Source organism: Streptomyces yongxingensis (genome assembly GCF_055597465.1).
This window is the reverse complement of the sequence record NZ_CM145717.1, coordinates 3011292-3472664: the sequence shown is the minus strand read 5'-3', so window position 1 is coordinate 3472664 and position 461373 is coordinate 3011292. Positions and strand designations below refer to the sequence as shown.

Genomic DNA, 461373 nt, shown 5'->3' with positions numbered 1-461373 from the left:
GCGCCCGCATCTACGCGGAGGTCCTCGGCTACGGCCTCAACTGCGACGCCTATCACCAGGTGGCCCCGAACCAGAGCAGCGTCGCCCGCTGCATGGCGCTCGCCCTGGAGAACGCCGGGGTCAAGCCCGGCGAGGTGGACCTGGTGTCCGCGCACGGCACCGGCACCAAGGCCAACGACATCACCGAGGCCCGCGCCATCCGCGAGGTCTACGGCGCGGCCCCGCCGCGGACCATCTCCATCAAGTCGATGCTCGGCCACACCATGGGCGCCGCCAGCGCCCTCGCCGCGATCGCCTGCTCGCTGGCGATCGTGCACCGCTTCATCCCGCCGACCATCAACCACACCGCCACCGACCCCGAATGCGAGGTCGACTGCGTGCCCAACCAGGCGGTCGAGGCGGATCTGCGGATCGTGCAGAACAACGGTCTCGCCTTCGGCGGCAACAACGCGGTCGTCATCCTGGGCAAGTACGAGGAGCACCGATGAGCCGCTGGCCCATCACCGGAGTCGGCGCCGTCGCCAGCGTGGGAGCCGACCCGGCGGAGATTTTCGACAGCCTCTGCCAGGGGCGCGGCGGGCTGCACAGCCTGCGCGGCTTCAACCGCGACTGGTACAACGCCGACCTGCTGTACGAGGTGGACGACCGGCCGGCGCCCGGCACCGATGTCGTGGGCCGGGCCACCGCCCTGCTCACCACGGCCATCGGGCAGGCGCTGGACGACGCCGGTCTGCCCCGGGACCTGCGCGGGGTGCCCGTGCTCATCGGCACCGGGCTGCGCGAGCTGCGCTCGCTGGAGCTGTGGTGGCGCGACGGACAGGACTTCGACGCCGCAAGCATGCACTTCGGCACCGCGCTGCGGGAGCGGTTCGGCGCCGATGACACCACCACCATCTCCAACGCCTGCTCCGCCTCGCTGTACTCGCTGGCCCTGGGCGTGGATCTGCTGGAGTTCCGGGAGGCCGACACCGTCGTGGTGGCGGGCGTGGACGTCATCACCGAGAGCATGTTCGGCCTCTCCGACCGGCTCCAGCTCGACCCGCCGGACGCGCTGCGCCCGTTCGACCGGGACCGCAAGGGCACCGTGATGGGCGAGGGCGCCGCCGCGATCGTGCTGCGCCGCGCCGACGGCGGCGGCGGGCACGGCTGGGTGCGCGGCGTGGGCGTCAACTGCGACGCCTACCACGCCACCGCGCCCGACCCCGGCGGCATCGCCCTGGCCATCAAGGACGCCCACACCCGGGCGGGCGTCAAACCGGAGGACGTGGAACTGGTGATGGTGCACGGCACGGGCACCCCGCTCAACGACGCCGCCGAGGCCACCGCGCTGCGGGAGGTGTACGGCGACCACCTGGGCCGACCCGTGATGACCGGGATCAAGTCGATGACCGGGCACACCTCCGGCGCCTCCGGCGTGCTCAGCCTCGTCGTGGCGCTGCGCGCCATGCGGGAGCACCGCGTGCCTCCGATCACCGGTCTTGACCATCCGGCCGAGGAGACCGAGGGATTCCGGCTGGTGCGCGGCACCGCCCAGCGGGCGGATGTCTCCCTCGCCCAGATCGACGCCTTCGGCTTCGGCGGCATCAACGCCGTGGCGGTAGTGGAGGCGGCCCGATGAGCGCCGTACTGACCGGAGTCGGGCTCGCGCTGCCCGGCGTCGCCACCCCGAGGGACCTGCTGGCCCCCGTGCCCGGCGGCGCGGAGCCGGTGGACCCCGCCGCCCGCATCGGCAAGAAGGGGCTGCGCTTCAAGGACCGCGCCACCCAGCTCGCGCTGGCCTGCGCGGACGAGGCGCTGACGGACGCGGGGCTGCTCGGCCCCGAGGGGCTCACGGTCCCCGGGGAGACCGTCGCCGTCCTCGTGGCCTCCAACTACGGCAACGTGGACACCGTCTGCTCGGTCGTGGACACCATCGCGGCCGAGGGGACCGCGGGCGGCGTCAGCCCCATGGACACCCCCAACGCGTCCAGCAATGTGATCGCCTCGACGCTCGCCATCAAGTACGGGCTGCGCGGCCCCAACCTGATGGTCTGCAACGGCGCCACCTCCGGCCTGGACGCGGTCCGCTGGGCCGCCGCCCTCGTCGGCGCCCGCCGCGCCGACCGGGCGCTGGTCCTGGCCGTCGAACCGGACAACGAGATGGTCCGCCGCCTCACCGGGGCCGACCGGATCGTGGACGGCGCCGCCGCCGTCGTCGTGGAGCGCCGGGCGGCCGCCGCCGTCCGCGGCGCCGAGGCCCGGGCAGTGGTCAGCTCCGCGGTCCGCGCCGGAAGCGTCGAGGCGTGCCTGGAGCGGCTGGCCGGGGACGACCGCACCCCGCCCGCCGCCTGGTTCGGTCCCGGCGGCGAGCAGGGGGCCGACTCCTCGCTGCTGCCGTCCGGCGCCGTCCACCACGCGCTGGCCGACACCTTCGGCGAGGCGTCGGCGGTCCTCGGCGTCCTCCAGTGCGCCGGAACCATCGGCTGGTACGCCGACGGTGGCGCCGGGCCCGTCTACGCCCTCGCCGGCCGCGACGGCGACGACGCCACCGCCGGACTCGCCCTGCTGGCCCCGGGCCGGTCCTGATGGCCCACGGTGAGTCCGGCACGGCCGGGATCCGCGGCACGGCGCGGCAGCCCCTGCTGCTGCGCCACCGCCCCGCGCGGGGCGCGACCCGGCTGCGCGCCCTGTTCCTGCACGGCCTGGCCAGCAGCGGGGCGGTCTGGGACGGGCCGGCCCCGCACCTGCCGCCGGACCTGGAGACCTGGACCGCCGATCTGCCCTGGCGCGCCGACCACGTCCAGCCGTGGAGCCGCCGGCCGGAGCGGACCGACTGGATCGTGACGGCCCTGGAGCGGCTGCCGGACCCGCCCGACGTCGTCGTCGCCCACTCGTTCTCGGCGAACCAACTGCTGGACCTGCTCAGCCGGGAGGCCGAGGCGGGCAACGACGTGCGCGAGCGGTACGGGATCCGGGGCGTGGTCCTCGTCTCGCCCTTCTACCGGCGCTCACCGGACGACTTCGCCTGGGACTCCGTCTCCGGCATGCAGCGGGACTTCCTCCACATCATGGAGGAGGGGCTGCGCACCCACTCCGCCCGCCGAATCACCCCGGAGGTCCGGCGGCACATGGCGGAGCGGGTGTGCGAACGGGTCGGCCCCTACGGCTGGGTGCGGTTCTTCGAGCACTATCTGCGCACCCCCTGGCTCCGCCCCGAACTGATCACCGTGCCCGGCCTGGTCGTGACCGGCCAGGACGACTTCGCCGCCGCCGAGAGCGCCCTGCTCGCGGCCGACCTCCCCGAGGCCGAGCTGCATGCGATCCCCGGGTGCGGTCACTACCCGATGTCCGAGCACGCGGAGTCGTTCTCCGCCCTGGTCGGCGCGTTCCTCCGGCGGCTCTCGGACCGGGCCGCCCCACACCTCACGGAGAAGTGATGTCGCAAGCCGTCAAGTCGCTGCTGAACGAGTCGACCACGGTCGTCCTCAGCCCGGGATACGAGGGTGCCAACATCGGCACCATCATCGGTTTCAAGCACGTCAACTACCTGGTCGAGAAGGCCGTCATCGCGCACTTCCGGCGCAGCGGGCTCCCGGTCGGCAGGCTCTACGAGGAGCACGGCCTCGGATTCGACATCGTCGACATCGACTCCCGCCTCCAGACCGCCCTCGTCGTCGATGACGAGGCGTCCATCGAGGTGACCCCGGTGACCAAGGACGACGCCACCGAGCTGGCGTTCAAGGTGGCCATCACCGTCGAGCGCGACGGCGCCCCCAAGAAGGCCGTCGCCTCCAAGGTCAAGGCCGTGCTGCGGCGCGACGAGAACGATGTGCGGATGCTGCGCAGGCTGCCCGTGCCCGAGGGCCTGGAGCGGTTCGTCACGGCGCGCATCGGCGGCGCCGAGCCGGGCGCGGCCGTGCCCGCGGTCACCGAGAAGCTGATCTCCGGCGCCTGCGCCGAGACCGACGCGGTGCTGGAGCGGCTCCTGGCCGGACAGAACGCCTACGGCTGGAAGTTCCGCATCCCCTACCCGTTCGTGCACTTCTTCGAGCGCCTCCAGATGTCGGGCTATCTGCGCCTGATGGAGGAGGCCAAGCACCGCTTCGTGGACGCGCGCGGCATCTCCATCCGGGTGCTGCTGGAGGAGAAGAACTGGATCCCCGCCGTCACCCACTCCCGGGTGACGCTGCTGGACGAGGCGCTGCTCGAAGAGGACCTCTACGTCGTCTACACCGTCGACAACGTCTTCAAGAACCTGCTCTACACCTCGCGCCTGGACACCTATGTGGTCCGCGACGGCCACCTGGTGCAGACCTCCACCGGCACCATCACCCACGCCTACGGCGTGGTGGAGAACGGCAAGGAGGGCCGCCTGGTGACCTTCGACGAGCGGGTCCTGGACGCCTTCGGCGACGGCCGGAACCAGTCGTGAGCGCGCCGGCCACCGCGCCGCGCGGTCCCGTCATCGCGGGATGGTCGGCGGTCTCGCCGTACGGCATCGGCCGGGACGCCTTCGTCGACGGCGCCCGGTCGGGCCGGGCCACGGCCACCGCGGCGGAGCCCGGCGGTGAGCCGGTCCCCGACGAGCGGGTGTGCCTGGCCCGGGACCTGGTCATCAAGGAGGTGCTGGGCCGCAAGGGCACCCGGTCCATGGACCGGGTCACCGGACTGGCCGTGGCCACGGTGCGGGAACTGGTCACGGGGGCCGACGGCGCGGCCGAGAGCGGCGCCGACGTGGGCCTCGTCCTGGGCACGACCACCGGAAGCGCCCAGAGCATGATGGACATCACCCGCGACACCCTCATCCACGAGAAGCCCTTCTACATCGACCCCTCGCACATCCCCAACGCCATCATGAACTGCCCCGCCGGGCAGTGCGCCATCTGGTACGGGCTCAAGGGCCCGAACACCACGGTCGCCGCCGGGCGCTCCTCCGGGCTCATCGCTCTCAACTACGCCCGGCGGCTGCTCGCCTCCGGGCGCGCCATGACCGTCCTGTGCGGCGCCGTCGAGGAGTACTCCCCGGCCCGTGCCTGGCTCGAATGGCACACCCGGGGCGAGGACGAGACCGGTGTCGTGCTCGGCGAGGGCTGTGCGGTGCTGCGGCTGCGGCCCGCCGAGGCGGTGGCCGACGGCGAGGGGCTCGCCGAGGTGCTCGCGGTCGAGTCCGGGGTGGCGGGCCCCGACGGGGCTGGCCCCTCGCTGCGGTCCGCCGTGGAGCGCGCGCTGCGCCGGGCCGGGGCGTCGCGGGAGGACGTCTGGGCCGTGTCCCCCTCGGGCCCGGCCGGTCTCCTCGGCGAGCAGGAACGCACCGCGCTGCGGGCCGGGTTCGCCGGTCACGAGGTGCGCTGGATCCCGCAGCCGGACACGATCGGCGACACCGCCGCCGCGACCGCCGCCTTCCAGATCGTCTCCGTGCTGACGGCGGCCCAGGACGACGGCCGGGCCGCGGGCCGGCTGGCGGTGGTGACGTCCGTGGACCGTGACGGCGCGCTCGCCTGCGCACTCCTGCGCCTGTTGTGACCCCCTTCCCGCTGTGTGAAAGGAACCCCATGTCCGTCACCTACTCCGACCCGGCCGGCGCGGCCCCGCTCGACATGGACGAACTGCGCGGCATCGTCGCCGACATCCTGGAGGTCGACGCCACCGACGTCGCCGACGACGCCGACTTCCTGGAGGACCTCGAGGTCGACTCCCTGATGGCGCTCGAGGTCATCGTGGTCCTGGAGAAGAAGTACGGCGTCAAGTTCGCGGAGTCCGAGCTGCGCCAGGTGGTGTCGCTGCGCCAGGCGCACGAGCTGCTGACCCAGAAGCTGCGCGCCCGATGACCGCGAACACCACCAACAGCCCGGTGCGGGCCGTGCCCGAGGTCGTGCGGCGGGCCTCGGCGGACGCCGGGCAGCCGGGGCTGAGCAGCGAGGTCCGGTTCCGCATCGCACCGGAGGAGCCGGTCTTCGCCGGTCACTACCCGGACTTCCCGATCTTCCCCGGGGTGTGCGTGGTCGAGTGCGCCCACCGCGCGGCCCTCGCCACCGCCCCCGGGGACGGGGCCATCGCGCTGCGGGCCCTGGAGTCGGCCCGGTTCATCGGCCCGGTCTTCCCCGGCGACGTCCTGACCGTCCGCGCCGACTGGAAGGCGGCCGACGGCGGCTGGACGTACTCGGCGACGGCCGCCACCGAGCGCGGCACGTCCGCCAAGGTGCGGCTGGGCTTTCGTACGGAGGTCACACCATGATCGACGCGGCCGGGATCAAGCGCCTGCTGCCGCATCGCCATCCGATGCTGCTGATCGACCGGGTGGTGGAGCTCGTCCCCGGCGACCGGCTGGTGGCGCTCAAGGCCATCACCTGCAACGAGCCCTGGTACCGCCACCTCGGTGAGGACGCGGCCCCGGAGGAGTTCGGCTATCCGCAGACCCTGCTGGTCGAGTCCTGGGGCCAGGCCGCGGGGCTGCTCGCGGTGTGCGGCGCCGAGGCGACCGGCGGCCCGACCGGCCAGGTCATGCTGGCCGGCTCGATGTCCGGGGTGGAGTTCCACCGCCCGGTCCACCCCGGAGACGTGCTGGAGCACCGGGTGCGGCTCTTCCGGGCGCTCACCGACACCGTGATCTTCGAGGGCGAGACGCTGGTCGGCGGCGAGGTCGCGCTGACCTTCTCCCGCATGGTGATGGCGTTCCGCCCCGGGGACCAGCTGCGCCCGTCGGCCTCCGCCGACCAGGTCGCGGCCCCCGCCGTTCCATAGCCCGCCGGCCCGCACCACCGGCCCACGCGCCGACCGGGAGGGCCCGCAGCCCATCAGGAGAGGGAACAGTCGTGCACAACAGTGAGTCCAGGGTCGCCCTCGTCAGCGGCGGATCCCGCGGCATCGGGCGGGAGGTGGTCCTGCGCCTGGCCCGGGACGGCTTCGACGTCGCCTACTGCTACCGGTCCGACGAGGCCGCGGCGAACGTCCTGGAGAAGGAGGTCCGGGAGCTCGGCGTCAGGGCGCTGGCCGTCCGCGCCGACGTCTCCGACATGGAGTCGGTGCGCTCGTTCGTCAGCCGCACCGAGGAGACCCTCGGCCCGGTCGACGCCGCGGTCACCTCCGCCGGCATCACCCGGGACAACCCCCTGCTGATGATGGCCGACGAGGAGTGGCAGCAGGTCATCGGCACCAACCTCGACGGGGTCTACCACGTCTGCCGCGCCGTCATCTTCGAGATGATGAAGCGGAAGTCCGGCGCCATCGTGAACCTCTCGTCGGTGGCGGGGGTCTACGGCAACCCCACCCAGACCAACTACTCGGCCTCCAAGGCGGGCATCATCGGCTTCTCCCGGTCGCTCGCGAAGGAGGTCGGCCGGTACGGCATCCGCACCAATGTGGTCGCCCCCGGCTTCATCGAGACCGATATGACGGCGGAACTGAGCGACCAGGTGCGCAAGAAGGCCCTGCAGCAGATTCCGCTGAAGCGGCTGGGCCGGCCGGACGAGGTCGCCGACCTCGTCTCCTACCTGGTCTCCGACCGGGCCGCCTACATCACCGGCGCCGTCTTCCAGATCGACGGCGGCATCACCATCTGACCCCGACCGGTCCACGACCGGAGACCCCGGCCGGTCCACGACCGGCCCCGACCGACCTCTACCGGAAGGCGGAGCATCACCGTGCCCAAGCCCAAGAAGCCACCGAGGTGGTACTTCTCGCTGCGCAGCCCGTACTCCTGGTTCGCCTACCTGGACCTGATCGAGCGCTACCCCGACGTGGCCGACGGAATGGACTGGATCCCCTTCTGGGAGCCGGACGCCATCACCCAGAACATGCTGGACCAGGCCGATGTGGAGCTGCCCATCGTCGCCATGTCCCGCGCGAAGAACTTCTACATCCTCCAGGACCTCTCGCGGATCTCCAAGGCGCGCGGCCTGACGATGACCGTGCCGGTCGACAAGGACCCCAACTGGGAGGTCTCCCACCTGGCCTACCTCGCCGCCCAGGAGGAGGGCCACGGCCGCCGCTTCATCGAGCTCACCTACCGGGCCCGCTGGCAGGAGGGCCGGGACATCACCCGGCGCGAGACGATGGGCGAGATCGCCGCGGAGCTGGGGCTCCCGGCCGAGCAGCTCGCGGACGCGTCGGACGACCCCGGGCTGCGCAAGCGGGGACTGGATTGCCTGATCCAGTCGTATCAGGACGGCCTGTTCGGCGTTCCGTTCTTCATCTACGGACGCGAGAAGTTCTGGGGCGCGGACCGGCTGGCGCCCTTTGTCGCGGCCTTCCGCGGCCAACCTCTCGAAGAGGTCGAGAAAGGCTGGCAGCATCATGACGAGCTGCCCCGGTTCTCCGCCCCCGGTGGAGATACTGGACACGCAGGAGGCTGCGGCTAGACCGCTCGGTCACCACACCCGCCGAGAAGAATTCGAGGCCGGGGCGGACGGGTCTCCCGCGGATTGTCCGAGCCGTAGGGGAGGAACCCTCCACCCCGGCCTTGTTGTGCCGTGAATTCCGTACGCCGTTCGTCGAATCCTCCACTAGCCACGCTTTTTTCGAGGTGTTCAGCTCATGTCCGATCGCGTTCCGACCGCCACGCTTCCCGAGCTGTTCGAGGCCCGGGTGCGGGTTTCGGCGGAGAGTGTCGCCGTGGTCTGTGGCGAGGAGTCGTTGTCGTACGGGGAGTTGAACGCGCGGGCGAATCGGCTGGCGCGTTTGCTGGTGGCGCGGGGCGTGGGCGTCGAGGACCGGGTGGGGCTGGTGCTGCCGCGGTCGGTGGATTTGGTGGTGGGCGTTCTCGCGGTGTTGAAGGCGGGGGCGGTGTATGTGCCGGTGGATCCGGGTTATCCGGCGGACCGGGTGGCGTATGTGTGGGAGGACGCGGGTCCGTCGCTGGTGGTGACGGTGGCGGGTGCGGGGGTCGGGGTGCCGGCGGGGGTTCCGCTGGTGGTGCTCGACGACGCCGAGGTCACGGCCGAGTTGGCGGGGCTGGACGGGTCGGATGTGGGGGTGCGGGTGCCGTCGGAGGCGGCCGCGTATGTGATCTACACGTCCGGGTCGACGGGACGGCCCAAGGGGGTCGTGGTGTCGCACGGGAATGTGGTGCGGCTGTTTGAGGCGACGGATCAGTGGTTCGGCTTTGGTGCGGATGATGTGTGGACCCTGTTCCATTCCTTCGCGTTTGATTTCTCGGTGTGGGAGTTGTGGGGTGCGCTGCTGCGGGGTGGGCGGCTGGTGGTGGTGCCGTTCGAGGTGAGTCGTTCACCGGGTGAGTTCTTGCGGTTGCTGGTGGATGAGGGTGTGACGGTGCTGAATCAGACCCCGTCGGCCTTTTACCAGCTGATGCAGGCTGATCGTGAGGCTCCGGACGTGGGTTCCCGGTTGGGGTTGCGGTGGGTGGTGTTCGGCGGCGAGGCGCTGGATGTGTGGCGGCTGGAGGAGTGGTTCGAGCGGCATGGGGACACGGGCCCTGTGCTGGTGAACATGTATGGAATCACCGAGACCACGGTGCATGTGAGTTATGCGGCGCTGGATTCCCGTATCGCGACATCCGGTGCGGGGAGTGTGATCGGGGTCGGAATTCCCGACCTTCGGGTGTATGTGCTCGATGAAGACTTGCGGCCGGTGCCGACCGGTGTCTCCGGCGAGATGTATGTCGGGGGCGCGGGTGTGGCGCGTGGCTATTGGGGGCGTCCGGATTTGACGGCGGGGCGGTTTGTGGCTGATCCGTTCGGTCCGGCGGGGAGCCGGATGTATCGGTCGGGGGATGTGGCGCGGTGGACCGATGAGGGTGTGCTGGAGTTCGTCGGGCGGGCGGATGACCAGGTGAAGGTGCGGGGGTTCCGTATTGAGCTGGGTGAGATCGAGTCGGTTCTGGGGGAGTGCGCTGGGGTTGGTCAGGCGGTGGTGGTGGTCCGTGAGGACCGTCCGGGGGACAAGCGTCTGGTGGCCTATGTGGTTCCGGACGCGGGTGCCGGGGTCGAGGTGAGGGTCCTGCGGTCGCATGCGGCGGGGATGCTGCCCGAGCACATGGTGCCGTCGGCGTTCGTGGTGCTGGAGCGGCTGCCGTTGACGGTGAATGGCAAGCTGGACCGTAAGGCGCTGCCCGCGCCGGAGACGCCGGTGAGTGTGGGTGGGCGGGCGCCGCGTACACCGCGCGAGGAGATCCTGTGTGGTCTGTTCGCCGAGATCCTGGACGCTCCCCGCGTCGGCGTGGAGGACAACTTCTTCGACCTCGGCGGACACTCCCTCCTGGCCACGCGGCTGGTGTCCCGGATCCGCTCGGAGCTGGGCGCCGAGCTGACCGTCGGTGAGCTCTTCGAGGCCGCCACGCCCGCGGGGGTGGCCGAAGCCCTCTCCTCGGCGGCGGTGGCCCGGGACGGCGTGCGCCGCTATGAACGTCCCACGGTGCTGCCCCTGTCCCACGCCCAGCAGCGCCTGTGGTTCCTCGACCGCCTCGAGGACGGTGGCGCCACCTACAACCTGGCCTTCGAGATCACCCTCTCCGGTGCGTTGGACCGGGTGGCGCTGCGGGCGGCGTTGGGTGATGTGGTGGCGCGGCACGAGAGTCTGCGGACGGTGTTCGCGGAGGTGGACGGGGTGCCGCGGCAGGTGGTGCGGTCCTCGGTGGAGGTGCCGTTCGCGGAGTCGGAGGTGTCGCGGGAGGGGCTGGGCGAGGCGCTGAGCGCGGCGGTGGCCCGGCCGTTCGACCTGGCCGACGATGTCCTGCTGCGCGCGGATCTGTTCTCCCTGAGTGAGCAGTCCGAGGCCGAGCATGTGCTGCTGCTGACCATGCACCACATCGTGGCCGACGGCTGGTCGCTGATTCCGCTCTCGACCGACCTCACCGCGGCCTACCGCGCGCGCGTCGCCGGCCGGGCTCCGCAGTGGCCGGAGCTGCCGGTGCAGTACGCGGACTTCGCCCTCTGGCAGCGTGAGGTGCTCGGTGTGGAGGGCGCTGAGGGGAGTGTGTTCGACCGTCAGGTGGGGTTCTGGCGGGAGCGGCTGGCGGGGTTGCCGGAGGAGTTGGCGCTGCCGGTGGATCGTGCGCGTCCGGCGGTGCTGAGCGGGCGTGGGGATGTGGTGGAGTTCGGGATCTCGCCTCAGGTGCACCGGGGGTTGGTGCGGTTGGCGCGGGAGTCGCGGGCGAGTGTGTTCATGGTGGTGCAGGCGGCGCTGGCCGGGCTGCTGTCGCGGCTGGGCGCCGGGCAGGACATCGCCCTCGGCACCGCGGTCGCCGGCCGCAATGACGTGGCGCTGGACGACCTGGTCGGCTTCTTCGTGAACACGCTGGTGCTGCGCACCGATGTGTCGGGCGACCCCTCGTTCCGTGAGCTGCTGGACCGGGTGCGGGAGTCGGACCTGTCGGCCTTCGCGCATCAGGACGTGCCGTTCGAGCGGCTGGTCGAGGTGGTCAATCCGCAGCGGTCGGCCGCCCGCCACCCGCTGTTCCAGGTGATGCTCGCCCTCCAGAACAACCCGGACCCCGAGCTGGACCTGCCGGGCGTCGACGCGCGGATCCGCCAACTGCGCACCTCCACCGCGAAGTTCGACCTGACGCTGGACCTCGTCGAGCGCCACGAGGCGCAGGACACACCCGCCGGGATCGAGGGTGTCGTCGAGTACAGCGTGGATCTGTTCGACCGGGGGACGGTCGAGGGGATGGTGGCGCGGTTTGTGCGGTTGCTGGAGGCGGTGGTGGCGGATCCGGAGGTGCGGCTGGGCCGGGTGGAGATCCTCTCCGAGCGGGAGCGTTCCCGGCTGCTGACGGAGTGGAACGGGCCGGTGCTGGAGGTGCCGGTGCGGTCGCTGCCGGCGCTGGTGGAGGCGCAGGTCGGGCGTACGCCGGATGCGGTGGCGCTGATCGAGGGCGAGGAGTCCTTGTCGTACCGGGTGGTGAACGCGCGGGCGAACCGGTTGGCGCGGTTGCTGGTGGGGATGGGTGTGGGTCCGGAGCGGATCGTGGCGCTGGCGTTGCCGCGTTCGGCGGCGCAGGTGGTGGCGTTGCTGGCGGTGGTGAAGGCCGGTGGTGCGTATCTGCCGGTGGATCCGGACTATCCGGCCGAGCGGATCTCCTACATGCTCGGTGACGCGGACCCGGCGCTGCTGCTGACGGACACTGCCACGGCGGCCGGGCTGCCCGAGGCCGGCGGTCTGACGCGGGTGGTTCTGGACGCGGAGGAGACGCTGGCGCGGGTCGAGGCCCTGGCCGAGACGGATCTGGGCGACGGTGAGCGGCTGGCGCCGCTGTCGGTGGACCACCCGGCGTATGTCATCTACACCTCCGGCTCCACCGGCCGCCCCAAGGGCGTCGTCGTCACCCACCACGGCCTGGCCGCCTTCTCCGGGGCGGAGGCGGAGCGGTTCTTCGTCACCCCCGACAGCCGGGTGCTGCAGTTCGCCTCGCCGAGCTTCGACGCGGCGGTGCTGGAAGTGTGCATGGCCCTCCCGCACGGTGCGGCCCTGGTCGTCCCGCCGCCCGGGCCGCTCGTCGGCGAAACCCTCACCGACGTCCTGGCCGGGCAGCGGATCACCCACGCCCTCATTCCGCCCGCCGCCCTCGCCGGGGTGGCCCCCACGGGCCTGACCGACTTCCGCACCCTCATCGTCGGCGGCGAGGCATGCCCCGCCGAACTGGTGGAGCGCTGGTCGTCCGGGCGCCGCATGGTCAACGCCTACGGGCCGACGGAATCCACCGTCGCCGCCACCACCAGCGGCCCCCTCGCCCCCGGCACCGGAGCCCCGCCGATCGGCCGCCCGGTGTGGAACACCAGCGCCCTCGTCCTCGACGAGCGGCTGCGGCTCGCCCCCGTGGGCGTGGTCGGCGAGCTGTACATCGCCGGTGACGGGCTCGCCCGCGGCTATCTCGGCCGCCCCGGGCTCAGCGCCGAGCGGTTCGTGGCCCACCCGTACGGGCCGCCGGGGGCCAGGATGTACCGCACCGGCGACCTCGTCCGCTGGAGCGCCGGCGGCCAGTTGGAGTACGTCGGCCGCGCCGACGACCAGGTGAAGCTGCGCGGCTTCCGCATCGAGCTCGGCGAGATCGAGACCGTGCTCGCGGGCCACCCGGACGTGGAACGCGCCGTGGTCGTCGTCCGCGAGGACCGCCCCGGCCATCGCCGGCTCGTCGGCTACATCGTGCCCGAGCCCGGTGCCGCGCGACCCGACCAGCAGATCCTGCGCAAGCATGTGGCCGCCGCGCTGCCCGAGTACATGGTGCCGAGCGCGGTCGTGGCACTGGACCATCTGCCGCTGACCCCCAACGGCAAGCTGGACCAGAAGGCCCTGCCCGAGCCCGACCGCACCGCCGCCGCCCCGGGGCGCGCCCCCACCACGGCGCGCGAGGAGACCCTGTGCCGGCTGTTCGCCGAGGTGCTCGGGGTGGCCGATGTGGGCGTCGACGAGAGCTTCTTCGACCTCGGCGGCGACAGCATCGTCTCCATCCAGCTCGTCAGCGGGGCCCGCAAGGCGGGGCTCGTCATCACCCCGCGCGACGTGTTCCGGCACCGCACGGTCGAGGCCCTCGCGGCCGTCGCCCGCGAGGCCGAGGTGACGAGCCGCCCCGCCGCCGGGGACAGCGGCGTCGGCCCGATCCGGGAGACGCCGATCATCGCCTGGCAGCGCGAACGGGGCGGCCCCGTCGACCGGTTCAGCCAGACCATGCTGCTGCGGGTCCCGGCGGACCTGGGGCTCACCCGCCTCCAGGACGCCCTGCAGACCGTGCTGGACCACCATGACGTGCTCCGGATGCGGCTGACACGGCAGACGCCCGAGGCCGGTTGGGTCATGGAGGTGCCCGAGCCCGGCGCCGTCCCGGCCGCGCCCCGCGTCACCCGGGTCGAGGTGGCCGGGCTGGACGGTGACGCCCTGTCCGAGCGCGTCACCGCCGAGTCGGGGCGCGCCCTGGACCGCCTGGCCCCCGCGACCGGCGGCATGGTCGAGGCGGTCTGGTTCGACGCCGGACCGGACCGGCCCGGGCGGCTGCTGCTCGTCCTGCACCACCTGGTGGTGGACGGCGTCTCGTGGCGCATCCTGGTGCCCGATCTGACCGCCGCCTGGCAGGCCGCGGGGGCGGGGAAGGCGGCCCGGCTCGAGCCCGTGGGCACCTCGTTCCGGACCTGGGCCGAGCGCCTCGCCGACGAGGCCCAGAGCCCCCGGCGCACCGCCGAACTCGAGCTGTGGGAGCGGATGACCGCCGCGCCCGAGCGCACTCTCGGCAGGCGCCCCCTCGACCCCGCCCGGGACACCGTGGGCACCGCCAGGTCCCTCACCCTGACGATGGACCCGGAGCGCACCACCGCGGTGCTGACCGAGGTGCCCGCCGCCCTCAGCGCGTCGGTCAACGAGGTCATGCTGACCGCCCTGGCCCTCGCGGTCACCGGCTGGCGCCGTCGGCGCGAAGGCGGTGACAACACCGCCGTCCTCATCGACCTCGAGGGCCACGGCCGCGAGGAGTTCGCCCCGGACATCGACCTCTCCCGCACGGTCGGCTGGTTCACCAGCCTCTACCCCGTGCGGCTCGACCCCGGCCGCCCGGACCCCGAACAGGCCCCCGGAACGGCCGCCCTGAAGCGCGTCAAGGAGCAGCTGCGCGCGCTGCCGGACAACGGACTGGGCTACGGACTGCTGCGCCACCTCAACCCGCACACCGCGCGGACCCTGGCGACGCGCCCCGTACCGCAGATCTCGTTCAACTACCTGGGACGCTTCGCGGCCCCCTCCGACACCGGAGGAGCGGACACGGAGTGGACCGCCGACCCCCTGACGGACGTGCTGGGCGCCGGGGCCGACCCCGGCCTGCCGCTCGCACACTGCCTGGAAATCAATGTGCTGACACAAGACGGCGTGGACGGGCCCCGGCTGGCCGCCACCTGGTCGTGGCCGGACGGTGTGCTGTCCGAGCCCGAGGTGCGGGACCTCGCCGAGGACTGGTTCACGGCACTGGACGCGCTGTCGGACCGGTCCGACCGGTCCGTGAGCGGTGGCTGGACCCCCTCGGACCTTCCGTTGGTGTCGTTGTCGCAGGCGGAGATCGACCTTTTGGAATCCGAGTGGAGGAATTCGTGACCAAGCCGGGACTTGCCGACGTTCTGCCCCTGTCGCCCCTGCAGGAGGGCATGCTCTTCCTCGCCCTCTACGACGAGCGGTCGGTGGACGCCTACACCGTGCAGCTGGGCTTCGACCTCGAGGGCGAGGTCGACCCGGCGGGGCTGCGCGCCGCCGGTGCCGCCCTGCTGCGCCGCCACCCCAATCTGCGGGCCGGGTTCCGGCACGAGAAGCTCAGCCGCCCGGTGCAGGTCATCCCGCACGAGGTGGAACTGCCCTGGTACGAGGCGGATCTGCGGGGCGGCTCGGACGAGGCGCGGCAGACGGCGCTGGACGAGCTGGTCGAGCGGGACCGCACGCGCCGCTTCGACCTCGCGGCACCGCCGCTGATCCGCTTCACCCTCGCCCGGCTCGCCGACGACCGGCACCGCCTGCTGGTCACCCTGCACCACATCCTGCTGGACGGCTGGTCCTTCCCGCTGCTGGTCGACGACCTCTTCGAGCTGTACGCGCGGCGGGGCGACGAGAGCGGGCGGCCCAAGGTCACCCCGTACCGCGACTACCTCGCCTGGCTGTCCCGCCAGGACCGGGACGCCGCGGCCAAGGCGTGGCGCACCGCGCTCGACGGCGTCACCGAGCCGACCCTGCTCGTGCCGGGCGCCGGCCAGCGGGTGGACCGGATGCCCGAGGAGTTCAGCCTGGAACTCCCCGCCGAGCTGACGGAGAAGCTGACGGCGCTGGCGCGGTCGCGGGGCTGGACGCTCAACACGGTGGTGCAGGGCGCGTGGGGTCTGCTGCTGGCGTCGCTGACCGGCCGTGACGACGTGGTGTTCGGCACCACCGTATCCGGCCGCCCCCCGGAGCTCCCGGGTGTCGAGGCCATGGTGGGCCTGTTCATCAACACCCTGCCGGTGCGGGTGCGGCTGGATCCGGCCGAGACGCTGGCGCAGCTCCTCGGACGGCTCCAGGACCAGCACACCGAGCTGATGGACCACCAGCACCTCGGCCTCACCCAGATCCAGCGGGAGACCGGCACCGGCGCGCTCTTCGACACCCTCGCCGTCTTCGAGAACTACCCCTTCGACCCGTCCGGCCTGGACCGGACCGTGGACGGCGTGCGGATCTCCGGCTTCTCCGGCGCCGAGGCCACCCACTACCCGCTGAGCCTCATCGCCTACCCGGGCGAGCGCATCCGGCTGCGCGTCGGCCACCGCCCCGAGCTGGTCGACCGCGCCACGGCCGAGACCGCCGCGGAGCGGCTCACCCGCGTCCTCGCGGCCGTCGCCGCCGACCCCGACCAGCGGGTGGCCGCCGTCGACGCCCTCGCGGCCGACGAGCGCGGACGCGTACTGGTCCGGTGGAACGACACCGCGCACGAGGTGCGGCCCGACACCCTCCCGCGGCTCTTCGAGGCCCGCGCGGCGGCCGTCCAGGACCACCCCGCCGTGGTCTTCGAGTCCACCGAGGTCTCCTACGCCGACCTCAACGCCCGGGCCAACCGGCTCGCCCGCCACCTCATCGCCCAGGGCGTCGGCCCCGAGCGGACCGTGGCCCTGGCCGTGCCGCGCTCGGTGGAGCTGATCGTCGCCCTGCTCGCGGTCACCAAGACCGGCGCCGCCTACCTCCCGGTGGACCCCGACCACCCCCAGGACCGCACCTCCTACGTCCTCTCCCAGGCCCGGCCCGCCCTGGTGCTCACCACGGCGGCCACCGCCGGTGGTCTGCCCACCACGGCCGCGCCCGTCCTGGTCCTGGACGCGCCGGAGCAGGCCGAGGCCCTGGCGGGTCAGGCGGACACCGACGTGGCGGACGCGGAGCGCACCGCGCCGCTGAGCCCGGACCACCCCGCCTACGTCATCTACACCTCGGGCTCCACCGGCCGCCCCAAGGGCGTCGTCGTGCCGCACCGGGGCATCGTCAACCGACTCGCCTGGATGCAGGGGCAGTACGGGCTGGCCGCGGACGACCGGGTGCTCCAGAAGACCCCCGCCGGGTTCGACGTGTCGGTGTGGGAGTTCTTCTGGACCCTCACCGAGGGCGCCACGCTCGTCGTCGCCCGCCCCGGCGGCCACAAGGACCCGGCGTACCTCGCGGACCTGGTGCGCGATCAGGGCGTCACCACGCTCCACTTCGTCCCGTCGATGCTCCAGGAGTTCCTCCAGGAGCCGGCCGCCGCGCGGTGCGCCGGGCTGCGCCGCGTCATCTGCAGCGGCGAGGCGCTTCCCGACCCGCTCCGCGAGCGGTTCTTCTCCGTCCTGACGACGGCGGAACTGCACAACCTGTACGGCCCCACCGAGGCGTCCGTCGACGTCACCTACTGGCAGTGCGAGGCCGGACACACGCCCGGCCCGGTGCCCATCGGCCGCCCGGTCTGGAACACCCGGACCCTGGTCCTGGACGCCATGCTGCGCCCGGTCGCCCCCGGTGTCGCGGGCGACCTCTACCTCGCGGGCGCGCAGCTCGCCCGGGGCTACCTCGACCGGCCCGATCTGACGGCCGAGCGCTTCGTCGCCGACCCGTACGGCCCGGCGGGCAGCCGGATGTACCGCACCGGCGATGTGGCCCGCTGGACGGACGAGGGGGTCCTGGAGTTCCTCGGCCGCGCCGACGACCAGGTGAAGCTGCGTGGCTTCCGCATCGAGCTCGGCGAGATCGAGGCCGCCCTGACCGGCCATCCGCGGATCGCCGCGGCGGCCGTCGTGGTCCGCGAGGACCGGCCCGGGGACCAGCGGCTGGTGGCCTACGTGGTCGCCGCGGACCCGGCGGACACCCCCGACACCGCGGACCTGCGCGCCCACCTGGCCGCGGCGGTGCCCGAGTACATGGTGCCGCCGGCGTTCGTGTCCCTGGACCGCCTGCCGGTGTCCGCCAACGGCAAGCTGGACCGCAAGGCCCTGCCCGCCCCCGACGCCGTCACCGGCGGTGCGGGGCGCGCGCCGCGCACACCGCGCGAGGAGATCCTGTGCGGTCTGTTCGCCGAGGTGCTGGGCGTGGACCGGGTGGGCCCCGACGACGACTTCTTCGCCCTGGGCGGGCACTCGCTGCTGGCCACGCGCCTGGTGTCGCGGATCCGCTCCGCGCTGGGCGTGGAACTGGCCGTGGGCGCGCTCTTCGAGGCGCCCACCGCGGCCCGGCTGGAGACCGAGCTCGCCCACGCGGGCGACGCGCGGCCGGGGGTGCGCCCGTATGTGCGCCCCGAGGTGCTGCCGTTGTCGCACGCCCAGCACGGCCAGTGGGTGATCAACCGCATCGAGGAAGGCTCCTCGGCGTACCACATCCCCTACGCCACGCGCCTGTCCGGTGCGTTGGACCGGGTGGCGCTGCGGGCGGCGTTGGGTGATGTGGTGGCGCGGCACGAGAGTCTGCGGACGGTGTTCGCGGAGGTGGACGGGGTGCCGCGGCAGGTGGTGCGGTCCTCGGTGGAGGTGCCGTTCGCGGAGTCCGAGGTGTCGCGGGAGGGGCTGGGCGAGGCGCTGAGCGCGGCGGTGGCGCGGCCCTTTGACCTCGCGGACGAGGTTCTGCTGCGCGCGGATCTGTTCTCCCTGACCGGGCAGTCCGAGCAGTCCGAGAGCGAGCATGTGCTGCTGCTGACCATGCACCACATCGCCTCGGACGGCTGGTCGCTCAGCCCGCTCGCCCGCGATCTGTCCGCCGCGTACACCGCCCGGCGCGCGGGCCGTGCGCCCGTGTGGCCGGAGCTGCCGGTGCAGTACGCGGACTTCGCGCTGTGGCAGCGTGAGGTGCTCGGTGTGGAGGGCGCCGGGGGGAGTGTGTTCGACCGTCAGGTGGGGTTCTGGCGGGAGCGGCTGGCGGGGTTGCCGGAGGAGTTGGCGCTGCCGGTGGATCGTGCGCGTCCGGCGGTGCTGAGCGGGCGTGGGGATGTGGTGGAGTTCGGGATCTCGCCGCGGGTGCATCGGGGGTTGGTGCGGTTGGCGCGGGAGTCGCGGGCGAGTGTGTTCATGGTGGTGCAGGCGGCGCTGGCCGGGCTGCTGTCGCGGCTGGGCGCCGGGCAGGACATCGCCCTCGGCACGGCCGTCGCGGGCCGTACGGATGAGGCCCTGGACGACCTGGTCGGCTTCTTCGTGAACAGCCTGGTGCTGCGCACCGACGTCTCGGGCGACCCCTCGTTCCGTGAACTGGTGGACCGGGTGCGGGAGTCGGACCTGTCGGCCTTCGCGCACCAGGACGTGCCGTTCGAGCGGCTGGTCGAGGCGATCAACCCGCAGCGGTCGGCCGCCCGCCACCCGCTGTTCCAGGTGATGCTCAACCTCCAGAACAACCCCGAGCCGGAGCTGGCGCTCGACGGGGTCACGGTCGAGCCGCAGCCCGTCGACGTGGCCGTCAGCAAGTTCGACCTCAGCGTCGACCTGACCGAGCGCCACGGCGCCGACGGTGCCGCCGACGGCGTCCACGGCGAGATCCGCTACAGCGTGGATCTGTTCGACCGGGGGACGGTCGAGGGGATGGTGGCGCGGTTTGTGCGGTTGCTGGAGGCGGTGGTCGCGGATCCGGAGGTGCGGCTGGGCCGGGTGGAGATCCTCTCCGAGCGGGAGCGTTCCCGGCTGCTGACGGAGTGGAACGGGCCGGTGCTGGAGGTGCCGGTGCGGTCGCTGCCGGCGCTGGTGGAGGCGCAGGTCGGGCGTACGCCGGATGCGGTGGCGCTGATCGAGGGCGAGGAGTCCTTGTCGTACCGGGTGGTGAACGCGCGGGCGAACCGGTTGGCGCGGTTGCTGGTGGGGATGGGTGTGGGTCCGGAGCGGATCGTGGCGCTGGCGTTGCCGCGTTCGGCGGCGCAGGTGGTGGCGTTGCTGGCGGTGGTGAAGGCCGGTGGTGCGTATCTGCCGGTGGATCCGGACTATCCGGCCGAGCGGATCTCCTACATGCTCGGTGACGCGGACCCGGCGCTGCTGCTGACGGACAGTGCCACTGCCGCGGGGCTGCCCGAGGCCGGCGGTCTGACGCGGGTGGTTCTGGACGCGGAGGAGACGCTGGCGCGGGTCGAGGCCCTGGCCGAGACGGATCTGGGCGACGGTGAGCGGCTGGCGCCGCTGTCGGTGGACCACCCGGCGTATGTCATCTACACCTCCGGCTCCACTGGCCGTCCCAAGGGCGTCGTCGTCACCCACCGCTCCCTGTCCGACTACCTGGACTGGACGGGCCGCTCCTACCCGAGCGCGGCCGGTGCGGCGCTGCTGCACTCGCCGGTCTCCTTCGACCTGACGGTGACCGCGCTCTACACCCCGCTCGTCGTCGGCGGCGCGGTGCACCTCGCCGCGCTGGAGGAGGACCCCGCCGCCGAGCGGGCCCTGGCCGGTCGCCCGGTGACCTTCCTGAAGGCCACCCCCAGCCATCTGCCGCTGCTCGCGGCCCTCCCCGACGCGTTCTCGCCCGACAACGAGCTGCTGCTCGGCGGCGAGGCCCTCTTCGGCGAGGCGCTCCAGGACTGGCGGGCCCGCCACCCCGGGGCCACCGTGCTGAACGTGTACGGGCCCACCGAAGGGACCGTCAACGTCGCGGAGTTCCGTATCGAGCCCGGTGACGAGGTTCCGTCAGGACCCGTGCCGATCGGCCGCCCGCAGGGCAACGCGCGCCTCTACGTCCTGGACGAGGGGCTGCGGCTCGCCCCGCCCGGAGTGACCGGCGAGCTGTACATCGCGGGGACCGCCCTGGCCCGCGGCTACCTCAACCGTGCGGCGCTGACGGCCGAGCGCTTCGTCGCCGACCCGTACGGCGCGCCGGGCGCCCGGATGTACCGCACCGGTGACCTCGCCCGCCGCCGCGCCGACGGCAACCTCGAGTACGTCGGCCGCGCCGACGACCAGGTCAAGGTGCGCGGCTTCCGCATCGAGCTGGGCGAGATCGAGACCGTGCTCGCGGGCCACCCGGAGGTGGAGCGCGCCGTGGCCGTCGTCCGCGAGGACCAGCCGGGCGAGCGGCGCCTCGTCGGCTACGCCGTGCCCGCCGCGGGCGCCCGCCCCGACCCGGCGGCGCTCAGGACCCGGGTCGCGGACGCGGTGCCGGACTACATGGTGCCCGCCGCGGTCGTCCTGCTGGACGCGCTGCCGCTGACCGCGCACGGCAAGCTGGACCGGGCGGCGCTGCCCGCGCCGGACTTCGCCGCCACGGTCACCAAGCAGGGGCCGCGCACCCCGCAGGAGGAGGTCCTCTGCGAGATCTTCGCGGATCTGCTCGACCTGTCCGAGGTCGGTGTGCACGACAGCTTCTTCGACCTCGGCGGCGACAGCATCATCTCCATCCAGCTCGTCAGCCGGGCCCGCAAGGCCGGGCTCTCGCTCACCCCGCGGGCCGTCTTCCAGCACAAGACGGTCGAGGCCCTGGCGGCCCACGCGGGCACCGTCGGCAAGCGCGTGAGTAAGGGGACCGACACCGGCGTCGGCTCGGTGCCGCTCACCCCGATCATCCACCGGCTGCGCGACCGCGGCGGCCCGATCGGCAAGTACGCCCAGTCGGTGCTGCTGCAGGTCCCGGCCGACCTCGGCGAGGAGCTGCTGGAGACCACGGTGCAGACCGTGCTCGACCACCACGACGCCCTGCGGATGCGGCTGACCCGCCCCGAGGGCGGCGGCGAGTGGTCGCTGGAGGTGCCGACGCGCGGCACCGTGCGCGCGGCCGAGTCCCTCACCCGGGTCGACGTCACGGGGCTGGGCGCGGAGGCCCTCCAGACCGCCATCGAGAGGGAGGCGGAGACCGCCTGGGCGCGGCTCTCCCCCGAGCAGGGGCGGATGCTCCAGGCGGTCTGGTTCGACGCGGGCCCGCGGAGCTCCGGCCGGCTCCTGGTGATCATCCACCACCTGGTGGTGGACGGCGTCTCCTGGCGCATCCTGGAGACCGACCTGGAGGCGGCCTGGCAGGCGGCCAAGGAGGGACGCCCGGCCGAACTCCAGCCGGTCGGCACCTCGTATCGGCGCTGGGCCGAACACCTGGTGGCCTCCGCGTACACCCCCGAGCGGGTCAAGGAGGTTCAGCTGTGGTCCAGCACCCTGGACGTGCCGGACCCGCTGCTCAGCGACCGGCCGCTCGACCCGTCGCAGGACATGAACCACACCATGGGCGGGCTGTGGCAGATCCTGCCGCCGGAGCTGACCGGGCCGGTGCTCACCAAGGTCCCGGCGGCGTTCAACGCGGGCGTCAACGACGTGCTGCTCACCGCGCTCGCCCTGGCGGTCGCCCACTGGCGGCGCTCGCGCGGCGGTGAGGACCACCCGGCCGTCCTCGTGGACCTGGAGGGACACGGCCGCGAGGAGTTCACCGACGGTGTGGACCTGTCCCGGACGGTCGGCTGGTTCTCCAGCATCCACCCGGTGCGCCTGGACCCCGGCCCGCTCGACTGGCGGGAGGTCCTGGCGGGCGGACCGGCCCTCGGGGACGCGCTCAAGCGCGTGAAGGAGCAACTGCGCTCCATCCCCGACAACGGCCTCGGCTTCGGGCTGCTGCGCCACCTCAACCTGGACACCAAGCCCGTCCTGGCCGGCTTCCTGCCCCGCCAGATCGGCTTCAACTACCTCGGCCGGTTCGACATGGCGGGCCGCGCGGAGTACGCCGACTGGGCCGCGGCGCCGGAGAAGGCCCCCGGGTTCTCCGACCAGGACGCCCCGATGATGTACGCCCTGTCCCTCAACGCGGTCACCGAGGACCACGCCGACGGCCCCCGCCTGCGGGTCGCCTGGGCCTTCCCCGGAGCGCTGTTCCGCGAGCCCGAGGTCAAGGAACTCAGCGAGGTCTGGGCGCAAGTGCTCCAGGCCCTGGTCACCCATGTCGAGGGCGGCGCCTCCGGCGGCCACACGCCCTCGGACCTGCCGCTGGTGTCGCTGAGCCAGCAGGAGATCGACGAACTCGAGGACGAGTTGGACGACGACGAGCTCGACGAGGAGTGGGGGATCACCCGGTGAAGCAATCCCGGATCGAGGACGTACTGCCCCTGGGGCCGTTGCAGGAGGGACTGCTGTTCCACGCCCTGTACGACACCGAGGGGATCGACCCCTACACCGTGCAGAGCGTGTTCCACCTCGAGGGCGACATCGACACCGAGGCCCTCAAGGCCGCCGGACGGGCCCTGCTGAAGCGGCACGCCGTGCTGCGCGCCGGGTTCCGGCACAAGGGCGGGGAGCGCCCGGTGCAGGTCATCCGGCGCGAGGTGCCCCTGCCCTGGCAGGAGCACGACCTGAGCACCATCGCGGACGAGGAGCGGCGCGAGGACGCGGTGCGCCGCGTCGTGGACGAGGACCGCACCCGCCGGTTCGACATGGCCAGGCCGCCGCTCATGCGGTTCACCCTGGTCAGGATGGGCCCGCGGGACCACCGGCTGGTGCTGACCAAGCACCACATCCTCATGGACGGCTGGTCCTCGCCGATCGTGGCGGGCGAGTTCTTCGAGCTGTACGCCCGGGGCGGGGACGCCTCGGGCCTGCCGCCGGTCACCCCGTACCGCGACTACCTCGCCTGGCTGGCGGACCAGGACACCGCGGCCGCCGAGGCGGCCTGGCGCACCGCGCTGGCGGATCTGGCCGAGCCGACCCTGCTCGCGCCGCGCGCCACCGGCCACGCCGAGGTGGTCCCCGAGGAGCTGAGCGCGTCGCTGTCCGCCGAGCTGACCGAGGGCCTGACGGCGCTCGCGCGGTCGCGGGGCTGGACGCTCAACACGGTGGTGCAGGGCGCGTGGGGTCTGCTGCTGGCGTCGCTGACCGGCCGTGACGACGTGGTGTTCGGCACCACCGTGTCCGGCCGCCCTCCGGAGATCCCGGGGGTGGAGACGATGGTGGGGCTGTTCATCAACACCCTGCCGGTGCGGGTGCGGCTGGACCCGGCCGAGACGCTGGCGCAGCTCCTCGGACGGCTCCAGGACCAGCACACCGAGCTGATGGACCACCAGCACCTCGGACTCACCCGGATCCAGGGCCTGGCCGGTGTCGGCACCCTCTTCGACACCCTCGTCCTCTTCGAGAACTACCGGGTGGACTCCGGGACGGTGGAGTCCTCCCTCGCCGGCGCCCGGGTCACCGGCGGTTCCGGCCGCGACGCCACCCACTACCCGCTGAGCCTCGCCATGGCCCCCGGGCCCACGATGCTGCTCAAGGTGGGCTACCGCCCCGATGTGTTCGACCGCGCGACGGTCGCCTCCCTGGTCGACCGGCTCACCCGGTTCTTCGAGGCGGTGGTCGCCGACCCCGGGCAGCTCGTCGGGCGGGTGGACGCGCTCGACCCCGCCGTCCGCCGCAAGGTGCTGGTGGACTGGAACGACACCGCGCGCGAGGTGCCCGCCACGACCCTGCCCGGGATGTTCCGGGAGCAGGTGGCGCGCACCCCGGACCACCTCGCGGTGGTGCACGGCGACACCGCCCTCAGCTACGCCGAGCTCGACGAGCGGGCCAACCGGCTCGCCCACCACCTGATCTCGCTGGGCGCGGGCCCGGAGAAGCTGGTGGCGCTGTCGCTGCCGCGCAACCACCGCACCCTGGTGGCCGTCCTCGCGGTGCTCAAGTCGGGCGCCGGGTATCTGCCCATCGACCCCAAGTACCCGGCCGACCGCATCGCGTACATCGTCCAGGACGCCGCTCCGGCGCTGGTGCTCACCGAGTCCCGAGTCGACGCGGCCCTGCCCGCCACCGGCCACCGGGTGGTCGTCCTCGACGACCCCGAGGTCGAGCGGGCCCTGGAGAGCGCCCCGGCGACCGATCCGGCCGACGGCGACCGCGGCCACTCGCCGCACCCCGCCTCGCCCGCGTACGTCATCTACACCTCGGGCTCCACCGGGCGCCCCAAGGGTGTCGCCGTGCCGCACCGCGCGGTGGTCAACCTCGCGGCCTGGGCGCGCACCGCCCTGGGCCCCGAGCGGCTGACCCGGCTGCTGTTCACCACCTCGCTCAGCTTCGACGTCTCCGTCTTCGAGATGTTCGGGACGCTGATGTCGGGCGGCACCCTGGAGGTCCTGGACGACCTCCTGGCGCTGGCCGAACGGCCCACCGCGCAGCTGCCCGGCACCGTGGTCAGCGCCGTGCCCTCGGCGCTGGCCCAACTGGTCGGCCAGGGGGACGTACGGCTCACCGCGGACACGGTGCTGCTGTGCGGCGAGCGGCTGGGCACCCAGGCCGCCGTGGACATCCAGAAGACCCTGTCGGCGGGGCGGCTGTCCAATGTGTACGGCCCCACCGAGGCCACCGTCTACGCCACGGCGTGGGACACCGACACCCCCGTGGAGTCGGCGCCGCCCATCGGCCGCCCCCTGCACAACTACCGGGCGCTGGTCCTGGACCGCTGGCTGCGGCCGGTCGCCCCCGGCACCGACGGCGAGCTGTACCTCGCCGGGGAGGGCGTGGCCCGGGGCTATCTGAACCGGCCGGGCCTCACGGCGGAGCGCTTCGTCGCCGACCCGTACGGACCCGCGGGCAGCCGGATGTACCGCACCGGGGACCGCGCCCGGTGGACCCCCGACGGCCTCCTGGAGTGCCTCGGCCGCACCGACGACCAGGTCAAGCTGCGCGGCTTCCGCATCGAACTCGGCGAGATCGAGTCGGTCATGGCCGCGCACCCCGGCGTGGGCCACGCGGCCGCGGTCGTCCGCGAGGACCAGGAGGGCGACCGGCGCCTGGTCGGCTATGTGGTCGCCGACCCCGGGAGCCGCCCCGACGTCGCCGCGCTGCGCACCCGGCTCGCGGCCACCCTGCCCGAGTACATGGTGCCGTCGGCGTTCGTCACCCTGCCCGAACTGCCCATGACCGCCAACGGGAAGCTGGACCGCAAGGCGCTGCCCGCCCCGGAAGTGGCCGGGGCGTCGGCCCGCCCGCCGCGCTCCCCGCAGGAGGAGATCCTGTGCGGGCTGTTCGCCGAGGTCCTCGGCGTGGAGCGGGTCGGCGTGGACGACAACTTCTTCGACCTGGGCGGGCATTCGCTGCTCGCCACCCGGCTGGTGTCCCGGGTGCGCTCGGCGCTGGGCGTGGAGCTGGCCATCCGCTCGCTGTTCGAGGCCGCCACCCCGGCCCGGCTCGCGGGCCTGCTGGCCGGGGCCGGAGCGGCCCGTACCCCGCTGACCGCGCAGCCGCGGCCCGCGGAGCTCCCGCTGTCCTTCGCCCAGCGGCGGCTGTGGTTCCTCGACCGCCTCGGCGACGACCGCGGCGCCTACCACATCCCCACCGCGATGCGGCTCGCCGGCGAGGTGGACACCGGCGCCCTCGAGGCCGCCCTGCGCGACGTCGTCGCCCGGCACGAGAGCCTGCGGACGGTGTTCCAGGAGACCGACGGGGTGCCCCGGCAGGTCGTCCTGGAGTCGGCCGAGATCTCCCTCGTCCACTCCGAGGTGCGCGAGGAGGAGCTGGCCGACGCCCTCAACGCCGAGGTCACGGCCCACTTCGACCTGGCCGCGGCGATCCCCGTACGGGCGCGTCTGTTCACCCTGGGCGAGACCGACCACGTCCTGCTGGTGACCATCCACCACATCGCCTCGGACGGCTGGTCCATGGGCCCGCTCGCCCGCGACCTGTCCACGGCCTATGTGGCACGGCTGCGCGGCGACGCCCCCGACTGGCGCGAACTCCCGGTGCACTACGCGGACTTCACCCTCTGGCAGCGCGAGGTGCTGGGGGACGAGGCCGATCCGGACAGCCCGATCGCCCGCCAGCTCGCCTACTGGAAGGAGAGCCTGGACCGGCTCCCCGAGGAGCTGGCCCTGCCCGCGGACCGGCCCCGGCCCGCCGTCGCCTCGGGCCGCGGCGGCGCGGTGGTCTTCCGGATCGACCCCGAACTGCACGCCTCGCTCGCCCAGTTGGCGCGGGCGGGCCGGGCCACGCTGTTCATGGTCCTCCAGACCGGCCTCGCCACCCTGCTCGACCGGCTCGGCGGCGGCACCGACATCCCCATCGGCACCCCGGTCGCGGGCCGCACCGACGAGGCGCTGGATGACCTGATCGGGTTCTTCGTCAACACGCTCGTGCTGCGCACCGACACCTCGGGGGCGCCGACCTTCAAGGAGCTGATCCAGCGGGTCCGGGAGCGGGACCTGAGCGCGTTCGCCCACCAGGACGTCCCGTTCGAGCGGCTGGTGGAGGTCCTCAACCCGGAGCGGTCCCAGGCCCGCCACCCGCTGTTCCAGGTGCTGCTCACCCTGCAGAACACCGCGGACACGGACGTGGTGCTGCCCGGCCTGAACGCCACGCCGCAGCCGGTGGCGGTGGACATCAGCAAGTTCGACCTGAGCCTGGAGCTCAGCGAGGAGCTGCTCGCCGACGGCGGCGCCGACGGCATCGACGGCGTGCTGCGCTACAGCACGGACCTCTTCGACCACGGCACCGCCGAGGCGCTCGCCGAGCGGCTGGTCCGGGTGCTGCGGACGATGGCCGCCGCCCCCGACACCTCCGTCGCCGACGTCGACGTGCTGACCGCCGAGGAGCGCGAGCGGATCCTGCGGGGCTGGAACGACACCGCCCACCAGGTGCCCGCCACCACCCTGCCCGCGCTGTTCGAGGAGCGGGCGGCCCGCACCCCCGACCGGCCGGCGCTGGTCTTCGAGGGCACCACCCTCGGCTACGCGGAGCTCAACGCGCGGGCCAACCGCCTGGCCCGGCTGCTCATCGAGCGCGGAGTGGGCCCCGAGGGTTTCGTCGGCATCGCCGTACCGCGCTCGCTGGAACTGGTCGTGGCGCTGCTCGCGGTGGTCAAGACCGGCGCGGCCTATGTGCCGGTGGACCCCGGCTACCCGGCCGACCGCATCCGCTTCATGCTGGAGGACGCGGCCCCGGCGCTGCTGCTGACGACCACGGAGACGGCCGCCGGACTGCCCGTCGGGGAGTCCGTGCCGGTTCTGGCGCTGGACGCGCCCGGCACCCTGGACACCCTCGCCGGGCTCCCGGAGGGCGATGTGTCCGACGCCGAGCGGCGCGCACCGCTGCACCCCGCGTCGCCCGCGTACGTCATCTACACCTCCGGCTCCACCGGCCGCCCCAAGGGCGTGATGGTGCCGCACGAGGGCATCGTCAACCGGCTCGCCTGGATGCAGGCGCGCTACGGCCTGGGCCCCGAGGACCGGGTGCTGCAGAAGACCCCGGCGGGCTTCGACGTCTCCGTCTGGGAGTTCTTCTGGCCGCTGCTGGAAGGCGCGGCGCTCGTCGTCGCCCGGCCCGAGGGCCACAAGGACCCCGCCTATCTGGCCGAGTTGATCCGGGCGGAGGGCGTCACCACCGTCCACTTCGTGCCCTCGATGCTCCAGGTGTTCCTCCAGGAGCCGGGCGCCGCCCGGTGCACCGGACTGCGGCGCGTCCTGTGCAGCGGCGAGGCGCTGCCCCGGGAGCTCCAGGACGAGTTCCTGCGCACTCTGGACGCCGAACTGCACAACCTGTACGGCCCGACCGAGGCATCGGTGGACGTCACCTCCTGGGAGTGCGAGCGTGACTCCGCGCCGGGCCCGGTGCCCATCGGCCGGCCGGTGTGGAACACCCGGCTGTACGTGCTCGACGACGCGCTGCGCCCGGTGCCGCCCGGCGTGCCCGGCGATCTGTACCTGGCGGGCGTCCAGCTCGCCCGGGGCTATCTGGGCCGCCCCGGCCTGTCGGCCGAACGGTTCGTCGCCGACCCCTTCTCCGCCGACGGCGGCCGGATGTACCGCACCGGGGACGTCGCCCGCTGGCGGCCCGACGGCGCGCTGGACTTCCTCGGCCGCGCCGACGACCAGGTGAAGCTGCGCGGCTTCCGGATCGAACTGGGCGAGATCGAAGCGGTGCTGGCCCGCCACGCCGAGGTGGCGCACACCGCGGTCGTCGTCCGCGAGGACCAGCCCGGCGACCGGCGCCTGGTGGCGTACGTCGTCGCCCCGGCGGCCGGTGGCGCGCCGGACCCGGCGGCCCTGCGCGACCACCTGGCGGCCGAGGTGCCCGAGTACATGGTGCCGTCCGCCTTCGTGACGCTGCCCGAGCTGCCGCTGACCCCCAACGGCAAGCTGGACCGCAAGGCGCTGCCCGCCCCCGAGGCACCGGCCGTCGCCGAGGGCCGCGCCCCGCGCAATGTGCGCGAGCAGATCCTGTGCGGTGTGTTCGCGGACGTCCTGGGGCTGCCCCGGGTCGGGATCGACGACAACTTCTTCGAACTGGGCGGCCATTCGCTGCTCATGGTGCGGCTGGCCAACCAGGTGCGGCTCGCCTTCGGCGTGGACCTCACGATCCGGACCGTCCTCAACACCCCGACCGTCGCGGGCCTGGCCGAGCGGCTGTACGAGCTGGACCACGGCGACGACCTGGACGTCCTGCTGCCCATCCGGCCGCAGGGCTCCCTGCCCCCGCTGTTCTGCGTCCACCCCGGCACGGGCGTCGGCTGGCCCTACACCCGGCTCATCCCCGAGGTGGACCGCGACCGGCCCATCTACGCCTTCCAGGCCAGGGGGCTCCGGGACCTCACCGAACTGCCCGGGTCCATCGAGGAGGCCATCGAGGACTACCTCGGGACGATCCGGGAGATCCAGCCGCACGGCCCCTACCACCTGCTCGGCTGGTCCCTCGGCGCGCCCATCGCCCAGGGCATCGCCACCCGGCTCCAGGCGTCCGGCGAGGAGGTCGCCCTGCTGATGAGCCTGGACGGCTATCCGATGGACGCGGCGCCGGTCAACGCCGAGCCGTGGAGCCAGCAGCAGTTCCTCCGGGACCTGCTGGAGGTCGCGGGCATCGACCTCGGCCACGACGGCCCCCTCGACCGCGACGAGGTGATGGAGGCCATCCGCGAGGAGGGCTCGCCCTTCGCCACGCTCAGTGCGGCCCAGTCGGAGAACATGTTCCGGATCTACCGGAACTTCGCCGTGGTGAGCGAGGCGTTCACCCCCGACCGGTTCACCGGCGACATGGTCTTCTTCCGCGCCGCCCGCTCCAGCGAGGAGCTCGGGCTGCACCCGCACACCTGGGACCGGTACGTGGACGGCCGGGTCGAGGTCCACGACATCGAGTGCGTCCACGGCGAGATGACCCAGCCGGTGGCCATGCGGGTCATCGGGCCGATCCTCCGGGAGCGGCTCCGCACCGGCGACTGAGCCCGGCCCTTCCGCTCCGGGAGCCGCCCGGAGCACCGAAACCCTCACGGAACCGAAACAAGGAGAGACACGACATGAGCAACCCGTTCGAGAACGCCGAGGGCCGCTTCTTCGTCCTGGTCAACGAGGAGCAGCAGTACTCCCTCTGGCCGGCGTTCGCCGAGGTCCCGGCCGGCTGGACGGTCGTCCACGGCGAGGACACCCGCGACGCGTGCCTCGCGCACATCAACCAGAACTGGACCGACATGCGGCCCAAGAGCCTGGTCGAGGCGATGAACGCCGCCTGACCCCACCGCCCCACCACGCCGGGCCCGGGGACGGCCGCACCTGATCCGTGCGGCCGTCCCCGGGCCGGGGCCCGCCTCCTGGCACCGCCGCCGCGCGAGAGCGCGCCACCCGATACGCGAGCCTCACTGCGACCGAGGATGAACGAGACATGCCTGACGCCCGGACCACCCGGCTCCCCCTGACCGCCGCCCAGTCGGGAATGTGGTACGCCCAGCGGCTGGACCCCGACAACCCGATCTACAACGGTGCCCAGTACCTGGAGATCCAGGGACTGCTCGACCCCGACCTCCTGGAGGAGGCGCTGCGCCGGGTCGTCCGGGAGACCGACGCGCTGCGCACCCGCTTCGTCGAGGACGCCGAGGGCGTATGGCAGGTGGTCGACCCGGACGGCACGGGCACGGTCCAGTACCTCGACGTCAGCCATGAGGACGACCCGCAGGCCGCGGCCGAGGCGTGGATGCGCGCCGACTTCCGGCGCCCGCTGAACCTCCTCGACGACGAGCTGGTCCGCTTCGCCGTCCTCGAGACCGCCCCCGACCGCTTCCTGTGGTACCTGCGCTGCCACCACATCGTGCTGGACGGCTTCAGCGGGGCCCTGGTCACTCAGCGGGTCGCCGAGATCTACACTGCCCTGGCGGCCGGAACCCCGGTGCCCGAGGGCGCGTTCGCCCCGCTGGCCGAGCTGGTGGCCGCCGACGAGCGCTACCGCGCCTCGGAGGACTTCGCCAAGGACAAGGCGCACTGGAACACCCTGCTCGCCGACCGCCCCAAGCCGCCCAGCCTGACGGCCGCGGACCCCACCATGCCCACCCGCCTGCTGCGCGGCACCACCTGGCTCTCCCCGGAGTCCACCCGCGCGCTGCGGGAGGCCGGGGACCGGGCCGGGGTCCCCTGGCCGCCCGTGGTGACGGCCGTGCTCGCCGCCTATCTGCAGAGCCTCGGCGGGGGCGATGACATCGTCGTCGGACTGCCCGTGACCGGCCGGCTCGGCAAGGTCGCCCGCGCCACCCCGGGCATGGTCTCCAACGTCCTGCCGCTGCGGCTGTCCGTACGGCCCGAGTCCACCTTCGACGCCCTGCTCACCCAGGTCGCCGGGGCGATGCGGCGGGTGCTGCGGCACCAGCGCTACCGCTACGAGGACCTGCGCCGCGACCTCGGCCTGCTCGGCGGCGACCAGCGCCTGGTCGGACCGCAGATCAACATCATGATGTTCGGCCACGGGCTGACCTTCGGCGAGCTGCCCGCGACCCCGCACACCCTCAACCTCGGCCCGGTGGACGACCTGTCGGTCGTGGTCCACGACCTGGGCGAGGGGAAGGGGCTGCGCATCGACTTCGAGGGCAACCCCGAGCTGTACGGCGAGGACGATCTCGCCCTCCACCAGCGCCGGTTCGTCCGGCTGATGGAGTCCCTCGCGGCCGCGGGCCCGGACCGCGCCCTGGGCACCGTGGACCTCCTCCTGCCCGAGGAGCGGACCCGGCTGCTGCCGCCGGGGGACGCCACCCCGGCCGAGCGCCCGGACACCACCCTCACCGAGCTGTTCGAGGCGCGGGCGCGGGAGTCCGCCGGGAGTGTGGCGGTGGTGTGCGGCCAGGAGTCGTTGTCGTACGGGGAGTTGAACGCGCGGGCGAATCGGCTGGCGCGTTTGCTGGTGGCGCGGGGCGTGGGCGTCGAGGACCGGGTGGGGCTGGTGCTGCCGCGGTCGGTGGATTTGGTGGTGGGCGTTCTCGCGGTGTTGAAGGCGGGGGCGGTGTATGTGCCGGTGGATCCGGGTTATCCGGCGGACCGGGTGGCGTATGTGTGGGAGGACGCGGGTCCGTCGCTGGTGGTGACGGTGGCGGGTGCGGGGGTCGGGGTGCCGGCGGGGGTTCCGCTGGTGGTGCTCGACGACGCCGAGGTCACGGCCGAGTTGGCGGGGCTGGACGGGTCGGATGTCGGCATCCGGATGTCGCCGGAGGCGGCCGCGTACATCATTTACACGTCCGGGTCGACGGGACGGCCCAAGGGGGTCGTGGTACCGCATGGAAATGTGGTGCGGCTGTTCGAGGCGACGGATCAGTGGTTCGGCTTTGGTGCGGACGATGTGTGGACCCTGTTCCATTCCTTCGCGTTTGATTTCTCGGTGTGGGAGTTGTGGGGTGCGCTGCTGCGGGGTGGGCGGCTGGTGGTGGTGCCGTTCGAGGTGAGTCGTTCACCGGGTGAGTTCTTGCGGTTGCTGGTGGATGAGGGTGTGACGGTGCTGAATCAGACCCCGTCGGCCTTTTACCAGCTGATGCAGGCTGATCGTGAGGCTCCGGACATGGGTGCCCGATTGGGGTTGCGGTGGGTGGTGTTCGGCGGTGAGGCGCTGGATGTGTGGCGGCTGGCAGAGTGGTTCGAGCGGCATGGGGACACCGGTCCGGTGCTGGTGAACATGTATGGAATCACCGAGACCACGGTGCATGTCAGTTATGCGGCGCTGGATTCCCGTATCGCGACATCCGGTGCGGGGAGTGTGATCGGGGTCGGAATTCCCGACCTTCGGGTGTATGTCCTCGACGGAGGTCTGCGTCCGGTGCCGGCCGGGGTGGCGGGGGAGATGTATGTCGGGGGCGCGGGTGTGGCGCGTGGTTATTGGGGGCGTCCGGATTTGACGGCGGGGCGGTTTGTGGCTGATCCGTTCGGTCCGGCGGGTAGCCGGATGTATCGGTCGGGGGATGTGGCGCGGTGGACCGATGAGGGTGTGCTGGAGTTCGTCGGGCGGGCGGATGACCAGGTGAAGGTGCGGGGGTTCCGTATTGAGCTGGGTGAGATCGAGTCGGTTCTGGGGGAGTGTGCTGGGGTTGGTCAGGCGGTGGTGGTGGTTCGTGAGGACCGTCCGGGGGACAAGCGTCTGGTGGCCTATGTGGTTCCGGACGCGGGTGCCGGGGTCGAGGTGAGGGTCCTGCGGTCGCATGCGGCGGGGATGCTGCCCGAGCACATGGTGCCGTCGGCGTTCGTGGTGCTGGAGCGGCTGCCGTTGACGGTGAACGGCAAGCTGGACCGTAAGGCGCTGCCCGCGCCGGAGACGCCGGTGAGTGTGGGTGGGCGGGCGCCGCGTACACCGCGCGAGGAGATCCTGTGCGGTCTGTTCGCCGAGATCCTGGACGCTCCCCGCGTCGGCGTGGAGGACAACTTCTTCGACCTCGGCGGACAGTCGCTGCTGGCCACCCGGCTGCTCAAGCGCATCCACGCCACGTTCGGCGTCGAACTGACCATCCGCAGCCTCTTCGAGGCCCCGACCCCCGCCGAACTCGCCGTCCACCTGGACGACGACGACCGCGGACAGCCGCTGGACGTGCTGCTGCCGCTGCGGCCGCACGGCACCCGTCCCCCGGTCTTCTGCGTCCACCCGGCGGGCGGCCTGAGCTGGTGCTACTCCGGGCTGATCAAGCACCTGGGCCAGGAGTACCCCGTCTACGGCCTCCAGGCGCGCGGCCTCGACGACGACGGCGAGCGACTGCCCTCGACCATCGCCGAAATGGCCGACGACTATGTGCGGCAGATCCGCACCGTCCAGCCCTCCGGCCCCTACCGGCTGGTCGGCTACTCGGCGGGCGGGGTCATCGCCCACGCCATGGCCGCCCGCCTGGAGGCGCTGGGCGAGGAGACCGACCTGCTGGGCGTGCTGGACACCTACCCGAACCAGAAAATGCCGCCCATCGACGAACAGGACGTGCTGGCGGACCTGTTGCGGTGGGTCGGCTACGACCGCCGCTACCTCGGCAACGGACCGCTCACCCATGAGCGGGTGACCGAGGTGCTGCAGCGCCTCGGCAGCGCCATGGCCACCCTCGAGGGCCGCCACATCGAGGCCATCACCAGGATCTACGCCAACAACAGCGAGCTGTTCAACACCCATCTGCCGGACAAGTTCAGCGGGGACATCCTGCTGGTCGTGGCCACGCTCGACAAGATCGACATCTCCCCGACCCCGGCCACCTGGGGCCCGTATGTCGGCGGGCGGATCGAGACGCGCGAAGTCGACCGGCAGCACACGGACCTGATGAAGCCCGGTCCGCTGGCGGAGATCGGCCGCATTCTGGCCGCGAAACTCGAGGAAATGGACGGCCCAGGACCGGACGCTCACGGTACGGCGGCCCAGTAGACCCGTAACTTCATAAGGAGCAGAAACGCGATGACGACCAGTGATGCCGTGCGTCCCCCGCAGGCCGCCGAAGCGAACGCGCACTTCTTCGACTGGCTGGCGAAGATGCGGCGAGAAGAGCCGGTCAGCTACAACGAGCAGACCTTCCAGTGGTCGGTGTTCCGGCATGAGGATGTCACGCACATCATGGCCAACACCGATGTCTTCGTGAACGACATGTCCGACATCACGCCGCCCCAGGAGGACTACGACGTCTTCTTCAAGGGGAACATCGCCGCGATGGACGAGCCCCGGCACCGGAAATTCCGGATGCTGGTCAGCAAGGCGTTCAGCGCCCGCTACATAGCCGGTCTGGAGCCGAAGCTGGTCAAGATCGCCACCGGGCTGCTGGACGCGGTGGGCGACAAGGAGCACTTCGACATCGCGGCGGACTTCGCCTTCCCGTTCCCCGTGGCCGTCATCGCCGATATCCTCGGCGCCCCCCACGAGGACGCCCACCTCTTCGCGGAATGGGCCAATCTGCTGCACGCCAGCAATCAGGGCGTCGAGGGGCACCGGGCGACCGCGATGCGGCTGAAGTCCCTCAACACCTATATGTTCGAGCAGATCCGCAGGCGCCGCGCCGAGCCGCGCGATGACCTGATCACCACGCTCGTCCAGGCCGAGATGGACGGCCGGACGCTGGACGACGAAGAGATCGTGGGCTTCGCGGGCGTCCTGCTGATGGGCGGGATCACCACCACCGCGGCCCTGATCAGCAACATCGTCCTGACCTTCGACCGCTTCCCCGAGCTGTACCGCGAGGTGCGCGCCGATCGCTCCCTGGTGCCCCAGGCGATCGAGGAGGTCGTCCGCATCCGGCCCTCGTTCAGCAACTTCGTGCGGATGACGGCCGAGGACGTGGAGCTCGGCGGGGAGATCATCCCGGCCGGGGAGCTGGTCCATGTGTGGATCTCCTCCGCCAACCGCGACGGAGGCGCCTTCCCGGACCCCGACCGGTTCGACATCCACCGGGAGAACAACCGGCACGTCGGCTTCGGCCAGGGCATCCACTACTGCATCGGCGCCCCGCTCGCCCGTCTCGAGAGCAGGATCGCCTTCAATCTGCTGCTGGACCGCTACCGCTCCATCCAGGTGGTGCCGGACGCGGACATCGAGTTCCTCGACACCTCGGACATGATCGGCGCCTCGCGGCTCCCCGTCGTCGTCACCAGAGACTGACCCGGAGCAGACATGGACCCGAGTGACAGACCCATCGCCCATATCGCGTTCTTCAACATCCCGGCCCACGGCCATGTGAACCCCACGCTCGGCACGGTGGCCGAGCTGGTGCGCCGCGGGCACCGGGTGAGCTATGCCGTGCCCGCCGAGTTCGGCCCGCAGGTGCGGGCCGCCGGGGCCACCCTGGTGCCGTACGAGACGACGCTGCCCGCCTCCGACCGGGTCGAGGACTGGCCCTCCGACGATCCGGTCGCCATGTCCCGCCTCGCGCTCGACGAGGCGATCGCCATCCTTCCCGGGCAACTGCGGGCGTTCGAGGCGGACCGGCCCGACCTGGTGCTGCACGACTTCGGCGCGCTCACCGGACGGCTGCTGGCCCACCGCTGGCAGGTCCCGGTCATCTGCCTGGCCTCCACCCATGTGTCCACGGCGGGCCCGGAGGAGCGCCGGGCCCGCCAGGAGATGTTCGACGCGTTCTTCGCGGACGATCCGCGCTGGTCGGAGTACCGCCGGCGATTCCGCACGTTCCTGGACGAGGCCGGTATCGCCCTGTCCATCGACGACTACACCGGACTGCCCGAACGCTGCCTGGTGCCGATGCCCCGGGAGTTCCAGATCGACGGGGACGCCGTGGACGGGCGCTACGCCTTCGTGGGCCCCTGCATCGGGGACCGGGGGCACCAGGGCGAGTGGCGGGCCCCCGAGGACGACCGGCCGGTGCTGCTGGTGGCCCTGGGCTCCGCGGGCAGCGGCCAGCCGGCCTTCTACCGGGAGGTGGTGGCGGCCTTCACCGGCACGCCCTGGCATGTGGTGCTGGCCACCGGCACCCTCGACCCCGCGCTGCTCGGCCCGCTGCCGCCCAATGTCGAACAGCACCGCTCCGTACCCCAGTTGGCGGTGCTGGAGCGGGCCTCGGCCTTCATCACCCACGGCGGTATGGGCTCGGTGCTCGAGGCCATGCACCACGGGGTCCCCATGGTCACCGTCCCGCAGGTCAACGACCAGCACATCAACGCCGAGCGCGTCGTGGACCTGGGGCTCGGGCGGCACGTCCCACTGGACGAGGCGACCGCGGCGCGGCTGCGGGACGCCGTGTCCTCCGTCGCGTCCGACCCCGGGATCGCGGCGCGGACGGCCGCCGTCGGCAAGCGGATGCGGCAGCTCAACGGCGCGGTGACCTCGGCCGACCTGATCGAATTCGTGCTCCACGGCCGGCGGGAGCACTGGCAGGATCATGTCGCCCGCCTGGAACACCGCCCCGGCCCTGGCGATGCTGGCCACGCCGTGAACGGTACGACGGTCGGCTGAAGGCATGGACATCATGACGCGAGAAGACCCACCGATTCCCCACCCCCCTCATCTGCTCATCGAGAGCCGTGGCCCCTGGGCGGGCGCCGCCTGTGGCGCGTTCGTCCGGGACGCCCGCACCCTGGCCCTCTCCGGCCACCCGGTGCAACTCGTGCTGGTGCAGGACGCCGTCACCGCCGCCGTGCGCGAGCCGGAGGAGGGCTCGGCGGAGGTGCGGGCCCTGGCGGAGGCCGGCGGCGAGGTGTGGGTGGACGACTTCTCCCTCGCCCAGCGCGGCCTGCCCGCGGACCGGCTGATCCCCGAGGCACGGGTGGTGGGCATGCCGGAGGTCTCCGCCCGCGTGCTCGCCCCCGGCGTCCGGGTGGTGTGGCACTGAGATGGCCAGGACCACGACGGTTCCCCGCTCGGACGTGCTGCTGACGGTCATGGGCGCGCCGTACGAGAACGACCTGCTCACCAGCGTGCTGCGGTTGGCGCAGGCCATGCTGGAGGACGGGGCCACGGTGCAGATCTGGGCATGCGGCTACGCCACCATGCTCACCCAGAAGGGGCTGGGCGACAGCAAACCCCGCAACCTCGCCGCATGGTCCGTGGACTACCCGTCCACGAGCCTGCTGGTGCGGGAGATGCTCACCGCCTTCCCCGGCCGACTGCGCTGGTACGCCTGCCGCTTCTGCAGCGACGACCGCGGCGCGGTGGACCACATCCCGGAGGTCCCGGTACGGGCCCCGGCGCGGTTCGCCGAGCATGTGGCCGCCGCGGACAAGACGCTCTACCTGGGGGTGATGTGACCGTGGCGGAGGAGGAGCGGCGCGCGCTGGCCATCGTGGAGCGCGCCTACCGGGGCGCGGTGGAGACCCAGTTCTCCGACGGCCTCTACTGCGCCTATCTGTTCCACCGCCACCTGGGCGGCCTGGACGTCCTGCTGCGCGGCCCGGCGGTCGGCTACGCCGTCCGGGCCGCCCGGACGCCCGTACCACGCCTGGGAAAGCGGGAGCTGACCCAGGTCAACACCCCGGGCGAGGGCCTGGACGTGCTGCTGGCCGCCGGGGTCGGCGTGTGGATCGAGGAGCAGGACCTGCGGGCGTACGGCCCGGACGCGACGTCCGGTCTGCTGCCCGGCGTACGCACGGTACCGGCCGGGGCCATGGCGGCCCGCTGGCCCGGCTACCGCGCGGTCTTCTATCTGTGAGCGGGCTCCCGGGGCGCGGCCGCCGGGACCCGCGTGGATTCCCCAAGGAGTGGATCGGTTGTGACGGCCATGGTTGCCGCGGTGCGCGGTCCCGTGATCTCGGGCTGGTCGGCGGTGTCGCCGTACGGGATCGGGCGCCACGCCTTCGTCGAGGGGCTGCGGTCCGGGCGGAGCACGGCGGTGGAACTCGACCCGGCCGAGTGGTCGGGCCCCGGTGAACGAGCCTGTCTGGTGCCGGGCTTCGTCATCCGCGAGGTGCTGGGACGCAAGGGAACCCGGTCCATGGACCGGGTGACCGGACTGGCCGTCACGGCCGTGGACCGGCTGCTGCGGGAGGTCACGGACGGCGACCCCGGCCCCGCCTCGGGCGGGGACGACGTGGCGCTGGTGCTCGGCACCAACACCGGCAGCGCGCGGTCCATCATGGACCACACCCGCGACACCTTCCTGCAGGAGAAGCCCTTCTACGTCGACCCCTCGCAGTTCCCCAACACGGTGATGAACTGCGCCTCGGGGCAGTGCGCCATCCGGTACGGGCTGCGCGGGCCCAACGCCACCGTGGCCGCGGGCCGCGCCTCCGGGCTCCAGGCGCTGCACTACGGACGGCGGCTGCTGACCTCGGGCCGGGCCGGCAGTGTGCTGGTCGGCGCGGTGGAGGAGCACTCGGCCGCCCGCGCCTGGCTGGAGCACCACACCCGGGGCGAGGACGAGCGGGCCGACGCCGTGGTGCTCGGCGAGGGCTGCGCGGTGCTGCGGCTGGTCCCCGCCGACGCGCCGGACGCGGCGACGGGCCTGGCCGAAGTGGTGCTGGTGGAGTCCGGGGTGGCCGGCCCGGACGGGCCGGCACCCGCGCTGACCCGGTGCGTGGAGCGGGCGCTGCGGCGCTCCGGGGTGACCCCGGCCGAGGTGTGGGCCGTCTCGCCCTCCGCCCCCGCCGGGACCGCCGGAGTGGCTGAACGGGGCGTGCTGGAGGCGTTGTTCGGCGCGGTGGAGCCCCGCTGGGTGCCGCACCCCGAGCCGATCGGGGACACCTCGGCGGCCGCGGCGGCTTTCCAGGTGGTCGCGGTCCTCGCCACCGCCGAGGACGCCCCGGACGCCTCCGGCAAGGTCGCGGTGATCACCTCGGTGGACCGCGACGGGGCCGTCGCCTGCGCACTGCTGCGGCTGCGATGAAGGCGGAGGCGAAGGTGAGCGAACGGCGGCGGACCCACCGGCTCCACGGCCTCGTACGGGCGAAAGGTGTGGGTGGCAGCTTCCGGTCACGGCCCGGGACCGCGGCCCCGATTGCTGCGACGGTTACGGCGATTGAGACAGAGATGGGATCCCCAGCATGACGAACCGCGATGATTGGGATGCGATAGTCGTCGGCTCCGGCATCGGCGGCCTGGTCTGCGCCGCCTATCTGGCGGTGACCGGGCGGCGGGTCCTGGTGCTCGAGCAGCATGACGTGGCGGGCGGCAACAGCCATGTGTTCCGCCGCCGCCGCGCCTACGAGTTCGACGTCGGCGTCCACTACCTCGGCGACTGCGGCCCCGGCGGGGTGCTGCCCGCGATCCTCGGCGGCCTCGGCCTGGACAAGCGGATCACCTACCGCGAGATGGACCAGGACGGCTTCGACGAGATCGTGCTGCCGAGCACCTCGATGTTCATGCCCGCCGGCTGGGACCGCTACCGGCGGCGCCTGAAGGAGACGCTGCCGGAGGACGCCGAGGGCCTGGACACCTTCCTCGACATCTGCGAGGCCCTGGGCGCCGAGATGCGCTCGGCCCTGCTGTCCGGGGAGGAGCTGACCGTCGCCGACCTCGTCGCGCGCACGCCCGTCACCCTCAAGTGGGGCCGCCATCCGCTGTCCAGGCTCTTCGACCACTGCGGTCTCTCGGCGCGGGCCAGGACCGTGCTGGCCGCCCAGTCGCCCAACTACGGCATGGGGCCGGACCAGGCGACCGTCTCGATGCACGCGACCGTCACCGACCACTACGTGCGCGGCGCCTACTACCCCGAGGGCGGCGGTCAGATGCTGGCCGCGGGCCTGGTGGAGTCCCTGGAGGCGCACGGCGGGGCCCTGCTCACCCGCGCGCATGTGACCCGCATCCTCGTCGACGGCGGCAAGGTCACCGGGGTGGGGCTGGCCGACGGGCGCAGCTTCTCCGCCCCGCTGGTGGTCTCCAACGCCGACTACCGCCGCACCGTGCTCGACCTGGTGGGTGCCGAGCACTTCCCCGCCAAGCTGGTGACCAAGACCCGCGAGGCGGCCATGGGGCTGCCGTTCGCCACGCTGTACGTCGCCCTGGACCGGCCGCTGCCCGAGCGCCGCAACGCCAATCTGTGGTGGTACGCGGACGACGACATCGACACCTACTACCGGCGGCTCGCCGAGGGCGACATCGACCCGGTCTCCTTCCTCTTCCTGTCCTTCGCCTCCCAGAAGGACCCCGAGGGCCGCACCGTGTGCCCGCCGGGCCACAGCAACTTCCAGGTGATGACGCTCTGCCCGCCCGAGTACGACCGCTGGGGGGTGACCACCGGGCCCGCCGACGGCACCCGCTACCGCCGCGACGGCGCCTATCGGAAGAGCAAGGAAGAGTTCACCGAGGCCATGCTGACGGCCGCCGAGCGGGCGATCGGCCCCTTCCGGGACCACATCACCCACCTCGAGGCGGCCACCCCGCTGACCCATGAGCGCTACACCCTGTCCACCGGGGGCACCCCCTTCGGCCTCGCGGACTGGGGCGGCGTCGGCGCGCGCCCCGACACCCGCACCCAGGTCGAGGGGTTGCACGTGGTGGGCGCCAACACCCGCTACGGCAGCGGCATCACCGGTGTCGCCGTCGGCGGCATCGCCTGCGCCTCCGCCATCGTCGGCCGTCGGCTGATCCACGAGGTGCACGACGGCGCCGTGCTGGGCGACGTGGACCTGCTGCCCGAGCGCGACGAGCGCTGGGACCCGCTCGCCGTCTCCCGGGGAACCGGCCGCCGCACGGCCCGCGGTCTCGCGGGCATCGACCGATGACGGCGCCGCCCGGACCACGCACACACCGGCGACCTTTCCAGGAGAGAACATGGACGTGGCGATCGAGGCCGAGGGCCTGAGCAAACGGTACGGCGACAACGAGGTGCTGAAGGGCGTCGACCTCACGGTGCCCGCCGGGTCCGTGCTCGGCCTCCTCGGACCGAACGGAGCCGGGAAGACCACCACCGTACGGATCCTGGCCACCCTCCTGCCGCCGGACGGCGGCCGGGCGACGGTGGCCGGCCACGACATCGTCAAGGCGCCCCTGGACGTCCGCCGGCGCATCGGCCTGGCCGGACAGTACGCGGCCGTGGACGAGCGGCTGACCGGCCGGGAGAACCTCGTCCTCATCGGCAGGCTCTACCGCCTCGGCCGCGCGGGCGCCAGGCGGCGGGCGGAGGAACTGCTGGAGCGCTTCGACCTCACCGGCGCCGCCGACCGGGAGACCAAGACCTACTCGGGCGGTATGCGGCGCCGGCTGGACCTGGCCGCCAGCCTGCTGGCCGACCCGAGCGTGCTCTTCCTGGACGAGCCGACCACCGGACTGGACCTCACCAGCCGGATGACCCTGTGGTCCATGGTCCGCGAACAGGTCGACGCGGGCGTCACCGTCCTGCTCACCACCCAGTACCTGGAGGAGGCGGACCAGCTCGCCGACCGCATCGCGGTCATCGACCAGGGGATGCTCATCGCCGACGGCACCCCCGACGAGCTCAAGCGCAAGGTCGGCGGGGAGCGCCTCGAGGTCAGCCTCGCCGACCCGGCCACGGTCCCGGAGGTCACCGGGCTGCTGGAGCGCGTCGCGGTCGGCGAGCCCGTGGTCGGGGACCAGGGCCGCAGCGTGTCGGTGCCGGTGGGCTCCGGCATCGACTCCATCGCCGAAGCGGCGACCGCGCTGCGCGGCAAGGGAATCGAGGTGACGGACTTCGCCATGCGCAGGCCGTCCATGGACGACGTGTTCCTCGCGCTGACCGGGCGCAACAGCGCCGGGGAGTCCGACGAGGACGAGGGGAAGACGGCAGCATGAAGGAACTGGCAACCGACACCTGGATCCTGGCCGGGCGTCATATGAAGCACATCGCCCGCGTGCCCGAGAAGCTGATCGGGGTGACCATCGCGCCCGTCGTGATGGTGCTGATCTTCGGCTATCTCTTCGGCAGCGCGATGTCGGTGCCCGGCGGGAACTACCGCGAGTACATCATGGCGGGCATCTTCACCCAGGTGATGTTCTCCGCGGTGGGCACCAGCGCCGCCGGTGTCGCGGACGACCTCAAGAACGGTCTGGTGGACCGCTTCCGGTCGCTGCCGATGTCCCGCTACGCGGTGCTGCTCGGCCGGACCGTCTCGGACATGGCGATGACGGCGCTGAGCTGCCTGGTCATGGCGGTGGTCGGCCTGCTGATCGGCTGGAAGGCGCACCACGGCGTGGTGAAGACCGCCGCGGGCTTCGGCCTGCTGCTCCTCCTCGGCTTCACCATGTGCTGGATCGGCGCGCTGATCGGCCTGGTGGTGCGCAGCCCGGAGGCGGTGAACACCATCTCCTCGCTGATGGTCCTGCCGTTCGCGCTGCTCTCCAACTCCTTCGTACCGCTGGACGGGCTGCCGCGCTGGATGCAGATCATCGGTGAGTGGAACCCCATCAGCTCCGTGGTGAGCGCCTGCCGGGACCTGTGGGGCAACCCCTCCACGGTGGTGAGCGACGCCCTGCCGGCCCAGCATCCGCTGGCCGCGGGCACCGCGATCCTGTGCACCCTGCTGATCGTGGTGGCCCCGCTGGCCGCCCGCGCCTACCACCGGGCCGCCGCACGCTGACCCCCAAGGACCCCGCGCAGTGATGAAGCTGGCCCAGTTCCTCCTGGCCCTCCTGGTGATGAGCGCGTTCATCATGGCGTTCGTGTTCAGCGCCCGGAAACTGCTGGGCCTGCGCATCGGGATCGTGCGGTCGCTGCTGGCCGGGCTGGTCAGCGTGGTCGGCCTGGCCGTCTTCAGCCTGCTGATGCAGCGGCCGGAGCAGCGCGGCATCCTCACCGGGGTGCAGTTCGGCTCCACGCTGGTGGTGACCACCGGCTTCCTGGCCGTCCTCGAAGTGGTCGCGCCCAGCGGCACGCTGGGCGGGCCGCGCGGTTGGGTGCGGTCGGTGCGGTCCCGGGTGGCCCGCACCCGCCGCTACTGGCACATCGTGTCCATCGCGATGCGGCACGGGCTGCGCCCCGGCCGGTACGGCGCGGTCCCCACCGTGGGCCGGGGGCCGGGTTCCAGCCGGATGGCCAGGCCGCTGCGGCTGGCGCTGGAGGAGGGCGGCGCCACCTTCGTGAAGCTCGGCCAGGTGCTGTCCACCCGCCGGGACCTGCTCCCGCCCGCGTTCATCGCCGAGCTGGGGCGGCTGCACCACCAGGTCTCCCCGGAGCCCTGGCAGGTGGTGGGGGAGGCCCTGGAGCGGGAGCTGGGCATGCCGCTGGAGGAGGCGTTCGCCCACTTCGACCACGAGCCGCTGGCGGCGGCGTCCATCGCGCAGGTCCACGCGGCACGGCTGCACTCGGGCGAGGAGGTCGTGGTCAAGGTGCGCCGCCCGGGGGTCCGGGAGGTCGCCGAATGCGACCTCCAGATCATCCTGCGGTTCGCCAGGACGCTGGAGCGGCGGGCCGGCTGGGCCCGCGCGCTGGGGGTGGTGGACCTGGCCGACGGGTTCGCCACCTCGGTCCGCGAGGAGCTGGACTTCCGCATCGAGGCGGCCAACCTCGCCACCGTGAGCGCGGCCTGGAGCCGGCGCTCGGAGGGCACCGGCATCCGGCTGCCGAGGGTGTACGAGGAGTGGTCGGGCGAGCAGGTGCTGGTCATGGAGCGGCTCTCCGGCACCCCCATCGGCTCGGCCGCCGCGGTCCTGAAGGGCACCGCGGAGGAACGCCTGGCGCTGGCCAGGAAGGTCATGGTCAACATGTTCCACCAGGTGATGACCGACGGCACCTTCCACGCCGACCCCCACCCCGGGAACATCCTGCTGCTGGACGACGGCGCCATCGGCGTGATCGACTTCGGCTCGGTCGGCCGGGTCGACGCCCAGGTCCGCTCCGGCCTGCGGTCCCTGCTCTTCGCGCTCAACAGCCAGGATCCGGCCGCCCTGTGCGACGCGCTGCTGGAAGTGGTCACCCGGCCCGAGGAGATCGACGAACAGCGGCTCCAACGGGAGCTCGGCCGCTTCCTGTCCCGCTATTTCGCCCCCGGCTCCACCCCCAGCGTGCAGATCTTCACCGACCTCTTCCGGCTGGTCCAGCGGCACGGGCTGACCATCCCGCCCGAGGTCGCGGCCGTCTTCCGGGCCTTGGGCACCCTCGAGGGCACCCTGATGCTCATCGCCCCGGGCTTCGTCATGGTCGAGGAGGCCCGGACCTTCGCGGGTGGAGGCTTCGCCCACGCCGGCGGCGAACCGCTGGGCCAGCTGATCAGCCCGACCGATGTGATGGCGGCGTGGGAACTGCTGCGCAGACTGCCCCGGCGGCTGGACCGGGTCACCAGCGCGCTCGAGCAGGGCCGCCTCGGCGTCGGGGTGCGGCTCTTCGCCAACGCCCGCGACCGTACGTACATCAGGTCGCTGGTGCACGAGATCCTGCTGACCTTCATCGCCGCCACGAGCGGGGTCATGTCGGTGATCCTGCTCAGTATCGACGGCGGTCCGGTGGTCGTTCCCGGAATAGGACTCTTCCAATTGCTCGGCTATCACCTGCTGGTGATCTCCGGAGTGATCGGCCTGAAAGTCCTTTTCCTCATTTCGCGTGGCGGCGGGCGGAACTGATGCGTCATTGAATGGCCGCCAGGAATTGTTACCGGGCGGTATTCCGTGATATTGGCAGCATGGTGATATCGGCCTTGAGGGGCCCGGTGCCGCTGGCTATACAGGAGCCATCCACCGCTGAAAAGGATGGACATGACTTCTGTCGGCCATGACCCCGAAAAGCTGATGTCCCTGCCGGCCCTGCTCGCCCGGCGCGCCGCCGAGAACCCGGACGACCTCGCCTACTGCTGTCTCCGCAACGGCGAGGACCCGGACGACCGGGTCACCTACGCGGAACTCCTGCGCCAGACCCTGGCCCGCGCGGCCGAACTCCGCCGCCGGGACAGCCGCGGCCGCAGCGCCGTGCTGCTGTACCCCACCGGCCTCGAATTCGTCCGCGCCTGGCTCGGATGCGCCGCCGCCGGGGTCATGGGAGCGCCCGTGCAGGTGCCCAGGAACAGCCAGGCGCTGCGCCGGCTGCGCTCCGTGGCCGACGACTCGGGCACCACCCTGGTCCTCACCACCGCCGAGACCCGCGACCTGCTGCTGGCCGACTTCCCCGACGCCCCCGACCTGCGCGGCCTGGAACTGCTGGCCACCGACGAATGGCCCGAGACGGCGCCCGCGGGGGAGCCCCTGCCCGCCGCCGGACTCGACGACGTGGCGCTGCTCCAGTACACCTCCGGCTCCACCGGCACGCCCAAGGGCGTGATGGTCACCCACCGCAACTTCTGGCACAACGCCGCCGAGACCGACGCCCTGTGGCCGGCCGAGGGCGGCACCGTGGTCTCCTGGCTCCCGCTCTTCCACGACATGGGGCTGCTGTTCGGCGTCGTCCTGCCGCTGTGGGCCGGGATCCCCTCCTACCTCATGGGCCCCGAGGCGTTCGTACGCCGCCCGGCCCGCTGGCTGGAGGCCCTCTCCCGGTTCGGCGGCACCCACGCCGCCGCCCCCAACTTCGCCTACGACCTGTGCGTACGCGAGGCACGCCCCGCGCCGGGCACCGACCTCTCCGCCTGGCGGGCGGCCGTCAACGGCGCCGAGCCCGTCCGGCTCCACACCATCCGGGCGTTCACCGAGGCGTTCACCCCCTACGGCCTGGACCCCCGGGCGGTCTCGCCGGGCTACGGACTCGCCGAACACACCCTCAAGATCAGCGGCAGCGGCCCCGGCGAACTCCCGCGCGCCCTCACCCTGTCGCCCACCGACCTCGGCCAGGGACGGGTCACGGAGACCACGGACACCGACGCGATCCCCGTGGTGAGCTGCGGCCGCACCATCGGCGCCACCCGCGTGCGCATCGTGGACCCCGCCACCCGCCGTGCGGCCGACCCCGACCGGGTGGGCGAGATCTGGGCCACCGGCCCCTGCGTGGCCGCCGGTTACGCGGGCCGCGAGCGGGAGAGCGAGGAGACCTTCCGGGCCCGGATCGCCGACGACGCCGACACCGGGGCGTACCTGCGCACCGGCGACATCGGCTTCGTCCGCGACGGCGAGCTCTACGTCACCGGACGGCTCAAGGACCTCCTCGTGGTCAAGGGCCGCAACCACTACCCGCAGGACCTGGAGTACTCCGCCGAGCGCAGCCACCCCGCGCTGCGCCCCGCCTCCGCGGCCGCCTTCGCGGTGGACCGGGGGGACCGGGAGGCTCTGGTGGTGGTGATCGAGGCGGACGGCCGGGCGCTGCGCGCGGCCGGCCACGACGTGCTGGTCAGCGCCGTGCGCGAGCGGGTGCGCAGCGACCACCGGCTCGAGGCCGAGGACGTCGTCGTCATCCGCCGCGGCACCCTGCCCAAGACCACGAGCGGCAAGGTGCGCCGGGGCGCCTGCCGCCAGAGTTACGTGGACGGCACCCTGGTACGGGTCGGCGGAGGCCCGGCATGACCGGACGTCAGGGCGAGGCGGGCGCGCGCATTCTGGGCCTCGGCGGCTACCGTCCCGCCCGCACCGTGCCCAACGCGGAGCTGTGCGCGCGCCTGGACTCCTCCGACACCTGGATACGGCGCCGGTCGGGCATCGTCAGCCGGCGCTACGCCGGGCCCGACGAGACGGTGATCACCATGGCCGCGCACGCCGGGGGCAAGGCCCTGGCCGACGCGGGCGTGGCCCCCGCCGACGTGGACACCGTGCTGCTCGCCTCGATGTCCTACCTGTACCAGTCCCCGGCGGCGGCACCCCAGGTGGCCGCGGCCCTCGGCGCGCGGTCCGCCGCCGCCTTCGATGTGCATGTCGCCTGCGCGGGCTTCTGCTACGCCCTCGCCGTGGCGGACGGGCTCATCCGCGCGGGCACCTCCCGCCGGGTGCTGGTGATCGGCTCCGAGCGGATGACCGACATCGTGGACCCGTACGACCGGGGCGCCGCCTTCCTCTTCGCGGACGGCGCGGGCGCGGTGCTGGTCGGCCCGGCCGCCGAACCCGGGATCCACTCCGTGGCCTGGGGGTCCGACGGGGAGCAGCACGGCCTCATCGCCCACCGGGAGCCCTGGACCACCGCCCGCGACGCGGACCGGCCCTGGCCGTACATGCGGATGGCCGGATCCGAGGTGTTCCGCTGGGCGATCAGGGAGGTGCCGCGCACGGCCGCCGCCGCCCTGAGACAGGCGGGGGTCACGGCGGACCAGCTTGCCGCCTTCGTTCCGCACCAGGCGAACCTGCGCATCACCGAGGCGGTGGCCAAGGCCCTGGACCTGCCGCCGCACGTCGTGGTCGCCGACGACATCACCTCCGCGGGCAACACCTCCGCCGCGTCCGTCCCGCTCGCCATGGAGGCCCTCAGGGACCGCGGGGCGCTGCCCTCGGGGGGACTGGCCCTGCTGGCGGGGTTCGGCGCCGGGCTCGCGCACGCCGCGCTGGTGGTCACTCTGCCGTGACGGGCCGCCCGGGCCGGGCCCTCCGGCCCAGCCGGAGGGCGGTCAGGCCGTACAGGATCCCGCCGAGCACGAAGTAGGCGTCGATACAGACCCCGGACCAGATGGTGTACGCCGACGGGTGCGCGTCGCCGGTGATCTGCTCGTACGTCAGGCCGGTCAGGCCGTGCCGAGCCAGGCCGGTGCCGCGCAGCGCCGTGTCCAGCAGCCCGGCGCCCCCGCGCACCGCCACCAGCGCGGCGCCGGTCCACAGGCAGAACAGCGCCGCCCACCGGGGGAGCCGCCGCCCCCACGGCCGGGTCAGCGCCAGCGGCAGCACGATGCCCACCGCGAACATGCCGGTGATGACCGCGCCCTGGATCCGGTCGCTGGTGCTGGTGGCCTCCGGCACCACCTCGGGCGCGTCGCCGAGCCCGAACCGGCCCCCGGCGAACCAGTACGCATGCATCGCGGTGAAGACCACCGCCCAGACGAAGGCGGCCAGGGCGGCCCGGCGCACCTCCCGCGCCGGCCCCGCCCCGGCGGCCGTCCCCGATGCGGACACGCGTCAGGCCCGTGCGCGCCGTAGCACGCCCTCGATCGCGTCGGCCGCCGCGGGGGCGCCGCCCTCCGCGAGGATCTCGGCGCGCAGCTCCGCCAGCCGCCGGGCCACCTCGGGGTCGGCGGACACCCGCTCCACCGCCTCCCGCAGCTCCTCGCCGGTGACGCCTTCGAAGGGCGTCCGCACGCCGATGCCCAGCCCGTCGATCACCCGGGCGTTCTCCATCTGGTCGAACCCCATGGGCACGGCCACCATGGGAACCCCGTACTGGATCGCCTCCATGGTGGAACCCATACCCGCGTGGGTGATGAACACCGCCGCCTCGGCCAGCACCTGGAGCTGCGGCACATCGGGGATGACCTCGATGTGCGGGGGCAGCGGCCCGAAGTCCGCCGGGTCCAGATGCCTGCCGATCGACATCACCACATGCCACGGCCCGTCGGCGAACGCCTCCGCGCACTCGAAGAAGATCCGCTGCACCTCGGGCACCTCGGGCGCGACCGAGCCGAAGGCGATCAGCAGCACCGGACGGCCGTCCGTGGGCGGCTTCCAGGGAGCCCGGTGGTCCTGGCCGCGCGCCACGGGGCCCACGAAGGTGTAGGCGTCGCCGAGTTCGTCCGCGTCGGCCTGGAACGCCCGCGGGATGGTGACCACATAGTGGTCGGCCCAGCCGACGTAGAGGAACTCCTCGATGGTCAGGTCCATCCCGCCCTCGTCCAGGAAGTGCTGGAACTCCTTCCGGTAGGCCAGCCACGCCGGGTCGTCCGCCACCGTGGCGTAGAACGGCGCCAGGTCCCGCTCGTAGGTGTTGCTGGACACCCTGGTCGGGGAGAGCCGCACCGCCGGGACGCCCCAGCGCTTGGCCAGGATCTGGGCCGACAGCGCGGCGTAGTCGTAGAGGACCAGGTCGGGGCGGTCGTCCTCGAACGCGGCGAGCTGCTGCGGCAGCACCGCGACCGCCTCCCGCAGGAAGAGCGAGGACATCGCGACCACATCGGTGATGGGGAACCGCTCACCGCGGCTCGCGTCCGGGAAGGTCGTCGTGTAGAGGACCGGCTCGGCCCCGGTGGCCCGCACCGCCTCGGCGTGCCCCTTGTCGATGGAGAAGCTGACCCGGTGGCCCCGCTCGACCAATTCCGCGCAGAGCCCGAGATTCGGATTCACATGACCGTCCGCCGGGATGTTGAACATCGCGATGTGCAGCGGTCGCGCATTCTCCGGAATTCCCTCCGGAAGGCCCGGACGAGAGACGCTCACGGATAACTCCTCTTCCGCCATCCGGACGCCTCAGATGGCCGGTTGACGTCATGTGGTGAATTCGATGCTAGGAAGGCCGGGCGGAGCGGTCGAGCGCGCAGTCAGCTTCCTGCCAAGGGTCCTGGGCATCCCTTGCGGGCCTGTCTGCTTCGCCCTTGTCTGAGACCTGCGTCACGCTGTCCGAAATGCAGTCCGGGCGGCCTGATCCACCTCAGGAGGGGCTGATTGAGATGATTTCCCAGAAGATACTCGATAGTAGAAGCGAATGGCGTTCCGGGCCGGGGGGCGACCCGGAACGGCGGGCCCGGGACGAGCACGCCCGGGAGCTGGCCGCCGTGGTGCTCGCCGCGGGGCACGGGGAGCGCATGGGCCCCGGCCCCCAGAAGGTGCTGCGCGAGGTCGGCGGCCGGGCCATGCTCGGCCATGTCCTCGACGCCGTGGCCGAACTCGCGCCGCGGCGCACGGTCGTGGTCACCGGACACCAGCGCGCGGACGTCGAGGCGTACCTCGCCGCCCATTTCGCCGACGCCGCGCCCGCGCCGGAGACCGCCGTCCAGGAGCACCAGGGCGGCTACGGCCACGCCCTGCTCGCCGCCGTGCACCGGCTCCCGGACTTCACCGGGACCATCCTGGTCAGCTGCGGGGACGCGCCACTGCTCACCGGCGACACCCTGGCCCGGCTGGTGGCCGAGCACGAGAAGGCGGGCAATGCCATGACCCTGCTGTCCGGCCACCTGCCGGACTCGGTCGGCTACAGCCTGGTGCTGCGGTCCGAGGTGGGCGAGTACGAGGCCCTGCTGCCGCCGGACCGGGGCGACCGCCGCGAGCCCGGCGACAGTCCCGTCGGCGGCCGGCTGCGCGAAGTGGGCGCCGGGGTCTACGCGTTCGACGCCACCGCCCTGCGCGCCGCCTTCGACGACCTGCTGGCGAGCGGGCGCACCACCGGCGAGTACCTGGCCACCGTGCTCGACCACTTCACCGCGCACGACCTGCGCATCGGCATCACGGTCGCGGAGGACCCGGACGACATCCTGGGCGCCAACGACCAGGTCCAGCTGGCCCGGGTGCGGGCCGTTCTGCGCGACCGGATCAACCGCTGGTGGCTGGCGGCCGGGGTCGACATCGCCGACCCGGGTACGGCCTGGATCGACGTCGGCGCCAGGCTGGCCGCCGGGGCGGTGGTGCTTCCCAACACCCGTGTCCTCGGCGCCAGTTCGGTGGCGTCCGGCGCGGTGATCGGCCCGGACACCGAGGTGCGGGACTCCGCCGTGGGCGAGGGGGCGCTGGTGGAGCGGTCCACCGTGACCGCCTCGGACCTCGGCGCTGGCGCCCGGGTGCGGGCCTACTCGACCGTGTTCAAGTCCCGGCTCGGGGCCGGTGCCGAGGTCACCAGCTCGGTGCTGGACCAGGCGGCCCTGGGCCCGTCGGCGCAGGTCGGTCCGTACGCGTATGTGCGCCCCGACACCCGGCTCGACAAGGGCGCCAAGGTCGGCACGTTCGTGGAGATCAAGAACTCCACGCTCGGCGCCGGGGCCAAGGTCCCGCATCTGTCGTACATCGGTGACGCGGACATCGGCGAGGGGAGCAACATCGGCGGCCTGTCCGGCTTCGCCAACTACGACGGCCGCAAGAAGTACCGCTCCGTCGTGGGCCGCAACGTCCGCATCGGCGGCCAGAACGGGCTCATCGCACCGGTCACCATCGGCGACGGGGTCTACTCGGGCGCCCGCGCGCTGATCGCCGAGGACGTCCCGCCGGGCGCGCTGGTCATCTCCGAGGGGTCCCTCAAACAACGCAACATCCCCGGCTGGGTGCAGAAGAACCGCCCCGGCTCCGCGTCGGCCATCGCCGCCGCCATGGCCCAGGGCGAGACCGGGGAGATGGAGACCGCCGACGGCGCCCGTCAGCAGGTCCCCCGTACCACCGGGGCGCCGGAGCCCACCGCCGGATACGAACCGTCCACCACCGATGACGAACGGTCCCCGTCCTGATGCCCTCCCACATCCTCGTCGTCTCCCCGCACCTGGACGACGCCGTGCTGTCCGCCGGCAGCCGGATCCACCACCTGGCCTCCGCGGGGGCCGAGGTCACGGTCCTCACCCTGTTCGCGGGCATCCCGCCGCTGCCGTACTCACCCATCGCCGAGTACTTCCACTACACCTGGGGCCTGGAGACCGAGCCGATGGAGCACCGGCGGGAGGAGGACCGCAAGGCCCTGGCCCGGCTGGGCGCCACCCCGCTCCACGGCGAGTTCCTCGACGCGGTCTACCGGCGGCGGCCCGACGGCACCTGGCTCATCGACGTCGACGGGCCGATGGTGCAGGGCAGCGAGGCCGCCGAACCCCGGCTCTGCGACCTGCTCGCGGCCGCCGTGGCCGTACTGGCCGAGCGGATCCAGCCCGAGGAGGTCCTGACCAGCGCGGCGGTCGGCAACCACATCGACCACCGGCGCACCCGTGACGCGGTGGTCACCGCGCTGGCCGGGAAGGTTCCGGTGCGGTGCTGGGAGGACCTGCCCTACGGACTGCGGGGCAGTGACATCCCCCCGCTCCCCGAGGGCCGCGCCCTGCTGGACCCGATGGCCGAGACCGCCGGGGAAGCCTCCTGGTCCGCCAAGTACGAGGCGATCGAGTGCTACCGCTCGCAGCACTCCATGCTCTGGCCGCCGGACGCGGACTTCCGGGACCTGTTCGACGCCCATGCGACGGGCCATGGCGGCGGGGCCCCGGCCGAGCTGTTCTGGCCGGTCGGCCCCTGATCCGCCCGAGCCCCCGTCCCCCCACCGGTGGCCCTCCGCGACGATGCCGCGAAGGGCCACCGCGGCGTTTCGGCGGCCGCGTAAGCCGCGGATCACACCCGTACGGTCGCCGCGGTGTCGGGCTCCTCGGCCCGCCCCGGACCGGAGTCACCGGAGGCGTGGGGGGAGTCGAAGCGGTGGTTGGGCCACCACGCCTTGGAGCCGAGCATCGCGGTCACCGTCGGCACCAGCAGCAGCGCCATGATGAACGCGGTGAGCAGGATGCCGAAGGCGACGGCGAAGCCCATCTGCTGGAGCATGGTGTTGCTGGCCAGCATCAGCACACCGAAGGTGCCCGCGAGGATGATGGCGGCCGAACCGATCGTCGGCGCCGACTGGGCCACCGCGAGCCGGGCCGCCTCGGCCGGGGACTTGCCCTTCCCGACCTCCTCCCGCAATCGGGCCACCATCAGGATGTTGTAGTCCGTGCCGATCGCCACCACGAACAGATAGACCACGATCGGCAGCATGAAGAGCAGGCCGTGCTCGCCCCTGATGTCCTGGAACAGCCAGACCGTCGAGCCCAGGGTCGCGGCGAAGCCGAGGCCCACGGCGAGCATCAGGTACAGCGGCGCCACCACGCTGCGCAGCAGCAGGCCGAGGATCACCATGATGGCCACGCCCGCGACCGGGAACACCAGCCGGTAGTCGTGGTTGACCGCGTCCTCGATGTCGGCCAGCACCGCGGTCGTCCCGCCCACCAGGGCCTCGGTGCCCTGCGGCGCGGAGTCGTGCGCGGTGTCCCGCAGCTCCCCGGCCACCAGCGAGATGGCCTTCTCGGAGGCGGGCCGGTACTTCAGCACGACGCTGAACTGGGCCACGTCACCCTTGGGGTTGGGCACGGCGGGGGAGACCTCGCCGACGCCCTCGACCCCCTCCAGCTTCTTCCGGAACCCGCTGAGCGCCGCGGCGTCCAGCTTGGCGCCGCCGTCGGACCGGACGTACACCAGGCTCGGGTCGGACTCACCCGCCGAGAAGCTCTTCTGGAGCTCCGCCATGGCCTGGACGGACTCCAGGTCCTTCGGCAGCGAGCTGTCGGTGTCGAACTCGGCCTTGAAGCCGAACGCGCCCACCGCGAGGGCCGCCAGCACACAGGCGGACACCGTGGCGATCAGGCCGGGACGGCGCGAGACCAGGGAGCCGGTGGCGCCCGCGAGCCGGTTGCGGGGGGCCTGCTTCCACGCCTTGGACGGCCAGAACGCCTTCGTTCCCAGCAGCGAGAACACCGCGGGCACCAGGGTGAGGGCCGCCACCAGGGTCACCGCGACGGAGATGGCCAGCGAGGGGCCCATGGCGCGCATGCTGCCCATCGTCGACAGCGTCAGGGCGAGGAACGCCACGATGACCGCGCCGGCCGCCGAAGCGATGGTCTCGCCGACCCGGGAGACCGCGTTGACCAGGGCCTCCTTGGGTTCCTGGCCCTGGCGGAGGTGTTCGCGGTAGCGGAACAGCAGGAACAGCATGTAGTCCGTGCCGACGCCGAACAGCACCACGATCAGGATCGCGGAGACTCCGCTGTCGGCCTCGAGCCCGAACCAGTCGCTGGCGGTGGCGATCAGGCCCTGGGCCATGATGAACATGACCAGGATCATCAGCACGGGCATCAGCGCGATGAGCGGACTGCGGAAGATGGCGCCGAGCAGCACGATGATCAGGACCAGGGTGGCCATCATGATCATGGCGTCGGTGTCACCCTCGGACTCGGTGGCATCGAGACCCGAGGCCGCGGGACCGGTCACATCGACCTTCAGCGAGGTGCCCTTCAGCAGCTTGTCGCGGTCCGCGCGCAGATCCTTGATCGACTGCTGGGTGTCCTCGTCGTAGAGGTCCTTCTTGGTCGAGTAGATGTTGGCCAGCGCCATCTTGCCGTCCTTGGAGACGGCCTCGGGCGTGGTCAGCACGGACTTGAAGGTCTTGTACTTCTTGTCCTGGAACCCCTTGGTCGCCTTGATGACGGCGGCCTTGTCGGCCTCGGAGAGCTTGCCCCCGTCCGGCCGCTGGTAGACCAGGATGGCGGCCGCGCTCTCCTGCTGCGGGAACGCGTGCTCCTGGATCTTGGACACCCGCACCGATTCGTAGTGCGACGGGAGGAAGTCGGCCTGGTCGGTGCTGGACTTCAGCGGTGGGGCAAGGATGGCCAGGCCGATCGCCGCGATGACCCACATCGCGACGATCAGCCATGGACGGTTGACGGAGAACCGTCCTATTCGCCCGAACATGACGCTCCTTAGGGATTTAAGGTTCCAGTAAGAGGGCACGCTAGGACAGCCGTTCGGGCGGCACCACGTGTCCTCGTGGAAATCGGCCTGGGGGGTGAGGGCCGCTCCGCCAAAGGGTTTAGGGAAGCGGTCCGCGTCTCAGCATCCGTGCTGAGGGCGCGCATCGAGCCCCGGGCCGACGGCCACCGTCCGAGTTTCGGCGGCCGGGATGCGGGCGGGCCGTGAAGTGGGCGGGACTGACATGTAGTTGACAAAATTGGCGCGTCCGGCGGCTTCTCACGGGCGCGTTCCCTCCCGATCCGTCCGCTTCCTGACACCACACCCCATGCGCCTCGTCAGGGCGCCTTGCTGCGTCTCGTCGGGCCGCCCCGCTGCGTCTCGTCGGGCCGCCCCGCTACGCCTCGGCAGCGCGCCTCGCCACACCTCGCCAGGACTCAGCGCTGAACATCCGCCGTCCCTTGGTCATCATCAGCCACCGCGACTATCCCCCGATGGTAGGAAGATACGGAAGGAGTAACGGTTCAGCGGTATGTGCCACAGATATGTTCCGGAGCATGAGCGCATCCGGGCTGCTGCCCGCAAGGACCGAACTGCGGCCCATCGTGTCCGAGTTGAGGCTGTCGGCCTTCAAGAGCCACCGCCGTGCCGCGTTTCGGCTGGGACCGCTGACCTTGATCTCCGGTCCGAGCGGCAGCGGCAAGTCCGGGGTGCTGGAGGCGTACGCGGCGCTCGCGCGGCTCGCGGGCGGCGCCCGGCTCGCTGAGGTGTTCCGCGATCCGGCCGCGTACATCCCGCGCCGGGCGCGGCCGGACCGGCAGGGGCGGCGCGGCTTCCGCATCGGCTGCACCGTGGACGGCCCGGTCGGGCCGGTACGGCTCGATGTCGCCGTACAGGCCGAGCCCGAACTGCGCATCGTGGGCGAGCGGATGACGGGGGCGGGGGAGACCCTGCTGGAGACGGCGCTGCGCGACCCGGGGCGGCGCTGTGTCCAGGCCGCCTGGCACACGGCGGGCGCGGTCGCGGTGACCCGCGCCCCGCTGCCCGACGACCGGCTGGCGACCTCGCTGCTGCCGCTGCGGGTCGCGGGCACGACGGAGGGGCAGCGGCTCGCGCTGGCCGCCGCCGAGCAGGTGGTCATCGCGCTGCGCTCGGTCTTCCCCTGCGATCCGCGGCCGGACCGGATGCGGGCGCCGGCGCCGCCGAGGGACGGGCGGCTGCGCGGCGGCTGCGAGAACCTGGCGGCGGTGCTGCGGCGGACCAGCCGGGAGTGCGGTACGCGGCACGCGGCGCTGGTCGCGGCGGTCCGGGCGGGGTGCGCCGGGCCGGTCGAGGGGCTGGTCACGGAGGGGCGCGCGGACGGGGTGGTGCGGGCGCTGGTCGAGCAGGGGGAGCTCGGCGCGATGCCGGTGGAGCGCCTCGGCGACGGCGAGCTGCGGTATCTCGCGCTCGCGCTGGTGCTGCTGACCGGGCCCGGTGTGCTGGCCGTGGACCCGGCGGCCGATGTGCTCCCCGCGCGGCAGGTGCTGACCGTGCTGGCCGACGGTTTCGACCGGTGTCTGGACCGGCGGCAGGCGCGGGAGCTCCTGGGGGTGGCGGCCCGGATGTGCGCACGGGGGCACATCCGGCTCGTGGGGACGGTGGGGGACGTGACGGGGGCGGTCGGGGACGCCCCCGTCACGGTGGTAAACCTGGGGCGTGAGCGAGTCCCATGAGAGCGAGCGACGAACCGACGGCCTGGATGTGGCGGCGCTGCAGCGCAGGCTGGCCGCCTTCGCGGCGGCGCGCGACTGGCAGCAGTACCACACCCCCAAGAACCTCGCGGCGGCGCTGAGCGTCGAGGCGTCGGAGCTGGTGGAGATCTTCCAGTGGCTGACGCCCGAGCAGTCGGTCCGGGTGATGGAGGACGAGGGGAGGGCGGCCCGGGTCGAGGACGAGGTCGCCGATGTGCTGGCGTATCTGCTCCAGTTCTGCGAGGTGCTGGGGATCGACGCGCTCGCGGCGCTCTCGGCGAAGATCGACCGGAACGAGGTGCGGTTTCCGGTGAACGGGGCGCGCTGACGGCGTACGGGCGCTGAGCGCGTCCGGGGCTGACCGGCGTACGGGCGCTGACCGCGAAGCGGGGGCTGAGCGCGGCGCTGACGGGGGCCGGCCGCGAACGGGGGCTTTGCCGGTGAATGGGTGATCTCACGGTGAACGGGGGGCTATGGCGGTGAACGGGGGCTGTGGCGGTGAACCGTGATCTCCGGTTGACCCGCGGGGCTCCGACCCCTTGATCCGTCACTCTCCGTAGTGATGAAGTTATCCACACCGCAACTGTTGTCAACAGATTCCTGAATTCCCCTAGCTTTTCGGCCTGTTAGTTATCACTCTGGGTAGTGGAGGAGTGACGGGCTCGGAAGTCCGTTGAGAGGGGTGCGGGGAATGGACGCGATGCGGCTGATCGGTGTCACCCGGCACGCCCTGGCGAAGGCCGGGAGCGTGCACGACATCGTGGCCGAAGCCTGGCAGGTTCAAGCGCTGGCCGAAGCGGTCGGCGGATATTTCGTGGTGAGTGGCCCGGCGGCCGCGCGAGCGGAGGCGCGCGGTCTGTGCGAGGCGGGCGGGCGGGCCCGCGGCGCCCTGTTCCGCCCGGCGCTGCACCACCCCACGCTGCGCGGCGGCGGTTTACGGGCCGCCCAGCTCTCGGAGGTGCGCGATCCGAGGGGTGTGCTGCTGGCGCTGGGGGAGCTGCTGGCGGAGGCGGGCTTCGCGCTGGTCGGGGTCGCCTCCAATACCGAGGAGGAGGCGCTGTACTGGCAGTGCGTGGAGGCGATCGACGCGGCGGACGAGGCCCGGGACCGGGTGCACGGCATGCTCAGGCACCTCACCTTCCGCGAGTGGGGTGGGGAGTGGGGTGGTGCCGCGTGACGAGGCAGGATGGGTGCCATGGATCTTCGCATTTTCACCGAGCCCCAGCAGGGGGCGACCTACGACACGCTGCTCACCGTCGCCAAGGCCACCGAGGACCTCGGATTCGACGCCTTCTTCCGGTCCGACCACTACCTCCACATGGGAGACGTGGACGGTCTCCCTGGCCCCACCGACGCCTGGATCACCCTGGCCGGGCTGGCCCGCGAGACGCGGCGGATCCGGCTGGGCACCCTGATGACCGCCGCCACCTTCCGGCTGCCCGGTGTGCTGGCGATCCAGGTCGCGCAGGTCGACCAGATGTCGGGTGGACGAGTCGAGCTGGGCCTGGGCGCGGGCTGGTTCGAGGAGGAGCACCGGGCCTATGGGATCCCCTTCCCCAAGGAGAAGTTCGCCCGGCTGGAGGAGCAGCTGGCCATCGTCACCGGGCTGTGGCAGACCCCGGTCGGCGAGACCTTCGGCCATGACGGTGCCCACTACCAGCTGGTGGACTCCCCGGGGCTGCCCAAGCCCGCGCAGAGCAAGGTGCCGGTGCTGATCGGCGGCCAGGGGGCCACCCGCACCCCGCGGCTGGCCGCGCGGTACGCGGACGAGTTCAATATGCCGTTCGCCTCGCCCGAGGACAGTGAGCGCCAGTTCGGCCGGGTGCGGGAGGCGGCGGAGGCCGCCGGCCGCAAGGGCGACGACCTGGTGTACTCCACCGCGCTCGTGGTGTGCGTGGGCAAGGACGACGCCGAGGTCGCCCGGCGGGCCGCGGCGATCGGCCGGGAGGTCGAGGAGCTGAAGCGGAACGGCCTGGCGGGCTCCCCTGCCGAGGTCGTCGAGAAGATCGGCCGCTACGCGGAGGCGGGCGCCTCCCGGCTCTACCTCCAGATGCTGGACCTGACCGACCTCGACCACCTGGAGCTGATTTCCTCGCAGGTCCAGGCCCAGCTGGGCTGAGCGCACCACCAGGAGCACCCGTGATGTCCGTAACCCCCACCTCCCTGGCCGCCGCGCTGGAGCGCGGACCGCTCGTCCTCGACGGCGGTCTTTCCAACCAGTTGGAGGCACAGGGCTGCGATCTCTCCGACGAGCTGTGGTCGGCCCGGCTGCTGGCCGACGACCCGGGACAGCTCGAGGCGGCCCACACCGCCTACGCCCGGGCGGGCGCACAGGTGCTCATCACCGCCAGCTATCAGGCCACCTACGAGGGCTTCGCCCACCGGGGCGTGGGCCACGAGGAGGCCACGGCGCTGCTGCGGCGCAGTGTCGAGCTGGCGCGCACGGGGGCCGAACGGGCGGCCGCCGAGCGGACGGCCGCGGGCGAGCGGGGCGCGGAGCCGGTGTGGGTCGCCGCCTCCGTCGGCCCGTACGGGGCGATGCTGGCGGACGGCAGCGAGTACCGCGGGCGGTACGGGCTGAGCGTGGCCGAGCTGGCGCGGTTCCACCGGCCGAGGATCGAGGCGCTGGCCGCGGCCGGTCCCGACGCGCTGGCGCTGGAGACGGTGCCGGACGCCGATGAGGCCGCGGCGCTGCTGAGCGCCGTCGAGGGATGCGGGGTGCCGGTATGGCTCTCCTACAGCATCGCGGGGCGGACCACCCGGGCCGGGCAGCCGCTGAGGGACGCGTTCGCCCTGGCCGCGGGGGTCGACCAGGTGATCGCCATCGGCGTCAACTGCTGTGAGCCGGGCGACGCGGACCGGGCCGTGGAGATCGCGGCCGACACCACCGGCAAGCCGGTGGTGGTGTATCCGAACAGCGGAGAGGAGTGGGATGCCACGGCACGGAGCTGGCGCGGCCGGGCGACCTTCGACCCGGGGCGGGTGAAGGCATGGCGGGACGCGGGGGCACGGCTCATCGGCGGCTGCTGCCGGGTGGGCCCGGAGCGGATCGCGGAGCTGGCGGCCGCGGTGAGAAACCATTAGGTGAGGGAGGATCGCCGGGCGATACTCGGACGGGTGTTCTTGACGATAACCACCACCGGCACCGCCGAGCGCCCCGCGACCGACCTCGGGTTTCTGCTGCACAAGCATCCCGACAAGGCGCAGCGGTTCTCGACCTCCTACGGCACCGCGCATGTCCTCTACCCCGAGGCGACCGCCGAACGCTGCACCGCGGCGCTGCTGTTGGAAGTGGACCCCGTGGCGCTGGTGCGGCGGGGCCGCGGCAAGGGCCGGGGCGGCGCCCCCGACTCCGCGCTCGCGCAATACGTCAACGACCGCCCGTACGCCGCTTCCTCCCTGCTGGCGGTCGCGCTGAGCGCCGTCTTCTCCAGCGCTCTGCGGGGCCAGTGCAAGGCCCGGCCCGAGCTGCCGGAGCGGGCGCTGCCGCTGCGGATCGAGGTGCCCGCGCTCCCGGCGCGCGGCGGTGCCGACCTGGTCGAGCGGCTCTTCGCGCCGCTGGGCTGGGCGGTGACGGCCGAGCCGGTGGCGCTGGACGAGGAGTTCCCGGCATGGGGCGACTCGCGGTACGTACGGCTGGTGCTGGAGGGCGAGCCGCGGCTGGCCGACGCCCTGCGCCATCTGTATGTGCTGTTGCCCGTGCTCGACGACGCCAAGCACTACTGGGTCGCCCCGGACGAGGTCGACAAGCTGCTGCGCTCCGGGGAGGGCTGGCTGGAGAGCCACCCCGAGCAGCGGCTGATCACCAACCGCTATCTGGCCCGGCGCTGGTCGCTGACGCGCAGCGCGCTGGAGCGGCTGGAGCTGGCACGGCTCGCCGAGGCCGACGACACCGCGGCGGAGGAGATCGACAACGCCGTCGGTGAACCGGCGGCGGCCGAGCTGATGGAGGAGGACGAGAGCGAGGAGAGTTCCGAGGAGCGGCCGGTGCCACTGGCGGTCCGGCGGCGGGAGGCGATACTCGACGCCCTGCGCGGGGTCGGGGCGGCCCGGGTGCTCGATCTGGGCTGTGGCCAGGGCCAGTTGCTGGGCGCGCTGCTGAAGGAGGCGCGGTTCACCGAGATCGTGGGTGTCGATGTGTCGATGCGCGCGCTCAACGAGGCGGCGCGGAGGCTGCGGCTGGACCGCCCCGGCTTCGACACGGGCGCGGCCGAGCGGCAGTCGGCCCGGCTGAAGCTGACCCAGGGCGCGCTCACCTACACCGACTCCCGGCTCGCCGGATATGACGCGGCGGTGCTCAGCGAGGTGATCGAGCATGTGGATCCGCCCCGGCTGCCCGCCCTGGAGCAGGTGGTGTTCGGCGCCGCACGGCCCCAGGCCGTCGTGGTGACCACGCCCAACGTGGAGTACAACGTGCGCTGGGAGACCCTGCCCGCCGGGCGGATGCGCCACGGCGACCATCGCTTCGAGTGGACGCGCGAGGAGTTCCGGGCCTGGGCGGAGGAGGTCGCCGAACGGCACGGGTACGCGGTGGAGTTCCGCCCCGTCGGCCCCGAGGACCCCGAGGTCGGCCCGCCCACCCAGCTCGCGCTCTTCCGCATCGGCGGCGACCACACGACCGGTACGACCACCGCGACCACGACGAAGGAGGCGGCAGCATGACCGAGGAGAAGCGCACCATCGGCGTGCCCGACCTGTCCCTCGTGGTGCTCGTCGGCACCACCGGCTCCGGCAAGTCCACCTTCGCCCGGCGCCACTTCCCGCCCACCCAGGTCGTCTCCTCCGACGTCTGCCGCGGGCTCGTCGCCGACGACGAGAACGACCAGAGCGCCACCCCCGACGCCTTCGACCTGCTCCACTACATCGCGGGCAAGCGGCTGGCGGCCGGACGGCTGACCGTCGTCGACGCCACCAACGTCCGCAGCGAGTCCCGCCGCAGCCTGATCAAGCTCGCGCGCGAGCACGACGTCCTGCCCGTGGCGATCGTCCTCGACGTGCCCGAGGGCGAGTGCGCCCGGCGCAACGCCCAGCGCCCCGACCGCGCCGGAATGCCCGCCCATGTCATCCCCCGCCAGCGCCGCGAGCTGCGCCGCTCGCTGAAGTCCCTGGAGCGCGAGGGGTTCCGCAAGGTGCACGTCCTGCGCGGCGCCGAGGAGGTCGAGGCCGCGGAGGTCGCCACCGAGCGCCGCTACAACGATCTGCGCCATCTCACCGGCCCGTTCGACATCATCGGCGACATCCACGGCTGCCGCTCCGAGCTGGAGACCCTGCTGGGCAAGCTGGGCTACGCCCTGCGCCGCGACGAGCTCGGCCGCCCGGTCGACGCCGCCCACCCCGAGGGCCGTACGGCGGTCTTCGTCGGCGACCTCGTCGACCGCGGCCCCGACAGCCCCGGGGTGCTGCGCCTGGTGATGGGCATGGTCGCCTCCGGCGCGGCCCTGTGCGTGCCCGGCAACCACGAGAACAAGCTCGGCCGCTACCTCAAGGGCCGCAAGGTCCGGGTCACCCATGGCCTCGCCGAGACCGTGGAGCAGTTGGACCGCGAGCACACCGCGGACCCGGCCTTCGTCGACCGGGTGCGGGACTTCATCGAGTCGCTGGTCAGCCACTACGTACTGGACGGCGGGGCGCTGGTGGTGTGTCACGCCGGGCTGCCCGAGAAGTACCACGGCCGCACCTCCGGCCGGGTCCGCTCGCACGCCCTGTACGGGGAGACGACCGGGGAGACCGATGAGTTCGGCCTGCCCGTGCGCTATCCGTGGGCCGAGGACTACCGCGGCCGCGCCGCCGTGGTCTACGGCCACACCCCCACCCCCCGCGCCTCCTGGCTCAACAACACCATCTGCCTGGACACCGGCTGTGTCTTCGGCGGCCGGATGACCGCGTTGCGCTGGCCGGAGCGCGAGCTGGTGGACGTCCCGGCCGAGCGGGTCTGGTACGAACCGGTCAAACCGCTCACCACCGAGGCCCCCGGAGGCGCCGACGGGCGTCCGCTCGACCTGGCCGATGTGCGCGGCCGCCGGATCGTCGAGACCCGCCACATGGGCCGGATCGCGGTCAAGGAGGAGAACGCGGCGGCGGCGCTGGAGGTCATGAGCCGGTTCGCGGTCGACCCCCGGCTGCTCGGCTACCTCCCGCCCACCATGGCGCCGACCGCCACCTCCAAGGAGGGGACCGGCGGTGGAGCCGCCGACGGCGGCTTCCTCGAGCACCCGGCGGAGGCGTTCGCCGCCTACCGCGCGGACGGGGTGCGCCAGGTGATCTGCGAGGAGAAGCACATGGGCTCGCGTGCGGTGGCGCTGGTGTGCCGTGACGCGGACATCGCGCGGGAGCGCTTCGGCGCGCCGGACGGCGTCTCCGGCGCGATCCACACCCGTACCGGACGGCCGTTCTTCGACGACGGCCGGCTCACGGAGACCGTGCTGCGCGGGCTGAGCAACTGCCTCGATCGCGCCGGGCTGTGGCGGGAGCTGGACACCGACTGGCTGCTGCTGGACGCCGAGTTGATGCCGTGGTCGCTCAAGGCCGAGGGGCTGCTGCGCCACCAGTACGCGGCGGTGGGCGCCGCCTCGCGCGCCGTCTTCCCCGGCGTCCTCGCGGCGCTGGAGGGCGCGGAGGCGCGCGGTGTCGAGGTGTCCGCGCTGCTCGGCAAGCAGCGTGAACGGGCCTCGGACGCGGCCGCGTTCACCGATGCCTACCGGCGCTACTGCTGGCCGGTCGACGGGCTGGACGGTATCCGGATGGCGCCGTTCCAGATCCTGGCCGTCCAGGGCCGCAACCTCGCCACCGCGCTTCCGCACGACCAGCAGCTCGCCCTGATCGACCGGATGATCGAGGCGGAGAAGCCGGCGGCCGACGGCGCCCGGCTGCTGGCCCCCACCCGGCGGCTGATCGTCGACACCGAGGACGAGGCGTCGGTCGCCGAGGGGGTGCGGTGGTGGCTGGACCTGACGGCCGCGGGCGGCGAGGGCATGGTGGTCAAGCCGCTGCAGGGCTTCGTCCGCAAGGGCGACGGCCGACTGGTCCAGCCCGGCGTGAAGTGCCGCGGCCGCGAGTATCTGCGCATCATCTACGGCCCGGAGTACACCCGCCCGGAGAACCTGGCCCGGCTGCGGGAGCGCCACCTGGGCCACAAGCGTTCACTCGCCCTGCGCGAGTACGCGCTCGGCCTCGAGGCGCTCGACCGACTGGCGGAGGGCGAGCCCCTGTGGCGCGTCCACGAGGCGGTCTTCGCGGTGCTCGCGCTGGAGTCGGAGCCGGTGGACCCACGGCTGTAGTGCCCCGGCCGGGCCCCGAGGCCCGCGACGGCCTCGGGCCTCGGGCCTGGCCTCGGGCCTCGGAACCGCCCCGGGCCCGGCCCGTCCGGGCTCAGACGGCCGGTGCTCGCGCCTCCCGGGCGCGGAACGCGCGGCGGTAGTCGTGTGGGGGCACCCCGACCGCCCGGGTGAAGTGGCGGCGCAGGTTGGCCGCCGTGCCAAGGCCGCACAGTTCCGCGATGCGGTCCACCGGCAGGTCGCCGCCCTCCAGCAGCTCCCGGGCGCGCGCGATCCGCTGGCCCTGGAGCCAGCGCAGCGGCGTCGTGCCCGTGGCGGCGTGGAAGCGGCGGGCCAGGGTGCGCGGGCTGGTGTGGGCGCGGCGGGCGAGGTCGGCCACGGTCAGCGGCTGGTGCAGCCGCTCGGCGGCCCAGTGCAGCAGCGGGGCGAGCGAGTCGTCGGTGCGCTCCGGCAGCGGCGCCTCGATGTACTGGGCCTGGCCGCCCGGCCGGTGGGCGGGCGCGACGAGCTGCCGGGCCAGGGTGTTCGCCGCCTCGGTGCCGTAGTCCTCGCGCACCAGATGCAGACAGACGTCGATGCAGGCCGTGGACCCCGCCCCGGTCAGCACATCGCCGTGGTCGACGTAGAGCACGGACGGATCGAGCCGTACGGCCGGATAGCGCTCGGCGAACAGCGCCGCGTACATCCAGTGGGTGGCCGCCGTACGGCCGTCGAGCAGTCCGGTCGCGGCGAGGGTGAACGCGCCCGAGCACAGCGACACGATGCGGGCGCCGCGCCGATGGGCCTCGCGCAGCGCGTCGATCAGCTCCTGGGGCGGATCGCCGCGCACATCGGCCGAGGCCGGGACGATCACCGTGTCCGCCGCGATCAGCTCCTCGGCGCCGTACGGGGTGTGGGCGGCGAACCACGAGCGGGCGGCGACCGGTGCACCGGGCCCCTCACCGCCCGGCCTGATCGCACAGACCCGCAGCTCGTATCAGGGGTCGGGGAGTCCGGGGCGATCGGAGCCGAAGACATGGCAGGGCACCGCCAGATCGAAGATCGGCATGCCCGGGGTGACGGCGAGGGCGATGGACCGCATGGCAGAAATGTAGCGCATGCTGTCACTCCTGCCACTCGTTCCGCCGTGCCCCGGGGCCGATGCTGGACGGGCATGACGACCCCTTCCTCGAAGGCCCAGGGGAGCGGTGTGCCCGCCCCCGCCCCCGACTCCGCCCCCGGTACGGCCCCCGCCACCACCCCCGACGCGGCCCCCGGCCGCCGCCGCTGGCTGATCCTCGCCGTCGCGTCGGCGGCCCAGTTCCTCGCCGTGCTCGACATGATCGCGGTCAATATCGCCTTCCCCGCGATCGGCGCGGACTTCCGCTCGGCGTCCACCGCCGAGCTGTCCTGGGTGCTCAACGCCTACACCATCGTGCTCGCGGCGCTGCTGGTCCCGGCCGGGCGGCTGGCCGACGCGATCGGCGGGCGGCGCTCGTTCCTGACCGGCATCGCGCTGTTCGGGCTCGCCTCCCTCGCCTGCGGGGCCGCCCCCGGGCTCGGCACGCTGATCGCGGCGCGGGTCGTGCAGGGCGTGGCGGCGGCCGTCCTGGTCCCCACCTCCCTCTCGCTCGCCCTGCCCGCCTTCCCGCCGCGCGAGCGGGCCACGGCGGTCGGCGTCTGGACGGCCGTGAGCGCGGTCGCGGCGAGCTCGGGCCCGGTGGCGGGCGGACTGCTGGCCGCCTCCGACTGGCGCTGGATCTTCCTCATCAACCCGCCCGTGGTGCTGGTGGCCTGGGCGGCCGGGCTGCGGCTGCTGCCGCGCACCGGGCCCGTCCGCGGTGAGCGCCGCCGCCTCGATCCGGTGGGCACGCTGCTGGTCCTCCTCGGCACCGGGTCCCTCATCACCGCCTGCGTCGAGGCCGCCGACTGGGGCTACGGCGCCCCGGCCACCCTCGGCTTCCTCGCCGCGGGCCTGGTCCTGGGCGCGCTGGCCGTGGCGCACGTACGCCGCCATCCGGATCCGGTGGTGGACCCCGCGCTGTTCCGGACCCGTGCCTTCACCGCCGCCGCGCTCGGTCTGCTCAGCTACTTCCTCGCCTACGCCGCCTCCCTCCTCGCCGCGACGTGGCTGTTCACCGAGGTGTGGGGCTGGTCCCCGGCCGGGGCGGGCCTCGCCGTCACGCCCTGGCCGCTCACCGTCCTGGTGGTGTCGATGCTGTCGGGGCGGATCGTACGGGCGCTGGGGGAGCGGACCACGGCGATCGTCGGCGGGCTGTGCTTCGCCGCGGGGCCGATGTGGTGGCTGCTCCTCGCGGGCGGCGACGGTGCGCACTACGCCGGGGAGTTCATGCCCGGACTGGTGCTCACCGGGCTCGGCGCGGGGCTCTACCAGCCGGTGATGTTCGCGGCCGCCGGACTGCTTCCGGCCCGTCAGCTCTCCCTCGGCTCGGGGGTGCTGATGATGTCCCGGCAGGGCGGCTCGGCCCTGGGCGTCGCGGCGCTTGTCGCGATCACCGGCGGCGCCGCACGGCCGGGTCTTGACGCGCTGCGCGCCGGGTGGGTCTTCACGGCCGTGACGGCCGCACTCGCGGCCGTCGCGGGCGGCGCCTTGCGCACACGAGTTCGTACCGGCAACGGCGAGAACCGTGGATCCGGCACGGACCCGATACGGCACCATTGACGTGCCCGTGCCACCTGCCTAGCGTGCTGAGCGGTCCCTGGGTTCTCCGCAGGCAATGACGACGACGAGCTGAGCGGGGAGGGCGGATGAGTCTCTTCGAGGACGGACGGCCCTTCCTGCACGCGCTCCCCGCCGAGGACCGCCGCGCGCTGCTCGCCCTCGGCACCCCCCGCGGCTACGTCCCCGGCGAGGTCGTACTGCGCGAGCACGACCGTACGACCTTCGTCGTGGCGATCACCTCAGGCTGGGCCACCGTCTCGGTGGAGACCGAGCGCGGGGTGCGGCTGATCCTGGCGCTGCGCGGGGCGGGCGAGGTCGTCGGCGACCAGGCCGCGGTGGACCACGGCTCGCGCAGCGCCACCGTCACCGCGCTCGGCCGGATGGAGGCGGTGGTGGTCTCCGGCGACCGGTTCCGGGCCTATCTGGCCGCGCGTCCCGTCGCGACCGTACTGATCATGCGTCAGTTCAGCTCCCGGCTGCGCAGCTCCGACGGGGAGCGGCGGTCACTCGCCTCGGAGAAGGTGCTCCAGCGGCTGGCGGCCCGGCTCGTGGAACTCGCCGAGCGCACCGGCCACTCCGGCGCCGACGGCACCATCACCATCGACCTGCAGATGCCCCAGCACGACATCGCGGCCGCGGTGGGCTCGACCCGGGAGGCGGTCGCCAAGGCGCTGCGGCTGCTGCGCGGCCAGGGCGTGGTCCGGACCGCCTCGCGCCGCTTCGAGGTGATGGACATCGGACTGCTGCGGCTGCTGGCCGAGGGCCGCGCGACGGGGGAGCAGATCCCGGCGCGCCCCCGCGATTGAGCGTGCCCCGGATTGAGCGTGCCCCCGGCGATTGAGCGCGCCCCGGATTGAGCGCGGGCGCGCACTCCCCCGCGTTGTGACGCGACTGTGTAAACGGCTACAGCCGTCCCGCCGTTCCCCGGCGACCCTGGAGTCGGCACAGGGCGCGGGACCGTGAGCGACGGGGGTGCGCACGGCCCGGCCGCTGTCCGGTGACGGCCTGCCGGACAGGGCCCGAGCGCCCCGCACCGGAGAAGGGCGGCGGGGTGGGCCGGGGGACGAGCCCCGCCGCCCGCTTCCGGCATTCACCGGCACCCCGTCACCACCACATCGGGAGACGGGGGCCACGGCATGAAGGACGGCGGGCGATGAGCGCACCGGAAGACGTGAGCGCACCCGAAGACGTGAGCGCCCCGGCACAGTCGCGGGGACGACGGCTGGACATCCCCCAGGGTGGCCCGCTGGACGGGGCGGGCCAGCCGGGCGGCGCCCGTACGGCCCGCGAGGCCCGCGCCCATCTGCACATCGCCCACGGCCCCGCCCGGCTCCGCGCCGAACCGGCGCCGTACCCCCTTCCCGAAGGCCCGGTGCCGCGCGAGGAGTTGGCCCGGCTGCGCCGGCTCCACCGGGCCGTCCCCGGCCATGCCGCGATGCGCGGCCATCTGCGCCGCACCCACCTGCTGGCGCTGTGCGGCGAACCCGGCACCGGCCGCACCTGGACCGGGCTCGCCCTCCTCGCCGAACTGGCCGAGCTGACCGGTGGCGGGGTCTCCCGGCTCGGATACGCCGGCCCGGACGGGGCGTCCGGCGTGGAGAAGACCGAGCGCGGCCACGGCTATCTCCTCGAACTCCCCGCAGACCAGGCCGAATCCACGGCCGAGCCAATGCTGGACCGGCTGCGCGCCCACTTCGCCGAGCACGAGGCGTTCTGCGTGGTGCTGGTGGCGGGTGGCCCGGCCGCCGACCGGCTGCTGCGCGGCCGCCGCCACGCCGTGGCGTACCGGCCCCCGGCCGCCGCCGACGTCCTCGACCGCCACCTCACCGAGTTGCTCGCCGACCGCCCCGCCGGGCTGCTGGAGACGGCGCGGGCCACCGCCCGGCGCCCCGAGCTGGCCGAGGCGCTCGGCCTGGACGAGCCACGGCCCGGCGAGGCCGCCCGGCTGGCCGGCCATCTGGCCGCGCACGCCGAGGGCAGGCTGTCCGACGAGCGGCTGCTGGAGCACTGCCGGTCGTTCGCCCCGCACCAGGCCCGGGAGTGGTTCCTGGAGGCCGGGGGCCCCGGCACCCTGCCCGCCGCGCTGCCCGCGCTGCGCGCCACCGCGCTGCGGATCGCGCTCGCCGTCTTCGACGGCTCGGCGCACAGCGTCGTGGCGGAGGCCGCCGAGCTGCTGGCCTGGGAACTGGCCGTCACACTCGATCCGCAGTACGCGCCCGGCCGCCCGCTGTTCTCCGCCCGCCCCGGGGCCTGCCTCGCCACGGCGCGCGCGGTCCACGGCGAGGGGGTGGAGGACCTCGGGGACGCCTCGGTGCCCGTGCGCGCGGTGTGGTTCGAGGGGCGGCGGCTGGCCCCTGCCGTGCTCCACGAGTCCTGGGACGCCCACCACAACCTCCGCGGCCCGATGGCCCGTTGGCTGCGTGCGTTGTGCGACGACCCACGCCCCCAGGTGTGGGTGCGCGCGGCGGTCGCGGCAGGTGTGCTGTGCGCCCGCGACTACCTCTACGGCCTGGTCGAGCTGGCGCTGCCGCTGGGCCGCACCGACAGCCCGGTGCAGCGGATGGCCGCGGCCACCGCGCTCGCCGGGGCGTCCCGCGCCCCGGAGGTGCGCCCCGCCGTGAACGGGCTGCTGCACGACTGGGCGCGCGGCGACGACGAACGGGAGCGCGAGACCGCCGCGCTCGCCCACGGTTACGGCCTGGCGGCGGGCTCGGTCGCGGCGTCCCTGGAGGAACTCGGCCGGCTCGCCCGCGCCGACGACGGCCGCACCACCTCCCACAGCGTGGTGCGGCTGCTGGCCGGGGCCGAGCCGGAGACCGTACTGGCCGCGCTCACCCACTGGCTGCGCGACACCCGGCGGGCCCGCCGGGACCTGGCGCTGCTCGCGACGTTGCGCGCGGTCACCACCCGCACCTCGCATCTGTGGGGGCTGTGCGAGGTGCCGGAGCTGGAGCCGTACGCCGCCTGGCCGCTGGCCACGGCGCTGCTCGCGGCCCATCCGGAGTGCGGGCCACGGCTGGCCGAGCTGCTGCGGGCCGCGCTGACCTGGGCCAGATCGGCAGGCGCGGCCGAGGACGCGCTGGTCGGCTGGATCCGGCGGGCGGCGGGGGACGAGCGGCAACTGGCCGTGTTGTGCGACTTCCTGCCCCGGCTGGCACAGGACGGCGACGAGCCGCTCGACGCCGGGGCGGTCACGCGGATACGGGAGGTGCTGGAGGCGCTGTGAGGAGAGATACGTCGATGGTGAAAGAGACAGAGGACCCGACAGGTACGGAGACCACCCACGAGACCGCACCCGACCACGCCCACGAGAGCCCGGCGCGCGCGGGGGCGCGCCGGATCTCGGTCACCGGGGCGCGGACGCTGCGCGAGGCGCTGCGCCACGGCGGGGACGCCCTGGCCGAGGCGCTGCGGGAGGCCGACGACGGCCTGCTGCTGAGCGCGCTCGACGAGGGGCTGCCCGCCGAGCGGGCCACCCGCGTCGTGGTCGAGCTGGTGCGCCGCGCGCCCGAGCGCGGACCGGAGCTGGCGGACGCGGTCTGCGAGAAGGTGCTGCTCGCCCAGCTCTACCTCGACCCGCCGCACCGCGCCCCGGGCGGCGCGGGCGGACCGGCCCCGGACCCCGACCGCAGGCTGCGGGTGCGCAACGCGCTGATGCTGTACGAGGGGCTGGTTCGCCCGTACGCGCGGCGGGGCGCGGTGCCGGAGCTGATGGCCTGCGTCCTGCCCGGCCTGTGGACGGCCGGGGACGGCGCGGGCCGCGAGGTGGTGCGCCGGATCGTCGGCACCCGGCAGAGCACGGGGTTCGGCGAGAAGGGCTGGAAGGCGCTGTTCGGCGGCGTGGCCGAGGAGTGCCGGGAGCACCAGGAGGCGGCGGCCCGCGCCGCCCGGCGCGCGGCACGGCGGCGATGGCGGCGCGGTAGCGCCGAGGACGGCAGCCGTATCGATCTGAAGCCCGGCCAGCTGTGGGTCTCCGCCCTGCTGGGGTTCATCGCGGTCGCGCTGGTGCTGATCGTGGTGATCGCGGCCGGCTAGCCACCCGGCGCGACCCGGGTCCCGCCCCTGCCGGAGCAGGCATGGCCCCCGCCCCTGCCGGGCGGACGCGGGTCCTGTCCCTGCCGGGGCGACGCGGGTCTTGTCCCTGCTGGGCGGATGCGGGTCTTGTCCCTGCTGGGCGGACGCGGGTCCTGTCCCTGCTGGGCGGACGCGGGCTCTGCTCCTGCTGGGCGGATGCGGGTCTTGTCCCTGCTGGGCGGATACGGGCTCTGTCCCTGCCGGGCGGACGGGGTCCTGTCCCTGCTGGGCGGACGCGGGCCTCGTCCCCGCCGGGCGGACGTGGGCCTCGTCCCCGCCGGGCCGATGCAGGTCCCGCCCCTGCCGGGCGGACGCGGGCCCTGCCCCCGCCGGGGTCGGCCGGTGGGCCGCGATGGCGCTTCCCGTGCGGCGCGTACTCCCGCCGCCCGCCGCCCGGCGCACCGGGCCGCTGGCGGTCTCCCGCCCTCGCGGCGGAACCACGGTGGTCGGCCGGACGCCTGCTTCCCGCCCGCGGCGGACTGCATGGCGCCTCCCGTGCGGCGCGCGTATCCCGGCCAGGCCCGGCTCACCGGGCCTTGGCGGCTCTCACGCGCCCCGCGCGCGGTATGGCGGCTCCTCCGCCCCGCGGCGGAACCAACGGGAGCCGCCCGGCGCCCGCTCACCGCCCGTGGCGGACCGCGGTGGCGCCTCCCCTACGGCGTGCGCGTCCCCCCACCCCCCGCCGAGGGCGACCGGCGCGGGAGATCGGGAGATCCGGGTCGTGGAGCGTTCACAATGGGCCGCGAGCGGCGAAGATGGGGTCATGGGATTCCATGTCGACTCCGAGGCCGGGCGGCTGCGCCGCGTCATACTGCACCGCCCCGACCTGGAGCTCAAGCGGCTCACACCCACCAACAAGGACGCTCTGCTCTTCGACGACGTCCTGTGGGTGCGCCGTGCCCGCCAGGAGCACGACGGCTTCGCCGACGTGCTGCGGGACCGCGGGGTCGAGGTGCATCTCTTCGGGGACCTGCTCACCGAGAGCCTGGCCCTGCCGGACGCGCGGGCGCTGGTGCTGGACCGGGTCTTCGACGAGAAGGAGTACGGGCCGCTGGCCACCGATCATCTGCGCGCCGCCTTCGACGAGCTGACCGCTCCGGAGCTGACCGAGGCGCTGATCGGCGGCATGACCAAGCGGGAGTACCTGGAGCGGTACCCGGAGCCGGTCTCCGTCCGCTTCCACGCCATGGAGCCCGATGACTTCCTGGTCAATCCGCTGCCGAACCACCTCTTCACCCGGGACGCCTCCGCGTGGGTGTACGACGGGGTGTCGATCAACGCGATGCGCTGGCCCGCCCGCTGGCACGAGACGGTGCACTACGAGGCCGTCTACCGCCATCACCCGCTCTTCGCGAAGGAGGACTTCCACGTCTGGTCGGAGGGCCAGGCCGCGTACCCCTCGACCATCGAGGGCGGCGATGTGCTGGTGCTCGGCAAGGGCGCGGTGCTGATCGGGATGAGCGAGCGGACCACTCCGCAGGCGGTGGAGATGATCGCGCACCGGCTCTTCGAGGCCGGTTCGGCCCGGACGATCGTGGCGCTCGACATGCCCAAGGGGCGGGCCTTCATGCACCTGGACACCGTGATGACCATGGTGGACGGGGACACCTTCACCCAGTACGCGGGGCTGGGGATGCTCCGCTCGTACACCATCGAGCCGGGCGCGGGCAGCGAGGACCTCAAGGTCACCGACCATCCGCCGGAGCATATGCACCGCGCGATAGCCGCGGCCCTCGGCCTGGACTCCATCCGCGTGCTCACCGCCACCCAGGACGTCCACGCGGCCGAGCGCGAGCAGTGGGACGACGGCTGCAATGTGCTCGCGGTCGAGCCGGGCGTGGTGGTCGCCTACGAGCGGAACGCGACGACCAACACCCATCTGCGCAAGTGCGGGATCGAGGTCATCGACATCCCGGGCAGCGAGCTGGGCCGGGGCCGGGGCGGGCCGCGGTGCATGAGCTGTCCGGTCGAGCGGGACCCGGTGGAACCGTAGGCCAGGGTTCACCCTCGAGCGTAAGGACAGGATTCACCCACCTGCCTCCGCATATATGCAGAGCGTCGTATATGCTTCCATGCTCCAGGCCGCGGCACCTTGCCGTAGCCGCCGATCCGCCACGTGTTCGCCGTGACCTAGGAGCCACCCTTATGGCGATTGACCTCACCGGCCGCCACTTCCTCAAGGAGCTGGACTTCACCGCCGACGAGTTCCGCCGCCTGATCGAGCTGGCCGCCGAGCTGAAGGCGGCCAAGCGCGCGGGGGCCGAGGAGCGGCGGCTGCGGGGCCGGAACATCGCCCTCATCTTCGAGAAGACCTCCACCCGCACCCGCTGCGCCTTCGAGGTCGCGGCCGCCGACCAGGGCGCCTCGACGACCTATCTCGATCCGGTCGGCTCCCAGATCGGTCACAAGGAGTCGGTGCGGGACACCGCGCGGGTGCTCGGCCGGATGTACGACGCGATCGAGTACCGGGGCCATGGGCAGGGCGTCGTCGAGGAGCTCGCCGCCCACGCCGGGGTGCCCGTCTACAACGGCCTCACCGACGAGTGGCACCCCACCCAGATGCTCGCCGACGTGCTGACGATGACCGAGCACAGCGACAAGCCGCTGGATCAGGTCGCCTACGCCTACCTCGGCGACGCCCGGTACAACATGGGCAACTCCTACCTCGTCACCGGCGCCCTGCTGGGCATGGACGTCCGCATCGTGGCGCCCAGCCTGCTGTGGCCCGACAACACCATCGTGGAGCTTGCGCGGCAGCTCGCCACCACCTCCGGCGCCCGGATCTCGCTCACCGAGAGCGTCGAGGAGGGTGTGCGCGGCGCGGACTTCGTGGCCACCGATGTGTGGGTGTCCATGGGTGAGCCCAAGGAGGTGTGGGACGAGCGGATAGCGCTGCTCGGGCCGTACGCGGTGACGATGGATGTGCTGCGCGCCACGGGCAACGACGCGGTGAAGTTCCTGCACTGCCTGCCGGCCTTCCACGATCTGGGCACCGACGTCGGCCGTGAGATCCACGAGCGGCACGGGCTGACCGAGCTCGAGGTCACCGACGAGGTCTTCGAATCCGAGCACTCCGTCGTCTTCGACGAGGCGGAGAACCGGATGCACACGATCAAGGCGGTGCTGGTCGCGACGCTCGGCGCCCGGTAGCGCTCGACGGGCGGCCCTCAGCCGTCGGTGGGCGGGAGGACGAACCAGACGGCCTTGCCGTAGGGGGTCGACCGGTAGCCCGCGTCCGCGCTGAGGGTGCGGATCAGCAGCAGACCGCGTCCGCCCTCGGCGAGGCCGTCGGGTCTCTTGGGCCCCTCGGGGCGCCCCAGCGAGTCCAGCCCGCCGGGCGGATTCGGGTCCTGGTCGTGCACCTCGACCTGCCAGCCCCCGGTCGGCACCAGCTCCACCACCAGCTCTATCGGCTCGTCGCCCGCCGTGTGCCGCACCGCGTTGGCCACCAGCTCGGCCGTCAGCAGCTCCGCCGTGTCGCCGTCCACGGGCGCCCCGATGTCGGCCAGGGTGTTCCGGATCAGCGCACGCGCCAGCGGTACGGCGGCCGGCGTGTGCGGCAGGGCGAAGCGCCAGGTGGCGGCGTGGGAGGGATCGGGCACGGAAGGCGTCCAGTCGGTCGGCGTGAAGCGGGATACCGCAGCCCTTGACGGTACGAAGCGGACGATAGTTCCGGAAGGGGCTGTGGACCACTCTCGGCGGGACCTAGGGTCCGAATGGTGCATTCACGCCATACGAGGCAAATGGACGGCGTCGGTTGCCCGGCAGGAGGCTCCGCGCGCGGCGCGTGACGGGTTCAGCGAGGGCTTCGGCGGCGGCTTCGGCGGCGGTTTCAGTGGCGGTTCCAGCCCGTCGCCGGAGGCGGTCGCCTCCCGCCCGCCGTCCTTCAGGACGCGGTGGCCCGCGATTCCACGCCGCCGCCGACCGCGGCACGGCGGCCCACCGTCCGCGAGGCGGTCACACGCGCTTCCCCGTCGCCCGCGGAACGCGACGCGCTCACACCGGGCCCCCGATCGGCCCGGCCGCCGGGCGGTACTCCGCCGCCGGTGGTCCCGGCACCCCCACCCGGACCGAGAACAGGGCGCCGTCGTACGGGCCCGGTGACGCGAGGCCCACCGTGGCCGTCGTGATGTGCAGGACGTCACCCTGGAGGCACACCCCGGCGGGCTGGCTCGCGGGCAGCCGCACGGTGCGTTCCAGCGTGCCGTCCGGCAGGTGACGGCGCACCGTCCCCGTCCCCCAGACCGCCATCCACACCGCGCCCTCGTCGTCGACGGCCATCCCGTCCGGGCTGCCGTCGTCGACCGTGAGATACGTCGTCGGCGGGCCGAGCGTGCCCGTCGGCGGGTCGACCGGGTAACGGCGGACGACACCGCGGGCGCTGTCGGCCAGGTACATGGTCCGGCCGTCGGCGGTGAACGCGGGCCCGTTCGGCACGGTGATGCCGTCGAGGACCCGGGTCACCGTGGAGTCGTGGTCCACCCGGTAGAGGGAGCCCGCGTCCTCGTCGGCGTCGTAGGCCATGCTGCCCGCCCAGAACCTGCCGGACGGGTCGGCGGTGCCGTCGTTCATGCGCCGGGCGGGGCGGGCATCCGCCTCGGGCCGTGCGAGCCAGGTGGTGGCGGAGCCCGGCCCGAGCAGGCAGATCCCGGTGCCCGCGGCGGCGATCCAGGTGCCGGGCCGGCCCGCCACGGGCGCCACCGCGCCCAGCGGAACGGGCAGTTCGGCCAGTGTCTCCAGCGGCGCGGTGGGGTCCTGGGGGGCCGTCAGCAGGCGGCCCTCGAGGATGTCGACGAGCACGAGGGCCTCGCCGGTCCAGCGGATGCCCTCGCCCAGGCCGAGGCGGTCGGGGCGGGTGGGGCGCGGGTCCCCGATCATGAGGTGGCCTTCTCGACCGTGGTGCGGAGGGCGCGGGCGCGTGCGCGCAGGGCGTCCGGGCTGCCGCCGTCGGCGGCGTCGATGGCGACCAACCGATGGGCGGCCAGGGCGGCTCGCAGGTCCACGGGCGGAACTCCTCGTATGCGTGGGGCGGGTTCAGGGGCAGCGGCAGGTCGCGGTGAGCGTGAGCCGCCAGCGGACCTCGCCCGAGGCGGGGACCCGCGCGGCGTCGGCGGGACCCGCCTCGGCGAGGTCGAAGGCGCGGCCGAGCATCGGCTCGACTCCTGTGCTGCGGTAGGGGTTTCCGGCGGGGAAGCCGCCGAGGTTGCGCCATACGGCGACGGACAGCGGCTGCCGGTCGGCCTCGAGCGCGAGGGCCAGGCACCGCGCGCCGTCGTGGACGCACGCGCGCGGGGCGTCCACGACCGCGCCGACCGCGGTGCCGTCGTCCGGTCCGAACCGGTCGAGGGCGAGGCCCAGGGGTGCGGGCCAGGCACCCTCGACCCACGGCGCCCCGGCCGGCCAGGGCCGGTCCAGCAGCGGCGCGGCCTCGGGGAAGAGCCGGGTGCGCGCCCCCTCGCGCAGCCGCAAGGCCGCCCGCGGGGTCAGGCCGAGCAGGGCGTGGGCGGCCCAGATGAAGCGGAAGCCCGGGTCGGCGGTAAGGACGTAGTCGGCCTCGGCGCCGTCGGCCGTACCGCGGATCGTGCGCGTCAGCGCGAACCGGTCGCAGCGCACGGTGTCCGCGTCCCCCTCGCGGTGCCACGGACGCGACCAGGCGTCGCCGTGGTCGGGGGTGCCGCGGACGGTGGGCACGCACTCCTCCAGGCCGCCCGCGTCCACGAAGGCGTCCCCGGGCGACACCCGCGCCCGCTCCGGAGCCGGGCGGTGCCACAGCCATTCGTGCCCATCGGCGCGGAGCGAGGTCCAGCGGCCGCCGTGCGCGGGGTCGGTGACGATCTCCAACACCGCCGTCACCACTCCGCGAAGGAGCCGTCGCCGCGGGGCGCATGGCCGGCCACGAAGCGGAACGGCTCCGGGTGGACGCGGCAGAACAGTCGGCGCGGCGGCACGAGGAAGGTCTCGCTACGGGTGATCTTCACCGACCGGTGGGCCCATCCGTGTCGTCGTGGGAGCCGCCGATGTCGGGGGAGCCGCCGATGTCGTAGGGGTCGCCGATCCGGTCCAGGTCGCGACCGGCCTGGTCGAGCAGGGCTCGCATGGCGGCCTCGGCGGCCCGCGGGTCCCGGTCGCGTACGGCGTCCAGGACGGCGTTGTGGGCGGGGACCGGGTCCTCGCTGTGCGGGGAGCCGTGCACGATGCGATCGCGGTGGGCGAGGCCCGACTCGATCACCATCTCCATGCGTTCGAGGAGTTCGTTGTGGGTGGCCGCGAGCAGGGCGCGGTGGAAGGCGAGGTCGGCCTCGACGGCGTGGGCGGCGTCGGAGCCGCCCTGCCCCATCGCCTCCACGGCGGCGTCCAGGGCGGCGAGGTCGGCGTCGGTGCGGCGCTCGGCGGCCAGCCGTACGGCCGCCGGCTCGATGATGCCGCGCACCTCGGCGAGGTCGCGCAGCAGCGCGCTGTCGGCGTCGGTGGTGCGGTCGCTCTCGAACTGCCAGCGCAGGACGTCGGCGTCGAGCAGGTTCCAGTCCGAACGGCTCCGCACGAAGGTGCCGCGTTTCTGACGGGCGTCGACCATCCCCTTGGCGGCCAGGACCTTCAGCGACTCGCGCAGGGCGGTGAGGCTGACCTCCAGTTCGCTCTGGAGGGCGACCATGTCCAGGGTGGATCCCTCGGGGAGGTCGCCGCTCAGCACGCGGCGGGCGAGGGCCTCCACGGTCTGGCCGTGCACGCCGCGACGGGCGTAGGGCGCCATGTCGTACCGCCTTTCTGGTGCGAGCTGATCCCGGTGGTCATGCGGAGGACTTGACGAACGCTCCAGCCACCGTCCACGAGAAGACTCGTGCCGGTGATGTACGAGGACCCGTGGGAGCCGAGGAAGGCATGGCCGCGGCCACCTCCTCGCGGGTGCCGAACCGGCCGGCCGCGGTCTCGGCGGCGCCGCGCGTCCGGTCCGGCGGATCCAGGTTCGCGTGGCGCTCGCACCACGTCAATATTAATTCCTAATTTATTTGAATTGGGTTCCACCCCTGCCGGCCGGCGGCCGCCGCCAGGACCACGGCGATCGGTCGCGACAGCGCCGCACCCCGCCGAGCCCCGCATGGGTGCGGGTGTCGGCGGGGTGCGGCGGATTGCCCCGAAGGCGTTCTCAGATGTCGCGGAAGGTCTCGATCTGGGCGCCGATCGAGTTCAGCCGCTCCGCGAGGTCCTCGTAGCCGCGGTTGATGACGTACACGTTGCGCAGCACCGAGGTGCCCGGTGCGGCCATCATCGCCAGCAGGACGACCACGGCGGGGCGCAGGGCGGGCGGGCACATCATCTCGGCGGAGCGCCAGCGGGTCGGGCCCTCGACCAGGACGCGGTGCGGGTCGAGGAGTTTGACGTGGGCGCCGAGGCGGTTGAGCTCGGTGAGGTAGATCGCGCGGTTGTCGTAGACCCAGTCGTGGATCAGCGTCGAGCCCTGGGCGACGGCCGCGATCGCCGCGAAGAAGGGGACGTTGTCGATGTTCACGCCGGGGAACGGCATCGGGTGGATCTTGTCGATGGGGGCCTGCAGCTTGGACGGGCGCACGGTCAGGTCGACCAGCCGGGTGCGGCCGTTGTCCGCCGCGTACTCCCGGCCGCGCTCGTGGTCCAGCCCCATCTCCTCCAGGACGGCCAGCTCGATCTCCAGGAACTCCACCGGCACCCGGCGGATCGTCAGCTCCGACTCGGTGATGACGGCGGCGGCCAGCAGGCTCATCGCCTCGACCGGGTCCTCGGAGGGCGAGTAGTCGACATCGCGATCGATGTGGGCCACGCCGTGGACGGTCAGCGTCGTGGTGCCCACGCCCTCGACCTTGACGCCCAACTCCTCCAGGAAGAAGCAGAGGTCCTGGACCATGTAGTTGGACGAGGCGTTGCGGATCACCGTGACGCCGTCGTGCCGGGCGGCCGCCAGCAGCGCGTTCTCGGTGACGGTGTCGCCGCGTTCGGTCAGCACGATGGCGCGGGTGGGGGCGACCGAGCGGTCGACGTGGGAGTGGTACATCCCGTCGGTGGCGGTCACTTCGAGGCCGAAGTGGCGCAGGGCGGTCATATGCGGCTGCACGGTGCGGGTGCCGAGGTCGCAACCGCCCGCGTAGGGGATCCGGAAGCGGTCCATCCGGTGCAGCAGCGGGCCGAGGAACATGATGACGCTGCGCGTCCGGCGCGCGGCCTCGGTGTCCATGGCCTCGAGGTCCAGCTCGGCGGGCGGCACGATCTCCAGATCGGCGCCGTCGTTGATCCAGCGGGTGCGGACGCCGATGCTCCCCAGGACCTCGAGGATGCGGTAGACCTCCTCGATCCTGGCGACCCTCCGCAGTGTCGTACGGCCCGCGTTGAGGAGCGTGGCGCACAGCAGCGCCACACACGCGTTCTTGCTCGTCTTGACGTCGATGGCCCCGGACAGCCGGCGGCCGCCGACCACCCGGAGGTGCATCGGGCCCGCGTAGCCGAGGGAGACGATCTCGCTGTCCAGGGCCTCGCCGATCCTGGCGATCATCTCAAGGCTGATGTTCTGGTTTCCCCGCTCAATGCGGTTGACCGCACTCTGGCTGGTGCCGAGGGCCTCCGCGAGCTGGGACTGGGTCCAGCCCCGGTGTTGACGGGCGTCACGGATGAGCTTGCCGATGCGTGAGAGGTAGTCGTCAGTCATGGAGACGAGGCTATCTCACATATGAGATGCGCACGCGACGGGGGAGGCGGAAGGAGTGACGGCTCACCACTCCGGCATTGTTCTCTTAGCATGCAAACAAATGGGGAAATACGGGTGGACTGAGGGGGTCGGTATGCGTCCCGTCCGGCGGCGCGCGCTCATCGTCGCTCTGCCCTTTGTGCTGGCGTGGGCCGTGGTCATGGCGACTTTCGCCGGGCTGCGCGGCCGGCTGCCGGATCCGCTCGCCACGCATTTCGGCGCGGACGGTAAGGCCGACGGATTCACCGGTACGGGTGCGTTCCTCTCGGTGGTCACCGCCGTCCTCCTCGGCTCCGGCCTCCTCACCCTCGTACCCACCCTCCGCCTGACCAAGGGCCTCAGCGCCCAGCGGCTCGCGGTTGACCGGATCGAGCGGGCCACCAGCCGCGAGGCCGCCGCGCTGAGCCTCGGCGGCTGGGGCTACTGGATCCGCGGCGGCGGCAGCGCGCTGGTGTTCCGCTCCGGCGACGCGCTGTTCCTGACGCTCGCCACGGGCGGGGAGTTCGCGGTGACGGTGGACGACGCCGCCACCGCCGCCGCGCTGCTCAACACCCTGATCGAGCGCGACCGCCCCGTGGCGGGGGAGCGCGGCTGAGATGCTCTTCCGCGTCGACCCCGGCTCCGCGGTCCCGCTGGCCGACCAGATCGCCGCCTCCGTACGCGGCGCGATCGCCGACGGCACCGTACGTCCCGGCGAACGCCTCCCCGCCGCCCGTGCGCTCGGCGATTCCCTCGGCGTCAACGTCCACACGGTCCTGCGCGGCTACCAACGGCTCCGCGAGGAGGGCCTGATCGAACTCCGCCGTGGCCGCGGCGCCGTCGTCACCGGCGACCAGCCCACGGCCCGCGCCCGGCTCCTGGAGGGCGTCCAGGGCCTGGTGGACCAGGCCCGCGCCCTGGGCCTCTCCGACGAGGAGGTCCTGACCCTGGTCAGAACCCGCCTCGCGGGCGGCTGAGGCCCATCAGGATTCAGAATTCGGAGGTGTCCAGCTCCAGGCCGAACGGCTCGGGGAGCGGGAGCGGGGTGCCGAAGGGGTGGGGGCCGTCCACCTTGGTGTAGCCGAGGTTCCCGGGCACCGAACAGAGCGTGCAGGCGCGCTGCTGCCGGTCGACCAGGAGGTACAGCGGGGCGCCGTACTCGGCATAGCGGCGCCGCTTGACGACCCGGTCGGTGTCTCCGTTCGAGTCGGAGGTCACCTCGACGATCAGGAGGGTCTGGTCGGGGAGCAGGGTCCGGCGCCTTTGGCGAGTTCGCGTGGCGCAACGGCCAGATCCGGTACGAACCAGTTGGGGGTGCCGGGAAGGTCCAGATCGCCTGATCCCGCCATGCAGACCAGGGCGTTCACCTTGGGTGCGATGAGCTCCCGGACCTTCGCGATGGTGCTCTCGTGATCCCAAGCGGGCGACAGCGGTTCGATGAACCCCTCGATGACCTGTACGCGGTCGAAGCCCCGGATGCGCTGGACCGCGTACTTGAGGGCGGTCTCTGGATCGTCGGCCGGGTACGCGGGCGGTCGTGTGCTCATCGGTCCTCCACCGGGTGTCGGAACGCGAGGTCTATCGCGGCCGATACGCGGCGTGCGGGGATCCGGCCCCGGGATCACCCGTACCGGTGACGATCCCCCGTCACCACCGCCGCCAGCGTCCGCGCCGGGCCGTCCACCGCGGGGCCGTGGAGGAGTTCGGTGCGGTGGAGGAGGCGGGGGGCGATCAGGGGGGCGGTGACGATGCCGGGGGCGCCCTTGGTGGCGGGGTGGGGGAGGAGGGCCAGGCCGTGGCCGGCGGCGGTGAGGGCGAGGAGGCCGCGGACATCGGTGCCCTCGTACGTCAGTGAAGCGCGGAAGCCGTCGGTCCGGCTGACCGCGCGCAGCTGCTCCAGCGGCATGGCGGCGTCCGGGGCGTCCAGCCAGTGGGTGTCGGCGAGGTCGGCCAGCCGCAGGCCGAGGCGGCGGGCCAGCGGGTGTCCGGTGGGCAGGGCCACCACCAGCGGGGCCTCCGCGACCGTGACGGCGGTGAGCGGGCCCACCTCGGGCAGCGGCAGGGCGTCGGCGGGGGTGGCCGGGCCGTCGACCAGCCCCAGGTCCAGGGTTCCGGACGCCACCGCGGCCGGGATCTCCCGGCGGCCGAGGATCCGCACGGAGGCATTGGCGGCCGGATGCGTCTGGCGCACCCGGTCCAGGGCCGCGGCGATTCTCGGGGTCATCGCCAGCGGCGAGGCCCCCACCACCAGCCGGGCGGCGCCCGACCCCGACAGCCGCTCGACGTCGGCCCGCGCCGCGTCCAGACGGAGCAGCAGCGGACCGGCGTGTTCCAGCAGCCGGGCGCCCGCGCTGGTGAGCATGACCGGCCGCCGGGTCAGCAGCGACGTCCGCAGATCCGCTTCGAGGGACGCGATGTGCTCGGAGACCGCCGCCGGGGTGAAGCCCAGCTCATGGGCGGCGTCGGAGAAGGATCCGCAGCGGGCCACGGAGATGAACGTGCGGAGCAGATGCGGGTCCATGGCAGCAGTATCGCGGTGGCGGCGGTGGCTCAGTCGGCGATCACCCTTACCGGTGAAGACGGGGGAACACCGGTGCACACGGGTGAGCGCGGCGGGGAACACCGCGCTCGCACCCGGGCAGGGCATGACCGCGCGAGGGCGATGTACTAGAGTTATCTCGACATCGAGATATCTGCTGGAAGGCGCATCGCTGCCCCGCGTCGGTAAGGCTTACCTAACTTAGCCATACCTTAGCGGATCGGCGCGGGCATGTGACGGCAGCATTGCGGTGGTACGCGCGAAATCATGCATGAAGGAGACTGTCGTGTCGGCGAACAGCTTCGACGCCCGCAGCACCCTGCAGGTGGGCGACGAATCGTACGAGATCTTCAGGCTGGACAAGGTCGAGGGGTCGGCCCGGCTCCCTTACAGCCTCAAGGTGCTGCTGGAGAACCTGCTCCGCACCGAGGACGGCGCGAACATCACCGCCGACCACATCCGCGCGCTGGGCGGCTGGGACTCACAGGCCCAGCCCAGCCAGGAGATCCAGTTCACGCCGGCCCGCGTGATCATGCAGGACTTCACCGGTGTGCCCTGCGTGGTCGACCTCGCCACCATGCGTGAGGCCGTCAAGGAGCTCGGCGGCGACCCGGCGAAGATCAACCCGCTGGCCCCGGCCGAGCTGGTCATCGACCACTCCGTGATCGCCGACAAGTTCGGCACCAACGACGCCTTCACCCAGAACGTGGAGCTGGAGTACGGCCGCAACAAGGAGCGCTACCAGTTCCTGCGCTGGGGCCAGACCGCCTTCGACGAGTTCAAGGTCGTCCCGCCCGGCACCGGCATCGTCCACCAGGTCAACATCGAGCACCTGGCCCGCACCGTCATGGTCCGGGGCGGCCAGGCGTACCCGGACACCCTGGTCGGCACCGACTCCCACACCACCATGGTCAACGGCCTCGGTGTGCTCGGCTGGGGCGTCGGCGGCATCGAGGCCGAGGCCGCGATGCTGGGCCAGCCGGTCTCCATGCTGATCCCGCGCGTCGTCGGCTTCAAGCTGACGGGCGAGCTGAAGCCCGGCACCACCGCCACCGACCTCGTGCTGACGATCACCGAGATGCTGCGCAAGCACGGTGTCGTCGGCAAGTTCGTCGAGTTCTACGGCGAGGGCGTCGCCGCCACCTCGCTCGCCAACCGCGCCACCATCGGCAACATGTCGCCGGAGTTCGGCTCCACCGCCGCGATCTTCCCGATCGACGACGAGACCCTGAACTACCTCCGGCTCACCGGCCGCTCCGACCAGCAGGTCGCGCTCGTCGAGGCGTACGCCAAGGAGCAGGGCCTGTGGCTGGACCCGGCCGCCGAGCCCGACTTCTCCGAGAAGCTGGAGCTGGACCTCTCCACGGTCGTCCCGTCGATCGCCGGCCCCAAGCGGCCCCAGGACCGCATCGTGCTCGCCGAGGCGGCGACGCAGTTCGCGCAGGACGTCCGTAACTACGTCGCCGAGGCGGAGGAGGACGAGGCGGGCAAGGAGTCCTTCCCGGCCTCCGACGCCCCGGCCGTCTCCAACGGCGTGCCGAGCAAGCCGACTCAGGTCACCGCCCCCGACGGTTCGACGTACGAGATCGACCACGGCGCCGTCACCGTCGCCGCGATCACCTCCTGCACCAACACCTCGAACCCGTACGTCATGGTCGCCGCCGCGCTGGTGGCCAAGAAGGCGGTCGAGAAGGGCCTGACTCGCAAGCCGTGGGTCAAGACCACCCTGGCCCCGGGCTCGAAGGTCGTCACCGACTACTTCGACAAGGCGGGTCTGACCCCCTACCTCGACAAGGTCGGCTTCAACCTCGTCGGCTACGGCTGCACCACCTGCATCGGCAACTCCGGCCCGCTGCCGGACGAGGTCTCCAAGGCCGTCAACGAGGCCGACCTCGCCGTCACCTCGGTGCTCTCCGGCAACCGGAACTTCGAGGGCCGGATCAACCCCGACGTCAAGATGAACTACCTGGCATCCCCGCCGCTGGTCGTCGCGTACGCCATCGCCGGTTCGATGAAGGTGAACATCACCACGGACGCGCTGGGCACCGACCAGGAGGGCAAGCCGGTCTTCCTGAAGGACATCTGGCCGACCGAGGCCGAGGTCAACGACGTCGTGGCCAACGCCATCGGCGAGGACATGTTCAACAAGTCCTACCAGGACGTCTTCGCCGGTGACGCCCAGTGGCAGGCGCTGCCCGTGCCGACCGGCAACACCTTCGAGTGGGACCCGGAGTCCACCTACGTCCGCAAGCCCCCGTACTTCGAGGGCCTGACGATGGACCCGGCCCCGGTCGAGGACATCGCCGGCGCCCGGGTGCTGGCCAAGCTGGGCGACTCGGTCACCACCGACCACATCTCCCCGGCCGGTGCGATCAAGGCCGACACCCCGGCCGGCAAGTACCTCACCGAGCACGGTGTCGAGCGGCGTGACTTCAACTCCTACGGCTCCCGCCGGGGCAACCACGAGGTCATGATCCGCGGCACCTTCGCCAACATCCGGCTGCGCAACCAGATCGCGCCCGGCACCGAGGGCGGCTTCACCCGCGACTTCACCCAGGACGGCGGGCCGGTCTCCTTCATCTACGACGCCTCGCAGAACTACCAGGCGGCCGGCACCCCGCTGGTCATCCTGGCGGGCAAGGAGTACGGCTCCGGCTCGTCCCGCGACTGGGCCGCCAAGGGCACCGCGCTGCTCGGCGTCAAGGCCGTCATCGCCGAGTCGTACGAGCGCATCCACCGCTCGAACCTCATCGGCATGGGCGTCCTGCCGCTCCAGTTCCCCGAGGGCGCCTCGGCGTTGTCGCTGGGCCTGACCGGCGAGGAGACCTTCGACATCACCGGCGTCACCGCGCTCAACGAGGGCGGCATCCCGGAGACGGTGAAGGTCAAGGCAGGCGAGGTGGAGTTCGACGCCAAGGTGCGCATCGACACCCCCGGCGAGGCGGACTACTACCGCAACGGCGGCATCATGCAGTACGTGCTGCGCTCGCTGATCCGCAAGTAAGCGCGGCTCAGCGGCGCACGGCAGCGGCGGCGGGCCGCACCCCCGGCGGGGGTGCGGCCCGTCCGCGTACCAGGTGCCCGGCGGTCAGAGAAACGTCCCCGAGGGGATGTACGGCATCGGCGGTGGCATGCCCCGCAGGCACACATAGCCGCTCGTGGACAGCTCGAGCCCGGCCTCGATCCCCACGTCCACCGCCCACTGCTGCTCGGCCGTCAGCCCCGGCACCCGGGCGTCGGCGCCCTCCGGAAGGCACAACAGCGCGGCGGTCAGCAGCCGCTTCGCCAGCCGCCGCGAGGTCGCGGCCAGCATCTCGACCTTGCCGTCCTCGCCGACGTAGCAGTAGCCGCTGCCCGCGAGGTCGTCCACCACCAGCAACCGCCGCTGGGTGAGCAGCAGTTCGTGGTCGGCGCCGTGCGCGCCGCCCCGGGTGCGGCGGTCCACCGAGTCCAGCAGGTCCCGGTGGCGGGCCACGCCCTCGTGCACCGCGCCGTCGGGAGGGGACAGCCGCTCCTTGGTCTCCGGGCCGACCGTGCCGCGCAGCCGCATCGCCGGATGCAGCGCGAACCCGGCACGCCGGTAGGTGCTCGCCGCGCGCGGATCCTCCGATCCGCAGATGATGCCGCGCAGACACCCCCGTCCGTACAGCAGCGCCGCGGCCAGCAACTCCCGGCCGACACCCTGCCGCTGGGCCCGCGGCAGCACCGCGAACATCGACAGCCCCCAGGTGCCCTCGCGCCGGGCCGACAGCGCCACGCCGAGCGGCATCCCGGCCTCGTCCAGGGCGAGCCAGCAGCCGCCCGGGTCGGTGCGGGCGAGATGGCGGTTCCGCTCATGGACCTCGGCCACGTACCCCGGCGGCCATCCGTCCTTGCCCGCGAGGGCGGCGGAGTCCCCGAAGGCGGCGGCCACCACCTCCCATGCCGCCTCGGCGTCCTCGTCGGTGTCACGTAGCTGGCGGAGGATCATGCGCCCATGATGGCGCGTCCGATGAGCGATTGTCGGTACGCGGAAGCGGCTTGCTCGACCGGCGAACGCGACAACGTTGTCAGGCTGACTGTAACGATCAGTACGCCGCCAACCGGGCGTCCCTGTCAAGACCGTCCCCGCACTCTTACGGCCGACGGCCCCCGTGCGGTACGGTCCCCACGGCTTGTTCGACCCGGCGATCGCGGCCCTTCCCAACAAGGTGGGACCGCAATGCCCTCAAGACCCCTGGCCGCCCTGGCGGCCGCGGCCCTGACCGCGGGGCTCCTCGCCACCGCGGCCACCGCGCCCGCGTCGGCCGCCCCGCCGCCGACGCTGGTCAAGGACCCGGCGGCGTACGTCGATCCGCTCATCGGCAGCTCGGCCGGCGGCAACACCTTCCCCGGTGCCGTCGCGCCCTTCGGCATGCTGTCGTGGAGCCCGGAGAACACCCGCGGCGACGCCACCAGGACCGCCGCGCCCGGCGGCTACCACTACGACGCCACCCGCGTCCGCGGCTTCAGCCTCACCCACATGTCCGGCACCGGCTGTGCGGGCGGCGCGGGCGACATCCCCTTCTTCCCCCACGTCGGCGAGGTCACCTCCTCACCCGCCGCCGACACCAAGGACAAGGTCTACGCCTCCGACTTCAGCCACTCCGACGAGACCGCCGAACCCGGCCGTTACAAGGTCTCCCTCGCCTCCGGCGCCGGTGCGGAGCTGACCGCCACCGCCCGCACCGGCTCGGCCCGCTTCACCTACCCCGCGGACAAGACCGCCTCCCTGCTGATCCGCACCTCCTCCTCGGAGGTCGGCAGCACCGACGCCGACCTCACCATCGACCCGGCGCACCGCACCGTCTCCGGCTCGGTCACCAGCGGCAACTTCTGCGGCTATCTCGACCCCGAGGGGCGCCGCAGCTACTACACGCTGCACTTCACCGCCACGTTCGACACCCCGTTCACCGCCCAGGGCACCTGGCGGGACGGCACCCTGCGGCCCGGCACCACCAGCGCCGAGGGCGGCTCCGGCGGCTATGGCACCGACGGCCGCCCCGTGGCCGGGAAGGGATCCGGCGGCTATCTCCAATTCGCCCCGGGCACCCGCCGGGTGGGCGTCAAGGTCGGCATCAGCTACGTCAGCGACCGGGGCGCCCGGGCCAACCTCGCCGCCGAGAACCCGCCGCGGCGCGGCTTCGGCCAGGTGCGGAGCGCCGCGTACGACGCCTGGCGGCGGCAGCTCTCCGCCATCCGGGTCGGCGGCGGGGCGGACGCGGACCGCACCACCTTCTACACCGCGCTCTACCACTCGCTGCTGCACCCCAACGTGATCAGCGACACCGACGGCCGCTACCGGGGCAGCGACGGCGAGGTGCACCGGGTGAGCCGGGGCCACCGGGCCCAGTACGGCACCTTCTCCGGCTGGGACGTCTACCGCTCCCAGCTCCAACTGCTCACCCTGCTGGAGCCGGACAAGGGCTCCGACATCGCCCAGTCCCTGCTGAACCTCGCCCGGCAGAACGGCGGCGTCTGGGACCGCTGGCTCCAGGGCGCCTCGGGGACGCATGTGATGAACGGCGACCCGTCGGCCGCCGCCCTCGCCGGGATCCGGGCCTTCGGCGGCGACGACTTCGACCTCGGCGCCGCCCTCGACTCGCTCGTCAAGGCGGCCACCGAGCCGACCGAGAAGGACCTCAGCCCGGCCGGCAAACCCATCATGTCGGTCGGCCAGCGGCCCTCCCTCGACACGTATCTGAAGTTGCACTACATGCCGTCCGTCTCCAACGCCTGGGGCGGCGCGGCCGAGACCCTGGAGATGTCCGGCGCGGACTTCGCGCTCTCCCAACTGGCGCGGGCCGCGGGCCGTAAGGACACCGCCGACACCTTCGCGCGCCGCGCCCAGTGGTGGCAGAACAACTTCAACGCCGCCGCCGACCCGGAGACCGGCGGCTATGCCGCCAACCGTAAGGCCGACGGGAGCTGGGTCACCGGCTTCACCCCGGCCACCGGCAACGGCTTCGTCGAGGGCACCAGCGCCCAGTACACCTGGATGGTCCCGCACAACCCCGCCGGTCTCTTCGCCGCCATGGGCGGTAAGGACGCCGCGGTGAAGCGCCTGGACGCCTTCTTCCACGACGCCGACGGGGGCTGGGCGCTCACGGGGGCGGGCGGCGAGAAGTCCGAGCTGGACAACGAGCCGTCGATCAACGTCCCCTATCTCTACGCGTACGCCGGGCAGCCGTACAAGACACAGGAGACCGTGCGCGCCGCGATGCGCCGGCTGTGGACCACGAAGTCCGACGGCATCCCCGGCAACGACGACCTCGGCGAGATGTCGTCGTGGTACGTCTTCTCGGCCCTCGGCATGTATCCGCAGGTGCCCTCCCGCGCCGAACTGGTCCTGGCCTCGCCCCTCTTCCCGCGGATCGAGATCGACCGCGGCGGCCGGGACATCTCCGTCCGCGCCCCGCAGGCCGCGCCCGGCGCGCCGTACGTCCAGGCGCTGAAGGTGAACGGGCGGGCGAGCGACCGCCCCTGGCTGCCGGAGTCCTTCGTACGGCACGGCGGAACGCTGGACTACACCCTGTCCGACGCCCCCGACCGCGCCTGGGGCTCGGCCCCGTCCGACGCCCCGCCCTCCTTCCGCGAGGGCGAGCAGCCCTACCAGATCGGGGTCGGGCCCACCACGGGCACGCTCGCCCCGGGCGACAGCCTGACCGTCAAGGTGGCCGCCGTCCCGGTCAGCGAGGGCGACCGCCCCGAGGTGCGCTTCACCACCGACGCCCCCGACGGGATCACCGCCTCACCCGCCTCCGGGACGGTGGGCGCGGACGGCACGGCGGAGATCTCCCTGCGCGCGGGGAAGGACACGGCCGAGGGCTTCTACGACGCGAAGGTGACGGTGACCAGCGAGGGCACCGAGGTCGTCCAGCCGATCACGCTGACCGTGGCCGCCCCCGGCTCGCTGCTCGCCGCGTACAACAACGTCGGCGCGACCGAGGACGCCGGTGAGCACGACGAGGGCGACTACGACGGCGGCGGCTGGAGCTACTCCCGCCAGGCCCTCGCCGCGGCCGGCCTCGAGCCGGGCGCCAAGGGAACCACCCAGGGCCTGGACTACACCTGGCCCGCCTCCCCGCCCGGCCGCCCCGACAACGCCTCCGCCATCGGCCAGACCATCGCCCTGCCCCCGTCCACCGGCCTCTCCTTCCTCGGCAGCGCCGTCAACGGCAACCAGAAGGCCACCGCCAAGGTCACCTATACGGACGGCAGCTCGGACGAGGCGGACCTGTCCTTCACCGACTGGACGGTGGGAGGCGGCGGCGGAACGGTCCAGTACGGCAACGTGACCGTCGCCAAGACCCCGTACCGCAACATCAGCGGCGGCGACAAGGACGTGGTGGACGCCTACGTCTTCGCCACGAAGGCGTTCCACGCACCCGAGGGCAAGACGATCAAGAGCGTCACCCTCCCGGACAACGCGGACCTGCACATCTTCGCGGTGGCCCGCGGCTGAGTGAGTCAACGCGAAGAGTCGCGACCTACGATCGAGTGAAGTGAGGGCAAGTGCCACCGGCATTTGCCCTCCCCTCTCTAGGTTTCGACGCATGGTCAGTTCTTCACACGAGGCCCTCCACCGGATTTTCCAGGAGGACACCGGCGCCATAGTCCGAGCGCTCAGACAACTGCTCGGCGTCCCCTTCCCGGAGACGAGCAGCGCGTTTGTCGTCAGGCCCGATACGCCGAGCTCGTCGAAGCGGGACTCGGAAACACCCCGGCACGAAAGATCTGGAGCGACCTGATGTCCGCGTTGCTGAACTTCTTCCGTTCCGAGCACGCGCAGCGAGCCTTCGCCGAGGTGCGGGCTGAAACCCGGGCCGAAACCCAGGTCGAGGTCCGCGCCGAGAGTGTCTTGCGGGTCCTCAATGCTCGAGGGCTCGAAGTCACCGCCGAGACCCGCGAGCGCGTGGGGTCGTGCAAGGATCTGGACCTCCTCGACACGTGGCTTGACCGTGCGGTGACCGTCTCACGTGCGGAGGACTTGTTCGCCGACTGCTAGCGGTGCGGGGGCCGGGAGGGGGAGGCGTCGATGTACCACTCCCGGCCCAGCAGCAGGCCGAAGAGCGGGGCCGGTAGCCGGATCACTCGTCGCATGACGGGATTCATGCGGCCGGTCCCGTTCACCTGGGAGTGGTGGGCGGCCAGGGCCGCCTGTTTCTGGCGGGCGTAGTGGCGGACGTCGTAGCGGTGGGTGATGGCCGAGCGGGGGCTGAAGCGGCTGCTCAGTTCGGCGGGGTCGTGGCGCAGGGGGACGCGCAGGAGCCGTACGAGGCGTAGCAGGCGTTCGACGGTGTCGCGGGGGATCGTCGCCTCGAGGACCCTTGGCGTCTTGGCCAGTTCGGCGGCGCGGCGGCCGACCTCGTGGACCTTGATGTGGTCGCGGTGGCCGTAGCCGCCGTTGGCGTCGTACGTGAGCAGCATCGCCGCGTCCTCCTCGCGCAGGATCGCGGCCAGCCGTTCCGCCGCCTCCTCCGTGTCCGCCCGCGCGAAGCGGGGGCGGTCCGGCGGGTCGGGGTAGAAGAGCGGGCCGTGGCCGCTGTCCGCGTAGCCGAGGTGGACGACGCGGTCGACGCCGAGGATGGCCGCGCTCGTCCGCAGTTCGCGCAGGCGGGGCGGTTCGCCGTGCTCCGGGGCCGCGTCCATGAGGCCGTCCGTGGCGACCACGAGCACTACCCGATGCCCTTCGTCGGCGAGCCGGGCGAGGGTGCCGCCGGTCAGCAGGGCCTCGTCGTCGGGGTGGGCGTGAAACGCCAGGACGGTAGCCATCCGCCCATCCTGGCATTCGTGGTCATGCGAAGGCCGCGATATGGCGTAGCGCCCACTGGGCGAAGGGGCGCGGCGACTGGCCCATGACCTGGTCGGCCGAGAACCTGGCCAAGGTCGAGCGGGCCCGGCTGGATCACGACGGTGAGGAGACGGCGTCCACCGGTCCTCGCTGAGGCGAGGCGCCCGGTACGCACGCGGGCCGTGGCCGACGAATTCCCGGCCACGGCCCGCTCCCTCACGGCATCGCTCGGATCAGCTCAGCAGCTCCACCTCCGCCAGTGTCGACTTGTCGTCCGGCACCAGCCGGTAGTGCGCGTACGTACCGGGCGTGCGCACCGAGAAGACGCGGGTCTGCTTGTCCCAGCGGAAGGACTCGCCCGACCTGCGGTCCAGGTCCCGCCACTTCTCGCCGTCCCGCGAGCCCTGGAGCACCCAGCCCGTCGGGGCCTTCGCACGGTCCGACGAGGTCAGGGTGTACTGGACCGCGCGGCCCGGTTCCGTGACCGGCAGGTCCACCGACTCGAAGGCCGCGTCCGTCCCCGAGGTGTTGTCCAGCAGCGCCGTACCGCCGCTCGGCACCGTCAGGTCGTGGCGCGGGGTGGGGACCTTGTCGTCCTGGGTGATGGAGGACGGGGCGGCGTTCTTCCCCGTGCCCCACTTCGACGGCTTGGCGCCCATCGCGAACTCCAGCGTGCCGCCCTTGGCGAGCACCGAGTGGGGGAGGGCCGTGGAGTTCCACGCCTTGCCGTTGACCTTCAGGCCCTGGACGTACACGTTCGCCCGGCTGTTGCGCGGCGCCTTGATCACCAAATCGCGGCCGTTCTCCAGATGCACCGTGGCCTTGGTGAACTGCGGCGATCCGACCGCGTACTCCGAGCCGCCCATCACCAGCGGATAGAAGCCCAGCGAGCTGAAGAGGTACCAGGCGGACTGCTCGCCGTTGTCCTCGTCGCCGTGGTAGCCCTGGCCGATCTCGCTGCCGGTGTAGAGGCGGGAGAGCACCTCGCGCACCTTCTCCTGGGTCTTCCACGGCTGCCCCGCCGCGTCGTACATGTACGTCGCATGGTGGGCGACCTGGTTGCTGTGGCCGTACATGCCCATGCGGACGTCCCGCGCCTCGGTCATCTCGTGGATGACGCCGCTGTAGGAGCCCTTGAACTCAGGTGAGGCGGTTTCCGGTGTGGAGAAGTAGGTGTCCAGCTTCTTCGCCAGGCCCGCCCGGCCGCCGTAGAGGTTGGCCAGGCCCCGGCTGTCCTGGGGCGCGGTGAAGGCGTAGCCCCAGCCGTTGGTCTCGGTGTAGTCGTAGCCCCAGATCCGGGGGTCGTACTTGTCCGAGGGCACGCGCCACTTTCCGCTCGCGTCCTTGCCCTGGAAGAAGCCCGCCTTGTCGTCGAAGAGCGAGACATAGCCCTGCGCACGGTGCAGGAAGTACTCGGACTCCTCCTTGTAGCGGGCCTTCTTCGTCTTCGCGTAGAGCGCCTTGCCCATGTTGGCGAGGCCGTAGTCGTTGAGATAGCCCTCCAGTGCCCAGGACAGCCCCTCATGGGTCTCGGTGCTGGTGTAGCCGAGGAAGGGCGAGGTGGACATGCCCTTCCGGCCGACGCCCGACGTGGGCGGCACGGCGGTGGCGTTCTTCAGTGCCGCCTCGTACGCGGCCTCGGCGTCGAACCGCACGCCCTTCAGATACGCGTCGGCGAAGGCCACGTCCGAGCTGGTGCCGGTCATCAGGTCGGCGTAGCCCGGCGAGGACCAGCGGGATATCCAGCCGCCGTCCTTGTACTGCTGCACGAAGCCGTCGACCATCGTGCCCGCCCGCTTCGGGGTGAGCAGGGAGTAGGCGGGCCAGGTGGTGCGGTAGGTGTCCCAGAAGCCGTTGTTGACGTACACCTTGCCGTCGACGATCTTCGCGCCGGTGTGGGTCGGGGTGTTCTCCCCGGTGGCCGGCGAGAAGGCGCTCGCGTACTGATAGCGGGGCTTCGCCGTCGTCCCGGTGTTCTCGAAAGCGGAATTGGGATAGAGGTACAGCCGGTAGAGGCTGGAGTACAGCGAGGTGAGCTGGCCGCGGTCCGCGCCCTCGACCTCGACCCGGCCCAGGATGTCGTCCCACTCCGCCTGGGCGGCCCGCTTGACCTGCTCGAACGACCGCGACGCGGGCAGCTCCCGGTCGAGGTTGGTCTTCGCCTGGTCGACACTGATCAGCGAGGTGGCGAGCCGGAGGGTGACCGTGCGGTCCTTCCCCGGCTTGAAGCGGAAGTAGCCCGTGACGTCCTTGCCGCCGCCTCCGTCCAGCTTGCCGCTCGCGCTCACCGGGGTGTCGAAGACGCCGTAGACGAACAGCCGGGTGGCGCCCGCGGACCCCCCGCTCTTGACGTCGGAGTAGCCGGTGACGACGCCGTGCTCGGCGTCCAGGGTCAGCCCGCCGTTGTTGTTGACGTTGTCGAAGATGACGCTCGCGTCCTCGCCCGGATAGGTGAAGCGCATGGCCGCGGCGTGGTCGGTGGGCGCCATCTCGGCCGTGAGGCCGTTCTCGAAGGTCACCCCGTAGTAGTAGGGACGGGCGGTCTCCTTCTCGTGGCGGAAGGGGAGCGCTCGGGCGGTGCGCCCGGCGTCGGGGGTGCCGCCCGCCCCGGACGGCATCACCTGGAAGGTCTGCCGGTCGCCCATCCAGGGGCTGGGCTCATGGCTCGCGCTGAACGCCTGGATGGTGGGGAGGTTGTCGTCGTTGTTGGCGCGGGCGTACTGGTAGAGCCAGTCGGTCGAGCCCGCGTTGGTCACCGGCGTCCAGAAGTTGAAGCCATTGGGGACGGCGGTGGCCGGGAAGTTGTTGCCGCGCGAGAAGCTGCCGCTGGAGTTGGTGCCGCGGGTGGTCAGGGCGTAGTCGGACAGGTGCTTCAGCGGCTTCTCGGGCGCCTTGGGGGCGATCGCGATGTCGTCCACCCAGCCGCGGAACTTCGCGGGGCCCTTGGGGGAGTCGTAGGCCACGAGGATCCGGTCGACCGTCTTGCCCGCGGCGACCGCGCCGATCCGCGACTCCTTGTGGTTCCACTGGTTGACGTAGAGCGTCTTGGAGGCGGCCTGGCCCTGCGGGCTCATCCGGGCGCCGTGCTGGTCGACCGCGCCGGGCAGCTCGCTGAGGTAGGTGCCGTCGGTGAAGGCGAGGTCGACGGAGACATGGGTGGCCGGGTAGTTCAGGTCCGTCTCGGGCATCGACGGGAAGATCCGGTAGGACAGCTCGGTGTCCCGGGTGACGGCCGTGTCGACGTCGAAGACCTTGTTGTACGAGTACGCCCGGCCGTCCGGCTTGTGGGTGCCCGCGTACAGCAGCGCACGGGTGCCGGTGAAGCCCGCGTTGGCCTTGGCGGTGGGGGAGCCGGTCGGGCCGCGGTCGATCTGGGTGCGCATGTCGGAGGGCGCGGGCGGGGTCGTGTCGCCGTCCGCGAACTGCACCTCCGCGAGCTGGACGATGTCGTCCCCGGCGTTGCGGGTGATCTCCAGCCGGAAGTGCTTGTAGGCCGTCGAGTTGCGATAAGAGAACTCCCGCGTCTGCTGGCGCGAGGAGAACGTCTCGTCCTTACGGGTGTCCAGCGTCGTCCAGTCGGAGCCGTTGGCCGAGCCCTTGAGGGTCCAGTCCTTCGGGTCCCGGCCGGGGGCGTCATTGGCGGAGGTGAGGGCGTAGCGGACGGCCTCCACCGGCTCGCTCAGGTCGAACTCGAGCCAGCCGGTGGTCTCGAAGGCCAGCCACTTGCTGGTGACATCGCCGTCGACGAGGTTCTCCTTGATCTCCCCGCCGTCGGTGTTCTCCCCGCTCGCGCGGACCTCGGTGACCTTGTCGGTGACATTGCCGGGGATCCCGGAGGAGTAGCCCCCGTCGACTCCCGACGCCTTCTTCTTGCCGTCGGGGCCGGTCTCGACCGTGTTCCGCCAGTCGGGCTGCGGATCCCCCGACTCGAAGGACGAGGCGAAGGTGCGGTCGGCGTGGTGCGCGGAGTCCGGGCCGGCGGGGGCGGCGACCGCACCGCCCTGGGCCGTCACCGCCAGCAGGACGGCCGCCACCAGGGCGGCCGACCGTCCGATCCCACGCCATCGTCTCTGGGGTCGTCTCTGTCGCATACTCAGCCTCTCAACGAGTCTGACAACGTTGTCCACTGGGTCGGGCAGAGATAAGTAGGGAGGCAGGGGGAGGCTGGTGTCAAGGATGCGGACAGCGCTCAATGGGCGCCCGTGCGGCGGGTGGTACGCCGCGGGCCGTACCACCGTCGGTGGTACGGCCCGCGTTCATGGGGGCGATTCCGTGCGCCTCTCGAGGCCGCCCCTGGCGTGTCGTCAGCCGGCGTCGTCGGACTTGGTGGCCAGCGACAGGCGGCACTTCTTCGCGGTGTGGGAGCTGTCCGCCTTGATCCCGGTGACCTTGATGGTCTTCTCGGCGTTGCCCGCCACGCGCGCGTCGGACTCCACCCCGGTGGTCACGACCTCCTCCGAGCTGTCGACGAAGCCGACCAGCAGCGAGTAGTAGGCCGTGCTGGAGCCGGAGTTGCTGATCTTCACATTGGCGTAGGGCTTGCCGTCCGAACCCCATCCGCAGGTGCCCATCTTGGCGTCCGGGGTGACCAGGCCGGAGCCGCCGGTGGGGGAGTCCGACGGCTCGTCATACGGGTCGTCGTAGGGGTCGTCGGTGGGGTCGTCGGTGGGCTCCTCGGTCGGCGCCCGGGTGGGCTCCACCGGCAGTTGAGCCATGCCCTTGCCGATCGCCGCGCCGCCCTTGCTGTCCCCGGCGGACGAGCCCCCTCTGCCGGAGCCGCACCCCGCGGTGGCCGCGAGTGTCGCGGTCACGACAATGCTGGTGGCGAGGGTGAGCTGCTTCCGGGACACGGGAACCGCCTTTCGGGGAGCGCGCACGGCGGCGCGCCGCGCGGCATGTCTCCCCTTACGGTATGTCGGCCAGGTCTCAACTCGGGAAAGACTGATACCCGATGACCTTTCGATCTTGCCCATATACGGCCCAGTGGACTATACCTGTCGCCCCAGGGGGAAGGCCGCACCGCGGCCCATATCGGAGGGCCTCGGCGGGTCATCCGCTCTCCCCGGCGTACACCCAGCAATACTCCGCTTGACGCTTCAACTGACCCGCGGTGTCGGGGCCCCTCGCCGGAGGCGAGCATGTACGGGAGACCGTTACACCGCCTGAGTCCTGACGAAGGCGAGGACTTGAGCATGGGATCCACCTCAGATGTCGGCCGTCGCGATCTGATCAAGCGCTCGGCGGCGCTCGGATTGATCACCGTGCCGGCGATGAGCGCGCTGTCCGCCTGTGCCAGTGGCGGTGACGACGACTCCAAGAAGGTCGACAAGGGCAAGAAGAGCGCCAAGAACCCGCTCGCGGTCAATGAGAGCGCCGGGCTCGACGTCGTCATCTTCGACGGCGGCTTCGGCCAGCAGTACGCCAAGGACGCCGAGGCTGAGTACGCCGCGGCCTTCCCGAAGACCAAGGGGAAGGTCAAGCACTCCGCCACCCAGAAGATCCAGACCGTGCTCCAGCCGCGCTTCAACGGCGGCACCCCGCCGGACCTGGTCGACAACTCCGGCGCCGAGCAGATGGACTTCGGCACCCTGGTCGCGAAGAACCAGCTGACCGACCTCACCCCGCTGCTGGACGCGCCCTCCCTCGACGACCCGAACAAGACGGTGCGCGAGACCCTGCGCCCCGGCGTCGTGGAGATGGGCCAGTTCGACGGCAAGCCGGTGTGGATCCTCTACTACGCCTACACCGTCTACGGCGTCTGGTACTCCAAGACCAACCTCGCCAAGCTCGACGTGGAGTACCCCGAGACCTGGGACGACATGCTCAAGGTCTGCGAGAAGGCCAAGAAGAAGGGCATCGCGGGCTGGACCTACCCCGGCAAGTTCCCCTACTACCTGCCGTTCAGCCTCTACCCCTTCATCGCCAAGATCGGCGGCCGGGAGGTCCTGGACTCGATCGACAACCTGGAGCCGAACGCCTGGAAGCACCCGGCCGTCAAGGCCGCATTCGAGGCGTATTACGAGCTCTACAAGAAGGGCTACATCCTCAAGGGCACCCCCGGCCTCACCCACATCGAGTCCCAGACCGCGTGGAACCAGGGCAAGGCGCTGTTCATCCCGAACGGCTCCTGGGTGGAGAACGAGGCGAAGAAGACCACCCCGAAGGACTTCCAGATGGCGGTGGCCGCGCCCTCCAGCCTGGACAAGAGCGACAAGCTGCCGTTCGGCACCCTGTGGGCCTCCGGCGGTGAGCCCTTCATCGTCCCGAAGTCGGCGAAGAACCCCGAGGGTGGCATGGAGCTGCTGCGGATCATGCTCGGCGAGAAGTCCACCAAGAACTTCGTCAAGCAGGTCTCCTCGCTCTCCTCCCTCAACGGCGGCACCGACGGTCTCACCCTGCCGCCGGGCCTGGCGTCCGCGCAGGAGGCGCTGACCAAGGCGGGCAAGAACGTGGTCAACCCGCGGCTCCAGGACTGGTACGTGACGCTGCAGAAGCAGCAGATCGGCGTCGGCGCGCTCGGCGAGATGATGGCCGGCCGGATGACCCCCGCCGAGACGATCAAGAAGTGCCAGAAGTTCGCCGATGACACGGCCAAGGACGACGCCGTCAAGAAGTACAAGCACGTCTGATGCCGCTTCACGCGTCGCCGGCGGCATTATCCGTAGGGGAAGACCGAGGTCGGTAGAAATGCAGCATGGGAAGTACCGGTTCATCGCGGGGTTCCTGGCCCTGCCGGTGATCCTTTACGCGGTCTTCGTGATCTCGCCGTTCGTCCAGGCCATCTACTACTCCTTCACGGACTGGACGGGCCTGAGCTCCGACTTCAAAATGGTCGGGTTCAAGAACTACGACTGGCTGCTGCATGACGACCTCTTCTGGAAAGCGGTCGGGCACAATGTCGTGCTGCTGCTGGTGGTGCCGCTGGTGACGCTCGGCCTCGGGCTCTTCTTCGCCTTCATGCTCAACGTGGGCGGCCGGGGCCGTAAGAACGCGGCGGTCTCCGGGGTGCGCGGGTCGAGCCTGTACAAGGTGATCTACTTCTTCCCGCAGGTGCTGTCGATCGCGATCGTCGCCCTGCTGTTCCAGTTCACCTACAACCCGCGCAACGGCGCGATCAACTCCTTCCTCGACGGAGTCGGCCTGGACTCGCTCCAGCAGGAGTGGCTGGCCGATCCGAAGCTGGCGCTGTGGTGCCTGATGGCGGTGATGGTCTGGAGCAACGTCGGCTTCTACGTCGTCCTCTTCTCCGCCGGGATGAGCTCCATCCCGAGGGACTTCTACGAGGCGGCGCTGCTCGACGGGGCCAATCGGATCAAGACCTTCTTCAAGATCACCCTGCCGCTGCTGTGGGACACGGTCCAGACCGGCTGGATCTATATGGGCATCATCGCGCTCGACGCGTTCGCCGTGGTGCAGATCATGACCGTGGGGCCGGGCGGCCCCGCCGACTCCACCCAGGTCATGGGCTACTACGTCTACACCAAGACCTTCCACGACGGGCAGGCCGGACGGGCCACCACGATCGGCGTCGCGATGCTCATCGTCACCCTGGTCTTCGCGGTCATCGTGACCAGGCTCGGCCGGCGCGAACGGCTGGAGTACTGATGCCGATCACACCGACCGCACCCGGCCACCGCCGCCCGACCGCCGATCTGGGGGTACCACAGTGACCTCGCACGCAGAGCCCTCGGAGCTCCCGGGCGTCACCAAGGAGGACGAGGCACCGGCCACCGGGCCCGTCGCCAAGCAGCCGCCGCCGGGCTTCACCCCCGAGGGCCGGATCGGCAGCGAGGGCAAGGTCCTCAACGTCTTCTCGCACGGCATCCTGGTGGTCTGGGGACTCCTGGTCACGCTGCCGCTGCTGTGGGCGGTGATGAGCTCCCTCAAGACCGACAAGCAGATCTTCACCTCGCCCTGGGGGCTGCCCTCGGCCCTGCACTTCGACAACTGGACCCGGGCCTGGAGCAAGTCGAACATCGGCGACTTCTTCCTCAATACGATCCTGGTGGTGGGCTGCTCCCTGATCGGGACGATGCTGCTGGGCTCGATGGCGGCATACATCCTGGCCCGCTTCGAATTCCCGGGAAAGCGGTTCATCTATTTCATGTTCGTCGGCGGGATGAGTTTTCCGATCATCCTGGCGCTGGTGCCGCTGTTCTTCGTGATGAAGAACATGAGTCTGCTCAACACCTTTCATGGGCTCATTCTGGTCTATATCGCCTATTCGCTGCCGTTCACGGTCTTCTTCCTCACCTCGTTCTTCAAGACGCTGCCGTCCTCGGTCGCGGAGGCGGCGCTGATCGACGGGGCGTCCCATACCAGGACGTTCTTCCAGGTCATGCTGCCGATGGCGAAGCCCGGGCTGATCAGCGTGGGGATCTTCAACTTCCTCGGGCAGTGGAATCAGTACATGCTGCCCACGGTGCTGAACACCGATGAGGACAAGCGGGTGCTCACCCAGGGACTGGTGCAGCTCGCGGCCAGTCAGCAGTACAAGGGCGACTGGTCGGCGCTTTTCGCCGGTCTGGTGCTGGCGATGCTTCCCGTACTCGGCGTCTATATCCTCTTCCAGCGGCAGGTCCAGGCGGGTCTGACCGCGGGCGCGCTCAAATAGGGGCACATCGCGGAGGGCTTTTCACGGCCCCGTCCTTTCCGTTTCGCGGAAGGGACGGGGCCGTGCCGCTGTGGGCGGCGAAGGGTACCGCGAGCGGTCCCACCGCGGTCAGGGGCTTGACGTGGGACAACCGTGGCGGCTCAGCTTAGAGTTCACATGTTGGAGACACAGCCGGGCCTCACTGCTGCGGTCCGGTCGGGCGGAGCGGCCGTCGTGCCGCCCGCGAAGGCGGGAGTGGATGGGCGTGGAGACTCCGGGATCGCAGTCGTCGCTGCACCGGGCCAACCTCGAGCGGGTGGTCCGTGCGGTGCGGATGGCGGGCTCGCTGACCCAGGCGGAGATCGCCCGGTCCACCGGGCTGTCCGCCGCCACCGTCTCCAACATCGTGCGTGAGCTCAAGGACGGCGGAACGGTCGAGGTCACGCCCACCTCGGCGGGCGGCCGCCGGGCGCGCAGCGTCTCGCTCAGCGGTGACGCGGGCATCGTCGTAGGGGTGGATTTCGGCCATACGCATCTGCGCGTCGCCATCGGCAACCTCGCCCATCAGGTGCTGGCCGAGGAGGCCGAGCCGCTGGATGTGGACGCCTCCTCCTCCCAGGGTCTGGACCGGGCCGAGCAACTGGTCAGCAGGCTGATCACGGCCAGCGGGCTGAGCCAGGACAAGGTGGTCGGCGTCGGCCTCGGCGTGCCCGCCCCGATCGACGTGGAGACCGGCACGCTGGGCTCGACCGCGATCCTGCCGGGCTGGGCGGGCACCAATCCGCGCGACGACCTGGCCCAGCGGCTCGGCGTGCCGGTGCACGTGGACAACGACGCCAACCTCGGCGCCCTCGGCGAGCTGGTCTGGGGCTCCGGCCGCGGGGTCGGCGACCTCGCGTACATCAAGGTGGCCGACGGTGTCGGCGCGGGGCTGGTGATCAGCGGGAAGATCTACCGCGGCCCCGGCGGTACGGCGGGCGAGATCGGCCACATCACCCTGGACGAGTCGGGACCGGTGTGCCGCTGCGGCAACCGGGGCTGTCTGGAGACCTTCACCGCGGCCCGCTATGTGCTGCCGCTGCTGCGTTCCAGCCATGGGGCGGACCTCACCGTGGAGCGCATGGTGCAGCTCGCCCGCGAGGGCGACCCGGGCTGCCGGCGGGTGATCGGGGACGTCGGCCGGCACATCGGCAGTGGGGTGGCGAACCTCTGCAATCTGATCAACCCGAGCCGGATGGTGCTGGGCGGCCAGCTCGCCGAGGCGGGGGAGCTGGTGCTGGGCCCGATCCGGGAGTCCGTCGCGCGGTACGCGATCCCGAGCGCGGCCCATCAGCTCTCGGTGATGCCGGGGGCGCTCGGCGGCCGGGCCGAGGTGCTGGGCGCGCTCGCGCTGGTGCTCAGCGAGATGGGCGATTCGACGCTGCTGGACGGGGCGCTCTCGGCGGGGGCTCCGGCCCTCACCTGACCGCCGGGCGGGGGCGGTTGGGCCGTGGGTGTGCCTGAGAGGCTTTGTCCGGTCACGCTCCGTCTATCCGGCCTGTCCGACTGCGTTCACTCAGATAACGAATGGCACCGTTGCCATCTCGTTAAGGATTTACTTCTTGACGCCATGCGGGCGGCCGAGTTGACTTCCAGCCACCTCGGCCGCAATGACGCGGCCTCGTCAGGGAGGTCACCCCTAAATGAACGCAACGATGCGTCGCGTCGCTCTTGCCGCTTCTGTCATGTCGATGACGGTAGCCCTCGCCGCCTGTGGCTCGGCGAAGGAAGCCGACAGCAACAAGAAGGACGACAAGAAGAAGACCGGTCCGCTCACGATCGGGCTCCTGCTGCCCGAGGATCAGACGGCCAGATACGAGAACTTCGACCGGCCCTTCGTCACCAAGAAGATCAAGGCACTCTGCGCCGACTGCAAGGTCCTGTACGTCAACGCCAAGTCGGACCCCTCGGTCCAGCAGCAGCAGGTCGACTCGATGATCACCAAGAAGGTCGACGCGATCATCCTTGACTCGGTGGACTCCAAGTCCATCGCCAGCTCGGTCAAGAAGGCCGACGAGGACGGTATCCCGGTCATCGCCTACGACCGGCTCGCCGAGGGCCCGGTCTCCGCGTACACCTCGTTCGACAACGAGACGGTCGGCAAGGTCCAGGGCCAGGCCCTGCTCAAGGCGCTGGGCGACAAGGCCAAGAGCGGCAAGATCGTCATGCTCAACGGCTGGGAGGCCGACCCCAACGCCGCCATGTTCAAGAAGGGCGCGATGTCCGTCCTCAAGGGCAAGGTGGACATCGGCAAGTCCTACGACATCGACCGCTGGCTCGCGGACAAGGCCAACGAGGCCATGACGGGCGCCATCTCCTCGCTCGGCAAGAAGAACATCGTCGGCGTCTACTCGGCCAACGACAGCATGGCCGGCGGCGCGATCACCGCGCTCAAGAGCGGCGGCTTCGACCCGCTGCCCCCGGTCACCGGCCAGGACGCCGAACTCGAGGGTGTGCGCCGGGTCGTCACCGGTGAGCAGTACATGAGCGTCTACAAGTCCTACCTGGACGAGGCCGCGGCCGCCGCCGAGATGGCCATCGCGCTCGGCCGCGGCGAGAAGGTCAACGAGTCCAACACGGTCGACAGCCCGACCACCAAGGACATCCCGGCGACCCTGATCACCCCGATCTCGCTGACCAAGAAGAACATCAAGGACACCGTCGTCAAGGACGGGAACTACACGGTCGCCCAGATCTGCACCGCCAAGTTCAAGGCGGCGTGCGCAGAGGCCGGTCTGAACTAACGCCGGTCTCCGGCACATACCGGCACATAGACGGAGCAGGGCCGTCCGTACCCCCGGACGGCCCGCACCCCTTAACTCACCCCCCAATCGAGGGGAGAGCGCGCTCTCCCCTCCGTCACACAGCAGGGACCACCCTGCCCGGAACGGAGATGGCCATCGTGCCGAACGGACCCGTGTTGGCGTTGCGCGGGATCTCCAAGCGGTTCGGCGCCGTCCAGGCGCTCACCGACATCCATCTGGAGGTCCACGCCGGTGAAGTCGTCGCCCTGGTGGGCGACAACGGCGCCGGCAAGTCGACCCTCGTCAAGAGCATTGCCGGAGTCGGCCCCGCCGACGAGGGCGTCGTCGAGTGGCAGGGCAGGCCCGTCCAGGTCACCCGGCCGCACGACGCCCAGGAGCTGGGCATCGCGACCGTCTATCAGGACCTCGCCCTCTGCGACAACATCGACGTCGTCGGCAACCTCTTCCTCGGCCGCGAGATCCTGCGCGCCGGGGTGCTCGACGAGGTCGAAATGGAGCGGCGCGCCCGTGAGTTGCTCCAGACCCTGTCGATCCGCATCCCCAGTGTGCGGATCCCGATCGCCTCGCTCTCGGGTGGCCAGCGGCAGACCGTCGCCATCGCCCGTTCGATGCTCGGCGAGCCCAAGCTGGTGATCCTGGACGAGCCGACCGCCGCCCTCGGCGTCGAGCAGACCGCGCAGGTCCTCGACCTGGTCGAGCGGCTGCGCGACCGCGGCCTCGCCGTCATTCTCATCAGCCACAACATGGCCGACGTGAAGGCCGTCGCGGACCGGGTCGCGGTGCTGCGGCTGGGCCGCAACAACGGCACCTTCGATGTGAAGACCACTTCTCAGGAAGAGATCATTTCCGCCATCACCGGCGCCACGGACAACGCCGTGACCCGCCGCAAGGCGCGTAGCGGGGAGGCCGCGAAGTGACCACGAACGTCGACAAGACAGGCGGCGGCACGTCGAACGGCGCCAACAAGGCGGGCGGCCCGGCCGACGCCAACCCCGTCGCCAAGGACGCGGTCACCGTCGTCGACCCCCGGCTGCTGGTCCGTCAGGAGGGCTTCAAGGGCTATCTGACGGAGTTCGGCCGCAAGATGCGCAGCGGTGATCTGGGCGCGGTCCCGGTCATCGTCGGCATCGCCATCATCTGGGCGGTCTTCCAGGCGAAGGACAGTGCCTTCCTCTCGCCCAAGAACCTCTCCGACCTCTCCATCCTGCTCGGCGGCACCGGCATGATCTCGGTCGGGATCGTCTTCGTGCTGCTGCTCGGGGAGATCGACCTGTCCGTCGGCTCGCTCAGCGGTCTGGCCGCGGCGACCCTGGCGGTGCTCAACGTCAACCACGGGGTGCCCGAGGGGATCGCGGTACTCGCGGCGCTCGCCAGCGGCGCGGTCCTCGGCGCGGTGCACGGCTTCTTCTTCGCCAAGATCGGCGTACCGGCCTTCGTGGTGACCCTGGCCGGTCTGCTGGCCTGGAACGGTCTGATGCTCCAGGTGCTCGGCACCACCGGCACCATCAGCATCGCCGACGACAGCTTCGTGCGCGATCTCACCGCGCACTACTTCAGCCAGCTCATCGCCGCGTACGGGGTGGCCACGGTGGCGACGGCGGGCTTCTTCCTCGCCCAGTTCCTGGACAGCAGGCGCCGTAAGGCGGTCGGCATACCCTCGCGGCCGCTGAGCGAGATCCTGGTCCGTACGGCCGTGCTCGGTGTGATCGTCTTCGCCGCGGCCTGGCGGCTCAACGAGTACAAGGGCCTGCCCCTCGCCCTGGTGATCTTCGTGGCGGTCCTGGTGATCCTGGACTTCGTGGTCCGCCGCACCTCCTACGGGCGCAAGGTGATCGCCCTGGGCGGCAGCGTCGAGGCCGCCCGCCGCGCGGGCATCAACGTCGTCGCCATCCGGATCTCGGTCTACTCGCTGGCCGGGCTGATGGCCGCGTGCGGCGGCATCATGATCGCCTCCCGGATCGGCTCCGCCAGCCAGCAGGCCGGCACCGGCAACCTGCTGATGGAGGCCATCGCGGCCGCGGTCATCGGCGGCACCAGCCTCTTCGGCGGCCGGGGCTCGGTCTGGTCGGCGCTGCTCGGCATGCTGGTCATCGGCTCGATCTCGTCCGGGATGAACCTGCTGGGCGTCGCGAACTCCGTCCAGTACATGATCACCGGTGGGGTGCTGCTGGCCGCCGTCGTCATCGACTCGGTGTCGCGCAGGACACAGCGGTCCGCGGGTCGCGGCTGACCCCGCACGCCTCATCCGCTCACCCGGCTGCCCGGTGCCTTCACGGAAGGCACCGGGCAGCTGTCTGAAAAGAACACGCGTGACGGAGATCGCATGGGGGGAGGTCTGCGCCGGAGGGCGGAACATTAGACTCGGGCGGACGGCAAGCTCCATGGAGACGCTCGAAGCAAGGAGGCACGGGTGCTGCTGACCCGCATCACGGGACCGCGCGATCTGGACCGGCTCACTCCGGAGGAGCTGGACCAGCTGGCCGCGGAGATCCGCTCCTTCCTCGTCGACGCCGTCTCCAAGACCGGTGGCCATCTCGGCCCCAATCTCGGCGTGGTGGAGCTGACCATCGCCCTGCACCGGGTCTTCGACTCGCCCCGGGACAAGGTGCTGCTGGACACCGGCCACCAGTCCTACGTGCACAAGCTGCTCACCGGCCGCCAGGACTTCTCCAAGCTCAAGAGCAAGGGTGGTTTGTCCGGTTATCCCTCGCGCGCCGAGTCCGAGCACGACGTCATCGAGAACAGCCACGCCTCGACCGTCCTCGGCTGGGCCGAGGGCCTCGCCAAGGCCAATGAGCTGCTCGGCAAGCAGGACCATGTGGTCGCCGTGATCGGCGACGGGGCGCTGACCGGCGGTATGGCCTGGGAGGCGCTCAACAACATCGCCGCCGCCAAGAACCGCCCGCTGGTCATCGTCGTCAACGACAACGAGCGCTCCTACGGCCCGACCATCGGCGGCCTGGCCAACCACCTCGCCACCCTGCGCACCACCGACGGCTACGAGCGCTTCCTGGCCCGCGGCAAGGACCTGCTGGAGCGCACCCCGGTCCTCGGCAGGCCGCTGTACGAGACGCTGCACGGGGCCAAGAAGGGGCTGAAGGACTTCATCACCCCGCAGGGCATGTTCGAGGACCTGGGGCTGAAGTACGTCGGCCCGATCGACGGCCATGACATCGAGGCGCTGGAGTCGGCGCTGCAGCGGGCGAAGCGTTTCGGCGGCCCGGTCATCGTGCACTGCCTCACCGAGAAGGGCCGCGGCTACCAGCCCGCCCTCCAGGACGAGGCGGACCGCTTCCACGCCGTCGGCAAGATCCACCCGGACACCGGGCTGCCGATCTCGGCCTCCGGCGCCGACTGGACCTCGGTCTTCGGCGAGGAGATGGTCAAGCTCGGCGAGGAGCGCGAGGACATCGTCGCGATCACGGCGGCCATGCTGCACCCGGTGGGGCTCACCGAGTTCGCCAAGCGCTTCCCGGACCGGGTCTACGACGTGGGCATCGCCGAGCAGCACGCGGCCGTCTCGGCGGCGGGCCTGGCCACCGGCGGTGTGCACCCGGTCTTCGCGGTCTACGCCACCTTCCTCAACCGCGCCTTCGACCAGGTCCTGATGGATGTGGCGCTGCACAAGTGCGGGGTCACCTTCGTCCTGGACCGCGCCGGTATCACCGGCACCGACGGGGCCTCGCACAACGGCATGTGGGACATGTCGCTCCTCCAGGTCGTCCCCGGTCTGCGGATCGCCGCCCCGCGCGACGCCGACCAGGTCCGCGCCCAGTTGCGCGAGGCCGTGGCGGTGGAGGACGCGCCGACCGTGGTGCGCTACTCCAAGGGCGCGGTGGGCCCGGCGGTCGCGGCCGTCGGCAGGATCGGCGGCATGGACGTACTGCGGGAGCCCGCGGCGGCCGACCGCGAGCGGCCCGATGTGCTGCTGGTCTCGGTGGGCGCGCTGGCCCCGATGTGCCTGGAGGTCGCCGACCTTCTCGACAAACAGGGCATTTCCACAACGGTGGTCGACCCCCGCTGGGTCAAGCCGGTCGACGAGGAGCTGCCCGCCCTCGCCGAGCGCCACCGCGTCGTCGTCACCGTCGAGGACAACAGCCGGGTCGGCGGTGTGGGCTCCGCCGTCGCCCAGGCGCTGCGCGACTCGGGCGTCGACATGCCGGTGCGCGACTTCGGCATCCCGCCCCGCTTCCTCGACCATGCCTCCCGTAAGGAGGTCATGGCCGAGATCGGGCTGACCGCACCGGACATCGCCCGGCAGGTCACCGGGCTGGTCTCCAGGATCGGCGGCCGCTACGGACACGAGTCCGCGGACGCGGGCTCCCAGGGCGCCGATGTGACCCGGCCGACGACGGCCGAGCCGGTGCGCGACTGAGCCACCGCCCCATCCCGCCTGGGCCGGTCGGAGCGCTTCCTGCTCCGATCGGCCCAGTGTGCGTCGCACCGCCCGCCCCCATCGGGTGAATCGGGGACGGCCCTGAGCGTGCATACCTCGCCGCCGATCGGTAACCAGAAGCATGAGCCGCACGGCAGGCGTGGAGGTGGCACCGGTGAGCGTATCGGAACCAGGCGGAGGCACCGGAGGCAGAGTCCGGCCGCGCTACCTGCGGACGAAGAGCATCGAGCAGTCCATCCGGGACACCGAGGAGCCCGAGCACACCCTCACCCGGACCCTGTCCGTCCTGGACCTCACGGTCTTCGGCGTCGGCGTCATCATCGGCACCGGCATCTTCGTGCTCACCGGCTCGGTCGCCAAGGAGCAGGCGGGGCCCGCCACCGCGCTGTCCTTCGTGGCCGCCGGTGTGGCCTGTGCCCTGGCCGCGCTGTGCTACGCCGAGTTCGCCTCCACGGTTCCGGTCGCGGGATCCGCGTACACCTTCTCGTACGCCTCGCTCGGCGAGCTGCCCGCCTGGATCATCGGCTGGGACCTGGTGCTGGAGTTCGCGCTGGCCTGCGCCGTGGTCTCGGTGGGCTGGTCGGGGTACATCCGCTCGCTGCTGGACAACGCCGGATGGCATCTGCCCGACGCCCTGTCCGGGCCCGGTGTCGCGCACGGCTTCTCCTTCGACCTGCTGGCCTTCCTGCTCGTACTGGCGATCACCGCGGTCCTGGTCTTCGGCATGAAGCTGTCCGCGCGGGTCACCTCCGCGGTGGTCGCGATCAAGGTGACCGTGGTGCTGCTCGTCATCATCGCGGGCGCCTTCTTCATCCACCCGGAGAACTACCACCCCTTCATCCCCGAGGCCCGGGGCTCGGTCTCCGGCGCGGGTCTCAAGGCGCCGCTGATCCAGCTGATGTTCGGTTACCAGCCGACGACCTTCGGCGTCCAGGGCATCTTCACCGGGGCCGCCGTCGTCTTCTTCGCCTTCATCGGCTTCGACATCGTGGCGACCGCGGCGGAGGAGACCCGGAATCCGCAGCGGGACATGCCGCGCGGCATCCTCGGCTCGCTGCTCATCTGCACGGTGCTGTACGTGGCGGTGTCCATCGTGGTCACCGGCATGGAGAAGTACACCAAGCTGTCGGTGGACGCCCCGCTCGCCGACGCCTTCAAGGCGACCGGCCATCCGTTCTACGCGGGACTCATCAGCTTCGGCGCCGCCGTCGGGCTCACCACCGTGTCCATGATCCTGCTGCTCGGCCAGAGCCGGGTGTTCTTCGCGATGAGCCGGGACGGGCTGCTGCCCAGGGTCTTCTCCCGGGTGCATCCGCGCTTCGGCACCCCGTACCGCTCGACGATCGTGCTGGGCGTGGTCATCGCCGTGGTCGCCGGGTTCACCTCCATCTCCGAACTGGCGGCCCTGGTGAACATCGGCACGCTCTTCGCCTTCGTCGTGGTCGCGCTGGGCGTCATCATCCTCCGCCGCACCCGGCCCGATCTGCCCCGCGCCTTCCGCACGCCCTGGGTGCCGGTGCTGCCGATCCTGTCGGTGGCCGCGTCGCTGTGGCTGATGCTCAATCTGCCCGCCGAGACCTGGGTGCGGTTCGGGGTGTGGATGGTCATCGGCTTCTTCGTCTACTTCCTCTACGGGCGCCGGCACAGCCGGGTGACCGAGGCGGGGACGCGTACGGGGTAGGGGCCTGCGCATTTTTCCCTCCCCCGCCCCTTCCCGGCAGCATCGATATGCGGCTCCGCCGCGTGGGGGCTCCGCCCCTGGACCCCGGGAGTGCGAGGGGCCGACCGTCGCCGCGGTCAGTTCACCGGCCGGGGCGCCGACCGGGCCACCTGGGGCGCGGCGGTCGAGCGGCTGCCTGGTGAACAGGAGGGGGCAGGGCGCCAGGGCGTCCGCAGGGCGGGGGCGGGGGCGTGGACGCCCGCACCGGCGGCTGGTCGCGGTCGGCATGCTGGCGCAGCGGATGACTGGGCGGATGACCGCGTACAACGGGGTCGTCCGGCTGGGGTCTGGGACGGAGGGCCCGTTACGCTCCGCCCTTGGGCCCCGAGGGGCGAGGAGCGGGCTCGCGCTGCGCCTGCGTCCCCGACCGCGCCACCTGCGACGGCCGGGGTCTGGGGCGGAGCCCCAGTTGAGGGAAGGGGCGGGGAGGGGAGCGGCCCGCCGCAGGCATCACAATCCATCGGACATCTCCTTGGCCCTGACAGGGCCGGGACCTAAGACGCCGAGCCGTCCGGGCGGACCGACCGGGGGCCCGTCGTCTCCGCGCCCAGGGCCGTGACCCGCGCCCGCAGCCCCTGGTCCGCCGTCACCACCAGGCAGGGGCGGCCCTCCTCACGGGCCGCCACCACGGCCACGATGTGGTCGTCGCCGCTGCCCGGCGCGCTCTCCACCCGTACGCCCGCCACCGGCTCGACGCCCCGCGCCGCGCCCTCGACCACCATCACGATGTCCACCGGAGGGTCGGTGGCCCAGCCGGGCACGCCCGGGCGGTCGGGGATCCCGGTCCCGGCGAGGACGGCCAGCCGGTCGCGGAGCCGCTCGGCGGCGCCGCGCCGGTCACGCCACCAGCCATCCGGAACCGAACCGACCACATTGGCGGCGTCCACGACCACAACCCCATCCATAGTCCAGGCAAATTACTATGGACATCGTTCGATCAGGTGGAAGGGCTCGGGGAAGGGTTGGCAGCGGGCCATGGCGTTGCGGTTGCTCCGCGGCAAGGACGGCAGGCTCACGGCCTACGCAGCGGTGACGGGCGGTGTCGCCCGCTGGACCGAGGAACGCCCCGGAGGGGCGGAGTGGACGGGGCCGTGGCTGATCGAGGTCTCCGGCCGCCTGGCGGGCCTGACCGTCGTTCAGAGCCCCGAGGGCTATGCCCATCTGGTGGGGCTTCGGCATCGGCCGGGCGGCGTCGGTGAGCCGGCGCGGGTGGACGTCGTCCACGCCACCCAGTTCCAGACCGGCCGCCCGCTGACGGCGTGGCACTCCCTGGGCACCCCGCATCCCAAGGACGCCCGCAAGGCCGAGCGGACCGGCCCGCCGGCCGCGGCCGTGGACTCCTCCGGCGCCCTCCGCGTCTTCGTCCGCAACGCCGGGGGCGGGGTGAGCGCGCGGCGGCAGGACCCCAAGGGCACCTGGGAGCGCTGGACCGACTGGAAGGGCACGCACGTCCTGGGCGGCATGTCGGCGGCCGCGACCGCCGACGGCCGTCTCGAACTGCTCGCACCGGCAGGGAAGGGCGCCGCGCTGCGCTGGTACCAGCCCAAGCCCGGCGCCGCCCCCAAGCGGGGCGAGGACGTCCCCGCCGACGCCCGGCCGGATTCGGCGTCCATGGTGGAGAGCAGCCCCGGCACCCTCACCCACTACTGGCGCGACGCCCGCAGCGGCGAGGTCATGGCCTGGCGGCCGGACTCCCCGGCCCCCGCGCCGCTGGGCGGGGCCACGGGCACCGGCCCGGTCGCCGCGGTGCGCGCCATGGTGGACGGCCACGACTGCACCGTCCTGGCCCACCAGGACCCCGCGGCCGGTGGGCTGGCCGTCGCCGCCCACCCCTGCGAGGACGAGGCCGCGGGGGTGTGGTGGACGCCCTCGGGCGAACAGGGCGCCCACACCCCGGCCCTGGCGCTGGACGGCCAGGGCCGGGTGGTGCTGGCCGCGCTGGCGCTGGACGGAAAGCTTCTGGTGACCCGTCAGAAGACCGACGAACGCGGGCTGGCACTCCGGGCCTGGACCCGCGTGGGCGGCGGCTGAGCGGCGCCACAGCCCCACTGAGGGCCCGTTCGACGCGGCCGCCCGGCGCCCGCGGCAGGCGCCGCCGGCCCGTTTCCCGCCCCGGGCCTGACCCGGCCACCGGGAGTGACCCGCCCCGGGCACGGGTGGCGGTTGCCCGCCGCCGGGCGGTGGTCCGGCCCGGATACGAGGTGGCGGGTGTTCACCGCGGGCGGTGGTCCGGCCCGGATACGAGGTGGCAGTTGCCCGCCGCCGGGCGGTGGTCCGGCCCGGATACGAGGTAGCGGGTGTTCACCGCCGGGCGGTGGTCCGGCGCGGCGGGGACCCGGATACGGGTGGCGGCCATCCGGGCGGTGGTCCGGCCGTGGCGGGTGGCGTAGGCAAGGGCGCCCCCGCTGGGGCGGCGCCGCCGGTGGGGCAAGCCCAAACGCCCGGGTGCCGGACGGGCCTTCGCCCGCCCGGCACCCGGGCATGCCACGCGCCGCCGACGCTACGCGGGAACGCTCGCCACGCCCTGCGCCAAGAACGTCTTTCCGTTCACCCGCTCCGAGACGCCCTCGCGGTCCAGGTACGGCGTGATGCCGCCCAGGTGGAAGGGCCAGCCCGCACCGGTGATCAGGCACAGGTCGATGTCCTGCGCCTCGGCGACGACGCCCTCCTCGAGCATCAGCCCGATCTCCTGCGCGACCGCGTCCAGCACCCGGGCGCGCACCTGCTCCTCGGTGAGGACGGTGTCGCCCTGCTGGAGCAGCGCGGCGACCTCCGGGTCCAGCTCCGGCTTGCCGGAGTCGTGGACGTAGAAGCCGCGCTTGCCCGCCTCGACGACGCGCTTGAGGTTCTCCGAGACCGTGAAGCGGTCGGGGAACGCGCCGTGCAGCGTCTCGGAGACGTGCAGGCCGATCGCCGGGCCGACCAGCTCCAGCAGCACCAGCGGGGACATCGGCAGGCCCAGCGGCTCGACGGCGCGCTCGGCGACGTCCACCGGGGTGCCCTCGTCGATGACGTTCTGGATCTCGCCCATGAAGCGGGTCAGGATCCGGTTGACCACGAACGCCGGGGCGTCCTTGACCAGGACGGCGGTCTTCTTCAGCTTCTTGGCCACGCCGAAGGCCGTGGCCAGCGACGCGTCATCGGTCTGCTCACCGCGGACGATCTCCAGCAGCGGCAGGATCGCGACCGGGTTGAAGAAGTGGAAGCCCACGACCCGCTCGGGGTGCTTGAGCTGGGAGGCCATCTCGGACACCGACAGCGAGGAGGTGTTGGTGGCGAGGATGGCGTGCTCCGGCACGACCGCCTCGACCTCGGCGAACACCTGCTGCTTGACGCCCATCTCCTCGAAGACGGCCTCGATGACGAAGTCGGCGTCGGAGAAGGCGGCGGCCTTGTCCAGCGAACCGGTCACCGCGGCCTTGAGGCGGTTGGCCTTGTCCTGGTTGATCCGGCCCTTGAGCAGCAGCTTGTCGATCTCGCCGTGGACATAGCCCACGCCCTTGTCGACCCGCTCCTGGTCGATGTCGGTCAGCACGACCGGCACCTCGAGACGCCGCGCGAACAGCAGCGCGAGCTGCGAGGCCATCAGGCCCGCGCCCACGACGCCCACCTTGGAGACCGGGCGCGCCAGCGACTTGTCCGGGGCGCCGGCCGGGCGCTTGCCGCGCTTCTGCACCAGGTTGAAGGCGTAGATGCCGCTGCGCAGCTCGCTGCCCATGATCAGGTCGGCGAGCGCCTTCTCCTCGGCCTCGTAGCCTCGGGCGAGGTCGCCGTTGCGCGCGGCGTCGATGATCTCCAGCGCGCGGTAGGCGGCCGGGGCCGCCCCGTGCACCTTGCCGTCGGCGATGGCGCGGCCGCGCACCACGGCCTCGTGCCAGGCGTCGCCGCGGTCGATCTCGGGCCGTACGACCTCGATCTCGCCCTTGAGGACGGCGGCGGTCCAGATCAGCGACTGCTCCAGGAAGTCCGCGCCCTCGAAGATCGCGTCCGCGATCCCGAGCTCGTAGACCTGCTCGCCCTTGAGCTGCTTGTTCTGGTTGAGCGAGTTCTCGATGATGACGGACACCGCGCGGTCGGCGCCGATCAGGTTCGGCAGCAGGGTGCAGCCGCCCCAGCCGGGCACCAGCCCGAGGAACACCTCGGGCAGCGAGAAGGCGGGCAGCGCCGCGGAGACGGTGCGGTAGGCGCAGTGCAGCCCGACCTCGACCCCGCCGCCCATCGCCGCGCCGTTGTAGTACGCGAAGGTGGGCACGGCGAGCGTGGACAGCCGCTTGAAGACGTCGTGGCCGCCCTTGCCGATGGCCAGCGCGTCCTCGTGGCGCTTCAGCAGCTCCACGCCCTTGAGGTCGGCGCCGACGGCGAAGATGAACGGCTTGCCGGTGATGCCGACACCGGTGATCTCGCCGTCCGCCGCCTCCTTCTCGACCTGGTCGATCGCCGCGTTGAGGTTGGCGAGCGAGGCCGGGCCGAAGGTGGTGGGCTTGGTGTGGTCCAGGCCGTTGTCCAGCGTGATGAGCGCGAAGCGGCCCGCGCCCTGGGGGAGATCGAGGTGGCGGACGTGCGCCTGCGTCACGACCTCGCCCGGGAAGAGCTCTGCCGCTCCCTTGAGAAGCTCTGCGGTGTTGGTCACTTGTTCCCCTCGAAGTGCGGGTTCTCCCAGATCACGGTGCCACCCATGCCGAAGCCGATGCACATCGTCGTGATGCCGTAGCGGACCTCGGGGCGCTCCTCGAACTGCCGTGCCAGCTGCGTCATCAGGCGGACACCGGAGGAGGCCAGCGGATGGCCGAAGGCGATCGCGCCGCCGTACTGGTTGACGCGCTCATCGTCGTCCGCGATGCCGTAGTGGTCCAGGAACGACAGGACCTGGACGGCGAACGCCTCGTTGATCTCGAACAGGCCGATGTCCTCGATGGACAGACCGGCCTTCGCCAGGGCCTTCTTGGTGGCCGGGACCGGGCCGTAGCCCATCACCTCGGGCTCGACGCCCGCGAAGGCGAACGAGACCAGGCGCATCTTCACCGGCAGGCCCAGCTCCCGGGCGAAGTCCTCGGAGGCGATCAGCGAGGCGGTGGCGCCGTCGTTGAGCCCCGCGGAGTTACCGGCCGTGACCCGGCCGTGCGGGCGGAACGGGGTCTTCAGCGTGGCCAGGCCCTCCAGGGTGGTGCCCGGGCGCATCGGCTCGTCGGCGGTCGCGAGGCCCCAGCCCAGCTCCCCGCCCTCGGGGGAGGTGCGGCGCACCGAGATCGGCACCAGGTCCTGCTGGATCTTGCCGTTGGCGTACGCCTTGGCGGCCTTCTCCTGGCTGCGCACCGCGAACTCGTCGGCGCGCTGCTTGGAGATGTGCGGCAGCCGGTCGTGGAGGTTCTCCGCCGTCATGCCCATGAACAGGGCCGACTCGTCGACCAGCTTCTCCGAGACGAACCGCGGGTTGGGGTCGACGGCCTCGCCCATGGGGTGGCGGCCCATGTGCTCGACACCGCCCGCGACCACGGCGTCGTAGGCGCCGAAGGCGATGGATCCCGCGGTGGTGGTCACGGCCGTCATCGCACCGGCACACATCCGGTCGATGGCGTAGCCGGGGACCGACTGGGGCAGCCCGGCCAGGATGCCCGCGGTGCGGCCGATGGTCAGGCCCTGGTCGCCGATCTGCGTCGTCGCGGCGATGGCCACCTCGTCGATGCGCTCCGGCGGCAGATCCGGGTTGCGGCGCAGCAGCTCCCGGATGCACTTGACGACCAGGTCGTCGGCGCGGGTCTCGTGGTAGATGCCCTTCGGGCCCGCCTTGCCGAATGGGGTCCGGACGCCGTCGACGAAGACGACGTCCCTAGCGGTACGAGGCACGTTGGCTCTCCTCCAGGTGCGGGATGGCACTGCTGCGGGCACGCCGGGGGCGCGCCGTCACACCCTCATGCTACTTATGAGTAACCAAGCTGCCCAGTCCTCACGACCGCCAGGGTTGAAGGTCACAGCCGCGGGCCGGCGGCGGGGCCGCCGGTCCACGCGCGTCACATCACGCCGGGGGCGTCAGCAAGGCGGCCGTCAGCACCGGGGTCACCTGGTCGATCTGCCAGGGACGGGCGCCGTGACCTGCGAGAACGGAGGCGATCGCATCCGTCGTCGGCTCGGCGGGCGGCTCCCAGCACAGCCGCCGGACGGTGTCCGGGGCGATCAGGTTCTCCTGCGGAAGATTCAGCTGTTCGGCCAGTTGGGTGACGGCCGCACGCGCCGCGGAGAGCCGTGCCGCCGCGGCCGGGTCCTTGTCGGCCCACGCCCGCGGCGGGGGCGGACCGGCCACCGGCTGGCCCGGCTGGGGGAGGTCCGCCTCCGGCAGCGCCCGCGCCCGGTCCACCGCGGCCTGCCACTGCTCCAGCTGGCGCCGGTTCATCCGATGGCCGAAACCGTTCAGCGCGGCCAGCGCCCGGACGTCTCCCGGCAGGGCCAGCGCGGCCTCGACGATGGCCGCGTCGCCCAGCACCTTGCCCGGCGAGACATCGCGGCGCTGGGCGATCCGGTCCCGGGCCGTCCACAGCTCGCGCACCACGGCCATCTGCCGGCGCCGCCGGACCTTGTGCATCCCCGACGTCCGCCGCCAGGGGTCCTTGCGCGGCGGGGCGGGCGGGGCCGCGGCGATGGCCGCGAACTCCTGGTGCGCCCACTCCAGCTTGCCCTGCCGCGCCAGCTCGTCCTCCAGCGCGTCGCGCAGGTCCACCAGCAGCTCGACGTCGAGCGCGGCGTAGTGCAGCCAGGGCTCGGGCAGCGGGCGGGTGGACCAGTCGACGGCGGAGTGGCCCTTCTCCAGGGCGTATCCCAGGATGTTCTCGACCATGGCGCCGAGCCCCACCCGGGCGAATCCGGCCAGCCGGCCCGCGAGTTCGGTGTCGAAGATCCGGGCCGGGACCATGCCTATGTCCCGCAGACAGGGCAGATCCTGGGTCGCGGCGTGCAGGACCCATTCGGCGTCGGCGATCGCGGCGCCCAGACCCGAGAGGTCGGGGCAGCCGACGGGGTCGATCAGTGCGGTCCCCGCTCCGGCCCGGCGCAGCTGGACCAGATAGGCCCGCTGTCCGTAGCGGTAGCCGGAGGCGCGCTCGGCGTCGACGGCCACCGGGCCGTGGCCCGCGGCGAAGGTCGCGATGACCTCGGCCAGCGTGTCCGCGTCGGCGGTGACGGGCGGGATGCCCTCGCGCGGCTCCAGCAAGGGGACCGGCGCCGGGGGGAGGTCGTCCGGAGGAGCGCCCCCGGTGGTTCGCAGTGTCGTCTCTGCTGCGGTCTCTTGGGCGTCGGTCACCTGTCAAGGGTAGCTGTGTGCGGCGAGTACGCAGGGCGCCCGTCGACGGAACGTTCCGTCGACGGGCGCGGGGGTGGTGGGTGGCGGCCGGGTGGGCGGTATGGCTCAGTGGATGATTCCGGTCCGCAGAGCGACCGCGACCATTCCCGCCCGGTCCCCGGTGCCCAGCTTGCGGGCGATCCGGGCGAGGTGACTCTTGACGGTGAGCGCGGACAGGCCCATCGAGACGCCGATGGCCTTGTTCGACTGGCCCTCCGCAACCAGCCTCAGCACCTCGACCTCGCGGCCCGACAGCTCCCGGTAGCCGCCCGGGTGGCCGGGGGCGCCCGGCGGGCGGCGGTGCATCCGGGCGGCGGCGCCGAGCGGGGCGGCGCCGGGGCGGCCCGGGATGCCGAGGTTGGTGCGGGTGCCGGTGACGACATAGCCCTTGACGCCGCCGGCCAGTGCGTTCCGTACGGCGCCGATGTCATCGGCGGCGGACAGGGCCAGCCCGTTGGGCCAGCCCGCGGCGCGGGTCTCGGACAGCAGGGTGAGGCCGGAGCCGTCGGGGAGGTGGACATCGGCCACGCAGATGTCGCGTGGATTCCCGATGCGGGGACGGGCCTCCGCGATGGACGACGCCTCGATGACGTCGCGCACCCCGAGGGCCCAGAGGTGGCGGGTGACGGTGGAACGAACGCGGGGGTCGGCAACGACCACCATGGCCGTCGGCTTGTTGGGGCGGTAGGCGACCAGGCTGGACGGTTGCTCGAGGAGAACAGACACCAGGTCCTCCTGGGGAAGTGGTGGGACGGGTCACCACGTCCTTCGGCACCGATACGGCCGGGCTTTAGGGAAAGATCACGATTTGGTGAGTAACAATTCGGGCAATTAGGACGACTGATCGATCGCGCCTGATCTTTTTCAGGACATCCGGAAGCTCAGCGTCTCTTTCCAGACGTCCCGAAAGCTCAGCGCGCCTGAGGGCCCCTCCGCTGGGGGAGCGAGACGACCCCCGCTTCCGTGGCCCCCGCCGGAGGCAGGCCCGCGATCTGGCACAGGAGGTCGCACCACGCGGCCAGGTGTCCCGCGGTGTCCGGCACGCCCAGCCGTTCGGTGGCGCCCTCTCCCGTCGGCTCCGGGCGGCGTGGGCCGGAGTGGGCCGGTTCCGGGGGTGGGTGGTCGGACGGGGTCCAGGAGGCGCGGATCTCGATCCGGGTCGACGGCTCCCGCTCGCCCATCGCGCCGAAGTAGTGCGAGCTCGCCCGGGTGACCGTGCCGCTGGGCTCCCCGTAGGGCAGCCCGCGTGCCTCCAGCGCGCCGGTGAGCCAGGACCAGCACACCTCGGGCAGCAGCGGATCCGCCGCGATCTCCGGCTCCAGGTCCGCGTGGACCAGCGTGACCAGGCGGAAGGCGCCGCGCCAGGCGTCGTGCCCGGCCGGGTCGTGCAGCAGGATCAGCCGCCCCTCGGCCAGCTCCTCGTCATCGCCCGCCGCGCCGGTGACCACCGCCTCCAGCGCGTACGAGTAGGGTGCGAGCCGACGCGGGGGTGGGGTCGGATCGAGCTCCACCTCGGGCCGCACCCGCACACCGCTCAGCGCGGCGACGGCATGCCGGAAGGCGGGAGGTGTGTCCTCACCGCCCGCGTCCGTGCCGTCAGGGCCGTCAGCACCGTTCGAGAGGTGTCCTTGAACCGCTGCCATGCCCGGAAGACTAGGCGCACTGAGGGCCCCAACCGGGGAGGAACACCCGGGTTGGCGGGTCACTCGTTCGGCCCGTGCGAAAATCTGGGGCATGAGCGCCAACGAGCGGCCCTCGGGCCAGCAGCAGACCGGCCGTGCCGCGGCCAGTGCCACAGCCGATTCGGCCTTTATGCGGGCCTGCCGCCGGGAGCCGGTGCCCCATACGCCTGTGTGGTTCATGCGGCAGGCGGGGCGCTCGCTTCCGGAGTACCGCAAGTTGCGCGAGGGCATCGCGATGCTGGAGTCCTGCACGCGGCCCGACCTGGTCACCGAGATCACGCTGCAGCCGGTGCGCCGCCACCGGGTGGACGCGGCCGTCTACTACAGCGACATCGTCGTGCCGCTCATGGCCATCGGGATCGACCTCGACATCAAGCCCGGTGTTGGGCCCGTCATCGAGCGGCCGATCCGCACCCGCGCCGATCTGGAGCGGCTGCGTCCGCTCGACCCGGACGATGTGAAGTACGTCACCGAGGCCATCGGGGCGCTCGTCGGCGAGCTCGGCGCGACCCCGCTCATCGGCTTCGCGGGCGCCCCCTTCACGCTCGCCAGCTATCTGGTCGAGGGCGGCCCCTCGCGCAACCACGAGCACACCAAGGCGCTCATGTACGGCGACCCGGCGCTCTGGGCCGCGCTGCTGGACCGGCTCGCCGACATCACTGTCGCCTTCCTCAAGGTGCAGATCGAGGCGGGCGCCTCGGCCGTCCAGCTCTTCGACTCCTGGGTGGGCGCCCTGGCCCCCGTCGACTACCGCCGCAGCGTGCTGCCCGCCTCCTCGAAGGTCTTCGCCGCCGTCGCCGGGTACGGTGTGCCGCGCATCCACTTCGGGGTGGGCACGGGTGAGTTGCTCGGGCTGCTCGGCGAGGCGGGCGCGGACGTCGTCGGCGTCGACTGGCGGGTGCCGCTGGACGAGGCCGCCCGGCGGGTCGGCCCCGGCAAGGCGCTCCAGGGCAATCTCGACCCCGCGGTGCTCTTCGCCCCGCGTACGGCCGTCGAGGCCAAGGCGGACGAGGTGCTGGAGGCGGCCCGGGGGGTGGAGGGGCACATCTTCAACCTCGGCCACGGCGTGCTGCCCAGCACCGATCCGGACGCGCTCACCCGACTCGTCGAGTATGTGCACACCCAGAGCGCATCGCGCGCACCTTCTGTGAAGGTCTGAACCAAGCGGGAACCCGCGTGCCTCCCGTGGCGTCGTGAGGGGCATGACCGACATGCCCGCCACCGCGCTGTCAGCCCCGCAGGAGCCGCCGGAGTGTGTCCACTTCGTCGACGACTGGGACGGCATCCTCCACGAGACCTATGGCGGCGACTCGGACCGGGTCGTCCTGGACTGTGCCAGGCGGCTGGCGGCCGATCCCGCGGGCGAGGAGGCGTACGCCTGGACGCTCGGGCTGGTCATGATGGCCGCGCACATCGGCCGCTTCTCCCGTAAGGACGTCGCGGCGGCGGCCCTGGAGGCCCTCCACGCCACGGACCGGCGGCTGCGCGACGCCCCCTGCGCCCACCGGACGCATCCGTACGAGAGCGATCTGGACGACCGGATCGACCACTTCGTGGACGATCTGCCGCTGCTCACCAACGGGTTGGCCGAGGACCAGGACCCCGACTGGGAGGACGACGCCACCAAGGAGCAGTGGCTGTGCCCGCGCGACATCGCCGGGTACGCGCGGGTCGCCATCGATATCATCGCCCCGGGCAGCGTGGGCGGCATCCCGCCCCGGCTCCCGGTCCGCGACGCGCGCCGCGCCGAGGATCTGCGCTCGATCGTCTGGGACTACCCGAGCGCGGCGGTGGACCCCGCCCAGGAGCTGTCCGCCTACGCCAGGAACCTGGTCGCCAACCCCCTGGGCTACCACCGCGCCGGGATCGTGGTCGTCCTGCACGCCGCCTGCTGGTACGCCGCCAGCGGCCGGATCCGCGACCGGCGGGTCCTGGACACCATGGTCGACGCCCTGGAGGCGGTGCTGCCCGGCCTCGGCGGCGCGTCCTGCGCGCACGGCGAGGGCGAGCACCCCGAGGTCGGCCGGGACACCGCGGAGCAGGCCACCGTGGGCATCCATCTGCTCAGCCCCGGCGGCCGGGGCGTCTACCGCCACTGGCACCGCGAGGAGCTGGAGACGGCGCCGCTGGAGGCATGGCTGTGCCCCGCGTTCCTCGCCGCGATCGCCCGCGAGGCGCTGGACCATCTGCGCACCGGGCGTGAGCGGCTCTTCGGCCTCCGGGACACCGCCCACCTGGACGAGGTGCTGCTGCGCCCCGACGGACGGCTCGACATCGAACGGCTCACCCACGCCGTGCGCTTCCGCTGCCGGGACGGGCAGGCCGCGGAGGACGCCGGACTGTGGGCCGCGCGGCGGTTCGCGGCGGGCCCGGCCGATCCGCGCGAGCGGCTGGTGCTGCTGCTGGTGGCCTGCTGGTCGGTGACCTCGGGCGGGGAGGCCCCGCCCGAGGCCGTCCACCGGGATCTGCGGGCGATCCTCGGCGCGGTGCGGACCGATCCGGCGGCCGGGCCCTGCCCGCACGGGGACGCGCACCCCTGGGAGGTGCTGGCCGAGCTGGCGAGCCGCCGTCACTTCGGCTTCCACGAGGACCCTTACGGCGCGCATCTCAACCATCTGTACGCGCCGGGGGAGTACGACACGCCCGAGCCGCCCTTCGCCCCCGAGGCGTGGAGCTGCCCCCGCCACCTGGCCGAGCGGGTCGCGCTCGCGCTGCGGATCATCGACGGCGCGCGCTGATCGGTTCCGCGGCTTGCCGCCGCAGGCGGCACGATCCGTCGGACACCCCGGAAGAGCGCACGGCGCGGGCTCAGTGGCGCTCCGCCGCCCTTACCGTCGCCGCCGCCTTACGAGCCGCCACCAGTACCGGGTCCCACACCGGCGAGAACGGCGGGGCGTACCCCAGGTCCAGCGCCGTCATCTGCTCCACCGTCATCCCGGCGGTCAGCGCGACCGCCGCGACGTCGACCCGCTTGCCCGCGCCCTCGCGGCCGACGATCTGCGTGCCGAGCAGCCGTCCGGTGCGCCGCTCGGCGAGCATCTTCACCGTCATCGGACGGGTCTCCGGGTAGTACCCGGCCCGGCTGGTCGCCTCGATCGTGACCGCCTCGAACTGCAGCCCCACGGCGGCCGCTTCGGCCTCCAGCAGCCCGGTGCGGGCGATCTCCAGATCGCAGACCTTGCTGACCGCCGTGCCGACGACACCGGGGAAGGTCGCGTAGTCGCCGCCCACATTGGAGCCGATGACCTGCCCGTGCTTGTTGGCGTGGGTGCCCAGCGGAATGTGCCGGGTGCGGCCGGACACCAGGTCGAGGACCTCGACACAGTCACCGCCCGCCCAGATGTTGTCGTAACCGCGCACCCGCATGGCCTGATCGGTCAGCAGCCCGCCGTACTCGCCCACCGGAAGCCCGGCCTCCTGGGCGAGCCCGGTCTCCGGGGCCACCCCCAGGCCCAGGACCACCAGGTCGGCGGGGTATTCGCTCATCTTGGTGGCCACCGCACGCACCCGGCCGTCCTCGCCCGTGACCACCTCGGTGACCTCCGCGCCGGTCACGGTGTCGATCCCGAGCCCCGACATCGCGTCGCGCACCAGCCGTCCCATGTCGGGGTCGAGCGTGGACATCGGCTGCTCACCGCGCTCCAGGACGGTCACCCGGGAGCCGCGCCGCATGAGCGCCTCGGCCATCTCCACCCCGATGTACCCGGCGCCGATCACCACCGCCCGCTCGACCGGGGTGGCCTCCAGGGACTCCAGCAGTGCCCGCCCGTCGTCCAGGGTCTGCACCCCGTGGACGCCGGGGGCGTCGATCCCGGGCATCCCGGGGCGGCGCGGCCGGGCGCCGGTCGCGATGACCAGGTCGTCGAAGCCGTGCCACTGCTCGCCCTCGCCGCGCGGATCGAGGTCCCGCGCCAGGACCCGCTGTCCGGCGAGGTCGATCTCGACGACCTCGGTGTGGGTCCGTACGTCGATCCCGCGGCCCCGGTGGGTGTCGGGCGTGCGGGCGACCAGCTCGTCGGGGCCGTTCACCAGCCCGCCGACCCAGTACGGGATGCCGCAGGCCGAGTACGAGGTGAACGGGGAGCGCTCGAAGGCGAGGATCTCCAGCTCGCCCCGGCTCTTGAGCCTGCGCGCCCGCGACGCGGCGGACATGCCCGCCGCGTCGCCTCCGATGACCACCATGCGTCGTGCCGCCGTCATGTATGCCCCTCCGCCATTGATGTCCGGCTATAGGGCACCAAGTTAAGCGCGCGAGGTCTGCTCCCGGATCAGCATGTAGAGCACCGCGCTGACGAGCATCAGCGCGCCGTCGATGTAGACCGCGTGCGTCCAGCTCCCGTAGTGGTCGAAGAGGGTGCCGCTGAGCGCCGGGCTGACCACCGCGCCGATCTCCCCGACCAGGTTGAACAGTCCGAAGGCCGCGCCGCGTTCGGCCGCGTCCACCACATCGTTCAGCAGCGCGTGCGCCATCGGCTGGAGCGCGTTGAAGAACAGGCTGGTGACGAAGAGCAGAACGGACATCACCCAGAGGGAGGGCTTCTCATGGGTCTGCAGATACGCGGCGAACACCAGCACCAGCGCCCCCTGGACCACGGTGAACGCGATCAGCAGCGGCCGCCGCCCCCACCCCCGGGCCTTCGCCCGGTCCGAGAGCATGCCCCCGGCCGGGAAGCCGAGGATGCCCGCGCCCGCGTTGAAGGTGGCCACCAGCGCGGCGTTCTGGAACGAGCTGTGGGCGGCGTCCGCGACGATCGACACCGACCAGAAGCTGAAGAACCACAGATTCCACATGACCGCGATGAAGGCGAAGCTGAGCAGCAGTACATTGCGGTTCCGCGAGACCGCGCCCAGCCGGCCGCCGCGCCGCGCGAAGATCGCCCCGATGAGCAGGAACGCCAGCACGCACTCGAGGATCGCCACGCCCCAGCTCGGCATCCCCGCGCCGTCGGCGATCAGATAGACCGCCATGACCGCGGCGCACAGCACCGCCGAGATCCCCAGCAGCCGCAGCGTGGAGCCGGTGGCCTTGAGCGGGCCGCCGATGCGGCGCATGTAGACCGCCGTGGCCCAGCCGAACGCGAGGGTGGCGGCGCCCAGCACCAGGAACGGCATCCGCCAGGCATCCTCCTCGCCGAACACCTCCCCGCCCCAGTCGATCAGGTACGGCGCGCTGATGGTCGCGACCGTCAGCCCGATGGACAGTCCGGTGATGGCGACGCCCATGCCCAGACCGGCCTTCGCGGGCGGGGTGCGCTGGGCGATCAGCGAGCGGTCGTTGGAGTAGAAGACGCCCTCGCCGAGTCCGGTCAGCACCCGCAGCACCACGAAGGCGATCAGCCCGCTCATCAGGCCGCTGGCCAGCGTCGCGACCCCCGCCCACAGCAGCGAGACCGCGAGCATGGTGCGGTGCCCGAAGCGGTCGCCGAGATAGCCGCCGGGGAACTGGGTGAGCATGTAGCCCGCGAAGAAGAGGCTGCCGATCAGACCGCCGAGCGCGTGCGGATGGCTGGCGGAGCCCAGCATGCCGTGGTCGTTTTCGATCAGCCAGGTGACGACCGGGCCGGTGATGGTGCGGTCGGCGTAACTGAAGAGCCAGCCGCCCAGCAGCATGGCCCACAGGGTGTGGTACGGCTGCCAGCCGCCGCGGGGCGCCTCCCGGCCCTGCGCGGTGGGCTCTGCGGTCACTTCGGGCATGTCTCCATGTCCCCTCTCGGGCCTGGGCGTTCGGGCTCGGCGGCTCGGTTGGTGCCACACAGGATGTGGCCGGACACCGGGCGCGGCAAGGCGCGCTCGCGGGTCTTTCACCGGCCGGAAGGTTCCACGACGGGGTCTTGTCCCAGAGCGGCGGCGAGGGTACGGGAGATGCCGTGCGCGGCGACCCGTACGGCCGGGATCAGCCCCGGGGCCCGCCCCTCCGCGGCCGGCACCACGACCGACAGCGAGGCCACCACCTCCCCGCCGGGTCCGCGCACCGGGGCGGCGATGGACAGCCCGTCCATGGTGATCTGCCGGTCGCTGACCGCGATCCCGGTGCGCCGCACCTCGGCGAGGGCGGCCCGCAGCCGGTGCGGGTCCTGGATCGTCAGCTCGGTGTAGCGGCGCAACGGGCGGGCGCACACCCGCTCGTACAGCCGTGGCGGCCCGTACGCGAGCAGCACAAGACCGACGCCGGTCGCGTGCAGCGGCCAGCGGCTGCCGACCCGGGTGCGCACCTGGACCGCCGAGTGTCCCGAGATCAGCTCGACATAGACCACCTCCAGACCGTCCCGCACGGCGAGCTGGACGTTCTCGTGGGTGGCCTCGTACAGGTCCTCCATGAACGGCAGGGCCGCCTCGCGCACCCCGACCCCGCGCGGCGAGAGCGTCGCCACCTCCCACAGCCGCAGCCCGATGTGGTACGCGCCGGTGGCGTCGCGCTCCAGGGCGCCCCAGCGGGTGAGCGAGGCGACCAGCCGGTGCGCGGTGGCCAGCGGCAGCCCGGCGCGCCGGGCGAGGGCGGTGAGGGACAGCGAGCGGTGCGAGGCGTCGAAGGCGTCGAGGACCGCCAGCATCCGGCCCGCGACCGAGCGGCCGCTGTCCCGGCCGTCGGTGGCGCGGGTGCCCGGTGGGCTGACGGGGGTGAAGGGGCCGGAGGCGGTCATGACAGCGGAAGGCCGACGTAGTTCTCGGCGAGCTCGGCGGAGGCGGTGGGGGAGGAGGCGATCCGCTCCAGCCGCGCGATCCGCTCCCGGTCCTCGAACGGGGTCTCGTCCGGGCGGCGGTGGAGCGTGTCCGTCATGAAGTACGAGAACCGCTCGGCCTGCCACACCCGGCGCAGACAGGTCCGCGAGTAGCCGTCCAGCAGCTCGGGCGAGCCGGTCCCCTGGTGGTGGATCAGCGCACGGGCCAGCGTGATCACGTCGGTGACGGCCAGATTGAGCCCCTTGGCACCGGTCGGCGGCACGATGTGCGCCGCGTCGCCCGCGAGGAAGAGCCGGCCGTGGCGCATCGGCTCCTGGACGAAGCTGCGCATCGGGGTGACCGAGGTGGCGGTGATCGGGCCGCGCTCCAGCGTCCGGTCCCCGTCGAGGGCGAAGCGGGCCGACAGCTCGTCCCAGATCCGCTCATGGGACCAGTCGTCGGGGTCCGTGCCATTGGGCACCTGGAGGTAGAGCCGGGAGACGTGGGGGGAGCGCATGCTGTGCAGGGCGAAGCCGCGCCGATGGCGGGCGTAGATCAACTCCTCGCAGGACGGCGCCACATCGGCCAGCACTCCGAGCCAGGAGTAGGGGTAGGCGTGCTCGAAGGCGCGCACCCGGTCGGCGGGGATCGCGCGCCGGGCGATGCCGTGGAAGCCGTCGCAACCGGCCACGTAGTCGCAGCTCAGGGTCTGTTCGCGGCCCTCGTGGCGGAAGCGGATGACGGGCGCGGCGGAGTCCGGCTTCTCGATGGCCAGCGCCTCGGCCTCGAACAGCAGCGGGGGACCGCCCGGCTCCTCCAGCTGGAGCGCGATCAGATCCTTGACGATCTCGGTCTGGGCGTAGACCATCACCGACTTCCCGCCGGTGGCGGAGGGGAAGTCCACGCGGTGGCCGCGGCCCTCGAAGCGCAGCTCGATGCCCTGGTGGGGCAGCCCCTCGCGGTCCAGCCGCCCGCCGGCGCCGCACATCCGCAGCACATCCACGGTGCCCTGCTCCAGGATCCCGGCCCGCTGGCGCCGCTCGACATACGCCCGGTCCCGGCTCTCCAGCACCACGCAGTCGATCCCGGCGCGGTGCAGCAGCCGGGCGAGCAGCAGCCCGGCGGGCCCGCCGCCGATGATGCCGACGGTCGTGCGCATCACATCGTCCCCTTGCTGTGGTGGTCCATGTCGCGGTGGTGGTCCCTGCGGCCCGCTACGTCTTCGCCACTTGTTCGCTGAGTGAAACTTCGTTCATAATCGGCTGGTGATGAGTTTCAGCCCGGTGCCACCACCTGTCAATGGCCCCGTCGGGCCTCTCGAACGCGGTCTCGCCGTGCTGCGCGAGCTGACCCGGCTGGCCGCGCACGAGGGACGGACGACGGTCCGGCCGGGCGATCTCGTGCGCGGCACGGGGCTCGCCCGGTCCGTGGTCGACCGCGTCGTGGGCACGCTCGAACAGCTCGGTTACGTGACGCGCGACGGCCGTGACATCGGCCTGGCGGTCCGGCTGATGGAACTGGGCAACGCGTATCTGGCCGCGAGCGGACTGCCCGCCGCCCTCGGCCCGTTCGCCGAGCGGCTCGCGGACGGGCTCGACGAGTCGGTCTCGGTCGCCGTCCCCGACGGCGGCGGGGTGCGCTTCGTCGTCCAGGTCACCCGCCGCCGCACCATGTCCCTCGCCTTCCGGATCGGCGATCTGCTCCCCGCCGAGCGCTGCTCGCCCGGCGCGCTCTTCGCCGCCGAGTGGTCCGGGGCCGACTGGGCAGCCTGGCGCGCCCGCCGCGCCGACGACCCCCTGGACAGCGCGTTCCCGGCCGTCCCGCCCCGCCACCGGCCCGCCTGCGGCGAGGACTTCGAGGCCCGCGTCAAGGAGGCCGCCCGCGACGGCTGGGCCGTCGACGACCAGCTGATCGAACCGGGCCTGGTGGCGGTGTCCGTGCCGGTGCGGGACGCCTCGGGCCGCATCGTCTGCGCGGTCAACGTGGTCAGCCACACCAGCCGCCATGATGTGGACTCGCTGCGGGCGGCGGTGCTGGGGCCGCTGGGTGCGGAACTCCCGGCGATGGAGGCGGCTCTGGCGGCCCGGCGGCGACGGCCTGCCGCCTCGGTCTCTGTCCCTTGGGCCGCTTCGGGTGCCTTGGGCACTTCGGCTCATTGGGCTTCTTCGACCGCTCCGGCCGCCTCGGCTCCGGCCGCCTCAGCTCCTTCAACCGCTCCGGCCGTTTCGGGCACGGGAGCCTTCGGTGCCTCCGGTGCGTCCGGCCCGACCGTGGGCGGCAGCCCCGCCGCGGGCGTGGCGTCGGCGGCCGTGGGCGGGGCATCGGCCGTCGGCGAGGACCCGGCGCGGATGGCCAAGCGGGAGCTGGGAGCGGGCTTTCTGCAGTCCCTCGCGCGCGGACTGGCCGTGCTGCGGGCCCTGGGCGGGGCGCGGGGCGCGGGCCAGGGCGAGACCCCCGTGGCGCCGGACGCGGTGCGCGGCGCGTCCGGCGCCACCGAGGGCACGGCCCACGGCCTCGTCGGCGCGGTGCCGGGCGGCGGCCGGGGCGGGGGGATGACGCTCAGCGCCGTCGCGGAGGCCACCGGGCTGGCGCGGGCCACCGCCCGGCGCTCGCTGCTCACCCTGGTCGAGCTGGGGTACGCCGAGGCAGACGGCCGGGCCTTCCGGCCGCTGCCGCGCGTGCTGGAGCTCGGCTACGCCCCCCTGGCGGAGCTCGGCTTCACCGACATCGCCCAGCCGCACATGCGCGAACTGGTCCGCACCGTCCATGAGTCGGCGTCCCTGGCCGTCCTCGACGGCGGCGACATCCGCTACATCGCGCGCGTCCCCACCGTCCGCATCATGAGCGTCAACATCACCATCGGCACCCGCTTCCCCGCCTACGCCACCTCCATGGGCCGGGTGCTGCTCGCGGGCCTGGACCCCGACGCCCGCGCCGCCCACCTCGCCGGGGTGCGGCCGGAGCCGCTGACCCGGCACACCGTGACCGACGTGGCCGAGCTGGCGCACGTCGTGGAGCGTGCGGCGGCGGAGGGGCACGCCCTGGTCGACCAGGAGCTGGAGGAGGGGCTGCGATCGCTCGCCGTGCCCGTAAGGGACGCACGCGGACGCGTGGTGGCCGCGCTCAACGTGGCCACCCACGCCGGTCGCGGCACCGCCGAGAGCGCCCGCGGCGAGCTCCTCCCGGCGCTGCGCGCCACGGCGGCCCGTATCGAGGCGGACCTGGCCACGGCCTCGGCGCAGCACGCCCTGGGGGCGGGTGAGAGAGTGGGGGCATGAGAGCGGCGAACACCCCGGGGGCGGGGCGCACCGGCCATGTCGTGGTCATCGGCGGCGGAATCGCGGGCCTCGCGGCGGCCCACCGGCTGCTGGACGGCGGGGCGCGGGTGACGGTCCTGGAGGCGTCGGGGCGGCTCGGCGGCAAGCTGCGCTCGGGGGAGATCGAGGGCGTACCGGTGGACCTGGGCGCCGAGTCGATGCTCGCCCGCCGCCCGGAGGCGGTCGAGCTGGCGCGCGCCGTGGGCCTCGGCGACCGGCTTCAGCCGCCCGCGACCGCCACCGCCTCCCTCTGGACGCGCGGCGGGCTGCGCCCGATGCCCAAGGGGCATGTGATGGGCGTCCCCGGCGATCTGGAGCCGCTGGCCGCTTCCGGGGTGATCTCGGAGGAGGGGCTGGCCCGGATCGCCCGCGACCGCGAGCTGCCGCCCACGCCGGTCGGCGAGGACGTGGCGCTCGGCGGGTATCTGGCGGAGCGGCTCGGCCGCGAGGTCGTGGACCGGCTGGTGGAACCGCTGCTGGGCGGGGTGTACGCGGGCGATGTGTACCGCACCTCGATGCGCGCGTCGGTCCCCACCCTCTTCGAGGTGGCCCAGTCGGGCCGCCCGCTGACCGAGGGCGTCCGGGAGCTGAGCGAGCGCTCGGCGCGATGGCAGGACGGCCCGGTGTTCATGGGCATCGACGGCGGGATCGGGCGGCTGCCGCTCGCGGTCGCCGACGCCGTACGGGCCGCGGGCGGCGAGATCCGCACCGGGGCGCCCGTACGGGAGCTGCGGCGCACCGCCGACGGCTGGACCGTCGCCGTGGACGGCCTGGACGCCGCGGACGGCGTGGACGCCGCGGACGGTACGGACGGCCCGCCGGTGGTGGCGGCCGACGCCGTGGTGCTGGCGGTGCCCGCGCCCGCCGCCGCCCGGCTGTTGGCGGCCGGGGCCCCGGCCGCCTCCGCCGAGCTGGCCACCGTGGACTACGCCTCGATGGCGCTGGTCACCATGGCCTTCCGGCGCACCGATATGGCCGCGCTCGCCGAAGGCAGCGGCTTCCTGGTGCCGCCGGTCGACGGCCGGACGATCAAGGCGGCCACGTTCTCCAGCCGCAAGTGGGGCTGGCTGCGCGACGCCGGTCCCGATCTCTTCGTGCTGCGTACCTCGATCGGGCGGTTTGACGACGAGGCGGATCTGAAGCGGGACGACGCCGATCTGGTAAGGATGTCGCTCGCCGATCTCGGCGAGGCCGTCGGCCTGACGGCGAAGCCCGTCGCGAGCCGGGTGGACCGCTGGGACGGCGGACTGCCCCAGTACCCGGTGGGCCATCTCGACCGGGTCGCCCGCATCCGTGCCGAGGTCGCCAAGGTGCCGGGGCTGGCGGTGTGCGGCGCGCTCTACGACGGGGTGGGCATCCCGGCGTGCGTCGGCAGCGCCCGTAAGGCGGCCGATGAGCTGCTGGGCGCCCTGGCGGGCCCCCTGGGGCCGGGCGCCGGAGCCGGAGAGCGAGAATAGGGCCATGACTGCTGCACCTGAGAAGACTCCCAACGCCGGTAAGAAGGCCAAGGACCTCAACGAGGTCATCCGCTACACCCTGTGGTCGGTGTTCCGGCTGCGCGATGTGCTGCCGGAGGACCGCACCGGCTACGCCGACGAGGTCGAGGAGCTCTTCTCCCAGCTCGCCGCCAAGGACGTCACCGTGCGCGGCACCTACGACGTGTCCGGGCTGCGCGCCGACGCGGACGTCATGATCTGGTGGCACTCGGAGACCTCCGACGCCCTCCAGGAGGCGTACAACCTCTTCCGCCGCACCCGGCTGGGGCGGCACCTGGAGCCGGTCTGGTCCAACATGGCGCTGCACCGCCCGGCCGAGTTCAACAAGTCCCACATCCCGGCTTTCCTCGCGGACGAGAACCCGCGCGAGTACGTCAGCGTGTACCCCTTCGTCCGCTCCTACGACTGGTACCTGCTGCCCGACGAGGACCGCCGCCGGATGCTCGCGGACCACGGCAAGATGGCCCGCGGCTACCCCGATGTACGCGCCAACACGGTGGCGTCCTTCTCGCTCGGCGACTACGAGTGGATCCTGGCCTTCGAGGCGGATGAGCTGCACCGGATCGTGGACCTGATGCGCCATCTGCGGGGCTCCGAGGCGCGTCGGCACGTGCGCGAGGAGGTGCCGTTCTACACCGGGCGGCGCAGGGCCGTCTCCGAGCTCGTCGCCGGTCTGGCCTGACGCCGGTCTGACCGGACGCCCTTACGGGTGTCCGCCGGGTGGCAGGGGGTCTCCGCCCCTGGGCTCCGGGGTCTGGGGCGGAGCCCCAGTTGTGGGAAGGGGCGGGGAGGGGAACAGCCCGCCGCAGGCGTCACGACCCGGCACCGGCCCTGGCGCCCGCTTACGGCGTGCCCGGGATCGCGGCCGGCTGCTTGCCCGACTCGGGCAGCGGGGCCGGTTCCGGCAGCGGTGCGGGCTCCGGGCGCGGGGCGCAGAAGGCGGACCGGCCCGGGGTCTTCCCGGTCAGCAGATAGGTGTCCACATGGCGGTTGACGCAGGCGTTCGGGCCGCCCCACAGACCATGCGTGCCCGCCTTCCGCTCGGTCACCAGCGAGGAGCCGGGCAGCCGGTGCCACAGCTCCTTCGCCCCCGCGTAGGGGGTGGCCGCGTCCCGCTCCGCTGACAGCAGCAGCACCGGCGGCAGCGTGACCCGCCCGGTCCGGGGGCCCACGGCCTCGAGGTTCCCCACGTCGAGAGGGCGTCCGGGCTTCAGCGGCCAGAAGGCGCACGGCAGGTTCATCGCCACGTTGTCCCAGGTCTCGAAGGGCGCGCGGCGGGCGAGTGCGGTGTTGTCGCGGTCCCAGGTGGCCCAGGCGCGCGGCCAGGGCGCGTCGTTGCACTCCACGGCGGTGTAGACGGCGTTGCCGTTCTCGTCGTCGGCCGCCTCCGCCGGATCGGGCGCGGCGAGCTCGATCAGCGGCTCGGGATCGCCGCGCAGATACGCGGCCAGCGCCCGGGCGGCCGGGTCCCAGTAGGCGTCGTTGTAGCCGGTCCTCAGGAACGCGCTCTGGAGCTGGGCGGTGCCGACGACCCCGCCCGCCGGCTTCCGCCCCAGCCGCCGCCGCGCCGTGTCGTACGAGGCGAGCACCCGGTCCGCGGTGGCGCCCAGGTGGTAGACGGCGTGGTGCCGGGCGACCCAGCGGCGCCAGTCCCGCCAGCGCCGCTCGAAGGCCAGCGACTGGTCGAGGTTGTCCCGGTACCAGATCTGCGAAGGGGCGGGGTTGACCACGCTGTCGAAGACCATCCGGCGCACCCGCCCCGGGAAGAGCGTGGCGTACACGGCACCGTAGTACGTCCCGTACGAGGCGCCCACGAAGGTGAGCCGCCGCTCGCCCAGCGCCGCGCGCAGCACCTCCAGGTCGCGGGCGTTGTTCAGCGTCGTGTAGTGCGCCAGCGCGCGGCCCGTCCGGCGCACACAGCCCCGCACGTAGGCGCGCGCCCGCGCCACCAGCCGCCGTTTGAAGGCGGCCGTGGGGTGCGGCGGCGAACTGGTCGGCGCCTTGGCGTAGGCCGACGGCCGCTGGCAGGACAGCGGGGCGGAGCGGCCCACCCCCCGTGGGGCGTAGCCGACGAAGTCGTAGGCGGCGGCCACCCGGCGGAAGGCGCCCTCGGCCGCGTACTCGGGGAACGCCATGCTGGAGGCGCCCGGTCCGCCGGGGTTGTAGACCAGCGCGCCCTGACGCCGGGCCTTCGGGCCGGTGGCCCGGACCCGGCTGACGGTGAGGGAGATGTGCTTGCCGCGGGGACGGGCGTAGTCGAGCGGTACGGAGACCTTTCCGCAGGTGATGGGGGCGGCCAGCGCCTCGGCGCGGGGGCAGCGGCGGAAGCCGATACCGCGCTGCGCCGCGCGCCGGGCGGCCAGCGCCACGCCGCGGCTCGCGGCCGCGTCACTGGGTGGGGCGGCGGCCGGGGCGGCCGAGGCGGATGGGGCGGACCAGGTGGTCCAGGTGGGCGTGGCAGTGGCGACGGGGGCGGCGGAGGCGGCGGGGGCCGAACGGGTCGCGGAGGGCGTGCCCGCCGCGACGGCGGTGGGCGTGGCGGACCCGATGGACGCGGTGGGCGTTGCGGGGATCGTGGCAGCGGCAGCGGGGGTGGTGGGCGCGGCGAGCGGGCGGCCGGTGGCGGGCGTCGCGAGCAGCGCGCTCATGGCCAGCGACAGGGACAGCGGCCCGAGGATGCCGTACAGCGCTGCTGCTCTCACTGGCCATCCCTTCGTGCAACGCGCGATGAAAGGGATATTTGGCGCGCCGGATGACCATGTAAAGCACCGGGCCGCGGTGTCGGGGTCAATGACCCCAATGCGTCTTCAGGACCGCGCGCAGCGCCGGGTCGCGAAGGGCGGTGGTGCCGTGCACGGCGAGCGCGGTGAGCAGGTCGCCGTCGTCGTCACCGCCGTCCGCGTCGCCGCCGGAGCGCTGGGCGAGGGTCCGCCGCGGGGGCACGTCGATCCGGCCCAGCAGCCGCTGACCGGCGGGGGAGGCCCACCGCGAGTACGGATGCGCCTCGACCCGGGCGATCAGCAGACAGCTCGCCGTCAGCAGCAGCGGCAGCACGAACCACGCGGCCACCGGACCGCGCCCCGCCGCGGGTGGCACCAGCAGCAGCGCGGCCGCCGCCGTCACCATGACGAGGACGCAGGCCGCCCGCACATGCCGCACCGCGACCGCCACATTCGTACGGGCCGAGGCGGGCACGGCGAGCCCCGCCGCCACCAGCCGGTCGCCCAGTGCCCGCACCGGGGCGGCGGTGGCGAGCGCCGCCCGCACCGGGCGCACCGGGGCCTGCCCCTCCGGCCCTATCGCGCTGATCACGGCCCGCTCCAACTCGTCCCGCCCGTCCGGGTCCACCACGGTGACATAGCCGGTGTGCGCGAGCAGCAGCCGCCGTTCCCGGTACATCGTGACGAGGGTCAGATCCCCCACCCGCCGCGGCCCGCCGGACAGGAACGCCGCCTCGCACAGGCTCAGCCCCTTCCCGTCCGCCACCGGATCGGGCTCCATCGGCTGAGCGGCGGCCACCGCCGCCAGGCACAGCCGCGTGCAACTGACGACCGCCGCGCCCCACGCGACGAGCAGGAAGAGGACCCACAACATGGCCGAGTTCTACTCGACCCGGCCGCTACCGCGCCACGGTTTTCACGATATGAACGACTCGCACGAATGCGGCGCGCGCCGGGCAGCCCCGCGACGGAGTGTCCGACGGTGACGCCTACGGCGGGTTGCTCCCCTCCCCGCCCCTTCCCGACACCTAACGATATGCGGCTCCGCCGCATGGGTCGGGCTCCGTCCCTGACTCTGGGGCCGGGGTTCTGCTCCTTCCCGCGGGATCGATATGCGGCTTCGCCGTGTGGGGGGGCTCTGTCCCTGGCCCCGGGGCCGGGGCTCCGTCCCTGACTCTGGGGCCGGGGTTCTGCTCCTTCCCGCGGGATCGATATGCGGCTTCGCCGTGTGGGGGGGCTCTGTCCCTGGCCCCGGGGCCGGGGCTCCGTCCCTGACTCCGGGGCCGGGGCTCTGTTCCTTCCCGCGGCATCGATATGCGGCTCCGCCGTGTGGCGGGCTCCGCCCCTGAGCCCGGGGTCCAGGGGCGGAGCCCCTGGTATCGGGAAGGGGCGGGGAGGGGAAAGTATCGGTCCGCCGGACACCCCGTAACTCTGCTCGGGACCGCGACGGGGTCACCTGGGTTCCGTACCGCTGCGGCACGGGATGCCGATGGCCGAGCCGCCACGAATCGGCGAGGACGCCTCACCGGTCGTCATCGGCACCCGAGCCTTGGCGGCTTGACCCGCCGCTGCTCGGCCCGGTCGGGCCGCGGTCGGCCGCCCGCACCCGCCGCCCCCGCCCGCACCCGGCGGCCCCGCCGGGCCTCCTGGCCGCGGTGCGGCCCTTCGTCGTGGCGACTCAGCCGCCTCCGCAGCCCCCGCCCCCACCGCAGCCCGAACCGCCTCCTCCGCAGCCCGAACCGCCCCCTCCGCCCCCTCCGCCGCAGGACGAGCCCCCGCATGAGGAGCCTCCGCAGCCGGAACCGCCTCCGCCGCCCCCTCCGCACCACGACCCGCCGCCGGAGTCCAAGGGCCCCGCCGACCCCGACGAACTCGGGTCGGTCGCCGAACCGGACGCGGCGGGCACCTTTTGCGCGTCCAGCAGTTGGGCCCGCAGCAGCGGATCGTCCGTCAGGGCGGCCGCACCGGTCAGCGCGACGACGACCGCCACGGGGACCGCCGCCGCATGGCCGACGGACCGGGCGCGCCGTACGCCGATCCCCGAGTCCCTCCGGTACGTCGCCAGCGCCCGCGTCCCGGCCGCGGTCACCCTGCGCCTGTTCGTACTGGCGCAGGTCCCGCCGACGACGAAGCCGGTGAGCAGCGCGGGGGCGATCTTGAGGATCAGCGGAAGTTCATCGCTGTCCGTGATGTTGACGGCCATCGCGATGCCCAGGAACGTGCCCGCGAGGCAGAGCCCGACCTGGAGCCGTGCCAGCCGGTGCCAGAACCGGAGGGCGTCCGGCCGCACCATCAGCCCGCGCCCCGCCAGTCGGTCGCCGATCGCCTGCACCGCCGGACTGCGCATCAGCTCCCGGCGCAGCCAGTTCAGGCCGCCGTGCGGGGAGATGGCGCACAGCCGCAGCAGCTCCTCCTCGACCGGGCCGCGCGCGACCGGCTGCCGTACCGAGACCACGCCGGGGTCGCCGATCGCCAGCCGCCCGTCCGCGTACATCGCGCTGATCACGGTGTCCGCCGCCCGGCCCGGCCCGCCCGCCAGGAACGCGGCCTCCAGCAGGTCCTGCGCCCGGGCGTGCACCGGCCCCGAGACCTCCCTGCGCCGGGCCCGGACCGTACCGGAGATGAGCACTACCGACGACACGGCGACCGCCAGGTAGACCAGGAACACGATCGCGCCCATGCCGTTCACCGTCCCCCGCTCAGCGCGAGCCGGACCCGGCGGGCCAGCCGCGCCGCCGGATGGGACGGCAGGGGCGCGGGCCCGGACCGCTCCCGCCACCACAGCGTCAGCCGGCGCCGGGCGGCCGCGTCCTCGGGCCGGCCGTCCGCCAGCAGATGCTCGGCGAACGACAGCGCGTCGCGGCGGTAGCCGCCGGTCATCGGGCGGCCGTCGGCGTACCGCGCGAACGCCGGGCGGTAGCCCGTGCCCAGGATCTCGGGCAGCTCCGGGGCCACCTTGGCGATCACGGATGCCCGCTTGGCGGTCAGCGCCGCGCTCTGCACCCGCAGCCGCCGCCGGTCGAAGCCCTCGGGCGGCGGGGTGCCCCCGACCAGTGCGGACAGCAGCGCGGCCTGAGCGAGCGCCAGCCGCTCCCGGACGGCGTCGGGCACGGGAGCGTCCGGCACCGGAGCGTCCGGCACGGCGGACGCCATCACCGCAGCCTCGGCCCCGGCTCCGGCCCCGCCCCCGGCCCCCGCCGCCATCACCGCGCGGATCGCGTCCAGCTCGCCCGCGAGTTCGTCGGCCGCCGGGAAGTCCTCGTCGCGCTCCAGCAGCACCCCGGGCGGTGCCATACGGGCGCACAGCTCGGCGAGCACGTCGAGCACCGGCTGGGTCACCGGATGGGCGTGGCTGTCGTGCCACACCCCGTCCCGCTCCACCCCGCCCGCCACATGGACGTAGGCGATCGCCGACGTGGGCAGTTCGTCCAGCGCCTTGGCCGGGTCCTCGCCCCGGTTGACGTGGTTGGTGTGCAGATTGGCCACGTCGATGAGCAGCCGCACCCCCGTGCGCTCCACGAGCTCGGCCAGGAACTGACCCTCGGTCATCTCCTCGCCGGGCCAGGAGATCAGCGCCGCGATGTTCTCCACCGCGAGCGGCACCGGCAGCGCGTCCTGCGCGATGCGCACGTTCTCGCACAGCACGTCCAGCGCGTCACGGGTCCGCGGCACCGGCAGCAGATGCCCGGCCTCCATGGCCGGTGACGCGGTCAGCGGCCCCCCGGCCCTGACGAACGCGATGTGCTCGGTGACCAGCGGCGAGCCCAGCGCCTCGGCCCGGTCGGCCAGCGCCCGGAGGCGGCCGGGGTCGGGCCGCTCGGCTCCCCCGAGGCCGAGCGACACCCCGTGCGGGACCACCGTGGTCCCGCGCTCGCGCAGCCGCCGGAGCGCGTCCGGCACATGGTCGGGGCAGATGTTCTCCGCCACCACCTCCACCCAGTCGATGCCGGGCAGCCGCGCGATGTCGTCGGCGATCTCCGGTCGCCAGCCGATTCCGGTACCGAGGCGCACCATGGCTCCCCCTCCTCGTTCCGTACCGCGTCCCCCGCGGTGTGTTCTCGCGTGCCGGGGTCATGACCCCATAGAGGGAGGACGAATCCCCCGGCCCCATGGTTCAGAGGTTCATTTGAGCTTCGGGGTGTCACGGCGGGGACGCCCTCGGGGCCGTCGGCCGTCGGCCGACGGCCGGGGCGGTGGCCGTCCGGGCGGTGGCCGTCCGGGCGGTGGCCGTCCGGGCGGTGGCCGTCCGGGCGGTGGCCGTCCGGGCGGTGGTCAGGGGGGCGGCCCGGGCGGTGCGAAAGGTCATCGGGTGGGTGGAGTCCCTGAATATGGTCACTGTTACAAAAAATTGGGGCCCTGTGGCGACAGACGTTCAGAAGGGAAAATAGGATCGGTCTGGTCTGGGGGGATGGAAGATCACACCTTTGTGCCGCGCCCGCGCGCGGAGCGAGCGTGGGGGAAACACGTGCTGGGCAGCAGCGACAACGCCATGGGGAAGCACCGCAAGCACCGCCGTAAGCCGTCCTCGAGGAGCCGGGGGATGCGGCTGCGCCGCTGGGCGGCCGCGCGAGTGCGGCTGGACTACCCCAGGGCGGGGCGGCGCGGTGTGAGGCGATGGCTGCCGTCGTGGCGTCAGATCGCCCTGTTCTCCCTGTTTTTCCTCGGCAGTCTGACCGGTTTGCTGAGCTTTCTGTATCTGCAGACCGAGATTCCCAAGAACCTCAACGACTTCGCCACCCAGCAGGACAACGTCTACTACTGGGCCGACGGCACCGAGATGGCCCGCACCGGCCCGGTCAACCGGCAAGAGGTGCCGCTGGACAAGGTGCCGGAAAAGGTCCAGTGGGCGGTGCTCGCCGCCGAGAACGCCAGTTTCTACACCGACAGCGGGGTGTCCCCGAGCGGGCTGATGCGCGCCGTGACGCGGATGGTGACGGGCGGTGAGACGCAGGGCGGCTCGACCATCACCCAGCAGTATGTGAAGAACGCCTATCTGAATCAGCGCCAGACCTTCTCCCGCAAGCTCACCGAGATGTTCATGGCCATCAAGCTGGACGACCGGATGAGCAAGCGGGAGATCCTCCAGCGCTATCTGAACACCAGTTGGTTCGGGCGCGGCAGTTACGGCATTCAGCGGGCCTCGTACGCGTACTACGGCAAGGACGTCTCGGAACTCAACGCGAGCGAGGGCGCGTTGCTCGCCTCGCTGCTCAAGGGCGCCGGGACCTTCGATCCGACGCTCAGCGCCAAGAACCACAAGCGGGCCGTAGACCGCTGGAAGTGGGTGCTGGACCGGATGGTGGACATCGGAAGGCTGTCCAAGTCCGAGCGGGCGCGCTATACGACGTTCCCCGAGCCCAAGGCGCAGCCCAGGCCGGTGGGGCTCACCGGTCAGGTCGGCTATCTGGTGGAGACGGCCAAGGCGTATGTCAGCTCCCACACCGACATATCCGACGCCGATTTCGACCTGGGCGGCTATCAGATCCACACCACCTTCGAGAAGCCGAAGGTCCAGGCGCTCGCCAAGGCGGTGAAGAAGACCCGGGACAACCTCGACCCCGAGCAGCGCCCCGAGGACCGCTATGTGCGCATAGGCGCCGCCTCGGTGGCCCCCGGCGGCGCCATACGCGCGCTGTACGGCGGCCCCGGCTATCTGGAGCAGGGATTCAACGACGCGAACGCCTCCACCGTCCCGGCCGGCACCTCCTTCACCCCCTTCGTCTACGCCGCGGCGCTGCGCGACGGCGTCCTGCTGGAGCGCAACGGCGCGCGGACGCCCGTGACGCCCTCGACGCTCTACGACGGCGACAACAAGATCGCGGTGCATACGCCCGAGGGCCCGTACTGGGACCGCAGCGGCAAGATCGTGCGGGCCACCAATGACGGCGACGCCTCCTATGGGCAGGTCTCGCTGCGCCAGGCGATCGTGCGGTCCATCAACACCCCGATGATCCAGTTGGGCATGGACGTCGGCCTGGACCGGGTCCGGCGGGCGTCCATCGACGCGGGGCTGCTGCCCAGCAGCTTCGGCGCGCGGGTGCCCGCGTTCTCGCTCGGCACCGCGACGCCCAGCTCCATCCGTATGGCCAGCGCCTACGGGACGTTCGCGGCCGACGGCACGCACTACGCGCCGTACTCGGTGAGCGGACTCACCCACGGCGGGCAGAAGGTCGAGCTGCGCAAGGACCGCGCCAAACGGGCCTTCAGCGCGGCGGTCGCGGCGCAGGTGGACGACGCGCTGCGCGGCGCGGTCCAGAGCCCGGACGGCTCGGCGCACGAGGCCGCGGTGGCCGGCGGCGAGGTGGCCGGTAAGGGCGGCACGGCGCAGGACGGCACCTCCGCCTGGTTCGTCGGGTACACCGAGAAGCTCTCGACGGCGGTCTCGCTGTCCCGGGTGGATCCGAAGTCGCAGGAGCTGATGCCGCTCGAGGGAATGGGCGGGGGAGGCCCCGACACCTCGGGCGACACCTATCCCATGGACATCTGGAAGAGCTATATGACGGACGGGGCGGCGGAATGAGCCGCCCCGGCGTGAGCCGCACGGGCGGAATGAGCTACCTCGGCATGAGCCGCACGGGCGGAATGAGCTACCCCGGCGCGAGCCGCCCCGGCATGAGCCGCACCGGCGGAAAATGCCCCGCAACGGGACCGCTTACTTGGTCTTGGTGTACGTGGACCAGTCCGGCGATTCCGCCGGGTCCAGCATCCGCAGCTTCGCCAGGACCTTCGGGTCCTGGGCGTCCAGCCAGTCGGCGAGCTGCTTGAACGACACGCACCGCACTCCGTCGCGGCGGCAGACGCTCCTCATCACGTCCTCGATGGCCTGCATATAGATGCCGCCGTTCCAGGTCTCGAAGTGATTGCCGATGAACAGCGGCGCTCGGCTGCCGTTGTAGACCCGTTCGAAGCCGTTCAGATATCCCTGGCGGGTCAGCCGCTCCCACTCCGCGTATTTCGCCGGATCGCCCTCGGTGCTGTCACCGGACTGGTTGAAGAGGAAGTTGAAGTCCATCGAGAGGACCTGCTTCTCGCTCTCGGGATACGGCACCAGTTGCAGCGGGAAGTTCCAGATTCCATCGATCTTGGACGGCCAGAGCTGGAAGTCGCCCGGGGAACTCGCGTCATAGCGCCAGCCGAGGGATTTGATCGCCGGAATCAGCGTCTTCTGGCCCTCCAGGCACGGCGCGCGCCCGCCCACCAGCTCGACGTCATAGTCGAACGGGAGCGGTTTGATGTCGGTGAAGCCGGTGTTCGTCTTCCACTGCTTCACGAACGAATACGCCTGCTCCGTTTCGCTCTTCCACTCCTGGGTGGACCAGTCCTCCCCGCCCTTGGCGCCGCAGAAATGGCCGTTGAAGTGGGAGCCGATCTCATTGCCGTCCAGCCAGGCCCCGCGCAGCTGCTCCAGGGTCTCCCTGATGTGCTCGTCGGTGGGGAAGGATATGGCGGCCGAGCCCGGCTTGTGCTGGGGCGGCCGATAGAGGTCGCTCTTCGACTTGGGCAGCAGATACATGCCGCTCAGGAAGAACGTCATGGTGGCGTTGGTCTCCTTGGCCACCTCGCGGAAGCGGGAGAAGAGATGGTCGTCGTTCTCCAGCGCGCCGTCCCAGGAGAAGACCACGAACTGCGGCGGCTTCTCACCGGGTTTGAGCTTCTCGGGCTTGAGCTGGTGCGGCTGCGGTCCGGTGTAGGACGTGGAGCCGTCCCCGAGCACCTTGACCTTGCCGTCCCAATGGGCGTACTTGTCTTCCTTCTTGGGCTCCTTGGGGACCCGGTCCGACTTGGGGGACGCCGCGGCCGCGGGGAGGTCCCCGTCCTGCGTGCCCCCCGCGTCCCCCGGTGAGGTCAGGGCTATCAGCAGCGCCACCACGACGGCCACGGCCGTCAGCGCGCCTATGGGCGCGGCCACGCCATAGGCGTTCTTCGCGCTTAAAGCCTTCAACGCCTTCACGATCTTCAGCGCCTTCACGGGTCCCGCCCCCTGGCAACAGTACAGATGTACGTCCCCCTCAGTATCACAGAAGTATCACGTGCTCTTCACATCGGTCATCCTCACCAACCGGTCAAAAGCAGGTGATTGACGAGCAGTGAGAGGCAGGTCTGGACCAGGAGCCATCGGCGCCTATCACGGGCGGGCAGCAGTGCCGTGGTCGGCAGCAGCCAGACGAGGAAGGGAAGCCAGATCCGCTCCGTCTCGGCCTTGCTCATCCCGGACAGATCGGCCACGACGAGCGCGAGCAGCGCGGCGAAGGTCAGCACGACGAGCCCGTCCGGGGCGCCCGGCCCGCCCGGCCTGCCCGGCCCGTCCGGCCCGTCCGGTCCGCCCGGCCTGCCCGGCCCGCCCGGCCTGCCCGCGCGCAGCCGCCGGGCGGCGTCGGGCACCGCCGACAGCATCCGCCGCGCGCCCGCGACACAGGCCGGACCCGCGACCACCGACGCGACGGCCAGATTGGCCCAGACCCAGTACGCGTACGGGCGATCGGCGGCCACGCCCTGGTAGTAGCGCTCGACCAGTAGGGAGTACCCCTCCCACCAACGGAACCCGGCCAGCGTGAACGCCCCGGCCACCACCGCCACCCCGGTCAGCGCGAAGGGCAGCGGCCGCGCGGTACGGGCCAGCAGGAGTACGGCGGCGGCGGGCAGCGCCAGCAGCGTCAGCCCGTACGAGAGATAGGCCGTCAGCCCCAGCAGCAGCCCGGAGCCCAACGCGACCGCCCCGGGCGCCCGGACCGTACGCGTCGCCGCGAGCGCCAGCAGCGCGAGCCCCCAGGCCGCGACGGCCGCGAAATAGCCGTCCGCCGAGGCGCCCACCCACACCGCCCCGGGCGCCAGGACCAGGAACGGGGCGGCCGTACGCGCGGCCCGCTCCTGTCCCAGGGCGCGCAGCGTGACCAGGATCGCGACCGCGGCCGAGCCGCCCACGGTGACGCAGAAGGCCCCCGCCCAGCCACCGCCGCCCAGGCCCAGCCGGTCCAGGCCCACGAAGGTGAGCACGGCCCCCGGCGGATGGCCCGCGATGTGGGCGGGCCAGTGATCGGGCTGAGTGAGCAGGATATGGCCGGTGAAGCCGCGCAGGGCCGCGCCGATGTCCTGGAACCGGTCGATGCCGCGCAGATACTCGTGGCGCGCCGTCAGCCGCTCCGCCACCCCGCGCCGCCATCCGTCGACCAGCGCCAGCGACCAGATCCAGGCCATGGCCGCCGCCCATACGGCCGCCAGCAGCCCCCGCCAGGGCAGCCGCGCCGCGAGCCGGTGGCCGTGGACCACGACCGCCGCGGCGACGGCCAGGGCGAGGGGCGTACCCGGGCCCACATGGGGCAGCCAGTCGGCGTACAGCGGCGCCCAGTCGACGTACAGGGAGTGATCGGTCCGCTGGATCAGGGTGCCGACGACGGCGGCGACGGCGAAGAGCGCGGCGGCGGCAGCGGCGGCGAGCACGTCGCGGCGACGGCCGGTCCGCGTCCCGTCCTGGGTGGGCTGGATGTCGACGCCGTTGCGGAGAGGGAGCTTCACGACGTCACGCTACGTCGCCGAGCCCGCCGCCGGGCCGCCGCGCCGCGCGCTGTCACCGGACCGTCAGATCTTCCCGGCCAGGGCGGGTGACGTCACCGTTTCGTCATGGGCTCAAGGCCCTTGGCGGCGGTGCGGCGGTCCTACGGTCATGCCATGAGCCGCCCTCCCCGTACCGACCGTGATCGCCGCGCCCTGTGGCGCAGCCCGCTGCGCGGCCCCTGGCTGACGTCCGTCTTCGGCCTGGTCCTGCTCTTCGGCATCCCCGTGCTCTTCGTGACCGGACTGCTGTCGTACGCCGCCTACGACCCCGATCTGTCCCCGGTCAACGACCAGACGCCGGACAAGGGGCTGCTGGGCTTCTATCTCTTCTCCTGGCCGACCGACCCCTCCTGGCTCTACCGCGTCACCCAGGGGGTGCACGTCACGCTCGGTGTCGTGCTCGTCCCCGTGCTGCTGGCCAAGCTGTGGTCGGTCATCCCCAAGCTGTTCGCCTGGCCGCCGGTGCGATCCCTGGGGCACGCGCTGGAGCGGCTCTCGCTGCTCCTGCTGGTCGGCGGGGGACTGTTCGAGTTCGCCACCGGCGTGCTCAACGTCCAACTGGACTACATCTTCCCCGGTTCCTTCTACCCGCTGCACTTCTACGGGGCGTGGATCTTCATGGCCGCCCTCGTGGTCCATGTGGCGCTGCGGCTCCCGCTCATGGTGCGGGCGCTGCGGAGCCGCGAGCTGCGGGCCGAGCTGCGCACCCGCACCTCCGACACCCGGCCGGAGCCGCCGGACGAGACCGGCCTGGTCAGCCCGCGGCCCGCCGCGCCGACCATGTCGCGGCGGGGCGCGCTCGCCATGGTCGGCACCGGCTCCTTCGCGCTGCTGGTGGTGACGGCCGGTCAGAGCATCGGCGGCCCGCTGCGCACGAGCGCGCTGCTCGCCCCGCACGGCCGTGACCCGGGCCGGGGGCCGAACGGCTTCCAGATCAACAAGACCGTCGCGGCCGTCGGCATCCGCGCCCGCGACATCGGGCCCGACTGGCGGCTGGTGGTGCGGGGAGCGGGGGGCCGCGAGACCGTCCTCACCCGGGAGCGGCTGCTGCGGCTGGAGCGCCACGGCGCGGCGCTGCCCATCGCCTGTGTGGAGGGGTGGTCCACGGCCGACCAGCGGTGGGACGGGGTGCGGCTGGCGGACCTCGCCGCGCTGGTGGGACATGCCGACCGGCCGCCGAAGGTCCTGGTGGAGTCCGTGCAGCGGCACGGCTCCTTCCGCAGCGTCGTGCTGAGCGAGCAGCAGGTCCGCGATCCGCGCTCGCTGCTGGCGCTGAGGGTCAACGGCGCGGATCTGTCGCCGGACCACGGCTATCCGGCGCGGGTGATCGTGCCCGGGGCTCCGGGTGTGCACAACACCAAGTGGGTCGGGCGGCTGACCTTCGGAGGGACGGTATGAGGTTTCTCGGACGCCGGGGGGACGGTGTGGGGTTTCTCGGACGTCGGGGGGACGGTGTGAGGGCCGCCGGACGGCACTGTTTTGGGCTGCGGCGGCTGGACGGCGAGTCGCCGCTGCGGCTGGTGCTGCTGCTGTGCTCCTTCGCGCTGACCGGTTACGCCGGGGCGAGGCTGCTGAGCGGCGACTGGTTCGGGATCGCGCTGTGGTTCGTCGGGGCCGCCGTCCTCCATGACCTGGTGCTGCTGCCGCTGTACGCGCTCGCGGACCGTGCCGTGGCGGCCGTGCTCCCGGCCCCGTCCCGGTGGATCAACCATGTGCGGGTGCCCGCCTTCGTCTCCGGTGTGCTGCTGCTGGTGTGGTTCCCGCTGATCCTCGGCCGACAGGAGCGCCGCTACGAGAACGCGACCGGGCTGAGCGCCGATGTCTTCTGGCCGCGCTGGCTGCTGGTCACCGCCGTACTCTTCGGCGCCTCGGCCCTGTGGCTGGTGATCCGGATGGCGATCCGGGGGTGGCGGCGTCGCCCGGGTCCTCGGCGTCGGGGCGCGGCGGCTGCGTCGGCCGCGTCGGCCGGGGAGCGGAAGCCGCCCGCCGGGCCCGCAGGGCCCAGCCGGCCATGACCGCCGCGCAGGCGACCGCGTACCCCAGCGTCCCGACCCACGCCCCGTCGTCCACCGCACGGGCCGTCACATACTGGGCGACTCCCGCGAGCGGCAGGCCGAGCCACTCCCAGCGCCCGTCGAGGGCCACCAGCGCCACCACCAGCAGTGCGTACCAGGGGTAGCCGGGCGTCATCAGCAGGAACGCGGTCCCGGTCACCACCAGCGCGCCGCGCCAGGGCCGTTGGGGGTCGCCGCGCAGCAGCACCCACGCCACGACCACGAGCAGGACGGCGGCGATCACGGGGAGGGCCCAGGTCTCCGGGGTGGCGTGGAGCAGGCGCAGCAGCGCGTAGCGGTTCTTGTCGGCGGCGGCGGTGGAGCCCGTCTCGTAGCCCTCCTCGGCCACGTAGCCGGTGAGATAGCCGAGGACGGAGGAGTGCGAGAGCAGGACGTACGGGAGGTAGCCGAGCGCGACGACGGCGGTGGCGGGCAGCACGACGGCGGTGGCGGGCGGCACGATGGCCGCGGCGCGGCGGATTGGCGCGGTCGGCGAGCCGGGGCTTCCGACGGGTCCGGGCCTCTTGAGCGCGGTGAGGGGCCTGGGGGTGGCCGTGGTGAGGACGCCGGAGAGCGCGCCCGGCAGGGTCACGGCGGGCAGGAGCTTGGCTGCGGTCGCCGCGCCGAGCAGCGCACCGCCCAGGGCGCGGCGGCGGGGGACGGCGACGAGGCCCGCGACGGTCAACAGCACGCCCAGCGCGTCGACATGGGCGTTGTTCACCGCCTCCACCGGCACGGCCGGGCACCAGGCCCAGAGCGCGGCGCGGGCGGTCGCGAGGCGGGGGTCGCGGCGTCGCCGTGCCGCGGCGAGCAGTACGGCGGTGGTGGCGACGGACAGCAGCGCGCCGCCGGTCTGGAGGGGGAGGAGGGTGGAACCTGACGGCGCCGAGCGGTGTACAAGCAAGAAATAGCCCTCTGCGGCGGGAGGATAAATCGTATGGACCGAGGGGCGGTTCAGGCGCGTGCACTGCGGCTGGGCGGAGGCGCTCGGCGGGTGATCGGGCTCCGGATCGGCGCGCGGGCCGGCGCCGGGCGTGGGAGGTTCGGGCGCGGGGCGGACGGGGGCGCGGTCGGGGCCATGGCAGGCGGAGCCCTGCGGGAAGAGCCAGCGGTCGCGGAGCGAGGCGAGCGCGGGGTCCTCGGGCGCGTGGTCATAGGGCGATATGCCCGCGGCCTGCACGCGTCCGTCCCAGGCGTAGCGGTAGGCGTCGGTGCTGGTGCGCGGCGGGGCGAGCAGTCCCGTGGCGGCGACCGCCGCGCTGCCCGCGAGCACGAACACCGCGGCCTGACGGGCGCCGAGGCGGCGGACCGCCCAGGCGGCCGCGGCGAACAGCGCCCAGGCGATGGCGTACCAGCGGGACAGTACGCCGGGCGCGGTGTGGAAGTCGTCCCCGCGGAAGGTGAGGGCGAGGACGGCGACCAGAGCTCCGAGCAGCGTGGCCAGAGCGAGCGGGGCGATCCAGCGGCGGGCGGTCCGCGCCCGCGCGGGAGGTGTGGGGCGGTCCGGTGGGCGGGGCTTGTCCGCGCTGTCGGGTGGCGGTGTGGGGCGGTCCGGTGGGTGGGGCTCGTCCATGCCGCCGGACGGTGGTGCGGGGCGGTCGCGGGCCGGTGGCCGAGGGCCCGGGACGGAGTGTGGCCGAGACGCCTGATCGGGCACCCGGCCGCGCCACCGGGCGACTCGGCCGGGCCGCGGCAGGCGGCGCGGCGATGCGGGCACGGCTCAGCGCTCCGTGCTGTGCCGCGGCAAGGGTGGTGTGTGGCGCAGGGATACGAAGCCCCGGTCCCGCGCGGTCCACTGCTCGACCGGGTCCCAGCCCGCCGTCCGTGCGTGGTGCAGCAGCGCCCGGACGCCGACGCGGGCCCAGGGGAAGGCCGTTCCCACGTCGCCCCGGCCGTCGTCCACGCGCACCCGCACCCGCTCGTCCACATCCGCCGCCGCGGCCTCCACGATCAGGAGCCCGTCGGGGGCCATGAGTTGGGCGACGCGCGCCAGCAGGGCGCGCGGATCGCCGCCGATGCCGATATTGCCGTCGATCAGCAGCGCCGTGCCCCAGCGTCCCTCGCCGGGCAGCGGTTCGAAGACCGAGCGGCACAGTGCGGGCCCACCCGCGCGGGCCGTTCGGGCGACCGCCGCCTGGCTGACGTCGATGCCCAGGCAGGGGCGGCCGTGCAGGGCCAGCGCGGCCACCAGCCGGCCGGGTCCGCAGCCGATGTCGAGTATCGGGCCCTGGCAGCGCCGCAGCACGGTCCGGTCGGCCGCGTCGGCGTCCGCACACCAGCGTTCGACGTCCAAGGGCAGCATCCAGCCGTCGGCCCGGCGCAGGAACAACGGGCCCCGGCCCGCGTGGAGCGCTCGGACATAGGGGTCGGCGTGCCAGGGGGCGGCCGCGCGACGAGCGGACGTCCGCTCGCGCACCGCTCCGTCGTGTACGGACCCGTCGTGCACAGACCCGTCGTGTACGAATCCCTTGCGCACCGCTCCGTCGTGTACGGATCCCTCGCGTATCGATCCGTCTCGCACCGTCTCGGCCGTGCTCATCGGGCGGTGCTCCGGGACGACAGCCGGGCCAGGGCCCGGGCGAACCGCCCGCCCGGGGCGTCGGCCGCCACCCGTACGGCGTCCTCCGCCGTGTCCACGTCGCGCAGCATCGGCAGGTCGCGCACCCGCAGCCCCGCGTCCGTCAGCCGACGCCGCTGGGCGGCACCGGTCGTGTCGGTGGACATCGGCACGCCTCGCAGCAGCCCGGGGTCCGGTTCCGCCAGGCCCAGGGCCCAGAAGCCACCGTCGGCGGCCGGGCCGAACCAGGCGTCGCAGTCGTGCCAGCTCCCCGGGCTCAGCGCGGGGGCGAGGAGAGCGGGGGTGACCTGCGGGGTGTCCATGCCGATCAGCAGGGTGGCGCCCCGGCAGGCGGCGAAGGCCGCGGCGAGCCGTTCGTCCAGACCGCCGTCGCACTGCCCCACCACCTCGAACCCCGGCGGCAGCCACGGCCCGGGCCGGCCATCGAGCACCAGCACCCGGCGACGGGCGGGCATGGCGAGCGCGGCGTGCAGCGTGTCGGCGAGGGACGCCTCGGCGAGCGCGGCGGCCTCGGCGGGGGTGTACGGGGGAGTGAGCCTGGTCTTCACCCTCCCGGGCATCGGCTCCTTGGCGATGATGAGCAGTGTCGTCCCGTCCCCGTGGGCCGCCCGGGAGCCGGTGTCCGTGCGGACGTCCGCACCGGCGATGGGCCGCCCGTCGGCGCTGCCAGGTCCGGAGCCGAGGCGGCCCGGAGCCGACGGGGCCTCCGACGCGTGGGCACCCTCATGTGGCGCGGCGCTCACCGCGCGGCCCTCGTGGGGGCGGCCAGGTCGCGGGCCTCCGACGGCCGGTGCAGCACGGCGCGCATATCGCGCACCGTGTGCCACGTGCCCCGCCAGGTGCCGGTGACCTTCGACTTCCCGGTGCGCGGCCGGTACGGCACCTCGCGTTCCTCGATCCGCCAGCCGGCGTCGGCGGCCCGCACGACCATCTGCAGCGGGTAGCCGCTGCGGCGGTCGGTGAGGCCGAGGGCGAGCAGCGGTTCGCGCCGGGCGGCCCGCAGCGGGCCGAGGTCGCCCAGTGTGAGGCCGGTGCGCCGCCGCAGCATGCGGGTCAGCGCGAGGTTGCCGAGCCGGGCGTGCACCGGCCAGGCCCCCCGCTCCTGAGGACGTCGCCGGCCCAGCACGAGGTCGGCGTCGCCCGCCGCCACGGTCCGCACGAAGGCGGCCAGCAGCCCGGGGTCGAGCGAGGCGTCGCAGTCGCAGAAGCAGACGATGTCGGCTTCGGCGGCGAGGAGCCCGGTGTGGCAGGCGGCGCCGAAGCCACGGCGGGGTTCGTGGACGACGGTGGCGCCGTGGGCGCGGGCGATCGTGGCCGAGCCGTCCGTGGAGCCGTTGTCGACGACGATGGCGCGCCAGCCGTCGGGGATGCGGGCCAGCACCCAGGGCAGGGCGGCGGCCTCGTCCAGACACGGCAGGACGACGTCCGCACAGGGGGTGGTCGAGTTCGTCACCCGCACCACACTACGAAGGAGAAACCGACATTTCGGGCTTCAGGTTCTTACGAAACACGGACGTCGGCCGGGCGGCGGGCTCCCCGGCACCCCCTGGTGCCACACCCGGTGTCACGCTGTGGGGCATGCAGCAGAACCCCTCTCCCACCCGCGTGCTCGTCGTCGACGACGACCCGACCGTGGCCGAGGTCGTCGCCGGGTACCTCGGCCGGGCCGGCTTCGCCGTGGACCGGGCCGCCGACGGCCCCGGGGCGCTCGCCCGCGCCGCCGCCCGCCGACCGGACCTGGTCGTGCTCGACCTGATGCTGCCCGGCATGGACGGGCTGGAGGTGTGCCGCGCGCTGCGGGACAAGGGCCCGGTGCCGGTCATCATGCTCACCGCGCGCGGCGACGAGGAGGACCGGATCCTCGGCCTGGAGATCGGCGCGGACGACTACGTCACCAAGCCGTTCAGCCCCCGGGAGCTGGTGCTGCGCGTGGAGTCGGTGCTGCGCCGCGGCCGCACCGGTCCGCGGGCCCCCGGCTCGTCCGGCCCCGGCCCTGGCCCCGGCCCCGGCCCGGACGAGGTGACGCACCGCGCCGGGATCACCCTCGACCCGCTGGCCCGGCGCGCCGCCCGGGACGGCCGGGAGCTCGCCCTGACCGTGCGCGAGTTCGACCTGCTGGCCTTCCTGCTGCGCCGCCCCGGGGTGGCCTTCACCCGCGAGGAGCTGATGCGCGAGGTGTGGGGCTGGGACTTCGGCGATCTGTCCACCGTCACCGTCCATGTGCGGCGGCTGCGCGGAAAGGTCGAGGACGATCCCGCCGCGCCCCGGCTCATCCAGACCGTATGGGGCATCGGCTACCGCTTCGACGCCCCGCCCGAGACCGACGACGAGACCTACGGCCAGGGACGGCGGTACGAGGGGCGCGGAGACGAGGGACGCGGGGACGAGGGGCGACAGGACGAGAGGCGCGCGGATCAGGGGCGGGACGAGGAACGGGGGCCGGGCTCCGATGCGTGATGTGCTCCTCATGGCGGTGTTCGCCTTCCTCGGCGCGGCGGCGGCCGGTCTGCTGGGCGCGCTGGCGCTGCGGCTGGTGCGCGGCCGTTCGGTCGCGGTGTCCCTCGCCGTCGTCGCCGTCGTCGCGGTCACGGCGATGCTCACCGGGACGCTGGCGGTCGCCTGGGCGATGTTCCTGTCCCCGCACGACCTGACGGTGGTCACGACCGTATGCGCCATGGCCGCCGTGGTGTCCCTGGCCACCGCGCTGCTGCTGGGCCGCTGGGTGGTGGCGCGCAGCAACGCGCTGGCCCTCGCCGCCCGTTCCTTCGGGGACGGCGGGAGCTTCGCCGCCCCCGACGGCCAGGCCACCGCCGAACTCGCCGCGCTCGGCCGTGAACTGGCCGCCACCAGCGCCAAGCTGGCCGCCTCCCGTGAGCGTGAGCGCGCCCTGGAGTCCTCCCGCCGGGAGCTGGTCGCCTGGATCTCCCACGATCTGCGCACCCCGCTGGCGGGGCTGCGCGCGATGTCCGAGGCCCTGGAGGACGGGGTGGCCCCGGACCCGGACCGCTATCTCCGCCGGATACGCACCGAGGTGGAGCGGCTGAACACGATGGTCGGCGACCTCTTCGAGCTCTCCCGCATCCACGCCGGGGCGCTCTCCCTCAGCCCCACCCGGATCTCCGTCTACGACCTGGTCGGCGACGCCCTCGCCGGGGTCGATCCGCTCGCCCGCGAGCTGGGTGTCCAGCTGATCGGCGACCGCGTGGACCCCATCCCGGTGGAGGTCGACGGCAAGGAGATGACCCGTGTGCTCGGGAACCTCCTCGTCAACGCGGTCCGCCGCACTCCGGCGGACGGCACGGTCGCGGTGACCGCCGAGCGCGAGGCGGACACGGTCGTCCTGTCGGTCACCGACGGTTGCGGCGGGATCCCGGAGGAAGACCTCCCGCGGGTCTTCGACACCGGCTGGCGGGGCAGCGACGCCCGCACGCCCCCGGCGGGTGCCGGTCTGGGCCTGGCCATCGTCCGCGGCATCGTCGAGGCTCACGACGGCCAGGCGGCGGTCCGCAACGTCGACGGCGGCTGCCGCTTCGAGGTCCGCCTCCCCGCCGCCGCGATGTGAGGGCCTGGCGCTCCCGGACCGCCGCAACGTAGGGGCCCTGCCCCTCGGCCCGCCGCCGCAACGTGGGGTCCCTGCTCCTCACCCCGCCGCCACGCGAGGGCTCGGTCTCGCTCGGGCCGCCGTCGCCTGAGCGGTCCCGTCTGCCTCGGATGGCGGCACCTGAGCCCGCCGCCCCTCAGGCCCTAGGTGTGCTGTCCGGGGACGGGGCGCCTGCGGCGGGCTGCTCCCCGCCCCGCCCCTTCCCGCAGCATCGATATGCGGCTCCGCCGCGTGGCAGGGCTTCGCCCCTGGACCCCGCGGGGTCCAGGGGCGAAGCCCCCTGGTAACGGGAAGGGGCGGGGAGGGGAAAGATACGCCGGACACCCCGTAGGCGCCCCCGCTCCCTCACACCCCCGCTCGTTGCGGGGCGTGGGCGAATTCGGTCATGCCCTCGTGGAACGAGACCGCCGGGCGCCAGCCCAGTTGGTCGCGGATCTGGCGGGACGACGCGGTGATGTGCCGTACGTCGCCCAGCCGGTAGCCGCCCGTCACCACGGGCGCGGGGCCGCCGAACGCCGTGGCCAGGGCCGTGGCCATCTCGCCCACCGTATGGGGGTCGTCGCTGCCGGTGTTGTACGCGGTCAGCGCGGACGGGGCCACCGCCTCCCGCGCCGCCTCCAGGGCGGCGACATTGGCGGCGGCCACGTCACGGACATGGATGAAGTCCCTGCGCTGGCCCCCGTCCTCGAAGACCGTGGGCGCCTCGCCGCGCGCCAGGGCCGAGCGGAAGAAGGAGGCGACCCCCGCGTAGGGGGTGTCGCGCGGCATCCCCGGCCCGTACACATTGTGGTAGCGCAGCGATACCGCGCGGCCGCCCACTGACCGGGCCCAGGCCGCCGCCAGGTGCTCCTGGGCCAGCTTCGTCGTCGCGTACACATTGCGGGGATCGGCCGGGGCGTCCTCGTCCACCAGACCGGGCCGCAGCGGGGTGCCGCACTCCGGGCAGAGGGGGTCGAAGCGGCCCGCCGCGAGGTCCACCTCGGCGCGTGGTCCGGGACGGACCCGGCCGTGGCGGGGGCAGTCGTAGCGCCCCTCGCCGTAGACGACCATCGACCCGGCCAGCACCAGTTCGCGCACTCCGCGCTCGGCCATCGCCGCCAGCAGCACCGCCGTGCCCAGGTCATTGCAGCCCACATAGGCCGGGGCGTCCGCGAAGTCCTTGCCGAGACCGACCATCGCCGCCTGGTGGCAGACGGCGTCCACGCCGCGCAGCGCCGCGGCCACCGCCTCCCGGTCCCGCACATCGGCGTGGATCCACTCCCCGTCCACGGATGGCGGAGCCGGATGGGCCGCCGTCGGATGAGCGGCGGGAAGCAGGGCGTCGAGGACGACCGGCTCATGGCCGTGCTCGACGAGGGCGGTGACGATGTGCGAGCCGATGAAGCCCGCACCTCCGGTGACCAGTACGCGCATGGGGGCGACGCTAGGCCCGAGCGGGGGCTCGGGCCCGCCCCCGCGCCGTTCCGTCACCGCTCCGTAAGACCTTCCGGAGGAGGCGTGGTCACAGAATGGTCACAAGGGGGACGGCCCGGCGTTGCCTTCCACTGCGACCGTGGCGCCCACTCGCGTCCCCGGGACCCCGTCCCCAAGCCCTGTCCTCCTGGGGCTCCCGGACACGTTCAAACGGACACGTTCAACCGGACACGTCTCTCAAGACCGCCGCCATCGACGAACAGAGAGCCACATGACGGTCACCACCGCCCCCGCGGCCCCGCGTCCCCGCTGCCTCAACGACGTCAAGGGATGGTTCCCCAGCCTTGACCAAGTGCTCTTCGACCGCTTTCTGAGCCGTCAGGAGCGCCTCGGACAGCGCGGGGACCTGATGGAGATGGGTGCCTACATGGGCAAGAGCGCCATCTTCACCGCCGCCTATCTGCGGGCGAACGAGCGGTTCACGATCTGTGACCTCTTCGACGCCGAGGCGCCGGACGAGAAGAACGCGGCGGAGGCGCGCAAGTCGTACGCCACCCTGACCCGCACCGCCTTCGAGCAGAACTACCTGGCCTTCTGGGACGAGCTGCCGAACGTCATCCAGGGCCCCACCTCCGTCGTGCCCGACCACGTCGCCGCGAACACCTGCCGCTTCATCCACGTGGACGCCTCGCACCTGTACGAGCACGTGGCGGGCGACATCGACACCGCGCACGACACACTGGTACCCGACGGCCTCGTCGTCCTCGACGACTTCCGCTCCGAGCACACCCCCGGCGTGGCCGCCGCGACCTGGGAGGCGGTGTTCACCGGCGGCCTGCGGCCCATCTGCCTGTCCACACAGAAGCTCTACGGCACCTGGGGCGACCCGGAGCCGATCCAGGACGAGTTGCTCGCGGACGAGGAGTGGCGCAAGGGGATGCACACCAGCGTGCAGGAGATCGCGGGCCGCAGGGTGCTGCGGTTCTCGGGGAAGCCCGCGAACCCGACCCCACCCACTTCCCGCTTCGCCCATGAGCCGCGCGACCCGGCTCCCGAGCCGCGCTCCGCGTCCACCGCACCGGCGTCCGCGCCCGCCGCACGCCGCCCCACAGCGGTCCGGCGGTTCGCCGCCGATGTGCTCCCGCCGGTCGTCACCCGCGCTATCCGCCGCCGCAAGGGGTAGCCCCCGGGCGCGGAGGGAGCCCGGGGGCTGTCTGTCCCCGGGCTCCCGAGCCCCCAGCGTCGAGAGCCCCCAGCGTCGCGGACGGTCTTACCACCGCCGCAGCGCCGGGTGGTCCGCCACGACTGTGCAGGACCCCGGGACGATCTCGGTGAACCCCGCGTCGCGCACCACCGGCAGGCCGCTCGCGGTGAGCTCGTCCCACCGTTCGGCCGACGCCGTACGCACCGCCAGCGGGAACCCGGCCTCGCGCCAGGCCGCCCGCGCCGCGTCGTCCAGCTCCCACCAGGCCAGCTGGGCGCCGTGCCCGGCCTGGGCCATCGACTTGCCCGCCGACATCTCCACATGGGGGTTCAGCCACAGCACCGGACCGGTGGGGTCGGGGGCGGGCGGCGGCTCGGGGTCGTCCAGGTCGGTGCCGGAGACCTGGAGCTTGGCCAGCTCCTTGGGCCAGCCGTCCAGCGGTACCGGCGGGAACACCCGCACCTCGGCGGCCGCCGACGAAGCCCCGTCCCCCGATGCGGGCTCGTCCCCGTCATCGGCGGCGGGCACCCGGCCCGTGACCGTGATGCCCGGCAGCCCGGACGCGCGCCGCCACTCCGCGCCGCGCGCCCGCCGTACGACCTTGCGGATCCGGGCGTCCTGCCAGTCCCGTACGGCCTGGGCCCACTCGCCGTCGGCGGCCGTCGCCCGCTCGTCCGACAGCAGCACCAGCACCGCGCGCGCCGCCGTCTCCAGGGCGTCCGTACGCGCCGGGGGCGCGGCCTTCTCGATCCGGACCACCAGGGGCAGGACGAACTGCGGCGCGGCGTCCCGGTCGGTCTCGGCTGCCGGAACGGGCTGCTGCGGGCGCCGGACCCGGTGCCCTGGTGAGCGGTCGTCTGGGTGCCGGTCTCGGTGTCGGCGTCGGTGCTGGTCACCCGCCCAGTGTGCCAGGACCGCCAGCAGGCCCGGTCCGGGATCTTCGCGCCTGTGACACAGCGGCTGACCGGGGGCGCCGTGCCGATCGTCGCGGGCCCGCGACGATCCGCCGGACGGGGCCCCGGGCCTCCGCGCGCCGAGGGCCTCCCCTCCCCGAGGGGCGCGCCTATGCTCAACCGGCATGAGACTGCGAGGAGTCGGCCGCCGCTACGGCCTGGGCGGACCCTGGGTGCTGCGGGGTGTCGATCTCGAGGTGCCGCCGGGTTCGCTGACCCGTATCCAGGGGCGCAACGGCAGCGGAAAGTCCACGCTGCTGCGGCTGCTCGCCGGGATCGACGCCCCCAGCGCGGGCCGGATCACCGGCCGCCCGCCCACCGCTTACGTCCCCGAGCGGTTCCCGGCCGAGCTGCCCTTCTCCGCGCTCGGCTACCTCACCCACCTGGGACGGATCCATGGGCTGTCCCGCGCCGCGGCGGCGCGCGGGGCGGGGGAGTGGCTGGAGCGGTTCGGCGCGGACGGCTACGCCGGCACCCCGCTCGCCGAGCTGTCCAAGGGCACCAGCCAGAAGATCGCCGTGGCACAGGCGCTGCTGGCCGCCCCCGGCCTGCTGATCCTGGACGAGGCGTGGACCGGCCTGGACCAGGCCGCGCGCCGGGTGCTGGACACGGCGGTCGCCGAACGCGTCGCCGACGGCGGCGCGGTCGTCTTCGTCGACCACGACCCACGCCGCCTGGCCGGGGCCCCGGACCGCGTCCTGCGCGTCGCCGAGACCCGGCTGGAGCCGGTGGACGGCACGGTTCGGTCGTCGGTGGCGCAGGACAGACCCCGCGTCGGGCTACGGGTGCGGGTGGAGGCCGAAGGAGTGGCGGGGGCCGGGCTGCCCGGTGAGCTGCCGGGCGCGGTGGTGCGCGAGTACGGTCCCGCGCCCGCGCACGGGAGCGGGGCCGACGGTCCGGCGGGGCGGGGCGTACGGCTGACGGTCGAGGTCGGCGCCGCCGACTCCGATGCCCTGCTCCGCACCCTCCTGACCGCCGACCCGCCCTGGCACATCCGCGCGGTGACGACCATCAACGACACCCAGGAGCCCGCCCAAGAGGCGAAGGAGAAGGCATGACCGCGCTGCTGCGCTATCAGACGGCTCTGCTGGCCCGCTCGCACCGCTGGCTGCCGCCACTGCTGCTCTACGCCGCGTTCCTGGGGGTCGGGGTGCAGACCGGGCAGCCGATCCTCGACTCGCTCGGTTACGCCGCCGCCGCGCTGCTGCCCGTCGCCGCCTGGCTGGTGCGGGTGTGCGTCACCCAGGAGCCCGCCGCGGCCCGCGACTGCGCCTCGGCGGCGGTGGGGCCGGGCCGGGTGCACCTCGCCTCGGTGCTGACCGCGCTGGGCGCGGCGCTGGTGCTCGGCACCGTCGGGACGCTGTTCGTCGCGGCGGTCGGCGATCCGCACACCGCGGACCACCTGCACGAGATCCCCGTGCCCGAGGCGACCGTCTCCGGGCTGCTCACCGCGGTCGCGTGCGCGCTGCTCGGCACGGCCGTCGGCGCGCTGTGCAACCGGCCGCTGCTGCGCCGCCCCGGCTGGGCGATCCCGGCCACGCTGCTCGCCGCGCTGCTGGTGTCGGTGGCCGGGGCCTCGCCCGCGAACGCCGCCGTGTCGGGGCTGGTCGACGGCTCGCACAGCGGCACCGTGCCGATGCCCCTGCTGCCCCTGGCCCTGACCGGCGCGGCCGCCGCCGGGGCGACCGCGCTGGCCTGCGCGCTGAGCTCCCGCCGGTCGTAGGGTTCGGGTCATGGACGACCGTACGGACCTTCCCGAGCGCCCGCCGTACGCCGACTGCGTGCAGTGCGGCGAGCCCACCGAGTACCCCGCCGCGCGCCCCGGAGCGACGCTGTGCCCCGTCTGCGAATGGCAGGAGGCCCAGCGCACCGCCTGCTCCGGCTAGCGACCGCCCACCGGGCACCCAGGCGGGGCCGGGTACGGGTGCCCTGGCCGGGGCCGCGCACCGGGTGCCCCGGCGGGACCGGCGCGCCGACTGCCTCGGCCGGGGCCGCGCACCGCCTGCCCCCGCCGGGACCGCGCACGGGCCGCTCGGCCCTGTCCCGGCGGAGCTTCGCGTGCCCGCGACGCCTGGCACGGCGCCCCGCCACGCAGCTCCGCCGGACCGGCACTCCGCCGGACAGGCGCTAATGGCGCCAGGGCCCCGTCACGGCGAACGTCGTGCCCGGGGTGTAGCAGTTCACGTACATCGTGCGGCGGTCCGGTGCGAAGGTGACGCCCGCGAACTCACCCCATTCCGGCTCCTCCGGTGTGCCGCCCGCCGCGGCAGCGGCTGATGTCAGGGCCTGGCGGTTCCGTGCCATCGCGTAGACCTCGCCGCGCCGGGTCACCCCGAAGACATGCTGCGCGCCGTTGCCGTCCTCGCAGACCATCAGGCCGCCGCTGGGTGCGAGCGTGATGTTGTCGGGGGACTCGCCGGGGAGCTGGACATCCGTCTCGGGCCCGAAGACGATCACCAGTGTGAGGCGCCTTCGGTCAGGGTCGTAGCGCCAGATCTGGCCGAAGTGGTCGGCCGCCGAGCCGTCCGCGCTCTTGGCGAAGCTGGAGACGAAGTAGACCGACGTACCGCCCCAGTAGCACCCCTCCAGCTTCTGGGCGTGGGTGATGCCTCCGGGGCCGAAGTCCTGGAAGCGGATGGGGGTTTGGCGGGCGAGCGGGTCGGGGACGTCCACCCACTCGACGTGGTCGAAGGTGGTGCCCGGCTCCTGGATGGTGGACAGGTCGGGCACCCCCGGCACCCGCAGCGCCTGAAGCTCCCCGCCCGCGCGCAGCGAGCCGATGCCGCCGAGCGGCTTCTTCGGCCGGAAGCGGTAGAAGAGCCCGAAGGGCTTCTCGAAGGCGTCCTCGGTCTCGTAGACGACACCGCTGCGCGGATCGACCGCGATGGCCTCGTGCTGGAAGCGGCCCATGGCGGTGAGCGGCACGGCGCCAGTGCGGCGCGGATCGTAGGGGTCGACCTCGAAGATGAAGCCGTGGTCCTTGGTGTAGCCGTTCGTACCGGCCCGGTCCTCGGTTTCCTCGCAGGTCAGCCAGGTGTGCCAGGGGGTGGGGCCGCCCGCGCAGTTGACCGCGGTGCCCGCGATGGCCACCCGCTCGGACAGTACGTGGTTGCCCGAGTCGAGCTCCAGGGCGGTGCAGCCGCCCAGGCCCATCGGGTCGTAGGTGAGGCCGGTCACGGCGGGGACCCGGATCGCGGCGTCCTTACGGTTCTCATGGTTGCGGACCAGATGCGTACGGCCGTGGCGGCCGCCGGCGCGGCCCGGGAAGGCGGCCATGCCGTCGCAGTGGCTGGGGACCTTGCCCTCGCCGGAGCGGAGCTCGTCGCCCTCGCGCGAGAGCACCCGGTAGCGGAATCCCTCCGGGAGGTCGAGCAGCCCGTCGGGGTCGGGGACCAGGGGGCCGTAGCCACCCCGGCCGAGTGGTGGGGAAGCCGGTTCGGCGGCCGCGGCCGTCCCGGCGAACAGCTCGGAGACGCTGCCGGTGAAGGCGATCGAGGCGATGGAAGCCCCCAGCGCGCCGGTGCGGCCGAGAAGCTGACGTCGTGTCGCTGACATGCGGTAACTCCCTGCTGGCGGACAGAGAAGATGACCGGACGTGTGTATCACGCGCGCGGGCGCGCGGGAACCATTCGATCAGCGATGCGCGTCATTTGATCAGCGATGCGCGGGAACCCTCTGTTCCACGCGGCACGGCCGGCGAGTGAGCCGAAGGGGCGCGTCGGTGTCGAAAGGGAGAGCGCGCGCAGGGCCCGAGGAACGACTGCCCGAGCACGGTCGACCGTCGACACCGGCTGAAGCGCCCCGGCGGGAGCACCTCCCAGCGGTAGCTGGGGGGAGAACCGAGCCCTAAAAAGAAGGTGCCAGTCCCTTCGCATCGCGGGCGAGGGCGGTGAGCCGCGATATCGCCCGGAAGTACTTCTTCCGGTAGCCGCCGCGCAGCATCTCCTCGCTGAAGAGCTGGTCGAACGGCACCCCGGAGGCCAGCACCGGCACCTCGCGGTCGTAGAGCCGGTCCGCCAGCACCACCAGCCGCAGCGCGGTCGACTGGTCGGGGACCGGGGCGACCCCGGTCAGGCAGACGGCCTGGACGCCGTCGCACATCGCGCCGTAGCGGCTCGGGTGCACCTGGGACAGGTGGTCCAGCAGGGCGGGGAAGTCGTCCAGGGAGGCGCCGGGGACGCGGTGCGCGGCCCGGGTGACCGTCTCGTCGGAGTGCGGGGCCGGGGCCGCGGGCAGACCGCGGTGGCGGTAGTCCTCGCCGTCGATGCGCAGCGTACGGAAGTGGGCGGACAGACCCTGTATCTCGCGCAGGAAGTCGGCCGCGGCGAACCGGCCCTCGCCCAGCTTGCCGGGCAGTGTGTTGGACGTCGCGGCGAGCGCCACACCCGCCTCGACCAGCTTCCCCAGCAGCGTGGAGACCAGGACGGTGTCGCCCGGGTCGTCCAGCTCGAACTCGTCGATGCACAGCAGCCGGTGGCCGCTCAGGGTCTTCACGGTCTGCTGGAAGCCGAGCGCGCCGACCAGGTTCGTCAGCTCCACGAAGGTGCCGAACGCCTTCAACTCGGGGGCGGCCGGGGTGGCGTGCCACAGGGAGGCCAGCAGATGGGTCTTGCCGACGCCGTAGCCGCCGTCGAGATACATCCCGCGCGGGCCGCCGCCCGCGGCGGGCTTGGCCTCCCGGCGGAACCAGTGCCTGCGGCGCCCGCCCTTCGCGTCCGCGCCGCCGCCGAGCCGTGCGGCGAAGGCTCTCAGCGCCTCGACCGCCTCAGCCTGGCTGGGCTGGCCGGGGTCGGTGAGGTAGTTGTCGAAGCTCACGGTGGCGAAGCGGGGCGGCGGCACCATCTCGGCGACCAGACGCTCCGCCGGAACCTGCGGTGCACGGGCGGTGAGGGCTGCGGGGGCTTCGGCGGCTATGCGGCCTGCCGAGCCGGATGCGGTGGTTGGTGCGGACACGGATATCCAGGGTAGTCGTTCTTCACCCGACCACTGTCCGAGAGGGAGGCATGTCACACTGCGGCCTATGCGACGCCTGTTCCCCCTGCCTGTCCCCGCACCTGCCGAAACATCTGCCGAAACGCCTGCCGAAACCTCCGCCGCGACACCTGCGGGCATTTCCGCCGTAACGCCCGCCGAGGACCGCGAATGGGCGCTTGACGAACTGGCCGACGCCTACGCGTATCCGGAGCCTCCGCACGGCCCCTCCGGCGCCTATCTGCGGGCCAACATGGTGTCCTCGCTGGACGGGGCGGCCCATCACGACGGCCGGTCGAAGCCCCTGTCCTCCGACGCGGACATGCGGATCTTCGGGGTGCTGCGCGGGCTCGCCGACGCCGTCGTCGTGGGCGCGGAGACCGTGCGCCGCGAGGGCTACCGCCCGGCGCGCGCCCGGGAGGCGTTCGCCGAGCGGCGGGCGGCGCTCGGCCAGCCGCCCGCGCCCGCGATCGCCGTCGTGAGCGCCAGCCTGGACCTGGACTTCTCGCGGCCGCTGTTCACCGAGCCGCTGGTGCCGACGATCGTGATCACGGGCGCGACGGCGGCGGAGGAGCGGATCGAGGCGGCCCGCGCGGCGGGGGCCGAGGTGGTCTTCGCCGGGGCGGGGCCGTCCGGGCGGGTGGACGCGGCGGCGGTCGTGGCCGCGCTCGCGGAGCTCGGGCACACCCGGCTGCTCACCGAGGGCGGCCCCACGCTGCTGGCGGAGTTCGCGGCGGCCGGAGTGCTGGACGAGCTGTGTCTGGCGGTGGCCCCCCTGGTCACCGCCGGGGACGCGAAGCGGATCATGAACGGCCCCGTGCTGGGGGAACCGGAACGCTTCACTCTCGCTTCCGTTCTGGAGGAAGCCGGGTTTCTTTTCACCCGCTACCGTCGGATTTACCAATAACTTATAAAAACGTCCGTAAACCCGCGAAGAGGATCGCGAAGGAGAAGGGCATCCGCCGTGTTCACGAGCGTATTGATGATTGAGAAGCCCCTGACCCCCGCCGACGTGGAATTCGTCACCACCCTGCACGGCGATGACCCGGTCTCCTTCGTCGTCCTGATGCAGCCCAGGGGGAGCAAGGACCGGCTGCTGCGCGCGATCGACGACATCGCCCTCGGCGAGCTGGAGCAGGCCGCCCAGGAGGGGGAGGAGCCGGAGGGCAGGGAGGCGCTGGAGCCCGCCGAGCGGGCGCTGGCCCACTCGGTGGCGGCGCTCGAGGCGGCCGGGAGCCGGGCCCGGGGCCATGTCGTCCAGCGCCATCCGCTGGAGGTGCTGCGCGGGGTGGTGGAGGAGACCCGGGCCGATGAGGTGATCGTGCTCACCGCCCCGCACTTCGTGGAGGAGTTCTTCCACCGGGACTGGGCCTCGCGGGCGCGCCACAAGGTGGGGGTCCCGGTGCTGAAGCTCTTCTCGCACGCGGTGGACGAGGACCAGCCCACGGCCGGCGGCTGAGCCCCAGCCCCCGTCCCAGCCCCGGTCCCGGCGGCCATCGGCTGAGCCCCGGTCCCGACCCCGGCCCCGGTCCCCGCGGCCATCGGCGGGGGTGGACCGCCGGGGGTGCGAGAATCGGGCCGACAGCTCACACCGCGAACCAGGGGAGACCCGTACATGGCACCGGCCGGCACCGCCTCCGACACGCTGGATCGACCGCACTTCATCGGCATCGGCGGCGCCGGGATGTCGGGCGTGGCCAAGGTCCTCGCCATGCGCGGCGCGCGGGTCTCGGGCAGCGACACCAAGGACTCGCCGATCGTCGGGGCGCTGCGTGAGCTCGGCGCCACGGTGCACATCGGCCACTCCGCCGAGAACCTCGCCGCCGACGCCACCAGCGTCGTCGTCTCCAGCGCCATCCGCGACGACAACCTCGAGCTGGTCACGGCGCGGGAGCGCGGCATCCCGGTGGTGCACCGCTCCGACGCGCTCGCCGCGCTGATGGACGGCTCCCGGCCGATCGCGGTCGCGGGCACCCACGGCAAGACGACCACGACCTCAATGCTGGCCGTCTCGCTGCGCACCCTCGGCCTGGACCCGTCCTACGTCATCGGCGGCGATCTGGACGCCCCCGGCTCCAGCGCCCTCCACGGCGACGGCGAGATCTTCGTCGCCGAGGCCGACGAGAGCGACCGCAGCTTCCACAAGTACGCGCCCGAGGTGGCGATCATCCTCAATGTGGAGCTCGACCACCACGCCAACTACGCCTCGATGGACGAGATCTACGAGTCGTACCAGACGTTCGTCGGCCGGGTCCGGCCCGGCGGCGCGCTGGTGATCTCCGCCGACCACCCCGGCGCCCGTGAGCTGACCACCCGGGTCAGCGGGCGCGACGGGCTGCGGGTGCTCACCTACGGCGAGGACGCGAGCGCGGACGTGAGGGTCCTGGCCATCCAGCCGCACGGGCTGACCAGCGAGGTCACCGTACGGCTCGCGGAGTCCCTGGGGGGCGCGGAGCTCACCTTCACCGTCTCCGTCCCCGGCCGCCACTACGCGCTCAACGCCGTGGCCGCCCTCACCGCGGGCGCCGCCCTCGACGTCCCGGCCGCCGAGCTGGCCCCCGCCCTCGCCTCGTACACGGGCGTCAAGCGGCGGCTCCAGCTCAAGGGCACCGCGGCCGGGGTGCAGGTGATCGACTCCTACGCCCACCACCCCACCGAGATCGCCGCGGACCTCGAGGCGATCCGCGGCGGCGCCGGGGACGGCCGGGTGCTGGTGGTCTTCCAGCCGCATCTGTTCAGCCGCACCCAGGAGCTGGGCACCGAGATGGGCGAGGCGCTCGCGCTTGCCGACGCCTCCGTGGTCCTGGACATCTACCCCGCCCGCGAGGACCCGGTCCCCGGCGTCACCAGCGCCCTGATCATCGACGCCGCGGCCCGCCACGGGGCGGATGTGACCGCCGAGCACGACCGGGACGCGGTGCCCGAGCTGATCGCCGGAATGACGAAGCCCGGTGACCTTGTTCTCACCATGGGCGCCGGCGATGTGACCGACCTCGGTCCGGAGATCCTCGCCCGCCTGCAGAGTCCGGAGAACTGAGGAGGTCCGTCCCCATGGCGTACGAGATCGACAAGCCGGAGGAGCAGTGGCGCGCGGAGCTGACCCCGCAGGAGTACCACGTGCTGCGGGAGGCCGGTACCGAGCGTGCCTTCACCGGTGAGTACACCGACAGCAAGACGGTCGGCGTCTACTCCTGCCGGGCGTGCGGGGCGGAGCTCTTCCGCTCGGAGACGAAGTTCGAGAGCCACTGCGGCTGGCCGTCGTTCTACGACCCGGCGGACAGCTCGGCCGTAGAACTGCTCGAGGACCGCTCGCACGGGATGGTCCGCACCGAGGTGCGGTGTGCCCGCTGCGGTTCCCACCTGGGCCATGTCTTCTCGGGCGAGGGCTACCCCACCCCGACCGACCAGCGGTACTGCATCAACTCCATCTCGCTGCGGCTGAGCCCCGAGGAGAGCTGACGCCCGAGGAGAGCTGACGCCCGAGGAGAGCTGACGCCCGAGGAGAGGCTCAGGCGTCTCGGCCCGGGCCTCGGGCTCCTCATCGTGAGCCGCAGCGCAGCACGGCGGCGGTCTCGGGCGGCAGCCTCAGCATGCCGTCCGGACCCGGCGGCTCGATCCGCCGCCAGGCGGCCACCACCTCGGTGACCTCGCCGGTACGGGGCCCGAGCCAGGTCTTGACCGGCCGGTCGCCCGGGTTGAGCAGGACCCGCAGCGGGCCGCGCTGAAAGCTGAAGCAGCCGTCCGAACCGGAGGACAGGCCGGTGTACGACCAGGTGGGGTCGGTCAGGGCCGGTTCGGCGCGGCGCAGTGCGATCAGCCGGCGGTACCAGTCGAGCAGCGCCCGGTGCGGCTCCCGCTCCGGCTCCCGCCAGTCGAGGCAGGACCGCAGCCGGGTGGCCGGGTCCTGGGGGTCGGGCACGTCGCCCTCCGCCCAGCCGTGGGCGGCGAACTCCCGGCGGCGGCCGGACCGCACCGCCTCGGCCAGCTCGGGATCCTGGTGGTCGGTGAAGTACTGCCAGGGTGTGCGGGCGCCCCACTCCTCGCCCATGAAGAGCATGGGGGTGAAGGGCGCGCACAGCACCACGGCCGCCGCGCAGGCCAGCAGCCCGGGGGAGAGCCGGGCGGAGAGCCGGTCGCCGACCGCGCGGTTGCCCACCTGGTCATGGGTCTGGGCGTAGCCGAGCAGCCGGTGCGCGGGGGTGGTGTGGGTGTTCAGCGGACTGCCGTGGCGGCGGCCCCGGAACGCCGAGTGGGTGCCGTCGTGGAAGAAACCGCCCATCAGCGTCTTGACCAGGGCCCCGGGCCCCTCGGCGGCGAAGTCGGCGTAGTAGCCCTGCCGCTCACCGGTGAGGAAGGTGTGCAGGGCGTGATGGAAGTCGTCGTTCCACTGCGCGTGCAGACCGTGGCCGCCCGCCTCGCGCGGGGCGGTGGTGCGCGGATCGTTGAGATCGGACTCGCCGATGAGGAACAGCGGACGGCCGGTGCGGGCGGCCAGCGCGTCCACGGCGGCCGACAGCTCGGCCAGGAAGTGCCGGGCCCGGGTGTCGCGCAGGGCGTGCACCGCGTCCAGCCGCAGCCCGTCGAGGCGGAAGTCGCGCAGCCAGGCGAGCGCGCTGCCGATGAAGTACGCGCGCACCTCGTCGGAGCCGGGCGCGTCGAGGTTGACCGCCGCGCCCCAGGGGGTGTGGTGGGTGTCGGTGAAGTACGGGCCGAAGGCCGGGAGGTGGTTCCCGGAGGGGCCCAGATGGTTGTGGACCACATCGAGGACCACGCCGAGGCCGTGCCCGTGCGCGGCGTCCACGAAGCGCGCCAGCCCCTCCGGCCCGCCGTACGGCTCGTGCACCGCCCAGGGCGCCACGCCGTCGTACCCCCAGCCATGGATCCCGGGGAACGGGCAGACGGGCATCAGCTGCACATGCGTGATGCCCAGCTCGGCCAGGTGCGGCAGCCGTTCAGCCGCCGCGTCGAAGGTGCCCTCATGGGTGAAGGTGCCGATGTGCAGCTCGTAGAGGACCGCGCCCGGCAGCGGCCGCCCGAACCACTCCCGCTCCCAGCGGAAGCGGGAGTGGTCGACCACCGCGCTCAGCCCCTCCGGGCCGTCCGGCTGGCGGCGGGAGCGCGGATCGGGGAGCGATGGGCCGTCGTCGAGCGCGAAGCCGTACCGCGTGCCGGGCCCGGCCTCGGCCTCGGCCCGCCACCACCCCGGGCGGCCCGGGTCGGGTTCCATGGGGCGGTCCCGCCCGTCCACATGGAGCCCGACCCGCTCGGCGTGCGGCGCCCACACCTCGAACAGCACTGGCGTCTCCTCACCTCGACCTGGCTGCGGTCCTCGACCATGCTGCGGGACGCGGCGCCGGCGGCGCAGCAGGGCGACATCGGTCAGCGGGTCGACATCGGTCAGACGAGGTCGATGCGCTCCTGGGTGATGGGATACCCCGCCCTGGCGAAGTGCGCGGCCATGGGCAGGTTGGGCTGGTCCGTCGCCGCCGCGATCTTCGTGGCCCCCCGTTCCACCAGATCGTGGGTGCACTCCACGAGCAGGTCGTACGCGTAGCCGTGACCGCGCTGCTCGGCGACGACCCCGATATAGCCCACGCACGGGCCGTTGGGGTTGTGCGCGGGCACCTGGATGCCGACCAGCTCCCCCTCGGGCGTCCACGCCAGCCGCCACCACTCGCGCGGCGACGGGCACCAGGAGAGGAAGTCCATGAGCTCCCGCACCGCGGCGTCGACACCTTCTCGTTCGATGGCGCGCCGGTCGTGGGCGTCGAGCGAGCCCGGCATGATGCGGCGCAGCACGTCCTCGATCACCGCGTCGTCGGGCTCCGGCCGGAACTCAAGACGCCCCGGGCGGGCGGGCAGTCCGCACTCCGGCGTCCACTCATAGCGGTAGCGCTCGACCAGGGGCTCGAGCCCGGCCGCCACGGCGGCGTCGACACGGGCCTGGGCGGCGGCCCGCACCTCGGGCCGGTCGCGCCAGCCGGGCGGGGCCAGCAGGCTGTACTCGGTGCGCAGCGGTGCGGTGCGCAGCAGTTCGGCGGCCGCGTCGGCCTCGCCCTCGGCGAAGTCGAACCAGTCCAGGGCGATGGGCGCGGAGTCCTCCGGCCCGGCCCACCACGCGGCACGGGCCACGACCCGCCCCTCGCGCAGCGCCACCCAGGTCCAGTCGGGGCGGTACTCGCCGCCCTGGCCGACGGTGGCGTAGGTGTGGCCGAGGGTGCCCCGGCCGACGAGCGCGGGGACGTGCAGATCGTGGAACAGATGGGCGTCGCCCTCGGTGAGGGGACGGATGACCAGATCGGTCATGGGATTCCTTCCAGGAGAGTGATGCGCTCCCGGTCGGATGCCTGATCGGCGGATGCGTGATCAGACGCGGATACGCCCGGGGGACAGGGGGCGGGAGCGCGGAGGTGTCGTGATGTCCATTGCTCTCGCCTCCTTCCTCGATCAAGGGCGTGCCCGCACTCTAGCCACGCCCCCGCCTCCGCGTCCACGCCTTTTAGGGGGTTCCCAAGATTCTTTCGATGGGGACAACCTCCGCCTCCCACGCCCGGTCGAACCCCTTGCGTCACAAGGGCGCGTTATCCGGAATCGACCCATGGAGGTTGGACATGCGACGGTGGGGAACCGCGATCGCGGCGATCGTGCTGGCAGGCGCCGGGCTGGCGGGGACGGCCGGGGTCGCGCAGGCCGTCGGCACGAGCCAGGTGGCGGCGTGCGCGACCGCCTGGGGCAGCCTCGACAAGACGGAGCCGTCCCTCAGCGGGAAGCCGCTGGAGAACATCAGAACCGGTCAGAACGAGTGTTACGACCGCATGGTCTTCGACATCAGGGGTGCGACGGCCGCCGACCGGATCGGCTACCGCGTCGGCTACGTCGAGACCCTGAACCAGGCCGGTACCGGTGATCCGATCCCGGTCGGCGGCGGGGCGATCCTGGAGATCAAGGTGGGCGCGTCCAGCTACGACTACGAGGCGGGCGAGAGCACGTACCCGGGCAAGGCCCGACAGCCGCTGCCGGGGGTGGACGTCTCGGGCTACAAGACCTTCCGGGACACCCGCTACGCCAGCAGCTTCGAGGGGGAGACCCAGGTCGGGCTCGGGGTGCGGGCGCGGCTGCCGTTCCGCGTCTTCCAGTCGGACGGCCATCTGGTCGTGGACGTCGCCCACTCCTGGAACGAGGCGAGCTGAGCGGGGCCGGTCTGCCGCCCGCGAGGGGGAAGGAGCGGCAGACCGGCGCGCGGGATGAGGTGCACCTGACAGATCAATGAGCGGGTCGGAGCACCTGCGTGGACCGGTGTGAGACGCAGACTAGTGCACCATGCAGATCGGCGCGGCCGTTGTGTCCGGAGAGCCGCCGCCGGCCGTATAGCCGAAGGTCGTCGAGGCCCCGGTGGCCAGTGAACCGTTCCAGTCGGCGTTGGTCACCGAGGCCGAGGCGCCGGTGGTGGTCAGCTTGCCGTTCCAGACGCTGTCGATCCGCTGTCCGGACGGCACCGTCCAGTCGACCATCCACGAGGAGATGGGCGTGGCACCGGAATTGGAGACCGTCACCTCGGTCTGGTAGCCGCCGTTCCAGGTGCTGGTCACCTTCTGGGTGGCGGCACAGGAGGCCGTCGGCGGGTTGCCCGGCGGGTCCGTGGGGTCGCTGCCACCGCCGCCGCTGCCGACGCCCGGGACCGTCACCTCGCCGTTGCCGCCGTCGAAGACCACGTCGGAGCAGCTGTAGAAGGTCTCCTGGCTGTCCGAGCGCGTCCACACGGTGTAGATGATGTGGCGCCCGCTCTTGCCGGAGGGCAGATTGGCCGTCCAGGTGTACTTGCCGTCCACCGTTCCGACCTGACCGGACAGCGGCGGGTTCGTCACCGTGTTGAACGGCTGGTCCTCCAGGTCGTTCCAGGTGAGCGGCTTGGTCGGGTCGATGGGGCTCTTGGTGACATAGCTGCGGAACGACCCGGGGTGCGCGGCCCAGGCGTTGTACGAGAACTGCATCGACTTGCCGGACGTCAGATGGGTCACCGGCCAGTCCTTGCTGCCCAGGTCGAAGCCGGAGAAGTCATAGACGGTGGCCGCGCCGCTGCACAGCTTGCCGTCCGGGATGAACCCCTTGGTGCGGCCCGCGCCGTCCGAGCGGAGCACCGCGAACCAGTTGTAGAAGGGCGTCGCGCCGCTCTTGTCGTACGCGGCCTTGCACGCCGGGTTGGTCGGCTTGACCTCACCGGTCGAGGACAGGCTGTACTTCCAGCAGAGGTAGGTGCGGCTGCCCGGCGCCATCGGGGCGCCGTGTGCGGAGGCGCTGCCGCCGGAGAAGAAGACGAGGCCCAGGGCGGGCAGGACCGAGAGCAGGACCAGCAGTACGGACCTGCGCGTGCGGGAGCCGCCCGGCGGGCGTGCGGAAGAGGCGAGTGCCAGTGATCGTCGAGGCATTGCGCGTGCTTTCCCTTCGACGTGAACGGGTCAGGAACCGTCGGCGTGGGAGCGCTCCCAATTCTTGGTGAACGTAGCGCGCCCCCGGGCAGCTGTAAATGCTTCAGGACGTGGAGGCCGCAGGCATTCTGGCGGGCCGTCAGGCAGGGCGCTGGGCGAACCGTTCCGGTGGGCCCGGACGGACCGTTCCCATGAGTCCGGTCGGGCCGTTCCGGTGGGCGCGTCAGATCCGGACCAGCAGCGCCACCGGAAGCCGGGACAGCAGCTCATCCAGCGCTGTCGAGCCCTCGGCGGTCCGCCCGGTCAGCAGGTCCCGCCAGCCGCCCGGTGGCAGCGGCAGCCGGGTGGCGCCCCAGCCGCCCGCCTCCGCCAGCCGCCGCGACAGCCGGGTGACCACGGTGACGGCGCCGCCGTGTGCGCTGTCCGTGCCGTCCGTGCCGTCCGTGCCGTCCGTGCCGTCCGTGCCGTCTGTGCTGTCCGTGCCGTCCGTCCGTAAGAAGGCCACGCAGTGCTCGGCGGACGGACCGGAGGCGAGCAGGGGCGTATACGTACTCCCGGGGCCGAACCACCCCGGATGCTCTCGTCGCAGGTTCAGTGCCGCCCGGGTGAGCAGCAGCTTTTCGGCCGACGGGCCGTCCGCCGGTTCGCCGCCCAGCTCGGGCGGGCGGCGGTTGTCCGGGTCGACGAGGGCCGTATAGACGCGCTCGGTGCCCATATAGAGGTCGGGGACGCCCGGCATGGTGAGGTGGAGCAGGGCGGCGCCGAGCGCGTTGGCCCGCGCCGGACCGTCGAGTTCGGCGTCGATCGCGGCCCACACCGACGGGTCGGCCGCGCAGGGCCCGGCTTCCAGGAAGGCGGTCACCTCCGCCTCGTACGCCGCGTTCTGCTCCGTCCACGTCGTCCGCAGCCCCGCCTCGCGCACCGCCTTGAGCACGGCCGGGACCAGCCGTTCGGCGTCCCCGTGGCCTCCGGGGCCCAGCGCGAGCGCGGTCTGCCAGGCCGTCCAGGCCAGATGGGGATCGGAGGCGGGGGCGGTGGCCGAGCGAGTCAGCTCCTCCACCGTCCGCCCCCACCAGCCCGGGCCTTCGGTGAGCGCCGCGAGCCGGGCCCGGGCGTCCGCGCTGCGCTTGGTGTCATGCGTGGAGAGCACCGTGCCCGTGGCGGGCCAGTCCCTCAGGCGCCGGGCCGAGAAGGCGTGGAACTCCTCCGGGGCCACGGCCGGCCGGCCCGGATCGCCGCCCACCTCGGCGGCCGACAGCAGCGGGGCGTAACGGTAGAAGGCGGTGTCCTCGACCGACTTGGCGCGCAGCGCGGCCGCAGTCTGAGCGAAGCGGGCGCAGAAGTCGCGGTGGTCCGGGCCGTCCCCGAGCCCGCCCAGCGCCGCGTCCCGCACCACCCGCAGCACCTGGGCCTCCTGCGCTACCGTGAACGCCTCGCGGGCGTCCGCCGCCGCCGAGCGCAGCATCACCGCGTCGGCGTCCGTCGCGGGCGGGCCGCCCACGGCGGCGTACGGACGGTAGACCGGCAGCCGCACCAGCAGCTCCCGGATCGCCGTGCGCAGCGCCCAGGGCGCGTGGTCGCGCAGCCGGGGATCGGCCGCGCAGATCCGGGAGGCGGTGCGCGTCAGCCGTTCCACCTCGGCGGCCAGCTCATGCGTGACCACCTCATGGGCGGCGCGGCGGACCGTCGCGGCCCAGTCGCCGCCCAGGTCGGCCGGGGGAGCGGCGAAGGCGCGGTAGAGAGCGGTCAGCTTCTCCAGGCCGTCCGGGTCCACGAAGAGCCCGTCGATGTGGTGCAGCGCGTCATAGCCGGTGGTCCCGGCGACCGGCCAGGCGGCGGGCAGCCGCTCGTCCCGGGCGAGGATCTTCTCGACCACCGTCCACCGGCCGCCGTCTCCCGTCGCCGCCCGCACCGCCCCGTCCAGCCGCCGCACATAGCCCTCCGGGTCGGCGAGCCCGTCCGGGTGGTCGATCCGCAGCCCGTCCACGACCCCGTCCCGCACCAGCTCCAGCAGCGTGGCATGGGTCGCGGCGAACACCTCCGGGTCCTCCACCCGCACCGCGATCAGCTCGGAGATGGTGAAGAACCGCCGGTAGTTGAGCTCGGTGCGGGCCAGCCGCCACCAGCCGAGCCGGTACCACTGGGCGTCCAGCAGCTCGGCGAGCGACAGCCCCTCGGTGCCGGGCCGCAGCGGGAAGGCGTGGTCGTAGTAGCGCAGCGTCCCGTCCTCGACCCGCAGCCGCTCCCACTCCTCGCCGAGCGGACCGCCGAGCACCGGCAGCAGCACCTTGCCGCCGTGGGTCCGCCAGTCGATGTCGAACCACCGCGCGTACGGCGACTCCGGGCCCTCCCGCAGCACCCCCCACAGCGGGGCGTTGAGCCACTCGGGGGCGGGGGCGGCCATATGGTTCGGGACGATGTCGACGATCAGCCCGAGGCCGTGCGCCCGCGCCGTACGGGCGAGCGCGCGCAGGCCCTCCGCGCCGCCCAGTTCGGCCCGGACGGCGGAGTGGTCCACCACGTCATAGCCGTGGGTGGAGCCGGGCACCGCTTCCAGCACGGGGGACAGATGCAGATGGGAGACGCCGAGCGAGGCCAGATACGGCACCGCTCGCTCCGCCGCGGCGAAGGGGAAGGCGGGCTGGAGCTGGAGGCGGTAGGTGGCGGTGGGTGTGCCGGGGGCAGCCGTCATATGAACGTACGTACCCACCGGGCGCGCCCCACCACAAAAAGGACATCTACTTGAGGGTTTCGATGACCCTTCGGGGTGAAGGCGTCAACAGGACGATGGGGTCGTTGGAGGAGTGGGAAGCGGCTGCTCGAGTGCGGGCGACGCCCGGGCCGCCCGGCACCTCTTGCGGATATATATCGAGCATCGATATATTCTCGATGCATGACGCGAAAGAATCCGTCTCTGACAGAGCCGCAGTTCTTCATCCTCGCCGCGCTCATGGACGGGCCGTTGCACGGCTACGGCATCATCAAGGCCGCCGAGACGGCCACGGACGGGCGGCTCCGGATCGCCGTCGGCACGCTCTACGGCGCGCTGGAGCGGATGGAACGGGCCGGGCTGGTGGCCACCGACCACGAGGAGATGGTGGACGGGCGGGCGCGGCGGTACTACCGGCTGACCGAGGACGGCACCGAGTTGCTCGGCCAGGAGGCGCTGCGGATGCAGCAGGCGGCGGCTTTCGTCATCGGACGCTCACGGAATCGTGGGGTGGCGGAGGCATGAACCGTCTCCTGCTCGCGGCCTACCCCGCGTCCTACCGTTCCCGGCAGGGAGACGAGTTGCTGGCCTGTCTGGACGAGGCGTATCCCGGCCGCGCCTGGCCTCCGCCACGGGAGATCGTGCCGTTGGTGCGCGGCGGGTTGGGGGCCCGCGCCCGTGCCGTCGTGGACGACACGGCACGGCCGTGGTGGCTGGACGGCGTTCATCTGGCGGCCCTCGCCCTCGCCGTGCTGGCACTCGTGCCGTACCTCCAGGACGTATGGCACTGGACCCTGCACATCGATCCCGGCCAGCAGGCCATCTCGTTCCACTTCTCCGGCTGGTACCCGTGGGCGGAAGGGCCCGGCACGAAGACGCGACTGCTGCCCTACGGGCTGCTGCCGCTGGTCTGCCTGGTCGCCCTGCTGCGCGGCAAGGCGTGGATCGCGCTGCCGGCCGCGGTGGCGATGGTCTACGCCGGTGCCACTTTCCGCAGCTCCACCCTCTTCGGCCACGAAGGCAAGTACGGGCTGGGCTACTACGGGCTGGGCTCCCCGATCACGGCCCATGACCTGGCGCTGTCGGTGACGCTGTGCATCGCGTGCGCCGTGCTGGCGGTCTGTCGTACTGGCCGGCTGCGGCGTCACTCGTTCCGCTGGCTGGTGCCCGTGGTGCTCGCCATGTTCGTGGCCGGGAGCCTCCAGCTGACCGCTGTCAGTCCGGCCTTCCAGCGCGGCCTGTTCACCCTCGAAGTCGCCGCGGTGATCGCCGCGTGGGCGGCGACGGGCGCCACCGGCGACCGCCGGTGGCTGATTCCCGTCGCGGCCGTCGCGTTCATCCGCACGCAGGCGATCGTCGCCCGGCCGGACGGGTTCATGAATTCCCTGCCGACGCTGGTGGTCCTCGTCCTCCTGATCGCGCCTCTTCCGGCTCTGGCGATCGCCGCTCACCGCAGGCGGGTCCATCCGCTCGCCGGATAGCGGACCAGCACCACGCACGAGGCACACGAAGAAGGAAAGCGATGACTCAATACGACAGCTCGACCCTGCCCACACACCGCCCGGACACCTCCGGCCAGACCCCGGAAGTCCGCACCGTATCCGGCCCTTCGAGTACAAAACGGCCGTGGATGCCGCCTCTGCTGTACGCCCTTGGACTCCTGGCGATGTACCTGTTCGCCGTCTGCACCCCGGTCGGACAGCGGGCCGAGAACGGGATCTTCAACAGTTCGGAGGCCGGCTCGCTGGATGCGTGGATCTACCCCTTGTCGGGATCGGAGTTGGACTCGACGCCTATGCCGCCGATGGGAGAGAGCGCCGAGCCCACTCTGATGGTGGGTCTGGCCGTCCTCGTGGTCCTCGCCCTGGTGGGACGGTACTGGTGGCGGGGGTCCGCGGCGCTCGCAATCGTCGTTCTCACCGCCGGGGGCGGCGAGGTGCTCCACAAGGTCCTGCCCCGCCCCGACCTGGTGAACGCCCCCGAGAATCTCGTCTTCCAGGGCTTCCCCAGCGGGCACGCGACCGTCCCCGCCGCGCTGACCCTCGCCGCCGTCCTCGTCGTCGCTCCCCGCATCCGGCCCTACGTCGCCGCGATCGGTGTGCTGTGGCTCGCCTGCGTCGCCTCCGCCTCCGCCACCATGGGCGGCCACCGGCCCAGCGACGTGCTCGGGGCCACCCTGATCGCCTGCACCTGCTCCGCCCTCGCGACCTGGCTGGTGCCGCTGCTGCCGCGCGCCGCCGCTCCAGACGTCATGCCGGTCCCCCGTGCGCTGCCCGCCGTCGTCCTGGCTCTGTCGGCGGCCCTCGCCCTCGTCTGCGGCGCACGGGACGACTCCCTCACACGGTCACTGACCTCCGGGGCGACGGGGTTCGTATGCGTGGCCCTGGTCTGGTACGCCGCGGTGATACTGCCCTCGCGGCTCGCGCAGACCGCAGGCCGCGCCCCTCGGCCCAGGCGGGCCCCGGACCTATAAGCAGACACCAGCCCCTAGTGACGTGAGTCGGAGATTCGGTGGCAGTAGGCGGCGACTTTGTCGAGGATCTCGTCGGCTGTCTTCGTCCAGACGAACGGTCGCGGCTGCTCGTTCCAGTCGGCCAGCCATGCCCGGATGTCGCGTTCGAGAGCCTGGACGGAGCGGTGGACGCCGCGCTTGAGCTTCTTCTGTGTGAGTTCGGCGAACCACCGCTCGACCAGGTTCAGCCAGGACGAACTCGTGGGCGTGAAGTGCAGGTGGAAGCGCGGGTGCGCCAGCAGCCACTTCTTGACCTCGGACGTCTTGTGGGTCGCGTAGTTGTCCAGGATCAGGTGCACATCGAGACCCGCCGGAACCTCCTTGTCGAGCCTGGCCAGGAACTTCTTGAACTCCACAGCCCGGTGCCGACGGTGCAGGGAGCCGATGACCTTCCCGGTCGCCACTTCCAAAGCGGCGAACAAGGTGGTGGTACCGGCCCGGACGTAGTCGTGGCTGCGACGCTCGGGAACGCCGGGCATCATCGGCAGGACCGGCTGGGAGCGGTCCAGCGCCTGGATCTGCGACTTCTCGTCAACACACAGGACCAGGGCCTTCTCCGGCGGGTCGAGGTAGAGCCCGACCACGTCGCGGACCTTGTCGATGAACAGCGGGTCCGTGGACAGCTTGAACGTCTGCGTGCGGTGCGGGGCCAGGGCAAACGCCCGCCAGATCCGGGAGATGGCCGACTGCGACATTCCCGTGGCCGCGGCCATCGACCTGGTGGACCAGTGGGTTGCGTTCTTCGGGCTCTCTTCCAGCGTCTTGACGATCAGACGCTCGACATCGGCATCAGTGATCTTCCGTGGAACGCCGGGCCGCGACTCATCGGACAAGCCGTCCAGGCCATGTTCCAGGAAACGTCGCCGCCAGGTGCGGACTGTGTCCGGGGCGACCCGCAGCCGGCGCGACACCTCCATGATCGAGTGGCCCTCCGCGCACTCCAGCACGATCCGCGACCGCTGAGCCAACGCCTGGGCCGTCGTGCGACGACGCACCCACCCCTCCAGCACCGCCCGCTGGGCATCAGTCAGTGACAGCGGTGGAATCTTCGGACCCGGACGGCTCATACCGAACTAACGACGAATCTCCGACTCAGGTCACTAGGCCGGCCGTTGCAGCACCATCAGGCTGCGGTCCACCAGGGTCAGCCGGTCGCCCGCCGCCACCTTCGATCCGCCGCCCGGCTCCACGCCCTCCGCCACCGCCGTGTCCACGATGACCTGCCACTGCTTGCCGTGGTCGATCGGCACGACGAAGTCCAGCGGCTCGTGATGGGCGTTGAACAGCAGCAGGAACGAGTCATCGGTGATCCGCTCCCCGCGCGCCCCCGGTTCGGAGATCGCGCTGCCGTTGAGGAAGACCGCGAGGGACTTGGCGTGCGCCGCCTGCCAGTCGCGCGGCGTCATCTCCTCTCCCTCATGGGTGAACCAGGCGATGTCCGACAGCTCGTCATGGGTGCCCTCCACCGGCCGCCCGTGGAAGAAGCGGCGGCGCCGGAAGACGGGGTGGTCGCGGCGCAGCCACACCAGCGAGCGGGCGAAGCGCAGCAGCTCCAGCGCCGAGCGGTCCTCCCACTCGCCGTCCTGCGCCTTGGCGTGATCCGGCCAGCGCACCCAGGACACCTCGTTGTCCTGGCAGTACGCGTTGTTGTTGCCGCCCTGGGTGCGCCCGAACTCATCGCCGTGGCTGAGCATCGGCACGCCCTGGGAGAGCATCAGGGTGGCGATGAAGTTGCGCATCTGGCGCTCGCGCAGCGTCCGCACCGCCGGATCGTCGGTCTCGCCCTCGACCCCGCAGTTCCAGGACCGGTTGTAGCTCTCGCCGTCCTGGTTGGACTCGCCGTTGGCCTCGTTGTGCTTCTCGTCGTAGCTCACCAGGTCGCGCAGGGTGAAGCCGTCATGGCAGGTGACGAAGTTGACCGAGGCCAGCGGGCGCCGCCCGTCGCCCTGGTAGAGGTCGGAGGAGCCGGTCAGCCGGGAGGCGAACTCGGCCAGCGTCCTCGGCTCACCGCGCCACAGATCCCGCACGGTGTCCCGGAACTTGCCGTTCCACTCGGTCCACAGTGGCGGGAAGTTGCCGACCTGGTAGCCGCCCTCGCCGACGTCCCAGGGCTCGGCGATCAGCTTCACCTGGCTCACCACCGGATCCTGCTGGACCAGGTCGAAGAACGACGACAGCCGGTCCACCTCGTGGAACTGCCGGGCCAGCGTCGCCGCCAGATCGAAGCGGAAGCCGTCCACATGCATCTCGGTCACCCAGTAGCGCAGCGAGTCCATGATCAGCTGGAGCACGTGCGGGGACCGCATCAGCAGGGAGTTCCCGGTGCCGGTGGTGTCCATGTAGTACCGGCGGTCCTCGGTCAGCCGGTAGTACGAGGCGTTGTCCAGGCCCCGGAAGGAGAGCGTGGGGCCCAGGTGGTTGCCCTCGGCCGTGTGGTTGTAGACCACGTCCAGGATGACCTCGATACCCGCCTGGTGCAGCGCCCGGACGGCCGATTTGAACTCCAGCACCTGCTGGCCCCGGTCGCCCCAGGAGGCGTAGGTGTTGTGCGGGGCGAAGAACCCGATGGTGTTGTAGCCCCAGTAGTTGGCCAGCCCGGCGTCGGCCAGCCGGTGGTCGTGGACGAACTGGTGCACGGGCATCAGTTCCAGCGTGGTGACGCCCAGCTCCGTCAGGTGTTCGATGATCGCCGGATGGGCGAGCGCCGCGTAGGTCCCGCGCAGTTCCTCCGGCAGCCGGGGGTGGCGCATGGTCAGCCCCTTGACATGCGCCTCGTAGATGACCGTGCGGTGGTAGTCGGTGCGCGGCGGGCGGTCGTCGCCCCAGTCGAAGTACGGATTGACCACCACCGACGCCATGGTGTGCGGGGCGGAGTCGAGGTCATTGCGCTTGTCGGGCCGCCCGAAGTGGTAGCCGTAGACCTCCTCGCCCCAGTCGATCCGCCCGCTGATCGCCTTGGCGTACGGATCCAGCAACAGCTTGGCGGAATTGCAGCGGTGGCCGAGCTCCGGTTCGTACGGGCCGTGGGCCCGGAAGCCGTAGCGCTGCCCCGGCATGATCCCCGGCAGATAGGCGTGGCGCACGAACGCGTCGGACTCCCGCAGCTCGACCGCCGTCTCCGAGCCGTCGTCGTGCAGGAGGCACAGCTCGATGCGGACAGCGGCCTCGGAGAACACCGCGAAGTTGGTTCCGGCGCCGTCGTAGGTGGCGCCAAGGGGATAAGCCTGTCCCGGCCAGACCTGCATGCGTCGACTCTTCCACTTCTTCTCCGGGTGCCGCGAGCACCCCAGGCACCGGACGGAACCTGACCGACCCTGCATCCTTTCCCAACTGGCCGGAGCCATCCGCTCATTCGACAGAACTTCCTCAGAAGTGAGGCAACCTACGGCCATATCGGTTCGTCCTACCGGGTGACCTGACGCATACGCGTATCCCGCTATGCGGTCTGATGTGACGACAGGGGGGATTGGGGGAGGATGTGCGCAAGGTGATGCACCGCCATCTGGGCAAGGTGGTGGCCGGCGCGGCCGTGGCGATCACCGCCACGGCGGTCATGGTCGGGGTGACGCTCCCGGGGAGCGCGTCCGGCGAGGAGGGCTCGAGTGGGGGACCCCAGAGCTCCTCGGCGGAGCAGGGCCAGGCGGCCCGGCAGCTGCCCGGCGTGGTGGAGGAGGCGCCCGAGCAGGGCAAGACCGGCAGCGGCCGCGATCCGCTGACCGACGACGAGATGAAGCGCGCCCAGAGCCTCGCGGCCGGCCGCGACTTCCGCATGAGCAGTGAGGACGTCAAGGGCGCCAAGGGCCCCGAGCGGCTCTCCACCGACCTCGCGGAGCTGAGCCCCGACGAGGTGGGGGCCGCCGACCCGCCGCGCCGCGCCGAGGTGACGTACTACGACTACAAGGACGACACCTACGTCACCAAGACGGTCGACCTCGGCAGCGGCAAGGTCACCGGCACCGACACCCAGCGCGGGGTGCAGCCGCCGCCCAACCGCGACGAGGTGATGGAGGCCGCGCGGCTGCTGATGGCCGACAAGCTGGGCGAGGGGCTGAAGAAGGACTTCAAGGACGCCACCGGCAAGGCGCTGACCCGCCCGGACCAGCTCACCGTCACCGGCTTCGTCTACCGCGCGGGCGAGGGCAGCAACCCCGGCCCGGCCTCGGTCCAGGACTGCGGCAAGCACCGCTGCGTGCGGCTGTTCACCCGGGTGGTGAACGGCCCCTGGATCGACACCCGGCAGATGGTGATCGACCTGAGCGCCCACAAGGTCGCCAAGCTCGGCTGACCGCCGACGGCTGACGGCCGAAGCGCCCGGCACCGGCGCTTCGCACACCCCTCAACGCTTCATTACAGGAGTCTCCCCATGCCTGACAGCAGGCTCCGCCGCGCCCGTGCCCGGGTCGCGGCGGCCATCGGCGCCTCGGCGCTGCTCGGCACCGTGGCGATCGCCGCCGGGCCGGTCGGCAGCGCCCAGGCGGCCCCGCGGACCGCTGCCGCGGCGGACTGCAGCGCCCCGTACAGAATCGAGCAGAAGCTGGACGGCGGCACCACCTGGCGGATGTGCTGGCACTACGAGAGCAAGGCCGGGCTCGTGCTCGACGACGTCTCGTACCAGCCCAAGGGCGAAAGCGCCCCGATCAAGGTGCTGACCTCGGCCAAGCTGGGCCAGATCCATGTGCCGTACGACGACGGCAGCAATGAGTATGACGACCTCACCGGGCAGGACTTCGCCCAGGGGCTCCAGCAGCTGGACCCGGCCGAATGCCCCGGCGGCACCATCAAGACCGTGCGGGTGCCCGACGCCTGGGACCCCGACCATCCGAATGTGAAGGGCCTGTGCGCCACCACCCGGGCCCGCGGCCACGCCTACCGCATGGGCGAGGGCGGCTTCGGGGGCGAGGAGAGCAAGGTCTACCAGCTCCAGGGCAAGGACCTGCTGCTCTACACCGTCAACCAGGTCGGCTGGTACGAGTACATCACCGAGTGGCGGTTCGCCGGTGACGGCACCATGACCATGCAGGTCGGCGCCACCGGCACGCTCTCCCCGATGGACTACGACGCGGGCGACGGCCGCGGCTGGCCCATCGGCAAGGGCGCCAAGGACTACGCCACCAGCCATGCCCACAACGTCTTCTGGCGGCTGAACTTCGGGCTCGACGGCTCGCCCAAGAGCAAGGTCGAGCAGTACGACTCCAAGACCACCGCGGCCTCGGGGCGGATCCCGAAGACCAAGACCACCCGCACCAAGGTCACCAAGGAGCTGGCGGGCGACGCGGCGGCGGCGCGGTGGTGGCGCGTGGTCAGCTCGGCGGGCAAGAACAAGGACGGCCATCCGCGCAGCTACGAGATCGTTCCCGGCCACACCACCAAGTACCAGGGACGTAGTTTCACCAAACACGACGTCTACTTCACCGAGTACAACAAGTGTGAGCAGTTCGCCAGCAACAATCTGCGCAACTGCGGCGCCGGTGCCGGAAAGAGCGTCGACAGGTGGGTCAATGGCCAGACCCTCAAGCACCCGATCGTGTGGGTCAACATCGGGTTCCATCACATCGCCCGGGATGAGGATCAGGAGCCGATGCCGGTGCACTGGCAGGGCTTCCAGCTCTCCCCGCGCGATGTCACCGCTATGAATCCCCTCACGCCGCCTGCACTGTCCGGACACAACGGCCATACAGAAGAGGCACGTTGACCTGATAGGCAGGACCTGAGTGTCGCACCGCCCCCGCCAGCGCAGTAGTCTGCGGTGATCGTTGGACGGGGGCGGAAGGCGGTGCACAGGTGAGCTCGGGCGGGCTGGAGCTGCCCCCCGGTGACGGAGGTCCCGGGGGTGATGGCTCCACCGACGCACCTCCCGGCGCGGTGTCCCTGGTGCGGCCGATGGAGATCGGAGCGGAACTGGACTGGGGCGCCGAAGCCTGGAGCGAGGTGCGCACGCGCGCACGCCGGGCCGGGCGGGCCTATATCTGGCTCAACCTCGTGGAACAGCGGCTGCGCGCGGTCGTCAGCGCCGTGCTGCGGCCCATCTACGAACCGGTCCACGGCGAGGACTGGGTCATCGCCGCGGCCGGCCCCGCCGGGCAGGAGTGGGTGCAGCGGGCGGTCGCCGTACGGGAGGTCAGCCGGCGCAAGGGCTATCTGCTCGACCCGGCCGACGACAATGTCGTCAGCTTCCTGACCCTGCCGCAGTTGCGGGAGCTCCTCGTCCAGCACTGGCCGTGCTTCGAGCCGTACCTCGACGACCGCCGCGAGGTGGAGCTGGCCCTGGACGAGCTGGAGGTCTCCCGCAATGTGGTCTCCCGCAACCGCGCCCTGTCCGAGACGGTCCTCGCCCAGGCCGAGCGGGCCTCCGCCCGGCTGCTGGAGATCCTCGGCAGCGGCACCGGCTCCCCCTCCGCCGAACGGCTGCCCATCGACGCCGTCGAGGACCTCGTCGGCGACCGCTACGCCGATGTGGTGGGCGTCCATCCCGACCGCGTACGGCTCCAGCGCCAGCTGCCCGCCGAGGACCTCTTCGGCAACGCCCGCCGCCTCGACGCCGTCGGCATCGGGCTCAACCTCCTGGTCCAGAACTACTCGGGCCGCCGGCTGGTCCGGCTGGCCGAATCCGGCTGCCGGGCCCGGCTGCTCTTCCTCAACCCGGCGAGCAGCGCGGTGCGGCGGCGGGAGCGCGAGCTCGGCCTGAAGAAGGGCGAGATGAGCCGCTCGGTGGAGATGAACATCCTCCATATGCGGCGGGTGCGCGCCCGGCTGCGGGACCCGGGCGCGTTCGAGATCCATGTCTTCGACGAGACGCCCCGCTTCACCGCCTACCTGGTCAACGGCGACGGCGCGGACGGCCTCGCGGTCGTCCAGTCGTATCTGCGCAAGGCCCGGGGCATGGAGGCCCCGGTCCTGGTGCTGCGCGGCGGCGGACGGGGCCGCGAGGTCGTCCGCGAGGGCGGCGCCGAGGAGGGCGACGGCGGGCTCTTCGGCACCTACCGCGAGGAGTTCGAGAGCGTCTGGGCGGACTCCCGGCCGGTGTCCTGACCTCAGGAATCGCTGCCCGGGTACGAGCCCGCGCCCCGGTACGGGGGTCGCAGGGCGCGGGCGGCCCAGCGGCCGTCGGTGCGGCTGATGTGCACCGGGTGGTCGAAGCACTTGGTGATGTGGTCCGTGGTCACCACCTCGTCCACCGCGCCCGACGCCAGGCACTCCCCGGTGCGCAGCAGCATGGCGTGGGTGGTACTGGCGGGCAGCTCCTCCAGGTGGTGGGTGACCAGGACCGTGGCCAGTTCGGGGTGGTCCCGGCGCAGGGTGTCCAGGCTCTCCAGGAGCTGCTCACGGGCGGCCAGATCCAGACCGGTGGCCGGTTCGTCGAGCAGCAGCAGCCGGGGGAGGGGCATCAGCGCCCGGGCGATCAGCACCCGGCCGCGCTGGCCCTGCGACAGGGTCGGCCAGCGCGCGTCCAGCTTCCCGCCCATGCCGAGCGTGGTCAGCAGCCGGTCGGCCCGGTCGCGCTGGTCGGGGGTGGGGCGGTGGCGGGGGACCGGCTCCACGGTGTTGGTCAGCCCGGTGAGCACCACGTCCCGCACCCGCAGCGGGGAGCGCAGCGGATGCCGGGGATCCACATGGCCCACGAACGACCGCAGCTCCCGCAGATCCACCCGCCCCAGCGTGCGGCCGAGGACCTCCACCGTGCCGCGCGTGGGGTGCACCAGCGCGCCCGCCAGGCTGAGCAGGGTGGACTTGCCCGCGCCGTTGGAGCCGAGCAGCGCCCAGTGCTCGCCCTGGTGGACGGTGAGCGAGATCGAGCGCAGCAGTGGGGTGCCGTCGCGCACCACATCCACCTCGCGCAGCCTGAGTACGGGGACGGCCGGGGCGGTCACGGGGCCGCCACCTCCTTTTCGCTGGTGTCGCTTTCGAACGCGCTGGTGTGGCTGTGGCTGTCGCTGTCGCTGTCGAAGAGTTCCATGACGGCCTCGAGATGGGAGACCGTGGCCGCGATCGCGGCGTCGGCGTCCCCGCGCGCCAGCCCGTCCAGCAGCTCGGCGTGGGCGCACGACACATCGGGCAGCGCCGGCTCATGGCTGACCATCTCCACCAGCGCCTCGCGCAGCACCGGCAGGACGGAGGTGAACAGGCCGAGCAGCACGGCGTTCCCGGACAGCTCCACCACGGTCCGGTGGAAGGCCAGATCGGCGTCCACGAAGGCGGACGGATCGCCTCCGGCCCGCTCCTCGCGCAGTGCGAGGTGGTCCCGCAGCCGCCCGATGTCCTCGGGGCGGACGCGCCCGGCGGCCAGCCGGGCGGCCTCGACCTCGAGGGCGCGGCGCACCTCGTACACCTCCCGCAGCCGGGCCCGGCGCAGCAGCCGCCGCATATCGCCCTCCCCGGCGGGGGCCGGGGGCCGCGCGGCGTAGGTGCCCGAGCCGTGGCGCACCTCGACCAGCCCGTCATGGGCCAGCAGCCGCACGGCCTCCCGCACCGAGGAGCGGCCGACGCCCAGTTCGGCGGCGAGCGCCACTTCGTTGGGCAGCCGCTCGCCGGGCCGCCAGCGGCCCTCGGCGAGCATCGCGCGCAGGGCGCTCTCGACCCGTGGCACCACGGGTCCGTGCCGCAAGGGTGCCGTCTCCGCCGCCACCGCGCCGCCTCTCCCTGAACGATCATCCGAGGACGGCGGGGACTCTAACACAAAGTCCTCAGACGTCTGAGGACTCGGTCCGGCGCACCGGCCGTTGTCAGTGGTGCATGGGAAGGTGGTGCACACATGGGGGAAGTACGACAAAGGGAGGGGCGGCCATGGGCTGGCACCGGGGGCTGCTGATCGGATTCGACCTGGAGACGACGGGCACCGATCCGCGGACGGCACGGATCGTGACGGCGGCCGTGGTCGAGGTGAGGGGCGGGGAGCCGGTCGGGCGGCGCGAGTGGCTGGCCGACCCCCAAGTGCCCATCCCTGACGACGCGGTGGCGGTGCACGGGATCAGCGGTGAGCGGGCGGCGGCGGAGGGCAGGCCCGCGCGCGAGGTGGTCGAGGAGGTCGCCGAGGTGCTGGTGGCCCACTGGCGCGCCGGCGCCCCGGTGGTGGCGTACAACGCGGCGTTCGATCTCAGCCTGCTCGCCGCCGAGTTGGGGCGGCACGGGCTGCGCCCGCTGAGCGAGCGGCTGGAGGGCGCGGAGACCGGCCCCGTCGTGGATCCGTACACGATAGACCGCGCCGTCGACCGCTATCGCAAGGGCAAGCGCACGCTGGAGGCCGTCTGCGGGGAGTACGGAGTGGTGCACGACCGCGCGCATGACGCCGGGGCGGACGCGCTGGCGGCGGTGCGGGTCGCCTGCGCGCTCGCCGAGCGGTACGGGGAGGTCGCCGGGCTCGAGCTGTGGGACCTCCACCGCAAGCAGGTGGGGTGGTACGCGCACTGGGCGGCCGACTTCCAGTCCTGGCTGCGCCGCAAGGGCACTCCGGACGCGGTCGTGGACGGCGGCTGGCCGCTGCGGGAGGCGGGGGCGGTGGTGGGGTAGCCGGGGTGGCGGCCGGGCGGGCGGATATCGGAGCGCGCCGCACCGATGAGTTTCCGGCGGCCGGCCGGTCCGTACGGGGGACGGGGCCGGACCAGGGACTCGAGCGAGGAGAAGACGACCGTGACCGACGAACAGACCACCATGATCGATTTCGGACCCACAGCCCAGCGGGTGACGGCGCTGCTCAGCGGCGTCTCGGACGAGCAACTCACCGCGCCCACACCGTGTGGCGCCTACTCCGTGGCAGATCTGCTCGACCACTTCATGGGGCTCGCCCTCGCCATGCGCCACGCCGCCGAGAAGACCACGGGCGCGGCGGGCCCCGCCCCCGGGCAGGGGTCGGCCGACCGGGTGGACCCCGACTGGCGGCAGGAGTTGCCGCGCCGTCTGGACGCGCTGGCCGTGGCCTGGCGCGAGCCGTCCGCCTGGCAGGGCACCACGGAGGCCGGGGGCGTCACCATGCCCGCCCGGATGATGGGCGTCGTGGCGCTGGACGAGCTGGTGATCCACGGCTGGGATCTCGCCCGCGCCACCGGCCAGCCCTACGACTGCGATCCCGGCAGCGTCGAGACCATCATCGGATGGCTGTCGGCGGTCCCGGACGAGGAGCGCCCGAAGGAGCTGTTCGGCCCCAGGGTCCCCGTCCCGGCCGACGCGCCGCCGCTGGACCGCGCGATTGCCTTGAGCGGCCGCGACCCGGGGTGGCGCGCCTGAGGGCGGGCCGCGCGGCGGGTCAGTCGGCGCGGCGCGTGGTGGGCCCTGAACCGGAGCCGGTCGTTCAGAACGTGTGCCAGCGCACCGCCGTGTCGCCCTCCCGCAGGGAGGCGATGCGGCGGGTGAACTCGGCGCGGGCCGCCGGGTTGCCCGGGGCGTGCTGGGAGACCCAGGCGCAGCTGGCGGTCTCGCGCGCGCCCCGCAGCACCGCGCAGCCCGGCCACTCGCGGACGTCCCACCCGTACTCCGCCACGAACGCGTCGTACTCCGCCGCGCCGAGCCCATAGCGGTCCCGGGACAGGGCCATCACCACCAGATCGTGCTCGCGCAGATCGTGCGAGAAGGTCTCCAGGTCCACCAGTACCGGCCCGTCCGGGCCGATGTGCACATTGCGCGGCAGCGCGTCGCCGTGGATCGGCCCGGGGGCGAGCCGCGGGGTCAGCTCCTCGACGGCGGCCGCGAAGTCGTCCCGGCGGCCGCGGAGATACGCCGCGTCCGCCGGGTCGATCGCGTCCCCGGCCAGCCGCAGCCAGCGCTCGACCCCGCCCAGCAGATCGCGGCGCGGCAGCGGGAGCGGCGCCGGGTCGCCGGGCGGGTCGGGCAGGGCGTGCACCATCCGCAGCAGCTCCGCGAGATCGCGCGCCCCGGCGGGGCGTACCGGGTCGGGAAGCCGCTGCCAGTACGTGACGAGATGGTTGGCGAACGGAAGCGGCTGCTCGGGGCCGAAGCGCCGGTCGGGGCGGACCGCGGGCAGCCCCTCCCGGGCGAGCCAGTCGGCGATCCTCAGCTCCCGGGCGGCCCGGTCCCACACCTCCAGGTCGCGGCTGATCCGGACCACCAGGGAGAGGCTGTCGACGGCGAAGACGGCGTTCTCACCCAGGGCCAGCAGCCGGGCCTCCGCCGTACCGGCCCGGTAGGGCGGCAGCGCGGCCGAGAGCACCGCCCGCGCCCGCTCCTCCGTGAACGCGACCTCCGCCACCGCCGTGCCCCTTCTCCTCACCGACCACTCCCTGCCGAGGGCCAAGTCTCGCATCGAGTTGTGCGCCACCTGCCGTACCGGCCGACGGACCGACTGCCGTACCGACGGCCATATCGACGTCCGTAGCGTCGTACCGACAGCCGCGTCGACTGTCGCGGGGAGAACCGCTTGACTGCACCGCCCGCCCTCCGCACGATGACGTGGGCTCTCCCACCCGGGCCGCCCTCCCACCGCGTCCGAAGGGGGCCCTGCCGTGATACCCGCGACCGCCGACCCGGCGCGCTCGGACCCGGGCTCCGCCAAGGACCAGGGCTCCGCCAAGGACCGGGGCTCCGCCAGGGGCCCGGGCGGCCGCGTGCCGCCCCGTCAGGGCGCCGCCCACGGGGCGTGGTTCCTGGTCCTGCCCGCGCTGATCCCGATCCTCCTCCTCAGCGTCGGCCCGCTCCTCTACGGCATCGCGCTCGCCTTCACCGACTCCCAGGCGGGCCGCACCGACCCCACCCAGTGGATCGGGCTGCTCAACTTCCAGGACCTGCTGCGCGACACCCTCTTCTGGGAGTCCTTCCGGATCGGCCTGGTGTGGGCGGTGGCCGTCTCCGTACCGCAGTTCCTGCTCGCGCTCGGCCTCGCGCTGCTGCTCCACCAGGACCTGCGGTTCCGCTGGCTGTCGCGGGCGCTCGCGATCGTTCCCTGGGCGATGCCGGAGGTCGTGGTCGGCATCATGTGGCGGCTGGTCTACCACCCCGACGCGGGGGTGCTCAACGAGACGCTGGGCACCCACCGCGACTGGCTCGGCAGTCTGTCCACCGCCCTGCCCGCCGTCGTCGTGGTCGGCATCTGGGCACGGCTTCCGCAGGTCACGGTCACCCTGCTGGCCGGGCTCTCGAATGTGCCGCGCGAACTGCACGAGGCCGCGGCCATGGACGGCGCCGGTGCCTGGCGCCGCTTCCGCGCCGTCACCTGGCCCGCCATCAGGCCCATCGCCCTCGCCATCAGCGCGCTCAGCTTCATCTGGAACGTCAACTCCTTCGCGCTGGTCTACGTCCTGACCGGCGGCGGGCCCGGCGGCCGCACCCGGCTGCCGATGCTCTTCGCCTACGAAGAGGCGTTCCGCTACGGCCAGTTCGGCTACGCGGCGGCGATGGGCTGTGTGCTGGTGGCGGTGGTCTCCATCCTGCTGGCCGTCCATCTCGTGGCCCGGCTGAAGGGAGACGACGACGCATGAGCCCCCGCCCCACCGCCAGGCGCCGCGCGGCGCGCACCGGCCAGTACCTCGCCCTGCTCGGCTATCTGGTCTTCCTCGCCTTCCCCCTGCTCTGGCTGGTCTCCACCGCGTTCAAACCGCCGCGCGAGCTGGCGAGCCTCCACCCGGGCTGGATCCCCGACCATCCCACCCTCGACAACTTCCGCCAGGCGTTCGAGGAGCAGCCGCTGCTGCGGTCCGCGGGCAACAGCCTGATCGCCTCCCTCGCCGCCGCGGTCATCACCGTCGTCATCGCCACCCCGATGGCCTATGTGATGGCCCGCCACCACCGCTCCTCGCTGTCCCGGGCGGCCACCGGCTGGATCGTGGTCAGCCAGGCGTTCCCCTTCGTCCTGGTGATCATCCCGCTGTTCCTGGTGCTCAAGGAGGTCCGCCTGATCGACTCCCTCGCCGGGTTGACCATGGTGTACGTGGTGTGGTCCCTGCCGTTCGCCCTGTGGATGCTGGCCGGGTACGCACGGGCCGTACCGCGCGAGCTGGAGGAGGCCGCGGCCGTGGACGGCGCGGGCCGACTGCGGGTGCTGATCTCCGTCACCATGCCGCTGCTGACCCCCGGCATCGTGGCCACCGCCCTCTTCGCGTTCATCACCGCCTGGAACGAGTTCTTCTTCGCGCTCGTCCTGCTCAAATCCCCGCGGAAACAGACGATGCCGATCATCCTCACCCACTTCATCGGAACCGAGGGTGTCGCCGATCTCGGCCCGCTCGCCGCCGCCTCACTGCTGGCGACGCTGCCCTCGCTCGTGCTGTTCGCGCTCATCCAGCGCCGGATCACCAGCGGCACCCTGGCCGGGGCGGTGAAGCACTGATGCGCCGCCGAACGCTGCTGGCCGCGTCCGCCACCGGGGCGCTGCTGTCCGGCTGCGCGCCCGAGCGGCGGCGGGCGACCGGCGGCCGGATCACCCTCCGCTTCCAGTCCCTGGCCTGGCAGCAGGAATCGGTGGCGGCCAACAAGCAGCTCGTGGGGGAGTGGAACGCGGCCCATCCCGACATCCGGGTCGAGTACGTCCAGGGCAGCTGGGACGGCGTCCACGACCAGTTGCTCACCTCCTTCGAGGGCGGTGAGGCACCCGACATCATCCATGACGCCACCGACGACCTCGCCGACTTCGCCTACGGCGGCTATCTCGCCGATCTCACCGACCTGCTGCCCCGGCGGCTCAAGGCCGAGATCCCGCCCCCGACCTGGCAGACCGCCACCTTCGGCGGCCGCGTCCACGGTGTGCCGTTCCTCCAGGAGCCGCGCGTGCTCATCGCCAACCGCACGCTGCTGGAGCGGGCCCGGGTGCGGATCCCCACCGCCGAACGGCCCTGGAGCTGGGCCGAGTTCGAGGACGCGGCCGAAGAGCTGACCCGCGACGGGACGTACGGCGTGGCCTGGCCGCTCAAGGAGCCCGTCTCCGCGACCCTCAACCTCTCGCTCTCCACCGGCGGCAAGGTCTTCCACCGGGGCGCGGACGGCAAGGTCACCGTCCGGTTCGACGCCGCCGACCAGCGGGTGCCCCGCGTCATCCACGACCAACTGGGCGGTGACCGCACCGCCGCGCGGACCACCCTCGGCATGGGCGGCTCCGACACCCTCCCCGGCTTCTTCGGCGGGAAGTACGCCATGGTGCCGCTCGGTTTCTCCTACCGTCAGCAGGTCGTGCAGCAGGCGCCCAAGGGGTTCGCCTGGACCGTACTGCCGTCCCCCGCCGGGCCCGGCGGCGACCAGCGGCAGGGGGTCAGCCCGCAGACGCTGTCCGTCGCCGCCGACAGCCCGTACCAGCGGGAGGCCGCCCGCTTCATCGACTTCTTCCTGCGCCCGCCGCACATGGTGCGGCTCGCCCGGGGCGACTGGATGCTCCCCACGGGCCGGACCGCGCTGCGGGACCCCGCCCTGCGCACCCGCCGCCACGGCTGGGCCACCGGCACCGCCCTGGCCGGACAGCTCCGCCCGGCGCCCGCCCAGACGGTGCGCGGCTACCCGGAGTGGAAGGACAAGGTGGCCACCCCGGCTCTGCAGGAGTACTACAGCGGGGCGATCGGAATGGGGGAGCTGCGGGAGCGGCTGGTGGACGACGGGAACCTGGTGCTCGCCCGTTACCAGCGGTAGGACCGGCTGCGCCGCCGACGCACCTGGTCCTGCCATGGACCCGGTCCCCCCAGCAGACCGTTATCCCCCGGCAAAGGTTGCCCTTGCCCGATCTTGTCTCTTCTCTTAACGGCTTCTTACCTTCGAGTGAACTCTTGTCGAACGCCAGGAAGATTGACCATGCCCCGAGACATACCGCCGCTCGCCGAGGTCCGCCGGATCACCGAGAAGAAGCGAGACGCGTGGTGGACCGTCATGCTCGTGGACCCGGTGGCCACACCGCTGGTCCGCTGGATCGCCAGGTACACCCGGGCCACCCCCAACCAGCTCACCTGGGGTGCGTTCCTGGTGGGCCTCGGCTCCGCCGCGTGCTTCGCTCAGGGCGACTGGAGATGGCTGCTGCTCGGGGCCGTGCTCTACCACGTGAGCTTCATCTTCGACTGCATGGACGGCAAGCTGGCCCGGCTGACCGGCACCGGCTCGGTCTTCGGGGCCTGGCTGGACTTCGTCTTCGACCGGATCCGGGTGCTGGTGTGCTCGGTCGCGCTGATGGGCGGCCAGTACGCGCGCACCGATGACGTCCTGTATCTGTGGCTGGCGCTGGCCGTCGCCTCCCTGGACGCGCTGCGCTACATCGACTCGCTGGAGATCTTCAAGATCCGGCACGGGATGCGCAAGCAGATCAAGGCCCGGATGCGGGCGGCCCGCAAGGCCGAGAACCAGGCCGAGCTGGCCTTCATGGAGGACCTGCTGCGGGAGAACCCCGAGGCCGACCTGGAGACGGACCGCGACACGGTGGCGCCCTTGGAGCCGGTCGCTCCTCTGGAGCCGGTGGCGGCCCTGGAAACCACGGCCACCCTGGAGGCCACGGCCGCCCCGGTTTCGGCCGCGGCCCCGGCCGCGCGCCGCCCCGCCGTCGTCGATCTGCACCAGGAGTTCCGGCGCCGCTTCCCGTGGTGGGTCCGGTGCCGGAACTTCCTGCAGCGCCACCGCATCCGCGCTCATCTCATCAGCGGTATCGAGTTCCAGATGGGCGTGTTCATCATCGGCCCGGCCGTCGACGCGGTGGTGGCGACGACCGTCGTCTCGGGCGCTCTGCTGCTCGTCTTCGAGCTGGCCATCATCTACAAGTTGCTGTTGTCCACCCGGGACTTCACCCGCACCATCAACTCCTTCGAAACGGCCGACCGCATTCCGGCCACCACCTCGGTCAACTCCTGAGCGAGGACCAGCCACTGCTCCGGCGTCACATACGCCACCACCACGTCCCGCCCCAGCCCGGCCGCCCGGAACGCCCGGTCGAGCGCGCGGGCGGGGCAGACCCGGCGCAGTGACGCGTGGAGCGAGCCACCGAGCCCGGTGAAGCCCAGCTCGACCAGGTCCGCGTAGGCGGACCTGGCCGCCGGGTCGGTGAGCAGCGGCCGCGGCCGCCGGGTCAGCCGCAGGATCCCGCCGTCCACCGCGGGCACCGGCCGGAAGGCGGCCCGCGCCACCCGCCCGCACAGCCGCCACTCGACCTCCGGCCAGGACCGTACGGTCAGCAGGGACCAGCGCCCGTAGTCGCCGGTGCGCTTACGGGCGTACTCCGCCTGGGTGAGCAGCGTGGCGGAGGTCAGCCGGGGCACCGCCCGCAGCGCCCAGGCCACGATCTCGGCGGTACGGGCGTAGGGCACGTTGCCGACCAGGGCGAAGGGCTCGCGCGGCGGTGCCGCGCTCAGGAAGTCCTGGTGCACGAGCCGGACCCGCGGATGGCGGGCGAGTCGCTCCCGCAGCCCCGGGATCAGACGCCGGTCGATCTCATAGCTGATCAGCTCACGGCAGCGCGGGGCCAGCGCCTCGGTGAGCGCCCCCTTGCCCGCGCCGACCTCCACCAGGAGATCGCCGGGCCCGGGGCGGGCGGCGCGTACGACGCGGGCGACGGCGCCCGGGTCGATGAGGAAGTTCTGCCCGTAGGCACGCCTCGCCCGGTCGCGTTCGGTACGGCGCGGTTCGGTGCGGGGTGCTTCGGTGGTGCGGCGCGGTTCGGCGTTGCGGCGCGGTTCGCCACCGCGCGGGGCTCGGGGATGGTGTCGATTGCGGGCCACGGCCACGGTCCTTTCGGAGCCGGGCGGGCGGCAGCAGCGCGGAACGGGCCCTGCCGCCCGTCCCGGAACGAGTGATTCCTGGACTGGCGGGGGCCCTGGCCGAGGGCGCGTGAAGGTGAGGTCAGCTCACCGCGACAGTGAGAGACCGAGGGGAAGTCCGGCGAGTCAGCCGCTCGGGCCGAGGGAACACCTCGAGCGCGAACGGCTCACCGACTCGGAGAGACACCGGGCGCGTCCGGGCCGGCCAGGGCACCGGGGCCGCGCCGCGGGCGGCGGGCAGGCAGAGGAAGGGCGCGCGCACACGCCACCCGGGCACAGCCACGAGTGATGCGGGTGAACACGCCGATGCCGGGACTTCCGCCCATCGGTGTACTCCTCCCGTGCGCGCGTACGCGAAAGGACGCGTATGCCGGATCTCCGCCGTATCCCCGCACCGTAGGGACCGGCCGGGACGCACCGCAACGCCTTTTCGCGCCCCACCCCACCGCACCCCACCCCGGAACACCGAACCGGTCACACGGCCCGAAGGCCGTGTGACCGGTTGAGGGGTGTGTTGAGGGTTGTCGGGATGTGGTCGTCAGACCCTCGCGTGCCGGGGCCGTTCGTCCGCTTCCGGCATCGGGGAAGCGCCCACCGGGCTCGTGGGCCGCCGGACCGGGGCGTGCTCGTCGTGCGCGAGGTCCGGGAGCCACCCCAGCCACTTCGGCAGGTACCAGTTGCGCTCGCCCAGCAGCGACATCACGGCCGGGAGGAGCACCCCGCGGATGACGGTGGCGTCGATGAGGACCGCGGCCGCGAGGCCCACACCCATCTGCTTCATGGACTGCATCGACAGCGTTCCGAAGATGGAGAAGACCGCGACCATGATGACGGCGGCGCTGGTGACCACGCCCGCCGTCGTCACCACGCCGTGCACCACCGCGTCCTTGGTGGTGCGGCCGGCCAGGTGCGCCTCGCGGATCCGGGAGACCACGAAGACGTGGTAGTCCATGCTCAGCCCGAACAGGATCACGAAGAGGAACAGCGGCAGCCAGGACACGATCGCGCCCACGCCCTCCGCGCCGACCAGCCCCGCGCCCCAGCCGTGCTGGAAGACCGCGGTGAGGATGCCGTACGCGGCGCCCACCGACAGCAGGTTGAGCACGATGGAGGTCACGGCGATGGTGAGCGACCGGAAGGACATCAGCATCAGCAGGAAGGCGAAGACCACCACGAAGGCGAAGACCGGGGTGACGGCCGAGCCGAGCTTGTCGTTGAAGTCCTTGGAGGAGGCGGTCGAGCCGCCGATGGGGGCGTCCACGCCGTCCACCGCGCCGAGGGTCGCCGGGCGCACCTCGTTCCGCAGCACGTCCAGGCTCTTCTCGGCCTTGCCCTCGTCCGAGCCGCCGATCAGCGGGACCTCCACCACGGCCAGGTTCTGCTTCCGGTGGACGGTCACCTCGACCGGGCCCTTGGAGGCGCCCTTCGCCACGGCCTCGGTGCGGAAGCGGGCGATGGCGTCGCGCACCGGCGCCGCGTCGATGTCGTCCGCCTTCACCACGACCCTGGCCGGGTCGGACCCGCCCGGGAACGCCTCGTCGATGTGGTTGTACGCGTTCACGACCGGCAGCCGGTCGCCGAACTCCTGGTCCAGGGTGAGGTTCGCGGTGTTCATCCCCACGGCGGGGACGGCCAGCGCGATCAGCGCGCCACCGGCGAGGGCCAGCGAGAGCTTGGGGCGGCGCAGCACCGGACGGAGGACGGCGCGCCAGACGCGGCTCTCGGTGCCGCCGCGCCGCTTGGCGCGGCCCAGGAACGGCACCCGGCCCTTCTCCACCCGCTCACCGAGCAGCGACAGCAGCGCGGGCAGCACCGTCACCGAGCCGACCATCGCCACCGCCACCACCATCAGCGTGGCAAGCCCCATCGCCTTGAACTCCGCGATACCGGTGAAGAGCATGCCCGCCATCGCCACGATCACCGTGACGCCGGAGACCAGGATGGCGCGGCCGGAGGTGGCCGCCGCCACCCGCAGCGCGGTCTGCGCGTCCCGTCCGGCGGCGCGCTCCTCACGCTCCCGGCGCAGGTAGAACAGGCAGTAGTCGACGCCTACGGCCAGGCCCACCAGCAGCATCACGGAGTTGGCGGTGTCGCTCATGTGCACCCAGTGGCTGACCACCGCCACCAGACCGGTGGTGGCCAGGAACGCGGTCATCGCGAGCACCACCGGCAGCAGCGCGGCCACCAGCGCACCGAAGACGATCAGCAGGATGCCGAGCGCCACCGGCAGCGCGGAGTACTCGGCCTGGGCGAAGTCGTCGCCGAACGCGTCGTCGAACGCCTTCTGGCCGCTGGCGTCGCCGAACTCCTCGATCCGCAGGGCCTGGTGGCCGTCTTGTGCCTTGTCCACCGCGTCCAGGACCGGCTGGATGTGGTCGGCCGCCTTCTCCGCGTCGCCGCGCATCTCGAACTGCACCAGCGCGGAGCGCCGGTCGGCGGAGATGGTCTTCGTCTCGTACGGGGAGCGGAGCGCGGTCACCTGGCCGGTGTCGCGTACGCCGGCCATCACCGCGTCGACCGCCGTGCGGAAGGCCGGGTCGTTCGCGGTGAGCCCGCTGCCCTTCGCCTGGATCAGCACGGTTTCCCCGGCCGCGTCGTCAATGCCCGCCTCGTCGAGAATCTTCGAGACGCGCCCGGACTCGCCGGGAACCTGCTCGCTGTCCGTCACATCGACCCGGCCCGTCATCGAGCCGACGGCCAGGGCGAGGATGACCAGCAGCACCCAGCCCCCGACCGCCGCCCACCGGTGACGGGCGCTCCAACTGCCCGCGCGTGCCGCTATCCCGCGCGGCCTCTCCAAGCGGCCTGTGTCCGCCACGACATCCCCTTATGCCCTGGTGGCGGACCGTCCCGCCACTCGTGGACGACGCTAGGCCGTGGCGTCGGGCCGACCCATCCTGCTGACCGGTGAACCGTCCGGTGGTTCCCTCCAACCGTGGAAGGGGGGACAGCCCTACCCTCCCTGATGCGAGCCCCTTACACGCAAAGGGCGTTGACCTCGAGGCCGGGACGCGGCCGAAGCGGAGAACGTTGCCTATGTCACACATTGGTGGGGATCTTGAATTGACCCGTACTCATCAGTCAGGGTTTTGTCAGAACCGGAGTGGCCCCAACACACTCCGGATCGACCGCACTTGAGGGATCGGACGCGATCCGGGGTGCGGATTCCCCCCACAACCGCACGAGGAGGAACCCTCGTCATGGCAGTTCACAAGCAGCGCAACGCGCGTCGACTCGGTCTGGCCATAGCCGCCGCGACCGCCGTCACCGCCGGTGTCTTCGTGGCCGTTCCGGCCGGCGCCACCACCGCCCAACCCGCCGAGGGCACCGTCTACGGCACCCAGGCGAAGAACGCGGTGGACGGCAGCTACATCGTCATGCTCAAGGGCGGCAAGAGCGTCAAGGCCGCCTCGGAGGGCAAGGACCTCGCCGAGCAGTACGGTGGCAAGCTGCGCCGCAGCTACGACTCCGCCATCAACGGCTTCTCGGCCGGCGGGCTGACCGACACCGAGGCCAAGCGGCTGGCCGCCGACCCGTCGGTCGCCAAGGTGGTCCAGAACCACCGCTACACCATCAAGGGCACCCAGGAGAACCCGCCGTCGTGGGGCCTGGACCGGATCGACCAGGAAGACACCCAGGGCGACAAGAAGTACGCCTACCCCGACAGCGCGGGTGAGGGTGTCACCGCGTACGTCATCGACACCGGTGTCCGCACCAGCCACAAGGACTTCGAGGGCCGCGCCACGTCCGGCTTCGACGCGGTCGACAACGACGACAGCGCCGACGACGGCAACGGCCACGGCACCCATGTGGCCGGCACCATCGCCGGTGCCGAGCACGGCGTCGCCAAGAAGGCCAAGATCGTCGCGGTCCGCGTGCTGGACGACCAGGGCTCCGGCACCACCGAGCAGGTCGTCGCGGGCATCGACTGGGTCACCGAGAACCACGAGGGCCCGTCCGTCGCCAACATGAGCCTGGGCGGCACCCCCGACGAGGCCCTCGACGCGGCCGTGCAGAAGGCCATCGACTCCGGTGTCACCTTCGGCGTGGCGGCGGGCAACGAGTCGGCCGACGCCAGCCAGAGCTCTCCCGCCCGGGTGAAGGACGCGATCACGGTCGCCTCCAGCACCGACCAGGACGAGCAGTCCGACTTCTCCAACTACGGCGACGTGGTGGACATCTACGCCCCCGGCTCGGACATCACCTCCGACTGGAACACCGGCGACGACGCCACCAACACCATCTCCGGTACGTCGATGGCCACCCCGCACGTCGTGGGCGCCGCCGCCGTCTACCTCAGCGGCCACCAGGACGCCAAGCCGGCCGACGTGGCCAAGGGGCTGACGGACGGCGCCACCGCCGACAAGATCTCCAACCCGGGCGAGGGCACGCCGAACAAGCTGCTGAAGGTCGTCGAGTAAGGCTCGGCCGAATAGGGGCTCATACGCTCAGACGGGTGAAGTGACCAGTCCCAGGGGCGCAGCCGGGTGGCGAGACCAACCGGCTGCGCCCTTGGGCGGTCACGCCCCGCTCTTCGTCTTCCGCCCGGAGGGCCAGGGCCGCGCCTCAGCCCTCCAGCTCGCGGCGCACGGCGTCGAGATCCACGTCGACGGTGAACACTCCGGCGACGTCGACGGACTGCTTTCCCGTGACCGTGGCCACCTCGCGGTAGGTGGCTCCCTCCAACTCGTGCACCACCACACGCACATCCGGCTCCAGCTCGACCCGCCAAAAGGCGGGCACCTTCGCCTGGGCGTAGAGCGCGGGCTTGAGGATGCGGTCGGCGGCCCGGTTGAACGGTGACACGATCTCTCCCAGAAGCACCGCCGCCTCGAGCGGCGCGGCCAGTGTGCCGCGTGGAGCGGCGGCACGGTCGACGACGGCGATGTCGGGAATGAAGAGTCTCGATTCCCCCGTCACGTTCACCGCTTCGCCGGAGCGGAACGGCGCGCCTGACCGGGCCAGGGCGGCCTTGATCTGGCTGTGCAATGCGGAAGACACCGTCTGGTGGTCCCAGTCGGAGGCAGGGGACATCATGAGGGCACCGTCCACGAGTTCGAAGCGGGCGCGTGCCGGATGCTCCGAGAGTGCAAGGACGTCCTCGACCGTCCAGGGGCCTTCGTGATCGTCGATTCGCGTCTCAGCGACGCTCATGATCGTCACCACCGCCTCCTCGTGTGTTCCCTGGCTCCAGCATGGCACGCAGCTCTGACGACCGCCGACGCTTCCAGCCCGAGTCGTGAGGCGGCGGCCAGAGGGGGTAAATGTCACCCACAGGAGTGAGCCGAACACTCAGCGATGACGGGCGCGTCCCGCTACGGCAGTACCTGGACCGTGTCGCCCACCGCGCGCTCGCCCGTCGCGTCGGAGGTGACGTTGGCGAGGTGGCCGTTCACGGCCATGGCGGTGGAGCCGCCGCCGTCCAGGTTGAGGGCCTGGACGGCGCCCAGGGAGCGCATGAAGCGGGCGGCCTCCTCCAGGGTGAAGCCCTCGCTCACACCCGGCTGCCGACCGTCCACCGTGGCCAGGATCAGCCGCCCCTTCGCGTCGAGCCCGGCCATCGTGCGGGGCTGCCGGACGTTCGACCAGGCGTAGCCGAAGGAGAGGTTCTTCGGGTCCAGGGTCCCCTCGGTGGCGGCGTCGATGGCGATGCGGCCGTCCTTCACCAGGGTGGGGGCGGCGCTGACGATGCTGTCGTCGGCGTCGAGCCGGACCCGGCGGCCGGCGGTGTCCCGGACGACCTCCTCCAGCGCGATCCGCTCGCCCTGCCGGGCGTGGGCCGTCAGCCAGCCGGACGCGGCGCCGATGCCCTGGAGCACGGAGCCCCCGGCCGGGACCGTGCCGCCGCGCGGGCCGGTGGAGACCACACGGCCGTCCGCGTCGAGCACCACCTGGGTCCCGGGCCCGGTGGGCAGCGCGGCGCGGAACCTCGGGGTGAACTTCACCAGGTCGTCGGCCTCGGTGCAGGTCAGGTCCTGCCGGGGCAGCTCGGTCGGAGTCGCCCCGGGGCGGCCGCAGTTGCGCACCTTGCCGGGCACCCGGTTGATGCCCTGCACCGCGTACGTGGGCGATCCCGCCCGCGCCGTGACCGTGCTGGTCAGATCGGCGATACGGGCGTGCCGACCGCCGTCCCCGAGGATCAGCGCGGCCCGCGAACCGGCGGACATCGACTCCAACTCGCCGTCGTACGCGGCGATTCCGGCCATCGTGCCCTGGACGCCGTCGGCGTCGGAGGTGACGAAGAAACCACCGTTGACGGCGACCAGGGAGCCGCGCTTCGCGGCGACCGAAGAGGTCTTCTCGCGGTCCGCCACGCTGACGTCGTGCGTGGCCGCCACGGTGCCGGTGAACCGGGCCGGGTCGATCACCGCCACATGCACGCTCTCCCGGTCCGCGGGCCGCTGCCCGTCGTAGCCGGTCCACTCCGCCACCGCCGTGAACCCGGCCGCGGCGACCTTCTCGCGTGCGCCCTGCGCCTCGCCGGAGGTGCCGTACGAGCCCACCCGCAGCCGCCACCCCATGGTGCCGTGCGGGGTGTCCGCGTAGGCGGGCCACGCCACCCGCTCGACCCGCGGCTCGAACCCGGTGTCGCGCAGCCGCCCCGCCGTGGCGTCCGCCCAGGACCGGTCGCCCAGCGGCGCGGAGCCGGGCCCCTGCACGGTGACCGTCCAACTTGGCTTGGCGTCCGCGTCCCGGAGAACCCCGGCCCGCACCCGCACCCCCGGGGCCACCGCCTCCGTCGTCCAGGATCCGGTGTCCGGTGCCGCCTGCGCGGGCGGATGGACGGCCGCCAGTACGACGGCGGTCCCCAGCATGACCCCCACACGGACGCCCAGACCCCGGCGGACGGTGCTCTCTTCGGTGCGCATGACCGGAAGTCCAGCGCCGTCCGGGGGCCGGGCCGACACACACGGGGGGCGGTCTGCGGAACGTACGGTGAACGGCCGGGGGGGGAAGGGGCGGGGGCCGTGTCGGAGGGGGCTGGTAGAACATGGCGCAGAGCTGTTTGGACACGGAAGCCTCGGGAGCCTCCTCTTGTCGTATGTGCAACACGCCCAGAACTTCTACGGGTTGCCGGTGCTGACCGTTCCGCCGTACACCCCCGCCACGCTGCTGCCCGATGCCGCGTCCGTCGCCTGGCGTCTCGAGACCGGGCCGTACTCGACCGACGAGGACTACGAGGACTGCTGGGAGCGGTTCACCGGCACGGTGGAGCTGGAGCGGGTGCGGGCGCTGATCCTCGGCCACGGTCTGCACTACCTGCCCGACGAGGCGCTGATCGACCTGAGCTCCCGGCTGACCGGTCTCGAAGCGCTCTTTCTCGGCGACCTCGAGGACGAGGAAGCGATGATCTCCACCATCGACCAGTCCGATCTGGCGCCGCTCCTGGATGCCTTCCCCGGGCTGCGGGAACTGGTCGTCCGTGGTGGGGACGGGTTGGACTTCCCCGTGACGGGGCACGCGGGGCTGCGGGCGCTGCGGGTGGAGTCCGGTGGGCTGCCGCCGGAGGTGGCGGCGAACATCGCGGCCGCCGATCTGCCCTCGCTGGAGCGGCTGGAGCTGTGGCTGGGCGACGACGAGTACGGGGGCGGCACCACCGTCGAGCAGCTCGCCCCGCTCTTCGCGGGTGACCGCAAGCCCGCGCTGCGCCACTTGGGGCTGCAGAACAGCCCCATCCAGGACGAGCTGGCCGCCGCGCTGGCGTCCGCACCGGTCGTGCCGCGGCTCACCTCGTTGAGCCTGGCCATGGGCACGCTCTCCGACGAGGGCGCGGAGGCACTGCTGCACGGGCAGCCGCTCACCCACCTCGAGGAGCTCGACCTTTCGCACCACTTCCTCAGCGAATCCATGATGCTGCGGATATGGACGACGCTGGAGCCCGCGGGGGTGCGGGTGAACCTGCGCGGGAGGCAGGAGGAGGACGACGAGGGCTGGGGGGACGAGGACGACGAGTACGAGGGAAGCGGCCGCTATATCGCGGTGGCCGAATGACCCTCCAGTCCGATCCCGCCGCTTCCGAAAGGTCCACCATGTCGAACAGCGCTGAACCGCTCACCCGTATCCGCATCGGGCGTGACGTCTCCTGGATCGAGCCCGCCCGACGGGTGCCCTACGGGCATGTTCTGTACGCCGCCGCCACGTTGGGGCGCGGCCCCGCCGCCGTCGTGTCGGAACTGACCGAACTGGGCTTCGCCGACATCGAGCTTCCCGAAATCCCGCTGCCGCTCACGGTGGACCCGGACGACACGCTGCTGCTCAAGGCGGACACGTACAACCTCTCATGGCTCGAGGTCGGCAAGCCCGTCCCGCTGCGGGACCTGCTCGCGTCGGCGGGACGGCAGGGCCTGAGCCCCGCCGATGCCGCACGGCGGCTGACCGCCTTCGGCTGGACGGTTCCGGCCCCCCAACCGCTGCCCGAGACTCCGGACCCCCGGGACATCGTGCTGATCCGCACCGACCCCCGGGGCAATGGGGAGTGGCTGGACTGGGGCGGGGAGGCGTCGAGCGGGCATGTGCGCAAGGTGGCCACGACGCTGCGGTGCAACCCGCACACCGTCGCCACGCGCCTGATCGCGCTCGGCATCCGACTGCCGTACGTCCCCGAACCCGCTGATGAGCGGATCCTGGAGGACCCCGAGGGGTCCCTCGGCCACGTCCTCACCGTCGCCCAGGAGACCGGCCGCCGTCCGGCGGACATCGTCGCCCGCCTGGCGGAGCTGGGCGCTTCCCGCCCGCCCACCGTGCCGGACCCCGTGGAGCCGGACGACCTGGTCATCCTCAGCGAAAACCTCGACGGCCGAGCCCCCTGGCTGGAGCGGAACAACGTCGTGGGCATCCGGTTGCACCACATCCTGCGCGCCGCCCTCGCCACCGGGCGCAGCCCGGCCGACATCGCCAAGCGGCTGGACGCGCTGGGCCACTGGCTGCACAAGAACGCGAACGTCCCCGCCACCCCGGACGAGGAGGACATCCGCCTCCTGGCCACCGTCGACCGCTCCTTCCTCGACGGCGTCCACCTAGAACACGTCCTCCACAGCGCGAGCCTGACCGGCAGAAGCCCGGCGGACGTCGCCCAACGCCTCACCGAACTCGGCTACCGCCTCCCCGACGAGGTGGACTACCCGGACGTGCGCCCCATGGCTACCGCCCGAGCTGGTCGAACGCCCCCGCCTTGACGGCGCGTATGAAGGTTCCGAGTCGGCCCGGTGTGGTGGTGAGGATGTCGGCAGGGGCGTCGCTTTCCCGAATCCGTATCTCACCGCCCGCCGCGACGAGTTCAACGCAGTCGTTGGTCTCGCCGGGCCCGGAGAACGACGACTTCCGCCATGTCATTGGCCTTTCCATGATCCTGCCCTTCACAATTGCCGCATGATGGAGTGGATGAAGTCCTGAGATTTTTCGGCCGACAAGGAGAACGCCAGGGCCTTGTCGAGAAATACGCGATACCGCGCGAGTTGCGACTCCGCGTCCAGCAGGAGAGGGCCGTGCGGCACATCGATGTGTACGGTGTCCAGCCTCGGTACAGAGCCGTATGCGTAGAGCACGGGCGTCCCGCTGTCGCATACGGAACGCCACCAGCGCCTCCAATTGGCGTGTTGACGGCTGGGGAACCCCGTAGGCCATGAGAGCACGCGTGTACCGCACTTGACTCGCCCGAGCGGGCTCTTCGATGGTTCACGCGCGGCAGTGGTGAGGACGGGGTGACGGCACGGCTGATGTGGCTCAGTCGGTCGGGAGGCACTTCTTTCGATCGCGCCGAGGCCGCTTGAGCTACCCGACGGGCCGGGGCGAGCTGCCCCGCTCATGCGCCATGCCGGGGTGCCGGAGAGGGCCCAACCGACGGCCGAGTAGCGGTCAGGCGGTCAGCAGGACCGGGCCCGTCCGTCGCGCCTCGTCGTAGCGGGTGAGCAGGAGGCGGGCCAGTTCCGGGGCGGGGCCCAGGACGGGGGCCAGGAGGTCGGCGCCCGCGGCTTCGGCGCCGTGGGCGATGCGGTCGGGGAGGCGGCCGGGGGCGATGACGTAGGGGGCCACGGCCACCCGGGGGACGCCCTCCGCGCGCAGGGCGCGGACGGCGTCCTCGGTGCGGGGAAGGGAGGCGGAGGCGAACGCGGGTCGCACGGCGCACCAGCCGGTGTGCCGCCACTCCCGCGCGATTTCAGCGATCACCGCGATCGCCTCCGGGTCGGTGGACCCCGCCGAGGCCAGGACGACCCCGGTCGAGGAGCGGTCGGCGGGGCGCAGCCCCGCCTCGTGCAGGCGGCGTTCCAGGGCGTCCACGAGCAGCGGGGACGGACCCAGGACCTCGGCCTGGCGGACGGAAAGGCGGGGGTGGCGGGCCGTGGCCTCGCGCAGCACCGCCGGGATGTCGGTCTTCGCGTGGAAGGCGCGGGTCAGCAGCAGCGGGAGGGCGATCACCTCGGTGGCGTCCTCCGCGGCGAGGCGGGCCAGCACCTGCGGTACGCGCGGCGCGTTGAACTCCAGGAACGCCGCTTCCACCCGCAGCCCCGGCCGCAGCGACCGCACCCGCGCGCGCAGCGCGTCGACGGTCGCCGCATGGCGGGGGTCGCGGCTGCCGTGGGCGATGATCAGCAGGGTCGGGACAGACATGGTGAGGGCTTTCCGTGGCCTTCCGCTCGGGTGGGTTTGGTTCAGTTCGTTCAGCGCGCGCTCGCCAGCAGGCCGCGGCTGCGCAGCACCCGGCGCTCGATCGGGGCGAAGATCAGCAGCTCGATGGCGATGCCGACGATGAGGATCAGGAGGATGCCGAGGAGCACCCCCGCCATATCCGAGTTGTTGCGCTGGTTCTCCAGGTACTGGCCAAGACCCAGGCCCAGGTCCGGGGACTTGGCGATGATCTCGGCGGCCATCAGTGAGCGCCAGGAGAAGGCCCAGCCCTGCTTGAGCCCTGCGACGTAACCGGGCAGCGCGGCGGGCAGCAGGATGTGCCGGGCGCTGACCAGACCGCGGGCGCCGAGGGTGCGTCCGGCGCGCAGGAAGAGCGGGGGCACCTGGTCGATGCCGGCCACCAGCCCGTTGGCGATGGAGGGGACCGCGCCCAGCAGGATGACGGTGTACATCATCTGGTCGTTCAGACCCAGCCAGATCACCGCGGGCGGCACCCAGGCGACCGACGGCAGCGACTGCAGTCCGGACAGGATCGGGCCGAGTCCGGCGCGGATGAACTTCACCCGGGCGACGACCAGTCCCAGCGGGGTGGCGATCGCCAGCGCGATGAGGAAGCCGAACAGACCGCGCGAGACGCTGGTCCAGATGATGTCGAGCAGCTCGCCCTGGAGCCACAGCTGGCGCAGCGAGTCCCAGACCAGCCCCGGGTCGGGGAGCTTGTAGTCGGGGGTGACCTTCGCGACGACGAGCACCTTCCACAGGGCCAGGACGAAGGCGACGGCCACGATGGGCGGCAACACCTTCTGGACCAGCACCTCGGCCGGTGAGACCCGCTTGGTCTGCACCGCGTCCAGGGCGTCCAGACCGGCCTCCAGACCCGCCAGGTCCTGCCCTCCACCCGTCTTGGCCGTGGACTTCTCTACCGACTTCTCTATCGGCTGCTTCCCGCCGTTCCCGCCGTCGGCTTCCTCGACCGCGGCGCCGCGGGTGGTCTTACTGCTGGCCATGGCGGCGGATCTCCCCACGCAGTTCTTCAGTGATCTCAACGGACAGATCGGCGACGGCCGCGTCCTCGATGCGGCGCGGCTGCGGCATGTCCACCGACCACTCGCGGACGACCCGCCCCGGCCGGGAGGACAGCAGCACCACCCGCTCGGCCAGCCGGACGGCCTCGCGGACGTTGTGGGTCACGAACAGCACCGAGACGCCGGTCTCGCTCCAGATCCGGGTCAGCTCCTCGTGCAGCACATCGCGGGTGATGGCGTCGAGCGCGGCGAACGGCTCGTCCATCAGCAGCACACTGGAGTCCTGCGCCAGCGCGCGGGCCAGCGCCACGCGCTGCCGCATCCCGCCGGAGAGCTCGTGCACCCGCTTGCCGTGGGCGCCGCCGAGCCGCACCAGCTCCAGCAGCCGCTCGGCCCGCGGCCTGCGGTCGGCGCGCGGCACACCGCGCAGCCGCAGCGCCAGCTCGATGTTCTTCCCCGCGGTCAGCCACGGGAACAGGGCGTGCTCCTGGAACATCAGGGCCGGCCGGCCGCCGGGGACCTCGATGGCCCCCGAGGACGGCTTGTCCAGGTCGGCGATCAGATTGAGCAGTGTGGACTTGCCGCAGCCGGACGCCCCCAGGATGCAGACGAACTCCCCGGGCCGCACCTGGAGGTTGATGTCCTCGAGCACGGGCTGGGCCGCCCCGGGACGGCCGAAGACCTTGTGGACGTGGGAGATCGATACGGACCCGGCGGAGCCGGCGGGGCCGGGGGAGCCCGCCGTCGTGGCGCTCGCCCGGTCGTCCTTCTCGGTGGTCAGTGCCGGGGACATCCGGTCACCTCCTGATGGATGCGTACATGCGTGTACCTGCGTACGGTGCGTACGGGACGGACGGGCGGCTACTGGCTGCCGAGGCCCGCGGCGGAGACCGTCGGCTTGCCCTCGGCCTTCAGGACCCTGTTCAGCGGGCCCAGGTCGTAGATCCCCTTGAGATCGGGCTTTTCCAGAAGGCCCGCCTGGACCGCGTGGTCGGCCTCGGTGTTCAGCGTCGAGGCGAGGGGGTCGTCGGTGACCTGGATGGACTTCCACGCCGGGTCGATCACCTCGGCGGGCAGCGGCTTGCCGGTCTCCTCCTTGAGGGCCGCGTTGGCCGCGTTCTTCGCCTGCTCGGGGTTGGCCTTGATGAAGGCGTTGGTCTTCACCGAGCCGCGCAGCACGGCCTCGACGACCTTCGGGTGCTCCTTCAGGAACGACTGCTTCACGATCAGGTTGGTGATCACGAACTTCTTGTCCGGCCACAGCGAGGACTCGTCCAGCAGCACCTTGCCGCCATCGGCGACCAGCTTGGACGCGGTCGGCTCGGGCACCCACGCGCCGTCGATGGCACCGGACTTGTACGCGTCGGGCGTCACCTTGTTGTCGCTGCGGACCACCGACACATCGCCCTTGCCGCTCTGGGGGTCGACCTTCCAGCCCTTGCTCTTGACCCAGTTGAGGAACGCCACGTCCTGGGTGTTGCCCAACTGCGGGGTGGCGATCTTCTTGCCCTTGACGTCGTTCAGCGTCTTGATCTTCTTCGGGTTGACCACGAGCTTGACACCGCCCGAGACCGAACCGGAGATGATCTTGAGGTTGGAGCCGTGGGACTTCACATAGCCGTTGATGGACGGCGACGGGCCGATCCAGCCCATGTCGATGGAGCCCGCGTTGAGCGCCTCGATCTCCGACGGCCCGGCGTTGAAGACGTACGGCGCGACCTTCGTGCCCTTGAGCTCCTGCTGGATCGGGCCGCCCTTGCGCAGCCCCACCAGCGCGGTGGCGTGGGTGAGGTTGGCGAAGTAGCCGACCTTCACCTTGTCCAGGCCGTCGACCTTCTCACCGCCGGCCGCTGGGACCGCCGAGGATCCCGTGTCGTCGTTCTTCTTCTCCGAGCCGTAGCCGCAGGCGCCCAGCGCGCCCATCAGCAGGGGAAGGACGGCCGCCGCCGCCAGGATCCGGGTGCGGCGGCGGGGGTGCGTGGCTGGTCGCGGGGCGATGGGGCGGACGGCAGACGACACGGGTGTTCCTCTCGACGGGCCGGGGCGGCGTCAGAGGACGCCCGGCAGTTCAGTCGGCTTTCGGCGGCGGTGCTGGTGGACAGGGGCGGACTGCGGCGTCAGCACGCACATCGTCCGACCCCGCCCTGCCCGCTGCCGAGCGCCCCGCTGCCCACGCGGCCGCCCTCCTTGGCGAATGTCGAGAACACCTCACCGGCCATGGTCAGAAGTCCCATCCCTCGTCGTCCCGCGCGGCCTCGGCGCCGTCCGCCGGTGCCGCGAAGGAGTCGCCCGCCATTCCGGCGGTGAGCGTGGTGCCGTCGGCCGGGTCGATCAGCAGGAAGGAGCCGGTGCGGCGCGAGGCGTCGTACGCGTCCAGCGCCAGCGGCTCGGAGGTGCGCAGCACGACCCGGCCGATGTCATTGGCTGCCAGCTCACCCGGTGCCGGGTGGTGCGACAGATCGGCCAGCGTCAGCCGGGACGGGATGTCCTTGATGATCGCCTTCACCGTGCGGGTGGTGTGCTTGAGCAGCACCCGGTCGCCCACGCGCAGCGGACGGTCGTGCAGATGGCAGACGGTGGCCTCGACGTCCCTGGTGGTCTCGGGCGCGTGGTCGCTCGGCGCGAGCAGATCCCCGCGCGAGATGTCCAGGTCGTCGGCGAGGGTGAGGGTCACCGATTGCGGGGCCCACGCCACGTCCACCATCGCGCCCAGCGCGTCGATCCCGGTGATGGCGGACGTCCGGCCGGACGGCAGCACGGTGACGGCGTCGCCCACGCGCAGCACACCGGAGGCGATCTGGCCCGCGTAGCCGCGGTAGTCGGGGTGCTCGGCGGTCTGCGGACGGATCACGTACTGCACCGGGAAACGCGCCGGGTCCTGGGACGGGTCGGTGCCCACCGGCACGCTCTCCAGGTGCTCCAGCACGGTCGGGCCGCCGTACCAGTCCATGTTCGCCGACGCGGTCACCACGTTGTCCCCGGCCAGCGCCGAGATCGGGATGGCGGTGATCTCAGGCACGCCCAGCGAGGCCGCGTAGGTCGTGAACTCCTCGGCGATGGCCGCGAAGACCGGCTCCGCGTAGTCCACCAGATCCATCTTGTTGACGGCGAGGACCACATGCGGGACCCGCAGCAGGGCGGCGACCGCGGCATGCCGCCGGGTCTGCTCCACCACGCCGTTGCGCGCGTCCACCAGGACGACCGCGAGCTCGGCGGTGGAGGCGCCGGTGACCATGTTGCGGGTGTACTGCACATGGCCGGGGGTGTCGGCGAGGATGAACCGCCGCTTGGGCGTGGCGAAGTAGCGGTAGGCGACATCGATGGTGATGCCCTGCTCCCGCTCCGCCCGCAGCCCGTCCGTCAGCAGCGCCAGGTCCGGCGCCTCCTGGCCACGGCTGCGCGAGGCGTGCTCCACGGCCTCGAGCTGATCGGCCAGCACCGACTTGGAGTCGTGCAGCAGCCGCCCGACCAGCGTGGACTTACCGTCGTCCACCGAGCCCGCGGTGGCGAACCGCAGTTGCGAGGTGGCCGCGGACCGCTCCACGGCGGCCGCCGCGGCCTGCTCCCCGGAGGTCAGATTGCTCGTCATCTTAGAAGTACCCCTCGCGCTTGCGGTCCTCCATCGCGGCCTCCGACAGCTTGTCGTCGGCGCGGGTCGCACCCCGCTCGGTCAGCCGGGAGGCGGCTATCTCATCGATGACCTGCTCGATGCTCACCGCGTCCGACTCCACGGCACCGGTGCAGGACATGTCGCCCACGGTGCGGTAGCGCACCATGCGCCGCTCCACGGTCTCGCCGTCCTTCGGGCCGCCCCACTCACCGGGCGCCAGCCACATGCCGCCGCGCCGGAAGACCTCGCGCTCATGCGCGTAGTAGATCTGCGGCAGGTCGATCTTCTCCCGGGCGATGTACTGCCACACGTCCAGCTCGGTCCAGTTGGACAGCGGGAAGACCCGGACGTGCTCACCGGGGGAGTGGCGGCCGTTGTAGAGCTGCCACAGCTCGGGACGCTGCCGCCGCGGGTCCCAGCCGCCGAACTCGTCCCGGAGGGAGAACACCCGCTCCTTGGCGCGGGCCTTCTCCTCGTCCCGGCGGCCACCGCCGAAGACCGCGTCGAAGCGGTTCTTCTCGATGGCGTCCAGCAGCGGCACGGTCTGGAGCGGATTGCGGGTGCCGTCCGGGCGCTCGCGCAGCCGGCCGTCGTCGATGAACTCCTGGACCGACGCCACGTGCAGCCGCAGCCCGTGCCGGGCGACGGTGGCGTCCCGATAGGCGATGACCTCGGGGAAGTTGTGCCCGGTGTCCACGTGCAGCAGTGAGAACGGGACCGCCGCCGGGGCGAACGCCTTGAGCGCGAGGTGCAGCATGACGATGGAGTCCTTGCCGCCGGAGAACAGGATCACCGGCCGCTCGAACTCGCCCGCCACCTCGCGGAAGATGTGCACCGCCTCGGACTCCAACGCGTCCAGGTGCGCGAGCGCGTACAGGCCCGCGCCCTCGTCCGCGTTGATCGCCGTCACGGTCGTCATGCCGCGCCCCTTTCGTTCGCTCGGCTGCGGTAGTAGCTTCCCGTCATATCGGCGGAATCGCCGTAGGTACGACGCCCGGGTGCGGGGAGCGCCGTGGCCCGTGATGCGGTGGCCGCGCGTGCGTGGCTCACAGCAGTCCCCTTTCACTCAACAGCAACCGCACCTCGGCCGCCGACTCCCGCACGCTGTTCCTGTGGGTTTCGATGCGCAGATCCGGGTCGGCAGGGGCCTCGTAGGGGTCGTCCACACCGGTCAGACCCGAAATCTCGCCCGCCGCCTGCTTCGCGTACAGCCCCTTGACGTCCCGCTCGGAGCACACCTCCACGGGCGTGGCCACGTGCACCTCCAGATACGGGGTGCCCTCGCGCTGGTGGCGCTTGCGCACCGCCTCGCGGCTGTCCGCGTACGGGGCGATGACCGGCACCAGCACCGTGACCCCGTGGGAGGCCAGCAGTTCGGCCACGAAGCCGATCCGCTGGACGTTGGTGTGCCGGTCCTCGCGGGAGAAGCCCAGCCCGGAGGAGAGGAATTCGCGGATCTCGTCCCCGTCGAGCACCTCCACCCGGCGGCCCTCGCCGCGCAGCCGCTCGGCCAGCGCATAGGCGATCGTGGTCTTTCCCGCGCTCGGCAGACCGGTCAGCCACACCGTGGCACCGGTGGTCGTGGGGGCGCTCATCTCGTTCTCCTGGTCGACAGCCATCAGCCGTGCAGCCCGCATTCGGTCTTGTTGCTCCCCGCCCAGCGGCCGGACCGGATGTCCGCGCCCTCCAGAACCCGACGGGTGCAGGGCGCGCAGCCTATCGACGGATAGCCGTCCATCAGCAGGGGATTGGTGAGCACGCCGTGCTCGGCGACATAGGCGTCGACATCCGCTTGCGTCCAGCGGGCGATCGGGGAGATCTTCACCTTACGGCGCCGGGCGTCCCAGCCAACGACCGGGGTATTGGCGCGCGTTGGCGATTCGTCCCGGCGCAGTCCCGTGGCCCAGGCGTCGTACTCCCGCAATCCCTCCTCGAGCGGCTGGACCTTCCGCAGGGCGCAGCACAGGTCGGGGTCGCGGTCGTGCAGCCGGGAGCCGTACTCGGCGTCCTGCTCGGCCACCGTCCGGCGCGGGGTCAGGGTGATGACGTTGACGTCCATCACGGCCGCCACCGCGTCACGGGTGCCGATGGTCTCGGGGAAGTGGTAGCCGGTGTCGAGGAAGACCACATCGACACCGGGGAAGGCGCGGGAGGCCAGATGCGCCACCACCGCGTCCTCCATCGAGGAGGTGACGCAGAAACGCGAGCCGAAGGTGTCCGCCGCCCAGCGCAGGATGTCCAGCGCCGGGGCGTCCTCGAGCTCGCGGCCCGCCTCCTCGGCGAGCCCTTCGAGATCGGTGTCCTCAAGCCGTGTCGTCATATCGCCGTGCCCCCTTCATCGATCGGGTCGCGCCGCAGGCCCTTGGCCAGCAACCCGAGGAACGACAGGCGGAACGCGCGGTTGCAGGACGCGCATTCCCACGCGCCATGGCCCTCCTCCGAGGGACGCAGGTCCTCGTCCCCGCAGTAAGGGCAGTAGAACGGCGCGGCACGCTCACTCATTTCAGGGCGTCCTCACTGGCACGCCCCGCCCAGGTGGCGAAGCGCTCGCCGTCCTCGCGCTCCTCCTGGAAGCGGCGCAGCAGCCGCTCCACATAGTCGGGGAGCTCGGCGGCGGTGACCTTCAGCCCGCGCACCTTGCGGCCGAAGCCCGGCTCCAGGCCCAGGGCGCCGCCCAGGTGCACCTGGTAGCCCTCGACCTGCTGGCCGTTGTCGTCCATGACCAACTGCCCCTTGAGACCGATGTCCGCCACCTGGATACGGGCGCAGGCGTTCGGGCAGCCGTTGAGGTTGATGGTGATCGGCTCGTTGAACTCGGGCAGCCGGCGCTCCAGCTCATCGATGAGCCAGGAGCCACGCCCCTTGGTCTCGACGATCGCCAGCTTGCAGAACTCGATACCGGTGCAGGCCATCGTGCCGCGCCGGAACGGGGACGGCTTGACCTGGAGGTCCAGCGCCTCCAGTCCCGCGACCAGCGAGTCGACCTGGTCCTCGGTCACATCGAGCACGATCATCTTCTGCTCGACGGTGGTGGTCAGCCGCCCGGAGCCATGCGCCTCGGCCAGGTCGGCGATCTTGGTGAGGGTGGCGCCGTCCACCCGCCCGACGCGCGGCGCGAAGCCCACGTAGTAGCGGCCGTCCTGCTGGCGGTGCACGCCGATGTGGTCACGCCACTGCTGGATCGGCTGCTCGGGCGCCGGGCCGTCGATCAGCGGGCGCTTCAGGTACTCGTCCTCCAGCACCTGGCGGAACTTTTCCGGGCCCCAGTCGGCGAGCAGGAACTTCAGCCGGGCGCGGTTGCGCAGCCGGCGGTAGCCGTAGTCGCGGAAGATCGAGGTGACCCCGGCCCAGACGTCCGGGACCTCCTCCAGCGGCACCCACGCGCCGAGCCGGACGCCGATCTTGGGGTTGGTGGAAAGACCGCCGCCGACCCACAGGTCGAAACCGGGGCCGTGCTCGGGGTGGCGTACACCGACGAACGCGACGTCGTTGATCTCGTGCACGACGTCGAGCAGCGGCGAGCCGGAGATCGCGGTCTTGAACTTGCGCGGCAGGTTGGAGAACTCCTTGCTGCCGATGTAGCGCCGATGGATCTCGTCGACCGCCCAGGTGCCGTCGATGATCTCGTCCTCGGCGATCCCGGCGACCGGGGAGCCGATGATCACACGGGGGCAGTCGCCGCACGCCTCGGTGGTGGACAGTCCGACGGCCTCCAGCCGCCGCCATATCTCGGGCACGTCCTCGATCCGGATCCAGTGGTACTGGATGTTCTGCCGGTCGGTGATGTCGGCGGTGCCGCGGGCGAACTCCTCCGAGATCTCGCCGACGACCCGGAGCTGTTCGGTGGTCAGCCGGCCGCCGTCCACCCGGACGCGCATCATGAAGTGCTCGTCGTCCAGCTCCTCCGGCTCCAGGATCGCGGTCTTGCCGCCGTCGATCCCGGGCTTGCGCTGGGTGTACAGGCCCCACCAGCGCATCCGGCCGCGCAGATCGGCGCCGTCGATGGAGTCGAAACCGCGGTGGGCGTAGATCGTCTCAATGCGTGTCCGCACATTGAGACCGTCATCGTCCTTCTTGGTCTGCTCGTTGCCGTTGAGGGGGGTGAAGTGCCCCGCGGCCCACTGGCCTTCGCCGCGGTGGCGTCCGGCCTTGCGGCGGGGCGTAGCGCTTGCGCGTTCCGGGGTGGCAACCATGGCGGTGTGTGTCCTTCTGAGCGGCTCAGGTGCGGCGGGTCGTATGTGCGCGCACCGTCTGACCTGCGTATGCGCAGGCGGACAGGAGGTACGGCGGTGACCTGTGCGACATGCGGCGGGGAGTGTCGAGACGTGCGCGCCCGCCCACGTCGTCGGGGGCGTGCGGAAGATGTGGTGGTGCTGCCCGGGGCCCTGGTGACGGCCCTGTCGAGGTGCGGGTCAGCCCGCCGGACAGATCGCGCTGGACATGCGGCCGAGGTCGACGTGGCGTCGACTCACCAAGGCAATTCCAGCTCGAGACATGATGGAAGCGTCGCATGGTGGTCTCTGACGAGTCCACCTTTATCCACTATGCGGACGAATCTGTCTCGGAATGTAAGACGTTGTGGTGTTGGTCACTCCTCGTCCGACGTCTTGACGTCGAACACCCGGAAGCCCCGGCGGCGGTAGTTGTCCAGCGCGTACGGCCCGTCCTTGCTGCAGGTGTGCAGCCACACCCGCTTGGTCGGCGCCCGGTCCGGCCGGCGGTCGGCCATGTCCCAGGCGCGGGAGGTCCCCCAGGTCAGCAGGTGCCCGCCGATGCGGCGGCCCCGGAAGGCGGGCAGCAGACCGAAGTACACGATCTCCACCACGCCCTCGTCCTGGCCCTCCAGCTCGATGTACCCCGCCGGGGTCCCGCGCTCGTACGCCACCCAGGTCTCCACACCGGGCCGGTGCAGATGGTCCTCCCACGCCTCCCGCGACCACACCAGCCGGTCGGTCCACTCCACGTCCGAGCCCACCGCTGTGTAGAGGAAGTGGCTGAACTCGGGGCTCGGCACCTCGGCCCGGACGATCCGCACCCCGGCCGTGGCGGGCGGCTCCTGCGCCGGGCTGAGATCGGACGGAGCGGTCTGCTCCAGGTGCCAGGTGGTCACGGTGGTGGTCATCGGGGACCTCCGGGGAAGCCCCCGCCTTCAGGCGGGGGAGGGATCGGACTCCTGTGGAGCGGGGCGGGGAAGGTCGAATGGTCGCCGGGGCGATCCAGTGTCCGCCACTGATAACCCGTCAGGATTTTACTGACTGATGTGCTAGTTTGTGAGCCATGGCCACCCATGTGAAGCGGGCGTATCGGTACCGCTTCTATCCGTCCGATGCGCAGGCAGCGGAGCTGTCGCGCACGTTCGGATGCGTGCGGAAGGTCTACAACATGGCGCTCGCGGCCCGTACCGAGGCGTGGGCGTTGCGTCAGGAGCGGGTCAACTACAACGCCACATCGGCGATGCTGACGGCGTGGAAGAAGACCGAGGATCTGGCCTTCCTCAACGATGTGTCCTCGGTTCCGCTCCAGCAGGCCCTGCGGCACCTCCAGGCCGCGTTCACCGCGTTCTTCGCCAAGCGGTCGAAGTACCCGCGCTTCAAATCGCGCAAGAAGTCCCGCAAGTCCGCCGAGTACACCTCCAGCGCCTTCCGGTTCCGGGACGGGAAACTGACGCTGGCGAAGATGGACCAACCGCTGGACATCGTCTGGTCGCGTCCCCTGCCGGAAGGCGCCCTCCCCTCCACGGTAACTGTCTCCCAGGACGCGGCCGGGCGCTGGTTCGTCTCCCTCCTCGTCGAGGACCCTGCCGTCCAGCCGCTTCCCGCCGGCGGCTCGGCGGTCGGTATCGACGCCGGGCTCGACCACCTGCTCACCCTGTCCACGGGTGAGAAGATCGCCACCCCGAGGCACGAGCGGCGCGACCGTGCCCGCCTCGCCCGCGCCCAGCGCGACCTCGCCCGCAAGGCCAGGGGCGACGGCGCCAACCGGGCCAAAGCGCGCCGCAAGGTCGCCAAGGTCTACGCCCGCATCACCGACCGTCGCCGTGACCATCTGCACAAGCTGACCACTCGACTCGTGCGTGAGAACCAAACGCTCGTGATCGAGGATCTCACCGTCCGGAACATGCTCAGCAACGGCAAGCTGTCCCGGGCGATCTCCGACGCGGCGTGGTCGCAGTTCCGGAGCATGCTGGAGTACAAGGCCGCCTGGTACGGCCGCGAAGTGATCGCGGTCGACCGCTGGTTCCCCTCCTCCAAGCTGTGCTCCGTATGCGGCACCCTGCAAAAGAGGATGCCGCTCAGCGTCCGCACCTGGACGTGCGACAGCTGTGGCACGACCCACGACCGGGACGTGAACGCGGCGAAGAACCTTCTGGCCGCCGGGCTGGCGGTGTCGGCCTGTGGAGCCGGTGTAAGACCTCAACGGGAGTCCTCCCGGACGGGGCAGTCGGTGACGAAGCAGGAATCCCCACGGCGCGAGCCGTAGGATTCCCCCTCGATCACGAGGGGGAGGAAGCCAAGGTGGACAGATAACCATACGGCGGCGACGTCCCCGGTGAGTCGCCCGTCCGGCCCGGAGGGCTGGGATCGTGCTGCCGCCGTCCTCGACGGTCCACGGATCCGCAGACGAAGGAGACGAAGACGACCATGGCTGTGACCAGCACCCGGATCAGACTCGGCGCCCTGCTCGGCGGCGCGCTCCTCGCCACCACCGGCGTGGCCACCGCCCAGAGCGCGGCGGCCGCCCCCAGCGCCCCGGTGGCCGCCGACGCGCCCTCCGCCGCCGCGGTGACCAAGCTCAGCCACTCCGACGCGGCGAACCGGCTGCGCGGCGCCGGGATCTCCTGGACCTCCAGCGGGGGCTGCTCGGACCGCAACAACCCCACCTGTACCTCGTTCGAACAGATCAACCTGACCACCGTGCAGGGTGCCATCACCCTGAAGGGGGCCACCGGCTGCGCGCTCACCATCACCGGCGGCACGGAGACCGGGCACGCCTCCGGTACGTACAGCCACTGGAACGGCTACAAGCTGGACTTCAGCCCGACGAGCTGCCTCAGCAACTACATCACCGGCACCTTCACCAACATCGGCCCGCGCCCCGGTGACGGCGCCCAGCAGTACAAGTCCGGCTCGGGCAACATCTACGCCCGCGAGAGCAACCACTGGGACGTGACCTACTACAACTGCGGAGGCTGCTGACCCGCGGCCCTCGACGCTCCCACCGACCGTCCGGACGGCTGCAACGCGGCGCAACCTTTGCGCATGGCTGTATCCGGCACTGACAGTGGGCCCGGCGGGCGGAGGGTGGTGCCGAGTCGGCGCGGCATCCCCTCCGCCAACGTCTGCGCGGCGACCTTTTGCGGCGATTCGGCCTGGTCACCGGATGAGCGGCGGTGAAAACCCCCGATACGGTGAGAAGGTGCAGCCAGCAGAAGAAACACCGACGCCGTCCGGCCGGCTCCGCAAGGCCCGCGCCCTGTACCGCAATGTGTCCAAGCGCAGGATGGCCTGGCTGCTGCTGAAGGACACGATCAATTCCTGTATGGAGTACCGGGTCACCGGGCTCGCCGCCGAAGCGGCCTTCTTCACCCTGCTGTCGCTGCCCCCGCTGCTGCTCGCCCTGATCGGGCTGCTCGGCTACTTCGACGCCTGGACCAGCACCGACACGGTGGCCACCATCCGGCAGAACATCCTCGACGCCTCCGCGACCGTGCTGTCCGACCGGGGCGTCAAGGAGATCGCCCGGCCGCTGCTGGACGATGTGATCAAGGGCGGCCGTCCCGATGTGATCTCGCTGGGCTTCGCCATCGCCCTGTGGTCCGGCTCCCGTGCGGTGAACGTGTTCGTGGACACCATCACGATCATGTACGGGCTGGAGGGGAAGCGCGGGATCGTCAGGACCCGCCTGCTGTCCTTCCTGCTCTATCTGGTGGCGCTCGTGGTCGGGGCGGTGGCGCTGCCGCTGATGGTGATCGGGCCGGAGGCGGTGGTGGACCTGCTGCCGTCCAGTGGGGATCTCGTACCGGTCCTGTACTGGCCGGTGGTGATCGTGCTCTCCATCGCCTTCCTCACCACGCTCTACCACGTGTCCGTGCCGGTGCGCTCGCCGTGGCGGGAGGACATCCCCGGGGCGCTGGTGGCCCTCGCGATATGGGTGCTGGGCAGCTTTCTGCTGCGGATCTACCTGGTCCATACGGTCGAGGGCCCGACGATCTACGGCTCGCTGGCCGCACCCGTCGCGGTGCTGCTGTGGATCGGGGTGTCCGCCTTCGCGGTGCTGGTCGGGGCGGCGGTCAACGCCGCGATCGACCGGGTCTGGCCCTCGGTGGCCACGGCCGCCGGGCGTGCGGAGCGCGCCTCCCGGGCCCGGGAGGAGGCGGCCCGGCTGCGGGCGAAGGACCAGCGCACGGCGGACGACGGCGCGGCGGAGATCACCCCGCCGTCGGAGTTCCCCGAGCGCTGGGCCCAGTTCCTGCCGCACGGCGACATACGCTCCCGGCTGCACACGAAGCGCGAGGCGGGGGAGAAGCCGGAGGGGAAAGCCGCAGGAAAGGCTGGGAAGGTCGGGAAGCCCGCCGGGAAGCCCGCCGATCAGCCCTCGGGGAAGGCACAGCCCACGGGGACACAGCCCTCGGGGAAGGCGGCCGGGGAGCCCCGGACGCCCCGGCAGGGACCGAGGCGTCCGGAGGTACGGTCCGCGGCGGACGGCGCGGGCGGCGCCACGGACAGCACCGCCGCCCAGGACGACGTCACGGCCAGGGACGACACCGCGGCGGACGACGATCACCCGGTGCGCTGACCGCCGCCGCGTCCTACCCCGCCCTACCCCGCGGGGGTGAACCGCACCGGCAGCCGCAGGAGGCCGCGCATCATGCTGGTGCCCCAGGCCAGGGTGTCCGGGTCGGTGTCCAGGGCCAGATCCGGACACCGCTCCAGCAGCGCCCGCAGCGCGATCGTGGCCTCCAGCCGGGCCGGCGGCGCGCCCAGACAGTGGTGGACGCCGTGGCTGAAGCCCAGGTGCCCCCGGGCGTCCCGGTGGATGTCGAAGCGGTCGGGGTCGGCGAAGCGGTTCACGGGGTGTCCGGCGGATCTGTCCCCTCCCCGCCCCTTCCCGCTACCAGGGGCTCCGCCCCTGGACCCCGGACGCCCTTCGGGCGTGTCCTCAATCTCCCCCAGCTACCGCTGGGAGGTGCCCCCTGACGGGCTGAAATCAGCCCCTCCGGCGCTTGAGGAGCGGGGTCTGGGGCGGAGCCCCAGTTGCGGGAAGGGGCGGGGGGAAACATCGATATGCGGCTCCGCCGCGTGGCCCGCCGCAGGCGTACGCGTACCGTCGGACACCCCTTGGGCGGCACGTTTCGGCGGCGCGAGGGACGGTGCGGTCCGGGGCGGACGCGGTCGGTCACAGACCGCGTTCGGTGAGCCAGTTCTCGATGGCCTCGGTGGTCTCGGGGAGGTGGTGCTCCATGATCGTGAAGTGGTCTCCCGGGGTGGTCCGGGCGGTGTGCGGGAAGGGCCAGGACGCGCGCCACGCGTCGCCCTCGAACCCCTCGTCCTGGTGGGGCATGGGCTCGGCCGCGCTGAGGAAGAACGTCGGGCTCTGGACGGGCCGCAGGACGCACTCCTCCATCAGCAGCGCGTTGTAGCGCCCGCTCGCCGAGAGCTTGGCGCCGGTCAGCGCGAAGTCGCCGAGCAGCTGCTCCCGGGAGTCCAGGCCCTCGTTCAGCGCGATGTGGGTCTTCTCGGAGAACTGGTGGGTGGCCTCGAAGGTGTCGAGCAGCACCACCGCGCCCGGCGGCAGCCCCGCGCCCTCGGCCCGCTCCGCCAGGGCGTAGGCGAGCAGCCCGCCCATGGAGTGGCCGACCAGGACGTAGCGCTCGGTGCCGAGGGCCGCGCGCAGCTGATGGAGGTGCAGCTCGATCAGGGCGTCGAAGCTGTCCGCCACCAACTCGCCTTCGAGGTAACCGGGGTTGACCAGCGAGAGCACATCCCGCCTGCCCTCGAACATCTGCGCCATCATCCCGTACTGGATCGGCCCGGCGGTGGCGGTGATGGCGGGCAGACACACCAGCGTGGCCCGGGTGCCGTCGCCACTCGCCATCTTCACCGGCGGGAGGATGTGGCCGGCGGCGTCCTCGGCGGTGAAGGACGGCCGGAGCCGACCCGCGGCCTGGATGAGCGCCATGCCCACCGACTGGGCCCGGCCGCTGGCGTATGCCTGGTGGTAGAGGGTGGTGAGGCTGTCATAGGGGTCCGACTCCGGGGCCGCGGTGGCCTTCGCGAGCTCCAGCTCGATGGCGGACGGCGGCGCGGAGCCGTCCGGCGCGGTCGCGGGGGCTGTTTCGGGGGCGGCCTGCTCCGGTGCGGCCTGGCCCGGTGTGGTCTGCTCCGGGGAGGCGGATTCCTCGGCCACGAGGGCGCTCGGCCGGGTGGCGGCCCGGCTGTCCACCAGCGTGGCCAGGTGCCCGGCGAGCCGGTCCACGGTCGAGTGCTCGAACGTCGCCGTGGCCGACAGCCGGAGCCCGAGCAGCGTGGCGAGCCGGTCGCGCAGATCGATCCCGCGCACCGAGTCCATGCCGAGCGCCAGGAACTCGGTGTCCGGGCCGATCTCCGCGCCCGCCTCGTGGTGGAGCACCGCGCGCAACTGCTCCCGGACGAGGTCCGCCAGCAGCCGCTCCCGCTCCTCGGACGCGACGTCCAGGACGCGCTGGGCGGCGGCGGTGTCCTGCGTCCGGGTGCCCGGCCGCTCGCGGCGTACGGGTCGGGCCGCACGCTCCTCCGCGGCAGCCCGCAGCCGGTCCGCGGACACCGGCCGCAGTGTCAACTCAGCGATATGCGCGAGGGGTTGACCGTCGTCGCCCGTGAGATGGACGCCGATGGCATCCGATCCGACGGCGGACAGCCGCACCCGTACGGTGGCGGGCGGGGCGGTGTCCGGGGCGGAGTGCGGCCGGACGCCGGTCCAGGAGAACGGCATCCGGATCGGCGCACCCGCCGACTCCGCCTGGTCGAAGAACCCGCCGAGACCGATCGCGTGCAGGGCGGTGTCGAGCAGCGCGGGGTGCAGCGCGAAGCCGTCCACCGGCCCGCCACCGGCCCCCTCGCCCAGCGCCACCTCCGCGAAGACGTCCCCGTCGCGCCGCCAGGCCGACCGCAGACCGCGGAAGGCCGGGCCGTAGTCGAAGCCGTCGGACGCCAGCCGGTCGTAGAAGCCCGTCAGGTCGACCGCGCGGGCCCCGGGCGGCGGCCAGACGGCCGCCATCTCCGCGAACGCGCCCGTGCCACCACCCTCCTGACCGTCGTCCGGGCCCGCCGGATCCGGTGCCACGACGGCCCGCACATGGCAGGTCCAGCCCGCCGCCGTGTCCCCGGCCTGCGACGTGCGGCGGGAGTGCACGGTGAGCTCCCGCCGGCCCTCCTCATCGGGCTCGCCCACCTGGATCTGGAGCTGCGCCGCGTCGGCGGCGGGCAGGAACAGCGGTTCCCGGAGGGTCAGTTCGGGCAGATACGGGCAGCCGACCGTACGCCCCGCGTACAGCGCCCAGTCGAGGAACACACTGCCGGGCAGCACCACACCGCCCAGCACCGCGTGGTCGGCGAGCCAGCGGTGAGTGGTCTGCGACAGCCGCGCGGTGAACAGCACCGTGTCGCTCCCGGCCGGGGTCACCGCCCCCGCCAGCAGCGGATGGTCCACCGCCGTGAGCCCGGCGCCGCCCGCGTCCCCGGTGGGCTCGGGCGCGTCCAGCCAGTACCGCCGCGCGCGGAAGGCGTACGTCGGCAGATCGACGGGCCGCCCGCCCGCGAACGCGGTCGCCCACGCCACCGCGCCTCCGGCCACGAACAGTTCCGCGAGCGCCGTGAGCAGCCGCTCCCGGCCGCCCTCGTCCCGCCGCAGCGTCCCCACCACCACGGCCGCGCGGTCCGCCGAGGTGCCCTGCGGCGTCCGCTCGATCCGCTGCTCGATCCGCTCTTCGACCGTCTGCTCGATCCCGGGCACCAGTACCGGGTGCGGGCTCACCTCGATGAACACCGTGTGCCCGGCGTCGGCCAGGGCACGGGTCGCCTGCTCGAACCGTACGGTCTCGCGGAGGTTCCGGTACCAGTACTCCGCGTCGGCACTCGCACCGTCGAGGAGGGCGCCGGTCACCGTCGAGTACATCGGCACCTCGCCGGGGCGGGGCGTGAGGGGCGCGGCCAGCTCCAGCAGCCGCTCCCGGATCCGTTCGACCTGCGGGGTGTGCGAGGCGTAGTCCACCGGGACGCGGCGCGCTCGTACCCCGTCCCGTTCACACGCCGCCATCAGCTCGTCCAGCGCCGCCGCGTCCCCGGCGACCACGGTCGAGCCGGGCCCGTTCACGGTGGCCACGCAGATCCGCTCGCCCCAGGGCGCCACCAGCTTCCCGGCCTCGTCCACCGGCACGGGCAGCGAGACCATGCCGCCCCGGCCCGCCAGTTCGCTCCCGATCAGCCGACTGCGCAGCGCGACGACACGGGCGGCATCGTCCAGCGAGAGCACCTCCGCGACACACGCCGCCGCCAGCTCGCCCTGCGAATGCCCCACCACCGCGGCGGGCTCGACCCCATGGGACCGCCACACCCGCGCCAGGGACACCATGACCGCCCACAGCACCGGCTGCACCACATCGACCCGGTCCAGCGACGGCGCGCCGGGGCGTCCGCGCACCACATCGAGCGGCGACCACTCGACATACCGGGCCAGTGCCCGGGCGCAGGCGTCGAACGACTCGGCGAACTCCGTTGAGGCGTCGAGGAGTTCGGCCGCCATCCCGGCCCACTGCGAGCCCTGCCCGGGGAACACGAACACCGGCCCCGACCGGTCGGCGGAGAGGGGCCCGTCGGTGGACGCGCCCAGCACCACACCGGTGGCCGGTTCGCCGCGGCCGAGCGCCGCCAGCCGGTCAAGGAAGTCCTCCCGGGTGCGGCCGATCACCACGGCGCGATGGCCGAAGACGGCCCGGGACAGCAGCGAGCGGGCCACATCGACGGGCACCGGATCCGGGTCGGCGGCCAGCCGCTCCCGCAGTCGGCGGGCCTGTTCGCGCAGGCTGTCGGCGCTCTTCGCCGAGAGCACCCACGGCACCGCCACCGGCGTCGGCTCAGCGGCGATGTCGGTGTCCGGTGCCTCCTCCAGAATCACATGGGCGTTGGTGCCGCTGATGCCGAACGACGACACCGCGCCGCGCCGAGGCGCATCGGCCGAGGGCCAGGGCTCGTTCTCGGCGGCGAGCCGCAGCGCCCCGGCCGTCCAGTCCACCCGCTCGGTGGGGCGTTCGGCGTGCAGGGTGCGGGGTACGACGCCGTGGCGCAGGGCCAGCACCATCTTGATGACGCCCGCGACCCCGGCCGCCGCCTGGGTGTGGCCGAGGTTGGACTTCACCGAGCCCAGCACCACCGGCCGGTCGGCGGGCCGGTCCCGGCCGTACGTGGCGAGCAGTGCCTGCGCCTCGATCGGGTCCCCCAGCGACGTCCCCGTGCCGTGCGCCTCGACCACGTCCACATCGGCCGCCGTGAGGCCCGCGTTCGCCAACGCCTGCCGGATGACGCGCTGTTGGGCCGGACCGCTGGGCGCCGTGAGGCCGTTGGACGCGCCGTCCTGGTTGAGCGCGGAGCCCCGGAGCAGCGCCAGCACCCGGTGGCCGTGGCGGCGGGCGTCGGACAGCCGCTCGACCACCAGCATGCCGACGCCCTCGGCGAAGCCCATCCCGTCGGCCTCGGCGGCGAACGCCTTGGAGCGCCCGTCGGGGGCGAGCCCGCCGACCCGGCTGAACTCGACGATGGGCCGCGGGGTCGACATCACCGTCACCCCACCGGCCACCGCGAGGCCGCATTCGCCCTGCCGTACCGCCTGCGCGGCCAGGTGCAGCGCCACCAGGGACGAGGAGCACGCGGTGTCCACGGTGATGGCCGGGCCCTCGAGTCCGAGGGTGTAGGCCACCCGGCCGGTGGCCACGCTGCCCGCGCTGCCGTTGCCGAGATAGCCCTCGAAGCCGTCGGCCAACTGCTCGGGGAAGCGCGTGGCGTAGTCGTTGTAGATCAGCCCCGCGAAGATCCCGGTCTGGGTGGCGCGCAGTGCGGTGGGGTCGATGCCCGCGTGTTCGAACGCCTCCCATGTGGTCTCCAGCAGCAGCCGCTGCTGGGGGTCCGTGGCCAGCGCCTCACGGGGCGAGATGCCGAAGAACTCGGCGTCGAAGTCGGCCGCGTCGTACAGGAAGCCACCGGCTTGTGCGTAGTCCCCGTCCCCGGGCGCGCCGGGGCGGCCCAGCTCGGCGTGCCAGCCGCGGTCGTCGGGGAAGGGGCCGATGGCGTCCCGCCCTTCGGCCAGCAGCCGCCACAGCTCCTCGGGCGAGCGCACCCCGCCGGGGAAGCGGCAGCTCATCCCGACGATCGCGATCGGGTCGTCGTCATCGGCGGCCGTGGCCGCACGGGCGGCCGGGGCGGGGAGAGCGGGCCCGGCGGCGGTGGTCCCGCCGTCCGGCGCCAGGAGCCGCAGCAGCTCGGCCACCAGCGCGGCCGGGGTGGGGTGGTCGAACACGGTGGTCACCGGAAGCCGCAGGCCGGTGGCCGTGCCGAGCCGGTTGCGCAGCTCCACGGCGGTCAGCGAGTCGAAGCCCAGGTCCCTGAAGGAGCGGTCCCCGGCCACCGCGTCACCGCCCGTATGCCCGAGCACCACGGCGGCCTGGGCCCGTACGAGGTCGCTCAGCGTGCGCTCGCGGTCCGCCGGGGGCAGCGCGGCCAGGCGATCCCGCAGCCCACCGCCGGTGGCCGTGTTGGCGGCGCCGCGCCGGACCGTCGTCGTACGGACCAGTCCGCGCAGCAGCGGCGCGGGCTCGCCGTGGCGGCGCAGGGCGGCCACGTCCAGCCGCATCGGAACGCTGAGCGCGCGGGGCGCCCGTATGGCCGCGTCGAAGAGTGCCAGCCCCTGGTCCGTGGTGAGCGGCCGCACACCCTGACGGCGCATCCGGTCCAGGTCGGTGGCGGCCAGGCCACCGGTCATCGCGCCGCGTTCGCCCCACAGGCCCCAGGCGAGCGCGTGTGCGGGCAGGCCCTGGTCACGGCGGTGCCGGGCGAGGGCGTCCAGAAACGCGTTGGCGGCCGCGTAGTTGCCCTGGCCCGCCGAGCCCAGCACCCCGGCGGCGGAGGAGAAGAGCGCGAACAGCGCCAGGTCCCGGTCCCGGGTCAGCTCGTGCAGATACCAGGCCGCGTCCGCCTTGGGGCGCAGCACGGTGTCCAGCCGCTCGGGGGTCAGCGCGGAGACCACACCGTCGTCCAGCACCCCGGCCGCGTGCACCACACCGCGCAGCCCCGGCAGGCCGTCCAGCAGCGCGCCCAGCGCCGTGCGGTCGGAGACATCACACGCCACCACCCGGGCCGTCGCGCCCAACTCGCTGAGTTCCGCGTTGAGTTCGCGCGCTCCGGAGGCGTCCGGCCCCCGGCGGCCGGCGAGGACGAGGTCGGTGACGCCATGGCGGGTGACCAGATGCCGGGCCACCGCCGAGCCGATGACCCCCGTGCCACCGGTGATCAGCACGGTGCCGTCAATCGTCTCCTGGGGAGGAGTGAGCACCACCTTTCCGGTGTGGCGCGCCTGGCTGACGTGGCGGAACGCCTCCCGCGCCCGGCGGGTGTCCCACGCCGTCACCGGCAGTGGCGCCAGCACACCCGCCTCGAACAGCTCGGCGAGATGGGCCAGCATCGCGCCCAGCCGCTCCGCCCCGGCCTCGGCGAGGTCGAACGCCCGATAGCCGACGCCCGGCCATCGCGCGGCCACCTCATCGGCGTCCCGGACATCCGTCTTGCCCATCTCGATGAACCGGCCACCGCGCGGCAGCAGCGTCAGCGAGGCGTCGATGAACTCCCCGGCCAGGCAGTTCAGTACGACATCGACGCCCCGGCCATCGGTCGCGGTCAGGAAGCGGTCGGCGAACTCCGGGGTGCGCGACGACGCCACCCGCTCGGGCGGAACGCCCATGCCCCGCACCACGGGCCACTTCGGCTCGCTCGCGGTGGCGTACACCTCGGCCCCGAGATGGCGCGCCAGCCGCACCGCCGCCATCCCCACGCCCCCCGCGGCGGCGTGCACCAGAACCGACTCGCCCGCGCGCACCCGGGCCAGCTCGACCAGAGCGTAGTACGCGGTCAGGAACGCGGCGGGCACCGACGCCGCCTGCGGAAACGTCCAGTCGTGGGGCATCTTCACGACCATCCGGGCGTCGGCCACCGCCACGGGGCCCGCATACGCGCCCGACACCAGACCCATCACCCGGTCGCCCACCGCGAGGCCGTCGACACCGGGGCCGACCTCCAGCACCACACCGGCGCCCTCGGCCGCGAAGAGCCCCTCATCGCTGGGCACGACGCCCAACGAGGCAAGGACATCACGGAAGTTGACGCCCGTGGCACGCACCGCGATCCGCACCTGGCCCGGGGCCAGGGGCTCCTCGACCCCGGGAGCGGGCACCAGCCGCAGCCCCTCCACGGTGCCTCCGGTGTCCAGGTCCAGGCTCCAGGCCCCTTCGGGGGCCGCCAGTATTCCGGCGTCCGACGGCGAGACCCGGCCCAGCCGTGGCACGGACACCGCTCCGGCGCGCACCACGAGCTCGGGCTCACCGGTGGCGAGGGCGGCGGTCAGCGCGGCCGTGGACTCGGGCGCACCGTCCAGATCCACCTGCGCGAACCGGCCCGGGTGCTCCGAGCACACCGAACGCCACAGCCCCCGCACCCCGGCCGACGCCGGCTCGGCCCGCTCACCCGGGAACGCGGCCACCGCGCCCCGGGTCACCAACACCAGCCGGGCGCCGTCGAGTTCGGGGTGGCTCAGCCACTCCCGTACCGTCTCCAGCACGGCCGCCAGGCGCCCGCGGCTGGTGGCGGGCACGTCGGCGACACCGTCCGGGGCCTGCGCCGGGAGAGCGGGCAGCACCACCAGCGGGGGCAGCGGTGTGCCGGTGCGTACGGCGGCGAGGAGCGCGGCCACGTCCGCATGGACGGGGGCGTCGGGGGCGTCGGACAGAGCGGTGCCGAGCGCCGCCATGGGCTCCGTGGCCTCGGACGGCCGGAGGGGCAGCGGCGCCCATGTGACCTCGAAGAGCGCGTCCGGGACCGTCCCGGTGGCGAGCGTGAGCGCGTCGGCCGTCAGAGGCCGCGAGACCACCTCGTCGAGGGTGAGGATCGGCAGACCGGCGAGATCCGTCAGTCGCACCGAGATGCCGCCCGGCCCGGTGGGCGCTATGCGGACCCGGGCGACGGTGGCGCCCGTGGCATGCAGCCGCGCCCCGGAGAACGACAGCGGCATCATCCGCTCCGTCTCGCCCTCCAAGAGCGCCACCAGCCGCGTCTGGAGCGCCGCGTCCACCAGCGCCGGATGCACACCGAACCGGTCCGCGTCACCGGCCGCCGACTCCGGAAGCCGCACCTCGGCGAGCGTCTCCTCGCCCCGGCGCCATACGGCGCGCACGCCCTGGAACACCGGGCCGTAGCCATAGCCGTGGTCCGCCAGCCGCTCGTAGAACGCGTCGATGTCCACCGGCTCCGCGCCGGTGGGCGGCCACTGGGCCTCGACCTCCGGCTCCGCGTCCGCGTCCCTGTGCTCGTCGCCGGGCGACGACGCGGACGCCGTCAGTGTCCCCGTGGCATGACACACCCAGTCCGCCGGATCGTCGTCCGGCCCCGGTCGGTGCGGCCGGGAGTGCAGCCGTACGGCGCACGCGCCCCGCTCGTCCGCCGCGTCGATGCCCACCTGGATGTCGAGGGCGGTGTCGTCGGACGGCACGGTCAGCGGGGTGTGCAGCACGAGTTCGTCCAGCCGTTCGGCGCCCACGTGCTGCCCGGCCCCCAGCACGAGCTCCAGCAGGGCCGCGCCCGGCACCAGGACCCGGTCCAGCACCATGTGGTCGGCCAGCCAGGGATGGGTAACGGTGGAGATCCGGCCCGTGAACACGAACCCGCCGCCCTCGGCCATGCTCACCCCGGCCGCCACCAGCGGATGCCCCACCACGGAAAGCCCCGCGCCCGCGAGATCGCCGACCCACTCGGCCGCCGAAAGCCAGTAGTGGTGGCGTTGGAAGGGGTAGGTGGGGAGGTTGGTGGGGGTGGGGGTGGTGGGGGTGAGGATGGTGGGCCAGGTGGGGGTGAGGCCGTGGGTCCAGAGGGTGGCGAGGGAGGTGAGGAGTTGTTGGGTGTCGCCGTGGTCGCGGCGGAGGGTGCCGGTGGCGTGGGCGTTGGTTTCTTGGATGGCGGTGGTGAGGACGGGGTGGGGGCTGGTTTCGAGGTAGAGGGTGTGGCCGTGGGCTTGGAGGGTGTGGAGGGTGTCGTGGAAGCGGACGGTTTGGCGGAGGTTGCGGTACCAGTACTCGGCGTCGAGGGTTTCGCCGTTGAGGGGGGTGGCGGTGACGGTGGAGTACAGGGGGATGTCGCCGGTGCGGGGGGTGATGGGTGCGGCGAGTTGGAGGAGCTGTTCCCGGACGCGGTCGACGTGGGGGGTGTGGGAGGCGTAGTCGACGGCGATCGCACGGGCCCGGATCCCGGTGGCCTCCGCTTGCGCCATGACGTCGGTGAGCCCGGCGGGGCTTCCGGCGATGACGGTGGAGGAGGGGCCGTTGATTGCGGCGATCCAGACGTCGTCGTGGCCGGTCAGCAGGTCGTGTGCCTGGTCGGCGGAGGCGGTGAGGGAGACCATGCCGCCGTGTCCGGCCAGTTCCCGCGCGATGAGGCGGCTGCGCAGGGCCACCAGCCGTGCGCCGTCGTCGAGGGTGAGCACACCGGCCACGCATGCGGCGGCGATCTCGCCCTGGGAGTGGCCGATGACGGCGGAGGGCTCGATGCCGAGCGAACGCCACACCTGGGCCAAGGACACCATGACGGCCCAGAGGGCGGGCTGGACCACATCCACCCGGTCCAGCGCGGTGTCGTCCGAGGTTTCGCGCAGGACGTCGAGGAGATTCCACTCGATGTGCGGGGCGAGGGCCTGGGCGCACCGGTCGATGGATTCGGCGAACACCGAAGAGGCGGCGAGCAGGTCGGCGGCCATACCGACCCACTGCGACCCCTGCCCCGGAAAGACGAACACCGCACCGGACGGTGGCTCTTCCGGGGCCACTCCGCTGACCACATGGGTGGCGGGCTCACCGGTGGCGATGGCGTCCAGCCCGGCCAGGAAGGTGTCCCGGTCGGTGGCCACGACCACCGCGCGGTGGTCGAGCGCGGCCCGGTGCCGTGCGAGCGTCCAGCCGATGTCGGCGAGGTGCCGGTCACTCGTGGCCGCGAACGTCAGCAGTTGTGCGGCCTGTGCTCGTAGCGCGGTTTCGGAGCGTGCGGAGATCACCCACGGCAGCGGACCTTCCGTGGGCGTGGATTCGGGCGTCGTGTCGACCGTCGGGGCCGCTTCGAGGATCACATGGGCGTTGGTGCCGCTGACCCCGAACGACGACACCGCCGCGCGGCGTGCCCGTTCCGCCTCGGGCCAGGGCGCGTTCTCCGTCACCAGCTCCACCGCGCCGGAGGCCCAGTCCACATGCGGCGTCGGCTCGTTCACATGCAGGGTGCGCGGCACCACGTCATGGCGCATCGCCATCACCATCTTGATCACACCGGCCACGCCCGCCGCGGCCTGGGTGTGGCCGAGGTTGGATTTCACCGATCCCAGCAGCGCGGGGCGTTCGGCGGGCCGGTCCTGGCCGTACGTGGCGAGCAGCGCCTGCGCCTCGATGGGGTCGCCCAGCGCCGTGCCCGTCCCGTGGGCCTCGACCACATCCACCTCGGACGAGGCCACGCCCGCGTCGGCCAGCGCGTCCTGGATCACCCGCCGCTGGGCGGGGCCGTTGGGCGCGGTGAGGCCGTTGGAGGCGCCGTCCTGGTTGACCGCGGTGCCCCGGATCACGCCGAGCACCTGGTGGCCGTTGCGGCGGGCGTCGGACAGCCGCTCCACGAGCAGCAGTCCCACGCCCTCCGCCGCGCCCATGCCGTCCGCGGCGGCGGAGAACGCCTTGCACCGGCCGTCCCGGGCCAGCCCCCGCTGCCTGCTGAACTCGGTGAACAGATCCGGTGTGGACATCACGGCGACACCGCCGACGACCGCCATCCCGCACTCGCCGTTCCGCAGCGCCCGCACCCCCAGATGCAGCGCCACCAGCGACGACGAACACGCGGTGTCCACGGTGAGGGCCGGGCCGGTCAGCCCGAAGGTGTAGGCGATGCGTCCGGAGACGACACTGCCCGCGACACCGGTCATGGCATGGCCCTCGACCTCCTCCGGGATCGCGGGCAGCCGGCTGCCGTAGTCATGGAAGCTGGCGCCGACGAACACCCCGGTCCGGCTGCCACGCAGCGACGCCGGATCGATGCCCGCTCGCTCGAACAGCTCCCAGGAGGTCTCCAGCAGCAGCCGCTGCTGGGGGTCCATCGCCAGCGCCTCACGCGGTGAGATGCCGAAGAAGGAGGCGTCGAACTCGCCCGCGGTGTGCAGGAATCCACCCTCGGCGGTGTACGAGGTGCCCGGCCGTTCGCCGTCCGGGTCGACCAGCCCCGCCAGATCCCAGCCACGGTCGACCGGGAACCCGGAAATGGCGTCACCGCCGCCTTCGACGAGCTCCCACAGCGCCTCGGGCGAGGCCACTCCGCCGGGGTAGCGGCAGCTCATCCCGACGATCGCCACCGGCTCGGCGGCCGCCGACTCCGCCACCCGCAGTTGCGCCCGCGTCTCCTTGAGCTCCGCGGTGACCCGGGTCAGATAGTGGCGGAGCTTGTGCACATCGTCCATGTCGGGGCTCCATGCGAGAAGTCGGCGGTGGGAGGTGGGGAGGGCGGAAGGACCGGGTGGTCAGCGGGCCGGGCGGCAAGGGATCAGGAGATCCCGAACTCCTTCTCGATGTAGTCGAAGAGCTCGTCGTTGGTGGCCGCTTCGAGATCGTCGGATGTCACCGGCTCCTCGGCGCTGTCCACGGTGTCCACATTGCCGACGGAGTCCATGGCGTCCACGACGGACCGGAGCAGTCGGCGCAGCCGGTCGGCGATCTCGGAACGGGCGGGGGCGTCGCTCGGCAGCGTGCCCAACAGCCGTTCCAGGCGGTCGAGTTCGGTGGTGCCATCGCCGGTGGCCGCTGGGCCGTCGCCGTCCGGGCCGTCGTCGATGCCGGTGAAGAGCTGGGTGTGCAGATAGTCGACGAGCTCGGCCACGGTCGGGAAGTCGAAGATCACGGTGGCGGGCAGCCGGAGCCCCGTGACGCTCCCGAGCCGGTTGCGCAGCTCCACCGCGGTGACCGAGTCCAGGCCGAGCTCCAGGAACGGCCGTCTGGTGCCCACGGCCTCGGCCGAGTGATGGCCGAGGACGGCGGCCACCTGGCCGCGTACGGCCTCGAGGAGCCGCCGGTCGCGCTCCTCGGGCTTCGCGTCGGCGAGCCGGTCGCGCAAGGCCGCCACCGTACCGCCCGTACCGCCCGTACCGCTGCCGCCGCCCGGCGCCCCGGCCCCCGCACCCTCGGCCGCGCCGAGCGCCCGCCGGGCCTCGGGGATCTCATCGAGGAGGTGGCTGGGGCGGGCGGCGGTGTAGGCGTGGGCGAAGCGGTCCCAGTCGATATCGGCGATCACCAGAGCCGTTTCGTCGTCCGCCAGTGCCGCCTCCAGCGCGAGGAGCGCCGACTCCGGCGGCAGCAGCGGTATGCCATGGCGCAGCCGCAACTCGGTCACCGCGTCCCGTTCGGCCATACCGCCCTGCGCCCAGGAACCCCAGGCCACGGAGGTGGCCACCAGGCCCTGTGCGCGGCGGTGGCGAGCCAGGGCATCCATGTAGGCGTTGGCGGGCGCGTAGTTGCCCTGACCCACCATGCCCACGGTGCCCGCCAGGGAGGAGAACAGCACGAACGCGGACAGCTCCAGGTCCCGGGTCAGCTCGTGCAGCCGCCACGCCGCATCGGCCTTCACCCGCAGCACGCGGTCCACCTGCTCGGGGGTGAGGGAGGTGATGGCGGCGTCGTCCAGGACGGCCGCCGTGTGGAATACCGAGGTCAGCGGGTACGCGGCCGGAATCGAGGCCAGGAGCGCGCGGAGCGCGTCGGCGTCCCCGACATCGCAGGCCGCCACGGTCGCCTTGGCCCCGGAGGCGGTCAGCTCGGCCACCAGTTCGGCCGCCCCCGGCGCGGTGGCCCCGCGACGGCTGACGAGCAGCAGGTGCTCGGCGCCACGGGCCGCGAGCCGACGGGCCACCTGGCTGCCGAGGGCCCCGGTGCCACCGGTGATCAGGACCGTACCCGGGCCGGGGGACCAGCCGTCATCGAGCACATCGCGGAGGCGCGGTGCCCTGACGATACGGCGTCCGAGGATCCCGGTGGCGCGGACCGCGACCTGGTCCTCGTGGCTGTCGGCGGCCAGTACGGCGCAGAGCCGGGTCGTGGTCCGTTCGTCCAGCTCCTGAGGCAGATCCACCAACCCGCCCCAGCGGGTGGCGAGTTCCTGTGCCGCCACCCGGCCCTGGCCCCAGACCAGCGCCTGCGCCGGGCCGGTCAGCGGGTCGTGGTCGCCGACGGACACCGCGCCCTGGGTGACACACCACAGCGGCGCGAACAGCCCTGCCGCCTCAAGGCCCTGGATCAGCCGCAGGGTGCGGTGCGGCCCGGCGGCCTCGTCGCGGGCGAGCAGCGAGAGCACGCCGACGACGGGTGCGGTGGGGCGCGCCGTGGCGTGTGCGGTGAGGCTGGCCAGAGTGTCGGCCCAGCGGCGCGGATCGTCGGGCGCCACGACCACCGTTTCCACCGTGGCCCCGTGCCGGTCCAGCGCCGTGGCGACCGCCTCGTACAGCGCATCGTCCTTCTGGTCGGGCGCCAGGACGACGAGCCAGGTGCCGGACAGCGTGGGCGCGGTGGTGTCGGGCAGCGGCTTCCAGCCCTCGCGATACCGCCACGCGTCCATCGTGGACGCCGCGCTCTGCCGTCGATGCCACGCCGACAGCGCGGGCAGCAGGGTCGTCAACTCCGCCTGGGATTCCTCCAGCCGCAGGGTCCGAGCCAGCCCTTCCAGGTCCTCGCGCTCCACGGCCTCCCAGAAACCGGTGTGCGGGTCTGAACCCGTTGTGGCGTCGGCGCGGTGTCGGCCGGGGGCTGCGGAGTCCAGCCAGTAGTGGTGGCGTTGGAAGGGGTAGGTGGGGAGGTTGGTGGGGGTGGGGGTGGTGGGGGTGAGGATGGTGGGCCAGGTGGGGGTGAGGCCGTGGGTCCAGAGGGTGGCGAGGGAGGTGAGGAGTTGTTGGGTGTCGCCGTGGTCGCGGCGGAGGGTGCCGGTGGCGTGGGTGTTGGTTTCTTGGATGGCGGTGGTGAGGACGGGGTGGGGGCTGGTTTCGAGGTAGAGGGTGTGGCCGTGGGCTTGGAGGGTGTGGAGGGTGTCGTGGAAGCGGACGGTTTGGCGGAGGTTGCGGTACCAGTACTCGGCGTCGAGGGTTTCGCCGTTGAGGGGGGTGGCGGTGACGGTGGAGTACAGGGGGATGTCGCCGGCGCGGGGGGTGATGGGTGCGGCGAGTTGGAGGAGCTGTTCCCGGACGCGGTCGACGTGGGGGGTGTGGGAGGCGTAGTCGACGGCGATCGCACGGGCCCGGATCCCGGTGGCCTCCGCTTGCGCCATGACGTCGGTGAGCCCGGCGGGGCTTCCGGCGATGACGGTGGAGGAGGGGCCGTTGATTGCGGCGATCCAGACGTCGTCGTGGCCGGTCAGCAGGTCGTGTGCCTGGTCGGCGGAGGCGGTGAGGGAGACCATGCCGCCGTGTCCGGCCAGTTCCCGCGCGATGAGGCGGCTGCGCAGGGCCACCAGCCGTGCGCCGTCCTCCAACGAGAGCACACCGGCCACACACGCCGCGGCGATCTCGCCCTGGGAGTGGCCGATGACGGCGGAGGGCTCGATGCCGAACGAACGCCACACCTGGGCCAAGGACACCATGACGGCCCAGAGGGCGGGCTGGACCACATCCACCCGGTCCAACGCGTCGTCCCCGGTCGCCCGCAGCACATCGAGCGGATCCCAGTCGACATGCGGAGCGAGAGCTCGGGCGCATTGGCCGATCGACTCGGCGAACACCGCTGACGATTCGAGCAGTTCGGCGGCCATGCCGACCCACTGCGACCCCTGACCCGGGAAGACGAACACCGCACCGGACGGTGGCTCGCCCGAAACCACTCCGCTGACCACATGGGCGGCGGGCTCACCGGTGGCGATGGCGTCCAGCCCGGCCAGGAAGGTGTCCCGGTCGGCGGCCACGACCACCGCGCGGTGCTCCAGCGCGGCCCGGTGCCGTGCCAGCGTCCAGCCGATGTCGGCGAGATGCCGATCGCTCGTGGCCACGAACGCGCGCAACTGCGCTGCCTGCGCCCGTAGCGCGACCTCCGAACGCGCCGAGATCACCCACGGCAGCACACCGTCCGTGGGCACGGACCGGGAGGTGGTGTCCGCCGCCGGGGCCGCTTCCAGAATCACATGGGCGTTGGTGCCGCTGACTCCGAACGACGACACCGCCGCGCGCCGTGCCCGTTCCGCCTCGGGCCAGGCCGTAGTCTCCGTCACCAGCCGCACCGCGCCGGAATCCCAATCCACCTGCGGCGTCGGCTCGTCCACATGCAGGGTGCGGGGAACGACACCGTGGCGCAGGGCCAGCACCATCTTGATGAGGCCCGCGACCCCGGCCGCCGCGCCGGTGTGGCCGACGTGGGCCTTCATCGAGCCCAGCAGCGCGGGACGTTCGGCGGATCGGCCCTGGCCGTACGTGGCGAGCAGTGCCTGCGCCTCGATGGGGTCTCCCAGCGCCGTACCGGTCCCGTGTGCCTCGATCACGTCCACATCGGACGGCGTGAGACGTGCGTTCGCCAACGCCTGCCGGATGACGGCCTGTTGGGCGGGGCCGTTGGGCGCGGTGAGGCCGTTCGAGGCACCGTCCTGGTTGACCGCCGTGCCACGGATGACGGCCAGCACCTGGTGGCCGTTGCGGCGGGCCTCCGACAGCCGTTCGACCAGCAGCACGCCCACGCCCTCCGCCCACGCGGTGCCGTCCGCCGCCGCCGCGAAGGGCTTGCAGCGGCCGTCGGGGGCGAGCCCGCGCTGATGGCTGAACTCGGTGAACACACCCGGTGTGGAGATCACCGAGGCGCCGCCCACGAGCGCCATGCCGCAGTCACCGTTGCGCAGCGCCTGTACGGCCAGATGCAGTGCCACCAGCGAGGACGAACACGCCGTGTCCACCGTGACGGCCGGTCCGGTCAGCCCGAAGCTGTAGGCGATCCGGCCCGATGCCACGCTTCCCGCCGCTCCGGTGAAGAGATAGCCCTCGGCCCCCTCGGTGTCGGCGCCCTCACCGCCGTAGCCGTGCGGTACGAGACCGATGAACACCCCGGTGCGGCTGGAGCGCAGCGACAGCGGGTCGATGCCCGCGTGTTCCAGCGCCTCCCAGGAGGTCTCCAGCAACAGCCGCTGCTGGGGATCCATCGCCATCGCCTCGCGCGGCGAGATGCCGAAGAAGGAGGCATCGAAGTCGGCGGCGTCCGGGAGGAATCCGCCCTCGTGGACATAGCTGCTGCCGGGGCGTTCGGGATCGGGGTGGTAGAGCGCGTCCAGATCCCAGCCGCGGTCCGCCGGGAACGCGGAGAGCGTGTCCTGGTCGGACAGCAGCAGCCGCCACAGGTCCTCGGGCGACCGTACGCCCGTGGGGAAACGGCAGCCCGTGGCGACGATCGCGATCGGCTCGTCCAGGGCGGCCGCCCCCGGCACGACCGGCGCGACGGCGCCCGGCGCGTACGGGCCCGTTCCGGCGGCGTCCCCGCCCGCGATCCGGTCCAGCAGATGCCGGGCCAGTGCCAGGGGCGTCGGATGGTCGAAGACGACGGACGGCGCGAGCGCCACGCCCGTCGCCCCGGCCAGCCGGTTCCGCAGCTCCACGGCGGTCAGCGAGTCGAAGCCGAGGTCCCGGAAGACCTTCCGCGTCTCCACCTCGTCCACCGAGGCCAGCCCCAGCACGGCGGCCGCGTGGCGGCACACCTCGTCCAGCACCACCCGCAGCCGTGGCGCGCCCTCGGCCGCTTCGGCCACCCGGCGCGCGAAGCCGTCGAGCGCCTCGGGCCCCTCGGTGGCCACGGTGGCGGACGGCAGCTCGACCCGCAGGGCGGAGCCGGGGCCGACGGGCGCGAGCCAGTAGCGCTCGCGCTGGAAGGCGTAGGTGGGCAGATCGACGGGGGTGTCACCGCCGGGTGCGAACACCTCCGTCCAGTCGGGGGCCACGCCATGGGCCCACAGGATGGCGAGGGCGCTGAGGAGCTGCCGGACGCCACCGTGGTCGCGGCGCAGGGTGCCGGTGGCGAGCACGGGCTGGTCGGTGGCGTGGCCGGTCTCCTCGACGGCGGTGGTGAGGACGGGGTGGGGGCTGGACTCCAGGAAGAGGGTGCGACCGTCGGCCAGCGAAGTCCGCAGCGTGTCGTGGAAGCGGACCCGCTCGCGGAGGTTGCGGTACCAGTACTCGGCGTCGAGGGTCCCGCCGTCGATGGGGGTCGCGGTGACGGTGGAGTACAGGGGGATGTCGCCGGCGCGGGGGGTGATGGGTGCGGCGAGCTCAAGGAGTTGCTCGCGGATGTGTTCGACGTGCGGCGTGTGGGACGCGTAGTCGACGGCGATCGCACGGGTCCGGATCCCGGCGGCCTCGGCCCGTGCCGTGGCCTCGGCGAGTCCGGTGGGGCTCCCGGCGATGACGGTGGAGGAGGGGCCGTTGATTGCGGCGATCCAGACGTCGTCGTGGCCGGTCAGCAGGTCGTGTGCCTGGTCGGCGGAGGTGGCGAGGGAGACCATGCCGCCGTGTCCGGCCAGTTCCCGCGCGATGAGGCGGCTGCGCAGGGCCACCAGCCGTGCGCCGTCCTCCAACGAGAGCACACCGGCCACACACGCCGCCGCGATCTCGCCCTGGGAGTGGCCGATGACGGCGGAGGGCTCGATGCCGAGCGAACGCCACACCTGGGCCAAGGACACCATGACGGCCCAGAGGGCGGGCTGGACCACATCCACTCGGTCCAACGCGTCGTCCCCGGTCGCCCGCAGCACATCGAGCGGATCCCAGTCGATATGCGGGGTCAGTGCCTGGGCGCAGCGGTCGATGGACTCGGCGAACACGGGCGAGACGTCGAGCAGTTCGGCCGCCATGCCCACCCACTGCGACCCCTGACCCGGGAAGACGAACACCGGACCGGCGGCCGACCCGGCGGCCACCCCAGTGACCACATGAGCGGAGGGCTCACCGGAGGCGATCGCGTCCAGCCCGGCCAGGAAGTCGTCCCGGTCCCCGGCCACCACCACCGCACGGTGTTCCATGGCGGCCCGCCGCGTCGCCAGCGCGTACGCGATGTCCGACGGTGTGGCGTCGGAAGCGGCGGCGAACGCACCCAGCCGGGCCGCCTGCGCCCGCAGCGCGGCGGGCGACCGGCCCGACACCACCCACGGCAGCACACCCTCCGTCTCGACGAGCCGATTGGCGGGACGAGGGGCGCGGGAGGGGGCGGGGACGGGGGCCGGTGGGGCCCCTTCCAGGACCACATGGGCGTTGGTCCCGCTGATGCCGAACGACGAGACTCCGGCCCGCCGCGCCCGTCCGGCCTCCGGCCACGGGCGCTCCTCCGCCACCAGCTCCACACCACCGGAGGCCCAGTCCACGTGCGGCGTCGGCTCGTCCACATGCAGCGTGGCGGGGACGACACCGTGGCGCATCGCCATGATCGTCTTGATGACGCCCGCGACTCCGGCCGCCGCCTGGGTGTGGCCGATGTTGGACTTCACCGATCCCAGCAGCGCGGGCCGGTCGGCGGGCCGGTCCCGGCCGTACGTGGCGAGCAGCGCCTGTGCCTCGATCGGGTCGCCGAGCGCGGTGCCCGTGCCGTGCGCCTCGATCACATCCACATCGGACGCCGACACGCCCGCGTCCGCCAGCGCCTGCCGGACCACCTGCTCCTGGGAGAGGCCGTTGGGCGCGGTGAGGCCGTTGGAGGCGCCATCCTGGTTGACCGCCGTGCCACGGATCACGCCGAGCACCCGATGGCCGTTGCGGCGGGCGTCGGACAGCCGCTCCACCAGCAGAAGCCCCACGCCCTCCGCCATACCGGTGCCATCGGCCCCGGCCGCGAACGCCTTGCACCGGCCGTCGCGGGCCAGCCCGCCCTGGCGGCTGAACTCGGTGAAGATTCCCGGGGTGTTGAGGACGGTGACCCCACCGGCCAGGGCCAGCGAGGACTCCCCCCGCCGCAGCGACTGCACCGCCAGGTGCAGGGCCACCAGCGATGACGAGCAGGCCGTGTCCAGGGTGATGGCGGGCCCGGTGAGCCCGAGCAGATAGGCGATACGGCCGGAGGCGACACTGGCGGTCTTGCCGGTGAGGAGATAGCCGTCCACCGCCTCCGGTGCCTCGTGCAGCCGTGGCCCGTACTCCTGGTCCATGGTGCCGACGAACACACCGGTACGGGTGGCGCGCAGCGCGTCGGGCGCGATGCCCGCCCGTTCCAGCAGCTCCCACGAGGTCTCCAGCAGCAGCCGCTGCTGGGGGTCCATCGCCAGGGCCTCGCGCGGGGAGATACCGAAGAAGCGGGCGTCGAAGTCCGTGGCCCCGTCGATGAATCCACCGCTCCGGGCGAAGCTGCTGCCGGCGCCCTCGGTGCCGTGCAGCCGCTCCAGATCCCAGCCGCGGTCGTCCGGGAACGGCGAGATGGCGTCCCGTCCGTCCGCCACCAGCCGCCACAGGTCCTCCGGGGAGCGCACCCCACCGGGGAGGCGGCAGCTCATCGCGATGATGGCGATCGGCTCGTCGGCGCCGGTGGCGACCTCCGGGGCGGAGGGGGAGGAAGGACCGGCGGCGGTGGCGGCGAGGTGTTCCGCGAGCCTCGCCGGGGTCGGGTGGCTGAAGAGCGCGGCGGGGGAGAGGCGGGTGCCCAGCGTGGCGTTGACGCGGTTGCACAGATCGCTGAGGGAGATCGAGTCGAAGCCGAGGTCCTTGAAGGTCCGTCCGGGGTCGAGTTCGGCCACCGTCGTATGTCCGAGGACGGCGGCGGCCTGGGCCCGCACCTGATGAACCACATCACGGCCCACGGCCCCCGGGGCGCCCGCGGCTCCCGGCGCGACATCCGTGGCCGCCGTGGACGCCACGGTGTCGAACCAGTGGCGTCGCCGCTGAAAGGCACGGCCGGGCAGCTCGGTCCGGCGGGCGCCGGTCCCGGCGAACACCCGCTCCCAGTCCGGGGCGGTTCCCCGCACCCACAGCTCGGCCAGCGAGAGCAGCAGCCGCTGGGTGCCGCCCTCGCCCCGGCGCAGGGTGCCGACGGCGAGACCGCCCGTGTCCTGGACGGCGGTGGTGAGCACCGGGTGCGAACTGCTCTCCAGGAAGAGGGAGTTGCCATCCGCGATCAGGTTCTGGACGGTGTCGTGGAAGCGGACCTGTTCGCGGAGGTTGCGGTACCAGTACTCGGCGTCCAGCGCCTCGCCCGCGATGGGGGCGGTGGTGACGGTCGAATACATCGGAATGTCCCCGGCGCGCGGGGCGATCGGCGCCGCGAGCCGCAGGAACTCCTCGCGGATCGCCTCGACATGCGGGGTGTGCGAGGCGTACGCCGTGGCCACCGTGTGGTGACGCAGCCCGGCGGCCTCCGCCCTGGCCGTGACCTCGGCCAGCCCCTCCGGGCCGCCCCCGACCACCGTCGCGCCGGGGCCGTTGACCGCGGCGATCCAGACGTCGTCCCGGTCCGCGAGCAGCTCGGCCGCCCGCTCCTCCGACGCGCCGATGGACGCGAGACCGCCCCGGCCGATCAGCGCCCCCGCGATCCGGCTGCGTACGGCGATCAGCCGGGCACCGTCCTCCAGCGACAGCGCTCCGGCCACGCACGCGGCCGCGATCTCGCCCTGCGAGTGGCCCACGACGGCCGACGGGACGACACCGAACGAACGCCACACCCGCGTCAGTGAGACCATCACGGCCCAGAGCGCGGGCTGCAACACCTCCGCGCGCTCCAGCGCGGCGCCGTCCTCGGCCTCTCGCAGGACCTCGAGGAGGTCCCAGTCGGTGTGCGGGGCCAGGGCCCGGGCGCAGCGGTCGATGGATTCGGCGAACACGGGTGAGGCGTCGAGCAGTTCGGCGGCCATGCCGACCCACTGGGAGCCCTGCCCCGGGAAGACGAACACCGGACCCGTGTCCGACTCGCCGGCCACCCCATTGACCACCTGGGCGGACGGCTCACCGGAGGCCAGCGCGTCCAGCCCGGCGAGGAACCCCTCGCGGTCCCCGGCCACCACCACGGCACGGTGCTCCAGGGCCGTCCGGTGCTCGGCGAGCGACCATCCGATATCGGCGGGGGAGACGTCGCCGTCCGCGGAACCGTCCGCCGAGCCGTCCGTCGAACCGCCCGCCACGAACGACCGCAACCGGGCCGCCTGCGCCCGCACCCCGGCCGGTGTCCGGCCCGAGATCACCCACGGCAGTACGTCACCACCCCACGCGCCCGCAACGCCTTCGGCCGCACTCGTGGCGAGTGAGCCCACCGGGGCCCGCTCCACGACGACATGGGCGTTGGTCCCGCCGACGCCGAACGACGACACCCCGGCGATCAGCGGCGCCTCCGGGCGCGGCCACGCCGACAGCTCGGTCTGCACCCGCAGATTCCACTCCTCCAGCGGAATCGCGAGGTTGGGGGAGCGGAAGTTGAGGCTGGGCGGGAGATGCGCCGCCTTCAGGGAGAGCAGGGCCTTGATCAGGCCGGTGATCCCCGCGGCCCCTTCCAGATGGCCCACGTTCGTCTTGGCGGACCCCACCAGCAGCGGACGGTCCTTCGTCCGCGCGGCGCCGATCGCCTCGGCCAGCGCCGCCGCCTCGATGGGGTCGCCGACGGGCGTGCCGGTGCCGTGCAGTTCGACGTACTGCACCTCGTCGGGGCCGACCCCGGCCGCGGCGTACGCCCGGCGCAACACCTCCGCCTGGGCGGTCCGGCTGGGGGTGGTGAGACTGTCCCCGCCGCCGTCGTTGTTGACCGCGCCGCCGCGCAGCACCCCATGGATCCGGTCGCCGTCGGCGAGCGCGCGGGCGAGGGGTTTGAGCAGCACCAGACCGCCGCCTTCGCCCCGGACGAAGCCGTTGGCCCGGGCGTCGAAGGTGAAGCATGTGCCGTCGGGGGAGAGCCCGCCGAAGCGTGCGGCGCTCAGCGCGCCGTCGTACGCGAGATTGAGGTGGACACCGCCCGCGAGCGCGGTGTCGCATTCGCCGTTGCGCAGGCTCTGGCAGGCCGTGTGCACCGCGACCAGCGAGGACGACTGGCCCGAGTCCACCACCATGCTGGGGCCGCGGGTGCCCAGCAGATACGAGAGCCGGTTGGCGATCATGCCGCGCTGGAGGCCGGTCAGAGTGTGATGGGTGACCGCGGAGTCGCCGCCGTGCCGCCGCAGCAGTGTGGCGTAGTCGTCGTTGATGGCGCCGACGAACACCCCCGTCCGCCCTTGGGCGAGCCGGGCCGGGGTGAGGCCCGCGTCCTCCAGGGTTTCCCAGCCCAGTTCGAGCATCAGCCGCTGCTGGGGGTCCATGGCGGCGGCCTCGCGCGGCGATATGCCGAAGAAGTCGGCGTCGAAGTGGTCCACCGCGTCGAGGAAGGCGCCGAATTCCGTCCCCGCTTCGGCTCCGGCTCCGGCCCCGGACCCGCCGTCGGATTGGCGCGGAGTCCATCGGTCTTCCGGTACGGAAGTGACCGCGTCCCCGCCCTCGCTGAGCAGACGCCAGAATTCCTCGGGCGTCCTGGCCCCCGGTAAACGACAAGAGAAACCGATGACCGCTACCGAATCATGGACATCGTGATGCCATGGCGAATCGGCGACTGTGGACAACTAGGTACACTCCCCCGTGACCTGGTGACCTGACCCATTTATCGCGCGTGAAAAACAAAGATCAACTGCCGCGAAGGTACCTCAGCGTCGGACAGGTGCGCAAGCATGTTCGGGCGTCGCTGTCCGAGGACAGGTGCCCCTGGTCACAAGGCGGTTGAAGGCGGCCCTTCGTTTTCGGCGAAAGAAAAATGGATGGCGCCCCGTGCGGGGATGGGCTACGGTTTCCCCGTTCCGTGCGGGCCGTGTTGGCCCGCGTTGCCGCGCGTTGAGGAAAGCAGGAGGTGAGGACATTGATGACGGTCTCGGTGGCGAGCGCCGCTCGCGTTCAGGAGTTCCTCATTTCCACCCCCGCGGTCTCCGGCTGACCCCTCTTCGGAGGCCGCCCTTCGAAGGGTTTCCTCCGTGTTCAGCACTTCCTCCGACTCCGCGTCTCCGTACTCCCTCGCCGCCTATGGCTGGGACGACGGCTGGGCGGAGGCGTTCGCCCCGTACGCCGCACAGGGCCTGGTGCCCGGCCGGGTGATCCGGGTGGACCGCGGCCAGTGCGATCTGGTCACGCCGAGCGGCCTGGCACGGGCCGACACCGAGCTGGTGACGCCGCGCGACCCGATGCGGATCGTGTGCACCGGCGACTGGGCCGCCGTGGACGCCGAGGGCGATCCGGCGTACGTCCGTACGCTGCTGCCGCGCCGTACCGCCCTCGTACGGTCCACCTCCTCCAAGCGCTCGGACGGCCAGGTGCTGGCGGCCAACGCCGACCACGCCGTCATCGCCGTCTCCCTCGCCGCCGAGCTCGACCTGGGGCGGGTGGAGCGGTTCACCGCGCTGGCCTGGGAGAGCGGCGCCCAGCCGCTGCTCGTCCTCACCAAGGCCGATCTGGTGCCCGACCCGGACACCCTGGCCCATCTGGTGTCCGACACCGAGACGGCGGCGCCCGGTGTGCGGGTGCTGCCGGTGAGTTCCGCGACGGGGGAGGGGCTGGACGAGCTGGGCGCCCTGCTCGCCCCCGGCACCTCCGTGCTGCTCGGCCAGTCCGGCGCGGGCAAGTCCACGCTGGCGAACGCGCTGGTGGGCGAGGCCGTCCAGGACGTACGGGCGATCCGCGACAGCGACGGCAAGGGGCGGCACACCACGACCACCCGCGATCTGCTGCCCCTGCCCTCGGGCGGGGTGCTGATCGACACCCCGGGGCTGCGCGGGGTGGGGCTGTGGGACGCCGAGGGCGGTGTCGCGCGGGCGTTCGCCGAGATCGAGGAGCTCGCCGAGCGGTGCCGCTTCCCCGACTGCGCCCACCGGGCCGAACCGGGGTGCGCGGTGCTCGCCGCGATCGACGACGGCTCGCTGCCGGAGCGGCGGCTGGAGAGCTACCGCAAGCTGCTCCGCGAGAACGAGCGGCTCGCGGCCCGTACGGACGCGCGGCTGCGCGCCGAGCTGCGCCGGGACTGGAAGCAGCGGCAGGCGCTCGGCCGCCACATGATGGAGCGCAAGCGGGGGCCGATGCGCGGGCGGTAGCGGTACGCGCCGGACGGGGCAACCCGATGGGGATACCCGTCAGGTCCGGGCCCCGTCCGGTCCGGAGGCCACCGTGCCTGTCGGGTCCGGCTCGGGGCCGAAACCGAGACCGGCCCCGGTCAGCTCACGCTCCGGGTCGTGGCCCCGGGCACGTCCTCCAGACCCCAGCTGTGCACCCAGCGCGGATGGATCCGGATGACCTCGTCGCTCAGCTGGGCGCCGAGGTCATGCGGCCCCGTGCGCCGCTCCGCCTCGCCGCGGATCTCCACTCCGCACACCATCCACGGCTGCTCGCTCACCAGGCTGTCGACGACCAGCGCCACCTTCGGATGCGTCCCGGTGTTGCGCCACTTCTTCGTCCTGCCCATGGCGTAGCCGCCGATGTCGACCGTGCCGTCCTCGTTGAGGAAGAACGCCACCGGGTTCGCCTGCGGCTGGCCCTGCGCGTCCACGGTGGCCAGCCGGCCGATCCGCTGCGATCTGAGATAGCCGATCTCGGGTTCGGTGAAAACAGTCATGCGATCACTGTCGCGCGGCCGCGCCCCTTACGCAGCGGCCGCGCCCCGTACGCAGGGGACGCGGGACCCGGGCCTCGCGATGCCGAGAGCGCTCGGCCGAAACGCCGATTGGGGTGGCTGTGCGCGGTAACTCGACGCCACGATGGCCCTGCGAGGCCCCTGGGGGCCCTGCGACGGTGATACGAGCGAGAGAGCGGGTTGCGATGAATCAGGCCACGGACGAGTACGACGTCATCGTGCTGGGCGCGGGCCCGGTCGGTGAGAATCTGGCCGACCGGACCCGCGCCGCCGGGCTCTCCACGGTGATCGTGGAGCGTGAGCTGGTCGGTGGTGAGTGTTCGTACTGGGCCTGCGTCCCCAGTAAGGCGCTGTTGCGCCCGGTGCTCGCGCGGGCCGAGGCACGCCAGGTGCCCGGGCTGCGGGAGGCGGTCGGGGGATCGCTGGCGGCGGCCGATGTCTTCGCCCACCGCGACAAGCAGGTCGGCAACTGGAAGGACGACGGTGCGCTCACCTGGCTGGAGTCGGCCGGGATCGACCTGGTGCGCGGCCATGGGCGGCTGGTCGGGCCGCGGCGGGTCGCGGTGACGCCGCCGGACGGATCCGGCGGCGAGGAGCGGACCCTCACCGCCCGCCACGCCGTGGCCGTCTGCACCGGCACCCGGGCCGCGCTGCCCGACATGCCCGGGATCGCCGAGGCCCGGCCCTGGACCAGCCGGGAGGCCACCAGCTCCTCCACGGTGCCGGACCGGCTGATCATCGTGGGTGGTGGTGTGGTGGCCGCCGAGATGGCCACGGCCTGGTGCGGCCTCGGCTCGCGCGTCACCGTGCTGGTGCGCGGCTCCGGGCTGCTGGCCCGGATCGAGCCGTTCGCGGGCGAGCTGGTCGCCGAGACGCTGAGGGAGGCCGGGGCCGAGATCCGCACCGGTACGTCGGTGAAGGGGCTCGCCCGGCCGGGCGGGGCGGAAGGACCGGTCACGGTGACCCTGGAGAGCGGGGAGCAGCTCGAGGCGGACGAGGTGCTCTTCGCCACCGGGCGCGCCCCGCACACCGCGGATCTGGGGCTGGAGACGGTGGGCCTCGAACCGGGCGGCTGGCTGACGGTCGACGAGACCTGCCGGGTGAAGGACGTCCCCGACGGCTGGCTGTACGCGGCGGGCGACATCAACCACCGGGCGCTCCTCACCCACCAGGGCAAGTACCAGGCGCGCATCGCGGGCGCGGCGATCGGGGCACGCGCGCGGGGCGTCGAGCGGCTGGACACGAGCCGCTGGGGCGCGTACGCGACGACCGCGGACGAGGCGGCCGTACCGCAGGTCGTCTTCACCGACCCGGAGGTCGCCGCGGTCGGGCTGACCGCGGAGCAGGCCGAGTCCGAGGGCCGCAGCATCCGCGTCGTCGACTACGACATGGGCCAGGTCGAGGGCGCGGTGCTGTTCGCCGACGGCTACCGCGGCCGCGCCCGCATGGTCGTCGACCTGGACCGGGGCCACCTGATCGGCGTCACCTTCGTGGGCCCAGGGGTCAGCGAACTGCTCCACTCGGCGACGGTGGCGGTAGCGGGCGAGGTCCCCATCGACCGTCTCTGGCACGCGGTGCCGTCGTTCCCCACGATCAGCGAGATCTGGCTGCGGCTGCTGGAGGCGTACAGGGGGTGAGAGCGCGGAGCCGCTCGGGCCCCGGCCGCCTGGCGGCCTTGGCCTCGGCCCTGGTCCCGGCCCTGGTCCCGGTCCCGGCTTGCAGCACAGCCCCGGCCCTGGCTCCCGACCCCGGCTCTCGGGCCCGGCCCTGGCTCTCGGGCCCGGCCCTGGCTCTCGGCGCCGGGCCTGACCTCCCGGCCCTCGGCTCGCGGGGTTTCACTCCCTGCCGCTCGGGTTTGCCTCCGGCCGCGTTCGCGCCTCGCGTCGGGCGCGAGCAGCGGCTCGTCTCCGGAGCTCCGCCCCGGACTCAGGGGCGGGCGGTATGCCAGGGCCGGGCTCCTGGGGCCCAACGGCTGAGCGCGCTCTGGTCGGCTTGAGCGGATCTTGGGCGGGCCTCGCGCCGGTCAGCGCGTGGTGTTCCCGTGGAGCCTCCCTGTGGACAATGTGGGGATGAGCCAGCAGGGCGACCGACGCCGTCATGAGGACGACTGGTGGGGCGAGTTGTACGACCCACGTCGTGCCGACGCGGGGCCCGCTGCGGCCTCCGACTCCGTGGACGAGCGGTTCGATTCGGCCTCCCGCACGCTCGCCGGCGACGAGGACGCCAGTGACCAGAGACCGGCCGCGGGCGCCCCCTGGGGCCCGCGGACGGGGGAGCCGGGCGGTGCCGCCCCGGGCTCCGACGCCGACGCCGGAGGTGGCCCGCAGGGGTGGCGATCTCCCGCCGACGAGGAGCCCGGTGCCACACTGCCCACCCAGGACCGCGCGGGGTCCGACGCCGCATCGCCCTCGGCGGGCGGCAACGCGGGACCGGGCGCCGTACCGCCCACCGAGGGCCGCGGGGGTTCCGGTGCCGGGCCGGGGCGCACGGGGTCGGGTGCCGCGTGGGGCGGCGCGGGAGCCGGTGCCGCACAGGGCGGCGCGGATCCGGGAGACGCACCCGGCCGCGCGGATCCGAGCGACGCACCGGGGCGTCCGGGCCCGGCGGGCGCGCCCGGACGGACCGGCTCGGGAAGTGCGCCCGGACCCACGGGCCCGGGGAGCGCGCCAGGGCCCGCAAGCCCGGCGGGTGCGCCCGGATCCGCGAGCTGGTGGAGCGCGCCTGGGCCCGCAAGCCCGGCGGGCGCGCCTGGACCCACGAGCCCGGGAAGTGGGCCCGGACGCAGCAGTCCGGGAAGCGGGCCCGGACGCAGTAGCCCGGCGGGTGCGCCCGGGCCCACCAGCTCGGCCGGCCCGCCCAGGCGCGCCGGGGTGCCGGGGTCGCCCGCGCCATCGTCGGGTCCGCGTGGTGCCGGGGTGCCGCCTCCGCCGGAGGCCGCGTTGCAGGCCGATCCGTCGCGGCCCTGGCGGGCCGCGGCCGCCTCGTACGTCGGGGACGAGCCGCCCACGTACGAGACCGAGCCGACCACGCTTCCCGTCACCGATCCGGAGGATCTCCGGGACGTGGTCCCCGACACCGTGATCGAGGGCGCCCGGTACGGCACGCTGACGCTGCGGGCCGCGTCGTCGCGCGGGGACTTGGCCCGCTATCGGGGCGAGCCGCGGCGCGATGCGCTGCTCGCGGTGCGGTTCGGGACCGGGGACAGCGCCCTTCTCCTCGTGGCCGTGGCGAGCGGGCGGCGGGCGGCCCCGGGGGCGCATCGGGTGGCGCGTGAGCTGTGCGAGTGGATCGCCGGGGCGGTCGGCCGCAATCAGGCCCGGCTGACGGAGGACATCCACACCGCCAACCGCGGCGCCCTCAGCTCCGGGCTGCACCGGCTCACCGACCGTGCCTACGGGCGGCTGCGCGCCGGCGCGACCGTACGCGGCCTCGCCCCCGCCGACCACACCGCGTCGGTGCGCTGCCTCCTGCTCCCGGCGCATCCGGCCTGCCGTACCCGGGTGTTCTTCGGCGTCGGCGACGGTGGGCTCTTCCGGCTGCGGGACGGTGTCTGGCAGGACCTGGAACCCGCCGGGGGCGAGCGGGACACCGTCGGCGGACCCGTCATCGGCTATGGGAGTGGTCGTCCGCCCGTCCAGCGACCGACCCAAGAGCCCCAGCGCCCTCAGCAGCCCCCCGAGCCCGAGTCCGAGCCCGAGTCCGAGTCAGAGCCCGAGTCAGAGCCCGAGTCAGAGCCCGTCCACGGGCCGTTCCGGTTCCGGGCCTCCGTCGCCCGGCCGGGCGACACCCTTCTGCTGTGCAGCGCGGGCCTCGCCGAGCCCCTGCGCGGTGAGGCCGCCCTCGCCGATCGCTTGGCCGAACGCTGGGACACGGCGGAGGCGCCGGGCCTCGCCGCGTTCCTCGCCGACACCCAGACCGGGGTGAAGGGCTACGCCGACGACCGTACGGCGGCCGCCGTCTGGGAGGCGTAAGCGCGCCGTCCATGGGTTGATGGACGAAAGGCACACGGTGGCGGACAAGCGCCACCGATCCCATCGACCCTGGACGACGCGAGAGGGATGAGGGCGCGCGATGGCCAAGCAGACCGTGGCGGAGCAATACGTGGACATCCTGGTGCGCGCCGGTGTGCGGCGGCTGTACGGCGTGGTCGGCGACAGCCTCAACCCCGTGGTGGACGCGGTCCGCCGCAACGCCGCGATCGACTGGATCCAGGTCCGGCACGAGGAGACCGCCGCCTTCGCCGCCGGTGCCGAGGCGCAGCTCACCGGCTCCCTCGCCGCCTGCGCGGGCTCCTGCGGCCCCGGGCACGTCCATCTGATCAACGGGCTCTACGACGCCCACCGCTCCATGGCCCCGGTCATCGCGCTCGCCTCGCACATCCCCAGCAGCGAGATCGGCACCAGCTACTTCCAGGAGACCCACCCCGAGCGGCTGTTCCAGGAGTGCAGCCACTACTGCGAGCTGATCTCCCACCCCCAGCAGATGCCCCGCGTCCTGCAGACCGCCGTCCAGCACGCGATCGGCCGCAGCGGGGTCAGCGTGGTGGCCCTCCCCGGGGACATCGCCGCCCGCCCGGCGCCCGAGCGCGCGGAGGAGCACGCCCTGGTGACGTCCCGGCCCACGGTGCGTCCGGGCGACGCGGAGATCGACCGGTTCGCCCGCATGGTCAACGAGGCGGAGCGGGTGACGCTCTTCTGCGGCCGGGGCTGCGCCGGGGCGCACGAGGAGGTGATGGCCTTCGCGGAGCTGCTGAAGGCGCCGGTGGGGCACGCCCTGCGCGGCAAGGAGTGGATCCAGTACGACAACCCGTACGACGTCGGCATGAGCGGTCTGCTCGGCTACGGCGCGGCGTACGAGGCCACCCACGAATGCGATCTGCTGATCCTGCTGGGCACCGACTTCCCGTACGGCGCCTTCCTGCCCGCCGATGTGCGGACCGTGCAGGTGGACGTCCGCGCCGAACACCTCGGCCGCCGCTCCAAGCTGGACCTCGCCGTCTGGGGCGACGTCCGGGAGACGCTGAGCTGTCTGACGCCGAAGGTGCGTCCCAAGACCGACCGCCGCTTCCTCGACCGCATGCTGAAGAAGCACGCCGACGCGCTGGAGGGCGTGGTCAAGGCGTACACCCGCAGGGTCGACAAGCACATCCCGATCCACCCGGAGTTCGTGGCCTCGGTGCTGGACGAGGAGGCCGCCGATGACGCGATCTTCACCGTGGACACCGGGATGTGCAATGTATGGGCCGCCCGCTATCTGTCCCCGAACGGCCGCCGCCGGATGATCGGCTCCTTCACCCACGGCTCGATGGCCAACGCGCTGCCGCAGGCGATCGGCGCCCAGTTCATGGACCGCCGCCGCCAGGTGATCTCGATGTCCGGCGACGGCGGGTTCACCATGCTGATGGGCGACTTCCTCACCCTCGTCCAGTACGACCTGCCGGTGAAGGTGATCCTGTTCAACAACTCCGCGCTGAGCATGGTCGAGCTGGAGATGCTGGTCTCGGGCCTGCCCTCGCACGGCACGGCCTACCACAACCCCGACTTCGCGCAGATCGCTCGCGCCGCCGGGGTGTACGGCGAGCGGGTGGAGAAGCCCAAGCGCCTGCGGTCCGCGCTGCGCGCCGCACTCCACCACAAGGGCCCCGCGCTCCTGGACATCGTCACGGACCCCAACGCGCTGTCCATCCCACCCAAGATCAAGGCGGAGATGGTGACCGGCTTCGCGCTCTCGGCCAGCAGGATGGTGCTGGACGGGGGCGTCGGCAAGATGCTCCAAATGGCCCGCTCGAACCTCCGCAACGTACCGCGCCCCTGACCGGCCTCCAGGCGCCTGGGCCCGCCGGGCTCAGTCTCCGGGCCCCGGGTGGCCGGGGGCGGTCAGCCGCCCCCGGCCACCTGGCCACATCCCTGCTCAGCCCCTCACCGCACCGGCCGCAGCCGCAACGTCAGGATCTGGTGCGGGCGCAGTGCCAGGGCCAGTCCGCCCGGGCCCGTGGCCGCCTCGTGCAGCGGGCGCTCCAGCAGGTCCGTCACCTCCGCCCCGAGCACCGGGAAGCCGGTGACCAGCGTGCCCGCCGCCCGGCCGCCCTGGGACTCGTACAGCCGCACCACCACATCGCCGCTGCGGTCCTCCGCGAGCTTGACCGACTCGATCGTGATCGCGGGGTTGTCCACGGACACCAGCGGCGCCCGCTCGGCCGGTCCTGCGGGGAGGGTGCGCAGCGGCAGGTTGAGGGCGAGTCCCTCGGCGACCGCCTCGGCGACGCCCGCGCCCGGCAGCAGGGCGTAGCGGAAGCGGTGGACGCCCAGGTCGGTCTCCGGGTCGGGGCTGTGCGGGGCGCGCAGCAGGGTGAGCCGCACGGTGGTGCCCAGCACCTCGCCCTCGCCCGTGCCCCCGCCTGTGCTCCCGTCCGTGCCCGCGTCCGTGCCCGCGCCCCCGTCATGCGCCGTACGGGTCACATCGTGGCCGTACGTGGAGTCGTTGAGCACCGCCGTCCCGTACCCGGGCTCGGCCACCCGCAGCCAGCGGTGGGCGCAGATCTCGAACCGGGCCGCGTCCCAACTGGTGTTGGTGTGGGTGGCGCGGTCCACATGGCCGAACTGGATCTCCGCGGTGGACACCTTGGCGTGGATGTCCAGCGGGAACGCCGCCTTGAGGACCTTCTCCGACTCCTGCCAGTCCACCTCCGTGGCGATGTCGAGGCGGCGGTTGCCCGCGGCCAGCGTCAGCTCCTGGGTGATGCGGGAGGCGCCGAAGGACCGTATGACCCGGACCGTGGCGCGCAGCGGACCGGACTCGATCAGCTCCACGGACTCGGCGTCGGTCAGATCGGTGTGGCTGCGGCGGTAGTGCCGGTCGATGTCCCAGGCGTCCCAGTGGTTGGGGTGGTCGGGGTGGAGCTGGAGGAGGTTGCCGCGGGCGCCGGGGGCCAGCACCTCGCGGCTCGCGTCCAGGTCCAGCACCGAGGTGAGCAGCCCCTCGGCGTCGATGGTCACCCGCAGCCGGTCGTTGTCCAGGACGATGGACTGGCCGTCGCTCAGGGCGGTCACCGGCGGCGCCCCATGGGGTGCGCCGCCGGCGGCGGCGGGCGCCTGCGGGGCGGTCCCCAGGGGTGCCGCGCCCAGCCCGGCGACCCGTACCGCGACCGCCGTACGGCCCTCGCCCAGCGGCTGGACCGGGGCCCCGGACGGCAGGGCGGCCGCCGTCCGCGCGTCCAGGACGGCGATCTCCTCGCGCTCGTACGGCGAGGCGTTGAGCACCGCGGGCCCGCCGCCGCCCAGCGCGGCCACCGCCCCCGCGATGATCTCCTCCAGCTCGGCGAACACCATCTCGTAGGTGTCCCGCGCCTCGCGGTGCACCCAGGCGATGGACGAGCCCGGCAGGATGTCGTGGAACTGGTGCAGCAGCACCGTCTTCCAGATCCGGTCCAGCTCGTCGTACGGATAGGCGTAGCCGGGCGTGTGCAGCGCGGCGGCCGTGGCCCACAGCTCGGCCTCCCGCAGCAGATGCTCGCCGCGCCGGTTGCCCTGCTTGGTCTTGGCCTGGGTGGTGTACGTGGCCCGGTGCAGCTCCAGATACAGCTCGCCCGACCACACCGGCGCCTTGGCCCCGTACTCCCGCTCGGCCTCGGTGAAGAACACCGAAGGTGGCTGGATCTCGACGGTCGGCGAGCCCTCCAGGGAGGCGAGCCGCCGCGCCTTCTCCAGCATCTCGCGGGTGGGGCCGCCACCGCCGTCGCCGTAGCCGAAGGGCACCAGCGAGCGCGTGGCCAGCCCCTTGTCGGCGAAGTTCCGCTCGGCGTGGGCGAGTTCGGAGGCACTGAACTGTGCGTTGTAGGTGTCCACCGGCGGGAAGTGGGTGAAGACCCGGGTGCCGTCGATGCCCTCCCACCAGAAGGTGTGGTGCGGCATCTTGTTGGACTGGTTCCACGACAGCTTCTGGGTGAGGAACCACTTCACCCCCGCCAGCTTGGCGAGCTGCGGGAAGGCGGCCGTGTAGCCGAAGGAGTCCGGCAGCCAGATCTCCTCGGTGTCCACCCCCAGCTCCTCCAGGAAGAACCGCTTGCCGTGCACGATCTGCCGGGCCAGCGCCTCACCGCCGGGCATATTGGCGTCCGACTCGACCCACATCGAGCCCACCGGCGCCCAGTTGCCGTCCGCCACCGCCTTCTTGATCCGCTCCCAGATATGCGGCTGGTGCTCCTTGACCCAGGCGTACTGCTGCGCCTGCGAGCAGGCGAAGACCAGCTCCGGGTACTCGCCCGCGAGCGCGGTGACGTTGGCGAAGGTGCGGGACGCCTTGCGCACCGTCTCGCGCAGCGGCCACAGCCACGCCGAGTCGATGTGGGCGTGTCCGGCCGCCGAGACCCGGTGCGCGCTGGAGTGCGCGGGACGGCCGAGCGCGTCGGTCAGCTCGGCGCGGGCGGCGGCCGCGGTGCCGGGGACGTCGTGGAGGTCGAGCGCGTCCAGCGCGTTCTCCAGGGCGCGCAGGATCTCGTGGCGGCGCGGCCGGTCCTCCGGCAGCTCGTGCATCAGCTCCGAGAGCACCTCGATGTCCAGGACCAGATGCCAGACGGTCTCGTCGAGGACGGCCAGCTCGGCCGAGGCGAAACGGTACAGCGGCTCGTCCCCGGCGGTCAGCACGTCACCCAGCCGGGTCGGGACGAAGCCGTCGCGCAGCACGGACGGGTTGGCGGCGGCCTCCAGCAGCAGCCGTACGGGCTCGCCACCGGCCGCCGGGGCGGCTACGGGGATGTGGCGGTTGCGCGGATGGATGCCCTTGATCGGCACCCCCTCCGCGTCGTACACCAGCCCCTCGGCCTGGAACCCCGGGGCGTCGTCGGTGAAGCCCGGGTCGATGACGGCCTCCACCCGCCGGCCCGCCCAGCCCTCGGGCACCGCACCCTCCAGCCGGAACCACCAGGTCGACCACGGGCTGCCCCAGTCCGTGCCGGTGGCGAACGGCTCGTAGCTGCCCGCCAGCGCCTCCGCGACCGGCACCGGCTCACCGGGGGTGCGCCACGCGGAGAGGGCGAGCGGCACCCGGGCCGTGTACTGGGCGGGCCTGATGAACTGGCGCAGCGCGCGGTCCAGGCGCCCCTCCACCAGTGGTCGGTCGTCGTGCATCACGGCTCCTCGGCTCGAGCTCGGGGGATCACTCAGCGGATCACTCCCAACATTTCCCTCGGTGTGTGGGGGCCCACACGCGGGCATGCATTTCCGTGAGCGTGTTCGACGACATTCGACGCTGGCCGCCGTCAGGGGGCGGCCGGGGCGGGGGAGGATGAAGCGTCAGCCTGTACGGCCGGGCCGGGGGCATGGGCACGGTCGGCCGGATGCGAGGCCGAAGGCCGCGGAGGCCGTTCCGGAGGTTGTTCCGGTGGAGCGTGGCCCGGTCCTGACCAAGCGATTGGCGCACGACGATCTCGCGGCGGTGGCGCGGGTACGCGCGGAGCTGCGCGAGATGCTGCGGCACTGGGGAGGGCCCGGCCGGGCCGATCTCGCCGAGCTGCTCACCAGCGAGCTGGTGACCAACGCGCTGGTGCACACCGACCGTGGCGCGCAGGTCACGGCCTCGCTGGGGGACGGGCCGGGCGCGCGCGTCACCGGTCGATTACGGGTGGAGGTGCGGGATTTCGTGTCCCGGCACCCGACGCTGCGCGACCGGCCCGCCGAGGACAGCACGTCCGGGCGTGGACTGCTGCTGGTGCATACGCTCGCGGACGCCTGGGGCGTGCGGGCGCACGGGGTGGGCAAGGTCCTGTGGTTCGAACTCGAAGCCGAGGGCGTTCCGTAGCCGCGTCCTTCCGCGGCCGCGTCCTATCGGATGCGTGGCGCGGACGTTGTGGCGCGTCGGTGCCTGACGCGGTTGGGCGTGGGCGCCTTGCGCGATTGCGCGTGGGCGCCTTGCGCGGTACGGATCCGCCGGGCGGCGGGCGGGGACCCGTGTCCCCGCCCTGGCCACCGCCTCAGCCCCGCTCAGCCGAAGGCGCGCTCGATCTGCGCCAGCTTCTCCTCGAGGGAGTCCAGCCGCGGGATGGTGAGGGTGTCGTCCTCGGCCGTGAGGTCGATGGTGTGGGGACGGTCGGCCTCGGCGTCCTTGTCCTTCTCACCGAAGCCGAAGCTGAAATCCCGGTCGCGGTCCTTGTTCCGGTCGCGGTCCAGGTCATGGCCCAGGTCGCCGGTCGCGGACTCGGCGCCGCCCGCGGACCGCAGGGCGGGCCGGGCGGAGGCGGCGGCCAGCTGGGCCTGCTCCGGGGCCCCGGCGGTCTCCAGCACCTTCTCGCCTATGGCAGGCTCCGAACTGAGCTGCGCTGGCGGCGGGGTGGCGGCGGTGACCTCCACCTGACGGCCACCGCGGCGGCCCCACATCCGGTGCTGCCGGTTGATCGCCCGGATCCGGGCCCGGTCCAGCTTCTCCTGGTCGCGGCGGCGGGCGCGGTTCTGCTCCTTCTCGCGCCGGTCCTCGCGGACCTCCTCGACCGCCTCGTCCAGCGTCCGCACGCCCTCGAGCAGCATCAGCGACCAGGCGGCGAAGGTCTCGCGCGGAGCGCGCAGCCAGCGCACGACGCGGATCTGCGGCAGCGGCCGCGGCACCAGGCCCTGCTCGCGCAGCGCGGCCCGGCGGGTCTGCTTCAGGGCCCGGTCGAAGAGGACCGCCGCCGAGAGCGACATGCCCGCGAAGAACTGCGGGGCGCCCGCGTGGCCCATGCCGCGCGGCGCGTGCACCCAGTTGAACCAGGCCGCGGCGCCCGCGAACAGCCACACCAGCATGCGCGAGCCGAGCGCGGCGTCACCGTGGCTGGCCTCCCGCACCGCCAGCACCGAGCAGAACATCGCCGCGCCGTCGAGCCCGAACGGCACCAGGTACTCCCAGCCGCCTGTCAGCGCCAGGTTCTCCCGCCCGAAGCCCACCAGGCCCTGGAAGGAGAGCGCGGCGGCCACCCCGGCGCAGCAGAACAGCAGAACATAGGCGGCCATCCCGTAGATGGCCTCCTTACGGCGCCGACGCTCTTCGCTGCGCTCCCAGGAGTCGGTGATGACGCTCTCGTCCTTCTTCCGTCGGCCGCGCGCGAGGACAACCGCCGCCCCCACGACGCCGGCGAGCGCCACGACGACTGGCAGGACCAGCGATATGTCGGTCAGTCTCATCCGGTGCCCCTTGATTGGCTTCATGAAGTTCTGGCCGCAGTGCGGCCTACCGCGCGCGACATCCTGGCGGAATCCTGCCGGGCCTCGAGCGGTTTTGGGACAAGAGGCCGCCAAGTAGGCGGGGGGACACGCGGATAGGTGCGATGCGATCCGAACACTCGCGCTGTGCAAGCGGCTTGATTCTATTCACGGAACCCGATCGCGGGTAATCCGACCGACCGGCTGGGCGGTCGGCCTACGGTCCGTGTACGAGGCGCAACGTTACCGCGACCTTAAATGATGTTTACGGGCTTTGCCCGGGGGCGCCCTCCGCATATCGTTTCGATGGGATGTCAGGAGGACCGGAGTGGAGCAGTCCGAAGCACAGGTGGCGATCGAGCCGCTGCCCTCCTGCGGCGCGCCCGCGGCACGCAGGTCCCCGCGCCGGCACTCGGTGCGCGGCCAGATCCTGGACGCCCTGCGGGACGCGCTGGCCGGCGGTGAGCTGACCCCGGGCGAGGTGTACTCCGCGCCGGTGCTCGCCGACCGCTTCGGCGTCTCTCCCACCCCCGTACGGGAGGCCATGCAGCAGCTCGCGGGCGAGGGCGCCGTCGAGGTGGTGCCCAACCGGGGCTTCCGGGTCGCCCGCCGCAGCGAGCGCGAACTGGCCGAGCTCGCGGAGGTGCGGGCGCTGCTGGAGGTCCCGGTGATGCTCGGCCTGGCGGAGGCGATCGCGCCCGAGCGCTGGGCCGGGCTGCGACCCTTCGCCGAGGCGACGGCGGCGGCCGCCGTAAGGGGCGACCGGGCCGCCTACCTGGAGTCGGACCGCACCTTCCACCAGACGGTGCTCGGCTTGGCCGGAAACCAGCAGCTCGTGATCGTCGCCGACGATCTGCACCGCCGCGCCCAGTGGCCCCTGGCCTGCGGCCGTGTCACCCGCACCGCCGACCTCGTCGCCGACGCGGAGGAGCACATGGCCCTCCTCGACGCCCTGGCCGCGCGTGACCTCGACACGGTCGAATCCCTCACCAGGGCCCACTTCGCTCCTACGGTCTGAGGGCTGGGGGCTGGGGGCTGGGGGGCCGGTAGGGGGCATCCGACGGGTTTTGGCGCCTGCGGCGGGCTGTTCCCCTCCCCGCCCCTTCCCGAAACTGGGGCTCCGCCCCAGACCCCGCTCCTCAAGCGCCGGAGGGGCTGGATGGTGGGGCTTCGCCTCAGGCTCCGCTCCTCAAACTCCCCCAGCTACCGCTGGGAGGTGCCCCCTGGAGGGGCTGGAAGGCGGGCTCCGCCCCAGACCCCGGGGTCTGGGGCGGAGCCCCAGCCACGCGGCGGAGCCGCATAGCGATACGTCCCACACTCCCGGCCGGGTTCGCCCCGGGGCATGCTGTGCTGCTCCCGGGGCGAACCAGGGCCGGTCAGTCGGCGGTCTCCTCGGGGGACAGTTGTTCCGCGAGCCAGACGGGGACGCCGCCCAGGAGGCGGACCAATCGGGCGGCCTCGGTGCGGAGGCGGGTGGCCTCGTCGGGGTCGGGCTCGACGTCGGCCAGGGCGGCCAGGGCCGGGGCGATGCCGACCAGGTAGCCCAGCTCCTCGCGGATCCGCAGCGATTCCGCGAAGCCGTGCCGCGCGTCGGGCAGATCGCCGTCCGCCTCCGCCATGGCGGCCAGATGGCGCCAGGTGAACGAGCGCAGCAGGGTGTCGCCGTGGGCCGCCGCGCCCGCGTGGGCGCGCTGGAAGGCGGCCAGGGCGCCGGTCGGGTTGTGGGCGAGGTGCTGGGAGATCAGCCCGCGCCGGAAGTCCAGCAGCGGCCGGATCGGGGAGCCCGGTGAGAGCAGCGCGGCGGCGCGGCCGAGCGCGGTCCGCGCCTCGTCGGCCCGGTCCCGCACCCCGAGCAGCGTGGACGCGTACGCCAGATAGCCCCGCTCGCACGCGGTCGCGCCGCGCTCGGAGTCGGTGAGCGCGAGCGCCTCCGCCGCCCGCAGGGCGTCCTCGGCCGCGTCCCAGCCGGTCGAGGTGTACATGCACCGTTCGGTCAGGACGACGCTGCGCTTGAGCGCGGCCGAGGCGTCGTCCGCCGCCCGTGGGGTGAGCAGCTCGGCGGCGTCCTTCCAGCAGCCGCGCGAGCGCAGCCGCCATACCGCCGTGTCGAGTGGGTCGTCCACAAGCGGGTCGAGCCCGCGCCCCGTTCGTACCTCGGAATGGGAACCTGACGATCCAGGTGGTGACATGGCGGTGTCCGCCACATTGCCCTCCCCAAGCGCGCCATCGAGCCGGAAGCCGTGGGCGAATCTCAGCATGAATGCGCGCGCCCGGCCAAGGGGTTGGTGTGAATGAATTCACAAACCCCTGGCAAGGGTGATGTCGCGGTGGGGCACGGAGGTGCGCTCCGGGCGCTTCAGCAGGCGCTTCCGCAGACGCCGCCGCAGGCGCTGCCGCGGTCGCTTCCGCAGGCGCTGCCGCGGTCGCTTCCGCGGCGCGTCAGCTCATGCGCAGCGCGAGGAAGAAGTCCAGCTTGTCCTCCAGGCGCGACAGCTCGCGCCCGGTCAGCTGCTCGATCCGGCCGATCCGGTAGCGCAGCGTGTTGACGTGCAGGTGGAGCCGGGCGGCGCAGCGCGTCCAGGAGCCGTCGCAGTCCAGGAACGCCTCCAGCGTCGGGATCAGCTCGGCCCGGTGGCGCCGGTCGTACTCCCGCAGCGGATCCAGCAGCCGGGCGGTGAAGGCGCGCCGCACATCGTCCGGGACGAAGGGGAGCAGCAGTACGTGCGAGGCCAGCTCCTGATGCCCGGCCGCGCACACCCGCCCGGGGCGCGCGGCGGCCACGCGCCGGGCGTGCCGGGCCTCCTCCAGGGCGCCGCGCAGCCCGTCGGCCGAGTGCACGGCGGCGCTGACGCCGAGCGTCAGCCGCCCGTCGCCGTCCAGACCCCGGGAGAGCGGCTCCCGAACGGCGGCGAGCAGCGCGTCGGCCTGGAGCCCCCCCGTCTCCGGGTGGTCCGTGGCGCCGTCCGACGGGCCGTCGGGGAGCGCCGGAAGCGGTACGAGCGCCACCGCCTCGTCACCGGTGTGCGCCACGGCGATCCGGTCCGAGGGCTCCGGCCCGGTCGCGTACGGGTCGACCAGGATCTCCTCCAGCAGCGACTGGGCCACCCGGCCGCCGGGGATGCCACCGGGGACGCCCCGGCTGTCCGGCGAAGAGCCCTCCCGCGCGCCCCGGTCCCGCGCGCTCGCGTCCCATGTGGCGCCGTCGCGCGCGGCGCCCTCCCGCGCCCCGCCGTCCGCGCCACCCCACGCCCCGCCGTCCGGGCCCTTCCGCGCGCCGCCCTCCCGCGCCCCGCGGTCCCCGCCGCCTCGCGCCCCGCCGTCCCCGCCGCCTCGCGCCCCGCCGTATGCGCTCTTCCCCATGCCGCCCAGGTGCGTCCCGCCGTCCCCGCCGCGCTCCTGCTCCGCCGTGACGCCCCACTCCACCCGGGCCACCACCACCTGCCAGTGCGGCGCCGTGCCGAGACCCGGCAGCAGCACCGGGGCGGCCACCCGCAGCCGGGCCGCGACCTCGGCGGGCGGCGCGCCCGACTGGACCAGCTCCAGCACCTCCTGGGCGAGCCTGCGCCGCACCGTGCGGGAGGCGTCCCGCCGGTCGCGCTCGACCGCGATGAGCTGGGTGACCCCGTAGAGCAGATCCAGCCGCTCCTCCGGCCATTCGTCGGCGTCCGCGCCGACCGCCAGCACCCAGTCGGACAGTACGGTCTCGCGCACGTCGTCGCCGGGGTCGCCGCTGCGGATGGGGAAGAGGGAGTACGTCATGCCGTCCGCGGCGGTCAGCCGGTGCGGGCCGCGCCGCCCGTCGCGCCGGGCGGCCAGTTGCTCGCCCGCCAACTGGGCGCGGACCGCCGCGGGCGGCTCCGGGGCCGCCCCGGCGGCGGTCGGGCCCGCGATCCGGCGGCCGGTGGCGGAGAGCACCCACGCGGTCAGGTCCAGGTCGGAGCGGAGCAGGTCCAGGACGACCTCGGGGCCGCCGCCCGCGGGCCCGGACGTCATCAGCCGGCGGTGCCGGTCCACGACCGCCGCCAGATCCCCGGCCCGCTCACCGGAGACCTGACGCACCACATGCTCGGTGATCGTGGCGAACGCGACGTCCTCGACCACGGAGAACAGCGGCAGCCGATGGCGGCCACAGGCCAGCACCAGATCCTCGGGCACGGCGCCCAGCTCCGCCTCGCCCGCCGCGAGACCCGCCACCCCGGCCGCCGCGAGGATGCGGACGAACCGCTCGGAGTCCTCCGGCTCACGCCGCCAGGCGAGCCCGGTCAGCACCAGCTCGCCACCCGAGAGATAGCGGCTGGGGTCGCGCAGATCGGTGGTCATCACGCCGCGCACGGTGCGGTCCAGCTCGCCCTCGCCGCCGAGCAGCCGCAGCCCCAGGGTGTCGTTCTCCAGCAGTGCGCGCAGCCGCATGTGATGCCAGCCGATCTTGTTCCGTGTTGCCGGTCGAATACCGCGAGGTTTCCGGTCCCCGCCGTTCGTTCGAATCTACAAGACCCGCCCCCTGGCCAGCCAATTGCTTCATGTCTTTGGTGACTGCACCATGTGGCCCACACCTCGGTCTACTGGCGTTGAGCCGTGTGCAGAGTTCTTGGAGGACACCCCCGCGCGTGGGGAGCCACGCGTGGGGAGCCGCGTAGGGGCAGCCACGTGCGGAGAGCCCCCGACCCACGACGCCGACGCCGACGATTCGAGAAGAGAGACCCATGGACTTCCTGCGCCCCGCCGGCTGGGAGGAGGCGCTCGCCGCGAAGGCCGAGCACCCCACCGCCGTGCCCATCGCGGGCGGCACCGATGTGATGGTCGAGATCAACTTCGATCACCGGCGGCCCGAGTATCTGCTCGATCTGACCCGCGTCGCCGAACTGGCCGACTGGGAGGCCACCGACCGTACGGTCCGGCTGGGCGCGGGCGTCCCGTACATCCGGATCATCGAGGAGCTCAGGACCGAGCTGCCGGGGCTGGCGCTCGCCGCGCACACCGTCGGCTCACCGCAGATCCGCAACCGCGGCACCGTCGGCGGCAACCTCGGCGCCGCCTCGCCCGCCGGCGACGCGCATCCCGCGCTGCTGGCGGCCGGGGCAGAGGTGGAGGTGGCGTCGGTGCGCGGTACCCGGCTGATCCCGGTCGAGGAGTTCTTCACCGGGGTCAAGCGCCATGCCCTGGAGCCCGATGAGCTGATCCGTGCGGTGCACATCCGACGGGCGGACGGTCCGCAGCAGTTCTCCAAGGTCGGCACGCGGAACGCCATGGTGATCGCGGTCTGCGCCTTCGCCGTCGCGCTCCATCCGCGCACCCGCACCGTGCGCACCGGCATCGGATCGGCCGCGCCCACGCCCGTACGGGCGCGTGAGGCCGAGGAGTTCCTCGGCGCGGCGCTGGACGAGGGCGGCTTCTGGGACAGCGGCGCGCCCCTCGACCCGTCGGTCGCCCGGCGCTTCGCCGAGCTGTGTGCCGGGGCCTGCCGCCCGATCGACGACGTACGCGGCACCGCCGCCTACCGCCGCCACGCGGTGGGGGTCATGGCGCGCCGCACGCTCGGCTGGACCTGGGAGGCGTATCGCCAGGGAGAGGGGAGGACCGCACAATGCGCGTGAACATGACGGTCAACGGGCGGACGTACGAGACCGATGACGTCTGGGAGGGCGAGTCCCTGCTGTACGTGCTGCGCGAGCGGCTGGGGCTTCCCGGTTCGAAGAACGCCTGTGAGCAGGGCGAATGCGGCTCCTGCACGGTCCGTCTCGACGGGGTGCCGGTGTGCGCCTGCCTGGTGGCGGCGGGGCAGGCCGAGGGGCGCGAGGTGGTCACCGTCGAGGGACTCGCGGACCACGCCCGGCAGCGGTCCGGGCTTGCCGCTGAGGCGGGTCGGACGGACGAGTCCGAAGCGGCCCGACCGGGCGAGCCCGGCGCGGGCCGCCCCGGTGCGCCCGAGGCTGTCCGTCCTGGTGAGTCCGGTACGGGCCGCCCCGGAGAGCCAGAGACAGCCCCTCCCCGGCAGCCCGAGCCATCCCGCCCCGGGCAGGTCGCCCCGCTGGCCCCGATCCAGCAGGCGTTCATCGACGCGGGCGCCGTCCAGTGCGGCTTCTGCACCCCCGGGCTGCTGGTGGCCGCCGATGAGCTGCTGGAGCGCGATCCCGACCCCTCCGACGCCGACATCCGCGAGGCGCTCTCCGGCAACCTCTGCCGCTGCACCGGCTACGAGAAGATCCTCGACGCGGTCCGGCTCGCGGCCGCCCGCACCGGGGAGGCGGTCTGACCATGGCAGCCGACCGCACCGCCAGTGCCCCCACCACCCTCACCCAGGCCACCGGCGCCACCCGGGGGACCGTCGGTGAGTCCACCCTGCGCCCGGACGGCACCCTCAAGGTGACCGGCGAGTTCGCGTACTCCTCGGATCTGTGGCACGAGGACATGCTGTGGGGCTTCACCCTCCGCAGCCCCCACGCCCACGCCGCGATCCGGTCCATCGACACCGCCGGGGCGCTCGCCCTGCCCGGGGTGTACGCCGTCATGACGCATGAGGACCTGCCCGCCGGGACCCACTACGGCCTGGAGATCCGCGACCAGCCCGTGCTCGCCAAGGACCGGGTCCGCTACCACGGGGAGCCCGTCGCGATCGTCGCCGCCGACCACCCCGAGACCGCCCGCCGCGCCGCCGCCCGGATCGCGGTGGAGTACGAGGAGCTGCCGCTGGTCGTGGACGAGGCCACCGCCACCGCGCCGGACGCCCCGCTGCTCCACCCCGGCCGCCAGGACCACCACGCGTCCCACGTCCCGCACCCGAACATCGTGCACCGCCAGCCCATCCGGCGCGGCGATGTCGCCGCCGCCCGGGCCCGCGCCGATGTGGTGGTCCGCCGTACTTACGAGGTGGGCATGCAGGACCAGGCGTTCCTCGGCCCGGAGTCGGGGCTCGCGGTGCCCGCCGAGGACGGCGGGGTGGACCTCTACATCGCCACCCAGTGGCTGCACGTCGACCGCGAACAGCTCGCCCCGGTGCTCGGGCTGCCCGCCGACAAGGTGCGGCTGACGCTGTCCGGCGTCGGCGGGGCGTTCGGCGCGCGCGAGGACCTGTCCATGCAGGCCCACGCCTGTCTGCTGGCACTGCGCACCGGAAAGCCTGTCAAGATCGTCTACAACCGGTACGAGTCCTTCTTCGGCCATGTCCACCGCCACCCCGCCAAGCTCACCTACGAACACGGCGCGACCCGCGACGGCAGGCTGCTCTACGTCCAGTGCCGCATCGTGCTGGACGGCGGCGCCTACGCCTCCTCCTCCCCGGCGGTGGTCGGCAACGCCGCCTCCCTCTCCATCGGCCCCTACGTCGTCGACAACGTGGACGTCGAGGCCATCGCCCTCTACTCCAACAACCCGCCCTGCGGCGCGATGCGCGGTTTCGGCGCCGTCCAGGCGTGCTTCGCCTACGAGGCGCAGATGGACGCGGTGGCGGCCGAACTCGGCCTGGACCCGGTGGAGTTCCGGCAGCGCAACGCCATGTCGCAGGGCGCCACCATGCCCACCGGGCAAGTGGTCGACTCCCCGGCCCCGGTCGCCGAGCTGCTGCGCCGCGTCAAGGCGCTGCCGATGCCGCCGGAGCGCGCCTGGGAGGCGGCGGGCGGCCCGGTGGACGTACGGGCCCTGCCGGGCGGGCTGTCCAACACCACCCACGGCGAGGCCGTGGTGCGCGGGGTGGGCTATGCGGTCGGCATCAAGAACGTCGGCTTCTCCGAGGGCTTCGACGACTACTCCACCGCCCGGATCCGGCTGGAAGTGATCGGCGGCGAGCCGGTCGCCCTGGTGCACACCGCGATGGCCGAGGTCGGCCAGGGCGGTGTCACCGTGCACGCCCAGATCGCCCGCACCGAGCTGGGCGTCGACCGGGTCACCCTCCACCCGGCCGACACCCGGGTCGGCTCGGCGGGCTCCACCTCCGCCTCCCGCCAGACGTATATGACGGGCGGCGCCGTCAAGCACACCTGCGAGGCGGTCCGGGCGGAGGTGCTGCGGCGCGGCCGCGAGCGATTCGGCGCCGCCCACCCCGCGTGGGCGGAGGCCGAACGGCTGCGGCTGGAGGGCGGCAAGGTGGTCACCGACGGCGGCGAGGTGATCGGCGACCTCGCCGGGATCCTCGGCGACGAGGCGATCGACCTGGAGCGGGAGTTCCGGCACCGGCCGACCGAGCCGTTCGATCCGCGCACCGGACAGGGCTTCGGCCATGTGCAGTACTCCTTCTGCGCCCATCGCGCGGTCGTCGAGGTCGACACCGAGCTGGGCCTGGTCAAGGTGGTCGAGCTGGCGGCCGCGCAGGACGTGGGCAAGGCGGTCAATCCGCTGTCGGTGGTCGGGCAGATCCACGGCGGTTCGACGCAGGGGCTCGGGCTCGCCGTGATGGAGGAGATCGTCGTCTCGCAGGACGGGGCGCGGGTGCGCAACCCGTCGTTCACGGACTATCTGATCCCCACCATCCTGGACACCCCGGCCATGCCGGTGGAGGTGCTGGAGCTGGCCGACGACAACGCCCCGTACGGGCTGCGCGGCGTCGGCGAGGCGCCCACGCTCTCCTCCACCCCGGCCGTCGTCGCCGCCATCCGCGCCGCCACGGGGCTCCCCCTGAAGCGCGTGCCCGTCCGCCCGGAACATCTGACCGGCACCTGAGGGCAGATTTTTCGGGCCCGGGGCGTTGACGCGGTTGTACGTGGCTGCCCAAGGAGCTGATCAACATGCTGGACATCGCCGCCGAGCTGCACCGCTGGTGCGAGGAGGGCCGGGACTTCGCCGTCGCCACGGTGGTCGCCGTGGGCGGCAGCGCACCCCGCCAGCCCGGCGCCGCGCTCGCCGTGGACGCCGAGGGCACGGCGGTCGGCAGTGTGTCCGGCGGCTGTGTCGAGGGCGCGGTGTACGAGCTGTGCCAGGAGGCGCTGCGCACCGGCGAGAGCGTGCGGGAGACCTTCGGCTACTCCGACGAGGACGCCTTCGCGGTCGGTCTGACCTGCGGCGGGGTCATCGACGTCCTGGTCAGCCCGGTTCGGGCGGCCGACCGCGAGCTGCGTCCGGTGTTCGCCGCCGCCGCGTCCGCCGCCGACGGCGGCCGGACGACCGCGCTGGCCCGGATCGTGGACGGCCCGCCCGAGCTGCTGGGCCGCGCCCTGCTCGTCCGCCCGGACGGCGGCTGGGACGGCACCCTGGGCGGCCACCCCGAGCTTGACCGTACGGCCGCCGCGGAGGCACGCGCCCTGCTGGACGCCGGACGCACCGCGACCGTGGAGATCGGCGCCGAGGGGAGCCGCTGCGGGCGGCCCGTCACGCTGCTCGCCGAGTCCAGCGTGCCGCCGCCGCGGATGATCGTCTTCGGGGCGGTGGACTTCGCGAGCGCGCTGGTGCGGATCGGGAAGTTCCTGAACTACCACGTCACGGTCTGCGACGCCCGTCCGGTCTTCGCGACCGAGCCGCGCTTCCCGGACGCCGACGAGGTGGTCGTCGACTGGCCGCACCGCTATCTCGACCGGACCGAGGTGGACGGCCGCACCGTGCTGTGCGTGCTCACCCACGACCCGAAGTTCGACGTCCCGCTGCTGGAGCGGGCGCTGCGGCTGCCCGTGGCGTACGTCGGCGCGATGGGCTCCGCCCGCACCCATCGGGACCGGCTGCGGCGGCTGCGCGAGGCGGGTGTGGGCGAGCCGGAGCTGGCCCGGCTGCGCTCCCCGATCGGGCTGGACCTCGGCGCCCGTACGCCCGAGGAGACCGCGCTGTCCATCGCGGGCGAGATCGTCGCGAACCGGCGGGGCGGCAGCGGAACGCCGCTGACGGGTGCCGGCACCCCGATCCACCACGACACCCGGGCGCCCGCGGACCCGATCGGCTCGGTCGCCTGAAACGCCGTCGCCGACATCCAAGCACCTGAAATCGCATCAGATCACAGAAGGATCGTCTGACATAAGGCCACTCCTGAGCGGGAAAAACCCTCCGCCATCTGGCGGAGGGTTCATTTGCCGGGGGCCGGTTCCTGAGTGAGAGTCAGAAACCGACCTTGGTCCTGCCGCCCCCCTGGAGTGCCCACGTGCGTAAGAGACGCAAGATCCTCACCGTGTCGACGGCCGTCGTGGCCGCGGCCACCCTGCCCCTGTTGATCAGCCCCGTGGTGAGCGCGGCCGTGCCGGAGGACGACGACGAGTCCTCTCGCGTGACCCGCCTCTACGCCCCGCCCCCCGACCGGGACTCCTACCGCCAGGTGGCCCGGCTCGCCTGGCGGGGCGACTTCCGTGACTCCGCCGGGCTCCTCGCCATGGTGCGGACGCCGCACGCGGTCTGGTACGGGGACGAGACCCCGGAGCAGGTCACACGGCTGGTCCGCCGGACGACGCGGAGCGCCGGCTTGCAGGGGAGGCTGCCGGTCCTGGCCCTCTACAACATCCCGGGCCGTGACTGCGGCAGCTACTCGAGCGGGGGAGCGGACGGCCTCGCCGCGTACCAGGCGTGGATCGATGCCGTCGCCGAGGGCATCGGCGACCGCGAGGTGCTGATCGTCCTCGAACCCGATTCGCTGGCGCTGCTGCCCTCCGACTGCGCCGATGCCTCGAACGCCGAGGAGACCGCCGTCGAGGAGCGGCCCGGACAGACGGCCGTCGAGGAGCGGCCCGAGCAGACGGCCGTCGAGGAGCGGCCCGCCGTCGACGCATCGCCCACCGAACTGCCGCCGCTGCCCGACCCCGACGCGTCCACGGCCCCGCCCGCCGCATCGGCCGCCCCCGGCACCGGCCAGGAGGCCGCGCAGCCCACGGACCCGCAGTCCGCCGACTCGCAGTCCGCCGACCCGCGCCCCGACGCCTCCGAACTCCCGGCGCCCATGCCCTCGGAGGCCCAGGAGGCCGCCGCCCCCGAGCCCTCCGCCTCCCAGAGCCCCGCCCCCGAGCCCTCCGCCGAACAGCCCAGCACCCTGCCCGAGCTGCCCCCGCTGCCCACGCCCGACCCCGTGACCCCCGACCCCGTGACCCCCGACCCCGAGGACGCGAGCGCATCGGGCGACCCGGACACCCCGGTGGTCGAGGACCCGGAGACCGCCGCCCGCTACTCCGAGATCAACTACGCGGTCGACGTCCTCGGCGCGCTCGGCAACGCGGCGGTGTACCTGGACGCGGGCCACTCCGGCTGGCACTCCGTCAGCAGCATCGTGCCCCGGCTGATCAAGGCCGGGATCGACCGTGCCACCGGCTTCGCCCTCAATGTCTCCCACTACCAGACCGACCAGGACAGTGCCTGGTACGGCCGGCTGATCTCCTCCTGCCTCGCCTACGCCGACGAGGGCGGGGACCCCGAGGACTGCGCCGAGCAGAGCTGGTCGCGGCGGCACGCCCGCCGCTGGCTGCGCGCCCACGTACCGGACGACCCGGCCGGTATGAAGCACTACGTCACCGACACCAGCCGCAACGGCCAGGGCCCCTGGACCCCGAGGGCCGCGACGCACCAGCACAACGACGTCCAGTCATGGTGCAACCCGCCGGGCCGGGGCCTGGGCCGGCGCCCCACCACCCGCACCGGCGAGGCGCTGCTGGACGCCGCGCTGTGGGTGAAGACGCCGGGCGAGTCGGACGGGCGCTGCCTGCGCGGCACCGACGGGCCCCTGGACCCGGTGCGCGGGACCGTCAACCCCGAGGCGGGGGAGTGGTTCCCGGAGCAGGCGCTGGAGCTGGTGCGCTACGCGGACCCGGCGGTCCACGTCTTCCGCCGGATCCACGGCCGCTGACGCCCCGGGTCAGCCCGCCGGATTGTGCCGGACGAGGGCGTCGACCAGGCCGGACGCGGTGTTCGGGAAGTCCATCGGAACGATCCCGAGCCCGGTCCACCCCTGTGCCTCGGCGCCCTCCAGGAACGACTTCACCCGGGGGTTCAGCCGGTCCGCGTTGGAGCGGGGCGGCAGCAGGGCGGCGGTGGAGACGTAGTTGATGAAGAGCTTGCCGGGCTGGGCCGCCGCCTTGCGGAACTGCGCCTCGATCTTCGGGTACTTGCCGATCGGCTCCGCCATGTAGTCGTCCTGGATGTCGAAGAGCGCGCCGTCGCCGTACCGCACCCCCGGCATGTTGTCCGAGTCGGCGAGCAGCACCACCCTGCCCCGGGCCTGACCCAGGGTGGGGAGGGTGCTGTCCAGGCGGAACAGGGAGCGCCAGCCCTTGTCGTCCAGATAGATGTCGAAGATCCGGCGGAACTCCGCGGCGCTCTCCTCCGAGTACTCCTGCTTGACCCGCATCAGCACGGTCTCCGACGGATGCGCGGAGAGGAAGGAGCGGCAGGCGCCGAGCACGTCGTCGAAGTTGAGGTGCTGGTAGAAGGCGCCGTGGTGGATGGGGAAAGCGTTCTCGAAGGCGCGGCAGCGGATGTCCAGGAAGCGGATGCCACTGGCCAGCTGGTCGGCGATGGTGGTGTTCTGACACTCCGTCCATGGACCGCCGAAGCGGGCGCCGGAGTCGTGGGTTCCGGGCAGGGTCAGCCGCTGGACCGGGGTGGCGTCGGCGATGGCCGACAGCCAGTCCTGGGCGGCGACCAGCCGGGGCGGCGCGGCGGTGGCCGTCGCGGTACCGCCGACGGCGGTGACCAGCCCCGCGGTGGACAGCGCGGCCGCGCCCCTGAGGAACCCTCGCCGGTCCATACGCCCACTCCCGTCGCTCGCCTGCCGGTGCCGTGCCGCACGGCATCGAAGCACAAACGGCATGGAGGGGCCACGGAAAACGGCTGAATCAGCGGTTCATCGAGGGATTCCCTAGAACCGCCGGTCCAGCCGGAGAGGTGTGACGCCGTCAGAGCCAGTCGCGGCGCTTGAAGATGAGGTACAGGCTGACGCAGACCACCGCCATCAGCAGGATGGCGAAGGGGTAGCCCAGCACCCAGTGCAGCTCGGGCATATGGGTGAAGTTCATCCCGTAGATGGTGCCGACCAGGGTGGGGGCGAACAGGATGGCCGCCCATGCGGAGATCTTCTTGACCTCCTCGTTCTGCTCGAAGCCCGCCTCGGCCAGCGCCCGCATCTCGGCGTTCTGCTGCTGGGTCACCAGGGTGGCGTTGACCGCGAGGATGTCGGTGAGGGCGGAGCGGAAGCCGTCCACGCGCTCGCTGGTGTGGGTGACGTGGTCGGCGACGTCCCGCAGATAGCGCTGGAGCTCCTCATCGGTGCCGTACTTGTCGAAGCCCGCCATCAGCCCGTGCAACATCCCGACCAGGGGGCGGGTGGCGCGCTGGAACTCCACCATTTCGCGGGAGAGCTCATAGATGCGCCGCGACACCTCGGGATCGCCGCGGAAGACCTCGGTCTCGATCTCGTCGATGTCGTTCTGCACCCCCGCCACGACGGGGGCGTAGCCGTCCACGACCGCGTCGAGGATCGCGTACAGCACGGCCTCGGGGCCCAGCGCCAGCAACTCGGGGGTGGACTCCATCCGGGCGCGCACCGCGGACAGGTCCGGCGCCGCGCCGTGCCGGACGGTGATGACGAAGTCGGGGCCCACGAAGACGTGCAGCTCGCCGAAGTCCACCTCCTCCGGCGCGTCGAGATAGCGGGCGGCGCGCAGCACCACGAAGAGCGTCTCGCCGTAGCGCTCCAGCTTGGGGCGCTGATGGGCCTCCATCGCGTCCTCGATGGCCAGCTTGTGCAGATCGAACTCCTCGGCGAGCGAGAGCAACTCCGCCTCGCTCGGCCGGTACAGCCCGATCCACGCCATGGCGCCCGTCTCCTCGCGCAGCCGCCGGTAGGTGGCGGCCAGGGACCCGGGGGTGCCGACCCGGCGGCCGTCCCGGTACACGGCGGCGTCCACCACACTGCGCTCGTCGGCCTCGGACGGGGCCCCGTCGGCCGCCGCGGTCGGCGGCTCGCCGCGCGGCGGGCCCGGGGCGGGGCGGGGTGTGGCGTCGGCCCGGTCCGCCCCGGCGGGGCGCCGCCAGGGGTAGCGCTTCGTGGGACGCGGGGTGCGGCGGCGCTCGGGCATAGACGGTCCTTTTCGGATAGCGGGCTCGGGCTCGGACCTGCGCCCCTCCTGTCGTCTCGGGTCGCGAGCACTGACCTCAGTGCAGGATATCGCCCCATATGACCGGCGTGCGCCCTGGGGCAGTGGCGGACTGGCCGCTCGGCGCCAGGCCCTGCCCGGCGGACCACGCGGCGGAGCCGCATATCGACGCTTCCCCTACCCGCCCCTTCCCGTAACCGGGGCTCCGCCCCGGACCCCGCTCCTCAATCGCCGGAGAGGCTGAAATCAGCCCGTCAGGGGGCACCTCCCAGCGGTAGCTGGGGGAGCTTGAGGACACGCCCGAAGGGCGTCCGGGGTCCAGGGGGCGGAGCCCCATGGTTCGGGAAGGGGCGGGTAGGGGAGCAGCCCGCCGCAGGCGTACGCGTACCGCCGGACACTCCCTACGGCAGCAGCCCCGCCCGGCGGGCCTCGACAACGGCGTGGAGACGGGTACGGGCCCCCAACTTCCGCATCGAGGACCGCAGATAGCTCTTGACCGTCTCCGGCCGCAACCCCAGCCGCTCCGCCGCCGCCGAATTCGTCGCCCCCGACGCCACACACGCCAGCACGTCCACCTCGCGCGGCGACAGCTCCGCCCCGCCCGAGCGCTCCCGCTCCCGGCCGCGCCCCGAGGAGGCCCTGGCCAGCCGGCCGCAGGCGGTGAGTATCTCCTCCCGCAACTGCGGGTCGGGCACCCGGTGCGCCAGGGCCCGCAGATCGCCATGGGCCTCGCGCACCTCCTCCCACACCGCCGGATCGGTCTCCTCCGTCGGCGGCGCCCACCGCGGCTGCCTCCGCAGCCGCCGCTGCCGAGCCTCCGCCAGCATCCGCTGCGCCTCGTCCCGCGCCGCCAGTTCCCGCGCCAGTTCGTGCTCCAGCGCCCGTTCCAGTTCGCGGGCCGCCTCCACGGCCGAGTTCAGCGCGCGGTCGCCGAGCACCAGCGGCTGGCGCAGCGCGCCGTACAGCACTCCGCGCACCTGCCCGCGCACCACCACCGGCACCGCGAGCATCGAGCGCAGCCCCTCCGCGCCCACCGCCGCGTCGTATTCATGGCTGATCGCCCGCGAGGTGGGGTAGTCCGCCACCGAGATCGGCCGGGACATGGTGAGGACCTTGCCGCCGAGGCCGTTGCCGGGTGTGATGGCCAGTCCCCGCAGGGAGTTGGTCGTGGTGCCGGTGAGTTCCGAGATCCGGAACTGCCGTGACCCCGAGAAGAGCCCGCCGAACGCGACGGGCAGTCCACCGCGCCGGCGCATCCGCTGGAGCGTGCTGTGCACATCGACGGCCCTGCCCGATCCCGCCCCGTCCGATCCCGCCACGGCCACCTCCCGCATCCAGCGCCACCCCCGTCCGGGGGTAGTGAGACTCAGATCACCCGTCGCACGATGCTAGCGAGCGGTACGCCCTTCAGGAGGACAAGTGACAGCAATCAATCCGGCCCAGGACTTCCGTGCGGCACGGGACTTCCTGCTCGGCCACCGGGAGGACTACGCGGCGGCGTACGAGGGGTTCCGCTGGCCCCGCCCGGAGCGGTTCAACTGGGCCCTGGACTGGTTCGACGGGATCGCCGGGCGCGGCGGCGACCGTACCGCCCTGCACATCGTCGAGGAGGACGGCGGCGAGATCCGCCTGACCTTCGAGGAACTGCGCCGCCGCTCCAACCGGGCCGCGAACTGGCTGCGCGAGCGGGGAGTGCGGGCCGGTGACCGCATCGTGGTCATGCTCGGCAACCAGGTCGAGCTGTGGGAGACCGCGCTGGCCGCGATGAAGCTGCGCGCCGTGGTCATCCCCGCCACCCCGCTGCTCGGACCGCTCGACCTCGCCGACCGCATCGAGCGCGGCCGGGCGCGGCATGTGATCGTGCGGGCCGGGGACACCGGCAAGTTCGCGGACGTGGCCGGGGACTACACCCGGATCGCGGTCGGCGGCGCGCCCGAGGGCTGGCTCGCCTACGAGGACGCCGGGACCGCCGCCATCACGGTGGACGGCACGGCGGGCGCCACGGCCGACGGCGCCGGGGGTGATGAGCCCTTCACCCCCGACGGGCCGACCCTCGCCACCGACCCCCTGATGCTGTACTTCACCTCCGGCACCACCGCCCGCCCCAAGCTGGTCGAGCACACCCACATCTCATACCCCATCGGACATCTGTCGACGATGTACTGGATCGGGGTCAAACCGGGTGATGTCCACCTCAACATCTCCTCCCCCGGATGGGCCAAGCACGCCTGGTCCAATCTCTTCGCCCCCTGGAACGCCGAGGCCACCGTCTTCGTCCACAACTACACGCGGTTCGACGCCACCCGGCTGATGGCCGAGATGGACCGCTGCTCCATCACCACCTTCTGCGCCCCGCCCACCGTCTGGCGGATGCTCATCCAGGCCGATCTCACTCAGCTCCGCACCCCGCCCCGGGAGGCCGTCGCCGCGGGCGAGCCGCTGAACCCCGAGGTCATCGAGCATGTGCGGCGCGCCTGGGGGGTGACCATCCGGGACGGCTTCGGCCAGACCGAGACCGCCGTTCAGGTGGCCAACACCCCCGGACAGCCGCTCAAGCCGGGTTCGATGGGACGGCCCACCCCCGGGTTCCGGGTCGCCCTGCTCGATCCGGTCACCGGCCGGCCCGGTGCGGAGGGCGAGATCTGCCTCGACCTCACCGGCCCCGAGGGCCGCCCCGTCGGCCTGATGACCGGCTACGAGGGCGATGAGGAGCGCACCGCCGAGGCCACCGCGGGCGGCTACTACCGCACCGGGGACATCGGCTCGCGCGACGCCGACGGCTACATCACCTACATCGGCCGCGCCGACGACGTCTTCAAGGCGTCCGACTACAAGATCTCCCCGTTCGAGCTGGAGAGCGCGCTGCTGGAGCACGAGGCGGTGGCCGAGGCCGCCGTCGTCCCGGCCCCCGACCCGGTGCGGCTCGCCGTGCCGAAGGCGTACATCGTCCTCGCGGAGGGCTGGGAGCCCGGCCCGGACACCGCGAAAGCGCTGTTCGCGCACTCGCGGGCGGTGCTCGCGCCGTACAAGCGGATCCGCCGATTGGAGTTCGCCGACCTCCCCAAGACGGTTTCCGGGAAGATTCGCCGGATCGAGCTGCGTGAACGCACGGCACAGGGCGGCGGTATCGAGTTTCATGAGGAGATCTGATGACTGACGCTCATATGATGACCCACCCTCACGAACGTGAAGGCGTCCGTGACCGTGACACCAAGGAGCTGCCATGACCGACCTGACGTCCGACCCACCAAGCCCAGCCGGGCTCTCCTACGCCAGTGGAGTCGGTGACCTCCCGCTGCTCGGCGACACCATCGGCGCCAACCTGGCCCGCGCCGTCGAGCTGTACGGCGAGCGCGAGGCGCTCGTCGACATCCCCTCCGGCCGCCGCTGGACCTACGCCGAGTTCGGCCGGTCGGTGGAGGAGGTCGCGCTCGGGCTGATGGCCAAGGGGGTCGCCAAGGGCGACCGGGTCGGCATCTGGGCCGTCAACTGCCCCGAATGGGTGCTGTTGCAGTACGCGACCGCCCGCATCGGCGCCATCATGGTCAATATCAACCCCGCATACCGCGTCCACGAGCTGCGGTACGTGCTCCAGCAGGCGGGCATCTCGGTCCTGGTCTCCTCCACCGAGCACAAGACCAGCGACTACCGCCGGATGGTCGAGCAGGTGCGCTCGGCCTGCTCCGCCCTGCGCGATGTCATCTACATCGGCGACCGGACCTGGGACATGCTGGTGCGCGCGGGAGCCGATGTCGCCCCCGGGCGGCTGGCCGAGCGCGAGGCCCGGATCGGCTGCGACGACGCGGTCAACATCCAGTACACCTCCGGCACCACCGGCTTCCCCAAGGGCGCCACCCTCTCCCACCACAGCATCCTCAACAACGGCTTCTTCGTGGGGGAGACGGTCCGCTACACCGCCGAGGACCGGATCTGTGTGCCGGTGCCCTTCTACCACTGCTTCGGCATGGTGATGGGCAACCTCGCGGCCACCACCCACGGCGCCTGCGTGGTCATCCCCGCCCCCACCTTCGACCCCGTCGCCACCCTCTCGGCCGTCGAACGGGAGCGCTGCACCTCGCTGTACGGCGTGCCCACCATGTTCATCGCCGAACTGGCCCTGCCGGACTTCGCCACCTTCGACCTCAGCTCGCTGCGCACCGGGATCATGGCCGGATCGCCCTGCCCGGTGGAGGTGATGCGGCGGGTGGTCGGCGAGATGCACATGGAGGAGGTGTCCATCTGCTACGGCATGACCGAGACCTCACCGGTCTCCACCCAGACCCGGCCCGATGACGACCTCATGCGCCGCACCTCGACGGTCGGCCGGGTGCTGCCGCATGTCGAGGTCAAGATCGTCGACCCGGCGACCGGGGCGACCGTGCCCCGCGGCACCCGCGGCGAGCTGTGCACCCGCGGCTACTCGGTGATGCTCGGCTACTGGCAGGAGCCCGAGCGGACCGCCGAGGCGATCGACTCGGCGCGCTGGATGCACACCGGCGACCTCGCGGTGATGGACGACGAGGGGTACGTCCAGATCGTGGGCCGGATCAAGGACATGATCGTCCGCGGTGGGGAGAACGTCTATCCGCGGGAGATCGAGGAGTTTCTGCACACCCATCCCAAGATCGCGGATGTGCAGGTCGTCGGCGTACCGGACGAGAAGTACGGCGAGGAGATCCTGGCCTGCGTCATCCTGCGCGAGGGCGCCAGGACCCTCACCCGCGACGAGCTCGCCCGCTTCTGCCGGGGCCGCCTCGCCCACTACAAGGTCCCCCGCTATCTGCGGCTCATGGACGCCTTCCCGATGACGGTCAGCGGCAAGGTCCGCAAGGTCGAGCTGCGTGAGGCGGCCGCCCGGGAGCTGCTGCCCGAGACCCGGTCCGAGGCCGATCCGGCCAGATCGGAAACGCTTGCCGAGCGGGCCGAGCCCCAGGCCGCGCCCAGTTGATGAGATGCGGGCCCCTCTACCACAGCAGGGGCCCACACCCCCGCAGGGGCCCACACCCCGCACCCCGGAACGCCACGTGTCCCCGGGCTCCCGCCCCCGGGCTCCCGCCCCCTGGCTCCCGTCACTGGATGCCGTTCGGCAGGCAGGACTTCACCCCGGATCGCGCGCCGCGGCTGAAGTAGGAGACCCGCTGGGATGCGTCGCCGTGGTCGGAGACATCGGTCCACGGGGTCCTGTCGGCGAGCGCGGTCAGGGCGTCCGCCAGCTCCTCGGTGTCGCCGTCCTCGAAGGTGAGCGTCCCGTCCTGCGCGGCGCCGAAGAGGACCGCCCCGGCCAGGCAGTCGGCCTGGAGCTCACGGGCCAGGTCCACCAACCCCGCGTCCAGCCGGTTCTGGACGGCATGGCCCCACTCATGGGCGATCACCAGATAGACCCAGGCGTCACCCCGCGCGTGCCCCCAGCGCATCAGATCCATGTCCCACGCTATGTAGTCGCCGTCCGGGCAGTACACGGCGTTGTCGTCCGGGAGGGGCGCGTCGCCGCACACCGGAGTGCCGGGGGTGTCGCCGTCGTAGGCCCCCGCGACCTGGGGCGGGCTGTAGCCGCCGGTGAACAGCTGGGGCCAGTGGGTCTGCCAGTAGGCGTTGGTGACGGAGACCGCCGCCTGGATGTCCTCCTCCACGCTCCCTCCACCGTCGGGGCCGGCGCCGCCGGTCGGCGGTGCGGGCGTGCGGGACGACGGTCCGGGCGCGGGCGAGGAGCTCTCCACCGTGGGCGGGGGCCCACCGTCGCCCCCGCATCCGGTCACCAGAAGCAGGGTCAGGGCGGCGGCGAGAGCGGCCCATGACCTCGGGTACCACGGAACAGCCATCGTTCGGCCTCCGGCCGGTCGAGCGGATGGGACGGGTGAACGGTGGAGGGCGGCCCCTCAGCGGCCCCTCAGAGGAAGCGTTCCCCGGTCATGAGCACAAGGGCCGACCGCGTCGGCCGAGGGCCGACCGGGTCAGCCGCCCGGCGGGCCCATCCGGATCAGTACGTCCGCCGGGTCGTTGACGGGCTGCGGGGTGCCGGTGAGATCCATGATGAACAGCGGCAGATGCAGCGCGTCGGCGCGCGCCCGCGCCTCCCGCGCATAGCCCGCGAGCGAGAAGAAGACGCCCGTCGCCGACTTGTGGAGCCCGTTCAGCCACAGACACTCGATGTCCCGCAGCCCGGTGGGGCGGGTGGTCGGATCGACCTGGGCGACCACGCCCGTTCCACAGAGGTCCACTCCGGAGACCGCCCGGTCCTCCGAGGGCCGCAGGCTGCGGAAGCCGAGCCACTTCAGATACTGCGCGGCGGCGGTGACCGCGTCCCGCGCGGTACGGATCGTGACCGGCCGGAACGCCGGGCGCCGCACCGCCGGGCCGCCGGGTCCGGCCGCCGCGCCCGGTCCGGCCGGGGGCGGCGCGGCGACGGGGACGCGGACCACCGCGCCGCAGTCGCAGCCGAGCTCCGGCCGCGGCCAGTGGCCCTGGCGGCCGCAGGCCGGGCAGTTCACCGCCACCCAGAGGTTCTCCCAGGTGCGGTGGCCGAGCTCCTCCGGGGTGCCGTCGCGGAGGACGGGGAGGGTGACCGGGGCGCCGCACGCACAGGGGAGGGCGGGCGGCGTGAACGACTGCTCGCGACGGCACGCGGGACAACGCACCGGCACGTTGTCTGTCATCGGGGCGCTCCGTGGACGGAAGGCGGATGCGGTATCGGTCCATGCTCCCCGAAGCGGGCGGCCGCGGGGAGGGACTTGGGCGTTCTGTCCCCCGCATCGGGGGCGTCGTGTTAGGGCGGGACGCAGTAGGTTGGCGGCGTGAGACTGAGGGTTGAGTTCACCACCGAACCGTTCGACCTCGACGAGGTGCCGCCGCACGCCGTGGCCGCCCGCGAGACCGTCCAGGCCGCCCCGCTGGACGCCGTGGACGTCGGCCCCTTCGGCAATACGGCCGAGGGCGGCGCGGAGGCGGTGCTGGAGGCCGTCGACCGGCTGCTGCGCAGCTCCCTCGAAGCCGGTGCCACCCGGATCTCGCTCCAGGTCAACGTCCTCGGGGAGGCCGAGGCGTGAGCGTACCGGCCGACCACCCCTTCGCCGCCGCGGTGAAGCCGCTCGTCGACGCCATGGGCGGCGAGATGATCGCCCCGGAGCGGGCCCGGGGCGACGATGTGGTGCTCTCCTGGGAGGGCCGCCCGGTGGTCGCCGTAAGGCTGCCGCATCTGTCGGACTCGCTCGACCGCATCCTCGCCGACCTCCAGCGCCGGCACGGCGTACCGCTCTCGGCCCTCGACCGCAAGACCAAGCAGTCCGTGGTCCGCCAGCTCGAGCAGCGCGGCGCCTTCTCGGTGCGCCACGGCGTCGAGACGGTCGCCGGGGCCCTCGGGGTGAGCCGCTTCACCGTCTACAACTACCTCAACCGCGAGAAGGGCGGGGACTGATCATTCCTCGTCGTTACGCGAGGTTTTTCAACAAACTGTTGACGTCCGGCGAGGGAGGCTCCTAGCTTGCGAGAGTGACTTCCAGTGCACCGCCGGGGCTGGCCCGGTTCAACGCGGTGGACGACCGGGACGCCGCCGCGATGCTGCGCGCGGTGTGCGCCAGCCGGGCCTGGGGCGCGGCGGTGGCGGCCGGGCGGCCGTACGGGACGGTCGGGGAACTGCTCGACGCCGCGGACGCGGCCATGGCCGGACTGACCGCCGCCGACCTGGCCGAGGCGATGGCCGGGCATCCGCCCATCGGACGGCCGGCACCGGGCGACGCCGCCTCGGCGCGGGAGCAGAGCGGGGTACGGGACGCGGAGCGCGCGGAGCTGCTGGAGCTGAACCTCGCGTACCAGGAGCGCCACGGCCATGTCTTCCTGATCTGCGCCACCGGCCGCACCGGCGAGGAGATGCTGGCCGCGCTGCGCGAGCGGATCCACCACGACGCCGACACCGAGCGCGACATCGTCCGCACCGAACTGGGAAAGATCAACCGCATCCGGCTGACCCGGCTGACGGAAACCCTGACGGAAACCCTGGAGGCCCCGCGGGCCCCGGCGGAAGGAGAGCGGTGATGGCGAGCGGCGCCACCTCGGTGTCCACCCACGTCCTGGACACCAGCATCGGCCGCCCCGCCGTGGGCGTGGTCGTCGAGCTGTCCGTCCGCTCGGGGCCGGGCGCGGAGTGGACGGCGCACGCCGACTCGCTCACCGACGCCGACGGACGCTGCGGGGACCTGCCCGCCCTCCCCGAGGGCACCACCCACGCACGGCTGCGCTTCGAGACCGGGCCGTATCTGACCCACGCCTTCTTCCCGGAGGTCGCGGTCGCCTTCGCCGTCGAGCCGGGTGAGCACTACCACGTACCGCTGCTGCTCACCCCGTTCGGCTACTCCGTCTACCGAGGGAGCTAGCACCGATGCCCACGCTCGGCCCGAACAGCTACGGCAAAGCCGAAACCCGTGTCGTCCGGGTGGTGCGCGATCGAGCCGTGCACCACCTGAAGGACCTCAACGTCTCGGTGGCGCTCTCCGGAGAGATGGACGAGGTCCACCTCTCCGGCAGCAACGCCAACGTCCTGCCGACCGACACCACCAAGAACACCGTGTACGCCTTCGCCAAGGAGCACGGCATCGACACGGCCGAGGAGTTCGGCATCCGGCTGGCCCGCCACTTCGTCACCAGCCAGGAGCCCATCCACCGCGCCCGCATCCGTGTCGAGGAGTACGCCTGGGAGCGGATCGGGACGGCCGGGAGCGCCGAGCACTCCTTCGTCCGCCGCGGCCAGGAGGTCCGCACCGCCCAGATCACCTTCGACGGCGAGCGCTGGGAGGTGGTCTCCGGGCTCACCGGCCTCACCGTCCTCAACACCACGGACTCCGAGTTCCGGGGCTATGTGAAGGACCGGTACACCACGCTCCCGGAGGCGCGCGACCGGATCCTCGCCACCGATGTGCACGCCCGCTGGCGCTACGGCTGGAGCGAGGACACCCGGCCGATGCCGGACTGGGACCTGGGCCACGCCGAGGCGCGCGGCCATCTGCTGAGCGCGTTCGCCGGGACCTACTCGCTCTCGCTCCAGCAGACGCTGTACCAGATGGGCGCGCGGGTGATCGAGCACCGCCCCGAGATCGACGAGATACGCCTCTCACTGCCCAACAAGCATCACTTCCTGGTCGATCTGGAACCCTTCGGCCTCACCAACGACAACGAGGTCTACATCGCCGCCGACCGGCCCTACGGGCTCATCGAGGCCACCGTGCTGCGGGACGGCGCGGAGCCGAGGATCCCCACCGACTGACCGCCCCACCGATCCCCATTCGACCGATACGACGGGAGGGCCACGCTCCGTGAACCGCATCGTCATCGAGAACTGCGCCGTCGCCACCGTGGACGCCCACGACACCGAGTACGCCTCCGGCCATGTCGTCGTCGCGGGCAACCGCATCGAGTCGGTGGGCGAGGGGCGCGCGCCGGAGGGGCTGGAGGGCGTCGGCCGCCGGGTCGACGGCACGGGACATCTGGTCACCCCTGGCCTGGTCAACACCCATCACCACTTCTACCAGTGGCTCACCCGCGGCCTGGCCCAGGACAGCAACCTCTTCGACTGGCTGGTCGCGCTCTACCCCGTCTGGGCGCGGATCGACGAGCCGATGGTCCACGCGGCGGCCCGCGGTTCGCTCGCGATGATGGTGCGCGGCGGGGTCACCACCGCCATGGACCACCACTACGTCTTTCCGCGCGGCAGCGGCGATCTGCTGGGCGCCGAGATCCGCGCGGCGCGCGAGCTGGGGGTGCGGTTCACCGCCGCCCGCGGCTCCATGGACCTCGGCACCTCCGACGGCGGACTGCCGCCGGACTTCGCCGTGGAGTCCATGGAGGACGCGCTGGCCGCCACCGAGGAGGCCATCGACACCCACCACGACCCGGCGTTCGACGCCATGCTGCGGATCGTGGTGGCGCCCTGCTCGCCCTTCTCCGTCTCCACCGAACTGCTCCGCGAGTCCGCGACGCTGGCCCGCCGCAAGGGCGTACGGCTGCACACCCACGGCTCGGAGACGGTGGAGGAGGAGAAGTTCTGCCATGAGCGGTTCGGGATGGGGCCGACCGACTACTTCGAGTCCACCGGCTGGCTGGGCGAGGACGTGTGGATGGCCCACTGCGTCCATATGAGCGACACCGACATCCAGGCGTTCGCCCGGACCGGCACCGGGGTGGCCCACTGCCCCTCGTCCAACGCCCGGCTCGCCGCCGGGATCGCCCGCGTCCCCGATCTGCTCGCCGCGGGCGTGCCGGTCGGCCTCGGCGTGGACGGCACCGCCTCCAACGAATCCGGTGAGCTCCACACCGAACTGCGCAACGCGCTGCTGATCAACCGGCTCGGCGGCCACCGGGAGAAGGCGCTGAACGTCCGTCAGGCGCTGCGCCTCGGCACCCACGGCGGTGCGCGGGTGCTCGGCCGCCAGGAGGAGATCGGCTCGCTGGAGCCGGGCAAACTGGCCGACCTGGTGCTGTGGAAGCTGGACGGCCTCGGCCACTCGTCCATCGCCGACCCGGTCGCGGCCCTCGTCCTCGGCGCCCCGGCCCCGGTGACCCTGTCCCTGGTGAACGGCGCTCCGGTGGTCGAGTCGGGCCGGCTGCTCACCGTGGACGAGGACCAGATCGCCCGGGAGGCGCGCACCGAGGCGCGGCGCCTGGCCCGTATCGCGGAAGAGGGCTGAACCGTACGGTCCGGGGCCCTTCTTCCGCGTGAACGGGTCGCGTCAGTCCAGCAGTTCGTACGCGGGCAGCGTCAGGAACTCGGTGTAGTTCTCGTCCAGCGCGACCTTCAGCAGCAGATCGTGCGCCTGGTTCCACCTGCCCGCGGCGAAGGTCTCCTCGCCGACCTCCTCGTGGATCGCCGCCAGTTCCTCGGCGGCGACCTTACGGACCCGATCGGCGGTGGCCTTCTCGCCGTTCTCGAAGACGATCCCCGCGTTGACCCACTGCCAGATCTGGGAGCGGGAGATCTCGGCGGTGGCCGCGTCCTCCATCAGGTTGAAGATCGCGACGGCGCCCTGCCCGCGCAGCCACGCCTCGATGTAGCGGATGCCGACCGCGACCGCGTTGCGCAGCCCCTCGTACGTGGGCCTGGCGTCGAGCGAGGCGATGTCGATCAGCTCGGCCGCGGTGACGTGGACGTCCTCGCGCAGCCGCTCCTTCTGGTGCGGCCGGTCGCCGAGGACCGCGTCGAAGGAGGCGCGGGCCACCGGGACCAGATCGGGGTGGGCGACCCAGGAGCCGTCGAAGCCGTCGCCGGCCTCACGGTCCTTGTCGGCCTTGACCTTGTCGAACGCGACGGCGTTGACCTCGGGGTCGCGGCGCGAGGGGATGAAGGCCGCCATGCCGCCGATCGCGTGGGCGCCGCGCTTGTGGCAGGTGCGGACGAGCAGTTCGGTGTAGGCGCGCATGAACGGGGCGGTCATCGTGACCGCGTTGCGGTCCGGCAGGACGAAACCGGGGCCGCCGTCGCGGAAGTTCTTCACGATCGAGAAGAGGTAGTCCCAGCGGCCCGCGTTGAGCCCGGAGGCGTGGTCGCGGAGCTCGTAGAGGATCTCGTCCATCTCGTACGCCGCCGTGATCGTCTCGATCAGAACGGTGGCGCGGATCGTCCCTTGTGGAATGGAGAGGTGGTCCTGCGCGAAGACGAAGACGTCGTTCCAGAGGCGGGCCTCGAGGTGGGACTCGGTCTTGGGGAGGTAGAAGTACGGCCCCTGGCCCCGGGTGAGCAGACGGCGGGCGTTGTGGAAGAAGTACAGCCCGAAGTCCACCAGGGCGCCGGGGACGGGGCGGCCGTCGGCGGCGCGCAGATGGCGCTCGTCGAGGTGCCAGCCGCGCGGCCGGGTGACGACGGTGGCCAGCGCGTCGTCGGGCCGCAGGGCGTAGCTCTTGCCCTCGGGGGAGGTGAAGTCGATCCGGCGCTCATAGGCGTCGATCAGATTGAGCTGACCGCCGATCACATTGGCCCAGGTCGGTGCGGATGCGTCCTCGAAGTCCGCGAGCCAGACCTTGGCGCCCGAGTTGAGGGCGTTGATGGTCATCTTGCGGTCGGTGGGGCCGGTGATCTCCACCCGGCGGTCCTCGAGCGCGGGTGGGGCCGGGGCGACGCGCCAGTCCGGGTCGTCCCGGATGTGGGCGGTCTCCGGGAGGAAGTCGAGGGTGCTGGTGCGGGCGATCTCGGCGCGGCGCTCGGCGCGGCGCGCGAGCAGCTCGTCCCGGCGCGGGGTGAAGCGGTGGTGGAGCTCGGCCAGGAAGGCCAGGGCCGCGTCGGTCAGCACCTCCCCCTGACGCTCCAGCGGTTCGGCGTCGACGATGGCCAGCGGGGACGGCGCTGGTGCGGACATGGGCTGTCACTCCTTGGGCGAGTCTCGGCTGGGCGCTCGCGATGCTTCTGCTTTGTGGATAGTAAGTTTCTCATGGTGGAAGTTCAATGTGCTGTTGAACCGCCACCTTGCCCGTCGGTGCCCCTCACTCCAGCAGCGTCAGGTCCTCGGGGGTGTCGATGTCGTCCGTACGGGCGATGTCCGAGCAGTCGACGAGCCTGATCGCGGACTGATGCGCCCGCAGATAGGCGCGTGCCCCCCGGTCGCCCACCGCACTCGCGGTGATATCGGCCCACCGGTCCGCGCCGAACAGCACCGGATGCCCCCGCTCCCCGCCGTACGCGGCGGCCGCCAGGGTGGACGGCGAACGGTACGCGGCCACCACCCGCGCCACGGCCTCGGCGCCGATCCCCGGCTGGTCCACCAGCGCGACCAGCGCCGCTTCCGCGCCCGTACCGGCCAGTGAGGCGAGCCCGGCCCGCAGCGAGGAGCCCATGCCCTGCTCCCAGTCGGGGTTGTCCACCAGGACGTACCCGTCCAGCCGGGCCCGCGCCCGTACGGTCCCGGCCGCGGCGCCCAGCACGATGTGCACCGGGGCGCAGCCGCCCTCCCGCAGCGCGTGCGCGGCGTGCTCCACCAGTGGCCGTCCCCGATGCGTCAAAAGGGCCTTGGGGCGCCCGCCCAGCCGCCGGCCGCCCCCGGCGGCCAGCACGATCCCGGCGACCTGCGCGGAGTCCTCCGTTGTGCGTTCCATGGGCCCTGCTTACCGCACATCGGGGCCGCGCGGGGGCTTCATCCCAGCCGGTCTGATTTTCGCTCTCCGTATAGCGCGTCGTGCACTGAGTGGCGTTAACTGATCCGCGGCCCCTTGTGTCCGAATCCACGCGAGGTGGAGGGTTGGGGCGGCCATGCGGGAGAGGGGGCAGGCTCGTGCGAGAGGGCGCGAGGGGGAGAAGGGCAGTGTTGGCCAACGATGGCGCGAGGCTCTGGGGTGAACCCGGCGCCTTGTCAGTGGAGGGCGCCGCAGTCGTGGAAGTCAGGCGAGTGGCGGGCACCGAGGACGATCCGAGGGCGGCCGAGCTGCGCCGTGCCGTGGCCCGGCTCAGGCGCGAACTGGCCGCCCACCCGGCGGAATTACCCGACCGGGCGATCGCGGACGACGAGCTGGCCGCGCTCGACGCCATGGCCCGCACCGGCGCCCCGGAGCTGCACCGGCTGCGCCGCTCGCTGCTCCTCATCGCGGGCGCCCTGGGCTCGGTCAGCGCCCTGGGCCCCGCCCTGACGGGTGTCCGCGTGGCGATCGACCAGTTCGGCAATGTGCCACAGACGGGCATAGGGAGGGACTGAGCGCCCGGACAACGGTCAACGGTCAAGCCCGAGCCGCCCAGCCCGACGGCCCCGCCCGCGCCGGGCGGTGGTCCGGGTCCGCGTGGTCCCGCTTGCGTCGGGTGGCGGCCGGGCGTTCCCGCCCGGCGCCCGGGGGCGCCTCAGCGGTCTCGCGCGCACCGGCGTCGCCTCAGCGGTCCCGCCCGCACCGGCGTCGGCCCGGCGGTCCTGCCAGGCTGTGGGTGGCCCAGTGGTCCGGACCCACCTCGGTGGTCCGCCGCCGGGCGATGGGGCGCGTGCGTCGAGCGGGACGTCAGGTGCGGCCTGCGGCGGGCTGCTCCCCTCCCCGCCCCTTCCCGAAACTGGGGCTCCGCCCCAGACCCCTGGATCGGGGCTCTGTTCCTGGCTCCGGGTCGGGGTTCTGTTCCAGGGTCCGGGTCGGGGCTCTGCCCCAGGCCCCCGGGCCTGGGCTTCGTTCCCTCCCGCGGCATCGATATGGGGCTCCGCCGCGTGGCGGGCTCCGCCCCAGGCCCCGGGGTCCAGGGGCGGAGCCCCTGGTTACGGGAAGGGGCGGGGAGGGGAAAGCATCGCTACGCGACTCCGCCGCGTGGTCCGCCGGACACCCCATGGGGGCCGCCCGCCGTTCCCCTCCGCCGTCAGGCGGACCCCGTGCTGGCCAGCGCGCCCGACAGCTCCGCCGCGACTTCCTTCAGGATCGGCACGATCCGCTCCGTGGCCTCGTCCGTCACCCGGCCCGCCGGGCCCGAGATGGAGATGGCCGCCGGGGCGGGGGAGTCGGGCACCGAGACGGCGAGGCAGCGCACGCCCATCTCCTGCTCGTTGTCGTCCACCGCGTAGCCCCGTTCGTGGACTTGCCGCAGCGCGTCGAGGAACTCGTCCGGCGAGGTGATCGTCTTCTCGGTCGCCGCAGGCATGCCGGTACGCCCCAGGAGCGCGCGCACCTCCTCGGGGGGCGTGCCCGCCAGCAGCGCCTTGCCGACGCCCGTGGTGTGGGGCAGCACCCGCCGCCCGACCTCGGTGAACATCCGCATCGAATGGCGCGAGGGCACCTGCGCGACGTACACCACCTCATCGCCGTCCAGCAGCGCCATGTTCGCGGTCTCGCCGGTCTCCTCCACCAGCCGCGCCAGATACGGCCGCGCCCAGGTGCCCAGCAGCCGGGACGAGCTCTCGCCGAGCCGGATCAGCCGGGGCCCGAGGGCGTAGCGGCGGTTGGGCTGCTGCCGGACGTAGCCGCAGGCCACCAGCGTGCGCATCAAGCGGTGGATGGTGGGCAGCGGCAGCCCGCTGCTGGTGGAGAGCTCGCTCAGTCCGACCTCGCCCCCGGCGTCGGCCATCCGCTCCAGCAGATCGAAGGCGCGCTCCAGGGACTGGACGCCACCGGATCCGGCGGTGGTGGCGGCGGTCTTGGACTCGGCGGACGGCACGTCGGTGTTCCTTTCCCAGCGGTCGGCACCGGTCCGCACGCGGTGACGATCCGCTGCCGACCGGCCACGGGCAGCCTACCGGTCCCCGGCGACGCCCACAGCGGGCTTGGAAATGCTGTCGGTGCCGGTCACGGCCGGTATGGGGGACTGGCCATGATCGGCCGATGCCGGAATACCGGGTTCCCTCGACGCCGGTGGCGGGGCTGGCTAGGTTCTCTGTATCGAAAGTCAACTTTCATCCTACGGAATCGACGTCCTGAATCACTGGACCGGAACCGCTGCGGGAGTCCCATGCGCATCCTCGTGCTGAACCCCAACACCACCGCCTCCATGACGGCCTCGATCCGGGCCATCGCGGAGGCGAGCGCGAGCCCCGGCACCGAGATCGTGGCCACCGAGCCGCTGTGGGGGCCCGAGTCGATCGAGGGTCACTTCGAGGGCTATCTCAGCGCCGCCGCCGTACTGGACCGACTGGCCACGTACGACGAGCCCTTCGACGCCCTCGTGATGGCCGGCTTCGGCGAGCCGGGCCGCGAGGGGGCGCAGGAACTCCTCGACGTACCGGTCCTCGACATCACCGAGTCCGCCGCCCAGCTGGCCATGATGCTCGGCCACGCCTACGGGGTCGTCACCACTCTCGACCGGGCCGTACCGCAGATCAGGGACCGGCTGCTCACCGCCGGGCTGGCGCAGCGCTGCGCGGCGGTGCGCGGCACCGGCCTGGGCGTGCTGGAGCTGGAGGAAGACCCGGAGCGGACCGTCGAGGCCATCGTGCGGACCGCGCGCGAGGTGGTGGAGCGGGACGGCGCCGAGGTGATCTGCCTGGGGTGCGGTGGCATGGCCGGGCTCCAGGACCAGGTCTCGGCGGCACTGGGCGGGGTCCCGGTCGTGGACGGCGTCGCCGCCGCGGTGCGGTTCGCCGAGTCGGTGGTCGGGCTCGGTCTCTCCACCAGCAAGGTGCGCACCTTCGCCCCGCCCCGTCCCAAGGCCATCGGCGGCTGGCCTGTCAGCGCACGGCCGTCCTGATCCCACGGGTGAGTCCGCGGGCAACGTCGGCGTAATCGAACGGCAACACCTTCAAGGCACCGTCATGCGGAAAAGTTATTCCGGACGACTCTTATGGAGGGCGCCATGGCACCACCCGCCACGCCAGACCCCCGTCTCTACAACGAGGACCTCGCCCCCGCCGTGGAGCGCAAGTGGGGGACGTACAGCATCTTCGCCATGTGGATGTCCGACACCCATGCGATCAGCAACTACGCCTTCGCGGCGAGCCTGTTCGTGCTGGGGCTGCCGACGTGGGAGGTGTTCCTGGCTCTCCTGGCCGGTGTCACCATCCTCTACTGGCTCATGAACCGCATGGGCCACGCCGGCCACCGCACCGGTGTGCCCTTCCCCGTGCTCGCGCGGGCCAGTTGGGGGGTGTACGGGGCCAATATCCCCGCCCTGCTGCGAGCGGTGATGGCGGTCGCCTGGTACGGCATCCAGACCTGGCTGGCGTCGGAGGCGTTGATCCTCCTCGGCGTCCAACTGGCGCCCTCGCTCGCCGAATACGACCACAACTCCGTCTTCGGGCTGTCCACCCTCGGCTGGATCGCCTTCCTGGTGATGTGGCTGCTGCAGGCGGTGCTGCTCACCCGGGGCATGGAGTTCATCCGCAAGGTGCAGGACCTCGCCACCGGCCCGGTGGTCTGGCTGGTCATGCTCGCGCTCGCCGTCTGGCTGATCGCCAAGGCGGGCGGGGACATCTCGCTCACCGAGAGCCTGACCGGGCTCAGCGCGGGTGAGCAACTCCATCAGAGCCTGATCGCGGTCAGTCTGACGGTCGCGACCTTCCTCACCCTCGTGCTCAACTACGCCGACTTCGCGCGGTTCACCCCTGACCACCGGGCCTACCGGCGCGGCAATCTGCTCGGGCTGCCGGTCAACTTCACCGCCTTCGCCGTTGTCGCCGTGCTGATGACGGCCGGCACGATCTCGGTGTTCGGCGAGGCGATCTCCGATCCGGTCCAGGTCATCGCGAAGATCGACAACCCGGTGGTCACGGTGATCGGCGCGCTGTCGTTCATGGTGGCCACCATCGGCATCAACGTCGTCGCCAACTTCGTCTCGCCCGCGTACGACTTCGCCAATCTCGCGCCGAAGTACCTCGACTTCCGGCGCGGCGGCATGATCACGGCGGTGCTGGCGATCGTGGTCATGCCGTGGAAGCTCTACTCCAGCCCGGTCGTCATCCAGTACTTCCTGGGTGCCCTGGGTGCCTTCCTCGGTCCGTTGGTCGCCGTCCTGCTCGTGGACTACTACCTGGTGCGGCGCGGCCGTATCGACGTCGACGCGCTCTTCAGCGCCGATGAGGCGGGGGCCTACTACTACCGCAAGGGCTTCAATCCGGAGGCGATCATCGCCTTCGTGCCCTCGGCCGCGGTGTCGGCGGTGCTGGCCCTGGTCAAGGGGTTCGAGGACGTGGCCCCGTTCTCCTGGGTCTTCGGCATGGCCCTCGCCGGGGGTATCTATGCCCTGAGGTCCGCCAAGGTCCGCACTGGCGGTGCGCTGGTCGACGTGCCGATTCCCTCGCAGGTCACGTCGGGTGGGGCCTTGACCGGGGCCGTCCACGGAGTGAATCATGTGAATGATTCAACGGAAAGTTGATTCCGGTTCGCGGAAGTGTCGAGGGCGAGGGGCGAGGAGGGTGTCGGTGTCCGACGTCGAGCTGGTGCTGCGCTCGGCCAACGTGGTCACGCCGGACGGCCCGCGCGCGGCCTCCGTGGCCGTCGCCGACGGCCGCATCGTGGCCGTCGGGCCGTACGACGCCCCGGACCCGGACGGCGCGCGGGTCGAGGACCTCGGCGACGACGTCCTGCTCCCCGGCCTCGTCGACACCCACGTCCATGTCAACGACCCCGGCCGCACCGCATGGGAGGGGTTCGGCTCCGCCACCCGCGCCGCCGCGGCCGGCGGTGTCACCACCCTCGTCGACATGCCGCTCAACAGCGTCCCGCCGACCACCACCGTCCCGGCCCTGGAGGTCAAACGGGCCGTGGCCCGGCGGTCGGCCCATGTCGACATCGGGTTCTGGGGCGGCGCCGTGCCCGGGAACGCCCAGGAGCTGCGGCCGCTGCACGACGCGGGCGTCCTCGGCTTCAAGGCGTTCCTGCTCCCCTCCGGCGTGGACGAATTCCCGCCACTCGCCCCCGACCAGCTCCGGACCGCCCTACGGGAGATCGCGGGCTTCGGCGGACTGCTCATCGTCCACGCCGAGGACGCCCGCCTCATCGACGGCGCCCCGCCGCCCACCGGCCCGCGCTACGCCGACTTCCTCGCATCCCGCCCGCGCGCCGCCGAGAACGAGGCCATCGCGGACCTCATCGCCCTCGCCCGCGAGCTGCACGCCCGCGTCCACGTCCTGCACCTCTCGTCCGCCGACGCGCTGCCGCTGATCGCCGACGCCCGCCGTAAGGGCGTCCGGATCACCGTGGAGACCTGCCCGCACTTCCTGACCCTCACCGCCGAGGAAGTCCCCGACGGCGCCACGGAGTTCAAATGCTGTCCGCCCATCAGGGAGGCCGCCAACCAGGACGCCCTGTGGGCGGGCCTGGCGGCCGGGGAGATCGACTGCGTGGTCTCCGACCACTCGCCCTGTACGGCCGACCTCAAGGTCGGCGACTTCGGGCGGGCCTGGGGCGGCATCTCATCGCTCCAGCTCGGGCTCCCCGCCGTCTGGACGGCGGCCCGGAGGCGCGGCCACACCCTTGACGACGTGGCCCGCTGGATGTCCACCGGCCCCGCCGCGCTCGTCGGTCTCGACCGTAAGGGCGCCATCGACGTCGGGCGCGACGCCGACTTCGCGGTCCTCGCCCCCGACGAGACCTTCACCGTGGACCCCGCCGCCCTCCACCACCGCAATCAGGTCACCGCCTACGCGGGCAGAACGCTGTACGGCGTCGTACGGTCCACATGGCTGCGCGGCCGGAAGATCGCCGACCATGGCACGCCGACCGAACCCACCGGCCGACTCCTGGAAAGGCAGCCCCGCCCATGACCGCGCCGCTGGTAAGGGCAGCCCCGCCCATGACCGCGCCGATGGAAAGGCAGGCCCGCCCATGACCGCGCCGATCCCCCGCTTCACCGGCGACGCCGCCCCGTACGGCGGTGGCGATCCGTACGCCGACTACCGGACCGCCGACCTCCCCTTCACCCACCTCCTGGACCTGGCCGACCGGCGGCTGGGCGGAAGCGTGATCGCGGCCAACGACGAGTTCTTCGCCGAGCGCGAGAATCTGCTGAAGCCCGAAACGCCGCGCTTCGCCCCCGAGTCCTTCGGCCACAAGGGCAAGGTCATGGACGGCTGGGAGACCCGGCGGCGGCGCGGGGCCTCGGCCGACACCCCGCATCCGGCCGAGGACGACCACGACTGGGCCCTGGTCCGCCTCGGCGCGCCCGGGGTCGTCCACGGCATCGTGGTCGACACCGCCCACTTCCGCGGCAACCACCCGCGGGCGGTGAGCGTCGAGGCGACGGCGGTGGACGGCACCCCGTCCCCCGAGGAGCTCCTCGCCGACGACGTCGTATGGACCGAGCTCGTCCCCCGTACGCCGATCGGCGGCCACGCGGCCAACGGCTTCCCCGTCTCCGTCCGCCGCCGCTTCACCCACCTCCGCCTCAAGCAGCACCCCGACGGCGGCATCGCCCGCCTCCGCGTCCACGGCGAGGCCGCCCCCGACCCGGCCTGGCTCACCGCGCTCGGCACCTTCGACCTGGTGGCGCTGGAGCACGGCGGGGCGGCCGAGGACGCCTCCGACCGCTTCTACTCCCCGCCCGCCAACTCCATCCGGCCGGGCCGCTCCCGCCGTATGGACGAGGGCTGGGAGACCCGCCGGCGCCGGGACAAGGGCCACGACTGGGTCCGCTACCGCCTCGCCGCCCAGGGGACCATCCGCGCCGTGGAGATCGACACCGGCTGCTACAAGGGCAACGCGCCGGGCTGGGCGGCGCTGTACGGCCTCGACGCGACGTCCGGCGCGGACCCGGCCGACCACACGGCCCCGGCCTGGACCGAACTGCTGCCCCGCACCCGCCTCCAGCCCGACACGGTCCACCGCTTCCTCCTGGACGCGGCCCCGCCGGTGACCCACGTCCGGATCGACATCTACCCGGACGGCGGCGTGGCCCGGCTGCGGCTGCACGGCTCGCTGACCGAACACGGCGCGCAGCGGCTGGCGGCGCGCCACGCGGAGCTGGGCGGCTAGCTCCGGCGCTACAGGTACTGGACGCGGATGCCGGGACCGAGTTGTTCGGCTCCGGTGACTGTTTGCGTCCTGCCCACCTTGATGGTGAGCTGCGTCGGGTCCGAACGCCCAGCCAGGGACGAGAGGTCCAGGGGGCCGGGGTTCGGACCTTGGCATGCGCCGAAGAACACCAATTCGAGGGAAGGAGCGGCGTTGAGCGGGCTGAGGTCCGCCGGAAGGGCGCAGCCGTAGAAGCTCAGGTCCGGGATGCGCAGGAAGGCTGACAAGACGGGGAGGCATGCGGTGAAGTCGAAGCCGCCCAGCCACAGTCGTTCGGAGATGGTTGCCGCTGAAAGGCTCGCGAGGTTGCGCGGAGTCCCCGAGCCTGCCAGGTACAGCCTGTCGAGCGACGGTAGATCGTGGAGAAACCCCAAGTCAGGATCGTGGGGCAGGACTCCCAGGTTCAGTGTCGTCAAGGTCCCCGGCACGGGGATCTCGCTCACGGGAGGGAGGGAAGACCAGCCGACGAGGCTCAATTCCTCAAGGTGCGTGAGCGCGCTCAACGGTGAGGCGTCCTCCAGGGCAGTGTCTCCGGTGATCGAAAGCGTGCTGAGCTGGGGGTGGGAGGCGAGCGGGCTCAGGTCGTTGTCGCCCACCAGCCGTAAGATCCACAGCGAGGAGAGTCCGGGGAGATCTGTGAGCGTCGCGAGACCGGACGTGAGTGGATAGCTGATCGACAGCTTTCGTACTGACCCCAGCTTCCTGGCCGCGGCCCACTGACTTGGGTGGGAGAGCTTCAGCGTGACGCGTTCCAGGGAAAGCTTGGCGAGCACCCGCTGGGCGTACTCGTCCGGATCGAAATACTCCCAGGCATCGGCGAGGTCTTGGTGCGCACCGACTCGTTCCGCCTCCGCGTAAGCATCCAGCACATCGAGCGCACGCTCGCCACCGATGAGCGCGGCGGTCCGCACGGCCGCCCTGGCGGCCGCGTCCGTGAGACCGTCCAGCGAGCGCGGCAGCCGACGGAGCACCGGGTCCCCCACCGCCGCGAGTGACACGGCGTCCTTACGGCGCCTCGGCGGCACCAGCACCCGGAGGTTCTCGTCCAGCCGTGCCGCGAGCCCCTCCGGCACGGACTCCATCGTCTCCAGACAGGACGCCGCCAGCAGCCGCAGGCTCCGCGCATGGCGGCGTTCGGCCTCCGCGCGGTCCAGGATGCCGGTGACGAGTTCCTGCCGCTGACTGCGGTTGGCATGTCCGGCGGCCATGATGATGGTCTCCCGCCAGGTGTCCAGATGGGCCCGCTCGACCAGATTGCCGATGCGGTCCTCTGCCGCCGCCTCCTCTGCCGCCAGGTACTCCTGGAAGCTGCGGTGCAGGAAGTCGATGCGGTCCTCGGCGGGGACGCGCAGCACCCCCGAACGCGACACCAGGTGATCCAGCACCGCCTCGCCCCCGGCGTCCAGATGGCGCATCGACGCCACCTTGACGGTGACATGGGCCAGCGCCTTCTCCGTAGAGATCTCACTGCGGTTGTTGTCCGAAAGCCGCCACGCCAGATCCCGCAGCACGCACAGCTTGTCGGTCAGGCTGAGCTGTACGTCCAGCGCGCTGGGCACCCCGCGCTCCGCGTCGCGGCGCTGCACCAGCAGTTCCAGGGCTATGCGGTACAGCTCCATGCGGTTGCGCGGCAGCCGCCGGCGCCGCCCCAGGTGCAACGCGCACAGCAGCGCGGCCAGCAGGGGGCTCGCTGCGAGCGTCCGCAGATGAGGGCGGTCCTGGAGCGCCGCCAGCAACGCCCGCTCGTAGTGCGGCAGCTCCTCCAGGGCGCACGGCAGATCGCCGCCCTGGGCTCCCACCGCCTGATGCCACTGCCGTACGAACGCCCGCAGATCCGCGGGCGTCATCCGCTCCAGCCCCACCGGGGCGAAGCCCTCCGCGCGCAGCCAGTCGCCGCGCGCGGCGGTCGGCCGGGACGTCACCACCGTACGGGTCTGCGGGTAGGCGTTGAGCAACAGCCGCAGCCACTCCCGGACCTTGCGCCGTTCGCCCGCGACGAGTTCGTCCACCCCGTCGACGAGCAGCAGCACCCGCCCCGCCTGAAAAGCGCGATCCACCCAGGCGCGGGGCATATGACCGGTCAGCGGCCCGGCCGTGGCGTCCAGCAGTTCCTCCGGGCGCGGCAGCTCGCGGGAGGCGTAGCGCCGCAGTTTGACCAGGACGGGGACCAGGCCGTTCCACTCGGCCAGATCCCCGCTGAAGGCGCCGCGTGCCGCGGTGACGGCCAGCCAGTTGAGCAGCGTCGTCTTGCCGGAACCCGCCTCCCCGCGCAGCAGAATGCGAGCCGACTCCTTCAGCGCCGCCTCGACCCGTACGCTCGCCGACGACTCCTGCTCGGGACCGTCCCATGAGCTGATGCCCGTCCGCAGCCGTTGGTCGGGCCCACCGGCCGACCTCGGCGCGGCCCGGCCGTCTCCGTCCGTGCTGACCCGCAGACTGATGTAGGCGACGGACAGCTTGGTGCGCGGGGCCTGACCGGCGGTGAAGCTGAACAGCTCCACCTCGTCCAGGGTGCGGCTGAGGAACTCCAGGTACTCCCTGCGGAAGGCGGTGTCCAGATCCGCCCCCTGCGGCGCGTACAGCGATCTGACGGGGAGCCGCTCCAGCACCCGGCTCAGCTCGGAGCCGAGCTCGCCGACCCGCCCCAGCAGCTCGGCGATCCCGCGCTCGGTGAAGACCGGGAGCCGCTGCAGGATCCGCACGTAGCAGTCGCAGCACTCGGCCAGCAGCAGCTCGTAGAAGTGCGTGGCCGCCTCGCCCAGCCCGGCGGGCGGGGGAGCGGAGGCCCGCACCCGGCGGGCCAGCTCGGCGGGGTTGGCGTCGGACCCGAGGATCGCCTCGTCGGACAGGTCCGCGTGGGCGAAGGCCGCCGTAACACCGTCGAGCGCCGCCTGCCGCCCGCCCTCCTCCAGGCCGCGGAACTCATGCCCGCACATGGGCTCCAGCCGCGCCGCGACCGCGTCCGCGATCTGCTCGAACTGCCGCTCCACGCCCCGCTGCGCCCGCAGCCCCGGCACCCGCCGCCGGACCAGGGCGGACATCTCCATCCGGCTCTCCTGCTCGCGCCGGCGCGGTTCGAGCCATATCCGCACGACGCGGGTCGCGACCGTCCGCCCCAGATTGATGGCGGCTGCCTCAGCGCTCACTCCGCAGACCCCTTTCTGGACGCACCACTCTGGCTCCCATCCGGTTCCGGCCGGCCAAAGCCGCCTGACGGCCTGGCGGGTCCCGGTTTCCCATCAGCTTAGGAACAGGACCCCGTGGCGCGGCGGTTCCGCTTACGCCCAGTCAACTAGCCCTTGGGCCAGTGAGAGCTCCAGGGCCTGTCGTGGGGTCTCCGGGGCTCTCTCGTGTGCGGCGCCCGGGGGATGCCGCTCGGGGCTCCGTGGGGCACGGGAGGCCGGGACACTCCTATGCGGCGGCAGGCGGCTGCTCCCCCTCATCCGCCGGGGACGGCTGATCGTCGGCCTGGGACGACTCGGGCTTCTTGGCACGCCTCCACGTGTCGCGCGCACGGATTATCTGTGTCCGTGTCGGCTGGCCGGGGCGCCGGGCGGCCGGGCGTCATGTTGAGACCGATCACCCCGTCGGCTGCGGGACCCCGATCGGGTTGGGGAAGCGGAGGGCGGCGGCGCAGGCGGTGGTGAGGGGGGTGAGGAGCCGGACCAGGGTCGCCACCTGCTCGGGGGCCAGCGGACGCCAGGGGCGTTCCGCCGCTTGGTCCGTGGCGGTCTCGGCCGTCCGGAGCAGTTCGCGTCCGGCCTCCGTCGCGGTGGCGTCCGGGGTGAGGAGGCCACGGTCGGTCAGGCGCTGGGCGGCGGCGTCCCACTCCTGGTCGGTCCAGCCGCGGTGGGGCTGGAGCTCGGCGCGGGGGACGTCCACGGCGGAACGGAGGACGAGGGCTTCGCAGCCGTCGAGACCGGCGGCCACGAGGACCGCGACATGGCCGTCGCCGCGGTGCTCGCGCAGCAGGGTCGCCGCATGCCACAGCCGCTCGACCGGTTTGTCGGGAAAGTCCAGCACGCCGTTCGCGGCGGCCAGCACCCGGCCGGAGCCGTCCAGCCCGGCCGCGCGCGGGACCAGGGCCTCGGCGGCGCGCTCCACCTCGCGCTCGTGCCCGGCGAGCAGCCGGGTGAGGGCGGCCGCGGCGCCCGCGCGGCGGAGCTCCAGGGCCCGCTCGGGCGCGGTCAGGGACCAGACGTCGGGCAGGGCGCGGGCCACCATCGCGGGGGCGAAGGTGAAGAAGGACGCCACGACGGGCTCCGGCCCGACCGGCCCGAGGGGCGCGGCACGGCCCGCGAAGTAGCCGCGCCAGAAGCCGCGGAGCCCGGCGTCCTCGTACGCGGCCAGGGCCTCCGGGGCGAAGTACGCGACCGCGTGGATCGGCTCGTAGAGGGCCCACATGGTGCGGGCGGTCGTCGCGGCGCTGGTGTTCATCGCCATGCTCCCTGCTCCCTTCGGCATCGACCCGGGGCCGGCCCACGACCGGCATTGTGTCAAGCTCACGGAACCTGGTGGTCCGGGTCGGACGTTGACTCGGATGTCCGGTTATGACGGCACCTGGCACCACCTGACGCGACCCTCGAGGAGATTGGCTGTGACCCTGCGGCAAGAGATCGTCGGCAACGCCATGCAGATGGCGGTCTGCACCCTCCACCCGGGGCAGACCGTCTACTGCGAGGCCGGAAAGTTCCTGTTCAAGACGTCGAACGTGACGATGGAGACCCGGCTGTCCGGGCCCGGCGGGGGCGGCGGTCAGTCCGCCGGGGGCAACGGCGGGAGCGGCGCTGGCGGTGGCATGGGCGGGATGCTGCGCCAGGCCATGGGCACCGCCATGCAGGTGGGGCAGCGGGCGCTGGCGGGGGAGTCGCTGGCGTTCCAGTACTTCACCGCCACCGGTGGCGAGGGCACCGTCGGCTTCGCGGGGGTGCTGCCCGGTGAGATGCGGGCGCTGGAGCTGGACGGCACGCGGGCGTGGTTCGCGGAGAAGGACGCCTTCGTGGCGGCGGAGTCCACCGTGGAGTTCGGGATCGCCTTCCAGGGCGGGAAGACCGGGCGCAGCGGCGGCGAGGGGTTCGTCCTGGAGAAGTTCACCGGGCACGGCACCGTGATCATCTGTGGCGCGGGCAACTTCATCGACCTCAACCCGGCCGATTTCGGTGGCCGGATCGAGGTCGACACGGGCTGCATCGTGGCCTTCGAGGAAGGCATTCAGTACGGCGTGGAGCGCATCGGCGGGCTCAACCGCCAGGGGCTGATGAACGCGGTCTTCGGCGGTGAGGGACTGTCGCTGGCCACGCTGGAGGGCAATGGCCGGGTGATCCTCCAGTCGCTCACCATCGAGGGCCTGGCGAACGCCCTGAAGAAGGCGCAGGGTGGCGACAAGCAGGGGCCCACGGGCGGGATGTTCTCCACCCACGCGGGGTGACGGCCCGGCCCCGGCCCCCGGACGTCGCCTACGGCCCGGCCCCCGGCCCTGGGCGTCGCCTACGGCCTGACCCGGGCCCCTGGGCGTCGCCTACGGCCTGACCCCGGGCGGCAGCCCCCAGGTCAGCGCCTACTTCGCGCCCGCCACGTAGAAGAGGAAGAAGAGAAAAGCGGCGATGAAGTGGACGCCCACGAGGTAGATGAAGACCCGCACCGTGAACGTCATCGGCGCCCGGTCCTCCTCGTTCGGGCCGGTCCGGGCCGGCTTCGCGGGGTTCATCGGGGCATCGGTCGCACTCGCGTCGTTCGCGTCCTTCATGGCGTACCGGGCCTTCCTCGGCGAGCGGAGTCACCGAGGCACAGCTCGGCCGCGCCGCTCTGCAGCAGTGTGTGGACGAAGAGCAGATCCACGCCGCCGGGCGAGGCGGCGGCGATGCGGTGCGGGGTGAGCGAGTCGAAATGGGCCGCGTCGCCCGCGGAGAGGGCGTGCACGGTCTCGCCGAGCGTCAGCCGCAGCCGGCCCCCCAGGACGTAGAGCCACTCCTCGCCGGGGTGGACCCGCACCAGCTCCTCCTGGACGGCGGAGCGCTCCGGTACGTGCAGCCGCAGCGCCTGCATGGCCCGGCCGGAGCCGCCGGCCTGCCAGTAGGTCCAGCCGCCCGCCTCCTGTGCCTCCATGCGGTCGGCGCGTACGACCGGGTCCCACTCCGCGGACACCTCGCCCAGGAGGTCGGATACCGTGGTTCCGTAGGTACGGGCCAGGGCCAGCAGCATCGGCAGCGAGGGCTGGCGGCGGCCCGTCTCCAGCCGGGACAGGTGCGCGGGCGAGAGCCCGACGCGAAGGGCGGCGGCCTCGAGCGTCAGACCGCTGCGTCGCCGCAGGTCACGCAGGCGGGGAGCGACGGTGGGCAGCTCGGCGGACGGTCCGCCGGAGTCACCGTCGGCCGGTCCGCCCGTGGGCCGCTCGGCGGGCCCGTGGGGGAGCGGGTTCATGTCTCCGGTATAGCCAGCCCTTGACCTCTCAGGCAAAAAGTTTGCCTCTGAGGCAAGAAGTTACGCTTTCGTCACCTCCTCCGACGCTTGGCGCAGTTCCTGTGAACTCCCGGAGAACGGCGGTCACTTGGCATTGACACGACAGCGTCTACGCGCGTCATGCTATGTCTATGACAATCCCCCCACGGATCGCCCGCATCGGTGCCCTCGGCGCCCTCGTCTCGACGCTGCTCATCGGCGGTACGGCCACCGCGGCCACCGCCGTCACCCCGGCGATATCGCAGACCGTTGCGTCGTCGCAGGTCATCGCCGCCGTTGGCGACATCTGCTACTCGGATCTGCCCTCCCAGGCCCATGACACCCTGGACCTGATCGAGAAGGGCGGCCCCTTCCCGTTCCCGCAGGACGGCACCGTCTTCCAGAACCGTGAAGGCGTCCTTCCGTCCCAGTCCTCCGGCTACTACCACGAGTACACCGTGATCACCCCGGGCTCCGACGACCGTGGCGCCCGACGCATCGTCACCGGTAAGCAGACGGACGAGGACTACTACACCGCGGATCACTACGCCTCGTTCGACCTGGTGGACCGCGGCTGCTGACGCGGCCACCGAAGACCGCCACCCCCCGCAACCGCGGCCGCTGCCCCCGCCGGGCAGCGGCCGCGGTGCTGTGCCCGCCCGCCCCGCCCTGTCCCGGGCCCCCTCCGCGCCCGCCGCTGTCCTGAATCGGCCACTGTCCCGGGAACTATCGGCCACTGTCCCGGGAACCCCGCGCGGGCCATTGTCGTTGCTTCCCGATACCGTCTCGGTAGCAGCGGACGTGCGGGGAGGCATGGTGGCGAAGGGTCCGGAAGTGGTCACGTGCGGAGAGGCGATGCTCCTCCTGCTCGCCGAGCCCGGGGTTCCGCTGGACCGGGCCGTGCATTTCCGCAGGTCGGTGGCGGGGGCCGAATCCAATGTGGCCGTGGGCCTCGCCCGGCTCGGCCACGGTGTGCGCTGGCTCGGCCGGGTGGGCGCCGACCCCGCGGGGGAGGCGGTGCTGCGCGAGCTGCGCGCCGACTGCGTGGACGTCGCCCACGCGATCGTGGACGACCACGCCCCCACCGGGCTGCTGATGCGGGACAGCCACGCGTACCGCGCCATCGATGTGCAGTACTACCGCATGGGCTCGGCCGCCTCCCGGCTGACGCCCGAGCAGATACGCCCCGAGGCCCTCGAAGGTGCCCAACTGCTGCATCTGTCCGGGATCACGCCGATGCTCTCGCCGACCGCGGCGGCCGCGAGCCGCCGCCTGGTGGAGCTGGCCCGTGAGGCCGGGGCCAAGGTGTCCTTCGATCCGAACGTACGGCACAAGCTGGGCGGTGCGGCGCAGTGGGCCCAGACGGCGGGCCCGTTGCTGCGCGACGCCGACATCGTGCTCGCGGGCGAGGCGGAGTTGGAGCTGCTCACCGCCCAACCCGCCGACGAGGCCGCGCGGGAGCTGCTGCGCGGCGGGGCCGACGAGGTCGTGATCAAGCGCGCCGACCACTCCTCGACCGTCCTCACCGCGGACGGCGGCTGGGACCAGTCGCCCCACGCGGTGCCGGTCGTCGATCCGATCGGCGCCGGTGACGGCTTCGCGGCCGGCTATCTGTCGGCGCGGCTGCGCGGGTTGCACGAGGACCAGGCGCTCGCCGAGGCGGCGTGCGTGGCCGCCCTGGTCGTCCAGGCCGCCACCGATACCGACGGGCTGCCCACCGCCGCCGCGCGGGACCGGGCGCTCGCCGAACTGTCCAAGGGCGGGGACGCGGTATACCGCTGAACCGACCGCGGCACCCACGGTCCACCGGAGAGCGCGCAGGCCGCGCACGCCACAACACCACAGAGCAGCACCGGTAAGACGGACAACCCGGATACCGATCCACCAAGCGCAGCACAGCACCGCGTATCGTCCACCGCACACCGAAACCGCCGCATATCCCGGAGGCAATCCGGGGCGGCATCGCCAGCAGCACCTGGGAGAGGAAAGGCGGCGACCGCCGTGTACCGCTGGGAGATCACCCGGGCCGCGCTCGCGCAGCGCGTGCTCGCCATCGTCCGTAGCGACAGCTACGACCACGCCCACGCCACGGCGGACAGCCTGCTCTCCGCCGGGATCACCAGCCTGGAGATCTCGCTGACCACGCCCTTCGCCCTGGAGGCGGTCACCACACTGATCCGGGAGGTCGGCGATGACGCGGTGATCGGCGCGGGCACGGTGCTCGATGGCGCCTCGGCCCGGATGGCGGTGGACGCGGGCGCCCGCTTCCTCGTCTCGCCGAGCCTGGACCCCGAGGTCATCCGCACCGGTCACCGCTACGGTCTGCCGGTCTTCCCTGGGGTGGCCACGCCCACCGAGGCGGTGCGCGCGATGGAGTTGGGCGCGGACGCCCTGAAGCTCTTCCCCGCCTCCGCCTACGGGCCCAGATGGGTCAGCGACGTACGGGCCGCGCTGCCGCAGGCCGCCGTGATCCCCACCGGCGGGGTGACCCTGGCCGAGGCTCCGGACTGGATCGCGGCCGGGGCCGTCGCCTGCGGAATGGGCTCGGCGCTGTCCGAGGGCGACCGGGACACCGTGGGCAAGCGCGCCGCCGAACTGCTGGCCCGCCTCGCGGATGTGGCGCCTCCGCTGGACCCGCCGCACGAGCCGTACTGACGGCGGTACACGACTCCCACGTATCCCATCCCGCGGTCAACGGCTTCCCGTGGGCCGGGACTTCTGCCACCCTGACCGCGCTGTGATCATGCGGCTCGTATCGGCCGCCCGCCCGCGCCCAGGAGGTGCCGTGAGACGTACCGTCACGCTGTCCGCCCTCGCCGCCGTGCTCGCCGCCACCGCCGCCGGTTCGGCGCTGGCCGTCGGCTCCACCTCGAAACCCGCTTCACAGGCCGAGTCGGCGCGGGCGAACGCCGCCGAGCGCGCCCGGCAGCAGCGCGGCACCCTGCTGGACCGGGTGCCCGAGCGCGGGGTGCTGCGGGTGTGCACCACGGGCGACTACCGGCCCTTCAGCCACCGCGACCCCGAGTCCGGCGCCTACACCGGCATCGACATCAAGATGGCCGGGGACCTCGCCAAGAGCCTGGACGCCAAGCCGACATTCGTGCCCACCACCTGGGCCGCCCTGGTGGACGACCTCGTCGCCGGACGCTGCGACGTGGGCATGGGCGGGGTGTCGGTGACCCTGACCCGCGCCCGTAAGGCGTCCTTCAGCGAGCCGTACCTCACCGACGGCAAGACGCCGATCGTGCGCTGCGAGGACAAGGACAAGTACCGGACGCTTGAGGAGATCGACCAGCCGGGCGTACGAGTCGTGGTCAACCCGGGCGGCACCAATGAGCAGTTCGCCCGAGCCCATATCAAACAGGCCACCCTCACCGTCCATCCGGACAACACCACGATCTTCGACGAGATCATCGCGGGCCGCGCCGATGTGATGATGACGGACGCCAGCGAGACCCGCTATCAGTCCGCGATCCACCCTGAGCTGTGCGCGGTCCACCCCGACGAGCCGTTCTCCTTCTCCGAGAAGGCGTACGTACTGCCGCGCGGCGACGCCCAGTTCAAGGAGTACGTCGACCAGTGGGTCCATCTGGCCACCCACGACGGTACGTACAAGAAGTACGAGGATGAGTGGATGAAGCGGTGATGAAGCGGTGACGCGGCGGCGGACACGAGAGCGGTGGAGCGGCTGAAAATCTGGGCATCGCCGTACGACTCTCGCGTCCGTCGCCCTGCCACCCGGCCCGGAGCGGGAAGATGGCCCCATGAGTCCCGCCCAACCCGCGCGCCGCCGCTCGGACGCCGTCGCCAACCGCGCCGCCCTCCTCGACGCGGCCGAACGGGTCCTGCTCCGCGACGGGCCCGCCGTGCCGCTGGACGTGGTGGCGCGCGAGGCCGGGGTCGGCATCGCCACGCTCTACCGGAACTTCGCCGACCGCGAGGAACTGTACGCGGCCGTCATGCACCGCTCCTACGAACTCGTGGCCGCCCTCGCCAAGGAGGCCGAGGACAGCGCGGCACCGCCGTTGGACGCGCTGGCCGGTTTCCTGCACGGGCTGCTCGCCGAACGGCACCATCTCGCCCTGCCGCTGCTCGGCGCGCCCGGCCCGCTCTCGGCGGACGAGGCCGACCCCCTCGGTTCGCGGATCTCCCGGTCGCTGGACACGGTCCTGAAGCGGGGTGTCGGCGACGGCTCGATCCGCCCCGACGCCACCGCCGCCGACCTCGTCGTCACCGGCGCGATGCTCGCCCAGGCCCAACTCCCGCCCGACGCCTGGGGGCGCGCGGCCCGCCGTATCGCCGCGCTCGTCCTGGAGGGTTTGCGCGCCCGCCCCGACACGGCGTCGCTGCCCGCCGGGCTCACCGGGGCCGAACTGGACCGGGTCATGACCCGTGGCGCGGGCGGAACGGCGGCCCATTAGCCTGTCGAACACAGCGGGATGCGCATTTGCGCGAATCCGGGCGCGGCCCTCGCGCGGGTGCTACACGCTGACGGATGCCGGTTGTAATGCCCTGGACCGGTGACCGTTTCCTCGCACCCGGAGAGACGACATGAGCAGCCCCCTCGGCCACCCCCTCGTGCGGACCTTTCTGTCCTCGGTCGAGCGGCGGACCGCGGCGCTTCCCGCCGCGTGGCGGGAGGAGTTGCTCGAGGACCTGCGCGAGGAGATCGCGGCCGCGCTCGCGGACGACCTCGCCGAGGATGCCGCTGGGGACGGTGATTCCGCGATCGGCGATGAGCGGGTGCGGCAGGTGCTCGACTGGATCGGAACCCCGGAGGAGATCGCGGCGGACGCGCTGGCCGAGGAGTCCGGCAGCATCCCGCCCGAGCCGGAGGACGTCGGCGCCACCTGGGTGACGCTCGGCCTCGCCGTGCTGCCCGTACCACTGTGCCTGGTCCCGGGCGTGGGCATACCCCTGGGGCTGGTCGCCGCCCTCGGCGCGCTCGTCCGGCTGTGGCGGTCCGCGCCGTGGGTCCGGCGCGAGAAGCGGCAGGCCACGCTGTTCGTCCTGTCGCCCCTGGTGACGGTGCCGGTGCTGGCGGTGGCGCTCTCCCTGGCGTTCGACGGGATCAGCGCCCCCGCGTTCGTGGCCTCCCTGCTGATGGCGCTCACCCTGCCCGTGCTCGGCGCCATACGGCTGGCGCGGTCCGCGGCCCGGCTGCGCGAGCAGGCCGGCGCGGGAGGGTGAGGGGCGAGCCCACCAGGTGAGGCGGCAACGCGGAATCGGTGCCGCTGCCAGGCCCGGTGAACCGTGCGCGGACCGGTCGGCGGAGGCCGGCTGCGTGCGCCTCGCTCTGGGCGCGGCTGCCTGGGCCCCCGCGAGCGCCCGGTGGACCGAGGCGACCGAGGGGGATCAGTTGGAGGCGGTCAGGGTTCGCAGTTGGGCGAACGACTGGCGAATGGCGTCGTGCAGGTCGAGGTCGTCGGCGGCGTCGACCCATCGTTGGAAGGCGACCCGGTACACCGCGGAGCCGGCCTCGGTGGCCAGGCTGGCCTCAGCGTCACCGATGCCCCGTCGTCGAAGCCCATCGGCGAGCGTGGCCGACATGCGTGCTTGCTTGATCAATTCACGTTCCCGGAGATCGGCATTGGCCATGATCACCGCGTGCCGCTTCCGTGCGAGCTCACGGTCACGTCCGATCATGTCGGCCGCGGCGAACAGCGCGGCCGCGACGAGGTCCAGTGTCGACGCCGTGTCGGGCGCCGCCTCCAGCGCGGCCAGCGCCTTCCCCTCCAGTTCGGATGACCAGTCGAAGAGGACCTCGCGCTTGTCGGCGAAGTGGCGAAAGAAGGTGCGGGCGGTCACGCCGGCCCGGTCGGCGATGTCGGCCACCATGGTCTGGTCGAAGCCACGTTCGAGATACAGGGCCAGTGCGGCCTCACGCAGTCGGCCACTGGCTCCAGGCTCCCATCGTCCCATGCCGCGAGTTTAGTGCTGTCGCTCGCCGGCTCCCCTCACTGATGTCATCAGGTGACATCAGTGGGGTAGAGTGATGTCACCTGATGACATCGATAGGGGGGTATTCACCGTGACGACGATGAAGCGCATCCAGTACCACCAGTACGGCGGTCCCGAGGTGCTGCGGTTCGAGGATTTCGAGCCGGCGCGGCCCGGCCCCGGTGAGGTCCTGGTCCGCGTGAAGGCAGCGGCCGCGAACCCGATGGACTGGAAGATCCGCAACGGCGAGCTGAAGATCATGACCGGCCGGAAATTCCCGCGCGGCTTGGGTCACGACTTCGCGGGCGTCGTGGCGGCGGTCGGCGCCGGCGTCACTCGACTCGGCGTCGGCGACCAAGTGCTCGGCGGGGCAAGTCTGAAGGCGGCAGGAGCGTTCGCCGAGATGGCCGTCGCCGAAGAGAAGTCGGTCGTGAAAAAGCCGGCGAATCTCTCCTGGGAGGAGGCCGCCGCGATCCCCGTCGTCGGACTCACCGCCTTCCAGGCCATGGTCGGCGCGAGCAAGCCGCACGCCGGGCAAGCCGTCTTCATTCACGGCTGCCTCGGCGGAGTCGGCCGATCTGCCGCACAGATCGCCTTGGCGCACGGCGCCTCCGTGGGAGGCAGCTGCCGTGGTGCCGCCATGCACGAGGCGCACGACCTCGGTATCACCCCGATCGTCGAATTCGACTTCGACGCGACGAAACTCGCAGGGCGATTCGACGTCGTGTTCGACACGGTCGGCCTACTGCCGATCAAAGCGGCACGGGTGTTGCTCAAGCCTGGTGGCCGCATCATCGACATCAACCCCACGCCGGCGAAGTTCGTGAGAAGCGCCCTGCCCGGGCCGTATCAGGTGCTGCTCGGGAAAGCCGTCGTGGCGGACCTGGACGCGGTCGCACAGGCTGCGGGTAAGGGGGTACTACGGCTGCCGGTCGCACGCACTGTGCCGCTCGGCAAGGCGATCGCGGCGCTCACGGAGCTCGAACGCAACCGCACACCCAGGGGTGGCAAGCTCGTCATCACGACCGAGTGACCATCGCGTCCTTCGAATCCCGATAAGTGTGGCCTCCCGGCCCTGAGTTCACGTTTCCGGACGAAATTCGGTGCCGACGAGGCGCGTCCTGCTCACGCCGCGTAATGACACCGTCAACCGCCACCGATGAGAAGCAAGTCGCGGAGACGCTGGCAACTCTGCCCTTCGCCCGGTTCTTCGACGCCGATGTCTACCCGACCACACCCCCGGACCCAGCGGAAGCCGCCCACTGACGTCGCGCTTGAAAGCGCGGATCAGAAGGGCATCGGGGTTGTCGAACAGGACGACGCCGTCCCGGGCAAGGCAGGCGGCTGCCTTCTCTGGCGCGGCGGGACGCCGAGCGCCGCGAGGTGGTGGCCGGGGACGGCTGCCGCTTCCGGCCGCGCTGCCCGTTCGCGATGGACGCCTGTGCGCGGCGTCCGCCCGAGGTCGGGGTCGGACCGGGGCACCGCTCCCGGTGCTGGCTGGGGGCGGACGGCGGTGGGCGGCCGGGGCCGTGACGGGTGACAGCGTTGTCGGCTCCGACTGATCACCTGTGCGTAGTTTGTCCTGACAACAGAACTTCACGACTTCCCGTCATGTGCTCATCCGGATACCCTCGGCCCGTGGCTATGGAGGAAGAAGACGCTTCGGGCGGGGCGGAGGCGCTCCAGCTCAGCGTCGACCGCAGCAGTCCGGTCCCGCTGTACTTCCAGCTGTCCCAGCAGCTCGAGGCGGCGATCGAGCAGGGGCGGCTGGCGCCCGGGAGCCTGCTGGGCAATGAGATCGAGCTGGCCGGGCGGCTCGGGCTGTCCCGCCCCACCGTCCGGCAGGCCATCTCGTCGCTGGTCGACAAGGGGCTGCTGGTGCGCCGCCGGGGCGTGGGCACCCAGGTCGTGCACAGCCAGGTCAAGCGCCCGCTGGAGCTGAGCAGCCTCTACGACGACCTGGAGGCGGCCGGTCAGCGCCCCGCCACCCAGGTGCTGCGGAACACCACCGAGCCCGCGAGCGCCGAGGTCGCCGCCGCGCTCGGCGTCGCGGAGGGCGAAGAGGTGGTGCTGATCGAGCGGCTGCGGCTGGCGCACGGCGAGCCCATGGCCCATCTGCGCAACCACCTCCCGGTGGGCCTGCTCAAGCTGGACAGCGCCGAGCTGGAGGACACCGGGCTCTACCGGCTGATGCGCGCGGCCGGGATCACCCTGCACAGCGCCCGCCAGGCGGTCGGCGCCCGCGCGGCCACCGCCGAGGAGGGGGAGCAGCTCGGGGAGCCGGCGGGCGCGCCCCTGCTGACCATGGAGCGCACGACCTTCGACGACACCGGCCGGGCCGTGGAGTTCGGCTCGCACACCTACCGGGCCTCGCGCTACGCCTTCGAGTTCCAGCTCCTCGTACGCCCCTGAACCCTGCCTCACACCGTGTGGTGCGCCCTTCGTCCTTGACGTGTCCCGCGTCCCCGGCTAGAAGTCCTCAAGCCGTACGGGCGCCGGGCCCCCGCCCATCCCGGCGATGACCGGTGACGGATACTTGGGCGGCGGCCGGGACCGATCATGCGGTGCCCGGCCGCGAAGGTGACAGCGGGACGAACACACAGTGAGAAGGGCGGGCCTTCGTGGTGACGGTGCGGAGAGGGGCACGCGCGATGACCGCCGCCGTGCTCGCGGCGGTGCTGGGTACGGCGTTGGCGGGCTGCAGCGATACGGGCGGCAAGCGGGCCGAGGAGCGGGCCGCCCGGGAGGCGGCCGCCGGGGGACGGGCGGCGGTCAACACCCCGAAGTGGACCTTCGCGATGGTCACCCACTCCGGCGACGGCGACACCTTCTGGGACATCGTCCAGAGCGGTGCCAAGCAGGCCGCGGTCAAGGACAACATCAAGTTCCTCTACGCCCACAACGAGGAGGGCAAGGAGCAGGCCCAGCTGGTCCAGTCCTACATCGACCAGAAGGTCGACGGCCTGATCGTCACCCTCGCCAAGCCCGACGCCATGAAGTCCGTGGTGAACAAGGCCCGCAAGGCCGGGATACCGGTGATCACCGTCAACTCCGGCGCCGAGGTGTCCAAGGCGTTCGGCGCGCTCACCCACGTCGGCCAGGACGAGACCATCGCGGGCGAGGCCGTCGGCGACGAGCTCGACAAGCGGGGCCAGAAGAAGGCGCTGTGCGTGATCCACGAGCAGGGCAACGTCGGCCTCGAGCAGCGCTGCGACGGCGCGGCCAAGACCTTCGACGGCAAGATGGAGAAGATCTACGTCGAGGGCACCAACATGCCCGATGTGCAGTCCTCGATCGAGGCCAAGCTCCAGTCCGACAAGGGCATCGACACCGTGCTGACCCTCGGCGCACCCTTCGCGGACACCGCCGCCAAGGCCGCCGATCAGGCGGGCAGCAAGGCCGAGATCGACACCTTCGACCTCAACGCCAAGGTCGCCGCCGCGCTCCAGGACGGCACCCTCGGCTTCGCCGTGGACCAGCAGCCGTATCTCCAGGGCTATGAGGCCGTGGACCTGCTGTGGCTCAACCGCTACAACGCCGATGTGCTCGGTGGCGGCAGGCCGGTGCTCACCGGTCCGCAGATCATCACCAAGGACGACGCCGCCGAGCTCGCGTCGTACACGAAGCGGGGGACCCGATGAGCGCGGAGGCACCGCCCGCCGAGGAGGAGCTCTCGTCCCCGCGGCCGGTGCGCGGCTCGCTGCCGCGCCGACTGGTGGGCCGTCCGGAGCTGGGCGCGGTCGTCGGCGCCGTCGCCGTCTTCGTCTTCTTCTCGATCGTCGCCGACGCCTTCCTCCAGTGGTCCAGCTTCAGCACCGTGCTGTACGCCTCCTCGACCATCGGGATCATGGCGGTGCCGGTGGCGCTGCTGATGATCGGCGGGGAGTTCGATCTGTCGACCGGGGTCCTGGTGACCAGCTCGGCGCTGATCTCCTCGATGTTCTCGTACCAGATGACGGCGAACGTGTGGGTCGGCGTCGGGGTGTCCCTGCTGGCCACCCTCGCGATCGGCTTCTTCAACGGCTATCTGCTGGTCCGCACCAATCTGCCGAGCTTCATCATCACGCTCGGCACCTTCCTGATCCTCCAGGGCTGCAACCTCGGCTTCACCAAGCTGATCAGCGACACCGTCTCCACCAAGAGCATCGCCGACATGGAGGGCTTCCCCTCCGCCCGTAAGGTCTTCGCCTCGCATCTGACCATCGGGGACGTCGAGGTGCAGATCACCGTCCTGTGGTGGTTCGCCCTGATCGCGCTCGCCACCTGGATCCTGCTGCGCACCCGCGCGGGGAACTGGATCTTCGCGGTGGGCGGCGCCAAGGAGGCGGCCCGCGCGGTCGGCGTGCCCGTGGAGCGCACCAAGATCGGCCTCTATCTGGGCGTCGCGCTGGCCGCCTGGATCTCCGGCCAGCATCTGCTGTTCAACTACGACGTCGTCCAGTCCGGCGAGGGCGTGGGCAATGAGCTGCTTTACATCATCGCGGCCGTCATCGGCGGCTGTCTGCTGACCGGCGGCTACGGCTCGGCGGTCGGCGCGGCCGTCGGCGCGTTCATCTTCGGCATGACCAACAAGGGCATCGTCTACGCGCAGTGGGGCGCCGACTGGTTCAAGTTCTTCCTCGGGGCGATGCTGCTGCTCGCCACGCTGCTCAACTGGTGGGTCCGTAAGCGGGCGGAGGAGAGTAAATGAGCACGTCCCGGACATCCAAGGCATCTCAGACGTCTCCGGCGTCCCGGGCGGCCCTGGTCGCGCTGAGCGGCATCAGCAAGTACTACGGCAACGTCAAGGCCCTGGACGGCGTCTCCCTCGAGGTGCGCGCCGGGGAGATCACCTGCGTCCTCGGGGACAACGGTGCGGGCAAGTCCACCCTCATCAAGATCGTCGCGGGGCTGCACCAGCACGACGGCGGCACCTTCGCCATCGAGGGGGAGGAGACCCGGCTGGGCTCCCCGCGCGAGGCCCTCGACCGCGGGATCGCCACGGTCTACCAGGACCTGGCCGTGGTCCCGCTGATGCCGGTGTGGCGGAACTTCTTCCTGGGCTCGGAGATCCACAAGGGTCGCGGGCCGTTCCGCCGCCTCGACGTGGCGGCGATGCGCACCACCACCCACCGCGAACTGCTGCGCATGGGCATCGATCTGCGCGATGTCGACCAGCCCATCGGCACCCTCTCCGGCGGTCAGCGCCAGTGTGTGGCCATCGCCCGCGCCGTCCACTTCGGCGCGAAGGTGCTCATCCTGGACGAGCCCACGGCGGCGCTGGGCGTCAAGCAGTCCGGGGTCGTGCTCAAGTACGTCGCGGCCGCCCGGGACGCGGGCCTCGGCGTGGTCCTCATCACCCACAACCCGCACCACGCCTATCTCGTCGGCGACCGCTTCGTGCTGCTCAAGCGCGGCGCCATGGCGGGCAGCCACGCCAAGGACGAGATCGCCCTGGAGGAGCTCACCCGGCAGATGGCGGGCGGCAGCGAGCTGGAGCAGCTCAGCCATGAGCTGGCCCGCACCCCCGCCCCCGATCTGTCGGGAGGGGTCGCCAAGGGCTGAGCGGGTTCGCCAAGGGCCGCGCGGCCGGGTCGTCGGCCGTGTTCCGGTGCTTTCCGGGGGTCGCGCGCCGTAGGCTCGCCATGCGGCATGAGGCGCGGGTGAGGCACAATCGCACGGCGGGCCACACCCGCCACGACCGACGCACCCGAGGCCCCGCGGCCTCCCGAGACCCCCGCAGGGACGACGAACTCTTGCGAGCACGTACCCGCAGCGACCGTACCCCCCACACCGGCGAGGGGGCCGGCCGATGAGCATCTACCGCGAACGAGTGCACCGGGGCTCGGCCCGGGCCACCGTGCTGCGGACCGTCGGCACCCGTGAGCGCCGCTCGCACCTCAGCGCGCCCCGGGTGCCCACGGTCGGCATCGACATCGGCGGCACCAAGGTGATGGCCGGGGTCGTCGACGCCGACGGCACCATCCTCGAGAAGCTGCGCACCGAGACGCCGGACAAGTCCAAGAGCCCCAAGGTCGTCGAGGACACCATCACCGAGCTGGTGCTGGACCTCTCCGACCGGCACGATGTGCACGCCGTGGGCATCGGCGCCGCGGGCTGGGTGGACGCCGACCGCAACCGCGTGCTGTTCGCCCCGCACCTGTCCTGGCGCAACGAGCCGCTGCGCGACCGGCTCGCGGAGCGGCTCGCCGTCCCGGTCCTGGTCGACAACGACGCCAACGCCGCCGCGTGGGCGGAGTGGCGGTTCGGCGCCGGACGCGACGAGGACCATCTCGTCATGATCACCCTCGGCACCGGGATCGGCGGTGCGATCCTGGAGGACGGCCAGGTCAAGCGCGGCAAGTACGGGGTCGCCGGGGAGTTCGGCCATATGCAGGTCGTCCCGGCCGGCCACCGCTGCCCGTGCGGCAACCGCGGCTGCTGGGAGCAGTACAGCTCCGGCAACGCCCTGGTCCGCGAGGCCCGTGAACTGGCCGCCGCCGAATCGCCGGTGGCGTACGGGATCAACGACCGGGTCGGCGGCAACATCCAGGAGATCACCGGGCCGCTGATCACCGAGCTGGCCCGCCAGGGCGACGCCATGTGCGTCGAACTGCTCCAGGACATCGGCCAGTGGCTCGGCGTCGGGATCGCCAATCTCGCCGCCGCCCTCGACCCCTCCTGCTTCGTCATCGGCGGCGGCGTCAGCGCCGCCGACGATCTGCTGATCGGGCCCGCCCGGAACGCCTTCCGGCGCACCCTCACCGGCCGCGGCTACCGGCCGGAGGCCCGGATCGTCAAGGCGCAGCTCGGCCCCGAGGCCGGGATGGTCGGCGCCGCCGACCTCGCCCGGCTGGTCGCCCGCCGCTTCCGCCGCGCCAACCGCCGCCGCGTCGAGCGGTACGAGCGCGCCGGGTCCTCCTCCCCGCTGCGGCTGGCGCCGCGCGGCCAGGCAGGCCGCGAGTGACCGCCGCCGACCAGCGGCCCGGCGCCGCGATGCCCCCGGCCGACGGCATGCGCCCCGGCGGGCCCACACCGGGCGGGCCCATGCCCGGCGGGCCCGTGCCCGGTGGCGGCCGTCCGCCCCGCCGCTGGCTCAAGATCCTGGTCGTCTTCCTGCTGATCGCGATCCCCGCGGGCTATCTGGTGATCTCCGCCCTCCAGAGCCGCAACGGCGGTGAGGACAAGGCGGAGGCGGCGTCGGCCAAGGGCCTTGAGGCGGGATATCCGACCCGGGTGCAGCGGCGCATATACGACGTGCCGGTGCCGCCCTACTCCAAGAAGGTCGCCTTCTACGAGACCAACTCCTGGAAGGTCAGCTCGCTGTACGTGCAGTTCGTCACGTCCCGCGAGGGCCTCGACTCCTTCCTGACCAAGCTCGGCACCCGCCGCTCCGCCCTGGACAAGGGCGAGGTGACCATCACCAAGCAGCAGGCCAGCAAGGTCGGTTGGCAGGTCGGAGCCCCCGGTCACGACTGGGCGGGGATGGTCATCAAGCAGAAAGACCCGCAACCCAAGCTGAGGATCACAGTCAAGTTCGACAACCCGGTGCATCCGAAGGTTTACGTGGTCTCCACGGTCACGCCGTAAGGACTTCACATCCTGGGCGCATCGCGCCCGAAAGCCCCGCCACCCGTGTCGGATACCGTTTTCGGGTGAGCGAGACGAAGACACTTCAGTACCGGACCGACGGCCCCGAGGACGGGCCCGTGCTCGTCCTCGGACCGTCGCTGGGCACCACCTGGCACATGTGGGACCGCCAGATACCCGAGCTCTCCCGCCACTGGCGCGTCCTCCGCTTCGACCTCCCCGGCCACGGCGGCGCTCCCGCCCACCCGGCCCCCTCCGTGGCCGAGCTCGCCGCCCGGCTGCTGGCCACCCTCGACCAGCTCGGCGTCGAGCGCTTCGGCTACGCGGGCTGCTCGATCGGCGGGGCCATCGGTGCCGAACTCGCCCTGCGACATCCCCATAGAGTGGGCTCACTCGCCCTGGTCTCCGCCTCCCCGCGCTTCGGCACCGCCGACTCCTTCCGGCAGCGCGGCGTCGTGGTCCGCACCAATGGCCTCGACCCGATCGCCCGCGCCACCCCCGAGCGCTGGTTCACCCCCGGCTTCGCCGCCGCCCAGCCCGCCATCGTCGAGTGGGCCGTTCAGATGGTCCGCACCACCGACCCCGGCTGCTACATCGCCGCCTGCGAGGCCCTCGCCGCCTTCGACATCCGCGCCGAGCTCAGCCGGATCGGCATCCCCACCCTCGTGGTGGCCGGCGCCGACGACCAGGTCACCCCGGCCGCCGACGCCCGCGTCCTGGTCGCCGGGATCGCCGACGCACGGCTCGCGCTCGTCCCCGGTGCCTCCCATCTCACCCCCGTCGAGCAGCCGATGGCCGTCACCGATCTGCTGGTGCGCCACTTCTCCAGCTCCTGGCAGAGCCCGGACCACCCGACCGGGATGACCGCGATCCCCGCGCCCCCGCCCAAGCCCGTGCTCTCGCCCGTGCCGCCCGGCGCCGAGGTCGTCGAATACGGGCACAACGTGCCCGAACCGGTGCTGGACGCCCGCGCCGACGCGTACGACCAGGGCATCAAGGTGCGCCGCGAGGTGCTCGGCGACGCCCATGTGGACCGCGCGCAGTCGCTGGCCGACGAGTTCACCGGCGACTTCCAGGACTTCATCACCCGCTACGCCTGGGGCGAGGTGTGGACCCGGCCCGGAATCGACCGGCGGATCCGCAGCGTGGTCACCCTCACCGCCCTCGCCGCCCGCGGCCACCTCGACGAACTCGCCTTCCACACCCGGGCCGCGCTGCGCAACGGGCTGACCCCCACCGAGATCAAGGAGGTGCTGCTGCACACCGGCGTCTACTGCGGGGTGCCGACGGCGAACTCCGCCTTCGCCGTGGCCCAGCGGATCATCCGGGAGGAGACGAGCCCGGAAGGCTGAGCGGACGAGCCCGCGAGGCCCAGGAGACAAGCCCGGAAGGGCAGTGCGGTCAACGGGGGCCGCGGTAGCACAATGATCTCCATGAAGCTCACCAAGAAGGGCCATGCCTGCGTCCGGATCGAGAAGGACGGGCAGACGCTCGTCATCGACCCCGGGGCCTTCAGCGAAGAGGACGCCGCGGTCGGCGCGGACGCGATCCTGGTCACCCACGAGCACTTCGACCACTTCAACGAGGAGCGGCTGCGCACGGCGCTCGACGCCAACCCCGCCGCCCACATCTGGACCCTCTCCAGCGTCTCCCAGCAGATCTCGGCGGCGTTCCCCGGGCGGGTGCACACCATCGGGGAGGGCGACTCCTTCACCGCGGCGGGATTCGACATCGAGGTCCACGGCCAACTGCACGCCGTCATCCACCCCGACCTCCCCCGGATCACCAATGTGGGCTATCTGCTGGACGGGGCGCTCTTCCACCCCGGCGACGCCCTTACCGTGCCCGCCGGGCGGCGGGTGGACACGCTGATGCTGCCGGTGCACGCCCCCTGGAACAAGTTCGCCGAGATCCTCGACTATGTCCGCGCGGTCGGCCCGCGCCGGGCCATCGACATCCACGACGCCCTGCTGTCCGACGTCGCGCACATGGTCTACGGGCGGATGCTCGGCCCCGAGGGCCCCGGTACGGAAGGCGCCGAGCACCTGCGGCTGACCCCGGGCGAATCCCTCACCCTCTGAGGGCCGGGCCGGCTGTCAGAGCCGGGATGTAGGTTGTGGCCTATGCGCATCGCGACCTGGAACGTCAATTCGATCACCGCCCGGCTGCCCCGGCTGCTGGCCTGGCTGGAGAGCAGCGGCACGGACGTCCTGTGCGTCCAGGAGACCAAGTGCGCCGAGTCCGCCTTTCCGTACGAGCCGCTCCGCGAGCTCGGCTACGAGGCCGCGGTCAACGCCACCGGCCGGTGGAACGGAGTGGCGCTGCTCTCCAAGGCCGGGCTCACGGACGTCACCGTGGGCCTCCCCGGCGGCCCGGACTACGACGGCGGCCAGGAGCCGCGGGCGATAGGCGCCACCTGCGGCCCGGTCCGCCTCTGGTCGGTCTATGTGCCCAACGGCCGGGAGATCGGCCACCCCCACTACGACTACAAGCTGCGCTGGCTGGAGGCGCTGCGCACGGCCGTCGCCGGGGACGCGGCCGGTGAGCGCCCCTTCGCGGTCCTCGGCGACTTCAATGTGGCGCCGACCGACGAGGACGTCTGGGACCGCTCCGCCTTCGACGGGCTGACCCATGTGACGGACCTGGAGCGCGAGGCCCTGGCGGCGCTGCGCGAGTCGGGCCTTTCGGACGTGGTGCCGCGGCCGCTGAAGTACGACCGCCCCTTCACCTACTGGGACTACCGCGAGCTGTGCTTCCCCAAGAACCGCGGCATGCGCATCGACCTGGTCTACGGCAACGAGACGTTCGCCAAGGCGGTCGGCGACGCGTATGTGGACCGCGAGGAGCGCAAGGGCAAGGGCGCCTCCGACCACGCCCCGGTCGTCGTCGACCTGGAGGTGTGACCCCGCGGCGGGGCGGAGCGTCCTTACGGGTCGGAGCCTCCTCAAGAAACGGAGCGCCCTCAAGAGCCGGAGCGTCCTTAAGAGCCGGAGCATCCTTACGAGGAGGGGGAGCCCCCTGAGGCTCCCCTACCCGATCAGCTTCCGCAGGTCGATCGACTCCGCCATCGCCCGCAACCCCGCGTCGCCCGGGTGCAGATGGTCCCCGCTGTCATAGGCGGGCAGGATCCGCGCCGGGTGCTCGGGGTCCCGCACCACCGCGTCGAAGTCCAGCACGGCGTCGAACACTCCGCCGCTGTCCCGGATGAAGGCGTTGACGGCCGAGCGCCGCGCGTCCGCGTCCGCCGTGCACAGCGACTCGCCCTCGCACGGGGCGATGGTCGCCCCGACCACCCGCAGCCCGCGCTCCCGCACCCGCGACGCGACCGACCGCAGACCCGCGATCAGCTCCTCGGCCGAGCTGCCCCACCGCAGATCGTTGATGCCCTGGAAGACGACGACCGTACGGGCCCCGGTCTGGGCGAGCACATCCCGCTCCAGCCGGTGCTGGGTGCTGACCCCGCCGGTGTCCGTGGAGACGCCCTCGCCGGGATAGCGGTCGGCGACCACGCGGTTGGCGGAGATGCCCGCGTTGAGCACCCCGTACGCCGGGACCTCGGACTGGCCGCGCAGCCGCCGCGCGAGCACATCGGGCCAGCGGCGGTTGGCGTCATTGGTGGACTTGGTGCCGTCGGTGATCGAGTCGCCGAGCGCCACCACCGAACCCGGCCCGCCCCGCACATCGACCCCGGTCAGGAACGGCCAGGTGGTGAGGGTGCCGGTGTAGGACGTAGCCCCCGGCTCGGCGGTGCGGTCACCGCTGCCCGCCGCGCTCAGATACGACCGCTGGGTGGCCTGGCTGTGCACCGGCACCGCCGCGACCGGACCCGGCAGATGGATGCTCACCAGCAGATTGGCGTCCGCCGGGACCGGGAAGTCCACCGGATCGCTGAACACCTGCGCGCCCGCGGGGATCGAGGTCCCCGGCCGCCCGTCGAAGGTCAGCGGCACCGGTGACCCCTGTGCCGCCGCGCCGCTCGCCTGGAGCGCGACCGTCGCATGCCCGATCTCCACGGGCGACGCGGCGAAGGTGTTCTCCAGCCGGACCCGGGTCCTCGGCCCGCCCGCGCTGGTGTGCACCACCAGCCGCAGCGTCTGATCGGTCCACGGCCCGACCTTGGTGTACCCGGCGGTGCTCGCCGCCCAGCTCCCGGTCCACCCGTACGCGGGCTGCCGCAGCGACGCGGCGAAGACATGGAGGTCGGCCGCCGGGCCCGGATCCCTCGGCAGCACCACCGACGCGACCTCCCAGCCGCGCTCCAACGGCACCGGCACCGCGTACAGCCGGGCCGTCTCCTGCCGCTGCCCGGCGGCGGTGTTGAGATGGGGGAGCCCGACCGCCTTGGTGGCGGCGGGGCCCGCCCGCCAGTCCGGCGCGCTCAACGTGTACGGATGGCTCGACCCGTCGCGGTAGCGCACCGTTCCGACGCCGCTCGCCCCGGCGCCGGGCCCGTTCGGCGAACTGCTCGCCACCAGGAAGGTCAGCGCCTCGCCGAGGCCGCGCAGCCGCACCGCCTGGCCGTCGGCGACCACATTGTCCGGCCGTGCCCCCGCGCTCCTGGGCCAGGTCAGCCGCGCCGCGTCCAGGGCGATATCGCGCCCCGGGGTCCAGCCGGCGGCCCGCAGATCCTGCGCGGAGAGCGAGGCGCCCGCACCGTCGAAGTCGGCGTCACCCGGCCGGGTGTCATCGCTGACCGCCCGGTTGTCGAAAAGCCGCTCCAAAGGGAGCGGCTTGTGGGTCGGCACGTCGGCCGGTGCGGCGGAGGAGGGTGCGATGAGTGCGAGGGTGACACCTCCCGCGACGATCCCGGCGGTTGTCCACGGTCTCGCGACGCGCATATGTGTCCCCTCTCGCAACCAACCCGACCGGTGATTCGACAGGTGCCCGGAGAACGTATGGAGGCAGGTGGGTGTCGTCAAGACAAGCATCGGGTCACAGCTCATACCGCGCGCCCTGTGGTGCGCCGGTGGCCTGGATGCCACGCTGAGCGGTATGAACATCTCCTTCTTGGGCAACTGGCGCAAGCGACGTGGCCCCGCCTCGGGCGCGGCCCTGATGGGTGCCCAGGAGGAGGACCCCCAGGGCGTCGCCCAACTGCTCTCCGAATGCGAACTTTTGCGTGCGCGGGCCTCCGACGCGGGTATCGGGCTCGATGACTCCACGGCCTCCCTGGAGGCGCTGGACCAGATGGCGCCACGCTGGCGCGACGACCCGGACGAGCTCCCCTGGCTCGGTAACGACGCGGGTCTCTACCTGGGCACGGTCATCGTCCGCACCGTCCCCGGGGCCGTCTGGCAGGTGTGGCCCAACGGCCGGCCCGTCGTCCGGCTGGCCTCCGGCCGGGAGGTCGACGTCGTGGAGGCCGGTCAGCAGTGGGCCGCCGACGGCGCCCCCGAACTCTCCCAGCGCTACGCCGAGGTCGCCGAGGCATAGAGGGCGCCCGACCGGTCGTGACGCCTGCGGCGGGCCGTTCCCCTCCCCGCCCCTTCCCACAACTGGGGCTTCGCCCCAGACCTCGTGCCGGGGCTTCGCCCCAGACCCCGGACCGGGGCTCCGCCGCAGCCCCCGCCCTGGGGCTTCGCCCCAGACCCCGGGGGGTTGACGAGCCGGCCGTCGCGCCGTGAACACCTGCGCCGCGGGCTGATCGCGGTCCGCACGCCGACGCGGCGGGCGACCGGGCGGACGCCCGCGCACATCCGGGTCGCCCGGCCGGGGTCCGGGGCGGAGCCCCACCACGCGGCGGAGCCGCATATCGATGCTGCGGGAAGGGGCGCGGAGGGGAACGGCCCGCCGCGGGCGTCACGATCCGCCGGACACCTCGTAAGCCCTGTCGGGCGGTATCCGCCCTTGAGCGCGTGTCCGTACTCAAAGCTCCGCAGCTGTCCGGATAGCTTGCGCTGACCGGGAGACCGCTGACCCGGGGACACGCGGAAGGTGGGTGGGGCCGGGTATGGCCGTCGGTGAGCCGTTGATCGAGCTGCGCGGCGTCAACAAGCACTTCGGCGCGCTGCACGTTCTGCGGGACATCGACCTCACCGTCGGGCGCGGCGAAGTCGTCGTGATCATCGGCCCCTCCGGCGGCGGCAAGTCCACCCTGATCCGGACCATCAACCGGCTGGAGACCGTCCAGTCCGGCTCCATCGTGGTCGACGGCCGACCGCTGCCCGAGGAGGGCAAGGAGCTGGCGCGGCTGCGCGCCGAGGTCGGCATGGTCTTCCAGTCGTTCAACCTCTTCGCCCACCGGACCGTGCTGGACAACGTGATGCTCGGTCAGACCAAGGTCCGCCGCCGCGCCAAGCAGGATGCCGAGCGGCGCGCCCGCGAGCTGCTGGACCGGGTCGGACTCGCCGACCAGGCCGCGAAGTTCCCCGCCCAGCTCTCCGGCGGCCAGCAGCAGCGCGTGGCCATCGCCCGCGCGCTGGCGATGGACCCTCAGGTGATGCTCTTCGACGAGCCGACCTCCGCCCTCGACCCCGAGATGATCAATGAGGTGCTGGAGGTGATGCGCCGACTCGCCCAGGACGGCATGACCATGGTCGTGGTCACCCATGAGATGGGCTTCGCCCGCTCCGCCGCGAACCGGGTGGTCTTCATGGCCGACGGCGGGATCGTCGAGGACCGTACGCCGGAGGAGTTCTTCCGGGCCCCCGAGAGCGAGCGCGCCCGGGACTTCCTGTCCAAGATCCTCAAGCACTGAGCCGGGTGATGACGGACATGAGGCGTCTGCGCCGCGCGACCGCCGCCCTCACCACCGCCCTGGTCCTGCTGCTCATGCCCGGCTGCGGCAAGGAGGGCAGCCCGCCCGCCAAGGGCCCCCGGGCCGAGAAGCTGCCCACCTACAAGGTGGACACCCATTTCCGGCTGCCCGCCTCGCCCACCTGGCGCCGGGCCGAGCGCCGCGGCCATCTCACCGTCGGGGTCAAGGAGGATCAGCCCTATCTGGGCGAGCGGGACCCGGCCACCGGCCGCTACTCGGGCTTCGACATCGAGATCGCCCGCATGATGTCCGCCTCCCTCGGCTTCGCCCCGAGCACCATCCGGTACCAGACCATCGCCTCCGCCAACCGTGAGACCGCCCTCCAGAGCGGCCAGATCGACTACTACGTCGGCACCTACACCATCAATCCGCTGCGCAAACGGCTGGTCGGCTTCGCCGGGCCGTACTTCATGGCCGGTCAGTCGCTGCTGGTGCGCACCGACGAGAACGACATCCACGGCCCCGCCGACCTCGCGGGCAGGACCGTCTGCTCGGTGGCCGGCTCCACCCCGCTGCAGCGCATCCAGGCCGACTACCCCAAGGCCCACGCGGTCGCCTACGACACCTACTCGGTGTGCGTGGACAACCTGCTCAGCTTCCAGGTGGACGCGGTGACCACCGACAACACCATCCTGCTCGGCTACGCGGCCAAGGCCCCCGACGAGCTGAAGCTGGTGGGCCGGCCCTTCTCCAAGGAGCCGTACGGCATCGGCGTGCCCAAGCGGGACAACGCGCTGCGCTTCGCGCTGGACGACGCGATCCTCTTCCACGAGCGCGACGGCGACTGGAAGAAGGCGTACGAGGCGACCCTCGGCCTCTCGGGTGTGCCCGCCCCCAAGCCGCCCCCCATCGACCGCTACCGCACCGGCTGAAGGCCCTCCCATGGACGTGCTCACCAAGAACTTCTCGCTCTACGGCAAGGGCTTCCTCGGCACTGTGCAGCTGACCGTCTACGCTTCGCTGCTCGCCCTCGCGCTCGGCATCCTCATGGCCGCCTTCCGGGTGGCGCCGGTCGCCTCGCTGCGCGTGTTCGGCACCGTCTGGGTGTCGGTGCTCCGCAACACCCCGCTGACGCTGCTGTTCTTCGCGGTGATGCTGGGGCTGCCGCGCTTCGGTCTTGTGCTGCCGTTCACCGTCTTCGCGGTGATCGCGCTCGGCTGCTACACCTCGGCCTTCATCTGCGAGGCGGTGCGAGCGGGCATCAACACGGTGCCGGTGGGGCAGGGCGAGGCGGCCCGCAGCCTGGGCATGACGTTCGACCAGACGCTGAGCGCGGTGGTGCTGCCGCAGGCGTTCCGCACGGTCATCCCGCCCATCGGCTCGACCCTGATCGCGCTCGCCAAGAACTCGGCCATCGCCGGATCGTTCAGCGTCACCGAACTGCTCGGCACCTACAAACCCCTCAACGAGCGGGGTTACAGCATCATCTGGTCCTTCGTCTGGATCGCCGCCGGGTACCTGATCATCACCCTCGCCATCAGCGCGATCTTCTCCCTGCTGGAGCGGCGCTGGGGGGTGCCGCGATGACCGCCCCCTCGATCACCAGCGCCCTCTACGACGTCCCCGGGCCCCACACCCGTCGGCGGCACCGGATGTACGCGCTGGCCGGGACGGCCGTGCTGCTGGTCCTGCTCGGCTGGATCGTCTATCTCCTCATCCACACCGGTCAGTTCGCCTACCGCAAGTGGATGCCGTTCGAGTACAAGGGCATCCAGGAGCTGCTGCTGAACGGGCTCGCGGGCACCCTCAAGGCGTTCGGCATGGCCGCGGTGCTCTCGCTCGCCCTCGGCGGGGTGCTCGCCGCCGGGCGGCTCTCCGAGCGCCGCCCGCTGCGCTGGGTGGCCACGCTGGTGGTGGAGTTCTTCCGGGCGATGCCCGTGCTGGTGATGATCTTCTTCGTCTTCGTGGCGCTGCGGGTCCAGCCGCTGCCCGCCCTGGTGACCGGGCTGACGCTGTACAACGGCTCGGTGCTGGCCGAGGTGTTCCGGGCCGGGGTGAACTCGGTGGACCGCGGCCAGCGCGAGGCGGCGTACTCGCTCGGCCTGCGGAAGACGCAGGTCATGATGTCCGTACTGGTACCGCAGGGGGTGCGGGCGATGCTCCCGGCCATCATCAGCCAGCTCGTGGTGGCCCTGAAGGACACCTCCCTCGGCTTTCTGATCACCTATGAGGAGTTTCTGCACGCCGGAAAGCTGATCGCGTCCAATCTCGACTACGACCTGCCGTTCATCCCGGTGGTCATGGTGATCTCACCGATCTACATCGGGATGTGCATGCTGCTGTCGTGGTTCGCCAACTGGGTGGCCAAGCGGGAGCGGCGCAGTGTGAAGACCCGCCAGGTCGAGGTCGCCGCCGCGGAACCGGCCGCCCCGATGCCGGGGGACACCCGCGGCTGAGCCGGGACGGCCGGAGGGAGTCTCGGTTGCTTCGGTCGCTTCAGTCGCGGACCGGGATCGTGAGGTGGGACGGGTCGGCGTCCGGCGACGAGAACGTGAGGTGTGCGCCGTCGGGGTTGTGCTCGATGTAGAGCGGGTCGACGGTGTCCACGACCAGCGCCAGCCGGTGACCGGCCGGGACGTCGTACGCGGTGGAGAACAGCTCCAGGTCCACGGCGAAGGGCGTGCCCGGGGTGCGGTCGTGGAAGGTGAACGGGGCGTGGGTGATGAGCTTGCCGACGCCCAGCGGGCCCACGTCGTACAGATACGCCACCGCCGTACCGTCGGCGCGGTCGCCGGTCACGGTGGTGTGGAGCTTCACGGTGCCGCGGACGCGCTGCTCGCGGGCGTAGGCCCCGGTCTGCCAGACGGCCGCGTAGGACCGGGGCAGCAGCGGGACCGAGGCGAGCGGCGGGAGCTTCAGGAACTGGTCGAGGGCGCCGCCGAGCAGCACGGTTCCGGCGTTGGCGCCGGAGTCGTGGTTGGCGGTGACCTTCTCGGTGGCGGCGAGCGGGACGCGGCGCTGCTCGGAGGGGACGGCCGACCAACTGGGGTAGCCCTCGTAGTCGTCACCGTCCGCCGTACGGGACGTCAGCTGCACCGGCGCTTGGCGGTCGATGCCGTTGCGCTCGCCCTTGAGGTAGCGGTCGAGCCACTGCCGGGCGTGGTTCCAGGTGGTGTTGGGCAGTCCGAGCAGCCCGGTGAGCTCGGCGGTGGCGTGGTCGCCGGGCCGCAGCTCCAGCCGTTTGGGGCCGGTCAGCTTCTCGAAGAAGTCGGCGTAGCTGTTGGGCGGGAAGATCGAGTCGCCCCAGGAGTTGCCCAGCATGATGGCCGCGCCATTGGCGTTGATCCGGTCGAGGTAGGTGGCGGCGGAGCGCTTCTCGCCCCAGGCGATCAGATCCTTTTCCTTGGCCAGATTGGAGGAGAAGAAGTCATCGAGGATCTGCCGGAACTCCTCGCTGGGCCGGCCGGTCAGCGCCCCGGCCCCGGCGAGCAGCCCGGCGGCCTGGGTGTGCTGGGTGCGGCCGCTGTAGATCGAGCCGACCAGGTCCGCCCAGCCGCTCATGGCCACCACGGCCTTGATCCGCGGGTCGGCACCGGCCGCGAGCAGACTGATCCCGGCGCCGTAGGAGAGCCCGGCCATGCCGATGTGGTCGGGGTCGGCCGGGGTGTTGGCGAGCGCCCAGTCGATGACCTTGGACGCGTCGGCGATATCGGGCGGCCCGGCCGTCTCGATCCTCCCGCCGGACTGCCAGAAGCCGCGGGTGTTGTAGGTCAGCACCACATAGCCGGTTTCGGCGAGCTTCTTGGCCTGGGCGAGATATTCGACCTGGGGCAGGGACCAACTGGTGGGCAGGACGACGAGGGGGAGGCGGTGGGAGGCGTCGGCGTTCGCGGGGGCCACGACGTTGGCGGCCAGGTTGACGCCGCCGCCGCCGGGGATGTCGACGAAGCGGACGGAGACGCCGGAGGAAGTGGCGGTGGAGGCGGCTGTGGTGGCGGTCGGGGCCGGTGCCGCGGCGGCGGTGGCGGGGGCGAGGCCGAAGGCCGCACCGGCCATGACGGTGACGGAGAGGGCGGCGGCGGTCGTGGGGCGGAGGGCTTTTCGGGCAGGGGTCACGATGGCTCCTGGTGGGGGATGCCGTGGGGGCAGGGGAGCACCGGTGCTTGTGACCTGACGGTAACTCGGGTGTTTACCGGCGGTAATAGTGCGGTAAGTTACGCGTGGGTAACGATAGAGGGTCGCAGTCGGCTGCCGGGGCCGGCCCGGCCCGGGGCGCTATCCGGGGGCCGGACCCGCCAGGGTCCGGCCCCGCCTATGCGGAATTCCGCTCGCGCGGAACCCCGCCGGTGCCGAGATGTGACCGCGCGTTGAGTCCCGGCCCCGGGGCTGGGTGTGGGGCACGGGCTGGGCCCCGGCCCCCGCGTTTGGGGGTGTCCGACGGATCGTGACACCTGCGGCGGCCTGTTCCCCTCCCCGCCCCTTCCCGGCAGCACCGATATGCGGCTCCACCGCGGGGGTCTCCGCCCCGGACCCCGGATCGGGGCTTCGGCTCTTCCCGCGGCATCGATATGCGGCTCCGGCCGCGTGGCGGGGCTCCGCTCCGGGTCCGGGGTCCAGGGGCGGAGCCCCTGCCGCGCGGCGGAGCCGCAGATGGATCCTGCGGGAAGGGGCGGGGAGGGGAAAGCCTCGATATGCGGCTCCGCCGCGTGGCCCCCGGACACCCCGTAGCGCCGCTCGCGCGGGATCGCGCCCACCGTGCAAGCCTCGGCCCCAGGCCCTCGGTTGGGCCCGGACCGGGCCCGGGACCGCGCTACGTGCCGCCCGCCCCGCGAGCGTTCAGCGTCGGGCGCCCTTGCGGCGGATCTTGATGTTCCGCATGTCCGTCACGCCGATCCTCAGGATCCGATGGGGGTAACCATGCGCGGCCAGGGCCGCGATGGCCCGTTCGGTCGCCTCCCGCTCGCCGTCATCCGGCTCCGCCGCAACCTCGCAGCGGAAGGTGAACGCCGAAAGGCTGCGGTCGCAGGTGAAGGTGCCCGCCTCGGTGAAGGCCACCTGGACGGCGTCGACCGCACCGCGCAGCGCCTCGCGACCGTCCTCGCCCAATTCCTCGAAGGCACCCCGGATCGTCACTCGGAACACGATCGCTCCTCCCGTCCCTCCCGGACCGCATAGCCGAGCATCGGCGCGCCGAGCATCTCCTCGATGGCGTCGAGGAGTTCGGTCACCGCCTTGGCGATGGCGTCGGGTCGCTCGCCCGCCGTGACGCGCCGTCCGATCTCGCCGAAGATCAGCGAGTGATAGCCGCTGATCTGGGCGGCCACCACACGCGGCAGCGGATCCTCCGGCGCCGCGCCGGTCTCCTCGGCGAGCACGGCGGCCAGTTCGTCGTTCATCCGGTGGCCGAGCTCCTCCAGCCGGGCCAGCAGCGTGGGGGCGGCCCGCATCATCGCGAAGAACGGGCCGAAGCCCTCGGTCAGCCCCAGCGAGCGGTCGCGCCGCTCCACCTCCTCGCGCAGCCGGTCCAGCACCGCCTGGGCGGCGGACCGGCCGGGCGGGCGCTCGCGCACGATGTCGGCGAGCCGCCGGGGTGACGCCTGGTCGGGCGGCAGGACCAGGTCCTCCTTGGCCGGGAAGTAGTTGTAGACGGTGTTGACGGACACCTCCGCGGCCTCGGCGACCTCGGCGACCGTGACCCGGTCGAAGCCGCGCTCCAGGAACAGGCCGGTGGCCACGTCCGCGATCCGCTGGCGCGTGCGGCGCTTGTGCTTCTCCCGCAGTCCTTCGCTCATGGCCGTCAGTGTAGCCCGTTGCAAACTCGCACTCGCATGAAAGTTTTAAGTCGATTGCAAGTTTGGCGTGCGTTGTGCTCTGATCGGGGCATGTCCTCATCCGTCATCCGCGTTCACGGCCTCACCCGGACGTTCTCGCTGGGCAGCGGCCCCGTGCACGCCGTCCGTGGGATCGATCTGACCGTCCGTCGCGGCGAGATCCTCGGCTTCCTGGGCCCCAACGGGGCCGGTAAGACCACGACCCTGCGCATGCTCACCACCCTGCTGCCGCCCAGTGGAGGCGAGGCCGAGATCGCCGGGCGCGATCTGCTCCGCGATCCGGCGGGCGTGCGCCGGCGGATCGGCTATGTGGCCCAGTCGGGCGGCCTGGACCCCGGGTGCTCCGTACGCGAGGAACTGGTCACCCAGGGGCGGCTGCATCTGATGTCCAAGGGCGCGGCGGCCGGGCGTGCCGAGGAACTCGCCGGTGAGCTCGGCCTGTCGGGGCTCATGGACCGCCCGACCGCCGCCCTGTCCGGCGGTCAGCGCCGCCGGGTGGAGATCGCGCTGGGCCTGGTCAACCGGCCCGAGGTGCTCTTCCTCGACGAGCCCACGACCGGTCTCGACCCGGGAAGCCGGGCCGAGCTGTGGGATCTGGTGCGGCGCGTCCGCGCCGAGCACGGCACCACGGTCTTCCTCACCACCCACTACCTGGACGAGGCCGATGCGCTCGCCGATCGGATCGTGGTCGTGGACGCCGGGCGGATCGTCGCCGAAGGTACCTCCGCCGAGCTCAAGAGCCGCCATGCGGGCGATCCGGCCGCCAGCCTCCAGGACGCCTTCCTCGCGATCACCGGCCGGGGCACGGCCGATCAGCCCCTCGCCATCTAGGGGTGTCCGACGGGTCTCGCCGCCTGTGGCGGGCTGTTCCCCTCCCCGCCCCTTCCCGAAACTGGTGCTCCGCCCCAGACCCCGGACCGGGGCTCCGCCCCGGACCCCCCATCGGGGGTTCGCCTCAGGCCCTGGACCGGGGGCGCCTCAGATCCTCGGTCGGGGGTTCGCCCGAGGCCCCGTGCCGGGGCTTTGCCCCAGGCCCTGGACCGGGGGCGCCCCAGATCCTCGGTCGGGGGTTCGCCCGAGGCCCCGTGCCGGGGGTTCGCCTCAGGCCCTGGACCGGGGGCGCCTCAGATCCTCCATCGGGGCTTTGCCCCAGATCCCGGGCCGGGGGTTCCCGGACCCGCGGATCGGGCGCTCGCCCGAGACCCAGATCGGGGCTCCGCCCCCGGGCCGGGGCTTTGCCCGAGATCCCGGGGCGGGGCTCCGCCCGAGACCTGCGGGTCGGGGCTTCGCCTCAGACTCGCGGACCGGGGGGTTCGCCGGAGACCTCGGACCGGGGGTTCGCCCCAGGTCCCGGATCGGGGCTCCGCCCCTTCCCGCGGCTCCGGCCGCGTGGCGGGGCTCCGGCCCGGGTCCGGGGTCCAGGGGCGGAGCCCCTGCCACGCGGCGGAGCCGCAGATGGATCCTGCGGGAAGGGGCGGGGAGGGGAAAGCCTCGATATGCGGCTCCGCCGCGCGGCCGCCGGACACCCCGTAACGCCAGCTACGACATCCGACACATCCAAGGGCCTCTTATGACTCTTCTCGCCCACACCGGCATCATCTTCGGCCGCTGTCTGCGCTCAACGCTTCGCTCGAAGACCAATCTCTTCTTCGGAATGCTTCAGCCGCTGCTCTTCCTCGCCCTCTTCGGCCCTCTGCTGACCGAACTCGACATGGGCGTCAGCGGATCGTCCTGGCAGACGCTGGTCCCCGGTGTGCTCGTCCAGCTCGCCCTGCTCGGCGGGTCGTACGTCGGGCTCGGCCTGCTGATGGACCGCAACCTCGGCGTACTGGACCGGATGCGGGTCACCCCGGTCAGCCCGCTGGCGCTGCTGCTCGGCCGCACCCTGCGTGATGTCGTCCAGCTCGTGGCCCAGTCGGTGCTGCTGGTGCTGCTCGGCCTGGCCTTCGGGCTGCGCGCGCCGCTCCTCGGCGTGCTGCTCGGGCTGCTGTTCGTGGCCGTGCTCGCGGCGGCCCTGTCCGCGCTCTCCTACGGGCTGGCCATGAACGTCCGTACGGCCCCGGAGTTCGCCGCCATCGCCAATACGGCGGGCATGCCGCTGATGCTGCTCTCCGGGCTGCTGTTGCCGATGACCCTGGCCCCCGGATGGCTGGCGGGCGCCTCGCGCGCCGTGCCGTTCCGCTACACGGTCGACGCGGTGCGCCAGGTGTTCCTGGGGCACTACGCCACCACCACGGTCGCCGTCGGGGCGGCCGTCACCCTGGCCCTGGCGGCCCTGTGCCTGATGGGTGGGGCGCGGCTGTTCGGCCGGGTTCGCGGCTGACGACCCAGCCGTCCTTGGCTGACCCAGCCGTCCTTGGCCGACTCCGCGGTCCTTGGCCGCCTCAGTCGTCCTTCGCGGCCGCCTTCGCGGCGGCGCGGGGGCCGACCGAGGTGGTCGCGGACTTGGTCACATCCGCGACCACCTCCACCAGATCCGGGCCGTACGCCTGCGAGTTGACCACCTTCAGCAGCAGGCAGAAGGAGCCCTGCGCGCCGTACTTCCGGGCCAGCCGGGCGCGGTTGCGGACGAGGTGGCGTACGGCGGCGCGATGGGTGACCGGCCGCTGCCCGGCGGCCAGGAAGACCGGGCGGCTTTCGTCGCCCGCCGTCAGCCGGGCCAGCAGCACATGCTCGACCGCGCCCGGATCCGGGCGGTAGTGGGTACCGGCGATGGTGAACATCCCCCGGTCCGTGCCGGAGTCGTCCCCCGGGTGCACGGTGACGCCCGGCAGTAGATTGGTCATATGGGCGGCGAGCCTGCGGTGCGCGGTCGGATCGCCGACGCAGAACTCGGTGCGCGCCCCGAAGCCCTGCAGCCCCGTGTCATGCGGGGCCACCTCGGCGTGCGCCCCGCAGTTCTCCACGACCGATGCCAGCCCCAGCAGCGCCAGCGCGTCATGGCGGGGGATGCTCCAGTGGGCCGAGGTGCTGTCCCGGTGGGTGACCATCACACACTCCGACCCGTCCGGCAGACCGAAGAAGCGCTGCTCGCGGGCGCGCTTGCGGCGCGCGAACGCGGAGTGCACGGCCCAGCCGGCGGCCAGGCCCACGATCAGGGCGGCCGCGGAGGCGATCAGGTCCTGCAGGGTGTCTGTCATGGCCGCGCATCGTAGCGGCCGACCGGGTACACGTTCGAGCGTACGGATGAACGAACGCCGAAACGGACACATGAACGGATGGGGGACCGATGCACCCCTGTTGGGGGCATGTGGCTCGCGGGTAGGCTCCGGCCCCTGTCATTTCGCTTGGAGGTCACGGATGGGGCACGCCGCACGACCAGCCGCATCGTCAACCAGGTCCACCACCGACGCATCCGCCGGGTCCGCCGAGTCCGCCGAGTCCGCCGGTTCCGCCGCGGCGGCCGTCCGGCGCCGGTTGCCCGCGCTCGCCGCCGCGGCCGGAATGGTCGCCGTACTGGGCGTCGTCCCGGCCGGTGCCGCCGGGCACGGGAGCGCCGACAAGGGCGCTCCCGCCAAGACGCCCGTGGCCGTCGGCTACGGCGGCGCGGTCTCCAGCGTGGACCCCGACGCCTCGGCGGCCGGGATCGACGTCCTGCGGCACGGGGGCAACGCGGTGGACGCGGCGGTGGCGACCGCCGCCGCGCTCGGGGTCACCGAGCCGTACTCGGCGGGTGTCGGCGGCGGCGGATACTTCGTCTACTACAACGCCGAGCGGCACAAGGTCTACACGCTCGACGGCCGCGAGACCGCGCCCCGCAGCGCGGACCAGAAGCTCTTCCTCGACAAAAACGGTAAAGCGCTGCCGTTCGCCGACGCCGTCACCAGCGGGCTGAGCGTCGGTACCCCCGGCACCCCCGCCACCTGGAACGACGCCCTGAAGGACTGGGGCACCCGATCGCTGGGGCAGGTGCTGCGGCCCGCCGAGCGGCTGGCCCGCGACGGGTTCACGGTCGACCCGACCTTCCGTCAGCAGACCGCCGACAACCAGGCCCGCTTCAAGGACTTCCCGGCCACCGCCAAGCTCTTCCTGCCCGGTGGCGAGCCCCCGGCGGTCGGCTCGACCTTCCGCAACCCCGACCTGGCCCGTACCTACGCGCTGCTGGCCAGGAAGGGCGTCGGCGCCGTCTACAAGGGCGAGCTGGGCCGCGACATCGTCGACACCGTGCGCAAGCCGCCCGTCGACCCGAAGGCGCAGCGCGTCGTGCGCGCGGGCGATCTGACCGCCGAGGACCTGCGGTCCTACGGGACGAAGCGGCAGGCCCCGACCCGGACCGACTACCGCGGTCTGGACGTGTACGGCATGGCGCCCTCGTCCTCCGGCGGCACGAGCGTCGCCGAGGCGCTCAACATCCTGGAGAAGACCGACCTCTCCAAGCTCAGCGACGTCGACTATCTGCACCGCTATATCGAGGCCAGCCGGATAGCGTTCGCCGACCGGGGCCGCTGGGTCGGCGACCCCGCCGCCGAGGACGTCCCCACCAAGGGGCTCACCTCACAGCGGTTCGCCGACTCCCGGGCCTGCCTGATCAAGGACGACGCGGTGCTGAAGAGCCCCGTCCCGCCGGGTGACCCGAACAACCCGTCCGGGCCCGGCTCCTGCGACGCCCGGGGCCACGCCGCCCCGACCACGTACGAGGGCGAGAACACCACGCATCTCACGGTCGCCGACAAGTGGGGCAACGTGGTGGCCTACACCCTCACCATCGAGCAGACCGGCGGCAGCGGGATCACCGTCCCCGGCCGTGGCTTCCTGCTCAACAACGAGCTGACCGACTTCTCCTTCGCGCCCGCCGATCCCGCCGTCCACGACCCGAACCTGCCGGGCCCGGGGAAGCGGCCGCGCTCGTCCATGTCGCCGACGATCGTGCTGGACGGCCACAAGCCGGTGCTGGCGCTGGGCTCCCCGGGCGGGGCGACCATCATCACCACCGTGCTCCAGACCCTGCTGAACCATCTCGACCGGGGCATGCCGCTGGTCGACGCGATCGCCGCACCGCGCGCCAGCCAGCGCAACGCCGCCCAGACGGAGCTGGAACCGGGACTGTGGAACGGCCCGGAGCGCGCCAAGCTCGAGGCACTCGGCCACTCCTTCAAGCAGAACCCCGAGATCGGGGCGGCCACCGGTGTGCAGCGGCTGTCCGGCGGACGGTGGCTGGCGGCGGCCGAGACCGAACGGCGGGGCGGCGGCTCGGCGATGGTGGTGAGCCCGAAGCGCTGACCAGGTACGGCGGGCTCCGGCTCGGGGGAGCCCGCCGTACTCGGGGGCGCGTTGAGTGTGCCGCGCGCCCCGGGGCGCCTCTCTCCGCCCCTCCGGCCCTGGACGGCTGGACGCCCCACCGGATCCGCCACCGTGCCCTCACGCACGACGCCGAGGCCGGTGACGCGCCGCGAGTCGCACTGACACAGATCGTCAACTGATTGATCCTTACGGGCCTGGTCGCTGTCCTGACCGTGCGTAAGGATTTTGCGCACGCGGCAGTGCGGCATTCGCGCACTCGATCCGCTGCCGCCCGCCACCGCGCCGAGTGTTCAGGCGGATCCACGAGAGAAGGAAGCACACCTTATGCGCGCCCTTGTGGTCGATCACAGCGAGGCCGGACCCGTCCGGTTCGCCGATGTCGATGAGCCCGTGCCGTCCGCCGGTGAGGCGTTGGTGGAGATACGGCACATCGGTCTCAATTTCGGCGAGCTGAGGTACCCGCACGAGTGGCCGGCCGGCGCTGTGCACGGTCACGACGCGGCCGGCGTCGTGGTGCGCGCCGCATCCGACGGCTCGGGGCCGCCCGAAGGCGCGCGCGTCGCGCTGGGAATGGCTCCCTACGCCTGGGCGGAGCGGGTGGCGGTCAGCCCAGCCTGGCTCGGCGCCGTCCCCGAGGGCGTGGATCTGGCCGACGCCGCCGCGCTGGGGGTCGCCGGGGTCACCGCATTGCGGGTGCTGCGCAAGCGTTCCCTGCTGGCGCGTAACGTCCTGGTCACCGGCGCCAGCGGGGGCGTGGGGCACTTCGCCGTCCAGCTGGCGGCGTTGGCGGGCGCCCGGGTGACGGCGCTTGTCGGTTCGCCGGACCGGGCTGCCGGACTCCGCGAACTCGGGGCCGACGAGGTCCTGACCGACCTGGCCGAGACCGAGGGCCGGTTCGACCTCGTCCTGGACACGGTCGGTGGACCGCTGGTGGGCCAGGCGTGGAGTTCCCTCGCCGAGGGCGGCACCATCCACCTGGTCGGTTTCTCCTCGGGGCAGGACACCACGTTCCCCTCAGGGACCTTGTTCGGCTTCGGCGAACCACGCACCATCGCCACCTACGGCGACATGACGCCGCCCAGCGAGGAGCTGACGGACCTGCTGGGCCTCATGGCCGCCGGGAAGCTCTCGGCACCGGTCGGACTGCGAGGCGACTGGCAGGACGTGGACGACGCCATCCAGGCACTGTTCACGCGGAAGGTGCACGGAAAGATCGTTCTTGACGTGGTCTGACGCCCGTCGAACGAGAATGGAACCATGGACGTACTCGCGGAGGTCTTGCGTGTTTCGGGTGCGCGAGGGGCGCTCGGGGTCGTGCTGAAGGCCGGAGGGACCTGGGGCCAGTGGCTGGACTCCTATCCAGGAGCGGCACTGCACGTGGTGTCCCGCGGCACGATGTGGCTCCACGTCCCAGGCGAGAAACCCCTGGAGGTGCGGGCCGGAGACGCCGTCCTGGTGTCGCCGGGCACCGCACACGGGATAGCCGGCGGCTCCAGCGTGACGATGGGTTCCTGCGACCGTGAGGCGGCGGTCCAGGCCCTCGCCGATGGCAGAGCCCTCCAACTGGGCTCGGCCCCGGCGCAGACGGAAGTGATCGTCCTGCACTATGAGCAGGACCCGGAGGTGAGCACACCGGTGCTCACCTCCCTGGCCCGGCCGATGCACGTCGCAGCCCGGGAGAACGCACAGCTCAGAAGGACCGTCGAGCTTCTCACGGCGGAGCTCGCACAGCCGCAGATCGGCACCACCGCCGCCGTCAACAGCATCGTCGACCTTCTGCTCGTCCAGTTCGTACGCGCCTGGCTGGCCCGCCATCCGGAGGAGCGGTCCGGCTCATGGCTGGGCGCGATGCGTGACCCGGTCGTGCGCGACGCCCTGGCATGTGTCCACGCCCAACCGGAACACCCCTGGACCACGGAGACCCTGGCCGCCGCGACCAGCGTCTCCCGGGCGACGCTGTCCAGGCGCTTCCGGTCCGCTCTCGGACAGACGCCCGGCGCGTACGTGACGCAGTGGCGCATGGACCTGGCGTCCGTCCGGCTCCGCGATACCGATGAATCGGTCGAGTCGATATCCGGCGCGGTCGGATACGGCTCTCCGCACGTTTTCAGCCGTGCCTTCCGACGTGCCCGGGGCATGGCCCCGGGCGAGTACCGTTCTCGACTCCGCAAGTGATCGTTTGTCACCTGGTTCACCGCTCGTCAACGGCACCCCTGCGCCTGTCCGCCAGATCGTCCGTCAGCCCAGCAGGCCGATGATCGCGTCGGTGGAGTCCGTCTCCCCGAGCCGGGGGAAGACCTTCTCGACGCTGTTGCGGTGCGCCTCGGCGTCCATGTCGGTCATGGCGTCGGTCGCGAGAGTCACGTGATACCCGTGCGCGTACGCCGCACGGGCCGTGGACTCCACCCCGATGCTGGTGGCGATGCCGCCGAGCACCACCTGGGTCACCCCGCGGCGGCGCAACTGGAGGTCGAGGTCGGTGCCGTGGAAGGCGCCCCAGGTGTGCTTGGTGACCACGATGTCGCCGTCCTCGCGGCCGAGTTCCGGCACGAGGTCGGCGAAGTCGGCCGGGAACTGCCCGCCGCCCCCGCCCCGCTGCGCCTCGGTGCGGCCCGGAGCCCCGGCCACCACCCGGACCAGGACGACCGGCAGCCCACGCTCGCGGAAGGCGGCGGCCAGCCGGGCGCCGCGCTCGACGACCTCGGCGGTGGGGTGGACGGTGGGCAGTCCGGTGATGCCCTTCTGGAGGTCGACGAGGACCAGGGCGGTGTTCGGGTCGAGCGTGGTGGCGGGCACGGTGCCTCCTGGGGTGGGTCTGTGGGGCGTATGAGGGGACGGAAGGTGGTCAGGTGCGGGTACGGGCGCGGCCGCGCAGGGCCCGGTCGGTGGCGGTCAGCACCAGCACCGCGAGGCTGAGCGCACCCGCCACCATGGCGATGCCGTGCAGCCCGGCGGCGGTCGCCCGCTGCCCGTAGAAGAGCCCGATCAGCCCGGCGGCCGTGATCGCGCCCAGGTACTGCGAGGTGCGCTGGAGCCCGGCCGCCGCGCCGACGCTCTTCGGCGGGGCCTGGGTGTAGACGGCGGCCTGGTTGCCGGTCGAGGACAGCCCCTGCGGCAGCCCGAAGAGGACCGCGGCCAGCAGCAGCGCGACCAGCGGGGTGGACTCGTCGGCGAGCAGCAGCACCCCGCTCCCGGCGGCGAGCAGGACGGCCGCGAGGACGAGCGGTGCGTAGATGCCCTTCGTCCGGGCGCCGAGCAGGGAGCACACGGCGGCCGCGCCCGACATGGGCAGCATGATCAGACCGGCGTGGGAGGCGGAGTAGCCGTGCCCCTCCTCCAGCCACTGCGCGTATCCGTACATGACCATGTAGATGACCAGGTACGCGGTGCCGTGGCGGAGGTAGGTGAGGGCGAGGGAGCGGTTGCGGCCGATCATCCGCAGATCGATGAAGGGGCGGGGGCGGCGCAACTGCCACCAGGTCAGGACGCCCGCGAGCACCAGGACGACGGGCAGCAGCGCCCAGTTGGGCCGCTCCAGGTCCATCAGGAAGATCATGAGGGTGGTGAGGGTGGCGGTGAACAGCGCGATCCCGAGCGGATCGAACCCCGCGCCCTCCGTACGGGCCCCGGAGTCCGCGCCGTCCTCCGCGCTCGTCATGCGGGTCCTGGGGAGCCAGAGCAGCGCGAGCGTGATGCCGATCAGGGCCAGCGGCACATTGACCGCGAAGATCGCCCGCCATCCGGCCGTCGCGGTGAGCACCCCGCCCAGCACCGGTCCGACCGCCGCGCTGCCGAGCGAGGCGAGCGAGAGCCGGCCGAGTACGGTGCGCGGCGTCTCCCGTCCGGTGGCGAAGGACTGGGCGCGCAGCAGCGCCATCGCCGCCGGGTAGGCCGCGGAGGTACCGATGCCGAGCAGCACCCGCGAGGCGATCAGCCAGCCGAACGCGGGCGCGAGCGCGCCCACCAGCCCGGCGGCGCACACCACGAGCAGCCCGGAGAGGAAGACCCGGCGCGGACCGAGCAGATCCGCGAGCCGCCCCATCGCCGGCTGCGCCACGGCGCTGGCGAGGTAGAGGGAGGCGACCAGCCAGGCGGTCTGGGCGGCGCCGACCCCGAAGTCGTGGCCGATGGCCACCAGGCCGGTGGCGATCATCGTGGAGTTGACGGGGTTGAGGACCGAGCCGATGAGTAGCGGGGTCATCAGCCGGGGGCCGAAGGGATCGGCGGGGGCGTGGCTCTCGCCCGCCGCCCCGGTCGCCGGTATGGCGGGCTTTCCCGCGGTGTCGGTCATTCCTGGACCAGTCGCTTGAGGAGGTCGGTGGCCTCGGCGAGGGTGCGGCGCTCATCGGCGTCGAGGCGGGTGTCGATCGCGTCGAGCAGCCAGCTCTGCTTGGCCTGTCGTACGGAGGCGATCGCCTGCCGCCCCCGCTCGGTGCTCGAGAAGACCACCTGCCGTCCGTCGGTGGGGTGCGGGGCCCGCTCCACCAGCTCCTGCTCCTCCAGCGCCGCCAGGATCATGCGCATCGACTGCGGCCGGACCAACTCGGCGCGGGCCAGTGCGGCGGTGGTGGTCGGCCCTTCGTTGCAGAGTCGGCTGAGCACGGCGCGCTGGGAGGGGGTGAGCGCCCCCTGCGAGGAGGCCGCCCGCATGCGGCGCATCAGCTGGGTGACGACGCCGGCGAGGTCGACGGCGAGGTGCTCCTCCGGCCGCGGGTCGGCCGCGATGGGCGTTCGATCATGCGGGGTCATGGCTCGAGCATAAGAAATCAACAGTCAAACTTGCAAGTTTGGCTGTCGTGTGCGGAGCCGGAAAAGCGCCCGTAGCACAGCCGTAACCGGTCCCGTAACACGCAGGGTGTCGAATGCGTGGCCTCGGGTTGTGCATCGCCCATCGTCCGAGGGGGAGGGGTGGCCATGGCGGGCGGGCAACTCCCGGCCGAGGTCGAGGAGTTCGCGACGTATCTGCGGGCGCTGACGAGACGGCTGGACGCGCGGGCGGGCTGGTACGGCGTCTTCGCCCTGCGCGACCCGGACGGGCTGCGGGCCTGTCTCGACGGCCTCGAGGTGCCGCCGTGGGACCTCGTCCAGTCCCTGCTCCAGGACCTCTCCGCCCAGCACGGCCCCGGGGCCGCCCAGGAGGCGGCGTCCCGCGCGGCGACCCTCTACCGCGCCTCGGTCGCGGCCCACGACGCCGGGCCCGGCCGTCGCGAGGCCCTCCGGGACCGCCTGGACGGCATGCTCCGCGAACGCCGGAACGCCGCCCAACGCGCGGTCGACCTCCGGTCGGCCCTGTCCACCGCCGAGGACCCGGCCGCCCGGCACCGCCTCGCCGCGGAGCTGGCCTGGGCCCACGACGACTATCAGCGCGCCACCGCCCGCACGGAGGAACTCCACGCCCGCCTGGCCGCACAGGCCGCAGCGGCGGGACCCGTACCACCGAGCACCCCCGCGGGTGCGCCCGCGCCCGCGACGGGCGGGGTGGGCCGGGGAGGGCGTCCGCAGGGGGCGAGGTTCGCGACGGCGTACGAAGGGGAGGGCGGCGGCGCGGCAGAGGTGGTCAGCGGCTCTGGTGCCGGGTCGGTCGGGTCCGCTGCGTGGGAGGGCGGTGGCGCGGCAGGGGTGGGCAGCGGCCCTGGCTCCGCGTCGGTCGGGTCCGCCGCGCGGGGCGGTGGCGGTACGGCAGGGGTGGTCAGCGGCTCTGGTGCCGGGTCGGTCGGGTCCGCTGCGTGGGAGGGCGGTGGCGCGGCAGGGGTGGGCAGCGGCCCCGGCGCCGCGTCGCTCGGGCCCGCCGCGCGGGACGAGGTGTCCGCCGGGCCTGGCGGTGAGCCGGCGGTCGCCGGGGGCGACGAGCCCGCCCAGCCCTGGTCGGCGACGCCGGGCCCCGTCACCGCCCAGCACGCTCCTGCCCCCGTGAGGCCGCGACCTCGCGGCGCGCGGTTCGCGGGGGCGGCGGAGGTGGTCACGGGGCCCGGGGTGCCGACCCCGGAGGTCGCGGCGACGACCCTGGGGCCGGGGTCCACGTCACCGGGCATCCCCGCGGGCGCCTCGGCGCCCGCTGCGGATGCGTCCTTCGAGCCCACCGCGCGGAGTCCGGAGCCGACGGCGCCCGCGCCCGTTCCCGCCCCCGCGCGAGCTCGGCCTCGCGGCGCGCGGTTCGCCGGGGCCGGGGATGAGGCCGCCGCGGTGGCGCCGGAGCTGCCCCCGCCCGCGCCTCCCTCGGCGGAGAGCGGAGCCGAGGTCCGCGCGACCCCGCGTGGTGCGCGGTTCGCCGGGGCGCACGCGGGCGCGGACGGCGGCAGACGTCATAGGCGGGACAGGGCGGCGGACGACGGGCGGCGGCTCGCCCGCGAGGCGGCGGAGCGCGCTTCGGCGCGGCGTGCCGCCCAGGAGGCGGTCGCGCGGCTGGGCCGGCTCCGGGCCGAGGGCCGCTCCGGCGAGGCCCACGTCGTGCTGTACGAGGCCGCCGCCTGGCCCGCCGCGCGGCTGCCGGTGCTCGCGGAGGAGCTGGAGCGCGCGGGTCTCGGGGTCGACGTGTCCACGCTGCTGTGGGAGACGGCGTGCCTGCCGCCCGCGCAGCTCGCGGCGGCCGCCGAGGCGCTGGTCGCGGCGGACCGCGAGGCCGACGGCGAGGGGCTGCTGCGGCAGAGCGTCTCACGCCCCGTCCCCGAGGTGGCCCACACCGTGAAGGCGCTCCTCGCGGCGGGCGCCCGGAGCAGGGCCGCGTTCCTGCTGGAGGCGCTCGTACGGGCCCGTACGCCGGAGGACGCGGCGCGAGCGGCGGCCGAGGACCCCGCCACGCTGGTGCCCCTGCTGCTCGACGCGGCCACCGAGGTCTCCTCCAGCACCCATCACGACCTGGCCCACGCCCTCCGCACCGCGCGCCTGCCGGGCGTCCCCGGCCCCGCCTGACGTCGGCTCGGTATTCCAGCCCCTCCAGGGGGCACCTCCCAGCGGTGGCTGGGGGTGAGGAGCGGGATCCGGGGCGGAGCCCCTGTGGGGGTCGAGGGGCGAAGCCCCCTCGTTTCGGGAAGGGGCGGGGTGGGGAAACCTACGGCTCACGACCGAGCACCGCCACCTACAATCCGATAAAACACGAAACGTGATCGTCTTCGTTGAGTAACGGCGGCGGTATTGCCAGAGTGGTCAGTGCGCTCTTACGTTCTTCAGAGCCGGATTCTACGTGCGTAGACACAGGTTGAGGAGCTGATCATGGCCAACCTCGTACGTGCCGCTCTCGTCCAGGCCACCTGGACCGGCGATACCGAATCGATGATCGCGAAGCATGAGGAATACGCCCGGCAGGCGGCCGCTCAGGGCGCCAAGGTGATCGGCTTCCAGGAGGTGTTCAACGCGCCGTACTTCTGCCAGGTGCAGGAGGCGGAACACTACCGGTGGGCGGAGGCGGTGCCGGACGGGCCGACCGTGCGGCGGATGGGGGAGCTGGCCCGGGAGACCGGGATGGTGATCGTCGTCCCCGTCTTCGAGCTCGAGCAGTCCGGCTTCTACTACAACACCGCCGCCGTGATCGACGCGGACGGCAGCTACCTCGGCAAGTACCGCAAGCACCACATCCCGCAGGTCAAGGGGTTCTGGGAGAAGTACTACTTCAAGCCGGGGAACCTGGGCTGGCCGGTGTTCGACACCGCCGTCGGCAAGGTCGGGGTGTACATCTGCTACGACCGCCACTTCCCCGAGGGCTGGCGCGAGCTGGGCCTGGCCGGGGCACAGCTGGTCTACAACCCCTCGGCCACCTCCCGCGGTCTGTCGGCCTACCTGTGGCAGCTGGAGCAGCCCGCGGCGGCCGTCGCCAACGAGTACTTCATCGCCGCGATCAACCGCGTCGGCACCGAGGAGTACGGCGACAACGACTTCTACGGCACCAGCTACTTCGTCGATCCGCGCGGCCAGTTCGTCGGCGATGTGGCCAGTGACAAGAAGGAGGAGCTGATCGTCCGCGACCTCGACTTCGGCCTGATCGACGAGGTGCGCCGGCAGTGGGCGTTCTACCGCGACCGGCGCCCCGACGCCTACGAGGGGCTGGTGCGGCCATGAGCGGCGACATCGGCGACAGCGCCCCGGGCAGCGGCCCCCACGCCGCCCTCCACGCCCGCCACCAGGCCGTACTCCCCGACTGGCTCGCCGTCTACTACCAGCGCCCCATCGAGATCACCCACGGCGAGGGACGCCATGTCCGGGACGCCGAGGGCAACCGCTACCTCGACTTCTTCGGCGGCATCCTCACCACGATGACCGCCCACGCCCTCCCCGAGGTCACCAAGGCGATCAGCGAGCAGGCCGGCCGGATCCTGCACACCTCCACGCTCTACCTCGACCGGCCCATGGTCGACCTGGCCGAGCGGGTCGCCGCGCTGTCCGGCATCCCGGACGCGCGGGTCTTCTTCACCACCTCCGGCACCGAGGCCAATGACACGGCGCTGCTGCTCGCCACGGCCTACCGCCGCTCCAACCAGATCCTGGCTATGCGCAACAGCTACCACGGCCGTTCCTTCTCGGCCGTCGGCATCACCGGCAACCGCGGCTGGTCGCCGACCAGCCTGTCCCCGCTGCAGACGCTGTACGTGCACGGCGCGGTGCGCACCCGGGGCCCGTTCGCCGGGCTGTCCGACGGCGAGTTCATCAAGGCGTGCGTGGCCGACCTCGAGGACGTGCTCGGCCAGGCGCACGGCAATGTCGCCGCGCTGATCGCCGAGCCGATCCAGGGTGTCGGCGGCTTCACCTCGCCGCCCGACGGGTTGTTCGCCGCCTTCCGCGAGGTGCTCGACCGGCACGGCATCCTGTGGATCACCGATGAGGTGCAGACCGGCTGGGGCCGCACCGGCGACCACTTCTGGGGCTGGCAGGCGCACGACGGCTCCGGGCCGCCCGACATCCTCACCTTCGCCAAGGGCATCGGCAACGGCATGTCGATCGGTGGTGTCATCGCCCGTGCCGAGGTCATGAACTGCCTGGGCGCCAACTCCATCTCCACCTTCGGCGGCAGCCCCATCACCATGGCCGCCGGTCTGGCCAACCTCAACCACCTGGTCGAACACGATCTCCAGGGCAACGCCCGCCGGGTCGGCGGGCTGCTGATCGAGCGGCTGCGCGCCGCCTGCGCCGGTCTGGACGGTGTGCGCGAGGTCCGCGGCCGGGGGCTGATGATTGGCATCGAGCTGGTGGACCCGGGCACCGGCGGTCCGTCGCCCGAGAGCGCGTCCGCCGTGCTGGAGGCGGCCCGGGAGGGCGGGCTGCTCATCGGCAAGGGCGGCGGGCACAACAGCAGCGTGCTGCGGATCGCCCCGCCGCTCAGCCTCACCGTCGCCGAGGCCGAGGAGGGCGCGGAGATCCTCGAAGCGGCCCTCAGGACCGCCCTGGAGACCACCCGGTCCGGAAGGAGCGCGAGCTGATGTCCCGTACCGTGATCCGCGGCGGGCTGGTCGTGACCGCCGCCGAGGAGACCCCGGCCGATGTGCTGATCGAGGACGGCAAGGTCGCCGCCCTCGCCGCGCCCGGAAACGAGTGGGCCCAGGGCTGGACCGCCGACCGTACGATCGACGCCACCGGCAAGTACGTCATCCCGGGCGGGGTCGACGGGCACACCCATATGGAGATGCCGTTCGGCGGCACCTTCGCCTCCGACACCTTCGAGACCGGCACCCGGGCGGCGGCCTGGGGCGGCACCACCACGATCGTGGACTTCGCGGTGCAGACGGTGGGCCACGCCCTGCGCGAGGGGCTGGACGCCTGGCACCTCAAGGCGCGCGGCAACTGCGCCGTCGACTACGGCTTCCACATGATCCTCTCCGATGTGAACGAGAGCACGCTCAAGGAGATGGATCTCCTGGTGGGGGAGGGCGTGACCAGCTTCAAGCTGTTCATGGCCTATCCGGGGGTCTTCTACAGCGACGACGGGCGGATCCTGCGGGCCATGCAGCGCGCCTCCGGCAACGGCGGGCTGATCATGATGCACGCCGAGAACGGCATCGCCATCGACGTCCTGGTCGAGCAGGCCCTGGCCGAGGGCAGGACCGACCCCCGCTACCACGGTGAGGTCCGCAAGGCGCTGCTGGAGTCGGAGGCGACCCATCGCGCCATCCAGCTCGCCCGGGTGGCCGACGCCCCGCTGTACGTCGTCCATGTGTCGGCCCAGGAGGCCGTCGCGGAGCTGACCCACGCCCGTGACCTGGGGCTTCCGGTTTTCGGCGAGACCTGTCCGCAGTATCTGTTCCTGTCCACGGACAACCTCGCCGAACCGGACTTCGAGGGCGCCAAGTACGTCTGCTCCACCCCGCTGCGGCCCGTGGAGCACCAGGCCGCGCTGTGGCGGGGGCTGCGGACAGGCGACCTCCAGGTGGTCTCCACCGACCACTGCCCGTTCTGCTTCGCCGGGCAGAAGGAGCTGGGCCGGGGCGACTTCTCCAAGATCCCCAACGGAATGCCGGGCGTGGAGCACCGGATGGACCTGCTCCACCAGGCCGTGGTGGACGGCCATATCTCCCGCCGCCGCTGGATCGAGATCGCCTGCGCCACCCCGGCCCGGATGTTCGGCCTCTACCCGCGCAAGGGCACCATCGCGCCCGGGGCCGACGCCGACATCGTCGTCTACGACCCGGAGGCGCGGCAGACCCTGTCGGCCGACACCCACCACATGAACGTCGACTACTCGGCGTACGAGGGCAAGCAGATCACCGGGCAGGTCGAGACCGTGCTCTCGCGCGGAGTCCCCGTCATCGACCAGCGGGAGTACACCGGACGGGCCGGGCACGGCCAGTTCCTCATCCGCGACACCTGTCAGTACCTGAGCTGACCCAGGGAGCGAGCATGGACTTCGGACTCGTGCTGCAGACCGATCCACCCGCCTCGGCCGTCGTCGAGCTGATGCGCCGCGCCGAGCGCAACGGTTTCGGCTACGGCTGGACGTTCGACTCCGCCGTGCTGTGGCAGGAGCCGTTCGTCATCCACAGCCAGATCCTGGCCCGGACCGAGCGGCTGATCGTGGGCCCCATGGTCACCAATCCGTCCACCCGCACCTGGGAGGTGACCGCCTCCACCTTCGCCACGCTCAACGAGATGTACGGCAACCGCACGATCTGCGGGATCGGCCGCGGCGACTCCGCGCTGCGGGTGGCGGGGCGCAGGCCCAACACCCTCGCCCGGCTCGAGGACGCCATCGACGCCATCCGCGATCTGGCGGAGGGCAGGGAGGCCGTCGTGGACGGCAGCCCGATGCGGATCCCCTGGATCGAGGACAGCAGGCTGCCGGTGTGGATGGCGGCGTACGGCCCCAAGGCGCTCGCGCTGGCCGGGCGGAAGGCCGACGGCTTCATCCTCCAGCTCGCCGACCCGTTCCTGACGGAGTGGATGGTCAAGGCGGTGCGCTCCGCCGCAGCCGGGGCCGGGCGCGATCCGGACGCGGTCACCATCTGCGTCGCCGCCCCCGCGTATGTCGGGGACGACCTGGACCACGCCCGTGAGCAGTGCCGCTGGTTCGGCGGCATGGTCGGCAACCACGTGGCCGACCTGGTCTCCCGCTACGGCGAGCACTCCGGCGCCGTGCCCGAGTCCCTGACCGCGTACATCAAGGAGCGGCAGGGGTACGACTACGCCCACCACGGCCGGGCCGGCAACCCGGACACGGCGTTCGTGCCCGACGAGATCGTGGACCGGTTCTGTCTGCTGGGCCCGGCCGAGGCACACATCGAGAAGCTGGAGCGGCTGCGCGAGCTGGGGGTCGGCCAGTTCGCGGTCTACGCGATGCACGACGCGAAGGAGCGCACGCTCGACGCGTACGGCGAGCACGTCATCCCCGCGCTGACCGGCTGACCGGCTCACCGACGGACCGGCTCAGCCGCGCACCGCAAGGGGGCACGGCCCCTTTTCCCAAGGAGGGGTTAATTCCGTTTCCGCGGCCGCCCGTCGGCTATCGGCGGGCGGCCGCGGAGAACAAAAAGCGGACCCCCGAAAACCTTCGAACATGGTTACAATCACCTCGGTTTTTGTGCTCTGATGTGCGGTCGGCCGAACGACTCCTTGCCACAGAAGGGTTGGGCATGACACAAACCGAGGTACCGATAGATGTGGAACTCCGGGGGCTCTACAAGGCCCACTATCGGTTTCAGTTCCTGAGCGCGGCATTCCAGTTAGGGCTCTTCGCACTGGTGGAGAAGGAGCCCGGCCTGGCCGTGGGCGAGATAGCCACCCGACTGGGCCTCAAGGAGCAGCCCACCCGCATCCTCCTTCTCGGCTGTACGGTATTCGGGCTTTTGGACAAGAAGGGCGACGGCTACCACACCACCCCTCTCTCGAAGCCGCTGACCGCCAACTTCGACGAGGCGCCCGCCTCCAACATTCCCTGGGAACAACACGGTATCTACCGGGCGATGGCCTGGTTCTGTGAATCCCTCAAGGAAGACACCAACGTCGGTCTGCGGCGGGAGATTCCGGGAACGGCGCCCACCCTCTACGGGCGGCTCGCCGAAAATCCCGAACTGGAAGCCACATTCCACACCATGATGTCCTCGGTGAGCAGGCTCGTGGGCGCCGAACTGGGAGAGAAGCTCGATCTCTCCGAGTGCACCCACCTCCTCGACATCGGCGGCGGAACGGCCATCAACGCCTCCAACTTCGCCGCCCGTCGGCCGGATCTGCGCATCACCATCGGCGATCTGCCCTCGGTGGCGGCGGCCGCCAACCAGAAGATCGAGGAGCTGGGGCTGGCCGACCGGGTGCGGGCGGTGAGCCTCGACGCCTTCCACGACGAGTTCCCGACCGGCTGCGACGGAGTGCTCTTCGCGCACTTCCTGGAGATCTGGTCCCCCGAGCGAGTCCAGGAACTCCTCGCCAAGGCCGCCCGCGCCCTCCCTCCCGGCGGCGGGATCTACGTGGTCACCCCGCGCCAGGACGACGACGGCACCGGCCCCGAGCGAGCGGCGCTGCTGTCCGCGTACTTCCACACCATCGCCTCCGGCGAGGGCATGGTCTACACGGGCGCCGAGTACGAGGAGTGGTTCCGCGCGGTGGGCATCGAGCCCGCCGGACGGGTGCCCCTCGGCGCGGACACCGTCGTGATCACCGGCCGCAAGGCATAGTCCGGAACCAGGCGAGGACACCCCCGGCGGGCGCGCCGTGCGATGCGGAGGTCGCAGCGGCCCGTGCGCCGGGGGCACGACCCGCCCCGATCGGGAGGCGAACCATGGCCGGCGCCACGAGCCCAGCCACCCCGGGCCACGCGGACAGCGAGGGCGACCGCCCGCCGCCGCACCACCGCCACAAGTGGCTGATCCTGGGGATCTGCTGCATCAGCCTGTTCATGGTGGGCCTCGACACCACCATCGTGAACCTCGCCCTGCCGTCCATCCAGGAGGATCTGGACGCCACGCCCTCGGGGCTCCAGTGGACGGTGGACGCCTACACCGTGGTGCTCGCCAGCCTGCTGATGCTCTCCGGCTCCATGGCCGACCGGTTCGGCAGGCGCAGAACGTTCCAGACCGGGCTGCTGCTGTTCAGCCTGGGGTCGCTGCTGTGCGGGCTGGCCTCCGACACCGGTTCGCTGATCGCCTTCCGGATGGTGCAGGCCATGGGCGGCGCCATGCTCAACCCCGTCGCGGTCTCGATCATCGCCAACACCTTCACCGACCTGAAGGAGCGGGCCAGGGCGATCGGGATGTGGGGCGCGGTCGCGGGCGTCAGCATCGCGCTGGGGCCCGTCGTCGGCGGTGCGCTGGTGGACTCCACCGGCTGGCAGGCCGTCTTCTGGGTCAACCTCCCGGTCGCCGCCCTCGCCCTGGCCCTCACCGCGCTGTTCGTCCCCGAGTCCAAGGCCCCGCGGCCGCGCAGGCTCGATCCGGTGGGGCAGCTGCTGGTGATCGTGGCGCTGGCGACGCTCACGTTCGGCATCATCGAGGGCCCGGTCAAGGGCTGGGACTCGGCGCCCATCGTCGGCTGCTTCACCGTCGCCGTGGCCGCCGCCGTCTCTCTCATCCGCTATGAACTCCGCCGCGTCGAACCGCTGCTGGACGTCCGCTTCTTCCGCAGCCCCTCCTTCAGCGGCGCCATCGCCTCGGCGGTGTGCGGCTTCGCCGCGCTCGCCGGGTTCCTCTTCCTCAACGCCCTGTACCTCCAGGACGTCAAGGAATTCTCCCCGCTGCACACCGGGCTGCTCACGCTGCCGATGGCGGCCATGACCCTGGTCTCCTCGCCGCTCGCGGGCCGTATCGTCGGCGCCCGCGGCCCGCGCGTCCCGATGGTGATCGCCGGTGCCGGTACGGCGGCCTGCGGACTGCTGCTGACCCAGGTGCGGGCGGACACCCCGATCTGGTACCTCGTCATCGCCTACGTGGCGTTCGGCATCGGCTTCGGCATGCTCGACGCCCCGCTCACCTACTCGGCCGTCTCCGGGATGCCGCGCTCCCAGGCGGGGGTGGCCGCCGCGGTCACCTCGACCGGCCGTCAGGTGGGGGCGGCCCTCGGCGTAGCCGTCCTCGGCTCGGTCTCCACCGCCCGGGTGCACGGCCCCTTCAGCTCCGGGTTCCCCGGGGCCAGCCACCTGGGCTGGGCGATCATGGCCGGGTGCGGGCTCGCCATCGTGACGCTGGGCCTGCTCACCACCGGCGCCCTGGCCCACCGCCCGGCGGAGCCCAGCCCCGAACCGGCCCCCGACCAGCCCGCCGAACGCGTGCCGTGACCCCTGCGGCGCCCTCGGCGAGGGCCCCTACCAGCAGGTGACGCCCCCGTCGACCAGCAGATCCACCCCCGTGACGAAGCTCGCCGCATCGCTCAGCAGGAAAACCGTGGGCCCGACCATCTCGTCCACCGTCGCCATCCGGCCCAGTGGGGTGTCCGCTTCGAACCGCGCGACGCGTTCGGCCACCTCGGCGCGGCGATTCATGGGGGTGGCCGTATAGCCGGGGCTCACGCTGTTGACCCGGATGCCGCGGTCACACCACTCCGTGGCCAGGCTCTTGGTCAGCTGCATCACGGCGGCCTTCGACGCGTTGTAGTGGGCCTGGGTCAGCCCCCGGTTGGCGATGGTGCCCGACATGGAGGCGATGTTGACGATGGAGCCGCCGCCGTTGCGCAGCAGCGCCCGGCCTTCGGCCTGACAGGAGAGGAACACACCGTTCAGGTTCACCTCGATCACCTTGTTCCACTGCTCGACCGGCATGTCCTCGGCCGGGGCGGCGTTGGCGATCCCGGCGGCGTTGACCGCCAGCCGGAGCGGACCCAGTTCGCGTTCGACCCGGGCCACGGCCTCCGCGAGAGCCTCGACCCGCGTCACATCGGCAGGGAGCGCGACCGCTCGTCGCCCGGTCTCCCCGATCGCCTCGGCCGTGCCCGCCAGATCGCTCTGCGGCAGATCGAGGCACCCGACATCGGCCCCCATCTCCGCGAGCCCGATCGCCAGGCGCCGGCCAATGCCGCTGCCGGCTCCCGTGACGAGGGCGACGCTGTCATCGAGTCGGAACGAGGGGACGGCCATGGGCTCCTCCAAGGTTCGGTCGGCCGGTTCCCCGGCGTGTGTCGGCCGGTTTCACGGCGCGTGTCGGTCGGGCCTGCCTGCCAGTCGGCCGGCGACCCCGAGATCGGTGATCAGGACATCGACCCAGCCGCCCAGCAGCGCCGCCCGTATCGCGGCGTACTTGCGGTCTCCGCCGGCCACCCCGATACGGCGCGGGACGGCTCGGTAGACATCCGGGGTGATGCCGATGACGCGGTCGTTGAGATCGCTGTCGAGCAGGGTGCCGTTCTCGTCGAAGAAGTGCAGACAGATATCGCCCACGGCGCCGAGACTGCGCAGCTTCTCCTGGTCGTCGAGGGCGAAGATATTGCCGCTGCGGCGCAGCAGCGGTGAGGGTTCGAGACTGCCGATGCCCACGATCGCGAGGGTGAGGTTCTTCCAGGCCGCGGCCACGCTGCTCACCTTGGGGTCGGCGAGGATCGCGTCCCGGACGGTGGCCCCGGCGACCAGACCCGGGGCCGACATGAAGACCGGTTCCGCCCCGGTCATCTCGGCGAGCCGCCCCATCAGCCGGGTCGCCTGGACCTGGACCTGTGGCTCGCCCACCCCGCCCATCAGCTGGACGACCTCCTCCAGGAACCGCCCGCCGGGCCGGGACCGCATGGCCTCGACGGCCGCCAGCAGTGTGGCGCTCCACGAGGAGATTCCCAGCCGGTCGCCCTCCATGAGCGTCGTCTCCAGATAGACGGCGGCCGCCGCGCCGAGCGCCGGGATGACGGAGTCGGCCTCGCCCTCGACGTCGACCACGACCACATCGCGAAGCCCGTAAGCCGCCGCGATCTCCTCTTCCAGATCGGCGAAGACACCGTCGGGGGGTACCACGATGGTGCGGACGATGCCGAGCTTGGCGGCCTGGGTGAGCAGCCTGGAGACGCGCGCCTGGGAGATGTGCAACTCCTCGGCGATCCGCGGCTGTCGCATGCCCTGCTCGTGGTAGAGGCGGGCGATACGGGTCATCAGCCGCAGTTGCTCGTCGCTGGTCGCCATGCGGGTGGTGCGGCGGGTCATCGGCTGACCGGTCCGGCTGTGGGGATTCATGTCGTCCTTTCAGGCAGGCCCAAGCGCTCGGGCGACGGCGCCCGGGCGAGGGCGAGCCGCCCTGTGCATCATGCCGTGGCGAGACGCATGACCGCGGCGTCGGTGGCCTCGGCCGCCCGAAGGATCCCCCGCGGCCGTCCCCGGCTGAGGACGAGCACACGGTGGGACAGCCCCAGGACCTCGTCGAGGTCGGAGCTGACCACGATGACCGCCATACCGGACCGGGCCAGGTCCGCGATCACCTCGTAGATCGCGGCACGGGCACCGACGTCGATGCCGCGGGTCGGCTCGTCGAGGATGACGACCTTCGGTTTGCGCTCCAGCCACTTGGCGATGACGACTTTCTGCTGATTGCCGCCGGAGAGCGTGCGCACGGGCTGGCCCGCCCGCCCCTTGACGGTCATGACCTGGATGGCGTCGCCGGCCACCGACGCCACCCGCCGCGGGCTCAGCCAGCCCCGGCGGGCGATCCGGTCGAGGTTCGGCAGGGCCACGTTGTCCCCGATCGACAGGTCGAGTACGGCTCCCTGGGCCTTGCGGTCCTCGGGAACCAGCACCATGCCCGCCTCGATGGCGTCGCGGGGTCCGCGCAGCCGCAGCACCCGGCCCTCGACGGCCACCGACCCCCCGGTCACCGGGTCGACACCCGCGATCGCGCGCACCAGTTCGGTACGGCCCGCCCCGACGATCCCCGCGATGCCGAGCACCTCGCCTTCGTGAACCGTGAACGAGACGTCCTGGAAGGAGGCGTTCGCCAGGTCGCGCACCTGGAGCACCTCGCGCGGCCGAGGGGCACCGGTGTCGGGGAAGATGCGCTCGATGCTGCGCCCGACCATTTCCTCCACCAATTGGGTCACGGGCACGTTCGCGGTCGAGTGTGTGGCGACGCACTGTCCGTCGCGCATCACCACCACCCGGTCGCAGATCCGGGCGATCTCCTCCAGCCGGTGGCTGACATAGATGAAGGACATGCCGTCCTTCCGCAGCGCGTCGATCCGTTCGAAGAGGTGATCGGTCTCCTCGCCGCCGAGAGCGGCCGTCGGCTCGTCGAGGATCAGCAGGCGCGCGTCGAGGGTCAGCGCCTTGGCGATCTCGACCTGCTGCTGCTGGGCCACGCGCAGCGTGCGCACCAGCCGGGTGGGGGAGATGTCGAGCCCCAGCCGCCGCAGTTGCTCCCGCGCCCGCCGGTTCATCTCGGCGCGGTCGATCCGACCGCGGCGGCGCAGAAGCCGGCCGAGGAACACGTTCTCGGCCACGGACAGGTCCGGGAGCAGACGCATCTCCTGGTGGATGAGTCCGATGCCGTGCTGGATGGCGTCCCCGGGGGACTTGGGTTCGTAGGGCCGCCCCTGCCAGGTCATCCGGCCGGTGTCGGAGGGGAAGGTGCCCGCGACGATGTTGGACACCGTCGACTTTCCGGCGCCGTTCTCGCCGAGCAGCGCCACCACTTCACCGGGGTGCACGTCCAGGTCGATCCGGTCGAGCGCCTGGGTGGCCCCGAAGCGCTTGGATATCCCCCGTACGGTCAGGCCCTGGGAGGACCCCGCCGCCGGGTGCCGGCCGATGTCCGTCATCGTCGCGTCTCCTCCATGCCGCCGCTCACGGGTGGGTCTTGATGAACTCGGTGGCCTTCTTCTGGTCCTTGCTGGTCAGCAGGAACGCGGGCTGCAGCTGTACGGCCGGGACCTTCTTGCCCTTGATGATGTCCAGGGCGGTGTTCACGGACATCCGGCCCATCTTCCGCGTCTGCTGGACCATCGTGGCGTCGACGGTGCCCTTGCGGACGGCCTTCAGCCCGGCGATGTCCCCGTCGAAGCCGACGATCAGATGCTTCTTGTGCGAACCGGACGCCTTGACGGCCTGGGCGGCGCCCAGCGCCATCGCGTCCGCCTGCCCCCACAGGATGTCGATGCCGGGGTGTGCCTGGAGCATGTCCTGGGCCACCGAGTACGCCTTGTCCTGCGCCCAGTCGGCGGGCTGCTGGGACACCACCTTGATGCCCGGCGCCTTCTTGAGGGCCTCGCCGAAGCCCTTCTGCCGGTCCACCTGCGGGGTGGTGCCGATCTGGCCCTGGAGGATCCCGAGTTGTCCCTTGCCGCCGGACTGCTTGACGACCCAGTCGCCGAGCGTCCGGGCGGCCGCCACGCTGTCGCTGGCGATGAAGGACTTGCCGGGCTGGCCGGGTGGGTTGCGATCGACCGTGACGACCGGGATGTGCGCGCGGTTCGCCGCCTTCACCGGGACGCCGGCGGCTGTGGCGCCCGCCGGGATGTAGATGATGGCGCTCACCTGACGGCTGACGAAGTCCTGGATCTGGTTGACCTGGGTGGCCGCGTCGCCATGGGCGTCGGAGACGACGACCTTGATGCCCTTCTTCTTGGCCTCGGCCGTCACGGACTGCTTGATCTGATTGAAGAAGTCGGCCTGGAGGTTGGCCACGGCCAGGCCGATCGTGACCTGCTTGCCGTCGGCCGTCTTGGCACCGCCGCCGCCCCGCCCGCAGGCGGCCACGCCGACCAGCATGGTGGCCGCGATCCCGGTGGCTATCACTCGTCGCGTTGTCATGGAACTGCTCCTTGGTCGTGCCGGGGTGATCAAAGGGGGAGAGACCGGGGTGGTCAGCGCGTTTCCCGTCGACGGAGGACGTCGAGCATGACGGCCAGCGCGATCACCAGACCGATGACGATCTGCTGGATGAACGGGGACACGCCCAGCAGGTTGAGTCCATTGCGCAGGACTCCGATGATCAGCACGCCGAACAGCGTGCCGCTGACCGAGCCGACACCGCCGCTGAGGCTCGCTCCGCCGATCACCACGGCGGCGATGGTGTCGAGCTCATAGCCGGTACCGGCGCTCGGCTGGGAGGAGTCCAGGCGCATCGTCAGGAACACCCCGGCGAGACCCGCCAACAGTCCGGTCGCGGTGTAGACGAGCACCGTCCGCCGCTTCACGTGGATACCGGCGAGTCGGGCGACCTCGGCGCTGCCGCCGATGGCGTACAGGGCGCGCCCGCCGGACCGGTAACGCATATAGGCCCAGCCGGCCACGTACAGCGCCGCCAGCACGGCGGTCGACGCGGTGAAGATGCCGAGGTACCGGGAGGTGGACAGATTGTCGAACCAGTCGGGGAACCCGACGATCTGCTGTCCGTCCGTGATGACGTTGGCCAGCCCGCGGGCGATCGACATCATCGCCAACGTCGCGATGAAGGGCGGCAGTTTGGTGTACGTGATGCCCAGCCCGTTGGCCAGGCCGCACGCCCCCGCGACGCCGATCGCGGCCATCGCGCTCAGCCACAGCGGCCATCCCTCGTTGTGGGAGAGCCAGCCGACCACCATGGTCGCCAGCGCGAGCACGGCGCCGACCGAGAGATCGATGCCGCCCATGACGATCACGGCGGTCATGCCCAGGGCGAGCAGACCCAGGACGGCGGTCTGGTCGACGATGTTGAGCAGATTGCTCTGGGTGAGGAAGTACGGCGTCGCGATGAAGAAGACGACGCACATGGCGACCAGCCCGAGGGCGGGCCCGCGCGATCCCGTGAGCATGCCCGTCAGCCAGGACGGTAGCCGTATGCGGTGGGTGTCCGGTGGTGCGTCAACAGCTGTCGCGGCGTTGCCGGTCGTGCTCATGGAAATCCTCCGAGTGGCTTTCGGTTGCCGACGTCGGTCGGCGCTAGTTCATGAACATCCCGCCGTCGACGTTGATCGTCTGGCCGGTGATGTACTCCGCCTCCGGTGAGGCGAGGAAGAGCAGCAGATGGGCGATGTCGTCATGGGTTCCGGCGCGCCCGAGCGGGATTCCCGCGATCCACTCGGCCATCAGTTCCCCGGGCTCGTAAGTGCCGAGGAGCCCGCCCCAGACGCGGTCGTTGTAGTCCCACATGTCGCTGCCGACGATGCCGGGGGCGTAGGCGTTCACCGTGATCCGGTCCTTGGCGAGCTCCTTGGCCAGGCTCTGGGTGAGGCCGACGACCCCGAACTTGCTGGCCGCGTAGTGCGGCGTATAGATGAACCCCTGCCGTGCCTGTCCCGAGGCGGCGTTGAGGATGCGCCCGCCGCGGCCGTGCCGGCGCATCGCCGCGGCCGCGGCCTGGGCGCACAGAAAGGTGCCGGTGGTGTTGACCGACAGGACCTTCTGCCAGTCGTCGTGGGTGAGGTCTTCGAGCCGGCTGATGGTGATGACGCCCGCGTTGTTGACCAGGACGTCGAGCCGGCCCCAGGTGTCCTCGGCGAGGGCGAAGGCACGGGCCACGTCCTCGGGCGAGGTCACATCGGCCCGGAGACCGAGGGTCCCGGTGCCGCTTTCGGTGGCCAGGTCCCTTGCCGTGTCCACCACGGAACCGTCCGCGTCGACCATCAGGACGTCGGCGCCCTCCCCGGCGAACCGGGAGGCGATCCCGAGCCCGATCCCGCGCGCGGCTCCTGTGACGACGACGGACCGTCCCGCGTATCTCCCCGTCATGACGTTCCTCCGGTGGTCGAGGGCTCGGGTGCCCGACGAGGGGCGGCGGGCGCCCGCGGCGCGGGTGCCGGTTCGGCGGTCGTCCCGGTGCCGACGGGCGGGGACAGCACGGGGGCGGCCGGGGCGGGGTCGTCCTGCCCGGCGGGCGCTCGGAGACGGGCGCGCCGCACCGCCGCATGCCAGGACGCGAGCCTCCGGGCGCGGGTGGCCTTGTCCTCGACCGGCGTGGAGATCTCGCAGGGCCGGTTCAGCTGGTCCAAGGCGGGCTGGTCCCACACCCCCCGGGTCAGCCCCGCGAGGTGGGCGGCGCCCAGGGCCGACAGATCGCGGGCCAGGGCCCGCTCCACGACGCGCCCGCTGGTGTCGGCCTGCAGCTGCATCAGCACCGGGTTGGAGCTCGCTCCACCGTCGGCGAGCAGCCGGGCCACCGGGCCGGTCTCCCGCTCGACCGCCGCCACCACGTCCTCGACCTGGAACGCGATCGACTCCAGCGCGGCCCGTGCGATATGCCCGGCCTCGGTGCCGAGGGTGATCCCGCTGATCAGGCCGACCGCGTTCTCGTCCCACCACGGGGCGCCCAGACCCCCGAACGCCGGGACAATGGTCACGCCCTCGCTGCTGTCGGCGGCCAGCTCCGCCAGTTCGGACGGGGGACGCCCGAGTAGGCCCGCCAGCCAGTTGACGGTGGCCCCGGTGGAGCGGATGTTGCCTTCCACCGCCCAGGTCGGGCAGCCGCCGGTCTGCCAGGCGACGGTCAGACACAGCCCGGAGGACACCCTGGTCGCGGCGGGTATCACCGCCATCACCGACGAACCGGTTCCGTACGTCGCCTTGACCGTCCCCCGCTGCCAGCCCGCATGGGCGAACAGCGCCGCGTGGGAGTCACCGAGCACGGCGGTCACGGGCACCCCGTCCGGCAGAGGCGCCAGCCCGCGTGTCCCGGGGAACGGGCCCTGTGACGGTACGACCTGTGGCAGCACCTCATGCGGCACGTCGAAGATCCGCGTGAGCCGCTCGTCCCATACGCACCGGCGGACATCGAGCAGTTGGGTGCGGGCGGCGTTGCCGGCCTCGATGAGGTGGGCCCCGCCGAGCTTGAACAGCAGCCACGAGTCGACCGTGCCCAGGCACAGGTCGCCCGCGCGGCTGCGGCGCCGATCGGGGTCGTACCGGTCCAGCAGCCAGGCGGCCTTGGGCGCCGAGAACATCGGGTCCAGCGGCAGACCGCTGACCTCGCGGATCAGCTCCGCGTCGGGCACGGCGCGCAGGAGCGCGGGATCGCCCGCCGTGCGCTTGTCCAGCCAGCCGAGCAGCGGGCTCAGCGGGGCTCCGGTCGCCCGGTCCCACAGCAGCAGCGACTCGCGCTGGGTGCTCAGGCCGATGGTGGCCACGCGTGAGACGTCCTGCCCGTCGAGGCATGCGGCGACGACTCGCCGGCAGCTGTCCCAGATCTCCTCCGCCGACTGTTCGACCCATCCCGGGGCCGGGGTGGCCAGGGCCACCGGGGCGGATCGACGGGCGACGATGTCCCCGTGCCGGTCGACCAGGATCGCCTTGGTCGCGCTGGTGCCCTGGTCGACGGCGAGGACGAGCGGCTCAGCCGTGCTCATGGGACAGCAGCTCCCGGGCGGCGACGGCGATGCCGTCCGCGGTCAGGCCGAAGTGTTCCAGCAGGAAAGAGGTGCTGCCGGTGGGCGCGAACTGCCGCGGCACCCCCAGGATTCGCATGGGGACCGGATGGTTCTGGGCCACCAGGCCGGCCACCGCCGCGCCCAGCCCGCCCGTGGTGGTGGCCTCCTCGGCCGTGATGAGGCCCGTGGTCTCGCGGGCCGCGCGCAGCACCGCTTCCTCGTCCATCGGTTCGACGAAGGTCATGTTCAGCACGCGTACGCCGATGCCCTCGGCGCGCAGCGTCCGGGCCGCGGCCAGCGCACGGGAGACCAGGGTGCCGATGGCCAGCACCGTGATGTCATCACCCTCGGTGAGCTGGATGGCCCGTCCGGGCTCGAAGGGGGCGCCCTCCGGAGTGACGGAGGGGACCTTGAAGCGCGGGATGCGCAGATAGACCGGGCCGTCATGGGCGGCCGCCCAGCGTACGGCGGCGCGGGTCTGGGCCGGATCGGCCGGGACCGCCACGGCCAGATCGGCGATGGCCCGCATCCACGACAGATCCTCGATCGAGTGGTGGGTCGGCCCCAGCTCGCCGTACGCCAGGCCGGGGCTCTGGCCGCACAGCACGACGGGCAGACCGTTGTACGCGGCATCGGTCTTGATCTGCTCGGTGGCCCGGCCGGTGAGGAACGGACCGGCCGCGCTCACGAAGGGAATCAGCCCGCCGTTCGCCAGCCCCGCGCCCACGCCGACGAGGTCCTGCTCGGCTATGCCCACATTGATCAGCCGGTCGGGGTACAGCTCCCGGAAGCGGACGAGGTTGCTCGACCCCACCGAGTCATTGCAGACGGCGACGATCCGCGGGTCCTCGGCGGCCAGGGCGATGAGCTCCTCGGCGAAGGCCCGCCGGCAGTCATGGGTCCGGGTGGCGTTGTCGGGTATCAGATCGGCGGTCATCGGCTCAGCTCTTCCAGTGCGGCGTGGACCTGGCGGGTGTCGGGCACCTTGTGGTGCCACTCCACGCGGTCCTCGATGAACGACACGCCCTTGCCCTTGACGGTGTGGGCCACCACGGCGACCGGCCGGCCCGTCGTGGAGGGCCGCAGGGCGGACAGCAGCTGGGCGTGGTCGTGTCCGTCGGCCTCGCGTACCTCCCACCCGAAACTGGTCCACTTGTCCGCCAGCGGCTCCAGACGCTTGGTGTCCTCGGTGCGGGCGCCCTGCTGGAGGCGGTTGCGGTCGACGATCGCGGTGAGGGAGCCGAGGTCGTAGTGGGCGGCGGTCATCGCCGCCTCCCAGTTGCTGCCCTCCTGCAACTCGCCGTCGCCGAGGACGACATAGGTGCGGTAGGACCGGCCCGAGAGCTTGGCGGCCAGGGCGCAGCCGACCGCGACGGGGAATCCGTGCCCCAGTGGCCCGGTGTTCGTCTCCACACCCGGCACCTTGGTCCGGTTCGGATGGCCGTTGAGCGGGGACAGCGGGGCCATAAACGTGGACAACTCGGACAGGGGGAAGTAGCCGCAGTGGGCGAGCGTGGCGTACAGGGCCGCAGAGCAGTGGCCCTTGCTGAGGATGAATCGGTCGCGGTCCGGTCTGCGGGGCTCGCCGGGGTCCACGTCGAGGACCCGTCCGAAGAGGGTGGCGAGGATGTCGGTGACCGACAGGTCGCCGCCTATGTGGCCGAGTTGGGCCTCGTCGATCATGCGCACCACGCTGCGCCGCACTTCTGTGGCCAGAAGTCGTAGGTCGTGGGTGTCGGCGGGGCTGCCTTCGTCGGCGATACGGCGGCGTCGCGCCCGGAACCGTTCGGCGCCGTCGGGGTCTGGCTTGAGCATCTGAACGTCCTTGGTCGCTGACTTCGGTGAGGTCCGGCAGGTCTGGTGCCGCACCGTCGGGACCACTCAGGAGGCGGTGGGGAGGGTGATTCGGGGAAAGGAGTGAATATTTATTCACTAGTGAATTGTGGTGCCCGCAACGTAAGGCGGGTTTCAGCCATGTGTCAATGGGGTGAACCGGGGTCAGGCGAGAAAGAAGATGACCGGGGGCGGGTGAGAAAGGACTCGCGCGTTCCGCCGCGCTCCGATGCCTTCACCTCGATGACACTGTCCGGCAGCCGCCATGCCACCGGTGGTCGCCGAGCCGTGGTTCGATGAACGCATGATCGATGAATTTCTCACCGGTGATCTCGGCGCGGTGGAGGAGGCGGTCCGCGCGGCGGTCGCCGAGGAGGTCATGCCGCGCTTCCGGCAGCTCGCCGCTCATGAGATCGTCGAGAAGCAGGGCCCGCACGACCTGGTCACCACCGCCGACCGGCAGGCCGAGGAGCGTCTGACCGACGCCCTCACCAAGCTGCTGCCCGGCTCCGTGGTGGTGGGCGAGGAGGCGGTGCACGCCAACCCGGCCGTGCTCACCGCCCTCGGCGGCGACGCGCCCGTCTGGATCGTCGACCCGGTCGACGGCACCCGGCAGTTCGTCCACGGCGACCCCGGCTTCTCGACGCTGGTCACCCTCGCCCACCGGGAAGAGCTCCTCGCGTCCTGGACGTACGCCCCGGTGCTCGACCTGATGGCCATCGCCCGCCGTGGCGGGGGCGCGCTGCTGAACGGCGAGCCGATCCACAGCGGCTCCCCGGAGCCGGGCACGGCCCTCCACGTCGCCATCTCCCACTTCGACTTCACCACCGACGCGGAGAAACGCACCCTGTCGGGCCTGCGGGCGCCGGGGGCCGAGGCGCGACCCTGCGGTTCGGCCGGTCTGGAGTATCTGAACGTGGCCCGGGGGCTGCTCGACGCCGTCGCCTTCACCTGGGAGAACGCCTGGGACCACGCCGCGGGACTGCTGCTGGTCGACGAGGCGGGCGGGGCGCACAGCACACTGGACGGCACGTCGTTCCGGATCAGCGGGGGCAACGCCCTTCCTTTCACGGCGGCCAGGGACGAGGCGGCCGTTCGGCATATCCTGGGCCTGCTGGCCGCCGCCGGCTGATCGTTCCACTGATACCTCGAGGACGAGGGGGAGCCGACGTGCCGTCCATGCTCGACGCGGTCGTTGTGGGTGCCGGACCGAACGGGCTGACCGCGGCCGTCGAACTCGCCCGCCGCGGCTGCGCGGTGGAGGTCTTCGAGGCCGCGGACACCATCGGCGGGGGCTCACGCACCGAAGAGCTGACCCTCCCCGGCTTCCGGCACGACCCCTGCTCCGCCGTGCACCCGCTCGCCATCGGCTCCCCGGCCTTCGACCGGATGCCGCTGGCCCGGTACGGCCTGGAGTGGCTCCACCCCGAGCTGCCGCTGGCCCACCCCTTCCCGGACGGCACGGCCGCGGTGCTGGCCCGATCGGTCGGCGAGACCGCCATGTCGCTTGGCCCCCGCGACGCCGGGACCTACCGCCGGCTGCTGGCCCCCTACCTCGGCCGCTGGGCCACCCTCGCCCCCGATCTGCTGCGCGCCCTCTGGGACGGGGTGCCCCGCGACCCGATCACCTGGGCCCGCTTCGGACTGCACGCGCTCCAGCCGGTCTCGCTGCTCGCCGGTCCGCTCCGGTTCCGCGACGAGAAGGCGCGCGCCCTGTTCGCCGGGCTGGCCGGGCACGCCATCGCGCCCACCAGCGCACCGGCCACCGGCGGCCTCGCCCTGATCTTCGCCGTCGCGGCCCACGAGGTCGGCTGGCCGATCCCGCGCGGTGGCTCCCAGTCGATCGTGGACGCGCTGGGCGCGTACGTGCGCGCACACGGCGGGACGATCCACGTCTCCACCGAGGTCAAGCGGCTCGACGAACTGCCGCCCGCCCGCGCCTACATCTTCGACACCTCGCCGCGCGCCCTGGCCCGCATCGCCGGTCTCGGCAACGCCTACCGCCGCTACCGCTACGGGGCCAGCGCCTTCAAGATCGACTACGCGCTGTCCGGCCCGGTCCCCTGGACCGCGCCCGACGCCCGCCGCGCGGGCACCGTCCATATCGGCCCCACCTCCGGCGAGATCGGCGCGGCGCTCCGGGCCGCCGTCGAGGGCCGCGACCCCTCCGTCCCGTTCCTGATCACCGCCCAGCCCAGCCTCCTGGACCCCTCCCGCGCCCCGGAGGGCAAGCACACCTTCTGGGCGTACGGCCATGTGCCCAGCGGCTGGAAGGGCGACGCCACGGAGGTGATCGAGCGTCAGATCGAGCGCTTCGCCCCCGGTTTCCGCGATCTGGTCCTGGCCCGCGCGGCGGCCGGCCCACCCGAACTCGCCGCCCGCAACGCCAACTACATCGACGGCGACATCGCCTGCGGCGCCTTCGAGGGCGTCCAGGCCGTCATACGACCCAAGCTCGCCCGCGTCCCCTACGCCACCGCCCACCCCGCGGTCTACCTCTGCTCCTCCGCCACCCCACCGGGCCCCGGCGTCCACGGCATGTCGGGCCACCACGCGGCGCGGGCGGTGTGGCGGCGGCTGCGGGCGCGGTAGGCCGTGTTACGTCACGGTTGAGTGGTGGGCCCGACGAGGCGGTCGCCGGACAGCAGCGTGCCTGCTTGCTTGATGTGCCGTAGGACAGGTGAGACTTCCATACTCTGCAGGCCGGGCAGGGCCCCGATGCGCTCCGACGTGAATTCGAAGAGTTCGTCGAGGTCTCGGCAGTGGGCGACGGCATGGACGTTGTAGGGGCCGGAGATGGCCGCCGCGAAAGCGATCTCGGGTTCGCGTGCCAGCGAGCGTCCGACGTTCTTCACCTCTGACGGGTGCACTCGCAGCCACAGGTTGGCCCGCGCGTGATAGCCCAGAGCCGCTGGGGCGATCTCGACGTCGATGTGGACGACGCGTTCCCGAAGCAGGACGCGCAGGCGTCGGGATACGCGGCCCGGGGTGGAGTCCGCCGCTGTGGCGAGGGCGACGAGACTGGCCCGGCCATCCGCGGCGAGCGCGTCAAGTATCTTCTCGTCTTCGGCGGTGAGGTGTACGGGGTCGTCGGTGACGACCGGAGACTCCGTGAACGGGGGGCTGTCGCTCCCGAGCATGGCTTCCTGCTCCGGGGACAGCACGCCGTGGAGCGCGGCCCAGTAGTGGCCGCGGCCTCCCATGAACTGGCGGAGCATGGCGAAGGCACTGATGTCGAGCACCGCCGCGGTGCGCGGAAGCCGTTCGCCGAGCAGCTCTTCCCGCTGGGCTTGATCCCGTGACTGAGTCGCGCATGTGACTTCGGAGCCCGCCGCGCCCAGGGCCACCCAGTTGACATCGTCTCGCTTGGCGAGTGCGCCCGCGATCGCCGCGACGCTGCCGGGCCGGCAGCGTAGTCGTACCAGCCATCTGCTTTGTCCCAGCGCCCCCGGGTTGACCACGCCGGCGACGCGGATGACGCCGTCGGACCGCAGGCGCCGATACCGGCGGTTGATGGTGGCTTCGGTGAGGCCGAGCGCGGCCGCTATCGAGGCGAAGGAGGCTCGCGGGGCGACCTGCAGTGCTCGAATGATTCGCACATCATCGGGTTGTATCGCGACGGATCCAGACACTGACGCACCTGCCATAGCGGGAATCCTACATATCGAGCTGCCTGGATCGCTCCCGCGACAGCACGGCGAGCAGACTTGTCCCGTACCGATCAAGAGCCCCAGCGGTCGCACTCCGGTGTCGCCCCGAGGCGGTCCGGGTCAAGCACGCACGAAGTGAGCTCGCCACGTAAAGGAACGGAGATGACGCCGCATGTCATCGACTGCCACAGGGCAGCACATGCCGACCGCCCTCATCGTCGGGGCGTCGCGCGGCCTCGGCCACGCGATGGCGGCTGAATTCCTCGGCCGAGGCTGGAACGTCATCGGCACGGTCCGCGACACCTCCGCGCGAACGCCCCTGCACGATCTCGCCGACAGTGCCGAGGGCCACGTCAGCATCGAGCATCTAGACATCAACGAGCCCGACCACCTCGCGCCCCTGCACGAACGTCTTGTGGAACGCCGGCTCGACCTGCTCTTCGTCAACGCCGGCACCACGAACAACGAGCAGACACCCATCGGCAAGGTGGCGACAGACGACTTCGTCGAGGTGATGATCACCAACGCTTTGAGCCCGATGCGCGTCATCGAGGCGCTCGAAGACCTGGTGTCCCCCACCGGCCTCATCGGAGCGATGTCGTCCGGACAGGGCAGCATCACGAACAACACGACCGCGGGCCGTGAGGTCTACCGGGGAAGCAAAGCGGCCTTGAACATGTTCATGCGCGGTTTCGCGGCCCGGCAGGCCGAGACACAGCGCGGCTTCGTCCTCCTGGCCCCGGGCTGGATCCGCACCGCGCTCGGGGGGCCGGACGCGCCGTTCACCGTCGAGGAGAGCGTCCCGCTGCTGGTGGACGTCCTGCTGTCCAGACTGGGCACGCCCGGCCTGGCCTATCTGGACCGCTCCGGGCGGACAGTGCCCTGGTGAAGCCCCGCCGAACGCGCGGCAGGGGCCGTCGGCTGCCTCGGCGCGGGACGCCGCCTCAGTGGGGGATGGTGTCGATGACCTCGCGGGCGCCCTGGCGGAGGAGCGCCACCGCGACCGACGTCCCCAGGGTGGCCGGGTCCAGGGGGCCCGCCCATTCGTGGGCGTCCAGGACCGTCTTGCCGTCGGGGCTGAAGACCCGGGCGCGCAGCGAGAGGCGGCCGTCGCGCTCGGCCCTGGCGTAGCCCGCGATGGGGGAGTTGCAGTGGCCCTGGAGCACATGCAGCAGCATGCGCTCCGCGGTGATCTCCTTCCAGACGGCGGCGTCGCCGAGTCCGGCCACGGCCTCGATCGTCTCGGTGTCGTCCTCCCGGCACTGGAGCCCCAGCACCCCGGCCCCGATCGGCGGGCACATGGTGTCCACCGGCAGGATCTCGCTGATCCGGTCCGTACGGCCGATCCGCTCCAGGCCCGAGACGGCCAGCAGCAGCGCGTCGCACTCGCCCGCGTCCAGCTTCTCCAGCCGGCGGTTGGCGTTGCCGCGCATCGGCACGCACTCCAACTGCGGGTGGGTGATGGCGAGCTGGGCGACGCGGCGGACCGAGGAGGTGCCGATCCGGGTCCCCGCGGGCATCTCGTCGAGGGTCAGCCCGCCGGGGTGGATCACGGCGTCGCGGATGTCGTCCCGCTTGAGGTACGCGGCGAAGACCGTGCCCGCGGGCAGCGGACGGTCGGCGGGCACGTCCTTGATGCAGTGCACCGCGAGATCCGCCTCACCCGCCAGCAGCGTGGCGTCCACCTCCTTGGTGAACGCCCCCTTCCCGCCCAGCTTCGACAGATCGCCCATCCACCGGTCGCCGGAGGTGGTGACCGGTACGACCTCCGTACGGATCCCCGGCCGCAGCGCGGCCAGCTCGGTACGGACCCGTTCGACCTGGGCGAGGGCCATGGGGGAGGAGCGGGAGACGATGCGGATCAGTTCAGCGGAACCGGAGTCGGAGGCGGAAGACATGGGTAGAGGATAGGGCGTCCCGGACCCGCCCCGAGCCACGCCCCCGGCAGCTATGCCGTAGATCTCAGCCGTCCGCCCGGGGCTCGAGGGGGAAACCCTCGGCGACCATGGCCGCGAGATCGAAGTACGCCTCCTGGCTCTTCGGCCGCATCATCTCCAGGTCCACTTCGGCGCCCACCGCGAGATGTTCGTCGAACGGCACGACGACCACACCGCGGCAGCGGGTCTCGAAGTGCGACACGATGTCCTCGACCTTGATCATCTTGCCGGTCTCCCGCACCTCCGAGATGACCGTGACGCTGCGGGAGACCAGATCGGCGTAGCCGTGCGCGGCCAGCCAGTCCAGCGTGGTGCTCGCGCTGCTCGCACCGTCCACCGAGGGGGTCGAGACGACGACCAGCTGGTCGGCGAGGTCCAGGACACCGCGCATGGCGCTGTAGAGCAGACCGGTGCCGGTGTCGGTGAGGATGATCGGATACTGCCGGCCGAGCACGTCCATGGCCCGGCGGTAGTCCTGGTCGCCGAAGGTCGTGGAGACCGCCGGATCCACGTCGTTGGCGAGGATCTCCAGCCCCGACGGCGCCTGTGAGGTGAACCGCCGGATGTCCATGTAGCTGTGGAGATACGGGATCGCGTTGACCAGGTCGCGGATGGTCGCGGCGGTCTCGCGCCGCACCCGGCGGCCGAGGGTGCCCGCGTCGGGGTTGGCGTCGATCGCGAGGATCCTGTCCGGGCGCAGCGCGGCGAGGGTGGAGCCGAGGGCGGCGGTCGTCGTGGTCTTGCCCACACCGCCCTTGAGGCTGATCACCGCGATGCGGTAGCAGGAGAGCACCGGCGTACGGATCAGCTCCTGCTTGCGCTGCCGCTCCGCCTCGTCTCTCCGGCCGCCGAACCTGAACAGGGAGGCGAGCTGCGCTCTTCTGCGCTTCTGCGGCCTGCCGCGCATCAGCCGGTCGGACGACAGCTCGACCGACGCGGAGTACCCGAGCGAGGAGCCCGTCACCGACGGCGTCTGAGCGGGCGGGGCGCCGGTGGGCCAAGCGGGCGGGGGGGGCGGGAAGGCCGCGGGCTCATGCGGTGGGAGCTGGTGGCCGCAGTGCCCGCAGTAGCGGTTGTACGGCGGCGCGGCCGCCCCGCAGTCGGGGCAGTGGTCGGTCCGCGAGGCTAGCAGGGGAACGCGGAGATCCGTGCCGCAAGAGCCACAGAAGCGGTCGTCCTGCTCCAGCGGACTGCCGCAGGACGGGCAGATGGCCCAGTGCGGCGGCTGCCATGCTTCCGTGTCCTGCCGCTCCCCCGGGCCGTCCCCGGCCGGCTCGGGAAAGGGAAAGAGGGCCGCGAAAGCGTCCCCGGTCTCCAAGGTCTCCCTGTTTTCCGGGTTCTCCCGGAAATCCGGGGCTCCCGGGGGCGCCGCCGCGACGAACCCCAGGTCTGCCGCCCAGCTTTCGACGTCGTCCGGGGGCCTCGGCCCCACCGGGAGCTCCACCACCGACGGCGGGGGCGGGGGTGGCGGAAGCGTGGGGGCGCCGAACCGCGCCGCCAGGCGGGATCCCACCTCGGCGAAGGCCCGCGCCCCGGCGGGAAGGCTGTCGGGGCCGTCCGGATGGGCCAGCCACGCGGGGAAGTCCGGTGCACGGCCAGCCAGTTGCTCCAGTTTCTGCCCGATGTGCCGCCCGGTGCCGATGAGTTCGGCCGTCGGCACGGCGTCCAGCAGGGCATCCCGCGCCGTCTCCGTGAAGTCGAAGACACGGTGCTGCGGCAGCGGCTCATCCGCCGGTGGCCCCGCCGCGACCGGCCGCATCAGCCCGCCCAGAAAGACCTCGGCGAGGTGAGCGGTCTCCGCCTGCCAGGGGACGGCGGCCTGCACCAGCCGCATGACCGGCACGGACACGGGGGCGACGGCGGCGAGGTGCGCGGCGAGGCGGTAGGCATCCGGAGAGGCCGCGTCACGGAAGCGCTGGACGGCGCCGAGCCCGTCGGCGGGCGCCGCTCCGCCCTCACGGGCCGGTTCCGGACGGCACAGAAGGGACATCAGCGCGCTTCCGCCCGGGGAGGCCACGAGCCGCGCCCAGGCGGTCATCGACGTGGGATCCGGTTCGATGACCGGCACCGGAATGCCGTCGAACGGGGCCAGGTCCGCCGGGAGCACGGGGTCGCTGACCCTCCACTCGGTGTTCGGCGCGCCGCTCTGCCGGGTCGTCACCTGCCACCGCTGCGCCCGGATGCCGGAGCCGTCCCACATCCGGCGCGGCAGCGCGTGCAGGATGGCGGTGGGCCCGCACCGCGCCCACCGCAGCACCGCCGCGTGCTTGCGGCCGTCCCGCCAGGCCGGACCCATGCCGTCGCTCAACACCAGGACTAGCGTCTGACCGGACGGATCGGCGAGCGTCTGCGACGGCCTCGCGGCCGACGACGGATCGAAGGGGCGGGCGCTCAGCTCGGGCGGGCCGGCGGGGCCGCGGGAGTGCAGCCCGTACGTCCGTACCACCCGGAAGGCGCCGAGCCGCTCCATCATCGCGCGGATCTCCGTGGCCAGCCGTTGCCAGAGCAGCATCGACATGCCGTCGTCGATGACCAGCGCCAGATCCAGCCAGCGCTCGCGGGCGGGGCGCAGGGCGACGTCCGGCAGACCGGTCTCGGCGAGCGCCGCCACCGTCGCGTCCACATCCAGCTCCCGCTTGGAGACGCTGGGCCGGTGTTGCTTGAGCGGGCGCAGCGCCCGGCCGATCCGCAGCTCGGCGCGGAGCGCCTTGCCCTCCGGGACGCGCAGCGGCAGCGCGCCGGCCGTATCCGGGGCGCGCCGGTCCGCCGGGCGGGAGCGGTTCGGCGCGGCGTGCAGCGGGCCCGCGGGCCCCGCGGCCGGCGCCGACGGCGGGCCCAGGGCGCCGCGGGACGCCGACGGGGCGAGGAGGTAGTCCCCGTCCGCGTCCGCCTCCTCCTCCGCCGGGGCGTCGGGCGGCGCGGCAACCGGCGGCCGGGTCAGGCAGCGCAGTACCGGCGCGTCCTCGGCCCCGGCGGGCAGTCGCCCCGCCAGCCACAGCGCGTCCAGCAGCTCTTCCTGCGCCAGCGGGACGCCGCTGTCCGCGAGGACCGCGAGCAGCGCGCCCAGGTCCTCGCCGAGCTGGCCGACGTCCCTGGCCATCGGACTACACCGCCCCGGTCAGCCGGTGCAGCACGGCGTCCAGCAGCCCGTCCGCGTCCAGGTCCACGCCTCCCGCGCGGAGGAAGACCGCGTTCAGCAACTGGTCGGTGGCCAGTTCGCCCGGGGCGCGCCGGCGCAGGAACGCCTGGAGCAGATCGTCCACCTCGTGCAGCGCGTCCTCGCCGAGGTGCGCGGTGACGATCGCACGCAGCCGGTGCTCGTCCGGCGGCGGCAGCTCCAGCCGCACGCAGCGGCGCAGAAACGCGGGCGGGAAGTCGCGCTCGCCGTTGCTGGTGATGACGACGACGGGGAACTCCTTACAGCGTACCCGGCCGCGCACCACGACCGTCTTCTCCTCGATCCGCAGCGTCGGAACGCGCACGTCGGGCTGTTCGTCGGAGAGCCGCGACAGCTCGGGGATCTCGAACTCGCCCTCCTCGAAGATCGTCAGCAGATCGTTGGGCAGATCCACATCGCCCTTGTCGAGCTCGTCGATGAGCAGCACCCGGGGCCGCGACCGGGGCACCAGGGCGGTGCCGAGCGGGCCGAGCCGCATGAAGGAGCCGATGTCCGGCTCGGGGCGGCCCTGATCCCTGCTCATGGTCGTCTCACGCAGCCGGCCGACCGCGTCGTAGCGGTAGAGCGCGTCCTGCACGGTGGAGCGGCTGTTGACCGGCCAGCGGAGCACCTCGCCGAGGCCCAGCTCATGCGCCACCGCCTGGGCCAGCGACGACTTGCCCGTGCCGGGCTGGCCGGTCACCAACAGGGGGCGGCGCAGATGGAGCGCGGCGTTCACGATGTCGGCGTGGGCCGGTGAGATCAGATACGGCGGAGGTTCGCCCCCGTCGGTCCCCGGACGCGCGGTGCCGCCGAACCGCCGCCAGGGCGGGGCCGACGGCAGCGGAGTCGCGCGCGCCACGCCGTCCCCGCGGAAGAGCCGCCATTCCGCCGGCTCGGCCGGGGGCGGGTCCTGCCGCGCCGGCGGGGCGGGGGACGGCGACGGCCCGGAGTTCTGCTGGTACCAGGAGGGAGGCGAGAAATCGATGGAGAACTCCTCCGCGGGGGGAGCGGGTCCGTCCGGTGGAGGGGCGAAGCCGTCATCGCCCGGGACGCCGTCCCGGTTGCCGTCGCCGTCGCGTGCCGTCATGCGACCTCCATCGCGCTGTCGTCGGTGTTCATCACGGCTCCGTCGGGTCGGCCAATTCCAGCTGCGGCAGTTCACGACCCGGCTCGGCCCAGGCCAGCACCGGACGCCCCGGGGAGCCCTGCGGGCGGCCGAGCGTCCGGGCGCGGTAGGCGCGCACCGTCTCGGGGAGGCGGCCCGGCGGGGTGCCCGCGACCGCCCGCACGGCAGGGGAGCCGGACTCCCCGGCCTTGTCCCGGTCCCAGACCACGACCGGCACCCCCATCGCCAGACACAGCTGCACGATCTCCATGCGGACATCGGCCGGGACGCCGTCCACGGTGGCCAGCGGGGCGTCCAGGTGGTCCATGAGCAGCCCGTACACCCCGTTCTTGCCGCCCGTGGAGCGGTCGATGTGCACGGCGCCCCCGTCGTCCAGCCGCTCCCAGCGGTGGCGCCGCGCCGCCTTGAAGCGCTCACCCCGCAGCAGCTCCGGGCAGTTGACGACCAGCGGATACTCCGCGCCCAGCACTCCGGGGAGCAGCCCGGCCGGACCCGGCCACTCCCACTGGTCGACCGGGACCTCCAGCCCCTCACGGTCCACGATGAGTTCGATGACCGGGCGGATGCCCGCCGGGAGCGCCCGGTGCAGCGGTTCGATCACGGTCAGGATGTCCTCGGCCGCCTGCGCCGCGCTGCGGGGCCTGTCGCCGCCGTCCGAGACGCGCCGCGGCCCGGCCCCCTCGTCACACCACAGCCGCAGGCGGTAGTGGTGGGTGCCGTCGTGGTCGGGGTGGGCGGTGAGCCATACGAGCACCCGGGGCGCCGCCATGGGTGCCCGCTGCCGCTCCGCCCACTCATGGGCGTCCGCCCGGCGCTCCGCCAGGGCCGCCTCGTGGACCCCGAGGCGGGCGGCGACCGCCGTGCTCCAGCGGCGCAGCCCGTCGCGCGGCCCGGACGGGCTCAGGGCCGCCACATAGGCGGCCACGCGCAGCAGCCCGGGGACGACCGAGGTGCCCTCCGGGACCGGGCGACTGTCCCCGCGCAGCCCCTCCAGATACTCGACGAGCGCCGTGATCCGCGCCATGCGGACGGTGGCGTCCGGACTGCCCCAGTCGGCTCCGGCCAGCAGCGCCCCGGGCAGCTCGGCGACCGGCAGCGCGGCCCGTATGACCGAGGGGAAGCGGGCCGCCGTCGCCGCGGGCACCTGCCCGAGCAGTGCCAGCAACTCGTCCAGCTCGGTGGGGGAGAGCAGCCGTGGCACGCCCGACATCCGCCCCGCCGCCAGGAGTTCGGCGACCGCGCCCGGGGCGGCGGGATGCAGCACCTCGGTGAGGGCGGGCAGCGCGCGTCCGTCGGTCGTGAGCAACCGCGCGAACTCATCGACCGACGGCGCGGATCCGTCCGCCCGGTGATGGTGCCCGCACCGCCCGGCGACGGCGCGCGCGCAGTCGGCCCGCCGGACCGGGTCCGCCAGCGCCCGGCCGAGCACGGCGGCCAGCGCCCGGTGGGCCGGGTCGACGGCCCTGCCGTCCACCGGCGCCGGCTCGTCGAGGACGTGCTCGGCCCCCGCGCGGGCCAGCTCGGCCCGGATCCGCTGCCAGGGGATGCCCCAGCTGCGGCGGGCGACATGCTCCGGGGAGTACGAGAGCGGGGTGCCGTATCGCGGGTGGCGCGGCGGAGTGAGGGCGGCCGCCACCAGGCCGACCACCGCGCCCGCGTCCCCCGACCACAGCGGCCCTCCGCTGTAGCCGTGATCGATGGCGACCCCGGTCAGCCCCTCGCCGTCCACATAGCCGATCCGGCCGTCGCACGAGGTCACCCGAGCGGTGGCGACGGTGGCGTGCAGCCCGCTGCCGTGCCACGCGCGGACGAACTGCCCCTCCGCCATGGCCTGCCAGCGCGGCGGCCGCACATCGCGGGGGAGGGGCTCGACGAACTCGAGCACGGCCAGGTCGCCGTCCCACTCCACACCGTTCGCCGCGCCGGGCGGTATCCACACCGCCAGCCGGGCCGTGCACGCGTGCGGCTCGCCGTCCGGGCCGTGCACCAGCACCTTCAGGGTCTCCTGCGCCGGGCGCTCGGCGCAGATCGTGTTCTCCTTCCCGAGCGCGCAGTTGATAACGTGCGCGCAGGTCAGAAAGCGGGCGCGGGGCAGCAGCACACCGGAGCCGACCGCCTCGCGGTCGGACTGGCTCAGCACCGACACCGTGGCTGGACGCTGCCCGGTGGACCGGACGGGGAGAAACCAATCCATCGATCAGGCCGTACGCGAACCCGATAGCTGCCAGGTAGCCGAAATGGTCATGCTCGCCTGGCCGTTCGCCCCGACGATGCCCAGCTTCAGGTCCTGCCCGACCTGCACCCCGAACTGCACCTGGATCTCATCGGGCGGATTCGGCGCGGCGGAGATGGCGTTGTGCACCTCCTGCAACAGCGGCCCCAGCGGCCGCAATACGGCCTGCAGCCCTTCGACGGCCAGCGCCGCCGCGCCCCTGGGCGCCCGCCCCACCGGCGTCACACCCCCGATACCCCCGGGCATCGCGGGCCCTTTCCCGCCCTCGCCCGAGCCGTTGGGAGGCGCCGGGGCGGAAGCGGTGGCCACCGGGGTCAGCTCCAGGCGCACGGGGGTGCCATCGGGCAGGGGAAACTCCGCGTAGTCCGTCACACCCCCATCATGCCCACCTACAAGCCGCTGGTCTCCCCTTTTGCGGCAACATCCCACGTGGGGGCCACGCGCACGGCGCGGCACATCGATGTCGGATTCCCGCGAGCCTGTCCCCACCCCGCTGGCGGATGCTGGACCCATGCACACCGACACCGACCGGTGCCTCCGCGCCGCACAGGCCAAGGACGCCCGCTTCGACGGGTGGTTCTTCATCGCCGTCGTGACCACCGGGATCTACTGCCGGCCGAGCTGCCCGGTGGTCGGGCCCAAGCCCGAGAACATGCGGTTCTACCCCAGCGCGGCGGCCGCCCAGCAGGCCGGGTTCCGGGCATGCAAGCGGTGCCGTCCGGACGCCAGCCCCGGCTCGCCGCAGTGGAACGAGCGGGCGGATCTGGTGGCCCGCGCCATGCGGCTGATCGCCGACGGCGTGGTGGACCGGGACGGGGTGCCGGGCCTGGCGGCCCGGCTGGGATACAGCACCCGGCAGATCGAGCGGCAGCTGCTCGCCGAGCTCGGCGCGGGCCCGCTCGCGCTCGCCAGGGCCCAGCGGGCGCAGACCGCGCGGCTGCTGATCGAGACCAGCGCGCTGCCGATGGCGGACATCGCCTTCGCGGCCGGGTTCGCCAGCGTCCGCGCGTTCAACGAGACCGTACGGGAGATCTTCGCGCTCTCCCCGACCGAGCTGCGGCAGCGGGCGCGGCGCGGGCCGTGCACCAGCGTGCCGGGGGCACTCACGCTGCGGCTGCCGTTCCGGGCGCCGCTGTGCCCGGACAACCTCTTCGGCCACCTCGCCGCCACCGCCGTCCCCGGTGTCGAGGAGTGGCGCGACGGCGCGTACCGGCGGACGCTGCGGCTGCCGTACGGGCCAGGGGTGGTCACCCTCAGCCCGCGCCCGGACCACATCGCCTGCCAGCTCTCCCTCGCCGACCTGCGCGACCTGGCCGGGGCGATCAGCCGCTGCCGGCGGCTGCTGGACCTCGACGCGGACCCGGCCGCCGTGGACGACCTGCTGCGTACGGACCTTCAGCTGGCCCCGCTGGTCGACAAGGCCCCGGGGCGGCGGGTGCCGCGCGCGGTGGACGCGGACGAGTTCGCGGTGCGCGCGGTGCTCGGCCAGCAGGTGTCCACGGCGGCCGCCCGCACCCACGCCGGGCGCCTGGTGGCGGCGCACGGCGAGCCCGTGGAGGACCCGGCGGGCGGCCTGACCCACCTCTTCCCGTCCGTCCAGGCCCTCGCCGGGCTGGACCCCGAGAAGCTGGCCATGCCCCGCACCCGCCGCGCCACCCTCACCGGGCTGGTCGGCGCGCTCGCCGAGGGCCGGGTCGCGCTCGGCGTCGGCAGCGACTGGGACGAGGCCCGCGCGAGCCTCGGCGCGCTGCCGGGGCTCGGCCCCTGGACCGTCGAGGTGATCGCGATGCGCGCCCTCGGCGACCCGGACGCCTTCCTCCCGACCGACCTCGGAGTGCGCCGCGCCGCCGCCGATCTGGGCCTGCCCGCCACGCCCGGCGCCCTCACCCGCCACTCGACCCGCTGGCGCCCCTGGCGCGCCTACGCCGTCCAATACCTATGGGCCACGGACGCGGCTCACGCCATCAACCGCCTACCTGCGGCATGACCGTTCGTGGGCAATCGTCGCGCGGGACGATTGCCCGCTAAGCCGCCCGACCCGCACCCCACGCATCACCCAGACACCGCCGAGGAACACCATGAGCCGCACCCACACCACCATCGACAGCCCCTACGGCCCCCTCACCCTCGTGGCCACCGGCACCGACCTCTCCGGCCTCTACATGGTCGAGCAGCGCCACCGCCCACCCGAGGAGACCTTCGGCAGCCCCGGCGACCCGGCCGACGCCCCCTTCGCCGAGACCGTCCGCCAGCTCACGGCCTACTTCGCGGGCGAGCTGACCGAGTTCGACCTGCCGCTGCACCTGGACGGCACGCCCTTCCAGCGCCGCGTCTGGGCCGAGCTGCGGGCCATCCCGTACGGCGAGACCTGGTCGTACGGCCGGCTGGCCGACCGCATCGGACAGCCGGCCGCCTCCCGCGCGGTGGGCCTGGCCAACGGCAAGAACCCGGTCGGCATCATCGTCCCCTGCCACCGCGTCGTCGGCTCGACCGGCAGCCTCACCGGCTACGGCGGTGGCCTGGACCGCAAGCGGCGGCTGCTGGAGTTCGAGGCGCGGCAGGAACTGCCCGGCCTCTTCTGACGCGGAACGGGGGCGATCAGCCCCCGTCACCCACCGCGATGCGATCCAGCAGAGCAGGCAGAGCCGTACTGATGGGCTCGCGAACGACCTCCTCCGCGAGCTCGTCGTACGGCGTCGGCTCCGCATTGACGATGATCAGCCGGGCACCGTGCTCGGCGGCCAGCCCGGCGAGCGAGGCCGCGGGCTGAACCTGGAGGCTGGTGCCGACCGCGATGAAGATCTCGCACGCCTGCGCCACCGCGACCGCTTCCGTCAGCACGTCCGGATCGAGGTTCTCCCCGAACATCACCGTGGCCGACTTCAGGATCCCGCCGCACTCCCGGCACGCGGGATCCGCCTCACCCGCCGCGACCCGCTCCAGCGCCTCGTCCATCCCGGACCGCGCCTCGCAGTGGGTGCACCGCACGGCCCGCGCGGTGCCGTGCAGTTCCAGCACCTTGCGCGCGGGCATCCCGGCGATCTGGTGCAGCCCGTCCACGTTCTGGGTGATCACCCGCACCGGCACCCCCGAGCGCTCCAGCCGGGCGACGGCCTCGTGCGCCCCGTTGGGCCGGGCGTGCAGCGCCTCGCTGTCGCGCCGCATCTGCCAGGAGCGGCGCCGGATCTCGGGGTCGGTCATGTAGTACTCGTACGTCACGAGCTTCTCGGCCTCGGGGTCCTGCCGCCACAGCCCCCGCGGACCGCGATAGTCGGGGATCCCGGAGTCGGTGGAGATGCCCGCCCCGCTCAGGATCGCCACCAGCGGCCGGTGCGTCGTCTCGCTGCTCATGCGGCGAGCGTACGCACGCCGCGCGGCCGACGGCGAGCGCGTTTCCCCGTGGGGTTCACCCTCTCGGCGGGGAATCACCGATCCCTGTGACTCCGCGTGGTCGGACCGTCCTGCGCCGCGGCTTCTTGACCGGGCCGAGAGGAATGGCGGGGGTGGCGATGGCGGACCCGACGGACGAGGCCGCGGGCGATGGCGCGGTGGATCCGTTCCGACTCGAAGGACACCACGCGGCCCGGCCTCACCCTGGGCCGGGCCGACTGGGCCCGCTTCGTGCGGTACGTCACCGACGCGTCGTGAGCGCCGACTTCAGGTAGTCCTCCACGCGCGCAACGGGTCGACCGAGAACATCGGCAAGCGTGGGGTCGACCGGCGCGAAGTCGCCGTCGCGGCCGGCGGCGAAGAGGCCGACGAGCAGGTCGGCCGACGACTCGGGCACGCCATGGGTGACCAACCGCGCCCGGTAGTCGTCGTCGGAGACGACCACCCGGCGGATCGGTCGGCCCGTCAGCCGCGTGAGGATCTCCGCGATTCCGGCCATGTCGATCACCTCAGGGCCGGTGAGCGCGGGGCTCAGGCCGTCGAGGACCTCGCCGGTGAGGGCGAGGGCCGCCGCGTCGGCGAGGTCGGCATGGGCGGTCCAGGCGACCGGCCCGTCCTCCGGCACGGCCAGGACGCCCGTCTCCAGCGCGCCCCTGACCAGCTCCACGGCCGATGACATGTAGAAGCCGTTGCGCAGCGAGGTGAAGGGGACACCGGACTGCCGGAGCGCCTCCTCGGTGGCGGCGTGGTCGGGCATCGGGGCGAACGGGGAGGACGGGTTCGCGCCCATGTGGCTCGTGTAGAGGATCCGCTTCGCCCCGGCCGCCGCCGCGGCCGCGATGGCCGTGCGGTGGCCCCGGACGGCGACCTCGCCCGTGGTGCTCGTCGAGACGATCAGAACCTTCGAGGCGCCCTCGAAGGCGTGGGGGAGGGTGTCCGGGTCGGCGAAGTCGCCCCGGCGGACGCGCACGCCCCGCGCGCCGAGGTCCCGCGCCGCCTCCACGTCGCGCACGCTGACGCCGATCTCCTCGGCGGGGACGGCTTCCAGCAGCCGCTCGGCGACCATCCGGCCGAGCTGCCCATTGGCTCCGGTAACGATGATCACGGTGACCTCCTCTGCGTGTTTCCAGCGATATCGCCGTCAACGTATCACCGGAAACGAAAGGTCGCTAACGAGATCCTGTTATCGTTGGAACCATGGAGAGGGAGGGCGTCACCGCGCCGGACGCACACCACGACGCGAGCCGCGAGGCAAACCGCGAGGCAAACGGCGACCGTGACGGGAACCGCGATGGGAACCGCGACCGCATCGTCGCGGCCGCCGCCCGGCTGCTGTCCGACGGCGGCCCCGACGCGGTCTCGACCCGCGCGGTGAGCTCCGCGGCCGGGGTGCAGCCGCCGACCATCTACCGGCTCTTCGGCGACAAACAGGGCCTGCTCGACGCGGTCGTCGCGTACGGCTTCACGGAGTACCTGAGCAGCAAGACCGCCCAGGAACCCACGGACGACCCGGTCGAGGACCTGCGCGCCGGCTGGGACCTCCACATCGGCCTCGGCCTGGCCAACCCGGCGCTGTACTCGCTGATGTACGGCGGGCACCGCCCCGGGGTGTCCTCACCGGCCGCCGTCGCCGCCTTCGAGATGCTCGCCCGGCTCATCCGGCGCATCGCAGAGGCGGGGCGGCTCGCCATCCCCGAGGAGCGCGCCGCGGCGCTCGTCCACGCGGCCGGCTGCGGTACAACGTTCACGCTCATCGCCACGCCCGAGGACCGCCGCGATCCGGAGCTGTCCCGTACCGCCCGTGAGGCGGCCATCGCGGCGATCACCACGGACGCGCCCGCCGCCGCCGAGCCCGGACCCGTCGCGGCCGCCGTCACCCTGCGTGCCGCGCTGCCCCGGACGGACGCGCTGACCGCGCCCGAGCGCGGCCTCCTGCGGGAGTGGCTGGACCGGATCGCCGATCCGGCCCCCATCGTCGGCGAGCGGACCGAAACCCCCTAGCCCGAGACCGCCTGGCCCGCGACCGCCAGCCGGTGCGTACGCGCCGCGAGGTCGCTGACGCGGGCCCCGTCGAAGCCGAAGACGGCGCTGCGCACCCGGTCCTCAAGCGGCTCGGTCCACTGTGGCGGGATGGCCGCCGCGCCGCACAGCACCCCCGCGACCGATCCGGCCGTGGCGCCGTTGGAGTCGGTGTCCAGGCCGCCGCGTACCGTCAGGGCGATCGTCGTCGTGAAGTCGCCCGCGCCGTAGAGCAGCCCGGCCGTGAGGACGGCGGCGTTGGGGACCACATGGATCCAGGGCAGCCCGGTGGTCTCCCGCTCCAACTGGGCGAGCGCGTCCGCCCACGTCACGCCCGCGTCGTGCAGCGATGCGATCCGGCGCACCGTACGGGCCAGGCGGCAGCGCGGCGGGATCCGGTCCAGGGCGCTCTCGACGGCGGCGCGCGGACCGTCCGCCGTGAACGCGGCCGCGATCAGCGCGGCCGCCCACATCGCCCCGTACACCCCGTTGCCCGTGTGGGAGAGGACGGCGTCGCGGCGGGCCATCGCGGCGGCGCGCCGCGGATCGCCGGGGTTGACCCAGCCGTGGATATCGGCGCGGATCAGGGCGCCGATCCACTCCTGGTAGGGGTTGTCGAGGGTCGCGCTGAGCGGTGGCTTCACCCCGGCCGTGAGATTGCGGTAGGCGACCCGCTCGGCGGTGAAGGTCTGCAGATACGGCAGCCGCAACAGCCACACCTCGCCGACCTGCTCGGTGCTGAAGTCGGGGCCGTGGGTCTCGAGGAGGTGCAGGCCGAGAACGGAGTAGTCCACGTCGTCGTCGCGGCAACTGCCGTGGATCCGGCCGCGGACGCAACTCTGCCACTCGGGGCGCAGCTCGAACTCCACCGGGTCGGGCGGCGGCTCCAGCGCGGGGAGGTAGTCGGTCAGCGGGAGGGCGTCGGCGCGGCGCAGATACCGGTCGATGCGGTCGCGGGTCCAATGGTCGCCGTTCTCGACGGGTTTGCCGAGCATGTTCCCGGCGATCCGGCCGAGCCAGCCACCGAGGATCCGGTCCGCGAGTGCGCTCCCGCTGAGGGCCATGGGTCAGGTGTACCCATCTGAGGTGGGTGTACCGGTGCGGCCGCGCCGGATAGGGTCACAGCGGCGCGACCGCCTGTGCGAATGCGAGGGGTTACGAAGGTGACGGACGCTTCGACGGAGGCTTCGGAGGACTCGGCGGCTTCGGAGACGGAAGCCACGGCAGGGACGGGGAGCGGAACCGGAACTGGAACCGAGACCGGGACCAGGACATGGGCGCAGGGGCAGGCGACGCCCCCCAAGCGCGTGCTGATCGCCGCGGACAAGTTCAAGGGCTCGCTCACGGCGGTGGAGGTCGCCGAGCGCGTCACGGCGGGCCTGCGCCGCGGCGCGCCCCGGGGCGGCGAGGGCCTGCGGATCGCGGCGCTGCCCGTCGCCGACGGCGGGGACGGCACGGTGGACGCGGCGGTCGCGGCCGGGTTCGAACGGCGCGAGGCGCGGGTCACCGGGCCGCTGGGCGCGCCGGTGACGGCGGCGTACGCGCTGCGCGGGTCCACGGCCGTGGTGGAGATGGCCGAGGCGTCCGGGCTGCGCCATCTGCCGAACGGGGTGTTCGCGCCGCTCACCGCGACCACGTACGGCAGCGGGGAGCTGCTGCGCGCGGCGCTGGACGCGGGCGCCCGCACGATCGTCTTCGGCGTCGGTGGCAGCGCCACGACGGACGGCGGCGCGGGGATGCTCAGCGCGCTGGGCGCGCGCTTCCTGCGGGAGGACGGTAGCCCTGTCGCGCCGGGCGGGGGCCCGCTGCGCGACCTCGCCACGGCCGATCTGTCCGGCCTCGACCCGCGCCTCGCCGCGACCGAGACCGTGCTGGCCAGCGATGTCGACAATCCGTTGACCGGGCCGAAGGGCGCGGCGGCGGTCTACGGCCCGCAGAAGGGCGCGGGCGAGGACGATGTGGCGGCCCTGGACGCCGCCCTCGCCCACTACGTACGCGTCCTGGAGCGCGCGGTCGGGTCGGCGGCCGCCGAGTACGCCCTCGCGCCCGGCGCGGGCGCGGCGGGCGGCATCGGCTTCGGCGCGCTCGTCGGCCTGGGCGCGACCTTCCGCCCCGGCATCGAGGTGATGCTCGACGTCCTCGGTTTCCCCGCCGCGCTGGAGGGCGCGGACCTGGTGATCACGGGGGAGGGCTCGCTGGACGAGCAGACCCTCCACGGCAAGGCCCCGGCAGGCGTCGCGGCGGCGGCCCGCGCGCGGGGCATCGAGGTGGTCGCGGTCTGCGGCCGCCTGGCCCTGGCCCCCGCGGCCCTGGGCAACGCGGGCATCCGCCGCGCCTACGCCCTCACCGACCTGGAACCGGACCCGGCCCGCTGCATCGCCGAGGCCGGCCCCCTCCTGGAACGCACCGCGGAACGCCTGGCGGCGGACTTCCTCGGCTGACTTCGGCGCATCTCCCGAATTCGGGTACGGGTACGGGTACGGGTATCGGATGCGTACCCGTACCCTGGTGTGACCCACGACCTGCCTGCCGCCTTGGCGGTGGCACGCGACGCCGCCGGATGGGCGGCCGCCCACACCGCGTACGTGGCCCAGCCGACCCCTGAGCGCCCTGCCGGGGCGGTGGTCGCGACGGCCGCGGCGGACGGGTGGAAGGGACAGCCGGTGCGGATCCTCGACGTGGGGCCGTGACCCCGGCTGTGTAACCCGAAAACGCCGTGGGGCCCGAGCGGGAAGCTCGGGCCCCACGGCGTTCCGTCGAAGGACGGGCGGCCTTACGGCCGCTACGGCAGCTGCGCTGCCCTCGCCTCGCGGCGGTTGTCGCGGAACGCGTTCACCCGGCGGGCCGTGGCGAAGAGGGGGATCACCGCGCCCATGACGACCTGCAGGGCGCAGGCCGACTGGAGGAGGAGCTCACCACCGGGGGCCTCGAAGGCCCAGGCGGCCAGCAGCGCCATGCTGGTGACGATCCAGCCGAGCATGGCCACCGCGAGCCGGCCCCGCGGCTTGGGGTACTCCACCCGGCTCACCATCAGCCACGCGACACCCACGATCGCGAGCAGCGTCGGCACGAACGGCAGGCCCAACAGGACCACCGAGACGACCGTCAGGGCGCCGAAGGGACTCGGCATGCCCTGGAAGACGCCGTCACGCAGCGTGACACAGGAGAATCTGGCAAGCCGCAGCACCACCGCCAGCAGCACCACGATCGCGCCCACCACCGAGACCCGCTGATACGCGTCGTCGGACACCATCCCCCAGACGAGGACGAAGTACGCGGGGGCCAGCCCGAAGCTGATCAGATCGGAGAGGTTGTCCAGCTCCGCGCCCATCGCCGAGCTGCGCAGCTTCCGCGCGACGAGCCCGTCGAAGAGGTCGAAGACGGAGGCGAGCAGCATCAGCATCACCGCGGAGGCGGCGCTGTGCCGGGTCATCCCGCCGTCCTCGCTGCCCGTGAGGTGCGGGATGAGGACGCCGGTGGTGGTGAAGTAGACCGCCAGGAAGCCACACGTGGCGTTGCCCAGGGTCAGCGTGTCGGCTATCGACAGACGCGTCGACAGCGGCATGTCGTCCGTCTCGTCGACATCGACGGCGTCCACCTCGGCCTCGGGGACCCAGGCGGCCTGTGTGTCGGGATCAATCACGGTCAAGGCGAGTCACCCCCGCGGTGGTGGCCTGGCCGACCTCGACCGCGACATCGACACCCTCGGGGAGGTAGACGTCGACGCGCGAGCCGAAGCGGATGAGACCGATCCGCTCACCCTGTTCGACCTTCGTGCCCTGTGGCACATACGGCACGATACGCCGGGCGACGGCGCCGGCGATCTGGACCATTTCGATGTCGCCGAGCTCGGTGTCGAAGTGCCAGACGACCCGCTCGTTGTTCTCGCTCTCCTTGTTGAACGCGGGAACGAAACCGCCGGGGATGTGCTCCACGGAGGTCACCGTACCGGCCAGCGGGGCGCGGTTGACGTGGACATTGAGCGGGCTCATGAAGATGGCGACGCGAGTGCGCCCGTCCTTCCACGGCATGATGCTCTGCACCACACCGTCGGCCGGAGAGATCACACGGCCCTGCGTGATCTCTCTCTCAGGGTCGCGGAAGAACCACAGCATGCCCGCCGCGAGCGCGGTGGCGGGCACGGCGACCGCCGTCCAGCGTCCGGAGCGGCGGGACCGAGCAAGGCTGACCGCCGCGGTGGCGACGGTCGGGAGGAGCCACGGCGATGCTCCGCGCGCGAGGCGGACGCGGCCGCGTTGTGCAGAGGATTGGCTGTGGGGCATGGATGACCTTCGTAGCGGAGGATGCCGCGACGCGAGACTGGGGACGGCGGCTTTACGGGATGGTATCGGTTGCGAGCGGTAACTGGGCAAGCGCCAGGGCCCGTCGGTGGCTGGTCAGTGACCGAAGACCCTCGGCGCGGTGTGACCTTCTTCTCTCGGATACCACCCCAAAAGGGACGTTCAGTCTTGGGTTCGGTATTCCTCCAGAAGCCTCCGTCCAATAATCATTTTCTGAATCTCAGCGGTCCCTTCGCCGATGAGAAGCATCGGTGCCTCTCGGTAGAGCCGCTCGATCTCGTATTCCTTGGAGAAGCCGTACCCGCCGTGGATGCGGAAGGCGTCCTCCACGACCTCTTTGCAGTACTCGGACGCCAGGTACTTCGCCATTCCCGCCTCGAGGTCGTTGCGCGCGCCCGAATCCTTCTTCCGGGCCGCATTGACCATCATCGCATGCGCCGCCTCGACCTTTGTTCCCATTTCGGCCAGTTTGAACTGGATGGCCTGGTGCTGGGCGATCGGCTTACCGAAGGTATGCCGCTGCTGTGCGTATGCGACGCCCAGCTCGAAAGCGCGCCGTGCCACCCCGCAGCCGCGGGCGGCGACATTCACCCGGCCGACCTCGACGCCGTCCATCATTTGGTAAAAACCTCGGTTCGGCGCCCCGCCGAGCACCCGATCGGCCGGAATGCGCAGTCCGTCCATGATGAGCTCGGTGGTGTCGACCCCCTTGTAGCCCATCTTCTCGATCTTGCCGGGGATGGCCAGCCCGGGCCGGACCTCCCCGAAGCCGGGCTCCTTCTCGACCAGGAAGGTGGTCATCGCCTTGTGCGGCGCGACCCCCTCCTGGGCCTCGCCGGTCCGGCACAGGACCGCCACCAGGGTGGAGGTGCCGCCGTTGGTCAGCCACATCTTCTGCCCGTTCAGGACGTACCCGTCGCCGTCCCGCACCGCCTTGCTGGTGATGGCCGAGACGTCCGAGCCCAGCCCCGGCTCCGACATCGAGAAGGCGCCCCGGATCTCCCCCAGCGCCATCTTGGGAAGGAAATACTCCTTCTGTTCCTCGGTGCCGTGCTGCTTGAGCATGTACGCCACGATGAAGTGGGTGTTGATGATGCCCGACACGCTCATCCAGCCGCGGGCGATCTCCTCCACGCACAGTGCGTAGGTGAGCAGTGACTCACCCAGACCGCCGTATTCCTCCGGGATCATCAGCCCGAAGACGCCGAGCTCCTTCAGCCCCTCGACGATCGCGGTCGGATATTCATCGCGATGTTCCAGTTCGGTCGCGACCGGCAGGATCTCCTTGTCGACAAAATCCCTGACCGTGGAGAGGATCTCCCGCTGGATGTCGGTCAGGCCCTCCGTCTGTGCGAGGCGGCTCATATCACTGCTCTCCCAGCTCCGGGCGGCCCGGCTGCTCTCCGCCCCGCTCCTTGATGTATGTGGCGGTCGGCACCATCACCTTGCGCCGGAAGACACAGACCAGGGTGCCGTCCTGCTTGTAGCCCTTGGTCTCCACGTGCACGATGCCCCGGTCGGTTTTGGACTTCGACGGCGTCTTGTCCAGGACCGTGGTCTCGCCGTAGATGGTGTCGCCGTGGAAGGTGGGCGCCACATGCCGCAGTGACTCGACCTCCAGATTGGCGATGGCCTTTCCGGAGACATCGGGGACGGACATGCCCAGCAGCAGGGAGTAGATGTAGTTACCGACCACCACGTTCTTGCCGAAATCGGTCGTCTTCTCGGCATAGTTGCTGTCCATGTGCAGCGGATGGTGGTTCATGGTGAGCAGACAGAAGAGGTGGTCGTCGTACTCGGTGACCGTCTTCCCCGGCCAGTGCCGGTAGACGTCGCCCACCGTGAACTCCTCATAGGTACGGCCGAACTGCATGGCTCACGCCTCCGGGGGCTGGAAGGTGGACGTACGGCTCATCCCGGCGGCGCGGCCCTTGCCCGCGATGACCAGGGCCATCTTGCGGCTGGCCTCGTCGATCATCTCGTCCCCGAGCATCGCCGAGCCCTTCATACCGCCCTCCGCCGAGGTGCAGTAGTCATAGGCGTCCAGGATCAGCTCGGCGTGGTCGTAGTCCTCCTGCGAGGGCGAGAAGACCTCATTGGCCGCCTCCACCTGGCCGGGGTGCAGCACCCACTTCCCGTCGTAGCCGAGGGCGGCCGCGCGTCCGGCCACCTCGCGGAAGCCGTCCACGTTCCGGATCTGGAGGTACGGGCCGTCGATCGCCTGGAGGTCATGCATGCGGGCCGCCATCAGGATCCGCATCAGGATGTAGTGATAGGCGTCCGCCGGATAGCCGGGCGGCTGCTCGCCCACGACCAGCGACTTCATGTTGATGGACGCCATGAAGTCGGCCGGGCCGAAGACGATGGTCTCCAGACGCGGCGAGGCGCCGGCGATCGCGTCCACGTTGACCAGGCCCTTGGCGTTCTCGATCTGCGCCTCGATGCCGATCCGCCCGATCTCGAAGCCCATCGTCTTCTCGATCTGGGTGAGCAGCAGGTCCAGCGCGATGATCGCTTCAGCGTCCTGCACCTTGGGCAGCATGATGCAGTCCAGGTTCGGGCCCGCGCCCTCCACCACCGTGATGACGTCCCGGTACGTCCAGTGGGTGGTCCAGTCGTTCACCCGCACCACCCGGGTCTTACCGGTCCAGTCGCCCTCGTTCAGCGCCTTGACGATGGTGTGCCGGGCGTCCTCCTTGGCCAGCGGGGCGCAGGCGTCCTCCAGGTCCAGGAAGACCTGGTCGGCCGGGAGCCCCTGGGCCTTCTCCAGGAAGCGCGGATTGGAGCCGGGGACGGCCAGGCACGAGCGGCGGGGGCGCAGGCGGCTGGCCGCGTCGGAGCGGTCGGGGGCGGTCATACGAGAACCTCCAGAGGGGGAAGCGTGTTCGCGGCGCGGATCTCATCGACGATACGGCCGATGATCTCCGTGATACCGAAGTCCTTGGGGGTGAAAACGGCGGCGACACCCGCCGCGCGCAGGGCGGCCGCGTCCGAGGACGGGATGATCCCGCCGACGATGACGGGGATGTCCTGGGCGCCCGCCGTGCGCAGCCGCTCCAGCACGTCGGGCACCAGCTCGGCGTGCGACCCGGACAGGATGGACAGCCCGACGCAGTGCACGTCCTCGGCCACGGCCGCCGAGACGATCTGCTCCGGGGTGAGCCGGATCCCCTGGTAGACCACCTCGAAACCGGCGTCCCTGGCCCGTACGGCGATCTGCTCGGCGCCGTTGCTGTGCCCGTCCAGACCCGGCTTGCCGACCAGCAGCCGCAGCCTTCCGCCGCCGAGGTCGGCCGCGGTCTTCCCGACCTTCTCGCGGACCGAGGCCAGCAGGGAGCCCGCCTCCGTGGCGACGGCCAGGGGCGCGCCGCCGACCCCGGTGGGGGCGCGGTACTCGCCGAAGACATCGCGCAGCGCCCAGGCCCACTCCCCGGTGGTCACGCCCGCGCGGGCGCAGCGCAGGGTCGCCTCCATCAGGTTGTCGGTGCCCACGGCGGCCTTACGGAGGGCACCGAGGGCTTCCTGGGCGGGTCCCTCGTCGCGCTGCTCGCGCCAGGTGTGCAGCGCCGAGACCACCCGTGCCTCGTTCTCCGGGTCCACCGTCATGATCGCGGTGTCGAGGTCGGCGGTGAGCGGATTGGGCTCGGTGGACTCGTAGCAGTTGACGCCGACGATCTTCTCCTCGCCCGCCTCGATCCGCGCCCGGCGCTCGGAGTGGGAGGCCACCAGCCGCGCCTTGAGATAGCCGGACTCGACGGCGGCCATCGCGCCGCCCATCTCCTGGATCCGCTCGATCTCGGCCTCGGCCTCCTCCACCAGCGTGGCGACCTTGGACTCGATCACATGGGAGCCCTCGAAGATGTCGTCGTACTCCAGCAGATCGCTCTCGTGGGCGAGGACCTGCTGGATGCGCAGCGACCACTGCTGGTCCCAGGGGCGGGGCAGGCCCAGCGCCTCGTTCCAGGCCGGGAGCTGGACGGCGCGGGCACGGGCGTCCTTGGAGAGGGTGACGGCCAGCATCTCCAGGACGATGCGCTGGACGTTGTTCTCCGGCTGGGCCTCGGTCAGGCCGAGCGAGTTCACCTGGACGCCGTAGCGGAACCGGCGGTGCTTGGGGTTCTCGATGCCGTACCGCTCGCGGGTGATCCGGTCCCAGATGCGGCCGAATGCGCGCATCTTGCACATCTCCTCGATGAAGCGGACGCCCGCGTTCACGAAGAAGGAGATCCGGGCCACCACGTCGCCCTTACGGTCCTCGGGAACCTGGCCGGAGGCGAACACCGCGTCCAGTACGGCGACCGCCGTGGACATCGCGAAGGCGATCTCCTGCACCGGAGTGGCCCCGGCTTCCTGCAGGTGGTAGCTGCAGATGTTGATCGGGTTCCACTTGGGGATGTGGTGGACCGTGTACGCGATCATGTCGGTGGTCAGCCGCAGGCTCGGGCCCGGCGGGAAGACATGCGTCCCCCGCGACAGGTACTCCTTGACGATGTCGTTCTGCGTTGTCCCCTGGAGCTTCGCGATATCGGCGCCGTGCTCCTCCGCGACGACCTGGTACAGCGCCAGCAGCCACATCGCCGTCGCGTTGATCGTCATGGAGGTGTTCATCCGCTCCAGGGGGATCTCCCGGAACAGCCGCCGCATGTCACCCAGGTGCGAGACCGGGACCCCGACCCGGCCCACCTCGCCGCGGGCGAGGATGTGGTCCGGGTCGTAGCCGGTCTGGGTGGGCAGGTCGAAGGCGACCGAGAGCCCGGTCTGGCCCTTGGCCAGGTTGCGCCGGTACAGCTCGTTGGACGCCTCGGCGGTGGAGTGCCCGGCGTAGGTGCGCATCAGCCAGGGGCGGTCCTTGGGGCGGGGTGTGCCACTCATCGGACGTCCCGGCTGTGCTTGCTGGTCCGCTCCGACAAGTCGTCACGGCTGTGCTTGCTGGTCCGCTCCGACAAGTCGTCACGGAACAGGTTGATGGCGTCGATGTGCTGTTCGCGCATCGCCCGGTCGCGCACGCCCATGCCCTCCTCGGGGGCCAGGCACAGCACGCCGACCTTGCCCTGGTGGAGGTTGTGGTGGACGTCGTACGTGGCCTGGCCGGTGTCCTCCAGCCGGTACGTCTTGGACAGCGTCGGGTGGATCTTGCCCTTGGCGATCAGGCGGTTGGCCTCCCACGCCTCGCGGTAGTTGGCGAAGTGCGAGCCGATGATCCGCTTCAGCGACATCCACAGGTAGCGGTTGTCGTACTCGTGGGTGTAGCCGGAGGTCGAGGCGCAGGTGACGATCGTGCCGCCCTTACGGGTGACATAGACGGACGCGCCGAAGGTCTCCCGGCCCGGGTGCTCGAAGACGATGTCCACGTCCTCGCCGCCGGTCAGTTCGCGGATCTTCTTGCCGAGCCGCTTCCACTCGCGCGGGTCCTGGGTGCCGTCGTCCTTCCAGAACTTGTAGTCCTCGGCGGTGCGGTCGATGATCGCCTCGGCGCCCATCCGCCGGCAGATCTCGGCCTTCTGCGGCGAGGAGACCACACAGACCGGGTTGGCCCCGCCGGCCAGCGCGAACTGGGTGGCGTACGAGCCGAGCCCGCCGCTCGCGCCCCAGATCAGGACGTTGTCGCCCTGCTTCATCCCGGCGCCGTTGCGGGAGACGAGCTGCCGGTAGGCGGTGGAGTTGACCAGGCCCGGGGCGGCCGCCTCCTCCCAGCTCAGATGGGCGGGCTTGGGCATGAGCTGGTTGGACTTGACCAGCGCGATCTCGGCGAGCCCGCCGAAGTTGGTCTCGAAGCCCCAGATGCGCTGCTCGGGGTCGAGCATGGTGTCGTTGTGACCGTCGGCGCTCTCCAGCTCGACCGACAGACAGTGCGCGACGACCTCGGCGCCCGGCTTCCAGGAGTTCACGCCGGGGCCGGTGCGCAGCACGACACCCGCGAGGTCGGAGCCGATGATGTGGTACGGCAGGTCGTGCCGCTTGGCCAGGGGGGAGAGCCTGCCGTACCGCTCCAGGAAACCGAAGGTCGGCAGCGGTTCGAAGATCGAGGTCCACACGGAGTTGTAGTTGACCGAGCTGGCCATCACGGCGACGAGCGCCTCTCCGGGGCCCAGCTCGGGCACCGGCACCTCGTCCACGTGCAACGACTTGCGGGGGTCCTTCTCCCGGGTGGTGAGGCCCGCGAACATCTCGGCCTCGTCCTTGCGCACGGTCACCGCGCGGTACGACTCGGGGACGCGCAGTGCCGCGAACTCCTCGGGTGCTGTGTCCGACGCCAGGATCGCGTCAAGTATCTCGTTCATCGGTGCCTCCGGCGAAGCGTCCATGGGGGACGCCTGAGGGAACGCTGGGCTCGTGACGGGTGATGCTGATGCGGTGCCGTCGGTTCGGCGGAGGTGGTGCTCGATGCGGCGCGGGTGGCGCCGGGTGCCTGGTGACGCAGGCGTCGTCCGGGCGCGCAAAGCGGCTTGCGGGGACAGCCGACGCACGGAGGTTGGCAGTGCGCCGGCCGCCCGGACACCCTCACCGTATGGCACGCTGTGCCACCTCGCAAGACACTGCGTGCCAACAATTTCCCTCAGTTGTCATCTCCGGTGCACACATGAGCAACGACGGCCGCCCCGAGCGGGGCGGCCGTCGCGGTGTGGATCCGGTGGTGCGCGTGCCTGTCAGTCGTCCTCAGCCGTCCTTCTCCAGCGAGAGGGCGAAGATGTGCGCCCGCGCGGTGCCCGAGGGGGCGCCCAGGGTGATCGCCGACAGCTCCTCGGCCGGGTCCAGCTCCGCCACCTGGTGGAAGATCGCGGCCTTGGTGCCCAACGGGCCGGTGCGGGTGTGGATCCGACTCGTCCGCACCGCCTCCGTCTCCCCGTACGCCGGACCCGACATCCAGGCCGTCAGCCGGATGGTCAGCTTGCCCGTGGAGCCGTCGGCGTACGTGGCCTCGGCGGGCACGGACACGTTGCCGGTGTCGCCCGCGCCCAGCACATGCAGCTTGGTATAGCTTCCCGCCTCGACCGTCACCTTCTGGCCTGCGGCGATGACATTGTTGTTGGAGCCCTCGCTGCCGTTGCTGAACGCGAAGGTGATCCCGTCGTCCTCGGTCTGCCCGGTCTGCGGAAGCTGCGCCATCGGGTAGGTGCGGCCCGTACCGTCGAAGTCGCCGTCCCCGTAGTACATCTCGGTGGTGATGGCGTCGTTGTCGAAGTGCCCGGTCAGATCGACCTGGGTGACCGCGCCCGCCTGCGGCAGCTCCGGCAGGCCCCAGGGCTCGGCCGGGGTGGTGACCTTCACCGGGGCGATCCGGAAGTCCGGCCGGGCGCCGGCGGGATGGATCACCGCCTCGTCCTCCCGGCCCAACTCCAGCTCGATCTCGCCGTTCCCCAGGTCACGCCACTTCGGCGCGGGGCCGCCGACCCCGGCGACCGCCACCCGGCCGCCGATCGAGTGGCGGACGCGGCAGGGCTCCCCGGCCAGGCTGCGCACCCGCACCCAGCGCGTCCTCCCGCCCGTCCGTACCCCGCTGACCAGGAACGCGCCCTGGGTGCGGAAGTCGTGCAGCGTGACGTCCTGCCACTCGCCCGGCACCCCGGGGAAGAAGCGGATGATCCCGCCCCAGCTCTGGCAGAGCATGTCGTGGATCGCCTGCGCACCCGACAGCGGGGTCTCGATCACCGGACCCGCCTCGTAGTAGTGGGTATTGGGCTGGATGAACCGCGCCACCAGCTCCCGCAGATACTTCAGCGCGTCATCGCCGCGCCCCATCTGCGTCGAGATCGAGGCCGCGCCCGAGAAGCTGTAGCCGCGCAGCGCGCCCTCGAAGCTGATCCAGTGCTCCAGCGAGCGGGCGATCAGGTCCCGGTGTTCCTTCTGGTCCCAGTTGACCAGGTAGAGCGGGTAGACCGAGAGCATATGGGAGTAGTGGCGGTGGGACTTGGCGAAGGGGACCCCGGTGCCGATCATGAAGCCGTTCTCGTCCACCGGATAGTCGACCAGCTTTTCCAGTACCTCGCGCCACTTGGGCACCAGCGGATCGTCCTTGTCCAGCAACTCGACCGTGGTCAGCAGGGTCTGGCAGGACCAGCGCAGCAGCGCCAGGTCGTAGTTGCAGTCCGGGGCCGCGCCGTACTCGGGGGAGAAGGTCTTCGGCAGATGCAGCCTGCCGTCCGGCTGCTGGGTGAGGAAGTGCAGGTAGTAGTTGGTGGAGCGGCGCAGCAGCGGATAGAGCACATCCTCCAGCAGGCCCCGGTCCATGGTGTGGCGGTAGGTCAGCCAGACGTTGTGCAGCGCCCAGGGCAGATTGCCGACCTCGGGGGAGTCCCCGACGCCCGGCACCGGCACCGTGCCGTTGTCCTCGCACTGCGCGTCCGTCGAGCGGCGCAGCCCGGCCGAGTCGGCGCGGTACTCGGGCTTGAGGCCGCTGATGAGCACATCGGTGTTCTCGGCGAGGGTGCGCGGGATCGCGTCCAGTTCCAGGTGGTTGGAGCCGTGCACCGGCCAGTACTCAAGCTGGACGTTGAGGTTCCACCACACCCCGGGCCAGGGGGTCGGCTCCACCCACGGGCCGGTGGTGGCCATGACGGGGGCGTGCTCACGCGCGGCGCAGGCCAGCTTGTAGAGCTGGATCCAGTAGAAGCTCTGGAGCATCCCGTCGGGCACCGAGATGAAGCTCTTGCGGTAGAAGCGGTGCCACCACTCGTAGTGGGTGCGCCGCAGGCTGGAGACCGGCAGCGCCGACGCCTTGCGCACGGTGGTCCGCGCCCGGCCCTCCGCGTCCGTACCCGGAAAGGAGTGCGCCACGGCCAGGTAGTACGTGCGCTCCCGGCCGCTGCCGCGCTGCTTGTACGCGGTCACCGTCTGCCCGCCCGCCACCAGCGACTGGACGGTGATGCCGAGCCCGTCCTCGGTGCGGCTGACCGGGGCCGGGTTGGGCTCGAAGCCCTTCGGCGGATCCTCGCGGACGATGCGCGGGCTGACCGCCGGTGAGGGCTTGAACTCCCAGCGGAACCCCTCCTCACCGGCGCTCGCCTCGACCGTGGCCAGCAGCATGGTGCGGTCGTTGTGCACCAGTGCGCGGAGCTTCAGCTCGCCCTTGTCCGTGGTGACCGTGCCGCGCAGCTCGGCGTTCCACAGATCCAGCCGCAGATCGACGCCGGTGATGGCGCCGACCGGGCGCAGCAGCAGATTGCCGACCGGGAGCCGCGCCACGCCCCAGTCGCTGCCGCCTTCGGTGGGCCGGTGGTCCTGCACCTCGCTGTGGTGGACCGTGAAGCGCAGCGCGTTCTCCCCGGGCTCCTGGTAGATCATCGAGCCGAGCAGGCCATTGCCGAGGAACGGCCCCTCGTACCACGTTCTCGGCAAGCGCTTCCAGAGCAGATCCTGGCCGCTGAGAAAGCGTTCCCACTCCTGGTCGGTGCGCATGCCCCGCAGCGTCACCGCCTGCTGTGGCTGGGCCGCCGCCTCCTGCTCGGGGAGGACCGCGCCGACGGCCGTGCTCGCGGCCGCGCCCGCCGCCACCCGGCCCAGGAATCCACGTCTGCTGACTGGCATCCCGATCTTCTCCCGTCCCCGAAGCGAACAGATTGCTCCGCAGATTGCTCCGATGATTTGGCTAGACGGGAGCGTAGAAACGGGCTGATGATGCGTCAAGGCACCTGATTGCTCTGATGTATCGAGCGCCGTGTCGAGGATGCGGTGAACGAGGAGGAACGATGCGAACGGCACGATCAAAGGTCACCAGGGCCGTGGCCGCTCTCTCCTGTGCGGCCGCCGTGCTGGTGCCGCTCCGGGCGGCGGCGGCATCGGACGGTCGTGCGCAGGACTGGCGGCTGACCGGAAAGGGGCAGGTCAGCGGCGAGCTCAAGCTGAACAACGAGGGCGCGCTGACGCTGGCCGCGCGCCATGGCTCCACCACCGTGCTGCGGCCGTCGGGCCTGGGTATCCGCACCGCCGAGACCGATTTCAGCAAGGGCTTGCGGTTCGTGGGGCGCAGCGACCGCAAGGTTCACGAGACCTATACGACCACCACCGGCCGCCGTACCCACCACACCTCCGACGCCTCCGAGTCGACCTTCACCTTCCGCAAGGACGGGCGGACGCTGAAGGTGATCACCCGGGTCTCGGCCGACGGGCTGGCCTACCGCTATGTGCTGCCGGACAAGGGGACGGTCACCGTGCTCGGCGAGAGCACCGAGTACGCCGTCCCGCCGTCCGCCGACTCCTTCCTCCTGCCGTACGACAACGGCCGCCAGGACTACGAGTCCGCCCATGACCACGGCACGGTGGCCGACGCCGAGGCGGGCGACTACGGCTATCCGTCGCTCTTCCACATCGGCTCGAGCTGGATGCTGATCGAGGAGGCGGACCTCAACAGCTCCTACGGCGGCTCCCGGCTCACCCTCGACTCCGCCACCGACCGCTTCAAGCTCACCCTCCCCGACCCCGCCGAGGTCAGCGGCCCCGGGCTGACCACCCCCTGGCGGACCATGGTCATCGGGGACCTCGCCACCGTCACCGAGAGCGATCTGCCGACCGATCTGGCCGCCCCCTCGAAGGTCGCCGACACCTCATGGATCAAACCGGGCAAGGCGGCCTGGTCCTGGTGGTCGGACGGGCAGAGCCCGACCAGCCTGGACGCCCAGAAGAAGTTCGTGGACTTCGCGGCGCGCGAGGGCTGGGAGTACATCCTGGTGGACTCCGGCTGGAGCGACTCCTGGATGCCCGAGCTGACCGCGTACGCCAAGGAGAAGGGCGTCGGCGTCTGGCTGTGGGCCCGCTGGCAGACGATCGACGCGCAGAGCGAGCGGGACCGGCTGTTCCCGCTGTGGAAGTCCTGGGGGATCGCCGGGCTGAAGATCGACTTCCTGGAGTCGGACGGCCAGGACCGGATGCGCTGGTACGACGCGGTCTTCAAGGACAGCGCCCGGCACAAGCTGATGCTGAACTTCCACGGCGCCACGATCCCGCGCGGCCAGGAGCGGACCTGGCCGCAGTTGATGAGCACCGAGGCGGTCAAGGGCGCAGAGGGCACCCGCCCCAAGCCGGGCCGCCAGCCCTTCCCGGCGGCGCACTACACGACCCTGCCCTTCACCCGGAACCTCATCGGGCCCATGGACTTCACACCGGTGACCTTCACCGGCGTACGGCCCACGAGTGACGCGGCCGAACTCGCGCTGTCGGTCGTCTACGAGTCCGGGGTGCAGCACTTCGCCGACAGCGTGGAGTCGTACGAGAGCAGGCCGCTCGAGCTGAAGTTCCTGAACCAGGTGCCCACGGTGTGGGACGAGACGAAGCTGGTCGACGGCGACCCCGGCGACCGCGCCGTCCTGGCCCGCCGCTCCGGCGACACCTGGTACCTGGGCGCGATCACCTCGGGCGCGGCCCGCACGCTGGACGAGCCGCTGAGCTTCCTCGGCAAGGGCGACTGGCGGATCGAGGTGTGGAAGGACGGCCCCGGCGGCAAGGTCGTCACCGAGACCCAGGAGGTCACGGCGGCCTCACGGCTCAAGGTGGACGTCCCGAAGAACGGCGGCTTCGCCGCGAAGCTGACCAAGACCGGCTGAGGCGCCCGCGCCGCCCCGGCCCGCCGGGCCGGGGCGGCGTCGGCGCGGCCGCCTGGGGCGGGGCCTGCCTGTGGGGGGCGGGCCCCGCCCCTCGTTTCCGCCGCGACGGCGGGACGTCTGACGGCGGGGTCCGGCGGTGCCGAGCCGCCTGTTCGGCGGGCCACTTGGCCCGGGGTCTGCCTGGGGGAGGGGCGGGTGTCGCCCCTCGTTTCCGCCGCGACGGCGGGACGTCTGACGGCGGGGTCCGGCGGTGCCGAACCAACCGCATGGGTGGGCAACCCCAGCCCAAGACGGGGTTCACCAAACCCGGGGGCGAGCCCAGAACCGGCCGAACCCCGGCTGACCCAAGCGGCAGCGTTACCGCTGCAAGGCTTCCTTGATCGTCCGCATGACCTCCGTCAGCGGTGCGTCCGTCCGCGCCACCATCACCACCACCTCATCCTCCTCCGACGCCGAGACCGCCGCCGCGGGGCGCCCGCCGGCCACGGCGGGGCGCCCCCCGATGCCGCTCCCGAACGTTTCGCGGACGATCGCGAAGGCGTGGTCGAGCTGGGTCTCCACATCGCCCTGGCCGCCCGCCCGCAGCCAGCGCCGCAGCACATGGTTGTGGGCCGTGACCACGGCCGACGCGGCGACCTCGGCCAGCAGCGGATCGTCGTCGCCGTCGTGGTGGGCGCCCTCGTCGAAGTGGCCCAGCAGATAGCGGGTGAACAGCCGCTCGTAGCGGGCCACCGAGGCGATCTCCCGCTCCCGCAGCGCCGGTACCTCACGGGTCAGCCGGTAGCGCTCCACGGAGACGGCCGGCGAAGCCGCGTACATCCGCATGACCTCCTTGATCCCGCGGCACACGGTGTCCAGGGGGTTCTCATGCGGAGGCGCCGCGTCCAGCACCGCCGCCGCCCGCACCAGCGTGTCGTCGTGGTCCGGGAAGATCGCCTCTTCCTTGGAGCGGAAGTGCCGGAAGAAGGTGCGCCGGGCCACCCCCGCCGTGGCCGCGATCTCGTCGACGGTCGTCGCCTCGTACCCCTGCGTCGCGAACAACTCCATCGCCGCGGCCGCGAGTTTGCGGCGCATGGACAGACGCTGAGCCGCGGCGCGGCGGCTTCCCGCGCTCTCACCGCCACCGGATGAGGGGGTTCGCTTCGTACGCTCCGTACGCATGGCCTTCACGGGCTGGGACATGTGGGGAACGTAACACGCTTGTGAGTGCCGGTGCGGGGGCAGACCGACGGAAGGCTCCAGCAGCCCGCCCCACCGGGAACCGGAGTCAGACGGTCCACCCCACCCGGAGGCGTACTCAGGCTTTGGCATACTCGCGGAAGCCGCGCCCGGTCTTGCGCCCGAGGCACCCGGCGGCCACCAGATGCTCCAGCAGCGGCGCCGGCGCCAGGCCCGGCTCACGGAACTCCCGGTGCAGCACCCGCTCGATGGCCAGCGACACATCGAGCCCCACGACGTCGAGCAGTTCGAAGGGGCCCATCGGATAGCCGCCGCCCAGCTTCATCGCGGCGTCGATGGCGTCCGGGGTGGCGTAGTGCTCCTGGACCATCTTCACGGCGTTGTTGAGGTACGGGAACAGCAGGGCGTTCACGATGAACCCCGCCCGGTCGCCGCAGTCCACCGGGTGCTTGCCCACTGCCGCGCACACCGCGTGCGCGGTCGCGCGCACATCGTCCGCGGTCAGCACGGTGTGCACCACCTCGACCAGCTTCATCGCGGGCGCCGGGTTGAAGAAGTGCAGGCCCACCACGTCCTGCGGGCGCGATGTGACCCGCGCGCAGGCGACGACCGGCAGCGAGGAGGTGGTCGTGGCCAGCACCGCGCCCGGTTTGCAGACCTTGTCCAGCACCCGGAACAGCTCCTGCTTGACCACCAGGTCCTCGGCCACCGCCTCCACGGCCAGGTCCACGCCGGCGAACGCGTCGAGCGCGTCGGCCGGGGTGATCCGGGCCAGCGTCTGCTCCCGGGCCCGCTCGGTCATCCGCCCCTTGGACACCGACCTTTTCAGGGATTTCCCTATGCGGGCCTTCGCCGCCGTGGCCTTCTCCAGGGTCCGGCCGGCCAGCACCACCTCCAGGCCCGCCTTGGCGAAGACCTCGGCGATCCCGGAGGCCATCGTGCCCGAGCCGGCGACGCCGACGGCGCGCACGGGGCGCGCCCCTTCCGTGGAGTGCCGCACCTCGGCCGTCGCGGCGTCCGGGACGGTGGTGCCGCTGCCCGGCGCCTCGTACGTGTAGAAGCCGCGGCCCGCCTTACGGCCGGTGAGACCGGCCCGGGCGAGCTGCCCCAGGATGGGCGCGGGCGCGTGCAGCCGATCGCCGGAGGCGGCGTACATGGCCTCCAGGACGGTGCGGGCGGTGTCGACGCCGATCAGGTCGAGCAGGGCCAGCGGGCCCATCGGCAGCCCGCAGCCGAGCTTCATCGCGGCGTCGATGTCCTCCCGCGCCGCGTACTTGGCCTCGTACATCGCGGCGGCCTGGTTGAGGTAGCCGAACAGCAGCCCGTCGGCGACGAACCCGGGCCGGTCGCCGAGCGCCACCGGCTCCTTGCCCAGGTCGCGGGCGAGCGCGGTGACCGCCTCGACGGCCGCGGGGGCGGTCAGCACGCTGGAGACGATCTCGACGAGCTTCATCGCGGGCGCCGGATTGAAGAAGTGCAGGCCCAAGACCCGCTCCGGACGGGCGGATTCGGCGGCCAGCCGGGTCACCGACAGCGCGTTGGTGCCGGTCGCGAGGATCGCGGAGGGGCTGACCACGGTGTCCAGCTCGGCGAAGACCTCGTGTTTGGTGTCGTAGTCCTCCGGCACCACCTCGATCACCAGCTCCGCGCCGGCGGCGGCGCGCAGATCGGTGGAGACGCGGAAGCGGTCGAGGATCCCGGCCCGCTCCCGCTCGCTGATCCGCTCGCGGTGCACGGCGCGGGCGGTGGCGACCTCGAGCGCGGTGACGGCTCGGCGGCAGGCGCTTTCGTCGATGTCGATGCCGATCACCTCGCGGCCCGCCCGGGCCAGGATCTCGGCGATGCCGGTGCCCATCGTGCCGAGCCCGACGACGGCGACAGTAGTGAGCGGGGCCCGGGAGGGGGAGAGATCAGAGGGGGACGTAAGCCTGACGCCGGTGTGTGGGAGACGGTCCATCGCGGACTCCAGAGGGTGTTCCCCGGATGCGGGGATGAAGTGACGACTGAGGGGAGCTCGTGTCATGCCACTGCTGCCGTTCACGCCACGCACGCGCGGGGGGCTGACGCGGCTGACACAAATCCCCGATGGAAGGGCTTGCACGCTCCCTTACGGACAGCGCCACACGGAGGAAACTGCCCATGGGAGACACGCGGCCGACCCTGTCCCGGGGCCGTGCCTCAACTGCTGTTCTGGAACTGCCGAACCGACGTCACACAAGGCGGCTGCGTCACCAGGCCGCCGGAGCAGGGGTGCTGCTCGTGTCGCCATATTAACTCGCGGGTAACCAAGATGCCAGAGCACATAGTGAGGCCGTGCCGGAACGCGGCCCACCGGGGAGGGGAGACCTCGTATGGACGATGAATTCCGGACGCTGACGGAGCGGGTACGGGCCTCGCTCTCAACCCCGCAGGAGACGGCGGCCCATGCCTCGCTGCTCGCGCTCGTGCGCCAGGGCACCCCCGCCGCGCGCGAACAGCTCGCCCGCATCCTGGTCGCGCCGGAGCAGCCGCTGTGGGCCCGGGAGACGGCCGCCTTCGTGCTCGGCAGCGCCGGAGACCGCCGGGCCTTCGAAACCCTTGTCCTCCTGCTCAACTACCGCGAGCCGGCCCGCTGTGCGACCGCCGCCCGGGTGCTGGCCCGGCTCGGCGATCCGCGCACCGCGCGGGCCGCCGCCGCCCTGGCCACGAACCCGCTGCGCACCGCGTACTCCCTGCACCCCATCCGGCTGCTGGTGGAGCTGCGGGCCCCCGAGTCCGTACCGGCCCTGGTGGCCGCCCTGGAACGGCAGTTGGCGGCCCGCGACCGGCACTGGGCGATCGCCCGTGCCTGCGTGGAGGGCCTGGGCGCGATCGGCGACGAGCGCGCCATCCCGGCCCTGACCGCCGCCGCCCAGCACATACGTCTCAGTGCGGCGGCCGCCGCAGCGCTGGCCCGGATCACCGGCGAGGGCGCCGTCACGGGCGGGGGCGCGCCGGAGCCGGCGGGCAAGGGCGGCGCGGCGGAGAAGGTGGGTGAGGCGCGAGTGCCGTGAGGGGGAGCGGGGGCGGGTTCCCAGAGCAGTGACAGCGGGGGCGGGGTCTCAGAGCAGTGACAGCTGGGGCGGGGCCTCAGAGCAGTGACAGCTGGGCCGGCGGCGAGTCGGCCCGGGCGTCCGGCTCCTCCTCGGGGCGGGCGTCCGGCTTCTCGGGCACATTGCGGTGGGTGCCCGACGCGTACGGGCCGATGCCGTACTCGGCGGCGAAGTCGTGCACCATCCCGGTGATCCGCCGCTGGTACCACTTCGGGGCGTAGGACCCGCCCTCGTACAGCGCGTCGTACCGCCGCAGCAGCCGGGGGTGGTGGTGGGTGAGCCAGGCGGTGAACCACTCACGGGCGCCCGGACGCAGATGGAGCACCAGCGGGGTCACGGAGCTGGCCCCGGCCTCCGCGATCGCCCTTACGGTGGCCCGCAGCCGCTCGGGGGAGTCACTGAGGAAGGGGATCACCGGGGCCATCAGCACACCGCACGGGATGCCGTGGGAGGACAGCGTCCGTACGACGTCCAGGCGCCGCTCCGGCGAGGGCGTGCCCGGCTCGACGGTGCGCCACAGCTCGCCGTCGGTGAAGCCGACCGAGACCGAGACGCCGATGTCGGTGACGCGCGACGCCCGCCGCAGCAGCTCCAAATCGCGCAGGATCAGGGTGCCCTTGGTGAGGATCGAGAAGGGGTTGGCGCGCTCCACGAGCGCCGTAAGGATGCCGGGCATGAGCTGGTACCGGCCCTCGGCGCGCTGGTAGCAGTCCACGTTGGTGCCCATGGCGATGTGCTCACCGGTCCAGCGGCGGGAGGCCAGCTCGCGGCGGAGCAGCTCCGGCGCGTTGGTTTTCACCACGATCTGGGAGTCGAAGCCGATCCCGGTGTCCAGGTCGAGATAGCTGTGCGTCTTGCGCGCGAAGCAGTAGACGCAGGCGTGGGTGCAGCCGCGGTACGGATTCACCGTCCACTCGAACGGCATCCGGGAGGCCCCGGGCACCCGGTTGATGACCGAGCGCGCCCGGATCTCGTGGAAGGTGATCCCGCGGAACTCCGGGGTGTCGAAGGTGCGGGTGGTCACCGCGGCCGCGGCGAAGAGGGCCGGGGTGGCCGCCGTGTCGTCTCGGGTCAGGTTGTCCCAGCGCATCGCAGGCACCTCCGGGTCTCGCTCGTTACCACAATAGAACACATGTTTGACTGGTTTTCGTCAACCCCGGATTTGGGCCGGTGCCGCTGAGGTGGTTGGCTTGCGCTTGTCAGGGCGTCATGAGCTCAGGGCGCCACGTCGAGGGCGGAAGGAAATGCGATGGGGCAGGTCGAGGCCACCACGGAGCGGATCGTCACGGGTAAGCCCGAGGATGTGTTCGACGCACTCGCCGACTACCGCGACACCCGCCCCCGGCTCCTCCCGCAGCAGTTCAGCGAGTACGAGGTGCGCGAGGGCGGCGACGGCGAGGGAACCGTCGTGCACTGGAAGCTCCAGGCCACCAGCAAGCGGGTGCGCGACTGCCTGCTGGAGGTCTCCGAGCCGACCGACGGCGAGCTGGTGGAGAAGGACCGCAATTCCTCGATGGTCACCACCTGGACCGTCACCCCGGCGGGTGAGGGGAAGTCGCGGGTCGTCGTCACCTCCACCTGGACCGGCGCGACCGGTATCGGCGGCTTCTTCGAGCGGACGTTCGCCCCCAAGGGGCTGGCCCGGATCTACGACGAACTGCTGGCCAAGCTCGCCGCCGAGACGGCCGAATAGCGCCCATGGCGCCCATGGCGCCCTGATCCCGCCCGCGTCCGCGTCCGCGTCCGCGTCCCCGGCCTCGTGTCCCGTCTCCCGGACCGAACGTCGCACTCACCGGTTCGGGTGGTTTTCTCCGCGGTACCGCATACCCCCGTACACACTCTCACCGGCGCGAATGCCGTCTGCGGCCCCTCGTTGGCGATTCGTCGCTGTTTGCCCCCCGTTGCGCGTGATGCGAGAAATGGGCGGCGCAGACGTGACGAGGGGAGAAGGACGTGGGCGGCACCACCGGGACCACCGGCGCCACCGTGCCGAAGCGGCGAGAGAGCCACGAGCACGGCGGGTACGAACCGGCGGGCCCTCCCGCCCACGTCACCGACGGCGGAACCGAAGCCGGCGGAACCGAAGCCGGCGGAACCGAAGCCGGCGGAACCGAAGCCGGCGGCGCCGGGGCGGGTGCGGCGGCGCCCCCGGCGGACGGCGCCGCCCCGGCGCCCGCCCCGCTCAGCGCGGCCCGGGTGCGGATGGTCTTCTTCGGGCTGATGCTCGCGCTGCTGCTCGCGGCGCTCGACCAGACCATCGTCGCCACCGCCCTCCCCGAGGTGGTCGGCGAACTCCACGGCCTGGGCAAGATGTCCTGGACCGTCACCTCCTACCTCCTCGCGGTCACCGTCGTCCTGCCGCTCTACGGCAAGCTGGGCGATCTCATCGGCCGTAAGAGCGTCTTCGTCTTCGCGATCGTCGTCTTCATCGCCGGATCCGCGCTCGCGGGCTGGTCACGCACGATGGAGGAGCTGATCGCCTTCCGGGCGGTGCAGGGCGTGGGCGCCGGCGGTCTGATGATCGGCGTCCAAGCGATCATGGCCGATATTGTTCCCCCGCGGGAACGTGGCCGCTATATGGGGCTCATCGGCGCCGCGTTCGGTCTCGCCTCGGTGGCCGGGCCGCTGCTCGGCGGGTTCTTCACCGACCATGTCTCCTGGCGCTGGTGCTTCTACGTCAACGTCCCCTTCGGGCTGCTCACCCTCGCCGTCGTGGCCGCCGTCCTCAAGGTGCCGGAGCCGCCGCGGCGGGCCCGCTTCGACTATCTGGGCGCGCTGTTCCTGTCCCTGTTCTCCACCTGCGCGGTGCTGCTGACGAGTTGGGGCGGCACGGAGTACGCGTGGGGCTCCCGCGTCATCCTCGGGCTCGCCCTGGGGGCGGCGGGTTCGGCGATCCTCTTCGTCGTCGTGGAGTGCGTCGTCCCCGAACCGATCATCCCCATGCGGCTGTTCCGCGACTCGGTCTTCTGCGTCAGCGGGCTGATCGGCGCCGTCATCGGCGTCGCCCTCTTCGGCGCCGCCAGCTATCTGCCGACCTTCCTCCAGATGGTCGACGGCGTCTCGGCCACCGAGTCGGGGCTGCTGATGGTGCCCATGATGGGCGGCATGGTGCTGGCCTCCATCCTCTCCGGACACCTCATCAGCACCACCGGCCGCTACAAGGTCTTCCCCGTCGTCGGCGGGCTGATCTCCATCGCCGGCATGTGGCTGCTCTCCCGGCTGGAGGAGGGCACCTCCCGCCAGGACTACAGCCTGTGGATGGGCGTCCTCGGGCTCGGCATCGGGCTCGTCCTGCCGGTGCTCGTCCTCGCCGTGCAGAACTCCGTGCCCGCGGCCGACCTCGGCTCGGCCACCAGCGCCAACAACTACTTCCGGCAGATCGGCGGCAGCGTCGGCGCGGCCGTCTTCGGCACGCTCTTCGCCAACCGGCTCACCGACCGCCTCCAGGTCGACCTGCCCTCCGGGGCGGCGTACGGGAGCGGCGGCGACGGAACCGGTCTGCCCGACCCCGACTCGGTCACCCCGCAGATGGTGCACGCCATGCCGGGCGCCCTGCGTGACGGCTACATCGCGGCGTACGCCCACGCCATACCGCGGATCTTCCTCTATCTCGTGCCGGTGCTCGTCCTGGGCTTCCTGCTCGCCTTCCTCCTGAAGGAGAAACCTCTGGTGTCCCACACCGACTATGCCGTCCAGCAAGACCCGCAAGATCTGCACGACCCCGTGGTACCGGCCGCGCGCGCGGGCACCAGGCCCCGGCACGCCGCGGCCGCCTCGCCCACGGCGCCGCCGCCCACCGCGGGCGTCCCGGTCTGCGGCACGGTCCAGCACCACGACGGCACCTCGGTCCCACGGGCCGCCCTGACCCTCATCGACATCGGCGGACGCCAGATCGGGCGCGGCGCCACCGGGGAGGACGGGCGGTACGCGCTGAGCACGCCCGGCGCCGGGTCGTACGTCCTGATCGCGGCGGCCGGGGGCCACCAGCCCCGGGCGGTCAGCGTCACCGTCGGGGACCGGCCGGTCGAACTGGACGTGGTGCTCGGCGGCGCGGGGCGGCTCGCCGGTGCCGTCCTTACGGCGGACGGCACGCCCGTAAGGGAGGCGACGGTCACCCTGACCGATGTGCGCGGCGAGGTGGTCGCGGCCACCCGCAGCGGCCGCGAAGGGGGCTATGTGATGGACGAGTTGGTGGCGGGTGAGTACACCCTCGCCGCCAGCGCCCCCGCGTTCCGCCCCGCCGCCCTCCCCGTCACCGTCCAGGCCGCCCGCGAGACCCGGCAGGACATCGAACTGGCCGGTGGCGCGGTCCTGCGCGGGGTCGTACGGGCCACCGGCGGCCGGGTGGTGGAGGACGCCCGGGTCACGCTGCTGGACGCGGCGGGCAATGTGGTCGACACGGCGACCACGGGCCCCGACGGCGCGTTCCGCTTCATCGACCTGTCGGCGGGCGAGTACACGGTCATCGCGGCCGGCTACCCGCCGGTGGCGACGGTCCTCCAGGTCGCGGGCGGCGGCCGTACGGAGCGCGATCTCCAACTGGGCTACGAGGACTAGGGGCGTCCGGCGGCTCGTGACACCTGCGGCGGGCCGCTCCCCTCCCCGCCCCTCCCCGAAACTGGGGCTCCGCCCCAGCCCCCGGAACTGAGGCTTCTCCCCAGGTCCTCGGTCCGGGGCTTCGCCCCAGGCCCCCGGGTCGAGGCTTCGCCCCAGACGCCGGAACTGAGGCTTCTCCCCAGGTCCCCCGTCCGGGGCTCCGCCCCAGGTCCCCGGATCGAGGCTCCGTCCCAGGTCCCCGGGTCGAGGCTTCGCCCCAGACGCCGGAACTGAGGCTTCTCCCCAGGTCCCCGGTCCGGGGCTCCGCCCCAGACCCCCGGATCGAGGCTCCGCCCCAGACCCCCGGATCGAGGCTTCGCCCCAGACGCCGGAACGGGGGCTTCGCCCGAGCCCCTCGGTCCGGGGCTTCACTCCAGGCCCCCGGCCTGGGGCTTCGCCCGAGACCTCCGGCCCCGGGGCTCCGCTCCAGGCTCCCGGATCGAGGCTTCGCTCGTTCCCGCGGCGATTGGTATGCGGCTCCGCCGCGTGGCAGGTCTTTGCCCCGGCTCCCGGGGTCCAGGGGCGGAGCCCCTGGTATCGGGAAGGGGCGGGGAGGGGAAAGGTCCGCTCGACACGGCCCCCTCGCACGTACCCGCACATGACACCTATTCGGGTATTGCCTCCCGCAGTCGCCCGCAACAGCCGTACCGTGGGTAGCGCTGTCGCAGATCTTGCGTGCGAAGGAGTCTTCCGCCTATGGAGTACGGCACGTCGCGCTGCGACGACGGCCAGGGCGAGCCGCCCGCCGTGCCGGAGCAGCGCAGGGGTGTCCACGGGAGGATGCCGCTCGCGGTCGTCGTCATCGACGCCGAGGGGCGGGTCACGCACTGGAGTTCGGGTGCGCGCAGGCTCTTCGGCCCCACGCGCCAACAGGCCGTCGGCCGTGCCGCCGTCGACCTGATGCCGGTCTCGGGGGCGTTACGCGGGGCCGAGGTGCGCACCGACGCGACGGGCAGCCCGGAACTCGACGACTCGCGGCTCGGCACCGTGTACTACCCCACCGCGGGGCGGGCCCGTATGGCGGAGCCGGGCCAGGGCCGGGTGGACGTGCTGTGGTGGGCGTATCCGCTGGTGGGCCCCGGGCCGGAGCGGCTGCTGGTGCTGGCGGCGGACGCCCAGGGGGTGGGCGGCGACGCGCTGGGGCGGGACGAGCGGATCGGGCCCGGATTCGCCCTGCACACCGAGTTCCCCGGCGCCGAGCGGCTGGCCGGCCGGCTGCCGGACATCCTGCCCAACATGGGCCCGGCCACGGCCGGCCGGATCGTCGCCCAGGTGCTGGAACTGGGCTATCCGGTCCTGGAGATCAGCCACCACGAGCGCGTCCCGGTGACGCCGGACTGGGGGATGCCCCGCTACCGCGAGCGCCGGGCGCGCCAGGAGGCCGTACGCCGGAGCGCGATCCCGGGCGACGGCGCACCGGATCGGGCGCACGCCCCGGAGCGGTCGCCGGACCCCGACGAGGTGGACCTGGAGTACGCGGCGGTCCGTGAGCGGCTGGAGTTCCTCAACGAGGTCAGCGGACGCATCGGCACCTCCCTGGACCTCGCCCGCACCATCCGCGAGGTGACCAGCGCCGCCGTCCCGCGCTTCGCGGACTTCGCCGGGACCCATCTGCGCGCCCAGGTCCTGGCGGGCGAGGGGTTCCCCGACGGCCCGCCCGACGTCACCACCGTCTGGCACCGCGTCTGGGTCGAGCACAACGACGAACCGGGCCGCTGGGACGACACCGTGCCGGTCGGGGAGAGCATCGCGTTCCCCGAGCACACCCCGTTCTTCCAGTGCATGGTCACGGGCGAGCCGGTGCTGATCCCGCACATCAGCGACGAGGTGGGCGACCGGATCGCCGGGCAGTTCGAGAAGCGCGACCTCAGACCCCTGATCAACGGCCGGTCGATCCTGATCGTGCCGCTCAAGGCGCGCGATGTGGTGCTGGGCTTCATGGTGCTACTGCGGCGCCCGGGGCGTGAGCCGTTCGACGACATGGACCGCACGACCGGTGCCGAACTGGCCGCCCGCGCCGGGCTCGTGCTCGACAACGCCCGGATGTACACCTACCAGGAGAACGTCGCCGAGACGCTCCAGGACAGCATGCTGCCCCAGGTGACCCCGCGCATGGCGGGCTGCGACACCGCCACCCGCTACCTGCCCGGCACTCGGCTCGGCCGGGTCGGCGGGGACTGGTTCGACACCATCAAGCTGCCCGGGTCGCGCACCGCGCTGGTGGTCGGCGACGTCATGGGGCACGGGCTCACCTCGGCGGCGATGATGGGGCAGTTGCGCACCGCCGTGCAGACCATGGCCGCGCTCGATCTGCCGCCCGCCCAGTTGCTGCGCAACCTCGACGATCTGGCCCAGCGGCTCGGTGAGCACTATCTGGCCACCTGTCTGTACGCCGTCTACGACCCCGTCGGCTCCGAGCTGGTGGTCTCCAACGCGGGCCATATCCCGCCCGTGCTGGTGCGGGCCCGGGACGGCCGCAGCGAGCTGCTGGACCTGCCGACGGGGGCGCCGATCGGCGTGGGCGGGGTGCCCTTCGAGACGGCGACGGTGCGGGTGGCGCCCGGCGACCGGCTGGTGCTGTGCACGGACGGCCTGGTCGAGGTGCGGGGCCAGGACATCGGCGCCGGGATCGCCGCGCTGTGCGAGTCCGCGGCGCATCCGGCGGCGTCCATGGACGACGCGTGCGACACCATCATCCGGGCGCTGGCCGCCGCCTCCCGGGACCCGGACGGCCGTGGCGGCCGTAAGGACGACGTGGCGCTGCTGATGGCCCGGCTGAACGGCATACCGGCCGAGGATGTCGCCCAGTGGCGGCTCGCGCTGGACCCCAGCGAGGTCGGGCGGGCGCGCCGGCTCGTCCGCGAGCGGCTGCTGCGGTGGGGGCTGCCGGAGTCCGTGGAGACCGCCGAGCTCCTGGTGAGCGAGGCGGTGACCAACGCGATACGGCACGCCCACACCCACCGTGTGCGGCTGCGCCTGGTGCGCACCGACGCCCTGCTGTGCGAGGTCACCGACGACGACCACGAACTGCCGGCGCTGCTGAGCGCGGACCGGGACGACGAGAGCGGGCGCGGGCTGCGGGTGATCAGCAAACTGGCGCGCGAGTGGGGGACGAGCCGCACGGGGGGCGGTAAAACGGTGTGGTTCGAGCAGGCGTTGGCACATACGGCCGATCAGGCGTTGACACACCCAGGGGAGCGGCGATGAGCGTCTCGGAGCGCTACCGGCAGGCGTGGGAGAGCTACTGGCGGGAGACCTCGGACGCCCCGGGGGACGCCATCTGGGACGCGGACCCCTTGCTGAGCGCCGCCCCGCATCTGGACCTGCTCGCCCCGTACGCCGACACCTCCCTGCCGATCGTCGACCTGGGCTGCGGCAACGGCACCCAGACCCGCTATCTGGCCGCCCGCTTCGGGCGGGCGCTGGGCGTCGACCTGTCCCAGGCCGCGGTGGAGCACGCACGGCGCGCCGACCCGGCGGGCGCGGCGGAGTACCGGCGGCTGAGCCTGACGGACGCTGCCGCGGTGGCGGAGCTGGCCCGGCGGCTCGGCGACGCCAATGTGTACATGCGGGCCGTCATCCACCAGAGCGACGCCGCCGACCGGCGTCCGGTCGCGGAGGCGGTGGCCACGCTGCTGGGGCGGCGCGGGCGGGGGTTCGTCGTGGAGCTGACGGCCCGGTCCAAGGCCGTGCTGGGGGAGCTGGCGGCGAGCCCGGGCGGTCCGCCGCCGAAGCTGCGCCGGGTCTTCGACCACGGGCTGCGGCCGGCCGACGCGGCGGACAAGGAGGTTCCGGAGGTGTTGGCGGAGGCCGGTCTGGAGGTCCTGGCCGACGGCCCGACGGCGCTGGCCCAGACGGAGCAGTGGCCGGACGGCTCCCGGGTCGAGCTGCCGGCCCGCTGGTTCGTGGTCTCGCGGGCGTAGTCCGGCACGGCGGGCGCACCCCGCGCGCCGCAGGCGGGAACGGTGGACTGGACCAGTTATCCACAGGGGTGGTTCGGGTCGGGCGCGGCGCGTAACGTGACGAGGCATGAAGATCCTCATCAGCGCCGATATGGAGGGCGCCACCGGCGTGACCTGGCCGGCTGATGTGCTGCCCGGCACCCCGCAGTGGGAGCGCTGCCGTCGTCTGTTCACCTCCGATGTGAGCGCGGCCGTCGCCGGGTTCCTCGACGGCGGTGCGGATGAGGTGCTCATCAACGAGGCGCATTGGAGCATGCGCAATCTGCTGCTGGAGGAGCTGGACGACCGCGCGCAGATGCTCACCGGGCGGCACAAGGCCCTGAGCATGGTCGAGGGTGTGCAGCACGGTGATGTGGACGGGGTGGCGTTCGTCGGCTATCACACCGGCGCGGGCACCGAGGGCGTCCTCGCCCACACCTACCTGGCCAACTCCATCACCGGCGTGTGGGTGAACGGCGCGCGGGCGAGCGAAGGCCGGCTCAACGCGCTGGTGGTCGCCGAGTACGGGGTGCCGGTGGTGCTGGTCACCGGGGACGACAAGACCTGCGAGGACGCCAAGGACTATGTGCCCGACGCCCGGTGCGTCGCGGTCAAGGACTATGTCTCGCGCTATGCGGCGGTGTGCCGCACCCCCGCCCGCACGGCCGCGGACATCCGGGAGGCGGCGCGGGAGGCGGCGGTGCTGGCGGTGCGCCACGAACCCGCCCGCGTCGGGCCGTTCACGGTGGAGCTGGAATTCGACGCCGAGCATCTGGTGGGGGCGGCGAGCGTCGTGCCGGGCGTGGAGCGCAGCGGCGAGCGGCGCGTCGCGTACACCTCACCGACCATGTACGAGGGGATCCGCTGCTTCAAGGCCGTCACGACGGTCGTCTCGGCCGCGGTGGAGGAGCAATATGGCTGACACGGACCGTCCCGAGGCGATCGACTCCCAGGCGCTGGAGGAGGTGGTGCGGTTCACCTCCGATCTGATCAGGATCGACACCACCAACCGCGGCGGCGGCGACTGCTCGGAGCGCCCGGCCGCCGAGTACGTGGCGGAGATGCTCGGCGATGTGGAGATCGAGCCCACCCTGCTGGAGCGGTCGCCGGGGCGCACCAATGTCGTGGCCCGGATCGAGGGCACCGATCCGTCCGCGCCCGCGCTGCTGGTCCACGGCCATCTGGACGTGGTGCCCGCCGAGCCCGCCGACTGGACCGTGCACCCCTTCTCCGGGGAGGTGCGCGACGGGGTCGTCTGGGGCCGGGGCGCCATCGACATGAAGGACATGGACGCGATGGTGCTCGCCGTCGTCCGGGCCTGGGCGCGGACGGGCGTGCGGCCGCGCCGGGACATCGTGCTGGCCTTCACCGCCGACGAGGAGGACAGCGCCGCCTGGGGCGCAGGCTTCCTCGCCGACCGTCACGCCAAGCTCTTCGAGGGCTGCACCGAGGGCATCAGCGAGTCCGGAGCCTTCACCTTCCACGCCGGGTCCGGGACGCGGATCTACCCCATCGCGGCGGGGGAGCGCGGCACGGCCTGGCTGAAGCTCACCGCACACGGCCGCGCCGGACACGGCTCCAAGGTCAACCGGGACAACGCGGTCAGCCGGCTGGCCGCCGCCGTCGCCCGCATCGGTGAGCACAGCTGGCCGGTCCGGCTGACGCCCACGGTGAAGTCCGCGCTCACCGAACTGGCGGCGCTCCAGGGCGTCCCGGCCGAGGTGGACGCCCCGGACTTCGACGTCGACGCCCTGCTGGCCAAGCTGGGGCCCGCCGCCGCCCTGATCGAGCCCACCGTGCGCAACAGCGCCAACCCCACGGTGCTGGAGGCCGGTTACAAGGTCAATGTGATCCCGGGCAGCGCGACGGCCTATGTGGACGGGCGGATGCTGCCCGGCGGCGAGGAGGAGTTCCACGACACCCTCGACCGGCTCACCGGACCGGATGTGGAGTGGGAGTTCCACCACCGGGAGCGCCCGCTGGAGGCGCCGATCGACACCCCCACGTACCGGGCGATGCGCGCCGCCGTCGAGCACTTCGACCCGGGCGCCCGCGCCGTGCCGTACTGCATGTCGGGCGGCACCGACGCCAAGCAGTTCTCCCGGCTCGGCATCGCCGGATACGGCTTCTCGCCGCTGCGCCTGCCCGAGGGCTTCGACTATCAGGCGCTCTACCACGCCGTGGACGAGCGGGTGCCGGTGGAGGCCCTGCACTTCGGCGTCCGCGTACTCGACCACTTCCTGCAGAGGGCGTGAGGAACACGGTGCAGCAGCAGACGGCCGTCACGGCCCCTTACGGCGACTGGCCCTCCCCGGTCGACGCCGCGCTCGTCGCCTCCCACGACGGCCATCCGGAGTATGTGGGCACGGTCGGCGAGGAGGTGTGGTGGACCGCTCCGCGCCCCGGCGAGGGCGGCCGCCGCGCCCTGATCCGGCGGCGGACCGACGGCGCCGAGGTCCCGGTGCTGCCCCCGCCGTGGAACGTGCGCAGCAAGGTGATGGGGTACGGCGGAACGCCCTGGGCCGCGGTGGACCGCGCGAGCGGCGGCCCGCTGGTGGTCTTCGTCCACTTCGCCGACCAGCGGTTGTACGTCCATGAGCCGGACGCCCCGGCCGGGGCCGCGCCGCGCCCGCTCACCCCGCTGTCGGCGGTGGGGGAGGGGCTGCGCTGGGCCGACCCGGTGCTCCGCCCGGAGCGCGGCGAGGTGTGGTGTGTGCTGGAGGAGTTCACCGGCGCGGGGCCGACGGATGTGCGGCGGGTCATCGCCGCCGTACCGCTGGACGGTTCGGCCGCCGAGGACCGTGCGGCGGTGCGCGAGCTGACCGACGACCGCCATCGCTTCCTCACCGGGCCCCGGCTCTCGCCCGACGGCCGGCGGGCCGCCTGGATCGTCTGGGACCACCCCCGGATGCCCTGGGACGGCACGGAGGTGATGCTGGCCGATGTCGCGGAGGACGGCTCCTTCACGGGCGCCCGGCGGGTGCTGGGCGGGCCGGAGGAGTCGGTCGCCCAGATCGAGTGGGCCGAGGACGGCGCGCTGCTCGCGGCCACCGACCGCACCGGCTGGTGGAATCTGCACCGTCTCCAGCCGCCGGAGGAGGCGGCCGGTGCGCGGGAACGGGCCACGGCCGGGCGGCCGGTGGAGCTGTGCCCGCGCCAGGAGGAGTTCGCCGGGCCGCTGTGGAAGCTGGGCCACCGCTGGTTCGCCCCGCTGGCCGGCGGTCTGATCGCGGTGCTGCACGGCCGGGGCGCGGCGGCCCTCGGCGTCCTCGATCCAGGGACCGGCGAGCTGGCCGATGTGCCGGGCCCCTGGACCGAGTGGGAGCCCACGCTGGCCGTGAACGGCACCCGTGTGGTCGGCGTCGCGGCCGGCCCGCACAGCGGCCATGAGGTGGTGGAGCTGGATGTGTGCACCGGGCGCTCCCGGGTCATCGGCAGCGCCCACAGCGACCCCGTGGACCCCGCGTACTACCCCCGGCCGGAGGCCCGCACCTTCACCGGACCGGACGGCCGGGAGATCCACGCCCAGCTCTACCCACCGCACCATCCCGGCCACACCGCACCGGATGGTGAGCTTCCGCCGTATGTCATCTGGGCCCACGGCGGGCCCACCGGCCGTGCCCCGCTCGTGCTCGACCTGGAGATCGCCTACTTCACCTCGCGCGGCATCGGCGTCGCCGAGGTCAACTACGGGGGCTCCACGGGCTACGGCCGCGCCTACCGCGAGCGGCTGCGCGAGCAGTGGGGCGTGGTCGACGTCGAGGACTGCGCCGCCGTCGCCGGGGCGCTCGCCGACGAGGGCATCGCCGACCGCGCCCGGCTCGCGATCCGCGGCGGCAGCGCCGGCGGCTGGACGGCGGCGGCTTCCCTCACCGCCACGGACCTCTACGCCTGCGCCACCGTCAGTTACCCCATCCTCGACCTGGTCTCCTGGGCCACCGGCGGCACCCATGACTTCGAGTCGCGCTACACCGAATCGCTGGTCGGCCCGCTCGATGAGGTGGCCGACCGCTACCGCGAGCGCTCCCCGCTGCACCGGGCCGACCGCGTCGGCTCACCCTTCGTACTGCTCCAGGGGCTGGACGACACCATCTGTCCGCCCGAGCAGTGCGAGCGCTTCCTGGAGGCGGTCTCCGGGCGCGGCGTCCCGCACGCCTATCTCACCTTCGAGGGCGAGGGCCATGGCTTCCGACGCGCCGATACGATGATCCGCGCCCTGGAGGCCGAATTGTCGCTGTACATCCAGACCTTCGGGCTGATCAGATCCGATGTGCCCACCCTGGAGCTGCTGAAGTCAGCGGTCCCGAACTCCACTGGAGGAGCGAGTTGACACCCCCACCGGCCCCGCGCATCGTCGGCCGTGACCCGCTGCCCACCGCCGTCGCCGATGCCTGGCCGCAGGGCGGCGAGCCCGAGACCTGGCTGCTCAGCGTCTCGCGGTACACCGCGGCCATGGACGCGGCCGCGCCCGGCACGATCCTGGACGCCGAGGAGCGGGAGCGGGCCTCGAAGTTCCTGCGGGCGGAGGACCGCGAGCGCTACACGGCGGCCCATCTGGGGCTGCGGGAGCTGCTCGGCGCCTATCTGGGCATGGCCCCGGCCGATGTGCCGTTCACCCGCGAGGCATGCCCCGGCTGCGGCGGGCCGCACGGCCGCCCCGCCGTGTCCGGCACCCCGCTGCACTTCAACATGTCGCACGCCGGTGATCTGGTGCTCTTCGCCTTCGCGGGCTCCCCGGTCGGCGTGGACGTGGAGAAGCTCCAGCCCGCCTCGGTGGTCGAGCAGGTCGCCGAGAGCCTGCACCCCAAGGAGCGCGCCGAGCTGGACGCGCTGGCGCCCGCCGACCGCCCCGCCGCCTTCGCCCGCTGCTGGACCCGCAAGGAGGCATATCTCAAGGGCCTGGGCACCGGCCTGTCCCGGGACCCGGCGGTCAACTATGTCGGCACCGGGCTCTCCCCCGTGGCGGTCGGCCCATGGGCGATGACCGACATCCCCGTGGACGCGGCCATATCAGGCGGCTCCGGCTATGCGGCGGCCATGGCGCTGCTGACATCATTGCCGCATGCCTGACGTCCGGTATGTCGCCGAGGGAACCCGGGCCGCCATCCGCCACACCCGCCGCGAGGACGGTGCGGAGTTCACCAGGCGCGCCCGGGAGAGCGTGGCGTTCCACCGCCCCTGGCTCACCCTCCCCACCACCGAATCGGCCTTTCAGCACTACATCGCCCAGCTGGAGCGCGAGGACCGCGAGGGCTTCCTCGTCTGTGCCCGGGAGACCGGTGACCTGGCCGGGTTCATCAACATCAACAACATCGTGCGCGGCGCCTTCCAGTGCGGCTCGATCGGCTACGGCGCCTTTCCGCCCGCCACCGGGCAGGGCTATATGTCCGAGGGGCTCGGGCTCGTGCTGCGCCATGCCTTCGGGCCGCTGGGGCTGCACCGCGTCGAGGTCAACATCCAGCCGGACAACAAGGCGTCGATCGGGCTGGTGAAGCGCCATGGCTTCCGGCTGGAGGGATTCTCCCCCGACTTCCTCTACATCGAGGGCGCCTGGCGCGACCACGAGCGCTGGGCCATGACCAGCGACATGCTGAACCAGCGGACCGACCCTGGCTGACGGCCCCCGAGGGCCGACCGGCGGTGCGGGTGTGTCGGCCGACGGTGCCGGGCGCAGGCGGACGGTGCGGCTGACGGGCCACCACGATCGGTCCGAAGCCGCTCTGTTCAGCGGGCCCGTCGGCGTTGTTCCATGGTCACCGGACGGTCGCCGCACCGAGGTGACCCAAGGCAGTCGGAACGAGGCAGCCCGTGGCCACGAGCGTGCGACGTACCACCCTGACCCTTCCCACCGCCCCCGTGGGGCCCGACAACCCCCTGCCCGCGCTGCGCCCCCTCGACGAGGTGCACCGCGTGGACGACCGCACCCGGGCCACCCTCCCCGCCGACATGGCCCGTCAGGTCGCCTACGCACCATTGCGCTCGGTGCTGCCGGTGCGGCTGCGCGACGGCTACGGCCGCGACCGCGCCCCCGCCGCGCTCGACGCCATCGTCCTGGAGAACGACCAACTGCGCGCCACCGTGCTGCCCGGGCTCGGCGGCCGGGTCCACTCACTGGTCCACAAGCCGACCGGCCGTGAGCTGCTGTACCGCAACCCGGTGCTCCAGCCCGCCGACTTCGCCCTCAACGGCGCCTGGTTCTCCGGCGGGATCGAGTGGAACATCGGCGCCACCGGCCACACCACCCTCTCCTGCGCACCCCTGCACGCCGCCCGCGTCCCCGCGCCCGACGCCGCCGACGGGGGCGCGATGGTGCGGCTGTGGGAGTGGGAGCGGCTGCGCGATCTGCCCTTCCAGGTGGATCTGTGGCTGCCCGCCGACTCCGCGTTCCTCTACGTGGGCGTCAGGATCCGCAACCCCCACCACCTCCCCACCCCCATCTACTGGTGGTCCAACATCGCCGTCCCCGAGGACGAGCACACCCGCGTCCTCGCCCCCGCCGACGACGCCTGGCACTTCGGCTACGCCCGCACCCTCAGCAAGGTCCCGGTCCCGGAGTGGGACGGCGCCGACCGTACGTATCCGCTGCGCGGCGCCTACCCCGCCGACTACTTCTACGAGGTGCCCGACGGCGCCCGCCGCTGGATCGCCTCGCTCGACGCCGACGGCGGCGGCCTCGTCCAGACCTCGACCGATCTGCTGCGCGGCCGCAAGCTCTTCGTCTGGGGCGCGGGTCCCGGCGGACGCCGCTGGCAGCAGTGGCTGACCGAGCCCGGCACCGGCGGCTACGCCGAGATCCAGGCCGGCCTCGCCCGCACCCAGCTCGAGCACGTCCCGCTGGAGGCGGGGGAGGAGTTCGCCTGGCTGGAGGCGTACGGCCCGCTGACCGCCGACCCGGCGGCCGTCCACGGCCCGGACTGGGCCGCCGCCCGCCGCGAGACCGAGACCCGGCTGGAGGCGGCGCTGCCGCGCGCCGCCGTCGACGCGGCCTACGCCGCCTGGCGCCCGTACGCCGACGCGGAACCGGCGGAGCGCCTCGCGACCGGCTCCGGCTGGGGCGCGCTGGAGATCGAGCGCGGCGGATTCCGGCTGCCCGGGACGCCGTTCGACCCGGACACGCTGGGGGAGGAGCAGGAGCCGTGGCGCCGGTTGCTGCGCACCGGCGCCCTGCCCGACTGGGAGCCGGGCCCCTCCCAGGCCGACCCCGGCGCCTCCGTGGTCGCGCCCGCCTGGCGCGACCTCCTGGAAGCGGCGCCCTCGACCGCCGCCGCCGAGTACCACCTGGGCGTCGCCCAGTGGCACGCGGGCGACCGCGCCCAGGCCGAGCGCAGCTGGGAGCGGTCGCTGCGGTGCGCGGAGACGCCCTGGACGCTGCGGTGTCTGGCCGTCGCCGACACCGCCTCCGGCCATCGGGCGCGCGCGGCGGAACGGCTGCTGCGTGCCGTACGGCTCTTCCTCACCTCGGCCGCCGCCCCGCCGCCCGAGGCGCCCCCGGTGCTCGAAACGGCGGGCACGGGTACGGACTTGACGCAGGGGCCGGGGCGGGGGCAGGGGCAGGGCGCTGGGCAGGGGACGGCCGTCTCGCTGGCCGCGCCGCCCGTCGCCGCCGACCCGGCGGCCCTGGAGACGGCCGAGGCGGCGCTCGGCCGGGAGGCCATCGTCGCGCTGCTCGCGGCCGACCGCGCCGATGACGCCCGAGCGGTCCTCGACGCACTCCGCCCCGCGATCCGCGCACGCGGCCGCTTCCGGCTGCTGCGCGCGCAGGTCCTGCTGGCCCAGGGCGACGCCCTGGCCGCCCGTGCCGTCTTCGACGAGGGCTTCGAGGTCTGCGATCTGCGCGAGGGCGACGAGACGTTGAGCGACACCTGGTACGCGATCGTGGAACGGCTGGCGGGCGGCACCGAGGACCCACTGACCGAGGAGGCCCGCGCCCGGATCCACGCCGAGCACCCGCTCCCCGCCCCCTACGAATTCCGCATGCGCCCCGCGTAGCGGGCCTACGGCCCGCAGAGGTCTGCCGGGTCGCACCCAGGGGCCGAGCCGCCCCGGGGCGCGCCCGTACGCGTCCTGTGCCGTGCAAGCGCCCTGCGGCCCGCGTCGCGGACCCCGCGTCATGGGGCATCGCCATGCGGGCCTGGGCCCGCATGGCGATGCCCCATGACGGGCACCCGGGTGCGGACAGCGGCACAGCGCATCAGGGGAGAGGAGCCGCGTACCGTGAAGAGACCGCATGATCCTGGGGCGGATCCGGAGGATGAGGGGATTCCCGATCTCCAGGACGGGACGCCCGAGCAGCAGCGGGCGGAGGATCCTGAGCAGTTGCCCGTGGCCGGGGACGAGCCGACGATCGCCGGGTACCGGGACACCACGAGCGCGGAGACGCGTGAGCGGGAGTCGCTCGACGAGCGGTTGACCGATGAGGAGCCGGAGGCGGGGGAGCCGGTCGGCAGCGTGGCGGAACCGGCGGGGCTGCTGTACGACGAGCCGGACCCCGACCTCCCGCGTGAGCAGGACGTCTACTCCCAGGAGGGCTCGACCAGCGGGCTGTCCGCCGAGGAGGAGGCGGTCCGGATCAAGAGCGATGAGCTCCGGGATGTGGACGATCTCTACGAGGAGGTCGACGACGAGGAGGCCATCGTGGATCCGGGACCGCCCTCCTGACGGGTCTGCCGGACGGTGTGTTCACGGGCGGGTCACGCCGTCGGATTCCGGTCGACGTACTCGAAGATCGAGCCGTCGGGGTGGCGCGCCACCAGGGTGCGGCCCACGGGGGCGGGCAGCGGACCGGCGACGATCTGCCCGCCGACCGCCGTGAGATCGGCGATCGCCTCGTCCACGTCCTTCACCGCGATCGTCGCCGTGATCTTGCGGAGAATCGACATCTCCGACTCCGGTCCGCTCATCAGGAAGAAGCAGCCGACCGCCGCGACCGCGACGGGGCCGCGCTGGAAGCGCACCGCCTCGGCTCCCGTCAGCTTCTCGTAGACGGCGATCGCCGAGTCCAGGTCGTCGACGCACACGCGGAGTGAAGTCCCCAGAATATCCATGCGGGCGAGCCTAGTTGAACTGCTCAGACGCGGCAGAGGATCTCACCGTGCAGGACGGCGAACCAACCGTCCGGGGCCCTGCCCCACGCCCGCCACGCCTCCGCGATCGACCGCAGCTCCTCCTCCGTGGCATGGCCGCCGTCCACCGCGAGCCGGGCGTAGGAGGAGGCGACCGTGCGGTCCGCCCACAGACCGCTCCACCACGCCCGCTCCTCCTCGGTGGCGTAAGCCCACGCCGTGGCGGTCGAGGTGATGTCGGTGAACCCCGCCTCCAGGGCCCAGGAGCGCAGCCTGCGGCCGGCGTCCGGCTCACCGCCGTTGGCCCGTGCGACCCGGTGGTAGAGGTCCAGCCAGCCGTCCAGTCCGGGGACGGACGGGTACCAGGTCATGGTGGCGTAGTCGGAGTCGCGCACCGCCACGATGCCGCCCGGCGCGCACACCCGTCGCATCTCGCGCAGCGCCCCCACCGGGTCGCCGACGTGCTGCAGCACCTGATGGGCGTGGACCACGCAGAAGGAGTCGTCGGGGTGGTCCAGCGCATGGACGTCGGCGACCGCGAAGGAGACGTTGGTCAGCCCGCGTTCGTCGGCCACCGCGCGGGCCCGCTCCAGGACGGCGCCCTCGGCGTCGACGCCGGTGACCTGCCCCTGGGGGACCAGCTCCGCCAGGTCCGCGGTGATGGTGCCGGGGCCGCAGCCGATGTCCAGGATCCGCATATGGGGCCGCAGATGGCCGGTCAGATACGCGGCGGAGTTGGCCGCCGTGCGCCAGGTGTGCGAGCGCAGCACCGACTCATGGTGGCCGTGGGTGTAGACGGCGGCGTCCTTCGGCATGGCGGACCTTCCCCTTCGGGACCGGTGAACGGGTGGCTCCACCGTAGAAGGCATCTCGCATCACGAGAAGAACCGTCTCAATATATGAGTGGCCGGTATCGCGGCGAAGGGGCGGTGGGGAGGCGAACCCCACCGCCCCTTCGGCAGAACGTGACGCGGGCATGGTGATGCCGGGAATGGCGATGCGGGAATTCGGGGCAGCCCCGTCACACAGGCGACCCCGTCACACAGGCGACCCCGTCACACACGCGGCCCCGTCACATCGCCCCGGCTGATCACGCCCAGCGCACGCCCCGCCTCGACCACCGGGAGCCGTCCCACCGCATGCCGTCGCATCAGCGCGGCCGCCTCGGCCACCTCCTCGTCCGGCCCGATCGTCACCGGGTCCGGGGTGCATACGGCGTGGCAGGTGACGGCGAGCGGGTCGACGCCCTCGGCGACCGCGCGGAGGGTGATGTCGCGGTCGGTGAGGACCCCGAGCACCTCCCCGTCGCTGGCGACCAGCACATCGCCGATGTCCTGGGCGCGCATCAACTGCGCGGCCTCCACCAGCGAGGCGTCGGGGCGCACCCAGATCGCGGGCCGTGTCATGACCTCCCGCACCGGGCGCGTCGGGTCGCGAGGTGGGTCGTGGGGCATCTGTCCACCTCCCCCTTCGTGGGTGATGTGCTGCCCGCAGTACCCAGGCGGGGCGGGAGGTATGCGCGACGGGTACGCGCCGTCCGCAATCCCTGAGCGAACTCCTACGTGCTCGGGCGCAGCCCCAGCGCCGAGACCACCTCCTGCACCGTGTGGAACGTCTGGTCGGCGGGCAGTTCCTCGGCCAGAGCGATCAGCCCGTCCGGTGCGTGCCGGTCCTCCAGGACGCGCAGCAGCTCCTCACGATCGGCCGGGAAGGACGTACGTCCGAGCCGGCGGGCGAACTCGAACCGCACCGCCTCGGCCTCACCGGTCGTCCCCCGCGCCGGGACCGGCCCCAGGGCGACGTCCGGGTCGTCGTCGGCGGCCGGCTCCGGGTCGTGCCATTCCTCGGCACGGGTCGGGTGTCCGGAGCGGATCAGCCCCTGGAGCTCGTGCTTCATCTCGTCGTCCTTGTGGACGCTCAGCCGGTCGCTGCCTCGCTGCATGTCGGTCGCCTTCCTCAGCGGGTCCGTGTGTCTCCCGGGTCGGTCATCTTCCGGGATATGTCCATCCGCTCCCGGGACGTTCACCTCCGCTCCCGGGATGTTCAATCCGCGCCGCCGTCGTACGGCCAGCGCAGCAGTGCGCCGAGGCCGCCCACCGGGATGTCGTCGCCGTTCGTCTCCCCCTCGGCCGGTGCCACCGTCAGCGCTTCGGCGCCGGTGGCCACGACCGAGCGGATCAGCGCGTCGTCGGCGCGGGCCGGGGACGGCCGGGTGTCGCCCAGGTACTGGACATCCGTGCGGCGCAATGCCAGCTGGTCGGGTTCGGTGCCCACCCATACCTCGCGGTACAGATCGGGCCCGTCCGGGCGTATCAGCAACGAGCCTATGCGGTGCTCACGCGCCGCGTCGACCAGCGCCGGAACCCCCTCGGCGGCCTCCACGCGCCCGCCGGAGGGCATCCGGCCGGCCCGGAACCGCTCCAGCGCCTCCTCGCCGCGCTCATGGGCGTACCGGGCGCGTGCCTCGTCCACCTCCTGGTCCAGCAGCCGGGCGGCGTGGCTGCCGGGCGGGGCGGAACCGGGGGCGCGGCCCCCGCGCGAGGTCTCCACCGCCGCCGAGCGCAGCTCCTTGGGCAACTGCTCGTGGACCGCGCGGCGCTCGCGCGGGTCCCCGGCCAGCAGCACCAGATCCGCGCCGGTCTCCTTCTGGCAGGCGCCCAGCGCGTCGGCGATCAGCGCCGCGTTCTGGTCCCAGGTGTTCTCGGTCTTGAGCTGGAAGTGGCGCTCCGACCAGTCGGCGCTGGCGGTCCGGTGCACCGGCCACTGCCGGCCCTCCACGGAGCCGACCCGGTCGCCGCCGCGTGCGTCGCGCAGCTCGACGTCCGCGCCGGTGCGGTCGATGTACGCCACCAGGCAGGACGGGTCCTCGCCGGTCAGCTCCAGCAGCGGTCCCACATGCGGAAGCGCCGACCAGCACGGGGGTTCGCTCATCGGCGGCGGGGTCAGCAGCGGGGTGTCGAGGACCACCTCGCCGGCCGTGGCGAAGACGGCCCACCCGGCCGGGCCGGCGGCGGGCGGCAGCGCGGTCAGCCTTTCGTACACCGCGCGGCAGGTGGCCTGGTCGGCGCCCTGCCCTTCCAGCCGGCGGCTCGCCTCGCGGGCGGCGCGTTCCTGCTCCTCGGCCGCGGACTCGTCGGGGTGCGACGTGTCGAAGTAGACGCTGGCCCAGGGGCCCGGGCGGTCGTAGAGCGGTTGGAGATGTCCGAGTCGCATGTACTCCCTCCAGATTTCGCGTCCCCCACGCGTACCCATGACGGCGGTATCGACACGAGGTCGTCGGGACGATTGGGGGCCGAGGTTCGAGGCCGATGTTTGGGGCTCGTGGGGGAGGGGGACCCGTCGTTCGGCCGAGCGGCCCGTAGGGAGTGAGGAGCGGCGTCGGACGCGGGACATCAGGGGCCGGGTCCGGCGCCGTGCCCTGCGGAAGGGCGCTTGCGGAAGCGCCCTGCGGAAATGCCCTGCGGAAGTGCCCGCGTACCCGTGGTCCGTCCGGGTCGACGAGGACTGTTCGAGGACTGTTAACGAGGGTGGGGACGGGTACCCGGCGGCACATGACTGATAAATCGGCCTATCCGAAGGCGGGCATACCCTCGGCCGGGGATGTGGCGGAGCCGGTCGCACGAGCCGTCCGCGAAGAAGTCCGCCGGGAGCTGCGCGAGCAGTCCGGGCGGCGCGCGGTCCGCCTCTACGGTGGCGCGGCGGCGGCCGCGCTCTACGCGGGGGGTGCGCTGACGGCGTGCCTGGTGCTGCTGTTCGCGCTGGCGCTGCCGGGGTGGGCGGCGGCGCTCGTCGTTTTCGCGCTGTTGCTGGTGGTGGCGGGGTGGCTGAAGAACGCGGCGGGGCAGGGGGCGGGGCGGCGGCCCAGTGCGCCTTCTGGGCCGACCGCGCCTTCCGCGCCTTCCGCGCCTTCCGCGCCTTCTGCCCCTTCGGGGCCCGCTGCTCCTCCCGGACCCGGTGGTCCTGCCGGGCCTTCTGGTGGCCCCAGTGGTCCTGCCGGGCCTTCTGGTGGTCCAGCCGGGCCTGCCGCGCCTCCGACGCCTCCGGGGCCCGGGGCGCCTCCTCAGCCCCCTCATCCTCCTCACACGGGGTGATCGACCATGGCGGAGAATCCGCTGTTGACCAGGTACGGCGAGGCGCTGGACCTCTTCACCGAACGGGTGCACGCGGTCCGGCCCGATCAGTGGGACGACCCGACGCCCTGCACCGAGTGGACCGTACGCGACCTGGTGAACCATCTCGCCGTCGAGCAGATGTGGGTGCCGCCGCTGGTCCGGGAGGGGGCGAGCGCCGGTGACCAGAGCGATGCGCTGGAGGGCGATCTGCTCGGTGACGACCCCGTCGCCACGTGGGACGTGGTGGCGACTGCGGCGCGGGATGCCTTCCGTGAGCCGGGGGCGCTCGACCGGATGGTCGACCTCTCGTACGGGGAGAGCCCCGCGACGCATTACTGCGCGCAGATGACGGCTGACGCGGCGGTGCACGCGTGGGATCTGGCCCGGGCCATCGGGGCGGATGAGCGCATTCCTAAGCCGCTGGTGGACTTTTCGGTGCGGGAGGTCGCGCCGTATGCGGCGGATTTGGAGGAGAGCGGGCTGTTTGCGGCGCCGGTTGAGCCTCCGGCGGGGGCGGATGCGCAGGCGCGGCTCCTGGCCCTGCTGGGCCGCGAGCCGTAGGCAGTTCCCCACCCCGCCCCTTCCCGAAAGAGGAGGCTCCGCCCCCTCACCCCCACCGGGGCTCCGCCCCGAACCCCGCTCCCGGCACCCCCGCCCCGCCTCACCTCGCACCGACACGTGTCCGACGCGCCGACGAGGCCCGAGGCCGGACGCGCCGAACGCGCCGTAACCCGGGCCCGAGTGCGCCCGGTAACCCGGGCCCGAGTGTGCCCGCTCACCCGCGGGCGGGGCCCGCCTCGACGAGCCCGCCCCGGCAAGCCCCAGCCGCCCCCGAGCGGGCCCCGCGCGAGCGCGCCCGGGTCCGCACGTTGCCGGCGGGTGGGGGTGTGGGCGGAGCCAGACTCCGCCCACACCCCCACCCGCATATCGGCCCACCGCGCCCCGCGGAATTCAGCAGCGGACCCGTGGGCGGTCCCAGTGGCGGTGGGCGGCTATGGCTTCGGTGAAGGCTTGGGTGAATTCCTCGCTCGCCGTGCCCGTCGTGGTGTCCGTGACGACGCCGCGGTCGGTGCAGACGTGGCCGTGGCCGGAGGCGATGTGGAGGCCCTCCGGGTCCAGGGAGGAGAGGATGCCGACGCCGGAGCCGAGGGCGCCGATGGGCTTGCCGTGACGGTAGGCGTCGCGGACGAAGCGCATGGCCTCGCTGTCCGAGGCCAGGCCGGGGGTGCCGGTGGGGCCGCCGGGGAGGAGGAGGGCGTCGTAGAGGACGGAGGCGACCGTGGGGAGGGCGCGGTCCACCGCGTAGCCGTTGCCGTCGGCGCCGAGTACCTTGCCGTCGTGCGGGGCGAGGGCCTCGACGACGGCTCCCTGGGCGGTGAGCGCCTCCTGGGCCTGGGTGAGCTGGCCGGTGTCCACGCCGTCCATGACCAGTACCGCGATCTGGCGGGTGCGGATCGAGCCGTCGCCCTGGAGGTTGTCGAAGCTCAGCGCGGGCGAGACCTGCGGCTTGTGGTTGTTGGCGCCCGGCTCCGGATTCGCCACGCCGATGCCCTGGGCCACCTGCGAGGCCAGGTCGTAGTCGACCCGGGCCAGCTGCTCGACCGTGCGCTCCCGCACATGCACCGCGCCGACCTTGCCCAGCTCGAAGCGGAAGGCGTCCACGATATGGCGCTTCTCCCAGTCGCTCATGCTGTTCCAGAACAGCGCGGCCTGGCTGTAGAAGTCCTTGAAGGACTCGCTCCGCTTGCGGATCTTGTCGCCGTCGACCCGCTCCGCGTAGTGGGAGAAGGCATAGCCGTCCGCCCCCGCGAGGGCCGGGCAGCCCCCGCCGAGGGAGTTGGGCGAGTAGTTGGTGCCGCGGTGGAGCGCGGTCTGGTGGTAGCCGTCCCGGTGGTTGGTCCGGGCCGGGGCGACCGGCTGGTTGACCGGGAGCTGCGAGAAGTTGGGCCCGCCCAGCCGGATCAGCTGGGTGTCCAGATACGAGAAGTTCCGGGCCTGCAGCAGCGGGTCATTGGTGAAGTCGATCCCGGGGACCACGTTCGCGGTGTGGAAGGCCACCTGCTCGGTCTCCGCGAAGAAGTTGTCCGGGTTGCGGTTCAGGACCATGTGGCCGATCGGCCGCACCGGCACCTGCTCCTCCGGAATGATCTTGGTGGCGTCGAGCAGATCGACGTCGAAGTTGAACTCGTCCTCCTCCGGTATCAGCTGCACCCCCAGCTCGTACTCGGGGTACTGACCCGCCTCGATCGCCTCCCACAGATCGCGCCGGTTGAAGTCCGGGTCGCGGCCCTGGCACTCCTGCGCCTCGTCCCACACCAGCGAGTGGACGCCCAGCTTCGGCTTCCAGTGGAACTTCACGAAGGTGCCGCGGCCCTGCGCGTCCACAAAGCGGAAGGTGTGCACCCCGAAGCCCTGCATCATCCGGTAGCTGCGTGGAATCGCCCGGTCCGACATCAGCCACATCATCATGTGCATGGTCTCGGGCTGGAGCGAGACGAAGTCCCACAGGGTGTCATGGGCGGAGGCGCCGGTCGGGATGTCGTTCTGCGGCTCCGGCTTGAGCGCGTGCACGAAGTCGGGGAACTTGATCCCGTCCTGGATGAAGAAGACCGGCATGTTGTTGCCGACCAGGTCGTAGTTGCCCTCCGAGGTGTAGAACTTCGTCGCGAAGCCCCGCACGTCCCGCACCGTGTCCGCCGAGCCCCGGGGCCCCTGCACGGTGGAGAACCGCACGAAGACCGGGGTACGCACGGACGGATCCTGGAGGAAGGCGGCGCGGGTGAACTCCGCGCAGGACTCGTACGGCTCGAAGTAGCCGTACGCGCCCGCGCCCCGCGCGTGCACCACCCGCTCCGGGATGCGCTCATGGTCGAAATGGGTCAGCTTCTCGCGGAAGTGGAAGTCCTCCATCAGGGTCGGGCCGCGCTCGCCCACGGTGAGGGCGTCATCAGTGTGGTCGACGGCCACGCCCTGGTCGGTGGTGAGCGGCCCTTCGGCGGGGTCGGGCGCGCGGTACCTGTCGCGCTGCCGTTCCTTGCGGTCCTCCGTCATCGTGCCGATCCCTTCGTCGTCTTCGCGAACTCCTCCAGGAACGCCTCGCAGAACGCCTTGAGATCGTCCGGCTTACGGCTGGTGATCAGGGCGTTGGGGCCGCCGGTGCAGACCTTGACCTGCTCGTCCACCCATGTTCCGCCGGCGTTGGTGATGTCGGTGCGCAGACTCGGCCAGGAGGTCAGGGTGCGGCCGCGTACGACATCGGCCTCCACCAGCGTCCAGGGGGCGTGGCAGATCGCGGCCACCGGCTTGCCCGCGTCGAAGAAGCCCTTGGCGAAGGCGACCGCCTTGTCGTCCAGGCGCAGGAAGTCGGGGTTGGCCACCCCGCCGGGCAGCACCAGGGCGTCGTACTCCCCGACCGTCGCGTCCTTCACGACCTGGTCGACCTCGAAGGTGTCCGCCTTGTCGAGATGGTTGAACGCCTGGATGCGGCCGGGCTTGGTGGACACCAGACGGGGGGTGCCCCCGGCGTCCCGGACCGCCTGCCAGGGGTCGGTCAGCTCGACCTGTTCCACGCCTTCCGGGGCGACGAGAAAGGCGACCTTCATTGCTGCTCACGTCCTTCCGGTCCGGGTATCGCATGCGTCCGGTGCGGCGGGTAGCCAGCGCGGACGGGGTCGAAACGGGAACATCAGGTGCATCAGGCGTCGTCCGACGTCTTCTTCCGGTGCGGCAGGAACTCCTGCACCTTCGCCTTCAGGCCCTGGCGGACCATGCCCGCCCGGTCCGCGTCGCCCTTGAGGATCGACTCGGCCGTGGCCTCCATCTGCTCCCAGGTGGCATGCGGCGGGATCGGGGGGACGTCCGGGTCGGTGAGGAACTCCACGACCGCCGGGCCGTCCGCGCTCAGCGCCTCGTGCCACGCCTGCTCGACCTGCTCGGGCTTCTCCACCCGGATGCCGGTCATGCCGAGCGATTCGGCGAACCGCGCGTAGGAGACATCGGGAATCGCCTGCGAGGGCAGGAACTGCGGCGCCCCGCCCATCGCCCGCATCTCCCAGGTGACCTGGTTGAGGTCCTGGTTGTTCCAGACGGCGATCACCAGCCGGGGGTCCTCCCACAACTGGCGGTACTTGGCCACCGTGATCAGCTCGGCCAGGCCGTTCATCTGCATCGCGCCGTCCCCGACCAGCGCCACCGCCGGCCGGTCCGGACGGGCGAACTTGGCGCCGATCGCGTACGGCACCCCGCAGCCCATCGTGGCCAGCGTGCCCGACAGCGAGCCGCGCATCTCACCGCGCATCCGCACATGGCGCGCGTACCAGTTGGCGACGGAGCCGGAGTCGCAGGTGACGATGGAGTCCGAGGGCAGCAGCGGGTCCAGGCAGTGGGCCACGTACTCGGGGTTGACCGGGTCCGCGGACACCTCCGCGCGGGAGCCCATCACCTCGCGCCAGCGCCGTACGCCCGCGATGATCTCCTCCTGCCAGTCCCGCGCCTCCTTGCGCTCCAGCAGCGGCAGCAGCCGCAGCAGGGTCTCGCGCGCGTCGCCGACCAGGTTGACCTCGTACGGATAGCGCATCCCGATCATGTGCGGATCGAGATCGATCTGGACCCCGCGCGCCTTGCCGAACTCCGGCAGGAACTGGCTGTACGGAAAGCTGGAGCCGATGGTCAGCAGGGTGTCGCAGTCCCGCATCATCTCGTACGAGGGGCGGGTGCCCAGCAGCCCGGTGGACCCGGTGACATAGGGCAGTTCATCGCTGAGCGCGTCCAGGCCGAGCAGCGCCTTGGCGACCCCGGCGCCGAGGGTTTCGGCGGCCCGCTGGACCTCCTTGCGCGCCCCGGCCGCGCCCTGGCCGACCAGGATCGCCACCCGCTCGCCCGCGTTCAGCACCTCCGCGGCCCGCTCCACCGCGCTGTTGGAGGGCACCGCGGACCAGCCGCTGCGGTCCAGGCTGGAGGGCACCATCTTGAACTCGTGGGTGGGCGCGGAGTAGTCGAGGTCCTGCACATCCGCCGGGATGATCACGGCGGTGGGGGCGCGGCGGGCGTAGGCGGTGCGGATGGCCCGGTCCAGGACGTTGGGCAACTGCTCGGGGACGGTGACCGTCTCCAGGAAGTCCGAGGCCACGTCCTTGAAGAGGCTGTGCAGATCCACCTCCTGCTGGTACGAGCCCCCCATCGCGCTGCGGTGGGTCTGGCCGACCAGCGCCACCACCGGGACGTGGTCCATCTTGGCGTCGTACAACCCGTTCAGCAGGTGGATCGCGCCGGGGCCCGAGGTCGCCGCGCAGACGCCGAGGCGGCCGCTGAACTTGGCGTAGCCCACGGCCTGGAACGCGGCCATCTCCTCGTGCCGGGCCTGGATGAACCGGGGCTCGTTCTCGGCCCGCCCCCATGCGGCGAGCAGGCCGTTGATTCCATCCCCCGGGTAGCCGAACACATGCTCGACACCCCACTCCGACAGTCGGGCGAGGATGTAGTCGGCCACTTTCATGGTCATGGTGGGTCATCGCTCCTCTCGCGATCGCTCTTCTCGGTGATCGCTGTCAACCGGCCACCTGCGGCAGCACCTTGGTGCGGTAGAAGTCGAAGAAGCCGCGCTGGTCGGGGCCGATCTGATTGACGTAGACGGTGTCGAATCCGGCCTCGGCGTACGCGGTCAGCGCGGCCACGTGCGCCTCCGCGTCATCCCCGCAGACCACTGCGTCGGCCACCCGCTCGGGGGTGACGAGCTGGGCGGCCTGCTCGAACTGGCCCGGGGTGGTCAGCGTCGACAGCACCTCGCCGGGCAGCGCCTCGGTCGGCCACAGCCGGTGGGCGGTGCGCAGCGCCTCGTCGGGGTCCGCGCTGTAGCACACCTTCAGGCCGCCGCGGGCCGGTTTGCTGTTGCCCCCGGCGCCGCTGCCGCGCCGGAACCGCGCCACCAGCTCCGCGTCCGGGGTCATGGTGATGAAGCCGTCGCCGACCCGTCCGGCCAGCGCGGCGGCGGCCGATCCGAAGGCCGCGATGTCGATGGGCACCGGCTCCTCGGGCACGGTGTACAGCCGGGCGTTCTCCACCGTGTAGTGCTTGCCGTGATGGGTGACGCGGCGCCCCTCGAACAGTTGGCGCATCACCATCACGGCCTCCTCCAGCATCTCCAGCCGGATCGGCGCGGGCGGCCAGCGGTCGCCCAGTACGTGCTCGTTCAGCGCCTCGCCGCTGCCCACACCCAGCCGGAAGCGGCCCTCCAGCAGCACCGCGCTGGTCGCGGCGGCCTGGGCCACGATGGCGGGGTGGATACGGATGGTGGGGCAGGTCACCGCGGTCTGCACGGGCAGGCTGGTGGCCTGCGCGAGGGCGCCGATCACCGACCAGACGAAGGAGCTCTGGCCCTGGGCGGCGTTCCAGGGGTGGTAGTGGTCCGAGATCCACAAATGACTGAAGCCTGCCTGCTCCGCCATCCGGGCCTGCTCGACAAGGTCCGCGGGCCCGTGTTCTTCGGCGGCCAGGAAGTAGCCGTACTCGGTCATGGGGCCCTCCTCGAGCGCGGATGCCGGCAGATGCGACGGGTAACCGGGGCCCGGGGAAGGAAACCTCGTTTGATACGGCCCGGGGCGGGCACCTGGCCGGTGCGCTTCGGACCGGAGGCACGCCACGGGAGCGACCCGGCTGCCGGCGGCGTGACCAGCGGATCGCGCTTTTCGTCCGGTTTCGCCCTCGCGGTGAGACCGACGACAGCTCAAGGGAGATACGGCGTATGACGTCCGTACGAGCACATCCCCGAGCACATCCCCGGCATCCGCACGACGACGCCCCGGACACCTCCGCGGAGTTCCGCCGGATCGCCGCCCACACCGGTCTGAGCGAGGCCGACGCGCGCACCGGCATGGAAGCCCGGATCGCCGACTGGCTCGGCATCTCCCGGACGCGGGTCTCCCGCCTGCTCAGCGACAGCGCCCGCCTGGGCAGGCAGGCGGGCGCAGGTGTCGCCTGAGAGGGGACCGTACGCGGGTCACGCCCCGGGCGCCGGGGCGCGCGGGGCCGTACGCGGCATGGCCAGGGCGACATGGCGGGAGATCCGGTCCGCCACGCCCGCCTCCGCCATCTCGAAGGCACCGCGCCCGCCCGTACGGAAGAGCGTGAGCACCCCCAGGACCGGGCCCGTGCCGGCGCGCAGGGGTATGCACAGCAGCGAGGTGACCTCCTCCCGCACCAGCACCGGAGCGCCCGTCCCGTCCCGGCCGAAGGCGTCGGCGTCGACCGGGCTCACCCGCAGCGCGGAGGCCCCGTCGTACAGCGCGTCCACCACCAGGGGGCAGTCGGCCGGATCCTGCTCGGCCAGGGACGCCGTACGGTCGCCCACCGCGTCCCGCGGGCCGAGCGCCACCACCCGGCGCGGGTTGCCGGGACCGTCCTCCGGGGCCAGGTCGGCGATCACCCAGTCCGCGAACCGGCCGTGCAGCACCTCCGCGGCCGCGGTCAGCACGGCCTCCGGACCGCCCTCGGCCGACGCCACCCTCAGCAGCGCCGCCGCCGTGTCGTCCACCAGGTCCAGCAGCTCGACATGGCGGGACACCTCGCCCAGATCCGGCCGCGACTCCTGGGGCCACATCTCTGCCGCCCCCTCGCCCGCCGGCGGGCCGGCCACCCCGGGCTGGAACGCCGCCAGCACCGCCGGATGCGGCTCGCCCGGCGGCCGCAGCGCGGCCAGGGTCACCCGCGCCTCACCGTGGACGGGCGGCTGCGACAGCCACACCGTCAGGCTGCGGTCGCCCTCGCCGCGCGCGACGGCGGCGACCTGCGAGCGCAGCGCCGCCTGCGCGTCGCGCCGCAGCGCGGCGGTGAGCGGGCGACCGGTGGCGTATCCGGCCCGCGTGTGGAACAACTGGGTGGCGGTGAAGTTCATGCGCCGCACCACGGCATCGCGGTCCAGCAGCACCGTAGCGATCGGCAGCCGCTGGAACAGCGCCCGCAGCAGCTGCTGCTCCTGCGGGTCGCCCCGGCCCCCGCCGGGGCTCCGGGAGGTGGCCGTCAGCTCCTCGTACCGCGGCCACAGCACGTCCACGACATGCTGCAGCTCGAAGAGAGCGGCGTCCAGCAGGGACGGCCGCTCCTGCGGAGGCAGCGCCCGCGCGGTCCGCAACTCCTCGACTCGTCTGCGGAAGTCCGAGAGTTCCGCACCAAACTGCTCTGCGCCTGGCATGGGCACACCGTAGCCTGAGCGACCCCGGAGGACCGCATGGGTGTTGTTTTCCACTCAATGCCATGGGAAGGCGAAAAAATCGGGGTCCCGGGGGGACGGGGCCGGACAGCAGATCGCACCGAGTGAAAACCGAGTGAAAGGAGTGGATCCGGCGATGCCCGACCGTACGCATATCCGCGTGGCCCGCCAGACCGACGCACCATCCCTCGGGCGCGGCCTGGTCGAACTGGCGGAGCAGGCCGCCGCGGGCACGCCCGACAGCTGCGGGGCCACCGCCACCGCCGTGCTCGCCGAGGAGCCCTCCGGCGCCGTGGACGCCGACCGGACCACGGTGGCCACCCACCCCGATCTGCCCCCGCTGGTGTCGGTCCAGCTGAGCGAGGGGGAGGGCCCGATCATCGCGGCGCTCGACACCGGCCGCCCGGCGGGCGCCGACGATCTGCTCCACGACGACCGCTGGCCGCGCTACCGCGCCCGGGCGCTGGACGCGGGCATCCGGTCCTCCGCCGCCCTGCCCTTCGCCTACGACGGGCTCACCGTCACCGTCTCGGTCTACGGGCTGCGCCCAGGTCCCCTCAGGAAGGCCGCCCAGGGCGCCACCGAGCTGCTCGGCGACCTGGCCACCGAGAGCATGGCGCGGGACCGGCTCTACCGCGCCGCCCTGGTCCAGGTCGACCAGCTGGACACGGCGCTGCGCAGCCGGCCGGTGGTGGACCAGGCGTGCGGAATCGTCATGTACGTCCTGGGCTGCGACCCGGACCAGGCGTTCGACCTGCTGCGCCGGCTCTCCCAGCGGACCAACCGCAAGCTGGCGGAGCTCGCCGAGACCGTGGTGCGCACCCGCGGCCGCGGCCTGGAGCGGAACCTCATCGAGTTCGGCCGGTCAGCAGCTCCCGGACCCGATCGGCCAGCGTCCGGCCCGGACCGGGACCTTCCGGGCTGACCGGGGGCACGCCCTGCACCGCGGCCGTCGCCTCGCCGACCCGCAGGCCCAGCGCCATCCGCTCCTCGGGGGTGAGCCGCTCCCGCAGCTCGGGGAAGACCAGGTCCTCCTCGCCGCGGATGTGCATGGACACCACGTCCATCAGCTCCCGGACCAGCGGGTCGAACCGCCGGTCCCGGGGGTCCACGGCGTCCAGGTCGGACAGGATCCGCTCGGCCTCGGTCAGCTCCTCGATCTCCTCGTCGGCGATCCGGTCGCCGTTCGGCAGCGCCTTGCGGACCGTGGGGTACAGATGGGCCTCCTCGGCCACGGAGTGCCGCACCACCTCCACCGTCATCCGGTCGACCAGCTGCCGCCGCCGCTCGGGGTCGGTGGCGGCGCGGTACCCCTCGAAGAGGTCGCGCACCGCGCGGTGGTCCGCGGTGAGCAGGTCCACCACATCGTGTTGTTCCGGCATCGCTGTCATGGCGCCCGGGTCCCCCGGGCCCCTTCCGCGAAACGGCGCCGGAGATCTGCGAAGGTGGACATACGTGGGCGGTGACGCGCCGGACACGGGCGGAGGTGTGGACGGAATGCAGCGGCAGTGGACCGCCCCGGCACCGGCGGACCGGGACGACGGCGGACTGCCGGTCCTCCCGGAGCTGTTCGACAGCTTCGTCGCGGCGGCCGGTCACACCGCGCCGGAGCCGGTCGGCGGCTCGGCCGGACTGCGCTCTGCGGCCTGCGGCTACTGGTCGCGGCGCGGGCTGTGGACCGACCCGGAGCACGTCGTGGTCGCCCCCGGCGCCGAGCCGCTGCTGCTGGCGCTGCTCGCCTCGGCCCCCGGCGGCGATGTGCTGCTGCCCCGCCCCTGCGCCGCCTGGTACGCGCCGCTGGTGCGGCTGGTGGACCGGCGCGCCCACCACGCGCCCGTCCCGGCCGAATGCGGTGGGCTGCCCGATCCGTTCGCGCTGCTGGAGATCGTCCGCAGGATCCGCGCCGAGGGCGGGGTGCCCCGGGTGCTGCTGCTGTCGGCGGCCGACGACCCCACGGGCACCGTGGCCCCGCCCGAGCTGCTGCACGAGGTGTGCGAGGCGGCCGTGGCCGAGGGGCTGCTGATCGTCAGCGACGAGACCTGGCGGGACACCGTCCACCATCCGCAGGGCACGGTGCTGCTCAGCCCCGCCGAGATGTCCCCCGAGAACGTGATCGTGCTCTCGGACCTGGCGGGCGCCTTCACCCCGGCGGGCTGGCCCGCCGCGATCGCCCGGTTCCCCGCGACCGAGCGCGGGGCGGAGCTGCGCGGCCGGGTGCTGTCCATGCTCACCGCCGTACGCTCCGGGCTGCCCGCTCCCATCGCGGCGGCCGCCGCGTACGCCCTCGGCGAGCCCGAGCCGGTCCGGGACCGGATGGCCGCGGCGGCCCGGGCGCACGGGGCCGTGGCCGCGGCCGCCTACCGCGCGCTGACCGCCGTCGGGGCGCTGGCCCGCCCGCCGCAGACCGGTCGGCACCTCTACGCCGATCTGGACGAGCTGCGGGGGGTGCTCGCCGCCCGCGGCATCACCGACTCGGTGGAGCTGGAGCGCGAGCTGGTGCGGCGGATCGGCCGGAGCGTGGCCGGGGGCCACCGCTTCGGCGACCCCCCGCACACCCTGCGGCTCCGGCTGGCGACCCTGCCGCTGCTCGGCGCGGCGGAGGAGTCGCGGCTACGGGCGCTCCGGACGCCGGATCCGCTGCAACTGCCCCATGTGGCCGCGGCGTTGGGCGCCTTCGAGGCGGCCTTCCGCGACCTGATCGAAAGCAGTCCGGTGACCTGAGCCGCCCCGGACCTCCATGGCGCGCCGGCACCGAAGGACCGGCCCGGACACGGCCCAGATACGGAAGGGAGCCAGGCCATGACCGACCACGCCGAGCAGGCGGAACCGGCGGAACCGGCGGAACCGGCCGGGCGGCGCCGCGCCCGGCCCGGCTCCGCCGCCCGGCACCGGCTGGCCCCGGCCGCCCTCGAGCCGGGCGCCCCCGAGCAAGCCGCCCTCGAGCCGACCGGCCCCGAGCCGACCGGCCCCGGACCGGCCGCCCCCGAGCCGGGCGCCCCGCGTCCGCCGGGCGAGATCCGCGACTGGCCGCCGTCGTTCGCCGACCGGCTCACCTCCCCGCTGCCGGGGGTGCGGGCGCTGGCCCGGCTGGCCCGGGAGGGCCGGCTCAGACCGCCCGTGGAGTCCCTCCGCGAGATCCCCGAGCTGCCCTTCGAACCGGGGCCGCTGCCGCTCACCGGCCCCGGCCGGACCGCGCTCACCTGGGCCGGGCACGCCAGTTGGGTGGTGCGGATCGGCGGGCTCACCGTGCTCACCGACCCGGTCTGGGCCCGCAAGATCCTCGGCACCCCGGCCCGGGTCACTCCGGTGGGGGTCCGCTGGGAGGACCTGCCGCCGGTGGACGCGGTCGTCATCAGCCACAACCACTACGACCATCTGGACGCGCCCACGGTCAAACGGCTGCCGAAGACGACGCCGGTCTTCGTGCCCGCCGGGCTGGCCCGCTGGTTCCGGGCGCGCGGATTCACCCGGGTGACCGAACTGGACTGGTGGGAGGCGGCCGAACTGCCCGGCGAGGACGGCCCGGTCCGCTTCGACTTCGTCCCGGCCCACCACTGGAGCAAGCGCACCCTCACCGACACCTGCCGCTCGCTGTGGGGCGGATGGGTCATCACCGCGCCCGGCGGACATCGGGTGTACTTCGCCGGGGACACCGGCTACGGCCACTGGTTCCAGCAGATCGGCCGCCGCTACCCGGGCATCGATGTGGCGCTGCTGCCCATCGGCGCGTACGAGCCGCGCTGGATGCTGAGCGGGGTGCACACCGACCCGGAGGAGGCCGTACAGGCGCATCTGGACCTGGGGGCGCGGGTGCTGGCGCCCATGCACTGGTCCACCTTCCTGCTCTCGGCCGAGCCGCCCCTGGAGCCGCTGCACCGGGTCCGCGCGGCCTGGGAGACCACCGGGCGCCCGCGCGAGGAGCTGTGGGATCTGCCGGTCGGGGCATCCCGCGTGCTCGAATGAGCCGCGCCGCCGTCGTGGGGGAGCGCGGACCAAGCCACCAAGTGGGTTAATCCGGTGCATAAGTGATGAGTGGAACATAAGTGGCGAGCGGTGCGGAGCGCACCTAACTTCCTTTTCATGCGCACACCTAAACTCCGCCACCTCGCCGGCCTCACGGCCGTCCTCGTCATCGAACTCGCCCAGCTCCCCGGAGCCCACGCCGCCCCCGTCGACCAGGCCGCGACCCGCCATGTGGTCCAGCCCGGCCAGTCCATCCAGGCCGCCGTGGACGCCGCCGAGCCCGGCGACACCATCGAGATCCGGCCCGGCACCTACCGGGAGAACATCCAGATCACCACCGACCGGCTGACCCTGATCGGCGCGGGCGAGTCCACCGTGCTCTCCCCGGCCGCGAAGCCGTCGGCCAACGCCTGCGGCGAGGCCGGCCACGGCATCTGCGTCACCGGGACGGCCGAAGACCCCGTCTCGGATGTCCGGATCGGCTCACTGAAGGTCACCGGCTTCCCCAAGAACGGCATCTGGGGCTCCGGCACCGACCGGATGACCGTACGGAACACCACCACCGAGGACAACGGCCAGCAGGGCATGGGCCAGGAGATGTCCACCCGCGGCACCTTCGCCGACAACGTCTCGCGCGACAACAAGCAGTCCGGCGTCTTCCTGGCCAACACCATCGACGCCGAGGGCGGCGCCACCGACGCCCTGGGCACCCTGGTGGCCGGAAACCAGCTCAGCGGCAACCGGACCGGTGTCGTGGTCCGCCGGCTGCGCGACCTCTCGGTCGAGGGGAACACCATCACCGCCAACTGCGCCGGGGTGTTCATCGTCGGCGACGAGTCGACCCCGCGCGCCGGGGACCTCAACGTCCGCCACAACACCGTCTACGAGAACAACGCCTACTGCGCGGCCACCGACCGGCTCCCCTTCATCCAGGGCGCCGGCATCGTGCTCACCGGCGCCGAGTCCACCCGGGTGACGGGCAACCAGGTGAACGACAACGTGGGCACCTCGCCCATGTCCGGCGGGATCGTGCTCTACACCAGCGTCGTCGGCGCCCCCAACGCCAAGAACGCCATCAGCCGGAACGTGATGAGCGGCAACAAGCCCGCCGACCTCGCCGACCGGGACAAGGGCCCCGACAACACCTTCACCGACAACGTCTGTGAGCTGTCCGCGCCCACGGGCCGGTGCTGAGAGGTGGCGACATGACCACTGTGGACACCGACAGAGCCGCCGCGGCACAGCCGCCACCGGCCGCGCTCCCGCCGCCCATGCGGCTGCGCGAAATCGTCTTCGGCGCCGCACGGGCGGCCTCGGTGCGCGCCGCGGTCCGGCTGCGGATCGCCGACGCGCTGGGCGACCGGCCCGCCTCCATCGGTGAGCTGGCCTCCGCCGTGGACGTCGAGCCCGATCCGCTGCGCCGGCTGCTGCGCTCCCTGGCCTGCTGTCAGATCTTCGCCGAGACCGACGACGGCCGCTTCCGGCACACCGAGATGTCCCGGCTGCTGCGCGAGGACACCCCGGGCAGCCTGCGGAACATCGCCCTGTGGTGCACCGAGCCGTGGACCTGGGAGGCGTGGCCGCTGCTGGACCGGGCGGTGCGCACCGGCGGCTGTGTCGTCAACGAGATCTACGGCAAGGACTTCTTCGCCTATCTCCATGAGGACGCGCCCGAGTCGGCCCGGGTGTTCGACGCCGCGATGACCACCTCCAGCCGGCAGTCCGCCACCGACGTCGCCGCCTTCCTCGACCTCGACGGGGTCAAGGAGGTGGTGGACATCGGCGGCGGCCAGGGGCATGTGCTGGCCAGCCTGCTGGAGAAGCACCCGGCGCTGCACGGCGCGCTGCTGGACCTGCCGCAGGTGGTGGCGCACGCCGATCCGCGGCTGCGGGACGGCGGGGCGCTGGCCTCGCGGGCGACGCTCGTGCCCGGCGACTGCCGCCGTGAGGTCCCCGTCGAGGCCGACCTCTACATCATCAAGAACATCCTCGAATGGAACGACGAGAGCACCCGCCGGACGCTCGCCAACGTGGTCGCTGCGGCGCGGCCCGGCGCCAGGGTGGTCGTCATCGAGAACCTCGTCGACAACAGCCCGTCCTCCTTCACCACGGCGATGGACCTGTTCCTGCTGCTCAATGTGGGCGGCCGGAAGCACACCGAGGAGAGCATGGTGGCGCGGATGACCGAGGCCGGTCTGAACGTGACCGACATCCGGCCCGTCAACGGCGCTCTGTACGCCTTCGACTCCACGGTGCCCGACAAGGTCCGCCGCTAAGGGGTGTCCGGCGGATCGTGACGCCTGCGGCGGGCCGTCCCCCTCCCCGCCCCTTCCCACAACCGGGCCTCCGCCCCAGCCCCCGGCCGGGGGCTCCGCCCCAGCCCCCGGCCGGGGGCTCCGCCCCAGACCCCGGCCGGGGGCTCCGCCCCAGACCCCGGCCGGGGGCTCCGCCCCAGACCCCGGCCGGGGGCTCCGCCCCAGACCCCGGCCCGGGGCTCTGCCGCAGCCCCCGGCCCGGGGCTCCGCTGCAGCCCCCGGCCGGGGGCTCTGCTGCAGACTCCGGTCGGGGGCTCCGCCCCTTCCTGCGGCCCCGCGGCGTCGATATGCGGCTCCGCCGCGTGTCGGGGCTCCGCCCCTTAACCCCCGGGGTCCAGGGGCGGAGCCCCTGGTATCGGGAAGGGGCGGGGAGGGGAAAGCATCGCTGTGCGGCTCCGCCGCGTGCTCCGCCGGACCCCCAGCCGCACCAACACCACGGTGCCCGCGTCGTCGAGGACGACGCGGGCACCGTGGTGTTTCTCCGTACGGGAAGTCCGCGCAGACATGTCGCGCCCTTTCGTCGTACGTGGCCCCCCGTGCTGGACCCATCTGCATGCGACGACGTCAAGCCCGCGTTGCAGCAAAGGCATAGCATGTTGCCTATGAAGCAAGAAGATGGGCAGCTGGACAGCCTCGTACGCAAACGGATCCGCGCCCTGCGGGTCGCACAGGGCTGGTCCCTGGAGGAACTGGCCACCCGCGCCAACCTCAGCCAGTCCTCGCTCAGCCGCATCGAGAACGGTCAGCGCCGCCTCGCCCTCGACCAGCTCGTCATTCTCGCCCGCGCCCTGGACACCACCCTGGACCAGCTCGTGGAGAACGCCGCCGCCGACGTCGTCATCAGCCCGATGATCGACGGCACCCGCGGCCTGATGCGCTGGCCCGTGAAGGGCGACCCCGGCATGAGCGTCATGCGTCAGCGGATGACCGAACCGCCCCCCGACAATCCCTCCCGCATGCGCGCCCACCCCGGCCACGAATGGATGGTGGTTCTGTCCGGTACGGCGATTCTCATGCTCGGCCACCGCCGGTTCCGCATCGAGACCAACCAGGCCGCCGAGTTCCCCACCATGATGCCGCACGCCATCGGCGCCGAGGGTGGTCCGTGCGAGATCATGGGCATCTTCGACCGCGATGCCCGCCGCGGCCACCAACCCGACGTAGGCGAATCCGCCGACTGCGACAGTGCGCGGGGCCCCTGCGGGTAGCGGCTCCTGTCCGCACGGGGTGTACCGCCCGCCGAGGAGGGCGATTTTGCGTGACGGGCAGCGCATCCGGTCACCTCCTTGCGTATTCCGCAAGTAGTTGTGCGGTTCGCGCATGACCTGGCTACGGTGACGACATGACCCCAGCGCACCAGCACACCCCTCACCATGGCGGCTCGCACGGCCACCACCAGGCGCACGACGACAGCGGCCAGGCAGAGATCCTCGACCTGGACGCCGAGGTGCTCGCCGAGCACATCGCGTCCATCACCGCCTGGCTCCCGCTGAAGTCCGAGCCGCGCCAGATCGTGGATCTGGGCTGCGGCACCGGTGCGGGCACCTTCGCCCTCCTTGAACGCTTCCCCGACGCGCACGTCACCGCCGTCGACGCCTCCGCCGGCCACCTGCAGCTCCTGCGCGAGAAGGCACGCGCCCGCGGCATGCGGGACCGCGTGCGCACCGTGCAGGCCGACCTCGACGCCGACCACTGGCCCGACCTAGGCACACCGGACCTGGTGTGGGCCTCCGCTTCCATGCACCACATGGCCCGCCCCGACCGCGCACTGGCCGCCGTCCACGAACTGCTCGCGCCGGGCGGCCTGTTCGCCGTCGTGGAACTGGACGGCTTCCCCCGATTCCTGCCCGCCGACGCGCCCGAGGGCCGACCTGGGCTCGAAGAGCGCGCCCATGCCGCAACCGACAGCTATCACGCCGAACACGTACCCCACCGCGGTGCCGACTGGGGGCCGATGCTGACCGCCGCGGGGTTCACCGTCGAGGACGAGCGCACCATCACCGTGAACATCGAAGGCAACCACAGTCAGGCCATCGGCCGCTATGCCCACGGCAGCCTGCAGCGCATCCGCGGCGCCGCCGCACCCGCACTCAGCCCCGAAGACCTCGTCGCACTCGACGAACTCCTGGATGTCGACAGCCCACACAGCATCCTGCGCCGAAGCGACCTCGCGGTCCGCACCGAGCGCACCGTCTGGGCCGCCCGCCGCGGCTGACCCCGGGCCGCCCGTTGCCTGTCGGGCAGCGCCGGCAGCCAGTTACTTGCCTCAGTACAGCTAGCTGTACCGGTACGAGGACAGGTGCGCGAACACCACCACATTGGCCGTGTAGTCCTTGGCCGTGTGGTCATAGACTCCGCCGCAGGTGATCAGCCGGAGCTGGGCGTTGGGGGTGTCCCCGTACACCTGCTCGTCCGGGAAGGCGTTCTTCTTGAACGTCTTGATCTTGTCGACCACGAAGGTCGCCACGATCCCGTCCTCGCGGGTGATGGCCACCTTGCTCTTCGGCTTGAGCTGGCTGAGCGGGTAGAACACCGCCGGGCCGATCTTGGTGTCCACATGCCCGGCCACGATGGCGTTGCCGCGCTCACCGGGCGAGGGGCCGCCCTCGTACCAGCCCACCAGGTTCTGCTCGGTGTCCGGGGGCGGGACCAGCACGCCCGCGGCGTCCAGCGCCAGCGGGGTGAAGGGCGCGCTCACGCCGATCGAGGGGATGTCCAGATGGGAGGCGGGGGAGCGCGGCAGCGCGGGTCCCGGACGGGACTCGGGGGCGGTCGTCGGCTCCGGGGAATCCGCGTAGGCGTCCTCGTTGGAGGTGTCGCTCTCCGGTTCGGAGATGGACGCGGGGGAGCTGGCCGAGGGCCGGGCCGACGGGGCCGACGGGGTGTTCTGAGAGGCGGCGTCGACGGAGTTGTAGATGAGGAATACGCCGATAAGGGCCGACGCGGCGGCCCAGCGGAGAATGCGGGTGTTGCCATCGGCAGCGCCCTGCTTGACCGGCTTTCCCATGGGGGTGTTCGCCTTTCTTACAGCGCCTTGTCTCATGGCGCCTCAGCTCAAGGCGCCTTTCTCACGGCCGCTTTTCTCACAGCGCTCGTGGAACTGCCGTGGCACCACCGCTCGGCGGAGGTGCCACGGCAGCACGGGATACGAAGAGTCAGGCTCAGATCGCGGTGCCGGTGGGCTTGCGGCGACGCAGGGCGTAGGCGCCGGCACCGAGGCCACCGAGGAGCAGGACCGAGCCGGCGGCCATGCCGCTGCCCGTGGTGGCCATGCCGCCACCACCGGTGTGGACGCCACCGCGCGGCTTCTCGCCCTTCTCGTGGTCCTTCCAGGAGCCACCGGACCAGTCGTGGTCCTTCTTACCGGACCACTCGTGCTCCCGGCCCTCCTCCCGGCCCTCCTCCTTGCCCTCTTCCTTGCCTTCTTCCTTGCCCTCCTCCTTGCCTTCTTCCTTGCCGTGGGAGGAGGACCAGTCGTCGCCCTCTTCCTTGCCCTTCATCTCTTCCTTGCCCTGCTCTTCTTCCTTGCCGTGCTCTTCCCGGCCTTCCTCGCGGCCGTGGTCTTCCTTGTCCTTCCAGGAGCTGCCGCCCTGGCCGTAGCCGTCCTCGGAGGACTCCTGGCTGCTCGAGTACCCACCGTGACCGCCCGGGTCCGAGACGTCGGCGGCGAACGCGGCGGCGGGGGCGCCCAGGGTCAGGGTGGCGGCAATCGCCGCCCCGGTGAAGAGTGCGCGAGTAGATCGCATGAGTCATTCCTTCCGGCGCCGTCACGATACTGACTATTTGCCAGATAAAGGGATCGCAGCGGCGTCTCATCCACCGTCAGCGAAGAGGGCTCCCCCTGCCACTCGGCGCGGCCCGCGATCTGCTCGGTTGTAAGCCCTCTGGGTGTAGATAAGCGCAATGATCACTCGTTCGCCGCGCGAATGAGGTGATGCCATTTCACCTTTTCGGCAGGCATCATTCCGATGAGTTCAGTAGTGCGGATTCTCTCTCGCCGCGCATGACGAACTCGCGGGCACAACGAAAAAGGGCCGCCGGGAGGTGAACTCCGTCGGCGGCCCCGTGCGGCGCGACACGTGCGCTAGCCCTGGTCGCGGTCCCAGCGGTAGAACTCGTGGGCCATGGCGTCCTTGGGCTCGCGCCAGGTCTCCGGGTCGTACGCCCGCATATACGGCTGGAGACGCGCGCTGACGTCGCGGAACTCCGGGTGTTTGGAGTACTTGGTGACCTCCGTGGCCGGCGGCCGCTCCGCCTCGATCAGATGCAGATACACATCGCCGAACTGGAAGAGGCTGCGGCCGGTGACGCCGATCAGCTTGGGCAGTTCGCCGCGGTCGGACTCCGCGAAGATCTTGGCGACCTGCGGCGCCGCGTCCCGCTGCATCTTGGCGACGATCATGGTGCGGTACACGCTCATGCCCCCACCGTCTCCCGGGCCCGCTGCTCGATCTTGTCCCGGATCAGGTCCATCTGGATACGGGAGTTGCGGTTGATGTGGTCCGTCATCGTGGCGTCGTCGACCGGCGCGTCGGGCCGCATCTCGAAGTCCTGGGTCCAGCGCATGCGGGTGCCCTCGGACTCCTCCTCGTACTCCCAGCGGATGTTCATGTAGGCGAAGGGGCCGGGCTCCACGCGGCGCGCCCAGACCGTGCGCACATCGCGGGCCGTCTCCCGCTCGGAGACCCAGGACCAGACCTTGCCGTCCTCATCGGGATGCATGGTCAGGCGGAAGGTGGTGGTGTCCCCGTTCCGCTGGAGCACCTCGACCGAGGCGTACTCGCTGAACAGCTGCGGCCAGTTCTCCAGGTCGTTGGTCATGTCCCAGACGAGGTCGAACGGCGCCTTGATCATGACCTCGTTGTCGGTGTGGCCTGCCATCTTCATGCTCCTGAGGTAAGTGAGGTGTTGATGACGTCGAGGAAGTCACCGGGGGTCTTGCAGCTCTCGGCCCCCGGTTCGATCGGAGTGCCGTACCGGTTCTCCAGCTCGCCGACGATGGCGAGCAGACCGAGCGAGTCCAGGCCGTACTCCTCGAAGGTGGAGTCCGGCCGGTCCCGCATCATGTCCGGGTCGACGGTGAGTCCGGCGCACCGCTTCATCAGCGTGGCCAGTTCCCCGTAGGACAGTTGACTGGACATCAGTAATCTCCTTCCGGTCCGCGGAGCACGAGCGCCGCGTTGCAACCCATGAGTCCTCGGCTGAGCACCAGCGCCGTCCGCGGCTCGGCGGGGCGGGAGCTGCGGGTGACGAGGTCGAGGTCATGGCAGACGTCGGTGACATACGGGGTCGGAGGCACCACGCGGTGCTCCATGGAGAGCAGCGCGGCCGCCACGTCCAGCGTGGGAGCCGCGCAGTGCACCCGGCCGAAGCCGGTCTTCGGCGCGGTCACCGGGACCCGGGTGCCGTGCGGCCCGAGTGCGTCGGCGATCGCGAGCGCCTCGGCGCGGTCCGCCTCGGGCACCCCGAGCGCGTCGGCGAAGACCACGTCGATCTCCTCCGGCGCGCACTCCGCGTCCTCCAGGGCCACGCGGATGGCCTGGGCGAGCCCCTCCCGGGACCGCTCCCACCGGGACGCCCCGGTGAAGGTCGAGCCGTAGCCGGCGATGAAGCCCCGGATCCGCACCCCGCGGCGCCGGGCGGCCCCCTCCTCCTCCACGACCAGCATCGCCCCGCCCTCCCCGGGCGCGAATCCGCAGGCGTCCTCGGTGAACGGCAGATAGGCCCGGCCCGCGTCACGGGCCCGGCTGAGCTCGTCCCAGCCGAGCATGCAGACGATGGAGTACGGCGCCAGCGACGCCTCCGAGGCGCCCGCCACCACCGCGTCCGCCCCCCGCCGGATGGACCGGCGGGCGTGCGCCAGCGCGTCCAGACCGCCGGCCTCGTCGTTCGCCACCACCCCACACGGGCCCTTGAACCCGCCGCGGATGGAGACCTGGCCGGTGCTGGCCGCGTAGAACCACGCGATGGACTGGTACGGGCCCACATAGCGCGGCCCCTTGCCGTACAGCTGCTGCAGCTCGCGCTGGCCGAACTCACCGCCCCCGGAACCGGCGGCGGTCACCACGCCCACGGCGAACGGCGACATGTCGTCCACCGGCAGCTTGGCGTCGTCCAGCGCGAGATCGGCCGAGGCCATCGCGAAATGGGTGAAGCGGTCGGTCTGGACGAGGAACCGCTCCTCGATCATCGAGCCCGGATCGAAGCCGCGGACCTGGCCGCCGATCCGGACCGGGAAGTGCTCACTGCCCTCGCGGGAGATCCGGTCCAGGAAGGTGATCCCCTCCCGGGTGGCCTTCCAGAAGGCGTCGGTGCCCACTCCGCCCGGGGCGATCACACCGAGGCCCGTGACGGCCGCGCCCCGGTTCCGGGTGCTCTTCGCGGATGTCATGCCGCACTCCCGTCCGCCCGGCTCAGCACCACCGCGGACTGGAAGCCGCCGAACCCGCTGCCGACCGACAGCACATGGCGCAGCGGGAGGGCGCGGGCGGTGCGCGGGACATAGTCGAGGTCGCATTCGGGGTCGGGGGTCTCGTAGTTGGCTGTCGGCGGCACCACGCCATGGGCGAGGGCCATGGCGCAGGCGACCACCTCGATGGCGCCGATCGCCCCCAGCGAATGGCCCACCATGGACTTGATCGAGCTCATGGGGGTCTTGTACGCGTGCTCGCCCAGGGACCGCTTCACGGCCGCCGTCTCATGCCGGTCGTTCTGCTTGGTGCCCGAGCCGTGCGCGTTGACGTAGTCGACCTCGGAGCTGTTGACGCGGGCGTGGCCGAGCGCGTGGTCGATCGCCTCGGACATCTCCAGTCCTTCCCGCGTCAGACCGGTCATGTGGTAGGCGTTGCCGTAGGTGGCGAACCCCCGGAACTCGCAGTAGACCCGTGCCCCTCGGGCCCGGGCGTGCTCCAGCTCCTCCAGGATCAGCACGGCGGCGCCCTCGCCGAGGACGAAGCCGTCCCGGTGGGCGTCGAACGGCCGGGACGCGGTGGCCGCGTTGTCGTTGTTCGCCGAGGTGGCCTTGATCGAGTCGAAGCAGGCCACGGTCAGCGGGGTGATCGGCGAGTCCGCGGCCCCGGCGATGCACACATCGGCCCGTCGCTCCTCGATCGCCTGGAAGGCGTATCCGATCGCGTCCAGACCGGAGGTGCAGCCGGTGGAGACGGACTGCACCGGGCCCTGCGCCCCGGTCAGCTCCGCCACCCCGGAGGACAGCGCGCTCGGCGAGAACGCGTGCTGAAGGTGCGGACCCGCCTTGCGGTGGTCCACGTCCCAGTGCTCACCGGCGTCGCTGACCTTGACGTAGTCCTGCTCCAGCCGGGTGGACGCGGCGACGGCGCTGCCCAGCGAAACCCCTATCCGCCAGGGGTTGAGCGCCTGGAGGTCGAGACCGGAGTCCCGGACCGCCTCCTGGGCCGCCACCAGCGCGAACTGCACATAGCGGTCGGAGCGTTCGATCTGCTCGAAGCTCAGACCGCCGGCCAGCGGGTCGAAGTCGCATTCGGCGGCGATCCGGGACCGGAACCGCTGCGCGTCGAAGAGCGTGATGTTGCGGGTGGCCGTACGGCCCGCGGTGAGCATGTCCCAGAAGGCCGGGACCCCCACACCCCCGGGGGCGACGACACCGAGCCCGGTGACCACCACCCGTCGGGTCACGACGTCGCCTCGGCGGGTTCGGCGGCCTCCGTGTCCACGTGGCCGAGCTCGGGGCGCGGCGCCAGGGGCCCGAGGTGGAAGACCATCCGGGCCTCGGTGCTCCCCACATTGCGGAACCGGTGCCGCATGTTGATGGGGATCAGGATCGCCTGGTCGGGGCGGAGCGGATGCGCCTCGCCGTCCAGATCCACCTCCATGTCGCCGCTGACGACGAACACGAACTCCTCGGAGTACGGGTGGTAGTGCTCGGCGACCCGTTCACCGGGCCCCACGATGGCCATCCCCATGAAGCCGCTCGTGGCACCCACCAGAGTCGGTGTGAGCATGGCGCGCACATCGCCACCGCGCCGGCGGTTGGGGGCGACCGCGGCGAGGTCGACGACGAGAGGGGCATGCGTGGTCATGATGAGTTCCTCCAGGTAGCGTTGCGCGGTCCGCGCCACGGGGTGAGAGGTGCGAGGGGGAGAGACGTCGTCAGTGGTCCGCCGACTTGCGGTCGGTGACCGGGGTCATGTCGCAGTCGGCGAGGAAGCGGCGCAGCCCGTCGTCCATGGACAGGTCGATCACCGCACCGTCCGCCCCGAGGTCCAGCAGCCGGCCCAGCACGGCGGCGGCCCGCCGGCCGCTCACCCCGGCCGCCATGGCGGGGTTCCGGTCCAGCGGCACGGCCAGGTCCACCAGCCGCACCACGATGTCGTCACGCTGGAAGATGGTGCTGCTCAGCAGGGTCTTGGCGGTCTGCTCCGCGGCCATCTCCTTGTTCACCGCCAGCTCGTCCTGCCGGGCCAGCAGACTGGCCACCGCCGGGCCGCAGCCGGTCTTGACCGGGTAGAGCAGGGCGTGCCGGTGGACGCCCTGGGCGGGGCGCGGCCCGCCGGACGTCATGTGGTGGACCACCGGGAGGGAGGCACGGGCGAAGAACTCCCGTGCCGAGCTGGGGTCGTCAAGGTTGCGGTCCTCCTCCAGATACGGATTGAGGGCCTCCTCGGCGGCCCTGATCTCCGGCTGCCGGGCCACGAAGCGCAGCGCCGCGGTCAGATCGCCCTTGACCTCCACGGCCCGCACCACCCGGTTGCCGCTCATGAACACCGAGGTGCGGGAGAGCCGGGTGGTCTCGTCGACCCGGGCCTGCGGAGAGGCGTAATCGGCCAGGATCTTGGCGACGGCGTCCTCGCTGCCCGGCTTCACGGTGAAGGTGAGCGCCTGCCGGACCAGCCCGTCGCCGACCCGCAGCGCGGCGTCGACGCCCCGGGTGGTGACATCGACCGGCGGGGATCCGGCGGTCAGGGTCTCCCGCAGGATGCTGAACCGCAGTGAGCGGGTGTCCTCCACACAGCCGTGGAAGGGCTTGACCATCTCCCGGTGCGCGGGCGAGTCCACCCAGGCGAGGAACGGAGGGGCGCTTTCCCATTCGCTGGTGATCAGCCACTGCGAGGGGTTCTCGATCGACTGGCACAGCTGGTCGCTGATGTGCCCGGGTACCGCGGCCACCTGCTGGGAGAGCTGATCGTAGGCACGGAGAAAGCGCTGCTCGGCACCGCTGTTGACCTGCACCAGCAACACGACGCGCAATCTGGTGTCGGTGAGAGCGGATTCCACGGTCGTCGGCGACTGGTCCACCGTGGTCTCCGGAATGTCGGACAGGGTGCTCATATTCCACTCCTTATTTCGCGGACGCGTCCTTCCGGGCATCGAGGACACCCGCCCGTTAGACGATCGTGGAGTGCTCCCACCAATGGCGCGAGATATGTGAGCCATCCGAGCGAACGCCTGGTCAGCGCCCCGGAACAGCCCGGAAGCACCGGGCATAGCAGCACAATGAACCGTCTTGCCGACAATGCTGAGCGTGTGCCCGTCCTCATCGCGGGCGGCTCCCTGGTGGGCCTGTCCGCCTCACTGTTCCTGGGCCGACTGGGGATCGGTCATCTGCTGGTCGAGAAACACCCGCGCACCTCGCACCACCCGCGCGGACGGGGGAACAACATCCGGACGATGGAACTGTTCCGCACCGCCGGAGTGGAGTCCGCGATCCGCGAGGCCGCGTCCGTGCTGGCCGACAACCACGGAATCCTGCAGACTCCGTCCCTCACCGGTACGGAGGGCAACTGGCTCTTCCGGGAGATGGACCCGGGTGGCAAGGCCGCCCGGATCAGCCCTGCCGGATGGTGCCTGTGCAGCCAGAACGACCTGGAGCCGGTGCTGCTGAGCGCGGCGCAGGCGCTCGGTGGCGATCTGCGGTTCTCCACCGAGCTGATCTCCTTCGAGCAGGACGCGGACGGCGTCACCGCCACCCTTCTGGACCGCAGGTCCGAGCGGCGCTCCACGGTCCGTGCCGACTACCTCATCGCCGCCGACGGCCCGCGCAGCCCGGTGCGCGAGGCCCTTGGCATCGGGCAGAGCGGACGCGGTGAGCTGTTCCACAACGTGTCCATCACCTTCCGCGCCAAGCGGCTCGCGGACGCGGTCGGGGACCGCCACTTCATCGCCTGCTACCTCACCAACCCCGAGGCCGACGGGGCGCTGCTGCCCGTCGACAACCAGGAGCAGTGGGTCTTCCACGCCCCCTGGCACCCCGAGCACGGCGAGCCGCTGGAGGCGTTCACCGACGAGCGCTGCGCCCAGCACATCCGCACCGCCGTCGGCATGCCCGACCTGGAGATCGAGGTCACCGGAAAGGCGCCCTGGCACGCGGCCGAGCGGGTGGCGGACCACTACTCCGACGGCCGGGTCTTCCTCGCCGGGGACTCGGCGCACGAGATGTCGCCCACCGGCGCCTTCGGCTCCAACACCGGTATCCAGGACGCCCACAACCTGGCGTGGAAGCTCGCCGCCGTCATGGGCGGCTGGGCGGGCCCCGCGCTGCTGGAGACCTACGGCATGGAGCGGCGTCCGGTGGCCCAGGCCACCAGCGCCCGCGCCGCCGCCCGTTCGGCCGAGCACAGCCACCCCGGCTACTCGGCACCGGCCACCGAGGGCCAGGGCCCGCAGTCCAATGTCATGGCGGTCGCCATGGGCTACCGCTATGTGCGGGGCGCGGTCGCGGGCGCCGACCCCTCCGCCCCCGCGGTGCCCGACCACTTCACGGTCTCGGCCGAGCCCGGCAGCCGCGCACCCCATATGTGGGTGCACCGCTGCGGGGTGCGGCTGTCCACCCTCGATCTGTACGAGCGCACCTGTGTGCTGCTCACCGGGCCGGGCGGCGCCGCCTGGCACGAGGCGGGCCGCCGCGCCGCCGACGCCCTCGGCGTACCGCTGGACTGCTACCGGGTGGGCGAAGGACCGGACCACGAACTCGCCCCCGAACCGGGCACGGACTGGGCCGAACTCCACGGCACCGCCCCCGACGGAGCGGTCCTGGTCCGCCCCGACGGCTTCGTCGCCTGGCGCGTGGAGCGCTCGGTCCCCGACCCGGAAGCCGCGGTGACGCGTGCGCTGCGAGAGGTGCTGCGCCTCGACCGCTGATGCGCTTGCGCTGGGTGTCGCTTTGCCGGGTCTCGCCTTCCCGGCTGCCCCCGGCTGGTGGTGACGGCCCGCCACCCCGGGCGCCGTGCCCAGGCGGGCTGTTCCCCTCCCCGCCCCTTCCCGAAACCGGGGCCCCGCCCCAGACCCCGCACCGGGGCTCCGCCCCAGACCCCGGACCGGGGCTCCGCCCCAGACCCCGGACCGGGGCTCCGCCCCAGACCCCGGACCGGGGCTCCGCCCCAGACCCCGGACCGGGGCTCCGCCCCAGACCCCGGACCGGGGCTCCGCCCCAGACCCCGGACCGGGGCTCCGGATCGGGGCGCCGGATCGGGGTTCTGCCCCGGGCCCCGGGCCGGGGGTTTGCCCTAGGCCCCGGATCGGGGGTTCTGTGCCGGCCCCCGGGCCGGGGCTCTGCCCTGGGCTTCGGGCTGGGGTTCTGTGCCGGGCCTCGGGCCGGGGTTTTGCCCTAGGCCCCGAAACTGGGGTTTTGCCCCGGGCCCTGGATCGGGGCTCTGCCCTAAGCCCCGTGCCGGGGTTCTGGCCTAGGCCCCACCTCGGGGTTCTGCCCCAGGCCCTGGATCGGGGCTGTGACTCAGGTCCCGGATGAGGGCTCTGCGTAGGCCCCGGGCGGGGTTCTGTGCCGGGCCCCGGGCGGGGGTTTTGCCCTAGGGCCCTGGATGAGGGCTCTGCCCCAGGCCCCGGGCCGGGGCTCTGCCGTTCCCGCCGCATCGATATGCGGCTTCGCCGCGTGGCGGGGCTCCGCCACAGACCGGGGGCCCGGGGGCGGAGCTCCTGGTATCGGGAAGGGGCGGGGAGGGGAAAGATCCGCCGGGCACCCCGTAAGGCGCGGCGGGCGGGCCGGTGCGGCAGGGGTGCTGCCGGAGCGGGCCGGGCCGCCGGGCGCGGCCCGGGGCGGAGGGGGCGTCAGCCCGCGGCCTCGCTCTGCGCGTCGCGAGCGGCACGGCGGCGCACGCGGCGCCACAGCGCGGGGGCCGTGCTGATCACGACCGTCAGGACCACGGCCGCCGCCACGCCCTCCCATGGCTCGGGGAAGAGCGAGCCGCCCAGGATCCCGATCAGCTGATACGTCACCGCCCAGGCCAGCGCCGCGGGTCCGGCGCCGTGCGCGAACCTCCGCAGTGGCCAGCGCGCCAGCAGGCAGGCCAGCATCACCGGTATCCGCCCCGCCGGGATCAGCCGGGACAGGACCAGAACCGCCACCCCGTGCTCGTCCAGCCGCGTCTGTGCCTGGTCCAGCCGCTCCGGCGCCGCGTGGTCGTGGATCCGCTCCAGCCACCGCGAGCCGTTCTTCGATCGCACCCCGCGCCGCCCGAGCCAGTACAGCATCACGTCCCCGGAGAAGGCCGCCAGCGAGGCCACCCCGAAGACCACCAGCAGCGACAGCGGGGGAGCGGTCTGGTGGATGGCCACCACCGCGGACGAGGAGACCACCGCCCCGGTGGGCACCACCGGCACCAGCGACCCGAGCACCACCAGCAGGAACAGCGAGGGGTACCCCACCGCCTGCTGTGTCGACTCGGACGGCACGCTCCGCGCCAGATCCGCCAGATCCCCTATCACCTGGCGGGCTCCAGCCGCACGCACTCCCCGTGCACCAGCCGGTGCACCACCGCCTCGGGGGCGAGCCGCCCGGCGTGGCGCACGAAGTCGTCGCCCGGGGCGTGGAATTCATGCGGACGGATCGCGTCCATCCCGATCGGCCAGTACGTCCCGTAGTGCACCGGCACCGCGCAGCGCGCCCCCAGCCGAGCCAGCGCCTGTGCCGCGCGGCCCGCGTCGAGATGGCCGGGGCCGAGGTACGGGCCCCAGCCGCCCACCGGAAGCAGCGCCACATCGCAGGCGCCCACCGCCTCCGCCATCCGGTCGAACAGCCCGGTGTCCCCCGCGAAGTACGTGGTCGACTCGCCGCTCAGCACATATCCCAGCGCGGGCACCCGGCTCGGCCCGTACGGCAGCCGCCGCCCGTCGTGCGCGGCCGGTACCGCCCGGATCCGCACCTCGCCGACCGTGCACACGTCCCCCGGCGCCATCTCGGTCACCCGCAGCCCCCGCGCCGCCACCACCCGCCGCAGCCCGGGCACCGCCCGCCCGGCCCCGCGCGGCACCACCAGCCGGGTGCCGGGCAGCAGCTTGGCCAGCGAGCCGAGGTGCAGATGGTCGGCGTGCAGATGCGAGACCAGCGCCACGTCCGCCACCGCCGCGGCGGCCGGTGGCACGGCTCCCCGGCGGCGCCGCAGATGGGCCAGCCGCCGTACGAAGAGGGGGTCGGTCAGCACCCGCACACCGGAGTCCCGCACGGTCGCGGTGGCATGCCCCCACCAGGTGATCTCCACCGACATCTCCCGCCTCCTCCCTCGGGCCGTCCCGCTCCGATCCTCTCACCCCGCCGGGTGGTGCATGGATCCAGTCCCTAGGGGTATGCATGACTCATGCATGATGAGAGGGAACGCGTAGCGAACCTGCTGGGGGCCACGGCGCTGGCGATCACGGACGATCTGCTCAGCGCCCCGGCCGCCGCGTCCCGCCTGAGCATGAGCGCGGCCGCCGCGCTGATCGTGCTCCGCGCCGACCCCGGCGTGAGCGTGACCGAGCTCGGCCGCCGGGTGGGGCTCACCCAGTCCGCGGCGGTGCGGATGGTCGACGGGCTGGAGCGGGACGCCCTGGTCGAGCGGCGGCGCGGAATCGGCAACTGGACCGGGGTCCACCCCACCGCCAAGGGCCGGCGGACCGCGGGCCACCTGCTGACCTCGCGGACCTCCCGGCTCACCGGAGTGCTGGACGGCCTCGGCGAGGCGGAGGTCCGCGACCTCGGCGCACTGCTGGCCACGCTGCTCGACGGGCTCTACCAGGGCAGTGGCTCGGCCGACCGGATGTGCCGGCTGTGCGACCGGACCGCCTGCACCCCGGACGGCGTGGAGTGCCCGGTCGGGGCCGCGGACCGGGCCGCCGCCCGGTCGGCCGCCGAGGACGGGGCCCGTACGGACCATGGGTGAGCTGCTGGCCGTCGCCTCGGCGCTCTGCTTCGGCACCACCCACTTCCTGAGCGGCCTGGTCTCCCGCCACCGGCACGGGGTGACGGTCGCGGCCTGCGCACAGGCGGGCGGCACGGTGGTCAGCCTGGTCCCGGTGCTGCTCACCCAGGGCGCCAACGCCCCGCCGTCGGCCCTGGGCTGGGGCGCGCTCTCGGGGCTCGGCACCGGGGTGGGCGTGGCGTGCCTCTACTGGTCGATGAACCAGGGGCCGATGAGCGTGGTGGTGCCGGTCAGCGATGTCACGGCGGTGGGCCTGCCGGTGCTGGCCGGGATCGCCCTCCTCGGCGACCGGCCCTCGCCCCCGGCGCTCACCGGGATCGCGCTCGGGCTGCCCGCGCTCTGGCTGGTCTCGCGCGGTGAGCCGCGGCCGACGGCGACCCGGGCGGGCACACCGGGTGCGACCCGGGCGGGCACGTCGGCAGGGACACGGGTGGCCACACCGGCAGCCACGTCGGCGGAGAAGCCGACACTCACACCGACAACGGCACCGACAGCGGCACCGACAGCCACATCGGTCGCCGCCCCGGCCGGGCGGGCCCAAGGGGCCGACCGGCTGCGCCCGGCCGTCGTCATGGCGCTGGTCGCCGGAGTGGGCCTGGCCGTGCACTTCTTCGCGCTCGCCCGGATACCGGCCTCGGCCGGATGGTGGCCGGTGGTGGTCAGCCGGGCCGTGTCGGTGGCCGTCATCCTGGCGCTGTTCCCCGCGACCGGCGCCTCCTTGCGGCTGCCCCGCCGGGCGGCCGCCGTGGCGGCGGTGGCGGGCGCGCTCGGCACCCTGGCGACCATCCTCTATCTGCTCGCCACCCGGCAGGAGTTGCTGTCCGTCGCCGTGGTGCTGTCCGCGCTCTATCCGGTGGTGCCGGTGCTGCTCGCGCTGACGTTCCTGCGGGAGCGGATCACCCGGCCCCAGGCCGTCGGGCTGCTCGGCGCGGGGCTGGCCATCGGGCTGATCGCCCTCAACTGAGGGCGGGCCGCACGCGGTCTCAGGGGATGCCGGCGGATCGTGACGCCTGCGGCGGGCTGCTCCCCTCCCCGCCCCTTCCCGAAACTGGGGCCCGGCCCCAGACCCCGGAACCGGGGCTCCGCCCCTGACCTCGGGCGGGGGTTCGGCCTCTGACCCCGGAACTGGGGCTTGGCCCCTGACCTCGGGCTGACGTTTGGCCCCTGACTCCGGGGCGGGGGTTCGGCTCCTGATCCCGGGCGGGGGTTCGGCCTCTGACTTCGGGCGGGGGTTCGGCCTCTGACTCCGGAACTGGGGCTTGGCCCCTGACTTCGGGGCTGACGTTTGGCCCCTGACTCCGGGGCGGGGGTTCGGCTCCTGATCCCGGGCGGGGGTTCGGCCTCTGACTCCGGAACTGGGGCTTGGCCCCTGACTTCGGGGCTGACGCTTGGCCCCTGACTCCGGAGCGGGGGGTCCGGCCCCTGATCCCGGGCCGGGGATTCGCTCCTTCCCGCAGCGTCGGTATGCGGTTCCGCCGCGTGGCAGGGCTCTGCCCCAGATCCCGGGGTCCAGGGGCGGAGCCCCTGGTATCGGGAAGGGGCGGGGAGGGGAAAGAGACCTGCCGGACACCAACGCGTCCATGGCCAGACCGTGGGGGCCGTACCGTTCGCGCGGCGGCGCGACCCCCGTCCGCCGCGCGAAAATCCGTGGACCGGCGGGCGGCCCGTACGTCACGATGACCGCCGCCGCCCCCGGGCCCCGGGGTCCCCGGCCCCCGGTCCTACGAAAGGCCACCGTCGTCCGTATGAGCCGTGCACTCCACCAGCGCGCCGTCGTCGCCGACGCCCACAACGACCTGCTGATCGCCGTCACCGCCCGCCCGCCGCACCGCTGGGCGGGCTACTTCCGCGAGCGCTGGCTGCCGCAGCTCCGCGAGGGCGGGGTGGATCTCCAGGTGCTCCCGATCTTCATCGACGACCGGTTCCGCCCCGAGGGCGCGCTGCGCGAGACGCTGCGGATGATCGAGTGCGCCCACACCCTCGCCGAGGGCAACGCCGACGAGGTACGGCTGTGCCTGGACGGCGACGACATCGACGCCGCGCTCGCCGACGGCCGGATCGCCCTGGTGCTGGCGCTGGAGAGCGCCCCCGGGCTGGACGCCAACGTCGAGCTCCTCCCGACCCTCCACCGCCTCGGGGTGCGCATCGCCTCGCTCGCCCACTGGGGGCGCACCGCCCTGGCCGACGGCAGCGGTGAGGACGCCACCGGAAGCCGGCTCACCGAGGCCGGGGCCCGGGCGCTGAAGGAGATGGAGCGCCTGGGCATCCTCTTCGACGTCTCCCACCTCGGCGCCTCCGGAGTGGCCCATGTGCTGGAGCTGGCCACCCGCCCGGTGATGGCCACCCACTCCTCCGCCCGCGCGCTGCTTGACCACCATCGCAACCTCACCGACGAGCAGTTGCGCGGGATCGCCGCCACCGGCGGCACGGTGTGCGTCAACTTCCTCGGCGAGTTCCTGGCCACCGCCCCGGCCGACCGCACGGTGGACCGGCTGGCCGATCACATCGTCCACATCGCCGAGGTGATCGGCGTCGGCCATGTGGGTCTGGGGCCGGACTTCATCAAGGAGGTCAGCGCGGACACCACCCCGCCCTGCTGCGAGGACGTCGAGTACGCGCGGCTGGTGGTCCCCGGACTCGAAGGCCCCCGCGGACTGCCTCTGGTGACCGAGGCGCTGGTCCGAAGGGGCCTTCCGGAGGGGGACATCGAGAAGATCCTCGGCGGCAACGTGCTGGAGCTCTTCCGCAAGGAGCTGGGACGCCCCGGCTGAGGTGTGGCGGCTAGGGTCCTTCTGACGGATCTCCGCGGCGTCGCGACGCCCGGCACGCCCTCTCGCCGCACCGCGCGAAAGCCCAAGTAGCTCCGCTACGAGGGCTTCCGCGCGGCACGCCGAGAGCACGCCCCGGACGCCGCTCCTTCCTCCACGGAGATCCGTCAGAAGGACCCTAGCGCCAGGCGGCGGCCACGAACGCGTCGATCACGGCGAACGTGGCCTCCGGGGCCTCCCGGGCGGGGAGGTGGCCCGCACCAGGGATCAGCTCGAAGCGCGCCCCGGGGATGGCGGCGGCGTACGCGCGGCCGTAGTCGGGCGGGACGACGGTGTCGTTCTCGCCCCACACCGCGAGGGCGGGCACCGTCACCCGGGCGAGCCGGTGCAGCAGCTTCGGATCGGACTTCGTCGGCCCGGAGTAGGCCGCCAGCGCCTGGAGTGCCGCAGGCGAGGGCCCCCGGCGCGGCGCCGGTGCGCCGGAGCCTTCCCCGGGCCCGGGGCCCTGACCGGGCCCGGGGCCCTGACCGGGCCCGGGGCCCTGACCGGGACCGGAGCCCTGAGCGGGACCGGAGCCCTGAGCGGGACCGGAGTCCTCACCAGGCCCGGAACCCTCACCCGGCGGCGGGCCGGGCGGGGCGGTGGGGAACCGGACCTCGTGCCCTTCGACTCGCGGTCCGAACGCGCCCATGATGACCAGCCCGCCGATGCGGCGGCCCCGGTCGCGCACGGCCATCTCCGCGGCGATCCAGCCGCCGAAGGAGCTGCCGAGGACGAGGACATCGTCCAGCTCGTGGTCGTCCAGCAGATCCAGATACGTCTCGACGAGGTCGCCCACGTTTGAGAACCACTCCGGCCGCGGGGTGTCCTCCCAGCCCGGGTGGGTCGGCGCCAGCACCCGGGAGGTGGCGGCGAAGTGGTCCACCACACCGCTCACGCTGGCGGGTCCGCCGCCGCCGTGCAGGACGAGCACGGGGCGGCCCGCGCCCACGTCCCGCACCGTCAGGGGCAGACCGGGGTAGGGCTCAACAAAGAATTCGGCGGGCGTGGTCATCGGTCCGCACCTCCGGCGGTCATCGTGGTGAAGGCATCCCGCATGATCCGCAGGGCGTCCGGCTGGAAGAAGTCGACGAGGTGGTCGGCCGATTGCGTGGCCGCCGTCTCGGCGCGCGGGAACATGGCCGTCTCGTAGGCGTGCAGAGCCGTCTCCAGGTCGTCGTGGGCGGCCAGGGCGAGAGCGAGTTCCGCGCCGTCGAGCATGGCGAGGTTGGCGCCCGCCCCGGCGAAGGGGGACATCAGATGGGCGGCGTCGCCCAGGAGCGTGACGCCGGGCACCCGCTCCCAGCGGTGGCCGATGGGCAGGGCGTGGATGGGCCGGGGGACGAGCGGGCCGTCGCTGTCGGCGATCAGCGCGCGCAGCCCCTCGTCCCAGTCGGGGAAGAGGTCCAGCAGCCGCTTCCTGGTCGCGGCCGGGTCCGCCGGGTCGAGGAGACCCGAACGGCTCCACTCCTCCGGCGCCTTGACCGCGGTGTAGACGCGGATCCGGCCGCCGCCGTTGCGCTGGGCGAACAGCCCCTTCTCGTCCGCGAGGGCGAACATCGAGCCGCGGCCCACGAGTTCGGCGACGGCCGGGTGCCGGGTGTCGACGTCGTTCAGGATGCCGTCGACGCATGACACCCCGGTGTAGACCGGATCGGCGTCGGACAGCAGGGGCCGGACCCTGGACCACGCCCCGTCCGCGCCGACCAGCACATCCGCCGCGACGGTCGTGCCGTCGGCCAGGGTGAGCGTGGGCCGCCCCGCCGCGCCGATGGCGGCCGCCCTGACCTTCCGGCCCCAGCGGACCGTCCCCTCGGGCAGCGAGCCCAGCAGCAGTTCCTTCAGCGCCCTGCGGTCGATCTCGGGACGGTCGTTGCCGTCACCGTCTTGCGGCGGGGGGATGTGGAAGCCGACGTCCGCGTCCTTGCCGAGCAGACGCAGCTCCCCGCCCTCGGGGCGGCTCAGCGGCCGGAACTCCTCGAGCAGCCCGGCGTGCAGCAGCGCCCGCTGGCCGGACTCCTCGTCCAGGTCCAGCGTGCCGCCCTGGTCGCGTGCGGTCGGCGACGCGTCCAGCTCGTAGACGGTCGAGGAGATGCCGTGCACGTGCAGCACGCGCGCCAGCGTCAGCCCTCCCGGCCCTGCTCCGACGATGGCGATACGGGGTTGTGTGGACATGGCGATGGATGCCTCCCTGGCTCGGCGCGGGTGCGCCGCGGATGGGAGGAGCGTAGGGCGACGAACGCGTTCGTGGCAAACGCGTTCGTGACGAACGCGTTCGCCGACCGGTACGATGGCGCCATGACAGCGCATCCCACCGCCCCGCGGAGCCGCCGGGAACGTCCGGCGAAACCGGCCCTGACCCGGGAAGGCATCATCGCCACCACGGTCGACCTCATGCGTGCCGAGGGCCTGGAGCGGGTGACGATGCGCCGCCTGGCCAAGGAGCTCGACACCGGGCCGGCGTCGCTCTACGTCTATGTCCGCAACATGGCCGAGCTGCACGCGGCCGTCCTGGACGAGCTCCTCGGCGCCGTCGACCTGAGCCCGGCGACGGCGGAAGGCGAGTGGCGCGACCGGCTGGTGCGGATCCTCACCTCGTACACCTCGGTGCTGTTCGAGTACCCCGGCCTCGCCCAGTCCGCCCTGGTGGCCCGCCCCATCGGCAAGCACTATCTGAAGCTGGTGGAGGCGCTGCTGGCGCTGCTGGACGAGGGCGGCCTCGAGCCCGACCGGGCCGCGTGGCTGCTCGATCTGCTGCTCCAGTTCGCCACCGCGACCGCGGCCGAGCACGCCCACCGGGCCCCCGGCGAGACCCCCCAGAGCGAGGCGGACTGGCAGGCGCTCGCCACGGTGGTGCGGGACGTCTCACCGCGGACCCATCCGCATATCGCCGCGCTGGGCACCCGGCTGCTGTCCGGGTCCCCCCAGGACCGGCTGGCCTGGGGCTTCGACGTCCTCGTCGCCGGGGCGCGGCACACCCCGCTGCCGGAGGTGCTCGCCCCGTCCCCGGCGGACACCGGGGACGTCCGGGGCACCCGGGGCACCCGGGGCACCCGGGACGCCCGGGACTGAGGCGGCGGCGCTCAGCCGCGCCCGGCGGGCCGCTCGCCGGTGGTCATCCGGGCGATGTTGGACCGCTCGCCGTAGGTGAAGGGACGGACCCGGTAGGAGGCCCGCTTCTCGTTCGGCAGGGTGATCAGCCCGAAGGAGTTGATGTCCGGGTCGAGCACCGCGACCGGACGGAAGGAGCCGCCGCCCCGGGGCCGGTCCTCCAGCAGATAGCCCCGCTCGCCCTCGGCGTGGTCGGTCCAGGTGAACCGGATGCCGTTGGCGTGCATGACGGTCGCGCGCAGATCGGTCGGGGTCGCCGACGGCCGCCGGACGGGGCTGGTGCGCACCCCTGCCCGCCGGATGGTGCGCGGCGGCGCCCACGTGTGCTCCTGGCGCTGCTCCGCCTTGGTGAACGCGCCTCTGGGCAGGGTGACGTCGACCGGCCGGGACGCGGGTCCGTAGTACGGCCGCACCCGGTAGAAGAAGTGGGTCTTCGGGATCAGGTCCGGGTGCCGGTAGGTGGTCTGTCCGAGCGGGGCGTAGGTGAGGATCGTCCAGGGCCCCCGGGGTTCGGTCGCGAACTCCACGATCCGCCCCGCGGCGCCCGGCGCCTTCCCCCGCCAGCTCAGCTCGGCGTCGACGGGGGAGACCCGGGTGACGGTGAGCACGGTCCCGGTCCGGGCCTCCCCGGGGGCGTTCGGGGTGTTCGGAGCGTCCGGCGCTTCCGTGGACGCCGCACACCCACTGATTCCGGAAAGCCCGGCGGCGACGAGAACCGCCGCCGCCAGGACGCGTACCGAGCCGCTCACTTGCGCCAGAACTTCACGTTGCTCCACACCACGGTGGCCGGGCCGTTGCCGCTGCCGGTGCGGTACGCCCCGAACTTGTCGTAGAAGCTGCCGCCGGGGCTGTCCACGGTGTGCTTGAGCGAGCCGTTTATGTACGTACGGTGCTCCTTGCCGACCTGGTGCACCGTGTTGACGCGCACCGTGGCCCCGACCGTCCCCGCGTTGGACAGGGTGTCCCCGCCGTGCACGGCGTACAGCCGCCCGCCGCGCTCGACCGCGAGCATGAAGTACGGACCGGCGTCGCCGTCGGTGTCGTTGAACGTCTGCTTCAGGCTGATCCGGGTGCCGCCCATGCTGGTGACCCGGAAGTAGCCCTCGAACTGGTGGGTCCCGCCGGTGTAGGTGTCATAGCGCCGCTCGGCCCGCTGGTCCCCGCTCGCGGTGGAGCAGGTGAGCTTGAAGGTGAGGTTGTCGACCTCTCCGCACCCCCGCTCCTGCACCTTGAACCCCGGGGACTCCGACGACCAGCCACCCGGTTCGACCTCGGCGTGTGCGACACCCGACGCCGCGAGCAGCAGTCCGCAGGCCGCCGGGATTCCGGCGATCACACGGTGTTTCCTGGACACGGTCCCACTCCTCTACTTGACCCAATGGCGGATGTTGCGGAAGCGGGCCTCGGCCCGGCCACTGCCGTGGTGGTAGACGCCGTTCTTGAAGTAGCGCGTCGCCGGTCCCCGGTCGTCGACCGTCAGCACCAGCTTGTCGTCGGCGTAGACCTGGATCTTTCCGGTGTCCGCGTCATGGGCCACCTTCAGGTTCCACCAGGTGTTGTAGATACCGGTCTTGATGACGGCGTCCGTATAGCGCTTGAGCGTCCCTCCGTTCGCGCTGGACGCCCGCAGCATGATGTCGGTGGCCGGTGTTCCGCTGGGGTGCTTGCCCCGCAGGATCTGCATGATGTCCGCGCCGTTCGTCCCGGACGGCACATACACATCCGCGTCCCACATGTGCTGCCCCGAGGAGTACTCCTGCTTCCACCGCATTTCGGTGCGCGGATCGGTGTCGCTGCCCTCTTCGAGCGGCTCGTCCGTGGAATTGACCCACATGGTGTGGGTCTTCGAGCCCGAGTCGTAGCGGTAGCGCTCGCTCAGGTCGAGATTCCACGGCTTGTGCATCGAGTATGTGAACGACGTCTGCGTCCATCCGTCCGTCGGCGACGCCGCGGCCTCCTTCGCCGCGGCCGTTCCCCCGGACACGACCCCCGCCGACAGGACCCCGACGAGCGCGGCGAACGCCAGGGCCGCCCTGGAGCGGGTGGAGTGTCTGGTACGTCTGGTGCGTAATGCGGGCATATGGGCCCACCTCCGGTCTGTTCCGTTCCTGTGATGGATCATGGTCTAGACCAAGAGTCAAGGTAGGGCAGAGTTGATGGCGTGTCCATATCAATGAACAGAATTCACGACTGTGGTGGCGGGCGTGGTGGGTCGGGTCAACTCCGCCGGAGCGCCTTCACCATGACCAGCTCCCTGGTCACGCCGTCGGCCAGCAGATCCCCCGGCTCCCGCGTGGCGACGAAACCATGCCGCTCGTAGAGGGCGATCGCCGGTGCGTTGCCCGGGATCACCGCCAGTCGCAGCGCCGTGGCGCCCGTCCGCAGGGCCCAGGTCTCGACCGCCGCGATCAGCCGGCCGCCGACACCGTGGCCGCGCGCCTCGGGGCTGACCCACACCGACCTCAGCTCCGGCGGCCGCCCGTCCCCGTCCCCGGGCATGCCGCCCGCCATCCCGACCGCCCGGCCGTCCAGCAGGGCCACGACGTGGTAGGCGTCCGGCATCTCCAGCCGGGCGCGCCACCGCTCCTCGCCGCCGCGGTGCCAGTCGGCGAGCCGGGACTTGAAGGCGTGCGGCGCCTCGGCCAGCGCGGCCCGGCGGACGTCCCGCCACAGCGGCCAGTCGTCCGTCGTGACCACCCGCAGCCGCACCATGCCGCCCAGTCTCCCGCACCGTCGATCGCCATCGAGTCGCGTCGAGCGCGTCGCCCCCGAGGGGATATGGCCGGGTTCACCCCGCTGTGCCATGCTTTGAGGAGAGGCGCCATCCCTTTCGAGGGGGCGCGGCAGCGAAGGCCCCGCCGGTGGTCATGACCGGTCGCCGCGCGGAGGCCGATCAAGGGCCCGGGTACGCCCCACGAGACCGGCGGTCCGCGCACGGAGGCGGTGCAGGCGTGCTGTGACCGGGCATGTGCTGACGTTCACGGGGACCGCGTTGGTGGCTGTCTACGTGCTGGACGCGGAGGGTGCCGAGCTGCGGTTGGCCGAGACGGTGCGCGGCGCCGGACGGTCGTACGCGCTGCCGGCCCGCTACCCCGTGTCCGGGCGCTCGCCCGTCGCCGACGCCTTCCGCAGCGGGCGCCCCCTGTGGCTGACCCCCACCGAACTCGCCGCCTACGGCCCCATCGGGCCCACCACACCCGAAACCCCCACCACGCCCGGCGTCTCGCTGGGGGCGCTGCCGCTCGGCGGGGACGGCAAGGGGCTGGGGTGTCTGGTGGTCGTGGACGAGGCACCCGGCGGGACCGACGCCGACCGCCGCGGCTTCATCGAGCTCTACGCCCACCACGTGGCCGCCGGAGTCGAGGCGGCCGGACCGCAGGCGCTCACCCGGCGGGGACCCGAGCTGCCCGGCCTCACCCTGGACCGGCTGCGGGTCGGCTCGTTCGTGCTGCTCCTCGACAGCGGGCGGATGACCGCCGACATCCAGGTGCTCGAGCTCTTCGGCATTCCGGGGGAGGACTTCGACGGGCGGGTGGAGACCCTGCTGGCGGCCACCGTCCCGGACGACGTGCCCGCCCTGATGTCGGTCCTGGAACCCGACCTGCTGACCGCCGGCACCGCGCAGTTGGAGTTCCGGATCCGCCGGCCCAACGGGGAGCTGCGCTGGCTGGGCCTGCGCGCCCGGGTCGAGACGGGGGCGGACGGCACGCCCCGGCGCATGCTCGGCGTGATCGCGGAGACCTCGTATCTGCGGCCGAGCGCCGACGAGGTGTCCCTGGTGCAGCGGCTGTCCGCCGCCCTGGCCGGGGCCACCACCGTGCGGGACGTGAGCCGGGCCGTGGTCGGCGCGCTGCGCGATCCGCTGGGGGCCGGCCGGTTCGCGGTCGCCGAGGTCCAGGCCGATCAGCTGGTGGTCGCCGTCCTCGCCCCCGCAGAACCCACCGCCTGGCCCGAGGTGTGGCGGGCCGCCTGGCGGTCCGAATGGCCCGAGCCGCCCAGCCATGCCCTGCCCACGCTGGCGGAGGCGCTGCGGGAGGGGCAGGTCAGCCTCTGGCCCGAAGGCGCCGATCTCGAACCCGGCCTCGCCGCTATCGGCCCCGGCGGCCTCGCCGTCCTCCCGCTCCCGGCGGACGGCCGGATCGTCGGGGTGTGCCTGATCGGCTGGGAGGAGCGGCATGAGTTCGGCCCGGAGGAGCGCTCGCTGCTGACCGCGACCGCCGGTCTGGTGGGCCAGGCCCTCGTGCGCGCCCACGCCCTGGACGCCGAGCACGAGCTGGCCACCATGCTCCAGCGCAGCCTGCTGCCCCGGAAGCTGCCGGAGCTGCCCGGCGGGGTGGCCGTCACCCGCTATCTGCCCGCGACGATGGGCCTGGAGGTGGGCGGCGACTGGTACGACGTGATCCCGCTGCCGGACGGCCATGTGGCGCTGGTCATCGGGGATGTGCAGGGCCACAGCGCCGCGGCCGCCACGATCATGGGCCAGATGCGCACCGCCATCCGGGCCTACGCGGTGGAGGGCCACCCGCCCGATGTGGTCGTGTCACATGCCAACCGCCTCCTCGTCGGCATGGAGACCGATCTCTTCGCGACCTGCTGCTACGCCGATCTCGACATGGAGGAGGGCGAGGCGTGGTTCGTCCGGGCCGGACACATCCAGCCGCTGCTGCGCCACCCGGACGGCACCACCGCGGAGCTCGACGTCGAGGGCGGCCCGCCGCTGGGCGTGGTCGCGGACGCCGAGTTCCCGATGACCGCGGCCGGGCTGTCCGTCGGCACTCTGATCGCGCTGGTCACGGACGGTCTGGTCGAGTCCGCCCGGCTCGACCTGGAAGACGGAGTGAGCCGGGCGCGCCAGGCGCTCGCCCGCGCCGACCCGTCCGACCCCGGCGGGGTGGCGGACGCGCTGCTCGGCGGGGACAGCCGCCGGGACGACGACGTGGCGCTGCTGTTGCTGCGCTACGACGGGATGCGGGTGCGGCCCACCCGGGCGAGCTGGACGGTGTGGCGGCTGCCCGACGCGGTGATGCACGCCCGCCGCTTCACCGCGCGCACCCTGCGCAACTGGGGTGCGGAGGAGGACCTGGACGTGGCCCTGCTGGTCACCTCCGAGCTGGTCACCAACGCCCTGGTGCACACCCGGGGCGAGGTGCGGCTGAACCTGACGCTGACCGCGGACCGGCTGCGGATCGCGGTGAACGACCTCTCGCCGCGCACCCCCGTCAAACCGGCGACCGTGGACTGGGAGGCCACCGGCGGGCGGGGGCTGCTGCTCATCGAGGCGATGTCGCAGACCTGGGGCTCGGTGCCGCTGAGCGGGGGCAAGCAGGTCTGGGGCGAGATCAGCTTGTCGTCACCGCGGGAGGAGCCCCGGGGCGGGAGCCCGGAAGAGCCCACGGACCGGCCTCCGGCGGAGCTCCCCGAAGGCCCGGCCGACGCGGGAGCCGAGGAACGGACGGAGGGGGACGAGGGGGCCACGGGGAGGAGGGGGCCGAGAAGGAGGAGGGCGAGGCGATGAGCCGTTCCCGTACGCGCTCGGCGATGAGCCGTTCCCGTGCGCGCTCCCGGGCGTACCCCCCGACGCGCCCCCGTACGCGCGACCGCCTCCGCGCGGCCGTCGCCGTCGCGGCGGGCCTCGTCCTGGCCGTGTCCCTCGCCGCCTGTGGCAAGGCGGCCCAGGTCGGCGAGACGGTCGGCGCGGCCGGGACCCACCGCGGGCCGCTGCGGATCGGCCTGCTGCTCCCGGAGAACGAGATCGTCCGTTTCGAGCGCTTCGACGCACCCCTGATCCAGCAGCGGGTCAAGCAGCTCTGCCCGAGCTGCACGGTGAGCTACTCCAGCGCCCAGCACGATCCGACCTCCCAGCGCAACCAGATCGACGCCATGATCACGAACGGGATCGATGTCCTGATCCTGGACGCGGTCGACACCAAGGCCGTCCGCCACTCCGTGGTCCAGGCCCACCGCGCCGGTGTCCCGGTCGTCGCCTACGACCGTCTCGCGGAGGGGCCCATCTCCGGCTATGTCTCCTTCGACGGCGGGAGGGTCGGCAAGCTCCAGGGCGAGGCGCTGCTCAGGGCGCTGGGCCCGAAGGCCAGGAGCAGCCAGATCGTCATGATGAACGGCTCCTCGACCGACCCCAACGCGGGCTGGTTCGAACGGGGAGCGCGGTCCGTCCTCCAGGGCAAGGTCAAGATCGCCAAGTCCTACGAGACCGTCGGCTGGCGGCCGGAGAACGCCAACCGCAACATGGCCGCCGCCATCGCCGCCCTGGGCCCCTACGGCATCGACGGCGTCCTCGCCGCCAACGACGGCCTGGCCTCGGGCGTCATCACCGCCCTCAAGGCGGCCCGGATCCATCCGATCCCCCCGGTCACCGGCCAGGACGCCGAGGTCGCGGGCATTCAGCGGATCCTCACGGGGGAGCAGTACATGACCGTCTACAAGCCGTTCAAGCCCGAGGCGTACACCGCCGCGGAGATGGCCGTCGCGCTGGGGCGCGGCCACTCGCTCAGCAAGATCGCGAAGCAGAGGGTCAACAACTCCACCACCCGTGGCATCCCCGCGGTGCTGCTCGAGCCGGTGGCCGTGACCGTGCACAACATCAAGAGCACCGTCATCAAGGACGGTCTGTATCGCGTCGATCAGATATGCACCAAGAAGTACGCGGATGACTGCCGCAGGGCCGGGCTCATCGACCGGGGCGGCTCACCGCACGACGCGGAATGAATCGCACGACGCGGAATGAAGGGAGGCGCGGATGGCCCGACCGTCGGCCCCGCCCCTGCTGGCGCTGAGTGGCGTCTTCAAGCGCTTCGGCGCGGTCCAGGCGCTCACGGACGTCGAGCTGGAGATCCACGCCGGTGAGGTCATCGCCCTGGTGGGCGACAACGGTGCGGGGAAGTCCACCCTGGTCAAGGTGATCGCGGGCGTCGAACCGGCCGACACGGGCACCCTCGAATGGCGGGGCCGCCCCATCCACATCGGCCGCCCGCACGACGCCCAGCACCTGGGGATCGCCACCGTTTACCAGGACCTCGCGCTCTGCGACAACCTGGACGTCGTCGGCAATCTCTTCCTCGGCCGCGAGATCACCCGGATCGGTGTCCTGGACGAGGTGGAGATGGAGCGCCGCACCCGCGATCTGCTGGCCACCCTCTCCATCCGCATCCCCGACGTCCGCAGGCCCGTAGCGTCCCTCTCCGGAGGCCAGCGGCAGACCGTCGCCATCTCCCGGGCGCTGCTCGGCGAACCGAGCCTGGTGATGCTGGACGAGCCCACCGCCGCCCTCGGTATCGAGCAGACCGCCCAGGTCCTCGACCTGGTGGAACGGCTCCGTGAACGCGGGCTCGGGGTGCTGCTGATCAGCCACAACCTGGGCGACGTCAAGGCCGTCGCGGACTGGGTCGCGGTGCTGCGCCTGGGCCGCAACAACGGGTTCTTCGACGTCACCACCACCTCCCAGGAGCAGATCGTCTCCTCCATCACCGGCGCGTCCGACAACGCGGTCACGCGGCGCGTGGCGCGGGAGGGGGAGCTGTGAGCATCCCCGGCGGATCCAGCGCCCACGGTGCCGAACGCTTCACCGACGCGTTCGGGCGCCGGGTGGGCGGCGGGACGCTCGGTGCCGTCCCGGTCGTGCTCGGGCTGCTCACGATCTGGATCACCTTTCAGATTCTCAACCCGCACTTCCTCTCCCCGCGCAACCTCTCCAACCTCAGCGTGGACATCGTCGGCACCGGCATGATCGCGGTCGGCGTGATCTTCGTCCTGCTGATCGGCGAGATCGATCTGTCGGTGGGCTCGGTGAGCGGCCTGGCCTCCGCCCTGTTCGCCGTGTTGAACGTCAACTTCGGCATGCCCGAACCACCCGCCATCATCCTGGGCGCGCTGTGCGGTACGGCCGTCGGCTTCGTCCACGGCTTCTTCACCGCCGTGGTCGGCGTCCCCGCGTTCGTGGTCACCCTCGCCGGACTGCTGGGGTGGTACGGCCTGATGCTCGCCATCATGGGCGCGTACGGCACCATCAACCTCGACGATCAGGGCCTGGTCGCCAAGCTGACCAACTACTACTTCTCCGACGTCGCCGCCGCCTACGCCCTGGCGGCGCTCGGCACCGCCGGGTACTTCCTGACCGCCTGGCGTGATGTCCAGCGCCGTCGCGCCGCCGGAGTGCCCACCCGCTCCCCGGCCTGGATCGCCGTCCGCACGGGCGTGCTCGCGGTGCTCGCCTTCGCCGCCGCGTATGTGCTCAACCAGTTCCAGGGCCTGCCGCTCGCCCTGCTGATCTTCGTGATCGTCCTCGTCATCCTCGACTACGTCCTGCGCCGCACGGCCTACGGCCGGATGATCTTCGCCCTGGGCGGCGGCGTCGAGGCGGCCCGCCGCGCCGGGATCAACGTGGCCTGGGTGCGCATCTCCGCGTTCATGATGTCGAGCACGATGGCCGCCATCGGCGGCCTCTTCCTGGCCTCCCGGATCAACTCGGTCAGCCAGACATCGGTCACCACGGACCTGCTGATGAACGCCATCGCGGCGGCCGTCATCGGCGGCACGAGCCTCTTCGGCGGCCGCGGCAGCACCTGGTCCGCCCTGCTGGGTGTGCTCGTCATCCAGTCGATCGCCTCCGGCGTGGCGCTGATGGACGTCCAGACCGCCGTGCAGTTCATGATCACCGGGGGTGTGCTGCTGCTGGCCGTCGTGATCGACTCCCTCTCCCGTCGCGCCCAGCGGGCGCATGGCCGGGCTTAGGGTCCTTCTGACGGATCATGGGCCGAGCCAGGGCCGGACCGAGGCGAGGGCCGGCCAGTGCCCTCATCGTGTTGACCGCCCCCGGCAGGCAGTGCTGGAGTCGGCACGTGGACAGCATCCCCGCCAACCGGCGGTTCTGGAACCAGATCAGCAGCGCCTACCAGCACGAGCACGACCCGCGAATCGGCGCCACACCCCGGCTGTGGGGCATGTACTCCATTCCCGACGCGCACCTGCACGCCCTGGGCGACGTCACCGGCAAGCGCGTCCTCGAACTCGGCTGCGGCGCCGGCCAGTGGTCCAGGGCGCTCGCCGCCGAGGGCGCCACCGTGGTCGGGCTCGACCTGTCCGAAGCCCAACTCGCCGCAGCGGCCCGCGCGATGGGAGCGGCCCGCTACCCGCTGGTGCAAGGCGCCGCCGAACAACTCCCCTTCGCCGCCGACAGCTTCGACCTGGTGTTCTGCGACTTCGGTGGGCTCAGCTGGGCGCCCCCGCACCTGGCCGTCCCGCAGGCCGCACGCGTCTTGGGCCGAGGCGGGCGCCTGGTGTTCAACGTCGCCAGCCCATGGTTCGAAGCTTGCTACGACGAAGCCGCCAGCCGCGTGACCACGACGCTGCAGCAGGACTACTTCGGGCTGAACACCATCGCCGAGGACGACGGCGCGACCAGCTATCAGCTCACCTACGGCGACTGGGTCAAGGTCCTGCGCGGCGCGGGTCTCATCATCGACGACCTCATCGAGCCGCGGCCCGAACTCGGAACACCCAACGGCTACAACGAAACCGACCCACCCGACTGGGCACACCGCTGGCCGGCGGAACTGCTCTGGGTAACCCACAAACCGTAAGTTCCGCCGCGCCGAGACGTGAAGGCATCCCCTCGCCGGGCCTGGCCATCGCAGCGGCGTTCAGCTTCAGAGAAGGGCGTCGTCCACGAAGTCGGCTCCGGCGGCGATGGCGAGGTCCGGGCCGAGAGCGGCGGCCGGGGTGTGAGCGCCGGGCCGTCCCTTGCCCGCGGCGAGCCGGAACGCGGTCTGCGCGGCTACGGCGGAGGTGAAGTCCATGGCGTCGCCGGTCCGCAGCCAGCCTTCGCGGACGGTGCCGTCGGGCCAGGTGATGACGGCGTGGCCCCAGGTGTGGGAGCGCGGGCGCGGAGCGGCCTTGGCCTTGATCCCGGACATCCGGCCGATCGCGAAGGTCCGCACGGCCCGGATCCGCAGGATCGCTGACAACAGCGGCAGGGCCGCTCGAACGGCGAGCGAGGCGGGAATGAGGCCGGAGGTCGCCGACGCCGAGGGGGCTCCACTCACCCGGTGCGCGGCGATGAGTTCACCGGAGGGGACACCGACCGAGGACATGCGCTCCCCGTCGGGCAGGGTCAGTCGATGGATCTCCCCGCCGAAGCGGGTCTTGACCAACCGGCCACCTTCGTAACGGCGGCCCCCCATCGCGAAGCCGTCCACGATGCTGGCGGCAAGGGCAGCGCCGAGCACCCCTTCCTCGACGGCGACCGAGGCGAAGGTGTCCACCCGGACGTGGCTCGGCACGGGACGGTTCTCGCACATGCGTGCCACGATCGCCTCGGTTCCGACGACGCCGAATCCCGCGCCGGTCACCAGGGTGCTTCCTGCGGCGGTGGCCTCGTCGTGCAGGGCGAACAGGCGGTGGAAGGCGGTCGGGTCGTTGGCCTGGTCGAGGTAATGGCCGCCCGGCATACAGGCGCGTGCGAGCGGGACGGCGCTCTCGGCGTAGTCGCCGATGGTGTTGACGACCACGGCGGGCCGCTGCCGGGTGATCTCAGCCGACATGGCGTCCGCCCCTGACGCGACGACAATCTTCGAGCCGGCGTCGAGCCCGAGGTCGGCGGCGGCCTTGCGCAGCCGGCCGGTATCGCGCCCGACCAGCACGGGGACGGTCCCGCCCGCCACGATCTGTGCCGCGACGGCCCGGCCGACCCGGCCGGTGGCCCCCAGAATCCAGATCTCGCTCTGCGTCATAGCTCTTCACTCTCTGCAATGTCTCATTGTGTCATCGCCAGGCTAGCATCGATGTCACAGTGAGACATCTCCATGGGTAAGATGCGGGCATGGCACGTTGGGACGCCGGAGCTCCGGAACGCCTGCGCCGGGCGGCACTGGACCTGTTCGGCGAGCATGGTTACGACGCCGTGACGGTGACGCAGATCGCGGAGCGGGCGGGGCTGACCCGGCGGACCTTCCACCGGTACTTCCCGGACAAGCGGGAGATTCTTTTCGCCGGCTCCGAGCGGCTTCCACTCGCCGTGGCCGAGGCCGTCCTCGCCGCGGATCCCGGGCTTGCGCCGCTGCGGGCGGCGCTGTCGGCCCTCCGCGAGGTCGGTGCGGAGGTCAGCGCGATGGTCACCGATTCCGGGCAGCGCAGAGCGATCATCCAGTCCAGTGCGGAGCTGCTGGAACGCGAGCGCAGCAAGTCGGCAGAGGTCACCGCCGCGCTTCGGGCCGCCCTGGAACGGCGCGGGGCCGGGCCTACTGAGGCGCACCTCACCGCACGGGTGGCCTCGATCGTCTCCGAGGAGGCGTTCGGTCGCTGGGCCGACGGCGAGGGCCCCTTCCCCGAGTGTTTCGACGCCGCCGAGGCCGCGCTCCACGCGGTGCTGACCGGGGACACCTGAGCCGAGGCTCAGGGGACCTCTTGATCGGCAGCCGCCACGATGCGACCTGCTACCGGCTTGCGATCGAGGAGTGCCTTGCGGTCCGTGCGAGCCGCGACCAGCAGTTCTCGCAAGACGGTCTGGGCCCGATCCGCCCCTGGCGCTGTCGTCCGCATGGTGGCACCGGGTGGCCACCTGGCAGGCTGCTGGGCATGACGACAGCCGAGGAACAGGAGAAGAATCGTCAGGCGGGCTCGTTCGGGGCCGCGGCGGACGCCTATGAGCGTGGCCGCCCGCCCTATCCGCCGGAGGCGGTGGCCTGGCTGGTGCCCGGGGGCGTACGGACCGTGGTCGATCTCGGCGCGGGTACCGGCAAGCTGACCCGTGCGCTTCGGGCCCCGGGCCGGGAGGTCCTCGCGGTGGAGCCCTCGGCCGGGATGCGCGAGCAGTTCTCCCAGGTGCTCCCCGATGTGCGAGTCCTGGAGGGGGCGGGGGAGTCGATCCCGCTGTCGGACGCGAGCGTGGACTCCCTGGTCTGCGCGCAGGCATGGCACTGGGTGGACCCACGGCGGGCGGTCCCGGAAGTCGCCCGGGTGCTGCGCCCGGGAGGGCGGCTGGGCCTGGTGTGGAACTCCCGTGATCTCTCGGTGACCTGGGTGGCGGAGCTGGAGCGGATCCTGCGGGACTACGCCGCCGCACCGACGGAAGACCGGCAAGTCGAGCGCGTGGGCGCGCCGTTTGGGCCCGTTGAGCGGCGGGACTTCCGCTGGAACCATCCGATGACGGCCGGGGAGATCGTGGATATGGTCGCCTCTCGCAGCTATGTGATCACTCTGGAGCCCGCGACGCGGGAGGAGCTGCTGGGGCGGGTCCGCGGGCTGCTGGACGCGGAGCGTCCGGCGGGGATGCCCTATGTGACGGAATGCTATCGAGCCGAGCTCGCCTCGCGGTGACCGGCAAGTCCGGCGCCGCCGGGCCCAACCTCCCACCGGCCCGGCGGCCGGCGAGGCGGCCCGCGCCCTGTCCGGCACTCGCTCCGGACTCAGTCCAGGACATGCCGCAGATAGCTCCGCGGATCGGCGAGATACCGGCGCCAGTGGTCGACCAGGGCCAGTTCGCTCCAGGCCGCCCGCCGCATCCCGTGCTCGCCGACCTCGACGATGTCCGCACCGGGCAGCGCGGTCAGCAGCGGCGAATGCGTCGCGCAGATGACCTGGCCGCCGTTCTTCACCAGCTCATTGAGGTGACCGATGAGCTCCAGGCAGGAGGCGAAGGAGAGCGCCGCCTCCGGCTCGTCCATGACGTACAGCCCGGGCTGGAGGAACTTGCCCCGGAACGCCGCGAGAAACCCCTCGCCGTGGCTGACCGAATGCGGGGCGAAGCCCTCCCGGTGCAGGGCGTCCAACGCGGTCTCGGCGCGCAGGAAGAACCCCTTGCGCGCCGACCAACTGCCCAGCATCCGCCGACCGCGCGGCGCCGCGTCGAAGCGGATCCGCTCACCCAGCGGCGACTTGGGCCGGTGGCTGGCGTACTGCCAGTCGTGCGAGCCGCCGTACGGGTCCAGTCCGAACCCCTCCGCGAGCGCCTCCACCAGCGTCGACTTGCCCGACCCGTTCTCCCCGACGAGAAACGTCACGGGCGCGGTGAACCGCAGCCCGTCCGCCAGCAACCCCCGCACACAGGGCACGGACCAGGGCCACGTCTCCTCCTCGTGCGACCCCGAGTCAATGTGTGCGTACGCACGTTCGATAATCATCGCCCGAGTCTCTCACGTGACGCTTCAGCTCCTCGCGGAGCCGGGCGAGTGTGCGATGCAGTGTGCTTTTGACCGTTCCGACCGACACGCCGAGGGCGACGGCCGTCTCCTCCGTGGACATCTGCTCCCAATATCGCAGCAGGACCACACTGCGCTGCTTCGGGGAGAGCGCCCTCATGACCTCCATCAGCAGAGCCCGGTCGGCGTGCTGCTCGGTGTCGTCCTCGACGCTCGTGTCCGGCAGTTGCTCAGTGGGGACCTCCTCCAGCTTTCTGGCCCGCCACCATTCGGTTCGAGTGTTGATCATGACTCGGCGCAGATAGGCGTCGGCGAGCTGCTTGTCCGCTATGCCGTCCCAGCGGTCGTATGTTCGGGCGAGCGCTGTCTGGAGCAGGTCCTGGGCTTCGAACGGGTCGGAGATCAGGCGCCGGGCAGTGCGCAGCAGAGCGTCGTGCCGCCTTCGTACGTATTCCTCGAACTCCAGCGCCTCGCCGAGGTGCTCGCGCACGTTCACGTTTGGGCTCCTTTCGGCTGCGCGCGGGCGCCCGGCCGTGCCGGGCGCCCGCACTGCTCCGGTACCGGTGCGCGTCGGCTGCGCTCAGATGCCCTTGCCGCAGTGCCAGGAGGCGTCGCCCCAGTCGAGGTTGGCGATGCACACACGGGACTTGTAGCCCGTGTGGTCCCAGTAGTAGCCGGTCGAGTCCTTGTCCTTACCGTTGTCCGGGACGATGTGCTGATCGGAGATCATGTCGTAGGCCCCGCCGTTGTGCTCGCGCTCCAGGATCATGGCGCAGCGGGTGCCGTTCCAGGACTGGACGAGCCCCTGGGCGAACCAGTGACCGTCGGTCTTCTTGGTGTTCATCCAGCCCTTGCAGGCGCCCCGCGTGACGACCGAGTCGGGCTCGTACCCGTCGATGTGGACGCCGTGCCGCGCCGACGCGGCGGCCGCCGGCCGGCCTGTGCTCACGGCATGGGCCGGGGCCGCCAGCGCGAGTCCGCCGGCCAGGGCCGCGGTCGCCGCCGCCAAGGCGATGCTCCTGTATCCGTTCACGATCTTGTCCTCTCTCCGTGGGTCGGGCCCCGATGGCCGCTGCCGTACGGATGCGGGCGTTGCCCACCCCCGTGGAGCTACGTCCGCGCTTCGCACGGCGCCGCTGTGGGGCGTTGCGCCTTCGAGTTCACCGGGGCCGGAATTGTTCGTCATCCCTGTTCCGCCACACCGATCAATGAGGTCAGGGCCGCCGCCCTCCCCACCGGCCGAACTATGATTCGGCCCCGGGCCTCCACAATCCTTGGAGAAGGCGCATGGGTGATGTGAGCATCGGCACCGGCAAAGTGGTCGTGAACAGGGCGATGTCGCTGGACGGGTTCATCGCCGGTCCTGGCCACGCGATGGACTGGATCTTCGAGCACCTGACCGGGGACGCGTTCCCGGAGGTTATGGCGGCCACGGGCGCCATGCTCGTCGGCCGGGGCACGTACGAGGTCGCCAAGCGCATGGCCGACCAGGACACCGCCTACGACGGGGGAGCACAGTTCGTCCTCACCCACGAGCCTCCCGACGAGCCGGACCCCACCGTCACGTTCCTCACCTGTGACATCGAGGAAGCCGTTGCCACGGCGCGCGGCGCCGCGGGCGGCAAGAACCTGGAGATCCTCGGTGCCGACGTGGCCGCGCAGTGCCTGCGGCGCGGGCTCGTCGACGAGATCCTGGTGTATGTCCTACCGGTGCTGCTCGGCGACGGTGTCCGCTTCTCGCCCCCAAGCCTCGGCAGGATCGACCTGGAACCTTTCAGCAACACCCAGTCGGGCGCCGTCACGATGCTCCGCTTCCGCGTGCGGAAGTAGGCGGGGCGCGGTGGTAGGTGGCAGGTTCGGGGTCAGCCGAACCCAAATCCGCATAGGACAATCGCAGGGGTCCGGCGGCCATGGCCGTACTCACCGCGCTCGCCGTGGTCGGCCTGGTGACAGTCACGAATGCCTGAGCTCGAGCGCTTTTCCAGTGACGCGCCCTATGGTGATGAGGGGCGCGGTCTCGACGGGGCGGGCGCCCGGCTGGAGGGGGAGAGCGTCGATGTCGCGGATCGTCCGGGGCCGAAACGACGGCGGAAACGGTGACAAGCTGCCCGGCCAGCCCTACCCCGGGCCGCATCCGCCGCCGACGCCCGACGGTGGGCCCGGCGTGCCGAACCCGCCCAAGGCCGCATGACGTTCGAGGGCATCGCCCGGCCCGGCCGGGCCGCGTTGGGGCGGGTGCTTCTCGGGGCGGGGGTGATGGGGGAGGACTGGGCGCCGACCTTCGCCGCCGTTGACCGGGCCGCGTTTTTGCCGGAGTTGATGTGGCCGTTCGATACGCGGACACAGGGGGCCGTCGCGGTCGACAAGGCCGAGGAACCGGACGCCTGGTACGCCGCCGCCGACAGCGACGCGCCCATCGTGACGCAGTGGGACGACGGCGAGCACACCGGCCCCGAACCGGGCCGGGTGTCCACCAGCTCATCCTCCATGCCCTCCGTCGTCTACGCCTTGCTGCGGGACCTGGCCGTGGACGAGGGCATGGCCGTGCTCGACGTGGGCACCGGCACGGGGGAGACGGCCGGGGCGCTGGCACATCGCTGTGGCGGCCGTAAGGTCACCACGGTCGAGGTGGACCCGGACGTGTCGCGCCATGCGCGCCGGCGGCTGGCCGGGGCCGGGTTGCGGCCGGATGTCGTGCTCGGTGACGGTGCGAAGGGCTCTGCGGGCAACGCACCGTATGACCGCGTCCTGGCCACCGTCGGCCTCCGGGAGATCCCCGGGGCGTGGATCGAACAGACGCGGCCCGGGGGCCTGATCGTCGCCCCCTGGGGCACCCACTACACCCATGCGGACGCCGTCGTCCGGCTGGTGGTGCGTCGGGACGGGACGGCATCGGGGCGTTTCACCGGCCCCGTGGAGTTCATGAAACTGCGCGGCCAGCGGCTGTCGCTGCCGCCGCACGGCGCCTACGTCCCGGACGAGGGCGGGGGCAGCGGCGGCGCCGATACGTCCAGTACCGGCATCCCCGAGGGGGAGTTCATCGCTCCTCCGTACTCCGCCCTCCCCTTCGCGCTGGGGCTCCGGGTACGGCATTGCGTGCAGGTCGTGGCCGCCCCGCACGATGGTGCGCGACCCGTGTGGCTCTACGGGCTGATCGACCGTTCCTGGGCGTGTGTCGTGTTCCGCGAGGGGGAGGCGGAAGCGCGCGTCTGGCAGGCGGGGGAGCGTCGGCTGTGGGACGAGGCCGAGGCCGCGTACGGGTGGTGGGTCGGCCATGGCAGGCCGGACCACACCCGCTTCGGCCTTACGGTCGGGCCGGGCCCCACCGGTCAGCGGGTGTGGCTGGACGATCCGGCCGACTCCTGGTCCCCGTAGCCCGGCCGGTTCCCCGTCCTCGTAGCCCGGCCGACTCCTGGTCCCCGTAGCCCGGCCGGTTCCCGGTCCCGTAGCGCCGAGCGCGACGCGTCGCGCTCCCGGCGAATTCATGGGCTGCCGTAAGCGGAATCGATCCGTCCTGGTAACCCACTGTCCGCCGGGTCGCGGGGGCCCTGTGCCACGCTTGAGGCCGGTTCGCGCGCATGGCGCGGGCCGGTGACGCGAAGTGAGGGCGCGGCGTGCAGAAGCCCCGATGGAAGACCGTGGGGGGAACCCTGCTGCGGGTGGCGGCGGTGTGGGCGGTGTCCACGCTCACGATGCTGGCGCTCGCCGGGATCCTCCCCGACTTCCGCTTGAAGTCAGGTGACGGCGACAGCGCGACGCAGATCGCCGTCACGGCGGCCAGCGGCGCGGGGGCCTTCGGGGTGCTCAGCGCGCTGGTGTGGCCGCTGCTCGTACGGGCGTTGCTGCTGATGCCCGCGCTGGTTCTGGGGCTCCTGGTGTTCGTGCTCAACGGCTCCATGCTGCTGATCGCCCTCAGCGTGAACCCGGACGGGCGCGGCGCCGCCGAGCCGGAGACGGCCGTCGTGGTGGCGGCCGTGATGTCCGCCGCGTCGTCCGCCACGAGCACCTTCCTGACCGTGCGGGACGACGGCGCCTACCGGCGGCGGCTGGCGCGACTGGCCGTGCGGCGCAGGCGGCGGCTCGGTGAGGACGGGGGGAGCGACGAGCCCCCGGGGACGGTGTTCCTGCAACTCGACGGGGTGGGGCACGCGGTGCTCCGGGAGGCGCTGCGGGAGCGCGAGAACCGGCCCCCGGTGATGCCCACCGTCGCGGGCTGGCTCCAGAGCACCCACAAGGTCACGCCCTGGCGCACCGACTGGTCCAGCCAGACCGGCGCCAGCCAACTCGGCATCCTGCACGGCTCCAACGAGGACGTCCCCGCCTTCCGCTGGTACGAGAAGAAGACCGGGGAGGTGATGGTGAGCAACCGGCCGACCAGCGCGGCGGTGCTCCAGCGCCGCGCCGCCGCCCGGGCGAGACACGACGGCCTCCTCACGGTGGACGGGGCCAGCCGGGGCAACCTCTTCACCGGCGGCGCCGATCAGCTCGCGCTGGTCCTCTCGGTCGCGGCGCGGCGCGGTAAGCACAACCGCTCCCGTTCCGGATACTTCGCGTACTTCGCCGACCCCGCCAACGCCACCCGCACCGCCGTGTCGTTCCTCGCCGAGGTGGTCCGGGAGATCTGCCAGTCCACCCGCGCCAAGCTGCGCCGCGAGACGCCCCGGGTGAAGCGGGGCGGGCTGTATCCGCTCATCCGGGCGTTCGCCACCGTCGTGGAGCGGGATGTCGTGGTGACGGCGGTGATGGGGGACATCCTCTCGGGCCGTACCGTGATCTACGCCGATCTGGTGGCGTACGACGAGGTGGCCCACCACTCGGGGCCGCGCAGCCGGGACGCCCGGCAGGTACTCGCCCGGCTCGACCGCTCCATCGCGCTGATCGCCAAGGTCGCCGAGCACGCCCCGCGCGACTACCGCATCGTGCTGCTGTCCGACCACGGGCAGAGCCACGGCGAGACCTTCGCGGGGGCGTACGGGCTGAGGCTGGAGGACCTGGTGCGGGCCGGTTGCGGGCTGCCCGTGTCGCGGCGGGCCGGGCGGACCCCGAGCGGGGCGGAGGCGCGCGAGGCGGGGCGGGCGGCGCTGCACCGTCCGGAGAAGCCCGGGGTGGACGGGGACGGGCGGTGCGGGGGGCGGGAGGCCCCCGATGTCGTCGGTGCCACGGACGTCGCGGACACCGCCGTTTCCGATCCCATCGTGCTCGCCTCCGGGAATCTCGGCCTGATCTCCTTCCCCGACGTACCGGGGCGGATGAGCCGCGAGCAGATCGACGCCCGCCACCCCGCGCTGCTGCGCACACTCGCCGACCACCCCGGCGTGGGCTTCGTGCTCGTACGGTCCGAGGCGCACGGCGCGGTGGTGCTGGGCGCGGACGGGGCCGAGCACCGGCTGGACACCGGGGAGGTCTTCGGGGCGAGCCCGCTCACGGTCTTCGGGCCCGGCGCCGAGAGCGCCGTACGGCGCACCGCCCACTTCCGGAACACCCCCGACATCATGGTCAACTCCGCCTACGACCCGGCGCGCGGGACGGTGCACGCCTTCGAGGAGCAGATCGGCTCGCACGGCGGGCTCGGCGGGGAGCAGGGGCACCCCTTTCTGCTGTGGCCGGCCGAGCTGACCCCGCCGGTGGTGGCGGGGGAGGAACTGGTCGGGGCGGAGCGGGTGCACCAGGTGCTGCGGCGCTGGCTGGAGGAGGCGGACGGGCCCCAGGTGCCGGAGGAGGAGGCGGTCCCTGTGGAGGTCGCGGCGGCAGAGGCCCCGGCCGCAGCGGCGTCGGCGGCGCAGGCCCCGGCAGAGGCCGAGGTGCCCGCCGACCCACGGTCGGCGAAGGCGCCCGACGCGGCGCGCACCGTGCAGGATTCCCGGTGGGACAGCACCCCCACCGCACCATTTACCGTGGTCAGCCGGGTCGTGCCGAACAAAACCCGGTGATTTTGGTGCACCCTACACCTTCTGTGACCATGTTCCTATGCACGACCAGCCCCACCCCCGCCGCTTCGGCCTGCCCACGGCGACCGCGCTCGTCATGGGAAACATCATCGGCGGTGGCATCTTTCTGCTGCCCGCCTCCGTCGCCCCGTTCGGCACCCTCAGCCTGCTCGCCTTCGGCATCCTGACCCTGGGCGCCATCGCGCTCGCGCTGGTCTTCGGGCGGCTCGCCGAGCGCGACCCGAGCACCGGCGGGCCGTACGTACACGCCCGCGCGGCGTTCGGCGACTTCGCCGGGTTCCTGTCGGCCTGGTCGTACTGGACGATGACCTGGGTCAGCAACGCCGCGCTCGCGGTGGCGGCGGTCGGCTATGTGCACGTCCTGGTCCCCGGCCACGAGTCGAAGGGCGCGAACCTGGCCGTGGCGCTGCTGGCGCTCTGGCTCCCCGCGCTCGCCAACCTGGCCGGGACCCGCTGGGTGGGCGCGGTGCAGCTGGTCTCCACGGTGCTGAAGTTCATCCCGCTGCTCTTCGTCGCCGTCGTCGGCCTCTTCTTCTTCGACCCGCACAACCTCGGCTCGTTCAACGAGGGCGGTGGCAGCGCGCTCGGCGGCCTGTCGGCGGCGGCCGCGATCCTGCTCTACAGCTATGTGGGTGTCGAGTCGGCCTCGATGAGCGCGGGCGAGGTGCGGGACCCGGAGCGCAATGTGGGACGGGCGAGCGTGCTGGGCACGGTCGGGGCGGCCGTGGTCTATCTGCTCGGCACGGTGTCGGTCTTCGGCACCGTGGCCCACCAGGACCTGGTGGACTCCACCGCCCCCTTCTCGGACGCGGTCGACGCGATGTTCGGCGGGGGCTGGGGCGGCACGCTGATCGCGCTGGCCGCCGTGGTGTCGATCGTCGGCGCGCTCAACGGCTGGACGTTGATGAGCGCACAGGCCCCGTACGCGGCCGCGCGGGACGGGCTCTTCCCGGCCGCGTTCGCCACCAAGCGGCGCGGGGTGCCGACCTTCGGCGTCATCGTCGGCGTGCTCCTGGCGTCCCTGCTCACCGTGGTCAACTACACCTCGGGGTCGAGCGGGCTCTTCGAGATCCTCGTGCTGATCACCACCTTCTCGGCGACGGTCCCGTATCTGCTGGCGGCGGGCGCGCAGCTGTACTTCCTGCTGTCCGGGCGCCGCGAGGAGGTGCGGACCGGGCGCTTCGTCCGGGACCTGGTGCTCGCGCTGGCGGGCTTCGGCTTCTCGTTCTGGCTGGTCGCGGGCGCCGGATACGCGGCGGTGTACCAGGGCGTGCTGTTCCTGTTCGCCGGTGTGCTGGTCTACGTGTGGATGGCGGCGCGGCGTGCGAGCCGGGCGGACGGCGCGGAGGCCACAGGGGCGGCCGATGTCACGGCGGCGAGCCCGGCGGTCACCTCGGACGGCGTCGCCTGAGCGCGCACCGCGATCGTGGCGCGGTCGCGGTCAGCGCCACATCCGTATCGGGTGTAAGCAGGAGGTATGCGCGTTTCGCCGGACCTCACCCGCATCGGTGGGGAAACGCGGTCGAGCCGGGCGCTGTTCGCCGTCCCGCTCGCGATCATCCTGGCGGTCACGCTGACCGATCTCACTACGCCGCCCACCGTCCACCTCGGCCCCTTCCTGATCGCGGCACCCGCGATCACCGCGTCCTTCGCGGGCGCGGGCGGAACGGCCGTGATCGGAGCCCTCGCCGTGGGGGCTCAGATCATCATCGGTGCGCTCCACGGCGGCCTGATGACCGCCAACCACCAGGCGCAGATCGTCGCCCTGATCGTGATCTCGGGGCTGGTGACGAGCTTTCGCTATGTCACCGACCGGCACCGGCGCCGGCTGAGCCAGGTGCGATCAGTGGCCGTGGCGGCGCAGGAGGTGCTGCTGCGGCCGCTGCCCGAACGGATCGGGGAGCTGAGAATCGCCTCCCTGTATCTCGCGGCCGACGAGGAGGCGCAGATCGGCGGCGATCTGTACGCGGCCGTGCGCACCGAGGGGGCGACCCGGCTGGTCATCGGGGACGTCCGGGGAAAGGGACTGGCCGCGATCGGCGACGCCGCCGTGCTGATCGGGGCCTTCCGGGGGTCCGCATATCGCAACCTCTCACTGCCGGGCATCGCCGCCCACATGGGCAACGCCATGTGCTGGAACTGGCACCACATCGGCGGTGAGGAGCGGTATTTCCTGGAGTCCTTCGTGACCGCCGTGGTGCTGGACGTCTACGACGACGGCCCGGTGACGGGGATGGTGAACTGCGGCCACCCCCCACCACTGCTGTTGCACAAGAGCGGGATCGCGACGCTGGACGTGCGCGAGCCCGCGGCGCCACTGGGCCTGGAGGTGGCGAGCGAGGGGGACTACCAGGTCGAGACGTTCCGCTTCGAGTACGGGGACCTTCTGGTGCTGCACACCGACGGGGTCATCGAGGCCCGGGACGGCAGCGGCGCCTTCTATCCGCTCCCGGAACGGCTCGCGGCCTGGAAGGGCGGGGGCGGCGGCCCGCAGTCGCTGGTGGACTATCTCCACGCCGATCTGCTCCGGCACACCGGCGGGGTCGTCAACGACGACGCGGCCATCGTGGTGATCGCCCGCTGTGCCTGAGCCGCCGCGCCTGAGCCACTGCTCCCGAGCCGCCGCTCTCTCCCCTTGGTCCCAGGTCCCGCTACCCCCTCGCCTCCGTGATCTTGACGCGCTCTCCGGGCGCGGAGACGGCCTCCGGCGCCCGCCGGGACCACCGGCCCGCGATGATCGCGCACACCATCAGTTGCAGCTGGTGGAAGAGCATCAGCGGCAGGATCACCGGCCCGGCCGCGTCCCCGAACAGCACCGCCGCCATGGGCAACCCCGTGGCCAGGGACTTGTTGGAGCCGCAGAAGACGATGGTGACGCGGTCCTCCCGGCGGAAGCCCAGCCGCCGCGCGGTGAACGACGTCGTGGTGAGGGCCAGCCCCAGCACGGCCGCGGCCAGCCCCAGCAGCGCCAGCAGCCGGGCCGGGGTGATCTGGTTCCAGATGCCCTCCGTCATGCCCCGGCTGAACGCCGTGTAGACCACGAGCAGGATCGAGCCCCGGTCCAGCAGGGCGAGCACCTTCTTGTGGCGGCCGATGAACGGCGCGGTCCAGCGGCGCAGCGCCTGCCCGGCGAGGAAGGGGAGCAGCAGCTGGGTGGCGATGGCCAGCAGCCCATCGGCCGAGAAGCGGACGTCCGAGCCGATCAGCCACGCCGCGAGCAGCGGGGTGACGATCATGCCGAGCAGGCTGGAGTACGTCCCCGCGCAGATCGCGGCCGGGACATTGCCCCGGGCGGTGGAGGTGAGGGCGACCGACGACTGGACGGTCGAGGGCACCACACACAGGAAGAGCAGACCGGTGTAGAGCTGGTCGGTGAGGAGGAACGGGGCGAGGCCGCCCGCGGCCAGCCCCAGCAGCGGGAAGAGCGCGAAGGTGCTCCCGCCCACCACCAGGTGCAGCCGCCACTGCCGCAGCCCGTTCAGCGCCTCACGGGTGGACAGCCGCGAACCGTAGAGGAAGAAGAGCAGCCCGATCGCGATGTCCGCGGCATCGCCGACGGCCGTGGCCGCCGCCCCGCTCGCGGGCAGCAGCGCCGCCAGTGCGACCGTCCCGAGGAGGGCGGCGACATAGGGGTCCACCGCCCTCCCGAGCCGGCCCGGCCACGACAGCGGCCAGGACCTCCATCGCACATCAATCACCGCTTCCGGTCTGCCACGGCGGGTGGCCGATCTGCGGCAGCACCGGATCCGCGCCGGTGATGTC

General features: G+C 72.4%; 357 protein-coding genes and 8 pseudogenes (2 of these 365 running past the window's edge). 202 read left to right on the top strand and 163 right to left on the bottom strand.

The window, feature by feature from the left end; all coding sequences use genetic code 11:
* The 28 genes and pseudogenes from ACZ6TD_RS14440 to ACZ6TD_RS14305 all read left to right on the top strand — a co-directional run.
* Positions 1-488, top strand: partial view of a beta-ketoacyl-[acyl-carrier-protein] synthase family protein gene (locus ACZ6TD_RS14440; RefSeq protein ID WP_471354134.1) — the final stretch only. The gene continues 763 nt to the left of window position 1, outside the view; the window shows 488 of its 1251 coding nt (coding positions 764-1251); the start codon falls outside the window, past its left edge; its stop codon occupies positions 486-488.
* Entirely contained in the window at positions 485-1618 is a 1134-nt protein-coding gene (locus tag ACZ6TD_RS14435) for a beta-ketoacyl synthase N-terminal-like domain-containing protein (RefSeq protein WP_471354132.1), read from the top strand. Before ACZ6TD_RS14440 ends, ACZ6TD_RS14435 begins: the two co-directional genes overlap by 4 nt.
* Complete coding sequence (locus ACZ6TD_RS14430; RefSeq protein WP_471354130.1) at positions 1615-2565, top strand: beta-ketoacyl synthase N-terminal-like domain-containing protein; 951 nt, start codon at positions 1615-1617, stop codon at positions 2563-2565. Before ACZ6TD_RS14435 ends, ACZ6TD_RS14430 begins: the two co-directional genes overlap by 4 nt.
* Positions 2565-3416 carry an alpha/beta fold hydrolase gene (locus ACZ6TD_RS14425; RefSeq protein ID WP_471354128.1) on the top strand — a complete coding sequence of 284 codons (852 nt, stop codon included), beginning with the start codon at positions 2565-2567 and terminating at the stop codon, positions 3414-3416. The genes ACZ6TD_RS14430 and ACZ6TD_RS14425 overlap by 1 nt, the downstream gene beginning before the upstream one ends.
* Positions 3416-4411 carry an acyl-CoA thioesterase family protein gene (locus tag ACZ6TD_RS14420; RefSeq protein WP_471354126.1) on the top strand — a complete coding sequence of 332 codons (996 nt, stop codon included), beginning with the start codon at positions 3416-3418 and terminating at the stop codon, positions 4409-4411. Before ACZ6TD_RS14425 ends, ACZ6TD_RS14420 begins: the two co-directional genes overlap by 1 nt.
* On the top strand, positions 4408-5502 hold the full coding sequence (locus tag ACZ6TD_RS14415) for a beta-ketoacyl synthase N-terminal-like domain-containing protein (RefSeq protein WP_471354125.1): 1095 nt from the start codon (positions 4408-4410) through the stop codon (positions 5500-5502). The genes ACZ6TD_RS14420 and ACZ6TD_RS14415 overlap by 4 nt, the downstream gene beginning before the upstream one ends.
* A gap of 29 nt (positions 5503-5531) precedes the next feature.
* The gene (locus ACZ6TD_RS14410) at positions 5532-5807 is read left to right on the top strand and encodes an acyl carrier protein (RefSeq protein ID WP_210949172.1); all 276 of its coding nucleotides are present in this window, start codon (positions 5532-5534) and stop codon (positions 5805-5807) included.
* The gene (locus ACZ6TD_RS14405; RefSeq protein WP_471354123.1) at positions 5804-6214 is read left to right on the top strand and encodes a 3-hydroxyacyl-ACP dehydratase FabZ family protein; all 411 of its coding nucleotides are present in this window, start codon (positions 5804-5806) and stop codon (positions 6212-6214) included. Before ACZ6TD_RS14410 ends, ACZ6TD_RS14405 begins: the two co-directional genes overlap by 4 nt.
* Complete coding sequence (locus ACZ6TD_RS14400) at positions 6211-6720, top strand: 3-hydroxyacyl-ACP dehydratase FabZ family protein (protein ID WP_471354121.1); 510 nt, start codon at positions 6211-6213, stop codon at positions 6718-6720. Before ACZ6TD_RS14405 ends, ACZ6TD_RS14400 begins: the two co-directional genes overlap by 4 nt.
* Positions 6721-6791: 71 nt before the next feature.
* Positions 6792-7538, top strand: coding sequence for a 3-oxoacyl-[acyl-carrier-protein] reductase (gene fabG / locus ACZ6TD_RS14395; protein ID WP_471354119.1), 747 nt, complete (start codon positions 6792-6794; stop codon positions 7536-7538).
* 81 nt (positions 7539-7619) lie between these two features.
* Positions 7620-8336: a DsbA family protein gene (locus tag ACZ6TD_RS14390; RefSeq protein WP_471354118.1), complete on the top strand. Its 717-nt coding sequence runs from the start codon at positions 7620-7622 to the stop codon at positions 8334-8336.
* Between the two features lie 175 nt (positions 8337-8511).
* Positions 8512-15006: pseudogene (locus ACZ6TD_RS14385) on the top strand (amino acid adenylation domain-containing protein); the annotation flags it as partial.
* Complete coding sequence (locus tag ACZ6TD_RS14380; protein ID WP_471354116.1) at positions 15003-22895, top strand: amino acid adenylation domain-containing protein; 7893 nt, start codon at positions 15003-15005, stop codon at positions 22893-22895. The pseudogene ACZ6TD_RS14385 and the gene ACZ6TD_RS14380, both read left to right, overlap by 4 nt.
* Positions 22892-30004, top strand: coding sequence for an amino acid adenylation domain-containing protein (locus tag ACZ6TD_RS14375; RefSeq protein ID WP_471354114.1), 7113 nt, complete (start codon positions 22892-22894; stop codon positions 30002-30004). The genes ACZ6TD_RS14380 and ACZ6TD_RS14375 overlap by 4 nt, the downstream gene beginning before the upstream one ends.
* A 74-nt stretch (positions 30005-30078) precedes the next feature.
* Complete coding sequence (locus tag ACZ6TD_RS14370; RefSeq protein WP_210947061.1) at positions 30079-30291, top strand: MbtH family protein; 213 nt, start codon at positions 30079-30081, stop codon at positions 30289-30291.
* Positions 30292-30440: 149 nt separating this feature from the next.
* Complete coding sequence (locus tag ACZ6TD_RS14365) at positions 30441-34418, top strand: amino acid adenylation domain-containing protein (protein ID WP_471354112.1); 3978 nt, start codon at positions 30441-30443, stop codon at positions 34416-34418.
* A gap of 30 nt (positions 34419-34448) precedes the next feature.
* Positions 34449-35639: a cytochrome P450 gene (locus ACZ6TD_RS14360; protein WP_471354110.1), complete on the top strand. Its 1191-nt coding sequence runs from the start codon at positions 34449-34451 to the stop codon at positions 35637-35639.
* Between the two features lie 12 nt (positions 35640-35651).
* Positions 35652-36845: pseudogene (locus tag ACZ6TD_RS14355) on the top strand (macrolide family glycosyltransferase); the annotation flags it as partial.
* A 115-nt stretch (positions 36846-36960) separates the two neighbouring features.
* On the top strand, positions 36961-37323 hold the full coding sequence (locus tag ACZ6TD_RS14350) for a DsrE family protein (RefSeq protein WP_471354108.1): 363 nt from the start codon (positions 36961-36963) through the stop codon (positions 37321-37323).
* Position 37324: 1 nt separating this feature from the next.
* Positions 37325-37738, top strand: a complete 414-nt coding sequence (locus ACZ6TD_RS14345; protein WP_471354106.1) for a hypothetical protein — start codon at positions 37325-37327, stop codon at positions 37736-37738.
* The gene (locus ACZ6TD_RS14340; RefSeq protein ID WP_201852735.1) at positions 37735-38139 is read left to right on the top strand and encodes a hypothetical protein; all 405 of its coding nucleotides are present in this window, start codon (positions 37735-37737) and stop codon (positions 38137-38139) included. The genes ACZ6TD_RS14345 and ACZ6TD_RS14340 overlap by 4 nt, the downstream gene beginning before the upstream one ends.
* A 69-nt stretch (positions 38140-38208) precedes the next feature.
* Positions 38209-39312: a beta-ketoacyl synthase N-terminal-like domain-containing protein gene (locus ACZ6TD_RS14335; RefSeq protein ID WP_471357735.1), complete on the top strand. Its 1104-nt coding sequence runs from the start codon at positions 38209-38211 to the stop codon at positions 39310-39312.
* A 157-nt stretch (positions 39313-39469) separates the two neighbouring features.
* On the top strand, positions 39470-41149 hold the full coding sequence (locus tag ACZ6TD_RS14330; RefSeq protein ID WP_471354104.1) for a phytoene desaturase family protein: 1680 nt from the start codon (positions 39470-39472) through the stop codon (positions 41147-41149).
* A 49-nt stretch (positions 41150-41198) separates the two neighbouring features.
* Positions 41199-42176, top strand: coding sequence for an ATP-binding cassette domain-containing protein (locus tag ACZ6TD_RS14325; RefSeq protein ID WP_471354102.1), 978 nt, complete (start codon positions 41199-41201; stop codon positions 42174-42176).
* On the top strand, positions 42173-42961 hold the full coding sequence (locus ACZ6TD_RS14320; RefSeq protein ID WP_210946890.1) for an ABC transporter permease: 789 nt from the start codon (positions 42173-42175) through the stop codon (positions 42959-42961). Before ACZ6TD_RS14325 ends, ACZ6TD_RS14320 begins: the two co-directional genes overlap by 4 nt.
* 22 nt (positions 42962-42983) lie before the next feature.
* The gene (locus ACZ6TD_RS14315; RefSeq protein WP_471354100.1) at positions 42984-44939 is read left to right on the top strand and encodes an ABC1 kinase family protein; all 1956 of its coding nucleotides are present in this window, start codon (positions 42984-42986) and stop codon (positions 44937-44939) included.
* Positions 44940-45071: 132 nt separating this feature from the next.
* On the top strand, positions 45072-46802 hold the full coding sequence (locus ACZ6TD_RS14310; RefSeq protein WP_471354098.1) for a fatty acyl-AMP ligase: 1731 nt from the start codon (positions 45072-45074) through the stop codon (positions 46800-46802).
* Positions 46799-47788: a beta-ketoacyl-ACP synthase 3 gene (locus ACZ6TD_RS14305; RefSeq protein WP_471354096.1), complete on the top strand. Its 990-nt coding sequence runs from the start codon at positions 46799-46801 to the stop codon at positions 47786-47788. Before ACZ6TD_RS14310 ends, ACZ6TD_RS14305 begins: the two co-directional genes overlap by 4 nt.
* Here ACZ6TD_RS14305 and ACZ6TD_RS14300 read toward each other — a convergent pair.
* Positions 47775-48329 carry a DUF3995 domain-containing protein gene (locus ACZ6TD_RS14300; RefSeq protein ID WP_471354094.1) on the bottom strand — a complete coding sequence of 185 codons (555 nt, stop codon included), beginning with the start codon at positions 48327-48329 and terminating at the stop codon, positions 47775-47777. The two genes, ACZ6TD_RS14305 and ACZ6TD_RS14300, sit on opposite strands and share 14 nt — an antisense overlap.
* Positions 48330-48332: 3 nt before the next feature.
* Positions 48333-49583, bottom strand: a complete 1251-nt coding sequence (locus ACZ6TD_RS14295; RefSeq protein ID WP_471354092.1) for a macrolide family glycosyltransferase — start codon at positions 49581-49583, stop codon at positions 48333-48335.
* A gap of 335 nt (positions 49584-49918) precedes the next feature.
* Here ACZ6TD_RS14295 and ACZ6TD_RS14290 point away from each other — a divergent pair, with 335 nt between their 5' ends.
* Both ACZ6TD_RS14290 and ACZ6TD_RS14285 read left to right on the top strand, forming a co-directional pair.
* The gene (locus ACZ6TD_RS14290) at positions 49919-51574 is read left to right on the top strand and encodes a bifunctional UDP-N-acetylglucosamine diphosphorylase/glucosamine-1-phosphate N-acetyltransferase GlmU (protein ID WP_471354090.1); all 1656 of its coding nucleotides are present in this window, start codon (positions 49919-49921) and stop codon (positions 51572-51574) included.
* Positions 51574-52341 (top strand): PIG-L deacetylase family protein, encoded by a 768-nt coding sequence (locus ACZ6TD_RS14285; protein ID WP_471354089.1) that lies wholly within the window; start codon positions 51574-51576, stop codon positions 52339-52341. The genes ACZ6TD_RS14290 and ACZ6TD_RS14285 overlap by 1 nt, the downstream gene beginning before the upstream one ends.
* A gap of 92 nt (positions 52342-52433) precedes the next feature.
* Here ACZ6TD_RS14285 and ACZ6TD_RS14280 read toward each other — a convergent pair whose 3' ends face one another.
* Positions 52434-54599, bottom strand: a complete 2166-nt coding sequence (locus tag ACZ6TD_RS14280) for an MMPL family transporter (RefSeq protein WP_471354087.1) — start codon at positions 54597-54599, stop codon at positions 52434-52436.
* Positions 54600-55153: 554 nt separating this feature from the next.
* Here ACZ6TD_RS14280 and ACZ6TD_RS14275 point away from each other — a divergent pair.
* The 7 genes from ACZ6TD_RS14275 (at position 55154) to ACZ6TD_RS14245 (ending at position 63606) form a co-directional block, all read left to right on the top strand.
* Positions 55154-56311 carry an AAA family ATPase gene (locus ACZ6TD_RS14275; protein ID WP_275560888.1) on the top strand — a complete coding sequence of 386 codons (1158 nt, stop codon included), beginning with the start codon at positions 55154-55156 and terminating at the stop codon, positions 56309-56311.
* Positions 56295-56657 (top strand): nucleotide pyrophosphohydrolase, encoded by a 363-nt coding sequence (locus tag ACZ6TD_RS14270; protein WP_471354085.1) that lies wholly within the window; start codon positions 56295-56297, stop codon positions 56655-56657. The genes ACZ6TD_RS14275 and ACZ6TD_RS14270 overlap by 17 nt, the downstream gene beginning before the upstream one ends.
* A gap of 363 nt (positions 56658-57020) precedes the next feature.
* The gene (locus ACZ6TD_RS14265) at positions 57021-57506 is read left to right on the top strand and encodes a DUF6099 family protein (RefSeq protein WP_079259275.1); all 486 of its coding nucleotides are present in this window, start codon (positions 57021-57023) and stop codon (positions 57504-57506) included.
* 18 nt (positions 57507-57524) lie between these two features.
* Positions 57525-58448: an LLM class F420-dependent oxidoreductase gene (locus ACZ6TD_RS14260; protein ID WP_471354083.1), complete on the top strand. Its 924-nt coding sequence runs from the start codon at positions 57525-57527 to the stop codon at positions 58446-58448.
* Positions 58449-58471: 23 nt separating this feature from the next.
* Positions 58472-59413, top strand: a complete 942-nt coding sequence (gene mmuM / locus ACZ6TD_RS14255; protein WP_471354081.1) for a homocysteine S-methyltransferase — start codon at positions 58472-58474, stop codon at positions 59411-59413.
* 33 nt (positions 59414-59446) lie between these two features.
* Positions 59447-60991, top strand: coding sequence for a 3' terminal RNA ribose 2'-O-methyltransferase Hen1 (locus ACZ6TD_RS14250; protein WP_471354079.1), 1545 nt, complete (start codon positions 59447-59449; stop codon positions 60989-60991).
* Positions 60988-63606 (top strand): polynucleotide kinase-phosphatase, encoded by a 2619-nt coding sequence (locus ACZ6TD_RS14245; RefSeq protein WP_471354078.1) that lies wholly within the window; start codon positions 60988-60990, stop codon positions 63604-63606. The genes ACZ6TD_RS14250 and ACZ6TD_RS14245 overlap by 4 nt, the downstream gene beginning before the upstream one ends.
* 91 nt (positions 63607-63697) lie before the next feature.
* Here the strand turns inward: ACZ6TD_RS14245 and ACZ6TD_RS14240 are convergent.
* Positions 63698-64702, bottom strand: a pseudogene (locus ACZ6TD_RS14240) (GlxA family transcriptional regulator).
* Positions 64703-64756: 54 nt separating this feature from the next.
* Here ACZ6TD_RS14240 and ACZ6TD_RS14235 point away from each other — a divergent pair.
* The 6 genes from ACZ6TD_RS14235 (at position 64757) to argF (ending at position 73489) form a co-directional block, all read left to right on the top strand.
* Positions 64757-66265 carry an MFS transporter gene (locus tag ACZ6TD_RS14235; protein ID WP_471354076.1) on the top strand — a complete coding sequence of 503 codons (1509 nt, stop codon included), beginning with the start codon at positions 64757-64759 and terminating at the stop codon, positions 66263-66265.
* An 86-nt stretch (positions 66266-66351) separates the two neighbouring features.
* Positions 66352-67071 (top strand): Crp/Fnr family transcriptional regulator, encoded by a 720-nt coding sequence (locus ACZ6TD_RS14230; RefSeq protein WP_471354073.1) that lies wholly within the window; start codon positions 66352-66354, stop codon positions 67069-67071.
* A 347-nt stretch (positions 67072-67418) separates the two neighbouring features.
* Positions 67419-69491 (top strand): hypothetical protein, encoded by a 2073-nt coding sequence (locus tag ACZ6TD_RS14225; RefSeq protein WP_471354071.1) that lies wholly within the window; start codon positions 67419-67421, stop codon positions 69489-69491.
* Between the two features lie 14 nt (positions 69492-69505).
* The gene (locus ACZ6TD_RS14220; RefSeq protein ID WP_471354070.1) at positions 69506-70300 is read left to right on the top strand and encodes a hypothetical protein; all 795 of its coding nucleotides are present in this window, start codon (positions 69506-69508) and stop codon (positions 70298-70300) included.
* A gap of 802 nt (positions 70301-71102) precedes the next feature.
* A complete protein-coding gene (locus ACZ6TD_RS14215) occupies positions 71103-72332 on the top strand; it encodes an arginine deiminase (protein ID WP_470005238.1) in 1230 nt (409 codons plus the stop codon).
* A gap of 152 nt (positions 72333-72484) precedes the next feature.
* Positions 72485-73489 (top strand): ornithine carbamoyltransferase, encoded by a 1005-nt coding sequence (gene argF, locus ACZ6TD_RS14210; RefSeq protein ID WP_471354067.1) that lies wholly within the window; start codon positions 72485-72487, stop codon positions 73487-73489.
* 17 nt (positions 73490-73506) lie between these two features.
* On the opposite strand, the gene ACZ6TD_RS14205 is transcribed toward argF, so the two are convergent.
* From ACZ6TD_RS14205 to ACZ6TD_RS14170, 8 genes and pseudogenes are all read right to left on the bottom strand, one after another.
* Positions 73507-73941 (bottom strand): ATP-binding protein, encoded by a 435-nt coding sequence (locus ACZ6TD_RS14205; protein WP_471354065.1) that lies wholly within the window; start codon positions 73939-73941, stop codon positions 73507-73509.
* A gap of 394 nt (positions 73942-74335) precedes the next feature.
* A complete protein-coding gene (locus tag ACZ6TD_RS14200; protein WP_471354063.1) occupies positions 74336-75217 on the bottom strand; it encodes an SMP-30/gluconolactonase/LRE family protein in 882 nt (293 codons plus the stop codon).
* A complete protein-coding gene (locus ACZ6TD_RS14195) occupies positions 75214-75342 on the bottom strand; it encodes a hypothetical protein (RefSeq protein ID WP_471354062.1) in 129 nt (42 codons plus the stop codon). The genes ACZ6TD_RS14200 and ACZ6TD_RS14195 overlap by 4 nt, the downstream gene beginning before the upstream one ends.
* A gap of 31 nt (positions 75343-75373) precedes the next feature.
* Positions 75374-76192: a hypothetical protein gene (locus ACZ6TD_RS14190; protein WP_471354060.1), complete on the bottom strand. Its 819-nt coding sequence runs from the start codon at positions 76190-76192 to the stop codon at positions 75374-75376.
* Positions 76189-76317, bottom strand: a complete 129-nt coding sequence (locus tag ACZ6TD_RS14185) for a hypothetical protein (RefSeq protein ID WP_471354058.1) — start codon at positions 76315-76317, stop codon at positions 76189-76191. Before ACZ6TD_RS14185 ends, ACZ6TD_RS14190 begins: the two co-directional genes overlap by 4 nt.
* Positions 76314-77090 carry a FadR/GntR family transcriptional regulator gene (locus ACZ6TD_RS14180; protein WP_471354057.1) on the bottom strand — a complete coding sequence of 259 codons (777 nt, stop codon included), beginning with the start codon at positions 77088-77090 and terminating at the stop codon, positions 76314-76316. The genes ACZ6TD_RS14185 and ACZ6TD_RS14180 overlap by 4 nt, the downstream gene beginning before the upstream one ends.
* Positions 77091-77127: 37 nt before the next feature.
* Positions 77128-77289: pseudogene (locus tag ACZ6TD_RS14175) on the bottom strand (SDR family oxidoreductase); the annotation flags it as partial.
* A 194-nt stretch (positions 77290-77483) separates the two neighbouring features.
* A complete protein-coding gene (locus ACZ6TD_RS14170; protein ID WP_037959016.1) occupies positions 77484-79013 on the bottom strand; it encodes a helix-turn-helix domain-containing protein in 1530 nt (509 codons plus the stop codon).
* A gap of 133 nt (positions 79014-79146) precedes the next feature.
* Between ACZ6TD_RS14170 and ACZ6TD_RS14165 the strand changes: the two genes are divergently transcribed.
* Both ACZ6TD_RS14165 and ACZ6TD_RS14160 read left to right on the top strand, forming a co-directional pair.
* Positions 79147-79647 carry a hypothetical protein gene (locus ACZ6TD_RS14165; RefSeq protein ID WP_471354055.1) on the top strand — a complete coding sequence of 167 codons (501 nt, stop codon included), beginning with the start codon at positions 79147-79149 and terminating at the stop codon, positions 79645-79647.
* Position 79648: 1 nt separating this feature from the next.
* Entirely contained in the window at positions 79649-80008 is a 360-nt protein-coding gene (locus ACZ6TD_RS14160; RefSeq protein ID WP_471354053.1) for a GntR family transcriptional regulator, read from the top strand.
* 13 nt (positions 80009-80021) lie between these two features.
* Here the strand turns inward: ACZ6TD_RS14160 and ACZ6TD_RS14155 are convergent.
* Positions 80022-80578 (bottom strand): annotated as a pseudogene (locus ACZ6TD_RS14155) (Uma2 family endonuclease).
* 74 nt (positions 80579-80652) lie between these two features.
* Positions 80653-81552: a LysR family transcriptional regulator gene (locus ACZ6TD_RS14150; RefSeq protein WP_471354052.1), complete on the bottom strand. Its 900-nt coding sequence runs from the start codon at positions 81550-81552 to the stop codon at positions 80653-80655.
* Between the two features lie 304 nt (positions 81553-81856).
* Here ACZ6TD_RS14150 and acnA point away from each other — a divergent pair, with 304 nt between their 5' ends.
* Positions 81857-84574: an aconitate hydratase AcnA gene (acnA, locus tag ACZ6TD_RS14145; protein WP_471354050.1), complete on the top strand. Its 2718-nt coding sequence runs from the start codon at positions 81857-81859 to the stop codon at positions 84572-84574.
* A gap of 84 nt (positions 84575-84658) precedes the next feature.
* Here the strand turns inward: acnA and ACZ6TD_RS14140 are convergent, their stop codons facing one another.
* Positions 84659-85540: a GNAT family N-acetyltransferase gene (locus ACZ6TD_RS14140; RefSeq protein ID WP_191069888.1), complete on the bottom strand. Its 882-nt coding sequence runs from the start codon at positions 85538-85540 to the stop codon at positions 84659-84661.
* 231 nt (positions 85541-85771) lie between these two features.
* Between ACZ6TD_RS14140 and ACZ6TD_RS14135 the strand changes: the two genes are divergently transcribed.
* Both ACZ6TD_RS14135 and ACZ6TD_RS14130 read left to right on the top strand, forming a co-directional pair.
* A complete protein-coding gene (locus ACZ6TD_RS14135) occupies positions 85772-89053 on the top strand; it encodes a GH92 family glycosyl hydrolase (protein ID WP_471354048.1) in 3282 nt (1093 codons plus the stop codon).
* A gap of 285 nt (positions 89054-89338) precedes the next feature.
* Entirely contained in the window at positions 89339-89596 is a 258-nt protein-coding gene (locus ACZ6TD_RS14130) for a hypothetical protein (RefSeq protein ID WP_471354046.1), read from the top strand.
* On the opposite strand, the gene ACZ6TD_RS14125 is transcribed toward ACZ6TD_RS14130, so the two are convergent.
* From ACZ6TD_RS14125 to ACZ6TD_RS14115, 3 genes are all read right to left on the bottom strand, one after another.
* Entirely contained in the window at positions 89593-90363 is a 771-nt protein-coding gene (locus ACZ6TD_RS14125; RefSeq protein WP_471354044.1) for a PIG-L deacetylase family protein, read from the bottom strand. The genes ACZ6TD_RS14130 and ACZ6TD_RS14125 overlap by 4 nt on opposite strands.
* 252 nt (positions 90364-90615) lie before the next feature.
* Positions 90616-94473: a GH92 family glycosyl hydrolase gene (locus ACZ6TD_RS14120; protein ID WP_471354042.1), complete on the bottom strand. Its 3858-nt coding sequence runs from the start codon at positions 94471-94473 to the stop codon at positions 90616-90618.
* A 213-nt stretch (positions 94474-94686) separates the two neighbouring features.
* Complete coding sequence (locus ACZ6TD_RS14115) at positions 94687-95232, bottom strand: hypothetical protein (RefSeq protein ID WP_471354040.1); 546 nt, start codon at positions 95230-95232, stop codon at positions 94687-94689.
* A 342-nt stretch (positions 95233-95574) separates the two neighbouring features.
* Between ACZ6TD_RS14115 and ngcE the strand changes: the two genes are divergently transcribed.
* From ngcE to ACZ6TD_RS14070, 9 genes are all read left to right on the top strand, one after another.
* Complete coding sequence (ngcE, locus tag ACZ6TD_RS14110) at positions 95575-97011, top strand: N-acetylglucosamine/diacetylchitobiose ABC transporter substrate-binding protein (RefSeq protein ID WP_471354038.1); 1437 nt, start codon at positions 95575-95577, stop codon at positions 97009-97011.
* Between the two features lie 58 nt (positions 97012-97069).
* Positions 97070-97987: a carbohydrate ABC transporter permease gene (locus ACZ6TD_RS14105; RefSeq protein ID WP_471354036.1), complete on the top strand. Its 918-nt coding sequence runs from the start codon at positions 97070-97072 to the stop codon at positions 97985-97987.
* Between the two features lie 175 nt (positions 97988-98162).
* Positions 98163-98996: a carbohydrate ABC transporter permease gene (locus ACZ6TD_RS14100; protein WP_231981754.1), complete on the top strand. Its 834-nt coding sequence runs from the start codon at positions 98163-98165 to the stop codon at positions 98994-98996.
* 244 nt (positions 98997-99240) lie between these two features.
* On the top strand, positions 99241-100440 hold the full coding sequence (locus ACZ6TD_RS14095) for an ROK family transcriptional regulator (protein WP_164430046.1): 1200 nt from the start codon (positions 99241-99243) through the stop codon (positions 100438-100440).
* A 217-nt stretch (positions 100441-100657) separates the two neighbouring features.
* A complete protein-coding gene (locus ACZ6TD_RS14090) occupies positions 100658-101758 on the top strand; it encodes a substrate-binding domain-containing protein (protein ID WP_471354034.1) in 1101 nt (366 codons plus the stop codon).
* A 149-nt stretch (positions 101759-101907) separates the two neighbouring features.
* Positions 101908-102696, top strand: a complete 789-nt coding sequence (locus ACZ6TD_RS14085; RefSeq protein ID WP_471354032.1) for an ATP-binding cassette domain-containing protein — start codon at positions 101908-101910, stop codon at positions 102694-102696.
* Positions 102693-104009 (top strand): sugar ABC transporter permease, encoded by a 1317-nt coding sequence (locus tag ACZ6TD_RS14080; protein ID WP_471354030.1) that lies wholly within the window; start codon positions 102693-102695, stop codon positions 104007-104009. Before ACZ6TD_RS14085 ends, ACZ6TD_RS14080 begins: the two co-directional genes overlap by 4 nt.
* Before the next feature lie 180 nt (positions 104010-104189).
* Positions 104190-106154 carry a 1-deoxy-D-xylulose-5-phosphate synthase gene (gene dxs / locus ACZ6TD_RS14075; RefSeq protein WP_471354028.1) on the top strand — a complete coding sequence of 655 codons (1965 nt, stop codon included), beginning with the start codon at positions 104190-104192 and terminating at the stop codon, positions 106152-106154.
* Between the two features lie 229 nt (positions 106155-106383).
* On the top strand, positions 106384-107856 hold the full coding sequence (locus tag ACZ6TD_RS14070; RefSeq protein WP_471357730.1) for an amino acid permease: 1473 nt from the start codon (positions 106384-106386) through the stop codon (positions 107854-107856).
* 533 nt (positions 107857-108389) lie between these two features.
* Here ACZ6TD_RS14070 and ACZ6TD_RS14065 read toward each other — a convergent pair.
* On the bottom strand, positions 108390-108800 hold the full coding sequence (locus tag ACZ6TD_RS14065) for a PIN domain-containing protein (protein WP_471354027.1): 411 nt from the start codon (positions 108798-108800) through the stop codon (positions 108390-108392).
* A gap of 70 nt (positions 108801-108870) precedes the next feature.
* Here ACZ6TD_RS14065 and ACZ6TD_RS14060 point away from each other — a divergent pair, with 70 nt between their 5' ends.
* Positions 108871-109926 (top strand): PLL family lectin, encoded by a 1056-nt coding sequence (locus tag ACZ6TD_RS14060; protein WP_471354025.1) that lies wholly within the window; start codon positions 108871-108873, stop codon positions 109924-109926.
* 181 nt (positions 109927-110107) lie between these two features.
* Here ACZ6TD_RS14060 and ACZ6TD_RS14055 read toward each other — a convergent pair whose 3' ends face one another.
* From ACZ6TD_RS14055 to ACZ6TD_RS14030, 6 genes are all read right to left on the bottom strand, one after another.
* Entirely contained in the window at positions 110108-110326 is a 219-nt protein-coding gene (locus ACZ6TD_RS14055; RefSeq protein ID WP_471354023.1) for a hypothetical protein, read from the bottom strand.
* A 69-nt stretch (positions 110327-110395) separates the two neighbouring features.
* On the bottom strand, positions 110396-112525 hold the full coding sequence (locus ACZ6TD_RS14050) for a 3-hydroxyacyl-CoA dehydrogenase NAD-binding domain-containing protein (protein WP_471354022.1): 2130 nt from the start codon (positions 112523-112525) through the stop codon (positions 110396-110398).
* Positions 112522-113739 (bottom strand): thiolase family protein, encoded by a 1218-nt coding sequence (locus ACZ6TD_RS14045; RefSeq protein WP_470005297.1) that lies wholly within the window; start codon positions 113737-113739, stop codon positions 112522-112524. The genes ACZ6TD_RS14050 and ACZ6TD_RS14045 overlap by 4 nt, the downstream gene beginning before the upstream one ends.
* A 169-nt stretch (positions 113740-113908) precedes the next feature.
* Positions 113909-115186: a ribonuclease D gene (locus ACZ6TD_RS14040; RefSeq protein WP_471354019.1), complete on the bottom strand. Its 1278-nt coding sequence runs from the start codon at positions 115184-115186 to the stop codon at positions 113909-113911.
* 105 nt (positions 115187-115291) lie between these two features.
* The gene (locus ACZ6TD_RS14035) at positions 115292-115951 is read right to left on the bottom strand and encodes a response regulator transcription factor (protein WP_014175686.1); all 660 of its coding nucleotides are present in this window, start codon (positions 115949-115951) and stop codon (positions 115292-115294) included.
* Between the two features lie 185 nt (positions 115952-116136).
* Positions 116137-116868 (bottom strand): DUF3000 domain-containing protein, encoded by a 732-nt coding sequence (locus tag ACZ6TD_RS14030; protein WP_471354017.1) that lies wholly within the window; start codon positions 116866-116868, stop codon positions 116137-116139.
* Between the two features lie 91 nt (positions 116869-116959).
* Between ACZ6TD_RS14030 and hemE the strand changes: the two genes are divergently transcribed.
* Both hemE and ACZ6TD_RS14020 read left to right on the top strand, forming a co-directional pair.
* Positions 116960-118066, top strand: a complete 1107-nt coding sequence (gene hemE / locus ACZ6TD_RS14025) for a uroporphyrinogen decarboxylase (protein ID WP_471354015.1) — start codon at positions 116960-116962, stop codon at positions 118064-118066.
* Between the two features lie 43 nt (positions 118067-118109).
* Positions 118110-119645, top strand: coding sequence for a hypothetical protein (locus ACZ6TD_RS14020; protein ID WP_471354013.1), 1536 nt, complete (start codon positions 118110-118112; stop codon positions 119643-119645).
* 70 nt (positions 119646-119715) lie between these two features.
* Here the strand turns inward: ACZ6TD_RS14020 and ACZ6TD_RS14015 are convergent, their stop codons facing one another.
* The 4 genes from ACZ6TD_RS14015 to ACZ6TD_RS14000 form a co-directional block, all read right to left on the bottom strand.
* Positions 119716-121107, bottom strand: a complete 1392-nt coding sequence (locus ACZ6TD_RS14015) for an FAD-dependent oxidoreductase (RefSeq protein ID WP_471354011.1) — start codon at positions 121105-121107, stop codon at positions 119716-119718.
* A gap of 42 nt (positions 121108-121149) precedes the next feature.
* Positions 121150-122601, bottom strand: a complete 1452-nt coding sequence (locus ACZ6TD_RS14010) for an MFS transporter (protein ID WP_471354009.1) — start codon at positions 122599-122601, stop codon at positions 121150-121152.
* Positions 122602-122708: 107 nt separating this feature from the next.
* Positions 122709-123548 (bottom strand): IclR family transcriptional regulator, encoded by an 840-nt coding sequence (locus ACZ6TD_RS14005; protein WP_471354007.1) that lies wholly within the window; start codon positions 123546-123548, stop codon positions 122709-122711.
* A complete protein-coding gene (locus ACZ6TD_RS14000) occupies positions 123545-124726 on the bottom strand; it encodes a 4-hydroxybenzoate 3-monooxygenase (RefSeq protein WP_471354005.1) in 1182 nt (393 codons plus the stop codon). Before ACZ6TD_RS14000 ends, ACZ6TD_RS14005 begins: the two co-directional genes overlap by 4 nt.
* A gap of 109 nt (positions 124727-124835) precedes the next feature.
* On the opposite strand from ACZ6TD_RS14000, the gene ACZ6TD_RS13995 reads away from it, so the two are divergent.
* The 3 genes from ACZ6TD_RS13995 to hemQ are packed head-to-tail and all read left to right on the top strand — an operon-like array spanning position 124836 to position 129062.
* On the top strand, positions 124836-126845 hold the full coding sequence (locus ACZ6TD_RS13995; protein WP_471357729.1) for an IclR family transcriptional regulator domain-containing protein: 2010 nt from the start codon (positions 124836-124838) through the stop codon (positions 126843-126845).
* Positions 126842-128341, top strand: a complete 1500-nt coding sequence (hemG, locus tag ACZ6TD_RS13990; RefSeq protein WP_471354003.1) for a protoporphyrinogen oxidase — start codon at positions 126842-126844, stop codon at positions 128339-128341. Before ACZ6TD_RS13995 ends, hemG begins: the two co-directional genes overlap by 4 nt.
* Positions 128342-128345: 4 nt before the next feature.
* Complete coding sequence (gene hemQ / locus ACZ6TD_RS13985; RefSeq protein ID WP_191070443.1) at positions 128346-129062, top strand: hydrogen peroxide-dependent heme synthase; 717 nt, start codon at positions 128346-128348, stop codon at positions 129060-129062.
* 160 nt (positions 129063-129222) lie between these two features.
* Here the strand turns inward: hemQ and ACZ6TD_RS13980 are convergent, their stop codons facing one another.
* From ACZ6TD_RS13980 to ACZ6TD_RS13960, 5 genes are all read right to left on the bottom strand, one after another.
* Complete coding sequence (locus tag ACZ6TD_RS13980) at positions 129223-131082, bottom strand: alpha/beta hydrolase (RefSeq protein ID WP_471354001.1); 1860 nt, start codon at positions 131080-131082, stop codon at positions 129223-129225.
* An 85-nt stretch (positions 131083-131167) separates the two neighbouring features.
* Positions 131168-131974, bottom strand: coding sequence for a TIGR04222 domain-containing membrane protein (locus ACZ6TD_RS13975; protein WP_471353999.1), 807 nt, complete (start codon positions 131972-131974; stop codon positions 131168-131170).
* Between the two features lie 804 nt (positions 131975-132778).
* Positions 132779-133780, bottom strand: a complete 1002-nt coding sequence (locus tag ACZ6TD_RS13970) for a TIGR04222 domain-containing membrane protein (protein ID WP_471353998.1) — start codon at positions 133778-133780, stop codon at positions 132779-132781.
* Positions 133781-133785: 5 nt separating this feature from the next.
* A complete protein-coding gene (locus ACZ6TD_RS13965; RefSeq protein ID WP_471353996.1) occupies positions 133786-135114 on the bottom strand; it encodes an MbnB/TglH/ChrH family RiPP precursor modification enzyme in 1329 nt (442 codons plus the stop codon).
* Positions 135115-135241: 127 nt separating this feature from the next.
* On the bottom strand, positions 135242-135406 hold the full coding sequence (locus ACZ6TD_RS13960; protein WP_471353994.1) for a hypothetical protein: 165 nt from the start codon (positions 135404-135406) through the stop codon (positions 135242-135244).
* A gap of 234 nt (positions 135407-135640) precedes the next feature.
* Here ACZ6TD_RS13960 and ACZ6TD_RS13955 point away from each other — a divergent pair, with 234 nt between their 5' ends.
* On the top strand, positions 135641-137620 hold the full coding sequence (locus tag ACZ6TD_RS13955; RefSeq protein WP_471357726.1) for a transglycosylase domain-containing protein: 1980 nt from the start codon (positions 135641-135643) through the stop codon (positions 137618-137620).
* A 132-nt stretch (positions 137621-137752) separates the two neighbouring features.
* Here ACZ6TD_RS13955 and ACZ6TD_RS13950 read toward each other — a convergent pair whose 3' ends face one another.
* Positions 137753-139042 carry a polysaccharide deacetylase family protein gene (locus tag ACZ6TD_RS13950; RefSeq protein ID WP_471353993.1) on the bottom strand — a complete coding sequence of 430 codons (1290 nt, stop codon included), beginning with the start codon at positions 139040-139042 and terminating at the stop codon, positions 137753-137755.
* A gap of 110 nt (positions 139043-139152) precedes the next feature.
* Positions 139153-140613, bottom strand: coding sequence for a hypothetical protein (locus tag ACZ6TD_RS13945; protein ID WP_471353991.1), 1461 nt, complete (start codon positions 140611-140613; stop codon positions 139153-139155).
* 153 nt (positions 140614-140766) lie between these two features.
* On the opposite strand from ACZ6TD_RS13945, the gene ACZ6TD_RS13940 reads away from it, so the two are divergent.
* Both ACZ6TD_RS13940 and ACZ6TD_RS13935 read left to right on the top strand, forming a co-directional pair.
* Positions 140767-142050, top strand: coding sequence for a molybdopterin-dependent oxidoreductase (locus tag ACZ6TD_RS13940; RefSeq protein ID WP_471353989.1), 1284 nt, complete (start codon positions 140767-140769; stop codon positions 142048-142050).
* Between the two features lie 56 nt (positions 142051-142106).
* Entirely contained in the window at positions 142107-142667 is a 561-nt protein-coding gene (locus ACZ6TD_RS13935) for a hypothetical protein (RefSeq protein ID WP_471353987.1), read from the top strand.
* 679 nt (positions 142668-143346) lie between these two features.
* Here ACZ6TD_RS13935 and ACZ6TD_RS13930 read toward each other — a convergent pair.
* From ACZ6TD_RS13930 to ACZ6TD_RS13915, 4 genes and pseudogenes are all read right to left on the bottom strand, one after another.
* Positions 143347-144279 (bottom strand): annotated as a pseudogene (locus ACZ6TD_RS13930) (hypothetical protein); the annotation flags it as partial.
* 147 nt (positions 144280-144426) lie between these two features.
* Positions 144427-145245, bottom strand: a complete 819-nt coding sequence (locus ACZ6TD_RS13925; RefSeq protein ID WP_471353985.1) for a methyltransferase domain-containing protein — start codon at positions 145243-145245, stop codon at positions 144427-144429.
* Positions 145242-145844: a TIGR04282 family arsenosugar biosynthesis glycosyltransferase gene (locus ACZ6TD_RS13920; RefSeq protein ID WP_471357723.1), complete on the bottom strand. Its 603-nt coding sequence runs from the start codon at positions 145842-145844 to the stop codon at positions 145242-145244. Before ACZ6TD_RS13920 ends, ACZ6TD_RS13925 begins: the two co-directional genes overlap by 4 nt.
* Before the next feature lie 179 nt (positions 145845-146023).
* Entirely contained in the window at positions 146024-146746 is a 723-nt protein-coding gene (locus ACZ6TD_RS13915) for a glycosyltransferase family 2 protein (RefSeq protein ID WP_471353983.1), read from the bottom strand.
* A gap of 116 nt (positions 146747-146862) precedes the next feature.
* On the opposite strand from ACZ6TD_RS13915, the gene ACZ6TD_RS13910 reads away from it, so the two are divergent.
* Positions 146863-147741: a response regulator transcription factor gene (locus tag ACZ6TD_RS13910; RefSeq protein ID WP_471353981.1), complete on the top strand. Its 879-nt coding sequence runs from the start codon at positions 146863-146865 to the stop codon at positions 147739-147741.
* Complete coding sequence (locus ACZ6TD_RS13905; protein WP_471353979.1) at positions 147734-148846, top strand: sensor histidine kinase; 1113 nt, start codon at positions 147734-147736, stop codon at positions 148844-148846. The genes ACZ6TD_RS13910 and ACZ6TD_RS13905 overlap by 8 nt, the downstream gene beginning before the upstream one ends.
* Positions 148847-149230: 384 nt before the next feature.
* Here ACZ6TD_RS13905 and ACZ6TD_RS13900 read toward each other — a convergent pair whose 3' ends face one another.
* On the bottom strand, positions 149231-150298 hold the full coding sequence (locus ACZ6TD_RS13900; RefSeq protein WP_471353977.1) for an NAD-dependent epimerase/dehydratase family protein: 1068 nt from the start codon (positions 150296-150298) through the stop codon (positions 149231-149233).
* 271 nt (positions 150299-150569) lie between these two features.
* Here ACZ6TD_RS13900 and ACZ6TD_RS13895 point away from each other — a divergent pair, with 271 nt between their 5' ends.
* Positions 150570-151481 carry a class I SAM-dependent methyltransferase gene (locus ACZ6TD_RS13895; protein ID WP_471353976.1) on the top strand — a complete coding sequence of 304 codons (912 nt, stop codon included), beginning with the start codon at positions 150570-150572 and terminating at the stop codon, positions 151479-151481.
* 87 nt (positions 151482-151568) lie between these two features.
* Here the strand turns inward: ACZ6TD_RS13895 and ACZ6TD_RS13890 are convergent, their stop codons facing one another.
* Positions 151569-152270 carry a peptidyl-tRNA hydrolase gene (locus tag ACZ6TD_RS13890; protein WP_471357721.1) on the bottom strand — a complete coding sequence of 234 codons (702 nt, stop codon included), beginning with the start codon at positions 152268-152270 and terminating at the stop codon, positions 151569-151571.
* Positions 152271-152580: 310 nt separating this feature from the next.
* Here ACZ6TD_RS13890 and ACZ6TD_RS13885 point away from each other — a divergent pair, with 310 nt between their 5' ends.
* Genes ACZ6TD_RS13885 through ACZ6TD_RS13875 form a run of 3 tightly spaced genes read left to right on the top strand, consistent with a single transcriptional unit; the run spans position 152581 to position 154341 of the window.
* Positions 152581-153513 (top strand): ABC transporter ATP-binding protein, encoded by a 933-nt coding sequence (locus ACZ6TD_RS13885; RefSeq protein WP_471353974.1) that lies wholly within the window; start codon positions 152581-152583, stop codon positions 153511-153513.
* A complete protein-coding gene (locus tag ACZ6TD_RS13880; RefSeq protein WP_471353972.1) occupies positions 153510-154178 on the top strand; it encodes an ABC transporter in 669 nt (222 codons plus the stop codon). The genes ACZ6TD_RS13885 and ACZ6TD_RS13880 overlap by 4 nt, the downstream gene beginning before the upstream one ends.
* Positions 154179-154188: 10 nt before the next feature.
* The gene (locus ACZ6TD_RS13875) at positions 154189-154341 is read left to right on the top strand and encodes a hypothetical protein (protein ID WP_471353971.1); all 153 of its coding nucleotides are present in this window, start codon (positions 154189-154191) and stop codon (positions 154339-154341) included.
* Positions 154342-154582: 241 nt separating this feature from the next.
* Here ACZ6TD_RS13875 and ACZ6TD_RS13870 read toward each other — a convergent pair whose 3' ends face one another.
* Positions 154583-156010 carry a PhoX family protein gene (locus ACZ6TD_RS13870; RefSeq protein WP_471353969.1) on the bottom strand — a complete coding sequence of 476 codons (1428 nt, stop codon included), beginning with the start codon at positions 156008-156010 and terminating at the stop codon, positions 154583-154585.
* 291 nt (positions 156011-156301) lie between these two features.
* A complete protein-coding gene (gene zapE, locus ACZ6TD_RS13865; RefSeq protein ID WP_471353968.1) occupies positions 156302-157408 on the bottom strand; it encodes a cell division protein ZapE in 1107 nt (368 codons plus the stop codon).
* A gap of 67 nt (positions 157409-157475) precedes the next feature.
* Between zapE and ACZ6TD_RS13860 the strand changes: the two genes are divergently transcribed.
* From ACZ6TD_RS13860 to msrB, 4 genes are all read left to right on the top strand, one after another.
* Entirely contained in the window at positions 157476-158333 is an 858-nt protein-coding gene (locus ACZ6TD_RS13860) for a pyrimidine reductase family protein (RefSeq protein ID WP_471353966.1), read from the top strand.
* A 75-nt stretch (positions 158334-158408) separates the two neighbouring features.
* On the top strand, positions 158409-158885 hold the full coding sequence (locus tag ACZ6TD_RS13855) for an indole-3-glycerol phosphate synthase (RefSeq protein ID WP_471353964.1): 477 nt from the start codon (positions 158409-158411) through the stop codon (positions 158883-158885).
* Between the two features lie 156 nt (positions 158886-159041).
* Entirely contained in the window at positions 159042-160463 is a 1422-nt protein-coding gene (gene murC, locus ACZ6TD_RS13850) for a UDP-N-acetylmuramate--L-alanine ligase (protein WP_471353962.1), read from the top strand.
* 14 nt (positions 160464-160477) lie between these two features.
* Positions 160478-160885: a peptide-methionine (R)-S-oxide reductase MsrB gene (msrB, locus tag ACZ6TD_RS13845; protein ID WP_471353961.1), complete on the top strand. Its 408-nt coding sequence runs from the start codon at positions 160478-160480 to the stop codon at positions 160883-160885.
* A 79-nt stretch (positions 160886-160964) separates the two neighbouring features.
* Here the strand turns inward: msrB and treZ are convergent, their stop codons facing one another.
* Together treZ and ACZ6TD_RS13835 are read right to left on the bottom strand one after the other, a co-directional pair.
* Complete coding sequence (gene treZ / locus ACZ6TD_RS13840) at positions 160965-162722, bottom strand: malto-oligosyltrehalose trehalohydrolase (RefSeq protein WP_471353959.1); 1758 nt, start codon at positions 162720-162722, stop codon at positions 160965-160967.
* Between the two features lie 101 nt (positions 162723-162823).
* The gene (locus ACZ6TD_RS13835) at positions 162824-163732 is read right to left on the bottom strand and encodes a GNAT family N-acetyltransferase (RefSeq protein ID WP_471353957.1); all 909 of its coding nucleotides are present in this window, start codon (positions 163730-163732) and stop codon (positions 162824-162826) included.
* Positions 163733-164037: 305 nt separating this feature from the next.
* On the opposite strand from ACZ6TD_RS13835, the gene ACZ6TD_RS13830 reads away from it, so the two are divergent.
* On the top strand, positions 164038-164616 hold the full coding sequence (locus tag ACZ6TD_RS13830) for an AMIN-like domain-containing (lipo)protein (RefSeq protein WP_471353955.1): 579 nt from the start codon (positions 164038-164040) through the stop codon (positions 164614-164616).
* 120 nt (positions 164617-164736) lie between these two features.
* On the opposite strand, the gene ACZ6TD_RS13825 is transcribed toward ACZ6TD_RS13830, so the two are convergent.
* Together ACZ6TD_RS13825 and treY are read right to left on the bottom strand one after the other, a co-directional pair.
* A complete protein-coding gene (locus ACZ6TD_RS13825) occupies positions 164737-165852 on the bottom strand; it encodes a lytic polysaccharide monooxygenase (protein WP_471353953.1) in 1116 nt (371 codons plus the stop codon).
* Between the two features lie 223 nt (positions 165853-166075).
* A complete protein-coding gene (gene treY / locus ACZ6TD_RS13820; RefSeq protein WP_471353951.1) occupies positions 166076-168544 on the bottom strand; it encodes a malto-oligosyltrehalose synthase in 2469 nt (822 codons plus the stop codon).
* 201 nt (positions 168545-168745) lie between these two features.
* Here treY and ACZ6TD_RS13815 point away from each other — a divergent pair, with 201 nt between their 5' ends.
* The 3 genes from ACZ6TD_RS13815 to ACZ6TD_RS13805 all read left to right on the top strand — a co-directional run bounded on the left by ACZ6TD_RS13815 (position 168746) and on the right by ACZ6TD_RS13805 (position 171035).
* Positions 168746-169087: a PadR family transcriptional regulator gene (locus ACZ6TD_RS13815; RefSeq protein ID WP_198277689.1), complete on the top strand. Its 342-nt coding sequence runs from the start codon at positions 168746-168748 to the stop codon at positions 169085-169087.
* Positions 169084-170043, top strand: coding sequence for a hypothetical protein (locus ACZ6TD_RS13810; RefSeq protein ID WP_471353949.1), 960 nt, complete (start codon positions 169084-169086; stop codon positions 170041-170043). The genes ACZ6TD_RS13815 and ACZ6TD_RS13810 overlap by 4 nt, the downstream gene beginning before the upstream one ends.
* Positions 170044-170192: 149 nt before the next feature.
* Positions 170193-171035: a phosphatase PAP2 family protein gene (locus tag ACZ6TD_RS13805; protein WP_471353947.1), complete on the top strand. Its 843-nt coding sequence runs from the start codon at positions 170193-170195 to the stop codon at positions 171033-171035.
* Positions 171036-171049: 14 nt separating this feature from the next.
* On the opposite strand, the gene ACZ6TD_RS13800 is transcribed toward ACZ6TD_RS13805, so the two are convergent.
* Positions 171050-172141, bottom strand: coding sequence for an IS630 family transposase (locus ACZ6TD_RS13800; RefSeq protein ID WP_471353945.1), 1092 nt, complete (start codon positions 172139-172141; stop codon positions 171050-171052).
* 33 nt (positions 172142-172174) lie between these two features.
* A complete protein-coding gene (gene glgX, locus ACZ6TD_RS13795; protein WP_471353944.1) occupies positions 172175-174319 on the bottom strand; it encodes a glycogen debranching protein GlgX in 2145 nt (714 codons plus the stop codon).
* Positions 174320-174552: 233 nt separating this feature from the next.
* Between glgX and ACZ6TD_RS13790 the strand changes: the two genes are divergently transcribed.
* The 3 genes from ACZ6TD_RS13790 (at position 174553) to ACZ6TD_RS13780 (ending at position 178103) form a co-directional block, all read left to right on the top strand.
* Entirely contained in the window at positions 174553-175359 is an 807-nt protein-coding gene (locus ACZ6TD_RS13790) for a Tat pathway signal sequence domain protein (RefSeq protein ID WP_471353942.1), read from the top strand.
* Positions 175360-175437: 78 nt separating this feature from the next.
* Positions 175438-176766, top strand: coding sequence for a copper amine oxidase (locus ACZ6TD_RS13785; RefSeq protein ID WP_471353940.1), 1329 nt, complete (start codon positions 175438-175440; stop codon positions 176764-176766).
* 89 nt (positions 176767-176855) lie between these two features.
* Entirely contained in the window at positions 176856-178103 is a 1248-nt protein-coding gene (locus ACZ6TD_RS13780; RefSeq protein ID WP_471353939.1) for an SAV2148 family HEPN domain-containing protein, read from the top strand.
* 2 nt (positions 178104-178105) lie between these two features.
* Here the strand turns inward: ACZ6TD_RS13780 and ACZ6TD_RS13775 are convergent, their stop codons facing one another.
* On the bottom strand, positions 178106-178942 hold the full coding sequence (locus tag ACZ6TD_RS13775) for an ABC transporter ATP-binding protein (RefSeq protein WP_471353937.1): 837 nt from the start codon (positions 178940-178942) through the stop codon (positions 178106-178108).
* Positions 178939-179676: a FadR/GntR family transcriptional regulator gene (locus ACZ6TD_RS13770; protein WP_471353935.1), complete on the bottom strand. Its 738-nt coding sequence runs from the start codon at positions 179674-179676 to the stop codon at positions 178939-178941. The genes ACZ6TD_RS13775 and ACZ6TD_RS13770 overlap by 4 nt, the downstream gene beginning before the upstream one ends.
* Before the next feature lie 179 nt (positions 179677-179855).
* Between ACZ6TD_RS13770 and ACZ6TD_RS13765 the strand changes: the two genes are divergently transcribed.
* Positions 179856-180578 (top strand): exonuclease domain-containing protein, encoded by a 723-nt coding sequence (locus tag ACZ6TD_RS13765; protein WP_471353933.1) that lies wholly within the window; start codon positions 179856-179858, stop codon positions 180576-180578.
* Positions 180579-180698: 120 nt separating this feature from the next.
* Positions 180699-181292: a TIGR03086 family metal-binding protein gene (locus ACZ6TD_RS13760; RefSeq protein ID WP_471353932.1), complete on the top strand. Its 594-nt coding sequence runs from the start codon at positions 180699-180701 to the stop codon at positions 181290-181292.
* Between the two features lie 64 nt (positions 181293-181356).
* On the opposite strand, the gene ACZ6TD_RS13755 is transcribed toward ACZ6TD_RS13760, so the two are convergent.
* Positions 181357-182292 carry a phosphotransferase enzyme family protein gene (locus ACZ6TD_RS13755; protein ID WP_471353930.1) on the bottom strand — a complete coding sequence of 312 codons (936 nt, stop codon included), beginning with the start codon at positions 182290-182292 and terminating at the stop codon, positions 181357-181359.
* Positions 182293-182524: 232 nt separating this feature from the next.
* Between ACZ6TD_RS13755 and ACZ6TD_RS13750 the strand changes: the two genes are divergently transcribed.
* The 4 genes from ACZ6TD_RS13750 to ACZ6TD_RS13735 all read left to right on the top strand — a co-directional run bounded on the left by ACZ6TD_RS13750 (position 182525) and on the right by ACZ6TD_RS13735 (position 186830).
* The gene (locus ACZ6TD_RS13750) at positions 182525-183496 is read left to right on the top strand and encodes a carbohydrate ABC transporter permease (RefSeq protein WP_471353928.1); all 972 of its coding nucleotides are present in this window, start codon (positions 182525-182527) and stop codon (positions 183494-183496) included.
* On the top strand, positions 183493-184344 hold the full coding sequence (locus tag ACZ6TD_RS13745; RefSeq protein ID WP_471353926.1) for a carbohydrate ABC transporter permease: 852 nt from the start codon (positions 183493-183495) through the stop codon (positions 184342-184344). Before ACZ6TD_RS13750 ends, ACZ6TD_RS13745 begins: the two co-directional genes overlap by 4 nt.
* On the top strand, positions 184344-185630 hold the full coding sequence (locus tag ACZ6TD_RS13740) for an ABC transporter substrate-binding protein (protein ID WP_471353924.1): 1287 nt from the start codon (positions 184344-184346) through the stop codon (positions 185628-185630). The genes ACZ6TD_RS13745 and ACZ6TD_RS13740 overlap by 1 nt, the downstream gene beginning before the upstream one ends.
* 159 nt (positions 185631-185789) lie before the next feature.
* Positions 185790-186830 (top strand): CDP-alcohol phosphatidyltransferase family protein, encoded by a 1041-nt coding sequence (locus ACZ6TD_RS13735; RefSeq protein WP_471353922.1) that lies wholly within the window; start codon positions 185790-185792, stop codon positions 186828-186830.
* On the opposite strand, the gene erm is transcribed toward ACZ6TD_RS13735, so the two are convergent.
* Together erm and ACZ6TD_RS13725 are read right to left on the bottom strand one after the other, a co-directional pair.
* Entirely contained in the window at positions 186734-187543 is an 810-nt protein-coding gene (gene erm, locus ACZ6TD_RS13730; protein ID WP_471357718.1) for an ErmE/ErmH/ErmO/ErmR family 23S rRNA (adenine(2058)-N(6))-methyltransferase, read from the bottom strand. The genes ACZ6TD_RS13735 and erm overlap by 97 nt on opposite strands.
* Positions 187544-188270: 727 nt before the next feature.
* Positions 188271-190550, bottom strand: coding sequence for an MMPL family transporter (locus tag ACZ6TD_RS13725; protein ID WP_471353921.1), 2280 nt, complete (start codon positions 190548-190550; stop codon positions 188271-188273).
* Positions 190551-190932: 382 nt separating this feature from the next.
* Between ACZ6TD_RS13725 and ACZ6TD_RS13720 the strand changes: the two genes are divergently transcribed.
* Entirely contained in the window at positions 190933-192153 is a 1221-nt protein-coding gene (locus ACZ6TD_RS13720; RefSeq protein WP_471353919.1) for a S8 family peptidase, read from the top strand.
* A 145-nt stretch (positions 192154-192298) separates the two neighbouring features.
* Here the strand turns inward: ACZ6TD_RS13720 and ACZ6TD_RS13715 are convergent, their stop codons facing one another.
* Together ACZ6TD_RS13715 and ACZ6TD_RS13710 are read right to left on the bottom strand one after the other, a co-directional pair.
* The gene (locus tag ACZ6TD_RS13715; protein ID WP_471357715.1) at positions 192299-192886 is read right to left on the bottom strand and encodes a Uma2 family endonuclease; all 588 of its coding nucleotides are present in this window, start codon (positions 192884-192886) and stop codon (positions 192299-192301) included.
* Between the two features lie 161 nt (positions 192887-193047).
* A complete protein-coding gene (locus ACZ6TD_RS13710; protein WP_471353917.1) occupies positions 193048-194601 on the bottom strand; it encodes a phosphodiester glycosidase family protein in 1554 nt (517 codons plus the stop codon).
* 175 nt (positions 194602-194776) lie between these two features.
* Between ACZ6TD_RS13710 and ACZ6TD_RS13705 the strand changes: the two genes are divergently transcribed.
* Together ACZ6TD_RS13705 and ACZ6TD_RS13700 are read left to right on the top strand one after the other, a co-directional pair.
* On the top strand, positions 194777-195724 hold the full coding sequence (locus ACZ6TD_RS13705) for an STM4015 family protein (protein ID WP_471357713.1): 948 nt from the start codon (positions 194777-194779) through the stop codon (positions 195722-195724).
* Between the two features lie 38 nt (positions 195725-195762).
* Positions 195763-196908, top strand: coding sequence for a wHTH domain-containing protein (locus tag ACZ6TD_RS13700; RefSeq protein ID WP_471353915.1), 1146 nt, complete (start codon positions 195763-195765; stop codon positions 196906-196908).
* Here the strand turns inward: ACZ6TD_RS13700 and ACZ6TD_RS13695 are convergent.
* The 14 genes from ACZ6TD_RS13695 to ACZ6TD_RS13630 all read right to left on the bottom strand — a co-directional run bounded on the left by ACZ6TD_RS13695 (position 196874) and on the right by ACZ6TD_RS13630 (position 208115).
* Positions 196874-197065 (bottom strand): DUF397 domain-containing protein, encoded by a 192-nt coding sequence (locus ACZ6TD_RS13695; RefSeq protein ID WP_471353913.1) that lies wholly within the window; start codon positions 197063-197065, stop codon positions 196874-196876. The genes ACZ6TD_RS13700 and ACZ6TD_RS13695 overlap by 35 nt on opposite strands.
* Positions 197066-197088: 23 nt before the next feature.
* Entirely contained in the window at positions 197089-197277 is a 189-nt protein-coding gene (locus ACZ6TD_RS13690; RefSeq protein WP_471353911.1) for a Scr1 family TA system antitoxin-like transcriptional regulator, read from the bottom strand.
* A 310-nt stretch (positions 197278-197587) separates the two neighbouring features.
* The gene (locus ACZ6TD_RS13685) at positions 197588-198340 is read right to left on the bottom strand and encodes a sirohydrochlorin chelatase (protein WP_471353910.1); all 753 of its coding nucleotides are present in this window, start codon (positions 198338-198340) and stop codon (positions 197588-197590) included.
* Between the two features lie 50 nt (positions 198341-198390).
* On the bottom strand, positions 198391-199365 hold the full coding sequence (locus tag ACZ6TD_RS13680; RefSeq protein ID WP_471353908.1) for an ABC transporter permease: 975 nt from the start codon (positions 199363-199365) through the stop codon (positions 198391-198393).
* Positions 199352-200176 (bottom strand): ABC transporter ATP-binding protein, encoded by an 825-nt coding sequence (locus ACZ6TD_RS13675; protein WP_471353907.1) that lies wholly within the window; start codon positions 200174-200176, stop codon positions 199352-199354. Before ACZ6TD_RS13675 ends, ACZ6TD_RS13680 begins: the two co-directional genes overlap by 14 nt.
* Positions 200177-200244: 68 nt before the next feature.
* Positions 200245-201402, bottom strand: a complete 1158-nt coding sequence (locus tag ACZ6TD_RS13670) for an ABC transporter substrate-binding protein (protein ID WP_471353905.1) — start codon at positions 201400-201402, stop codon at positions 200245-200247.
* Between the two features lie 202 nt (positions 201403-201604).
* A complete protein-coding gene (locus ACZ6TD_RS13665) occupies positions 201605-202972 on the bottom strand; it encodes a sulfate adenylyltransferase subunit 1 (protein ID WP_471353904.1) in 1368 nt (455 codons plus the stop codon).
* A 1-nt stretch (position 202973) separates the two neighbouring features.
* On the bottom strand, positions 202974-203912 hold the full coding sequence (cysD, locus tag ACZ6TD_RS13660; RefSeq protein WP_470005415.1) for a sulfate adenylyltransferase subunit CysD: 939 nt from the start codon (positions 203910-203912) through the stop codon (positions 202974-202976).
* A gap of 127 nt (positions 203913-204039) precedes the next feature.
* Positions 204040-204630 (bottom strand): adenylyl-sulfate kinase, encoded by a 591-nt coding sequence (gene cysC, locus ACZ6TD_RS13655; RefSeq protein ID WP_471353902.1) that lies wholly within the window; start codon positions 204628-204630, stop codon positions 204040-204042.
* Positions 204612-205313, bottom strand: a complete 702-nt coding sequence (locus ACZ6TD_RS13650; RefSeq protein ID WP_471353900.1) for a phosphoadenylyl-sulfate reductase — start codon at positions 205311-205313, stop codon at positions 204612-204614. The genes cysC and ACZ6TD_RS13650 overlap by 19 nt, the downstream gene beginning before the upstream one ends.
* Entirely contained in the window at positions 205310-205495 is a 186-nt protein-coding gene (locus tag ACZ6TD_RS13645) for a hypothetical protein (protein ID WP_210949678.1), read from the bottom strand. The genes ACZ6TD_RS13650 and ACZ6TD_RS13645 overlap by 4 nt, the downstream gene beginning before the upstream one ends.
* Positions 205492-207186 carry a nitrite/sulfite reductase gene (locus ACZ6TD_RS13640; RefSeq protein WP_471353898.1) on the bottom strand — a complete coding sequence of 565 codons (1695 nt, stop codon included), beginning with the start codon at positions 207184-207186 and terminating at the stop codon, positions 205492-205494. Before ACZ6TD_RS13640 ends, ACZ6TD_RS13645 begins: the two co-directional genes overlap by 4 nt.
* A gap of 219 nt (positions 207187-207405) precedes the next feature.
* A complete protein-coding gene (locus ACZ6TD_RS13635) occupies positions 207406-207489 on the bottom strand; it encodes a putative leader peptide (protein ID WP_309471194.1) in 84 nt (27 codons plus the stop codon).
* Between the two features lie 92 nt (positions 207490-207581).
* On the bottom strand, positions 207582-208115 hold the full coding sequence (locus ACZ6TD_RS13630) for a GNAT family N-acetyltransferase (RefSeq protein ID WP_471353896.1): 534 nt from the start codon (positions 208113-208115) through the stop codon (positions 207582-207584).
* Positions 208116-208270: 155 nt separating this feature from the next.
* On the opposite strand from ACZ6TD_RS13630, the gene ACZ6TD_RS13625 reads away from it, so the two are divergent.
* The 3 genes from ACZ6TD_RS13625 (at position 208271) to ACZ6TD_RS13615 (ending at position 211789) form a co-directional block, all read left to right on the top strand.
* Positions 208271-209473: an RNA-guided endonuclease InsQ/TnpB family protein gene (locus ACZ6TD_RS13625; RefSeq protein WP_471353894.1), complete on the top strand. Its 1203-nt coding sequence runs from the start codon at positions 208271-208273 to the stop codon at positions 209471-209473.
* 161 nt (positions 209474-209634) lie between these two features.
* Positions 209635-210189, top strand: coding sequence for a hypothetical protein (locus ACZ6TD_RS13620; protein WP_471353892.1), 555 nt, complete (start codon positions 209635-209637; stop codon positions 210187-210189).
* 220 nt (positions 210190-210409) lie between these two features.
* On the top strand, positions 210410-211789 hold the full coding sequence (locus ACZ6TD_RS13615) for a YihY/virulence factor BrkB family protein (RefSeq protein WP_471353890.1): 1380 nt from the start codon (positions 210410-210412) through the stop codon (positions 211787-211789).
* Positions 211790-211812: 23 nt separating this feature from the next.
* Here ACZ6TD_RS13615 and ACZ6TD_RS13610 read toward each other — a convergent pair.
* The 3 genes and pseudogenes from ACZ6TD_RS13610 to ACZ6TD_RS13600 all read right to left on the bottom strand — a co-directional run.
* Positions 211813-212058, bottom strand: a pseudogene (locus ACZ6TD_RS13610) (cytochrome P450); the annotation flags it as partial.
* A gap of 412 nt (positions 212059-212470) precedes the next feature.
* A pseudogene (locus tag ACZ6TD_RS13605) lies at positions 212471-223753 on the bottom strand (SDR family NAD(P)-dependent oxidoreductase); the annotation flags it as partial.
* A 92-nt stretch (positions 223754-223845) separates the two neighbouring features.
* Complete coding sequence (locus ACZ6TD_RS13600; protein WP_471353888.1) at positions 223846-234855, bottom strand: type I polyketide synthase; 11010 nt, start codon at positions 234853-234855, stop codon at positions 223846-223848.
* Positions 234856-235257: 402 nt separating this feature from the next.
* Between ACZ6TD_RS13600 and rsgA the strand changes: the two genes are divergently transcribed.
* Positions 235258-236367, top strand: a complete 1110-nt coding sequence (gene rsgA / locus ACZ6TD_RS13595; RefSeq protein ID WP_471353887.1) for a ribosome small subunit-dependent GTPase A — start codon at positions 235258-235260, stop codon at positions 236365-236367.
* A 119-nt stretch (positions 236368-236486) separates the two neighbouring features.
* On the opposite strand, the gene ACZ6TD_RS13590 is transcribed toward rsgA, so the two are convergent.
* A complete protein-coding gene (locus ACZ6TD_RS13590) occupies positions 236487-236885 on the bottom strand; it encodes a PPOX class F420-dependent oxidoreductase (protein WP_471353885.1) in 399 nt (132 codons plus the stop codon).
* 203 nt (positions 236886-237088) lie between these two features.
* On the opposite strand from ACZ6TD_RS13590, the gene ACZ6TD_RS13585 reads away from it, so the two are divergent.
* From ACZ6TD_RS13585 to ACZ6TD_RS13575, 3 genes are all read left to right on the top strand, one after another.
* Positions 237089-238540, top strand: a complete 1452-nt coding sequence (locus tag ACZ6TD_RS13585) for a dihydrolipoyl dehydrogenase family protein (protein ID WP_471353883.1) — start codon at positions 237089-237091, stop codon at positions 238538-238540.
* Positions 238541-239818: 1278 nt separating this feature from the next.
* Positions 239819-240874, top strand: a complete 1056-nt coding sequence (locus ACZ6TD_RS13580) for a protein phosphatase 2C domain-containing protein (RefSeq protein WP_471353882.1) — start codon at positions 239819-239821, stop codon at positions 240872-240874.
* Between the two features lie 100 nt (positions 240875-240974).
* Positions 240975-242717, top strand: a complete 1743-nt coding sequence (locus tag ACZ6TD_RS13575) for a pyruvate dehydrogenase (RefSeq protein WP_471353880.1) — start codon at positions 240975-240977, stop codon at positions 242715-242717.
* 104 nt (positions 242718-242821) lie between these two features.
* On the opposite strand, the gene ACZ6TD_RS13570 is transcribed toward ACZ6TD_RS13575, so the two are convergent.
* Positions 242822-246028 (bottom strand): alpha-mannosidase, encoded by a 3207-nt coding sequence (locus ACZ6TD_RS13570; protein ID WP_471353879.1) that lies wholly within the window; start codon positions 246026-246028, stop codon positions 242822-242824.
* A gap of 253 nt (positions 246029-246281) precedes the next feature.
* Between ACZ6TD_RS13570 and ACZ6TD_RS13565 the strand changes: the two genes are divergently transcribed.
* On the top strand, positions 246282-246698 hold the full coding sequence (locus tag ACZ6TD_RS13565; protein ID WP_210951464.1) for an ATP-binding protein: 417 nt from the start codon (positions 246282-246284) through the stop codon (positions 246696-246698).
* Between the two features lie 182 nt (positions 246699-246880).
* Here ACZ6TD_RS13565 and ACZ6TD_RS13560 read toward each other — a convergent pair whose 3' ends face one another.
* Entirely contained in the window at positions 246881-248053 is a 1173-nt protein-coding gene (locus ACZ6TD_RS13560) for a DUF2637 domain-containing protein (RefSeq protein ID WP_471353876.1), read from the bottom strand.
* Positions 248054-248399: 346 nt separating this feature from the next.
* Here ACZ6TD_RS13560 and ACZ6TD_RS13555 point away from each other — a divergent pair, with 346 nt between their 5' ends.
* On the top strand, positions 248400-249089 hold the full coding sequence (locus ACZ6TD_RS13555; RefSeq protein WP_471353874.1) for a GntR family transcriptional regulator: 690 nt from the start codon (positions 248400-248402) through the stop codon (positions 249087-249089).
* Positions 249090-249447: 358 nt separating this feature from the next.
* Here ACZ6TD_RS13555 and ACZ6TD_RS13550 read toward each other — a convergent pair whose 3' ends face one another.
* Both ACZ6TD_RS13550 and ACZ6TD_RS13545 read right to left on the bottom strand, forming a co-directional pair.
* The gene (locus tag ACZ6TD_RS13550) at positions 249448-250329 is read right to left on the bottom strand and encodes a hypothetical protein (RefSeq protein WP_471353871.1); all 882 of its coding nucleotides are present in this window, start codon (positions 250327-250329) and stop codon (positions 249448-249450) included.
* Positions 250330-250510: 181 nt separating this feature from the next.
* Complete coding sequence (locus ACZ6TD_RS13545; protein WP_471353870.1) at positions 250511-252481, bottom strand: PucR family transcriptional regulator ligand-binding domain-containing protein; 1971 nt, start codon at positions 252479-252481, stop codon at positions 250511-250513.
* A gap of 293 nt (positions 252482-252774) precedes the next feature.
* On the opposite strand from ACZ6TD_RS13545, the gene ACZ6TD_RS13540 reads away from it, so the two are divergent.
* The 5 genes from ACZ6TD_RS13540 to ACZ6TD_RS13520 all read left to right on the top strand — a co-directional run bounded on the left by ACZ6TD_RS13540 (position 252775) and on the right by ACZ6TD_RS13520 (position 259808).
* A complete protein-coding gene (locus tag ACZ6TD_RS13540) occupies positions 252775-253665 on the top strand; it encodes an FAD binding domain-containing protein (RefSeq protein WP_471353868.1) in 891 nt (296 codons plus the stop codon).
* Positions 253656-254324, top strand: coding sequence for a (2Fe-2S)-binding protein (locus ACZ6TD_RS13535; RefSeq protein WP_471353866.1), 669 nt, complete (start codon positions 253656-253658; stop codon positions 254322-254324). The genes ACZ6TD_RS13540 and ACZ6TD_RS13535 overlap by 10 nt, the downstream gene beginning before the upstream one ends.
* Before the next feature lie 2 nt (positions 254325-254326).
* Positions 254327-256723, top strand: coding sequence for a xanthine dehydrogenase subunit D (pucD, locus tag ACZ6TD_RS13530; RefSeq protein WP_471353863.1), 2397 nt, complete (start codon positions 254327-254329; stop codon positions 256721-256723).
* A 65-nt stretch (positions 256724-256788) separates the two neighbouring features.
* Entirely contained in the window at positions 256789-257940 is a 1152-nt protein-coding gene (locus tag ACZ6TD_RS13525) for an XdhC family protein (protein WP_471353860.1), read from the top strand.
* 185 nt (positions 257941-258125) lie between these two features.
* A complete protein-coding gene (locus ACZ6TD_RS13520; RefSeq protein WP_471353857.1) occupies positions 258126-259808 on the top strand; it encodes a glycoside hydrolase family 6 protein in 1683 nt (560 codons plus the stop codon).
* 9 nt (positions 259809-259817) lie between these two features.
* On the opposite strand, the gene ACZ6TD_RS13515 is transcribed toward ACZ6TD_RS13520, so the two are convergent.
* The 3 genes from ACZ6TD_RS13515 to ACZ6TD_RS13505 all read right to left on the bottom strand — a co-directional run bounded on the left by ACZ6TD_RS13515 (position 259818) and on the right by ACZ6TD_RS13505 (position 263390).
* Positions 259818-260708 carry a phosphatidylinositol-specific phospholipase C gene (locus ACZ6TD_RS13515; protein ID WP_471353854.1) on the bottom strand — a complete coding sequence of 297 codons (891 nt, stop codon included), beginning with the start codon at positions 260706-260708 and terminating at the stop codon, positions 259818-259820.
* Between the two features lie 148 nt (positions 260709-260856).
* Positions 260857-262038 carry a magnesium and cobalt transport protein CorA gene (locus ACZ6TD_RS13510; protein WP_471353852.1) on the bottom strand — a complete coding sequence of 394 codons (1182 nt, stop codon included), beginning with the start codon at positions 262036-262038 and terminating at the stop codon, positions 260857-260859.
* Between the two features lie 419 nt (positions 262039-262457).
* A complete protein-coding gene (locus ACZ6TD_RS13505) occupies positions 262458-263390 on the bottom strand; it encodes a helix-turn-helix transcriptional regulator (protein ID WP_471353850.1) in 933 nt (310 codons plus the stop codon).
* 85 nt (positions 263391-263475) lie between these two features.
* On the opposite strand from ACZ6TD_RS13505, the gene ACZ6TD_RS13500 reads away from it, so the two are divergent.
* Positions 263476-265206 carry an AMP-binding protein gene (locus ACZ6TD_RS13500; RefSeq protein WP_471353847.1) on the top strand — a complete coding sequence of 577 codons (1731 nt, stop codon included), beginning with the start codon at positions 263476-263478 and terminating at the stop codon, positions 265204-265206.
* Between the two features lie 73 nt (positions 265207-265279).
* Positions 265280-267004 carry an AMP-binding protein gene (locus ACZ6TD_RS13495; protein ID WP_471353846.1) on the top strand — a complete coding sequence of 575 codons (1725 nt, stop codon included), beginning with the start codon at positions 265280-265282 and terminating at the stop codon, positions 267002-267004.
* A gap of 121 nt (positions 267005-267125) precedes the next feature.
* Here ACZ6TD_RS13495 and ACZ6TD_RS13490 read toward each other — a convergent pair whose 3' ends face one another.
* Together ACZ6TD_RS13490 and ACZ6TD_RS13485 are read right to left on the bottom strand one after the other, a co-directional pair.
* Complete coding sequence (locus ACZ6TD_RS13490; protein WP_471353844.1) at positions 267126-267875, bottom strand: neutral zinc metallopeptidase; 750 nt, start codon at positions 267873-267875, stop codon at positions 267126-267128.
* Positions 267876-268007: 132 nt separating this feature from the next.
* On the bottom strand, positions 268008-268709 hold the full coding sequence (locus ACZ6TD_RS13485; RefSeq protein ID WP_471353841.1) for a hypothetical protein: 702 nt from the start codon (positions 268707-268709) through the stop codon (positions 268008-268010).
* A 138-nt stretch (positions 268710-268847) separates the two neighbouring features.
* Here ACZ6TD_RS13485 and ACZ6TD_RS13480 point away from each other — a divergent pair, with 138 nt between their 5' ends.
* The 6 genes from ACZ6TD_RS13480 to ACZ6TD_RS13455 all read left to right on the top strand — a co-directional run bounded on the left by ACZ6TD_RS13480 (position 268848) and on the right by ACZ6TD_RS13455 (position 272729).
* Entirely contained in the window at positions 268848-269099 is a 252-nt protein-coding gene (locus ACZ6TD_RS13480) for a hypothetical protein (RefSeq protein WP_137979984.1), read from the top strand.
* Positions 269096-269467 (top strand): helix-turn-helix domain-containing protein, encoded by a 372-nt coding sequence (locus tag ACZ6TD_RS13475; RefSeq protein WP_470005468.1) that lies wholly within the window; start codon positions 269096-269098, stop codon positions 269465-269467. Before ACZ6TD_RS13480 ends, ACZ6TD_RS13475 begins: the two co-directional genes overlap by 4 nt.
* 74 nt (positions 269468-269541) lie before the next feature.
* Entirely contained in the window at positions 269542-270084 is a 543-nt protein-coding gene (uraD, locus tag ACZ6TD_RS13470; protein ID WP_471353838.1) for a 2-oxo-4-hydroxy-4-carboxy-5-ureidoimidazoline decarboxylase, read from the top strand.
* A complete protein-coding gene (gene uraH / locus ACZ6TD_RS13465) occupies positions 270084-270422 on the top strand; it encodes a hydroxyisourate hydrolase (RefSeq protein ID WP_471353836.1) in 339 nt (112 codons plus the stop codon). The genes uraD and uraH overlap by 1 nt, the downstream gene beginning before the upstream one ends.
* A 5-nt stretch (positions 270423-270427) precedes the next feature.
* Positions 270428-271309, top strand: coding sequence for a factor-independent urate hydroxylase (pucL, locus tag ACZ6TD_RS13460; RefSeq protein ID WP_471353835.1), 882 nt, complete (start codon positions 270428-270430; stop codon positions 271307-271309).
* Positions 271310-271358: 49 nt separating this feature from the next.
* Positions 271359-272729, top strand: a complete 1371-nt coding sequence (locus ACZ6TD_RS13455; protein ID WP_471353833.1) for an 8-oxoguanine deaminase — start codon at positions 271359-271361, stop codon at positions 272727-272729.
* Between the two features lie 42 nt (positions 272730-272771).
* Here the strand turns inward: ACZ6TD_RS13455 and aceB are convergent, their stop codons facing one another.
* Complete coding sequence (aceB, locus tag ACZ6TD_RS13450) at positions 272772-274391, bottom strand: malate synthase A (protein ID WP_471353831.1); 1620 nt, start codon at positions 274389-274391, stop codon at positions 272772-272774.
* A gap of 124 nt (positions 274392-274515) precedes the next feature.
* On the bottom strand, positions 274516-275124 hold the full coding sequence (locus ACZ6TD_RS13445) for a nucleotidyltransferase family protein (protein ID WP_471353829.1): 609 nt from the start codon (positions 275122-275124) through the stop codon (positions 274516-274518).
* Positions 275125-275399: 275 nt separating this feature from the next.
* Here ACZ6TD_RS13445 and ACZ6TD_RS13440 point away from each other — a divergent pair, with 275 nt between their 5' ends.
* Positions 275400-275717, top strand: coding sequence for a DUF5955 family protein (locus tag ACZ6TD_RS13440; protein ID WP_471353827.1), 318 nt, complete (start codon positions 275400-275402; stop codon positions 275715-275717).
* Positions 275718-276352: 635 nt separating this feature from the next.
* Here ACZ6TD_RS13440 and ACZ6TD_RS13435 read toward each other — a convergent pair.
* The gene (locus ACZ6TD_RS13435; RefSeq protein WP_471357710.1) at positions 276353-277144 is read right to left on the bottom strand and encodes an IclR family transcriptional regulator; all 792 of its coding nucleotides are present in this window, start codon (positions 277142-277144) and stop codon (positions 276353-276355) included.
* 291 nt (positions 277145-277435) lie between these two features.
* Between ACZ6TD_RS13435 and ACZ6TD_RS13430 the strand changes: the two genes are divergently transcribed.
* The 4 genes from ACZ6TD_RS13430 to alc all read left to right on the top strand — a co-directional run bounded on the left by ACZ6TD_RS13430 (position 277436) and on the right by alc (position 282390).
* The gene (locus ACZ6TD_RS13430) at positions 277436-278170 is read left to right on the top strand and encodes an aspartate/glutamate racemase family protein (protein WP_471353825.1); all 735 of its coding nucleotides are present in this window, start codon (positions 277436-277438) and stop codon (positions 278168-278170) included.
* Positions 278171-278275: 105 nt separating this feature from the next.
* Positions 278276-279793 carry an NCS1 family nucleobase:cation symporter-1 gene (locus ACZ6TD_RS13425; protein ID WP_471353823.1) on the top strand — a complete coding sequence of 506 codons (1518 nt, stop codon included), beginning with the start codon at positions 278276-278278 and terminating at the stop codon, positions 279791-279793.
* Between the two features lie 46 nt (positions 279794-279839).
* Entirely contained in the window at positions 279840-281183 is a 1344-nt protein-coding gene (allB, locus tag ACZ6TD_RS13420; protein WP_471353821.1) for an allantoinase AllB, read from the top strand.
* Positions 281184-281244: 61 nt separating this feature from the next.
* Positions 281245-282390, top strand: a complete 1146-nt coding sequence (gene alc / locus ACZ6TD_RS13415; RefSeq protein WP_471353819.1) for an allantoicase — start codon at positions 281245-281247, stop codon at positions 282388-282390.
* 8 nt (positions 282391-282398) lie between these two features.
* On the opposite strand, the gene ACZ6TD_RS13410 is transcribed toward alc, so the two are convergent.
* Both ACZ6TD_RS13410 and ACZ6TD_RS13405 read right to left on the bottom strand, forming a co-directional pair.
* Positions 282399-285575 carry an NACHT domain-containing protein gene (locus tag ACZ6TD_RS13410; protein ID WP_471353817.1) on the bottom strand — a complete coding sequence of 1059 codons (3177 nt, stop codon included), beginning with the start codon at positions 285573-285575 and terminating at the stop codon, positions 282399-282401.
* Positions 285576-286008: 433 nt separating this feature from the next.
* Positions 286009-286866, bottom strand: coding sequence for an SCO6745 family protein (locus ACZ6TD_RS13405; RefSeq protein WP_471357706.1), 858 nt, complete (start codon positions 286864-286866; stop codon positions 286009-286011).
* A gap of 160 nt (positions 286867-287026) precedes the next feature.
* Here ACZ6TD_RS13405 and ACZ6TD_RS13400 point away from each other — a divergent pair, with 160 nt between their 5' ends.
* Entirely contained in the window at positions 287027-287857 is an 831-nt protein-coding gene (locus tag ACZ6TD_RS13400) for an AIM24 family protein (RefSeq protein ID WP_471353816.1), read from the top strand.
* A gap of 129 nt (positions 287858-287986) precedes the next feature.
* Here the strand turns inward: ACZ6TD_RS13400 and ACZ6TD_RS13395 are convergent, their stop codons facing one another.
* Positions 287987-288175 (bottom strand): DUF6126 family protein, encoded by a 189-nt coding sequence (locus ACZ6TD_RS13395; RefSeq protein WP_471353813.1) that lies wholly within the window; start codon positions 288173-288175, stop codon positions 287987-287989.
* The gene (locus ACZ6TD_RS13390; protein WP_471353811.1) at positions 288172-288849 is read right to left on the bottom strand and encodes a helix-turn-helix domain-containing protein; all 678 of its coding nucleotides are present in this window, start codon (positions 288847-288849) and stop codon (positions 288172-288174) included. Before ACZ6TD_RS13390 ends, ACZ6TD_RS13395 begins: the two co-directional genes overlap by 4 nt.
* Positions 288850-289019: 170 nt before the next feature.
* Here ACZ6TD_RS13390 and ACZ6TD_RS13385 point away from each other — a divergent pair, with 170 nt between their 5' ends.
* From ACZ6TD_RS13385 to ACZ6TD_RS13360, 6 genes are all read left to right on the top strand, one after another.
* Positions 289020-289448 (top strand): ribonuclease, encoded by a 429-nt coding sequence (locus ACZ6TD_RS13385; protein WP_471353808.1) that lies wholly within the window; start codon positions 289020-289022, stop codon positions 289446-289448.
* Positions 289449-289680: 232 nt separating this feature from the next.
* Positions 289681-290649: a sugar kinase gene (locus ACZ6TD_RS13380; RefSeq protein WP_471353806.1), complete on the top strand. Its 969-nt coding sequence runs from the start codon at positions 289681-289683 to the stop codon at positions 290647-290649.
* Positions 290650-290868: 219 nt separating this feature from the next.
* Entirely contained in the window at positions 290869-291522 is a 654-nt protein-coding gene (locus ACZ6TD_RS13375) for a bifunctional 4-hydroxy-2-oxoglutarate aldolase/2-dehydro-3-deoxy-phosphogluconate aldolase (RefSeq protein ID WP_471353804.1), read from the top strand.
* A gap of 130 nt (positions 291523-291652) precedes the next feature.
* Positions 291653-292513, top strand: a complete 861-nt coding sequence (locus ACZ6TD_RS13370) for a transporter substrate-binding domain-containing protein (RefSeq protein WP_471353803.1) — start codon at positions 291653-291655, stop codon at positions 292511-292513.
* A gap of 118 nt (positions 292514-292631) precedes the next feature.
* Positions 292632-293288 carry a TetR/AcrR family transcriptional regulator gene (locus tag ACZ6TD_RS13365; protein ID WP_471353801.1) on the top strand — a complete coding sequence of 219 codons (657 nt, stop codon included), beginning with the start codon at positions 292632-292634 and terminating at the stop codon, positions 293286-293288.
* A gap of 130 nt (positions 293289-293418) precedes the next feature.
* Entirely contained in the window at positions 293419-294057 is a 639-nt protein-coding gene (locus tag ACZ6TD_RS13360; RefSeq protein ID WP_471353798.1) for an HAAS signaling domain-containing protein, read from the top strand.
* 165 nt (positions 294058-294222) lie between these two features.
* Here ACZ6TD_RS13360 and ACZ6TD_RS13355 read toward each other — a convergent pair whose 3' ends face one another.
* Entirely contained in the window at positions 294223-294789 is a 567-nt protein-coding gene (locus tag ACZ6TD_RS13355) for a TetR/AcrR family transcriptional regulator (RefSeq protein ID WP_471353796.1), read from the bottom strand.
* Positions 294790-294907: 118 nt separating this feature from the next.
* Here ACZ6TD_RS13355 and ACZ6TD_RS13350 point away from each other — a divergent pair, with 118 nt between their 5' ends.
* The 10 genes from ACZ6TD_RS13350 (at position 294908) to ACZ6TD_RS13305 (ending at position 305279) form a co-directional block, all read left to right on the top strand.
* Entirely contained in the window at positions 294908-295840 is a 933-nt protein-coding gene (locus ACZ6TD_RS13350) for an NADP-dependent oxidoreductase (RefSeq protein WP_471353794.1), read from the top strand.
* Positions 295841-296451: 611 nt separating this feature from the next.
* On the top strand, positions 296452-297219 hold the full coding sequence (locus tag ACZ6TD_RS13345) for a GntR family transcriptional regulator (RefSeq protein WP_471357703.1): 768 nt from the start codon (positions 296452-296454) through the stop codon (positions 297217-297219).
* Positions 297220-297458: 239 nt separating this feature from the next.
* Positions 297459-298448, top strand: a complete 990-nt coding sequence (locus ACZ6TD_RS13340) for a sugar ABC transporter substrate-binding protein (protein ID WP_471353792.1) — start codon at positions 297459-297461, stop codon at positions 298446-298448.
* Positions 298445-299497: an ABC transporter permease gene (locus ACZ6TD_RS13335; RefSeq protein ID WP_471353791.1), complete on the top strand. Its 1053-nt coding sequence runs from the start codon at positions 298445-298447 to the stop codon at positions 299495-299497. Before ACZ6TD_RS13340 ends, ACZ6TD_RS13335 begins: the two co-directional genes overlap by 4 nt.
* Positions 299494-300351, top strand: coding sequence for an ATP-binding cassette domain-containing protein (locus ACZ6TD_RS13330; RefSeq protein WP_471353789.1), 858 nt, complete (start codon positions 299494-299496; stop codon positions 300349-300351). Before ACZ6TD_RS13335 ends, ACZ6TD_RS13330 begins: the two co-directional genes overlap by 4 nt.
* Positions 300352-300598: 247 nt before the next feature.
* On the top strand, positions 300599-301753 hold the full coding sequence (locus tag ACZ6TD_RS13325; protein ID WP_471353787.1) for an ROK family glucokinase: 1155 nt from the start codon (positions 300599-300601) through the stop codon (positions 301751-301753).
* Complete coding sequence (locus ACZ6TD_RS13320) at positions 301750-302376, top strand: hypothetical protein (RefSeq protein ID WP_471353785.1); 627 nt, start codon at positions 301750-301752, stop codon at positions 302374-302376. The genes ACZ6TD_RS13325 and ACZ6TD_RS13320 overlap by 4 nt, the downstream gene beginning before the upstream one ends.
* Before the next feature lie 65 nt (positions 302377-302441).
* Positions 302442-303728 carry a bifunctional 3-oxoadipate enol-lactonase/4-carboxymuconolactone decarboxylase PcaDC gene (gene pcaDC, locus ACZ6TD_RS13315; protein ID WP_471353783.1) on the top strand — a complete coding sequence of 429 codons (1287 nt, stop codon included), beginning with the start codon at positions 302442-302444 and terminating at the stop codon, positions 303726-303728.
* Between the two features lie 81 nt (positions 303729-303809).
* A complete protein-coding gene (locus ACZ6TD_RS13310; RefSeq protein WP_471353781.1) occupies positions 303810-304457 on the top strand; it encodes an MBL fold metallo-hydrolase in 648 nt (215 codons plus the stop codon).
* Between the two features lie 42 nt (positions 304458-304499).
* Positions 304500-305279 carry an exodeoxyribonuclease III gene (locus tag ACZ6TD_RS13305; protein ID WP_471353780.1) on the top strand — a complete coding sequence of 260 codons (780 nt, stop codon included), beginning with the start codon at positions 304500-304502 and terminating at the stop codon, positions 305277-305279.
* A 126-nt stretch (positions 305280-305405) separates the two neighbouring features.
* Here the strand turns inward: ACZ6TD_RS13305 and ACZ6TD_RS13300 are convergent, their stop codons facing one another.
* Positions 305406-307214 carry an SGNH/GDSL hydrolase family protein gene (locus tag ACZ6TD_RS13300; protein ID WP_471353778.1) on the bottom strand — a complete coding sequence of 603 codons (1809 nt, stop codon included), beginning with the start codon at positions 307212-307214 and terminating at the stop codon, positions 305406-305408.
* A 154-nt stretch (positions 307215-307368) separates the two neighbouring features.
* Here ACZ6TD_RS13300 and ACZ6TD_RS13295 point away from each other — a divergent pair, with 154 nt between their 5' ends.
* The 5 genes from ACZ6TD_RS13295 (at position 307369) to ACZ6TD_RS13275 (ending at position 311529) form a co-directional block, all read left to right on the top strand.
* Positions 307369-307809, top strand: coding sequence for a DUF6278 family protein (locus tag ACZ6TD_RS13295; RefSeq protein WP_471353776.1), 441 nt, complete (start codon positions 307369-307371; stop codon positions 307807-307809).
* A 517-nt stretch (positions 307810-308326) separates the two neighbouring features.
* Positions 308327-309073 carry an amino acid ABC transporter ATP-binding protein gene (locus ACZ6TD_RS13290; RefSeq protein ID WP_471353774.1) on the top strand — a complete coding sequence of 249 codons (747 nt, stop codon included), beginning with the start codon at positions 308327-308329 and terminating at the stop codon, positions 309071-309073.
* Positions 309074-309090: 17 nt separating this feature from the next.
* A complete protein-coding gene (locus tag ACZ6TD_RS13285) occupies positions 309091-310005 on the top strand; it encodes a glutamate ABC transporter substrate-binding protein (protein ID WP_471357699.1) in 915 nt (304 codons plus the stop codon).
* 10 nt (positions 310006-310015) lie between these two features.
* Complete coding sequence (locus ACZ6TD_RS13280; RefSeq protein WP_471353773.1) at positions 310016-310660, top strand: amino acid ABC transporter permease; 645 nt, start codon at positions 310016-310018, stop codon at positions 310658-310660.
* Positions 310657-311529: an amino acid ABC transporter permease gene (locus tag ACZ6TD_RS13275; protein ID WP_471353771.1), complete on the top strand. Its 873-nt coding sequence runs from the start codon at positions 310657-310659 to the stop codon at positions 311527-311529. Before ACZ6TD_RS13280 ends, ACZ6TD_RS13275 begins: the two co-directional genes overlap by 4 nt.
* 40 nt (positions 311530-311569) lie before the next feature.
* Here ACZ6TD_RS13275 and ACZ6TD_RS13270 read toward each other — a convergent pair whose 3' ends face one another.
* From ACZ6TD_RS13270 to ACZ6TD_RS13260, 3 genes are all read right to left on the bottom strand, one after another.
* Positions 311570-313189, bottom strand: coding sequence for a CocE/NonD family hydrolase (locus ACZ6TD_RS13270; RefSeq protein ID WP_471353769.1), 1620 nt, complete (start codon positions 313187-313189; stop codon positions 311570-311572).
* Positions 313190-313909: 720 nt separating this feature from the next.
* Positions 313910-314215, bottom strand: a complete 306-nt coding sequence (locus ACZ6TD_RS13265; RefSeq protein WP_471353767.1) for a DUF6204 family protein — start codon at positions 314213-314215, stop codon at positions 313910-313912.
* Complete coding sequence (locus tag ACZ6TD_RS13260; RefSeq protein WP_471353765.1) at positions 314203-314865, bottom strand: TetR/AcrR family transcriptional regulator; 663 nt, start codon at positions 314863-314865, stop codon at positions 314203-314205. Before ACZ6TD_RS13260 ends, ACZ6TD_RS13265 begins: the two co-directional genes overlap by 13 nt.
* A 90-nt stretch (positions 314866-314955) precedes the next feature.
* Here ACZ6TD_RS13260 and ACZ6TD_RS13255 point away from each other — a divergent pair, with 90 nt between their 5' ends.
* Complete coding sequence (locus ACZ6TD_RS13255; RefSeq protein ID WP_471353763.1) at positions 314956-315735, top strand: ABC transporter ATP-binding protein; 780 nt, start codon at positions 314956-314958, stop codon at positions 315733-315735.
* 739 nt (positions 315736-316474) lie between these two features.
* Complete coding sequence (locus tag ACZ6TD_RS13250) at positions 316475-317227, top strand: ABC transporter permease (RefSeq protein ID WP_471353762.1); 753 nt, start codon at positions 316475-316477, stop codon at positions 317225-317227.
* A 61-nt stretch (positions 317228-317288) separates the two neighbouring features.
* Here ACZ6TD_RS13250 and ACZ6TD_RS13245 read toward each other — a convergent pair whose 3' ends face one another.
* Entirely contained in the window at positions 317289-318044 is a 756-nt protein-coding gene (locus ACZ6TD_RS13245) for a hypothetical protein (protein WP_471353759.1), read from the bottom strand.
* Between the two features lie 304 nt (positions 318045-318348).
* Between ACZ6TD_RS13245 and ggt the strand changes: the two genes are divergently transcribed.
* The 3 genes from ggt (at position 318349) to ACZ6TD_RS13230 (ending at position 322320) form a co-directional block, all read left to right on the top strand.
* Positions 318349-320124 (top strand): gamma-glutamyltransferase, encoded by a 1776-nt coding sequence (ggt, locus tag ACZ6TD_RS13240; RefSeq protein WP_471357696.1) that lies wholly within the window; start codon positions 318349-318351, stop codon positions 320122-320124.
* Positions 320125-320469: 345 nt separating this feature from the next.
* On the top strand, positions 320470-321378 hold the full coding sequence (locus tag ACZ6TD_RS13235) for a zinc-binding dehydrogenase (protein ID WP_471353757.1): 909 nt from the start codon (positions 320470-320472) through the stop codon (positions 321376-321378).
* A gap of 24 nt (positions 321379-321402) precedes the next feature.
* Complete coding sequence (locus ACZ6TD_RS13230) at positions 321403-322320, top strand: AraC family transcriptional regulator (protein ID WP_471353754.1); 918 nt, start codon at positions 321403-321405, stop codon at positions 322318-322320.
* A 63-nt stretch (positions 322321-322383) separates the two neighbouring features.
* Here the strand turns inward: ACZ6TD_RS13230 and ACZ6TD_RS13225 are convergent, their stop codons facing one another.
* Genes ACZ6TD_RS13225 through ACZ6TD_RS13215 form a run of 3 tightly spaced genes read right to left on the bottom strand, consistent with a single transcriptional unit; the run spans position 322384 to position 324894 of the window.
* The gene (locus tag ACZ6TD_RS13225; RefSeq protein WP_471353752.1) at positions 322384-322941 is read right to left on the bottom strand and encodes an isochorismatase family protein; all 558 of its coding nucleotides are present in this window, start codon (positions 322939-322941) and stop codon (positions 322384-322386) included.
* Between the two features lie 49 nt (positions 322942-322990).
* On the bottom strand, positions 322991-324436 hold the full coding sequence (locus tag ACZ6TD_RS13220) for an MFS transporter (protein WP_471353750.1): 1446 nt from the start codon (positions 324434-324436) through the stop codon (positions 322991-322993).
* On the bottom strand, positions 324433-324894 hold the full coding sequence (locus tag ACZ6TD_RS13215) for a MarR family winged helix-turn-helix transcriptional regulator (protein ID WP_471353748.1): 462 nt from the start codon (positions 324892-324894) through the stop codon (positions 324433-324435). Before ACZ6TD_RS13215 ends, ACZ6TD_RS13220 begins: the two co-directional genes overlap by 4 nt.
* 165 nt (positions 324895-325059) lie before the next feature.
* Between ACZ6TD_RS13215 and ACZ6TD_RS13210 the strand changes: the two genes are divergently transcribed.
* The 7 genes from ACZ6TD_RS13210 to ACZ6TD_RS13180 all read left to right on the top strand — a co-directional run bounded on the left by ACZ6TD_RS13210 (position 325060) and on the right by ACZ6TD_RS13180 (position 334828).
* A complete protein-coding gene (locus ACZ6TD_RS13210) occupies positions 325060-327054 on the top strand; it encodes a hypothetical protein (protein WP_471353745.1) in 1995 nt (664 codons plus the stop codon).
* A gap of 300 nt (positions 327055-327354) precedes the next feature.
* Positions 327355-328197 (top strand): nitrilase-related carbon-nitrogen hydrolase, encoded by an 843-nt coding sequence (locus ACZ6TD_RS13205; RefSeq protein WP_471353743.1) that lies wholly within the window; start codon positions 327355-327357, stop codon positions 328195-328197.
* Positions 328194-329552 carry an aspartate aminotransferase family protein gene (locus ACZ6TD_RS13200; RefSeq protein WP_471353741.1) on the top strand — a complete coding sequence of 453 codons (1359 nt, stop codon included), beginning with the start codon at positions 328194-328196 and terminating at the stop codon, positions 329550-329552. The genes ACZ6TD_RS13205 and ACZ6TD_RS13200 overlap by 4 nt, the downstream gene beginning before the upstream one ends.
* Positions 329549-330952 (top strand): dihydropyrimidinase, encoded by a 1404-nt coding sequence (gene hydA, locus ACZ6TD_RS13195; RefSeq protein WP_471357695.1) that lies wholly within the window; start codon positions 329549-329551, stop codon positions 330950-330952. Before ACZ6TD_RS13200 ends, hydA begins: the two co-directional genes overlap by 4 nt.
* A gap of 14 nt (positions 330953-330966) precedes the next feature.
* Positions 330967-331968: a TIGR03842 family LLM class F420-dependent oxidoreductase gene (locus tag ACZ6TD_RS13190; RefSeq protein ID WP_471353740.1), complete on the top strand. Its 1002-nt coding sequence runs from the start codon at positions 330967-330969 to the stop codon at positions 331966-331968.
* 227 nt (positions 331969-332195) lie between these two features.
* The gene (locus tag ACZ6TD_RS13185; RefSeq protein ID WP_471353737.1) at positions 332196-333233 is read left to right on the top strand and encodes a methyltransferase; all 1038 of its coding nucleotides are present in this window, start codon (positions 332196-332198) and stop codon (positions 333231-333233) included.
* A gap of 104 nt (positions 333234-333337) precedes the next feature.
* Positions 333338-334828 (top strand): MFS transporter, encoded by a 1491-nt coding sequence (locus ACZ6TD_RS13180; RefSeq protein ID WP_471353735.1) that lies wholly within the window; start codon positions 333338-333340, stop codon positions 334826-334828.
* Positions 334829-334855: 27 nt separating this feature from the next.
* On the opposite strand, the gene ACZ6TD_RS13175 is transcribed toward ACZ6TD_RS13180, so the two are convergent.
* The 9 genes from ACZ6TD_RS13175 to ACZ6TD_RS13135 form a co-directional block, all read right to left on the bottom strand.
* Positions 334856-335623 (bottom strand): SDR family oxidoreductase, encoded by a 768-nt coding sequence (locus ACZ6TD_RS13175; RefSeq protein WP_471353733.1) that lies wholly within the window; start codon positions 335621-335623, stop codon positions 334856-334858.
* A 51-nt stretch (positions 335624-335674) separates the two neighbouring features.
* Complete coding sequence (locus tag ACZ6TD_RS13170; protein ID WP_471353730.1) at positions 335675-336700, bottom strand: sugar-binding transcriptional regulator; 1026 nt, start codon at positions 336698-336700, stop codon at positions 335675-335677.
* A gap of 68 nt (positions 336701-336768) precedes the next feature.
* Positions 336769-338274 carry a sugar ABC transporter ATP-binding protein gene (locus ACZ6TD_RS13165; protein WP_471353727.1) on the bottom strand — a complete coding sequence of 502 codons (1506 nt, stop codon included), beginning with the start codon at positions 338272-338274 and terminating at the stop codon, positions 336769-336771.
* Between the two features lie 25 nt (positions 338275-338299).
* A complete protein-coding gene (locus tag ACZ6TD_RS13160; RefSeq protein WP_471353725.1) occupies positions 338300-339265 on the bottom strand; it encodes a substrate-binding domain-containing protein in 966 nt (321 codons plus the stop codon).
* A gap of 53 nt (positions 339266-339318) precedes the next feature.
* On the bottom strand, positions 339319-340332 hold the full coding sequence (locus ACZ6TD_RS13155; protein ID WP_471353723.1) for an ABC transporter permease: 1014 nt from the start codon (positions 340330-340332) through the stop codon (positions 339319-339321).
* Between the two features lie 43 nt (positions 340333-340375).
* A complete protein-coding gene (locus ACZ6TD_RS13150; RefSeq protein WP_471353721.1) occupies positions 340376-341164 on the bottom strand; it encodes an SDR family oxidoreductase in 789 nt (262 codons plus the stop codon).
* Positions 341161-342774, bottom strand: a complete 1614-nt coding sequence (locus ACZ6TD_RS13145) for an FGGY-family carbohydrate kinase (protein WP_471353718.1) — start codon at positions 342772-342774, stop codon at positions 341161-341163. Before ACZ6TD_RS13145 ends, ACZ6TD_RS13150 begins: the two co-directional genes overlap by 4 nt.
* Positions 342761-343732, bottom strand: a complete 972-nt coding sequence (locus ACZ6TD_RS13140) for a transketolase family protein (protein WP_471353716.1) — start codon at positions 343730-343732, stop codon at positions 342761-342763. Before ACZ6TD_RS13140 ends, ACZ6TD_RS13145 begins: the two co-directional genes overlap by 14 nt.
* Positions 343729-344610 (bottom strand): transketolase, encoded by an 882-nt coding sequence (locus tag ACZ6TD_RS13135; protein ID WP_471353714.1) that lies wholly within the window; start codon positions 344608-344610, stop codon positions 343729-343731. The genes ACZ6TD_RS13140 and ACZ6TD_RS13135 overlap by 4 nt, the downstream gene beginning before the upstream one ends.
* A gap of 322 nt (positions 344611-344932) precedes the next feature.
* On the opposite strand from ACZ6TD_RS13135, the gene ACZ6TD_RS13130 reads away from it, so the two are divergent.
* Both ACZ6TD_RS13130 and ACZ6TD_RS13125 read left to right on the top strand, forming a co-directional pair.
* Positions 344933-345760, top strand: coding sequence for an inositol monophosphatase family protein (locus ACZ6TD_RS13130; RefSeq protein ID WP_471353712.1), 828 nt, complete (start codon positions 344933-344935; stop codon positions 345758-345760).
* A 47-nt stretch (positions 345761-345807) separates the two neighbouring features.
* Positions 345808-347220: a phytoene desaturase family protein gene (locus tag ACZ6TD_RS13125; protein WP_471357692.1), complete on the top strand. Its 1413-nt coding sequence runs from the start codon at positions 345808-345810 to the stop codon at positions 347218-347220.
* Positions 347221-347231: 11 nt separating this feature from the next.
* Here ACZ6TD_RS13125 and ACZ6TD_RS13120 read toward each other — a convergent pair whose 3' ends face one another.
* Positions 347232-348260, bottom strand: coding sequence for an Lrp/AsnC family transcriptional regulator (locus ACZ6TD_RS13120; protein ID WP_471353710.1), 1029 nt, complete (start codon positions 348258-348260; stop codon positions 347232-347234).
* Positions 348261-348450: 190 nt separating this feature from the next.
* On the opposite strand from ACZ6TD_RS13120, the gene ACZ6TD_RS13115 reads away from it, so the two are divergent.
* On the top strand, positions 348451-349167 hold the full coding sequence (locus tag ACZ6TD_RS13115) for an SDR family NAD(P)-dependent oxidoreductase (RefSeq protein WP_471353707.1): 717 nt from the start codon (positions 348451-348453) through the stop codon (positions 349165-349167).
* A gap of 55 nt (positions 349168-349222) precedes the next feature.
* On the opposite strand, the gene hemC is transcribed toward ACZ6TD_RS13115, so the two are convergent.
* From hemC to ACZ6TD_RS13090, 5 genes are all read right to left on the bottom strand, one after another.
* Positions 349223-350176 (bottom strand): hydroxymethylbilane synthase, encoded by a 954-nt coding sequence (gene hemC, locus ACZ6TD_RS13110; RefSeq protein WP_471353706.1) that lies wholly within the window; start codon positions 350174-350176, stop codon positions 349223-349225.
* A gap of 64 nt (positions 350177-350240) precedes the next feature.
* Positions 350241-353315: an SAV_2336 N-terminal domain-related protein gene (locus ACZ6TD_RS13105; RefSeq protein WP_471353703.1), complete on the bottom strand. Its 3075-nt coding sequence runs from the start codon at positions 353313-353315 to the stop codon at positions 350241-350243.
* A 4-nt stretch (positions 353316-353319) separates the two neighbouring features.
* Positions 353320-354462, bottom strand: coding sequence for an AAA family ATPase (locus ACZ6TD_RS13100; RefSeq protein ID WP_471353701.1), 1143 nt, complete (start codon positions 354460-354462; stop codon positions 353320-353322).
* Between the two features lie 31 nt (positions 354463-354493).
* Positions 354494-356695, bottom strand: a complete 2202-nt coding sequence (locus tag ACZ6TD_RS13095; protein WP_471353699.1) for a VMAP-C domain-containing protein — start codon at positions 356693-356695, stop codon at positions 354494-354496.
* 3 nt (positions 356696-356698) lie between these two features.
* Complete coding sequence (locus ACZ6TD_RS13090; protein ID WP_471353697.1) at positions 356699-357106, bottom strand: CU044_2847 family protein; 408 nt, start codon at positions 357104-357106, stop codon at positions 356699-356701.
* A 139-nt stretch (positions 357107-357245) separates the two neighbouring features.
* Between ACZ6TD_RS13090 and ACZ6TD_RS13085 the strand changes: the two genes are divergently transcribed.
* Together ACZ6TD_RS13085 and ACZ6TD_RS13080 are read left to right on the top strand one after the other, a co-directional pair.
* Positions 357246-358721: an AlkA N-terminal domain-containing protein gene (locus tag ACZ6TD_RS13085; protein WP_471353695.1), complete on the top strand. Its 1476-nt coding sequence runs from the start codon at positions 357246-357248 to the stop codon at positions 358719-358721.
* 91 nt (positions 358722-358812) lie between these two features.
* Positions 358813-359316, top strand: a complete 504-nt coding sequence (locus ACZ6TD_RS13080; RefSeq protein ID WP_471353693.1) for a methylated-DNA--[protein]-cysteine S-methyltransferase — start codon at positions 358813-358815, stop codon at positions 359314-359316.
* A gap of 16 nt (positions 359317-359332) precedes the next feature.
* On the opposite strand, the gene ACZ6TD_RS13075 is transcribed toward ACZ6TD_RS13080, so the two are convergent.
* Positions 359333-360085, bottom strand: a complete 753-nt coding sequence (locus tag ACZ6TD_RS13075) for an SIR2 family NAD-dependent protein deacylase (RefSeq protein ID WP_471353691.1) — start codon at positions 360083-360085, stop codon at positions 359333-359335.
* Between the two features lie 189 nt (positions 360086-360274).
* Between ACZ6TD_RS13075 and ACZ6TD_RS13070 the strand changes: the two genes are divergently transcribed.
* Entirely contained in the window at positions 360275-360382 is a 108-nt protein-coding gene (locus ACZ6TD_RS13070; protein WP_471353688.1) for a DUF397 domain-containing protein, read from the top strand.
* Here the strand turns inward: ACZ6TD_RS13070 and ACZ6TD_RS13065 are convergent.
* The gene (locus ACZ6TD_RS13065) at positions 360366-361229 is read right to left on the bottom strand and encodes an NmrA family NAD(P)-binding protein (protein WP_471353685.1); all 864 of its coding nucleotides are present in this window, start codon (positions 361227-361229) and stop codon (positions 360366-360368) included. The genes ACZ6TD_RS13070 and ACZ6TD_RS13065 overlap by 17 nt on opposite strands.
* Before the next feature lie 92 nt (positions 361230-361321).
* On the opposite strand from ACZ6TD_RS13065, the gene ACZ6TD_RS13060 reads away from it, so the two are divergent.
* Complete coding sequence (locus tag ACZ6TD_RS13060; protein WP_471353684.1) at positions 361322-362125, top strand: TetR/AcrR family transcriptional regulator; 804 nt, start codon at positions 361322-361324, stop codon at positions 362123-362125.
* Here ACZ6TD_RS13060 and ACZ6TD_RS13055 read toward each other — a convergent pair.
* Positions 362122-363207 carry an ADP-ribosylglycohydrolase family protein gene (locus ACZ6TD_RS13055; protein WP_471353682.1) on the bottom strand — a complete coding sequence of 362 codons (1086 nt, stop codon included), beginning with the start codon at positions 363205-363207 and terminating at the stop codon, positions 362122-362124. The two genes, ACZ6TD_RS13060 and ACZ6TD_RS13055, sit on opposite strands and share 4 nt — an antisense overlap.
* A 243-nt stretch (positions 363208-363450) precedes the next feature.
* Between ACZ6TD_RS13055 and ACZ6TD_RS13050 the strand changes: the two genes are divergently transcribed.
* Positions 363451-364584, top strand: coding sequence for a glycerate kinase (locus ACZ6TD_RS13050; RefSeq protein WP_471353680.1), 1134 nt, complete (start codon positions 363451-363453; stop codon positions 364582-364584).
* Positions 364585-364653: 69 nt separating this feature from the next.
* Entirely contained in the window at positions 364654-364833 is a 180-nt protein-coding gene (locus ACZ6TD_RS13045) for a hypothetical protein (protein ID WP_471353678.1), read from the top strand.
* A 92-nt stretch (positions 364834-364925) separates the two neighbouring features.
* Here the strand turns inward: ACZ6TD_RS13045 and pssA are convergent, their stop codons facing one another.
* From pssA to ACZ6TD_RS13005, 8 genes are all read right to left on the bottom strand, one after another.
* Complete coding sequence (gene pssA, locus ACZ6TD_RS13040; RefSeq protein WP_137980043.1) at positions 364926-365792, bottom strand: CDP-diacylglycerol--serine O-phosphatidyltransferase; 867 nt, start codon at positions 365790-365792, stop codon at positions 364926-364928.
* Complete coding sequence (locus ACZ6TD_RS13035) at positions 365779-366426, bottom strand: phosphatidylserine decarboxylase (protein WP_044569051.1); 648 nt, start codon at positions 366424-366426, stop codon at positions 365779-365781. The genes pssA and ACZ6TD_RS13035 overlap by 14 nt, the downstream gene beginning before the upstream one ends.
* Before the next feature lie 180 nt (positions 366427-366606).
* Positions 366607-367809: an acyl-CoA dehydrogenase family protein gene (locus ACZ6TD_RS13030; RefSeq protein ID WP_471353674.1), complete on the bottom strand. Its 1203-nt coding sequence runs from the start codon at positions 367807-367809 to the stop codon at positions 366607-366609.
* Between the two features lies 1 nt (position 367810).
* On the bottom strand, positions 367811-368317 hold the full coding sequence (locus ACZ6TD_RS13025; protein WP_161559684.1) for a MaoC family dehydratase: 507 nt from the start codon (positions 368315-368317) through the stop codon (positions 367811-367813).
* A gap of 3 nt (positions 368318-368320) precedes the next feature.
* Positions 368321-369301, bottom strand: a complete 981-nt coding sequence (locus ACZ6TD_RS13020; protein ID WP_471353672.1) for an HpcH/HpaI aldolase/citrate lyase family protein — start codon at positions 369299-369301, stop codon at positions 368321-368323.
* On the bottom strand, positions 369298-371316 hold the full coding sequence (locus ACZ6TD_RS13015; protein WP_471353670.1) for a protein meaA: 2019 nt from the start codon (positions 371314-371316) through the stop codon (positions 369298-369300). The genes ACZ6TD_RS13020 and ACZ6TD_RS13015 overlap by 4 nt, the downstream gene beginning before the upstream one ends.
* A complete protein-coding gene (gene ccrA / locus ACZ6TD_RS13010; RefSeq protein WP_471353668.1) occupies positions 371313-372725 on the bottom strand; it encodes a crotonyl-CoA carboxylase/reductase in 1413 nt (470 codons plus the stop codon). The genes ACZ6TD_RS13015 and ccrA overlap by 4 nt, the downstream gene beginning before the upstream one ends.
* 376 nt (positions 372726-373101) lie before the next feature.
* Positions 373102-375969, bottom strand: coding sequence for a glycosyl hydrolase family 95 catalytic domain-containing protein (locus tag ACZ6TD_RS13005; RefSeq protein ID WP_471353666.1), 2868 nt, complete (start codon positions 375967-375969; stop codon positions 373102-373104).
* Positions 375970-376130: 161 nt separating this feature from the next.
* Between ACZ6TD_RS13005 and ACZ6TD_RS13000 the strand changes: the two genes are divergently transcribed.
* A complete protein-coding gene (locus tag ACZ6TD_RS13000) occupies positions 376131-377981 on the top strand; it encodes a glycoside hydrolase family 97 protein (RefSeq protein WP_471353664.1) in 1851 nt (616 codons plus the stop codon).
* 357 nt (positions 377982-378338) lie between these two features.
* Here ACZ6TD_RS13000 and ACZ6TD_RS12995 read toward each other — a convergent pair whose 3' ends face one another.
* Together ACZ6TD_RS12995 and ACZ6TD_RS12990 are read right to left on the bottom strand one after the other, a co-directional pair.
* Entirely contained in the window at positions 378339-379163 is an 825-nt protein-coding gene (locus ACZ6TD_RS12995) for a TetR family transcriptional regulator (protein ID WP_471353662.1), read from the bottom strand.
* 115 nt (positions 379164-379278) lie between these two features.
* Entirely contained in the window at positions 379279-381015 is a 1737-nt protein-coding gene (locus tag ACZ6TD_RS12990) for a 3-hydroxyacyl-CoA dehydrogenase family protein (RefSeq protein ID WP_471357690.1), read from the bottom strand.
* Between the two features lie 496 nt (positions 381016-381511).
* On the opposite strand from ACZ6TD_RS12990, the gene ACZ6TD_RS12985 reads away from it, so the two are divergent.
* Positions 381512-382192 carry a HEAT repeat domain-containing protein gene (locus ACZ6TD_RS12985; RefSeq protein WP_470008353.1) on the top strand — a complete coding sequence of 227 codons (681 nt, stop codon included), beginning with the start codon at positions 381512-381514 and terminating at the stop codon, positions 382190-382192.
* Positions 382193-382268: 76 nt separating this feature from the next.
* Here the strand turns inward: ACZ6TD_RS12985 and ACZ6TD_RS12980 are convergent, their stop codons facing one another.
* Positions 382269-383321 (bottom strand): Rv2578c family radical SAM protein, encoded by a 1053-nt coding sequence (locus tag ACZ6TD_RS12980; protein WP_471353659.1) that lies wholly within the window; start codon positions 383319-383321, stop codon positions 382269-382271.
* Positions 383322-383480: 159 nt separating this feature from the next.
* On the opposite strand from ACZ6TD_RS12980, the gene ACZ6TD_RS12975 reads away from it, so the two are divergent.
* From ACZ6TD_RS12975 to ACZ6TD_RS12925, 11 genes are all read left to right on the top strand, one after another.
* Entirely contained in the window at positions 383481-383924 is a 444-nt protein-coding gene (locus ACZ6TD_RS12975; protein ID WP_471353657.1) for an SRPBCC family protein, read from the top strand.
* Positions 383925-384433: 509 nt separating this feature from the next.
* Positions 384434-386788, top strand: a complete 2355-nt coding sequence (locus ACZ6TD_RS12970) for an MFS transporter (RefSeq protein ID WP_471357687.1) — start codon at positions 384434-384436, stop codon at positions 386786-386788.
* Between the two features lie 735 nt (positions 386789-387523).
* Positions 387524-390034, top strand: coding sequence for a SpoIIE family protein phosphatase (locus ACZ6TD_RS12965; RefSeq protein WP_471353656.1), 2511 nt, complete (start codon positions 387524-387526; stop codon positions 390032-390034).
* Positions 390031-390750, top strand: a complete 720-nt coding sequence (locus tag ACZ6TD_RS12960) for a class I SAM-dependent methyltransferase (protein WP_471353654.1) — start codon at positions 390031-390033, stop codon at positions 390748-390750. Before ACZ6TD_RS12965 ends, ACZ6TD_RS12960 begins: the two co-directional genes overlap by 4 nt.
* A 106-nt stretch (positions 390751-390856) precedes the next feature.
* A complete protein-coding gene (locus ACZ6TD_RS12955; RefSeq protein WP_471353652.1) occupies positions 390857-391690 on the top strand; it encodes a M55 family metallopeptidase in 834 nt (277 codons plus the stop codon).
* Positions 391683-393023, top strand: coding sequence for a M20/M25/M40 family metallo-hydrolase (locus tag ACZ6TD_RS12950; protein ID WP_471353651.1), 1341 nt, complete (start codon positions 391683-391685; stop codon positions 393021-393023). The genes ACZ6TD_RS12955 and ACZ6TD_RS12950 overlap by 8 nt, the downstream gene beginning before the upstream one ends.
* A gap of 8 nt (positions 393024-393031) precedes the next feature.
* Entirely contained in the window at positions 393032-395098 is a 2067-nt protein-coding gene (locus ACZ6TD_RS12945) for a S9 family peptidase (RefSeq protein WP_471353649.1), read from the top strand.
* Positions 395095-395838: a 4'-phosphopantetheinyl transferase family protein gene (locus ACZ6TD_RS12940; protein WP_471353647.1), complete on the top strand. Its 744-nt coding sequence runs from the start codon at positions 395095-395097 to the stop codon at positions 395836-395838. Before ACZ6TD_RS12945 ends, ACZ6TD_RS12940 begins: the two co-directional genes overlap by 4 nt.
* Entirely contained in the window at positions 395831-396385 is a 555-nt protein-coding gene (locus ACZ6TD_RS12935) for a GNAT family N-acetyltransferase (protein ID WP_471353644.1), read from the top strand. The genes ACZ6TD_RS12940 and ACZ6TD_RS12935 overlap by 8 nt, the downstream gene beginning before the upstream one ends.
* A gap of 191 nt (positions 396386-396576) precedes the next feature.
* Complete coding sequence (locus tag ACZ6TD_RS12930; protein WP_471353642.1) at positions 396577-398757, top strand: DUF5107 domain-containing protein; 2181 nt, start codon at positions 396577-396579, stop codon at positions 398755-398757.
* 225 nt (positions 398758-398982) lie between these two features.
* Complete coding sequence (locus ACZ6TD_RS12925; RefSeq protein ID WP_471353640.1) at positions 398983-399426, top strand: DUF5709 domain-containing protein; 444 nt, start codon at positions 398983-398985, stop codon at positions 399424-399426.
* Between the two features lie 32 nt (positions 399427-399458).
* Here the strand turns inward: ACZ6TD_RS12925 and ACZ6TD_RS12920 are convergent, their stop codons facing one another.
* The 5 genes from ACZ6TD_RS12920 to ACZ6TD_RS12900 form a co-directional block, all read right to left on the bottom strand.
* Positions 399459-399812, bottom strand: a complete 354-nt coding sequence (locus ACZ6TD_RS12920; RefSeq protein ID WP_471353638.1) for a VOC family protein — start codon at positions 399810-399812, stop codon at positions 399459-399461.
* Positions 399813-399835: 23 nt separating this feature from the next.
* Positions 399836-400645: a class I SAM-dependent methyltransferase gene (locus tag ACZ6TD_RS12915; RefSeq protein ID WP_471353636.1), complete on the bottom strand. Its 810-nt coding sequence runs from the start codon at positions 400643-400645 to the stop codon at positions 399836-399838.
* A 240-nt stretch (positions 400646-400885) separates the two neighbouring features.
* Positions 400886-401236, bottom strand: a complete 351-nt coding sequence (locus ACZ6TD_RS12910; RefSeq protein WP_471353634.1) for a CBS domain-containing protein — start codon at positions 401234-401236, stop codon at positions 400886-400888.
* 152 nt (positions 401237-401388) lie between these two features.
* The gene (locus tag ACZ6TD_RS12905) at positions 401389-401772 is read right to left on the bottom strand and encodes a DUF2795 domain-containing protein (protein WP_471353632.1); all 384 of its coding nucleotides are present in this window, start codon (positions 401770-401772) and stop codon (positions 401389-401391) included.
* 101 nt (positions 401773-401873) lie between these two features.
* Complete coding sequence (locus ACZ6TD_RS12900) at positions 401874-403043, bottom strand: baeRF2 domain-containing protein (protein WP_471353630.1); 1170 nt, start codon at positions 403041-403043, stop codon at positions 401874-401876.
* A 338-nt stretch (positions 403044-403381) separates the two neighbouring features.
* Between ACZ6TD_RS12900 and ACZ6TD_RS12895 the strand changes: the two genes are divergently transcribed.
* Positions 403382-403921, top strand: a complete 540-nt coding sequence (locus ACZ6TD_RS12895) for a phage holin family protein (protein WP_471353628.1) — start codon at positions 403382-403384, stop codon at positions 403919-403921.
* Between the two features lie 6 nt (positions 403922-403927).
* Complete coding sequence (locus ACZ6TD_RS12890) at positions 403928-404503, top strand: TIGR03086 family metal-binding protein (protein WP_471353625.1); 576 nt, start codon at positions 403928-403930, stop codon at positions 404501-404503.
* A 390-nt stretch (positions 404504-404893) separates the two neighbouring features.
* On the opposite strand, the gene ACZ6TD_RS12885 is transcribed toward ACZ6TD_RS12890, so the two are convergent.
* The 4 genes from ACZ6TD_RS12885 to ACZ6TD_RS12870 all read right to left on the bottom strand — a co-directional run bounded on the left by ACZ6TD_RS12885 (position 404894) and on the right by ACZ6TD_RS12870 (position 410454).
* A complete protein-coding gene (locus ACZ6TD_RS12885) occupies positions 404894-406993 on the bottom strand; it encodes a catalase (RefSeq protein WP_471353623.1) in 2100 nt (699 codons plus the stop codon).
* Positions 406990-407544, bottom strand: coding sequence for a type 1 glutamine amidotransferase domain-containing protein (locus ACZ6TD_RS12880; protein WP_471353621.1), 555 nt, complete (start codon positions 407542-407544; stop codon positions 406990-406992). The genes ACZ6TD_RS12885 and ACZ6TD_RS12880 overlap by 4 nt, the downstream gene beginning before the upstream one ends.
* A gap of 92 nt (positions 407545-407636) precedes the next feature.
* Positions 407637-409442, bottom strand: coding sequence for a thiamine pyrophosphate-requiring protein (locus tag ACZ6TD_RS12875; protein WP_471353619.1), 1806 nt, complete (start codon positions 409440-409442; stop codon positions 407637-407639).
* Positions 409443-409488: 46 nt separating this feature from the next.
* Positions 409489-410454 (bottom strand): TIGR03557 family F420-dependent LLM class oxidoreductase, encoded by a 966-nt coding sequence (locus ACZ6TD_RS12870; protein WP_471353617.1) that lies wholly within the window; start codon positions 410452-410454, stop codon positions 409489-409491.
* A 227-nt stretch (positions 410455-410681) separates the two neighbouring features.
* Here ACZ6TD_RS12870 and ACZ6TD_RS12865 point away from each other — a divergent pair, with 227 nt between their 5' ends.
* Positions 410682-410918: a hypothetical protein gene (locus ACZ6TD_RS12865; protein WP_471353615.1), complete on the top strand. Its 237-nt coding sequence runs from the start codon at positions 410682-410684 to the stop codon at positions 410916-410918.
* A gap of 18 nt (positions 410919-410936) precedes the next feature.
* Here the strand turns inward: ACZ6TD_RS12865 and ACZ6TD_RS12860 are convergent, their stop codons facing one another.
* Positions 410937-412127: a PAS domain-containing protein gene (locus ACZ6TD_RS12860; protein ID WP_471353613.1), complete on the bottom strand. Its 1191-nt coding sequence runs from the start codon at positions 412125-412127 to the stop codon at positions 410937-410939.
* Between the two features lie 154 nt (positions 412128-412281).
* On the opposite strand from ACZ6TD_RS12860, the gene ACZ6TD_RS12855 reads away from it, so the two are divergent.
* Positions 412282-413070, top strand: a complete 789-nt coding sequence (locus tag ACZ6TD_RS12855) for an ANTAR domain-containing protein (RefSeq protein ID WP_471353610.1) — start codon at positions 412282-412284, stop codon at positions 413068-413070.
* Here the strand turns inward: ACZ6TD_RS12855 and ACZ6TD_RS12850 are convergent.
* Positions 412994-413536, bottom strand: coding sequence for a hemerythrin domain-containing protein (locus ACZ6TD_RS12850; protein WP_471353608.1), 543 nt, complete (start codon positions 413534-413536; stop codon positions 412994-412996). The genes ACZ6TD_RS12855 and ACZ6TD_RS12850 overlap by 77 nt on opposite strands.
* A 106-nt stretch (positions 413537-413642) precedes the next feature.
* Here ACZ6TD_RS12850 and ACZ6TD_RS12845 point away from each other — a divergent pair, with 106 nt between their 5' ends.
* The 6 genes from ACZ6TD_RS12845 to ACZ6TD_RS12820 all read left to right on the top strand — a co-directional run bounded on the left by ACZ6TD_RS12845 (position 413643) and on the right by ACZ6TD_RS12820 (position 420638).
* Positions 413643-414866: an aminotransferase class I/II-fold pyridoxal phosphate-dependent enzyme gene (locus ACZ6TD_RS12845; RefSeq protein WP_471357684.1), complete on the top strand. Its 1224-nt coding sequence runs from the start codon at positions 413643-413645 to the stop codon at positions 414864-414866.
* A 78-nt stretch (positions 414867-414944) separates the two neighbouring features.
* On the top strand, positions 414945-416108 hold the full coding sequence (locus tag ACZ6TD_RS12840; protein WP_471353605.1) for an MBL fold metallo-hydrolase: 1164 nt from the start codon (positions 414945-414947) through the stop codon (positions 416106-416108).
* A gap of 117 nt (positions 416109-416225) precedes the next feature.
* Entirely contained in the window at positions 416226-417302 is a 1077-nt protein-coding gene (locus ACZ6TD_RS12835; protein ID WP_471353603.1) for a right-handed parallel beta-helix repeat-containing protein, read from the top strand.
* Positions 417303-417313: 11 nt separating this feature from the next.
* A complete protein-coding gene (locus tag ACZ6TD_RS12830) occupies positions 417314-418384 on the top strand; it encodes a methyltransferase (RefSeq protein ID WP_471353601.1) in 1071 nt (356 codons plus the stop codon).
* 641 nt (positions 418385-419025) lie between these two features.
* Positions 419026-419631: a helix-turn-helix domain-containing protein gene (locus ACZ6TD_RS12825; RefSeq protein ID WP_471353600.1), complete on the top strand. Its 606-nt coding sequence runs from the start codon at positions 419026-419028 to the stop codon at positions 419629-419631.
* A 134-nt stretch (positions 419632-419765) separates the two neighbouring features.
* Positions 419766-420638, top strand: a complete 873-nt coding sequence (locus ACZ6TD_RS12820; protein WP_471353598.1) for a class I SAM-dependent methyltransferase — start codon at positions 419766-419768, stop codon at positions 420636-420638.
* Between the two features lie 60 nt (positions 420639-420698).
* On the opposite strand, the gene ACZ6TD_RS12815 is transcribed toward ACZ6TD_RS12820, so the two are convergent.
* The 9 genes from ACZ6TD_RS12815 to ACZ6TD_RS12775 all read right to left on the bottom strand — a co-directional run bounded on the left by ACZ6TD_RS12815 (position 420699) and on the right by ACZ6TD_RS12775 (position 427732).
* Positions 420699-421430, bottom strand: a complete 732-nt coding sequence (locus tag ACZ6TD_RS12815; protein ID WP_471353596.1) for a class F sortase — start codon at positions 421428-421430, stop codon at positions 420699-420701.
* Between the two features lie 154 nt (positions 421431-421584).
* A complete protein-coding gene (locus tag ACZ6TD_RS12810; protein WP_471353593.1) occupies positions 421585-422169 on the bottom strand; it encodes a hypothetical protein in 585 nt (194 codons plus the stop codon).
* Positions 422170-422507: 338 nt separating this feature from the next.
* The gene (locus ACZ6TD_RS12805; RefSeq protein ID WP_471357682.1) at positions 422508-422837 is read right to left on the bottom strand and encodes a TcmI family type II polyketide cyclase; all 330 of its coding nucleotides are present in this window, start codon (positions 422835-422837) and stop codon (positions 422508-422510) included.
* A gap of 2 nt (positions 422838-422839) precedes the next feature.
* Positions 422840-423304, bottom strand: coding sequence for an SRPBCC family protein (locus tag ACZ6TD_RS12800; RefSeq protein WP_471353591.1), 465 nt, complete (start codon positions 423302-423304; stop codon positions 422840-422842).
* Between the two features lie 2 nt (positions 423305-423306).
* Positions 423307-423564, bottom strand: coding sequence for an acyl carrier protein (locus ACZ6TD_RS12795; RefSeq protein ID WP_471353589.1), 258 nt, complete (start codon positions 423562-423564; stop codon positions 423307-423309).
* Entirely contained in the window at positions 423564-424814 is a 1251-nt protein-coding gene (locus tag ACZ6TD_RS12790; RefSeq protein ID WP_471353587.1) for a ketosynthase chain-length factor, read from the bottom strand. Before ACZ6TD_RS12790 ends, ACZ6TD_RS12795 begins: the two co-directional genes overlap by 1 nt.
* Complete coding sequence (locus ACZ6TD_RS12785; RefSeq protein ID WP_471353584.1) at positions 424811-426079, bottom strand: beta-ketoacyl-[acyl-carrier-protein] synthase family protein; 1269 nt, start codon at positions 426077-426079, stop codon at positions 424811-424813. The genes ACZ6TD_RS12790 and ACZ6TD_RS12785 overlap by 4 nt, the downstream gene beginning before the upstream one ends.
* Positions 426076-426483 carry a cupin domain-containing protein gene (locus ACZ6TD_RS12780; RefSeq protein ID WP_471353582.1) on the bottom strand — a complete coding sequence of 136 codons (408 nt, stop codon included), beginning with the start codon at positions 426481-426483 and terminating at the stop codon, positions 426076-426078. The genes ACZ6TD_RS12785 and ACZ6TD_RS12780 overlap by 4 nt, the downstream gene beginning before the upstream one ends.
* Positions 426484-426553: 70 nt before the next feature.
* On the bottom strand, positions 426554-427732 hold the full coding sequence (locus ACZ6TD_RS12775) for a SchA/CurD-like domain-containing protein (RefSeq protein ID WP_471353580.1): 1179 nt from the start codon (positions 427730-427732) through the stop codon (positions 426554-426556).
* A gap of 165 nt (positions 427733-427897) precedes the next feature.
* On the opposite strand from ACZ6TD_RS12775, the gene ACZ6TD_RS12770 reads away from it, so the two are divergent.
* Positions 427898-429541 carry an FAD-dependent oxidoreductase gene (locus ACZ6TD_RS12770; RefSeq protein WP_471353577.1) on the top strand — a complete coding sequence of 548 codons (1644 nt, stop codon included), beginning with the start codon at positions 427898-427900 and terminating at the stop codon, positions 429539-429541.
* A gap of 924 nt (positions 429542-430465) precedes the next feature.
* Here ACZ6TD_RS12770 and ACZ6TD_RS12765 read toward each other — a convergent pair.
* A complete protein-coding gene (locus tag ACZ6TD_RS12765) occupies positions 430466-431119 on the bottom strand; it encodes a DedA family protein (RefSeq protein ID WP_471357679.1) in 654 nt (217 codons plus the stop codon).
* Entirely contained in the window at positions 431119-431901 is a 783-nt protein-coding gene (locus tag ACZ6TD_RS12760) for an MBL fold metallo-hydrolase (RefSeq protein ID WP_471353575.1), read from the bottom strand. Before ACZ6TD_RS12760 ends, ACZ6TD_RS12765 begins: the two co-directional genes overlap by 1 nt.
* 90 nt (positions 431902-431991) lie before the next feature.
* Here ACZ6TD_RS12760 and ACZ6TD_RS12755 point away from each other — a divergent pair, with 90 nt between their 5' ends.
* The 3 genes from ACZ6TD_RS12755 (at position 431992) to ACZ6TD_RS12745 (ending at position 435365) form a co-directional block, all read left to right on the top strand.
* Positions 431992-432555 carry a MarR family winged helix-turn-helix transcriptional regulator gene (locus tag ACZ6TD_RS12755; protein WP_471353574.1) on the top strand — a complete coding sequence of 188 codons (564 nt, stop codon included), beginning with the start codon at positions 431992-431994 and terminating at the stop codon, positions 432553-432555.
* Positions 432548-433558, top strand: coding sequence for an EamA family transporter (locus ACZ6TD_RS12750; RefSeq protein WP_471353572.1), 1011 nt, complete (start codon positions 432548-432550; stop codon positions 433556-433558). The genes ACZ6TD_RS12755 and ACZ6TD_RS12750 overlap by 8 nt, the downstream gene beginning before the upstream one ends.
* A gap of 781 nt (positions 433559-434339) precedes the next feature.
* Positions 434340-435365: a dipeptidase gene (locus tag ACZ6TD_RS12745; RefSeq protein WP_471353569.1), complete on the top strand. Its 1026-nt coding sequence runs from the start codon at positions 434340-434342 to the stop codon at positions 435363-435365.
* Positions 435366-435540: 175 nt separating this feature from the next.
* On the opposite strand, the gene ACZ6TD_RS12740 is transcribed toward ACZ6TD_RS12745, so the two are convergent.
* Positions 435541-436416, bottom strand: coding sequence for an alpha/beta fold hydrolase (locus ACZ6TD_RS12740; RefSeq protein WP_471353567.1), 876 nt, complete (start codon positions 436414-436416; stop codon positions 435541-435543).
* Positions 436413-437576, bottom strand: a complete 1164-nt coding sequence (locus ACZ6TD_RS12735; RefSeq protein ID WP_471353565.1) for an FAD-dependent oxidoreductase — start codon at positions 437574-437576, stop codon at positions 436413-436415. Before ACZ6TD_RS12735 ends, ACZ6TD_RS12740 begins: the two co-directional genes overlap by 4 nt.
* A gap of 123 nt (positions 437577-437699) precedes the next feature.
* Between ACZ6TD_RS12735 and ACZ6TD_RS12730 the strand changes: the two genes are divergently transcribed.
* Positions 437700-438473, top strand: a complete 774-nt coding sequence (locus ACZ6TD_RS12730) for a TetR/AcrR family transcriptional regulator (RefSeq protein ID WP_471353562.1) — start codon at positions 437700-437702, stop codon at positions 438471-438473.
* 11 nt (positions 438474-438484) lie between these two features.
* On the opposite strand, the gene ACZ6TD_RS12725 is transcribed toward ACZ6TD_RS12730, so the two are convergent.
* The 4 genes from ACZ6TD_RS12725 to ACZ6TD_RS12710 all read right to left on the bottom strand — a co-directional run bounded on the left by ACZ6TD_RS12725 (position 438485) and on the right by ACZ6TD_RS12710 (position 441224).
* Positions 438485-439261, bottom strand: coding sequence for a fibronectin type III domain-containing protein (locus ACZ6TD_RS12725; protein WP_471353560.1), 777 nt, complete (start codon positions 439259-439261; stop codon positions 438485-438487).
* The gene (locus ACZ6TD_RS12720; RefSeq protein WP_471353558.1) at positions 439258-439866 is read right to left on the bottom strand and encodes a hypothetical protein; all 609 of its coding nucleotides are present in this window, start codon (positions 439864-439866) and stop codon (positions 439258-439260) included. Before ACZ6TD_RS12720 ends, ACZ6TD_RS12725 begins: the two co-directional genes overlap by 4 nt.
* Positions 439867-439878: 12 nt before the next feature.
* On the bottom strand, positions 439879-440592 hold the full coding sequence (locus ACZ6TD_RS12715; protein WP_471353556.1) for a polysaccharide lyase family 7 protein: 714 nt from the start codon (positions 440590-440592) through the stop codon (positions 439879-439881).
* A 137-nt stretch (positions 440593-440729) separates the two neighbouring features.
* The gene (locus ACZ6TD_RS12710; protein WP_471353554.1) at positions 440730-441224 is read right to left on the bottom strand and encodes a GNAT family N-acetyltransferase; all 495 of its coding nucleotides are present in this window, start codon (positions 441222-441224) and stop codon (positions 440730-440732) included.
* Between the two features lie 244 nt (positions 441225-441468).
* Between ACZ6TD_RS12710 and ACZ6TD_RS12705 the strand changes: the two genes are divergently transcribed.
* The 5 genes from ACZ6TD_RS12705 (at position 441469) to ACZ6TD_RS12685 (ending at position 448108) form a co-directional block, all read left to right on the top strand.
* A complete protein-coding gene (locus ACZ6TD_RS12705; RefSeq protein WP_471353552.1) occupies positions 441469-444027 on the top strand; it encodes a SpoIIE family protein phosphatase in 2559 nt (852 codons plus the stop codon).
* Positions 444024-445238: a sugar ABC transporter substrate-binding protein gene (locus ACZ6TD_RS12700; protein ID WP_471353549.1), complete on the top strand. Its 1215-nt coding sequence runs from the start codon at positions 444024-444026 to the stop codon at positions 445236-445238. The genes ACZ6TD_RS12705 and ACZ6TD_RS12700 overlap by 4 nt, the downstream gene beginning before the upstream one ends.
* A gap of 31 nt (positions 445239-445269) precedes the next feature.
* Positions 445270-446052 carry an ATP-binding cassette domain-containing protein gene (locus ACZ6TD_RS12695; RefSeq protein ID WP_471353547.1) on the top strand — a complete coding sequence of 261 codons (783 nt, stop codon included), beginning with the start codon at positions 445270-445272 and terminating at the stop codon, positions 446050-446052.
* Positions 446049-447260, top strand: coding sequence for a sugar ABC transporter permease (locus ACZ6TD_RS12690; RefSeq protein WP_471353546.1), 1212 nt, complete (start codon positions 446049-446051; stop codon positions 447258-447260). The genes ACZ6TD_RS12695 and ACZ6TD_RS12690 overlap by 4 nt, the downstream gene beginning before the upstream one ends.
* A 107-nt stretch (positions 447261-447367) precedes the next feature.
* Positions 447368-448108 carry a class I SAM-dependent methyltransferase gene (locus ACZ6TD_RS12685; protein ID WP_471353544.1) on the top strand — a complete coding sequence of 247 codons (741 nt, stop codon included), beginning with the start codon at positions 447368-447370 and terminating at the stop codon, positions 448106-448108.
* 66 nt (positions 448109-448174) lie between these two features.
* On the opposite strand, the gene ACZ6TD_RS12680 is transcribed toward ACZ6TD_RS12685, so the two are convergent.
* Positions 448175-449257, bottom strand: a complete 1083-nt coding sequence (locus ACZ6TD_RS12680) for a saccharopine dehydrogenase NADP-binding domain-containing protein (RefSeq protein ID WP_471353542.1) — start codon at positions 449255-449257, stop codon at positions 448175-448177.
* A gap of 89 nt (positions 449258-449346) precedes the next feature.
* Here ACZ6TD_RS12680 and ACZ6TD_RS12675 point away from each other — a divergent pair, with 89 nt between their 5' ends.
* Entirely contained in the window at positions 449347-449910 is a 564-nt protein-coding gene (locus tag ACZ6TD_RS12675) for a TetR/AcrR family transcriptional regulator (RefSeq protein WP_471353540.1), read from the top strand.
* Between the two features lie 191 nt (positions 449911-450101).
* On the top strand, positions 450102-450842 hold the full coding sequence (locus ACZ6TD_RS12670; protein WP_471353538.1) for a class I SAM-dependent methyltransferase: 741 nt from the start codon (positions 450102-450104) through the stop codon (positions 450840-450842).
* Positions 450843-450931: 89 nt separating this feature from the next.
* Here ACZ6TD_RS12670 and ACZ6TD_RS12665 read toward each other — a convergent pair whose 3' ends face one another.
* The 3 genes from ACZ6TD_RS12665 to ACZ6TD_RS12655 form a co-directional block, all read right to left on the bottom strand.
* Positions 450932-451645 (bottom strand): AAA family ATPase, encoded by a 714-nt coding sequence (locus ACZ6TD_RS12665; RefSeq protein ID WP_471353537.1) that lies wholly within the window; start codon positions 451643-451645, stop codon positions 450932-450934.
* Complete coding sequence (locus ACZ6TD_RS12660) at positions 451614-452159, bottom strand: SigE family RNA polymerase sigma factor (protein ID WP_471353535.1); 546 nt, start codon at positions 452157-452159, stop codon at positions 451614-451616. The genes ACZ6TD_RS12665 and ACZ6TD_RS12660 overlap by 32 nt, the downstream gene beginning before the upstream one ends.
* An 84-nt stretch (positions 452160-452243) precedes the next feature.
* Positions 452244-452696: a hypothetical protein gene (locus ACZ6TD_RS12655; protein ID WP_471353533.1), complete on the bottom strand. Its 453-nt coding sequence runs from the start codon at positions 452694-452696 to the stop codon at positions 452244-452246.
* 254 nt (positions 452697-452950) lie between these two features.
* Here ACZ6TD_RS12655 and ACZ6TD_RS12650 point away from each other — a divergent pair, with 254 nt between their 5' ends.
* The 5 genes from ACZ6TD_RS12650 to ACZ6TD_RS12630 all read left to right on the top strand — a co-directional run bounded on the left by ACZ6TD_RS12650 (position 452951) and on the right by ACZ6TD_RS12630 (position 460201).
* On the top strand, positions 452951-453493 hold the full coding sequence (locus ACZ6TD_RS12650) for a dihydrofolate reductase family protein (protein ID WP_471353531.1): 543 nt from the start codon (positions 452951-452953) through the stop codon (positions 453491-453493).
* 357 nt (positions 453494-453850) lie between these two features.
* The gene (locus ACZ6TD_RS12645) at positions 453851-455038 is read left to right on the top strand and encodes a methyltransferase domain-containing protein (RefSeq protein WP_471353529.1); all 1188 of its coding nucleotides are present in this window, start codon (positions 453851-453853) and stop codon (positions 455036-455038) included.
* Between the two features lie 239 nt (positions 455039-455277).
* Positions 455278-457593 (top strand): phage holin family protein, encoded by a 2316-nt coding sequence (locus ACZ6TD_RS12640; protein ID WP_471353528.1) that lies wholly within the window; start codon positions 455278-455280, stop codon positions 457591-457593.
* Positions 457594-457630: 37 nt separating this feature from the next.
* Positions 457631-459022: an amino acid permease gene (locus tag ACZ6TD_RS12635; protein WP_471353526.1), complete on the top strand. Its 1392-nt coding sequence runs from the start codon at positions 457631-457633 to the stop codon at positions 459020-459022.
* 66 nt (positions 459023-459088) lie between these two features.
* Positions 459089-460201, top strand: coding sequence for a PP2C family protein-serine/threonine phosphatase (locus ACZ6TD_RS12630; RefSeq protein ID WP_471353524.1), 1113 nt, complete (start codon positions 459089-459091; stop codon positions 460199-460201).
* A 61-nt stretch (positions 460202-460262) separates the two neighbouring features.
* Here ACZ6TD_RS12630 and ACZ6TD_RS12625 read toward each other — a convergent pair whose 3' ends face one another.
* Both ACZ6TD_RS12625 and ACZ6TD_RS12620 read right to left on the bottom strand, forming a co-directional pair.
* Positions 460263-461249: a bile acid:sodium symporter family protein gene (locus ACZ6TD_RS12625; RefSeq protein ID WP_471353521.1), complete on the bottom strand. Its 987-nt coding sequence runs from the start codon at positions 461247-461249 to the stop codon at positions 460263-460265.
* Between the two features lie 52 nt (positions 461250-461301).
* Positions 461302-461373, bottom strand: the 3' portion of a protein-coding gene (locus ACZ6TD_RS12620; RefSeq protein WP_471353520.1) for a hypothetical protein. 363 nt of this gene lie beyond the right edge of the window; the window shows 72 of its 435 coding nt (coding positions 364-435); its start codon lies beyond the right edge, outside the window — the gene reads right to left on this strand; its stop codon occupies positions 461302-461304.

Excerpts from the sequence above, each read along its gene's own strand:
- ACZ6TD_RS14435 (WP_471354132.1), top strand. The coding sequence starts at position 485 with ATGAGCCGCTGGCCCATCACCGGAGTCGGCGCCGTCGCCAGCGTGGGA.
- ACZ6TD_RS14430 (WP_471354130.1), top strand. The coding sequence starts at position 1,615 with ATGAGCGCCGTACTGACCGGAGTCGGGCTCGCGCTGCCCGGCGTCGCC.
- ACZ6TD_RS14425 (WP_471354128.1), top strand. The coding sequence starts at position 2,565 with ATGGCCCACGGTGAGTCCGGCACGGCCGGGATCCGCGGCACGGCGCGG.
- ACZ6TD_RS14420 (WP_471354126.1), top strand. The coding sequence starts at position 3,416 with ATGTCGCAAGCCGTCAAGTCGCTGCTGAACGAGTCGACCACGGTCGTC.
- ACZ6TD_RS14410 (WP_210949172.1), top strand. The coding sequence starts at position 5,532 with ATGTCCGTCACCTACTCCGACCCGGCCGGCGCGGCCCCGCTCGACATG.
- ACZ6TD_RS14405 (WP_471354123.1), top strand. The coding sequence starts at position 5,804 with ATGACCGCGAACACCACCAACAGCCCGGTGCGGGCCGTGCCCGAGGTC.
- ACZ6TD_RS14400 (WP_471354121.1), top strand. The coding sequence starts at position 6,211 with ATGATCGACGCGGCCGGGATCAAGCGCCTGCTGCCGCATCGCCATCCG.
- ACZ6TD_RS14370 (WP_210947061.1), top strand. The coding sequence starts at position 30,079 with ATGAGCAACCCGTTCGAGAACGCCGAGGGCCGCTTCTTCGTCCTGGTC.
- ACZ6TD_RS14365 (WP_471354112.1), top strand. The coding sequence starts at position 30,441 with ATGCCTGACGCCCGGACCACCCGGCTCCCCCTGACCGCCGCCCAGTCG.
- ACZ6TD_RS14360 (WP_471354110.1), top strand. The coding sequence starts at position 34,449 with ATGACGACCAGTGATGCCGTGCGTCCCCCGCAGGCCGCCGAAGCGAAC.
- ACZ6TD_RS14350 (WP_471354108.1), top strand. The coding sequence starts at position 36,961 with ATGACGCGAGAAGACCCACCGATTCCCCACCCCCCTCATCTGCTCATC.
- ACZ6TD_RS14345 (WP_471354106.1), top strand. The coding sequence starts at position 37,325 with ATGGCCAGGACCACGACGGTTCCCCGCTCGGACGTGCTGCTGACGGTC.
- ACZ6TD_RS14335 (WP_471357735.1), top strand. The coding sequence starts at position 38,209 with ATGGTTGCCGCGGTGCGCGGTCCCGTGATCTCGGGCTGGTCGGCGGTG.
- ACZ6TD_RS14330 (WP_471354104.1), top strand. The coding sequence starts at position 39,470 with ATGACGAACCGCGATGATTGGGATGCGATAGTCGTCGGCTCCGGCATC.
- ACZ6TD_RS14325 (WP_471354102.1), top strand. The coding sequence starts at position 41,199 with ATGGACGTGGCGATCGAGGCCGAGGGCCTGAGCAAACGGTACGGCGAC.
- ACZ6TD_RS14320 (WP_210946890.1), top strand. The coding sequence starts at position 42,173 with ATGAAGGAACTGGCAACCGACACCTGGATCCTGGCCGGGCGTCATATG.
- ACZ6TD_RS14315 (WP_471354100.1), top strand. The coding sequence starts at position 42,984 with ATGAAGCTGGCCCAGTTCCTCCTGGCCCTCCTGGTGATGAGCGCGTTC.
- ACZ6TD_RS14310 (WP_471354098.1), top strand. The coding sequence starts at position 45,072 with ATGACTTCTGTCGGCCATGACCCCGAAAAGCTGATGTCCCTGCCGGCC.
- ACZ6TD_RS14305 (WP_471354096.1), top strand. The coding sequence starts at position 46,799 with ATGACCGGACGTCAGGGCGAGGCGGGCGCGCGCATTCTGGGCCTCGGC.
- ACZ6TD_RS14285 (WP_471354089.1), top strand. The coding sequence starts at position 51,574 with ATGCCCTCCCACATCCTCGTCGTCTCCCCGCACCTGGACGACGCCGTG.
- ACZ6TD_RS14280 (WP_471354087.1), bottom strand. The coding sequence starts at position 54,599 with ATGTTCGGGCGAATAGGACGGTTCTCCGTCAACCGTCCATGGCTGATC.
- ACZ6TD_RS14275 (WP_275560888.1), top strand. The coding sequence starts at position 55,154 with ATGAGCGCATCCGGGCTGCTGCCCGCAAGGACCGAACTGCGGCCCATC.
- ACZ6TD_RS14265 (WP_079259275.1), top strand. The coding sequence starts at position 57,021 with ATGGACGCGATGCGGCTGATCGGTGTCACCCGGCACGCCCTGGCGAAG.
- ACZ6TD_RS14260 (WP_471354083.1), top strand. The coding sequence starts at position 57,525 with ATGGATCTTCGCATTTTCACCGAGCCCCAGCAGGGGGCGACCTACGAC.
- mmuM (WP_471354081.1), top strand. The coding sequence starts at position 58,472 with ATGTCCGTAACCCCCACCTCCCTGGCCGCCGCGCTGGAGCGCGGACCG.
- ACZ6TD_RS14245 (WP_471354078.1), top strand. The coding sequence starts at position 60,988 with ATGACCGAGGAGAAGCGCACCATCGGCGTGCCCGACCTGTCCCTCGTG.
- ACZ6TD_RS14235 (WP_471354076.1), top strand. The coding sequence starts at position 64,757 with ATGACGACCCCTTCCTCGAAGGCCCAGGGGAGCGGTGTGCCCGCCCCC.
- ACZ6TD_RS14230 (WP_471354073.1), top strand. The coding sequence starts at position 66,352 with ATGAGTCTCTTCGAGGACGGACGGCCCTTCCTGCACGCGCTCCCCGCC.
- ACZ6TD_RS14225 (WP_471354071.1), top strand. The coding sequence starts at position 67,419 with ATGAGCGCACCGGAAGACGTGAGCGCACCCGAAGACGTGAGCGCCCCG.
- ACZ6TD_RS14220 (WP_471354070.1), top strand. The coding sequence starts at position 69,506 with ATGGTGAAAGAGACAGAGGACCCGACAGGTACGGAGACCACCCACGAG.
- ACZ6TD_RS14215 (WP_470005238.1), top strand. The coding sequence starts at position 71,103 with ATGGGATTCCATGTCGACTCCGAGGCCGGGCGGCTGCGCCGCGTCATA.
- argF (WP_471354067.1), top strand. The coding sequence starts at position 72,485 with ATGGCGATTGACCTCACCGGCCGCCACTTCCTCAAGGAGCTGGACTTC.
- ACZ6TD_RS14200 (WP_471354063.1), bottom strand. The coding sequence starts at position 75,217 with ATGATCGGGGACCCGCGCCCCACCCGCCCCGACCGCCTCGGCCTGGGC.
- ACZ6TD_RS14180 (WP_471354057.1), bottom strand. The coding sequence starts at position 77,090 with ATGGCGCCCTACGCCCGTCGCGGCGTGCACGGCCAGACCGTGGAGGCC.
- ACZ6TD_RS14170 (WP_037959016.1), bottom strand. The coding sequence starts at position 79,013 with ATGACTGACGACTACCTCTCACGCATCGGCAAGCTCATCCGTGACGCC.
- ACZ6TD_RS14165 (WP_471354055.1), top strand. The coding sequence starts at position 79,147 with ATGCGTCCCGTCCGGCGGCGCGCGCTCATCGTCGCTCTGCCCTTTGTG.
- ACZ6TD_RS14160 (WP_471354053.1), top strand. The coding sequence starts at position 79,649 with ATGCTCTTCCGCGTCGACCCCGGCTCCGCGGTCCCGCTGGCCGACCAG.
- ACZ6TD_RS14150 (WP_471354052.1), bottom strand. The coding sequence starts at position 81,552 with ATGGACCCGCATCTGCTCCGCACGTTCATCTCCGTGGCCCGCTGCGGA.
- ACZ6TD_RS14140 (WP_191069888.1), bottom strand. The coding sequence starts at position 85,540 with ATGATCCTCCGCCAGCTACGTGACACCGACGAGGACGCCGAGGCGGCA.
- ACZ6TD_RS14135 (WP_471354048.1), top strand. The coding sequence starts at position 85,772 with ATGCCCTCAAGACCCCTGGCCGCCCTGGCGGCCGCGGCCCTGACCGCG.
- ACZ6TD_RS14130 (WP_471354046.1), top strand. The coding sequence starts at position 89,339 with ATGTCCGCGTTGCTGAACTTCTTCCGTTCCGAGCACGCGCAGCGAGCC.
- ACZ6TD_RS14125 (WP_471354044.1), bottom strand. The coding sequence starts at position 90,363 with ATGGCTACCGTCCTGGCGTTTCACGCCCACCCCGACGACGAGGCCCTG.
- ACZ6TD_RS14120 (WP_471354042.1), bottom strand. The coding sequence starts at position 94,473 with ATGCGACAGAGACGACCCCAGAGACGATGGCGTGGGATCGGACGGTCG.
- ngcE (WP_471354038.1), top strand. The coding sequence starts at position 95,575 with ATGGGATCCACCTCAGATGTCGGCCGTCGCGATCTGATCAAGCGCTCG.
- ACZ6TD_RS14105 (WP_471354036.1), top strand. The coding sequence starts at position 97,070 with ATGCAGCATGGGAAGTACCGGTTCATCGCGGGGTTCCTGGCCCTGCCG.
- ACZ6TD_RS14090 (WP_471354034.1), top strand. The coding sequence starts at position 100,658 with ATGAACGCAACGATGCGTCGCGTCGCTCTTGCCGCTTCTGTCATGTCG.
- ACZ6TD_RS14085 (WP_471354032.1), top strand. The coding sequence starts at position 101,908 with ATGGCCATCGTGCCGAACGGACCCGTGTTGGCGTTGCGCGGGATCTCC.
- ACZ6TD_RS14065 (WP_471354027.1), bottom strand. The coding sequence starts at position 108,800 with ATGGATGGGGTTGTGGTCGTGGACGCCGCCAATGTGGTCGGTTCGGTT.
- ACZ6TD_RS14060 (WP_471354025.1), top strand. The coding sequence starts at position 108,871 with ATGGCGTTGCGGTTGCTCCGCGGCAAGGACGGCAGGCTCACGGCCTAC.
- ACZ6TD_RS14030 (WP_471354017.1), bottom strand. The coding sequence starts at position 116,868 with ATGGCAGCGGTTCAAGGACACCTCTCGAACGGTGCTGACGGCCCTGAC.
- hemE (WP_471354015.1), top strand. The coding sequence starts at position 116,960 with ATGAGCGCCAACGAGCGGCCCTCGGGCCAGCAGCAGACCGGCCGTGCC.
- ACZ6TD_RS14020 (WP_471354013.1), top strand. The coding sequence starts at position 118,110 with ATGACCGACATGCCCGCCACCGCGCTGTCAGCCCCGCAGGAGCCGCCG.
- ACZ6TD_RS14015 (WP_471354011.1), bottom strand. The coding sequence starts at position 121,107 with ATGACGGCGGCACGACGCATGGTGGTCATCGGAGGCGACGCGGCGGGC.
- ACZ6TD_RS14010 (WP_471354009.1), bottom strand. The coding sequence starts at position 122,601 with ATGCCCGAAGTGACCGCAGAGCCCACCGCGCAGGGCCGGGAGGCGCCC.
- ACZ6TD_RS14005 (WP_471354007.1), bottom strand. The coding sequence starts at position 123,548 with ATGACCGCCTCCGGCCCCTTCACCCCCGTCAGCCCACCGGGCACCCGC.
- ACZ6TD_RS14000 (WP_471354005.1), bottom strand. The coding sequence starts at position 124,726 with ATGCGCACGACCGTCGGCATCATCGGCGGCGGGCCCGCCGGGCTGCTG.
- ACZ6TD_RS13995 (WP_471357729.1), top strand. The coding sequence starts at position 124,836 with ATGAGTTTCAGCCCGGTGCCACCACCTGTCAATGGCCCCGTCGGGCCT.
- hemG (WP_471354003.1), top strand. The coding sequence starts at position 126,842 with ATGAGAGCGGCGAACACCCCGGGGGCGGGGCGCACCGGCCATGTCGTG.
- hemQ (WP_191070443.1), top strand. The coding sequence starts at position 128,346 with ATGACTGCTGCACCTGAGAAGACTCCCAACGCCGGTAAGAAGGCCAAG.
- ACZ6TD_RS13975 (WP_471353999.1), bottom strand. The coding sequence starts at position 131,974 with ATGTTGTGGGTCCTCTTCCTGCTCGTCGCGTGGGGCGCGGCGGTCGTC.
- ACZ6TD_RS13970 (WP_471353998.1), bottom strand. The coding sequence starts at position 133,780 with ATGGGCGCGATCGTGTTCCTGGTCTACCTGGCGGTCGCCGTGTCGTCG.
- ACZ6TD_RS13965 (WP_471353996.1), bottom strand. The coding sequence starts at position 135,114 with ATGGTGCGCCTCGGTACCGGAATCGGCTGGCGACCGGAGATCGCCGAC.
- ACZ6TD_RS13960 (WP_471353994.1), bottom strand. The coding sequence starts at position 135,406 with ATGACCTTTCGCACCGCCCGGGCCGCCCCCCTGACCACCGCCCGGACG.
- ACZ6TD_RS13955 (WP_471357726.1), top strand. The coding sequence starts at position 135,641 with ATGCGGCTGCGCCGCTGGGCGGCCGCGCGAGTGCGGCTGGACTACCCC.
- ACZ6TD_RS13940 (WP_471353989.1), top strand. The coding sequence starts at position 140,767 with ATGAGCCGCCCTCCCCGTACCGACCGTGATCGCCGCGCCCTGTGGCGC.
- ACZ6TD_RS13925 (WP_471353985.1), bottom strand. The coding sequence starts at position 145,245 with ATGAGCACGGCCGAGACGGTGCGAGACGGATCGATACGCGAGGGATCC.
- ACZ6TD_RS13920 (WP_471357723.1), bottom strand. The coding sequence starts at position 145,844 with ATGCCCGGGAGGGTGAAGACCAGGCTCACTCCCCCGTACACCCCCGCC.
- ACZ6TD_RS13910 (WP_471353981.1), top strand. The coding sequence starts at position 146,863 with ATGCAGCAGAACCCCTCTCCCACCCGCGTGCTCGTCGTCGACGACGAC.
- ACZ6TD_RS13905 (WP_471353979.1), top strand. The coding sequence starts at position 147,734 with ATGCGTGATGTGCTCCTCATGGCGGTGTTCGCCTTCCTCGGCGCGGCG.
- ACZ6TD_RS13900 (WP_471353977.1), bottom strand. The coding sequence starts at position 150,298 with ATGCGCGTACTGGTCACCGGAGGTGCGGGCTTCATCGGCTCGCACATC.
- ACZ6TD_RS13895 (WP_471353976.1), top strand. The coding sequence starts at position 150,570 with ATGACGGTCACCACCGCCCCCGCGGCCCCGCGTCCCCGCTGCCTCAAC.
- ACZ6TD_RS13885 (WP_471353974.1), top strand. The coding sequence starts at position 152,581 with ATGAGACTGCGAGGAGTCGGCCGCCGCTACGGCCTGGGCGGACCCTGG.
- ACZ6TD_RS13880 (WP_471353972.1), top strand. The coding sequence starts at position 153,510 with ATGACCGCGCTGCTGCGCTATCAGACGGCTCTGCTGGCCCGCTCGCAC.
- ACZ6TD_RS13875 (WP_471353971.1), top strand. The coding sequence starts at position 154,189 with ATGGACGACCGTACGGACCTTCCCGAGCGCCCGCCGTACGCCGACTGC.
- ACZ6TD_RS13870 (WP_471353969.1), bottom strand. The coding sequence starts at position 156,010 with ATGTCAGCGACACGACGTCAGCTTCTCGGCCGCACCGGCGCGCTGGGG.
- ACZ6TD_RS13860 (WP_471353966.1), top strand. The coding sequence starts at position 157,476 with ATGCGACGCCTGTTCCCCCTGCCTGTCCCCGCACCTGCCGAAACATCT.
- ACZ6TD_RS13855 (WP_471353964.1), top strand. The coding sequence starts at position 158,409 with ATGATTGAGAAGCCCCTGACCCCCGCCGACGTGGAATTCGTCACCACC.
- murC (WP_471353962.1), top strand. The coding sequence starts at position 159,042 with ATGGCACCGGCCGGCACCGCCTCCGACACGCTGGATCGACCGCACTTC.
- msrB (WP_471353961.1), top strand. The coding sequence starts at position 160,478 with ATGGCGTACGAGATCGACAAGCCGGAGGAGCAGTGGCGCGCGGAGCTG.
- ACZ6TD_RS13835 (WP_471353957.1), bottom strand. The coding sequence starts at position 163,732 with ATGACCGATCTGGTCATCCGTCCCCTCACCGAGGGCGACGCCCATCTG.
- ACZ6TD_RS13830 (WP_471353955.1), top strand. The coding sequence starts at position 164,038 with ATGCGACGGTGGGGAACCGCGATCGCGGCGATCGTGCTGGCAGGCGCC.
- ACZ6TD_RS13825 (WP_471353953.1), bottom strand. The coding sequence starts at position 165,852 with ATGCCTCGACGATCACTGGCACTCGCCTCTTCCGCACGCCCGCCGGGC.
- treY (WP_471353951.1), bottom strand. The coding sequence starts at position 168,544 with ATGACGGCTGCCCCCGGCACACCCACCGCCACCTACCGCCTCCAGCTC.
- ACZ6TD_RS13815 (WP_198277689.1), top strand. The coding sequence starts at position 168,746 with ATGACGCGAAAGAATCCGTCTCTGACAGAGCCGCAGTTCTTCATCCTC.
- ACZ6TD_RS13810 (WP_471353949.1), top strand. The coding sequence starts at position 169,084 with ATGAACCGTCTCCTGCTCGCGGCCTACCCCGCGTCCTACCGTTCCCGG.
- ACZ6TD_RS13805 (WP_471353947.1), top strand. The coding sequence starts at position 170,193 with ATGCCGCCTCTGCTGTACGCCCTTGGACTCCTGGCGATGTACCTGTTC.
- ACZ6TD_RS13800 (WP_471353945.1), bottom strand. The coding sequence starts at position 172,141 with ATGAGCCGTCCGGGTCCGAAGATTCCACCGCTGTCACTGACTGATGCC.
- glgX (WP_471353944.1), bottom strand. The coding sequence starts at position 174,319 with ATGCAGGTCTGGCCGGGACAGGCTTATCCCCTTGGCGCCACCTACGAC.
- ACZ6TD_RS13785 (WP_471353940.1), top strand. The coding sequence starts at position 175,438 with ATGCCTGACAGCAGGCTCCGCCGCGCCCGTGCCCGGGTCGCGGCGGCC.
- ACZ6TD_RS13765 (WP_471353933.1), top strand. The coding sequence starts at position 179,856 with ATGGGCTGGCACCGGGGGCTGCTGATCGGATTCGACCTGGAGACGACG.
- ACZ6TD_RS13745 (WP_471353926.1), top strand. The coding sequence starts at position 183,493 with ATGAGCCCCCGCCCCACCGCCAGGCGCCGCGCGGCGCGCACCGGCCAG.
- ACZ6TD_RS13740 (WP_471353924.1), top strand. The coding sequence starts at position 184,344 with ATGCGCCGCCGAACGCTGCTGGCCGCGTCCGCCACCGGGGCGCTGCTG.
- ACZ6TD_RS13735 (WP_471353922.1), top strand. The coding sequence starts at position 185,790 with ATGCCCCGAGACATACCGCCGCTCGCCGAGGTCCGCCGGATCACCGAG.
- ACZ6TD_RS13720 (WP_471353919.1), top strand. The coding sequence starts at position 190,933 with ATGGCAGTTCACAAGCAGCGCAACGCGCGTCGACTCGGTCTGGCCATA.
- ACZ6TD_RS13715 (WP_471357715.1), bottom strand. The coding sequence starts at position 192,886 with ATGAGCGTCGCTGAGACGCGAATCGACGATCACGAAGGCCCCTGGACG.
- ACZ6TD_RS13710 (WP_471353917.1), bottom strand. The coding sequence starts at position 194,601 with ATGCGCACCGAAGAGAGCACCGTCCGCCGGGGTCTGGGCGTCCGTGTG.
- ACZ6TD_RS13700 (WP_471353915.1), top strand. The coding sequence starts at position 195,763 with ATGTCGAACAGCGCTGAACCGCTCACCCGTATCCGCATCGGGCGTGAC.
- ACZ6TD_RS13695 (WP_471353913.1), bottom strand. The coding sequence starts at position 197,065 with ATGACATGGCGGAAGTCGTCGTTCTCCGGGCCCGGCGAGACCAACGAC.
- ACZ6TD_RS13685 (WP_471353910.1), bottom strand. The coding sequence starts at position 198,340 with ATGTCTGTCCCGACCCTGCTGATCATCGCCCACGGCAGCCGCGACCCC.
- ACZ6TD_RS13680 (WP_471353908.1), bottom strand. The coding sequence starts at position 199,365 with ATGGCCAGCAGTAAGACCACCCGCGGCGCCGCGGTCGAGGAAGCCGAC.
- ACZ6TD_RS13675 (WP_471353907.1), bottom strand. The coding sequence starts at position 200,176 with ATGTCCCCGGCACTGACCACCGAGAAGGACGACCGGGCGAGCGCCACG.
- ACZ6TD_RS13665 (WP_471353904.1), bottom strand. The coding sequence starts at position 202,972 with ATGACGAGCAATCTGACCTCCGGGGAGCAGGCCGCGGCGGCCGCCGTG.
- cysD (WP_470005415.1), bottom strand. The coding sequence starts at position 203,912 with ATGACGACCGTGACGGCGATCAACGCGGACGAGGGCGCGGGCCTGTAC.
- cysC (WP_471353902.1), bottom strand. The coding sequence starts at position 204,630 with ATGCGGGCTGCACGGCTGATGGCTGTCGACCAGGAGAACGAGATGAGC.
- ACZ6TD_RS13650 (WP_471353900.1), bottom strand. The coding sequence starts at position 205,313 with ATGACGACACGGCTTGAGGACACCGATCTCGAAGGGCTCGCCGAGGAG.
- ACZ6TD_RS13645 (WP_210949678.1), bottom strand. The coding sequence starts at position 205,495 with ATGAGTGAGCGTGCCGCGCCGTTCTACTGCCCTTACTGCGGGGACGAG.
- ACZ6TD_RS13640 (WP_471353898.1), bottom strand. The coding sequence starts at position 207,186 with ATGGTTGCCACCCCGGAACGCGCAAGCGCTACGCCCCGCCGCAAGGCC.
- ACZ6TD_RS13635 (WP_309471194.1), bottom strand. The coding sequence starts at position 207,489 with ATGTCTCGAGCTGGAATTGCCTTGGTGAGTCGACGCCACGTCGACCTC.
- ACZ6TD_RS13630 (WP_471353896.1), bottom strand. The coding sequence starts at position 208,115 with ATGACCACCACCGTGACCACCTGGCACCTGGAGCAGACCGCTCCGTCC.
- ACZ6TD_RS13625 (WP_471353894.1), top strand. The coding sequence starts at position 208,271 with ATGGCCACCCATGTGAAGCGGGCGTATCGGTACCGCTTCTATCCGTCC.
- ACZ6TD_RS13620 (WP_471353892.1), top strand. The coding sequence starts at position 209,635 with ATGGCTGTGACCAGCACCCGGATCAGACTCGGCGCCCTGCTCGGCGGC.
- ACZ6TD_RS13590 (WP_471353885.1), bottom strand. The coding sequence starts at position 236,885 with ATGACTGTTTTCACCGAACCCGAGATCGGCTATCTCAGATCGCAGCGG.
- ACZ6TD_RS13585 (WP_471353883.1), top strand. The coding sequence starts at position 237,089 with ATGAATCAGGCCACGGACGAGTACGACGTCATCGTGCTGGGCGCGGGC.
- ACZ6TD_RS13575 (WP_471353880.1), top strand. The coding sequence starts at position 240,975 with ATGGCCAAGCAGACCGTGGCGGAGCAATACGTGGACATCCTGGTGCGC.
- ACZ6TD_RS13570 (WP_471353879.1), bottom strand. The coding sequence starts at position 246,028 with ATGCACGACGACCGACCACTGGTGGAGGGGCGCCTGGACCGCGCGCTG.
- ACZ6TD_RS13560 (WP_471353876.1), bottom strand. The coding sequence starts at position 248,053 with ATGAGACTGACCGACATATCGCTGGTCCTGCCAGTCGTCGTGGCGCTC.
- ACZ6TD_RS13550 (WP_471353871.1), bottom strand. The coding sequence starts at position 250,329 with ATGCTGAGATTCGCCCACGGCTTCCGGCTCGATGGCGCGCTTGGGGAG.
- ACZ6TD_RS13545 (WP_471353870.1), bottom strand. The coding sequence starts at position 252,481 with ATGCGGCTGCGCGCACTGCTGGAGAACGACACCCTGGGGCTGCGGCTG.
- ACZ6TD_RS13540 (WP_471353868.1), top strand. The coding sequence starts at position 252,775 with ATGGACTTCCTGCGCCCCGCCGGCTGGGAGGAGGCGCTCGCCGCGAAG.
- ACZ6TD_RS13535 (WP_471353866.1), top strand. The coding sequence starts at position 253,656 with ATGCGCGTGAACATGACGGTCAACGGGCGGACGTACGAGACCGATGAC.
- pucD (WP_471353863.1), top strand. The coding sequence starts at position 254,327 with ATGGCAGCCGACCGCACCGCCAGTGCCCCCACCACCCTCACCCAGGCC.
- ACZ6TD_RS13525 (WP_471353860.1), top strand. The coding sequence starts at position 256,789 with ATGCTGGACATCGCCGCCGAGCTGCACCGCTGGTGCGAGGAGGGCCGG.
- ACZ6TD_RS13515 (WP_471353854.1), bottom strand. The coding sequence starts at position 260,708 with ATGGACCGGCGAGGGTTCCTCAGGGGCGCGGCCGCGCTGTCCACCGCG.
- ACZ6TD_RS13510 (WP_471353852.1), bottom strand. The coding sequence starts at position 262,038 with ATGCCCGAGCGCCGCCGCACCCCGCGTCCCACGAAGCGCTACCCCTGG.
- ACZ6TD_RS13505 (WP_471353850.1), bottom strand. The coding sequence starts at position 263,390 with ATGCGGGAGGTGGCCGTGGCGGGATCGGACGGGGCGGGATCGGGCAGG.
- ACZ6TD_RS13495 (WP_471353846.1), top strand. The coding sequence starts at position 265,280 with ATGACCGACCTGACGTCCGACCCACCAAGCCCAGCCGGGCTCTCCTAC.
- ACZ6TD_RS13490 (WP_471353844.1), bottom strand. The coding sequence starts at position 267,875 with ATGGCTGTTCCGTGGTACCCGAGGTCATGGGCCGCTCTCGCCGCCGCC.
- ACZ6TD_RS13485 (WP_471353841.1), bottom strand. The coding sequence starts at position 268,709 with ATGACAGACAACGTGCCGGTGCGTTGTCCCGCGTGCCGTCGCGAGCAG.
- uraH (WP_471353836.1), top strand. The coding sequence starts at position 270,084 with ATGGCGAGCGGCGCCACCTCGGTGTCCACCCACGTCCTGGACACCAGC.
- pucL (WP_471353835.1), top strand. The coding sequence starts at position 270,428 with ATGCCCACGCTCGGCCCGAACAGCTACGGCAAAGCCGAAACCCGTGTC.
- aceB (WP_471353831.1), bottom strand. The coding sequence starts at position 274,391 with ATGTCCGCACCAGCGCCGTCCCCGCTGGCCATCGTCGACGCCGAACCG.
- ACZ6TD_RS13445 (WP_471353829.1), bottom strand. The coding sequence starts at position 275,124 with ATGGAACGCACAACGGAGGACTCCGCGCAGGTCGCCGGGATCGTGCTG.
- ACZ6TD_RS13430 (WP_471353825.1), top strand. The coding sequence starts at position 277,436 with ATGCGCATCCTCGTGCTGAACCCCAACACCACCGCCTCCATGACGGCC.
- ACZ6TD_RS13425 (WP_471353823.1), top strand. The coding sequence starts at position 278,276 with ATGGCACCACCCGCCACGCCAGACCCCCGTCTCTACAACGAGGACCTC.
- alc (WP_471353819.1), top strand. The coding sequence starts at position 281,245 with ATGACCGCGCCGATCCCCCGCTTCACCGGCGACGCCGCCCCGTACGGC.
- ACZ6TD_RS13405 (WP_471357706.1), bottom strand. The coding sequence starts at position 286,866 with ATGAACACCAGCGCCGCGACGACCGCCCGCACCATGTGGGCCCTCTAC.
- ACZ6TD_RS13395 (WP_471353813.1), bottom strand. The coding sequence starts at position 288,175 with ATGAAGGACGCGAACGACGCGAGTGCGACCGATGCCCCGATGAACCCC.
- ACZ6TD_RS13390 (WP_471353811.1), bottom strand. The coding sequence starts at position 288,849 with ATGAACCCGCTCCCCCACGGGCCCGCCGAGCGGCCCACGGGCGGACCG.
- ACZ6TD_RS13385 (WP_471353808.1), top strand. The coding sequence starts at position 289,020 with ATGACAATCCCCCCACGGATCGCCCGCATCGGTGCCCTCGGCGCCCTC.
- ACZ6TD_RS13380 (WP_471353806.1), top strand. The coding sequence starts at position 289,681 with ATGGTGGCGAAGGGTCCGGAAGTGGTCACGTGCGGAGAGGCGATGCTC.
- ACZ6TD_RS13365 (WP_471353801.1), top strand. The coding sequence starts at position 292,632 with ATGAGTCCCGCCCAACCCGCGCGCCGCCGCTCGGACGCCGTCGCCAAC.
- ACZ6TD_RS13360 (WP_471353798.1), top strand. The coding sequence starts at position 293,419 with ATGAGCAGCCCCCTCGGCCACCCCCTCGTGCGGACCTTTCTGTCCTCG.
- ACZ6TD_RS13355 (WP_471353796.1), bottom strand. The coding sequence starts at position 294,789 with ATGGGACGATGGGAGCCTGGAGCCAGTGGCCGACTGCGTGAGGCCGCA.
- ACZ6TD_RS13350 (WP_471353794.1), top strand. The coding sequence starts at position 294,908 with ATGAAGCGCATCCAGTACCACCAGTACGGCGGTCCCGAGGTGCTGCGG.
- ACZ6TD_RS13345 (WP_471357703.1), top strand. The coding sequence starts at position 296,452 with ATGGAGGAAGAAGACGCTTCGGGCGGGGCGGAGGCGCTCCAGCTCAGC.
- ACZ6TD_RS13340 (WP_471353792.1), top strand. The coding sequence starts at position 297,459 with ATGACCGCCGCCGTGCTCGCGGCGGTGCTGGGTACGGCGTTGGCGGGC.
- ACZ6TD_RS13335 (WP_471353791.1), top strand. The coding sequence starts at position 298,445 with ATGAGCGCGGAGGCACCGCCCGCCGAGGAGGAGCTCTCGTCCCCGCGG.
- ACZ6TD_RS13330 (WP_471353789.1), top strand. The coding sequence starts at position 299,494 with ATGAGCACGTCCCGGACATCCAAGGCATCTCAGACGTCTCCGGCGTCC.
- ACZ6TD_RS13325 (WP_471353787.1), top strand. The coding sequence starts at position 300,599 with ATGAGCATCTACCGCGAACGAGTGCACCGGGGCTCGGCCCGGGCCACC.
- ACZ6TD_RS13310 (WP_471353781.1), top strand. The coding sequence starts at position 303,810 with ATGAAGCTCACCAAGAAGGGCCATGCCTGCGTCCGGATCGAGAAGGAC.
- ACZ6TD_RS13305 (WP_471353780.1), top strand. The coding sequence starts at position 304,500 with ATGCGCATCGCGACCTGGAACGTCAATTCGATCACCGCCCGGCTGCCC.
- ACZ6TD_RS13300 (WP_471353778.1), bottom strand. The coding sequence starts at position 307,214 with ATGCGCGTCGCGAGACCGTGGACAACCGCCGGGATCGTCGCGGGAGGT.
- ACZ6TD_RS13295 (WP_471353776.1), top strand. The coding sequence starts at position 307,369 with ATGAACATCTCCTTCTTGGGCAACTGGCGCAAGCGACGTGGCCCCGCC.
- ACZ6TD_RS13290 (WP_471353774.1), top strand. The coding sequence starts at position 308,327 with ATGGCCGTCGGTGAGCCGTTGATCGAGCTGCGCGGCGTCAACAAGCAC.
- ACZ6TD_RS13285 (WP_471357699.1), top strand. The coding sequence starts at position 309,091 with ATGAGGCGTCTGCGCCGCGCGACCGCCGCCCTCACCACCGCCCTGGTC.
- ACZ6TD_RS13280 (WP_471353773.1), top strand. The coding sequence starts at position 310,016 with ATGGACGTGCTCACCAAGAACTTCTCGCTCTACGGCAAGGGCTTCCTC.
- ACZ6TD_RS13275 (WP_471353771.1), top strand. The coding sequence starts at position 310,657 with ATGACCGCCCCCTCGATCACCAGCGCCCTCTACGACGTCCCCGGGCCC.
- ACZ6TD_RS13260 (WP_471353765.1), bottom strand. The coding sequence starts at position 314,865 with ATGAGCGAAGGACTGCGGGAGAAGCACAAGCGCCGCACGCGCCAGCGG.
- ACZ6TD_RS13255 (WP_471353763.1), top strand. The coding sequence starts at position 314,956 with ATGTCCTCATCCGTCATCCGCGTTCACGGCCTCACCCGGACGTTCTCG.
- ACZ6TD_RS13250 (WP_471353762.1), top strand. The coding sequence starts at position 316,475 with ATGACTCTTCTCGCCCACACCGGCATCATCTTCGGCCGCTGTCTGCGC.
- ACZ6TD_RS13245 (WP_471353759.1), bottom strand. The coding sequence starts at position 318,044 with ATGACAGACACCCTGCAGGACCTGATCGCCTCCGCGGCCGCCCTGATC.
- ggt (WP_471357696.1), top strand. The coding sequence starts at position 318,349 with ATGGTCGCCGTACTGGGCGTCGTCCCGGCCGGTGCCGCCGGGCACGGG.
- ACZ6TD_RS13235 (WP_471353757.1), top strand. The coding sequence starts at position 320,470 with ATGCGCGCCCTTGTGGTCGATCACAGCGAGGCCGGACCCGTCCGGTTC.
- ACZ6TD_RS13230 (WP_471353754.1), top strand. The coding sequence starts at position 321,403 with ATGGACGTACTCGCGGAGGTCTTGCGTGTTTCGGGTGCGCGAGGGGCG.
- ACZ6TD_RS13220 (WP_471353750.1), bottom strand. The coding sequence starts at position 324,436 with ATGACCGACACCGCGGGAAAGCCCGCCATACCGGCGACCGGGGCGGCG.
- ACZ6TD_RS13215 (WP_471353748.1), bottom strand. The coding sequence starts at position 324,894 with ATGACCCCGCATGATCGAACGCCCATCGCGGCCGACCCGCGGCCGGAG.
- ACZ6TD_RS13210 (WP_471353745.1), top strand. The coding sequence starts at position 325,060 with ATGGCGGGCGGGCAACTCCCGGCCGAGGTCGAGGAGTTCGCGACGTAT.
- ACZ6TD_RS13205 (WP_471353743.1), top strand. The coding sequence starts at position 327,355 with ATGGCCAACCTCGTACGTGCCGCTCTCGTCCAGGCCACCTGGACCGGC.
- ACZ6TD_RS13200 (WP_471353741.1), top strand. The coding sequence starts at position 328,194 with ATGAGCGGCGACATCGGCGACAGCGCCCCGGGCAGCGGCCCCCACGCC.
- ACZ6TD_RS13190 (WP_471353740.1), top strand. The coding sequence starts at position 330,967 with ATGGACTTCGGACTCGTGCTGCAGACCGATCCACCCGCCTCGGCCGTC.
- ACZ6TD_RS13185 (WP_471353737.1), top strand. The coding sequence starts at position 332,196 with ATGACACAAACCGAGGTACCGATAGATGTGGAACTCCGGGGGCTCTAC.
- ACZ6TD_RS13180 (WP_471353735.1), top strand. The coding sequence starts at position 333,338 with ATGGCCGGCGCCACGAGCCCAGCCACCCCGGGCCACGCGGACAGCGAG.
- ACZ6TD_RS13175 (WP_471353733.1), bottom strand. The coding sequence starts at position 335,623 with ATGGCCGTCCCCTCGTTCCGACTCGATGACAGCGTCGCCCTCGTCACG.
- ACZ6TD_RS13170 (WP_471353730.1), bottom strand. The coding sequence starts at position 336,700 with ATGAATCCCCACAGCCGGACCGGTCAGCCGATGACCCGCCGCACCACC.
- ACZ6TD_RS13165 (WP_471353727.1), bottom strand. The coding sequence starts at position 338,274 with ATGACGGACATCGGCCGGCACCCGGCGGCGGGGTCCTCCCAGGGCCTG.
- ACZ6TD_RS13160 (WP_471353725.1), bottom strand. The coding sequence starts at position 339,265 with ATGACAACGCGACGAGTGATAGCCACCGGGATCGCGGCCACCATGCTG.
- ACZ6TD_RS13155 (WP_471353723.1), bottom strand. The coding sequence starts at position 340,332 with ATGAGCACGACCGGCAACGCCGCGACAGCTGTTGACGCACCACCGGAC.
- ACZ6TD_RS13150 (WP_471353721.1), bottom strand. The coding sequence starts at position 341,164 with ATGACGGGGAGATACGCGGGACGGTCCGTCGTCGTCACAGGAGCCGCG.
- ACZ6TD_RS13145 (WP_471353718.1), bottom strand. The coding sequence starts at position 342,774 with ATGAGCACGGCTGAGCCGCTCGTCCTCGCCGTCGACCAGGGCACCAGC.
- ACZ6TD_RS13140 (WP_471353716.1), bottom strand. The coding sequence starts at position 343,732 with ATGACCGCCGATCTGATACCCGACAACGCCACCCGGACCCATGACTGC.
- ACZ6TD_RS13135 (WP_471353714.1), bottom strand. The coding sequence starts at position 344,610 with ATGCTCAAGCCAGACCCCGACGGCGCCGAACGGTTCCGGGCGCGACGC.
- ACZ6TD_RS13130 (WP_471353712.1), top strand. The coding sequence starts at position 344,933 with ATGATCGATGAATTTCTCACCGGTGATCTCGGCGCGGTGGAGGAGGCG.
- ACZ6TD_RS13125 (WP_471357692.1), top strand. The coding sequence starts at position 345,808 with ATGCTCGACGCGGTCGTTGTGGGTGCCGGACCGAACGGGCTGACCGCG.
- ACZ6TD_RS13115 (WP_471353707.1), top strand. The coding sequence starts at position 348,451 with ATGTCATCGACTGCCACAGGGCAGCACATGCCGACCGCCCTCATCGTC.
- hemC (WP_471353706.1), bottom strand. The coding sequence starts at position 350,176 with ATGTCTTCCGCCTCCGACTCCGGTTCCGCTGAACTGATCCGCATCGTC.
- ACZ6TD_RS13105 (WP_471353703.1), bottom strand. The coding sequence starts at position 353,315 with ATGGCCAGGGACGTCGGCCAGCTCGGCGAGGACCTGGGCGCGCTGCTC.
- ACZ6TD_RS13100 (WP_471353701.1), bottom strand. The coding sequence starts at position 354,462 with ATGACGGCACGCGACGGCGACGGCAACCGGGACGGCGTCCCGGGCGAT.
- ACZ6TD_RS13095 (WP_471353699.1), bottom strand. The coding sequence starts at position 356,695 with ATGGATTGGTTTCTCCCCGTCCGGTCCACCGGGCAGCGTCCAGCCACG.
- ACZ6TD_RS13085 (WP_471353695.1), top strand. The coding sequence starts at position 357,246 with ATGCACACCGACACCGACCGGTGCCTCCGCGCCGCACAGGCCAAGGAC.
- ACZ6TD_RS13080 (WP_471353693.1), top strand. The coding sequence starts at position 358,813 with ATGAGCCGCACCCACACCACCATCGACAGCCCCTACGGCCCCCTCACC.
- ACZ6TD_RS13075 (WP_471353691.1), bottom strand. The coding sequence starts at position 360,085 with ATGAGCAGCGAGACGACGCACCGGCCGCTGGTGGCGATCCTGAGCGGG.
- ACZ6TD_RS13070 (WP_471353688.1), top strand. The coding sequence starts at position 360,275 with ATGGCGCGGTGGATCCGTTCCGACTCGAAGGACACCACGCGGCCCGGC.
- ACZ6TD_RS13060 (WP_471353684.1), top strand. The coding sequence starts at position 361,322 with ATGGAGAGGGAGGGCGTCACCGCGCCGGACGCACACCACGACGCGAGC.
- ACZ6TD_RS13055 (WP_471353682.1), bottom strand. The coding sequence starts at position 363,207 with ATGGCCCTCAGCGGGAGCGCACTCGCGGACCGGATCCTCGGTGGCTGG.
- ACZ6TD_RS13035 (WP_044569051.1), bottom strand. The coding sequence starts at position 366,426 with ATGCCCCACAGCCAATCCTCTGCACAACGCGGCCGCGTCCGCCTCGCG.
- ACZ6TD_RS13030 (WP_471353674.1), bottom strand. The coding sequence starts at position 367,809 with ATGAGCCGCCTCGCACAGACGGAGGGCCTGACCGACATCCAGCGGGAG.
- ACZ6TD_RS13025 (WP_161559684.1), bottom strand. The coding sequence starts at position 368,317 with ATGCAGTTCGGCCGTACCTATGAGGAGTTCACGGTGGGCGACGTCTAC.
- ACZ6TD_RS13020 (WP_471353672.1), bottom strand. The coding sequence starts at position 369,301 with ATGACCGCCCCCGACCGCTCCGACGCGGCCAGCCGCCTGCGCCCCCGC.
- ACZ6TD_RS13015 (WP_471353670.1), bottom strand. The coding sequence starts at position 371,316 with ATGAGTGGCACACCCCGCCCCAAGGACCGCCCCTGGCTGATGCGCACC.
- ccrA (WP_471353668.1), bottom strand. The coding sequence starts at position 372,725 with ATGAACGAGATACTTGACGCGATCCTGGCGTCGGACACAGCACCCGAG.
- ACZ6TD_RS13005 (WP_471353666.1), bottom strand. The coding sequence starts at position 375,969 with ATGCCAGTCAGCAGACGTGGATTCCTGGGCCGGGTGGCGGCGGGCGCG.
- ACZ6TD_RS13000 (WP_471353664.1), top strand. The coding sequence starts at position 376,131 with ATGCGAACGGCACGATCAAAGGTCACCAGGGCCGTGGCCGCTCTCTCC.
- ACZ6TD_RS12995 (WP_471353662.1), bottom strand. The coding sequence starts at position 379,163 with ATGTCCCAGCCCGTGAAGGCCATGCGTACGGAGCGTACGAAGCGAACC.
- ACZ6TD_RS12990 (WP_471357690.1), bottom strand. The coding sequence starts at position 381,015 with ATGGGCACCGGCATCGCCGAGATCCTGGCCCGGGCGGGCCGCGAGGTG.
- ACZ6TD_RS12985 (WP_470008353.1), top strand. The coding sequence starts at position 381,512 with ATGGACGATGAATTCCGGACGCTGACGGAGCGGGTACGGGCCTCGCTC.
- ACZ6TD_RS12980 (WP_471353659.1), bottom strand. The coding sequence starts at position 383,321 with ATGCGCTGGGACAACCTGACCCGAGACGACACGGCGGCCACCCCGGCC.
- ACZ6TD_RS12975 (WP_471353657.1), top strand. The coding sequence starts at position 383,481 with ATGGGGCAGGTCGAGGCCACCACGGAGCGGATCGTCACGGGTAAGCCC.
- ACZ6TD_RS12970 (WP_471357687.1), top strand. The coding sequence starts at position 384,434 with ATGGTCTTCTTCGGGCTGATGCTCGCGCTGCTGCTCGCGGCGCTCGAC.
- ACZ6TD_RS12965 (WP_471353656.1), top strand. The coding sequence starts at position 387,524 with ATGGAGTACGGCACGTCGCGCTGCGACGACGGCCAGGGCGAGCCGCCC.
- ACZ6TD_RS12960 (WP_471353654.1), top strand. The coding sequence starts at position 390,031 with ATGAGCGTCTCGGAGCGCTACCGGCAGGCGTGGGAGAGCTACTGGCGG.
- ACZ6TD_RS12955 (WP_471353652.1), top strand. The coding sequence starts at position 390,857 with ATGAAGATCCTCATCAGCGCCGATATGGAGGGCGCCACCGGCGTGACC.
- ACZ6TD_RS12950 (WP_471353651.1), top strand. The coding sequence starts at position 391,683 with ATGGCTGACACGGACCGTCCCGAGGCGATCGACTCCCAGGCGCTGGAG.
- ACZ6TD_RS12935 (WP_471353644.1), top strand. The coding sequence starts at position 395,831 with ATGCCTGACGTCCGGTATGTCGCCGAGGGAACCCGGGCCGCCATCCGC.
- ACZ6TD_RS12920 (WP_471353638.1), bottom strand. The coding sequence starts at position 399,812 with ATGGATATTCTGGGGACTTCACTCCGCGTGTGCGTCGACGACCTGGAC.
- ACZ6TD_RS12915 (WP_471353636.1), bottom strand. The coding sequence starts at position 400,645 with ATGCCGAAGGACGCCGCCGTCTACACCCACGGCCACCATGAGTCGGTG.
- ACZ6TD_RS12910 (WP_471353634.1), bottom strand. The coding sequence starts at position 401,236 with ATGACACGGCCCGCGATCTGGGTGCGCCCCGACGCCTCGCTGGTGGAG.
- ACZ6TD_RS12905 (WP_471353632.1), bottom strand. The coding sequence starts at position 401,772 with ATGCAGCGAGGCAGCGACCGGCTGAGCGTCCACAAGGACGACGAGATG.
- ACZ6TD_RS12900 (WP_471353630.1), bottom strand. The coding sequence starts at position 403,043 with ATGCGACTCGGACATCTCCAACCGCTCTACGACCGCCCGGGCCCCTGG.
- ACZ6TD_RS12895 (WP_471353628.1), top strand. The coding sequence starts at position 403,382 with ATGACTGATAAATCGGCCTATCCGAAGGCGGGCATACCCTCGGCCGGG.
- ACZ6TD_RS12890 (WP_471353625.1), top strand. The coding sequence starts at position 403,928 with ATGGCGGAGAATCCGCTGTTGACCAGGTACGGCGAGGCGCTGGACCTC.
- ACZ6TD_RS12885 (WP_471353623.1), bottom strand. The coding sequence starts at position 406,993 with ATGACGGAGGACCGCAAGGAACGGCAGCGCGACAGGTACCGCGCGCCC.
- ACZ6TD_RS12880 (WP_471353621.1), bottom strand. The coding sequence starts at position 407,544 with ATGAAGGTCGCCTTTCTCGTCGCCCCGGAAGGCGTGGAACAGGTCGAG.
- ACZ6TD_RS12875 (WP_471353619.1), bottom strand. The coding sequence starts at position 409,442 with ATGACCATGAAAGTGGCCGACTACATCCTCGCCCGACTGTCGGAGTGG.
- ACZ6TD_RS12870 (WP_471353617.1), bottom strand. The coding sequence starts at position 410,454 with ATGACCGAGTACGGCTACTTCCTGGCCGCCGAAGAACACGGGCCCGCG.
- ACZ6TD_RS12865 (WP_471353615.1), top strand. The coding sequence starts at position 410,682 with ATGACGTCCGTACGAGCACATCCCCGAGCACATCCCCGGCATCCGCAC.
- ACZ6TD_RS12860 (WP_471353613.1), bottom strand. The coding sequence starts at position 412,127 with ATGCCAGGCGCAGAGCAGTTTGGTGCGGAACTCTCGGACTTCCGCAGA.
- ACZ6TD_RS12855 (WP_471353610.1), top strand. The coding sequence starts at position 412,282 with ATGCCCGACCGTACGCATATCCGCGTGGCCCGCCAGACCGACGCACCA.
- ACZ6TD_RS12850 (WP_471353608.1), bottom strand. The coding sequence starts at position 413,536 with ATGACAGCGATGCCGGAACAACACGATGTGGTGGACCTGCTCACCGCG.
- ACZ6TD_RS12845 (WP_471357684.1), top strand. The coding sequence starts at position 413,643 with ATGCAGCGGCAGTGGACCGCCCCGGCACCGGCGGACCGGGACGACGGC.
- ACZ6TD_RS12840 (WP_471353605.1), top strand. The coding sequence starts at position 414,945 with ATGACCGACCACGCCGAGCAGGCGGAACCGGCGGAACCGGCGGAACCG.
- ACZ6TD_RS12835 (WP_471353603.1), top strand. The coding sequence starts at position 416,226 with ATGCGCACACCTAAACTCCGCCACCTCGCCGGCCTCACGGCCGTCCTC.
- ACZ6TD_RS12830 (WP_471353601.1), top strand. The coding sequence starts at position 417,314 with ATGACCACTGTGGACACCGACAGAGCCGCCGCGGCACAGCCGCCACCG.
- ACZ6TD_RS12825 (WP_471353600.1), top strand. The coding sequence starts at position 419,026 with ATGAAGCAAGAAGATGGGCAGCTGGACAGCCTCGTACGCAAACGGATC.
- ACZ6TD_RS12820 (WP_471353598.1), top strand. The coding sequence starts at position 419,766 with ATGACCCCAGCGCACCAGCACACCCCTCACCATGGCGGCTCGCACGGC.
- ACZ6TD_RS12815 (WP_471353596.1), bottom strand. The coding sequence starts at position 421,430 with ATGGGAAAGCCGGTCAAGCAGGGCGCTGCCGATGGCAACACCCGCATT.
- ACZ6TD_RS12810 (WP_471353593.1), bottom strand. The coding sequence starts at position 422,169 with ATGCGATCTACTCGCGCACTCTTCACCGGGGCGGCGATTGCCGCCACC.
- ACZ6TD_RS12800 (WP_471353591.1), bottom strand. The coding sequence starts at position 423,304 with ATGGCAGGCCACACCGACAACGAGGTCATGATCAAGGCGCCGTTCGAC.
- ACZ6TD_RS12795 (WP_471353589.1), bottom strand. The coding sequence starts at position 423,564 with ATGTCCAGTCAACTGTCCTACGGGGAACTGGCCACGCTGATGAAGCGG.
- ACZ6TD_RS12790 (WP_471353587.1), bottom strand. The coding sequence starts at position 424,814 with ATGACATCCGCGAAGAGCACCCGGAACCGGGGCGCGGCCGTCACGGGC.
- ACZ6TD_RS12780 (WP_471353582.1), bottom strand. The coding sequence starts at position 426,483 with ATGACCACGCATGCCCCTCTCGTCGTCGACCTCGCCGCGGTCGCCCCC.
- ACZ6TD_RS12775 (WP_471353580.1), bottom strand. The coding sequence starts at position 427,732 with ATGAGCACCCTGTCCGACATTCCGGAGACCACGGTGGACCAGTCGCCG.
- ACZ6TD_RS12770 (WP_471353577.1), top strand. The coding sequence starts at position 427,898 with ATGAACCGTCTTGCCGACAATGCTGAGCGTGTGCCCGTCCTCATCGCG.
- ACZ6TD_RS12760 (WP_471353575.1), bottom strand. The coding sequence starts at position 431,901 with ATGTCGGTGGAGATCACCTGGTGGGGGCATGCCACCGCGACCGTGCGG.
- ACZ6TD_RS12755 (WP_471353574.1), top strand. The coding sequence starts at position 431,992 with ATGCATGATGAGAGGGAACGCGTAGCGAACCTGCTGGGGGCCACGGCG.
- ACZ6TD_RS12750 (WP_471353572.1), top strand. The coding sequence starts at position 432,548 with ATGGGTGAGCTGCTGGCCGTCGCCTCGGCGCTCTGCTTCGGCACCACC.
- ACZ6TD_RS12745 (WP_471353569.1), top strand. The coding sequence starts at position 434,340 with ATGAGCCGTGCACTCCACCAGCGCGCCGTCGTCGCCGACGCCCACAAC.
- ACZ6TD_RS12740 (WP_471353567.1), bottom strand. The coding sequence starts at position 436,416 with ATGACCACGCCCGCCGAATTCTTTGTTGAGCCCTACCCCGGTCTGCCC.
- ACZ6TD_RS12735 (WP_471353565.1), bottom strand. The coding sequence starts at position 437,576 with ATGTCCACACAACCCCGTATCGCCATCGTCGGAGCAGGGCCGGGAGGG.
- ACZ6TD_RS12730 (WP_471353562.1), top strand. The coding sequence starts at position 437,700 with ATGACAGCGCATCCCACCGCCCCGCGGAGCCGCCGGGAACGTCCGGCG.
- ACZ6TD_RS12715 (WP_471353556.1), bottom strand. The coding sequence starts at position 440,592 with ATGCCCGCATTACGCACCAGACGTACCAGACACTCCACCCGCTCCAGG.
- ACZ6TD_RS12710 (WP_471353554.1), bottom strand. The coding sequence starts at position 441,224 with ATGGTGCGGCTGCGGGTGGTCACGACGGACGACTGGCCGCTGTGGCGG.
- ACZ6TD_RS12700 (WP_471353549.1), top strand. The coding sequence starts at position 444,024 with ATGAGCCGTTCCCGTACGCGCTCGGCGATGAGCCGTTCCCGTGCGCGC.
- ACZ6TD_RS12695 (WP_471353547.1), top strand. The coding sequence starts at position 445,270 with ATGGCCCGACCGTCGGCCCCGCCCCTGCTGGCGCTGAGTGGCGTCTTC.
- ACZ6TD_RS12680 (WP_471353542.1), bottom strand. The coding sequence starts at position 449,257 with ATGACGCAGAGCGAGATCTGGATTCTGGGGGCCACCGGCCGGGTCGGC.
- ACZ6TD_RS12675 (WP_471353540.1), top strand. The coding sequence starts at position 449,347 with ATGGCACGTTGGGACGCCGGAGCTCCGGAACGCCTGCGCCGGGCGGCA.
- ACZ6TD_RS12670 (WP_471353538.1), top strand. The coding sequence starts at position 450,102 with ATGACGACAGCCGAGGAACAGGAGAAGAATCGTCAGGCGGGCTCGTTC.
- ACZ6TD_RS12665 (WP_471353537.1), bottom strand. The coding sequence starts at position 451,645 with ATGATTATCGAACGTGCGTACGCACACATTGACTCGGGGTCGCACGAG.
- ACZ6TD_RS12650 (WP_471353531.1), top strand. The coding sequence starts at position 452,951 with ATGGGTGATGTGAGCATCGGCACCGGCAAAGTGGTCGTGAACAGGGCG.
- ACZ6TD_RS12645 (WP_471353529.1), top strand. The coding sequence starts at position 453,851 with ATGACGTTCGAGGGCATCGCCCGGCCCGGCCGGGCCGCGTTGGGGCGG.
- ACZ6TD_RS12635 (WP_471353526.1), top strand. The coding sequence starts at position 457,631 with ATGCACGACCAGCCCCACCCCCGCCGCTTCGGCCTGCCCACGGCGACC.
- ACZ6TD_RS12630 (WP_471353524.1), top strand. The coding sequence starts at position 459,089 with ATGCGCGTTTCGCCGGACCTCACCCGCATCGGTGGGGAAACGCGGTCG.